This is a genomic window from Microbacterium sp. (genome assembly GCF_048259935.1).
GTDB lineage: Bacteria > Actinomycetota > Actinomycetes > Actinomycetales > Microbacteriaceae > Microbacterium.
Map to the genome: position 1 here is coordinate 1 of NZ_JBLXHF010000004.1, position 359,966 is coordinate 359,966.

Here is a 359,966-nt window from a genome sequence, read left to right on the forward strand (position 1 = left end):
TGAGTTCTCAAGGATCGGACGCACCCACGACCCGGCCATCACAACCAGGCCCGCAGGGCAACTTCTCAATCTTACCCCGTGGCTTCCGTTTGTCAAATCGGCGATCCGAGCGAACTCGGTGCGATCTGCGGAACCACAGAGCATCCCAGATTCAGGATCTCACCGAAGTGAGCTTCTGTTTCTGGGAGGTGGTCCGCCACTTGAGGGGAGCTGAGCCTTGGCCCTTTCTCAACCCTGTGGGGCGAACAAGTAATAACTTACGTGGGATGCGGGGCTTCGGCAAATTACGGCAGCTCCCCGGGCGTGTCGCCAGCGCCACCCCGGATCATCATCCCTGATCACCGAGGTTTCTGCGTGTTCGCCCGCTGTGGGCGTACGATCGCGAGCATATGAACACGTCGTCGCCCCTCCCCTCGCGTCTGGCCACAGCGGAACTGGCCGCAACGAGTGTCAACGCCGTGCTGCGCGCCATCGACCAGTCGGACCATGCCGATCCCGACCGCATCGCGGTGGCGTATCGCAGCGATCGAGTGCTGCTCATCGACGATGATGCCCCATCGGTGTGGTCGCCGTTCTCCGGGTTCTGGCGCGCATCCGACGGGTGGCTCCGCACCCACGGCAACTATGCTCATCACGCGAGTGCGCTCTGCCGAGCCCTCGCTCTCCCGACCGATGCGGGCGCAGATGATCTGCGCGCGGTATTCGCCGCGGCATCCGTCCGAGATTCTGTCGACCGCATCACCGGCGCCGGAGGCCTGGCCGTCGCAGTCCGTGGTGAGAATCCCGACGAGGACGCGGCGCTCCGCGAGCGGTCGCTCGTTGAGATCACGCGTATCGGTGATGACGCTCCGCGTCAGACCGCGGTATACGGCGACCCGGCCGCGCCGCTGCGGGGCATTCGCGTTCTCGACCTCACGCGAGTGATCGCCGGTCCGGTCTGCACTCGCACGCTCGCTCTCCTCGGCGCCGACGTGCTGCGCATCGATCCCCCACGGCTCGCCGAGCCGGAGTGGCAGCACTTCGACACCGGTCACGGCAAGCGCAGCGCACTGCTGGACGCGCGGTCGCCGCAGATGACCGAGCTGCTGACGGAGGCGGACGTCGTCGTGCTCGGCTATCGACCCGCTGCGCTCGATCGTCTCGGCCTGGCCCCCGAGTTCCTTGCCGAACAGCATCCGGGCCTGATCATCGCTCAGTTGAGTGCCTGGGGTCGCGATCACCCCGACCGCGCAGGATTCGACTCACTCGTGCAGGCGGAGTCCGGGATCGCGATGATCGAATCGCCGGACGGCGAGCGACCCGGCGCGCTCCCCGCGCAGGCGCTCGACCACAGCGCCGGCTACCTGCTGGCCGCTTCGATCTGCGAGACACTGGTCCGGCGCGAACGCGAGGGCGGAAGCTGGCGGATCACGACGTCGCTCCGCCGCGTTGCCGCTGAGCTGCTGGGGATGCCACGGCGCGATGAGCCGCAGCCGGAACGCGAGATCGATCCCGCGCTGCATCGCCAGACGTTCTCGGTCTCAGGCCGCACGATCACCACTGCGGCACCGGTGTTGCCTGGATTCAGCTTCGCCGCACCGCGCCCGTGGGGCGGCGACCGCGCACGGTGGCGATCACCACGCACAGCACCAGTGTGAGCATCGCCCAGATTCCACAGGCCGCGGGCAGCGTGCGATACGCCAGATGCTGGAGAGTGAACTCGGCTGTGAGCGGCCCGAACCGCATGTAGCCGATGATCCACGCGGCGGTGAGGATGATCGGCAGGGACAACCACCAGACGATCCGCACCCATGGCCGCAGCCACAGTACGTTCGCTGGCCGGGGTTCAGCTCGTCGCAGCCAGAGAAGTGCGCAGACTCCGAGGATCAGAAGAGCGACAACGCTCGACCCGTGCTGCAGCCACTTATAGCCCTGCATCGGTCCCCACCACTCGTCGAGTGCGGGGATGAGCTGCAGCCCCAGTCGCCCTTCGTGTGTGAAGGCGTCCCAAAGGATGTGCGAGAGAACGCCGATGAGCAGAGAGGCCGCGAGCCATAGTCCGTAGGTCCATCGTCGCGCGAGGCCAAGGGCGTCGTTCAGAGCTCCCGCGCCATACGCATTCCACTCCACGGGAAGTCGACGACCGAGCCATTGCGGCGAAAGCTCCGTCGCTGAGGGTCGCAGCACGACTCGCCACAGCAGGAACAGCCCGAGCGCGATGACTGTGGTCCACACGATGTTCGCGTAGGTGTGCGTAAACGAGTAGGTCACACCGAAGCCACGCAGGAACAGCGGCAGATCCGGAGTCATCGCCCCGATCGCGATCGCCGCGGGAACCAGAGGTGTGCGCAGGAATGGCAGCGCAACGACCGCGTGGCTCGGCGTGAATGGCAAGCGTCAGCCGATGAACACGCCGGCGAGTGTCTTCTTGCCGCGGCGCAGCACGGAGACTCCCCCTGGCAGCGTTCCCTCCACGACCGCCGCGTCATCCTCCACACGTGCGCCGTCGAGCACGACGCCGCCCTGCGAGATGGCGCGACGCGCCTCGGAGAGACTCGCCACCAGACCGGTGGCGACCAGCGCATCGACGGCAGAGGTTCCGGCGGGGACCGTCGCGTTCGGCAGTTCATCGAGTGCAGAGCGCAGCGTGGCCGCATCCAACGTGCTCAGATCGCCCTGTCCGAAGAGCGCCTCGGATGCTGCGATCACCGCAGCGGTGGCATCCGCCCCGTGGACTGTTGCGACGACCTCGAGAGCGAGACGCTTCTGGGCGGCACGACGGAAGGGCTCTGTCTCGACGAGCTTCTCGTACTCTTCGATCTCCGCACGAGTGAGGAACGAGAAGATCTTCAAGCGCTCGATGACATCCGAGTCGGCGGTGCTCAGCCAGAACTGGTACATCCGGTACGGGCTGCACATCTCGGCATCCAGCCAGATCGCGTTGCCCTCGCTCTTGCCGAACTTCGTCCCGTCGCTGTTGGTGATCAGCGGAGTGCCGATCGCGTGCGCTGAGACTCCTTCGGCACGACGGATGAGGTCGGTGCCGCTGGTGAGGTTTCCCCACTGGTCCGATCCACCGGTCTGCAGCACGCAGTCGTATTGGCGGTAGAGCTCGAGGAAGTCCATGCCCTGCAGGATCTGGTAACTGAACTCGGTGTAGCTGATTCCCTCATCGGAGTTCAGTCGCGCAGCGACGGCATCCTTCTTGAGCATCGTTCCGACGCGGTAGTGCTTGCCGATCTCACGCAAGAAGTCGATCGCGCTCATCGGCGCGGTCCAGTCGAGGTTGTTCACCATGCGCGCGGCGTTCTCGCCCTCGAAACTGAGGTAGCGCTCGACCTGCGTGCGCAAGCGCCCTACCCATTCCTCGACGGTCTCGCGGGTGTTCAGCGTGCGCTCCGCGGTGGGACGCGGATCGCCGATGAGTCCGGTCGATCCGCCGACGAGGCCGAGCGGCTTGTGACCGGCGAGCTGGATTCGGCGAAGTGTCAGCAGCTGCACGAGGTTGCCGAGGTGCAGGCTCGGAGCTGTCGGGTCGAATCCGCAGTAATACGTGATCGGGTCCCCGCCGAGAAGGGCGCGCAGCGCCTCCTGGTCAGTGGACACGTGGACGAGGCCGCGCCAAACGAGTTCATCCCACACGTTCTCGAACGCGGGATCAATCGCCTGCGGGGCAGTCGTCAGAGGAGGATTCGACACGCGTTCCAGGTTATCAGCGCCTCGCCCCCGCCATTCCGCGTGATGTCGGATGCTCGTGCGAAGCTGTCGACATGTCTGCGGCACTGCTATCGATCATCGTGGGAGCGAGCGCGGCCGTGCTGCTGGGCGCCGCGCTCGTGATCTCGCTGGCCGTCCTGCGTAAGCCGATGACCATGCCGATGGCGGTCGCGAGCATCTTGGTGGGGGTCGCACTGGTGGCGATCGTGGTCGTACGACCGTCCGGCATCCCGATCTACATCGGCGCACTGATCGCCGTGCTCGGGATCGCCGCTGCGACAGTAGGCGGCAACCCATTCACCAGGCGGGCTCTCGATATCGCCACAGGCAAAAGAGTCCGCGAAACCGAGGACGGCGGCATCCTCATCATCGCCGCGCACGCCTCCGATCCGGAGGGAGCGCGCACCCTCATGCGCGGTGGAACAGTGATCGGCTATCTGGAGCGTGTGGCCATGGTGATCTCGGTCGCCGTCGGGTTTCCAGAGGCGATCGCCGCGATCATCGCGGTCAAGGGCATCGGGCGCTTCCCGGAGCTTGCCGAGCCCGAAGCGCGCGAACGGTTCATCATCGGCACGGTGGCGAGTCTGCTGTGGTCCGGTGTGATCGGTGCGGTCATTCGTCTCGCGCTGACCTGAGCCGACCGACCCGCGATCAGAGCAGGTCGAGCAGCCGGAAGCCTTCGACGATGGCAGCGGCACCCGCGGTCGACAGTCCCTGAGATACCGCGGATTGCGTGATTCCCTCTGCCTCGGCGAGTTCGCGCTGAGTCCGGGACAGACAGCGTCCGTACGTCAATCGACGCACGCGTTCAGACATCGTGCCGACGATCTCGTCGCGCGTGAGCAGATAGGCGTTGGTCCATCGCACAGCATCCGCGTGCTGATCTGCCACGCTCTCGTCGGCGATGATCCAGCTGCGCGCCTGAGGAGCAGTGCGCTTCTGCAACATCTCCACGTGTTCGATGGCACTGCGTGCCGCCCACCAGCCTGGGCCTTCGGAGATGCCCTTCTCGGATGCTGTCGATGGCACGCGGTTCACGTCGCCGATGCCGATGCCGTAGCGAAACTCCACGCCGTCTGGCAGAGCCAAGCGCAACAGCAGAATCGCACCGAGTGCGGCGTCGATGCTCGGATAGACCGCCTGCTGCTCATCGCCCACAGTAGGACGCATACTCTGCGTCGCCACGGGGAGGTCCTGCTCGACGCGCGCGATCGCGTCGTCGAACGCTCGCTGCGCGCTGACGCGATCAGCGAGCTGCCGGGAGCCGATGATGTCGGCGGTCACCGCGATAGACATGACATGAGGTTATCACTAATATTCCTGATATATAAGTGATCTACTTATTGTTCAGAACTATTAGCGATTCCAGGTCAGAGTCCCAGGGCGTGCGCGGCCTTCTGCGTGCGTGCGATGAGCTCAGCGCGCTGCTCTTCGACACGCACCGGTGCAGTCCCGCCGGTGCCGGTGCGCGACGCAACCGACCCTTCGATGCTGAGCACCTCACGAACCTCAGGGGTCAAGTGCGCGGAGACCTCGGCGAGCAGTGCATCATCCGCGTCCTCGAGTCCGATCCCCCGGTCTTCGCAAGCACGGACGAGCGCACCCGAGATCTCGTGCGCATCACGGAAGGGCACCCGACGCTTCACGAGCCATTCGGCAACATCCGTCGCGAGCGAGAAGCCCTGCGGTGCCAGCTCTGCCATGCGAGCAGTATCGAAACGCAGAGTCGCGATCATGCCGGCGAAGGCAGGCAGTACGACTTCGAGCGTGTTCACCGAGTCGAAGACCGGCTCTTTGTCTTCCTGCAGGTCACGGTTGTACGCGAGGGGCAGACCCTTGAGCGTCGCCATCAGACCGGTCAGGTTCCCGATCAGGCGACCGGACTTACCGCGGGCGAGCTCGGCGATGTCGGGGTTCTTCTTCTGCGGCATGATGCTCGACCCGGTCGAGTAGCTGTCGTGCAGTGTGACGAAACCGAATTCACGCGTGTTCCAGAGGATGATCTCCTCTGACAGGCGAGAGAGGTCGACGCCGATCATCGCGGTGATGAACGCGAACTCCGCAACGACATCACGAGCTGCCGTGCCGTCGAGCGAGTTCTCGGCCGGACGATCCAGACCGAGCTCACGGGCGACGAGCTCGGGGTCGAGCCCGAGCGTGGATCCGGCGAGCGCTCCCCCGCCGTACGGCGAGACGCCCGCGCGCACGCGCCAGTCGACGAGGCGTTCGAGCTCGCGCACGAGAGGCCACGCATGCGCCTGCAGGTGGTGCGCGAGAAGTACGGGCTGTGCGTGCTGCAGGTGGGTGCGGCCAGGAAGAATCGCCCCCGGATGTGCTTCGGCCTGAGCGACCAGTGCATCGATGACGCGCAGAATGTCGCGGGCGATCACCTTCGCGTGATCGATGAGGTACATGCGCACAAGAGTGGCGATCTGGTCGTTGCGCGATCGTCCGGCACGAAGACGACCACCGAGCTCTGGTCCGAGTTCGGCGATCAGCGCCTGCTCGAGCGCACCGTGCACATCTTCGTCGGTTGGTGCCGGAACGATCGTGCCGTCGGCGACCTTGCGGGCGACGGCATCGAGCCCCTCGTGCATCTTCTGCGCTTCGTCGGGCTCGAGGTATCCCGCGGCCGCAAGCGCTGTCGCGTGCGCGTGGGACCCGGCAATGTCATAGGGCGCGAGGATCCAGTCGAAGTGCGTAGACCGGCTGAGTTCTACCAGCTCGGGGGATGGCCCCGATGCGAATCGTGCACCCCAGAGTGCGCCCTCGTTCGTGCCGTCGTGCTTCGCCTCGCTCATCGTTCCACCCTACCGGCGGGGCTGGGAGGCCACGACGGCCTTCGCTGCGCGATCCAGCAACCACTCCAGCAGACCGCGGCCGATGAACAGCGCCCACGCAGTGCATCCGATCAGCGTGGCAATAGTCATCGGCCAGAACGGCTCGAGCTCTCGGAAGCCGCCGAGATCTTGCGTATCGCCCAGCGCGATTCCCGCGACGATCGCCCAGACGACGATCTGCGCGGTATAGGCCGTCAGCGGCATAGCACCGGCCGCACGCAGCGGTAGCGTGATCGCCTTCAGCACGCTGAGTCGGCACAGCAGCAAGCAGACCGCCAGCGTCGCGAGAACGAAGCCGCCGGATCCCAAGACTTCGAACAGCCCAGCAGAGTGCGGCTCGACAGACCACACCGAGCGCCAGTACGGATCTGGCCCTGCCTCTGGCAGCAACGCCAACCCATACCCGACAGCCGCGAGCACCGCGCCGGCGAACAGCATCCGCACCTGGATCGAGGTTCTGGTGACTCCCGCTCTCGCGATGCCGAGACCAGCGAGCACGAAGACGATCCAGATCGTGAACGGATAGTGCCACCCGATGAACGCATCAAGCTCCGGCCCGAAGGGCATCTGCCAGATCGGCAGTTGGTCCAGCAGCGGCTGAAGGAAAGGCATGATCAGTGCGAGCACCACCGCCACCCACAGGATGGTGCGCGCGGGCAGCCCGGTGAACGGGAGTGCGATCAGGAACAGGATCGCGTAAGCGGGCAGGATGACGAACACCGGCACTCCGGTGAGGATGAGCAGGATGCCGAGGACGAGCAGCACCGCAGCACGAATCGCCACCCGCCCTCGGGCGACCGCCATCTGTGGTCCCGCGAGCGGCGTGCGACCACCGGTGACAAGACCGATCGAGACGCCGGCAAGCATCGCGAACAGGATCGACGATCGCCCATCGACGACGGCTGTCCACGATCCTGGATCAGTCCAGACGAACCCATCCCCCGTATCGAGCAGGTGCGCGGCGAACATCCCGATGATGGCGAGTCCGCGGGCGAGATCAACGCCGGCGATCCGGGCAGCACCATTCAGCCGCTGCCAATTCGTTCGCAGGCGCCCGGTCATGTCGGTCACTGAGCCTGGCGAAGTGTCAGCTCTGACGCAGCAGCCAGACCAGCAGAGCCTTCTGCGCATGCAGGCGGTTCTCCGCCTCATCCCACACAACGCTCTGCGGACCGTCGATGACTTCCGGGTCGACCTCGTAGCCGCGATCAGCGGGCAGGCAGTGGATGAAGATCGCGTCAGGATCGGCGAGAGCCATCGTCTCGTTCGTCACCTTGTAACCGCCGAGGTCACGAATGCGTGCGATCTTCTCCTCTTCCTTGCCCATCGACACCCATGTGTCGGTGACGATGACGTCGGCACCGGCCGCCGCCTCGTCGGGGTCGGCGTAGAGCGTGATCGAACCGCCCGTCTCTGCGGCACGACGCTCTGCGGCCTCGACGACATCAGCGCGCGGGGCGTAAGACGTAGGCGATGCCATGCGCACGTGCATGCCGGCAGTGACACCAGCGAGGGCATAGGAGTGCGCCATGTTGCTCTGCGCATCGCCGAAGAACGTGAGCGTCAGCCCCTTCAGGTCGCCCTTGTGCTCACGGATTGTGAGCAGGTCGGCGAGCAGCTGACAGGGGTGGAAATCATCAGAGAGCGCGTTGATGACCGGCACGCGGGTGCCTCTGGCCATCTCTTCGAGTCCGGACTGCGCGTAGGTGCGCCACACAATGGCAGCCACCTGACGCTCGAGTACGCGCGCGGTGTCGGAGGGGGTCTCCTTGCCGCCGAGCTGGCTGCTCGCGGTCGAGATGATCAGCGGCGACCCGCCGAGGTCGGCGATCCCGACGGCGAAGGAAACACGCGTGCGCGTGGAGGATTTGTCGAAGATCACCGCGACGGTCTGGGGGCCCGCGAGCGACTTGTCAGCCCAGCGGTCCTTCTTCAGCTCAATCGCGAGCTCAATGATCTCCGCCTGCTCGGCGGAGGTGAGGTCATCGTCGCGCAGCAGGTGGCGGGTCACAGTGTTACCTTCTCGTTCTCGGATGCGGCAAGAGCCGCCTGCACGTCAGCAAGGGAAGCAGCGAACAGCGTGTGGAATTCTTCGATCTCTGCATCGCCGATGTTCAGAGGCGGTGCGATGCGCACGGTGCTGGCGTTCGCCGCGTTGATGATGAGGCCGCGGTTCTGGGCCGCGGTGACGACGTCACCGGCGACAGGAGCACTGAGGCCGACGCCGATGAGCAATCCGCGTCCGCGCACCTCATCGACCAGGTCCGAACCGAACCCGAGGATCACCGCGCGCAGTTGCTCGCCGCGAGCCGCCGCGTTCTGCACGAGGCCTGCGCTCTCGATCTCCCCGAGCACCGCGTTCGCAACGGCCGTGCCGAGGGGGTTGCCGCCGAACGTGGAACCGTGCGACCCGGGCGTGAACAGCGCGCTTGCCGCTCCGTAGGTCACCAGCGCGCCGATCGGGAAGCCTCCGCCGATCCCCTTCGCCATCGTGATGGCGTCGGGGGTGATGCCCTCGTGGTTGAATCCGAACCACTCGCCGGTGCGACCCGCGCCGGTCTGGATCTCGTCGATGATCAGCAGGGCGCCGTGCGTGAGCGTGAGCGACCGCGCCGCGGCGAGGTAGCCCTCTGGCAGTTCGACGACGCCCGCCTCGCCCTGGATGGGTTCGACGAACACAGCGGCAACGCGATCATCGAGAGCGGCCTCGAGCGCCTCGATGGTTGCCGGAATGTGCTCGACGCCACCAGGCATCGGCTCGAAGGGGGCACGGTAGGACTCCTTCGCGGTCAGCGCGAGGGACCCGATCGTGCGCCCGTGGAAGGCGTTCTCCAGCGCGATAATGCGCGGGCGATCGCTGCCGCCGTGCAGGCGAGCCAGCTTGAATGCCGCCTCATTCGCCTCGGCCCCCGAGTTCGAGAAGTAGGCACGGCCGTCAAGACCAGCCCCTGCCAGCCGTTTCAGGCGCGCTGCGAGTTCGAGCTGAGGCGGCGTGGCGAAGTAGTTCGAGACATGAGCGAGGGTCGCCGCCTGCTTCGAGACGGCGTCGACGAACACCGGGTGTGCGTGGCCCAGTGAGTTCACCGCGATCCCGGCGAGGAAGTCGAGGTAGCGCTTGCCCTCGTCGTCCCACAGATGCGAGCCCTCGCCGCGAGTGAGCATCGCGAAGCGCTCCCCCGCATTGAGTACGAGATCCCGTGCCGCATCTTCTTTCCAGACGGTCACGCCGTCACCCCCGATTTTTCAAGTACCACTTCAGTTCCGATTCCCTTGCTGGTGAACAGTTCGACGAGGACCGAGTGCTTCACTCGCCCATCAATGATGGCCGCTGCATCCACTCCGCCTTCGACCGCATCGAGGCACGCGCGCATCTTCGGGATCATTCCCGACTCGAGAGTCGGGAGCATCTCGGTGAGCTGCTGCGAGCTCAGGTGCGAGACCAGCGAGTCCCGATTCGGCCAGTCTGCGTAGAGACCGGGGACGTCGGTGAGGATCACGAGCTTGCGCGCGTTCAGCGCAATGGCAAGAGCGGATGCCGCGGCATCCGCGTTCACGTTCAGCGACTGTCCCGGATTGTCGAGGTCCGGCGCGATGCTGGAGATCACGGGGATGCGTCCGGCAGCCAGGTGATCGAAGATCGCGGTGGGATCGACCTGCACGACGTCTCCGACGCGGCCGAGATCGACCTGCTCGCCGTCGATCTCGACGCCGCGGCGTCGACCGCCGAAGAGACCGGCGTCTTCACCGCTGAGCCCTGTGGCGATCGGACCGTGCGAATTGATCTTCGCGACCAGCTGCGGATTGACCTGACCGGTGAGCACCATGCGCACGACGCTGATGGCCTCGGTATTGGTGACGCGGTAGCCGCCCTTGAACTCGCTGGGGATCGCAAGGCGATCCAGCATGTTCGAGATCTGCGGACCGCCGCCGTGGACGACCACCGGCTGCACGCCGACGTAACGCAGATACGCGATGTCCTGCGCGAATGCCTCCTGCAGTTCATCAGAGACCATGGCGTTGCCGCCGTACTTGACGACCACGATCTGGTCGCGGAACTTCCTCAGCCACGGGAGCGATTCAATGAGCGTTGCCGCTTTCTCTGCTGCGACGTCGGGGGGCGTGTCCTGAATGTCTGTCATGAGGAGTAGGCGCTGTTCTCGTGGACGTAGTCGTGGGTGAGGTCGTTCGTGCGGATCGTCGCCCCGGCGTCGCCCACCTTCAGATCGATCAGCAGATCGGTCTCGCGCGGCGTGAGATCGACGTCTTCACGCGGACGGTCTGGGCCCCCCTCGGTGCACACGCGGACGCCGTTCATCCACACGTCGACGTCATAGGGGTCGAACTGCGCAGCAGTGGTGCCGATCGCAGCGAGTACACGACCCCAGTTCGGGTCGTTTCCGAAGATCGCTGCCTTGAAAAGGTTGTTGCGGGCGACGGAGCGCCCCACCTCCACAGCATCCTGTTCAGTCATCGCGTTCGCGACACGGATCGTGATGTCGTGGCTAGCGCCCTCAGCGTCGCGCTGCAGCATTGCTGCGAGCTGATCGCTGAGTTCGGTCAGCGCAGCGGTGAACTCCTCGAGATCGGGCCGGATGCCGCTGGCGCCGTTGGCGAGCAGCGTCACCTGGTCGTTCGTCGACATGCATCCATCGGAGTCCAGGCGGTCGAAGGTCTGGCCGGTGGCGGCGCGAAGCGCAGTGTCCGCCTCGATTGCCTCGAGGTCGGCGTCAGTGGTGATGACGACGAGCATGGTCGCAAGGCCCGGTGCGAGCATTCCTGCACCCTTGGCCATGCCGCCGATCGTCCAGCCATCGCGGGTGATCACGGCGGTCTTCGCGATCGTGTCGGTTGTCATGATCGCCTGGGCTGCGCTGTCACCCCCATCTGCAGAGAGCTCGGTGATCGCCTGCTCTGTGCCGGCGAGAACCTTGGCGCGGAACGCTTCGTCTCCCGTACCGATGAGCCCGGTGGAGCAGACCAGAATGTCCCCTGCGCTGACGTCGAGCAGCTCTGCGGCCTTCTCGGCGGTCTGGTGCGTGGTCTGGAAGCCGAAGCTTCCGGTGAAGCAGTTCGCACCCCCCGAGTTCAGGACGATCGCCTCGACAGTGCGGTCGAGGATGACCTGCTGCGACCAGATGATCGGGTTGGCCTTGGCGCGGTTGCTCGTGAACACCGCGGCACCGATCTTGCGCGGGCCCCGGTTGACGACAACGGCGACATCGGGCTTTCCGGTGGACTTGAGACCGACGGCGACTCCGGCCGCTTCGAATCCCTGAGGTGCGGTGACGCTCATGGTGCCACTCCGTTCACAGTGAGGGCGCGGCCTTCGGGAAGGCCGAGCGCGAGGTTCATGGATTGAATTGCAGCACCGGCGGTGCCCTTGGCAAGGTTGTCGACGGCAGTGACCACCGTGACCCGGTTCACCGCGCGATCGATCGCGAGGCCGATCAGCGCCGTATTCGCGCCGACCACATCTGCGGTGCGCGGGAACTGGCCTTCCGGCAGCAGTTGCACGAAGGTCTCGTCGCCGTAGGCGTTCTGCCACGCTGCGCGGATCTGCTCGTCGGTCACGCCGGGGACGATCGGTGCGGTCGACGTGGCGAGAATGCCGCGAGACATCGGGACGAGCACGGGAGTGAACGAGATGCGGACATCGGCGGCATCCGGACCCTGAGCTTGCGTGAGGGCCTGCTGGATCTCGGGGATGTGGCGGTGCGTGCCGCCGACTGCATAAGGGTTCGCGGTGCCGAGGAGTTCGCTGCCGAGAAGGTTCGTCTTCAGGCTCTTTCCAGCTCCAGAGGGGCCGACGGCGAGCACGGAGACGATATCGCTCGGGTCGATCACGCCGGCAGCGACACCAGGGGCGAGGCTGAGGCTGACCGTAGATGCGTTGCATCCGGGGGCGGCGATGCGCTGCGCTCCGCGCAGGTTCTCGCGCTGCTTGGCGCCACCGCCGATCAGGAGCTCGGGAACGCCGTAGGCCCACGGCTCGTGAAACTCGCCGCCGTAGAAGGCATCCCACGAATCCTGCGAGGTCAGGCGGTGGTCGGCGCCGGCATCGATGACCAATGCCACATCTCCCAGAGCATCCGTGTACTGGCCGGACTGACCATGCGGAAGCGCGAGGAAGACGATGTCGTGCCCGGCGAGAATCTCTGGAGTCGTGTCCTGCAGCGTGAGGTGTGCGAGCGAACGCAGGTGCGGCTGGTGTTGGATGAGCGGCTGCCCTGCATTCGAATGCGCAGTGACAGTGCGGATCTCGATGTCGGGATGGCCTGCGAGCAGGCGCAGAATCTCGCCACCTGCATAGCCGGATGCGCCGGAGACGGCGACGGAATACGTCATGGTTCTACCTTAACGGTCGGGACTTCCATCCCTGATCTGGTCGGAGGACAGCGGCGGCGACACCGGCGCTCGACCACCCGCGCGAGCGGAGGGAGCACGGGGTCGCCTAGAGTCGGCGTCCGTCCTTCGACAGGCTCAGGAGCCGACGGCTGCGGCGTCGGCGCACGACCGTGACGCTCGGAGCGAGCGTCGCAGAGTCGTTGAGAGCCGAAGGCATGTGTGGACGATAGCGCGGGATCTGGAGCATCCGCAAATCCACCCGGGTCACCCGGCGGATTCGAGCATGAGCACGCGGGATGCTGCCTCGGCAAGACGCTCGGCGAACGCCGCATCCGTGGACGCACGCTGTTCCAGCGCCACGATGATCTGCCCGGCCGTCTCTGGGGTCGATCCGGCGACCATGAGCACCAAGTCCGCACCGGCCGCGATCGCGGCGACAGCGTTCGCAACCGGATCGGCATACGCTGCTTCTCCGGATGAGCTGAGCATCCCCAGATCGTCGGTCACCGCGACGCCCTCGAAACCGAGATCCTCGCGCAGAATCCGATACCACTCGGGTGAGAGCGACGCGGGTTCTGCAGCAATGGACGGGAATCGGAGGTGCCCTGTCATGACCAACTCGGCACCCGCGTCAATGCCGGCTTCGAACGGGATCGCGTCGAACGCGCGCCACTCCGCGAACGTCTGGACACTGGTCGGGATGGCGCTGTGCGAATCTCCCTCGGCCGCGCCATGGCCTGGGAAGTGCTTGAGCGTGGATGCGACGACACCGCGTTCGCCGGCCGCTGCCGCGGCGACGCGATCCGCGACGGCCTGCGGGTCGGTTCCGTACGATCTGCCGAAGATGAATGAGTCCTGCGTACGAGGAACATCGGCGACGATGCCGAAGTTGATGTCGACCCCCGCGGCTTCGAGCAGCCCGGCCCGCGCTGCGAACGCGGCCTGGGTCTCAGCGGGTGCCGCTGTCTTCAGCTCATACGACGAGGGAAGCTCATCCCACAGCATCCGTCTGACGTCCCCACCTTCCTGGTCGATCGCGATGAGCGCCTGAGCGGATGCCGCGTGAACCGTGTCAGTGAGACTGCGAAGCTCGTCCGGCGTCGCGGGAACGTTGCCACCCATCAGGATGAGACCATCCGGACCTGCCGAGACGTAGCCGGCCAGAGCGGCCGCATCCGTTCCGGGAGCGGTGCCCATAACGACCAGCGCTGCCTGCTCGGCGACGGTCATGCGTGCCACCTGCTGCACTGCCTGCTCGGCGGGCGTCAGCGGGGTCGGGCTGGGAGTCGGAGGCGGGTCGGCTGTGAGCGTCGGCGATGTCGATGGCTCAGCGGAATCGCCAGCGGCGGCGCATCCCGTAAGCCCGATGCCCACCACCAGAAATGCCGCAGCAACCGCACGACTTCTCATCTGCCAAGGCTACCCACCCCGCGGTCAGTCCCGGATGCTTGCGCTGAACCGCTCAGCTGCCACTGCGACACCGGCGAGCTTCGCGTCGGTGGCCTCGGCCGCGGTGAGCGTGCGGTCGGCAGCGCGGAAGCGGAGAGCGAAGGTCAAGCTCTTGTGCCCGACATCCACGCCCTGGCCGCGGTAGTCGTCGACGAGGCGAGCAGATTCGAGCAGCTCACCGGCCCCCTCGACCAGCGCAGCGCGCAGGTCAGCGGCGGTGACGTCGATGGGAACGACGAGCGAGACATCCTGCGTGGCAGCAGTGTTGCGCGACAGAGATGCTGCCACGACACGGTCACCAGCAAGCGCGAGCACAGCGTCGAGGTCGAGCTCGAACACGACCGCGCGACCGGGAAGGTCGGCGTCTGCCGCCACGTTCGGGTGCAGCTCTCCGACATATCCGACTTCGGTGCCCGCGACGCTCAGCACGCCCGCGCGTCCGGGGTGCAGCGCGGCACGGCTGCCCTGGGCCACATCGATGTCCACGCCTGCGGCGACGGCGACGACGCGCACAGCGTCCAGTGCTTCGGTGAGGCCATAAGCCTCGGCCTCGCGACCGGGCTGGCGCGGCGTGACGTTTCCGGTGAACAGCGCCGCGAGGTGACGCGGCTGCGCCGGAATCGACGCGTTCAGCTCTGCGAGCTTGTCATCGGAGGGGCGCTGACCGAGCGGCGGCACGTCATCGGTGCCGTACGCGACGCCGGCTTCAGGCAGGAACACCGCGCCGATCTCGAAGATCGCGACATCGGTCAGGCCACGCGCGATGTTGCGGTGCGCGGTCGGCAGCAGGGTCGGCACGAGCGAACGGCGCAAGAACGGCACCTGGCCATCGAGCGGGTTCGCGAGCTTGATGCTGGGCAGCTTCTCGCCCGAAGCGGAGCCGTGCAGGTCGTTGAGCGCATCGGTCGTGAACGGGAAGGTCGGCGTCTCGACGAGCCCCGCAGCCGCGAGTGCGTTCGCCACACGGCGACGACCGAGCTGAGCGGCGGTGAGGCCGCGCCCTGCCGGCGGCACCGGCAGCACGGAGGGGATGCGGTCGAGCCCGTGGATGCGCGCAACCTCTTCGGCCAGCGTCCACTTGTCGGTGAGGTCGGGCCGCCAGCTCGGCGGAATGACTTGCCATCCTTCAGCAGTCTCAGCGACCTCCGCGCCGATCGTCTCGAGCGCGTCGACGATCTCCTGATCGGTGTAATCCACACCGATGAGCCCAGGGATGAATTCTGCGGGCAAGTCGATGCCGGCGATCTCGAACTCGCCGTAGAGCGCACCGCCGAGCTCGTCGAGCCGTCCGCCGGCGAGCTCGACCATGAGGTCGGCGACACGCTTGGCGGCGACGAACGGGATCAGCGGGTCGACGCCGCGCTCGAAGCGCTTGGAAGCTTCGCTCGGCAGCTTGTGCCTGCGCGCGGAGCGGGCGATCGAGATCGGGTCGAAGATCGCGGCCTCGATGAGCACGTTGCGCGTGGCATCGGTCATCTCGGTCGTGCCGCCGCCCATGACTCCGGCGAGCCCGATCGGCCCGGACTCGTCGGTGATCAGGAGGTCCTCGACGTGGAGCGTGCGCTCCTGCCCGTCGAGTGTCGTGAGCTTCTCCCCCGCGGTGGCACGGCGAACCGTGATGCCGCCGGAGAGCTTGTCGAGGTCGTAACCGTGGATCGGGTTGCCGAGCTCGAGCATCACGTAGTTGGTGATGTCGATGAGAATGCCGAGCGAACGGATGCCGGCGAGCGACAGGCGCGCGACCATCCAGGGGGGCGTCGGGCGGGCGGGATCGACGTCGCGCACCGCGCGCGCAACGAACTCCTGTACCGGCTTGCCCTCGCGGATCGGCTCCGCATCCATGGTGAGCGGGAAACCGGTGCCGGGCTGCACGTCATCCCACTCATGGGCCGCAGGATCGTGGAAGTCGGCGCCGGTGGCGTGCGAGTACTCGCGCGCCACACCGCGGATCGAGAATGCGTAACCACGGTCAGGCGTGACGTTGATCTCGACGGCCTCGTCGTCCAGGTGCAGCAGCGCGATCGCATCGGTGCCGACCGGTGCGTCAAGGCCGAGCGAGGAGAGGATCAGGATGCCGTCATGCTCATCGCCGAGTCCAAGCTCGCGAGCAGAGGCGATCATGCCGTCAGAGACATGTCCGTAGGTCTTGCGCGCGGCGATCGGGAACGGGCCGGGGAGGGTCGACCCGGGAAGAGTCGCGACGATCTTGTCGCCGACGGCGAAGTTGGCGGCACCGCAGACGATGCCGCGGACCCCACCGTTCGCTTCACCGACGTCGACCTGGCACCAGCGGATGGTCTTGCCGTTCTTCTGCGGCTCCTCCTCGAAGGAGAGCACCTGCCCGACGACGACGGGGCCTTCGATCTCGAAGCCGTGCAGCTCTTCCTCTTCGAACCCGACGGACACCAGCGAGGCGAAAACGTCCTCAGCCGTGGCATCCGGTGCCATCTCGACGTACTCACGCAACCACGAAAGCGGGACGCGCATCACACCACCATCCCGAACTGCTCGCTGAAGCGCACATCGCCCTCGGCCATGTCACGCATGTCCTGTACATTGCTGCGGAACATCAGACCCCGCTCGACCCCGATCCCGAATGCGAACCCGCTGTAGATCTCGGGGTCGATACCCGCCGCCCGAAGCACGTTGGGGTTGACGATGCCGCAACCGCCCCACTCGATCCAGCGCGCGCCGCCCTTGAAGGTGGGGTGCCACAGGTCGAACTCCGCAGACGGTTCAGTGAACGGGAAGAAGTTGGTGCGCAGGCGCGTCTTCGCCTCGGACCCGAAGAGCTGGCGTGCGAGGTGATCGAGGGTGCCCTTGAGGTGCGCCATCGTGATGCCCTTGTCGACCACGAGGCCCTCTACCTGGGTGAAGACCGGCAGGTGGGTCGCGTCGTACTCGTCGGTGCGGAATACGCGCCCGGGTGAGATGACGTAGATCGGCACCTCGCGGGTGAGCATCGTGCGCATCTGGACAGGGCTCGTCTGCGTGCGCATGACCAGATGGCGGTTCGCAGGATCGACGTAGAAGGTGTCCTGCATCTGCCGCGCGGGGTGGTCAGGATCGAGGTTCAGAGCGTCGAAGTTGTACCACTCGTGCTCGAGCTCGGGGCCTTCGGCGACCTCCCAGCCCATGCTGACGAAGATGTCGGAGATCTCCTCCTGCAGCAGCGGCAGCGGGTGCCGCGCTCCGACGCGCGTGCGCGACGCGACGGCGGTGATGTCAACGCGCTCGTCTTCGAGTCGAGCGGCCAACTCGGCCTCGGCGAGCTCCGACTCCTTCGTCGCCATAGCCTGAGTGACCTGGCCGCGGCCCTGGCCGATCAGCTTGCCGAAAGCGGCCTTGTGCTCAGGCGCGACCTGACGCATCGATGCGTTCAGAACCGCCAGCGGCGACCCCTCTGCGACGTGCGCGGCGCGAGCGGCTTTCAGCTCTGCGGTGCTGGCGGCGGCACCGATCGCATCGAGAGCAGCGGCGACGGCGGATTCCACCGCCTCTGGAGTGATTTCTGGAGCATCTGACACGAGAACCGAGTCTACCGGCGACGCGCCTCAGATTCCTCCGCCGGAGCTGTTCCTATCGAACCTGCCCGCACCCCTCTGAGCCGCGATGATCTCGGTGTCAGTTCCCTCGTGCATCACCGCGGCGTTGTCGGCAGCGAGTGCCTTCATCTTCGGCGAGTGCCGTGTCTTGACCTCGACCCATTTCGCGATGCCCGAGAGGATCAGACACATCACGATGTAGATGCCGCCGATGACGATCGCCGATTGCAGGATCGGGCGACCCTGCTGCGAGCTGAGCAACTTGGCGTAGTACAGCAGCTCGGGGTAGGTGATGATGAATCCGAGCGCGGTGTCCTTCATCGTCACGACGAGCTGGGCCACGATCACCGGCAGCATCGCGCGGATCGCCTGAGGCAGCAGGATCAGCCGCATCACGCCGCTCTTGCCGAGTCCGATCGCATAGCCGGCTTCTTTCTGGCCGCGCGGAAGCGACTCGATGCCTGCGCGCAGGGCTTCGGCGAGCACGGAGCCGTTGTAGAGCATGAGGCCGATGACGACTGCCCAGTACGGCTCCATCTTGATGCCGATGCTCGGAAGTCCGTAGTACAGCAGCATCATCATGACCAGCACGGGAACGGCACGGAAGATCTCGGTGATGGCCGTGACGGGAACCCGAACCCAGGCGTGCTCGGACAGGCGCCCGATCGCGAGGACGAATCCGAGGACGAGGCTGAGAACGGCAGCGAGTGCGAACGCCGCGAGGGTGTTGCCGAGCGCCGTGAGGATCTGCTCCCACACGGTGGAGAACGTGAACACGTACCACTTCGCGGGCGCGAACTGCCCCGAGACGGCCATGCGGTAGATGAGGAAACCGATCACGGCGACGACCAGGAGGAGCGTCACCACCGCGAGGATGCCATTGCGTCGCCGTGCCCGTGGGCCAGGGACGTCGTAGAGGACAGAAGTCATCGGGCGATCCTCCATCGGTTCTCGAGATAGCGCTGCACCCAGCTCATGAGCAGCACCATGATGACGAAGACGACGGCCACCCAGAGGAGGACCTCCATCGGGCTTCCCGGTCGATCATGCGAGTCGTTGATCGTGGCGCGCAGCGCTGCGAGCTCACCGATCGAGAAGCCCGCGGCAACGGTGGTGTTCTTCAGCAATGCGATGAACACGCTCATCATCGGCGGAACGACGGAGCGGAAAGCCTGCGGCAGGATCACCAACGACATCACCTGTCCGAACGGGAGGCCGATCGCGCGGGCCGCTTCGGCCTGACCGACCGGCACCGTGCTGATTCCGGCGCGCAGAGTCTCGGCGACGTAGGTCGCGGTGTAGATGCCGATCGCCAGGATGCCGAGCAGGGTGTTCGAGAGGTTAGGCAGCCCCAGGACGGGGTAGCCGAAGACGAAGAAGAAGAAGACGAGAGTCAGCGGGGTGTTGCGGATGATGTTGACATAGCCCGTGCCGACTGCTCGTGCCACCGGCACGGGCGAGACGCGCATCGCGCCGACGATCAGCCCGAGCACAAGGGCGATGATGCCGCCGAAGACGAACACCAGCAGGGTGTTGCCCAAGGCTTCGCCCCAGAGATCGAGGTTTCCGAAGATGACGTCCACGCGTCGTCCTCCCCTTCAGAAGGTTGAGAGGGGCGATTCCGTGACGGAATCGCCCCTGAAATCACTCAGTCGACAGCGGGCTGTTCGACTTCGATGCCCGACGAACCGAGGTTCTTGTCGAAGATCGCCTGCCAGATGTCGCCGCCATCGGTGAAGAGGGTGTTGATGTGGTCGAGAAGAACGGTGTCGCCCTTCGGGAGTCCGACGCCGTAGCGCTCCTCAGTGAACAGGTCACCGACGACCTTGACCTCGTCCGGGTACTTGGCCGCGTAGCCGATCAGGATCGCCTGGTCGGTGGTGACGGCGTCGACCTTGCCGTTGATGAGGTCTTCGACGCACGCGGAGTACAGGTCGTACTCCTCGGTCTTGATGTCGGGGTAGTTCTCCTTGATGTTCTGGATCGGGGTGGAACCCGTCGCCGAGCAGACGGTCTTGCCGTCGAAGTCGGAGACATCCTTCACATCGGTGATGTCACTGTCTGCACCGACGAGGAAGCCCTGCCCGGTGATGAAGTAGGGACCAGCGAAGTCGATCTGCTCCTTGCGCTTGTCGGTGATCGAGTAGGTGCCGACGTAGTAGTCGATGTCACCGTTCACGATCGCCTGCTCGCGGTTGGCCGACGCGATCGGCTTGTACTCGATCTGCTCCTCGTCGAAGCCGAGGGATGCCGCGATCCACCGAGCGATGTCGATGTCGAAGCCGGCGCGTTCGTTGGTGGTGACGTCGAGGTAGCCGAGGTTCGGCTGGTCTTCCTTCACGCCGATGGTGACCTTGCCGGCGTCGACCATCTTGTCGAACGTCGGGCTGCCTTCGAGCTGGACGTCACTGGCGACCTCGAACCAGGTGGAGGGCTCCGTGCTGGCGTCTCCGCCGTCGGTGGCCGGCTCGGACGGCGTACCGCTGTTGCAGGCAGTCAGTGCCAGCAGCGCTGTCGCCGCGATTCCGATTCCCGCCAGTGTGCGTGTGCGTCGCATGATTGCGTCTCCTTCGTGTGCTGTGTGCTGTGTATGAGAAATGGTCAGTGGGTGAGGAGCTTGGAGAGGAAGTCCTTGGCGCGGCTGCTCTTCGGGTTCGTGAAGAACTCTTCAGGAGTGGCCTCTTCGATGATCTGACCGTCGGCCATGAAGACCACGCGATCGGCCGCCTTGCGCGCGAAGCCCATCTCGTGAGTGACGACGATCATGGTCATCCCCTCTTTCGCGAGCTGCACCATGACGTCGAGAACCTCATTGATCATCTCGGGGTCGAGAGCGCTGGTGGGCTCGTCGAAGAGCATGACCTTCGGATGCATGGCGAGAGCGCGCGCGATCGCCACGCGCTGCTGCTGACCGCCGGAGAGCTGTGCGGGCAGCTTCGACGCCTGCTGCGCCACGCCGACCCGTTCCAGAAGCGTCATCGCCTCTTTCTCGGCATCCGCCTTCGACAGACCGCGGACCTTGATGGGGCCGAGCGTCACGTTCTCGAGAATGGTCAGGTGCGCGAACAGGTTGAACGACTGGAAGACCATGCCGACGTCAGCGCGCAGCTTAGCGAGGCCCCTGCCCTCGGCGGGCAGTTCATTGCCGTCGATCGAGATCGTGCCGCTCGTGATCGTCTCAAGACGGTTGATCGTGCGGCAGAGTGTCGATTTTCCAGAGCCGGACGGCCCGATGACGACCACCACCTCACCCGAATGCACCGTGAGGTTGATATCGGTCAGGGCCTGGAAATCGCCGTAGTGCTTCTGAACGTTGTCCATTACGACAAGGGGTGCGCCACTCTGGGTCATGAGCCCACCCTAGAAGCACACAGCGCCGGGAACCAGCATCAGCACACGCGGGTTACACACTTGTAACCCGCCGACAGCCCTCAGCGGCCGTCGGCTGCGCGTTGCGAGAACGCACTTTCGTACAGGCAGACGCTCGCGGCCGTCGCGAGATTGAGCGATTCTGCTCGTCCGAAGATCGGCAGCTTGAGCACATGGTCAGCGAGCGACAAGGACTGCTCTTCGAGCCCACGGGCCTCATTGCCGAACAACCACGCTGTCGGCTGTGTCAGCACTCCGTCTGCGCGTGCGGCGAGCAAGTCATCGCCCTTCACATCCGCGGCGAGAATGATGAGTCCCGCCGCGTGCGCGCGCTCCACCACGTCTTCCAGATCCCCGCCGACGGACACCGGAAGGTGAAAGAGCGAACCTGTTGTTGAGCGGACCACCTTGGGGTTGTAAGGATCGACCGTGCGTCCGGTGAGAACGACAGCGTCCGCACCTGCCGCGTCCGCCGCGCGGATGATCGTGCCGAGGTTGCCGGGGTCGCGCACCTCTTCACAGATCGCGACCAGGCGGGGGGATGCCGCGAAGATATCCTCCAGCGAAGTGGGAATCTGGCGACTGACAGCGACCACGCCCTGAGGTGTGACCGTGTCGGCCATCGCACTGAGCACGTCATCTGTGACGAATTCGACGCGCACACCGTGCTCGGCGGTCGCTGCGCGCAGGTCAGCGTGCTTGTCCCAGGCGGTCTGCGTCGCGAAGAGTTCGACGATGGCATCAGGGCGGTACGAGAGCGCCTCGCGGACCGCTTGCGGGCCTTCGAGCAGGAAGAGACCAGTATCCGTTCTTGCGCTGCGCTTGGTGAGTTTCGCAACGGCTCGGACACGGGGGGACCGCGGATTCTCCAGCACGTGCTCAGTCTACGGATACCGGCGCATGAATGCAGAACGGGCGCTCTCCCGAGGGAGAGCGCCCGTGTGCGAGTGGGAGCTTAGGCTGCCGACTTCGGCGCGTTGACGTCCGAAGGCAGAGCCTTCTTGGCCGTCTCGACGAGCGACACGAAGGTTGCCGGCTCGTTCACCGCGAGCTCAGCGAGCATGCGACGGTCGACCTGGACACCCGCGAGGCCGAGGCCCTGGATGAAGCGGTTGTAGGTGATGCCGTTCTGGCGGGCCGCAGCGTTGATGCGCTGGATCCACAGGCGACGGAAGTCGCCCTTGCGCTTGCGACGGTCACGGTACGAGTAGACCAGCGAGTGGATGACCTGCTCTTTGGCCTTGCGGTAGAGGCGCGAACGCTGACCGCGGTAACCCTTAGCGCGCTCGAGAATGACCCGACGCTTCTTGTGGGCGTTTACCGCCCTCTTGACTCTTGCCATTTTCCTGTGTTCCTATCGTGCGTTCGGGCGCTCAGCCGCGGCCGAGAAGCTTGTTAGCGACCTTGGTGTCGGCCTTCGAGAGCACCTGGTCCTGGTTGAGGCGGCGCGTGCGACGGCTCGACTTGTGCTCGAGGTTGTGGCGCATACCGGCCTGCTGCTTCTTCAGCTTGCCGCTACCAGTGATCTTGAAGCGCTTCTTAGCACCCGAGTGGGTCTTCTGCTTCGGCATCTTCTCTTCCTTCGTGTGGCGCCTTTTCAGGCGACGGTGTCAACCCGCGCAATGCGGGAGTGTGAGTGCGGCGTTACTCCGCAGGCTTTTCTTCAGACTCGTCGGACGAGCGTGCGTCACGAGAGGCCTGCTTGTTCGCGACACGGACAGCGTTCTGCTCTGCCTTCGCGTCGGACTTGTTCTTGAGGGGTGCAACCACCATGACCATGTTTCGTCCGTCGATCGTCGGGTTGGACTCGACAGTGCCGAGCTCGGCGACATCTTCAGCGAACTTGCGCAGCAGACGGACGCCCTGCTCGGGGCGGGACTGCTCACGACCGCGGAACAGGATCATTGCCTTGACCTTGTCGCCGGCCTTGAGGAAGCCCTCAGCGCGCTTGAGCTTGGTCGTGTAGTCGTGGGCTTCGATCTTCAGTCGGAAGCGGACTTCCTTGAGGATCGTGTTCGCCTGGTTGCGGCGAGCTTCCTTCGCCTTCTGGGCAGCCTCGTACTTGAACTTGCCGTAGTCCATGATCTTGACCACGGGCGGCTTCGAGTTGGGGGCAACCTCGACGAGGTCGAGGTCGGCTTCCTGCGCGAGGCGGAGCGCGACCTGGATGGCGACAACGCCGATCTGCTCACCCGCGGGGCCGACGAGGCGGACCTCGGGGACGCGGATGCGCTCATTGGTACGGGGATCGCTGATGCGGAACTCCTTAGACGGTGGGATTGGCCACTGCGACGCATTCTGCGACGCACCGTGAAAACGGAGACCCTGCCCACCCGCCGACATTCAGACGTCGGCTTCGCACCCTGAACACCGGACATGGTCCGATCTACCGGCGTGAACCGGCGGAGTACAAGACCCGGTAGCCTTGAACGGCAAGCGCGGGTGGGAAGTGAATCCTCTTTCGACTCGGAGCATTACGCTCCGAAGCCCGCCAAAGTCTAACAGAAGGCAAGGCGAAGTGACGATTCCTGCTCATGATCATGGCCACGACGAGCGCAACGAGCGCTGGCAGCAGCAAGAGGATGCGGCATCCGCTGCCACTCGCGACATCGCGGACGTTCCCGCAGTCGAGGTGATCACGACCACTGCCGTGCACCTGATGAGCGCGGCGGCCGTCAAGCTGGGCCTTGCCGACGATCCCGATTCGCAGCTGGACCTGGATGAGGCGCGCAAGCTGATCAACTCACTCGCGGGTCTGATCACCGCTGCGGCTCCCGAGATCAGCGACATGCATGCGCGTTCGCTGCGAGACGGCCTGCGCTCACTGCAGCTGGCATTCCGCGAAGCATCCCCCATCCCCGACCCGATCGGCAAGGGCCCCGGCGAGAAGTGGACCGGTCCGGTCAACTAGAGCGGCGCAGCTTCACAGTCAGCGAATCAGCCAGGACTGCGATGCGGTCATCGGACGCCCAGCGCTGAGCCAGTCGCGCCAGCACTGTATCGAGCACTTCGCGTTCGAGACCATCGACGAGCTCGAGGATGATGATGAGCTCAGGCCCATGCAAGCGCGCGTCCGGGTCACCGGAAGCGACCGACACATCGATCACGGCCAGTTCGTGCGCGACGCTGTCCTGGAGGGCGGAGAACACCTCGGGCGAGAGATGGCTCGGCTCCCAGGCATGCCCCTGGGCGACCGCCCACACCGCCGGCCGACGGATCACGAACTCCGTCGGCGAGGTCGGATCAAGAACGATGAGGTCGGTGTCCTCAGAGGATGCCGCAAGTGCGGCACGCACGGCCTCGACCGGGATCGGTCGCGCCGTGGCATCCCACTTCTGCATCGCCTCAACAGCGGAGAACACCGGCTGGACGCGGCGTCCGTCGGGTGCCGCCACCGTCACGATCGACAGTTCTTGCGTCTTGTCGACAGCGAGACCGCTCGGGGCCACGCCCTCTTCGCCCTTCTCTGCGATGAGCGGGATCAGCACCCGCGCATTGCGGAAGGCATCAACGACCTCGACCTCGCTTCCCTCCCCTGCGCGAAAGCGCAACAGAGCGGCGAGCAGTGCGGGATCGGCAGAACCGTCGTCCGCGGCGTGCGGATTCGGCTCGAAACTGCGCCCTTCCCACGGGACGCCGGCCGAATCGCCGGTGTTTCCGTGGTCGCAGCCGTCGTCAGGAGCCTGCGACATCCAGCGCCTCAGCCAACGTGAACGCGCCAGCGTAGAGGGCCTTGCCGACAATGGCACCTTCGACCCCGAGAGGCACGAGTGTACGCAGCGCGATGATGTCGTCGAGGCTCGAGATCCCGCCCGACGCGACGACAGGCTTCGGGGTACGTGAGGTCACTTCCCGCAGCAGGTCGAGGTTCGGTCCGCGCAGCGTGCCGTCTTTGGTGACGTCGGTGACGACGTAGCGACTGCAGCCAGCATCCTCGAGCCGTTCGAGAACCTCCCAGAGGTCGCCGCCCTCTTTCGTCCATCCGCGGGCGGCAAGCGTGGTGCCGCGCACGTCGAGTCCGACGGCGACAGCTTCGCCGTAGCGGCTGATCACGTCGGCTGCCCACTCCGGGTTCTCAAGCGCTGCGGTACCGAGGTTGATGCGCGCGGCGCCGCTCTCGAGAGCCGCTTCGAGGCTCGCGTCATCGCGGATCCCGCCGGAGAGCTCGATGTTCACGTGACGGTGCTGCTTGATCACCTTGCGCAGGACCGCAGTGTTGCTCCCGCGCCCGAAAGCAGCGTCGAGGTCGACGAGGTGGATCCACTCCGCGCCCTGATCGACCCATTCGGCAGCGGCGTCCAACGGGTCGCCGTAGCTCGTCTCGGATCCTGCCTCACCCTGGGTGAGGCGGACTGCCTTGCCACCGGCCACATCGACGGCCGGAAGGAGAGTGAGTTTGGGAGTGGACGCGAAGTCGTTCATGTCATCCTCAGGTGGGTGGAGTGCACCGGATGCCGGGCACGACACCCGACATTAGCCCGACGTGACGCCGGGTTCAAAAACGTCGACGTCTTCACAGACTCTCGACCCAGTTCTTGAGCAGGCGAATGCCTGCTTCTCCCGACTTCTCGGGGTGGAACTGGGTCGCAGCGAGTGGGCCGTTCTCGACGGCGGCGAGGAAGGGATCGCCGTAGGTCGTCCAGGTCAGCTTCGGCTTCGGAAAGGGCGGAATGACGTCGAGTTCCCAGCTCTGGGCTGCGAACGAGTGGACGAAGTAGAAGCGCTCGTCTTCGATTCCGCGGAACAGCACGCTGCCTGCATCCGGCGACACGGTGTTCCATCCCATGTGCGGGAGGACGGGCGCATTCAGCTCAGTGACCGTTCCCGGCCACTCCCCCAGCCCTTCGACATTCTGTCCGCGCTCGACGCCGTGGGAGAAGAGCACCTGCATCCCCACGCAGACGCCGAGCACCGGCCGACTGCCGGCGAGGCGCCGGTCGATGATCTCATCGCCGCCGCGTGCGAGCAGAGCGGCGCGCACCGCGGCGAAAGCCCCGACGCCGGGAACGAACAGGCCGTCAGCCTTCAGCGCCTCGTCGCGGTCACCGGAGAGCTTCGCGTCGGCTCCGGCAGCGATCAGCGCCTTGACAGCGGAGTGGACGTTGCCCGATTCGTAGTCGTAGACGACGACCGTGGGCTTTGTCATAGAGCTCCCTTGGTCGAGGGGATCCCCTCGACCAGCGGATCGAGCGTCTTGGCCTCGCGGAATGCACGGGCGAACGCCTTGTACTCCGCTTCAGCGATGTGGTGCGGGTCGCGCCCACCGAGAACACGCACGTGCACCGTGAGGCCTGCGTGGAACGTGATCGCCTCGAACGAGTGCCGCACGAGGGACCCAGTGAAGTGCCCACCGATCAGGTGGTGTTCGAAGCCCACTGGCTCGCCACTGTGCACGAGATAGGGCCGTCCGCTGATGTCGACAACCGCCTGCGCCAGCGCCTCGTCGAGCGGCACAAGGGCGTCACCATAACGTGCGATGCCGGATTTGTCGCCGAGGGCCTCGAGAATGGCCTGCCCTAGCACTATCGATACGTCTTCGACAGTGTGGTGCGCGTCGATGTGGGTGTCACCCGTTGCACGAATCGTCAGGTCCGTGAGTGAGTGCTTCGCGAACGCCGTGAGCATGTGGTCGAAAAATGGCACCGAGGTGTCGATGCTGCTGCGACCTGTGCCATCGAGGTTCAGTTCGAGCTCGACGGAAGACTCAGAAGTGCTGCGTGTGCGGGACGCAGTGCGAGAAGCGCTCATGACGCCGAGTCTATCGAGGCCAGCGCATCGAGGAACGCCGTCGTCTCTGCCTCAGTGCCCGCAGAGACACGCAGGTGATTCGAGATCCCCACGTCGCGCACGAGCACGCCGCGCTCGTACAGTGCTTCGAACGTCGCATGCGGATCAGCGACGCCGCCGAACAGCACGAAGTTCGACCACGACTCATGGGGCTCGTAGCCCAGAGCTTCGAGTGTCGCGGTGATCCGATCGCGCTGTGCGATGATCTCGTCGACCATGCCGAGCATGGTTTCGGAATTGCGCAATGCGGCCACTGCGGCCGCCTGAGTGAGGGCGCTCAGGTGGTACGGCAGACGCACGAGTCGCAGTGCGTCGATGAATGCGGGGTCAGCCGCCAGATACCCGACTCGCGCGCCGGCGAAAGCGAACGCCTTGCTCATCGTGCGCGAGACAGCCAGGCGCGGACGCCCCTCGAGCAGCGTCAGCGCGGACACCGCGTCACGCGGGGCGAACTCGAAGTATGCCTCGTCGACGATCACCACGCCGCGCGCTGCCTCGTAGACGGCTTCGATCACGTCGAGGCCGAGAGGGGTCCCAGTGGGGTTGTTCGGCGTGCAGAGGATCACAACGTCAGGATCGGCCTGTGCGACCTGTGCCGCGGCCTCTTCTGCAGTGATCGTGTAGTCGGCCTCACGAGTGCCGGCAACCCACTTCGCACCTGTTCCCTGGGCGAGGAGCGGGTACATGGAGTACGTCGGTGCGAAGCCGAACACTGTGCGGCCGGGACCGGCGAAGGCCTGCAGGATGTGCTGGAGCACCTCGTTCGAGCCGTTGCCCGCCCAGATCTGATCGATCTCGAGCCCGTGGCCCAGGTACTCTGCGAAAGCTTCACGGAGCGCCGTGAACTCCCGATCGGGGTAACGGTTCACTTCGCGCAGCGCGACAGCGATGTCATCGAGGATGTCGCTTGCCACCTCGTCGGGGACAGGATGCGTGTTCTCGTTGACGTTCAGCGCAACGGCGAGAGGCGCCTGCGGTGCGCCGTACGGAGTGAGACCGCGAAGATCGTCGCGGAGGGGCAGATCACCAAGTGAAGTCACCCTCGTCATTTTAGCGGCGCGATCAGCCCGCGTACTCAGCAGGCAGTGCCAACTGCTGACCCACCTGGAGGGAGCCATGTCCCAGCGCGTTGAGGCGCTGAATCTCGCTGATCACGGTGCGAGGGTCAACCGATGGCGCCACGGACTCCGCGATCGACCACAGAGTGTCGCCCGGCATGACAGTGAGTGTCTCGAACGAGGCCGTGGGGACGACGTCACCGGATGCGATCGCTGACCCGCCGCCGATCGCCGCAAAGGCGATTCCTGCGGCAAGAGGGAGAGCCGCGAGAGCGGTCACCACACGGCGACCACGCGTCGTCAGTCGGAGCCGTGTCGCGGAGCGAACGGGGTGGGCTGCCGGGGCTGCGATGCTGATCGTGCTCATGGTTTTCTCCTCTGCCTCTTTGGCGTAGCGTTCGCATTCGACGCTCGGCCGGGAGCGACGAATGCGAAGCTACGTACCGAATATACGTTCGAATTCGAACATCTGTCAAGATTTATTCGAAACCGAGCGACCGAAAGATCGGACACGCTCGAACAGATCTTCCGAATCATGAGGTTTCTCGGATACCGTTTCGATAACCACACCCCACCACGGGCCACCGACATTCGAAGAGCAGCCCCGGAATCGCGCACGAAGGAGCACCATGAGCGACATCTCCGCCACCGACGCCGAGGCGCCTCGCACTCGTCGGCGCAAGAGCCTCAGCCCGAAGCAGATGGCCATCCTCGAGGTCATCCAGACCTCGATCGCGAAGTACGGCTACCCGCCGAGCATGCGCGAGATCGGCGATGCGGTGGGGCTGAAGTCGCTCTCGAGCGTCACCCATCAGCTCGGGCAGCTCGAACTCAGCGGTTATCTGCGTCGCGATCCGGGAAAGACGCGCGCCATGGAAGTGCTCATCGACCTTCCCGGCACGAGCGGTGAGAACCCGGCGGACTCCGCGACTCCTGTGGGCGACGCGGCGATGGTGCCGCTGGTCGGTCAGATCGCGGCCGGCGTCCCGATCACGGCCGAGCAACAGGTAGAGGAGATCTTCCCGCTTCCTCGCCAGCTCGTGGGCAAGGGCGATCTGTTCATGCTCAAGGTGTCGGGCGAGTCGATGATCGACGCGGCCATCTGCGACGGTGACTGGGTCGTCGTGCGCACCCAGAGCACCGCAGAGAACGGTGAGATCGTCGCAGCAATGCTCGACGGCGAGGCGACGGTGAAGACGTTCCGCCAGCGCGACGGTCACACGTGGCTGCTCCCCCGTAACTCCTCCTTCGAACCCATCCTCGGCGACGACGCCGTGGTGCTGGGCAAGATTGTCGCGGTGCTGCGCGCGGTCTGACGTCCCCTCTCGCAGCATCCACACCGGGTCCGACCCGGCATGAGCTCGCATGTCGGTCATCCCGCATAGGCTCGAAGCATGTCCCACCCGTACGGAACCTGGCCATCGCCTTTCGCACCCGCTGACATCGCCGCATCCAGCCCGAAGATCGACGGCGCCCGTTTCATCGGTGACGAAGTCTGGTGGGGTGAGTCCGTCCCCGCAGAGAAGGGGCGGGTGACAGTACGCAGCTCCAACGGAGACGTATTGCTCCCCGCGCCGTGGAGCGCACGGTCGCGCGTTCACGAGTACGGCGGCGGGGCATGGGCAGCGGATGCCGAGGGCACACTGTTCTTCGTCGACGCAGGCGATCAGCGGGTGTACGCGATGCACCGGGGCGAAGAGCCGCAACCGCTCACCACGGCCGGTCCGAACCACGGCGGCCTCCGGCTTCAGAGCGGTCGGCTTCTCGCGGTCCGCGAGGACCTCACAGTCGAGCCGCATCTGCGCGCGATCGTCGAGATCCCCACCGATGGCTCGGCAGCCGACGATGCCGCACGCGTGCGAGTCGTCACCGAAAGTGCCGCGTTCTACGCGCACCCCGCGCTATCTCCGGATGGCACGCGCATCGCCTGGGTGGAATGGTCAGGGCGGCAGATGCCGTGGCAGAGCGCGGCGTTGCGCGTCAGGTCTCTCGATGACGGCGCCCTCGCCTCCACACACGCTCGTGCGTGCCTGCAGCCGGAATGGCTGAGCGACACCGAGCTCATCTATGCAGATGACCCCGACGGGCGATGGGTGCTGCAGCGGGTGAAGCTGGACGGCATCCGCGTATCGGAGCCGACAGCCTTCGCGCCCGCCGATGCCGACATCGGGTATGGACTGTGGGTCCTCGGCAATCGCTGGTACCAACCGCTCGCCGACGGTCGTATCGTCGCCGTGCGCACCAACGGTTCAGACGAGGTTGTGCTGCTCGGCACCGACGGCAGTGCGCGCGCGCTCGATGTGCCCGTGAGTGCGCACGTCAGCGTCGATGACGCCAAGGACACTCGCGTACTCCTCTCCGGGGGCGGCGCAGCTGTCACCGCTGGTCTGTGGAGTGTGGACGTCGATTCCGGCGAGGTCGTCGCCATCCGTGGCGGCGCGCCCACCGACCCCCACTGGATGCCGCCGGCGACCCAGATCACGATCGAAGGAACGCACGGTCCCGTGCGTGCTTTCGACTACGCACCGGCTAACCCCGAAGCATCCGCACCCGACGGAGAACGAGCTCCGTACATCGTGTTCGTGCATGGCGGTCCGACCGCACACGTGGCAGGCGCCGCTTCCGCCGGCATCGCGTTCTACACGAGCCGAGGAATCGGCGTGCTCGATGTGAACTACGGCGGATCGACCGGATACGGTCGCGACTATCGTGAGCGCCTCGACGGCCAGTGGGGCATCGTCGACGCGGATGACGTGCTCGCCGCCGCTCGCGGTCTTGCGGAGTCCGGCCGCGCTGACCCCGCCCGAATCGCGATTCGCGGCGGATCTGCCGGCGGATGGACCGTGCTCTCCGCGCTTGTGCGCGGTGGGGTGTTCAGCGCCGGCATCAGCAGGTATGGTGTCGCCGATCTGCGGATGCTGGCACAAGACACCCATGACTTCGAGAAGTACTACATCGACGGTCTCGTCGGGCCCCTGCCCGAAGCCGAAGAGGTGTACATCGACCGCTCTCCGCTCACGCACGTCGATCAGATCGACGTGCCAGTGCTGCTGCTCCAGGGCGAGGACGACCGCGTCGTCCCTCCGTCGCAGTCAGAGGCTATCCGTGACGCACTGGCGCTGCGCGGTGTCCCGCACGAATACGTGCTCTACCCCGGAGAGGGCCACGGATTCCGGCGCGCGGAGACGATCATCGATGCGCTCGAGCGCGAGCTCGCATTTCTCGGACGAGCCTTCGGCTTCTAGGCGCTAGTCGCCCATGCGGTTGCGCAACCGCATGGCGCGCGCGGCTTCACGAGTGTCCTGACGCTCACGGAGCGTCTGACGCTTATCGAACTCACGTTTACCCTTGGCAAGAGCGATCTCGACCTTGGCCCTGCCATCGAGGAAGTACAGCTTCAACGGCACGAGCGTGTACCCGCCGGCAGAGACCGCGTGCTCGAGCTTGTGGATCTCCTCGCGGTGCATGAGTAGCTTGCGCACGCGCTTGGCCGAGTGATTCGTCCAGTGCCCCTGCGAGTACTCCGGGATGTGCACCGAATCGAGGAAGATCTCCTTGCCCTTGATGAATGCGTAGCCGTCAGAGAGATTCGCGCGCCCTTGGCGCAACGACTTCACCTCGGTGCCGGTGAGCACCATGCCCGCCTCGTACGACTTCTCGATGTTGTAGTCGTGACGGGCGCGACGGTTGGTCGCGATGACCTTCTCCCCGCGTTCCCTGGGCATGACGGTTCCAATCTTCCAGCTGACAAGCGTCTCAGCTTACTAGGTGCGCAGCCACCTGCGGATCGCGAACCCTGCTGAGAGAGCCGCGAGGATCACGCCGATCGCAATCAGGATCGGTACGACGATGATGGCATCCTGCATGCTGACCCAGGTGGTGATGAAGGGCACTCGGCCCTTCAGATACCCTTCGACGCCGAAGTGCGTGCCGGCGATCACTGCGGCGCTCGCGAGCGCTGAGCCGAGGAAGGCCGCGAAAACGCCCTCGAGCACGAACGGCGTCTGGATGAATCGGTTGGACGCGCCGACGAGGCGCATGATGCCGATCTCTTTGCGTCTCGCGTACGCCGACAATCGGATCGTCGTCGCGATCAGCAGCACGGCAGCGATGAGCATCAGCACCGCAATGCCGACAGCGATGTAGGTGGCGACCGTCAGCGCAGAGAAGAGCGGATCAAGGTACTGGAGTTGATCCAGCACCTCCTCCACGCCGTTGACACCGCTGAACGCTTCGACGATGACCTGCGACTGGCTGGGATCTTTCAGCGTGATCCAGAAGCTCTGGAACATCTGATCCTCGGTGAGCACGCTCGCCTGCTCATCACCGAGCTGATCGAGCAGCTTGTCGTAGGCCTCTGCCTTGGTCTCGAAACGGAAGTCAGTGATGAGGGCGTTCAGCGCAGGGCCCTCGAGCTCGCTCTGCACCTGCTCGACCTGCTCCTCGGTTGCTTCGCCGTCGATGCAGGTCGGGGTCTTCTCGGTATCGGTTACCGGAGAGCACATGTACACCGCGACCTGCGCACGCTCGGTCCAGTAATCGCGCATCGTCGAGATCTGACCCTGCATGAGGATCGCAGCTCCCACGAAGGTCAACGACACGAATGTCACGAGTACGACGGAGATCACCATCGAGATATTGCGTCGGAGGCCACCGAGGGCCTCCATCAGAATCAGTCCGACTCTCACGAGGTGGGCCCTACTTCCTCGTCGTCATCGGTAGCTGACAGGCCGAGCCTGTCGGCGACGCCGAGCTCGGCGACATCGACATCTGGCAGAAGCACGGGGTGAGTGATCGGTCTGAGGCTCGTCGACGATGACTGTGCCTCACTCACGGGCGGTGAAGCATCGCGTGCCGCCTTCATCGATGCGATCATCTCGGCAGTGAGCGGTTCGAGCGATTCGGTCTCACGCTGAACTTCCTGCACTGCGCTGAGCGCGGCGGTCGCCGCGGCGCCGCGCTCTTCCCTCGGCACCAGCTGCGGAATCATCGATCGATCACCGTAACCGCCGTGGGTCTCATCGCGCACGAGCTCACCGTCGCGCAGCTCGATCACCCGGCGCTGCATCTGGTCGACGAAAGCCGCTTCGTGGGTTGCCATGAGCACGGTCGTGCCACCGGCGTTGATCCGCGCAAGCAGCTGCATGATGTCGACCGAGGTGGCCGGGTCGAGGTTTCCGGTCGGCTCGTCGGCCAACAGAATCTGGGGACGGTTCACCAGCGCACGAGCGATCGCCACACGTTGCTGCTCGCCGCCGGAGAGCTCATGCGGCATCCGCTTCTCTTTTCCGGCAAGACCGACCAGCGCGAGCGCTTCGGGCACGGCCTGCTGCACGAATCCGCGCGAGGAACCGGTGACCTGCAGAGTGAAGGCGACGTTCTGGAACACCGTCTTCGTCGACAGCAACCGGAAGTCCTGGAAGACAGAGCCGATGTGGCGTCGGAAGTACGGCACCTTGCGGTTCGCAAGCGAACGGAGGTCTCGTCCGAGCACAGCAACGCGTCCTGACGTGGGGACCTCTTCGCGGAGCATCAGCTGCAGACAGGTGGATTTACCCGACCCCGATGCACCGACGAGGAAGACGAATTCGCCGCGCTCGACCTCGAAGTCGACGCCCGCCAGGGCTGGTCGCTTCGTGCCGCGGTAGCGTTTGGTGACGTTCTCGAACCGAATCATGGCCTTATGAGCCTAAGCGCGGCTGCGCGCCCTGCCGCGAGCGACACCCTGACGTCAGTCTTCGTCTTCCCGGCGCTTGCGCCAACGGATGCCCGCTGAGATGAAGTCATCGAGGTTGCCGTCGAACACGGATGCCGGGTTTCCGGACTCGTGTCCTGTGCGCAGGTCCTTCACGAGCTGCTGACCGTAGAGGAAGTACGAGCGCATCTGGTCGCCCCAGCTCGCGGTGATGTTTCCCGCAAGCTCCTTCTTCTTCGCCGCTTCTTCTTCCTTCTGCAGCAGCAGAAGGCGCGTCTGCAGCACGCGCATGGCGGCAGCGCGGTTCTGGATCTGCGACTTCTCGTTCTGCATCGAGACGACGATGCCCGTGGGAAGGTGCGTCAGGCGAACGGCGGAATCAGTCGTGTTGACCGACTGTCCGCCCGGGCCCGAAGAACGGAAGACGTCGACACGGATGTCGTTCTCAGGGATGTCGACCTCGGTCGCCTCTTCCATGAGCGGGATGACCTCGACTGCGGCGAACGAAGTCTGCCGTTTGTCAGCGGAGCCGAACGGGCTGATGCGGGCAAGGCGATGCGTGCCTGCCTCTACGGACAGGGTGCCGAAAGCGTAGGGGGCGTCGATCTCGAAAGTGGCCGACTTGATGCCCGCGCCTTCGGCGTAGGACGTGTCCATGACCTTCGCGGGGTACTTGTGATGCTCTGCCCAGCGCAGGTACATGCGCATGAGCATCTCGGCGAAGTCCGTGGCGTCATCGCCGCCGGCACCGGAGCGGATGGTGATGATCGCGCTGCGATCGTCGTACTCGCCATCGAGGAGCGTCTGCACCTCGAGCTGGTTGATGACCACGCCGAGGGTTGCGAGTTCTGCGCGCGCTTCGGCTGCCGAATCCTCGTCTTCCATCTCGTTGGCGAGACCGATGAGAACCTCGAGGTCATCCAGACGCTGGCCGATCTCACTCACCCGCTTGAGCTCGGCCTGCTTGTGGCTGAGCGCGCTGGTGACCTTCTGCGCCTTCTCTGGGTCGTCCCAGAGATCGGGGACGCCAGCCTCCTCGCTGAGCCTTGCGATGTCGGCCTGGAGTCGCGCGACGTCGACGACCTCGCTGATGTCGCCGTATGTGTGCCTGAGCGCCTGAATTTCGGCGGAGAGATCGAGTTCGAGCATGACTCCTCAGCCTATCGTGCTCGGCTGGGAGTTGCGGGCGGGTAGCGTGAACCGGGTGAACAGCGCGTCAACGGTGCTCCGGCGCTTCGGCCCGATGGTTTATCTGCCGACGATCCTGTTCTCGATGGGCGAGGGTGCGGTCATCCCCCTCATTCCGGTGATCGCCGCAAGCATGGGAGCGGACGTCGCCACTGCAGCACTCGTTGCCGGAGCCCTGGTCGTCGGTCAGCTGTGCGGAAATCTTCCCGCCGGATGGGCGGTCGCACGCATCGGCGAGCGCTACACGATGGTCATCGCGGGCATCATCTCGATGGGCGCGGTCATGGGCATGGTTCTCGCACCGGTGATCGCGATGTTCGCCGCATCCGTCTTTCTCTTGGGTTTCTGCGCTGCGGCGTTCGGACTGGCCCGGCATGCGTTCATGACGACTCGCGTGCCTGTGGCGTTCCGTGCGCGTGCGCTCGCGCTTCTGGGTGGGAGCTTTCGGCTCGGCATCTTCGTGGGCCCGTTCGTCACTGCCGCACTCCTGCAGATCTTCGGCGATGAGCACGCAGCGATCTGGTTCTTCCTCGCGTGCCTGGCCGTAATGGTGGTTCTCGTGCTGTTCGGGCCGGATCCGGAGAAGACGATCTCCCCGGCATCGTCGTCGATGCTCGTCGAGGACTCCGGTGAAGCGGTCTCTGGCTCGATCCCGACATTCGAGCGCGCCGGAGTGTTCCGCACGATGTGGCGTCACAGAGCCGTGCTCAGCAGGCTGGGCATCGCTGCCGCATGTCTTTCGGCCACCCGCTCTGCCAGGCAGGTGCTGCTTCCGCTGTGGGGCGTCTCGCTCGGAATGGATGCGCAGACGATCGCACTCGTGGTCGGCGTGTCCGGCGCCATCGACTTCGCCCTGTTCTACGTCAGCGGCCAGGTGATGGACCGGTTCGGCAGACTGTGGGCGGCGATGCCCGCCATGGTTCTGATGGGCGCAGGGTTCCTCGTGCTCTCGTTCACGCACGACGGCGATGCCGCTGTGCTGTGGTTCGGGATGCTGGCGGCCGTCCTCGGGGTGGGCAACGGCCTCTCCAGCGGCATCCTGATGACGCTCGGAGCGGATACCGCCCCGGCGCATGATCCGGCGCCGTTCCTCGGATCGTGGCGGACTCTGACGGATGCCGGTGGCGCTGCCGCACCGCTGCTCGTCGCAGGAGTGACAGCGATCGCGTCAATCTCAGTGGCCGCAGCCGCGATGGGGATCATCGGGTTCCTGGGTGCGCTCGGCTTCATCCGGTGGATTCCGCGGTTCAGCCCGCACCGAACTCTCGACTAGCGAAGCGCCGTCCTGCTGGTCGCGGTGGCTTCAAGCAGGACCCCATCTGGCACGAACGCCGAGATGACGGGCGGATGCCACGATGCGGCGACCGTGACCTGTGCGGACACGCCGTCGGGAGCGGATGCCGAGACCAGCTGTGCTCCGGATGCCATCGCATCAACGATCGCGACAGCCTGGTCGCGGACGCCCCCATCGGTGAGTTCGGCGCGCACTCCCTCCCCCTCGACGACCAGCGTGAACCCGTCGGCACCGGCAAGAGCCGCAGCATCCGCCAGCGAATCGAGCCGCTTCTGCGCGATGTAAAGATCGGTGGCGCAGGTGCAGACGAAGACAACGGTGATCGCGAGGATGACGTACCCGAGCAGCAGGGGCAGGATGCTGCCCTCTTCACCCGACCCGACTTCTGAAGGCGTCATTCCGCGCCCCACAACCGCGACACCTTCTGTGCGGCCGCAGCCTGCAGGGGAATGCGCGTAGCCCGATCAAGCCCGAAGATGGGCGGAACGAACGGCAGCGACACGTACGTCTCGACCTTCACGATCACCGTTGACCCTGCGGCGGGGCACGCCGCACCTGCCGGAGTGCAGGTCACAGAGACACCGACGTTCTCCGCATTCATGCCGTACTCGTCAATGACGCTGGAGAGCACGGCGTCGCCGCTGTGCGCCGCGGCATCCGCATTCTCGGCCTGTCCGATCACACGCGCGGTATGACGCGCGGCGGCCTCAGCGCCGAGCATCGTCTCTTGAACCGCGCCGAGAGTGAGCACCAGATAGGCCAGTGGAACCAGAAGAACCACACCGATAGTGATGAACTCCAATGCGGCCGATCCCTCGTCATTCTTCGCCCAGAGACTCCATCGGCGCATCCGCATCCACCTCCAGCCCGTACGGCACCCCGAGAAGACCGATGATCGGCAGGGTGGTGCGCACTGTCACGACAGCAGCAGAATGCCCCAGGCGGTCGCTCTCGCTGACGGTGATGTCTTCGGCATACGATCCGCCGACAGCGCGTGTGATGGCCAGCCGGGTGCGCTCTGCACCATCAGCGAGAGTCGTGTCGGCGAGCGCGGCATAGTGCGCACCCTCGACAGCGGCATCATGGACGACGTTTCGCACGTAGACGGCGAACCCCAGCTGAAGGACCGCGAGTGTGAGAGCGGTGAGCAACGCACCGACGAGCACGAAATCCACCGGACTCGACCCTCGATCATCGCTCGCCACCCTGGCAGTCATCTCAGAGTCCGCCCACCCGGGAGATCGCCTGCTCGAAGAGTCCTGTTAGCGCGGGACCGGCGACCGCCCAGATCAGCACGACGAGTCCGGCAGTCATGAGTGTGACTATTGCGAGAAGTCACCGGGTGAGATCAGACACCACTCGCGAACGTGTGTGCGCTCTAATCTCACCCCTTGCTCGGTGTCACGTTCCCCAGCAGTCGAAATCGTCCGACGACGGATCCTCATCCATCATCGATGTGTCAACGAATGGCTCGCCGAGGCTACACCGGATCGCGCTCTCGGGAATGGGGGGAAGCTCGTGAGCCGGTATGAAGTCGATCATGTCCATCCCGGTGACCGGGTGCTCGGTGACGAGCTCGCGTCCGTCTTTGCGCTTCATGCAATTCTCCTTTCACGTGCGGCCGCTCGACGAGCGGACCGTTCTCGCACCCAGCGCGCCGTCATCGCGTCCGATGCAATCCCCTCGGGCGACGTCGCGGCGCGCAGCAGCAGCTGGTAGTACCGGGGCGGGCTGATGCCCAGCTCTTGGATGATCCGGGTCTCTTTGCCGGGCGGGTGGCCCGGGTGGCGTCGCTCGAACTCGAGCAAGTCGGGTGGCGTCATGATCTCCACCCTGCCGTCGACTACCGACATCCGACGGAGCGGGTCTGCCCGGGCACGACGAAAGACCCCCACCTGGCCCGGAGGCTAGGTGGGGGGTCATATCGGCGAAGCGAGGAGCCTTCCGCGATTGGGGCTATGCCGGGGCGAGGACCATGAACTTCCACTGACGGGTTGCCGGGTTCACGCTGCCCGTCGTTCCGTTCAAGAGTCGCAGCGTCACGGTATCGGCGGCGGACACGTATGCCGACCACACAAGCCCAGTTTCCAGCGGTGCCGTCATCGGTGTCGCGTGGACCACGTCACCGATCACTGCACCCTGAACAGTCGCTGTCATTTCGGCTGCGGTCGCCGCAGGCATCGCTGGGAAGTCCAGCGAAACCAAGGCTGTGAGCGAACTCGACACAACATCGAGTTTCGCCTTCCACCCGCTGAACTTCGTAGCCGTCCCCGTGGGCAGGCTGCACCCGATGACGACCGGCTCGTAACCGTTCATCGCAGCGGCAGCGACAGTCGATCGGTGTGATGTTCCGGAGCCACGCACAGCGCTCATGATCGGGCGTGTCGTGAGAGCCGAGAACTCGAACATGTCGCGACCGGCCGGGACTGCGGACGCGAACACATCGGCGACCAGAACTTTCCGCCAGTCCCCGACGACAGCGAACGCGTTCTCACCATCTGTGCGCCCATGGTCGAGACGTAGCGACGCGGTCCCGGATGCGGCGAATACGCCACGGAACCCTGCCGCGATGCCGGAGATGTCGTAGTCGGCGATGTGGCACTGACCGGTGATCTCGGACAGGTGTATGCCATGGCCCGCGGACGATCGTGATGTGAAGCCACGCACACGGAGGTTGTCGATCCCGGCCGCTCGGAATGCCGCGTCGTGAGCGGTCTCGATGTGCACGTTCTCGACGTTCACCTGAGCGGCGTTGATGAGATAGATCCCCCATCTGTCCGATTCGTCGATGGTGACGTTTCGGATCGTGACCCGGTTGCAGTCTTCCTCGATGCTGATGGACGCGTTGCCGGTGTGCCCGATGCGCATACCGTCGACGATCACGTCGTCGACGCCGTACTGGGCCGTGAAAGCCTTCCGGCCTGTGACGGGCACGGTCAGATTGGTCACGCGAACCTGCTTGTACCGCAACGCTCCGAGAGCATTCTCATTCTCTCCGGCGAGATTCGTCTTGATCTGCCCGCCGACCCACTCCGCGTACTCCCGCTGTGGGGTGACCGCGGTGCCAAGCCCGCTGTGGCCAACGAACGCGACGGCGTGCCCGCCTGTGGACGTGGAGATGTTCGTCGTTTCGATCAGCGCGTCCGGATCGCAGACGACCCGCACCCACTCGCAATCGATATCCAGCGAGTCTGAGAAGAAGTAGTGCCCGGCCGGAACCTCCACGTGCCCGCCAGTCGAACCGAGCGAAGCGAACGCTGCCTGGAACGCTGGAAGATCGTCCGTAGAACCGTCGCCTGTCGCACCGAAATCTCGGACGTTGATGTAAGGGAGAGGTGCGGCGGGGACTCCCGGCGTGCTGGCGCGAGGAGTCGTAGCACGATCCTGGATCTTCCCGTTCACTGCCATGCCGGAGAGGGTATCGTCTGCCCCGACATAGACCGAAACGGCTTCGTCGTTGTCGACGGCGTTCACGCCAGGCAGCCCGCGCGGCACCTTGAAGTGCGCATGCTTCACCTCGGTGGTGCCGGACATGACAACTTCGGCTTGCTCGCCAGCAGGAACCGACTCTGCCGAGGCCGAGGACAGTGTGCCCGGGACGCCCTGTTCTCCCTTGTCGCCGCGCGGGATGCGGAAGTCGACGTGCACGTCTGTCGTCCCGCTCATATCCACTTCGGCAGCGGCCCCCGCGGGGAGCGTCGCAACCGACACGGACGAGATCGTCCCCTTGTCGCCTTTGTCACCCTTCGGTCCTCGGATGTTGTCGGCAAGTTCCCAAGCCATCAGGCGCTCCATTCCCTTACGTCACCCGTGATCGGGTGAACCCAGTAGATGCCGGCCCGGTCCACGGGCGGCGGTGTTGTCGAGTACCAGACGCGGGTGATCACCGCGTCCGGCATGGTACTGATCGGGCCTCCCCCGATCGCGGCAGTGAACCGCCAGGACGCCCACCCGGCGAGGACTTCTTGCCCCGCCTGGTCGACCGTGAACCAGTCGCATCTCAGCTCGTACCGGGTAGGCGGATTCAGATCGGCTGAAGCGATCAGGTCAACCGTGAACGTTCCGTCCGATGCCACGGGGACCGGGACCCGCCGCGAGGCGACGGGGCCGGAGGAGCTGAATGCATCCCGTTCCGGATCGACCTCGAGCCGGGGATAGGCAGACGGGAACGGTGCATCACCGAAGTCGGTAAGCGTCCCCGTATACGGGTAGGTGATGGCCACGACGTTGTCCTTAGTTGTCGCCGCGCAGCGGGTAACGCTCCTGCGTCGACAGCTCCGCCACCTGCTCTGCATCGACCGGCGCCGCCCAGGTTCCGTCTGCGCGCTGTTCGAGCTGCACGGTGGGAGAGGTGGCCTGCTCGACGGCGTTGGCGGTGCTCTTGGTCACGAGGGCGTAGGAGGCCTGCGCGACGACGATCGCCAGCAGCACCAGGACGGGCCACTGCGGGATCACGTCTCCGGTGTAGACGTAGTAGAAGGCGAGCACCGCGGCGGTGAGCACGACGGACACGATGACCGAGACGGCCTTCTTCTGCCACGGCTTCTGGATGAACGGCAGCCATCCGTTGAGGGCGGCGACCGCGTACGGCGCGACCAGTGCGAGCAGCACCAGCACGCCGGCGGGGATGGTGGGGAGTTCGATGTTCATGATGTCTCCTGGGGGTTGATGAGGTGGATCAGCCCGAGTCGTCGAAGGATCGGCTCGGGCATCATGGGCAGGGGTCCCTGGCGGCCACGGAGGTCCCACAGCCACGCCTGGGTCTGCTGGTGTCGCACGGCGTCATTCATCTCGTGCGACTCGGACTGCACTTTGGTGAGGCGCTCCTCGAGCGCCGCGATCTGCTCTTTGAGTCCCTCGACCGCCACGGCGACGCGCTCGTCCACGACGTCGTCGACGTACTCCTGGAACGCGCGCTGGCCCTGCAGGAAGGCGTCGGTGGCGGAGGCTTCGACCTTGGTCTCCTCGGTCGACTGGTCGACCTTCTTGCCGCGGAACAGCAGCCACGCCCCACCGAAAGTGGCGGCGGCGCTGAACAGCGAAGCGATGACGGTTCCGATGATGTTCTCCATCAGTGCCCGCCCGTCTCGGTGAGGCGCTTGATCGTCAGCCTCCCCTGCCGTTCACGGCCCAGACGTGCGAGGTTCCACATTGGAAGGACGATGATCGCGGTCAGACCGGCGGCGACGAACGCACGCGCCCACTGACCTTGCGTGAGCAGCACCCAGAGGGCGCCGGCATAGCCGCCGAGCACGCCGACCATCATGAGCTTCCCGGCTGCCTCCGCGATCCACAGGCGAGGGAACGCGATGCCGACGAGCGCGAGCACTCCGGCGGCCAGCAACACCCAGGCGGCGAGAATCGCGATGACCGGGCTGTAGACGAGGTTGAACGAAGGCATGCCGTACGTCACCGCGTTCAGCCCCATCACGATCACGAGGACGTCGAAGGTGGGCAGGACGATCCGCTTCAGCTCGCGGGACGCCAGCCCCTCGGCGGCGGGCACGGCGTCCGGATACCAGATCGTCGATCTCCACAGTGCACGCATCACGCGGCACCTCCCATCACCTGGAACATGAACACGAGCAGCGTGTACGCCGACCACGCGTAGACCGCGGTGGTCGCGAGCACGCCCAGGAGGACGATGCCCGCGACCACCGCGAGTGCGGTCTTCACAGCGCGTGGTAGTTCGCGGTCTCGGCGCGCTGCAGCGCAGCACGCATCACCGGACCGGGAACGTCGTTGCCCTGGTAGCCCCAGCGAGCGCGGAGCCAGCGAGCGATCGCCGCCCACATGACCGGGCCGAGCACGTCGTTGCCCTTGTAGCCCCAGTTCTGGCGGAGGAACTGCGCGAAGCCCTTCGCGGACTGCGCCCCCCACTTCTGGTCGATCGCCGTGTTCCCGCCGTACAGACGCGCGATCTTCTGCAGACCCGCGCAGAAGGCGATCCCGAACGGGTTGTACTCGCCAGCGGGCGTCGCCGTGCTACCGCCGCCAGCAGGGGCCGGAGCGGGAGCGCTGTCGAGCGAACCGGTGTACTCGTAGTGCCAAGCCTCGCGCGGGTTGAAGAAGTGCCCGGCCGGGGTGAAGCCGTAGGCGGGCGCGTTCCGGGCGAGCCAATTCGAGCGCACGGTGCCGATGACGGTGACGCCGTCGTCGCGTCCCGAGTCGCGCAGGTCGAGCGCGCGGGGTCCGCTCGGTCCGGACTCCTCGTGGTTCGACTGCCCAGGAGGGGCGGCGAGGTTGAAGCCGGGACGTCGGTTGATCCACCCGTCGTACAGGCGCGCCTGCTCCTCCCGCGTGCGGGTCCCGGACGAGACGATCAGATTCAGGCCGAACTGCTTCTTGAACGCGGCACGCAGCTGCTCGAACGCCTTCGCGACGTTCGTCTGCACGCGCTCCCCGTTGATGGTCGTGTACGTGTAGGCCATGGCGGCCCCCTCTCATGACGAAGCCCCGCGCGGTGGCGGGGCGGTGGATGTTGACTCCGACTAGGTAACTGAGTTACTGTTCCTGCTATGGATGAGGTCAGGTCGGAGCTGGAAGCTCTCGCGCACGAGGCGGCAACGCACGTCCAGCGCCGCGATGCGGCCGTGGTCCGGGCGCGCGAAGCTCACATGACGTGGACCGAGATCGGCAGCATCCTCGGGATGACACCTCACGGGCTCCGCAAAGCCCTCAACAAGCGAACGGACCAGTCATGAAGCGCGCCAGCATCGCCCTCGCAGCCCTCATCGCCCTCACGCTGACCGGCTGCGCCGGCGCCGCCGATGAGACTCCGAGCGCGCCGCAGAGCACAACGCAGAGCACGCCGTCTGCAACGCCGGACTCTCTCGTCGCCGAGACGCCTGCGGCAGAGGAAGCGGATGACGCTTCGGCCGCCTTCGTCGAGAAGTTCCACGAGGTCCGCGCGACCATGCCCGGCGACTCGCAGATCCCCAACGCCACCGATGAGCAGCTGCTCGCCGCTGCCGACGAAGCATGCAGTCGGCTCGACGCTGGCGAGACCAGCGACACGATTGTTCTCATCGACGGCGAGGAGAAGAACGGCGCGGGCTACTACAGCGACTCGGCCGCGATCATGGTCGCTGCACGCGATTCGATCTGCCCAGAGGGCTAGACCGCGACTACTCGATAGATCGTCTGGCCGTCGATTCCGATCGAGTTCACGGGCATCCCCGTCTCTGATGTGGTCCGCGTTTCCATCCCAGACATGCGGATTCCGTCGTTCCCGATGGAGATGACGCTGCCGCCGTATTGCAGTCGCGCGTAGGAGTCGCTCACCTGGACGACGCTGTTGCCCTTGTAGACCTGGATGGTCGATGCGTCAGTGAAGACCTGCGCGCCGTTCGCGAAGGTCACCGCGCCGCCCGAGATCGTCGGATCGATGACGATGCTGCCGACCTGGATCTTCCCGCCCGGCAGGACCTTGATGTCACCCGTGACGTTCATCGTTCCGGTCAGGCTGACCGTCCCCGATATCGTCGCGCTGCCAGACAACACGAGCTCGCCGAGGATCTCGAGTGTTCCGGTGATCCGCTCAGTCCCGGTGACGATCAGCCACCCAGAGACCTTCTGTGACCCCTCGACGATGAGCGACTCGTTGCCGACGAATCGGGTACGCCCGTCGTGCACAGATGCGGATCGGAGCATCGCAGTGAGTTCGGTTCGGTCGATGCGTTCGAGGAGAACCCAGAGTTCATCCTCGGGCCGGTCGGGCCGCGGTCGTGCCACCATCAGATCGTCTCCACTGTCAGCTTGATCGTGTGCGGGTCGTCGAGGCTTCCGGAGAACCCGAGGACGCGGTGCTGCGTCCACTCGTCCGGGATCCACAGGTCCCCGCGCGACTCGACACGAATGATCGACCCCAGCCGCAGATCCGCCGGGTTGATGCCGCCCTCGTCGACGGCGTTCGTCTTCAGGTTGAACGACCACTGCTGGTATGTGGTCAACCGTGAATCGAGGTACGCCTGCGATCGCTGGTTCACCACCCCGAGGTGAGCGGACTTGACGGTGAGCTTGGTATCGCGAGCGAGGCCAGCCGAGACGGACGCTGCGGCGCCACCGACGACCATGTCCCGCTCGGACCCTTCACCGATGCCGAAGACGCCAGTGATCTTCTCGCGGCCGAGCGTCTTCACCGTCACCTCGGTGAGAGCCGACTCATCCGCTTGCAGCGCGAACTCGAATGTCGGCCCCGAGAGGAACGGCGTGCCGATGCGGAAGTCCCACCCGAAGGTGTTCCCGGTGATCCGCGGATGGAAGTCCAGGTCCGGGCCGCCGGGCATCTCCTCGATCTCCTTGAGCAGTGCTTCACCGGAGCGGAACTGCCAACCCCAGATGTCGAGGGCTTCAGATCCCGCTTCTTCGGCGGGGATCGTGACCGGCAGCGGCCACGCACCGGAGATCGGGTCGGTGAAGATGATCCGCGCTACGCGTGCGGCCATACCTCGCCACGACAGTCCGGACCAGTTGAACCGCAGCGCCGGGTAGTATCCGCCGATGCCGTACATCCACCGCGCCGCGGCGAGCTCCCGGAGGTCGTTGTGGACGACGTCGAGGATGCCCGTGTCGCGGTGATAGTCCGAGTCGAGAATGAGCCCGTGGTAGACGGGCACGCCGTTCCAGCACTGAGAGAGGACGCGATCGCGAGGGCGGTCCTTCCCGAACAGGTCATGCGCTTCTGCTCGATTCAGGCCCAGCGCTGAGAGCGCGAAGCTGTGCGTCTGCTCGGTCACGCTCCCGCGTTGATAGGACCCGGCGGACGCCTCAACTTCTTCGAGCCGGGTCCCCGACTGGGCGTCCCAGATCACGGTCGACCATGGCCCGTTCGACATGCGACCTCCTAGATGAACGTGTTCTCCATCGCGACGGTGAGCTGCCCGGCGGAGATGCTGATGGCCGTCGGGGTCAGTCCGGGCGGGATGGCGAACAGCTCGGCACGTGCGACACCGCCGAGCACGCGCACTCCCCCGACGGAGAGCCGACCGGTGCGCATGTCGAAGGTGTGCGGAGTTCCCGCGGCGAGTGCTCGGGTGACGATGATGCGGCGGCCGCCGGGCCCGGTGATGGTGTATCCGCCGGCGGATGCGCCGGTGATCGTGAGCACGGGCAGCGCCGGGAAGTTGCCGCGGTGGAAGACCTGCAGCGCCGTTCCGGGTCCGAATGGCGAGCCGTCAGGCTCGCTGTTCGGCTGGTACTTCCGCGGGTCGGGGCACCACCACGACACCGACCACCGTGCGCGCCGCCCGGTGCCGTCGTCCTTGAACGACGGGCGGGTAGCGGCGGCGATGCGCGCCTCGGCGCGGAGGGTGCGATCGTTGCGCTCGATCGAGACGGGGAACTTGCTGCCGTCGGCGCCGTGGCCGATGAACTGGTCACGCAGCCGCTCGAGCTCCTTCGGAGACGTGGCGATCGCCCATCCCTCCATCGCCACGAGGCGACCGGCGAGGAATCCAGGGATGTCGAAGTCGCCGTGCGCTTGCGGGCGGGAGACGGTGTCGGACCGCATGGTCGCACCGTCATCCCACCCGTCGAAGCCGTCGCGGCCGACATACAAGCCCTGCACGCGCGACTCCCCTTCCGGGGATTGGCGGATCGTCAGAGCACCAGAACGCACTTGCAGCAGCGTCATGGTTACCGTCCTCTCGCGCCGAGCAGCTTGGCCGTCTCCTTGGCCGCGACCTGGCCCATCTCGACAGCGTCTGCGCCGTGGGCGTCGATCTGCACGAGCGGTCCGGTGATCCCGGTTCCCGTGCCCGTCTCCTCCGGCGGCGCGCTGGGCGCCGTGGTGGTCGACGTCGCGGCGACTGTCGCCGTGACCGTGGCCATCGCCGCCTGCGCCCGCTTTGATGCCGAGGAGGCCATACCCACCAGGGCATCTCCGAAGTTCCCCGACTCATCCGAAGCGCCCGAGGTGAACTGCGCCATCGTCGCGGCACCGGACGTTCTCAGCCGTCGCCAGCCGGTGGCCGACAGCGGCCCTTTCTTCGCCGGTGAGTGCGGGAAGAAGTCGAGGATGCCGCCGAGGACCTCGCCGATCGCGTCGCCGACGGAGCCGACCATGCTGAAGAAGCCGTCGATGATGCCCTGGATGATCTGCGCGCCGAGGCCGAGCCAGTCGACCTCGGTGAGCCCGTTCCAGATCGCCTCGATGATCTGCGGGAGCATCTCGATGATCTGCGGTATCGCGTCGATCAGCCCCGTGATCAGCGCGACGATCAGGGTGATGCCCGCCTCGATCAGTTGCGGCAGCATCTGCAGCAGTCCGGCCACGAGCTGCAGCACGAGTTCGATCGCCGCGGTGATCAGCTGCGGGAGCGCCTCGATCAGTCCCGTGATGAGCGACATCAGCAGCTGGATGCCAGCTTCGATGATCAGCGGCAGGTTGTCGATGATCGCCTGCAGCAGACCCATCACGAGGTCGATCGCGGCCTGCAGCAGCAGCGGCAGCGCACCGATGATGCCGGTGATCAGCGCCATCAGCAGCTGGATGCCGCCCTGGATGATCGCGGGCAGAGCGGCGATGATCCCCTGCAGCAGGCCGTTGACGAGCGCGAGCGCGCCCTCGACCAGCATCGGCACCGCCGTGATGATCCCGTCGATGAGGGCCAGCACGAGGTCGATCGCCGCGGTTATCAGCGCGGGCAAGTTCGACACGATCGCGTCGACAAGCCCATCGACCAGCGCGAGCGCCCCGTCGATCAGCAGCGGGACCGCTGTCACCAGGCCCTGCACGAGTGCCTGGATGATCGCGATCGCCGCGGTGACCAGCTGCGGGACGGCACCGAGGATGCCGTCGACGATCCCCGGCACCGCGGTCACGACCGCGTCGATCAGCCCCGGCAGGGCAGCGACGACCTGGTCGATGATCCCGGTGATCCCCGAGACGAGCCCGGAGACGTCGCCTCCGGAGAGTGCGAACGCACCGAACGCGGCCGCCGCGATACCGAGCGGACCGCCCAACAGAGCGAGCCCGCGAGTCAGACCGGGGAGCATCGCCCCGAGCGGTCCGAGACGCGCCAGCAGAGTCGCGACCCCGCCCGCGCCGAGAGCGGCGAACGCGCCGCCGATCGGTGCCAGGACGGGGGCGAACTCCTTGAGCTTGCCGATGAGCGTGCTGCTGCCGTCGCTGATGCCGGTGAAGAACCCGGTCATCCGGTCCATGATCGGACCGACCCAGCCGTTCCACACCTGTCCGAGCGCGGCGGCCTTCTCCTCGAGCGGGCCGAGCGCCTTGGTGACGCTGTTGATCAGCGGACCGAGCTTCGAGTAGAACGATCCCTCTTCGAGTCCGCCGAGCGCGTTCGCGCCGATGCGGCCCATCGCGGCGAAGAAGTTCTTCGTCGCGCCGGGGACGGTCTTACCCATCTCGTCGGCGACGGTCCCGGCGGCGGCGGTCGCAGCCTTCGAGAACGTCTCGAAGTCGACCTTGCCCTCGGAGGCCATCTTGAAGACCTCGCCGGCGGTGACGCCGAGCTGCTTCGCGAGCTCCTGGTAGATCGGGATGCCCTTGTCGGCGAGCTGCCCGATGACGTCGTTCTGGACGCCGTTGGCCTGGGTCGCGGCCTTGTTGAAGATCGAGCCCATGTCCTCCATGGACAGGCCCGCCGCGGAGGCGTTGTTCGCGATCGCCTTCAGGTGGTTCTGCAGGTCACGGCCGGGCTTGATTCCCGCTGCGACGGCTGCACCGGCGACGGTCGCGGCCTCGCCGAGACCGAACGCGGTGCCCTTTACCGAGGCCGAGGCGTCGGCCATGATGGCCTTGATCTCGCCCGCGTCCTTGCCGAAGCCGCGCAGCTTCGCCTGGGCGGTGTCGATCGCGGTCAGACGACCGAAGCCCTTACCGAGCGCGACGCCGATCGCCGCCGCGGCGACAGTAGCCGCACCGGTGGCGGCCGACTGGATCCCGGCGCCGAGCGCACGCCCCGCGGCTGATCCGGCACGGCCGGCAGCCGAGACGACCGACGACAGAGCGGATGCTGCCCGGCCGGGGAGCGACGCGATGCCGCTGCCGAACGACGCGGCCATCTTCGACGCGGCCGGTCCGACGGCGGCGCCGATCTTCGAGAACAGTCCGCGTACCTGCGTGGTGACCGGGCTCAGCCAGGTCGACACCTTCGACCCGAGCTTCACGAACGGCGACGCGACGCGCGTGCCGATCGCGCCGAGGTACTGCACCATCGGGCCGAACGCCCCGCGCACGGTCGTGCCGACGGAGCCGAGGAACGACTTCGACGCGGACCACGCACGGGCGATGCCGCCGCGAACCATCGTCGCCATGGTGGTGAACTGCTTCGACACCTGCGCCGACACCAGACGCGCCAGACGGGTCAGACCGGTGACGTCCGCGGTCGCGCGCAGAATGCCAGCGATGGAACCGGCGACGCCGGTGAACGCGGACCGCGCGGCGGCCGCGTTGCGCCAGCCGTCACGCAGTGCACCCGCGACGCCAACGAGTCCTCCGGTCGCGCGTGCCGACGACGCGGCCAGCATCGCCGTCGCGGCCGCCGTGGCGGCCTGAGCGGACTGCAGACGGGTCGACGCCGCGGTGACCGCATCCACGGCCGCAGCGTGCCGCCGACGGGCCGCCGCGAGGCGCTCGTCGGCGGCGAGCGCCTGAGAAGACTCCGCGCCAGACTTGGCGATCGCCTCGCGCAGCTTGGCCTCGGCGACGCGGACCTTCCCGGCCTCGTCCATCTGCTTCAGACGGGCGCGGGAGAGCGCGCTCGATGCGGATGCGACCGCGCCGTTCAGCTTGCGGACCTCGGCCGCTCCGAGGTCGGCGGCCGACGCCGCGAGCGCCGACTTGAGGTTCTTGCCGAGCGAACGACCGGCGGAGGTGCCAGCCGCCTTGAACCCGCCCTCGAAGGTCTTCGCGCCAGCTGCGCCGGCGGCCTTGGTCTCCTTCGTGACGCGGGATTTGAATCCCGTCATCACGGGGAAGATGGAGACGTGACCTGATCCGACCTCGGAGGACATCTGCACCCCCTCGGGTCAGGACGAGAAGATCAGCCCCTCGTCAAGAGCGGCCTGTGCTTCTGCGATCTCCGCGGCATCCGCGCGCGGTTCGTTCTTCGGGAGAGCCCACGGCATCAGCTTCTTCGCCGCCTTCTCGTTGCCGAGCTGTGCGATCAGCGTGAGCAGCTCGAGCGTCGACGCCGGGTAGGCCCATCCGGCGAGCTCGGCGCCGAGGAGCGTGGACGTGTCCTCGGCTGCACCTTCGAGGAGGAGCTTCGCTTCGCCCCAGAGCAGGCCGTCGCCCAGATCAGAGATGCCTACACCGAATGCCCGCAGCGTTCGGGCGGCCACGCCCCGGTGCTCTCGGATGATCTGGGCGACGGCGACTATTCCGGGAAGGCCGCCTGCTGCACGCGCTGCAGGGTCCGGAAGTACTTCTCAGCGAGGATGGCGCCCTCGACGAGGTCGCGCTTACCGAAGTCGGCGGCGGACTGGTCGCCATGGACCTTCTTCAGGATCGACTTGAACTGGTCGACGGGCGCGGCGCCCTCGGCCTGCAACTCGTCGACCTCGTCGAGGCTCAACGTCAGAGGCACCTCGACGATCGTGCCGTCGGAGAGACGGCCGATGAAGCGGCGCTCGACGATGATGTGCTTCACGTCGGGGACGGCGGCGAGGATCGCCTCGGTCTCCTTGTCCTCGGACCAGTTATCGAAGTCGTACTCGGGGACTTCCGGATCGGTGGTCTTGGCGGTCTTGGCAGTGGCCATGATGGTCTCCTTGTCGGGGTTATCGGGTGGATGTCGGGTGCGTGAGTGGATGGCTGGTCGGGGTGACCCGACGACACCCCGACCAGCCGGTCTTGTTACGCCGCGGCGCCGGTCGCCCAGCTGTCGCCGTCCCAGTGCGCCTGCGAGGCGTCACCGAGGACCACGTGCTGGCCGGTCGTCCACGCGGTCGTCTGACCGAGCGCGCCCATGCCCTGCAGCGTGGTGAGGTCAGCCGGGACGGTCGCGCCCGTAGGGCTGAACGAGCCCGGCGTTCCCGCCGTCGCGCCGGTCGCGACGACCGGGCTGCCAGGAAGCGCGGGACCCCACTGCCAATACGGTGCGTTGTTGAACAGCGGGTCCTCCTGCCAGGTGAAGGTCACCGCCTGGCCCTCGACCTCGCCGCGGGTCTGCTGGTCGGGCTCGACCGCGGTGACGGCTGCGACGCCGATCTGGCGCTTCTCGATGCCGCCGCGGTAGCGGGTGACAACGTAGAGGATGAACCGGTTGTCGGGCAGCGACGAGGAGACCTCGATCACGCCGTTCTCGTCCGGCTCGGATCCCTCGGTGAGCTTCTGCACGTTCGGGTTCTGCTCGGCGAGGTTGATCACGACCGCGCGCGTGCCGTCGCCGGCGAGCGTGTAGCCCTTCTGGAAGAACTCGATCGCGTCGCCAGTCTCACGCGACGGGGCGGGTCCGCCGTCGACCTTATACAGGCCGAGGCGCTTCGCAGCGGTCGGGAGGACGAGCGGCGAGGCGCCGAGCGCGGCCTTGTCGATCACGTTCTCGGCGGCGACGGGTGCGAACGCGGCGACGCCGGTGATCGGTACGCCGACAGCGCTGAGGTCGTTGCCCTGGGAATCGGCAGTCATGGGTGTTCTCCTTCACATGAAGAAGGCCCCGCAGGTGCGAGGCCGGATGGGGTGGAACGGTCACGTCGACTGCCGACGTATCCGTGTGTCGGGTGGTGGCTCACCAGGAGCCCGCCGCGACGTACTGCGCCGTCAGGTAACGGCGGGCGACGTCGAGCTGTTCGGGGACCGCGTACGGACCGTTGCACCCGGACGGGTCGACAGCGGCGATCGGCGGTGGAGAGATCGGGGCGGGTACATCGAGCCCGAGCGGGAGGTCGAGATCGAACAAGACCCCGGCGAGCCACAGCGCGAGGTCGTTCGCAGGCTTGTCGTTCAGCCGTGTCCCGGCGAGGACGGATGCCCCGATGGAACGCTCGAAGGTCACGTGCGAGAGCCGCGGGCCGGAGTCGTCTCGGATGACGATGAGCGGTCGCACCATCGGCACGGTGAGCTTGGGGGGCTCCTTGTTCGACACGGCCACGTTCAGACCCTCGACCGCGGCGAGCGCGCGCACGTACCCGGTCAGCCACAGCTCGATATCCGGAGGCGTGACCCTCATTGCTTGGCCTGTTTCAGCGCGCGGGCGAGGTTGCCGGTCTTCGACTCGATGAGGAGCGTCTTCTCGTCGGAGCCCACGACACGGGTCGTGCGTCGGTAGCGGGACTCGTGGTGCTCGATGTGCAGCCCGTCCCGGTACTCCTCGGTATCGACAGGGGCGTTGGTCTGTGCGATGCCGAGGGCGCGATTACCGATGCCGTCGACGATCGCCTCGACTCTCGGCTGGCGCAGCACGGACTCGAAGAAGCGCGGGTTGAACTCGACGTCGGTGTCGCCGCTGCGTGCCATGGTGCGCCTCCTCGGTTCAGCCGACCGCGCGGGTCAGCGGGATCTCTCGCGGCGGCGTCCATCCGGTGAACGGGTTCGTGTCGGCCGCGGGCGGGATGCCGTCGATGCTGTACGTGTCCCCGGTCATCACGGTCCCCTCGGGGACCGTGATTGCACCGTCGGGCAGCGGCGGTGTGAAGGTGCCGGTGAAGACACGGTCGCCCTTCTGCACGTCGAACGCGCCCTCGCAGAACAGCGACTTCGATTCGAGTGCCTGCTCGCGAGTCGCACTCGACAGCATCGACGTGGACGTCTGCGCGACGAACGCGCCAGGGATCGGGAGAACGTCGGGGATGGACCAGTCGCCGGGGATCTGCTCACCCGAGTACGGGTCGGTGACGGTGCCGGCGCGCAGCCGGTAGACGGTGGTTCCGAAGGGGAAGTCCATCAGTATCGCTCCGGCCACAGGCGCGCGATGGGACGGTCACGCGGGAAGCTTCCCGCCGAGTGCCCGGCAGCAGGTGCAGGTGAGCACAGCGCGCGCAGCGCGCGACGGGGCTGGCCGTCGAATGCCGATGCCACATCCGTGTAATCGACGGATGCTGATCCGATGCGCTGGCCCTTCACGAAGCGAGATCCGCGCGCGGCGATGTCTTTGTAGACCCGCTTCAGAACCGCGAGCGCGTTCTTCGTGTCCTCGCTCTCGTCCAGGAACGAGGCGATACAGGGGGCGATGTCGAGACCGACGATGAGGACCTCGCGTGCGAGGTCCTCATCGGTGCCGATTTGGTCGTGCGTGATCACGTCATCGCCCCCTGGGTCGGTTACTTGGCGTCGTCCGCGAGAAGCGCGGCGACGATCTGCTGGCGGTTGGCGGGCTCGGCGGGGACGATCTTCGCGTCGTCCTCGCGGCCCTCGTTCCGCTTCTCGATGTCGGCCTTCAGGTCGGTGACGTTGATGCCCTTGTAGGCGCCCTCGTCGTCGTCCTTCTTGCCGGAGTCGCTCGACGTTTCCGACTTGGCGAGCTTCTCGATGAGCTTCACGCTCGTGAGGTGCTTGATGTTCTCGGCGTCCATACCGGCGTCGGAGAACTCGGCGCCTCGGTAGAGGTATCGCTCGGACTTGTTGTCGCCGCGGACGACTGCGACAGCGCCGATCACTCGGTACTGGGCCATGACGATCAGAGCCCCGTTCCGGTGATCGTGACGCCGGCGAGCGGTTCCAGGACGATCGGGACGGTGACGCGACGGGCGCGCACGATCCACTTGTCCTTGCCGGTGCCGCGCTCGCGCTGCGCCTCGACGTTGGAGCCGCCGTAGCTGCTCCAGTCGGGCGAGTCGAGCGACTCATCGGCCATGCCGCCGAGCTGGTCACGGTCGATCAGCAGCGGGTTGCCGGTGTAGTAGGGCGTGGTGACGAACGTGAATCCGAACGCTTCGCGCGGCAGGTTGCCGGTCACGACCGGGTTGCCGTTCTCGCGAGGGAACGCGTTCTTGTCGACGAGGATCTCGAGCACGGCGGCCCAGTCGTCGGGCGAGAGCACGACGGTGCTGAGGTCGTAGCCCATGCCCATGTCGGCGCGGTTCTGACGCGCGGCTTCGAGGGCGCGGACGATCTTGCCCGCGGTGTCCCACGTGCCTGCCGGGGATGCGAAGGTCGAGGTGACCTTCGCGGCGACGACCGCCATCGCGAGCTGATCGACATCACGGATGACGGTGTTGCCGAGCTTGGTGAGAGCTCCGGTCACGACCGCCATGCCGCGCTGCTTGATCTTCTCGTCGGTGATGTCGGTGCCGAGACCGCGCTTCTGCACGGCGGCGCCAGCGATGACGCCCTCCGGGAGGAGCACGTTCGGGTACTCGGAGCCCGGCGCGACGACGGCGGACGCCTCAGGGGCGAACGCCGATTCTCCGGTCTCGTAGAACACACCGCCGCCGTTGGCGACGAGTCGCTGCGACAGCAGGTAGTCGCCGACGAAGCCGAGCTTCGTGATGTCGGCGATGCGGCGCGCGATCACGCTCTGGTTGCCCAGGAGCGTCTGGATCTGCGCGGGAGTCAGATCCCCGACCGGTGCTGCGGTCGGATAGGTGTAAGACGCCATTTCGTCTCTCCTCTCAGAAGAACATGACGTCGATGACGTCGTTGTCGGCGGCGGCGGCCTCGAGCGCGATCCCGATGGGGTTCGTGTTCGCACCGATGGTGGCGACCTTGCCCGTGGCTGCCGCGACGACGATCGCACCAGCGGCGATCGCAGCGGACGCGACGAGCGCGTGGACGCCGGTGGGGCGCGGGTACACGGTGACCGGGTCACCGGACTTCGCATCGAACCCGGCGACGCCGATCACGTTGGCCGCGTCGAGCGTCGCCGGAGCCACAGTCTTCGCCCCGGAGGCGATGACGAGACGGCCGCCGGTGACATCGGCCGAAGCCGAGAACGTGACGGCGGTGCCGGGCGTGTGGCGGGGAATGTAGTCGCTCATCGAGCCACCTCCTCAGTCGGGAACGCCTGCGAGTACATGGCGTCCTCCGCGCTCGTGAGGGTGTCGGAGTGTCCGACTTCCTCGACGGGCACGGCGTTCTTCGGGAAGGACTCGAGCAGCGCCTTGATGCCGTCCTCGTCCTTGTCGAGCTGGGCGCGCCAGCCGTCCTTCGCGGAGGCCGCGATGCGACCGTCCTGCATCGCGGCTGCGATGATGCCGTCGCGGCGCTGGGCGTTGATCGCGTTCATCGCAGTCCGGCCCGCCGCGGCGTCGCTGACCAGCTGCTCGTGAGCAGCCTTGTCGACGATGATCGCGCCGTCCGGGAGGGTGGCGGCCGGAGCCGCCGGGGTCTCGGCCTGCTCCGCGAGAACCTCGTCGAGAGCGGCCATGACCGTCTCATCGGAGGCATCGGCATCGGTCACGCCGAGCCGATCGCGAACGCCAGCCATGAAGTCGTCGTGAGCCACGACGGTCTCCTTTCGGTTGGGGGTACCCGGCTCGGACGAGCTCGGGGTCTGTACGTCGGCGCGCGCGGCGGCACGGCGGCCGTCCTTCCGCGCGAACACCGACAGGTCGAATTTCGCCTTCGCGGACTCGGCGTCTCCGACGCCCTCGATCCGGTCAGCGAGCTTCTCAGCGACGGCCTCCTCAGCCGTCAGGAAGCGGTCCTTCTCCATCTCGGCGAGCCAGTGCTCGACGGTGTCGCCAGACTTCGCGGCGTACACGCTCGCGATGTTCCGATCGAAGGAGTTCTCGAGTTCGTCAGCGACGTCCCGCATGTCGGCCGCGTCGCCCAGGACGATCGCCCAGGCGTTGTGGATGTACAGCTGACTGTTCTGCATCATCACGAGCTCGTCCGCGGCCGCGGCGATGAACGACGCCGACGATGCGGCGATGCCCTCGACGATGGCTGTGACCTTCGCCGGATGCGAGCGCAGAGCGTTCATGATCGCGATGCCCTCGAACACCTCGCCGCCAGGCGAGTTGATCAGCAGTCGGATCTCGGTGACGTCGTCGGGCAGCTCGTCGAGAACGCGGGTGAACTCCTTCGCGGAGATACCCCACCACTCGCCCCAGCTGTCGATCGGGTCGTACAGGCGAAGCGTCGCGGTTGTGCCGCTGGTCTTCGCAGACGGCAGCTCGGCGCGGATCGGCGTGCGCTCGACGCTCGCGCGCCCAGCGGGTCGGAACGGGTTCATGCGGCCTCCTCGGGGGGCTGGGTGTCGGTGGCGGGCATGCGACTCACGTCCGGGCCGTCACCTTCGAGCCAGTCAGCGCCAGCCCGTCGAATGAGGTCCCGGACCTCCTCTTGCCGCAACGGCGGCTTGTCCGTCGCGAGATAGCCCTGCTGTGCCGCGCGAACAGCGGCTGTGGCGCGCTCAGATTCGGTGCGCCCGTCCTCGCCGTCGACCAGGAGCTCCTCGACCGGAAGACCGAACTTGTCGCGCACGTAGGCGCGCAGACCGGCATCCGGCTTGACCGCGCCACAATCGATGAGCGCCTTGATCGCCTCAGCGGTGATCTGCTGCTGCTCTCCGATCGCCGCCGGCACCAGGCGCGGCGCCGGTTCGTTCGGTCCCCAGTTCAGATCGACGAGATCCTCGATGACGTGCTGGTTGGTGATGTCGGCGATGTGCTGCGCGACAGCGTTCAGCGAGTCGGTGAAGAAGTTCGCGAACGTCGAGCCGAGCGCCCACGATCCCGTCTCCGTGCCGAGGTTCAGGAAGTGAGCAAGCACGGCGCGAGCGATCTGCTCGTCGTAGTACCGGATCGGCTTGTCGAGATCGGGAATCTTCCCCGTGACCCCGACGAACTGCATCGTCGATCCGTGCGCGAGCGCGACACCAGCGGCCTCACCGGCGCGGGCATCCTTCGCGATCTTCAGTAGCCGGGCGATCTCCTCGTCGAGCCACTTGACCGCTTCCTCGAACTCTGCTCCCTCCGGCGGCTCACCAGCGGTGAGCACCGGCAAGCCGAGGCCGTTTCGCTCGGCGGCGAGTGCCTGAATGCGAAGTACGCGGTCCTTCAGGATCCACATTTTGTAAGCGGAGCGGAGCAGGGACTCGCCGATCCAGTTCGCGCCCTCGCGCTCGTTCACGAACGCGACGAGCCTGTCTACGGGGATCTTCACGTTCGGCTTGCCGGCGATGCCGTACTGGCGGATGCCTTCGAGGCCGCCGTCCTTCGCGACGTCGATGTCCTCGATCGTCCGCGGCGGCCGCCAGGCGAGCTTCGACAGGCGCGTCGCGCCCGATGACTGGTCGTAGACCTGCTCGAAGAAGCTGTGACCGTAGACGAGTTCCAGGAGCGCCAGGCGCAGGAACTCCTTGAAGGAGAACCGGCCCTTCATCCGAAGCGGGGCGGACACGGGCTGGCCTTTGATCGGCAGTCCGAGATCGGCTGCGATGTGCTCCACGACCTCGGGGCGGCATCCCGTGCCGTCGATCGCCCACTCCGTGCGGATGATCGGCAGGGTCACGGCGCGCAGCACGGACTTCACCTGTGGGTCCTCGCGCCGCATCCTGTCGAACACATTGATCGAGTTCGGCCACTGCAGGTCGGGGTTGTCCTCGTGAGTCTCCGCGGTGAGCTTCCCCCACCCCATGATCCCGGTGTCCGCCTGGTATCCGATCTCAGCCAAGGCGGACCTCCTTCGTCAGAACCTCGCGCTGGCGAGATCGAATTCGTCGCGAGCGACGTCGCTGCGGGCGACTACTGCGGCCCTCGGCGGTGGTGGCATGCGCTTCTTCGGCGACGCCTCAGACTTGAGGACGCCCCACAGCGCCCACGTCACGGCCTGAGCCATCGACACGGGCTTGGTCGGGTCGGACTGTTCCCACGTCACGCCGGCGCGGCCGATGTTCCGGGTGGTAGCGAGTTCGAGCGAACGCGTCACCTCGTCCTGCGGACGGTGCGGGACTAGCCCGGCATTCACGTGCTCGATGAACAGGGTGTGCGCGGCGGCGATCTCGTCGAGGTTCATCGCGAGGTACTTGATGCCGGCCGCGTCGAGCGCGCCGATCACAGCGGCCGCGTTCTTCGCGTCGAGCACGACGAGCGCGTTGCCGTACTGCGCCTTCAGCTCCTTGAGCATCGGTGCAATCCAGCGCGTCTGCGCGGCCGTGTGGATGTGCTCGACGGCGATCGATTCGGTATCGACCCGCACCGCGGCGCCGATGGTGCCGTATCCCCCGCCGCGGCCGAGAGCCAGCGACAGGACTACGCCATCACCGGCCACGGCGGCATCCTCGTCGGCGTGGCGCTTCCAGACCTCGATGTCGAGGTCCGACAGCTTGACCGCCTCCGCCGCCTTGCGGCTCGGCCAGATCGACAGGCGCTGACGAGAGAACGCATCGGGGTTCGTCTGACCCATGCGGTCCCAGTCGTCCTGCACGGTCTTCCATGCGAGGCGGATACCGAGCCCGGGGTTACCTTCGCGCCACACCTGCGGGTCGCCGAGGTCGATCTTCGCCGCGGTGTCCGGGTCGTCGGATCCGACCGGCGTGTGCTCGATCCAGCCTGTGCGCTCGAAGCCGCCGATGCGGCCGCGGTCGCGAATACCCTCGAAGTACTCGCCGTCCTGGTCTTCCTTCGGCACGGTGCCGGTGAACAGCACCTGCTTGTTCGGGCTGGCATCCGTCGTCGGCAGCAGCGCCTCGAGGATCGTCAGCGGTGAGTGCTGCGCCTCGTCGACGATGAGCACGTCGAACGAGATACCGACGCCGGCGGACCCGGTGCGGGTGAAGAAGATCAGGCGGTTGCCGTTCTTCAGCTCGATCGCCCAATTGCCGTTTCCGGTCGAGATGCCGGTGACGCCCTGAGCGGTCTGCCGCCCACCGCCGACGAGCTCGGCGCGGAGGATCGGAGACGCGAGGATCGCACGACGCGCACGGCGGAATGCCTCGCGGGCCGTCGCGCCTTCGTGCGCGGTGTGCCCGATCAGCTTCGGTGCGCCGTCCTCGCGCGGCCACAGGAACAGGTGAGCAAGCTCGTACGGCAGCAGGATGTTGCCTTTGCCCTGCTGGCGAGACACCAGGATGCCGAACTCCGTCGCGGCCCATTGCCCTTCGGCATCGATCGAAGACGTCGCTTCGAGTGCGCCCTCCTGCCACGGGTCACAGCGGATGTTGGCGAGGTCGCAGATGTCGAGGACGTCGTCGATCAGCGTGTCGGTTCGGCTAAGAGGCAGCGCCCTTACTCTGGGCTCTTGCAGCCCGAGCAGCGCGGGCTTCGGCGAGTTGCTCGGCAAGGGTCAGCTCCTTCGGCGCGTCGGCCGCACCGCGAGTTGCCTCGACGGCCGACCGGAACTCCCGGGCGATCGGAGCGAGCCTCGTCGGGTCCTTCTCCGCGATCGTCGTGAACGCCGTCCGAAGGGTGTTGACGATCAGCGTCATGTCGTCCTGCTCGGCCCCGCTGTCGTCTGCGTCATCCTTCGGCGGTGTCGCCGGTGGCGCGGATGCCGCCGGCGAGCGCCGCGCGTTCCGGCGGCCCGCAGCGTGCGCGTCGCGGCATGCGGCGTCGATAGGTTCGCCGTTGCGCAGGTGCCGGCGGTAGGCCGACTCGGTGCCGCAGGGGGCCTTGGGCCGTCCCATTCACCCCACCCCCTTCAATTCCCCCACATTCGCGAATTGACACACGGAGAGAACCGCCAGGACCGCGCGGGAGGTGGGCAGTGGTCGGGCATGTCTGGATTTTCTGACGATCTGGGATCAGGGCCGGGCGTCAAGGCCATCGGAGAGGCCACGGAGGGCACGCTCGACGGCTTGCATGGCCTCGGCGGTATGGATCGTGATCACGCCTGGTGTGTCCTCAGACGCGCGCAGTGGAACGCTCACGGCACCCACCTCGCAAGGCTCTCCGTCATCTCCCACAGCGAGGAACACACGGAGCTTGATCGTCCCGGCGAGCATGGCCATCAGTCGGCGCTGCTCGTCGCAAGAGCCGGGAACGTCTCGGCCATGAGCTCGGCCCGCTCCTCGGTACTGAGGCCGGGGGCTTCGATGATCTCGTCGGCAATGAGGCCGCGGGCACCGTACGGGCTGCGAGGCGTGACGATGGCGACCGGCTCGACGCCCACGCTCTCGGCGTGCTCGGTGCCGGCAGCCTTGGTCGGAGCGAGGACGATGAAGCGACGACCCGGGTCAGGGGCGACATCCACGGTCTCGGCATCCCCGAGCACGTCGGCGAGGTCCTCCCAGCCGTGCATGGGCTCGCCCTCGGCGATGACGACGTCGACGCGATTGCTGGTGGCCATGATCGCTCCTCTGGTCGGGTGTTTGATCTGTATGGTGTGGATCATGAGCACGCCGCACGACATCGCGCACCAGTTCCGCACTCAGGCGCAGAAAGACGAAGAGAACGAGACTCTCGCCGCGCTTGTCCTCGTCATGTCGGACCAGGCCGAGGCGATGAAGGCGCAGGCGGCCGCAGCACGCCAGGCACAGCGCACCGCATGGTGGTTCTCGTTCCTGTCGGTGTTCGTCGCTGCAGGTTCTCTCGTCGTCGCGGTGCTCGCGCTCACGCTCGGCTAGGTCGCTGCCCAGATCTCGGCGACGGCGTTGTCGCTCTTCCGGGAGTTACAGGACTTGTGCATCGGGATGAGGATCTGACCGACGAGCCGGCCACCGTTCGCGAGCGCCTGGTCGTGATCAGCGGTGAATGACATCCGGTGAGTGTGTGGCAGGTCGGTGTCGATCTGTTCGCCGCATCCCCAGCCAGACGGTGAACCGTGGCCACAGGGCAGGTTCTCCGTCTTCGTGCGACGCTTCAGCGCGGCCTGCTGGCGACGGTAGGCGCGATGACCCTTCCCATCACGGATGCTGCGGCTGCCCATGCCCGACCTCCGCTCCCCTGAGCCGGTACGCTCGGCCTCACGTGGGTGCGCGTCGTGGCGCACCGTTGAAAGGAAAGACCCGATGACCTCGACAGCACCTGGCTGGTACCCGAACGGCGACCAGTGGGAGACCTACTGGGACGGCACGCAGTGGACCGACCAGCACCGACCTGTGCAGCCGGCAGGGATGCCAGCGCCGCCCGCGCCGCCGTCGACCGCGACCGCTGAGCCCTCAGGTGCGGCCGCGTACAGCGACGATGGTGCGCTGATGAAGTTCAAGTCCCACATCAACGGCAAGAACGCCGACGTCGAGATCTACCCCGATCGCGTCGAGTGGAAGATGGCGCGCGGCGTATCCGGCGGGAAGGTGACTGCCGGTGTGCTGACAGGTGGTCTGTCGATGCTTGCTACCGGAGTGCGGAACGGCAAGTCAGGGTCCGAGATGATCCCGATGAAGTCGATCACCGGCGTCTCGACGAAGCGCGACGGGATCATCAATACGATTGTGACCGTCACCTCTTCAAGCTCCGCGATCGGGTTTCGCGTCTCACACAAGGAAGCCGAGCAGATGCGTCAGCTGCTGAATCAGCTCATTCTCGGCTGATCCGCTCGGGCGGCGGCGTACGGCGAAAGATTGTGCCCCGCCGCCCATCACCGCTCGGGGATGCATCATGCGACCGTCTTCGGTTGCTCGCTCGGATACCGACCCGATCTGAGCGGGACTATCGGTGCGAGGTCATGGCAGCGCGTCGCTTGCAGAGGGATGTGAGCGTGTGGTGGCGGGGCGCCCACCCGAGAACGACGAAAGCCCCGCCGATCAGGGCGAGGCTTTCCGTCACTACAGGTGCAAGCACAGCTTAACACCGACTGGCGACACACCGGGGAACATCTTGTCCGCGTGTCAATCTCAGCGGTGCATCCTCGCGATCATCAAAGCCCCGAGCGCGGTGGGGATGAGCACGAGGAAGGGCGAGGTGTGCTCGACTATCGTGCTGATGGTGAGCAGCATGATCGACACGACGCAGAGGAACAAGATCGCCAGACGGCGATAGTCAGGCCTCCGACGCGCCAGTCGATGGCGTCGAGTCGTCGTCGTGTGCGTCACCATCGGTGTCACCTCGCTTCGTGCGCCGAACTTCGATCACGGCCCATTCAGTGCGGACGTTCTTACCAGGCTCCTTGGTGGTGGTCTCTTTCACCTTGAGCCAGAAGATATCGTTCTTGTGGATCGCGTCGCCGCGGTCGAGACCTTTGAGGAACTGTACATCCTCGATCGTAGCCGTGCGCGTTCCCTCACGGGTGGTCTTTACCCTCCACTTCGCGGTGTTGTCGAAGTCGATGGTACTGAGGACTGCTTCGGTCTCGAAGATACGCTCGTCCTCCGACGTCTCCTCTGCTTCCAGGATGGCAGTGAGGTAGTCCGTGCGAATCGCGACTGCGTCGGCGGGTGTCTCGAGGATCTCCTCAGTGGTGTCCTCCACCGAGGCATCGCGCACCTCGAGCTTGTCGGCGTCGGTGTTGAGCGGTGTCATGATCTTGCTCAGCGCCTGGCGTGTCGGGCGCTTCATCTGCTGAAGCTTGTCCCACGTCTCTCGGCGCACCTCACTCACCGAGTCGTCGGGCCACTTGACCTTCACGTCGCCATTCTCAAGGTGCTCGAAGTCCACGGGCTTCTGACCACGTAGGTTGCGGATGCCGGCTCCTATCGCCTGCGCCACGGCCTTTCCCGCCGCCGTACCGAATGACTTCGCAGCTGCGATCCCGGCGGCACCTCCGACAGTCAGGCCGGCCGCCCCGATCGGGTTGTCCTGCACCCACACAAGAGCCTCGAGGACGAACGACCCCTCCTTCGGGGCGCGGACACGAATGCGCGGCGCTGGTCCGTCGCCGAACTCACCGGCCTTGGCGAGCTCACCGGTGAACGCAACCAGCCCCTCGAGCACCTGTGCGAGATCAGACGCGCTGATGTCGTGGATGTTGTTGTCGTCGTCAGCGAACCGGAGCTGGACGACGCCGTCCTCGATCTCCTCGCGATCACGCGTGATGGCCACCATGTAGTCCCCTTCGATTCCGCAACCTCCCATCAACGTAGTGGATTGACGACTCACCCGACTCGCATCGCTACGTGGTGACCTCCGCTGCTGTCCCGAATCGTGAGTTCTGCTGGTTCCTCTGCATCTCCTTGGCAGCCGTGTCCACAGCCGACGAGTAGACGTACTTCAGGACCGATCCGCGCGGGCCCCGATGCTTGGCCGCGATGGGCAGGATCTCCCTCTCCACCCACCGCTGCACCTGACGCTGCGAAACCTTCGCCCGGTGCGCGGCCTGCTGGATCGTGAGCAGCCGATCGAACCACTCCCGGACCGGCTGCAGCTCGACCTCCTCGGTGTCGTCGTCCGGATAGACGAATGCGTCCGTGCGGCGCTCGACGCCCCACTTGTCGACGGCGTCCTGGACGGACCAAAACTCACGGATGCCGTCGATGAGCGGATGCCGGTCGAGGAACCCGATGGCCAGAACTCGGACGTGCTCGGCGTTGTTCACCAGGTCCGGGAGAGACTTCTCGAGCTGGTAGTCGGTGTGACGGTCCCAGTCACGCAGGGTGTGGCCGATGTCATTCATCGCGTCAGCGAGATCCGCGTCCACCGGTGCCGGCGGCTCGACCGATGCCGAACGCCCGCCCGGGGCCTTGTCCGTCGGAGTCGCCTTCATCGGATCAGCCAGCGACCGCAGACGGCCCATCAGATCATCCGAATCGCGGACGAGGGCGCGGAGGCGGCCGAAGCAGCGATCGCAGATCAGCGAGCCGTCACGACACTCCCGAGGTGCGCACCCATCACAGACCACCGGGCCGGTGTAGTTCTGATCACTGCGCGGGCAGGTCGCATAGTGCACGCCCCTCTGCAGGCATCCGCGGATGCACACGCGCTCAGGCATCAGCGACCTCGTCCCAGAGCGGCACGTCGCTTTCCCGGCCCGAAGGCAGCTCATCCAGCGCCTCGACCTCGACGAGGTGGAACCGGATGCCATGCGCGCCGCGCTCCGGGTCTTCCTTGTAGCGGTAGACGGGCTGGTTGTCGTCGAAGTGGCTCAGCTCACGGCTCCACCAGACCGGCTCACCCAACCCCGACGCGACAGCGTAGGCAGGATCCGTATAGTCCCACTCGATGTTCATCGCTCGAACGTCGTGCTCGGCCAGCGCTCGGGCGTCTCGCTGATCCGCTGTACCGAACACGACGATCGCGGTCGGCTCGTCGTCGTTCCCGATCATCTGTGTTCGCAGATGCCGGGGTCGGTAGACGGTTCCGTTCGGACGTGTGATCTTCTCAGACATCGTGTTCCTCCGGCCAGTTGCAGTTCAAGTGGTCATCGAGGGTGAAGCCGAACGGCACGACGTCGCGGCACTGCGGGCAGGTGCGCGAGGGCTCGCATCCGCACGCGCAGTCGACGAAGTCGTCGCCGTCTGAGGGTGCTTCGTGGATGCAGATGCTGTGATTCCCATTCCGGCACTCCGGGCACATCGGCCGTGGCGGATCCGTGCACGCGCAGTCGGCGATTTCGTCGGGGTCCTTGCTCACCGAGACGATCCCGGAGCCCTTGCAGTGCGTGCAGTCCTCACGGGGCTTAGAACGGAGTGTCATCACCGAAGCTCCCCCACTGCTCGCCCTGGGACGGTTCCGCCCACTGCTGCTCTGCCGGCTGCGCCGCCTGTCCCTTCGACGCGTCAGCCATCCGGGCGGCTCGGGTAACCTGCGCCGTCGCGTACCGCAAACTCGGGCCGATCTCGTCGACCTCGAGCTCGATGGCCGTGCGGTTGTTGCCCTCACGGTCCTGGTAGGAGCGCTGGCGGAGGCGGCCCTGCGCGATCACGCGCATGCCCTTCGACAGGCTCGCCGCGACATGCTCGGCGAACTCACGCCACACGCTGCATCGGAGGAACAGCGCCTGCCCGTCCTTGTACTCCCCCGACGCCTTGTCGAAGCTGCGCGGCGTGCTCGCGATCGTGAAGTTCGCCACCGGCAGCCCGTTCTGCGTGTACCGCAACTCCGGATCCGCCGTCAGGTTCCCCACGACGGTGATGATCGTTTCCCCAGCCATCAGGCTGTCCTCCTCTGCTCTGCGAACCACCGTTCGCGCTCGACTGCGATCACGCGCCGCAGCTGCTCCGTCTTCTCTTCGAACTCCCGCTCTTCCTCGACCGCGGGAGGCACCTCCACCCGCTCACGGGCCAGACGAGTCCGGCGGCCGGCATGCGACTGCAGGGACGCGATATGCAGCTCGAACTGCTCATCAGCGACCATCCACCGGTCATCCCGCGAATCGACCAGCTCAGAAGATCTCGTCATCCCACACCCCCTCGTCGCTGACCTGCTCGTGATAAGTCGTCATGCGCTCCTCGTAGACCCGGCGCTGCATCCACTCGTCGCGGAGCAGGCGAGCATCCCGGCAAGGACCGCACTTCTGTCGCCCAGCACCGCCCGGCATGTGGTCGTCGCAGAACATCTGCGGGGCATCCAGCACGGCGGGGCGCTCGGGACGTTCGGGCTGCTCCTCGCGGTCGCGCTGCACCGCCGCCCACGCATCGGCCCGCGCCGCGTCCTCGGCCCGCACCTCCGCCCTCGCGCGCTCCCGCGCCCGCTCGCGCACCCCCCGCCCCATAGCCACGGATTCCATGGAAAGTTTCGGCGGCGGTTCCGGCGTGTGAATCGGGGTGTTCCGCAGGTCCGTCTTCAGCGGGTACAGCAGCAGGATCCACTCCTCGCCCTCCGCGTGAAACGTCGTCAGCCATCCGGCATCCATCAGCATCACCAGATGCTCGAGGATCGTGTCCGGCGTCGACGGCGGTTGCATCCGCCGTGCGATCCCCGTCGGGTCCATCAGCCCCCGGCCGAGCGGGTCCAGATGCAGCCACAGCCACATCGCGGTCGGTTTCGCGGCGTCCGGCACGGGCACCAGCGAGACGAGATCCTCGGCGCTGATCATCCGCTGCTTCGGCCTTCGGTTCATTGACACCTGTCTCGTTTCCTCTCGCGAAGCCCTCGATGCATCTGTCGAGAGCGAAGTTCAGATCGTGCTCGGCGACGGTGAAGCACTCCGTGAAGCCCTTCCCGCCCGAGCCGAGTACCGGTTCGGAGTCCTCCCAGCACGCGAACGCACGAGGGAACCAGCGGCGCAGGACGCGCAGCGCCTCGCGCTCCCAGCTGGCATCCGTGCCGCGCTGGCAGACGATGATCTGCGCGCCGAGTTCGGCCCACTTCGCGACGCGGGACCACTTCCACGCCCGGCCGACCTTGAGCGTCTGGGACTCCGGGAACCAGACGACGTACGTCATCGCGAAGGTCGGGAGGCTCATGCGATCGCCCCCTCGATGCGCGCAATCGTCTCGTCGTCGAGTCGACGGAGACCGAGGGCACCCTTGTACGGGATCGGCTCGACGAGCGGGCGCGGGTTTGCGAGCACGAGGTGCCATCCCTCGGCATCTGCCCACTCAGAGCAGCGGTCGTGCGCTTCGATCCACTGCTCGCAGGTGTCGGCGAGATGAGCGTCCGTCAGGTCGACGACGCCGATGATAACGCCGCGCTGCGTCTGCCACGGGGCATCGAACGGATCGGAGCCGTCGTCCTTCATCGCGTCGAGCACGGCCTCCCACGAGTCGTTATCCGTGACCAGGTCATCCCACTGCTGTGCCGCGTGGATGAGCACTGGGCCACGGTAGGAACCTGCGACGTTCCGCACTCGGTTCTCGACGTCCTTCCCGCCGTGGATTATCGCCCATGCCCACGGCTGGCGAACGGTGAGGATCCTCATGACGCACCGCCGATCTGCGAGAGCACACGCTCGAGGGGCGCCCAGCCGAGGTGAACCATCGCGCGGACGGTGTTCGTCGCCTCCTTGAGGTACTCCTCGCGGGCAGCCGGGCCGAGCTCGTCCCACGTCGGGCGCGCGGAGCCGTCAGCTGCGACCGTGCCGTGGTGCAGCGCGTCGTAGCGCTGGGAGAGCATCGCCAGCTGTTCGATCACCTCGCCGCATCCGCACTCGTCAGCCACCGATGGGAGCGGTGCGCCAGCGACGGCGGCATCCATCTCGGCGTCGTTCGCGTCACCGATCGGGCGGTAGCAGTTCTCGCACGTCCGCTTCACGCGGATCGTGCGCTTCTTGCCCTCGACCTTGTCGAGAGTCCATGGCCGGTCGGTCATCGTGCCCCTGCTTTCATCTCGGCGCGCACACCTGCACGCCAGTCCTTGTGCACCTCGGATGTCTTCGAGCAGAGGCCGAACTTGTCGAGCTGCCCGGTCCGCTGACCGCACAGACGGCAGGTCGGCCAGGCGGAGAACGTGCCGTCGAGGTCGTCCATCACCGCGCGAGTGACGTCACGGTTCGGGGTCCACTGCTGTTCGTTCTCGTCAGCCACGCGAGATCACCGCCAGACGCCACTTCATCCAGTCCTGCCCGTACACGGCGCAGCCCATCTCCATCGCGACAGCGGCGGAGATCATGACCCGGCGGACGCCATCGAGACGGAACCAGGCGAACTCGTGAGGGAAGAACACCGGCACCCGCTCAGGGCTGGCAACCCACTTGCGGACCTTCCACCCGTTCGCGAGGGCCTTCGTCTGCAGCTCCCGCTCGCACGCCTCGTTGCAGACCATGCAGAGCGTGAGACCGTCGACGGCGGTCGGGACGTTGCGGGAACCGCCCATGCCGACCGCGCGCCGGTGCTGGAACGTCAGCTCGAGCGCACCGCACATCACGCAGCGGCGGCCATCACGGCCGTACACGGCATCGCGGATCTCCCGCGTCGGGGCCGTCATGCTGCCACCGCCAGGAGGAACTCAGCGACCGCGTGCCCGAGGTCGCGCGCGGCGGGCGGGGTGACCGCGTTCCCGGCCTGCTTGACCTTGTCGCGCTTCGAGCCGAGCAGCAAGTAGTCGCGGGCGAAGCCCATGCCCGCCTGGATCTCGTGAGGCTCGAGCATCCGGAACCCGGCGTCGTCGACGTCGAGGGAGATCGGCATGCTCGGCTCGATGAGCGACTGGTGGCCGCCCGTCGTCAGCGTGCGGATCGGCTCGGTGATCGGCGTGGACATCTCCGCGCCGCCCTCGTTGTTCCGCATGACCAGCGCGTGGTTCGTCGCTGTCGTCGCGGTCGGCAGAGGCTCGGCCACCGGTCGCGCCCGGTTGCTGAAGTTGTTCGTCATCACCAGTGCGTGATGGTTGCCCTCAGCGCTGACCGTGTCGATCGGGTGCGACGTCGGCTTCGCTACGCCATGGTTGCGCAGCGGGACCACAAGCCCCGTCTCGTTCCGGGTCGACTGCGTGCGCAGAGGATCGGCCACGGATGCCGCCGACTTCCCCTCGCGTCCCTCGACGGGGATCAGCAGCGACGCGTGCGTGCCACCCGCGACGATCGACGGCAGCTCGCGCGAGATCGGCTCCGAGCGGGACGCATCCGCGCCACTCACGTTGTTCACGATCAGCGGCGGGATCGCCAGGCCATGCTCTGCAGTGCCCGTCTGGATCGGCATCGGGTCACCGATCGGCGCGATCCGCAGGTAGTTCGATCCAGTGGTCACGCCGTCGTACGTGTTCCCGGCGGCCTTCGCGACGATCGGAGCCCAGTGACGTTCGATGCCGCGGCGGATCCGCTCACGCGTCTTCTCGGCCAGGGGCTTCGTGCGGTCGCCGATGCGCTGCGCGGGCAGCGACCAGTCGATGATCGACTCGGCGGCCAGCCAGCCCGGCTCGATGACGGTGAAGCACTCGGGGCAGCGATAGAGATACTGCGCGCGATACCGGCCCCACTGCTCGGCTTTCTTGAACGCCTGGACCGCCTGCACCTCGCCGTGCTCCTGGCAGACCGCCATCGGGCTCGTCCACTTCCGCACGTTCGGCCCGGGGCGGTCCTTCGTCGCGAGGTCCTCCCGCCACATCACGATGTACATCCGGTCGCGGGACTGCGGCGCCGGCAGGCCACCGATCTGCGCGTGCATGCTGTTCAGCCAGACGAACTGCATCCGGTAGCCGAGCGAGCGCATCGCCATCTGCCACGCCTCGAACTGGTCCCACCGGTACGCGTCGACGACGTTCTCGAGGATGATCGCCATGTACCGGTGGTGCTCGGCGAACCGTGGGATGTCCCACATCGTCGCCCGGGACCTGTTCGCGGCCTCGTCGGGCAGCGGGCGGGTGCCGTCGATCTCGAACAGCGCCTGATCCTGCTGACGCTGCCGCTTGATGCCCTTCGCTATCGAGTGGTTCGTGCACTCCGGCGATCCCCAGAGAACGTGGGTGCGCGGGAAGTACCGCGGGTCGACCTGCGAGATATCCGCCTGCGAGTGGTCGGTCTCCGGGTGATTCACCTGATGCGACTGGATCGCCAGCTCCCAGTGATTCGCCGCGATGACGACCTTGTACCCGGCCTCCACCAGTCCCGACGACGATCCCCCGGCGCCGCAGAACAGGTCCGTGACGGTGAGCCCGTTCCACGGCACCGTCGGGTGAACGTAGCCCTTCTCCTTCGAGACGGCGTGCCCTGCGGCGTACGCCTTCGCGAGCGACTGCTCGTACGAGGTATCGAGAGCGACAGCCGACGGGGTCATCGGGTCACCTCCGGTCGGACACTGCGAATCTTGTCGAACGGGACGCGGTCGACCCACGAGTAACCGGTCTCGACCGAGACCGTCTTCGCGTTGACCTTGCGGACCTGCCGCCACGAGGTCCCGTCGTGGATGAACTCGGCCCCGACTACGTCTTCTCGGGTGAAGCGCACACGCTGGGTCTCGGCGAGGCGCCGCTCGAGCGACTTCACCCGGTGCGTCCACTTGGCGATGCGCTCGTCGGCTTCACGGTGCGCCCGGTCTGCGCGCGAGTACGCGCCACGCACCGTTGCTGCCGCACGCTGACTTCCTGAACCGCCGAAGCCGGGAATGCCGCCGCCGATCTCACGGGCGGACGCCGACAGCTTCTCGGCTTCCGCCTTCGCCTGCTGTGCAGCCTCGAGGCGGTCGCGGGAGTAGGAAAGCTTTGCGCGCATCTCGTCCGCGTTCATCGGTGCTCGCCTCTCATGTTGGCGTTCAGGGAACGCAGGATGTCGATGTCGCGCCCGATGGCGCGGTCGTAGTCGCGGGCGTATTCGAGGTGCAGCCACGCCTCGTCGACGGCCTCCTGCGCGGCTTTCACCCGGTCGTCGGTCGCGCGAGACAGGTCGCGGCGTTCCGTCATTGGCATGCGCGGGTATTCGGTGAGGAGGTCGCGGGCGCCGATCGCGAGTGCGATCGTCAGCTCGCGCTCGGCCGTCTTGAGCTTCGTGCGCAGCTCGTTGAGCGCCTTCGGTGCGCGCGCCGTCACCTGCCGGGCGTACAGCAGCGCCCCGGCACACTGGACGGGCGACGGGAACATCGCGATCAGTTCGTCCTCGGAGAGCGCGGCGAGGTTCAGAGGGACGAGATCGATATCCGTGCCCGGTTCCTCGTCGACGACCTCTCCGGTGTCGAAGTTCACGCTCATCAGCGGCGTCCCTTCTTGCGGGCGGCCTTGCGGCGTGCGGCGCGGTTCGCCGGCGGCAGGTGGTCCTTCGGCGTCGGGCGCGTGGGTGCCGCGTCGGCGGCGGGCTCGGCGGGGAGGTCCCAGGCGCTCCCGGCGTCCTGCCACTCGGCCTCGATCTCGCGGCGGCGATCGCGCAGCTGCCGGTGCAGTGCCGTGCCCTTCGCATCGGGGGTAAAGATCCGCGCGGCGCGCGCCTCGCGCTCGATCGCGTCGAGCAGCTCCGGAGACTTCGCCTCGGCGATCTCCTTCGCCCAGTCGCGTGCCGGAGCGACGTCGACGGGCGCGGCATCCGCCGGCGTCACGCGGTCGTCGCCCTCGTCCTCGATCACGATGTCGCCGAGCAGATCGCGGAACGTCTGCCGGAACCCGACCATTCGGGCAGTGCGGCCGAAGTGACGCATCGGCGAACGGTCCCACTTCCCCGACCACTCCTCGGATGCCGCGGGGTACTGCTCAGCCCAGCGGATCGTGACCGCCGTCGGGATGCGGACGTCCTTGCGGTACACGGACACGCGCGCGAACTCCGGGCGCGGGTGGTCCTCGGTCGGCGACCACGCGACGGTCCACGTCTCGCCGTCGTTTGAGAACTCGACCGGGCCGGTGCCGTCCCACTGCCCGGAGGCATGGACGATGTGCTCGACCTCACCGATCGTCTTCTTCTCGACCAGCTCAGACATTCTCAATCTCCTGGAATCGCATCGACGGGGTGCGCGTGATGCGCGGGAAGTTCTTCTTGCCGACGGCCTCGATCGACGCGAGCTGCGCGCGCAGGTGCTGCACGTGGGCGTGCACGTCGGGGTCGGCGGCCGCCCATGCGTCCTCGTCGATCGACGTCTTCTCGGACACGGTGAGCTGGAACCCGCCAGACGCGCCCATGCCGACAGCGCCGAAGCGCTCGGCGTGCGGCATCTTCGCGACGGCCTTCTTGAGCGCGGCGTTCGCCTTCTTCTCGGCGGCGGCCGCGGCGTCGAGCGAACGCTTCAGCGGTGCCCACTTGTCGAGCGCGGCGCGCACGTCCTTCGGCAGGTCGACGTCGATTTCGGGGCATCCGGCGTCCCGCCACGCGAGGAACTGATCTGCGCGCATGACGAGGAAGTCGATCATCTCCTGGTCGCGGGGCACGTCGATCCAGGTTCCGCCGTCCGCGGGCGGCATGTCGTCCTCGTCGCGGACCTCGAATCCGTAGAGGGCGGAGACTGCGCCGAGCACGTGCATCTGCCACTGCATCTGCGCGAGGTGGTCGGCGGGGATTCCCTCGTCGTCCCATCCGTGCTCGTGGGACTTGACCTCGACGGCGACGAGCGTCGCGTCGCTGTTGCGACCGATGCCGTCCGGGGTCGCCCGGTGCAGGTCGTTGTCGGCGGCGGCCCACAGTGCACTGTTCGGGGTGACCTCGTGCAGCTGCTCGGCGGCCTCGTCGAGCAGCGCGTCCTCACGTGCGTGCCCGGCCTTCGTGGCCTTGTTGCCGCGGAACGTAGATCCGTTCATCATCTGCTCGAGCTCGCGACGCCAGGTCTTGATGCCGCCGCGCGCGATCGTCCACACGCGGGATGCGGTGACTCCCTCGCCACGCTCGAGCATCCACACCTCGCGGGGAGCGTCCTCCGGGACGACGACGCGTGCCATCGTGATCTGCGTGGTCATGCGAAGTCCTTTACGGGGATCAGGTCGAAGCTCTTGGAGTCGTTCGGGATGACGCGATAGCGACCGTCTTCGAGAGGTTCGCCGGCGGCGATGTGTGCGTGGATCTCGCAGTCGAACAGGTCGCCGGTGAGACGTTCGGTCAGCGGGTGCTGCAGCATGAAGGCGTCGCCGTCCGCCTGGACGATGTGGTCCGGTCCCCCGGTGAGGTCGATCAGTGCGGCGATCGCGACCGCGGCCGCGTCATCGGCGATCGCGACGCGCTCCGGTGCGGCGAGGTAGCGGCGGTTCGGGGTCATCTTCTTCTTGATGCCCTCCGCGACGAGCGCGGTCAGGACCTCGACAGAGCGGCTCACGACTCGTCGTCCTTGCCGTTGAAGGTGACGTTGATGCCCTCGTCCTTCATGCGACGGAGGGTGTCGGCGAGAGGGTTGCCGAGGCCGAAGTCGAACTCGAGCGTTCCGTCGCCGGTGCGCTCGGCGCGCACGCGGGACATGACCTCGGACACGACCTCGACGTCGTCGGCGTCCTGGATCGGCTCGATGAAGAGGACGCCGGCGACCGGGGTGACCTCGCCGCCCGCGGTGTAGTCGATCTGCTTCTTCGCGGTGTCGATCACCATCACGACCAGGTGGCGGCGCTCGGGATGCTGGACGAGCTGCGCGTGCAGCCGCTCCATCCCGTTCGCGTCGAACTCTTTCGGCAGCGCGGCCGACAGCTTCACGGTCATAGTTAGTCCTTCCCGGGGATGGTGAATGCGGCGACGAAGATCGCCAGGCAGATGAGGACGGCGAGGTCGCCGCCGTTGATCACGGGTGCCGCGGCGGCGATGCCGCAGGGGATTGCGAGGAGGATCGCGGTCGCCACGAGCACGAACCGCCAGGGGGCGAGCGGCCAGGCGCGGCGGAGCATGCGGCGCATCACGCGACCTCCGCCCGGCAGTCGTCGTGCGTTGCGACGTACTCGTCCCACTCGTCGCGGTCGTCGCCCTCGTACATCTCGCCGCGCGCACCGCACGGGCACGCCATGCCGGCGACCACTCGCGGTTCCGGGTCGAGCCCGGGAACGCCGACGAGGCGGATGTGCGTGGACGCGGACACCGGAGTGATGTCGACGACCTCGACGGGCTCGAGCGCGAACACCTGACCGTCGATCTCGTCGGCCGCTTCGACGGCCTCGGTGAGGTCGTCGAGCAGGCGCCGCTTGCCTCCGAGCGTCGCGCGGCCTTCGCGCGTCTCGACGGCGAGGAATGTAGGGTGATCGGTGGTGAGCATCAGTACTGCTCTCCTTCTCTTCTGGTGGGGCGTCCGTTGCCGCGGGCGCCCTGCTTTTTCGTTTGTGGTGGTTCAGACGGTGGCGAGGTCGAGCGACCCGAGCCGGATGCGGAGACGTTCGAGTCCCCGGACGGTGACCCGCACCTGCGGCGGGTCGAGCACGAGATCCCCGGTGCGCGGGTGATGGTGCGACTGCGGCTTCTCGGTGAGATATCCGGAGTCGACGGCGGTCTGGCGTGCCTTCCACTTCCCCTGCGGGCCGCGGAAGATCCAGCCGAGATCGGCGAGCTGTGCGAACAGACGCTGGCGTCCGGTCTCGATGCCAGCGCGGGCGAGGATCTTCGCCGCATCCGCTACCTCGAAGTCGCCCTCGGCGGACGCGAGTTCGTCCCACGCCTCAGCACGCGGGGTCAGCGCCTCGATCTGCTGGTGCGCCTCACTGATCGCTGCGTTCGCCTCGATGACAGCGCGGGCGAGCAGCTGCTCGCGCGTCTCGGGAACGGCGTACGCACCCGTGCGGCGGATGGAGGGGATGACCTCGTGCGTGATCCACCAGCGGAACTGGCGCGCCTCGGCCTTGTCCGAGCGGATCACAACCTCGTACATCCCCGACTCGGAGACGATCGACACGCGGCGGCGCTGGCCGCCCGAGCTGATATCCGCCTGACGGACATCAGCCTCATCGAGACGCGCGGCAACGTTGGCGGCGTTCGCGATGTCGAGCACCCGGCAGATGTCGGACAGCACGAACCACGGCTCGCCATCGATCGCGAGCGTGCGCAGCTCGTCCTCGGCGTAGCGGAACACCTCGAGCGCGCTCATGACCGCACCTCGTGGAGGTCGAGTACCTCGCCGTTCAAGACGGAGGCGTAACGCTCTGCCGTCGGCTTGTCGTTCGTGCGGACAACGTGTTCACCGGCGGCGGACGTCGCGACGTAGCGTTCCGTCATGACACACCGCCGGAAGGTGCGCCCGGCGCTGCAACCGCCTGGGGAGCGGGAGCGCCGGACGCGTCCCCTACGATCGGGTCAGAGACCGCCGACGGGGGAACGTCAGCGGCACCGATCAAAGGGGAACCATGGAAACCGAAGTGCCCTCGAACAGCACCATCACGATCGACGGATTCACCATCCAGGCGCACGCCTCGGTGATCCTGCTGTGGAGCACAGTCATCACGCGAGCGATCCGGGCCGGCGAGCCCAGCTGGGTCCGCCTGCGGAACGCCGAAGGCATGCACGGTGTTCTCGTGACGCCGACGTCGACCGTTCTCACTCACATCTCGGTGGCCGACCTCCCCGAGCATGCGGCCGAGGACCTCAGCCGCGATACGTCCTACGGCAACCTCGCTACCTGGATCAAGCGCTACGTCGATGCGGACGACGCGGGAACCTGGAAGCTCGTGCGCACGCTCGGCCTGGAAGACGCCGTCGCGGCGGCTTCGGAGGACTGACTGGTACTCACGCCGAGTGAGGTTGATGGTGCTCATGAAGCCACCGCCTCGATGCATCGGTCGGCGCGGAGCGCATCCTGCTCGGCGAGCCTGGCCAGCGCCGCGGCTGCCAAGTCACCGAAGCGGCGCCACGCCGTGTCGGACGGCTCACCCACGCTCACCACCGTCGGCCTGATCACGACGCCACCGCGAGGACTGACCGGCTGTCACGGGCTGCGATGAGCAGCGTCACGACATCAGTGTCGAGCGCTGTCGCTATGGCGCTGAGATCGTCGAGAGACATCGCCGACGGGTTGTGCTTATGTAGGCGCCGAGCGAGCGTTCGCATCGGGATACCGCTCTCAGCCGCCAGCCATTCCTGCGTGCGGTTCTTCTCCTCGAGCGCCTTGCGGACGACTGCGGCCGCCTTCTCGCTCATACCTTGCGTTGCCATATGGCAATCATGAACTCTTCATTGCCAAATGGCAAGCTGACTGCCACAATTGGCAGATGCCCACCGGAACACAGCCGCTGCCTAGTCCTCTCAGCCAGCGTGTCGGCCAGCTGATAGTTGATGCGATCAACGGCCGCGGACTCGCCCAGAACCGCGTGGCCGAGGATGCCGGGATGTCCCCGTCGCAACTGTCGCGCGCACTCACCGGCAAGAAGGTCTTCACGCTGGACCAGCTCGACGCCGTGTGCTCGGTGGTCGGAATCGACCTCGTCGACGTGGTCTCCGCAGCCGACGCTGCGACCAGCGATCGGCCCCGCCCAAACGAGGGCGAGCTTATCCACGGCGAGTTCGGTGTCCGTGCCCCCGTACAGGATGAGCGACGGGTTGCGATGAAGAAGTCTCGCGATCCTGGTGAAGACGGAGGGGACTTCTAGTGGACTCGAAGCTGCTCAGGCTTTTCGACGCGCTCGACGCTCTCGGAGTCGACGTCGAGTACTGCGAGCTGCCCAGCGATCGAGACGGCGACTACGACCATGCGTCCCGACACATCCGCATCCAGCACGACCTGCCGTTCCGGAGGTATCGCAGCGCGATCGCTCACGAAACGGCACACGCCGTCTTCGGCGACGCCCCCTCACGATTCGGGCCGGTGAAGATGAAGCAGGAGCGTCGGGCCGATGAATGGGCCGCCCTGCAACTCATCGACCTCGAGGAGTATCGGCAGCAGGAACGCAGACACGACGGCCACGTCGAGGCGATGGCGATCGCGCTCGCTGTAACGGTCGAGCTCGTCGAGACGTTCCGGAACCTTCTGCTCCGTGTCGGAGACACGGTTTACGTCGGACCTCGTATGGGTGTCGGTGGGTACCTCGCGCGAGTCGAGGTCGCCTGATGGCGACGCCGCGGCGACGCCCGCAAGCCGCCACGGCTCCCCGCCGAGCTCTCGCTCTCATCCGCGTCTCGAAGGAGCGAGAGGGCATGACCTCGCCCGAGGTGCAACGGCACGCGATCGAGACCTTCTGCGCGAGCAACAACCTCGCGATAGTGGGGTACGTCGAGGGCATCGATGAGTCCGGATCCCGCGCAAAATCGGCCTGGTGGCCCCGCCTCGAGCAGTCGATCGACCGGATCGAGAACGATGACGCCGACGTCATCGTGGTCTGGAAGTTCTCGCGCACCGCGCGCAATCGTCTGCGCTGGGCAATCGCCCTTGACCGCGTGGACACCATCGGCGGCGTCATTCTGTCCGCGACTGAACCCATCGAGTCGGCGACAGCATCTGGCAAGTTCGCGCGAGGCCTCCTCGGCGAAGTCAACGCATACCAGGCCGACCTGATCGGCGAGACGTGGAAGGATGCTCACGCGCGCCGCGTTCGCGCCGGCCTCCCCGCGAACGGCAAGCCTCGATTCGGATACAAGTACTCTCGGGAGACCGGGTTTGTCCCTGACGAGATCACGGGACCTGTCCTTCAGGAGGCATATCGCCGCTACATCGGCGGCGAGTCGGTCTACTCCCTAGTCGCATGGCTCAACGATGGTCCGACCCGCCCTGTTCGCGGATATGGCGGTAACGGAGACGGGCTTTGGTCAGATCGCACGATCCGGCGCGTCATGGATTCTGGTTTCGCTGCCGGCTTCATCGGATCACAGGGAACATTGCATCCCGGTGCGCACGACCCTCTGATCACTGCGGCTGAGTGGGATGCCTACCTTGAGGCTCGGCTCCGTCGTCGCCACTACCGTCGCACCGAGCGATCCGAATATCTGCTCTCCGGGATGGTGTGGTGTCATTGCGGTTCCAAGATGCACGCTGGCCAATTTGGTCACGCCCGAACTCCGAAGTTCCGGTGCAAGGACGCCCACGAGAAGCGGACTCACACGGGCGGCTACGTCTCAGAGACGGTGCTCACCGAAGCGGTGCGATCGTGGCTCGTCGCGCGAGAGTCCCGACTGCGCGCAGAGGTGGAGCGCGGTATCCGCGAGCAGCCCGCCCGGGTCGCGGTCGACCCGCGGCCCGCCCTCGAAACACGACTCGCTCAGATCGAACGAAAGCAAGACCAGCTGATCGAGGACAGGCATGACATTCCCCGAGCAAGCTTCGATCGCCTCAGTACCAAGTACGCCTCCGAACACTCCGCGGTGACGGCGGAGCTACGGGCTATCCGCGTCAGAACCAACGCACCGATCCGGGTTCTCCCGGTCCTCCTCGATCGTTGGGACGATCTCGCGATCGCCGAGAAGCGCGAGATGCTTCGTGCCGTGATCGGTCGTATCGTCGTGACCCCGCGACGCCCGATCTCTCACGTGGAGATTCACGGCCGCGACGACGGGTGAGATCAGGAACCATTCACCAGTGTGACGAGGACCCATCCTGGAACGTCGCCGGCCTCGTCTTCGATGAAGGCCCGTACGTGTGATCGGAACCTGTTGATACGCGCTTTGATCATGACGAAGAGTATGGTGCGTGAACGCAATCGGCCGCAGAAGTTATCCACAGCGCCCTCGCGCCGGGCCCGGACCGCTCAGCCGAGCCCAAGCCGCAAGATGAACATTCCAGGAAAAACAGCGAAAAGAACTGACAACGGCAGGATCAAGAACACCAACGGGAGCATCATCAGGATTTCTCTGCGACCGGCCTGCTCGATCAGCACCCGCTTGGTATCCTCGCGCGCATCGGCCGCCTGCGCGTGCAGCACTGCGGCGAGCGGTGCACCGTGCTCGAGCGCCGCGGTCACCTGATCGACGGCACGAGACAGGCCTGGCTGACGCAGGCGTGTTGCCATCTCGCCGAGTGCGTCGGCCAAGGGTGAACCGGTGCCCACGGCGAGCACCACCTGCCGAAGCTCTTGGGTGAGCTCGCCGGAACCGATCGCGGCGACGCGTCGAAGGGCATCGAAGAATCCTTCCCCCGCCGACAGGCACAGCGCAAGGAACTCGAGGGTCGTCGGCAACTCATCGCTGAGCCGCGCCAATCGTGATCTGACGCGGGAGGTGAGCACCATATCGACGCCGATCGCGCCGCCGACGCCGAGGATCACTGGAAGCACAGCCGCCGGCGGCGTCATCCGGCCCGCCACCGCGAGGACGATGACCAGAAGGCTTCCCAGGACGAAGCCGCCGACCGCCCAGCCGAGCTGCCGCGCCCGGAACGCACTGGGAGTCTCATCTGAGCCGGACTGCGCAAGCTTCAGCGCGAGCGCCTCGCTGTCGCCCACGCCGCGAAGCAACCGCGTTCGAAGTCGGTGCCATCCTGACGCGGTGTCGACGGGAAGGATGCCGGCGACCGGAAGGGCTCCCGGCGGCAATGACACATCGTCGACGGCATCGCGCACATAGGGCGCGATGCGGGTCATGAGCGACGCCGCGCGCCATCGCGGCAACGCCGCGAGAACACAGATGAGGCCAGCGCCGAGCAGACCGCCCAACAGCACCGCCATCGAAGCATCCGTCACGAGGTTCACGCGAACCACCGCCGCGGCTCTGGCAGTCTTCCGATTCGCACCATGATGCGGAATGCGATCACTGAGACGACTGCGCCGCCGACGATCACCATCACGCCTTCCGCACTCGCGTAGGCCTGCGCGCCTTCGGGGCGCAGAGCGAGCAGCGCGAGGATCACCCATGGCGCGACGACGCCCAGCACCGCCGCCCCGCGAATCCACGACTGCTTGGCCTCGACCTCGCCGCGCAGCGCGGCGTCCGCACGCACAGATGAAGACAGCGCACGAAGTACACCGGTCAGTTCAGTGCCACCAACCTGGCGCGCCATCTTCAATGCCTCGATGATGCGGTCGGCAGTCGGATCGGCCAGGGTCATCTTGAGCCGGTCGATGCTGCTCTCGAAGCGGCCAGTGGCACGCAGATCTCTGGAGAACACCGCGAACGCGGGTCGCACGGCCGTCGGCGCCGACTCGGAGAGGCTCGCGACCGCATCGGGCAGCGAGAGACCGACTCTGATCGCTGCGACCAGCAGATCGCAGACGTCCGGCCACATCTGACGGCGTGCTCTCAGCAGTCGAAGCCTGCGTGATCGGAGAAATGCGATCGGCGCAGCGCCTCCGGCGATCGCCGCCAGCGCTGCGAGCACGGGGATTCCGGTGACGAGCCATACGACCGCGCCCGCGACAAGCGCAAGCGTCACGACGACCGCGATCATTCGATGGGGCTCGACAGCCGCGAAGCCGGCCTCATCCATAAGCCGTGTGAGCCAATCATCACGACGCCGGGAAGTCTTCTGCTCGGAGGTGCGAGGCCACAGCCACGGCGACGTGCTCAGCAGCAGCCCGGCTGCGAGGAGTGCTCCCAGAAGCAGCGTCATGCCCTCGCCTCCGCGCGGTACACCGATCGGGTGATGATGCGCCCCTCGACGACCTCCCCGGTAGGCGCGATCACCTCGGCGACGTAACGCGCACCCACCGCGTCGCGAGCGCAGTGCACCACGAGCGACACCGATGCGGCGAGCGCAGGCGCGATGAAGGCGCGATCGATGTTGCGCCCCGCGAGCAGCGGCAGGATCGAGAGCTTCTCAAGTGCTTCCACAGCAGAGTTCGCATGCACAGTTCCCGCGCCGGGCACACCCGTGTTCAGCGCGAGCACGAGATCCAGCGCCTCCGCATCGCGGACCTCCCCCACTACCAGTCGATCGGGTCGCATGCGCAGTGCTTCTTTGACCAGACGGCGCAGGGTGATCTCCCCTGTCCCCTCCAGGCTCGCCTGACGGCCCTGCAGCGCCACGAGGTCCGGGCCATCGACGGCGAGTTCGAACGTCTCCTCGACCGTGATGATCCGCTGTGCATCGGCGCACGAAGCGAGCAATGCGCCGAGAAGGGTCGTCTTGCCTGCGTGAGTAGCCCCCGACACGATGACGCTGAGCCCGTCCCGCATCGCACGACGCAGCATCTGTGCGACTTCGCCCGGCATCGACCCCAGCTCCACCAGGGACTCCAGCGTGCGGTAGCCAGGGAGGAACTTCCTGATGTTCACAGCCCAAGAGCCGCGGACGACATCCGCGATCGCAACATGCAGGCGGGAGCCATCGGGGAGGGATGCATCGACGAAAGGCTGACTGATATCCACGCGGCGCCCGGTGGACTGCAGCATCCGCTCTACCAGGTCGCGCACCATCGCGTCTGTCAGTGCGAGCGGGAGCCGCTCCGAAACTCCCCCGCGCGCAATGAACACCCGATCCGATCCGTTCAGCCAGATCTCTTCGATGCTCGGATCATCCAAAAGGGGCTGCAGCGGTCCGAAGCCGCTGATCGACGCCAGCACGTCGCGCACGCAGGCGGACTCGTCATCGATGGTCGCATCCCCACGTGAAAGCGCAAGGTCGTTGTGCCGGCGCACCTCTGCCTGAGTGATCCGTCGTGCTTCATCGGGTGCGAGCGAGGGATCGGTCTGTTCGGCGCGCAGACGACGGCGAACGCGCTCGGCGACAACGAGGGACGGGTGGCTCACCCCGGCATCCTCGCAAAGATCGGCGGGTGGCCTCGAAAGTTATCCACAGAGAGAGGAGTTCGTCTCATCCTTCGGTCAGCAGCGACGTCGCTGCCGCAAAGGTGTGATGGGTGACCTGGCTGGCGAGATCTCCGCGGTAGCGGCGGAGGATGCGCCGGACAGTCGATTCGGCCGCCGGGCCGAGCGAGTCATAGACGGTGGAGCACACCGCAACAGCGCGGTGCAGCGGATAGTCCGGCCCCAATAGTTCGTCTGGCAGTTGCGGATCGCTGCGGCGAAGCATTCGCCAATCCGTCATGATCGAGGTGCGCACCCGGAGGACCTCGTCCCCGGCAGACTCGCCAGTGCCCCACAGCGTGTCGAGCACCGTTTCCACCGAGCCGCCGTCCAGCATCGTCGCCAAAGGCTCCCAGCGGGCGAGGAACGCGCGATAGCCAGATGCGTGCTCACGCAGCTGGAAGGCCTCCGCTACCGCCTCGTGCCCCGCACCCGAGGGCAGTCGTGCTTTGGTGAATACGGTCAACTGAGAAGGATGCAGAGCCTCCGGCAGCGCCGCCAGCTCTGACGCGACCTGCTCCCCTGCATCGCCGGGGCGCAGCCACAGCCCGTCGTACAGCGCCCCGAAGCGGAGCTGCCGCAGCCGATCGCGCAGCGTGCGCCGCACTGCTGCCGCGTCCTCCGGAACCGAGTACGCCAACAGCGTCCACGAGCCGTCCCACGGCTGCGGCCTATGGCTGAGGAAGAGCACCTGCACATGGGAGTCGATGATGTCCCGAGTCATCGGCGCCACCGCGTAGTCCGTGTGCCGACCAGATCTCGTTCCAATCAGGAACCCGCGCTGAGCCAAGCGTTGGATCGCGCCACGTGCTCCGGCCCCAGAGACGCCGAAGACGCTCAGCAGTTCGACGAGAGCAGCCGACGGAATCGACTCGTCCTGCGCGAACCAGTAATCGCCGAGGAGCACCGAAAGAAGCTGCTGCGAGCGTGCCCCGCGTTGGTAGCGCGGCAGAACCGTCCCTGGTGCCGACATGAGCTGATTCTGTCACCGCGCCGCCTCGGTTCGGCGGTTACCGCGCCGGGTGGAGCACCAGCGGCGCGCTGCGCGGTCCGTACTCGAGCCAGTTCATCATCTCGACCTCTCCTGCCAGCTCGAAGCTCTCGGTGCGCTCGAGCACCGTCTGCAGCGCCACGAGCAGCTCGAGGCGCCCCATCGTGGCGGCGGGGCACTTGTGCGCGCCACGGCCGAATGCGAGGTGGGAGTTTCCCGCTCGCCCCAGCACGAACTCGTCTGGATCGTCGAACACGGCGGCATCCCGATTGGCGGAGGGGAACAGCAGCGCGATCGGCTCTCCTTCTCGCACCAGACGGCCGTGCAGCGTCGTGTCGCGCGCCGCTGTCCGCGCGAATACGCGGTACGGGGCATGCAATCGGAGGAACTCCTCGATCGCCGTCGGCAGGTCTTCAGGGTGGCTGCGAAGGCGCTGCTGCAGGTCCTGATCCTGCGCGAGGTGCACGAGACAGCTGCCGAGCGCCGCCTGCGGTGCCCCCATACCGGCGACGATCATCTGACGCACAGTGGCGACCGCCGTTGTGCGAGTGATGTGGTTGGCCGGGTCCTGCACCGCTGTCTCCAGGCTCGCGACAAGGTCGCGCGATGGATCAGGGTCCTCGGCGAGGCGGTCTGCATACACGCGCTCCGCGATCTCGTACAGCTGCGCGCTGCACTCTGCGATGACCTCGTCATCCATGTCCTGAATCGCGAACGCGTAACGCACGCCGACCTCGCGGATGCGGCGAGTCAGCGTCGATGGCACACCGAGGAACGCAGCGAAGCAGTCCATCACGAAGGGGGCAGCGAAATCCCGTACAGCATCGGGAGACTCCCCTGCCAGCATCTCGTCGACGAGCCCGACCGCGCTGGCACGGAAGGCCGCCTCCCGCTTTCGCACCACACCGCGACGCAGCACCGGGTCGATCGCCTCCCGATACGCGGTGTGCTCGGGCGGGTCGAAGTGCAGCGGCGGACGCCGGGAGCTGCGCGGGACATGCGGCACGACATTCTGCACCGACGTGATGAAGAGCTCATGATCCTGAGCGATTCGCACGATGTCGTCATATGTTGTCGCGGCCCAGAAGCCGCCAAATTCCTCACTCCACGGGAACGGATTCGCGGCGCGCAGTGCAGCATAGTCAGCGTGCGCGCTGCCGAAACTCTCCTCCATGGCGGGCGCCCACTCCGAGCCGCGCTGCTCGCGGGATCGCTCATCCACGCCGTCGGCTGACTCCGCCGCGTTCAGGAACGGACAACCGCCCATTCAGATCACCCTCTTCCGTGCCCAGCGCGCGAGGAACTCGAGCGCGACGACGACCACCACGAGGCACACGAGGATCCCCGCTGTCGTCTGGTAGTCAAGTGATGCGATCGACTCGTCGAGCAGGAAGCCGATGCCGCCCGCCCCGACGATGCCGAGAACCGCGGATTCGCGCAGCGACAGATCCGAAGTGAACAGGCTGTTGGCGATGAAGCTCGGCACGAACTGCGGCCACACGCCGCTGACGAAGACCTGAAGCCGATTCGCTCCGGTCGCCTCCAGCGCTCGCAGCGGCGCGGGGTCCACGGTCTGCAGCGAATCCGTGAAGAACTTCGCGGCGAGCGCAGTGGACGAGATAGCCAGCGCGAGAAACCCGGCGAATGGCCCGAGACCCAAGGCTGCGACGAACACGAGCGCGTAGATGATGTCGGGCACGCCGCGGACCAGCACGACAAACGCCCGCAGCAGGAAAGAGAGTGGCGCGAACCTGATGAGCACGTTCGTCGAGAGCACGGCGATGAGAAGCCCGATGACCACACCGAAGGTCGTCGCCGTGAGCGCCATCACGACGCTCTCGAACACACCGCCGAGCACATCCATCGTGATGACCGGCGGGAAGAAGCCGCCCAGGAGCGCGAGGGTGTTCTCTGCAGCCCTGACAAGCCGCGCGGGGTTGAAGCCGAGTTGCGTGAGCGAGTAGGCGAACAGCGCACCCGCGCCCAGCGCGCCGGTGAGTCGGGTCGCCCTGCCGCGGTTCCACCCTGGCGTCGCCAGGTCCCGCCCACGGCCGTAGAGTTCGGTGGCCGTGCCTGTCTCTGCGTGCTCGGCGACCGAGCGCTGCACGAGGTAGGCCACCAGCTCGAGGATCAGCAGCATCCCGACGATCACAAGGATGATCCCGGCCGCACGCTGATAGTGCAGCGAGCCGATCGCGGTCTGCAGCGCCACTCCGATGCCGCCGGCGCCGACAACGCCGAGCACCGCCGACGCGCGGATGTTGATGTCCAGCCGGTAGAGCACGAGCGACGTGATCGCCGGCAGCGCACGACTCAGGGTCGTGGCGACGAAGTTCTGCATGCGTCCGGCTCCGACAGCCGCGATCGCGTTGCGTGGTCCGGGCTCGAGCTCCTCGAAGGCGTCTGCCATCATCTTGCCGATCATGCCGACCGAGTGCACGGCGATCGCGAGTCCGCCCGCCAGTGGACCGAGGCCGAAGATGCGTACGAAGATGAGAGCGAAAACCAGAGACGGCACGGCTCTCGTCACGACGATGACCGCGCGCGCGGCCCACTGCACGATGCGAGGTCCGGTGAAGGTGCGCGCGGATGCTGCGGCGAAGAACACCGAGATCACGGTGGCGACTCCGGTTCCGGCGATCGCGATCCACAGTGTCTCGAGTGCGCTCGAGAGCAGATTCGGCACGTCTCCCGTCTCAGGAGGAAGCATCCGTTCCAGCAGACGGGCGATGTCACCGAATCCCGACGCGAGCGCGGCAGGGCGGATGTCGATCCACCACACGCCGAATGCGGTGATGGCGAGGTAGGCGAGCGGGATCGCCCACGTGCTGACGCGGGGTGCCGCGGGCGGCGCCTCCCGTTCAGCCTGGCGTGTGCGCGGACGATCGAGGAGCTTGGTCATGCGTCCGATGCCCCCGCCATGCGGTACACGGAGCGCAACTCCTCCTCGGTGGTCCGAGCCGTCGGCGCATCGAGGATGATCGCTCCATCCCGGACGGCAACGATACGATCACTGATCTGGAGTGCGAGATCGACCTGGTGCAGCGAGCAGATCACGGTGAAGCCGTCCTCCGCGCTGAGCTGTCGAAGCATCGCGAGGACCGAGAGGCTCGCAGTGGGATCCAGCGAGGCGACCGGCTCATCCGCCAGGACGATCTCGGCTTCCTGCATCAGCGTGCGCGCGATCGCCACGCGCTGCTGCTGCCCTCCGGAGAGCGTGTCGCAGCGCTGGAAGCGCTGGTCGGCGAGACCGACGCGCTCCAGCTGTGCCGCGGCCCTTTCCCGCAGTGCGCGGGGGTAGCTCGCCACACCATAGCGCGGCATCCTCAGCGTTCCGAGCGCTCCCATCAGCACGTTCTCGAGCGCGGAGAGCCGTCCGACGAGACCGAACTGCTGAAAGACGAACCCGACACGAGAGCGAAGCCGCTGCAGCTCGCGTCGACTGCACGACGCCGGATCGATCCCGAGCACGGTCACCGAACCCCCGGTAGGGCGGTGACTGCCGTTGATCAGCCGCAGCAGGGTGGATTTACCCGCCCCAGAGGGCCCCACCAGGGCGACGAACTGCCCTGGTGAGACCTCCAGATCAATGCCATGCAGGACCGCCTTGGCGCCGAAACTCTTCTGCAGGCCCTGGATACGGAGGCTCGGCTTCGGCTGCGCAGAGCCCGTGACAGGCTGCGTGGATGCAGTGGTGAGCATGATGAGAGAGCCTTTCGATCAGTCCTGGCGGCAGACGTCTGCCTCCGTCGTCTCGCAGATGGTGCGGATCGGGTCATAGTCGGAATCTTCGGCGGCTTCAAAGGCGAATGCGCCAGTGCCACCCCACTCGCACGCCATCGCACCGGCATACTCATCGCCCCAGGACTCGGGCGCCTCGCGCTGGGCGTCGTCGCACAGGCCCGCTTCAGCGCCCGTCACGGCGTTGTACTGGAGGACGGCATTGATGATCTTCGTGCGGAGCTCTTCATCCAGCCAGTTGCCGATGACCAGGGGCGTGCCCGGGATGTCATCTGACTCCCACACCGTCGCGGTGTCACCTTCGGCGATCACTCCGCGAGCCGGCAACAGGTCGGTGATGAAGGTGCTGGCGACGAACGCGACCTCGCAGTCGCCGGCGAGCATCTGTGTGACCGCCACATCGTGCTTGCCGGCGAAGATCGGTGTGATGTCGGTCTCTGGATCGATGCCCGCCTCCAAGAGGCCTGCCGCCGCGGCGAGGTAGCCGGTCGTGGATGCCGGATCGGTGAAGCAGACCGTGCGACCTGCGACATCCTCGACCGAGGTGATGTCGGACCCGGCCGCGACGACGCCGTACGAGTTCACGGCTCCGGAACCGGGTTCGGGGGTGAGCTGATCCATCGCGACCGGGGTGATATCGGCGACATCGGTGGCGAGATAGTACGAGAACGCGCCGTACACCGCGATGTCGACGCGCTCGGCGGCCTGCGCTTCGATGACACCGGCATTGCTGCTGACTGCCTCGATGCGCGTAGGGATGCCGGTGCCTTCTTCGATGGCGGCGACGAGGGGTTCGAATGAGGCTTCGAGTGCCTCACTGTTGTCGGTGGGAACCACGGCGAACACGAGCTCGGCAGGCCCGTCGCTCCCCTCAGCTTCGTCGGGTCTGGCGTTCGGGCTGCCGCCGCACGCCGTCAGCACGAGGGCGAGGGTGGCGAGCGGGACGAGGAGCGAAAACTTGCGCATCATTGAGCACTTTCTGTCGTCGAGAGTGAGTCGGGTCAATCAGACCGCATATTTTCATCCGTTCGAACCATAAAGTGTGGCCTATTGCTCGCCATTGATCGGACGGAAGATTGTGCGGTCAACAGATCTCACCATCAATTGTTGAAACTGTCAATCAATTTGATCGGGTTCTCCCAAGCCGCAAAGACGGACGCCCCACTTCTTTCATACCCGGCCCCGCCCCTAGACTGATCTCTGCGCGGGAGTGGTGAAATTGGTAGACACGCAGGATTTAGGTTCCTGTGCTCTAGGGCGTGCGGGTTCAAGTCCCGCCTTCCGCACATGCACCCCATTGCGCTCATTCCGTGGCTGGACCCCGAGGTCATCATCGGCGCGGCCGGGCCCTGGGCTCTGTTGGTTGTGTGCTTCATCGTCTTCGCAGAGACCGGTCTTCTCGTCGGCTTCTTGCTGCCAGGCGACACGCTGCTGGTGATCTCCGGCCTGCTGACCCACACCAGCAACGTGTTCGGCGTGAACATCTGGATCGTGTCGCTGCTGATCGCCCTTGCCGCGTTCTTGGGAGGCGAGGTCGGCTACTTCATCGGCCACAAGGGCGGGCCGGCGATCTTCGAGCGCAAGGAGTCTGGGCTCTTCAGCCGCAAGAATGTCGAGCGCACGAATGCGTTCTTCGAGCGCTTCGGCGGCCTCACCGTGATCCTCGCGCGCTTCGTGCCGATCGTGCGCACGTTCGCCCCGGTCGCAGCCGGCGTCGGCCACATGCCGTGGAAGCGGTACAGCCTGTACAACCTCATCGGAGCCGTGCTCTGGGGCTTCGGACTGACGATGCTCGGCTACCTGATCGCGTTCATCCCGTGGATCGCGAAGCTGGTCACCGACTACATCGACATCATCCTGCTCGCCGCCGTCGGCGGTACAGCGCTGATCACGCTCTGGCACTACTTCTCGGAGCGTCACAAGGTCAAGAAGGCCCTCGCCTCAGGCGGCGACCCCGACACCGATGCCGAAGAGGCGAAAGAGCTCACGCTCGATGCCGAGGTGTTCGACCGCGCACCCGACCTCGACGGCGACGGCACGCACTGACACCGAAGGCGCGTACTAACCGGCGTCCTTCTTCTTCGCACGTGATCGCTCAACGCTGGCCTTGAGCGCCTCCATCAGGTCGATGACCTCGCCACCCTTACCTTCTGTCTGATCTTCCGCGAAGGTCTCCGCGACATCGAACGTGTCACCGGCCTCGATCTTGGCGTCGATGAGCGTTCGGAGCTCCTTCTGGTACTCGTCCACGAACGATTCGGGATCGAAGTCGCTCGAATAGCTCTTCACCAGACTGGCGGATAGCTCGAGCTCCTTCTTCGATATCTTCACGTCCTCCTCCAGCGATTCGAACGCGGCCTCTCGCACCTCGTCAGCCCACAGAAGCGTCTGCAGCACGAGCACATCCCCTCGAACGCGAAGCGCGGCCAACCGTGTCTTCTGCCGCAGCGTGAACCGGACGATCGCGGTGCGGTCGGTCTGCTCCAGCGTCCTGCGCAGCAGCACATAGGCTTTCGGGGACTTCGAGTCCGGCTCGAGGTAGTACGCCCGATCGAGCGTGAGCAGATCGACCTGGTCACTCGGCACGAATTCGACGACGTCGATTTCTCGACTGCGCTCTGCGGGGAGGGCCTCGAGATCATCCTTGGTGAGCACGACCATCTGCCCATCGTCTTCGTAAGCGCGGTCGATGTTCTGATACGCGATCACTTGTCCGCATACTTCACACGTGCGCTTGTACCGAATTCGCCCGCCGTCCTCATCGTGCACCTGGTGCAGAGAGACGTCATGGTCCTCGGTGGCGGAGTACACCTTCACCGGCACGTTCACCAGCCCGAATGTCAGGGCGCCCTTCCAGATCGACCTCATGACACCAGTACACACTGTTCGCTCCACCTCTGACCAGGGGGTTGCCGTTACTCTGACGACATGCCAGGCGAGACGCAGATGGTCGAGGTCGACGGCAGACGGCTGCGCCTGACGAACCTCGACAAGGTCCTGTACCCCGAGACGGGCACGACGAAGGGCGAGGTGATCGCGTACTACACGCAGGTCGCCCCTCGGATGCTGCCACTGCTGGCCGGTCGTCCGATCACGCGCAAGCGGTGGGTCGAGGGGGTGGGCACTGCGGATGCTCCGGGAGAGGCATTCTTCGCGAAGCAGCTGGAGCGCGGTGCGCCGGAGTGGGTGCGCCGGCTGCCGATAGAGCATTCGGGTGGTGCGAAGGAATACCCTCTCGCCGACGATGTGCCCACACTCGTGTGGATGGCGCAGGTGGCGAGCATCGAGCTGCATGTGCCGCAGTGGCGGTTCGGAGCGAATGAGGAGCGTCAGAATCCTGACCGTCTCGTCCTCGACCTCGATCCGGGCCCGGGCGCAGACCTCGCCCTGTGCGCACACGTCGCGCGGATCGCCCGAGACATTCTCCAAGACATCGGTCTCGAGCCGGTGCCGGTCACCAGCGGCAGCAAGGGCATCCACCTGTACTGCCATCTCGACGGACGCCAGACCAGCGATCACGCATCCGCTCTCGCCCGTGAGTTGGCCCGCTCGATCGAGACAGACCACCCTGATCTCGCCACCAGCACGATGTCGAAATCTGTGCGCGACGGCAAGGTCTTCATCGATTGGAGCCAGAACAACGGTTCCAAGACCACGATCTCGCCATACTCTCTTCGTGGCAGGGCCGTTCCGACCGCGGCTGCTCCGCGCACATGGGATGAGCTCGACGATCCTGAGCTGCGTCAGCTCCGCTTCGACGAGGTCATCGCGCGCGTCGAAGCGGGCATCGATCCTTTCGAGGGAACCTGGCCCTCGCCCGCGGATGCCGCTCTCGGCCCTTACCGGGCGAAGCGCAATGCCGCGCGCACCCCCGAGCCCGTACCGGAGCGCACCGGTGTCGCTGCCGCAGGGTCGCTCCCCCGCTTCGTCATCCAGGAGCATCACGCGCGGGCGACCCATTTCGATCTGCGCATCGAGCGCGACGGGGTGCTGGTGAGCTGGGCGGTCCCCAAGGGCGTCCCGGAGTCCCCCGCTCGCAACCGCCTGGCGGTGATGACCGAGCCGCATCCGCTCGAGTACCTGACCTTCCACGGCGAGATCCCCCGCGGCGAGTACGGCGCCGGAACCATGACCATCTGGGACACCGGGACGGTCGAGCTCGAGAAATGGCGCGATGACGAGGTCATCGGGACGTTCACGGGGTCGGGCCCTCTCGGCCGTGCGCGGCTCGCTCTAATCCGCACGGATGGTTCGGGTGAGAAGTCATCGTGGCTGCTGCACCGGATGAAGGACCCTGCCCCCTCCGGCGCGTCCGGACTGATCCGCCCGATGCTCGCCGAATCGGGCACCTCGGGTCTTGCCCGCTCGCTGGCGGACCCGTGGAGCGAGATCAAATGGGACGGCATCCGCGCCGTGGGCACCTGGCAAGACGGTCGTCTGCGCCTGCATGCCCGCAGCGGCACCGATATCACTGAGCGCTACCCCGAGCTCACCGCTGATGGCGCGCCGTACTTCGCCTCGAGCGATGCGGTCATCGATGGTGAGATCGTCGCACTGGATGCCTCTGGACGACCGAGCTTCGGACTCCTCCAGCGACGCATGCATCTCACGAAGGCGCGCGAGATCGAGCGTGAGGTGGTGCGTACGCCGATCGCGTATTACCTGTTCGATCTGATGCGTCTCGACGGGCACGACCTCACCGGCGTTCCGCTGCGCAACCGCCGCGCCCTGCTCGAGACCCTCGCTGAGAGCGCCGAAGGCCCGATCATCGTGCCTCCCGTCTTCGACGATCTGGATGCCGCGATGCAGACCAGCCGCGAGCTGGAGCTCGAGGGCGTCGTGGTGAAAGCATCCGGATCGAAGTATCACCCCGGCATCCGCTCTGGTGACTGGCTGAAACTCAAGCACACTCGGATGCAAGAAGTCGCGATCGCCGGTATCCGCCCCGGTAACGGCAATCGCGCAGGGACGTTCGGATCCCTGCTGCTGGGCGTTCCGGAAACGGATGGCACTCTCCGCTACGTCGGCAGGGTCGGCTCGGGCTTTGATGATCGGATGCTGCGCGATCTGCTCACGCGTCTCACCCCGCTGCGCACGGATCAGAACCCTTTGGAGGGTGTCCCCGCGCCCGATGCGCGCGATGCACTGTGGGTACGGCCGGAGCTCGTGGGCGAAGTCGAGTTCGCCGGCTGGACATCGGAGGGATCGCTCCGCCACGCACGATGGCGGGGCCTGCGCCCCGACAAGAACGTGGCCGACATCGTCAAGGAGTGAGCACCCTCAGGCGTGCGAATCGGTGCATTCCGCTTGCCCATCGGGCTCGAGTTGGAAGGTGGAGTGCGCGACGTCGAAGTGATCGGAAAGACAGCCTTGGAGCTGCTCCAGCAGCTCCCCTGCCCTGCCCTCGGCGAACACCCCCGGATCCACCCCGACGTGGGCAGTGAACACGGGCGCACCACGGGTTAGCTGCCATACGTGCACGTCATGCACGCTGGTGACGCCATCGAAGCCGAGCAGGTGATCACGGATCTCGCTGACGTGGGTGTCTTTGGGCGCGGACTCCGCAAGCACCGAGAACACCTCCCGCAGGAGCGTGATGGCGCGCGGGATGATCATGACGGCGATGAACAGCGAGGCGATGGCATCCGCCGGCATCCATCCTGTCGTCACGATGATGATCGCGGCGACGATGACAGCCGCCGAACCGATCATGTCGCCGAGCACTTCGAGATATGCGCCGCGGACGTTGATGCTGGTCTTCTGCGCTGAGCTGAGCAGCCACATCGCGATCATGTTGGCCAGCAGCCCGATCACAGCGACGACGAGCATCAGCGGTCCAGCGACCTCGGTGGTCGCAGGCTCGACGAGACGCCGGACGCCCTCGATGCCGACGCTGAGCGACAGCACGATGAGGATCACCGCGTTGACCAAGGCGCCGAGCACCTCAGCGCGCTGATACCCGAACGTGCGGCGGTCATCGGCAGGGCGAGCGGCGACAGTGCTCGCGATGAGAGCGATGACGAGCGCCGAGGCATCCGTGAACATGTGCGCGGCGTCCGCCAGCAACGCGAGTGATCCGGTGAGAATCGCGCCCGCGACCTGGACGAGCATCACCACTGCAGTGAGGCACAACGAGATCGTCAGAAGCCGGCGGTTACTGGCCCCTCGTATCCCCGGCGCGTGATCGTGCATACCTCCAGGCTACGAGGGAAATCTGCGCTCAGAGGCCATTTCTCCTAGTCGGGAAGGGTAACGATTCTCAGTAGCGCTTCGCCGCCGCTTACAGCGTCTTCAGCAACGGCACGAACGCCTCGAACGCCCGAGCACGGTGCGACTGCGACTGCTTCTCCTCGTTCGAGAACTCGGCCGAGGTGCGCTCGGCACCGGCTGGCTGCCCATCTGGGATGAAGATCGGGTCGTAGCCGAAGCCGTTCTCGCCCGCAGGAGTCGTAGCGAGGCGCCCTGGCCACACGCCTTCGACCGTGTGCTCGGCACCCGACGGGGTCACAAGTGCGATCGTCGAGATGAACTGTGCGGTGCGGTGCGGGTCTGCGATATCGGCGAGCTGATCGAGCAGCAGCGCGAGATTCGCCGCGGCATCCTTCTTCTGCCCGGCCCAGTACGCCGAGAAGATCCCTGGCGACCCGCCCAGCACATCGACACAGACGCCGGAATCATCAGCGAATGCGGCAAGACCGGTGTGGGCCGCCGCGGCGCGCGCTTTGATGAGCGCGTTCTCTGCGAAGGTGACGCCGTCTTCGACCGGCTCGGGGCCTTCATAGGCCACAACCTCGAGGTCGGGACGCGTCATCGCGACGATCTGCTGAAACTCGGAGACCTTGTGGGCATTGTGCGTGGCGAGGACGACCTTCATGCTCACTCGCCTGCGAGCGCTGCGAGCTGGTGCTGCTTCAGCGTCTCGCAACCCGCGACGCCGAGCTCGAGAAGAGCGTCGAGCTCGCGCTTATCGAAGGGCGCGCCTTCGGCGGTGCCCTGCACCTCGACGAACAGACCGCGACCGGTGACCACGATGTTCATGTCGGTCTCTGCACGCACGTCTTCGACGTAGGGCAGATCGAGCATCGGCACGCCATCGATGATGCCGACCGACACCGCGGCGACCGAGTCGATCAGCACGGTGGAGTTCTTTCCGATGAACTTCTTGTTGCGGCCCCACTCGATCGCATCGGCGAGCGCGACGTATGCGCCGGTGATCGCTGCGGTACGGGTTCCGCCGTCGGCCTGCAGCACATCGCAGTCAATGACGATCGTGTTCTCACCCAGAGCCTTGGTGTCGACGACGGCGCGCAGCGCGCGGCCGATCAGACGCGAGATCTCGTGCGTGCGTCCCCCGATCTTGCCCTTGACGCTCTCGCGATCGTTGCGGCTGTTGGTGGCCCGCGGCAGCATCGCATACTCGGCGGTGACCCAGCCCTTGCCCTTGCCGGTCAGCCAGCGCGGGACGCCGTTGGTGAACGACGCCGTACAGAGCACCTTCGTGCCACCGAAGCTGATCAGCGCGGAGCCCTCAGCGTTCGCGCTCCAGCCGCGCTCGATGGTGATCTCGCGGAGCTGGTCGGTGGAGCGGCCATCCGCGCGGACGATGTCAGACATGAGTTTCCTTCGGGTCGGTAGCACCGGCCTGTGCCGGTTCAGAGAGTTCGGCCAGCTCAGAGAGGTCAGGAAGTGTGATCACGCCGGTCTGGACATGCTGCACATCGCGCACTTCCGCACCCATGAGACGGTTCGCAAGCGCGGTGAACTCCGCGGTGGATTCTCCCGTCGCCTCATACTTGTAGGTCGCCGTGGCCTGGTGCGGCGCGAGCAGATCGCCACGCACGAGCTGGCGGTAGACGTCACCGGCGGTCTCATCGTCGCTTGCGACCAGCGCCACGCCGTCGCCCATCACATAACTGATCGCACCCCGCAGGAACGGATAGTGGGTGCATCCGAGCACGAGCGTGTCGACACCAGCCTCGCGAAGCGGAGCGAGATACTCCTCGGCAACCGCGATCACCTCGGCGGTGTCGGTGACTCCCGCCTCGACGAACTCGACGAATCGCGGGCAGGCCGCGGTGAAGATCTCGAGCTGCGGATTGACCTCGAGCATGTCTTGATACGCGCGTGAGGCGATCGTGCCGACGGTTCCGATCACGCCGATCCGGCCGTTGCGCGTGGTCGAGACCGCACGGCGCACGGCGGGCCCGATGACCTCGACGACGGGGACGTCATAGCGCTCGCGCGCGTCGCGCAGCATGGCAGAGGATGCCGTGTTGCAGGCGATCACGAGCATCTTCACGCCCTGGTCGACAAGAGTGTCGAGCACCTCGAGCGAATAGCGACGCACATCTGCGATCGCCTTGGGCCCGTACGGCGAATGCAGAGTGTCGCCGATGTAGACGAAGGATTCGCGTGGGAGCTGAGCTCGGATCGCCCGTGCCACGGTGAGACCTCCGACACCGGAGTCGAAGATGCCGATCGGTGCCGCGTTCATGACTCACCAGCCTACCGTCACGAATTAGGCTGAGCGCATGACCTCGTCGACGGCGCTGCTCACTGACCGCTATGAACTCACGATGCTGGGTGCGGCACTGCGCGACGGCACCGCCACCCGGCCGAGTGTCTTCGAGCTGTTCGCGCGGCGGCTTTCCGGGGGGCGTCGCTTCGGTGTGGTGGCCGGAACCGGACGCCTGCTTTCGCTGCTGCGAGACTTCCGCTTCGGCGACGACGAGCTGCGCTACCTGAGCGATCACGGCGTCGTGGATGCTCAGACGCTGAAGTACCTCGAGAGCTACCGCTTCACCGGCACGATCCGCGGGTATCGCGAGGGGGAACTGTATTTCCCCGGCTCCCCGATCCTCACGGTCGAGGGTTCCTTCGCCGATGCTGTCGTCCTCGAGACGATCGCACTCAGCGTCATGAACCACGACTCCGCGATCGCGACGGCCGCGTCGCGGATGAGCATCGCCGCGGGCGAACGACCGCTCGCAGAGATGGGATCGCGCCGCGCCGCCGAGATGTCAGCGGTCGCTGCGGCTCGCGCCGCCTACATCGCGGGCTTCGGTGCGACGAGCAACCTCGAGGCGGGCCGGCAGTGGGCGATCCCGACGATGGGCACTGCCGCACACTCGTGGACACTCCTGCACGATTCCGAGGAAGACGCCTTCCGTGCGCAGATCGACAGCCTCGGCGCCGGCACCACGCTTCTCGTGGACACCTACGACATCGCCGAGGGAGTGCGCACCGCGATCCGCGTCGCCGGCACGCAGCTCGGCGGCGTGCGCCTCGACTCGGGCGATCTTCCGACGGTCGCCGCAGCAGTGCGCGATCAGCTCGATGAGCTGGGGGCGACCACCACGAAGATCACCGTGACCAGCGACCTCGACGAATATGCGATCGCTGCGCTGGCAGCATCCCCTGTCGACTTCTACGGTGTCGGCACTTCGGTCGTCACCGGTTCGGGGTACCCCACGGCCGGAATGGTCTACAAACTCGTCGCACGGCAGGATGCCGCAGGAAGCTGGATCCCGGTCGCGAAAGCGTCGACCGACAAGGGATCGAAGGGTGGGCGCAAGGCGGCCTTCCGCACGCTGATCGAGGGCGTCGCCACTGCCGAGACCATCGTCGTCTCCGACGGTTTCGAAGAGCTGAGCTCCGCCGCTGAGCATCCTGACTCACGAAGCCTGCAGGTCACTCTGGTCGACGGCGGTGAGATCGATGCCTCATTCGAAGGCGCTTCTGGCACAGCATCCGCTCGTGCGCACCATCTGCTGGTGCGCGAAGAACTGCCCGTGCGGGCTCTGGCGCTCAGCAAGTCGGACCCTGCGATCCCGACGGTGTTCCTCGATCAGGACTGACGATCCCTGAGCCTGTCGACCCCTGAGCCTGTCGACCCCTGAGCCTGTCGACCCCTGAGCCTGTCGATCCCTGAGCCTGTCGATCCCTGAGCCTGTCGAAGGGTCAGCCGACCATCGATTCGTAGATCTCTTTGCAAGTCGGGCAGATCGGGAACTTCTCCGGGTCGCGACCAGGGGTCCACTTCTTGCCGCAAAGTGCGCGCACCGGCTTACCGGAGATCGCCGACTCGAGGATCTTGTCCTTCTTCACATAGTGAGAGAAGCGCTCATGGTCTCCCGGCTCGAGATTCTCTTCTTTGAGAAGTTCTTCCAGTTCGCGATCAAGCGTTGCCACGCCGCCCTGATCGGGGCTGTCCAGCGGAGTACTCATGCGCAGAGTCTACCGGCCGAGCACGCACCTCGGGCGGAGTCACGCGGTCTCGACGAACTCCATGAGACGCTCGCCGCCGCGGTCGAAGATACGACCACCCACGACCGCACCGAGCGCCAGCACGACGACTCCCGTCCCGATGCCCACCCAGAAAGTCGCGGGGTTGTAAGCATCGTCGGTGATCACGGTCATGATGAACAGCCAGATGGTCGGCGCGCTCACCGCGATCGCGGCGATGAACGCGATGGCGGGGGCGTATCCCCCACGGGATGCCGAACGCTGAGGCTGCTGGAACGGACTGTCGCCCGGGCGTGAGACCGCATAAGGCGAGGTCACCGAGAGGATGCTGGACAAGCCGAGCCCCGATAGGAAGAGACACGCAGCGAGCCCGATCATCGGCATGAGCAGATACCAGCTCTCGATCGGCGCCAGCGTCAGCGGAATCGCGACCGCCAGCACCGGGATCGCCACCAGAGAGATCGGAATGACGCGGCCGAGCCGATCCGAGACGCCACGCACGCCGCTGGCCACATGGATCCACAGGGCCGTCGAGTCGTAGGCGACGTCGTTGTGCGGAAGCCAGCCGAAGAAGAGCGCCATCACCGGCACCGGAACGAGAGCGGCGATGTACAGCGGCACACCCGCCACGAGCAGCGGGAAGACCGTCAGCACGCCGGCGATGGGCACGATGACGAAGTTCACGATGTAGCGCCGATCACGCAGCCAATACACCAGACTGCGCGCTGCGATGGCGCCGAAGGCGTTCGACGGCAGCAGCGCGAACCAGCCGAGCCCTGCGCGCTCCCGCGAAGTCGCAGGGCGATCGGTCGAAGTGAGCAGACGCCGCACGAGCCACGTCCACCACGCCCACAGTCCTCCGAGCGTGACGAGTGCGACGATCCCGCTCAGCCATGCCGCGGAGCTGTCACCTGCCGCGATGGCCAGACCGAAGCTCGGAATCGCCGCGAGCGGCGTGTATCCGAGCACGTCGGTGAGGGCTGCCACAGCAAAGGGCACCTGGCCGTCCCACTCGAAGGAGCCGAGGAAGATCGCGACAGGGAACGCGATGACCACGACAGCAAGAACGAAGAGGGCGCTGAGCTCGCGAGAGCGGCGCTCCGGCAGCAGCAACGCGCTCATCGCCATCCCGATGCGCGCGGCGATGGCCGAGGCGACGACGCCGAGCACACACACCAACACGGCGATCGGCCAGGGCGTTCCGAGTGCGATCAGCAGGAGAGCCACGCACACGGCGACGGCGATGAGCGCGAACGATGGCACGCTCACGAGCGATGCGACGGCAAGCATCCATGGCATCTGCCGCACATCGACCCCAAATATCGCGAAACGTCGCGGATCGAGCTGATCAGCGGCACCGGTCAGCACCGGCCCGATCAGAAATCCGAGCAGAGTCGCCGCTGCAGCCAGAACGACGACGGTTCTCGCGACGGGCAGCGGTGCCGAAGCCAGGCTCATCAGGGCGATGCACACTGTGACGGTCGCGGCGATGACGATGAGCAACCGCACGACGGTGCGCACCACATGTTCACCGCGGAGAGCGCCGAACATCAGCGCGAGCCTCAGTCGGAGAATGTGTGCAACCACTCGAGCCCCTCTACTTCGCCGATCCCACCGGAAAGCTCGACGAAACGCGATTCCAGAGTCTGCCCCGCGCGAACCTCGTCAACGGTCCCCTCCGCCAGCACGTCTCCGCCGACGATGATCGCCACCCGGGAGCACACCCGCTCGACCAGATCCATGCCGTGGCTGGAGAGGACGACCGTCCCACCGTGTGCGACATATGCACGGAGAATGTCGAGGATCACCGCAGAGGAGACCGGATCAACGGACTCGAAGGGCTCGTCGAGCACCAGCACGCGCGGCGAGTGGATCATGGCTCCGGCGAGCATGATCTTCTTCGTCATACCGGCCGAATAGTCCGAGACCACACGTCCGACGGCCGCCGAGAGGTCGAAAGCGCGCACGAGGTCGGCAGAGCGCTTCTCGATCGCATCGACAGAGAGGCCGCGAAGCAGACCGTAGTAGTGCAGCAACTGCCGCCCGGTCAGACGATCGAACGTGCGCAGCCGATCGGGCAGCACACCCATGATGCGCTTGGCTGCGAGTGCATCCTTGGATTGGTCGATACCGCAGATGCTGACCTGTCCACTGTCTGCGCGCAGGAGTCCTGCGAGGATCGACAACGTGGTCGTCTTTCCTGCACCGTTCGGCCCGACGATGCCGTAGAACGACCCGGCGGGAATGGTGAGGTTGATCTCGTTCACGGCACGCTGGTCGCCGAAGTACTTCACAAGCCCCCGCACGACGATGGCATCAGCGGCTTCAGGCTCAGCCTCGCGCTCGGGCTCTGGCGCAGATGCAGGCTCGGGCTCGGGCTCTGGTGCAGATGCGGGCTCCGGGGCGGGCTCGGCAGCCGCTTCCGCCTCGAGGAGCTTTTCGATCTCGACGACCGGCTCTGCGTCCAGAACGGCATGCAGGTCGACGACGGCCGGATTCGTCTTGGCCGGCTCATTCGCGGGCGACGCCACAGCCTCTGCCGTCGGGGCGGCATCGTCTGCGGCGATGAGCGGCTTCTTGGCAGCTTCCGCCTTCGCGGCACGTGCCGCCGCGGCTTTCGTCGCCGCTGCTTTCGCAGCCGCTGTCTTCGCGGCCGCTGTCTTGGCGGCAGTGGTCTTCGACGCAGTGGTCGCGCTCTGAGCCTTGCTCGCCGCCGAACGAGCCGTGGCGGTCTTCGCAGCCGTCGTCTTGGCCGCAGTACTCTTCGCGGCAGCGGCCTTCTTCGCGGCAGCGGCCTTCGACTCTTCGCTCTTGGCCGTTGTCGCCTTCGCTGCCGCGGTCTGCGTCGCAGTCTTCGCAGCAGGCTTCGTCGAGCGCGCGGCCACCGCCTTCACCGCGGCCGTTGTCGTGGTCTTTTTCGCGGGGCTCGTCGTTTTCGCCGCGGTCGCCTTCTTGGCGGGACTCGTCTTCTTCTCGTCGGTGCTCGATGCCTTCGCAACGGGTTTCTTCACCGCGGGCTTCTTCACCGCGGGCTTCTTCGCCGTGCTGGGCTTCGCCGATGAGGTCTCTCGAATCGCCTTCGCGTCTGAGCGCGCGCTCGATGCGGAGTCAGGCCGATCAGCGGCATCGTCTACAGAAGCAGTCACCCCCCTACGCTATCAACGGCACCCGCATTTCTTAGGGCCGGATGACACAATCGTCATCGGATTCCCGGGTGTTCACCTGACCTGTGTGTCTGGTGTGTACCTGATCACGAAATGGCAACAGCCGGGCCTCACCCCACAGGTTCCCAGGCGCCATCGCTAGCATGAGGGCGGCACGAAGAAGTGTCTGGTCGATTAAGCGACCGTGAACACAGAATCTTTTTAGGAGAATTCGTGACTCTTCAGACCGTTATCCTCGCCGCTGGCATGGGCTCGCGCCTCGGCCGTGCGCTGCCGAAGCCGCTCACCGAGCTCAGCGACGGCCGCACCATCATGCAGCAGCAGCACGAGAACATCCGTGCGGCATTCGGCCGTGAGGCCCGCATCACCACTGTCGTCGGCTACCGCGCCGAGACCGTCATCGAGGCGTTCCCGCATGTCAACTACGTGCACAACGAGCGTTACGACGAGACGAACACCTCCAAGAGCCTGCTGCGCGCCCTCGGCGCGACGGGCAAGGGCGGTGTGCTCTGGATGAACGGCGACGTCGTCTTCGACCCGCGCATTCTCGGCCGTGCCATCGAGTTCATCGAGCGCGATCAGTCGTTCGTCACGGTGAACACGTCCAAGGTCAGCGACGAAGAGGTCAAGTACACCGTCACCGCCGAAGGTTTCATCAACCAGCTGTCGAAGACCGTCAAGGGGGGCCTCGGCGAAGCGGTCGGTATCAACTACATCTCATCCGCACACAAGAAGTCGTTCATGCGCCAGCTGTCGCGTGTTGAGGATCAGGACTACTTCGAGCGCGGGCTCGAACTCGCCATCGCCGAAGACGGCCTGCTGCTCGAGCCCATGGACGTCTCGGATCTCTACGCGGTCGAGGTCGACTTCGCCGAAGACCTCGAGCGGGCGAACCTCTACGTCTGATCTGCACTTCTGAAAGCCCGGCTCTCCAGGGAGCCGGGCTTTCGGCATTCTCGCGGATGATCTGCATAGGATCTGGGCATGGCGAAGAAGGTGCACAAGATCCACTCCCTCCCCGACGATGCCGCCTGGGACAACGGAGTGCCGCCGGCCGGTTCCGACGAGCATTCGATGACGGTGCGCGGGCTCGATCGGGTTCTCGCGATCCAGCGCCCGCTCGTGCTCGCCCACATCCGCAGCATCCGTCTGCGCAACCCGAGTGCTTCGCCCGACCAGCTCGTGCGTATTCTCGAGCGCCGATATCTGGCTGCCGTGACCGCCGGCGGCGCGGCCGTCGGTGCGACGGCCGTCGTCCCCGGCATCGGCACCGGAATCACTCTTGCTCTCTCCGGAGTGGAGACGGCCGGATTCCTCGAGTCGACCGCACTGTTCGCGCAGTCGCTTTCGGAGATCCACGGGATCGCCGTCGAGAACCCGGACCGTGCGCGCGCACTCGTCATGACTCTCCTGCTCGGCAAAGAGGGCGTGGATCTCGTCGGCCAGCTCGCGAAGCAGGCGAGCGGCCACGGAATCGGGCGCTCCTCCTACTGGGGCGAGCTCGTCACGAAGTCGCTCCCCCGTGCCGCGGTCGGTCCGGTCGTCGACCAGCTCAAGACCCGATTCGTCAAGCACTTCGCCGCGGCCGGTGGCGCGTCGATCATCGGCAAGGCCATGCCGTTCGGGATCGGCGCCGCAATCGGGGGTGCCGGAAACCACGTGCTCGGTCGGCGCGTGCTGACGACCTCTCGTCGCGCGTTCGGAGTCGCCCCTGCCGCACTTCCCGCCGAACTCGAGCCCGGTGTGAACGCCGAGAAGCTCGAACTGCGGATGCTGCATGGAGCCCGCTATGCGGGGTCCGCGATCGTCGGTGCAGCAGATTCTCTAGCCAAGACCGTGGGGCGAGCAGGGTCGAAGATCGGCGGGATCAGGCGCGGAAAACGCAGTACGCAAGAGCTTGACTCTTCCTCCACAGACACCGATTCCTGAGGGTTCTCCCCCTCCGCCGGCGCGAACGCCGGCACACGAGTCGCAGCGTCGGTGACCGTTCCTACCGTGGCACCCATGCTGCGCTACATCGATCCGTCACAGATCCCTCCAACTGACGCTTACCGGGTGCCCTGGCGCATCCGCCGCAGCGATCCTCATCACCCTGTCGTGGTCAACGACGGCACAGAGAGCGCCGATTTCGTGCGCGTGTTCCGCGACGACGTCGGCAGCGACAGAACGGAACTATGGGGTCAGGTGCTGCCGTCCGAAGACATCCAGCTGTGCCTGTGCGAGGCAGACCTCGACGAGGTCGTCGTCACGCTCGCCTGGTTCCGCCCTGCCGATGGACTCGAGTACGTATGGCGGTTCGTCGTATGACGTTCGTGCGCGTCACTGCGATCTACGGAACCCGCCAAAGGATCCGTCACCGGGTTGTGCGAGGCATCCAACGCGACGCGCAAGCGCCCTACTAGGGTGGAATCCGTGACGGACACCCCTGACCTCTCAACGACCGCTGCCAAGATCGCGAACCTGCGCACCCGCTTCGACGAGGCGGTCACCGCGCCCGAGAAGATCGCGCAGGAGAAGCAGCACGCCAAGGGCAAGATGACCGCCCGCGAGCGCATCGAGCTCCTCGTCGACAACGGCAGCTTCGTCGAGTTCGACGAGTACGTGCGACACCGCACGACCTCGTTCGGGATGGACCGCAACCGCCCATACGGCGATTCCGTCGTCACCGGTATCGCCACGATCCACGGCCGAACGGTCGCCGTGTACTCGCAGGACTTCACTACCTTCGGTGGTTCGCTGGGCGAGGTGTCCGGCGACAAGATCATCAAGGTCATGGAATACGCCCTGCAGGGCGGAATGCCCATCATCGGCATCCTCGACTCTGGAGGCGCCCGCATCCAGGAGGGCGTGCTCGCCCTCAGCAAGTATGGGGAGATCTTCCGCCTGAACACTCGTTCCTCCGGTGTCATCCCGCAGATCTCGATCATCATGGGCCCGGCTGCCGGCGGTGCCGTGTACGGACCTGCGCTCACTGACTTCGTGATCATGGTCGACAAGACCAGCCAGATGTTCGTCACGGGCCCCGACGTCATCAAGACCGTGACCGGCGAGGACGTCGGCATGGAAGAGCTCGGTGGCGCACTCACGCACAACACCCGCTCCGGTGTCGCTCACTACCTCGCCGATGACGAGGACGACGCGATCGACTATGTGCGCACCCTCCTCGGGTTCCTGCCGGACAACAACATGGGCGAGATCCCCGCCTACGAGAGCGATTTCGAGTTCGAGACGACGGATGCCGACCGCACCCTGAATGCGATCATCCCGGACTCCGCGAACCAGCCCTACGACATCCACACGGTCATCGAGCACGTCGTCGACGACGGCGACTTCATCGAGGTCCAGCCGCTGTTCGCCCCGAACATCGTCATCGGTCTCGGCCGCGTCGAAGGACGCTCGGTCGGCATCATCGCCAACCAGCCCTCGCAGATGGCGGGAACTCTGAACATCGAGGCGGGCGAGAAGGCCAGCCGCTTCGTGCGCTTCTGCGACGCGTTCTCCATCCCGATCGTCACGCTCGTCGACGTCCCCGGATACCTTCCCGGCACCGACCAGGAGTGGACCGGCGTCATCCGCCGCGGCGCGAAGCTCATCTATGCCTACGCCGAGGCGACGGTTCCGCTGGTCACCGTCATCCTGCGCAAGGCCTACGGCGGTGCGTACATCGTCATGGGATCCAAGCAGCTCGGCGCCGATGTGAACCTCGCTTGGCCCACCGCTGAGATCGCCGTCATGGGCGGCCAGGGAGCCGTGAACATTCTCTACCGCAACGAGATCCGCCGGGCCGAAGAGGCCGGTGAAGATGTCGCTGCCGTTCGCACGCGCCTCGCCAACGAGTACACATACAGTGTCACGTCGCCGTTCCTCGCCGCAGAGCGCGGAGAGATCGACGGCATCATCGAGCCCGCGAACACCCGTGTGGCGATCGCCAAGGCGCTGCGCTCACTGCGCGGAAAGCGTGCTGAGCTGCCACCGAAGAAGCACGGGAACATCCCGCTGTGACCAATCCCGAAAAGGCACCAGACGTTCGGATCGTTCGCGGCACAGCGAACGAAGAAGAGCTCGCCGCCCTCATCGCGGTGGTCACCGACGCGTACGAACGCGAAGCCGAGAGCGCTGTGGTCGAAGAAGCGAACGTATCCGTGTGGGAACGCACGCAGCGTCCGACCCGCTCGTCTCTTCGGCGCGACATCCCGTGGGGACGGTTCTCGGGCTAGTCCGCGACGCGTGCAGCGCGAAAGCGCAGTGTGACCAGCTGGAACGGACGCAGCGTCAGTGCGACCTGGTCGCCAAAGACCGAATCGATGACGGCGGCATCCACTTCTCGCTCGAGCAGATCGGTCTCGATCACGGCATCGAACGCGAACGCGACCGACAGCGTCGCCGATGCACGACCGCCCAGCGCCTCGTAGAGCCGCACGATCACATCACCGCTGCGGTCTTCGGCCAACTTCACCGCCTCGACGATGACAGCATCCGACGAGAGCGACAGCACCGAGGCGACCGGGTTGCCTCCGAGGAGCTGACGCGGCGGCAGATTGAGCCGGTATCCCTCACGCGCAGCATCCGCGATCGATGAGTCGGGGCGGATGCTGACTCGAAGAGTGTGCTCGCCCTGATCCGCCTCCGGGTCAGGGTAGAGCGGAGCCCGCAGCAATGACAACCGCACGTTCGTGAATGTGCCACCGCCCTCTCGCGGCAGTGAGGTGATGTCGTGACCGTATGTGGAGTCGTTCGCGACCGCGACGCCGAATCCTGCCTCGCCGACATGCACCCACCTGTGTGCCACCGTCTCGAACCGCGCCATGTCCCACGAGGTATTGGCGTGCGTCGGACGCTGCACGTGTCCGAACTGGATCTCTGAGCTGGCGCGATCGGTGTGCACGTCCAGCGGGAACGCCAGCTTGAGCAGCTTCTGCCGCTCGTGCCAGTCCACCACCGTCTCGATCTCGAGAGCTGCGGAATCTGCATCCAGAATCAAAGTCTGCGTGATCCGCGTGGCCCCCCGGCCGCGGATCACGCAGACGACTGCGGCAGTGGGGTGCGGGACCGGCTCGATGGACTCCGCGTCTGTCAGGTCGATGACGAGACGGCGGTAGTGCTCATCGATGTCCCAGGCATCCCACTGGGTCGGGGTGTCTCGGTGCAGCTGCAGGAGATTCGCTCTCTGCCCCGGCGCGATCGTCTCTCGTCCGGTGGCGCGAACCAGGAGAGAGACGATCAGTCCTGCGTTGTCGATGCGAACACGCAGCTGGCCGTTGGTGAGTTCGAAGCCCTCGTCCGTGCGGGTGAGGGTGGCCGCAGTCGCAGCCCCAGGCGACGCCACCACCGCCATCGCTTCGAGCGGGCCCTGTGCGTACGGCCCGGCATTTGCCACGAGCGCGCTCGATCCCTCGCCGACGAGTGCCCTCAGCGCGTCGACAGTGAGTCGTTCCGTCGCCGCGAGCACCTCGTCGTAACGCCGCTCTGCCTCACGGTGCACCCAGCCGATCGAAGTGCCGGGAAGGATGTCGTGGAACTGCTGCAGCAGCACGGTCTCCCACAGCCCGTCGAGCTCGTCGTAGGGATACTCACCGCCCCGCAGTGCCGCCGCGGTCGCCCACAGCTCGGCTTCGCGCAACGCGTGCTCACTGCGACGATTGCCCTGCTTGGTGCGGGCCTGGGACGTGTAGGTCCCCCGATGGAACTCCAGATACATCTCGCCCGACCACACCGGCGGATGCTCGTACTCCGCCTCGGCGGCGGTGAAGAACTCCGCAGGGCTCGACAGCGTCACCGTCGGCGAGCCCTCCAGCGAGCGCAGCCGCTCGGCTGCGGCGATCATCTCGCGGTTGGGCCCTCCACCACCATCGCCGTATCCGAAGGGAACGAGCGACGTATTCGCCATGCCCTTCTCGGCATATTGCCGCTCTGCGCGGGCAAGGTCTGCTCCAGACAGCTGCGAGCTGTAAGTATCCACCGGCGGGAAGTGGGTGAAGATCCGCGTCCCGTCAGTTCCCTCCCAGAGGAACGTGTGGTGCGGCATCCGGTTCGTCTCGTTCCACGACATCTTCTGCGTCAGCATCCATCGTGATCCGGCCGCGCGCGCGATCTGCGGAAGAGCTGCCGAATACCCGAAGGAGTCCGGGAGCCAGACGTCGAGCGGCTCGACGCCGAACTCCGCCATGAAGAAGCGTTTGCCGTGGACGAACTGGCGCGCCAGCGCCTCGCCGCCGGGCATGTTGGTGTCGGACTCGACCCACATGCCTCCGGCGGGGACGAACTTTCCGGATGCCACGGCATCGCGCACCCGCGAGAACAGTTCGGGCTGGAACTGCTTCAGCCACGCATACTGCTGAGCCGAGGATGCGGCGAAGACGAAGTCCGCCTCCTGCTGCAGTGACAGCACGTTCGAGAATGTGCGCGCGATCTTGCGCTGCGTCTCACGGACCGGCCACAGCCACGCCGAGTCGATGTGCGCGTGCCCGATGGCGTGCACCCGGTGCGCGGACGCCGCCGCGGGGCTCGAGAGGACGCCGGCAAGCTCTCGACGCCCCGCGGCAGCACTGCCCACGATGTCATCAGGATCTGCGGCATCCATCATGCGCTCCAGTGCCCGGAGGATCTCCGCGCGTCGCGGCGACGAACCAGGCAGCTCCGCCATCAGTTGCGACAGCACCGTCGCATCCTGCAGCAGCTCCCAGGTCTCGAGGTTGCGCATTGCGATGTCTGCGTGCCGCAGTCGATAGAGGGGTTCGTCGCCCGCGGTCTCCAGAGAACCGAGATCGGTCGGACGGAAGAAGCGGAACCCCTCGGCGAGGTCAGGGTTCGCTGCAGCCTCGAGGTAGAGCTCGAAATGTTCACCCGGGCCGGCTTCGAGCGGCACGTGCGCGTTACGCGGCTCTACTGCCTTCACGATCGAGCCGTCGGGACGATAGACCGTGCCCTCAGCTTGAAACCCTGGCTCTGCCTCGTTGAATCCCAGATCGAACAGCAGCTCCGCTCCGGGAGCCTCCGGCACCGTTCCCGTCAGCCTCAGCCAGGTCGTCCCCCAGGGCTTCCCCCATCGTGCCCCTGCCGCAACCGGCTGATAGATCTGGCCCACAGCTTCCGCGAACGGCACCGGCTCCCCCGGCACCTCCCAACTCGCCACACGCAGCGGCGTGAGAACCGCGTGCACGTTCGGGCGCAACCGCTCGTGAATGAAGCGCCGAAGACGCGCTTCGATGAGATCGGTCGTGTCGTGCATGCCCAGCAGACTCCAAGGTCGGGATGCAAATAGTCAATCGATTCGATTTAACCCTGTCAAGACCTCTCGGCTCCCCGCATCCGTTCGTGCGACGAATCGAGGAAGAGAGCTTCCGCACGCGGAGAGAGCACTTCATCAAGCACGACGCATCCCGCCCCGACTGCGCCCACGTCATCCCCGATGACAGCACCGCGGACGGGAAGAGCTCGCACGGCGCGAGTCGCACTCTGCCGCTCGAGAAGCTGTGGAAGCAGCGAGAGATCCACTGACGAGACGCGAGTCCAGAAGGGCCCGCCGAGGACGACGCAATCCACATCGAGCATGTTCGTCAGGGCAGAGATCAAAACAGAGAGATGTCCGGCCGCCTCCTCCAGAATCTCGGTCGCGCCACGATCCCCCGCTGCAGCCCGATCACACAGATCAGTGAACCTCGAATCGACGGATTCCGGATCGCTTCCGACCCGGTCATCGGCGAACACACCCGCTCTCTCTGCACGCTCGATGATCGCCAGCGGCGTGCACACCACCTCGACACAGCCGCGCTGACCGCACGCGCATTCCGGTCCGTCGGGGTCGACGATGATGTGTCCGATCTCGCCGGCATTGCCAGATGCCCCGCGCACGACGTCCCCGTCGATCACGAGGGCTGCGCCGATGCCGATGCCGAGGTAGATCAGCAGAAAAGAGCTGTCCGGCTGATGATCGCCCGTCCACAGCTCAGCCACCGCTGCTGCCGTCGTGTCCTTCTCCAGGATGACCCGCAGCCCCGTCGCCTCAGCGAGTGCGTCGCGCAGGGGAACCCGGTGCCAGGAGTGCAGCTTGGGCGGATCGACCACGGTGCCGTGCTCGGCATCCAACGGCCCTGGTGCGGCGACGCCGATCCCCGTGATGGCTGAGCGGTCGATGCCCTCTGCCACGATGAGCTGCTCGATCTCGTCCGCCATCGCCGCAATGATTCGTCGAGGCTCATCCGCGGGCATGCGCCTCGCGACGCGTGCGATGACGGCACCCGTGAGATCGAGAAGGACGAAGGTCACGATCGCGGGGTCCAGATGCACGCCGATCGACACACGACTCGTCGGGTTCAACCGCAGCATGGTGCGCGGTTTGCCCGGGCCTTGAACGGTGCGGCCGGCTTCCTCGATGAACCGCTCGTCGAGCAGCCTGCGTGTGATGTTCGTGACGGTCTGCGCCGACAGCCCGGTCGCCTCGACGAGTTCGGTACGGCTCAGCCCCTGGCCCGAGCGCCGAACGGCCTCGAGAATGACAGAGCGATTGAAACCGCCCATCTTCGGAAGATTCGTTCCTTTCCGCCGTGAACTCATCGCTCCATCATGACGCATTCAGCAGAATCTTTGTCCCCCGAAATACCTACAGACAACGGTCTTGTATCCGGGAAGACTGATACCAACGCTTCGCGTTCGATCGGTCTCTCTGCCCCAGGGTAGGCAGACGGTGATCGATCACCCGCGGTGGGTTTTCGGGTAACTGCACCGCATATGGCGAGGGGTCGACGAGTTCGTCGCCCCTCGCCCTTCTTGTTCGCAGTGCGCAGTGCACCTACCGCTCTCGGGGGATCTCTTTCCACAGGCCGACGGTGTCCTCGTCTGAAGAGTCGCCCGTTCCCGTGCGTCCGACCACGGTGACCGCGGTACGGGGGTCACGCGCGGCGCGAATGATCACGCGCTCGACATCGGCCTGAGCGATCACGTCGGCGAGCTCATCCCTGATCTCATCCCGACGCTTCTCATCGAGCTCTTCGAGCCCGCCTTCGTCGAACACGGTCACCGCGATGCCACGGAGCCTGACGCGCTGGATGGCTTCACGCACGGCATCGTTGAGCAGGCCAGCCCCGCGCAGCTCGTCGCGCAACCGCCCTTCGGCAAGCCGGGCCTCCAGGCGCTCCTCTTCGGTCAAGCGCCCCTGCGCTGCGACAGTCCTCGTGAGTACGGGACCGGCGACGCTCAGCGCGTACTTCACCCTGATCCTCCGCTCGCGCTGACGCACCAGCTGCGTAGCATGCCACACGGAGACCGCACGCTGGATCTCGGCGAGACGCTCTGTGTCACGGACTGCGCGATCCCAGAACAGCACGAGCAGCTGCGCGACTACGGTCCACATGATGGAGCCGACGAGCCCGAGTTCAAGAGCGGTCAGCAGTCCGAGCTGCACGGCTGTTGACGCGGTGAGCGCGAGCAGGACGAGCCACCCGATCACGGGCCGTCGGCGCACGATGCAGATCACAGCGAGAAGGCCCAGCGCACCGATGTACCAGGTGGCGAACGGCGCGGTCCTGTCGCGGACGAGCATCGCTGCTCCCACCATGAACGGAATGCCGGCGCCCGCCACGATCGCGACCACCCCGAGCCACCCCGGCATCCGAGCGGTGCCCTGCACGTCGACGACGACAGTGGCGATCATCACCACCAGGTACAGCAGGATCGCCGCGCCCATCACGAGAGGCGCGGCCGGCTGCACCGTCCACCACGCCGCTCTGGCTGCGAAGTAGATCGCGAAACCCACGGCGAGCCCGGTGGCGACGCTGCGCACCGAGCGATTCATGCGCTTCCCCACTCGAGAACGATGTGCGTTCCGGTGCCGGTGGAATCGATCGACACGCTTCCCGCGACGGCGGCCATGCGCGCGATCATCGACGCGCGAATGCCCAGGCGGTCCTCGCCGATGGCGTCGAGATCGAAGCCTGCGCCCGTATCCAGGATCGTCACCGCAAGCCCGTCGTCACCGCGTCCGTCCACAACCACGTGCAGACCCCGGCCGGCAGCGTGGTCGAGCGCGTTCCCGATGGCCTGGCGAGCGGCGAGCACGATCGCTCGCGCAGCTCGTCCGGGAATCAGTCCCGCCGTTCCCCGCTCCTCCACGATCGCATCGGCGCCGCGTTCCGACAGCGCGCGCCGCAGCTCAGCCACGATCAGCGCCGTCCCGATCGGGTCATCGCTGCCCTCCTGGGCGACGACGGCTTCGGTGTTCGCCAATCGCGTCAGCGCCTCGCGCGCCATCGCCACGGCAAGATCCCTCGCGCGATCGGAATCGGCGCGCTCTGCGGCGATGAGGGCGGCGAGTACGCTGTCGTGCATGAGGGCGGCCATCGCGACGCGCTCCTCCTCACCGGCGACTCCTGCGGCGACCGAGGTGTAGGAAGCGACAGCGCTGCCGCGTGCGCTGTCGACGCCGACCGCGACCGCGCGGAACATCCAGCCGAGCGCGACGATCACGAAGCCGAGGATGATCGTGAACGAGACATCGAAGGCCGTCGTCGTCCAATAGGAGCTGCGGAAGCCGCCCTCGACCAGGCGCACGTAGCCGTACACCAACGGCAGACCGAGGGCCCAGAGCACCTGCACCTTCACCGGGAAGGCGAGCATCGCAGCGACGACACCGACGTTCACCAGGAAGAAGATCCACGGCTGACCCTGGCTGCCCGAACCCGTCGAGAGCACGATCGGCCACGTGGCAAGGGCGATGAGGTAGATGATCGCGAACGCCGCTGCGCACACGCGCACGCCGCGCCCGAGCACACAGGAGGCGAGCATGGCGGCCAGCGAGATGTACACGACGAGCAGGAACGCGACCTGCACCCCGGATGCACCGTGTTTGAGCCCGCCCATCGCCGCCAGCAGCGCCTGCACACCGAGAATCGCTGACCCGATGGCCGCGACGATCGCCAGGATGCGTTCCATCCGCTTGCGTGTGAAGCGTTCGAACTCCGTCTCGGCCGCGCTCGGCGACGGGATTCGTCCCCACGCGGCCTGCAGCGCGGCGTCAGCGGGCACTGGCAGCCCCGTCTGGGGCGACGATGCCGTCCTCCATGGCGCGACGGAGCAGATCGACCTTCGTCGGAGCCGGTCTTCCGACCTCGACGTACTTCACGCGCACGCGCGTGATGTTCTCTTTCGCGGTCGAATACGCGACACCGAGTCGTTCAGCGACCGCCTTGAGCGGGAGCCCTGTCGCGTACAGGCGCAGTACGTCACGTTCACGCACCGACAACTGCGCGTCAGCGAACTCGCGATCGCCTTCGACTGCGCTGGCCCATTCCACGTTGTTCAGTGCTTCGCCGCGTGCGACAGTGCGGATCGCGTGCAGCACATCATCAAGCGCGGATGACTTGCTCACCACACCTGCCGCGCCTGCGGCGAGCGCCTCGCGCACCGCCGCAGGACGGTCGGCGACGCTGTGGATGACGACACTTGCGCCGTCAGAGACGAGCGCGGTGACATTCTCGGTCACTGTAGTGCCGTCACCGAGCGTCAGATCAAGCACGACCACGTCAGCCGGTGACGCGCCGGCCGTGGTGCGCCAACTCAGATAGGCCCCGACCGTGCTCCCGGAGAACACGACAGTTCCGCTGTCGGCGCGCTCGCACGCCAACTCCAACCCGAGCCGAACAGACTCGTGATCGTCGATGAGTGCGACCGTGCTCATGGCACCATGCTATCGATCGGCTGAACGATCACCGGCTCAGAAGCGCAATGGTCTCGAAGTGGTGGGAATGCGGGAAGAGATCGAACGCCTCCAGCGATTCCACATTCCAGCCGAGCTGACGGAACGTGCCGAGGTCGCGTGCGAGGGCGACAGGGTCGCAGGCGACGTAGACGACAGCATCCGGGTTCAGTGCGTGCACGCCTTCGACGACCGCGCGTCCTGCACCCGCGCGCGGCGGGTCGAGCACGACCGTCCCAGCCTGAGCATCGTCCGGGAGAGACGCAAGATAGCGATCCACCCGCGCGGTCACGGCAGCGGCCCCGAAATCGGCGAGGTTCTCACGCGCGTGAGCAGTGGCGCGTCCGCTGGACTCGACGGTCACGATGTCTGTGGCGCCGGCTGTCGCCAGCGAGGAGGCCAGCAGGCCGACACCTCCGTAGAGGTCGAAATGCGTCGCGTTCGGATCGACCCGACCCTCGAGCGCCTTCCTGATCGCGGAATCGAGAATCGCTGCCGCTCCGTGGTGCACCTGCCAGAATCCGTCCGCATCCACCTGGAACGACCGGTCTCCGACGCGCTCGACGATGACCTTCGGGGCCGGACGCTTGCCGCGTTCGGGGCGCCGCAGCACGTGCACGGTGCCGTCCGAGGATTCGACCAGGTCGATGCGGCCGGGTTTCGCGTTCCGCAGCGACAGCGCCTCGGCTGCCATCGTCGGGCGCGCCAGCGGGTGCGACGAGACCGGGATCACACGGTGACTGCGCGCCGCGTAGGGACCCACGATTCCATCCGCGTCGACGTGCAGCGACAGACGTGTGCGCCACCCCGTGCCGTCGGTGCCATCGATCGCGCTGACGGACGGTGCCTCCAGGCCTTCTCCTGCGAACTTGTCCAGCGCCTCGGCGAGCACCTGCTTCTTGAGCACGCGCTGGTGCTCAAGATCGATGTGACCAAGATCTGCGCCCCCGGCGCGCTCTTCGGGGTCGTGCGACAGATCGGCCTCGGGCCAGATATGTGCGCGGCGGTGCGGCGAGGCCTCCAGCACCTCAATCGTCTCGGCGCGCCAGAACGATGACTTCGCGTTGTCGGTGACCCGCGCGCGCACCCGCTCCCCGGGGATGGCATCCGAGACGAAAACCACCCGTCCTTCGTGTCGAGCGATGAACGTGCCGCCGTGAGCGATACCGGTGATGTCGAGATCGAGCGATGCGGGTGCGGAAGAGGCCATCCTTCGAGGATACGGTTCCCAGAGCGATACCGTGGTCGCTATGCAGGTCTGTCTCGCCTCCACCTCCCCCGCCCGTCTGATGCTGCTGCGCCAGGTGGGGATCGAACCACTCACGCGCGCACCGGGGACAGATGAGGAAGCTGTCGCCGCAGAAGCCGTCGCGGCCAGAGGAGCAGACCTCCCCCCTGACGAACTGGTGCTCCTGCTCGCACGCGCCAAAGCCGCCGATGTCGCGCAGAGTCTTTGTGATGAGGATCCTTCTTTCGATGGCATCGTGATCGGCGGGGACTCGATGTTCGCGCTCGGCGGCCGCGTCTTCGGCAAGCCCTACACCGAGGCAGAGGCGACCAAGAGGTGGCGCGAGATGCGCGGCGCCACCGGCGTGCTGCACTCCGGACACTCGGTCTTCCGCCTCCAGCCGGGCCGCGAACTGCGCGAGGCGACGGCCGTGGCCGAAGCATCCGTCACATTCGCCGACGACATCACCGACGATGAGATCGCCGCCTATGTGGCAAGCGGGGAGCCGCTGCACGTTGCCGGCGCATTCACTGTCGACAGCCTCGGCGGAGCATTCATCACCCGGGTCGAGGGCGACCCCTCCACTGTGGTGGGCATGTCGCTGTCCACGGTTCGCCGTCTCGCTCGCCAGCTCGACGTGTCGTGGACAGATCTGTGGTCCACGCAGCAGTCATAGACATTCCGCTACGTTTTTTAGCATTTCTTGTCGATACTGCTCAAAATTATCGAGCCTCTTCTCGCTAGGCTGACACTCATGCCCATCGACAAGGTGCTCATCGCCAACCGCGGTGAGATCGCCGTACGCATCATCCGTGCCGCCCGCGATTCTGGAATCTCCTCGGTAGCCGTCTACGCCGAGCAGGACCGTGATGCACTGCACTCGCGCCTCGCCGACGAGGCGTACTCGCTCGATGGCGACACGAGCGCATCGACGTATCTGCAGATCGACAAGATCCTCTCGATCGCGCGACGCTCGGGAGCCGACGCGGTTCACCCCGGCTACGGATTCCTCGCCGAGAATGCCGACTTCGCTCGCGCCGTGATCGGCGCAGGCATGATCTGGATCGGCCCATCCCCCGACGCGATCGAGTCGCTCGGAGACAAGGTCACTGCGCGCCACGTCGCTGAGAAGGTCGGCGCGCCACTCGCGCCCGGCACGCCAGGACCCGTCGAAACAGCAGACGAGGTCATCGCTTTCGCGAAGGAGCACGGTCTTCCGATCGCGATCAAGGCTGCGTACGGCGGCGGCGGGCGCGGACTCAAGGTCGCCCGCGAGCTCGATGAGGTCGCCGAGCTCTTCGAATCGGCCACCCGTGAGGCTGTCGCAGCCTTCGGCCGCGGCGAGTGCTTCGTCGAGAAATACCTCGACAAGCCGCGTCACGTCGAGACCCAGTGTCTGGCGGATGCCGAGGGCAACGTCGTCGTGATCTCCACGCGCGACTGCTCGCTCCAACGCCGCCACCAGAAGCTCGTCGAAGAGGCACCGGCGCCGTTCCTCACCGAGGAGCAGAACGAGCAGCTGTACACCGCATCCAAGGCCATTCTGAAAGAGGTCGGCTACGTCGGGGCCGGAACCTGCGAGTTCCTCATCGGCGCAGACGGCACCGTGTCGTTCCTCGAGGTGAACACCCGCTTGCAGGTCGAGCATCCGGTCTCTGAAGAGGTCACCGGTATCGACCTCGTGCGCGAGCAGTTCCGCATCGCCGCAGGCGGCACGATCGACTACGACGACCCGAAGCCGCAGGGGCACTCGTTCGAGTTCCGCATCAACGGTGAGGACCCCGGTCGCGGGTTCCTCCCGCAGCCCGGCCCGATCCACGTCTTCAAGACTTTCGGCGGTCCCGGCATCCGTCTCGACTCCGGCGTCACCGCCGGCGATTCCGTCTCAGGTGCGTTCGACTCGCTGCTGGCGAAGATCATCGTCACCGGGCGCGACCGTGCCGAGGCTCTCGAGCGCGCACGTCGTGCGCTCGATGAGTTCGAGGTCGCAGGACTCCCTACCGTCCTGCCCTTCCACCGCAAGGTCGTTCGGGATGCCGCATTCACCGCGGAAGACGGCAATTTCGGCATCTTCACTCGCTGGATCGAGACGGAGTTCGACAACGACATCCCGGCCTGGGACGGCGAGCTCGAAGAGCCGACCGCGACAGAGACCCGCCACACCGTCGTCGTCGAGGTCGCTGGTAAGCGCCTCGAGGTGAGCCTGCCCGACCGTGTGACCGTCGCCGCCGGCACCACCGGCCGCCCGGCAGCTGTTCCGCCGTCGCGCCGGAGTCACTCCATGACTGCGTCAGCGGGAGCATCCGGCGATGCCGTGAAGTCACCCATGCAGGCAACGATCGTCAAGGTCGCCGTTGAGGAGGGACAGCAGGTCGTCAAGGGCGACCTTGTCGTCGTCCTTGAGGCGATGAAGATGGAGCAGCCGCTGCAGGCGCACAAGGACGGCGTCATCGGCAGCATCAATGCGTCCCCTGGAGCCACGGTCTCTGCCGGTCACCAGCTGCTCACCATCTCCTAGCCCCTCTCCTAGCCGCCGAGACCCCCGCCTACCGCCGAGACCCCGTGCTGCCGACGTCGGCAGCATGGGGTCTCGACGCGAAGACGGGGTCTCGGCGGAGGTTGGGAAGCGGACGCGGAGGTTAGGAGATGTTCACGAGGTGCATCGCGCGCGACGCATCAGTGATGCTCGACGACAGCGAGGGGTATGCGGCGAAGACGCGCGAGACCTGGTCGACCGTGAGGCGACGCTCGACGGCGACGGCGAGTGGATAGATCAGCTCGGATGCCTTCGGCGCGACGATCACTCCACCGATCACGGTTCCGGAGCCCTTGCGGGCGATGATCTTCACGAAGCCGTCCTTGATGCCCATCATCTTCGCCCGCGGGTTCGCGGCGAGCGGCAGCTTGTAGACCAACCCGTCCATCTGCTCGAGGTCCTTCTCACCCCAGCCGACGGTTGCGATCTCGGGAGCGGTGAAGATGTTCGAGGTGATCTTGATCTTCTCGAGCGGGATGACGATGTCGCCGAGCGCGTGGAACACCGCGGTACGGCCCTGCATGGACGCCACGGATGCCAGCGGGAAGAAGTTCGTGCAGTCGCCCGCCGCGTAGATGTTGGGCACAGAGGTGCGCGCGACCTTGTTGACCCGCACGTGGCCGGACTCGGTCAGCTCGACTCCCGCTTCTTCGAGCCCGATCCCGGCGGTGTTCGGAATCGATCCGACCGCCATCAGGCAGTGACTGCCCTCGACGGTGCGGCCGTCAGATAAGGTGACGAGCACGCCGGCCTCGGTGCGCTCCACCGTGTTCGCACGGGACTTCGACAGCACGGTCATTCCGCCGCGGGTGAAGACGTTCTCCAGCACGTGCGCGGCATCCGGATCCTCACCGGGAAGAACCTGATCGCGGCTGGAGATCAGCGTCACCTTCGCGCCGAGGTTCATATAGGCGGAGGCGAACTCCGCACCGGTGACGCCGGAGCCGACCACGATGAGGTGTTCCGGCAGAGCCTTCATGTCGTAGAGCTGAGTCCAGGTGAGGATGCGCTCGCCATCGGGCTTGGCAGAATCGAGCTCGCGCGGCGATGCGCCGACCGAGACGATGATCGTGTCGGCCTCGATGCGGTCGAAGTCTGTGCCGCCGACACCGGTCGAGACGACGATCGCGTTCGCTCCTTCAAGGCGTCCGTGACCGGAGAGAATGCGCACCCCGGACTCGAGCAGTGTGGAGCGCATGTCCTCTGACTGCTGGCCGGCCAGCGCGAGCAGACGCTTGTTGACAGCGGCGAGGTTGATCGCGATCTCAGGCTTGAGCGGTCGACCGTTCGAACCCTTGGCATAGAACTGCACGCCCAGGTCGCTGGCTTCTGAGATCGCGACTGCGGCATCGGCAGTGGCGATGAGACTCTTGGACGGGACGACATCGGTCAGCACCGCGGATCCGCCGACACCCACTCGCTCGACGAGGGTCACCTCTGCTCCGAGCTGAGCGGCGGCCAGGGCCGCCTCGTATCCGCCGGGGCCGCCGCCGAGGACGGCAACACGCTGAGTGCGCTCAAAAGGAGTCGAAGACATGGCTTCTATTCTCCCGCAATCCTCGCTGAGCAGGCGCCACCTTCCATAGAGTGGGATGCATGACCGAGATCCACATCAATCCCCTCGACGTTCCGGACGCAGACCCGTTCGAGATCGCAGCCCGCGCCGCGGCAGACATCGCCCGGCTCACCGGCGTCGAGAAGCATGACATCGCCCTCACGCTCGGCAGCGGCTGGGGCCGCGCCGCAGAGCTCATCGGCGAGACCGTCGCCACCGTCCCTGCCACCGAGGTCACCGGCTTCTCCAAGCCCGCCCTCGAGGGCCACGTCGGCACTCTGCGCAGCATCCGCACACCAGAGGGCAAGAACGTCCTCGTGATCGGGGCGCGCACCCATTACTACGAGGACCACGGCGTCCGCCGGGTTGTCCACAGCGTCCGCACTGCTGCGGCCACGGGGGCTGCGATCATGGTGCTCACCAACGGCGCCGGCGGCATCCGCGAGACCTGGAAGCCCGGCCAGCCCGTTCTCATCAGCGACCACATCAACCTCACCGCTGACTCACCTCTCGAGGGCGCGACCTTCGTCGACCTGACGGACCTCTACTCGAAGCGCCTGCGCGACATCGCTCACACGGTCGACCCCTCGCTCGATGAGGGCGTGTACACCCAGTTCCGCGGCCCGCATTACGAGACCCCGGCAGAGGTGCAGATGGCGAAGATCATCGGCGGCGACATCGTCGGAATGTCCACAGCACTCGAGGCGATCGCCGCACGTGAAGCAGGCATGGAGGTGCTCGGCTTCTCGCTCATCACGAACCTCGCCGCCGGCATCCAGAAGACGCCGCTGAGCCACGAAGAGGTCATCGAAGCCGGCAAGGAAGCGGAGCCGGTGATCTCGGCACTGCTGGCGCGCGTGGTGGAGGCGCTGTGAGCCTCGACGAGGCAGTCGATGCCAGGCTCGCGCAGGCGCGGGCCTGGCTCCGCCAAGATCCGGATGCCGAGACCCGCGACGAGCTCGCCGGTCTCATCACTCGTGCAGCCTCCGGCGATGAGACCGCACGTCACGACCTCGACGACCGCTTCCGCACCCGCCTCGCCTTCGGCACCGCAGGACTGCGCGGCGCACTCGGCGCCGGCAGCAACCGGATGAACCGCGTGCTCGTCTCGCAGGCCGCTGCGGGCTTCGCTGCGTACTTGCACGCGCGCGCACAGGGGCAGACTCCTACGGTAGTGATCGGCTACGACGGCAGACGGAACTCCCGCCGGTTCGCTCAGGACTCCGCCGAGATCTTCGCAGGCGCCGGCCTGAAGGCGATTCTGCTGCCCCGCCTGCTCCCGACACCGGTGCTGGCGTTCGCCGTGCGCCATCTCGGCGCCGATGCCGGCGTCATGGTGACCGCGAGCCACAACCCGCCCAACGACAACGGGTACAAGGTCTACCTCGGCGGCACCGAGGACGGATCGCAGATCGTGTCGCCCGCGGACGCCGAGATCGCCGCGTACATCGAGCGCGTCGCGAAGGCCGGAGACATCGGCATCCTTCCGCACTCCACGCAGTATGAGATCGCCGGTGAAGACGTCGTCGACGCCTACGTGGCTGCGACAGCCGCCATCGCCCCCGCTCCGTCGTCGGCTCGCGGCCTCACCTGGGTCTACACGGCCATGCACGGAGTCGGGTGGGAGACGTTCGCCCGCATCATCGATGCGGCGGGCTATCCGCGCCCGAAGACGGTGGGCGAGCAGCTGAACCCCGATGCGACGTTCCGCACCGTCGCGTTCCCCAACCCCGAAGAACCCGGTGCGATGGATCTCGCATTCGCTGCGGGTCGCCGGACGCGCGCGGATTTCATCCTCGCGAATGACCCGGATGCTGACCGCCTTGCAGTGGCGATCCCCGACGAGTCGGCGAAGGGCGGCTGGCGCCGACTCACCGGCAACGAGATCGGGCTGCTGCTGGGCGCCCGTGCCGCCCGCGCAGCCGAAGGGACACCTGGTGCGTCACTGGCATGCTCGCTGGTCTCCTCCCCCGGTCTCGGTGCGATCGCCGCGCACCACGGCCTCGACTTCCACGAGACGCTGACCGGTTTCAAATGGATCTCCCGGGCCCCTGGGATGGTCTTCGGCTTCGAAGAGGCGCTCGGGTATCTCGTGAACCCCGAGACGGTCCGCGACAAGGATGGCATCTCTGCGGCGGTCGCCGTGCTCGGACTCGCAGCCGAGGCGCGCGAGCGCGGAGAGACTCTCGCTGACCAGCTGGCGCAGCTCGGCGAGATCTACGGGCACTTCGCGAGTGGGCAGGTCGCTGTGCGTGTGGACGATCTGTCGATCATCGGCAAGGTGATGCTGTCGCTGCGCACGCTGCCGCCGACGCACATCGGCGGCGCACAGGTGGAGGCGGTCGAAGACCTGCTCCAGGCTGCGCCGGGGCTTCCCTCCGGCGATGTGCTGCGATACCGCGTCGCCGGCGGCACCCGCATCATCGTCCGCCCCAGCGGCACCGAGCCCAAGCTCAAGGTGTACATCGACGCGCAGGCGGCATCGGCGACTGAGGCGGCCGAGACCGTCGCTGAAACCGAGGCCGGGGTCAGAGCATTGCTGGAGGAGCGATCCTGACAGCAGGGCAGTTATCGCCCTCATCGACTGAGCCCGGCTAACATCGCACATATGCTCATCCGAACCGTGACCATCAGTGCGCAGGGTGGCGCGCATGCCCGGCCGGTCGCCGAATTGGTGCGTCTGGCACAGCGACATACGCCCACCGTGACGCTGCGCGTCGCCGACGGTCGCGAAGCGGACCTCGCCAGCGTGCTGGCCGTCATGGACCTTGCTCTGGAGGCCGGCGACGAGGTCGTGCTCGAGGTGGCGGATGCACCGGGCTCGAACGCACTGCTGGACGACTTGGTTGCCGTCCTTGCTCCCGCCCCGGAGCTGACCGAGCGCTGACTCAGCCGTCGATGACGGCGACGAGTTCGTCGAGGAACGCCTCGAACGTGGTTCCGCGCCGAACGATCCGCTGCACGCTCTCGCGCTCGCTGAAGACCTCGACCAGCTGCTCGAACACGGTCTGGAACGCTGCCCGATCGCTCTCGCTGAAAGCGGCGAGCGCGACGACCTGAACCCGACCGTCACCCCAGGCGACCGATCCGTCTGCCACACCGATGGCGATGGCTGTGCGCTGAGCGGTCATCTGCAGCGCGTGCGGCACGGCGAACGCGTCGGTGAAAGCGGTGGACGACATCTGCTCTCTGGCGATGGTGTTCTCGATGTAGTCGTCACCGATCAGACCGGATGCTGTCAGCATCCCGCCGAGCCGCCGGATGATGGCCTCTTCGCCTTCATCGGGGAGCGGGCGCACGAACGCGTCCGGCGAGAAGTAGCGGGCCAGCTCTGCGCGCAGCCGGTTCAGGCGCCGTGCGCGCCGGATGCGTGCGGCGGCCTGCGACACCCGCTCGACGTCGGCATCGGTGAGGAAGGGCTGGATGCGCACGTAGTGCTCGCCACTGGTGCCGGGGTCGATCGTAGTGAGGACGAGGTCCGTGTCGATGCTCGCCCAGTCGGGGTCAACGGTAGTGACCACACCGGTCACCTCGACAGAGGTGCCCAGCGACCGGTCAACGCTCGATCGCAGCAGTTCGTGCAGCTCGTAATAGCCAGGGCACACGATCGTGGCGGTGAGGATCGACTCGGCTTTGCGGCTGCGCTCGAGCCTGCCGCCGATGTGCATCGCGATGTACGCGATCTCGTCGTCGTGGATGGGTGCGCCGAGGCGATCGTGCAGTCCGCTCGCGATCGAGACTGCAACCTCGAAGATCATCGGATATGACGCCTTCAACGAGCGTGTGAGCGGGTTGCGGCTCCACGCCTGCTCCTGCGCACGGCGCAGCAGGTTCTGCACGTGCAGCGCGAGTCGGAGGATGAATTTCTCGTCGATCAGGTCGACCTGATAGTCGACGGCTGCCTGCACGATCTCGGCGCGCACTGCCGCCTCGATCACCGGTTCCACGCCGCTGCGCACGGCGTCGGCTGCGACGTCCTGTCCTGGTGCGATCGCGCGAGTGAGCACCAGCGTTGCGAGATGGGCGCTGTCGCCGCCGCGCAGCGAGACGCCGAAGTGCTCCGAGGCCAGCTCGCTGATCACGGCACCGAGTTTGGGAATCTCGTCCCAGGTGCCGCCGGGTGAGGCCTCCAGAGCGCGCCCCGCAGAGACGCGATCGGCGGCGATCGCGATGTGCAGCAGCACGTCCGAGATCGCCAACTCGTTCACGTAATAGCCGAGGGCACTCAGCTCACGCACGAGAGCCGTCTTGAACGGACCGACAGCGTGTGCGGCGACGGCCGTTCCGGTGAGGGCGCGGCGGATGCTCTCCGGGTGGAAAGACCCGGCATCCATCTCGTCATGAGCGAGGCGGCTGAGCAGGCGTCGCTGCGCGACCTCTGACCCGCGCAGCCGAACCCGCTCTCGGTCGCGCTCCAGGCTCAGATCCATGCCGTCGAGGAGCCCGCGCACCCTGGCGAGGTCGGCTTCGAGAGTCGCCTCACTGACGTGCATCGCATCGGCAGTCTCGTAGACATCGATGCCGTCTGAGGCATCCAACAGTATGCGCACCAGCGAATGCAGACGATCCCGCGGGGCTGATTCCCCCGCCGCGCGCGTGCGGAGTGCATCGTGCGCTCCGGGACCGGGGCGATATCCCGCAGGACCGGACTCGACGGCATCCGCCTCGGGCACACGGGCGTTGAGGGCTGCGACATAGGAGCGGATGCTGCGCGGCGTCACCCCCAGCAGATCGGCGAGGCTGGCGGCGGTTGCCCACTCGTCCTGTCGGAGCAGGGTCTGCAGGAGCCGGTCCTGACGCTGTCGCGACATGTGTCCCATGATGCCAGCACTGCACCCGCTCGGGGCGGAAGTGCGTGTTCCGCAGGGGCGGAAGAGAACGTGGTGGCAACTCTCCCAGCTGTTTCCCAGAATGGAGAGAGCCTTGCGAAGGCGGGTGAAAGAGGGGAATCGATGAAGATCCTGGTGGTGTGCGGCGCGGGAGCGTCGAGCACTTTCGTCGCTCAGCGTCTGCGGCGTGCCGCGATGCAGGCAGGCCTGGACTGGCAGGTCTCCGCAGGAGCCGAGAGCAGCGTCAGCGCAGCACTTGCGGATCTCGTGCTCATTGGCCCTCACCTGGCCGATCGCGTCGATGTGATCCGAAGCGCCACCACCGCACAGAGCGCGCTCCTCCCCGACGATGTCTTCAGCGATCGAGAGGGCACCCAGACGCTCTCGATCGCCAAGGCGGCTCTGTCCGCAGCCACAAGCGATTCCCCATCCCCCGCGAAATCCACCGCAAAAGGAAGATCATGACCGAGATCTCACGCACTGTCCGCATCGGCTCCTCCCACGGACTGCATGCCAGACCCGCGAAGCTCTTCGCACAGGCCGCGAAAGAATCCGGCATTCCCGTCACGATCGCGAAGGGCGACGGCAAGGCGGTCAACGCCGCCAGCATCCTCGGCGTCATCGCACTGGCAGTGGAGCACGGCGACTACGTGACGCTCACGGCAGACGGCGAAGGCGCTGAGGCAGTGCTGGATGCACTGACCGAGTTGCTCACCACCGACCATGACCAGGAGACGGCATGACCGAGTTGCGAGGAGTCGGTATCGGTCAGGGCGTCGCTCAGGGACCGGTCGTCCGCATGGCGGACGCTCTGCCTGCCCCCGAGAAGACGTCGAGCACCGCGGGCACCGATGCCGAGCGGGCACGTGCGCGCGAGGCGGTCGCTGCGGTCGCCGCGGAGCTGATGCAACGCGGCGAGTCCGCCGGAGGATCGGCGCGAGAGGTCCTCGAGGCGCAGGCCATGATCGCCGAGGACCCCACGCTGCAGGACGAGGTCGATGCACGCATCGATGACGGCGGCACGGCCGAATGGGCCGTGTATGACGCGTTCGAGGGCTTCAAGGCGACCCTCGAGGCTGTCGGCGGATACCTCGGCGAGCGCGCCGCGGACCTCGACGACATCGCCCAGCGCGTTCTCGCACATCTGCGTGGTGTGGCCGCATCCGGCGTCCCCGACCCTGGGCACCCGTTCGTGCTCATCGCGCGCGATCTTGCGCCGGCTGACACTGCGCTGCTCAATCTCGAGCAGGTACTTGCTCTCGTCACCTCAGACGGCGGACCGACCTCGCACACCGCCATCCTCGCGAGAGAGAAGGGCATCGTCGCTGTCGTGGGCGCAGCCGACGCCGTGTCTCTCGAGGACGGCCAGACTGTGATCGTGGATGCCGCGGCGGGAACCGTCACGACCGATCCCTCTGGCGAACAGCTCGAGCGGGCCACTGCCAGGGCTGCAGAGCGTGCCGCCGCCGTCGACGCCCCGCCCTCCCCCGGTGCTCTCGCCGATGGCACCGCCATCGCCCTGCTCGCGAATCTCGGCAAGCCGGCCGACGCCGCCGATGCGGTGGCCCGCGGCGCCGAAGGCGTGGGCCTGTTCCGCACCGAGTTCCTCTTCCTCTCCTCTGCACAGGCACCGACCATCGCAGAGCAGCGCACGGGGTACACGGAGCTGCTCGAAGCATTCCCCGGCAAGAAGGTCGTCGTGCGCATGCTCGACGCCGGAGCCGACAAGCCGCTCGCGTTCTTGAACGACGCGCACGAGGAGAACCCTGCCCTGGGTCTGCGGGGTCTTCGCTCGCTGCGCGCGAGCGAAGACATTCTCCGCGAGCAGCTCACTGCGCTCGCCGAGGCGGATGCCGCCACCAGCGCCGACCTGTGGGTCATGGCGCCGATGGTGGCGACAGTCGAGGAGACGAAATACTTCACGTCTCTCGCCAGGGAGTACGGGATCAGGACTGCCGGCGTCATGGTCGAGATTCCGGCGAGCGCCCTGCTCGCCGACCGCGTGCTCGCGCACACGGATTTCGCTTCGATCGGCACGAACGACCTCACCCAGTACACGATGGCAGCCGACCGCATGCTCGGCTCCGTCGCAAACCTTCAGGACCCGTGGCATCCCGCTGTGCTTCGCCTGGTCGGGGAGGTCGGCGTAGCCGGCGCTCGCACTGGCAAGCCCGTAGGGGTCTGCGGCGAAGCCGCCGCAGACCCGCTCCTGGCAATCGTCCTGGTCGGTCTGGGAGCGACGAGCCTGTCGATGGCTCCGGCTGCTCTTGCCGATGTTCGACTCGCGCTCTCCGAGCGCACCCTCGAGGAGGCACGAAGCCTCGCCGAGATCGCGCTTGCAGCGGATGACGCAGCAAGCGCACGCACTGCCGCGGCCGATGCCGTGGCAGCCCTCTCCCCCCACCAGAAAGAGAAGAAATCATGACGACGACGTCACCGTCCAAGCCTGGGGGTGCCCGCGTCGCGGTGCAGCGCTTCGGCACGTTCCTGTCCGGCATGATCATGCCGAACATCGCGGCGTTCATCGCCTGGGGCTTCATCACGATGCTCTTCATTCCCGCCGGGTTCTTCGGCGCGGACAGCCCGTTCGGCTGGCACTGGGCGCCGGTCGCCGAGATCATCGGCGGTGGCGGCGACGCCGCCACGATCCAGTGGGAGGGCGCGATGACTGCCCTCGCTGAGGGCGACGGTGGCAACTTCTTCGCCTATGTCGGTCTCGTCGGCCCGATGATCACCTACCTGCTGCCGCTGCTCATCGCGAATATGGGTGGACGACTGGTCTACGGCGAGCGCGGCGGCGTGGTGGCCACGATCGCCACCATGGGTGTCATCGTCGGCACCAACATCCCGATGTTCCTCGGCGCGATGATCATGGGACCGCTCGCGGCCTGGATCACCAAGCAGATGGACAAGCTCTGGGACGGCAAGATCAAGGCCGGCTTCGAGATGCTGGTGAACAACTTCTCCGCCGGCATCCTCGGCATGATCCTCGCTGTCGCCGGCTTCTTCGCATTCGGACCGCTCATGCTGGGCATCAGTGCTGCACTGGGTGGCGCTGTGGGCTGGCTGGTGTCGTTCAACCTGCTGCCGCTCGTATCGATCATCGTGGAGCCCGCCAAGGTGCTCTTCCTCAACAATGCGATCAACCACGGTGTGTTCACCCCGCTCGGCATCGAGCAGGCTGCGGAGACCGGCAAGTCGATCCTGTTCCTCATCGAGGCGAACCCCGGCCCCGGCCTCGGTCTCCTGATGGCATTCACATTCTTCGGCGTGGGTGCGGCGAAGGCCTCGGCTCCCGGTGCTGCCGTCATCCAGTTCTTCGGTGGCATCCACGAGATCTACTTCCCGTACGCGCTGAGCAAGCCGATGACGATCCTCGCCCTCATCGCCGGTGGCGCCTCTGGTGTCGCAACGAACATGCTGCTGAACGGCGGACTCGGCTTCCCGGCGGCCCCCGGTAGCATCATCGCCGTGACGGCGGCAGCGATCGGCGGCGGCGTCGGCAACCTGCTCGTCGTGTACCTCTCGGTTGTGATCGCCGCAGTGGTGACGTTCCTGCTCACCGGAATCATTCTGCGGTCATCGCGCAAGCGCGACCTGGCTGCGGAGGGCGACGCCTTCGGTGCCGCGATCGCACAGACCGAGGCCAACAAGGGCAAGAAGTCCGAGCACCTGTCGAACCTGGCAGCAGCCAGCGCGCCGGCGACTACGGCCACCGCCGTCGCCACCGCGCCGATCGAGAACATCGTGTTCGCCTGCGATGCGGGAATGGGCTCTTCTGCGATGGGTGCGAGCGTGCTGCGCAACAAGCTGAAGAAGGCGGGCATCACGGATGTGAATGTCACCAACCAGGCGATCGCGAACCTCGACGGCACCGCCGATCTCGTGATCACCCAGCAGCAGCTGACCGACCGAGCGAAGGACAAGTCCCCGAACTCGATCCACGTCTCGGTCGACAACTTCATGAATGCACCGCAGTATGAAGAGGTCGTCGAGATGGTCCAATCGCAGAAGGAGGGACAGCAATGAGCGTCCTCACAATCGGCCAGGTTCGCATTCACACAGGCTCCGTCACCCAGGATGAAGCTCTGCAGGAGGCGACGGACATCCTCGTCGCCGCAGGGGCTGTCACTCCCGCCTATGTCGACGCGATGAAGCTGCGCGAAGAAACGGTGTCGACGTTCATGGGGAACGGCCTGGCCATCCCCCACGGCACGAACGAGACCAAAGAGGCGATCCTCGCCTCCGGACTGTCTGTCGTCCGTTATGACGGCGGCGTGGACTGGGCCGGAGAGCAGGCGACGTTCGTGATCGGCATCGCCGGGCGCGGCGATGAGCATCTCGAGATCCTTTCGCAGATCGCGATCCTGTTCTCGGACGAGGATGATGTCGAGAAGCTCAACGCGGCGCAGACCCCGGACGAGCTGTTCGCACTCCTGTCGGCGGTGAACGAGGCATGAAAGCCGTCCACTTCGGCGCCGGCAACATCGGGCGCGGCTTCGTCGGACTGCTGCTGCACGAGGGCGGGTACGATCTCGTCTTCTCCGACGTCGCCGGCGCCCTAGTGGACGCCATCAACTCCACCGACTCCTACACGGTGCACGAGGCGGGACCAGGCGGTGTCGATCGCGTCGTCACCGGGTACCGCGCGGTCAACAGCGCGGAGGACCCGGATGCCGCAGCTGACGAGGTCGCGACGGCCGACGTCGTCACGTGCGCTGTCGGACCGACCGTGCTGCGCTTCATCGCCCCGGCGATCGCTGCGGGGCTCGCTCGACGCTCCCCCGACCTCGACCCGCTTCAGGTCATGGCGTGCGAGAACGCGATCGGCGCGACAGATCAGCTGCGCGCCGAGATCGAGAAGATCGATGCGGATGCCGCCGGCCGAGCGGTCTTCGCGAACACCGCCGTCGACCGCATCGTGCCTGCCCAGCCGGCCGATGGCGGCGTCGATGTGACGGTGGAGCCGTACTTCGAGTGGGCGATCGAGCAGGGGCCGTTCGCCGGTCGTCTGCCGAACATTCCTGGTGCGCACTTCGTCGATGACCTCGGGCCCTACATCGAGCGAAAGCTCTTCACGGTCAACACCGGGCATGCGGCAACGGCGTACTTCGGTGCGCTGGCGGGCATCGAGCGCATCTCCGACGCGCTCGCGGATCCGTCGATCGCCTCGCGCGTCGAGGCCGCGCTGAAAGAGACCTCCGCGATGCTTGCGGCTGTGCACGGCCTGGATCCCGCCGAGCTGGCCGAATACCGGGCGACGATCCTCGATCGGTTCCGCAACCCTGAACTGATCGACACCGTGCAGCGGGTCGGCCGCCAGCCGCTGCGAAAGCTGTCGCGACACGAGCGTTTCATCGGTCCTGCCTCTCAAGCGGCAGAGCGCGATCTGAGCACCGACGCGCTGATCGCTGCCGTCGGCGCAGCCCTGGCCTTCGATGATCCTTCCGACGAGCAGTCCGTCGAGTTGCAGCGTCTGCTTCGCACCGAAGACGCGTACGCGCTGACGGCCGCGGTGACGGGACTGGAGCCGGAGCATCCGCTCTTCGAAGCCGTGCACGCGGCGTTCGTGACGCGCCAGAACGAGCTGCGCGAGGCCTGATTCACTCCCCGCACCACATATCGGTTAGGGTCGATCAGCTGGGGGGCGCAGATCGAGCACATCGTCGTGCGGGGAGCACCATCTATGAACAGATACGCCGTCATCGGCGCAGGTCCATCCGGGTTGGCGGCAGCGCGCGCACTGCAGAAGCAGGGCATCGACGTCGAAGGCTTCGAGGCCTCGCACGACGTCGGAGGCCTCTGGGACATCACGAACCCGCGCAGTTCGATGTATGAATCGGCGCACCTGATCTCGTCTCGCACGACCACCGAGTTCACCGAGTATCCGATGGACAGCGACGTCGACTATCCGAGCCATCGGGTTCTGCACGACTACTTCCGTTCGTACGCCGAGAAGTTCGCTCTGACCGAGCTGTTCCGCTTCGGCACTCGCGTCGCACGTCTGGAGCCGCACGAGGGCGGGTGGAATCTCACCGCCATCGACGAGGAAGGCGAGCAGACCCGCTGGTACAACGGTGTGATCCTCGCCAACGGCACGCTCGCCGATCCGAACACCCCGACCTTCACAGGTGAGTTCGCCGGAGAGATCCTGCACACCCACTTCTACAAGAAGGCCGCCCAGCTCGATGGCAAGCGCGTGCTCATCATCGGCGCGGGCAACTCCGGTTGCGATATCGCCGTGGATGCTGTGCATCACGCGGCATCCGTCGACATGAGTGTGCGGCGCGGGTACTACTTCGTCCCCCGCTACCTGTTCGGGCGGCCGAGTGACACGCTCAATCAGGGCCGCCCGCTGCCGAGACGGCTCAAGCAGGCCGTGGATTCCCGGGTGCTGAAAGCGTTCACCGGCGACCCGGTGCGCTTCGGCTTCCCGAAGCCGGACTACCGCATCTACGAGTCTCACCCGATCGTCAACACCGCGGTGCTGGGACACCTCGGTCAGGGCGACCTGCGCATCCGCGCGGACATCGACCGTTTCGATGACCACACCGTGCACTTCCGCGACGGGAGCTCAGGAGAGTACGACCTGATTCTGCTCGCCACCGGATACTCGCTCGGATACCCCTTCGTCGACCGCGAGCATCTGTCCTGGCACGGCGCCTCACCACGTCTGTTCCTCAATATCTTCCCCGCGGCGTTCAACGGCCTGTATGTGATGGGAATGGTCGAGGCATCCGGGCTCGGCTGGCAGGGCCGCTACGAGCAGGCAGAACTGCTGGCGAGCTATCTCGCGGCTGTGGAGAACGACCCGGCCCGCGCAGAGAGCTTCCGAACACGAGTAACCGGCACGCCATGGCCCGACCTCACCGGCGGATACCGCTACCTGGCGCTGGACCGCATGTCGTACTACGTCAACAAGGACGCATATCGCGGCGCAGTCCGTGCAGAGCGCGAAAGCCTGGACGCAGCATGAACGTCGACGACGTCGTCCTCAGCTTCACCCCTGGGTCACTGACGCTGCTGAACGTCGTGCTCGGGCTCATCATGCTGGGCATCGCCCTCGACACCTCCCCCAGCGACTTCCGCGTTGTCGCCAAGCACCCCAAGCCCTTCGTCATCGCGATCCTCGCGCAGCTTCTGCTGCTTCCTGCGGTGACCTTCGGCCTCACGCTGATACTCCCAGTGACAGCTTCCATGGCGATGGGAATGATCCTGGTCGCCTGCTGCCCCCCGGGCAACATCTCCCAGGTGCTCACCCACCGCTCTGGCGGCAACGTCGCGCTCTCGGTGTCGCTGACAGCCGTCGGCAACCTGATCTACATCGTCGCCATGCCGCTGAGCATCGCGTTCTGGGGCTCTCTGCACCCGACGGCGCGAACGGTGCTGCACGCTGTCGCCCTCGACCCGCTGAAGATGCTGCTGGAGATCGTGCTGATCATCGGCCTTCCGTTCGCCGTCGGCCTGCTCGTGCGGGCGAAGCTGCCGAAGATCGCCGCTAAGGCGCATCCGTTCGTCAAGTGGTTCAGCCTGCTCGCGCTCGTCGGATTCATCGTCGCAGCCCTCGTGGGCAACTGGTCGGTGTTCGTCAGCGTGCTGGGGATCGTGCTGCTGGTGGTCACCGTGCACGACGCCGTGGCCCTCGGGCTCGGCTACGGCACCGCCGTGATCGGCGGACTCGGCACCAGGGAGCGCAAGGCCATGACGTTCGAAGTCGGCATCCGCAACGCCGGTCTGGGACTCGGGCTGGTCTTCGCCTTCTTCGGCGGGCTCGGCGGTATGGCGATCGTGGCCGGCTGGTGGGGCATCTGGGACATCATCGCCGGTCTGGTGGTCGCCGGCCTCTGGTCGCGGCACACGCGCAAGCGCACGGGATCGTCTACGGGAGATGCCACCGGACGCACCGCCATGGAGCCGGCCCCGTGACCCGGGTGCTGATTACCGGCGGCGCGGGGTTCCTCGGCTCGCACGTCGCACAGCTCCTCGCCCAGCGCGACGATGTGGAACTCGTCGTCACCGCTGACCTGCGCGCCAGGCCCGCAGAAGACGGCATCCTGTCGGTGACCTTGGATGTGACGGATGCCGCGAGCATCGCTCCCCTCCTGCGCGAGCACCGCATCGACACCGTCGTGCATCTCGCCGCGATCGTGAACCCCGGCAAAGACGTGGCGCTCGAGTACCGTGTCGACGTCGACGGCTCAGCCAACATCCTTGCCGCGTGCGTCGATGCGGGCGTGAAGCGGATCGTCGTCTCGAGTTCGGGCGCGGCCTACGGATACCACCCGGACAACCCCGAGTGGATCGACGAGACGACGCCCGTCCGCGGCAACGACGCCTTCCCCTACTCGCGCCACAAGCGCCTCGTCGAAGAGATGCTCGCCGAGTACCGCAAGACGCACCCGGAGCTCGAGCAGGTGATCTTCCGGATCGGCACGATCCTCGGCCCTGATGTGCGCAACCAGATCACCGCGCTCTGGGACGGCAGCCGGATCCTGCGCATCGCAGGATCCGATGCCCCATTCGTGTTCATCTGGGTGGACGATGTCGCAACGGCGATGGTGCGTGCGGCGACCGACGGCCCCGCAGGGATCTACAACGTCGCGGGCGACGGCGCTCTCACTGTTGCCGAGATCGCCGAGCGTCTGGGCAAGCCACTGCTCACGATTCCCGCCTGGATGCTGTCGTTCGCGCTGCGTGCGGGGCAGCTGCTGCGACTGACTCCGCATGGGCCGGAGAAGGTGCCGTTCCTGCGCTACCGCCCTGTGCTGGCGAACCGGCGGCTGAAAGAGGAATTCGGTTTCGTGCCCTCGCGCACGAGCGCCGAGGCATTCGACGAATATCTCGCGACCCATCCCGGTGTCACCCGTAACCTGGTGCGATGAAGAAGAAGCGTCGGCTGCTGCGGTGGATCCTGTTGAGCATCGTCCTGGTCGTCATCATCGCGGTCGTCGGCACGCTCGCCTGGACACAGATCGGCGTCATGCAGGCAGAGCCCGAGCCGCTCGCTGAGGCGAAGGCGAATCCCGCGATCGCCATCACAGATGCCCCGGAGGGCATTGTGCTCGCCCCGCTCGAGGGCGTCTCAGATACCGGACTGGTCTTCATCCCCGGCGCGAAGGTCGACCCCTGGGCGTACGTGGCGATCCTTCAGCACGTCGCGGCCGCGGGAACCACCGTCGTCATCACACGCCCCTGGCTGAATCTGGCGTTCTTTGACCTGCGCGGGATGGATTCGTTCACCGCCGCCGCACCCGATGTCGAGAATTGGAGCGTCGGGGGGCATTCGCTGGGCGGAGTGCGGGCCTGTCAGCTCGCCGAAGACGCTGACGCGCTGGTGCTGTTCGCTTCGTACTGCGCGAGCGACCTCTCGGACAGCGGGCTCGATGTGCTGAGCTTGGCCGGCACTGAAGACGGTCTTTCGACACCGACGAAGATCGCCGATGCCCGCCACCGGTTGCCCGATGACGCTCTGCTCGTCGAGATCGACGGCGCCTCGCACGCGTCGTTCGGCGACTACGGCCCGCAACCAGGGGACGGCACACCGACGATCTCCGTCGAAGAGATGCGCCGAGTCGTTACAGAGCAGCTCGTCCCGATCGTTACCCTTTTAGACGCTGAGTAAACCCCGTGCGCCGATCGTCAGATCGGACTCGCACGCATTCCCGTCACGCTTGACGCAGAACGGGGTCGAGAAGCGGATGCAGGTGTCTGCTCCGCAGCACCGCCGACGCTGATGCCGCTCCCGCGGCGAGCGCATGCGGCAGCAGTGCTCCGTCCAGGGTAGCGGCGAGGACTCCTGCGAAGAAGCCGTCGCCCGCGCCATTCGTATCCACGACATCGACCGGGACTGCCGGAACCCGAAAGATCTCGCCCGCAGCGTCCACAGCCACCGCGCCCTCCGCACCCAACGTGCACACCGCGAACGACGTACCGGCCTTTACACGGGAACGCAGGAATGCCAGCGGGTCGCTCAGTTTGTCGGCATTGCAGAACACCGCGTCCGCAGCGTCCAGGAAGGGACGGTGGAACTCGTTCGCACCGTCGTAGTCGTGCACGTCGACCCAGACCCGCCGGCCCAGTTCGGCTGCGACCGGCAACAGGCGCCGCGGCTCCGCGGCGAGATCGAGCACGACGACCTCGGAACCCTTGATCGCTGCGCGCACATCCTCGGGAACGCCTCCGCTCTGCTCTGAAGGAGATGCCAGATACAATGACACGCGCTCTCCCCCGCGCGTCATCAGGTTCAGGTGGCGTTCGGTCTGCGTGCTCTCGCCCCAGAGGACCGGCACACCCGCTGCCGCCAGCGCATCCTGGATCCAGTGACCCGCCTCATCATCGCCGACGAGAGCGTAGAGCACGGCGTCGACACCCGCGGCAGCGAGGCTCAACGCCTTCCCCGCACTCGTTCCGCCGATCGTCTCCCAGGTTTCCTCCGCGAACTGCATATGCGGCACAGGGTCGGGAAGCCTGTCGAGCACGACGATCGAATTCCATGTCGCGGGGCCGGCGACGAAGACACGTGGAGAGTTCATCGATCCATCAACCGATCCAACTGATCAGGGCATCCAGGCCCATCCCGTAGTCGATGCGGACGACAGGCAGGGCGAGTTTGTCGGTGCCGATGACGACCGTGCCCGGCTCGATCGTGCGGCCCATCTCATACCCGGCCTGCGCGACGCCATGCTTGGTCGTGTCGTTGTAGTGCCCGAACGGGTACGCGACGACCTCACGCACGCCGAGAACGTCGCCGGAGATGTTCAGGTCTGCGGCGATCTCGTCCGCTGCCCAGTTCACCATGCGACCCTCGCCGTTCTCGCCCGCCTGATGCATGTCGTGGGTGTGCGAACGCCGCTGAACGTAGATGGACGGAGGCGGGTCCTGCCGGTAGGCGGTGACCATGAAAGACGTGGCGAGCAGCTTATGATTCGCGACGATGGGCGCTGCCAGATCGAACCAGGTCTGATCCGCGTCGTCGTCCGTGATGATCACCGATCGTGGCGGGAGGTACAGCCGCCCGTCGATGAAGGCACTGAGCTCGTCCCACGTCGGCAGGTAGAACCCCGTGGTAGCGATGTGATTCATCTGGGTTTCGAAGTCGCCGATGTACGCGTAGTTGCCACGCAGCCAGCCGTCCTCCCCCTCCGGGCGAGTGGTGAACTGGTGGTACATCAGGATCGGCACCTCGGTGCCGGCCGCAGCGTTCTGGTCGGCGGGCATCCACGACCCGAACAGCTCGATCGTCTGATCTTCGCAGGCCACCTCGTCGGCGCCGTTGATCCGGGATGCCGGGTCGAAGGCTACGGCGCTCTGCGGGGTCGCGTACCAGCCGCCGAAGGCCATGCCTTCCTGCGCGGGGATCGGAAGCGCCGCGTACAGCGCGCCCTGGTGCTGCAGCATCGGGGCATCCGCGATCCCCTCCCCCGCGAATACGACGGCGCACGCCAGCGGATCATCCGCATCGGCGAGCAGCTGCTCGACCGGCGAGAGAGGAGTCTGTGTGGGCGTGGGCGTCACCGTCGGCTTCGGCGCCGGTGCGGCGACCGCCTGCACGGAGTTCGCGCGAATCGTCGAGATGACGACCGTCAGCGACACTCCGAGCACGAGGATGGCAGCGGCGACCCCGACCAGCAGAACCCGCATGTTCAGTCTGCGCCTGCGCTGATGCGTGGCTCGCCTTCGGCGAGGACTGTCCCCCTCCATGATGCCCACCCTCTCCGGATCGGGGCTATCAGTCGTTCTGGAAACCCTCGGCGATCATCTCGACGAGTTCTTCGCGTTCTTCAACAGGCAGGAACGCCGCCGCAGCGGCGTTGAACTGGAACGTCTCAAGATCATCCAGATCGTAGCCGAATGCATCGACGAGGAGCGCGAGCTCACGGGTGAGCGAGGTACGACTCATCGTGCGGTTGTCGACGTTGACCGTGACGTTGAACCCGAGCTGGTAAAGCAGATCGAAGGGGTGATCGGCGAGTTCTGTCCCCCAGGCCTCGATCGCACCGGTATGAACGTTGGAAGACGGCGACAGCTCGAGCGGGATCTCGCGATCACGCACCCAGCGCGCGAGATCGCCGAACTTGACCTGCACCTCTTCGCCATCGCGGTTCATGACTTCGAGGTCCGAGACGAGGCGCACCCCGTGCCCGAGACGCAGAGCACGCCCGTCGAGCAGCGCACTGCGGATGGATGCGAGGCCTGCGGCTTCACCGGCATGCACGGTGACCGGCATGAAGTTCGCCGCCAGCAGCTCGAAAGCCTCACGATGATCGGATGCGGGGAATCCGTCTTCGGGACCTGCGATGTCGAACCCGACGACGCCCTCTTCGCGGTGGTCGAGCGCGAGCTCGGCGATCTCGAGTGCGCGGTTGTTCTGGCGCATCGCGCTGAGGATCTGACCGACCCGGATGCTGCGACCGCTCTGGTCCACAGCATCCTCACCCTCTTCGATCCCCTGCTGCACTGCCTCGACGGCGTCATCCAGCGACAGCCCTCCCGCCAGGTGCTGCTCCGGCGCCCAACGCACCTCGCCGTAGATGACACCATCTGCTGCGAGGTCTTCGACGAACTCACGTGCGACACGGGTGAGCGCCTCGGCAGACTGCATCACGGCGACCGTGAGATCGAAGGTCTTGAGATAGTTCACCAGTGACCCGGAATCGGCCTGCGCGCCGAACCAGTCGCCCAGCGCACCAGCGGAGGCGGCCGGAAGCTCGAGTCCGATCTGCGTGGCGAGCTCGAAGACCGTTTCAGGCCGCACCGCACCGTCGAGATGGTCGTGCAGCGAGATCTTCGGCAGGGAGCGCAACGAGACGCCCCCGATCTTGACGTCGCCGTCGGATGTGATCGACATGGATGTTTGTCCTCTCAGAAACCCGACGTGCGCTCGTCGACGATTCAGCTTACGCGGTGATCCGCTCGCGGACGAGGGGTCCGATCTCCGGCGCGCTCTCTCCGATGGCCCACGCGCCATCGACGGCGTCGAGCGCACGCGCGAACCGCGCGTCATCCTGCGCCGACAGCGTGAACAGCGGCTGTCCTGCAGAAACACGGTCACCGGGTTTGGCGTGCAGGTCGATCCCTGCGGCATGCACGACCTGGTCCTCGGCGCGCGCGCGTCCTGCACCCAGTCGCCATGCGGCCACGCCGAACGGCAGAGCGTCCATCCGGGTCACTACGCCGTCTGCTGGAGCCGTCACGACGTGGGTCTCACGAGCCACGGGGAGCGGAGCATCCGGGTCGCCGTCCTGGGCGCGGATCATCGCGTTCCAGGTGTCCATGGCCCGCCCGTCATCCAGCGCTGCCTCGACATCGGCATCCGGGTGGCCGGCGAGCGCGAGCATCTCGCGCGCCAGCGCGATCGTGAGCTCACGTACATCGGCAGGGCCTGCGCCTGCGAGCACTTCGACGGACTCGCGCACCTCGTTCGCGTTTCCGATCGCCAGGCCGAGCGGCACGTTCATGTCGGTCAGAAGGGCCGTGGTGGCCACTCCCGAATCCGTACCGAGCGCGACCATCGTCTGGGCGAGCTCGCGAGCGCGGTCGATGTCCTGCATGAAGGCGCCGGAGCCGAACTTCACGTCCAGCACGAGGGCGTCAGTCCCCTCTGCGATCTTCTTGGACATGATGCTCGAGGCGATGAGCGGAATCGCCTCGACGGTGCCGGTGACATCGCGCAGGGCGTAGAGCTTCTTGTCGGCAGGGGCGAGGCCGGAGCCGGCGGCACAGATCACTGCGCCGACATCGCTCTGCATCTGCGCGAACATCTCTTCATTGCTGAGAGCCGCCCGCCACCCTGGAATGGACTCGAGCTTGTCCAGAGTGCCGCCCGTGTGACCGAGACCCCGGCCGGACAGCTGCGGAACCGCAACGCCGAAGGATGCCACCAGCGGTGCCAGCGGAAGCGTGATCTTGTCGCCGACGCCACCTGTGGAGTGCTTGTCCACGGTCTTCTTGCCGAGGTCTGCGAAGCTCATCCGCTCCCCCGATGCGATCATCGCGTCGGTGAGAACGCGGATCTCGTCGCGCTCCATCCCGCGCTGGAAGATGGCCATCGCGAACGATGCCATCTGCGCGTCGGAAACATAGCCGCGCGTGTAGGCATCGATCATCCAGCGCAGTTCGGGTTCGGGAACAGCGCCACCGCCGCGCTTCGCGCGGATGACGTCGATCGCGTCATACGGTTCGACGGCCGGACGGCCTTCGCTCGGTCCCTGAGCTTGTCGAAGGGTCATCGGACATCCTCCAGGTCGCGCGGCCCGAATGCATCGGGCAGCACCTCATCGATCGTGCGGATGCCGGAGACCGTCTCCAGCAGCATCTCCGGCATGGAGTGCTCGTACAGCAGCTGTCGGCAGCGGCCGCATGGCATGATCGTCTGCCCGTCATTGTTGACGCAGACGAAGGCGACGAGCTTGCCGCCTCCAGACATGTGCAGGTCGCCCACCAGGGCGCACTCGGCGCACAGGGTCACGCCGTAGGAGGCGTTCTCGACGTTGCATCCGGCCACGATGCGCCCGTCGGCGACGAGAGCGGCGGCTCCCACCTTGTACCGTGAATACGGCGCGTACGCCTTCTGCATAGCCTCTGCGGCGACGTGGCGGAGCTCGTCCCAGTCGATGTCAGTCATAGCTCTTTTCTAACTCTTGATGTATGGCTCGCCGGATGCTGCCGGCGGACGCGAACGCCCGACAAGGCCCGCCACGGCGAAGATCGTCACGACGTACGGCAGCATCAGCATGAACTGGCTCGGCACCGGGGACCCGATCACCGAGAGCACCCCCTGCAGGTTCGTCGCGAACCCGAACAGGAGCGCTGCGAGGGTCGCTCGCACCGGATCCCACTTTCCGAAGATCACCGCGGCAAGAGCGATATATCCGGCACCCGCGGTCATCTCGCGGCCGAACTGCGGATTGGTGACCAGCGTGTAGAACGCCCCGCCCATGCCCGCGATCGCGCCGGCGAGCATCATGTTCCAGTAGCGGGTCGGTGCGACCTTGATGCCTACGGTGTCCGCGGCCTGCGGGTGCTCGCCGACCGCGCGCAGGCGCAGGCCCCAGCGGGTGCGGTACAGGCCGTACCAGACCAGGAATACCGTGACGTACATCAGGTACACGATGATCGTCTGGCGGAACAGCACCGGACCCAGCACAGGGATCTCACTCAGCAGCGGGATCGGAAGCACGGGAAACAGGGGCGGCGAGTTCAACTGCTCGGGGTTCGCGCCCAGCACCTGGCGGTAGAGGAATGTCGTCAGCCCCGCCACCAGGACGTTGAGCACGACGCCGACGATGACCTGGTTGACGTAGTAGGTGATGGCGAACACGGCGAGCACGAGCGAGACCAGCACGCCGGCGACCATCGCCGCGATGAGGCCCGCCCAGGCGCTCTGCGTCGCAGATCCCACGACGGCGGCCATGAACGCGCCGGCGAGGAGCTGCGCCTCGATGGCGATGTTGACCACGCCGACGCGCTCACCGATCACACCGCCCAGTGCACCGAAGATCAAGGGCGTCGCCAGCGCGAGCGCACCGCCGAGCAGACCGATCATCGGCAGCGTGCCGCCGGCCGAGGCCCACGCGAGGAATCCGATGAGGAGCACCGCGACGTAGACGACGGTCAGCCACAGCGGCAGCCTGCGCGCAGCACCCGTCCAGACGATCGCCAGCGCAGTCGTCGCGGCGAGCAGGACGACGGCGACCCATGCCGTGGCGTTGGCCGGCAGGACGAGCTCAGGCAGCTGGATCGCGGCATCCGCCGAGCGGACCAGGCGGAACGTGCTGTTCCCCTCGCGCGGCACGAGCAGCGGAAGCAGTGCGAACAGCACAGTGAACAGACCGAAGATGATCGGCGTCTTCCATGAGGTGACCGTGACGTGACGCTTTTCGTCACTGACCACCGATTCAGCCATGACGGTCATGCCGACACCTCCTCAGCGATCTGCGCCGCATTCTTCTTCGGCTTCTTGGGTTTGTTCGGCTTTTTTCTGGCACCGGGCTGCGGCAGACCGAAGATCGCCCGCACGAGAGGGGGCGCGGCGATGAACAGCACGATCAGAGACTGCACGACCAGAACGATCTCGATCGGAACGTTCTCGGAGGCCTGCATCGCGAAGCCACCGGCCTTGAACGCGCCGAACAGGATGCCTGCCGCGAGAATGCCGAGCGGTGTGGAGCGACCGAGCAGCGCGACGGTGATCGCATCGAATCCGATTCCCGCGTCGATGTCACCGCCGAAACCGCTCGTGACCGTTCCAAGCACCTGGCTGACGCCGGCGATGCCCACAAGGCCACCGGCGATGACCATGACCAGGAAGTACATCCGACCGACGCTGATGCCTGCGACACGAGCCGCGGTGGGGTTCTCTCCCACGGCGCGGAATCGGAAGCCGAGGCTGGAGCGCTCCAGCAGCCACCAGGTGAAAGCGACGGCGATCAGGGCGAGGATGAAGCCGGCGTGCAGGTTGTACCTGGGACCGAGGATGCCGGGAAGGATCGCCGACTCGGCCATCGCGGCCGTCTTCGGGTTGTTGGACCCCGGCGCCTGCAGGATTCCCTGCGTGGCGAGCATCCAGGCCAGCAGGTAGAGGGCGATGTGGTTGAGCATGATCGTCACGATCACCTCGTGGGCGCCAGTGCGGGCCTTCAGGATGCCGGCGATGCCGGCCCAGATCGCACCCGCGATGATTCCGGCGATGATGGCGACGAGCATGTGCAGCGGCCACGGAAGGTTCATGCTCGTGGCCACCCAGCCGGCGGCGGCTGCGGCCATGAGCATCTGTCCCTGACCACCGATGTTGAACAGGCCTGCGCGGAAGGCGAGTCCGACGCCGAGGCCAGCCGCGATCAGCGGCGTCGCGAACTTGAGGGTCTCGGTCAGCGGCTTGATGCCGGCGGCGAAACCGTCGACGCGGAAGTTGTAGAACGCTCCCTGGAAGAGCGCCACGTATGCGCCGGAGATCGAATTCCAGATCGCAAGCAGCATGTCCTGCGGGCGGCTGAAGAAGTACCCGGCTGTGCGCTGCACGTCAGGATCGGTGAACGCGATCATGATCGAGCCCGCGATCAGCGCCAGGATGACAGAGAGCACCGAGATGAGCCCGTTGCCCATCGCGATCCGGCGGAACGCTCCGTGCCAGCGCGAGGGCTCGAGTTCTGCTGCGGGGTCGGTGCCGAAATTCGCCGGAGGTGGCGAGACCGAATTCAGTTCTGTGTTGCTCATGCGCTGGTCTCCTCGGTGGTCTCGACCATGCCGGCCATCATCAGACCGAGCTTCTCGCGCGACGTATCGCCGGGAACGATGCCGACGACCTTTCCGCGGTACATCACCATGATCCGATCAGCGAGGGCTGCGGCCTCATCGAGCTCAGTCGAGATCACGACGACGGGGATGCCGGAGTCGCGCGTCTCGATGACGCGCTTGTGGATGAATTCGATGGAGCCGACATCGACTCCTCGTGTCGGCTGGGCGGCCACGAACAGCGACAGATCACGGCTCAGCTCACGGGCGAGCACGACCTTCTGCTGGTTTCCGCCCGAGAGGCGACCAGCGGGCTGCGCCGGCCCCTGAGTGCGGATGTCGAACTCCGCGATCTTCTCTTTGGCGAACTCGTCGAGCACCTGCAGCTGCAGGGTTCCTGCCTTGACGAACGGGGCGCCGACCGAGCGGTCGAGCATGAGGTTCTCTGCGATCGAGAACTCCTTCACGATGCCATCGGTGCTGCGGTCCTCTGGAACGAAGCCGACGCCGTCGTCGAGGATGTCGCGCACCGATCGGCCGAGCAGCTGTTCGCCGTTGAGACGCACGCTGCCTTTGACGCGGGGCTGAAGGCCGACGATGGCCTCGGTGAGCTCAGTCTGACCGTTGCCCTGGACGCCGGCGATGACGAGCACCTCGCCCCCGCGAACGGAGAAGGACACGTCGTCGACCAGAACCGTTCCGAGTTCGTCGGTGACAGTGAGGTCAGACACGACGAGAGACTCGTCGCCGAGCTTCGGAGCGTCCTTGTGCACAGTGAGCTCCACCGCGCGACCGACCATCAGAGAGGCGAGCTCTTCGTTGCTCGCGGTCGGCGACGCTTCACCGACGACCTGACCGAGGCGGATGACGGTGATCCGGTCGGCCACCTCGCGCACCTCGCGAAGTTTGTGGGTGATGAAGACGATGGAGGTGCCGGACTGCTGCAGCTGACGCATGGTCGCCATCAGCTCGTCGGTCTCCTGCGGGGTGAGCACTGCCGTCGGCTCGTCGAACACGAGAACCTTCGCGTCGCGGGAGAGCGCCTTGATGATCTCCACCCGTTGCTGAACGCCGACCGGAAGATCCTCGACGATGGCATCCGGGTCGACCTGGAAGCCGAACCGATCCGAGATCTCACGCACCATCGCGCGAGCGGCGGCGAGGTCCAGTCGTCCTCCGAAGCCCGTCTTCTCGTGTCCGAGCATGACGTTCTCGGCGACGGTGAACACCGGGATCAGCATGAAGTGCTGATGCACCATGCCGATGCCCGCGGCCATGGCGTCGCCAGGACCTGCGAAGTGCTGTTCGACGTCGTCGAGCAGAATCGAGCCCTCATCGGCCTGGTACAGGCCGTAGAGCACGTTCATCAGCGTCGATTTTCCGGCGCCGTTCTCACCGAGGAGACAGTGGATCTCTCCTGGTTCGATCGTGAGGTCGATGTGGTCGTTCGCCGTCAGCGCGCCGAACCTCTTCGTAATGCCGCGCAGTTCAAGCTTCATGTGTCAGATCCTAACCAGGGAAGGTGCTTCAGCCCAGGTTCCTGTGGGAGCCCGGCATAGGCGAGGGGAGGTCGGCGAGTGGCCGGCCTCCCCTCGGGGGTCACACCTCGATCACTCGAGGTAAGAGGTGACGGTGACGTCGCCCGCGATGATCTGCTTCTGCAGGTCCTGCACAGCGGTCCACAGAGCCGGGTCGACCTTGTCCTCGAAGTTGTGGAGCTCGGCGATGCCGACGCCCTTGTTCTCGAGCGTGCCGATGTAGGCCTCTGCGTCGAACTCACCGTTCGCACTGCTCATGGTGGCCTCGTACACAGACAGCTTCATGTCCTTGAGGATCGAGGTGAGCACGAAGTCAGCCGTGCTCGGGTCGGTCACGAACAGGTCGGCGTCCGCACCGATCAGCGCGATGTCACGACCGGACTCCTTGATGACCTGCAGTGCCGACTGGTAGATCGGGCCACCGACCGGCAGGAGCACGTCCACACCCTGGTCGACGATGTTCTGCGCGACCGACTTGGCCTCGGGACCGGCTTCGAAGCCACCGGTGAACGAGGTCATTCCCACGACCTCGACCGCGGCGCCGTTCTCTTCGTTGAAGTAGTCGACGCCCTGCTTGAAGCCGTCCATGAAGATCGTGACGGTCGGGAACTCCATGCCGCCGAACGTGCCGACCTTGCCGGTCTCGGAGTATCCGGCAGAGAGGTAACCCGCAAGGAACGCGGCCTGAGCGGTGTCGTAGAGCAGCGGCTTGACGTTCTCGGCATCCTTCTCGCCGTCGAAGTCGTTGTCTGCTGCGTCGTCGACGAGGATGAAGTCGATGTCGGGGTTCGCGGTGGCAACTTCGACGGTCGCAGCCGAAAGCGCGAAGCCGACCGACACGACAGCGTTGCAGCCCTGCGAGACGAGGCTCTCCAGGTTCGGCGCGAAGTCGGTCTCGCTGTTGGACTCGACGTTCTTGTACTCGACGCCGAGCTCGTCAGCGGCCTGAACGAGGCCCTCGAAAGAGAGCTGGTTGAACGACTTGTCGTCGAATCCGCCCGCATCCGACACGATGCAGGGCAGGAAGTCGATCGTCTCGCCGCCCGCGTCTCCGCCGCCGTTCTCCTCGGGTGCTGCTCCGCAGCCCGCGAGTGCGACGGCAACGCCGGTCGCCACGAGCGCGGCCAGAGCGCGCTTCTTGGTGGAAATGGTCACGTAAGCCTCCACGACTACTGGCCTGCGCCGATCGCAAGGCCCCGTCCGGCTAAGTTACCCAGTGTTACCGCATTCGCCATGGTCGGCACGGTTAATGGTTATGAACTCGCAATAGACCAACCGCGGGTACTACAAGACATCTCCACGACCGGTGAGTTTGAGCGACTCCACCACACCCTTCACGCGCTGCGCGTGCGCCGCGGTAGTGACCAGAAGAGCGTCCGGAGTGTCGACGACCACGATGTCCTGCACACCGATCAGGCTGATCACTCTGGATGTCTGGCTGACGATGATTCCGGTGGCGGCATCCGAGAGCACGCGCGCGTTCGGCCCGAGCACCGCGAGGTCGTTCTTGCGACCGGCGGAGATGAGCTTGGTGAGCGATGCGAAGTCTCCCACGTCGTCCCAGTCGAAGTGTCCGGGGATGACGGCAAGGCGACCCTTCTCCGCAGCGGGTTCTGCCACCGCATAGTCGATGGCGATCTTCTTGATGCGGGGCCAGACGCGATCGACGACAGGGCCCCGGCGTTCGCGGTCGTCCCAGGCTTCGGCGAGTTCGAGGAGTCCGGCGTGCAGCTCAGGCTCGTTCTCGGCGAGTTCATCCAGCAGCACGCTCGCCTTGGCGATAAACATGCCTGCGTTCCAGAGGAAGGAGCGATCCGCGTAGTACTGCTTCGCCGTCTCGAGGTCGGGCTTCTCGACGAAGCGCACGACGGTGGCAGCCTCCGGCGCCTTGTCGACGATGAGCTCGTCGCCCTTCTGGATGTAGCCGAAGCCGACAGAGGGCTCAGAAGGCTGGATGCCGATGGTGCAGATATAGCCGTCACGCGCGACCGCGACGGCCTGCTCCACGGCGAACTCGAAAGTGCGCGTGCCGCGAATGACATGGTCCGCGGCGAAGGATCCGATGATGACATCGGGATTACGACGATGCAGGATCGCCGCGGCGAGGCCGATCGCTGCCGCGGAGTCGCGGGGCTCGGACTCGAGGAAGACATTCATATCGGGGATGCCGGGAAGCTCTGCCTCGACGGCCGCACGGTGTGCACGGCCGGTGACGACCGCGATGCGATCGGGGCCGACCATCGGCTCCAAGCGGTCCCAAGTGTCGCGCAGCAGAGAATTGCCGGAACCGGTGAGATCGTGGAGGAACTTCGGCGCGTCCGCCCTGGAGAGCGGCCAGAGCCGGCTGCCGATACCACCGGCGGGAATCACTGCGTAGAAGTCGTCGAACGGCGCGGTCATACCGCTCAGCGTAGTGGGCGGAAGAAGTCTCGATATCGAGACACTTAGGCCACCCTTCGTCGCTCCCAGCTTTTAAACAGGAATAGGATGGAACCCGATCGGGCATGTCCTGAGGTCGGTTCTGACCCAGCTCATGCTGCCGACCTCGCATCGATAGGGAGGACGACCGTGTCCGCAGGCACTCGCTTGACACCGTCGATTTCGGAAACCACGTCCAAAGCCCCCCGCGGCACGCTGTACCGCGGTCGCGAGGGCATGTGGTCGTGGGTGCTTCACCGCATCACCGGAGTCGCCATTTTCTTCTTCCTGCTGGTCCATGTACTGGACACGGCGCTGATCCGGGTCTCCCCCGAGGCGTACAACGCCGTGATCGGCACATATAAGAATCCGATCATGGCGCTCGGTGAAGTCGTGCTGGTCGCGGCCATCGTCTTCCACGCGATCAACGGTCTCCGCATCATCCTGGTCGACTTCTGGTCGAAGGGCGCACGTTTCCAGCGACAGCTGTTCTGGGGTGTGATCGCCGTGTGGGTGATCCTGATGGCCGGGTTCGTCCCCCGACACCTCGCACTCGCATTCGCCGGATTCGGAGGGGGGCACTGATGTCCGCTCAGACTGTCGCCGCACCCGCACGTCGTCGCCGCGGGATCAACCTCGAGAAGTGGGGCTGGGTGTTCATGCGAGCGTCCGGTGTCGTGCTGATCGTCCTCATCTTCGGACACCTGTTCGTCAACCTCATGGTCGGCGAGGGAATCCACGCGCTCGACTTCGCGTTCATCGCCGGCAAGTTCGCCACGCCGTTCTGGCAGTGGTGGGACGTGCTGATGCTGTGGCTGGCTTTCATCCACGGCGGCAACGGCATGCGCACGATCATCAATGACTACGTCACTCACGAGAAGGTCCGCAAGACCCTCGTCTGGGCTGTCGCACTTGCAGCGGGACTGCTGATCGTGCTCGGCACCCTCGTCGTGTTCACATTCGACCCTTGCCTTGGCGTCACTGAATCGAGCTCCCTGTGGGAGTCGTGCCAGGCGCTGGGAAAGTAGAAGAGAAGGCATAAAGCGTGACTACTGAGAATCAGGATTCCGTCGTTCGCGACGGTGTGCACTACCACCAGTTCGACGTCGTCATCGTCGGCGCCGGCGGCGCAGGCATGCGTGCCGCCATCGAGGCGGGGCCCGGCGCGAAGACAGCCGTGATCTCCAAGCTCTACCCGACGCGCTCGCACACCGGTGCGGCCCAGGGCGGCATGGCTGCCGCGCTCGCGAACGTTGAAGAAGACAGCTGGGAGTGGCACACCTTCGACACGGTCAAGGGCGGCGACTACCTCGTCGACCAGGATGCCGCGGAGATCCTCGCCAAAGAGGCGATCGATGCGGTCATCGACCTCGAGAACATGGGTCTGCCGTTCAACCGCACCCCTGAGGGCAAGATCGACCAGCGCCGCTTCGGCGGCCACACCGCCAACCACGGCAAGACTCCCGTGCGTCGCGCATGCTATGCAGCCGACCGCACCGGCCACATGATCCTGCAGACGCTGTTCCAGAACTGCGTCAAGCTCGGCATCAACTTCTTCAACGAGTTCTATGTCCTCGACCTGATCACGGTCAAGGACGACGCGGGCAACACGCAGGTCGCTGGCGTCGTGTCCTATGACCTCGCCACCGGTGAGCTGCACGTGTTCCAGGCCAAGGCCGTGATCTTCGCCACGGGCGGTTTCGGCAAGATCTTCAAGACCACCTCCAACGCGCACACCCTCACCGGTGACGGCGTCGGCATCATCTGGCGCAAGAACCTTCCGCTGGAGGACATGGAGTTCTTCCAGTTCCATCCGACCGGACTCGCTGGCCTCGGCATCCTCCTCACTGAGGGCGCGCGAGGTGAGGGCGCGATTCTGCGCAACGAATCGGGTGAGCGTTTCATGGAGCGCTACGCTCCCACCATCAAGGACCTCGCACCGCGCGACATCGTCGCCCGCTCCATGGTGCAGGAGGTCCTCGACGGCCGCGGCGCCGGCCCCCACAAGGACTACGTCTACCTCGACTGCACGCACCTCGGTGCCGAGGTCCTCGAGACGAAGCTCCCCGACATCACCGAGTTCGCGCGCACCTACCTCGGCGTGGACCCGGTCACAGAGCCGGTGCCGGTCATGCCGACCGCGCACTACGCCATGGGCGGCATCCCCACCAACAACGACGCAGAGGTCCTCTCTGACAACGACACCGTCGTTCCCGGTCTCTACGCCGCTGGTGAGTGCGCCTGCGTGTCGGTGCACGGCTCGAACCGCCTCGGCACCAACTCACTGCTCGACATCAACGTGTTCGGCAAGCGCGCAGGCCGCAACGCCGTGGCGTACTCGAAGACCGCAGAGTTCGTTCCGCTGCCGGAGAACCCCGCAGCTTTCGTCTCCGGCATGATCGAGCAGCTTCGCAGCAGCAACGGCACCGAGCGGGTCGCTGTCCTGCGCAAGAAGCTGCAGGACGAGATGGACCGCGGCGCCCAGGTCTTCCGCACGCACGAGTCGCTCGAGCACGTCCTCGGCGTGATCGCCGAACTGCGTGAGCGGTACAAGAACGTCTACGTCGACGACAAGGGCCACCGGTTCAACACCGATCTGCTCGAGGCCGTCGAACTCGGATTCCTGCTCGACATCGCAGAGGTCGTGGTCTACGCGGCTCAGAACCGCGAGGAGAGCCGCGGCGGCCACATGCGCGATGACTTCCCCAAGCGCGACGACGAGAACTACATGAAGCACACGATGGCGTACCTCACGGGTGACCCGCACTCGTCGACGCCCTCTGACCACATCAAACTCGACTGGAAGCCGGTTGTCATCACCAACTACCAGCCGATGGAGAGGAAGTACTGATCATGTCGAACGCTGTCGCAGAGGCTCCTGCTGCCGCCGAACCGGCCATCCAGTCCTTCCTGGTCACGTTCATCGTGCGCCGGTTCGATCCTGAGAAAGATGCCGAGCCGCACTGGGTGGACTACGACGTCGAGCTGTACGCGACCGACCGCGTGCTCGACGCGCTGCACAAGATCAAGTGGGAGGTCGACGGCTCGCTGTCGTTCCGCCGCTCCTGCGCACACGGCATCTGCGGCTCGGACGCCATGCGCATCAACGGACGCAACCGGCTCGCCTGCAAGACACTGATCAAAGACCTCGACATCTCGAAGCCGATCTACGTCGAGGCGATCAAGGGTCTGCCGCTGGAGAAGGACCTCATCGTCGACATGGAGCCGTTCTTCGCGTCTTACCGCGAGGTGCAGCCCTTCCTGGTCGCGAACTCCACCCCTGAGAAGGGCAAGGAGCGCGTGCAGTCCATCGCCGACCGTGCGATCTTCGACGACACCACCAAGTGCATCCTGTGCGCCGCGTGCACGTCGTCGTGCCCCGTCTTCTGGACCGACGGCCAGTACTTCGGCCCGGCAGCGATCGTCAATGCGCACCGCTTCATCTTCGACTCGCGTGATGACAATGCCGAAGTTCGTCTCGACATCCTCAACGACAAAGAGGGCGTATGGCGCTGCCGTACCACCTTCAACTGCACCGAGGCATGCCCGCGCGGCATCGAGGTCACCAAGGCGATCGCAGAGGTCAAGCAGGCGATCCTGCGCGGCCGCGCCTGAGACTGCTTCCGCCCCGCAAGGGGCGGCTCGCGGAGAGGGCTGAGGCCATGTCAGAGGATCACGCCCCGTTGCGTGAGCGTCTCGAGCAGCGATTCGAGCAGCCCCTCGAGCGCGCGAACAGACTGAAGGATCGCACGCTCGCAACCTTTCCGGTGCGCGTCTGGCGAGCCTTCCTGCGCGGGAACGGCTTCCTGCTCTCGGCGGGGATGAGCTACTACGTTCTCTTCTCGCTCTTCGCTGTCCTGTACGTGAGCTTCGCCGGTGTCGGTCTCTGGCTCGGCGCGAGCTCGCGCGCCATAGATATCCTCATCCAACTGGTCAACAGCTACCTGCCCGGCATCATCGGCGATCCTGGCCTGCTCAGCAGAAAAGACGTCGAGACGATCGCGCAGAGCAGTACCAGCCTGCTGACCATCACGGGTGCTGTCGCGGTGGGCTTCGCCGCCTGGACCGCGATCTCCGCGATCACCTTCACCCGCCGCGCCATCCGTGACATCTTCGGGCTGCCTTTCGACACTCGCTCCTACTGGCTCCTCAAGGCCCGCGATCTTCTCGCCGGTGTGCTGTTCGGATTGGCTCTGCTCAGCGGCGCAGCCCTCAGCATCCTGAGCTCCTGGGCGCTGGATTCGCTGGTGGATCTGCTGGGCTGGGACAAGAGCTCCTGGCTGCTCTCCGGCAGCGGCCGGGTTCTGTGGGTGGTCAGCGCGTTCCTCATCGACGCGGGTGCGCTCGCAGGTCTCATGCGTTTCCTCGTCGGAGCCGACCTGCGCTGGCGATTCATCTGGCCGGCATCGCTCCTCGGCGCCGCCGCCATGGTGGTCCTTCAGCTCGGGGCCGGCGTGCTCCTCACCCGGGTGCCCAGCAACCCGCTGCTGGCATCGTTCGCCGTCATCATCGCGCTGCTGCTGTGGTGCCGCCTGCTGGCGAGCATTGTTCTCGTCGCCGCGTCCTGGATCGCGGTGACCGCGGCCGATCACGATCACCCGCTCGAGATCGAAGACGAGGCAGCGGCACGCCTCGCCGAGCGGGAGGCACTCGTGCTCGCGGCCCGGGTGCGTCTGCGACGCGCTCGCGATGCCTACGCGGACGCATCGTGGTATCGCCGCTACGCTCTCGCGCGTGCGGTCAGGCGCGCGCAGGACACCCTCAACGCCGCCATCGAAGAGAGTGAGAGCGGAGATGTCCCCGGCCCTCGTTAGGCTGGATGCATGCCTCATCTGCGTATCGCCTCGGTCAATGTCAATGGAATCCGGGCGGCCGTCCGCAACGGCATGAATCGGTGGCTCGACGAGGCAGAGGTCGACATTCTGACCCTGCAAGAGGTCCGTGGCCAAGACGAGCATCTCGAGGCTGCGCTGCCCGGCTGGTCGATCGTTCACGACGAGGCGACCGCCAAGGGAAGAGCGGGTGTGGCCATCGCCAGCCGCACCCCTGCGCTCGCACACCGCACGAACTTCGGCGCCGAAGACTTCGATTCGAAGGGCCGGTGGATCGAGGGAGACTTCCTTCTCGGCGGCCTGCCGCTGACGGTCGTGAGCGCGTACGTGCACTCCGGCGAAGCCGACACCCCGAAGCAGGATGAGAAGTGGAAGTTCCTCGATGCGTTCGGTGTTCGGCTCGCTGAGCTCGCTCAGGGCGACGCACTCGCGCTCGTCACAGGAGACCTCAACGTCGGACATCGCGAACTCGACATCAAGAACTGGCGTGGCAACCGTAAGAAGGCGGGATTCCTCCCCCGCGAACGCGCCTACTTCGACCGTTACCTCGGTGAGACAGGTGCAGAGATCACCGGCGTCGATGGCACCGTCGGCACCGGCCTCGGCTGGGTTGATGTCGGGCGTCGCGTCCACGGCGAGGTCGAGGGCCCGTACACCTGGTGGTCCGCACGCGGGCAGGCCTTCGATAACGACACCGGGTGGCGCATCGACTACCATCTGGCCACTCCTGCACTGGTGGAACGTGCGCAGCGATATCACGTGGCGCGTGCGGCATCGTATGCCGAGCGCTGGAGCGACCACGCGCCGGTCGTCGTCGATTACACCTACTGAGCGCCTCAGGCGGAGCCGCCCGTCGCATCGCCATAGAATCGATGTGTGAACAAGCCTCGTCTCTACTCAGGAATGCAGCCCTCCGCCGACTCCCTCCAGGCCGGCAACTACATCGGGGCTCTGCTGCAGTGGCGAGACATGCAGAATTCCTACGACGCGTTCTTCTCCGTCGTCGACCTGCACGCGATCACCGTTGCGCAAGACCCTAAGGAACTGCGCGAGAAGACCCGCCGCACAGCTGCGCAGTACATCGCCGCAGGCATCGAGCCGTCAAAGTCCACGCTCTATGTGCAGTCGCACGTGCGCGCGCATGCGGAGCTTGCCTGGGTGCTCGGCACCATCACCGGGTTCGGCGAGGCCGGCCGCATGACCCAGTTCAAGGACAAGTCCGCGCGCTTCGGACAGGACTCCACCTCGGTGGGTCTGTTCACCTATCCCGTGCTGATGGCGGCCGACATCCTGCTGTACCAGAGCGAGCTCGTCCCGGTGGGCGACGACCAGAAGCAGCACGTCGAACTCACACGCGACCTCGCTGAGCGCTTCAACAAGCGCTTCGGGAACACCTTCACGATCCCGAAGCCTGTGATCCAGAAGGACACCGCGCGCATCTACGACCTGCAGAACCCGACGTCGAAGATGTCGAAGTCCGCCGAGTCCGACGCGGGCGTGCTGTGGCTCCTGGACGAGCCGTCCAAATCAGCGAAGAAGATCATGCGTGCAGTCACGGATGCCGATGGCACGGTGCGCTACGACCGCGAGAACAAGCCCGGCGTGTCGAACCTGCTCACGATCTACGCCGCCCTGAGCGGCCGCCAGGTGGGTGCTATCGAAGACGAGTATGCCGGTCGCGGCTACGGCGATTTCAAGAGGGATCTCGCCGAGATCGTCACTTCCGAGTTCGGACCGGTGCGTGAGCGCGTACTCGAGCTTCTCGATGACCCCGCCGAGCTCGACCGCATCCTCGCGGCGAACGCAGAGCGGGCAGAGGCTGTCGCCGATGCGACCCTCGCCGACGTGTACGACAGGATCGGGCTGCTCCGCCGCCTCTGACAGCTGGTTGTGTCACGCCCTCTAGGATGGGGGCGTGACACAACCGCAGCTTCCGCCGCCGTCTTATCCGAATCCGAGGTATCAGACCCCTCCTGGGGCCTATTCCGCACCCGTCGGCGGTTACGGCGCACCCGCTGGCGCCTATCAGGCTCCGCAACCGGCAGCACCGAGGTCTGCTCTGCTGGGCGTGATCGCTTTCGTCGCCGCTCTCGTGGCAGCAGCGGTGATGCCGATCCTCGCCGGTATCGCGGGTTACCAGATCGGAGTCGCTCTTCCGACGGTCACCAGCGACATCAACACGGCGACGTCAGATCTGGCGTTCCTCTCCCCGGTCCGCGACCAGGTGCTGATGGGAGAGATCGGGTTCTGGGTCGGTACTCTCGCCGGTCTTGCCGCGATCGTGTTGGGCATCATCGCGATCGTGAAGCGCCAGGGACGCGTCTGGGGAATCATCGCGCTGATTCTCGGCGTGATCGGACCGGTGATCTTCTTCACTGTGCTCAGCGTCATGCTGGCCAGTGGTGCGAGCGCCGGATTCGTCTCGCAGCACTCCTGAGCGAGAGAGCGGGTGTCATTACCCGTTCAGCGCGGGGCGTGATGCTTCTGCTGCGCGGCGAGCAGCCCTTCTGCGACGAGCAGCTCGACGGCGTCCGCAGCATCCGAGACGAGCACGGGCAGCGTTTCTCGTTCGGTCTTGCTGAACGGTGACAGCACCCAGTCGGCCGGATCCTGCCGACCAGGCGGACGCCCGATCCCGACGCGGACTCGGGGGAAATCCGGGGTGCTGATCGCACGGGCGATGTCGCGGACGCCGTTGTGCCCACCGTGTCCTCCACCGCTTTTGAGCTTGAGGGTGTCGAAAGGGATGTCCAGTTCGTCATGGATGACGACCGTGTGCTCCGCAGACACCGAGTAGAACCTTGCGAGGGCCGCGACAGGGGCGCCGGAGACGTTCATGAATGAGTTCGGCTTTGCGAGCACGATCTTGTCTGCTCCAGGCCGCAGCCACGTCTCGACGACGCGCGCGCCGCCCTTGTGCTCGCGGAAGCTCTCGCCACGACGCGCAGCGAGTTCGTCGACGACCATCTGACCGACGTTGTGGCGGGTCGACTCATAGCGGGGTCCTGGATTTCCCAGTCCCACGATCAACCACGTCTGGGCCATTCGTCTCTCATCTCTCGCGGCACGACACAATACTCTGACACGAAACTGTTCTCGGGTACGAAAGAGGGGACGCGATGTGCTCGCGTCCCCTCTGCCGTTCTGAAGAACTTACTCTGCAGCGGCCTCTTCGGCGGGAGCTGCGGCCTCAGCGGCGTCAGCGTCCGCAGAGGACTCGACCTCTGCTGCCGGCACCGAGACGGCGAGGAGCAGCAGCTCCGGGTCGTCCAGGAGAGCTGCGCCCTTGGGCAGCTTGACGTCGGCTGCGGTGATGTGGGTGCCCTCGACGAGACCCTCGACCGAAACCTCGATGTGCTGAGGGATGTGCGTTGCCTCGACCTCGAGACGGATCGTGTTGACCTCGTTCGTCACGATCGTGCCCGAGAAGGACTCGCCGACGGTGAAGATCGGAACCTCGACGTGAACCTTCTCGCCCTTCTTCACGACGAGGAGGTCGATGTGCTCGATGATCTGGCGCACCGGGTCACGCTGAACGTCCTTGACGAGCGCGAGGTGGTCCTTGCCATCGACATCGAGCTCGAGCAGCGCGTTGGCGCGGCGGATGATGAGCGAGACCTGGTGGCCGGGAAGCGCAACGTGCACCGGGTCGGTGCCGTGGCCGTAGATGACGGCGGGGATCTTGCCGGCTGCGCGCAGACGACGGGCGAAGCCCTTGCCGAACTGTTCGCGTACCTCGGCGTGGACCTTGGTGTCCTGAGACATTGGTTCTCCTTCGGGGCACACGGCGAATTGCTCGCCGCGTGGTGGTCTGATGGTCGGCTTCCCGGACGCAGACGTGCGAAATAGCCACGAGGCTGGATTCGCCGCGTCGATTACGGATGCCGCGCACGCGAAGCATCCCTCGCCGAGGAACTCCTCTATGGTACCCGATCACGCGGTAGGCTGAAAACAGTCCTCCACTTACGCAGACAACACCCAGAAATCGGAGTCCGACATGATCGACGGCGCATTCCTCTCACACGTGATCCTGTGGCTCATCGGCGCGATGGCGCTCGGCGCCACCGTCTGCACCGTCGGCGCTCTGTTCGCGATGGGACGCACCAGCTACCGCAAGGACTGACATCTCGGGCCGCATCACTGACGTCTGTCGTCACGAATGCGACACCTCCTCGCCACAGCGATAATCTGAAGTCGTCCCCCCTTCACGATCGAGGAGCAATCTGTGCCCGAAGCATCTGCGAATATCGGAGTCGTTGGACTCGCCGTCATGGGTTCGAATCTGGCCCGCAACCTCGCCTCACGTGAGGGAAACACGGTCGCGGTGCTCAACCGCAGCCGCTCGAAGACGGATGAGCTGCTCGCCGCGCACCCCGAAGCCGGTTTCGTTCCCGCGTTCTCGTACCAGGAGTTCGCTGACTCCCTGGCGAAGCCGCGCACCGCGATCATCATGGTCAAGGCCGGCGGCCCGACCGATGCAGTGATCGATTCGCTCACCGCGGTGTTCGAGCCCGGCGACATCATCGTCGACGGAGGCAACGCCTACTTCCCCGACACCATCCGCCGCGAGAAGGCCGTCCGTGAGACGGGCATCAACTTCGTGGGCGCAGGAATCTCCGGCGGCGAAGAGGGCGCTCTCCTCGGCCCGAGCATTATGCCCGGCGGTTCGGATGAGTCCTGGGTCACGCTCGGGCCGATCCTGAAGTCGATCGCCGCGGTCGCCGAGGGCGAGCCCTGCGTCACGCACATCGGCCACGACGGTGCCGGACACTTCGTGAAGATGGTCCACAACGGCATCGAGTACGCCGACATGCAGCTCATCGCCGAGGCGTACGATCTCATCCGCCGCGGCACCGGCAAGACGCCTGCCGAGATCGCCGACATCTTCGCCGAGTGGAACGCCGGCGAACTCGAGTCGTACCTGATCGAGATCACCGCTGAGGTCCTCCGCCAGGTGGATGCGGAGACCGGCAAGCCTCTCGTAGATGTCATCCTCGACCAGGCCGGTGCCAAGGGCACCGGCGCATGGACCGTGCAGACCGCGCTCTCTCTCGGCGTTCCTGTCTCGGGAATCGCCGAGGCGACGTTCGCCCGCTCGCTCTCGTCCCACCCCGAGCAGCGCGCGGTCGCTGCGGGACTCCCCGGTCCTGCAGAAGAGTTCCAGGTCGATGACGTCGACGCATTCATCGAAGATGTCCGGCTCGCGCTGTACGCCTCGAAGATCGTCGCGTACTCGCAGGGGTTCGACGAGATCCGCGCCGGTGCTACCGAGTACGACTGGAACATCGACCTCGGAGCGGTATCGAAGATCTGGCGCGGCGGCTGCATCATCCGCGCGCAGTTCCTCAACCGCATCGCTGACGCGTACGACGAGGCACCCGAGCTGCCCGCACTGCTGACCGCGCCCTACTTCGCTGAGGCGATCACTCGCGCCGGAGCATCCTGGCGTCGCGTCGTCATCGCTGCGGCGACCGCCGGCATCCCCGCCCCCGCATTCAGCTCGTCGCTGTCGTACTACGACGGCCTCCGCGCTGACCGCCTGCCGGCAGCCCTCGTACAGGGGCAGCGCGACTTCTTCGGTGCGCACACCTACAAGCGCATCGACAAGGAAGGCACCTTCCACACGCTCTGGTCGGGCGACCGCACCGAAATCGAAGCAGAAGACACGCACTGATCACACAGTCAACATGAGGGCTGGGAATCGCGAGATTCCCAGCCCTCCTTCTCGTTCGAGGCTTGCGCATTCCCAGTAGGCGCACAGCATTCTCCATAGAAACTCCATAGGAGATTCCACAGAATGGGTGCATGACCGCTGATCAGCCCGAACTGCACCGCCCGGATGGCTCCCCTCTTCGCATCCTCGCCGTGGATGACGAGCAGATGCTCACTGACCTGCTGGCGATGGCTCTGCGCATGGAGGGCTGGGAGGTGCGCACGGCATCTTCCGGGCTCGAGGCCCTGCAGGTGGCGCGCGAGTTCGAGCCGGATGCTCTGGTGCTCGACATCATGATGCCGGACCTCGATGGCATGAGCGTGCTGCGCCGTCTTCGCGAGTCCGGAAACCTCGTTCCGGTGCTGTTCCTGACAGCGAAAGACGCCGTCGGTGACCGGATCGCCGGCCTCACCGCCGGTGGCGACGACTACGTCACCAAGCCGTTCAGCCTGGAAGAGGTCATCGCCCGGCTGCGCGCGGTCATCCGTCGCACAGGTCTTGCCTCATCTGACGAGGGCCAGTCGATTCTGCGAGTGGGCGATCTCACACTGAATGAGGACAGTCACGAAGTCGAGCGCGACGGCACCGAGATCGAGCTGACCGCGACGGAGTTCGAACTGCTGCGCTACCTCATGCGCAATGAACGTCGAGTCCTCTCGAAGGCTCAGATCCTCGATCGGGTGTGGAGCTATGACTTCGGCGGAAAGTCGTCAGTCGTCGAGCTCTACATCTCCTACCTCCGCAAGAAGATCGATGCCGGCCGCACTCCCCTGCTGCACACGGTGCGCGGTGTCGGTTACATGATCAAGGCGCCGCAGTGACCGAAGCCGGTCCGTCTCGGCCCTGGACCCTTCAGGCGCGGCTGATGACCGCGGTGATCGGTTTCGTGTCGCTGATCCTCATCATCGTCGCCGTGATCACAAGCGCGACGCTCGGCACAGCCCTTGAGGGGCAGCTGGCCGAGCAGGTCAAGTCGCTATCCATCCGGGCGACGAGCCTCGTCACACAGGCCTCTATCCCCGCGGCAGTCCGCAACGTGCCGCTGACTGCTCAGGCCGCGATGGAGAACGTCGCACCTCCTGCCACCGGCATGCTGCTGGCCATCGCCACCGAAGACGGCGCGAGCGGCATTCAAGTGAACGGCTCCGGTGAAGTGCGCGACCTCACAGAGTCGCAGCTCGTCGCCATCGATGCGGCTCTCCGCGGGCACCCCGACGGCGTCATCGCTCTGGATGGACCCGGCAGCGGCACGTACCAGTTGACCGTCACTCAGACATCGGTGACGCAGTTCTCCGACAAGATCTCCGTCGTCACCGGCCTGCCTCGAGATGCCATCCAGAGCACCCTGGCGCAGCTTCTGACGGTGATCACCCTCGCCACCTTCGGCGGGCTGATCCTGCTCGCGCTGACGACGGCGGTCACGATCAGATTCAGCCTCCGGCCATTGCGCGCGGTGGCGGGAACTGCCACGCGCGTGGCCAACCAGCCTCTCGACCGCGGTGAGGTCGAGATCACCGAACGGGTTCCCGACGCCGAAGCCGATCCCCGCACCGAAACGGGCCTCGTGGGCGCATCGCTCAACAAACTGCTCGACCACGTGAACGACTCACTCGCCGCGCGCCAGCGCAACGAGGAGCGGATGCGCAAGTTCGTCGCAGACGCCAGCCACGAACTCCGCACTCCCCTGGCATCCATCCGCGGCTATTCGGAGCTGTCGCTTCGCTCTCTCCACCAGGCTCAGGCATCGGATGCCGAGATGGATGCGAGCGGCACGGAAACCGCCCTCGAGCGCATTCAGGCGCAGTCTCTGCGCATGACGCGGCTCGTGGAGGACCTGCTGCTGCTCGCCCGTCTCGACGAGGGGCAGGAACTCGTCTACAGCACCATCGATCTCACCCAGCTCGCCCTGGAGAGCATCTCCGACGCGCGACCCACCGCCCCCGAACACGTCTGGAGCATCGACGTCCCCGAAGAGCCTGTGGTGATGTCAGGCGATGCGGGGCGCGTGCACCAGGTGGTCACGAACCTCCTGGCGAATGCCAGGACGCACACTCCGGTGGGCACGCAGATCACCCTGAGCGTGACGCAGGAGGGCGACGAGGCGGTCATCCGCGTGCACGATGACGGGCCCGGGATCGATCCGGGGGTCCGTGACGAGCTGTTCGCCCGCTTCGCCCGTGGCGACAGCTCTCGCGCCCGGCAGACCGGCGGGACGGGTCTCGGACTCGCGATCGCCAAGGCCATCGTCGAGGGCCATCAGGGCACGATCTCGGTGGAGTCTCAGCCGGGAGATACGACGTTCATGGTCCGGTTCCCCGCGCGCGCAGCATCCGGCGTCTGAGTCGGCACAGCCGCCCCACGCCCTTCAGTAGCCCGCGAAGGCGTCTGTCGTCACTGAATGCGTTTTCTGCAGCGCGGGCGCGAGATCGGCGAGCAGCCGCGGCGGGCCCGAGATGAAGGCGTGCCGTGCGGCGATGTCAGAAACCGCACGCTCGAGTCCCGTTGCGTCAAGGCGGGTGCCCTGCGCCCACGTCCAGTGCGCGGGAAGATCGGCCGGCTCATCGCGAGTGAAGACGATCGTCGGCACGCCGGTCGCTTCCAACTCGGCCCGAAATGCCAGCTCGACGGCCTCCGACGCTACGTACACGAGGACGATGTCACGGGAGACGCCATCAGCCTGGAGCTGGCGCAACTGCGAGACGAACGGTGTGACGCCGATGCCGGCCGCCACCATGAGGACGGGCGCGTCGCCCTTCGGGAGCAGGAAGTCGCCCCAGGTGCCGGTGACGGCGAGGACGGTGCCCGGCTCTGCCAGGGCCAGCGCGCGCTTATAAGACGAGGGATGCTTCTGATCGCCGTTCTTGTACGCGATGCGAAGCACCGGAAGATCTGCCGGAGCAGACACGATGCTGAACTCGCGCCGGGTGCCACGAGCATCAGGGCGGTGATGTGGGACGTCGAGCTCGAGATACTGACCGGGCAGGAATCGCAACACACCTCGGACCCTGAAGGTGAGCTCCTGGGCGGTCGGAGTGATGAACTCGCGCCTCTCGAGGATCAGTCGCACGGACCCGCGCAGGGCGAAGGTGAGCGCGAGCAGGTTGCCGATCAGCATCGCCCGTTCCTGCCCAAGGGTGAACAGGTCGCCGATGATGATCGGCCAGCCCGCGAGGACTCCCACGACACCAGCGACCCAGAACTGCTGCCAGCGGCGCGGTGGGCTCGTCAGGGGCTCGGCGACCATGAAGATCCCGAGGAAGAGGAAGGGCGACTGCAGCACCGCGGTGAACAGCGCTGCAGACAGCTCGAATTCGCCGCCGAGCTGCGGGGCCTGGACGGCCTGGCGCACCACCGAGGTTCCCACGGCGATGAGCAGGAACACCAGCACGGCGCGCACCTTCTCGACGCGCCACAGGATCGTGAGGCCGACGAGCGCCACCGGTCCCGTCATCACGGGCGTTCCTACCCACCAGGATGCCGAAGTGCCGAGCCATTCGAAGGCTCCGAGCGCGCCGACGATCGACACCACCGCCGCGCCGAATGCCGCGGGGTTGAAGATGTGGCGTCCACGCCATGCGATGAGGTACTTCGAGAGGCTTGCGAGCGCACCCGCCAGTGCAAGACCGAACAGCGCCGGCCCGTTCGCACCGGGCTGCATCACGAACAGCAGCACCAGCGCGGTGACCAGCGACGACTCCACGCGCCACGGCATGTGCAGCAGTCGCTGCGCCGCGGCATCCACAGCCGAGATCACCGCCGCGAGAACGACGTACGAGGCGACCAGCTCGATCGGAGCAGGCGAGACCAGATCGAACAGCGACAGCACCAGCGCGATCAGAGCCAGAAGCCCGAGACCGTACAGCGCCAGCCGATACATCGACACGGCGCCGAGAACGGCGAGCACCCGCTGACGCAGGGAGGCGAATGAGATCACAACATCAAAGGACTACGCGTCGCCACCGAACATGCTGGTCACCGAGCCGTCTTCGAACACCTCGTGGATGGCGCGGGCGAGCAGCGGAGCGATCGGCAGAATCGTGAGACCATCCCACTGACGCGATGCGGTCAGCGGGATCGTGTCGGTGATGACGACCTCATCGATCGCGTCGTCCTGAAGCCGCTGGCTCGCCGGATCGCTGAAGATGGCGTGCGTCGCTGCGACGATGACGCGGCGTGCACCGCTGGCCTTCAGCGCCTGCGCTGCCTTGACGATCGTTCCGCCGGTGTCGATCATGTCATCGACGAGCAGACACGTGCGGTCCTTGACGGTTCCGACGATCTCGTGCACAGAGACCTGGTTCGCGACCTTCGGGTCGCGACGCTTGTGAATGATCGCCAGCGGTGCGTCGAGGCTGTCCGACCAGGTGTCGGCGACGCGCACACGGCCCATGTCGGGCGAGACGATGGTGAGCGTCTCGTGGTCTTCTTCCGTCAGGTTCTCGCGGAAGTGCTCGAGCAGCACGGGCTTTGCGAACAGGTGATCAACCGGACCATCGAAGAAGCCCTGGATCTGCGCGGCGTGCAGATCCACGCTCATGATGCGGTCAGCGCCCGCGGTCTTGAGCAGGTCCGCGACCAGGCGTGCGCTGATCGGCTCGCGGCCACGACCCTTCTTGTCCTGACGCGAGTATGGGAAATAGGGGGCGACGACGGTGATGCGCTTCGCCGAGGCGCGCTTGGCCGCGTCGATCATGATGAGCGTCTCCATGAGCCACTCATTGACCGGCTCGCCGAAGGTCTGCACGATGAACAGGTCTGTTCCGCGGATCGAGACCTCGTAGCGAGCGTAGATCTCCCCCGAGGCGAAGGTGCGGTGTTCGACGGGCGCCGCCTGCGTTCCGAGCGCCTTCGCGACAGCCGCAGTCAGCTCAGGGTGCGAGCGACCTCCGGCGACGACGAGGCGCTTCTTCGTCTTGGCGATGATGCCGGGGGCAACGCCGTTGTCCCGATCCAGTGCAACGGTCTTCTTCTTGTGCCCCATGACCTGCCTTACTCTGCAGTTTTGTTGACTGACGCTTCGCTGGCCCGAGCCGCGGCAGCTGCCGCGCCGGTACCCGCCCGATTCTTCTCGACCCACCCCTCGACATTTCGCTGAGGGGCGACACTCAAGGCCAGAGCACCCGCGGGAACATCCTTGCGGACGACCGCTCCCGCTCCAGTCTTCGCACCAGCACCAATCCTAACCGGCGCCACGAAGACGTTGTGCGACCCGGTGTGCACCTCGTCGCCGATTTCGGTGCGGTGCTTGGCGATGTCGTCGTAGTTCGCGGTGATCGCGCCTGCGCCGAGGTTGACTCGCGCACCGATCGTCGTGTCGCCGATGTACGACAGGTGCGGAACCTTGCTGCCCTCGCCGATCTGCGAATTCTTCGTCTCGACGAAGGTGCCGATCTTGCCGTTGGCTCCCAGCGTCGTGCCGGGGCGGATGTACGCGAAGGGCCCGACGGTGGCGCCCGCACCGATCACGGCGAGTGTCGCGTCAGAACGGCGGATGACGGCATCCTCACCGACCTCGCAATCCAGCAGCGAGGTATCCGGACCGATCACGGCGCCCGACTCGACGACCGTCGCGCCGGCGATGTAGGTGTTCGGCAGGAGCGTCACGTCGGGTGCGAGCTTCGCATCATCATCGATCCAGGTCGTTGCCGGGTCGACGATCGTGACGCCTTCGCGCTGCCAGCGACGAACGATGCGGTCGTTGAGCACGCGGCCGGCCGCCGCCAGCTGCACACGGTCGTTGATGCCGAATGTCGCGGGAGCGTCGGCGGCGATCTCTGCGGCAACGGTCTCGTCCGCACCGCGGAGCAGACCGATGACGTCGGTGAGATAGAGCTCACCCTGGGCGTTGTTCTGGTCGATCCGCGTCAAGAAGTGACGCAGTGCGGTGGCCCGGAACACGTAGACGCCGGAGTTGATCTCGGTGACCGCTGCTTCTTCTGCGCTGGCATCCTTCTGCTCGACGATGCGTGCGACCGCTCCGCTGCCGTCGCGGATGATGCGACCGTACCCGGTCGGGTCATCGAGAAGCGCGCTGAGGATGGTGGCGGATGCCGCAGCACCACGGTGCGCATCGATGAGCGCCCGCAGGGTGTCGGCCTCGAGAAGTGGGACATCGCCGGAAAGCACGAGAACGTCGCCCTCGAACTCGTCGGGAAGCGCGTCGAGCGCGACCTGCACAGCACGCCCTGTGCCGGGCACCTCGTCTTGATCGACGATCACGGCATCGGGGTAGCTCTGAGTGAGCATCTCGACGACGCGGTCGCGCTCGTGACGGACCACGACCTCGATGTGCTCCGCGCCGAGGTGAGCCGCCGTGGTCAGCACGTGGCCGACGAGCGGGCGCCCGGCTATCGGGTGCAGGACCTTGGGCAGTCGGGACTTCATGCGCGTGCCCTGGCCTGCCGCAAGGACGACAATAGCGAGTCTGTTCTCGGTCATGCTCCGCCGCCAGGACTCGAACCTGGACTTAACAGCTCCAAAGGCTGTCGTGCTGCCATTACACTACGGCGGACTGCGGCGTCCGGCAGACGCCCTAGACAAGTCTGCCACGGTCAACGGCTCCGGCGACGCCATCAACATCGGCACTGGATAATGGGGAGATGAGCGAAGTGGATGAGGTCGACCGGATCGTCGGCGCGTGGAACACGCAGCGCCCTGATCTCGACTTCTCCCCGCTCGAGGTGCTCTCGCGCATGGATCGCCTTTCCAAGCATCTGGATCGGGCACGTCGCGACGTGTTCCGCCGCAGTGATCTGGAACACTGGGAATGGGATGTGCTCTCGGCCCTTCGCCGAGCAGGTGCGCCGTTCCAGCTCTCGCCCAAGCAGCTCCTGCAGCAGACGCTCGTCTCCAGCGGCACCATGACCAACCGGATCGATCGCCTGGTAGGGCGAAGGTTCGTACGACGAGAGTCGGATCCGGGCGACGGCCGCAGTGTGCTGGTCACCCTCACCGATGACGGACAGATCCGCGTGGATGCGGCCATCACCCGCCTCGTCGACGTCGAGGCGGACCTGCTGCAGGCTCTCTCTCGCCCCGACCGCGAGCGGATGGCTGCGCTGCTGCGCAAGCTCAGCCTGAGCTTCGACTCGTGACGGTGGCCTCCTGATGGCGATGCGATCTCCACTGCCCATCCGCGACGGGGTCGGCGCCACCCGCCTGCACCTGCCGAGCTCCGGCCCCTGGCCCACCGCCAGCGCCTACATGATCGAGCGATTCTTCCATCTCGATCCACAGTGGCTGCTCGCGCGCTTCGACCGCGGCGAGATCGTCGCCTTCGACGGCTCTGCGCTCACTCGTGACACCCCTCTCGATGCAGAGGAGTTCATCTGGTATTACCGCGAGCCTCCCGTCGAGACGCACATTCCGTTCGAGATCGAGATCCTGCACCAGGATCATGATCTGGTGGTCATCGACAAGCCGCATTTCCTCCCCAGCACCCCGGCAGGCAAGTACGTGCAGAACTCCGCGCTGGTACGTCTTCGCCGACTTCTCGACAACGCTGACCTGGCGCCCATCCACCGCCTGGACCGAGCCACCGCAGGGCTCCTGATGTTCTCGGCCCGCCCGGTGACCAGGGGCGCGTATCAGACGCTCTTCCAGCGCCGTTCGATCGAGAAGGTCTACGAAGCGGTATCCGCACGCCCCGAGGGTTGGCAGAACGACCTCCCTCGCACGGTGCGCCTGCACATCGAGAAGCTGCGCGCCCAGGTCTGCGTAGCGGTCGACACCGAGCGCGAACCGAACTCCGAGACGCTCATCGAGCTGATCGCCGCCGATGATCAGGTCGTGCACACGCTGCTGCATCCGCACACCGGCAAGATGCACCAGTTGCGCGTGCACCTCGCCAGTATCGGTCTGGGCATCCTGCACGACAACCTGTACCCGATCCTCACCGATGAGAAGCCGGACGATCATGAGCGGCCGCTGCAGCTGCTCGCGAGAGAACTGCGCTTCGTCGATCCGCTTTCCGGAGCCGAGCGCGAGTTCATCTCCCGCAGGAGACTGGACTACGCTCCTCGATGAAACCACTCGGAGGAGGCCTCGTGAGCGATCAGGAGCATCCGACGCGAAAGCCAGGCGCCCGGGCCGGGGCGCTCATCGGGCTCGGCTCCGTGGTCGTCATTGCGGTCGTTATTGCGATCGTCGCCGTCGTCGTCTGGTCGCGAACGGATGCCACGCCCGCCGCAAGATCTGCGTCGACCGCAGAGCTCAGCAGTCCGACGCCCACGCCGTCGCCCGCGCCCACGGGGTTTCCCGCGAATCACGCGGTCTACGACGCCACAGCACTCCCGCAGGCGAACGTGTTCGCCGTGCTGCCGCAGCTGCCTGTGGATGCTGAACCACACGCATCCTTCGCGGGTTACACCGCCCGCCCCCTCGCCGATCTCGCACCGATCTGGGCGGACCCGCTCGGCGACCCCGTGGCCGCGCTCCCCCGCGAATACCGCTACGGCGGTACCACTGTCGCGGTGATCGAGAAGCAGAACGACTGGGTGCACGTTCTCCTCACCGGTCGCCAGGGCATCCCCTCTGCGGGGAACCCTGCGCAGCTGACCGGATGGCTGCGCACCACAGACATCGAGCTCGCTCCGATAGACGTCACCGTCGAGGTGAGCATCTCTGCGCGCACGATCGATATCGTCCGTGCGGGGGTTCCCGAACGGATCGCCTCAGACTTCGCGTGGGGCACCGACCAGACTCCGACGCCGCTCGGCCGCTCCTTCATCCATCTGACCGAGGTGACCTCTTTCGAGTACGCGCGGGGATTGCCTACCGTGTACCTCTCGCTCCAGTCCCCGACCCTCGACGGTTTCGGCGGGCAGGATGTCGCGGTGACGGCGTTCCACTATCACGATGAGCGCACCGGAGCCATCTCGAACGGCTGCATCCGGCTTGATGAGGCAGCGATCACCGGGCTCGCCGAGCTGCCGGCGGGCACCGGCGTCAGCATCCGCCCCTGACTCCTCGTCAGCGACGCATCACGCGGCGGGCCAGCCACGTTCCCAGCACCTGCACGAGGTGCACGAATACGACGATGAGCACGATCGCTGCCCACATGACCACCGGCTCGAACTGACGGAAGCCGTAGATCTGCGCGAATGCGCCGAGCCCGCCACCGCCGATCAGTCCCGCCATCGCCGTCATGTCGATGATCGCCACGACGATGAATGTGTAACCGAGGATGAGGGGCCCGAGGGCTTCGGGGATGACGATGGTGAGCAGGATACGCCAGGGGCCAGCCCCCATCGCACGCGCTGCCTCGATTACGCCGGTGGGGACAGAGATGAGGTGCTGCTCGACGATGCGGCCGATGGCGAAGGACGCGGCGATGCCGATCGCGAACGCACCCGCGGTGATTCCGATTCCCGTGCCGATCACGGCACGCGTGAACGGCTGCAGCACGGCCAGGAAGATCACGAATGGAATCGGCCGGAAGAAGTTGATGAAGAGGTTCACAACCCCGTAGATCGGGCGGCTGGGCAGCACGCCGCCGGCGCGAGTCGCATAGGTGGCGACGCCGATGATCAGACCGAGCACGCCGCCGAGCACGAGCGCGTACGAGGTCATGTAGAGGGTCTCGACCGCGGCCGCCCAGAATTCTCCCTGAAGTTCGAAGAGACGATCCATCAGCGGGCCTCCCCTGCAGAGATGTCGGTCACTGTGGCGTGAGCGCGTATCTTCGCGAGCGCCGCGTCGACGGTGGCATCATCCCCGCGGATCGCGAGCGTGAGATGCCCGAACGCCCGACCGCGGATGTCATTGATGCCTCCGTAGATCAGCTCGAACTCGAGCCCTGCCGCAGCGAGATCGAGGAAGACCTGCGCCTGCGACGAATCGCCATCGCGGAACGAGAACGTGACGAGGCGTCCGCGGTGGCGTTCCCGCAGCACGGAGATCTCGGAAGGAGACGGGATGCCCTTGATCACCGTGCCGACGAACCGCTGAGAGGCCGGATGCTGCGGGTTCGAGAACACTTCGAAGACATCGCCGTGTTCGATCACGCGGCCTGCGTCCATCACGGCGACCTTCGTGGCGATCGTCTGAATGACATCCATCTCGTGCGTGATGATGACGATCGTGACGCCCTGTTCTTCGTTGACGCGCTTCAGGAGCGCGAGCACTTCGTGGGTCGTCTGCGGGTCGAGTGCGCTGGTCGCCTCGTCGGCGAGGAGGATCGCCGGCCGGGTTGCGAGGGCCCTCGCGATCCCCACCCGCTGTTTCTGGCCACCCGAGAGCTGCTCGGGATAAGCCTTGGCCTTGTCGCTGAGGCCGACGAATGCGAGGAGCTCCGCGACCCGCTCGTCGACGTCGGGCTTCGACCAACCGGCGAGCTTGAGGGGATATGCGATGTTCGCCCGCACCGACTTGGCCGAGAACAGGTTGAACTGCTGGAAGATCATGCCGATTCCGCTGCGCACCGGACGCAGGTCGCGCTCGGTGAGCGCCGTGATGTCTGTGCCGTCGACCGTGATCGTGCCGCCGCTGGCCGGCTCGAGCGCATTGATCAGACGCACGAGGGTGGACTTGCCTGCCCCCGAGTATCCGATGATGCCGAAGACATCGCCCTTCTCGACCGACAGAGACACATCGTCGACGGCGACGGTGGGCTGAGCGTCACGGCTCTGCGGTGGGTACGCCTTGGAGACGTTCTCGAGTGTCACGATCGGCATGGGTTCTCCGGCTTGGTTCAGACAACGAATCGGGCGGCGCGATCGCGCCGCCCGATTCTTTCACGTTGTGGTGATCAGCTGTTCGCTGCGACGTCCTTCTGGACGGTCTCCAACGACGTGACGAGGTCGGCAACCGGGGTCTGCAGAGCCACAGCAGTATCGCCGGAGGACTTCAGCAGCCCGGCCTGGACGTCAGGGTCGGTCTGGAAGATCTCGACGAGCTTCAGGTAGGTCTCGTTGTCGGCATCGTCTGCGCGTGCAGCGAAGATGTTCACGTACGGGAGGGCATTCGGGTCGCTCGGGTCGTCCTGCGCGATCGCATCTTCGAACTTCAGGCCCGCCTGGGTGACGAAGTCGTTATTGATGATCGCGGCTGCGACATCAGGGAGCGAGGTAGGGATGAGCGCTGCCTCGAGCGCGGTCACCTTCACCTCGGACGCTGCCTCGTCGACATCTGCGAGGTCAGAGAAGATCGTGCCGCCGCTCTTGAGTTCGATGAGCCCTGCCGACTGCAGCACGAGAAGAGCACGAGCCTGGTTGGAGGCATCATCCGGGACGGCGACGGTCTCGCCCGCGGGGATGTCCTTCACGTCGTCGTACTTCTGCGAGTACAGGCCCAACGGGTAGATCGCGGTGGAGCCGATGGGCGTCAGGTCCTCACCCGAAGCCTCGTTGTACTGCGCCAGGTACACGATGTGCTGGAACTGGTTGAGGTCGATCTCGCCCTCCGTCAGCGCCGGGTTCGGCTGCTCGTAGGAGCCGAAGTCGACCAGCTCGACGGTGATGCCCTCCTCTGCGGCAGCCTCTACGAATGCGGGCCACTGCTCATCGGACTTGCCGACGACGCCGATCTTCACGGTCTCGTTCGAGCCGCCCCCTGCGTCACCGCCAGCGGCTGTCGCGCAGCCGGAGAGTGCGACGAAGAGCGGGACCGCAACGAGCGCGGCGATGATGGACGTGGTGCGACGGGACATGTTTCCTCCTGGTGGGACTCGGCTACATTACGCCCGCGCGAGTTCCTGTGCAGAATCGAAACGTCACAGAGCGTCACAGCTCTTCGCTGAGCTCCAACCAGCGCATCTCGTTCTCTTCGACCTCTGCCTCGAGTGCCGAGATCGTCTTCATCTTCTCGCCGAGACCCTCGTAGTCGGACTGGTCGTGGTCGACGAGCGCGTGCTTCGCGCGGTCGATCTGCCCAGTGAGCTTCTGGATCTTCCGCTCGAGCGCAGCGACTTCTTTCTGGGCCGTGCGCAGAGCCGCACCATCCAGCTTCGGAGTGCGGCCTGCGGCCTTCGTGCTGCCCGCGGGCGCGTTCTTCTCGGCAGAGCGCAGGCGCAGGTACTCGTCCACTCCGCCCGGCAGATGGCGCAGCCGGCCATCCATGACGGCGTACTGCTGATCAGTGACGCGCTCGAGGAAGTATCTGTCGTGCGAGACGACGAGGAGGGTCCCCGACCAGGAGTCGAGGAGATCCTCGATCGCGGCGAGCATGTCGGTGTCCATGTCGTTGGTGGGCTCGTCGAGGATCAGCACGTTCGGCTGGTCGAGCAGCACGAGCAGAAGCTGCAGTCGGCGCTGCTGGCCGCCGGAGAGGTCCTTCACCGGAGTGGACAGCTGCGCGGACGCGAAGCCGAGGCGTTCGAGCAGCTGACTGGGCGTGAGCGATTGCGCCTTTGCCCCCGCACCGAAGGTGTACTCAGTGCGCAGGGCGGAGATGACGACGCGCACCGGGTCGTTCCAGTGCTGCTCGAGCTCATCGATTCGCTGGGTCAGCGTGCGCACCTGCACGGTCTTGCCGCGCTTGACCACACCGCTGGTCGGCTCGATGGTGCCGGCGACCAGACCGAGGAGCGTCGACTTGCCCGCTCCGTTCACCCCGAGAATGCCGGTGCGCTCCCCCGGCGCGATGCGCCACTCGACGTCTTTCAAGACATCGATCCCTGAGCCTGTCGAAGGGTCACCGTACCGAACCCCGGCATCGAGCAGGTCGACGACGTCCTTGCCCAACCGCGTCGTGGCCAGCGATTGCAACGACACCTTGTCGCGGATCTCGGGCACATCGGCGATGAGCTCATTCGCCGCGTCGATGCGGAATTTCGGCTTGGCCGTGCGGGCCGGCGCACCGCGACGCAACCACGCGAGCTCCTTGCGGGCCAGGTTCTGGCGCTTGGCCTCGGTGGCAGCGCTCATCCGATCGCGCTCGACGCGTTGCAGGATGTACGCCGCGTACCCGCCTTCGAAGGGTTCGACGATCCGGTCGTGCACCTCCCAGGTCTCGGTGCAGACCTCGTCGAGGAACCACCGATCGTGCGTGACGACCAGGAACGCGCCGGAGTTCGCAGCCCAGCGCTTCTTCAGGTGCGCCGCAAGCCACGTGATGGCCTCGACATCGAGATGGTTCGTCGGCTCGTCGAGCGCGACGATGTCCCAGTCCTTCACCAGCAGCGCCGCGAGCGCAACGCGCCGACGCTGTCCGCCGCTGAGCCCATCGACGGGGGCATCCCAGGCGAGATCGGCGAGCAGGCCCTGGATAACATCGCGCACGCGGGCATCTCCCGCCCACTCGTACTCGGGCACATCGCCCACGACCGACTCGGCGATCGTCAGCGCGTCATCGAGCGTGTCGGCCTGATCGAGCACGCCGACAGTCGTTCCCGCGCGCATCGTCACGCGTCCGGCATCCGGCTCCTTGCGGCCGGCGAGCATCGCGAGCAGTGAGCTCTTGCCATCGCCGTTGCGACCGACGATGCCGATCCGATCGCCCTCCTCGATGCCGAGGGTGATCGAGTCGAAGACGACTTTGGTCGGATATTCGAGGTGGAGGCCTTCGGCCCCGAGAAGATGTGCCATCGCCTCTAACGCTACGCCACGAGCGGGGTGAAGCTAACTGCCTGCCTTTTTCCGTGCGACGGCCTTGCGCACTTCTTCGCGATCGTCGATGTCGATCAGCTCGCCGGCGACATCCTGCACGGTTTCGTGGCCGCGTCCTGCGATCACGACGATGTCATCGGGCGCCGCCATCGCGACCGCCGCGGCGATGGCGTCGGCTCGCGGGAAGATCTCGAGCACTTCGCCGCCATCACGCCGCTCAGCATGGGCTCCTTCCAGCACCTGGGCTCGGATCGAAGCCGCGTCTTCGGCGTGCGGATCGTCATCGGTCACGATCGCGATATCGGAGTGCTGTGCGGCGATCTCTCCCATCGATGCCCGCTTGATCGCGTCGCGTTCACCCGCCGCACCGAACACCAGAATGACGCGACCCGCAGCCGTCTGGACGGCTTCGAGCACGCTGATCAGCCCACCGGGGTTGTGCGCGAAATCGACGTACACAGTCGGAGAGGTGCTCACGATCTCCATACGCCCCTCAACCGTCTGAGACAGCGGTCTCGCGTCTGACTCGACAGCGGCAGCCACTGCCTGCAGGTCGTAGCCCGCTTCAATGACCATCGCCAGAGCCAGCGCGGCATTCGACACGTTGAATCGCCCGGCGATTCCGACGACTGCTGGCAGCGAGCGGCCGTCCCGGTGCGCGAGCGTGAAGGAGTGTCCGCCACCCACCGGCACGACATCGAGGACGTGCCAGTCACCATTTCGCGCACCATCGGTGCTCAGCGTGACGGCTTCGACCCCGGCCTCGCGAGACAGGCGCGCGCCCCACTCATCGTCGATGACGATGACGGCGCGCTCAGTGTGTTCCGGTTCGAAGAGCGCCTTCTTCGCCTCGAAGTACGCATCCATCGTGCCGTGCAGGTCGAGATGATCAGGCGACAGGTTGGTGAATCCTGCCACCGCGAACCGCAGACCCGCGGTGCGTTCGAAAACCATCGAATGCGATGAGACCTCCATCACCGCGGCGCCGACCTCATTCGCCATCATCCGCGCGATCAGACCGTGCAGCTGAGGAGCCTCAGGCGTGGTCATGGTCGATGGAACGTGTTCGTCACCCACCGTGATGCCGATGGTGCCGATGGTGCCGGTGCTGACGCCGAGCGCACGCAGCAGTGACGCGATCATGAGTGTCGTCGTGGTCTTGCCGTTGGTTCCGGTGACGCCGAACAGCGGGGGGTGATGATCGATCGTGCCGTACAGGACCCCGCCGACGACGCCGAGCTGGCTGCGGACATCGGTGACGACGATGGTATTCACATCGAGGTCATGTGCGAGCGCGAGCCCCTCCTCGTCGGTGATGACCGCTCGTGCACCGCGATCGAGTGCCGCGCGAATGAACTGCGCGCCGTGCGCGTGAGCACCGGGAACGGCCGCGTAGAGATCGCCGGGCAGAATGGTTCGCGAATCCAGCGAGACCCCGGTCAGCAGGACCGAGTCATCGCCTTCGATCCTGGCGCCAGACAACTGCGCCACGACATCGGCGAGCGAGCGAGCGACCACGTTCCGCGGCCGAAAGTGCCACTCTTGGTCGATTACCGCCGCGGACATATCGCGCGGTTCTTCAGCGAGCGCCACCTTCGTCTCCTCTTTCCACCTACGAGGCGCATGAGGAACGCCAGCAACGAGAATTTTACCCCACCGCTGTCCGGCGACCCGGCTACACCCTCGGCGCCCTGGCGACGGGGTCGCCCAGCAGCGGCTCGAAGGCGAGCTCGGCCGGCGCGATCTGCATCAGGTGCGAGCGCATATGTGCGCGCTCGAGACGAACAGTGCGCCCCTCCGCGCCCACCGGGTACACCCGGACAGCCGCTGACAGGCGCTCTCGACTCGTCGCCAGAAGTACACCGAGATACCCCGACAGGATGACCGTCTGCGGCGCGAATGCGTTGACGAAGTTCGTCAATGCGACCGAGAGCACATCGACTTGCCTTGCCACCTCGGCGAGGGTGACAGGATCACGAACGAGTCCGAGCTCGATGTCGAGTTCATCCTCATCGAGGCCGCGCCTGCCCAGCAGGGCGAGCACCTTCGCGGGGTGCACCTCAACCTGAAGGCACCCGCGGCGCCCGCACGAGCAGAGCGCACCGGATGTGTTGACGACGGTGTGGCCGAACTCACCGGCGAAGCCTGACGTGCCGCGCACCAGCGCCCCATCGAGAACCAGCCCGCCGCCGATCCCGTTCATGGATCCACTCAGGTAGAGGACGTTGTCGACGTCTCGTCCGACGCCGAACCGGGTCTCGGCCATTGCGCCGACGCTGGTGTCATTGCCGACAGCCACCTCCATGCCGATCGCATCCGAGAGGCGGTGAGCCAGGTTCTCACGGCGCCAGCCGAGAGAGGGCGAAAGCAGCACCGTCCCGCCGTTATCCACCAGCCCGGGGACGGCGACGCCCGCACCGACCAGGCGATAGTGGCGGTCGATGTCCGCCCGCATGCCGTCGACCAGTGACGAGGTGAGCTGCGCGAAACGCCTCGGGTTCGGAGGCTTGGCGAGGTCGTGGCGAACGCGCGAATGCACCGCTCCGCCCAGGCCCACCAGAGCCAGCGAGATCGCATGCGGGTCGGCGCTCACGCTCAGCGCGACGACGTGGTCCTCCGCTGCGACGCCCAACGATGGTCGACCGGCCCTGCCGGTGGGCTTCACCGATGTCTCACAGACGACCTGCAGATCAAGCAGCTCCTGCACCAGCGCTGTCACGGTCGAGCGCGTCAGACCGATTCTCGCACCGATCTCCGAGCGTGAGAGGGCCCCGCGGCCGTGCACAAGTCGCAGCACTGCCGAAAGATTCTGCTGCCGCACATCTTCGTTCGTCGTCCGCGCTGTCGGCCGTGCCGGAATCGCTGCCGCCGCCGCGAGATCATGATCGGTCATCCGTGAGCGCACGACCATCATGGTGTGACCATCATGTATCGCATAAGCCGCTCCTGCGTCGCATCAGCCCTGGCCACTTCGGCGGTGATGCGCCCCCCAGCAAGAGTGTAGACGCGGTCGGAGAGCCCGATCACCTCGGGGAGTTCTGAAGAGATGACGATGATGGCCTTGCCCTGCGCTGCGAGCTCGTTGATCAGGCCGTAGATCTCGTATTTGGCCCCGACGTCGATGCCGCGGGTGGGCTCATCGAGGATGAGCACCTCCGGGTTGCTGAAGATCCATTTCGACAGCACGATCTTCTGCTGATTCCCACCCGAGAGCGTGGCGGTGGCAGCGCTCACGCTGGGCGTCTTGATGTTCATCTTGTAGCGGTACGCCTCGGCCACCTTGCGCTCGCGAACCTCGTCGATGAGGCCCCGGTGCGCCAGTCGTCCCAGCGCCACCGAGGAGATGCTCGTCTGCACAGAGGCGAGCAGATTGAGTCCATCCTGCCTTCGATCCTCGGGGGCGTAAGCGATGCCGTGACCGATCGCCTCCTGGATCGTGCGCAGTTCGATCTGCTCACCGCGTTTGAACGCCGATCCGGTGATCGCTGAGCCGTAGGAGCGGCCGAAGATGCTCATCGCGAGCTCGGTCCGCCCCGCCCCCATGAGACCTGCGATTCCCACGATCTCGCCCGAATTCACGTGGAAGTTCACATCGTCAATCACGACCCGTCCCGGCTCGCCGGGATGGTGAACCGTCCATCGCTCAACGCGGAAAAGCTCGTCGCCGATATCGGGTTCGCGCGGGGGAAAGAGGTCGTTGAGCGGGCGCCCCACCATCGCCCGGATGATCCGCCCCTCATCCGTCTCGGGATCGTCGCAACGCATCGTCTCAATCGAGGCGCCGTCACGCAGCACCGTGATCCGATCGGCGATGTCCAGGACCTCGTGCAGCTTGTGCGAGATCAGCACGCACGTGATCCCCTGCGACCGGAATCGATCGATCAGCGCCATCAACCGCTCGGAATCGTCGCGTCCGAGCGCCGCGGTCGGTTCATCAAGGATCAGCAGCTTGACGTCTTTGGCCAGCGCTTTCGCGATCTCGACGAGCTGCTGCTTGCCGATTCCCAGCTCGCTCGTCCGCGTTGCGGGGCTCTCGTGCAGCCCCACCCTGGCCATGAGCTCAGCAGCGCGAGCGTGGGTGTGCTTGTCATCGACGAGGCCGAACTTGGTCATCTCGTGGCCGAGGAAGATGTTCTCGGCGATGGAGAGCTGGGGCACGATCGCCAGTTCCTGGTGCACGATGACGATGCCCTCGGACTCGCTCTCCGGGAGCGAGCGGAACTGCATATCTCGCCCGTCGAATCGGATCGTGCCGTCGAATGTGCCGTGCGGATGCACGCCGCTGAGGATCTCCATGAGCGTCGATTTTCCGGCGCCGTTCTCGCCGCAGATCGCGTGGACTTCACCGCGACGCACCGCGAAAGACACGTCGTTGAGCGCCGTTACTCCACGGAAGCGCTTCGTGATACCCGACATGCGCAGGACCGTGTCGGGCATCGCACCACCTCTTTGCGTGTCGATCGGATCCAGCCATGCTATCGAAAAAAATAATTTGTCCGCAGGCACGTCAATATGCAATGCTTCGGAAGCGGAAGACGCGAGAGCGCCGTCCGAAAGCAGACAGAGCGGTCCCCAGCTCGGACCGCCGACCTTTCAAGGAAGAGAGAACGCAATGAGCAGAACCCTCCTGCGCGCCGTAGCCACCACCGGCGCCTTCGCGCTCGCCTTCGGACTCGCAGCCTGTGCAAGCAGCCCTGCCGCAGAGTCCAACGGCGATGCCGAGGCGAGTGACATCACCGTCGGAGTCGCGATGCCGACCGAGACAAGCGAGCGCTGGATCGCCGATGGCGACGCCGTCAAGTCGCAGCTCGAAGACGCCGGCTACGAAGTCGACCTGCAGTTCGCGAACGACGACATCCCGCGTCAGCAGCAGCAGCTCGACCAGATGATCACCAATGGTGCCGACATCCTGATCGTCGCATCCATCGACGGCACCGCCCTCGCAACCCAGCTCGAGAACGCCGCGAGCAAGGGCATCCCGGTCATCGCATACGACCGTCTGATCAACGGCACCGAGGACGTCGACTTCTACGTCACGTTCGACAACTACACCGTCGGCGTGCAGCAGGCGCAGTCGCTGCTGCGCGGGCTCGGATTCCTCGACGAGAACAACAAGGACACCGGCGCAACTGACCCCAAGGCAGTCGAGCTCTTCGCCGGTTCGCCCGATGACAACAACACGAAGTTCTTCTACGAGGGTGCCATCGACACCCTGCAGCCGTACTTCGACGACGGCCGCATCACGGTCACCTCGGGCCAGATCGACATGGACACGGTCTCGACGCTGCGCTGGGACCAGGCAACCGCCCAGAAGCGCATGGAAGACCTGCTCACCAGCACCTATGACGGTGGCGCGAAGCCGCTCGACGGCGTGCTCGCCCCGTACGACGGCATCTCGCGCGGCATCATCACCGCCCTCGAGAACGCGGGCTACGGCTCGACCATCGAAGGCGGCCTGCCGGTCGTCTCCGGTCAGGATGCCGAGATCGCTTCGGTGAAGATGATCGCTGACGGCGTGCAGTACGCGACCATCTTCAAGGACACGCGCAAGCTCGCAACTCAGGCAGTCGCTGCCGCGGACGCGTTCGCGAAGGGCGAGGAGCCTGAGGCGAACGACACCGAGACGTACGACAACGGCGTGAAGGTCGTCCCGTCCTTCCTGCTCGAGTCCGACATCGTCGTGGCCGACAACATCACCTCACTCCTGGTCGACTCCGGCTACTGGACCGAGGACGAGATCGCCGCAGGCGTCGCCGGCTGATCCTCACTGTGACGTCCGTCCGCCGCGGCTCGCGCCCGGCGGACGGACCTCACACTGCTGCCACCCTCTTCACAGACAGGAGCTGCGATGTCCGACGCTATCCTCGAGATGCGCAACATCACTAAGAACTTCCCCGGCGTCAAGGTGCTCGATGACGTCACTCTGACCGTCGCCCGCGGCGAGATCCACGCGATCTGCGGCGAGAACGGCGCCGGAAAATCAACCCTCATGAAGGTGCTGTCGGGCGTCTATCCGCACAGCTCATTCGATGGATCGATCATCTTCGACGGCGAATCGCAGCGGTTCAACGCGATCAAGGACTCCGAGCACGCCGGCATCGTCATCATCCATCAAGAGCTGGCCCTGGTGCCGCACCTCTCGATCGCCGAGAACATCTTCCTCGGCAACGAAGTGATCAATCGCGGCCTGATCGACTGGCACGAGGCCAACGCGCGCGCGACGACACTCATGGAGCGCGTCGGGCTCCGCGAGAACCCGACGACACCGGTCGGTCAGCTCGGCGTCGGCAAGCAGCAGCTCGTCGAGATCGCCAAGGCGCTGACGAAGAACGTCCGCCTGCTCATCCTCGACGAGCCGACCGCCGCACTCAACGACTCCGACTCCGAGCACTTGCTGGGACTGCTCCGAGGCCTCCGCGAGGAGGGCATCACGAGCATCATCATCAGTCACAAGCTCGGCGAGATCGTCGACATCGCAGATTCCACGACGATCATCCGTGACGGAAAGACGATCGAGACGATCGACATGCACGGCCCTGATGCCACACAGAATCGCATCATCCGCGGCATGGTCGGCAGGTCACTGGATAACCGCTTCCCCGAGCGCACACCGGTCATCGGTGAAGAGATCTTCCGCATCGAGAACTGGCACCTGATGCATCCGACGCAGCAGGACCGCGTCGTCGTCGACAACGCGTCGCTATCAGTACGGGCCGGCGAGATCGTCGGCATCGCCGGCCTCATGGGTGCGGGGCGCACCGAGTTCATGATGAGCGTCTTCGGCCGCAGCTACGGGCGGGATGCCTCGGGCAAGGTCTTCCTGCACGGCAAGGAGATCTCCACCCGCACCGTGAAGGACGCCATCGACAATCGGATCGCCTACGTCTCAGAGGACCGCAAAGAATACGGTCTCAACCTGATCACCGACATCAAGACGAACATCTCTGCTGCGGCCCTGGGCAATCTGAAATCTGCAGGCCCGTTCATCGACGGCAACCGCGAAGTGGAGGTCGCGGAGAAATACCGCACCGACCTCAACATCAAGTCGCGCACGGTCGCCCAGATCGTCGGAAACCTCTCCGGTGGCAACCAGCAGAAGGTCGTCCTGGCGAAGTGGCTCTACACGGCCCCCGACGTGCTCATCCTCGATGAGCCCACCCGTGGCATCGACGTCGGCGCCAAGTACGAGATCTACGAGATCATCAATGCGCTCGCGGCAGCCGGTAAGGCTGTCATCCTGGTCTCCAGCGAGCTGCCGGAACTGCTCGGACTCTCCGATCGCATCTACGCCCTCGCCTACGGCCGAATCACCGGGCAGCTTCCCATCGCTGAGGCGACGCAGGAAGCGCTCATGTCCCTCATGACGATTGAAAACTCTTCCCCGAAGGAGGCCGCGGCATGAACAACGTGTTCACCGAGGTCAAAGACCTACTGACCCACAACCTGCGCACCTCAGGTATCTACATCGCGTTCGTCGCGATCATCCTGCTGTTCACGATCCTCACCGGAGGAACGCTGCTCAGCCCGGAGAACGTCACGAACATCGTTCTGCAGAACGCGCACATCCTGATCATGGCACTGGGCATGATCCTGGTGATCGTCGGCGGCCACATCGACCTCTCGGTAGGTTCCGTGCTGGCGTTCGCCTCGGCCGTCTCGGCCGTGCTCGTCATCCGCATGGGTATGCCGTGGTGGGTCGGCGTCCTCGCCGCCATCGTCACGGGAATCGTGGTGGGTGTCTGGCAGGGGTACTGGGTCGCGTACGTCGGGATCCCGGCGTTCATCGTCACGCTGGCCGGCATGCTGCTGTTCCGCGGACTCACCTGGCTCGTCCTCGACAACGTGTCGCTGTCGCCGTTCCCGACCGCTTACCGCGAGGTCGCCAGCGGCTTCCTGGACGGCATCTTCGGATCGATCACCCTCGGACAGGGTGAGGGCTTGAAGTCCGTGGTGCAGACCGTCGACATCTTCACTCTCGTCATCGGTGTGCTCGCCGTGATCGGTGTCGTCGTCTCGTCGCTGCGCAATCGCCGCACGCGTCAGGGCTACAACCAGACGGTGGAGTCGATGCCCCTGTTCGTGCTGAAGCTCGTCGTGATCTCGGCCGTGCTGCTGGCCTTCGCCTGGGCGCTGGCCTACAACCGCGGCTTCCCGATCGTGCTGATCATCGTCGCAGTCCTCATCCTGATCTATCAGGTGATCGCGAACCGCACGGTCTTCGGTCGCCACGTCTACGCCGTGGGCGGCAACCTGTCGGCTGCTCGTCTGTCTGGTGTCAACGTGCGCAGCGTGAACTTCTGGATCTTCGTGAACATGGGCTTCCTGACGGGTATCGCCGCTGCAGTGTTCTCCTCGCGCTCCAACGGCGCGCAGCCCGGTATGGGCAACATGTTCGAGCTCGACGTGATCGCGGCCTGTTTCATCGGTGGCGCATCGACGATGGGCGGCGTCGGTCGTGTCGGAGGCGCGCTGGTCGGTGGCCTCGTGATGGCCGTCATGACGAACGGCATGCAGCTGATGGGCGTGCCGCAGTCCAGTCAGCAGATCGTCAAGGGCCTCGTTCTGCTTCTGGCCGTTGCCTTCGACATCTACAACAAGCGCCGCGCGGGTACCGTGCGCTGAGCTGCGAGATCGAAGAGGGAGGTCAGAGCGCCACGCGCGCGCTGACCTCCCTCTTCGTGTCGGTGAGAGATCTCACGCGGTGATGATGCGGGCGCCCGACACCGGTCCATGCACGTGCAGGGCTGCGTGCCCCGCATCCATGAGCTCGCTCTGCACGTAGTGCGCGCTCTCCGGGCTCTCGCAGAGGAATGCGACCGTCGGACCCGAGCCCGAGACGATGCCGCTGAGCGCTCCCGCGCTGAGCCCTGCCTTGATGACGCCGTCCAGAGACGGGCGCTCCAAGAGCGCCGGCACCTCGAGATCGTTGAACATGGATGCGGCGAGCGAGCGCGGCTCCCCTGCTCGCAGCGCCTGCAGCACCGGGATCGGCACGTCCAGGGACATCGGCGGATCATCCGCGAGCGCTCCCGACTGGGAACGGTGCGTGTCCAGTCGCGCATAGATCGCGGGCGTCGACAGGCCTTCTTCGCTGGTGACGAGCACCCAGTCGAACCGGCCGTGCGCGAGTGCCGGATTGAGCTGATCGCCGCGTCCTGTGCCGACGGCGGTTCCGCCGTGCAGCGCGAACGGCACGTCCGCCCCCAACCTCGCTGCGAGCTCGTGCATCCGTGGAGGGTGAAGACCTGTGCCCCAGAGCGCGTCGCAGGCGACGAGAGCGGCCGCGGCATCCGCTGACCCTCCCCCCATGCCTCCCGCGACCGGTACGCTCTTGCGGATCTCCAGGTGCACACCGCCCTCGTACCCCGTTGCTGCCGCCAGCATCTTGGCCGCCCGCATCGCGAGGTTGCGGTCATCGAGCGGCACGGCGGATGTGTCTTCGACACCCGACACGCTCAGCGTGAACTCGTCGCTCGCCGTTGCGATCACATCTTCGTAGAGCGACACCGCCTGGAACACGGTCGCCAGAGCGTGATAGCCGTCATCGTGCCGTCCGCCGACACCGAGATAGACGTTGATCTTGCCCGGGGCACGCACGTGCACCGATCCCGGGAACGCGGCGAGGCTCATGAGGGGCTCAGATCAGTCGGCAGGTCACAGAGCGGAGGATGTGGCCCAGAGGTTCACGTCGATGCCGTCGGAGAGGGCGTCGATGCGAGCGAGCTCATCGTCGGTGAGCGCAGGCCCCTCGAGCGCCGCAATGTTCTCATCGAGCTGCTCCGGACGGGAAGCACCGATCAGCGCCGAGGTGACCACCGGGTCGCGCAGCGTCCACAGCAGCGCCAGCTGCGCCAGCGACTGGCCGCGTTCCTTCGCGATCTCGTTGAGGCCGCGCAGGATACCGAGCCCCTCGTCCGACAGCGGCCGGTCGGAGATGGAGCCGCGCTTCTGCGCGCGCTCTGCCGTGCCGTCGGCGAGATACTTGTCCGTCAGGAGGCCCTGCGCCAGCGGTGTGAACGCGATCGCGCCCATGCCCTCGGTGCGAAGCGCGTCGGTGAGACCGCCCTCGACCCAGCGGTTGAGGATCGAATAGGAGGGCTGGTGGATCACGAGCGGCGTACCGAGCTCGCGCGCGATTTCGGCGGCCTGGGCCGTGCGCTCTGCGCTGTATGAGGAGATGCCGACGTAGAGCGCCTTGCCCTGGCGCACGAGGGTGTCAAGGGCCCCGATGGTCTCCTCGAGCGGAGTCACGGGATCGGCGCGGTGCGAGTAGAAGATGTCGACGTAGTCGAGCCCCATCGAGGTAAGCGACTTCTCGGCGCTCGCGAGCAGATACTTGCGGCTGCCGAAGTTGCCATACGGACCGGGCCACATGTCGTATCCGGCCTTGGACGAGATGATCAGCTCATCGCGGTACGGGCGGAAGTCCTCGGCGAAGATGCGGCCGAAGTTCTTCTCGGCCGAGCCGTAGGGAGGTCCGTAGTTGTTGGCCAGATCGAAGTGCGTGATGCCGCTGTCGAACGCGTGGCGCAGCAGCCTGCGCTGGTTGTCGAGCGGGATGTTGTCGCCGAAGTTCCACCAGAGTCCGAGTGAGATCGGCGGCAGATACAGACCGGACGTGCCGACCTGGCGGTACTCGAAGTTCTTGTACCTGTCCTCCTTCGCCGCATACGGGCGGTGGAGCTCGGCGATGTCTGTGGGGAAGCGCGGCGTCTCAGTCACGCCTCCAGATTAGCCGTCCAGCGCCTCGGCGATTCTCACGAAGTCATCCACCGTCAGCTGCTCGCCCCGTGCGGTCGGCGCGACGCCCGCCTTCTCGAGGACCGCGGATGCTTCGGCTGCCGTACCGCCGAGCACGACGGACAGCGCCTGACGCAGCATCTTGCGACGTTGCTGGAAGGCCGCGTCGACGATGCGGAAGGTCGCCTTGCGCAGCTCCTCGCTGCCGCGTGGCTGCGCGTCGCGCTCGAAGGCGACGAGAACACTGTCGATGTTCGGCACCGGCCAGAACACCTGCCGTGACACGTTGCCAGCCAGTCGCCACGGACCGTACCAGGCCGCTTTGACACTGGGGGCGCCGTACACCTTGCTGCCAGGAGGGGCTGCGAGGCGCTCGCCGACCTCGGCCTGCACCATCACGACGCCGCGTTGCAGGTTCGGGAACGTCTCCATGAAGTGCAGCAGCACCGGGACTGAGACGTTGTAGGGCAGATTCGCGACCAGTACCGTCGGGTCGCCAGGAAGCTCGGTGACGCGCAGCGCATCCGCGTCGACGACGGTGAGGGCATCGGACGGCACACCGTGATCCGCAGCCGTCTGCGCGAGCCGTGCGGCCAGGCGGTGGTCGATCTCGACCGCGGTGACAGATGCCCCGGTCTCGAGGATCGCAAGGGTGAGGGAGCCCAGGCCCGGCCCGACCTCGACCACCCGCTCCCCTGGCTGCACACGGCCGACGTGCACGATCTTGCGCACAGTGTTGGCATCGACGACGAAGTTCTGTCCGAGCTTCTTGGTGGGGGTGACGTCGAGCTCGGCGGCAAGACGGCGGATCTCGGTGGCGCCGAGCAGCGTAACGGTCATCCTGCCATTGTCCCCCATGTCCCCCCAAGGCCCGTCTGAACGTTCAGGAAGCAGGGTTCGGGCGGCCGCTCGTATCCACGGTGGCGAATCCCTCCTCTGCGGCAGCAGTGAGCAGGCGCTGGTCACCCGAAGCGAACACGACATTGCTTGCTCGAATCAAAGTGGCCGTTGCCAGGTGCACGGCGCCATATCCGCGCAGACCACGTGTTACTGCCAGCTCAGCCGCACGACTGATCACCGTTGTCGACACATCCAGCAGGGTGACGTCGGCAGCGATCAGCTGTGCCTCTTCCAGCAGATCGCTCAGCATAGCTGCCGTAGTTCGCCCGACCCGTTCGCTTTGGGCAAGCGCTGCAGCAGTCTCGACGACGAGCAGGCGTGTGCTTATAACTTCGTGAGCATCCGTCCATAACCGCTTCGATACCGCGGATCCAGGTTCGGCGATCACCAGCGGCAGGAGCGCCGAAGTATCCAGGTAGACGATCAATCTCGCTGCTCAGAGACCAGATCGCTGACCGTGCCGGAGATCTGACGCGGATGAGGAGTCCTGCGAACATGGTGGGCCGGAGGCATCGCAACGCCTTCATCGATGAGGCGCTGCAGTATCGCCTCGCCTTCAGCGGGAACGAGCTGGGCGACTACCGCGCCCCGATCGGTGATGAGCACACGCTCACCTGCGCTCGCCGACTTCACTTGGGCGCTCAGTTGCGCCTTGAGTTCCCGAATGCCGATTCGCGTCATGATTCACCCCAACCGTTGTAGTCACAAGTTTACTCGCTCGAGACTACATGGGGACAGAGGACATCAATCCGCGAAGGCGCCGTAGACCTCGATAGTGTTCGCGGCGATCTGCGCCGTGAGCTCATCGACGCCCAGATCGAGCTCGGCGGCCATGAACCGCAGCGTATGCGGAATCAGGTACGGCGCGTTCGGCCGACCGCGCAGCGGCACGGGGGTGAGGAACGGAGCATCCGTTTCGACGAGGATGCGGTCGCGCGGGGTGACGTGCAGCGCATCGCGCAGGTTCTGCGCGTTCTTGAACGTGACGTTGCCGGCGAAGGACAGGTAATAGCCGGCGTCCGCGCAGACCCTGGCCATGGCGTCGTCGCCGGAAAAGCAGTGGAACACGGTCTTCTCGGGCGCGCCGACACGGGCGAGAGTCTCGAGCACAGCCTCGTGAGCATCCCGGTCGTGAATCTGCATCGCGACGCCGTGCTTCTTGGCCAGGACGATGTGCGCTTCGAACGCCTCGAACTGCGCCGCGTGACCCTCGGGTCCGGTGCGGAAGAAGTCCAGTCCTGTTTCTCCGATCGCCCGCGTGCGCGGGTGGGCGGCGAGCTCATCGATCACGCTGATCGCGTGGTCGAGCTGGCCCGCCTCGGCATAGACGGGTGCGTCATTAGGGTGAATCGCGACAGCGGCGAGCACACGAGAATCGGCGGAGGCGGCATCCACCGCCCAGCGGGACGACTCGATATCACCCGACGCTTGCACGACGCCCAGGATGCCGACCGCTTCGGCGCGGTCGAGCTGCTCCTTCAGTGAAAGCGGCTCGTCGCCGTCGAGGATCTCCAGATGCGCGTGGTTGTCGTACACGGGCACGGTCAGCGGCTCGGGAGCCGCGGGATAGCGGAGGTCCTTGCGGCCCTCCGCCTTCCGCTCCCGGACGTACTGGCTGGGGTTTTCGGTCAAGCCTGGCTCTCCACACGGGGGAACAGCGGTGCAAGCGCCTGAACTGCGGTGCCCGCAGCGAGCCCACCCCAGTTGCCGGCTTCACGGATCGGCTGCTCCTGCAGTGCGCCCAGAGCCTCGGCTGCGCCGAGCGCCGACCACAGCTTCTCAGTCGACTGCGGCATGACCGGCGACAGCAGCACGGCAAGCGCACGCAGACCCTCGGCGCACGTGTACAGCACTGTGCCGAGGCGAGCACGCTTGTCCTCGTCGCGTGCAAGCGCCCACGGCTCGTTCTCGGTGATGTAGCCGTTCAGCGCGTCCACGATCGTCCAGATCGACGAGATCGCCTCGTCGATGCGGAACTGCTCCATCCAGGCGTCGGCCGCGGTCGCGGCATCCGCCACGATCTTCTGGATCGCGAGGTCCTGGTCGGTGTACTCCGCCGGTGCAGGAACCACACCGTCGAAGTACTTCTCGATCATCGCGATCGTGCGAGATGCGAGGTTGCCGAAGCCATTGGCGAGCTCCGCCTGGTAACGGGCCGCGAGGTCTTCCCAGCTGAAGGAGCCGTCCTGGCCGAAAGCGATCGCCGAGAGGAAGTAGAAGCGGTAGGCGTCAGAGCCGAACACGTCGGTGATCTCGGTCGGAGCGATACCGGTGAGCTTCGACTTGGACATCTTCTCGCCGCCGACGAGCAGCCAGCCATGCGCGAAGACGCCCTTGGGGACGTCGAGGCCGGCAGCCATCAGCAGTGCGGGCCAGATGACGGCGTGGAAGCGCAGGATGTCCTTGCCCACCACATGGTACGCGGGCCAGCGGCGCTCGAACGTCTCCTCGTCGGAGCCGTACCCGACTGCGGTGACATAGTTCAGCAGTGCGTCCACCCACACGTAGATGACGTGCGACTCGTCCCACGGCAGCGGAATGCCCCAGTCGAACGTCGAGCGCGAGATCGAGAGATCCTTCAGCCCCTGCGAGACGAACGAGACGACCTCGTTGCGCGCGGAGTGCGGGCGCACGAAGTCGGGCTCGGTCTTGTAGAGCTCGAGCAGGCGGTCCTGGAACTCGCTGAGCTTGAAGAAGTAGTTCTTCTCCTGCAGCAGCTCGAGCGGCTTGGAGTGGATCGCGCAGACCTTCAGGCCCTCGAAGGGTCCGGTGCCGTCCACGATCTCCGACTCCGGCTTGAACTCCTCACAGCCCACACAGTAGAGCGCCTCGTATTCGCCGGCGTAGATGTAGCCCGAGTCGTACAGGCGCTGGAAGAACACCTGCACGTTCTTCTCGTGCCGCTCCTGCGTGGTGCGGATGAAGTCGTCGTTTGCGACGTCGAGCGTCTCGAGCAGCGGGAACCAGCTCTCCGTGACGAGCTTGTCGACCCATTCCTGCGGCGTGACGTTGTTCGCGGCCGCGGCGCGTAGCATCTTCTGCCCGTGCTCGTCGGTGCCGGTCAGCATCCAGGTGTCATCGCCGCCCTGGCGGTGCCAACGCGCGAGCGTGTCGACCGCCACCGATGTGTACCCGTGTCCGATGTGCGGAACATCAGAGGGGTAGTAGATGGGCGTGGTGATGTAAAAAGATTCGCCAGCGGGCATGCGGTCAATTCTAGGCCGGGATGCTGCGACTATCCGCTCGCGTGTCGACGACGGCTCCGGCACCGCTCAGCGGGAGCGCGCGGCGAGTGCCTGCTGGTAGAGATCGCGGGAGCTCAGACCCGTCGCAGCGGCGACTTCGGCGCAGGCTTCCTTCAGCCGCATCCCACCCTCGACGAGCGATTGCACCTGTGCTCCGGCATCCTCCGCGGATGCCGCGACGGGGGCTGCGCCCTCGACGACCACGACGATCTCGCCCTTGACACCGGCGTCGGCCCACTCCACGAGTTCGGATGCTGTGCCCCGGCGCACCTCTTCATAGAACTTGGTGAGCTCGCGGCAGACGGCGATGCGGCGGGTGTCTCCGAAGGCGGTGCCCATGTCGGCGAGCGACGAGGCCAGACGCGAGGGAGATTCGAAGAAGATCATGGTGCGAGGCTCGGATGCCAGCTTTCCGAGGGTTGTGCGCCGCTCCCCCGGTTTGCGCGGCAGGAATCCCTCGAAGGTGAATCGATCGGTCGGCATCCCCGAGATGGCGAGTGCCATGATGACCGCACTCGGTCCGGGGATCGCGGTCACGGTGACGCCCGCTTCTACGGCAGCGGCGACCAGTCCGTATCCGGGGTCACTGACCGCCGGCGTCCCCGCGTCGCTGACGACGACGATGTCTTGCTCCGCTGCGAGCGCGGCAAGCTCGGCGGCCTTGTGCTTCTCGTTGTGATCGTGCAGAGCGATCAGGCGCGGACGGTTCTCAATTGCGAGCGCCCGTAGCAGCCGCTGAGTAGTGCGGGTGTCTTCGGCCGCCACGATCTCCGCGTTCTCGAGCACCTCGATCAGACGCTTGGATGCGTCGCCGAGGTTGCCGATCGGGGTCGCCGCGAGGATGATCACCCGTTCAGCTTAGGCGCGCGCCGTAGGCTTATGCCGTGTCCGCACCTGCACCCCTGCTCCCTGCTCCTGCGGAGCGCCTGACCGCGTGGGGCACCTTGCGCGACCGCCTTCTGCTCGATCCGGAGTGGCGTCGCGTCATCTCCTGGCTCGCACCGCTGGTGATCACCGCGCTCGCGGCCGTGCTGCGTCTGGCGAACCTCGCCCACCCGCACACCCTCGCGTTCGACGAGACGTACTACGTCAAAGACGCCTGGTCGCTGTGGCTGCTCGGTTACGAGGGCACCTGGGGCGACGGCGCGAACCAAGCATTCTTGACAGGTGACACGAGCACGCTCGGCACGTCGGGCAGCTTCGTTGTGCATCCGCCGCTCGGCAAGTGGATCATCGCACTCGGGATGGGGCTCTTCGGCGCCGGCAACAGTGCGGCGTGGCGATTGATGATCGCTCTCATCGGCACGGCGACCGTGCTGCTGGTGTACTTCGTCGCGAAGGAGCTGACCCGCTCGATCGTCGCGGCGAGTGTGGCGGGCCTGCTGATCGCGATCGACGGCCTGAGCATCGTCATGAGCCGGATAGGGCTGCTCGACGGCATCCTGACGTTCTTCGTCCTGCTCGGGTTCTTCTTCATCCTGATCGATCGGAGGCGTTCCATTCCACTCGTGGAATATGCCGCCCCCGACGACCGCGAGCTGCTGTGGGGACCGATCATCTGGCGTCGTCCGTGGGTGGTGGCGGCTGGCGTCGCGCTGGGCGCTGCGACAGCCGTGAAGTGGTCGGGCCTGTATGCGCTGGCAGGTTTCGGCATCTATCTCGTCGTCACCGACGCACTCGCTCGACGTCGTGCGGGTGTGGCGTATTGGCCGATGGATGCTGTTGCCCGCCAGGGCGTCGTCTCGTTCGTGCTGCTGGTGCCGGTGGCCGTCGTGACCTACCTGGTGACGTGGACGGGGTGGCTCGTCACCGCCGGCGGCTATGACCGACAGTCGGATGCGACCCCGTTCGTGGCGCTGTGGAAGTACCACGAAGCGATCTATGCCTTCCACGTGGGTCTCGATTCGGGACACCCTTATGCGAGCCCGGCGTGGGAGTGGCCGCTGCTCATCCGGCCCACCGCGGTATGGGTGGGCGGTGACGGTGCCTGTGGCACCGACCACTGCATGTCGGTGATCTCGACTGTGCCGAATCCGCTGATCTGGTACGCCGGGGTCGCGAGCGCGATCTACCTGCTGTACCGGTTCGTGCTCGGTCTCATCGAGCGCCGCCCGATGCCGTGGACCTACGGACTGCCGCTCGTCGGAATCGGTGTCACCTACGTGCCGTGGCTGCTGTACCCCGAGCGCACGATCTTCCAGTTCTACACGGTTGTGATGGTGCCGTTCCTCGTGCTCGCGCTCGTTCTCGCGCTGCGCGATATCGCGGGTCGACGTGAGGATCCGCTGTACCGGCGGCAGGCCGGCGAGCGCACCGTGACCGTCTTCCTCGTCGTCGTGGTGCTCGTCTCGGCGTTCTACTACCCGGTCTGGACCGGCATGAGCGTGCCGTATGAGTTCTGGCTCATCCACAATTGGATGCCCACCTGGGTCTGAGCGCCTGCGAACGTGCGATGCGAGATGGTTTGTGCTGGTTATCAGCGCCGACAACCGACCCGAAGTATCTACGCTGCGTCTGTTCAGCGAAGCATCCGCTCTGCGCAACGCGCTGACCGCACACGGCGTTCGCACCTGACCACCATCACCCCGGAACGGAACGCCTTCGGTGGGGACTTCGCGTGCGATGCCACTGCTGGTGAGGGTCCCACCACGCGGGGCCGCGCACTTCGGGAATGCCTCGGTTCATCCGGATCACCCATTCGGTCAGATGCAGGGTGCGATGGTGGAACCAGCACAACAACACGCCGTTGTCGGTATGTGTGGGTCCGCCATCAGCGTGCTCGTCGACGTGATGCACCTCGCACCAGGTCGCACTGATCGTGAAGCCGGGCACAATGCATCCGCCATCGCGCAGGGCGATTGCTCGACGCTGCAGTGCGTTGAAGAGGCGCGCTGTCGTGCCGATTGACACGATGCGGCCGTTGTCGTCGAACAGCACCCGCTGGATGCCGCCGGCACACGCCGTCTGCACGGCGACGCGCTGCGGAACCAGGTCGCCGGTGCTCGCCACCTGGGCCCAGCCGGCTCCCCGCGCATAATCCTCGGCGGTGGTCGCGACGACGAGCGTCGGCGCCGCGCCGCCGAGGTGTGGAAACAGGTCGGTGCGTGCCGCGGTGTTCAGAATCGACGCAAGCGCATCGTGCTGCTTCTGGGTTCTGGTGCGTGGGTCTTCGGCGGCGAGGCCTGCCGCGGCGGAGTCATCTGTGGCGGCGTCTTCGGATGGTTCGAATCGCACCCCCGTGCGGTCGAGGTTCTCCGCGCCGTCGACGCGCGGGTTGAGGAGGCTGTCTAGCAGTAGCCCGAGCTGACCGGCAACCTCGGGCAACAGCCCGCCGCGTACGTGCGTCAGGCCGTCGTTGCCGACTCGTCCGATCGTGAAGGAGCGACCGCGCATCGCGATGTCGTCGATCGGCTCTGCTCCGTCGGGGTCGATGTAGGCCACCAGCACCCGGGATAGCACGCGGAGATCCTCTGGATACGGCAGCGGACGCGGTGCGTCTGCCTCGGCGGCATCAGGATCGACGCCGCGGGCGAAGTGGGCGAGCTGCCTGTCTGCCGCGATGCGGGCCTCGTCGCTTATGCGTCGGGCCGATCGCTCGATCGGATCAGTGGCCGCAATCAGCCCGGCAAGGCCAAGATCCCCCGCGAGCACGGCCTCGCGCAGCGCCTGGTAGCGCGCCGGCAGGAAAGACCCCTCGGTGAAGCTGCGCTCACGCCGGACGCGCCCCGCTGCCTTCACGAGTTGCGTCGCCTGACGCGAGTCGGCTCCGGTGAGCATCCGCACAAGATCAGCCGGTCGAGAGCAGCCATAGGCCACCGTCATCTTGTCGTCGCGCATCGCCCCGGACCGCTCGCTCACTTGCGCGGTCGCCTCGATCTGGACGCCCTCAAGCCGCCGCTGAATGCGCCCGGTTACCGCCAGCACCTCGGCGATCTCAGCCGTCGACAGCGCGGGGATCGCCTCTTCGGCGAAGGCATCGCACACCGCTGAATCGAGGTTCTCCTCGATCTCTCTCAGCTGAGCGACAACGCTGTTCATATCCTCTATCCAACAGGGAGCCACCGACATTCAACTCTCGATTTAGTGGCGATCAGCGCATAATTCAGAAGAATTTTCGCGCGATGTCCGTGGCCATAACGATGATGTACGCATGAACACGCAACGACCCCACATCGACGAGATCCTGACGGCCTTCCTCAACGCGCAGATCAAAGAGAAGACGGGGCTGCGCCGACGACGAATCGTCACAGCAGAAGAGCACCTGCGCCACTGCATGGAAGCCGAGGGGCATCGCATCCTCACCAATGGCGACCTCGCGCTGCTCAAGCTCGAACGAGAGATCGCACCGGACAACGCCTTCGCGCGAACGATGTTCGCTGACGACCTGCTGTACGCGCTAGGCATCTACGTCTCCGACTCATGGCTGCTGCCCGACCGGATCGATCGCGGCGTCCAGCTGCGATTCGCCGATGACCTCACGACGCAGTTGATTGACTGGCGACTGATCGACGAGTACAGCTTGAGCTGCGCGGTGCTCGATGTGCGCGGGTCGATTCACCAGGCGAAACGCGCACAGCGTTCACGCACAACGGCACCGTAGTCAGCGCAGCGGCTTCAGCGCTCCCGCGTCAGCTCCTGGGCATCCGCCACAGGCAGTCGGCAGACGAAGGCGCGGCAGTCGTAGGCGAGCTCCGCGGTGGCCGACTTTCCGGCGAACAGCTCGAAGCCGGCATCCTCGAATTCCTGGGCCTGAGCGGGCGTCACCACGGCGCTGACGTCTGCGTCGGCCCTGCGGCCCGCCACCGCCAGCGCGCCGTCGCGGTCGTCCGTGACGATCACGACCTGTCGCGGAGGCTCTGCGAGCCCGGCCGCGATCCCGAGTAGCGAACCGTGCCCGAACGGATGCTGCAGAGCGGATGCCGCATACCGCCGCACCTGCTCCTCGGCGGCGGTGCGGTACCGGTCTCCCCCGCCAAAGCGCCATACGGAGAGCGCGGCGATAGCTATGGCGGATGCTCCCGACGGAAGATCTCCGTCCGTGCTGTCGGGCGCAGACGCCACGCCCTGTGCCGCCAGCACCGGGTCAGGCTGCGCGCCACCCGACAGGGCCTGGTCCAGAATCTCCCGTCCCCGCACCGCCCATGATGCATCGCCCGTGGCTGCGGCGAGCGCCAGCAATCCTTCAGCGAACAGCCCGAGATCAGCCAGCGTCGCAACCGCCGATGAAGCGACTCCGTCGAGCGAAGAGCGCACCAGCGCCCCCTCGAGTGACCGGTTCACGCGAAGCACGAACTGCGCCGCATCCTCCGCCGCAGATACCCACGCTGACTCTCCCCAGAACGCACCAGCCCGCGCGAGCGCGGTGATCGCCAGACCGTTCCACGCGGTGATCACCTTGCCGTCGACCGCTGGCGCCTCAAGATCTGCGCGCTCTGCCCGCGACCGCAGATAATAGCCGCCCTCACTCCGCTGTCCGTCGATCACCGATTCCGAGTCCTGTGCCGCGCCGAAGCCGCCGCCATCTCGGCGCAGCACATTCAGCAGAAAGGCCACGATCCCCCTTGCGGTCCGCTCATCCCCCGCGCTGAGAGCGACCTCGAGCAGCTGTGCGTTGTCGGTCAGCATCCGCTCGTAGTGCGGCACTGTCCAGTCACGCTGGGTGGCGTACCGGAAGAACCCGCCATCCTCATCACGCAGGGCGGATGCCGCCATGGCTGTGAGCGCACGGTCGGCTGCGGCCGCAGCATCCGGTGTCTCACGGCGCACCAGCGGCCGCTGCAGATACCCGAGGGTCGTCGCCACCGGGAACTTCGGTGCCCCGCCGAAGCCGCCGAACATCCTGTCCTCTCGCGCGGCGATCGAATCCGCAGCGGCAGTCAATGCTGCAACCGGCGGCAGCTCCGAAGGCGTGACGACAGCGGACGCCGCAAGCGCTTCGGCGACGGCATCCGCCGACTCGACGGCCTGCTCGCGTCGCAGCGTCCATGCCTCCTGCACCGCGGCGAGTACGTCACCGAAGGCCGGCATCTGCCCCTGTGCCTGCGGCGGCCAGTAGGTCCCCGCGTAGAACGTGCGCCCCTGCGGCGTCGCGAACACGGTCAGCGGCCAGCCCAGGTTCTGCGTGAACGCGGAAGCCGCGGCCATGTACGCACCGTCGACATCCGGATGCTCCTCGCGGTCGACCTTGATTGCGACGAAGTTCGCGTTGATGAGGGCTGCGGTCTCGGGAGACGAGAACGACTCCCTTGCCATGACATGGCACCAGTGACACGTCGAATAGCCGATCGAGATGAGCAGCGGCACCCCGCGTCGCTGGGCCTCGGCGAAAGCATCCGCACCCCACGGCCACCAGTCGACGGGGTTATCGGCGTGCGCCCGTAAGTACGGGCTGAGCGTGTCAGCGAGGCGATTGGTCATGACCTCACGCTACGCCGAGACTGCAAAACCACGCCGAGACCGCAGCGATTCGCTGCGGTCTCGGCGTGGTTTTGCAGGGTTGAGGTCTCAGACCAGGAGTTCTACCGATCGCGATGCGGCATACCCGACCAGGGGCAGCGCGCGGTCTGCGGCGAGCGCGACGCGCGCCGCCAGAACCTCGGAGTTGATCACGTATCCATCGAAGTCCGTGTTGCTCGCGTAGACGCCGACCGGCAGAGTGAGCGCCTGGAAGAACGCGAACAGAGGTCGCAGCTGGTGCTCGATGATCAGCGCGTGCCGTTCTCCTCCGCCGGTAGCGGCCAGTAGCACGGGCTTGCCGACGAGCGCGTACTGGCCGACGAAGTCGAACAGGTGCTTGAACAATCCCGTGAACGATGCGCGGTAAACCGGGCTGCCGACGATCAGCAGGTCGGCATCTTCGATGGCGACCAGCTGCTCCTCGATGAACGGCTGCAGATCTTCTCTGCGCAGCGCCCCCGCGAGCGACGGCCCGATGGTGGTGAGTTCGATGAGCTGAACGCTGGCCTCTGCACGTGCGGAGACAGCGTCTGCGATCGCGCGGACCAGGGCTGTCGTCTTGCTGGGCTCGTGGAGCGAGCCAGAGACGGCGACGATGCGGAAGGGAGCGGACATGATGACGACGCTAGCGGCGATGACGCCCCGTGGCACGAGGAGTGACACGGGGCGTCATCGAACGCAATGCGATGTCTTGGATATTCGAGGACTCAGTTGACGTCTTCGGGGTGCGATCCGACGCGACCGGATCCATCCAGCGGGTCGATGGCGTCGATCGCAGCGAGCTCTGCGCCGGTGAGCGTGAAGTCGAAGACATCGAGGTTCTGACGCAGACGCTCGGCGTGCACCGACTTCGGGAAGACGATCGTGCCCTTCTGCAGGTGCCAACCCAGCACGACCTGCGCGGGCGTCTTGCCGTGCGCAGCTGCCGCGTCGGCGACAGCCGGCGTACCGAACAGGTCGTACTTGCCCTGGCCGAGCGGACCCCAGGATTCGATCTGGATGCCGTGGTCAGCAGACCACGCGACGACCTCGCGCTGCTGGTACGCGGGGTGCAGTTCGATCTGGTTCACCGCGGGGGTGACGCCGGTCTCGGCGACCACGCGCTCGAGGTGCGGTACGAGGAAGTTCGAGACGCCGATGCTGCGGGTGTGCCCCTGCTCGCGCAGTTCGATGAGCTTCGCGAACGCGTGGACGTAGTTGTCCTTGGCGGGCGTCGGCCAGTGCACGAGGTACAGGTCGACCTGCTCGAGGCCGAGCTTGTCGAGGCTCTCGGCGATCGCCTTGTTCGGCTCGTCGCCGTCGTGACGATCGTTCCAGAGCTTGGTGGTGATGAAGAGCTCAGAGCGGTCGATGCCGCTCTTCGCGATCGCCGCGCCCACGCCCTCTTCGTTGCCGTAGATCGCGGCAGTGTCGATGTGACGATAACCCGCCTCCAGCGCCTCGCTGACGGCCTTCTCCGTCGTCTCCGGATCCACCTTGAAGACGCCGTAGCCGAGCTGAGGAATCGAATGGCCGTCATTGAGTGTGATCGTAGGAATCGTCATGCGACCAGCTTACGATGGAGGGCTATGTCTTCCGCCGATCCCGTCATCACCTACCCCCCGGAGCTGCCCGTCAGCGCAGCGCGGGAGGAGATCGCCGATGCCATCCGTGACAACCAGGTCGTCGTCATCGCCGGTGCCACCGGATCGGGCAAGACCACGCAGCTGCCCAAGATCTGCCTCGAGCTCGGCCGCACGAGCATCGCGCACACCCAGCCCCGGCGCCTCGCCGCACGGACGATCGCCGAGCGCGTCGCGGAAGAGCTGCAGGTCGAGCTCGGCGGGCTCGTCGGCTACAAGGTGCGCTTCACCGATCAGGTGTCGGCAGAGACCCGGATTGCGCTGATGACCGACGGCATCCTGCTCAACGAGATCCACCGCGACCGGCTCCTGCGCCGCTACGACACGATCATCATCGACGAGGCGCACGAACGCTCCCTCAACGTCGACTTCCTGCTCGGCTACCTCACCCGCATCTTGCCAGAGCGCCCGGACCTCAAGGTCATCATCACCTCGGCGACGATCGATCCGGTGAGCTTCGCGAAGCACTTCGCCGGCTCTTCGACAGGCTCAGGGACCGACCCGGCACCCGCCCCCGTCATCGAGGTGTCGGGGAGGACGTATCCGGTCGAAATCCGGTACCGAGGGCCGTCCGAAGAGGAAGAGGCGGATGCGGAAGACGAGGTCTCCGCGATCGTCGCAGCCCTTCGCGAGCTCGATCGAGAGGCGCCCGGCGACGTGCTCGTGTTCCTCCCGGGCGAGACGGAGATCCGGGATGCCGCGGATGCTGTCCGTGCGGCCTACACGTCCACGAAGGCACCGGTGGAGGTGCTGCCGCTGTACGGACGGCTCTCTGCCGCCGAGCAGCACCGTGTCTTCGAGAAGAGCAAGGTCGCCGGCGTCCGCCGCCGCGTCGTCCTCGCCACGAACGTGGCCGAGACCAGCCTCACCGTCCCCGGCATCAAGTACGTCATCGATACCGGCACCGCCCGCATCTCGCGCTACAGCAACCGCTCGAAGGTGCAGCGGCTGCCGATCGAGGCGGTCTCGCAGGCCTCCGCGAATCAGCGCTCCGGACGCGCAGGCCGCACCAGCGATGGCATTGCGATCCGCCTGTACTCGGAAGAGGACTTCGAGAAGAGAGCGGAGTTCACCGAACCCGAGATCCTGCGCACCTCTCTCGCTTCGGTCGTCTTGCAGATGCTGTCGCTCGGATTCGGCGACATCACCGCCTTCCCCTTCCTCACCCCGCCCGATTCGCGCGGAGTGAAAGCCGCCTTCGATCTGCTCACCGAGCTCGGGGCTGTCGATGGCACCCGCCTCACCAAGATCGGCCGTGACATCTCGCGCATGCCGATCGACCCTCGCTTTGCCCGGATGCTGCTGGAATCGCAGCGGGCAGGTGTCGTCGACGAAGTGCTCGCGATCGTCTCGGGAATGACGATTCAGGATGTTCGCGAGCGCCCTTCCCAGGATGCTCCGCAGGCTGTGCGGGATGCCGCAGACCGCATGCACGCGCGCTTCACCGACCCGACCAGCGACTTCCTCGCGATCCTGAACCTCTGGAATCACCTGCGCGAGCAGCAGCGTGAGCTCGGTTCCAGCGCGTTCCGGCGGCTGTGCCGGTCGGAGCATCTGAACTACGTCCGGGTGCGCGAGTGGTTCGACGTGCATCGCCAGTTGAAGTCTCTTGCGAAGACGGGCTCGCAGAAGCGGTCGGGCGCCGCCGACCCTGACGCGATCCACCGCTCGCTCCTGGCGGGCCTGCTCTCGCAGATCGGCATCCTCGACGAGCGCAATTCCAAGACGCCTGCGAAGGGCCAGTCCAAGAGCCAGAAGGATCCGAAGCGCCGGATCGCCGAATATCGCGGTGCCCGCGGCATCCGCTTCTCGATCTTTCCCGGGTCGGGCCTTCGCAAGCAGAGCCCCCGCGCGGTGATGGCGGCCGAAGTCGTCGAGACGTCGCGCACGTTCGCTCGCACTGTCGCGGCGATCGACCCCGCGTGGGCAGAGGCTCTCGCCGGTGACCTCGCCAAACGCCAGGTCACCGAGCCGCACTGGTCGAAGGATGCCGGCGCCGCCGTCGCCTACGAGAAGGTGACGCTCTTCGGCGTCGAGATCATCGCCCGCCGGCGCATCCAGTTCGCGCGCATCGACCGCGCGGCCGCACGAGAGCTGTTCGTGCGCCACGCGCTCGTGGAGGGCGAGTGGGACCCTGGCCGGATCGACAAGCGCGTCAGCGCGTTCTGGCGCAGCAACGGCGAACTGCGCAAGCGGCTCGAGAAGCTCGAGGAGCGGGAGCGGCGACGCGACATTCTCGCCGGTGACGAAGAGATCTTCCGCTTCTACGACGAGCGCATCCCTGCGGATGTCTTCGACGTACGCTCGTTCGAGAAGTGGTGGCGTGAAGCGCTCGAGAAGACGCCGAAACTGCTCGTCATGCGCGAGAGCGACATGCTTGATGACCGGTCCTTGAGCTTGTCGAAGGGTCGCGCTGATCAGAACGAGTTCCCCACCCGCTGGGCGCAGGGCGATCAGGTGCTCGGTCTCGCCTATCGGTTCGAACCGGGGGCGCCCGATGACGGTGTGAGCGTCGTGGTTCCGCTCGCGCTGCTCGCTCAGATCGAGGATCGCGGCTTCGACTGGCAGGTGCCAGGGCTGCGCGCAGACCTGGTCACGGCGCTCCTGCGCGCACTGCCCAAGACCATCCGGCGACATGTCGTTCCCGCCGCAGACTGGGCCGAGAAGTTCGGCGAGGAGCTCGCCGCCCAGGGTCCGGAAGGCCACGAGGGACGACCGGAGCGATCGCTGAAGGAGGCTCTCGCCCGGCTCATCCAGCCGCTCGCGAACCAGCCGGTCTCCGCTGCCGACTTCGACGATGAGCGCGTGCCAGGACACCTGCAGATGAACTTCCGCGCAGTCGATGAGCGCGGTCGCGTGGCGGGCTCCGCGCGCGCCCTGGGCGAACTGCAGCGCTCGCTCTCCGACCGCGCGCGGGCAAGTGTCGCCCGTTCCATCTCACGGCCCACCAAGACCGGGCCTGCAGCCCACGTGAGCGCGGTGGCCGCGGCATCCGTTCGCACGTCGATCGAACAGGACGGGCTCACGGACTGGACCTTCGATGATCTTCCCGCCGTCCTCGACACGAAGGTCGCCGGCGGAGTCGTGCGCGGATACCCCGCGATCATCGACCGCGGAAAGAGCGTTTCGGTGCGGCTCGAGGCGACAGCGGATGCCGCGGAGCGCGCCACCCGCGACGGCATCCTGCGAATGGTGCTGCTGAACGTCCCCTCCCCCGCGTCCTACGTGCAGGAGCACCTCACCTCGCCGGAGAAGCTGGCGCTCGCCGCGTCACCGTATCCCTCGGTGGCAGCTCTTATCGAAGATGCCCGTCGCGCTGTCGTGACCGCGGCGCTGCCGGCTCACGCTGTCCGCACCAAGGCCGAATACGAGCAGGTCCGAAACGCGGTGAGCTCGACGCTCGTCGACGAGCTCTTTCAGACCGTCTCTCTGATCGCGCGCATCCTGACGAAGTCTCGTGAGGTCGAACGCGGTATCAAGTCACAGAATTCTCTCGCCCTGCTCGGCCCGCTCAACGATGTGCGATCCCAACTCAGCGCTCTTCTGCATCCGGGTTTCATCGCTGCAGCGGGCACGGCGCGCCTTGCGCACTTTTCCCGGTATCTGGACGGGATGCTCGATCGCCTGAAGACCCTCGCGAACGAGCCGGGCAAGGACCGAACCCGGATGACGGAGTACGAGCGCGCCGCGCAATCGTTCGCGGATGCCGGCGGCACGACGCCGCTCTCCGCGGACGCAACACCGGAGCTGGTTGAGACGCGCTGGCTGCTGGAGGAGTTCCGCGTCAGCATCTTCGCGCAGCGCCTCGGCACCGCGCAGCCGGTATCGCCGCAACGAATCGCGAAGGCGCTCAAGGGCGGCTGAGCCTTCGACCCCTGAGCCTTCGACCCCTGAGCCTTCGACCCCTGAGCCTGTCGAAGGGTAGCCTGGCGGCATGGCTCGTGCGATCGTCTACACCGAATTCGGCTCACCTGATGTCCTTCACCTGATCGACATCCCCACCCCCGTCGCAGCTCCCGGGGGGGTCGTCGTCCGCATCGAGGCCGCCGGCGTCAACCCGCTCGATGCGAAGCGGCGCAGCGGCAAGCGACCGTCCGCACCGATCGTCGAGCCGCGCCGAGTCGGCTTCGACGGCGCCGGAGTCATCGAATCACTCGGAAAAGGCGTGACGGAGTTCGCGGTCGGCGATCGCGTCGCCATCGGCAACGCCCTCGGCACGTACGCCACGCACCTCGCGGTGGCGACGGAGAACCTCGACAAGCTGACCGACGCCGTCACCGCGGCAGAGGCTGCGGGCCTGTCGATCCCGATCGGGACGGCATACCAGTGCGTCCGCTCGCTCGACGTGGGTGAGAACGACCTCTTCCTCGTGCACGCCGGGTCTGGCGCTGTCGGACAGGCAGCGATCCAGTTCGCGGTCGCCCACGGCGCGAAGGTCATCGCCACCGGCAGCCCCGCGCGCCACGAGCAGCTCCGTGAGATCGGGGCGATCCCGGTCGCCTACGGCGACGGACTCGCTGATCGCGTCCGCGAGGCGGCCGGCGCCGAGGTCACCGTCGCCCTGGATTGCGCTGGCACCGATGAGGCCATCGAGACCTCGATCGAACTGGTCGCTGACCGCGGTCGCATCGCAACGATCGTGCGCGGTCCGGATGCTGCGGATTACGGCATCCGCGCCTTCAGCGGCGGCTCCCCCGAGCCGCTCACCGAGCAGGAGCTCGCCTGGCGCGCAGAAGCCGTCACAGTGGCGATCGATCTCATCTCCCGCGGCGACTTCCAGATCGAGCTGGGGGCCGAGCTCCCGTTGAGCGAAGCCGCCGAAGCTCATCGGCTGATCGAGGCGCACCAGGCGCACGGCAAGATCACGCTGGTGCCGTAAGCGACTTCGTCCCTGCTCTACGCTGAGAGCATGACCGGTCTTCGTTGGGGCATTCTCGCCACAGGTGGCATCGCCCACGCATTCACTTCCGATCTGCGCACTGCGGGTCTCGATGTCGTCGCGGTGGGCTCGCGCTCTCAGCAGTCCGCTGATGCGTTCGCGGCTGAGTTCGGCATCCCCCACGCGCACGACTCGTACGAGGCGCTGGTCACCGACCCCGACGTCGACATCATCTACGTCTCCACGCCGCACCCCATGCACAAGGACGGCGCCAAGCTCGCGCTCGAAAACGGCAAGCACGTGCTCGTCGAGAAGCCGTTCACGGTCAACCGAGCCGAGGCCGCGGAGCTGCAGCGGATCGCTGCTGAGCGCGGATTGCTGGCGATGGAGGCCATGTGGTCGCGGTACCTGCCGCACATGGTGCGCATCCGCGAGATCATCGCGAGCGGGGCGCTCGGCGAGATCCGCGCGGTGACGGCCGACCACACACAGAAGATCACCGACGACCCTGAGCACCGGTTGAACAACCTCGCCCTCGGCGGCGGCGCACTGCTCGACTTGGGCATCTACCCCGTCTCGTTCATCTGGGACATCCTGGGCACGCCAGAGACCATCCAGGCCACCGGGCGTCTGGCCGACACAGGCGCCGATGCCGAGGTCGCAACGATCATGACGCACGCCGGCGGCGCTGTCTCGACGAGTCTGTCGTCATCGCGAGCAGTCGGGCCGAATACCGCGGCGATCATCGGCACCGAGGGTCGCATCGAGATCGATCACGTCTGGTACACCCCCACGACGTTCCGCGCCATCGGCCCAGACGGCGAAGTCCGCGAGACGTACGAATCACAGGTCGATGGCCGCGGCATGCAGTTCCAGGCCATCGCCGCCGAGCGTCTCGTGAGCACCGGGCACCTCGAGGGCGACATCCTGCCGCTGTCAGAGACCGTGGCGATCATGGGAACACTCGATGAGATCCGGGCGCAGATCGGCGTCCATTACCCGAACGAGGAGCCCATCAATGGCTGAGAGTGCGGATGCCCGCGTCGCGGTGTACCTGGACTTCGACAACATCGTCATCTCCTGGTACGACCGCGTGCATGGCCGAAACGCTTACGGAAAGGACCGCCAGCGCATCGCCGAGAACCCCACTGACCCCGAGGTCGCAGAGCGACTGAAGGACGCCATGATCGAGGTTGGGGCGATCATCGATTACGCCGCGTCCTTCGGAACGCTGGTGCTCACTCGCGCCTATGCGGACTGGTCCTCGCCTGTGAACGCCGTGTATCGCTCGCAGCTGGTGGCGCGTGCGGTCGATCTCGTACAGCTCTTCCCTGCGGCGGCTTACGCGAAGAACGGTGCGGACATCCGTCTCGCCGTGGATGCTGTGGAAGACATGTTCCGCCTGCCAGACCTCACCCACGTGGTGATCGTCGCCGGCGACAGCGACTACGTGCCACTCGCTCAGCGCTGCAAGCGCCTCGGACGCTACGTCGTCGGTGTCGGCGTCGCGGGATCGACGGCGAAATCCTTGGCAGCGGCATGTGACGAGTTCGGCTCGTACGACTCGCTGCCGGGAGTATCGCGTCCGGCGCCGAAGAAGACGGCACCCGCACCTGCTGCCGAGCCCGAGGCCGAAGTCGAGGCCGAAGTGGAGGCCGAAGCCCCGGCGAAGGCGAAGTCGACCAGCCGCACGCGTGCGAAGAAGACGCCGAAGCCGGCAGAGGTCGAGCCTGAGTCGCCGCAGCTCACTGAGCAGGACGAAGCCACCGCTCTGCTCGAACGTGCACTCCGTCTGGGGCGCGACAAGGCCGATGGCGACGAGTGGCTGCACAGCTCAGCGGTGAAGACGCACATGCGACGGATGGACCCGTCGTTCAGCGAGAAGGCACTCAGCTACCGATCGTTCTCTGACTTCCTCAAGTCTCGTGACCAGATCGCCGAGCTCGAAGAGACCGGCCACGAGCGGCTCGTGCGCCTGCGCGATCGCTGAGATGCGCCGCATAGCCCGTTCTCCCTACGAGCAGGTTCTCGGCGAGCGCCTGCACGATCTGCACCCGAAGCTGCAGCAGTACTTCTCCACGATTCCTGAGGGCCACCTCGGCGTCGGCGAGGGGATCTTCCGCAGCGTCGGCACGCCCCGTCGCTGGCTGTGGCCGCTGCTGCGGCCGCTTCATCGGCGCGGCATCGTCTACGCGGGCTGGCAGCTGCATGTGCCGTTCCGGGTCACGAACGAATTGATCGCCGGGCGCATGGTCAGCGATCGCGAGTTCTTGCTGCCCGGCCAGCCGTGGACGATGCGCGACGCGGTCGTGCACCGTGCACACGGCCGTCTCGTCGACGAGCTCGGCGATCCGGCTGTCGTTGCCGCGAGCTTCGACGTCGCCGTCGATGACGGCGCGCTGTCGATGGTCAGTCACACCGTCGGCATCCGATGGGGTCGGTTGCGTATCCGCATCCCTCGGCTGATCGCACCGACTGTCCAACTCACCGAGCGCTTCGACGACGGAAGCGAACGCCAGCAGGTCTCCGTCACGATCGACATGCCGCTGATCGGGCGCCTGTACGAGTATTCCGGTGACTTCACCTATCGCATCGTGGAGGCCGCGTGAGTACGCATGAAGGTCGGGTCGTCATCGGTGGATCCTCGGGATTCATGGGGCGCCGACTGCAGGAGAAGTATCGGGCCGAAGGGCGTGAGGTCATCACGATCTCCCGCTCCGGCGCTGATCTGTCCTGGAGCGATCAAAGCGGCATCGACCAGGCGATCGATGGCGCAGCTCTCGTCATCGGTCTTGCCGGCAAGAGCGTCAACTGCCGCTACACGCCCGAGAACCGGGACGAGATCTTCCGCTCTCGGCTGCAGACCACGGCAGCGCTGAGCCACGCCATCGAGGCAGCGGCTGCCCCGCCCTCGCTCTGGGTGAACTCATCGACGGCGACGATCTACCGGCACGCTGAGGATCGACCGATGACGGAATCCTCGGGTGAGATCGGCACGGGCTTCTCCGTCGAGGTCGCAAAGGGGTGGGAGAAGGCGCTGTTCGCCGATGACCTGCCGCACACGCGCAGAGTCGCCCTTCGCAGCACGATCGTTCTCGGCCACGGCGGTGTGCTCGGTCCGCTGAAGAACCTCGCGCGAATCGGTCTCGGCGGCGCGCAGCACGACGGCTGGTGGCCGGTGAGCCGCGCACGAAAAGCCGCAGGAACCGCGCATGTCCCCGGTGCGAAGCGCGGCACGCAGCGATTCAGTTGGGTGCACATCGACGACGTCACCCGCATCATCGACTTCCTCGAGCAGCACCCCGAACTCGACGGTGCCGTCAATGCCGCAGCCCCGAACCCGGTGGACAACACGACGTTCATGGCGACCGTGCGTCGCGTGCTCGGCGTGCGCTTCGGCCCGCCGATGCCGCGATGGATGCTGGAGCTCGGCGCCATCGGCATCCGCACCGAGACCGAGCTGATCTTGAAGAGCCGGTGGGTCCTACCCGAGAAGCTGACGGCTGCGGGATTCGAATTCGAGTATCCGACGCTCGAGGGTGCAGTCCGGGAATCATTCGCTGATTGAATGGTCGGGTGCCCTTTCTCGTGCCCCCGGCTCCCCTGACTCTCACCGGCGACCTGGTCGAATTGCGCCCTCTCGCACGTGAGCACCGTGACGGGCTCATCGAAGCGGTGACCGAGGGCGACCTCTGGAGAACGGCCTGGTACACCTCTGTTCCCGAGCCGGACGGCGTCGCCGCGGAGATCGACCGCCGGCTCGCGCTGTGCGAGAAGGGCGAGATGGTGCCGTTCACGGCGTTCGACGCCTCAGGACGAGTAATCGGGATGACCTCGTACTACGACCTCGAGGCGTCGGTCCCGCGGCTGCACATCGGGTACACCTGGAACCGCCCGTCGGCCCACGGCAGCGGCACGAACGCCGAATCGAAACTGCTGCTGATGACGCAGGCGTTCGAGACTCTCGGCGTGTACCGGGTCGGGCTCACCACGCAGTGGGTGAACCACCAGTCACGCACGGCGATCGAGCGGCTCGGAGCGAAGCAGGACGGCGTCATCCGCGCGATCTCCCGCTATCGCAACGGAGCCCTGCGCGACAGCGTGGAGTACTCGATCATCGAGCCGGAGTGGCCGGCTGTGAAGGCGAACCTCGAAATGCGCCTCGCGAAGAGGCGCTGAGGTCACCTCGTCGGCGTCACGCGTGCGTGCGACGCCGACGGACCAATGCCGTACCAGCGGCGATCAGACCACCGGCCGCGAGCAGACCTGCCGGAAGAACCCATTCGGCAAGACCCGTCGTGGCCAGATCGCCGTCTGCAGCGGGGTCGTTCTTGCCGTCCTCGTTCGAGCCCGTACCCGAACCGTTGTCACCCGTGCCGCCGCCGTCGCTGCCGCCGTCACCGTCACCACCGTCACCGTCGCCGTCACCGTCATCGCCGCCATTGCTGCCATCGTCAGGGACGCTGCCGTCCAGCATCGCGACATAGCGTTCGCCGCCGTCGACTGTGCTGGCGAGCCAGTAGTCCAGCCCTTCCGGGAGCACCGCACGGAAGGAGGCGACACCCGAAGCGTCGGTGGGCACCTCGGCGACATAGGCGATGTTCGCCTCGGTCGGGGCATCCGGATCTGCGTCTGCGTCCAGCACGAGCACTGTCGCGGTCCGCTCCGCTGCCCCGGTTCCGAAATCGATCCGCACATCGGCAACACCGTCCGCCGTCGTGGCATCGTGCTCAGCGGCACTCGCCATCAGGGGTACGCCTACCGCCACCGTAATGCCGAGCACGATCGCACCGCACGTGTGCGACACCGTCTTGTTCATCTTCATGTTTCTGCTCTCTTCGCTTCTGCGACGGTTATCGGGCGTTGGCCAGCACGGGGCGAGATGCGGAGGCATCCCACGCCCAGACACTGGTGAAGTCCCACCCGATTGCTTCGTACGTGCTCTGCTGGTGTGCGGCATCCGCAGAGATCGTCTCTCCGTTGCGCGTCTCGCGCCCCTGATCGGTGACCGTCTGCCCGGTGATGACGATCGAATCGACCGCAAGGTTGTCTGCGAACGTCGCGTGCTCGCTGCCGAGTTCGCGCGCCGCGATCCGCCCCGCGTGCGAGGACGCGGTGATCGCGCTGTTCAGCGCAACGGATTGCACCACCGTCGTCGTCGCGTAGGAGTACCCCACGACACCGCCCGCGTTCTGATTCGCAACGACTTCGACGGCTCCCGCCGCGTACACGCGCTGCGTGAGACTGCCGCGTCCGGCGATCCCTGCCACACCGCCAGCCTGACGGCCCGCGTTCGCAGTGACGTCAGCATCCGAAGCGGAATCGCTGATCGTGCCGTAGAGATAGCCCACGATGCCGCCGACGGTGGCGGCGCCGCTGATCGACCCGCTGGTGCGGACCTCTGCGACGGTGGCGCCTGCTGCCAGGCGGTCCACGAGCAGTCCAACCTCGGATGCGGTCGACACGACCTCAGCGTCCACCAGCGCGAGCTTGCGCACTGTGCCGGTCACCTCTGCGAACAGTCCGCCCGTCTCCGAGCGATAGCCGGTGATCGTGTGTCCGTCACCGTCGAATGTCCCAGAGAACACTGGCGTGATGCGTGCGTCGGAACCTGTGAGATCGACGTCGGCGATCAGTCGGTAGCTTTCCGCGGGGTACGCTCCGATCTCGGCGAAGTCCGCCGCATCGTCGATGAGGAACACACCATTTTCGTCGGTGTCGAGGTTCGGCCCGACTTCCGGTGTCTCTTGATCGTCCTCATCGAGTCCGCGCGACTCCCCGACACCGCTGAGAAGCGGGCGGCCGTTGACGCTGCTCCACTGCCAGATGTTCGCATCGAAGCCGAGCGTGTCGAGATAGAACCCGAAGCTTGCCAGCTGTTCCGCTGTCGCGGTTCCGCCGTGCAGGTTCGTCGTGGACGGAGCGGCCGTGTCGTTCGGAGTCTCAGCCGTCGTGTCTTCAGATGCCCAGTTGTTCTCGAGCGTTGCGGTATTGCCCGCCAGCACTCGTCCGAGGAACCGGTGCGCCCACGAGGGAGCTGTGATGGTCTGCGCCAGCGAGATGCTGTTGCGGATCACCGTGCCGGTGTAGGCATAGCCGAAGACGCCACCCGTGTTGCGGGAATCGGCAGCGACGGCTCCCGTGGCGTAGACCCGCTCGCTGAGCGATCCGGCAAGTGCCACACCGACAGCACCACCCACCTCGGTGCTCGATCCGTGAACCGAAGCCGTCGTGTAGGCATCGCGAAGCTCACCACTGGAGTCGCCGAGGATGCCGCCGACGCGGTTCCGCCCGCTGATCTCGCCTGTCGTGTACACCCGCTCGATAACACCCGTGCTGACGTTCGCGAGAATTCCCGCGCGTGCCACGGTGCTGATGACCTTCGCGCCTTCGATGCCGAGATCGTGGATGTGGCCGCCGTTGAGGTTGAACAGTCCGCCGGTTTCGGACTGCAGCCCCGAGATGACGTGCCCTGCGCCATCGAGCTCACCGGAGAACGGCACCAGGGAGGCAAGGGATGCGAACGCGGCATCGCCGAGTGCGATATCCGACGTGAGCACGAAGCGCTCGGTCGGGAACTCGTCGATCAGTCGCAGTTCCTCGGCTGTGGCGATCTCGAAGTACCCCTCTTCGTTGGTCGGCAGTTCGGGGGTCGGCTTGCTGTACTGCTCGGGATTGGAGCGCAGCACGGGCCGTTCGGCATCCGCGTTCCATGCCCAGACGCCGTCGAGGTCCCATCCGAGCGTCGTGGCGAAGTGGTCCACCGTCCTTGCGGTGGCAGCCGGCACCCGTGCTCCCTTGAGGTTGTCAGCAGCCGGCGCATCAGCCAACGACTCCGCTGAGACGAAAGTCTCATCCGAGGCGTAGTTGTTCTCGAGCGTCGCCTGCTGGCTGGAAAGCACTCGCCCGAGGACCGCATGCGCGTAGCTCGGTGCAGTGACAGCAATGTTGAGCGACATCGCGTTGCGGATCACGGTCTCGTTGTAGCCGTAGCCGACGATGCCGCCGGTGTTGCGGGTGTCGGCAGCCACGGCACCCGAGGAGTAGACGTTCTCGGTGACCGAGCCACCCAGCGCCACTCCGATGAGGCCACCGGACTCAGTGCCTGCGACCTGGACGCGCGCAGTCGAATAGCTGTCCTTGATCGTTCCTGCAGAATCGCCGACCAGACCACCAGCGCGAGCGGGAGCAGAGATCGAGCCACTTGTCCAACTGCGTTCGATCGTGCCGTTGTTGACGTCAGCGAGGATGCCAGCGGTGCCGATCACCGCCGTGATGTCTGCATCCACGACGGCGAGGTCGTGAATGGTTCCCTCGTTCGTCTGGAACAGTCCGGAGCCGCTGGACGGCTCGGCCGCGAAACCGCTGACCGTGTGCCCGCGCCCGTCGAAGACACCCGCGAACGGCGTCGCCCCTGCGCCGATCTGGGTGCGCTCCGCACCGTCGAGTGCGACGTCGTTCATCAGTGCGTAGTGAGCGTCGGGTGCCTGCACGATCTTCTCGATGTCAGCCCAGGTGCGCAGTTCGTACGGACTTTCGGCCGTCCCCTCTCCTGGCATTCCCTCGCGGACCAGGGTCGCGGGTGCCAGCGGCTGGCCGCTGGACAGGCCATCCCAGGCGAACAGACGGATCGTGCTGTCGGATCGCACTGGCAACGGCGAATCGAAGGTGACGAGCTGTTCGATCCCGCGGTGGTCGAGCTCTGCCGTTGCGGTTCGAACGTCGAGGAGCTGCTCGCCGCTGAGGTCGTAAGCGGCAGCTACGAGCGTCGTGTCGTTCGGTGCACCGTCGGTGCTGAGCACGCCGATCCGGCTGAGTTCCCCGTCGACGACGTCGTGAGAGGTGACGCGGAACATGCTCTCGGGCTTGTTCACCGCGAACTCGTCGACCACTTCACCGTCGATTGTGTAGACGCGCGCCTGAAGCTCGCCCTCTGCGACTTCGAGCACAAGACCGGTCTGTGTGTCGACGTCGAAGACCTTGTCATCCCACCACTGGACCTGGTTGTCGTAGAACTTCGGTCCGCTCGAGCCCATCGTGATGAAGGTGGTGCCGAGGTCTCGCTGCGAGTGATCCGTGACGAGTGCGCCATCGAGGATCGTGCCGCGCTTGTAGACGTGATCGTGACCGCCGATGTACAGACCGATCCCGAGCTGGTCCAGGGTCTGGGTGATCTTGGCGCGAGAGATCGACATTCCCGCATCGCTGCTGTGCCGTCCCCCGTAGTACGGGAAGTGGCCCATCACAACGTGCCACTCGGCGTCGCTGGAGCGCACGTCCTCTTCGAGCCAGGCCAGCTGGGTATCAAGGTCATAGTTCGAGTTGAGCACCGAGAAGTGGATGCTGCCGCGATCGAAGGAGTAGTTGCTCTCGCCGACCGCGCTGCCGTTCTTGGGCAGATCGTACATCGACGTGAAGATGCGGTTGCGCTCAGGGGACAGCGCCATGCCCACCTCGCGGTCGCCGTAGGTCTCGTGGTTTCCGACCATGGTCGCGAACTGCAGGTCGAGGTCGTGCAGTGAGTGGTCGAAGGTTCCCTGCCACAGGCTGGCGTTGCCAGCGTTGTCGACGAGGTCGCCGACCTGGATGACGGTCTCCCCGCCCGTGCGCTGCTCACGCAGCTGATCGAGCATCTGTGCAGGCAGTTCGAAGTCCGACTTCTCGCCGCTTGAGACCTGAACATCGCCGAGCACGTAGATCGGTGCATCCTCGGCGCCACCGGCGACGAACTCACCGCGCACATCCGTCCACGGACCGCCCTCTCCGACGCCGAAGCGGTACTCGTACCTGGTTCCCTGCTGCAGCTCGGTCAGATCGAACTCATGACTGCGCAGCGCATGGGCGGTGATGCTGTCGAGATAGGTCTCGGCCTCAGTGGCGACGGAATCCAGCTCGAAAACGCGGTCGTTCGACGAGGCGATGGTCTTCGCTCCCAGATCGAAGAAGGAGCCCACCGGCGTGATCTTCGCCCAGGCCTTCTCGATGCCGACGTCGGTGGCGACGCTCAGGCCGGCATCTCCCGGCTCTGCGCCGACCGTGGCGACTGTGCCGAGGTGGCGGAAGACTTCCTCAGGGTCAAGATCGGTGTCGCGCACCTGGATGCGGTGCACCTTCGCCGATGTGCTGCCGTCGGCGTCGGTCGCCTTGATCACGATGAAGTGGTCGTCGTAGCCCTCGACGGCGAACTCGCCATCGGTGACCGGCAGCAGGTGCTCTGAGTTGTAGACCTCCACCGTCGTGGTCGGTTCCTTGCCGCTGTCGTCGACTGCCGAGAAGCGGGGAATCTTCACGCGCTCCCCCGCCGCAACGAGCTCTGGCGCGTTCGTGTCGATGGTGATCTCTGGCGCGTAATTCGCGCCGCGCACTGTGTCGCCGATCCAGATCGGCGCGGAGACGAGCTGAGCGCCATCTGCCTGCGTCGCCTTCACGAAGTAGTAGTCGCCGTCGGCGACATCGAGGGTGGCGGCGACGTCCTGCACGTTGCCGGACAGCGCACCGAAGTCGTGCGCGACCCTGCCGGCATTGCTGATGATCTGGATGCTGGTGAACGAGTCGGCAGCATCCGGATCTGCCGCCTGCACGACGACGTCCAATTCGTCGGTGTCGTCCGACAGGACGGCACCCATCATCTGGTCGTTTCCACTGAAGGCCAGGATCGCGTTCTCATCGAGGGTCGAATACATGCTGCGCTCGCGCATGGCGCGGTGCACAGCATCAAGGGACTTCTCGTCGGCCCAGACTCCGGTCAGCGCCGGGTTGCCTGCCACCCAGTTGGCGCCGTGCTCGTCGCCGTTGAATACCGGAGCGAGGTGCCAACCGCTGTCGAGAGCCAACTGCCACTGTCCGTCATAGGACGCTCCCTTGTGCTCGAAGAGCGACATGCGCTCGTCCGCCTCACGGGTGAGGTGGGTGAAGCCGTCGAAGTTGCCCTTGCCGTTCGGTGAGGGGTGATTGAACTGCCCGATCACCTCGGGGTCGAGCGCGAGGCGTGCGTAGAACGTCGGAAGGTCATACATGAAGTCGCCGACGGGGAAGGCTCCACCGAGCCCGTCTCCTGACCCGCGCACATAGCCCGGAGCAGTGACGAACCACTCCGCGTTGAAGAGGTTGATGTGACCTGTCGCGTCGTACCAAGTGACTTCTTCGCCCGGGACGGCAACGAGTTTGCCGTCACCGGATTCATTGTGCCGCTCGGCACCGCTCTTGAGGTACTTCCACTCGTCGGAGTGCGCGTGCTCGTGGTCGTCGATCCAGTCATCCGCAGAGCGGACGTCCATCGTGACGTCGTGCTCGCTGGCCGAGAAGAAGTCCACATCCGTGTTCTCTGCCACGAAGGTGTATGCGTCCTCGGGCAGCTCGACACCATCGCTGATCGAGGTGTGCGAGTGGAACTCGCCGGTGTAGTGCGTTTTGTTCAGGAAAGTCGGATGCGCGTCTGTGCCATCGATCACAGGAGCGGCCGCCTGTGCCCCCGCGGCGGGCAGCAGCGCGGCGATGACGCCGAGAGCGACGGCACCGGCTGCGCCGGACTGCAGTCTCCTCAGGAAGCGAGGGGTTGGAACAGACGAAGAACGAGAAGAAGTAGGAGCACGCACTCGCTCGAAGTTAGACGCGCGGGTGAAACTGATGCCGTCCGCAATGCGAACGGGAGGTGAACCTCTCGGTCCGGCCGGGTCGCTGGATCAGCGAGCGGCGGGTCCGCCATCCCAGTTGTTCGAGCGACGCGTGGCGCCGGAGCGGCCCTCGCGCATCATCCACGCCAGCGACAGGCAGACCAGTGCAAGGCCGGCGCAGAAGGTGAGCGCCTGGAAGTCGAGCGGCATTCCGTGTGCGATGCCCATCACCCAGATTCCGCCAACGAACATAACCAAAAAGACGATGAAGCTGATGATCACGGCGGCCTCCTGTTGTGAATGCTCATTCCAGGATACCCACTCTCACAGCGCGCGATAACGTGTAGGCATGACCGCACCGATTGACCCCACTCGCACAGCCGCATGGGCAGAGCTCACCGAACTGCACGAAACGATCGTCCCTGATCTGCGCGGCTGGTTCGATGCGGATCCGGACCGCGCACGCCGGTACTCGCTGCCGCTGGCGGATCTGCACGTGGACCTGTCGAAGAACCTCGTGACCGACGAGGTTCTGGCAGCGCTTGTGCGGCTGGCAGAGCAGACGGGTGTGGCCGAGCGCTACAGCGCCATGCTCGAGGGGGCGCACCTCAACACGAGTGAAGACCGCGCGGTACTGCACACGGCACTGCGTCGCCCCGCGAGCGCATCGCCCGCGCTCGAGGTCGACGGCCAGGACGTGGATGCGGACGTGCACGACGTCTTGGACCGGCTCAGCGCGTTCGCCGACCGGGTCCGTTCCGGCGAGTGGATCGGCGTGACGGGCAAGAAGGTCACGCACGTCGTGAACATCGGCATCGGCGGATCAGACCTGGGTCCCGTCATGGTCTACGAGGCGCTCAAGCCCTATGCGGATGCCGGCATCCAGGCGCGCTTCGTCTCGAACATCGACCCGACCGACATGGCGCAGAAGACCGCGGACCTTGACCCCGAGACGACGCTGTTCATCGTCGCATCCAAAACGTTCACGACACTTGAGACGCTCACCAACGCGCGTCTCGCTCGCGATTGGCTGTGGTCGGGCCTGACCGAGTCCGGTGCGATCGCTGGCGACGATGCGTCGCGCACCGACGCCGTCGCGCATCACTTCGTCGCTGTCTCGACCGCTCTCGACAAGGTCGCCGAGTTCGGGATCGACACCGACAATGCCTTCGGCTTCTGGGACTGGGTCGGCGGCCGCTACTCAGTCGACTCGGCAATCGGTCTGTCGCTCGCGATCACGCTCGGCCCCGACGCGTTCCGCGATCTGCTCGCAGGCTTCCACTCGGTGGACGAGCACGTGCGCACCACTCCCCTCGACCGCAACGTGCCGGTTCTGATGGGCCTGCTGAACGTCTGGTACAACAACTTCTTCGGCGCGCAGTCGCACGCTGTTCTCCCCTACGCACAGCAGCTGAGCCGCTTCCCCGCGTACCTGCAGCAGTTGACGATGGAATCCAACGGCAAGTCCGTGCGCTGGGATGGCTCACCAGTCACCACCGACACCGGCGAAGTCTTCTGGGGCGAGCCGGGCACCAACGGACAGCACGCGTTCTACCAGCTCATCCACCAGGGCACCCGTCTCATCCCCGCTGACTTCATCGCGTTCGTCAACCCGGCGTACGCGCTGCGCGACGGCGACAAGGATGTGCACGCGCTGTTCCTGGCGAACTTCCTCGCCCAGACCAAGGCGCTGGCGTTCGGGAAGCCTGCGGCCGAGGTTGAAGCAGAGGGAACGACGGGTGCTCTCGTCGCCGCTCGCACGTTCGCCGGCAACCGCCCCACGACCTCGATCTTCGCGCCGGCACTCACCCCGCAGGTGCTCGGTCAGCTGATCGCGCTGTACGAGCACATCACGTTCACGCAGGGCACGATCTGGGGTATCAACTCCTTCGACCAGTGGGGCGTCGAGCTCGGCAAGCAGCTGGCGATGCAGATCGCTCCCGCCATCGACGGCGACGCGTCGGCGATCGACGCGCAGGATGCTTCGACCAAGGCGCTGCTCGCCTACTACGCCGCGAACCGCAAGTAACCCACCGCGCCCGTGCCTCGACGGATACTCTCGAGGCATGGGTGACGTGATTCCGATCGGCACGGCCTGGCACACTGCCGAACCGGCTCATATCCGTGCGCGCGGCCTGAACCGGCATACGTTCTGGTGCGGCCAGAGTGGTTCGGGCAAAACATACGCACTGGGTGTGCTGCTCGAGCAGGTCCTGCTCCACACGCGGCTGCCGGTGATCGTGCTCGACCCGAACTCGGACTTCGTGCGACTCGGTGAGCTGCGTGACGGGGCGAGCGGGGCGGATGCCGCAGAGCTGAGCACTCGGGATATCCGCGTGCTGCATTCGCGGCCGGGTCTCGGGGAGGATCTCAAAGTCCGCCTGCTCGACATGGATGAGCGCTCACGCGCGGCTCTTCTGCAGCTGGATCCGATCCTCGATGCCGAGGAGTTCAACGCCTCTCTGGGCCTGGTCGCGCAGACACGTGCTTCGGGCCTGCCCGCAGACGGCACGCTGCTCGAGTGGCTGCGCGCGTCCGATAACGACGTCCATCACAGGTTCGCAATGCGCCTTGAGGATCTCGGCATCGCCGACTGGACGATGTGGGCACGTGACAGCAAGCCGGTCACCGAGATCATCGACGAGCAGCCGGACGCCACCGTTGTCGACCTCGGCAAGTTCGATACGTCGGTGGAGCCGAAGATCGCAGCTCTCGCGATCCTCGATCACCTCTGGGAGCGACGACACGAGCGGATCCCGCGACTGATCGTGATCGATGAGGCCCACAACCTGTGCCCGCCGAATCCGACGACCGCCGTCGAGCGATTGCTCGCCGACCGAATCGCTCAGATCGCTGCCGAGGGACGCAAGTACGGCCTGTGGTTGCTGCTTTCGACGCAACGCCCCTCGAAGGTGCATCCGAATGTCATTTCCCAGTGCGACAACCTCGCGCTCATGCGAATGAACTCGCCTGAAGACCTCGCCGAGATCGCCCGCATCTTCGGCTTCGCACCCGCTGATCTTCTCTCCAGAGCCTCGCAGTTCACGCAGGGACAGTCCCTGTTCGCCGGAGGATTCATCGAGGAGCCGACCATCGTCCAGATGGGCGCACGTCTCACCGCCGAGGGCGGATCCGACGTCGCCGTCCCATTGCGCTGACGACAGGAGTCGAATACCCCAGAGGGGTACTTGACGGGAGTACCCCCGGGGGGTATTCTTGCTCGTATCCGCACAACGAACCAGGAGCCCTCATGAGCACTCACGACATCACTCTGAAGATCGATGGCATGACCTGCGGCCACTGCGTCTCCTCGGTCACCGAAGAGCTCTCCGCGGTTGCTGGTGTAGACAGCGTCACCATCGACCTCTCCGCTGGCGGCACCTCCACCGCAACCGTCTCCGCTGATGCCGCCACTTCGAACTCCGCTCTCGAAGCGGCAGTGGCCGAGGCCGGCTACGCGCTGGTCTCCATCGACAGCTGAGGCCGCCATGAGCAACGTGTCCGCACACCCTGCCGATCAGCGCACGGTCGAACTGGCGATCCAGGGCATGACGTGCGCCTCGTGCGTCAGCCGGGTCGAGCGCAAGCTCGGCAAGATCGACGGTGTCGAAGCCGTGGTCAACCTGCCGCTCGAGTCAGCGCGAGTGAGTGTTCCCACCGGCGTCAGTGATGAGCAGCTGGTCGCGACCGTGCAGGCAGCCGGTTACCAGGCGAACGTGAAGGTCGACAAGTTCGCCCCGGCGCATGATGACCACGGTCACGGCCACGTGCACACCGACCACACCACCGCGCACGGTGGCAGTGGTCTGAAGATCCGGCTGATCGTCGCCGCGATCTTCACCGTCCCGCTCTTCATCATCTCGATGATTCCGGGAGCGCAGTTCCCGCACTGGGGCTGGGTCGCCCTCGTCTTGGCCACCCCCGTCACGTTCTGGGCGGCGTGGCCCTTCCACCGCGCGGCAGCCATCAACGCCCGCCACTTCGCATCCACGATGGACACTCTTGTCTCCATCGGCATCCTCGCCGCCTATTTCTTCTCCCTGTGGCAGCTGATCAAGGACCCGAACCTCACCGCACACCTCGGTATGTCGATGAGCGACCACGCGCTCTACTTCGAGACGGCCGGTGTCGTCGCCACCTTCCTGCTGCTCGGCCGATATCTCGAGGCTCGTGCGACGTCGCGTGCGGGTGACGCTCTTGCAACACTGCTCGAGATGGGTGCGAAAGAAGCAGTCGTGCTCCGAGATGGCGTCGAGGTGAAGATCGCGGCATCCGATCTCATGCCCGGTGATGAGTTCGTCACCAGACCCGGCGAGAAGATCGCCACCGACGGTTTCGTCGTCTCCGGACACTCGGCCATCGATACCGCTCTGATCACCGGCGAGTCTGTCCCTGTCGAAGTCGGGCCGGATGACACGGTCATCGGCGCGACGATCAACACGTCCGGACGACTTGTGGTGCGCGCGACCCGGGTCGGCAAAGACACCACGCTCGCGCAGATGGGCCGACTGGTCTCCGAGGCGCAGACCGGAAAGGCGCCCATTGCTCGGCTCGCTGATCGAATCTCCGCGGTCTTCGTCCCGATCGTGCTGGTCATCGCGGTGGTCACCTTCGCGCTGTGGATGCTGCTTTCCAACGACGTAGAGGCCGCTTTCACTGCCTCCGTGGCTGTGCTCGTGATCGCCTGCCCGTGCGCGCTCGGCCTTGCCACGCCCATCGGGCTGCTGGTGGGCAGTGGGCGGGGTGCGCAGCTGGGCATCCTGATTCGCGGACCGCAGGTGCTCGAAGACACCCGCAAGATCGACACGGTGCTGCTCGACAAGACCGGAACCATCACCGAGGGAAATCTCGCTGTCACATCAGTTCAGACTGCGGCGGGCATGACCGAGTCTGAGCTTCTCGCGCTGGCAGCAGCGGCGGAGTCGGGCTCCGAGCACCCGATCGCTCGAGCCATCGTCGACGCCGCACGCGCTGCCGCGCCGGTCACGGAGCCGTCGAGCTTCATCTCGGCGGCCGGTGGCGGCGTTCGCGCCACCGTCGACGCTCACACCGTCGTCGTCGGCCGGATCAGCTGGATGAACGAGAACGACATCGACCTGACCGATGAGCACCTCGCAGATCTCGCAGAGGCACAGCGCGGGGGCGCGACGTCGATCCTGGTCGCCGTCGACGGCAGCTTCGCCGGTCTCATCAACCTGAGCGACACGATCAAGTCGTCCTCGCCCGCAGCGATCGCCTCACTCAAGCAACTCGGGCTGCGCCCGATCCTGCTGACGGGCGATAACGCCGCGGTTGCTCAGCAGGTCGCGGCATCCGTCGGCATTGCATCCGGTGACGTCTTCGCCGACGTGCTGCCCGATGGCAAGGCGCAGATCGTTCGCGATCTGCAGGCGCGCGGCCAGGTCGTCGCGATGGTCGGCGACGGCGTGAACGATGCTCCCGCTCTCGCCCAGGCAGATCTCGGCATCGCGATGGGCTCGGGAACCGACGTCGCGATCGAGGCCGCCGACATCACCATCATGGGCAACGATCTGAATCAGGTCGCGCTGTCGATCGAGCTCTCGCGCAAGACGCTGGGCACGATCAAGACGAACCTGTTCTGGGCGTTCCTCTACAACACCATCGGCATCCCGATCGCCGCCTTCGGGCTGCTCAACCCGATGATCGCGGGAGCGGCGATGGCGGTCAGCTCCGTGCTGGTCGTGGCGAACTCGCTGCGCCTGCGCCGCTTCGGCGCACACCGACGCTGACGGCGAACCGCGCGGTGTTGCCAAGACGGCTCGATAGCTGATGGCGAGTTCGTCATAGCGGGTGGCGGGGTCTCGCCATTGCTCGGGGGAGAGCGAACAGCCTCAGACGAGAAGTCTCAGAAGTCCCAATCGTCGTCTTCGGTGGCTTCTGCCTTGCCGATGACGTACGACGAGCCCGAGCCGCTGAAGAAGTCGTGGTTCTCGTCGGCGTTCGGCGAGAGCGCCGAAAGGATCGCCGGGTTCACGTTCGTCACGGTCGAGGGGAACATCGCTTCGTAGCCGAGGTTCATGAGCGCCTTGTTGGCGTTGTAGTGCAAGAACTTCTTGACGTCCTCGGTCAGACCGACGCCGTCGTAGAGGTCCTGCGTGTACTGCACCTCGTTGTCGTAGAGCTCGAACAGCAGGTTGAAGGTGTAGTCCTTCAGCTCCTGGCGGCGCTCTTCGGTCTCGTTCTCGAGACCCTTCTGGTACTTGTAGCCGATGTAGTACCCGTGCACGGCCTCGTCACGAATGATGAGGCGGATCAGGTCTGCAGTGTTCGTCAGCTTCGCCTTGGACGACCAGTAGATCGGCAGGTAGAAGCCCGAGTAGAACAGGAACGACTCCAGCAGGGTCGATGCGACCTTGCGCTTGAGCGGGTCGTCGCCCTGGTAGTAATTCATGATGATCTGAGCCTTCTTCTGAAGGTTCACGTTCTCCGTCGACCACCGGAACGCCTCATCGATCTCTTTCGTCGACGCGAGCGTCGAGAAGATCGAGGAGTAGCTCTTGGCGTGCACCGACTCCATGAAGGCGATGTTGGTGTACACCGCCTCTTCGTGAGGGGTGATCGCGTCGGGAATCAGCGATACCGCACCGACCGTGCCCTGGATCGTGTCGAGCAGGGTGAGGCCTGTGAACACCCGCATGGTGAGCAGCTGCTCTTCAGCCGTCAGGGTGTTCCACGACTGCACGTCGTTCGACAGCGGCACCTTCTCGGGCAGCCAGAAGTTGTTCACCAGGCGGTTCCAGACCTCAAGGTCCTTGTCGTCTTGGATGCGGTTCCAGTTGATCGCCTGAACGTGGTCGACCAGCTTGAGCGATTCGGGGGTCATGTCTCTTTGTTCCTTGGGTTCCTTGGTCACTGAGCTTGTCGAAGTGTCAGAGCATGCAGCTGACGCACTCGGACATGTCAGTGCCCTCGAGCGCCATCTGGCGAAGACGGATGTAATAGATCGTCTTGATGCCCTTGCGCCATGCGTAGATCTGCGCCTTGTTGATGTCACGAGTCGTGGCGGTGTCCTTGAAGAACAGCGTCAGCGACAGGCCCTGGTCGACGTGCTGCGTGGCAGCGGCGTAGGTGTCGATGACCTTCTCGTAGCCGATCTCGTACGCGTCCTGGTAGTACTCGAGGTTGTCGTTCGTCATGAACGGCGCCGGGTAGTAGACGCGTCCGAGCTTGCCTTCCTTGCGGATCTCGACCTTCGACGCGATCGGGTGGATCGAAGACGTCGAGTTGTTGATGTACGAGATCGATCCGGTCGGCGGCACAGCCTGCAGGTTCTGGTTGTAGATGCCGTGCTTCTGGATGCTGTCCTTCAGCTCGGCCCAGTCAGCCTGAGTCGGGATGCTGTGGCCGGCGAAGAGCTCGGCGACCTTCTCGGTCGCCGGCACCCAGGCCTGGTCGATGTACTTGTCGAAGAACTCCCCCGACGCGTACGTCGAGTCCTCGAACCCATCGAATGCCACGCCGCGCTCGATCGCGAGCTTGTTCGATGCCTGCAGCGCGTGGAACAGCACCGTGTAGAAGTAGATGTTCGTGAAGTCGATGCCCTCTTCTGACCCGTAGTGCACGTGCTCGCGCGCCAGGTAGCCGTGCAGGTTCATCTGGCCGAGGCCGATCGCGTGCGAACGGTCGTTGCCGTCCTCGATCGAACGCACAGAGGAGATGTGGCTCTGGTTGCTCACCGCGGTGAGGCCGCGGATCGCGGTCTCGACGGTCGCGCCGAGGTTTCCGCCGTCCATCGCCAGCGCGATGTTCATCGAGCCGAGGTTGCAGGAGATGTCCTTGCCGATCTCGTTGTACGAGAGGTCCTCGTTGTACGTGGTCGGCGTGTTCACCTGCAGGATCTCGCTGCAGAGGTTCGACATGTTGATGCGGCCCTTGATCGGGTTGGCCTTGTTCACCGTGTCTTCGAACATGATGTACGGGTAGCCCGACTCGAACTGGATCTCAGCGAGAGTCTGGAAGAACTCTCGTGCATTGATCTTCGTCTTCTTGATGCGCGGGTCGTTGACCATCTCGCGGTACTTCTCGCTCACCGAGATGTCGCCGAAGGGCACGCCGTAGACCTTCTCGACGTCGTACGGCGAGAACAGGTACATGTCTTCGCCGTTCTTGGCGAGCTCGAACGTGATGTCGGGAACGACGACGCCGAGCGAGAGGGTCTTGATGCGGATCTTCTCGTCGGCGTTCTCACGCTTGGTGTCGAGGAAGCGCATGATGTCGGGGTGGTGCGCGTTGAGGTAAACGGCACCTGCACCCTGACGAGCACCCAGCTGGTTGGCGTAGCTGAAGCTGTCTTCGAGAAGCTTCATCACGGGGATGATTCCGCTGGACTGGTTCTCGATCTGCTTGATCGGGGCACCCGACTCGCGGATGTTCGAGAGCAGCAGCGCCACACCGCCACCGCGCTTGGAGAGCTGCAGCGACGAGTTGATGCCGCGCGAGATCGACTCCATGTTGTCTTCGATACGCAGCAGGAAGCAGCTGACGAGTTCGCCGCGCTGCGCCTTGCCTGAGTTGAGGAACGTCGGAGTCGCCGGCTGGAAGCGGCCAGAGATGATCTCTTCGACGAGGTCGATGGCAACATGCTCATCACCATCGGCAAGACCGAGAGCGGTCATCACCACGCGCTCTTCGAAGCGCTCCAGGTAGCGCTTTCCGTCGAACGTCTTCAGCGTGTAGCTGGTGTAGTACTTGAACGCACCGAGGAAGGTCTCGAAGCGGAACTTCTTCGAGTACGCCAGGTCGGTGAGCTTCTGGATGAACTCGAAGGAGTACTTCTCAAGAAGCTCGCCCTCGTAGTACTCCTTCTCGACGAGGTAGTCGAGGCGCTCCTTGAGCGAGTGGAAGAACACCGTGTTCTGGTTGACGTGCTGCAGGAAGAACTCCCGCGCTGCACGCTTATCGGCGTCGAACTGGATCTTGCCATTCGCGTCGTAGAGGTTCAGCATCGCGTTGAGCGCGTGATAGTCAAGGCCCTCGTAGGCGGGATTGACTTTGAACTCCACCATCTCGGTCACGGTCTGCTCGTCAACTGCAGTGTCCACCATCGATCCAATCCGTCGCTCACGCGATCAACATCTTCTTGCGTGCCGAAAACTTCAAGCCGGTACAAGTGCGGCACATGACACTTGCGGCTGATGATGTCGCCGGCGAGGCAGAAAGCCTCGCCGAAGTTGGAATTGCCTGCGGAGATGACTCCGCGGATGTTGCTCCGGTTGCGCTCGTCGTTGAGGAACCGGATCACCTGCTTGGGGACGGCGCCTTTTTCTTCGCCTCGCCCTTGTCCTCCGCCGTAGGTGGGGGTGACAAGGACGAACGGCTGGTCAACGACGAGCGGATCCTCTGATCTATACAGCGGGATGCGTGTGGCCGGAAGACCGACCTTCTCGATGAACCTGGCCGTATTGCCCGAGGTGCTGGAAAAAAAGACCAGGAGCGGCGCGGCCGTTGCGATGGTACGCATGATTCACCCCGCTCCCTGACTTCGACAGGCTCAGTGACCGCTTGTCGTCAGACCAGACGGGCTGCGAGCTCGTCGATCTTGTCGGGACGGAAGCCCGACCAGTGGCCGTCGTCGGTGACGACGACAGGTGCCTGCATGTATCCCAGAGCCTTGACCTGCTCGAGCGCCGAAGCGTCTTCAGAGAGGTCGTGGATCTCGTACTCGAGGCCCTTCGCATCAAGCGCTCGATAGGTCGCGTTGCACTGTACGCACGAAGGCTTGGTGTAGACCGTGATCGACATTGCTATCCCCCTCAGGACTAGGTTTCTCCCGGTAGACCTCACCGGGATCTCAATACTACATATAGGGACGGACATTGATGTTGACCACAAGGGCTAGTAGTTACATCCGTGTAGTTTTCCACCGTTCTCCACTGGTTACAACACAGGTTGTCCACCATTTCATCCACAGCAGAGCGACTAATTTCGCCCCTCACGAAGCGCATGATCTCGCGGTTCTCGGAAGCCCCTCAGAAATCCATCCACAGGTCGGACGTTACGGCGGGGTTCGGACATTTCGTTTCCTGTGGAAAGCGCCCTTCGGCGTGTCGCGGGCGTGTCGCGGACGGCCCCTGCGCCTCGTAGTCTGAAGAGGTGACCGTCGTGACTCTCCCTCGCCTCTCATGGGGGGATCCTGCCTCCCCGAAGACTGCTCTGCTCGTGCATGGCCTCGGCTCTTCAGGCGCCCTCATGTGGGTGCTCGGTGATGCGCTGGCGAATGCGGGGTGGCGAGCTATCGCCATCGATCTCCGCGGGCACGGCGACGCCCCACGTGCGCTCGATTACACCGTCGGCGCCTATGCCGCAGATCTTGCCCTGACCTCCCCCGACCGGGGCGGTCCCTGGGACGCGGTGATCGGACACTCTCTCGGCGGAGCGGCCAGCACGGTAGCCGCGGCATCCGATCCTGAGTGGACGAAGCGACTCATCCTCATCGACCCGGCCATCGTCGTCGATGGACGCGATTCGCAGATCGTGCGCCGTAGCCAGGAGCGTGCGTTCAGCGACAACCGGCTCGAGGTCGTGCAGGACGAGCATCCGCACTGGCATCCTCAGGACCACGAGCTCAAGGTCGATGCGGTCACGCGCGGCAGCCGTTGGGCTGTGGAGCAGACCAGCGTGCAGAACGACCCGTGGGACGTGCGGGCGGATGCTGCGCGACTGAGCATCCCCACCCACGTCATCGGCGCTGACGCCGAGATCTACAGCCTGTTCACCGGAGATCTCGCCGAGGAGGTGCTCGCGGCGAACGACAAGATCTCGATGTCCATCGTCACCGGCGCAGGTCACTCACCGCACCGAGATCTGCCCGAAGCGACCATCCGCCACCTTCTGGAGGCCCTGTCATGAGTTTTGATCCCGCCGCCTACCTGCCCGACGATCTGCTCGAGCGCATCCGCGAACGCGCCCCGATCCACGACCGGGAGAACACCTTCCCCGAGCAGGACCTCACCGAGTTGAGGGACGCAGGCTACCTCAGCATCCTGGTCCCCGCGGAGCGCGGCGGCGCCGGCCTCGGCCTCGAACAGGCCGCGATCCTGCAGCAACGCCTGGCCGGAGCATCCCCCGCTACCGCCCTTGCGATCAACATGCATCTCGTCTGGACCGGCGTCGCGAAGGTCTTCAGCGACCGTGCCGTGCCCGGTCTCGAATTCGTGCAGGACGGTGCGGTCGCGGGAGAAGTCTTCGCGTTCGGAATCAGCGAGGGCGGCAACGATCTAGTGCTGTTCCACAGCACCACGGATGCCGCGCCCCAGGCCGACGGCTCATACGCGTTCACCGGCACCAAGATCTTCACCTCGCTCGCACCGGTGTGGACCAAACTCGGCCTGCACGGGCTGGACACCACGAGCGAAGACGCACCGAAGCTCGTCTTCGCGTTCATCGAGCGCACGGATGCGGTCACGACCAGCGACGACTGGGACACCCTGGGAATGCGCGGCACGCAGAGCCGCACGACGAGGCTCGACGAAGCGGTGGCCGCGGCAGAGCACGTCGTGCGTCGCATCGACCCCGGTCCATCGCCGGACCCGATCATCTTCGGCATCTTCAGCGTGTTCGAGCTGCTGCTCGCCTCGGTCTACACCGGCATCGCCCACCGCGCGATCGAGCTCGCGGTCCAGACGGTGCAGAAGCGCACGTCGAAGAAGACCGGGCTCGCCTACGCCCAGGATCCCGACATCCGCTGGCGCATCGCGGATATGAGCCTCGCCTATGATGCCCTGCCACCGCAGATCACCGCCCTCGCACGTGATGTCGACGAGCGGGCCGACCATGGAGCTCGCTGGTTCACGCTGCTCTCGGGCACGAAGCACCGCGCGGTCGTGATGGCCAAGCACGTCGTTGACCAGGCGATCCTCACCGCCGGCGGTGGGTCCTACTTCTCATCGAACGAGCTCTCCCGGCTCTACCGCGACGTGCTGGCGGGAATGTTCCACCCCTCCGACCCGGAGTCCGCGCATTCCACCGCGGCGAGCGCACTGCTCGGCCCGCTGGACGCTCCCTGAGCCCTTCGACAAGCTCAGGGACCACGAGCTGAAGGGCTACTTCCGCTCGAAGTCGAAGGCCTTCAGCAGTTCGTCGACGGCCTGCTCCCGCTCGTCTCCGCCCTGCTCGAACATGTGCGTGACGTGGGTGCGCAGGTGGTTCTCCAGAAGCAGGCGGTTCAGTGATTCCAGAGACTTCTGAATGGCGCGGGACTGCGTGATGATGTCCATGCAGTACTCCTCGCCCTCGATCATTCGGGCAACCCCGCGCAACTGACCCTCGAGGATGCTCGTGCGATGCAGCGCGCGCTTCTTGATGTCTTCGATCACGTTCTGAGAGTACCCTTCGACGGGCTCAGAGACTGAGTGCGTGCGAGGATGACCGTATGCCGCGCACCCCGATGGCCCTGCTCTCGCCCGCTGACCAGGAGCGTCTGCGCGCGTTGCGTGTGATGAAGGCGATCGCGCTCGGCGCGCTCATCTTCATGGCGATCGCCTTCGTCCTCGCGTTCTGGATGCAGGGGCGCTACCCCTGGCTCGCGTACGTTCGCGCCGCTGCCGAAGGCGGCATGGTCGGCGCCCTCGCCGACTGGTTCGCGGTGACGGCGCTGTTCCGGCGCCCGCTGGGACTGCCGATCCCACACACGGCGATCATCCCGAACCGCAAGGACGAGATCGGCCGCACGCTCGGCGAGTTCGTCGAGACGAACTTCCTCGCCTCCGACGTGGTGCGCACGAAACTGGCGTCGACGGCGATTGCGCAGCGGGCCGGCGAGTGGCTGCGTGAGAAGCCGCATGCGGAGCGGGTCGCCGCCGAGGGCTCTGCCATCGCGACCGGTGTGCTGAACGCCCTCAGCGACGATGATGTGCGCGACCTCATCGCAGACCTTGCCCGTGAGCATCTCGTGCAGCCCGAGTGGGGCACACCAGCCGGCGCATGGCTGGAGAAGATCGTCGAGTCCGGAGCCCACCGCGGTGCCGTCGATCTGGCAGCGGATAGCATCTCGACGTGGCTGGTCGCGAACGCCGATGCATTCTCCGGCCTCGTCTCGCGGCGGCTGCCCGGGTGGGTTCCCAAGCTCGCCCACCGCTTCGTCGATGACACGGTCTACCACGAGGCGATCAAGTTCGTCGATGCCGTGCGCGCCGATCCGCAGCATCCGGCCCGCCTCGCGATCGACGGATACCTCGGCCGCCTCGCCGACAACCTGCAGAACGACCCGGTCACCAGGCGCAAGCTCGAGAACGCGAAAGAGACGCTCTTCGACAGCCCTCGTGTCGGCGCCCTGGCCGCCGAAGCGTGGAACACGGCGAAGAACGGGCTGATCCGTGCGCTTGCCGACCCCGAGAGCAGCCTGCGGGTGCGCGCGGTGCAGGCCATCGAAGAAGTCGGCGAACGACTCACGACGGATGCTGCCCTGCAGCGCCGCGTGGATTCATGGGTGTCTGACGCGGCCGTCTTCCTCGTGGACCGCTACCGGCACGACATCGCGTCGATCATCACCGACACGGTCGAGCGGTGGGACCCCGCAGAGACCACCGAGAAGATCGAGCTCATGGTCGGTCGCGACCTGCAGTACATCCGGCTGAACGGCACCGTCGTCGGTGCTCTCGCGGGGCTGGCGATCTTCACGATCGCTCACGCGGTGATCCCCGGCGTCTGAATCTCAGCGCGCGGCGAGCCCCGCCAGCAGTTCGAGTACGCACAGCGCGGCCAGACGCACGGTGCGCTCATCGTCGGTGTCTGCCGTCGCATCGACCTCGGCGATGTCCGCGCTGACGATGCGAGGGTCCCGGGCGAACGAGCGCACCAGGGTGCGCAGCTCGAATGCGGCGAGTCCCCCCGCAACACTTGCCGGGCAGCCGGGCACGATGGCTCTGTCGGCCGCATCGACGTCGATATCCAGGTGGATGCGCGCCGCGTCACCCGCGCCCGCGATCTCGACCGCCTCGGCAGAGACGTCTGCGATGCCGCGGCGGCGCAGCTCGTCGAGTGTGATGACCCGGATGCCCCATTCCGCCGCGCGACGCGCGTATGCTGCGGAGTTCGCGAAGTCGGCGATCCCGATCTGTACGATGCGGGTGGGGTCAATGCGCTCGCTCAAAGGGGCGTCCTCGACGAGCCGCCGGACCGGCGAGCCGTTCGAGACTCCGTCGCGCAGGTCGAAGTGCGCGTCGATCGTGATGAGTCCGCTCGTCCCTGCACCGCGTGCCACCGGGTAGGTGAGCGAGTTGTCCCCGCCGAGAGCGATGACGAACGCGTCTGCTGCCGAGAGCTCGGCGACGCGCGCCACTGTGGCGGCGATGCCGTCGTCTCCATCGGGCTCGGCGATATCCCCGGCATCCGCGATGCGCAGCACCTCGTCGAGGTCGACGACGGGCGGTCCCATCAGCGTCGCGCTGTACCGGCGCAGCGCCGCGCGAATCGCGGCGGGCGTCGCGTGAGCGCCGGTCGGCGAGAGCGAGGTGCGCCAGGTCGGCACGCCCAGCAGCACAGCATCCGTCTGCTGCGCGCTGTCGAACTCCGCCCAGCCGCCGGCCCGCGGCCACAGCTCATCCACCGACAGCGTCATCCTCGGCCTCCGTGCTCCGCCACCCGCACGCCGTCTTTCCACACGCTGCGCACGAGAGGAACCCCTGGCCGGTAGGACAGGTGCACGTGGCTGGGTGCGTCCAGCAGCACGAGATCGGCACGAGCGCCGGGTGCGATGATGCCGATGTCGTCGCGCCGCAGCGCTGCCGCTCCCCCCGCGGTCGCCGCCCGCAGCGCCTCGACCGGTGTCATCCCCATGTCGCGCACGGCGACGGCGATGCAGAACGGCATCGAGGACGTGAAGCTCGACCCAGGGTTCGTGTCGCACGCCAGCGCGACGGTGACCCCGGCGTCGATGAGTCGGCGCGCGTCAGGGTACGGCTGGCGCGTGGAGAACTCCACTCCGGGCAGCAGGGTCAGCACCGTCTCGGATGCGGCGAGCGCCGCGATGTCTTCCTCACTCAGATACGTTCCGTGATCGACCGAGGCCGCGCCGAGCTCAATGGCCATGCGCACACCGTCGCTCTGGCCGAGCTGACCGGCGTGCACGCGCGGCATCAGCCCGCGGGCGATTCCCGCTTCGAGCACTCGCCGGGACTGCTCGACGGTGAACGCCCCGGTCTCGCAGAACACATCGATCCACCGGATATAAGGAGCACAGGCATCCAGCATCGGTCCCATGACGAGGTCGACGTAGCCGTCAGGATCATCTGCATACTCTGCGGGCACCACATGCGCGCCGAGGAATGTCACCTCGTCGGTCTCTTCGGCGGCCAGCTGCACCAGGCGCTGCTCTGTCTCGACATCGAGACCGTAGCCGCTCTTGATCTCGACGGTCGTCGTTCCCTGCGCGCGCATCTCCGCGATGAACGCGCGAAGCCGCGCCCGCAGCTCCTCCTCGCCCGCGGCCCTGGTCGCCGCAACAGTCGAGCGAATGCCACCGGCGGCATACTTCTCGCCCGCCATGCGCGCTTCGAACTCTGCGGCACGATCGCCGCCGAAGACGATGTGGCTGTGGCTGTCCACAAACCCGGGGATCACGGCGCGGCCGTCGGCGTCGACCTCTGCGAAGCCTGCGGGATCCGCGGGGACGGCGTCGGCCGACCCGACCCAGGCGATGCGCCCATCCGCGATGAGAACGGCGGCGTCGCGCAGCATCCCCGCATCGGTGTTCGTCGTCAGCTCGCCGATGTTCGTGATCAGAGTGCGCATGTGCTCATCCTCACAGCATCGGAACCTTCAGTCCACGCTCGCGCGCGACCTCGCGGGCCCGCTCATATCCGGCATCCACATGTCGCATGACACCGGTGCCGGGGTCGTTCGTGAGCACGCGCTCGAGCTTCTCCGCCGCGAGAGCCGTGCCGTCGGCGACGGTGACCTGACCGGCGTGGATGCTGCGTCCGATCCCGACCCCGCCGCCGTGATGCAGCGAGACCCACGATGCCCCCGATGCGGTGTTCAGCAGCGCATTCAGCAGCGGCCAGTCGGCGATCGCATCCGAGCCATCGGCCATCGCCTCGGTCTCGCGGTAGGGAGAGGCGACGGATCCGGCGTCCAGGTGGTCGCGTCCGATCACGATCGGCGCCTTCAGCTCACCGGACGCGACCATCTCGTTGAACTTGAGACCTGCGAGATGGCGCTCTTTGTAGCCGAGCCAGCAGATCCGCGCAGGAAGCCCTTCGAAGTGCACCTTCTCGGCAGCCTGGTCGAGCCAGCGGTGCAGCGCGGCATCCTCGGGGAAGAGCTCTTTGACCGCGCGGTCGGTGGCCGCGATGTCGGCCGGGTCACCAGAGAGCGCCACCCACCGGAACGGGCCCTTTCCCTCGGCGAACAGCGGGCGGATGTACGCCGGCACGAACCCGGGGAAAGCGAAGGCGCGCTCGAATCCGCCGAGCTCGGCCTCACGCCGAATGGAGTTTCCGTAGTCGAAGACCGCAGCTCCCGCGTCCTGGAACCCGACCATCGCGGCGACGTGTGCGGCCATCGACGCACGTGCCAGGCGGGTGAAGTCCTCCGGGTCGCGTTCGGCCTCTGCCTTCCACTCCGCCACCGAAACGCCCTGGGGCAGGTACGCGAGCGGATCATGTGCGCTGGTCTGATCGGTCACGATATCGATCGGGATGCCGCGGCGCAGGAGCTCAGGGAAGACATCGGCCGCATTGCCGACGAGCCCGACCGAGACCGCCTCCCCGGCGTCCTTGGCTGCGAGGACATCGGCAACGGCAGCATCGAGGTCAGCCGTGTAGCGGTCGAGGTAGCCGTGCTCCACGCGACGCGAGAGTCGGGTCTCATCGACGTCGACGATGAGGACTGCTCCCCCGTTCATGGTGACGGCCAGCGGCTGCGCGCCGCCCATGCCGCCCGCACCCGCGGTGAGGGTGAGAGTGCCGGCCAGAGATTCGCGAGAGAGCGAGCGGGCGACGGCAGCGAAGGTCTCGTACGTGCCCTGCAGAATGCCCTGCGTGCCGATGTAGATCCACGAGCCCGCGGTCATCTGTCCGTACATCGTGAGTCCGAGTGACTCGAGCCGGCGGAACTCGGGCCACGTCGCCCAGTCGCCGACGAGATTGGAGTTCGCGATCAGCACGCGCGGCGCCCACTCGTGCGTGCGGAAGACGCCGACCGGCTTGCCGGACTGCACGAGCAGCGTCTCGTCGGGTTCGAGTTCGTCGAGAGTGCGAACGATCGCGTCATATGCCTCCCAGCTGCGCGCGGCCCTGCCCGTGCCGCCGTAGACGACCAGGTCTTCTGGATGCTCGGCCACCTCGGGATCGAGGTTGTTCATCAGCATCCGCTTGGCGGCTTCAGCCCCCCAGCTCTTGGCCGTGCGCTCGGCTCCGCGGGCGGCGTGGATATTGCGGGTCATGAGTTCTCCTCGGCAGTGGCGGATGACGAAGCAGCGCGGGCGATCGCGCCCGATCGGACGAGTGCGGTGACGGCTTCGATCTCGGGCGAGAGAAAGCGGTCGGGCCCTGGTCCGTCGGCGACCGTGCGCACGAGGTCGCGGACTGCGCCGGTGGCGGGGCCCGCTTCAATCGGTGCCCGCAGGTCGAGTGCGAGAGCGCCGGTGATCACTTCGATCGCGAGCACGCGGGTGAGCCCGTCGATCGCGCGCCGGAGCTTTCGTGCGGCGGCCCACCCCATCGAGACGTGGTCCTCTTGCATGGCGGAGGAGGGGATCGAGTCGACGGATGCCGGCACAGCCAGGCGCTTGAGCTCAGAGACGATCCCGGCTGCGGCGTACTGCGCGATCATGAGCCCGGAGTCGACGCCGACCTCATGCGCGAGGAACGGCGGGAGCCCGCGGTTGCGAGCCGGGTCGAGCGCACGATCCGTGCGGCGCTCAGAAACGGATGCCACGTCAGCGACCGAGATCGCTAGGAAGTCGAGTACCGCGGCAATCGGTGCGCCGTGGAAGTTTCCGTTGGATTCGATGCGGCCGTCAACGGTCACGACGGGGTTGTCGATGACGCTCGCGAGTTCGCGCGATGCGATCGTCGCCGCGTGCGCCATGGTGTCGCGGGCCGCGCCATGCACCTGGGGCGAGCAGCGCAGCGAGTAAGCGTCCTGCACACGCCCGTCCTCTGGACCGCGGTGGCTGGCGACCATCGGAGAGCCTGCGAGGAAAGTCCGGATGTGTGTTGCGGACACCGCCTGCCCATCCTGAGGACGCAGCGCCATGAGATCTGCGGCGAAGACGGCGTCCGTGCCGAGCTGGCTCTCCACCGACATGGCGGCTGCGAGATCGGCCGTCGTGAGGAGGGTGTCAAGATCGTGGAGCGCGAGCAGCAGCATCCCGAGCATTCCATCGGTGCCATTGATGAGCGCGAGTCCCTCCTTCTCTTCGAGGACGAGGGGTTCGATTCCCGCTTGCGCCAGAGCCTCGGATGCCGCGATGCTCGCACCATCGACCCGCACGTCGCTTTCCCCCATCGCTGCGAGCGCGATATGCGCGAGCGGTGCGAGGTCACCGGAGCACCCGAGCGAACCGTACTCCCGCACGATCGGGGTGATTCGGGCGTTGAGCATGGCCGCGTAGGTCTCGACAACGACGGGGCGCACGCCGGTGCGTCCGGAGGCGAGCGTCTGCAGGCGCAGCAGCTGCAGCGCCCGAACGACTTCGGTCTCTACTTCTGCGCCAGTTCCTGCGGCATGCGAGCGGATCAGGCTGGCCTGCAGCTGACGGCGGCGATCGGGGGCGATGAAGGTCGTCGCAAGCGCGCCGAAACCTGTCGAGACGCCGTAATGCGGGTGTGGGTCGGCGGCGAGGGCGTCGATGACGCCGCGGGTCTCAGCAATGCGATCGAGGACTTCGTCGGTGAGCAGGATCTGTGCTCCGTCGCGGGCGACCGCGACGACCTCGGCAGGGCTGAGGGTGTCAGCGCCGATGCGAACGGGAATGGGCATGTCTTGATTCCACACCTGCCGGGTCGCAACCAACAGCCGTGCATGAGATCCTTTGTCTGTGATCCCAGACACCGCCGTACGAGTTCCGCAGGTCCCCGCGGCTGACCAGACGCTGCGGATCCTTCGGCACATGGCAACGCGCCCGGCACCGGTGGCGGCCGCCGCCATCGCCCGAGAGTTGGAGATCCCCCGCTCCACCGTGCATCATCTGCTGAACACGCTCGCCGATCACGGGTTCGTCCTGCACCTGCGCGAGGAGCGTCGCTGGGCACTGGGGACAGCGGCATCCGAGCTCGCCGGCGGGTTCGTGCGGCAGCAGCCGTTGGCGAGGCTGGGGCGTCCGCTCGTCGCGGCCCTCGCCGACCGGCTCGGCGAGAGCGCCCATCTCGGCGTCCTCAGCGGCGCGGATGTCGTCTACATCGTCGAGGAGCGTGCACCACGACGCCCCGCGCTCGTGACAGATGTCGGAGTGCGCCTGCCCGCGCATCTGACCGCTACCGGACGCGCGATGCTGGCCGCGCTTCCTCGCGAGCAGGTCCGCGCGCTGTACCCGAGCGCCTCGACGTTCTCGACCCGCACAGGCCTGGGACCGGCACGGCCAGGCGAGTTGCGCGAGCTGCTGCGCAGCATCCGCGCCGCGGGATTCGCCTCAGAGAATGGCGAGGTGACCGGCGGCACGCGCTCTGTGGGAGCAGCGGTGTGCGACATCTCGGGATGGCCCATCGCCGCGGTTGCGGTGACGTGGTCGAGCGGCACCGGGCCGAGCGAATCGGATGCCGCGGTTGCCGTCATCCAGACGGCAGAGGAGTTGCAGCGTCGTCTGCGCTGAACACCCGCAAATCAGGAAGGGGAGCCGCAGGTCACCCGACCGCGACTCCCCCACCTTCAGGACCAGTCCCTCAACGTGTCAGCCGGACGCCCCCTTGCGTGGCTTGAGGAAGGATTCTGGCTCCTGCTTGGCGCGCTTGGCCGCTCTTTTCTCTTTGAGCGACAGCTGCGCGGTCTTCTTTCCGGTCTTGGGTGTTGGCGTCTTTCCTGCCATCGGAACTCGCTTCCCCTCTCGATTCGGCTGGCGGGTGTGCCTTGACCATATCCGGTTCCACAGGGAAGTCAAATTTCCCGGTGAGAGGCAAAAAATACCCTTCTGGCATGGTGTCGCGTCCGACGCTTCTGGCAGAGTGTGTGCATGAGCGCCCTTCGCATTCTGCATCTCAGCGATACGCACTTCGCAAGCGACGGCGGCCGCCACTACGGCGTCGTCGACACCGCTGAGCACCTGCACCGCGCACTCTCGCACGTGGGTCACCTGCTCTTCGACCTCGTGGTCGTCTCAGGAGATGTGAGCGAAGACGGCACCGAGGAGTCCTACCGCAGCATCCGCGACCAGCTGACGCCGTGGGCACAGGCGCGCGGGGCGCGCGTCGTGTACGCGATGGGCAACCACGACCGGCGGGAATCGTTCCGCGCGGTGCTGGGCGGCGGACAACCGGATGCTGACGCACCACAGCAGCTCGCCGGCATCGACCTCGATCGCCCGGTGGCATCGGTCAGCGTTCAGAACGGCTGGAGAGTCATCGTGCTCGACAGCTCAGTTCCCGGAGCCGGCTACGGCACCCTCGAGCCTGCGCAGAAGCAGCTCTTGCGTGAGACGCTTGCGGCACCGGCCGAGCACGGCACTGTGCTCGTGATCCACCACCCGCCCGTGCCCGCCCAAACCGATTTGCTGCAGGCGCTCGCACTCGACGACGCAGACGGCGCAGAACTCATCGACATCGTGCAAGGCTCCGATGTGCGCGTCATTCTCGCCGGCCACTACCACCTACCCATCACCGAGTTCATCTCCGGGGTTGTGGTGACGGTGGCTCCGGGCGTCACGAACATCTCACGCGCGTTCGCTGACCCCACTGAAGAGTCGGCGATCGATGGCTTCGGCGGATCCGTCGTCACGATCGAGAGCGATCGCGTGCGCGTCGTGCCCTTCGTAGAGCGACTCACACCCGACGAACTCGTCTTCCACTTCGATGCAGACGTCGTCGCCGACATCATTCGAGAGGCCGGTCGACCAGGTAATCAGCCTCCGACTTCGCTCACATGAGCTTGGTCGACTGCAGCATCGCTTCCATCTTGTCGTTGAACCCGCTCTCACCGCTCTTGATCGATTCCATCGCCTCGTCTTCCGAGAGGAAATGCCAGCCGAGATCGTCGTTGTCCTTCAGCTGCGCGACCAGCTGGTCGCCGACGTTGAGGTCGCCGGTGAGCGAGGTCGAACCGCCCGCGTCGAGGTTGACGACGGCGATGCTGAGGTTCTTGGCGTTGTCGAACGGGTCCCAGAACGCGGCGATGTTGAACCAGGCATACAGCGATGGCGTGATGAGAGCGCCGGCGATGATGACGAGAGCAAGAGGCACGCGTACGAGGCGTTTGAGGTCGCGGACGAACACGCGCCAGATGTTGCCCATACCGTACGCCCCCTGTGTCTATGAACCGACTGGCTGGCAGGAGCTATCCGTCGCGGGCACTGGCAAAAGACAAGAAGCCCCGTCTTTCGACGGAGCTTCTCAGCCTGTGTCACCACATGGTGGACCTAAGGGGATTCGAACCCCTGACCTCCTCGATGCGAACGAGGCGCGCTACCAACTGCGCCATAGGCCCATGAACCTCAGCTAGATTATCACGCTCGAAAGGCGTGCTGCGCCGAGGAACGCGTCATCCGGCTGCGCGACGCTCGAGCAGGTGCCGAACGTGATCTTCGATCTCCGCGTCATCGACGAAACCCATCCGGGAGTACGGCGAGGCGCTCTCCGCAGCGGCGGGCGCGGGAGTTGCAACGGGGATCGCAACCGGCTCTGGCGGCGCCATCTGCGCTGCGCGCGCGCGAAGCTCGGCGACACGGGTGGCACGGCGCAGCTCCTGCTGCTCCTCGATCTCCGCGCGAGCGGTCTGCGCCAGCGAGCCGCTCACCGTCGCCAGGGGCGCGGGCAGCGGACGGGGCGTCCACGACGTCGCACGACCCTGATCGTGCAGCGGAGGAGACACTCGCGATGTCGTCTCTTCGATGTTCTGGACAACAGGTCGGCGTGCGGCTCGACTCGCAACAGAGGCCATCTTCTGCAGCGTCGTGGCAGCGATGAGCGCCAGTGCGCCTCCGACCCAGATCATGGGCTGTGCACCGCCGAGGACCAGCTGCCATACGCCGAGTGCCGCTACCGCGAGCCCCGCCACCAGCATCACTGTCGCCGAGACGCGAACGCGCCGCCTGATCCTGGCCTGACGGACCACGGGATCAGCGCGCGTCGCTGCCAATTCGGCACGAAGAGTCTCAAGCTCTGCGGATTCCCTCTCGGACTGCAGACGCTTGGCAAGCCTCTGCTGGGCGAGCACGGTGCGGGCATTGAGTTCGAGCCGGACCTCATCAGGCGTCTCACTCGTCTCGGCGAGCACTCGCAGCGCTTGGTTCAAGCGCACAGCGTTTCGCTCCGCGGAGTTGTACTGGTAGCGGCCGCGCCAAGACGGCAGCAGGTACAGCATCCACAGCAGTACCGCGACGAGGACGATCACGCCCCCACTCAGCACCGGCCCATTCATAGCCTCAACGGTATGCGACCAGGCGGCCCACGCGCCTCAGTCGTGACGCGTGTCGCTCTCGGACTGTGCAGAAATTCAGATCGAGAGCCGGTCCGATGGGGGGATGTCGGCAGCATCCTGCGGTGCACGTCCACTCAGCCAGCGCGTCAGCACGCCTTCGGGCGCGTCTTCGCGTGTCAACGCGAACGCGTAGTGGTCGCGCCAATCGCCGTCGATGTGGATGTACCGTCGCCGGTATCCCTCATAACGGAAGCCGAGCTTCTGCACCACGCGAAGACTTGCCGCGTTCTCCGGTCGGATGCAGATCTCCATCCTGTGCAGTCCATATTCGGTGAAGCAGGCGTCCGTGGCCATCGCGACCGCTGTCGGCGTGATCCCGAGCCCCGCGAAGCGCTCGCTGACCCAGTATCCGATCGTCGCTGAGTTGAGCGAGCCTCTGGCGACGCCCCACACGTTGAGCTGTCCGGCGACTTCTCCGTCGTGCAGCATCACAAAGGGGTAGCCGCCCCCGTCACGGTACTGCTGCAGCAGACGACGGATGCTCAGACGCATATCGAAAGACGAGACCCCGCCGGGGATCGTGGCTTCCCAGCGCTGCAACCACGACCGGTTGGCGAGCAGCTCCTGCTGCAGCACCCGTGCGTCTCTGGTCCTGATGAGCCTCAGCTCGATCGGTCCATGACGATGCCCCTGAAGCAACTCCATCGAATCCTCGCAGCCGGACGGCCTACAGGCTCTCGGCGAAGTCTTTCAGCCACGGACGCAGGTCGGCGCCGAGATCGTCACGGTCGGTGGCGAGCTGAACGATCGCCTTGATGTAGTCGACGCGGTCACCGGTGTCGTAACGCCGTCCACGGAAGATCACGCCGACGACTCCGGGCCCATCGGGGTCGGCTGCGAGCTCCTGCAGCGCATCCGTCAGCTGGATCTCACCACCCTTTCCGGGCTCTGTGCGCTCGAGGATCGGGAAGACCGACGCGGGCAACACATAGCGTCCGATGATGGCGAGATTGGAGGGAGCATCTTCCTGCGCAGGCTTCTCGACGAGCCCAGTAACACGCACGATGTCGTCATCGTCGGTCGTCTCGATCGCCGCGGCCCCGTAGAGATGGATCTGCGAGGGGTCGACTTCCATGAGAGCCACCACGGTCGCGCCGGTGCGCTCGTGCGCGGCCATCATCGTCGTGATCAGGGGGTCGCGCTCATCGATCAGATCATCACCGAGCATGACGACGAAGGGACTGTCGCCGACGTGGGCCCTCGCGCGCAGCACCGCGTGACCGAGCCCCTTCGGCTCACCCTGACGGAGATAGTGGATGTCTGCGAGATCGCTCGACTTCATCACTCGCTCAAGGCGCTTCATGTCGCCCTTCTCCGTGAGCTTCACCTCGAGCTCTGGCACCGAGTCGAAGTGATTGGAGATCATGTTCTTGTTACGACCGATGATCACGAGGATGTCATCGATACCCGCTGTTGCCGCCTCTTCGACGACGTACTGAATCGCCGGCTTATCGACGACGGGCAGCATCTCCTTCGGCATGGCCTTCGTCGCGGGGAGGAACCGCGTACCAAGCCCTGCCGCCGGAATGACCGCTTTCATCGAGTGCTTTCCCATGCGCACAGCTTAGTGCGCCGTCTCGCCGGTACCGCGACGTAGAATCGCCATATGTCAGATGAGGTCGTGCAGGCCAAGCGCGCATTGCGCAGTGCGCTCCGCGACCGCCGACTCGCACTCTCAGCGCAGGAGCGTGCAGCCGCCGCATCCGACATCACCGCACAGCTCGATTCGCTCGTCGCCGCACACGGCGCGCAGATCATCTCGTGTTTTGTATCGACACCGACCGAACCCGGCACGCACTCGTTCATCGCAGGGGCGGTGCGACGCGGCATCCGTGTTCTTCTTCCCATCACGGGCGCAGACGGCCTTCTCGACTGGGCGGTCGCGGACGGGACCGAAGATTTCGCCGAGGGCCGTTTCGGACTGTCCGAGCCGCGGGGCGAACCGCTCGGCCACGCCGCCGTCGAGAACGTCGACCTCATGATCATCCCCGCGGCCGCAGTGGATACCCGCGGCACCCGCCTCGGCTGGGGCCGCGGCTACTTCGACAAGGCCATCGCATCGATGAGTGCCGCCCCGCCCGTCTACGCCGTGACCTTCGATTCCGAAGTCCTCGACTCCCTCCCCCGCGAGCTGCACGATCAGCCGGTAGCCGGCATCGTCACTCCTGCTCGCACCATCCACCTGTCGCCCACGCGACACTGAACCACTGAGATCACGATGCCTACCTACGCATATGCCTGCACCTCGTGCCGCCACGCCTTCGATGCCGTCCAGTCCTTCTCCGACGACGCACTGACCATCTGTCCGGAGTGCGGCGGCGCACTGCGCAAGCAGTACGGATCGATCGGGGTGACCTTCAACGGCTCGGGATTTTATCGAACCGACTCACGGAGTGGCGCGGGAACTGCGAGCAGTTCGTCGGCATCATCGAAGACGGAAAAGCCGACAGGCGCAAACCCTGCGCCGGCAGCTGCTCCGGCCTCTACCTGAGGCCTGATACGACCGGGGGTACCCAGAATGTTCAAGGGTTTCAAAGAATTCATCGCACAGGGCAACGTCATTGATCTGGCTGTCGCCGTGGTCATCGGCGGAGCCTTCACCGCAATCGTCAACGCGGTTGTCGCCAGCATCATCAACCCGATTGTGGCGCTCTTCTTCGAAGCGGATGCTGCGGGCAACTTCGGTCCGACGCTGACGAACATCTACGGCAACCCGGTGACTTTCCCACTGGGTGACCTGATCTCGGCGATCATCAGCTTCATCGCTGTCGCCCTCGTGGTGTACTTCGTGTTCGTCCTGCCGATGAACAAGTACAAGGAGCGTCAGGCAGCGAAGAACCCTGCCGTCGAAGAGGAGACCCTGCCGAGCGAGCAGGATCTGCTCATCGAGATCCGCGACCTGCTGCGCAAGAACGCAGGCACGGGGCTCTGACTCCAGCAGAAACGCCGAGAGGGCGGTTCGCGCGGAATTCCGCGTCGAACCGCCCTCTTTCGTCGCGTTCAGTCGGGCAGCTCAGTTTTCGTCGTGCGCCTCAGTAGTGCGGTGGCACGTCGCGGAACAGCTGATCGTCGTTGGGTCCCTTCGCGCCGCGCGGCGTTCGGCGTTCGCGCTTCGGCGGTGCCTCGGGCGCGGGATCGCTGCCAGGGACGGGCGTCAACCGGGCACGGCGACTTCCCGCAACCCGGACGATCTTCTGCCGTTCGGGTTGCGTGTCGTCCTGTTCAGACATCTGGCAGGTCGATCGGCTGCGTATCGGTTTCGGCGCGCACCGCATCGGGTGCGATGCCGAGGACGGCCGCAATGCGCGACGCCGCAGTGACCGGATCGCTGTACAGGTCGAATGCATGCACCCGCACATAGTGCCAGCCCAGGCGGCGCAGCGCGTGCGGACGCAGTCGCAGCGACTCGCGCAACGACTCCCCCAGCGTCTCGGAATCGGATTCGATGACGACGGCCTTGCCGTCGTGCTGGGCTACCAGCGGGAGCAGCCCGCGATAGTCCACATCGACGGATGCTCCGAGCCGGCGAAGCTCTCGGGCCAGAGCCAGCGTCAGCGGGTCTGCAAGATCTTCCAGACGGGACTCGCGCCCACGCGAGGCGAGACCGCCGAGAATCGACATGAGAGTGGATGCGCCGTGCGCGAGCCGTCCGTCATCGAAAGACGAGGGCCGGATGGAGGACACGATCACCATCGATCGGCGTGCACGGGTCATGCCGACTGTGAGCAGCCGTTCGCCGTCCGGCGTGGACAGGTCTCCGAAGTCGCTGAGCACCCGGCCGTGTTTGGTCAGGCCGTATCCGAGTGAGAAGATCACCCGGTCGCGGCTCTCGGCTACCGACTCCTCCAGGGTGAGCACGGCGAAGGGCTCTGCGGTGTCACGGCCGACGAAGTCGGCGACATCCGATCGTCCGGCGAACGCCGTGGTCACCGCGGCGCGCACGCGTTCGGCGTGGCGAGCGCTGGCGGTGATCACCATGAGCGACTCGGAGGGGCGGTGCACGGCGTGCTCGACGACGAGCGTCACCACACGGGCGACTTCTGCATCCGGACTCTCCACCGCTCCCGAAATCGGGTCCGGTGCGCCCACGCCGCCCTCGACATAGTCGACGGTGAGGCTGCCGCGTCCGAGATAGGAACCGGCCCACGGCAGAGAGGCGATCTCGCCGCCGTAGAACGCGTCGTTGATGAGTTCCGCGAGGTCCTCGCCGCCGGCGCGATAGCTGCGCGTGAGTGTCATGACCGGCAGCAGCTCCGCGAGGCGTTCGAACACCGAGGTCTCATCGAACGGGACTTCGCTCTCCCAGTCCTCTCCGGCATCCACCGCCAGATCGAACGGCGTGGGGCGTTGCGTGACGGGATCACCGAAAGCGATGACCTGACGCGCGCGCCGAATGGCCGGGGCCGCTTCGGCGAGGTTGATGGCGGCGGCATCTGCCAGGAGCACGGTGTCGAACTCGACCGAATCCGGGATCTCGGGGACCAGATACGGCGAGGCGATCCATGCTGGCGCGAGGACGTTCATCAGAGTCGGTGCCGCCGATACGATCTCGGCGGTCGTCGGGGTGCCCTGCGTGAGCGCACGGCGGAGGTTCTGCGACTCAGTCGGTTCGTCGACGATTGCGATGCGCCACTGGTTGGCGAGCTGCCAGGAGAGCAGGGGTCCGGCCATCGATGCGTGCGCCTCATCGACGAGACGAAAGTCACGCTCGAGACGGTCGACCACCGCGGTGTTGGCACCGAGCAGCGCGCGGTCATCCTGCAGCACCCGCTCGAGCAGCGACTGCCACCAGGCGAATTCCAGCTCGTCGGCGACTTCGTCATCTGAGACATGCCGCACCGACAACTCTGCCAGCAGCGGCTCAAGCCCGAGGGTGGCCAGCTTGTCGCGGATCGTGGCGCGCTCGACGAGGTTGTCGAAGACGTCGGACTGCGCGGCGAGCCCGGCAAGGGTGCGCACGAGCCGTTCGACCTGCAGAGTTGCCAGCGGCTCACGGCGGCCGAGCGCAGCATCCAATTCAGAAAGTTCCGCGGTCACGCGCTCCCACGATGCGTACACGTCACCGAGGCCGAGCGGAATCTCGGGTGCAACGCCCGCGTCGACGAAGCGCTGCCACTGGGTGCGCTGCTGCTGGATGCGCAGCAGCGCCTCGTGCATCTCCGTGATGTGCACGCCTGGACGCACATACTCCTTGGCGAGCTTGCGCAGCCTGCGACGATTCGCGCCCGACATGGCGGGAGCGTCGCGGCGCGATCCGTGCGCCTGGATGAGCTCGCCCAGCGGCCGCTCGAAGACGGTCGGGCTGAAGCGGTCCAACGAGTCGCGAATTCCCTCGAGCAGACGCAGGTATTCGCCGAGCTCATCGATCGTGGCGAACGGACGCATCCGCGTCTGCGAGATCAGGGCATACCCGCGTTCGAGAACGTCAGGAACGTCCGTGGCGTGCAGCCTGCCGGCGAGTTCGTGTGCCGCGCGAGCATCCTGAGTGCTGCGGAAGTTCACGCCGTACCACGGCGAATCATCCGGGCCGAAGCGAAATTCGCCCAGTCGTGCCGCCTGCACGAGCGCTGCGGCAGCATCAGCACGCCCACCGGCGAGCCTGCGCAGCGTGTCGGTGTTCAGCCGCGCGGTGGTCGAGGGCGGGGTGGGAAGAGATGCGAGACGAGTCAGGTGCCGCGTCGCGTCGAGGATCGTGGCATCCAGCCCATCGATCGGAGTCGACAGCGCCCTGCGGTAGTCGAGCAGCACGTTGCGCAGACGCACGAGAGCGTCGTCGACGTCGCCGGCCTTCGGAGCGGTGGCCTTCTCGTTGCGCCCGATGGCGCGCACAAGATCACGACGGATGCTGCCCGGTGAGACCGCGAGACTGTCGAGCCCGATGCCGTTCAGGCGATGACGGACACCATCGAGTGTGGAGCGTCTGGCCGAGACGACGAGCACCCGCTTTCCTGCGCGGACCAACTCGCCCAGAGCGTTGATCACGGTCTGGGTGCCGCCGGTGCCCGGGAGCGTCGCGACAACCAGCGAGTGCCCGGCAGAGATGCGGCTGAGCACGGACTCCTGCTCAGCATCGGCATCGAGCAGCAGCGTGTCCGACGCGGGAGCACGCTCGTCAGGGCTGGTGACATGCGGCTGCGGTCGCGGTGCGGTGACCTGTTCGCGGTCATCGATGTGGCCTGCGAGCGCATTGAGCAACTGATGATCGAGCGTGCGGCTGTCGCGCGACATCGTCGCGCCCACGTCGGCGAACGTCGAAACCACCAGACGCGGCAGAACCGTGAAGGTGTCGATCGACTGGGTCGCCGCGCGCAGTCGATCGATCACGGGCTGCGGCTTGAAGATTCCGCCGTCATAGGCGAGGGATGCCAGTGCTTCTGCGTCGATCGTGATGCCGAAGTGCTCGCGTGCGATTCGGACGAGCTCGGGGTTCACCACGAACGAGCCCTGCAGCTTCAGCTCGTAGTCGGTGTGGTGTCGACGGATCGCCAGCGGACGGAGGAGAACCGGGGCTGCGAAGTCTGCGCCGCCGATGCGCCATCCGGCGATGCCGACGGCGAGATGCACCGCATCGATGCCGCGGACGGTGCGGAGTTCGGTGTTCTTCGCGGTGATGCGTTCGGCCGCCAGGCGTGCGGTGCGCAGTCCGACTTCGTCACGGAACAGGTTCGACAGCAGCGTCGACTTTCCGGTGATGAACTGCGGCAGGCTCCCCGGGTGAGCCTTGGAGATGTCGATGCCGCCTTCGACGGTGTCACGGTACGTGGTCAGCGGTGACTGTCCACCGAGGTCGGCTGCCTCTGCCCGCAGACGCGTGCGCTCGGCGTCGGCGATGTGTGCGACCGCGATGGCGGTCGCGTCGTCTGATTGATCGCCGATCGTCATCGCGGCATCCGCTGCCGCGGCGCTCGCGGCTTTGTCTTCACGTCGCCACACATACGACAGACTAAGCTCCACACCACTGCTGGCCCTGTATCCTGGGCGGGTTTCACCGGATTGAGCCACTTTTCCTCCACAACTGGAGCGGATCGGCCACTTCTCCCCCATCCGCGCGAGATCGTGGTCCTCCTGTCTCCTGCAGGGCTCAAGATGGGCTCATGACTTTCCGCTATGACTTCGCCCCCACCCCTTTCGGGGATGCACTGGTGGTCTTCTCTGACGAGGGGATCGTCAACTTCGACCTGTCTGAGGCATCCGACCCATCGGTTCCGTGGCTGCTCGAGAGCATCTCGACGCGGCTGCATGAGACCCCCGTACCCGACCCGGGTGCCGCAGACGAGCTGGCTCACCTGCTCGACAGCTATTTCGCTGGCACGCCCGTACGCTTCGACCAACACGTGCGGCTCGATTGGCGACTGACCAAAGGGTTCCATCGAGACGCTCTCGAGCAGATCACGAAGATCGGCTGGGGTGAGACCGCCAGTTACGGAGAGGTCGCCGTTCTCGCCGGTCGCCCAGGAGCCGCTCGAGCTGTCGGCACCGCCTGTCGGCTCACTCCGTTCTCGATCATCGTGCCGGTGCACCGCGTGGTCCGCGCAGACGGCACGGTCGGTCAGTACGGTGCTCATCCCGAATACAAGCGGTACCTTCTCGACCTCGAGAAGAACTAGACAGCACGAACCCCCGGCCGAGTGGGGCCGAGGGTTCGCGCTGCCAGCGGACTGTGCCGATGAGCGTCAGTGCTCGGTCGCCTTCTCCGCGCCGAAACCGGTCAGCGAGCGCACCTCCATCTCTGCTGCCAGTTGACGCGACTCTGCCATGTGGCTGGTGATCGTGCCGAGCCATCCGAGCAGGAACCCGAGCGGGATCGACACGATTCCAGGGTTGTTCAACGGCCAGATGGCGATGTCGATCGACGGGATCATCGCCGTCTCCGAACCGGAGAACACCGGCGAGAGCACGATGAGGATGATCGCCGAGCTGAGACCGCCGTACATGCTCCACAGCGCGCCGCGAGTGTTGAACCGACGCCAGAACAGCGAGTACAGGATGGTCGGCAGGTTCGCGGATGCTGCGACCGCGAAGGCGAGCGCGACCAGGAAGGCGATGTTCTGCCCCTGTGCGCCGATACCGCCGACGATCGCGAGGATGCCGATGACGACGACCGTGCGTCGGGCCACCTTCACCTCGGCCTGCGGATCCGCGTCCACGGGCGTGCCATCCGGCTTCTTGCGGCCCTTCTGGATGACGTTCGCATAGATGTCGTGCGCGAACGATGCCGCAGCCGTGATCGTCAGGCCAGCGACGACCGCGAGGATCGTCGCGAACGCAACCGCCGAGATGAGTCCGAGCAGCACCGGCCCGCCGAGGTACTGCGCCAGCAACGGCGCGGCAGAGTTCACACCGCCTGGCGCTTCCCTGATGACTTCCGGTCCGACCAGTGCACCCGCACCGTAACCGAGAACCAGAGTCAGCAGGTAGAAGCCGCCGATCAGCCAGATGGCCCAGACGACCGAACGTCGTGCCTCTTTGGCCGTGGGGACGGTGTAGAACCGCATGAGCACGTGCGGGAGCCCCGCAGTACCGAGGACGAGCGCGAGTCCGAGCGAGACGAAGTCCAACGGGTTGGCGCCGTATTGCAGGCCGGGAGCGAGCACAGCATCGCCATCAGGAGACGCAGCGACGGCGGCTTCGAGCAGAGTATTGAGATTGAAGCCGTTGATCGCCAGTACCCAGACGGTCATCACGATCGCGCCGGCGATGAGCAGGAATGCCTTCACGATCTGCACCCAGGTGGTGCCCTTCATGCCTCCCACCAGCACGTAGATGATCATCAGGATTCCGACGACGGCGATCACGATCGATTGTCCGATCCGACCGTCGATCCCCATGAGGAGCGAGACCAGTCCTCCTGCTCCCGCCATCTGCGCGAGCAGGTAGAAGAAGCACACCGCGAGCGTGGTGATGGCCGCGGCCAGTCGCACCGGGCGCTGCTTGAGACGGAAGGAGAGCACATCGGCCATGGTGAATTTGCCGGTGTTGCGCATGAGCTCAGCGACCAGCAGAAGCGCGACGAGCCACGCGACGAGGAAACCGATCGAATACAGGAATCCGTCATATCCGTTCACCGCGATAGCTCCGCAGATGCCGAGGAAGGACGCTGCGGAGAGGTAATCCCCGGCGATCGCGAATCCGTTCTGCGGGCCGGTGAATGATCGGCCAGCCGCGTAATAGTCCGCAGCCGTCTTATTGTTGCGGCTTGCGCGAATGACGATGAAAAGTGTGACAGCCACGAAGGCTGCGAATATCGCGATGTTGAGGACCGGGTTGTTCTCTGCCGCCGGCGCGGCGACTGCCATAACCGGGTTCATGACTCCCCCTGGATCTTCTCGAGTTCTTCACGGATTTCTTCAGCCTTCGGATCGAGCTTTCTATTCGCGAACGACACGTAGGCCATCGTGATGGCGAATGTCGTCACGAATTGCCCGAGTCCGAGCAGGAGTCCGACCGTGATGTCGCCCCACACTCGCTGCCCCATGAATTCCGTCGCATAAGCGCCGAGGAGCACATACACGAAGTACCAGATCAGGAAGAGCGCGGCCAGGGGAAAGATGAACGATCGCTGCGTGCGCTTGAGCTTCTGGAATCTGGCGGATTCTTCTACGGCGACGTAGTCGATCCGCCCATGCGATTGTTCAGGCATTCGGTCAGTCATGGGGCCTCCTTGCCTCATGGGGAAACAACGAGCGACGTTGGTCGCGCGAATGGTAGGGTCGACGCTACGAAACGGGGGGACCTCACCGTCACCCCCGAAAGTCAGTACTCGAGGGAGTCCTTACGTTCGCGTTTGATCCAGACGCAGATCTCGTCGCCCAAGCCGTGCGCGAGCTGGTGCGGCGCACCCGATTCCCGGTCGCCTTCGGGGGTCTTATCGAAGACGGCGCCGTGACAGTGACGAGCATCACCGGCACCCGGACACGCAGCCTCGAGGGGCTTCAGGTGCGCCCGGAGCGCGGTCTCGGCGGCCGCGCGATGACGGAGCTGCGCCCCAGGATGACCAGTGACTACGGAGCATCCCGGCAGATCACACATGACTATGACGGTTTCGTTCTCGGCGAAGGGCTCCGCACCCTGCTTGCCATTCCGATCGTCGTGGCTGGGCGATCGCGCGGCGTGCTGTACGCCGGAGCATGGCACGAGTCCCCGGTCGGCGGCGTCACCACCGCCCCGGCTCTGACGGTCGCCGATGCCGTGGCTTCTGAACTGCGCATCCACGACGAGGTGGATCGAAGAATGCAATCAATGGCGTCTTCCCCTCCCGCGCTCTCCTCCTCCGCCCGCGAGGATCTGCGCGAGAGCTTCGCCGAGCTGCGCAGCATCTCGGCAGCGGTGGCCGATGCATCACTGCGAACGCGGCTGGCACGACTGGAGCAGAAGCTGATCGCGGTCGCTGGAGAGTCGCGAACCACCGTCGCCGGACCAGCTACGCGTTCTGTTCCCGCGGTCCGCCTTTCACGCCGCGAGATGGATGTCCTCTCGTGCGTGGCCTTGGGCCATACCAACGCCGAAATCGCCGCGCAGCTGAGCTTGCGTGAAGGAACGGTAAAGGCCTATCTCGGCACAGCGATGTCGAAGCTCGATGCTTCCACGCGGCATGCTGCTGTCGCCCGCGCGCGTCGTGCGGGTATTCTCCCCTGAACAACCCCGATATCCAACCAATTCACATCTCCATGCGTATGATTGCAGAATGGCCCGACGCATTGTGCACCAGTTGGTTGACGATATTGATGGAACCGTTCTTGGAATCGGTGAGGGTGAGACCGTTTACTTCTCACTCAACAACACCGCTTATGAAATTGATCTGAAGACAGAGAATGCAGACGCATTCCGCGCGGCCCTTGAGCCGTACATCGCCGGTGCCCGCCGCGCGAATGCAGCCCCGTCTCGCGGTGGCTCCCCGCGCAAGCGATCTGCCGGCTCTGCAGAGACGGCAGTGATTCGCGAATGGGCGCAGGAAAACGGGCACAAGGTGTCTGAGCGCGGCCGTATTCCTGGTGCGATCATCGACGCGTATCGCGCTGCGCACTGAAGCTCGTCAGTCTTCTTTAGTCTTCTTTCAAGGTCGCCCACGGCTCGTCGCCGAGGGCGATCTTGTTTTTCATGTCCGTCAGAAAGCGGATGACGACATCTCGTTCCGGCGCCGAGAGGTTCGCCGCCGCAATGAATCGGCGCGCGTGCTGTCGCCCGACCGTCTCGACGGCCGACTTCTTCGTCGAGGGTGTTATCGCAATAGCCAGCGCTCGACGGTCGAACGGGTGCGGCGAGCGGGTGATATGCCCCCCATGCTCCAACCGGTCCAGCAGTTTGGTCGTTGATGCCGTAGATATCGCGAGATGCGAGGCGATCGCACCCGGCGTTGCGATAGATCCGCTGTTCTCGCATGTGATCAGAAAGTGCAGCGCCCGCATGTCGGTCCGGTTGAGCTTCATGTAGCGCAACGAGGCCTCTGAGAGCGCCTGCTCGGCGTCGCGGAGCCCGCCGAGTGCACGCATCAGGGCGTTGATCTGCTGCATCTCCGCCGCGGACAGCGACCCGCGATCGACCAGTTCACCCGCGGGGTCGTTGATGTCCAGCTCGTAGATCCCGGATCCGGGAGCGAACGGCTGCGGCTGATCCGCGCGGGGAACGTCGGGCATGAGATCGATACTACTCTCAGGAATATTTCGTGCTAGGTTTTCAACTAGCCAGGCTAGTGAAATGATGAGAGATGACTGAAACCACTGACTCCCCCCGCGTTCGCATTCGACGACGTTCATGGGTACGCGTTCTTGTGCCCGCGGTGCTCATCATCGCCTGGCTGGTCGGCGCAGGCCTCGGGGGCCCACTGTTCGGCAAGGTCGATGAGGTCTCCTCCAACGACCAGACCAGTTACCTGCCGTCGTCCGCAGATGCGACCGAGGTTCAGCAACTTCTGGGCGAGTTCAACGATTCAGATGCGATCCCCTCGATCGTGGTCTTCGTCGGAGATAGCGAGCTCGACGATGATCAGCTCACCCACATCGAAGAAGCGATCGCAGCGACGCCCGACATCGAGGGTGTGTCCGACGAGGTCTCCCCCGCCATCCCGTCGGAAGACGGTAAGGCCGTCCAGGCATTCATCCCGATCTCCAGCGACGCCGACCTGGGTGACACGGTGTCAGCCTTGGAAGAGGCGCTGCAAGATGCGTCTCCGCAGGGCGTGCGCGTGTACGTCACGGGGCCGGCCGGTTTCTCCGCTGACCTGGTGGCTGGCTTCGCCGGAATCGATGGCTTACTGCTCGGCGTAGCGCTGCTGGCCGTCTTCGTGATTCTGGTTCTCGTCTACCGCTCCGCACTGCTCCCCATCGTCGTCCTCTCAACGAGTCTCTTCGCGCTCTGCGTCGCACTGCTGGTCGTGTGGTGGATGGCGAAATGGGAGATCCTCCTGCTCAGCGGCCAGACACAAGGAATCCTCTTCATCCTCGTGATCGGCGCGGCCACCGACTATTCACTGCTCTTCGTCGCGAGATTCCGTGACGAGCTGCGCACGAGGCAGGACAAGGGTGCCGCAGTGATGGCTGCGTGGAAGGGATCCATCGAACCGATCGCCGCCTCAGGTGGCACCGTGATCGCCGGTCTGCTGTGCCTGCTGCTGAGCGACCTGAAGTCGAACAGCACCCTCGGACCGGTCGCATCCATCGGCATCGTATTCGCGATGCTGTCCGCCTTGACCTTGCTGCCTGCGCTGCTGTTCGTCTTCGGCCGAGCCGTATTCTGGCCGCGACGGCCGAAATTCGAGCCGGAGGCCGTCGACGCCAACCATGGTGTGGCGAGCACGGGGCTGTGGGGGTGGGTCGCGCGTGGGATCAAACGTCGTCCGCGCGTGATCTGGATCGTCACGACCCTGGTGCTTGTCGCGGGAGCGGCGGGCTTCACACAGCTCAATGCCTCTGGAATTCCGCAGTCCGAACTCGTACTCGGCTCATCCCAGGCACGCGAGGGACAGACGGCGCTGGGAGAGCACTTCCCCGGCGGATCCGGCAGTCCGGTATACGTCGTCGTTCCAGAGGACGAATTGCAGGATGCTGCAGACGTTCTGCTCGCGAACGACGGGATCGATTCGGTCGCCGTCACCGCCGCCGACTCCCCCAGCGGTACAGCGAGCGTCACCGAAGACGGCATCGTCGCGATCGGCCCTCCTGGCACCCCCGCACCCGATCCCACTGTCGTAGAAGGCGACGTGATGCTGCAGGGCACGCTGACGGATGCCGCCGATTCTGATGCCGCGGCATCCACTGTCCGGGAGCTGCGTTCCACGCTCACTGATCTGGATGCACGGGTCGGCGGTGTGACTGCCACCTCGGTCGACACGAACGACGCGTCCATCCATGACCGCAACTTGATCATCCCGATCATCCTCGTGGTCATCCTCCTGATCCTCATGCTGCTGCTGCGCGCGATCCTGGCGCCAGTGCTGCTGATCGTGACCACAGTGCTGTCCTTCGGCACAGCGATGGGCGTCTCGGCGCTCGTGTTCAACGGTGTCTTCGACTTCCCCGGCGCAGATCCGGCCGTACCGCTCTACGGGTTCGTGTTCCTCGTCGCACTCGGTATCGACTACAACATCTTCCTGATGACCCGAGTGCGCGAAGAGACGATCCTGCACGGCACACGCGAAGGAATCCTCCGGGGGCTGTCCGTCACCGGTGGCGTGATCACTTCGGCCGGGCTCGTGCTGGCGGCAACATTCGCGGCTCTATCGGTGATTCCGATCCTGTTCCTGGTGCAGCTCGCGTTCACCGTCGCCTTCGGCGTACTCCTGGACACCTTCGTGGTGCGCTCGCTTCTGGTTCCCGCGCTGTCCTATGACATCGGGCGTGCGATCTGGTGGCCGTCGAAGCTGTGGCGCGGCAAGCCCTGACTGCCCACACCTCGCCGAGTCAGACGAACGCGGGAATCATCGAGACGATGACCCCGATCACACCGACCCCGGCGAAGATCGCACCGATCGTCAAGAACAGACGGCGCAGCATCGGCGGGTGAAGGCGCACGTGCTGGGGGTCCCACACGCGCACGTACCCCTGGTGCCATTCGTCGCTCGCGCGCTCACGTGACGTGAGGGCGCGCTCGTGGAAGTCTCCGCCAGCGAACCAGCGTACGAGGGTTGCGCCGTCGTGTTCGACCACCACCATGTCGACGCGCTCCCAGCGCCCCTCGACGAGGGCGACCATCCCCGCGATGATGAGGAAGGGAATCCCTACCCCGAGCCCTATCCAGGACAGCACCTCGCCGACGATGGCGAAGACGTCGATCGGTGTCACTCGTTCATCGTAGAGGTAGCATGACCGGACAGCCGACGAGAGGAACACATCATGAGCGGATCAGATCAGCCCACGAGTTCAGAATCGAACGAGCCGCAGCCGGTTGACGCCGAAGAGATGCCCGACACTGAAGACATGCAGGAGCCGAGCACAGAGAAAGAGCCGGCCGAAGAGCCCAAGGCGCCGCCGAGGGAAGATCCCGAGCCCAGTCACGAAGCCGTAGGCATCGGCATCGTCGGTCGTCCGCAGGTCGAGCCGGAAGTGGTCGAGCAGTCCGAAGAGGCCGCCGAGGCCGCCGACGACGCTTCATAGGCGCAGCGAGGACCGAGGCAGCATCGTTGGTCAGCGTGCCGTCATCCGGCGAATCACCGATGCATAGGCGTCCAGGGCATCGAGGATGCCTCGATGCTGCCAGACGCGGCCGCGGCTCTTCCCCGTGGTCTCGGTGAGTATGTCCCGCTCGGTTAGCGAATCGAGCGCGCGGAGCGCGGCCATCTCCCCGAGGCCAAGCGTGTTCTTGAGGTACTTGACATTCACCGCGGGTTGGCCCACCAGGTGGGGCAAGATCCGCCACGCCGCGGCGTCGGCCCGGATGCCCACCATCTTCGCGCGGGACTCCTCGAGTTGCTCGACGAGATCGTCGACGAGACGTGTGCCCGTCGTCGCCGCGATCCTGCTGGCGCGTGCGAAGTCGCGGATGATCGGACCGGCGTCACCGTCACGGAATGAGCTGAGGGCATTGAAGTAGCGGGGTACGTCGACGAGGAGGCCGGCCGAGATCGGCACAGCCGTCGAACCAACGAGGCCCTTGTTTCGCAGAATCGACTGCGCGACCGCGCGACCGGTTCGGCCGTTGCCATCTGGGAACGGGTGGATCGTTTCGAACTGCGCGTGCGCTACAGCAACCTGCACGAGCACAAGAAGGTCCTGGCGCGTGACGAAGCGGACAAGATCCCCGATCGCACCGGGAATGCGGTCATGGTGCGGTGCGACGAAGTCGGCGACGCGGGGGCCGGCTTCGCCACGTCCAATCCAGACCTGCTCGGCGCGGAATCGGCCCGCATCCTCGGGAGGGAAGCCTGTCTGGTGCAGCATCAGTGCCTTGTGCATCGCGAGAATGGAGTCCTCGCTGATGTCATCGGCCAACTGCAGAGCTGCTTCCATGGCGCGGACATTACCCACGACAGTGAGCGCGTTCGCCTTGTCGCCCTCGTCAATTTCGGCGAGGGCGAGCTGCTTGGCTGACGTCGTCAGCTGCTCGATCTGCGAGCTCGAGGCTGACTCGGTGCGCAGCAGAATCGCGGTCATCGGCCCCAGTGCGGGGTTGCCGGTACCCAGCTTCCGCTGCGCGTGGTGATCGAACTCGACCAGCTGGCGAGTCGCGTCCTCGACGTCTGCCGAATCCTCACTCGAGATAGTCGGCGACCAGGCGACAATAGGCGGCGTGACCGCGGCTTCGTATGGTCCGGTCTGTCGCTCCACCTCGGCTCTCGAGTGGATCTCGGGCGCGCGCGGGCTCCAATCGAAGGTTTCGTAGGTCACCGCATCGATGGGGACGAGACTGCCCGTAGGTGTAGCCATCGAATGACCTTACCAACACATATCGCGATAAGTGTTGGTAATGCCTCGAGACGGTGCCCCTGGAGGGACTCGAACCCCCAACCGTTTGCTTAGGACGCAACTGCTCTTCCATTGAGCTACAGAGGCTGGCTCGACAAGTCTATCCAGTCGCACCGGCTGCGATGAACTCGCGAGTCGACGCGATGCGCGCGAACCCGCCTTCCTGCAGCACCAGCGCCGTGTTCGCCATAAGCTCGTCCGCGCTGCGATGAACCATCCCGATGCCGGCAACGTATCCGTTCAGCTCGAACGTTCGCGTGGCATCCAGCACCACCGTCGTGGAATAGCCGAGGTTGCCTGCCATCCGAGCCGTCGTCTCCACGCACATGTTCGTCTGGATGCCGCAGATGACAACGTCGTCGATCGATGCCTCTTGCAGCCACGCGTGCAGATCCGGACTGCCGTAGAACGCAGAGTTCACACTCTTGACCACCAGAAGCGCGGGTTCGATCGCGCCGACGGGCGAGACCAGCGCATTGCCCGGGTTCGCCGGATGAAGCGGTGACGACTCCGACAGCGAGTCATGACGCACCACGACGATCGGCTCGCCAGACCGCTCCCACTCGCTGATCAGCAGTCGGACGTTCTCTTCGCAAGCGTGATTCGTCGTCGGACCCCAGAAATCGAGATCATCGAATCCGACCTGCATATCGATGATGATGAGTGCGCGCGTCATGAGCCCATTCTGCCGCGTCACACCGCGTCACGCCGCGAGGGCGAGATACGGCTCCCATGCGGGATCGCTGCGCTCGGTGCCGCGCACAGACCAGCGTCCGCCGCGCGGCGGGCGCGGAGTGAAGCGCAACTCCCAGCGCATCTCCTGCGGGGTGCGGTCGCTCTTGACGTTGTTGCAGCGCAGGCAGCAGGCGACGAGGTTCTCCCATGAGTCCGCTCCGCCGCGCGAGCGCGGCAGGACGTGATCGATCGTGGATGCTGTCTTACCGCAGTACCCGCATCGGTGATCGTCGCGGCGCAGCACGCCCCTCCGCGTGACCGGCACCCGCTTGCTCATCGGCAGGCGGACGTATCTCGACAGGATGATGACGGCCGGGCGATCGAACGCTCCGGCTGCGGACCACACGGGATCATCGTCGACCCGCTCGATCACGGTCGCCTTGTGATTCATCACGAGCACCAGGGCTCGTCTGAACGAGACCACCGCGAGTGGCTCGTACCCGGCGTTCAGAACAAGTGTGCGCATCATCGTCCTCTCGATACGCCGGGACGGCTTCCCGGCTCTCTCGACTCACATGACGCCACGCGAACGGCAGTTCACGTGCAGAGACATAAAAAGGCGTCGCCCTATGGGCGACGCCTACTGCGCACGACAAGTTCCGTGCATCCCTGCGGGCAATGCCGAAGGACATAGCGACCGAGTGCATCCATGGTGCGGATGCCCGGTATCTGTTCCATCGGCTTCTCCCGTTCGTGCGACGACGGGTTCAGGGTAGCTCATCGGACCGACCGATGACGAAACAGCAGCTGAACGTTCGGAGGCGTGTCGCCTCCGAAAGCGGGTTTGAGAATCAGCCGGCGTTCGCGGCGAGCCATGCGTACGGCTCGAGGATGGAGCCGTTCACGTGCACCTCGAAGTGGAGGTGATTGGCCGTCGAGCTTCCGGTGCTGCCGACTGCGCCGATCATCTGACCGGCCTGAACGGTCTGCCCCGCCTGCACCTGACGGGTTCCATAAGTCATGTGGGCGTAGGTCGTCGAGACGCTCTGGCCGCCGATGACGTGGTCGATCACGACAGCAACGCCGTAGCCGTAGTAGCTCTCAGAAGAGACACGGACGACACCTGCCGCAGCCGCGTAGATCGGGGTGCCGGCCGCAGCCAGCATGTCTGCACCGTCGTGGCCACCGCTGTCGGGGCCGACTGTCGTGCGTCCCTCGCGGTACGAGCCACGGGGAAGCGGATACCGGACCTCGCCAGAACCGGGCGAGACCAGTGCGTAGTTGCCGATGTCGATGCCTCCGCCGGAGGACGACGAGGTCGAGGCGGCCTGTGCAGCAATAGCGGCCGCCGCGGCAGCAGCAGCGGCTTCTTCAGCCTTCTTCTGCTCGATCTCTGCGGGCGTCGTCGCGGTGTACGTCGAACGCTGAAGCGGAGCTGCGGTGGCTTCAGAAGCGACAACGAGCGACTGTGCATCGTCCTGTGCGACCTGCTGGAGTGTGGCTGCCGCGTCTACCGGCGTCGACGAAGCCGCGTAAGCGGGAAGAGCGACTGCCGCAACCAATGCACCGACTGCGCCGAAGATGGCGATCGACCGCATGGGTTTCACGACTCTACGGGCGACACTGCGCGTTGCCGCGGGCCGCTCGGTTTTCAGGGTCTTCTCAGATGTCGTGGTCGGTTCGATGTCTGCGGCCAAAGGGGAATCCTCCTGTGCCTCGGCGCTCGGGTGCGCTGGCTCGTCTGCACTCTGCTTCTCGTGGCACAAGCTCGGGGTACTTCGTGCGATGTATCCGCAGAGACGACGAGCCGATGAGGCAGTCTTCGCGGGGTTGTCACCAGCGGTCTAGTTCTCCGGCGACCCGTCCGAGGCTACCCGAAGATAACGATCTTGTCACCCTGGCACGCTGGCAATCCCCCGGGAGCGGATGCCGCGGCATCCGAACCCGCTTCTCAGGACTCGTCGCCGACGAGGAAGATGTGCGAAGCGAGCTCGACGGGCAGTTCGAGGCCCTCGTCGATTCCGTCCATTTCGATCAGCACGTACCCCTCGTTGAAGCGGTAGCTTCCGCGAGCTCCCGGCATGACTCCTGCGTCACGCAGTTGCACCAGCAGCTCGGGGTCGACCTGCGCGGGCTCAGCGAGTCGGCGCACGGTTCCCTCGACGGGGCCGCCGGCGTGATTGAGCTTCTGCACGAGGCCGATGACGCCTTCGTCGAAAGTGCGGGCGGGCATCAGGCCGCCCAGCTGGTCCAGTCCAGGAATCGGATTGCCGTACGGCGACTCCGTCGGCTGCCCCAGGAGTTCTACAAGACGACGCTCGACCTGCTCGCTCATCACGTGCTCCCAGCGGCATGCCTCTTCGTGCACGTACGCCCAGTCCAGACCGATGACGTCCGAGAGCAGACGTTCTGCCAGGCGGTGTTTGCGCATGACGTCGACGGCCTTGCGTCGGCCGGCATCCGTCAGCTGGAGCGTCCGATCCTCAGAGACGACGACGAGACCGTCGCGCTCCATGCGCCCCACGGTCTGCGAGACCGTCGGCCCCGAATGACCGAGTCGTTCGGAGATGCGCGCGCGCAACGGAACGATGTTCTCCTCTTCGAGCTCGAGGATGGTGCGGAGGTACATCTCCGTGGTGTCGATCAGGTCCGCCATCTTTATCCTCCGGGTCTTCTTAGGCAAGCCTACATTCCCGCGGCGGGGCCAGTCGTGGTCACGGTGGAACTCGTTCGCGCTGCGCGCCCCTAGAATCGAGCCATGTCGATCGAGATCCCGCGTGACCTGCTGCCCGTCGACGGCCGTTTCGGCTGTGGCCCTTCAAAGGTGCGTCCTGCACAGCTGGAGGCACTCGTCACCGCGGGGGCGAGCATCCTCGGCACATCTCATCGGCAGGCGCCGGTGAAGAACCTCGTCGGCAGCGTTCGCGAGCAGCTCTCGAGTCTGTTCTGTCTTCCCGAGGGCTACGAGATCCTCGTCGGCAACGGCGGGTCAACTGCTTTCTGGGATGCCGCAGCCTTCGGCCTGATCGAGCGACGCAGCCAGAACCTCACGTTCGGCGAGTTCGGCGGCAAGTTCGCCAAGGCCGCCGGTGCGCCGTGGCTCGAGGCCCCCGATGTGCGCAAGGCAGAGCCGGGCTCGCTCGCCTCCGCAGCGTTCGTTGACGGCGTCGACGTGTACGCGTGGCCGCACAATGAGACCTCGACCGGTGTCGCCGCCCCCGTCACGCGCGTCGCCGCAGAGGGAGCACTCACCGTGATCGATGCCACCAGCGCCGCCGGCGGCATCGACTTCGACATCACTCAGGCGGATGTCTACTACTTCGCACCGCAGAAGAACCTCGGCTCCGATGGCGGACTGTGGTTCGCCGCCGTATCGCCCGCCGCAATCGAGCGGATCGAGCGGATCGCCGCATCGGACCGCTACATCCCCGAGTTCCTCAGCCTGAAGAACGCCGTCGACAACTCGCGGTTGAACCAGACGCTGAACACGCCCGCCCTCACGACGCTGCACCTGCTGGATTCCCAGCTGAAGTGGATCAACGACAACGGCGGGCTCGCCTGGGCCGGCGCGCGCACCGCGGAGTCCTCCAAGGCGCTGTACGACTGGGCCGAGGCATCCGCTGTCGCAACACCGTTCGTCACCGACCCTGCGCACCGCTCCCCCGTCGTCGCCACCATCGACTTCGACGAGAGCATCGATGCCGCAGCGATCGCGAAGACGCTGCGCGCCAACGGCATCGTCGACACCGAGCCCTACCGCAAGCTCGGCCGCAACCAGCTGCGCATCGCGACGTTCGTCTCGATCGAGCCCGACGACGTACGCCAGCTCATCCGCTCGATCGACTACGTGCTGGAGCGCACCAGCGCCTGAGCGCGGCGCGGCCGGCTACTCTTCGTCGTCGTCCGACTCGTCGTCGTCTGATTCGTCCTCGTCCGAGTCTTCGAGATCTTCAGCGGAGTCGTCGAGTTCATCGATGTCGACGCCGTCCAGGTCACCGGCGTGCAGCACCCGCGAGTCGGAGAGGTCATCGTCGTCGAGGTCGTCATCGTCCTCATCGGAGTCGACGTCCTCCTCATCGCTCTCAGCCGAGTCCGCTTCGCCTGCCTCGGCGGCGCTGGCTGCGGCCTGCTCGGCCAGTTCTGCCTGGTGAGCACGGTACTCTGCGAGGCGCTCAGCCCACGGCACCCATTCCGGGGCCAGCAGCGCGCCGTCGTTCGGCAGCAGTTCGACCTCGAGAACCGTCGGCTCAGCATCCTCGACGCGCGCCAGCGTCACGGTCCAGTACCAGCCGGGGTACCCAGGAAGGCGGTTCTCGAACCGCAGCGACACCGAGCCGTCGTCCTCGACCAGGTAACCGGCCGCAGGGCCGATCGTCGAGGCGGGGGTGATCTCCTTCAGCGCGGCGACCGCGAGGTCGTGCGCGCCGATCAGGCGATCATCGGGCTCAGGCGTCGAGGTCATCAGCGACCTTGCGAAGAACCGCAGCGACCTTGCGACCATAGCTGCTTGACGGGTAACGACCACGACGCAGATCGCCGCCGACATCATCGAGGAGCTTGACGAGATCTTCGATGATGATCGCCATGTCATCGGCCGGCTTGCGCTTCGCCTTGGCGAGGCTCACCGGAGCATCCAGAACACGCACCGAAAGTGCCTGCAGACCGCGCTTGCCATCGGCGACACCGAATTCGACTCTCGCGCCCGACTTGACCGAAGCGCCCGCAGGGAGGGCAGAGGCGTGCAGAAAGACGTCCTGGCCATCATCGCTGGCGATGAAGCCGAACCCCTTCTCGTCGTCGTAGAACCTGACCTTGCCGGTGGGCATCGGAGAACCTCGCTGAGTGATGTTGCCTGGATGAAGGCGCGCGTATCTGCGGCCTCCCCCAGCCTACCGGTGTTCCAGGGTCTAGGCTGAGACGGATGAGCAAGCAGAATCCGGAACCCGAGGTTCCCGTCCGCCGGGTGGATCGCATCCTCGCGTTCACCGCACTGACGCTGGCAGCGCTCTCTGTCATCTGCTTCTTCGCGATCATCATCGGAAGCGCGACAGGCATGTCACAGGAGTCCTTCACCGAGGGCCTGTGGCCGATCGTCGTGGCTATCCCTCCGTACGGACTGCCGCTGGCATTCGTGATGATTCTCGCGCTGCTGATCATGAGCTTCGTGCGAAAGGGCCGCGCAGCCAAGCGCCCATGACATGAGCATGCACGCCCGCCCGCTCGCCGTGTGGCTGGCCACTGCCACAGATGCGCAGCTGGCAGCGCTCTTCGAAGCGCGCGGCGTGCGCGAAGACGTCGCCTGGTCGGACTTCTTCGATGTGGCCGAGGCACTGCTCGAGCCCGCCTCCATCGAGCGGATGCTGCCGCGCCTGCCGCTGGCACAAGCGACCGCGCTGCATCGCTCGGCTCGGGGTGAAGATGCGGCAGAGCACACCGACGCGCTGGTGGCGCTGGCTCTTCTGCAGCCAGATGGTACCCCTGCGCCGACCGTGGCCGATGCGGTCGCTGCTCGAGAAGTCCCCGCCGGTAGCGAGCCCGCTGACGCTGAGCCCGCCACTGAGAGCGCTGCCGCCCGCGCCGCTGAGCGAGCATTCACGAGCGTCGCCGCGATCGCGGATCTGCTGATGCTCAGCGCAGAGACTCCCCTCGTCCTCCTCACCGACGGGCGCCTCAACGCAGGTGAGAAGCGCCGCATCGTCGAGATGGGCATGCCCGCAGAGCATCTCGATGATCTCGTCACGATCGCCGTGGACACTGGTCTTGCGACAGTGGACGACCGCCGGTTGCGGATGACACCAGCAGGTGACGCATGGCTGCGACGATCAGCATCCGACCGGTGGACCGCTCTCGCTGAGTCCTTTCGAGACGTTCTTCCGACTGGTCTGCGCACACCGGCCGGCGGCTGGCTGCCGGCTCCGCACTGGGGACCGCAGTATCCATGGGACAGCTCCTGGAACGACCGCTGTGCGGCACTGCGCACGCGAGCGCGACTTCTCGGCCTGATCGCCGACGACGGTGCCGAACCGGAATGGGCAGTGCCGCTGCGAAGCGGACGTCCGGCAGACGCCAGCGGCGTGGCACGGATGCTGCCCACCGAAGTCGACCGGATCTTCCTGCAGAACGATCTCTCGGCCATCGCCCCCGGCCCCCTCCAGCCCCCGCTCGATGTGCGCTTGCGTAGCATCGCCGTCCGCGAATCCGCAGCCCAGGCCTCTTCTTACCGCTTCAGCGCCGAATCCGTCGCGCACGCCCTCACCGGCGGTGAGACCGCGCAGTCCATCCTCGACTTCCTCGGCGAGATCTCGCTGACCGGCATCCCCCAGCCACTCGAGTACCTCGTCATGCAGTCCGCACAGCGTCATGGGCTGGTCAGAGTGTTCGCGGAGCCTGCCACAGGACGAACGAAGGTCACCAGCGCTGATGCCACCCTGTTGGACGCAATGGCCGTCGACCAGTCCCTCCGCCCCCTCGCACTGTCCAGAGACGCCGACGGGCTGAGCTCGCGTGTTGGACGCGACAGCGTGTACTGGACGCTGACGGACGCACGCTATCCGGCGATGATCGTGGGCCCAGAGGGCGAGCCGCAGGTCATCGATCGCCACCCCGTCCCGCCGGCTCAAGCACCGCGACCCGCCGACTACACACCACTCATTCAGCGACTCCGCGACCGTCAGGGTCCCGATGACGATGCCGCCTGGCTCGATCGCGAGCTCGACGCGGCCGTGCGCGCGAAGTCCGTGCTGCTGGTGGAAATCAACATGCCGGACGGCACGATCCGCGAACTGCAGCTCGAAGCCAGTGGCCTCGGCGGCGGAAGACTCCGCGGCCGAGACCGCGCGGCCGACGTCGAGCGGACCCTCCCTGTAAGAAGCATCCGGTCTGCCCGCGTCATCGACCCTTCGACAGGCTCAGGGATCGGGTCTCAGAACTCACCAAGGCGATAGACTGGACCGCTATGTCTGATGGCCCACTGATCGTCCAGAGCGACCGCACGGTCCTCCTCGAAGTCGCGCACGCCGACGCCGAGACCGCTCGCCACGAGTTGGCGATCTTCGCCGAACTCGAACGCGCGCCGGAGCACATCCACACCTACCGGATCACGCGGCTCGGCCTGTGGAATGCCCGGGCCGCCGGTCACACGGCTGAGGACATGCTCGAGGTGCTCAACAGATGGTCGCGCTTTCCCGTCCCGCCATCGGTGTCTGTCGACCTGAGCGAGACGGTGAACCGATACGGCCGCCTGGTGATCGAGCGCGACGATGAGGGCCTGCTGATCCTGCGTTCGACGGATCCGGCTGTTCTCACACAGGTTGCGGGCAACAAGCGCATCCAGCCGCTCCTGATCGGGCATCCGAGCCCCAACACATACGTGATCGATGCGTGGGCGCGCGGTCAGATGAAGCAGGAGCTGCTGAAGATCGGCTGGCCGGCAGAGGATCTCGCCGGTTACACCCCCGGCACCCCTCACGAGATCGAACTCGCAGAGGACGGCTGGCACATCCGCCCCTACCAGCAGGATGCTGTCGATGCCTTCTCGAAAGACGGCTCGGGTGTCGTGGTGCTCCCCTGTGGGGCAGGCAAGACGATCGTCGGCGCTGCCGCGATGGCCGCGACGAAGACGACCACCCTCATTCTCGTGACGAACACGGTTTCGGCCCGCCAGTGGAGAGACGAGCTGCTCAAGCGCACCAGTCTCACTCCAGAAGAGATCGGCGAGTACTCCGGACAGGTGAAAGAGGTCAAGCCCGTCACGATCGCGACGTACCAGATCCTCACGGCGAAGCGGAAGGGCGAGTACGCCCACCTCGCACTGCTGGACGCTCTCGACTGGGGCCTCATCGTCTACGACGAGGTGCATCTGCTGCCGGCTCCCGTGTTCAAACTCACCGCCGACCTGCAGGCTCGCCGCCGCATCGGGCTGACGGCGACTCTCGTGCGAGAGGACGGCCGTGAGGGCGATGTGTTCAGCCTCATCGGCCCTAAGCGCTTCGACGCACCGTGGAAGCAGATCGAGGCGCAGGGGTTCATCTCGCCCGCCGCCTGCTACGAAGTGCGTGTGGATCTTCCTCCGGATGACCGGCTCGAGTACGCCGCTGCCACTGACGATGACCGCTATCGGCTCGCCGCATCCGCACCAGCGAAGATCGATGCCGTGCGTGAGCTCATCGCCAAGCACCCCGGCGAGCGCGTGCTTGTGATCGGTCAGTACCTCGACCAGCTCGAGACGCTGTCCGAAGCGTTGAATGCGCCCCAGATCACCGGCGCGACGCCGATCGACGAGCGCGAGGAGCTCTACCGCCAGTTCCGTGTGGGCGAGATCGAGCTGCTGGTCGTCTCGAAGGTCGCGAACTTCTCGATCGACCTGCCCGAGGCATCGGTCGCGATCCAGGTCTCGGGCTCGTTCGGCTCGCGCCAGGAAGAGGCACAGCGCCTCGGACGGCTGCTTCGCCCGAAGGAGTCCGGTCACACGGCGAGCTTCTACACGCTCATCGCCCGCGACACGGTCGACCAGGACTATGCGCAGAACCGCCAGAGGTTCCTCGCCGAGCAGGGATACAGCTACACGATCTTGGACGCCGACGCACTGACGGCGGCGTAATCACGCCCTTACTCCTCACCGCCTGGCGCTGTACCGCACCGCCAGCAGGGGCCTGCACGATTGTCGAGCATCGCGCCGCATTCCGGGCATACCGACGACAGCCAGCAGGCGCTGTCGCCGCCTTCTTGCTCATCGCTCATGCGCTCAGGTTACGCCGACAATTCAGGCGCTCCGCAAGATCATCAGCCGCAGCAAGGGTGAAGTCACCATAATGGGGTCATGACTGATGCGCGCATCCTGGTCGTCGATGACGAACCGAACATCCGTGACCTGCTCTCCACCGGCCTGAGCTTCGCCGGGTACCAGGTCAAGACCGTGGCCAACGGCGCCGCGACCATTTCTGCCGTGCTCGAAGAGGAGCCGGACCTCATCATTCTCGATGTGATGCTCCCCGACATGAACGGGTTCAGTGTCACAAAGCGGCTGCGCGGCGCCGGGTTCACGGCGCCGATTCTGTTCCTCACCGCGAAGGACGACACTCAGGACAAGATCGAGGGCCTCAACGCAGGCGGAGATGACTACGTCACCAAGCCTTTCGCGCTGGACGAGGTCGTTGCCCGCGTGCAGGCAGTGCTGCGGCGCACGATGCAGGCTGACGAGGAGTCGATCATCCGCGCCGGCGAGCTGTCGATGGATCAGGACACCCATGATGTGTTCGTCGGCAAGGAGCCGATCGAGCTCAGCCCCACTGAGTTCAAGCTGTTGCGCTACCTCATGCTGAACCCGAACCGGGTGCTGTCGAAGGCGCAGATCCTCGACCACGTGTGGGAGTACGACTTCAACGGTGATGCGGGCATCGTAGAGAGCTACATCTCGTACCTGCGACGCAAGATCGATCCGCACACCGAAGAGTCCATCATCCAGACCAAGCGCGGATTCGGGTACATGCTCAAGGTGGGCAAGTAGTCCGCGAAGGGGGCGCGCATGGCGCAGAAGCCTGACGCGGTCACCCGATGGTGGCGGCGCATCAGTCTGCGCGCCAAAGTCACCGGCGTCACCGTCGCGGTCCTTGCGCTCGGGCTCGTCGTCGCCGGCATCGGCACAGTGCCGCTGCTGCGCAGCTCGTTGATCGGCAACATCGACGCGCAGCTCCCCTCACTTGCTGCCAGCGACCTGGTCAGCCGCTGGTTCGACACCGAGGATGCTGATGGTGTTCCCGTGCTCACGCCGGTGGAGAGCACTCCTCGCTCGACCGATTACGTGTTCGCCGTGTACGCCGCCGACGGGCTCTTCCTCGCGAGCGCGGGTGGCGCATCCGACGTTGCAGCGGCACCGGTCTTCCCTGAATCTGTCGCACTCGAGCAGGCCCACGCCCGCGAAGGCGCCATCGCAGATCTGCAGAGCCCAGACGGCCACGAGTTCCGCGGCGCGGTCGCGGTGGTGCCGGGCGACGACGGCGTCCTGTACGTGCAGTATGTCGTCCTCCCACTGGAAGAAGTCGACAGCATCATCACCCAGTTCTTCGGCGTGTACACGACAGTCTCGCTCGTCACGATCCTCCTCGCCGCGCTCCTGATCCGCGGCCTCGTGACGCTCACCTTCCGCCGCCTCACCCAGGTGGAATCCACGGCGATGCTCATCGCCTCCGGAGACTTCAGCCAACGCCTCACCGATCTCGAACCCAGCACTGAAGTCGGACGCCTGAACTTCGCAATCAACACCATGATCGAGCGCATCGATCAGTCCATCGCCCAGCGCGATCGCACCGTGCAGCACATGCGCCGCTTCATCGGCGATGCAAGTCACGAACTGCGCACTCCCCTGGTGAGCGTGCGCGGGTATGCGGAGCTGTACCGGATGGGCGCGATCCGCGGAGAGGAAGACACCGCCCGCGCGATGGAGCGCATCGAGAAGGAAGCGATCCGGATGGGTGTCCTCGTCGAGGATCTGCTCGCTCTCGCCCGACTCGACGAAGAGCCAGAGCTCCAGATCCAATCCCTCGATCTGCGCCCGCTCGCGCGGGATGCCGCGCTCGACGTGCGTGCGGCGGCCCCTGGTCGCATGATCTCAGTCATAGACAGAACAGCGGATGCCGCCCCCACTGCGCCTGTGACGACGCTGCCCGCGCTGCCCACCACCAGGAGCGTACCGACCAAGCCGCGCGGCGGAGCGCTCTCCCGTCTGCGCAGACGCCCCCGAACCGCGGATGAGGTGATGCCGCAGATCGACTTCACCGAAGCCGAGGACACGCCTGTGCGGACACCTCCGATCGTGCTCGGAGAAGAGAACAAAGTGCGCCAGGTGATTGCGAACCTGCTCGGCAACGCTCGCCGGTTCTCCTCGGAAGACACACCCATCGAGCTCGTCGTCGACTCGGATCGAGCAGCCGGAACCGGCAGCATCTCCATCGTCGATCATGGCGAAGGCATCCCTCCGCAGATCCGCGAGCAGATCTTCGAGCGCTTCTGGCGCGCAGACACGTCGCGCGCCCGCGAGACCGGCGGCTCAGGACTGGGCCTGGCCATCGTGGCCTCGATCGTGTCTGCGCTGGGCGGCAGGGTCCACGTCGATGAGACCCCCGGAGGCGGCGCCACCTTCACCGTCACTCTGCCGCTCGCGCCCGCGCAGTCGACGCCAGAGCATCTGCTCGAAGACACCCAGCCGATCTCGCCTCTGGATCTCGACAAGCTCTGACTCGCACTGCACAGCACGGCCTCACGATCACGCATCCACCGATCGTGGGTTCTGCCCGTTCGGTGAGGTGACGGTCCGCATAACGTATGAACTCCGATGAGAGGAGTTCATGTATGTCCGTCTACACAGTCGACACCGAAGCAGTCTTCGCGGCCAATGGAGCGACGAGGGCCACGATGGAGCGGTTGCGCGGTGAATCGCAGGCGCTGAAGGCCCAGCTGACCCAGCTGCAGTCGTCCTGGACCGGCGCCGCATCCGCCGCGTTCCAGGGCTGCAGCGACCAGTGGGCCGCGGCTCAGCTGCACGTCGAGCAGGTGCTTGATTCGATCGGCACCGCGCTGGGAGCTGCAGCCACGCAGTATTCCGATGCTGACCAGTACTCCGCGAATCTGTTCCGCTGACCCTTCGACAGGCTCAGAACGCGACAGCACGCAGAAACGCCCCGGCGATGCCGGGGCGTTTCTGTCAGTGCCTGAGACTCAGAAGTCCATGCCACCCGTGGGGTCACCAGCGGGAGCGCCAGCCTTCTCGGGCTTGTCGGCGACAACGACCTCGGTGGTGAGGAAGAGGCCGGCGATCGAGGCTGCGTTCTGCAGCGCCGAGCGCGTGACCTTGGCCGGGTCGATGATGCCTGCGGAGAACATCTCCACGTACTCACCGGTAGCGGCGTTGAGGCCGTGACCGCTGGGCAGCTCGGAGACCTTGTGCGCAACGACGCCAGGCTCGAGACCGGCGTTCAGCGCGATCTGCTTGAGCGGAGCCGAGATGGCGACGCGAACGATGTTCGCACCGGTCGCCTCGTCACCCGAGAGCTCAAGACCGTCAAGAGCCTTCGTGCCTGCCTGGATGAGCGCGACGCCACCGCCGGGGACGATGCCCTCTTCGACGGCTGCCTTCGCGTTGCGAACGGCGTCCTCGATGCGGTGCTTGCGCTCCTTGAGCTCGACCTCGGTTGCAGCTCCGGCCTTGATGACGGCGACGCCACCGGCGAGCTTGGCGAGACGCTCCTGGAGCTTCTCGCGGTCGTAGTCGCTGTCGGTGTTCTCGATCTCGCGGCGGATCTGGGTCACGCGACCCTCGATCTGCTCGGTCTCGCCAGCACCTTCGACGATGGTCGTCTCGTCCTTGGTGATGATGACCTTGCGCGCACGGCCCAGCAGGTCGAGCGTGGTGTTCTCGAGCTTGAGACCGACCTCTTCGGTGATGACCTGACCACCGGTGAGGATCGCGATGTCCTGCAGCTGCGCCTTGCGACGGTCGCCGAAGCCGGGAGCCTTGACGGCAGCCGACTTGAAGATGCCGCGGATCTTGTTCAGCACGAGGGTCGCAAGGGCTTCGCCCTCGACGTCCTCGGCGATGATGACGAGTTCCTTGCCGTCCTGGATGACCTTGTCGACGACGGGGAGAAGATCCTTGATGTTCGAGATCTTCGAGTTCGCGATGAGGATGTAGGGCTCCTCGAACACGGCCTCCTGGCGGTCTGCATCCGTCACGAAGTACGGGTTCAGGTAGCCCTTGTCGAAGCGCATGCCCTCGGTGAGCTCGAGCTCGGTGCCGAAGGTCTGCGACTCCTCGACGGTGACGACGCCTTCTTTGCCGACCTTGTCGATCGCCTCAGCGATGAGCTCGCCGATTTCGGTGTCGGCGGCGGAGATGGATGCCGTGGCGGCGATCTGCTCCTTGGAGTCGATCTCCTTCGCGCTGGCGAGCAGCTCTGCGGTGATCGCGGCGACAGCCTTCTCGATGCCGCGCTTGAGCGAGATCGGGTCTGCGCCGGCTGCGACGTTGCGCAGGCCTTCGCGGACGAGTGCCTGAGCGAGGACGGTCGCGGTGGTGGTTCCGTCACCTGCGACGTCGTCGGTCTTCTTGGCGACCTCCTTGACGAGCTCCGCGCCGATCTTCTCGTACGGGTCGTCCAGCTCGATCTCCTTGGCGATCGAGACACCGTCGTTCGTGATCGTGGGGGCGCCCCACTTCTTCTCGAGCACGACGTTGCGACCGCGCGGGCCGAGGGTCACCTTGACAGCGTCGGCGAGGATGTTCAGGCCGCGCTCGAGACCGCGACGGGCCTCCTCATCGAAAGCGATGATCTTTGCCATGAGTTTTGTCGTCCCTCCTGGACGTAGACGTTCTGGTTAGCACTCACGGTACGAGAGTGCTAATGCCCATTCTGGCACTCGACCCCTCCGAGTGCAAGCCGCGGGGCGGGGTCTATTCCGCAGGCGTCTCTGCGGGCTCGGGCTGAACGCTCGAGCGGTCCAGACCGATCACGACGACGAGCTGCTTCTGCTCCGGGTCGTTCGGATCCGCATAGACATCGCTCTGCTCGACGTGCGCTCCACCGATGAGATCGGCGAGCCCGATGGCTGCGAGCTCTGCATCAGCGGCGTTGTAGTAGACGGTCGTCTCCGCGAAATCCTGCTGGCCGGCGGGACTGTAGCTGATGAGGTTGTCCGGCCACTGCGCGTTGATGAGCGTCTCGCGCATCTGTGCATCGAGGCCTTCTTCAGGCGTCGCATTGAGGATCATCACGGAATAGGTCATATCGACGACGCCTGTTGCTTCAGGGGTCGGCGCGATGGCCTCTTCCGCAGCGGGGAAGAGCGTAATGCGCCCCATCATGAGGAGTGCGACGAAGATGCCGATGACGATGAGCACGAGCGCTGAGACGAACGACCACAGCAGAACGAGCCATCCGTTCATCCCTGGCGCTTCAGCGCGGTGGGCACCCACTCGCCCAGTGGCGCGCGGGACTTCATCAAAACGGTCTTTGACGGGATGGGGCACCCGTCGATGCTACCCGGCGAACCCGCGTATCCGCGCAACGCGCTGGTCGACCCGACGCTCGCGCAGGCGCCTGAGTCGGCGGATGAGCATCGGATCGTGGTCGAGAGCCTGCTCGGTATCGATGAGTCGCTCGAGCAGCTGGTAGTAGCGGGCCGGGCTCATCCCGAGATTTCTGCGGATGGCCTCTTCCTTCGCGCCGCCGTGACGCGGCCAAGCCGCTTCCAGGGCGAGGATCGCACGGTCGCGATCAGTGAGGTCTCCGAGCATGGCACCAGGCTATTGGTCAACGGCGCGGGTGCCGTCGCGCCACTCCCACCAACGCCCTAATGCGTCGGAGGCGGCGTCTCACCACTCCCACTCTGACTCACACCGTCATCACGGCCCTCGCGCATCGGGTACGGGTGGACAATGGGGAGTGAATTCGCCCACGAACCCGGGAGACCCGATGGACTACAACGTCAAGAAGACCGACGACCAGTGGCGCGCTGAACTCGGCGAAGAACAGTTCGCAGTGCTTCGGACCGCCGCGACCGAACGCGCGTGGACCGGTGAGCTCCTCGATGAGAAGCGGTCAGGTCTCTACACCTGTGGCGCATGCGACACCGAACTGTTCAAGAGCGGCACGAAGTTCGACTCCGGATGCGGATGGCCGAGCTTCTACGAATCGATCCGCCCCGATGCGGTGCAGCTGATCGAGGACAACACGCTCGGCATGCAGCGCACCGAGGTCCGCTGCGCGAACTGCGGCTCGCACCTGGGACACGTGTTCCCGGATGGCTTCGGCACACCCACGGGCGACCGCTACTGCATGAACTCGCTGGCGCTGAACTTCTCCCCCGAGGCTCCCGAGGCTCCCGAGGCGTGAGCGCAATCGATGCCGCGCTCGCGCGACAGTCGTGGTCGAAGGTCACCGAGGTTGCGCCGACGCGCGAAGAGCTGCTGCCGCTGGTCGTGGCGGCGGGGCGCGTCGCCGACCACTCCTCGCTGCGGCCCTGGCGACTGATCGAGCTGCGCGGCGATGACCGTGCCCGGCTCGGCGAAGCAATCGCGGCAGCACAAGGTGACACGCGTCCGTCGTCCAAACCTCTGCGCGCGCCACTGCTGATCGCCGTGGCCGCGAGCTTTCGCAAGAGCGACAAAGTGCCGCACTGGGAGCAGGAGGCCGTGGCATCCGGTGTCGCCCACACCCTGAGCCTGCTGCTCGACGAAGCGGGCTGGGGCGTGATCTGGCGCACGGGCGGCTACACCCGGTCCGAAGCCGTCGCCCGTGCGCACGGGCTGCAGAAGAACGAGGAGCTGCTGGGGTGGCTCTATGTCGGCGGCAAGCCCGAGAACAAGAAGCCCGGCCGGCGTGAGCCCGTCGACGCAAATGCACTTCTGAGCCGGTTCCCGCGAACCGCAGAGTGATGGCTTACTGCCGCCGACGCCGCCATGGCACCGCCACGGCGACAGATGCGACCGCCACCGCGACCATCGCGATCAGCTGCCAGAGTGCGGGGCCGGATGCCGCGGGCCACAGCAGATCGATCACGACCGACGTCACGAGCTGACCGAGCACGGATCCGAGACCGAGCAGCAGCACGCCGGTGTGGGCGACGATCGTCGCACCCAGCAGGATGTAGACGAAGCCGAGCAGACCACCGAGGTACAGCCAGGGTTCGGTCGGCAGCGCACGCGGCATCCCGGAGACAGCAATGCTGATCCCTGCCGCCACGAGAAGTACCAGCGTGCCCGCGATGAAGCTCATCAGCGTCGCCGTCATCGGTGAGTGCACGCGCTGGGCGAGTCGGCCATTCGCTGCGGACTGCCATGCGATGCCGAGGCCGGCGAGGAACGGCAGCACGAGCAGAATGAGCGGTGCCGTCGCCAGCACATCGCCGCTCAGCGAGATCGCCACTGCGGCGAGCGCGAAAGCTCCGCCGAGCACCCGGCCGGGTGTGACGGCGACGACTCCCGCAGGGCCGATGCCGATCCGATCGAGTAAGAGGCCATGCACGGTCTGTCCTGCCACTACCCCGACGGTGAACAGCGAGACGCCGAGGAGTCCCGCGGTCACGCCCTGCGTCGAGACGGTGAGCGCTCCGCAGGCGCCGCCCAGCAGCATCCAGATCGGGATCCGACGCGTGCGCACGCCCTGCACGAGCCGCACCGCTCCCGCGCGGGTCTGCGGCATCGCGGCAGTCACCACCAGCAGGAAGACGAGTCCGACGGTGAACGAGATGAGCCCCGCAACGATACCGTCGTCGATGCGCATGCCGAGCACACCGTTGATGCGGGCTTGAATCGCCGTCATCGCACCGATCGACACCGCGCCACCCAGCGCCACGAGTGCAGGCAGGCGGCGGGTCGGAGTCACTCGAGCACACTACCGGAGGCGAGTGTCCGTGCTCAGCGCTAGTCTTTCGGCATGTGCGCGAGCTACGGACTCGATCCTCGTTTCACCGATGCTGAGCTGCTGGCCGAGGCCGATGCCGACATCCTCGAAGGACTGCGTGGGTGGGCTGCGCAGAACGACGGCGAGACGCTGCGTCCCACCGGCAAGAATCTGCGCAACCTCAACCCGCTGATCGTTCCCGGAGAAGAACGCGCTGTGCTCGAGAGCGCGTGGTGGGGGTATCTGGTCGATGGGCAGCCCGCGAAATTCCCCTCCATCAATACACGCTCAGAGCGCCTGCAGGATCGCCCAGGCGGGTTGCGGACGCGCGCGATCATTCCCGCGACCGGCTGGTTCGAGATGCGCAAGCCCGAGCGCGTGTGGCATGAGTTCACGCTCGAAGACGGCGCGCTGTTCGGCATGGCTGCGGTGACACAGCGCGGCCGCACACCAGACGGGGAATGGGTGACCTGCTACTCGATCGTGATGGCCCCTCCCCCACCCCACCTCGCAGACGTCCACGACCGGATGCCAGTGCTGATCCCCGCACGAATGAGCGACGAGTGGCTGACCGAGGCTCCCGATCGCGACCTCATCGATCACGCCCTTGCCGAGTCAATCGAGATGTCCGAGCGGATAGCCGTCAAACCAGCGTCGTCGCGGCCGTAGTCTTCTCTCATGTCTCCCCTCGTGCTGATCAGCCTTGCCGCGATTCTGCTGTGGTCGCTGGTCTCGCACCGTTTCGAGCGTTGGGGAGTTGCTGGTCCCGCCGGTCTCCTCCTGCTGGGTGCCGCCACCGTCGCATGGGATGTCCCGGCATTCACCAATGTGCTCGATTCGCATGTCGCTGAGAAATCGGTCGAAGTCATCCTCGCGATCTTGCTGTTCGTCGACGCGACAGAGGTGAAGGGCGGCGTCTTCGGCAAGGAGGGGCGAGTGATCGCGCGCTTGGTGCTCATCGCGCTTCCGCTGTCTCTTGTTCTGGCGTTTCTCGCGGGCGTGTGGATCCTCCCAGAGGCCAGCATCCCGGTGATGGTGGTCATCGCGTGCGTGATCATGCCCACCGATTTCTCCCCCGCGGCCCAGCTCTTGCGCCGCAAGAGCGTGCCGCAACGGGCACGGCAGATCCTGAACGTCGAGAGCGGTTACAACGACGGTCTCATCTCTCCGCTCTTCGGCATGTCTCTCGCGCTCGCAGTGCTCTGGACGACGATCTCGCGCACTCCGGAGTCCGAGCTCACCGATGAGGCGATCGAGAAACCTGTGCTGGAGTTCCTGGTCTCGTTCGCCAATGCGGCGCCGTCGACGCTCCTCGCGATCGTAATCGGCATGGCTCTCGGGTGCGTGGTCGGTTTCGCCGTGCGGTTCGCACGACAGCGCGAGATCGCCAGCGACGTCGGCGCACGCTACGTGATGGTGCTGCTGCCGCTGATCGCGTACGGCGTGGCGAGCCTGCCCATCTTCAGCGCGAACGGGTTCGTCGCTGCCTTCGTCGCCGGCATCGGCTATCGCCTTACCCGGGTGCGTTCCACTGAGGAGGCCGGCATCGATCACAGCGAGCTTCTGCTGGTCGATGAGGTGGGCGTCCTGGCCGCGAACTTCGTCTGGTTCATGCTCGGGGGCGCCGCAGTTGTGGTCTTCGCCTCGGGCTTCGACTGGCGCTTCGTGGTCCTCGCTGTGCTCGCTCTCACCCTGATCCGGATGCTGCCGGTGTACCTGTCGCTCATGGGCAGCAATGTGGTGCGCGCAGACCGCGTCTTCATCGGCCTGCTCGGACCGCGCGGCACCGCCACGATCGTGTTCGGGCTGCTCGCATACAACGCCCTGCCCGACGACGAGGGCACGCTCGTGTTGGCAGTCATGGTCGCCACCGTGGTGGGAAGCATCGTGCTGCACGGCGTCGCGGCGCCATTGGCGCTGCGACGTCGAGAGTCCGCGCGACAATCCTGATCAGGGCAGCAGCTTCGTGTGAAGTGCTGCGCGCACGTCAGCATCCACGCCCGCACCATCCAGGTACTCGGTCAGTCCACCGAACTCGGCGTCTATCCACTCGAGAGTCTCGCTCAGCACCTCACGCGGTGACGACGCCAGGATCGCGATCAGATCGTCTGTCAGACGGATCCGGAATCGGCGCGCCTTGCGCACCATGCGCTCGGTCCACGGTCCGGCGAGATTCGCTGCCGTGAGCGCATAATCATCGAGGATCACATCGCGATCGACGCCGATGGCGGCAAGAGTGAGCGCGATGACCAGACCGGTACGGTCTTTACCTGCGGTGCAGTGCACGAGAACCGGCCCATCGGATGCTGCGATGGCCCGAATCACGGTGCCGAGAAGCTGCTGGTGGCGAGAGAGGATGACGCGGTACACCTCGAGGAGGGTGATCGTCGTCAGGTCGACGCGGCGCGGCACACCGTCGATGGGCAGGCTGATGCGCACGGCGCCGGTCCCGCGCAGACGGTCGCGTCCGCCGATGCGCCGGTCAATGCCAGAGCGCAGATCGATCACGTCAGTGATCCCCAGTTCGGCGATGCGCCGCCGTCCGGAGTTGGTGAGCCTATGCAGCGCGTCAGAACGATACAGCCGCCCGGATGCCACCGTTCCAGGCGCGACCGCCCGGAAGTTGGAGGTCCCTGGTACATCGAGACGCGAGACGGCATCGTCCATGGCGCCATGCTAGTGCTCGGCTATCGTGGGGCTCACCCACAGATCAGGAGGGCCCATGCCGAGCGACGACGAGATCTCCCGCCCCCGAGCGCTGCGCGACGCCACAAAAGAGTCGCGGTTCGCGGCGCGCTACGCGACGATCGACGAAGTCGCCGAGCTGCTCGGCGTCACTCCGGTCTCGCTGCGTCAGACGATGCGCCGCCGAGACGCCGGCGAAGCCTCCAGCGCCAGTGACGCCTTCATCGATCCCATCGGCAACGTCTCGGGGTACCTGTGGGATCGCGACGATCTGACCCCGGAAGCGATCACCGCATGGCACGATCGGCCCAGGCGCGGTCGGAGGCCGAAGAGCGCACAGTAGCGCTGCGGTGAGTTGGAGCCGACTACGGGATTCGAACCCGTGACATCCTGTTTACAAGACAGGTGCTCTACCAGCTGAGCTAAGTCGGCGAACGTCCTACAGCTTAGCGAGCCGCAGGAGCGGTTCGGAAACCGAGGCAGTGTCTACTACTGCGCGGGAGTCTCCGTGGCGGTAGGCGTCGGGGTGGGGCTGGGCGTCGCGTCTGCGTCGCTGGCGACCGTGAGCACGAACTGCGAGAACTCAGCAGGGTCGGTCAGCGAACCGACATACGGCTGTCCGTTGACCACGATCATCGGTGCACTGGTGAGAGTGAGATCCTCAGATCCCTCAAGCGGACCTTCGAGCGCGCGCGAGGTTGCTTCCTTCGCCCAGGTGATGAAGTCGCCTTCTTCGATGCACTCGCGAACCACCTTCGGAGTGTTCGCGCCGACTGCCACCGCGAGGTCAGCGAGTTCAACGTCTGTGCGTCCGCCACTGTCGACCTTCGGCTGGTCGACGAGCAGTTCGTGGTTATAGGCGTAGAACTGCTCCGGTGAGTACGTGGCAACGCATGCAGCCGCGGCGGCAGCTCGGAGCGAGTACTTGGTGCCGTTGGAGCTCGCAGTGAGCATCGAGACCGGGTGGTACGTGACCTCAACCGCGCCCTCGTTGATCCATCCGGCGAGCTGACGAGTGTTGGCGCGCTCGAACTCACCCGCGCCAGGCGAGAGGTAGTCCACGTAGACGTGGACATCGACAGCGGGAGTCGTCACCTCTGGGTCGGGCGTCGCCGTCTCACTGCCTGCACCGCTCTCCGTCGGAACGGGCGTCGTGGGGACGGCCTCAGCATCCGTCTTCGTGATGCTGCGCACGACGATTCCGTCGCCGTCCATCCCGCGCGGATTCAGGACGGGCTTGGATACCGTCGACGTCACGGCGAGCGTCACGGCGGTACCGATCGCCGCCACGGCGACGATCGCGACAGCGCCGACGATGATCCTTCGCATGAGGCGCGCCCTGGACTGCTGGGCGTGCACCTGCTGAGCCTTCTCCCGAACCGCCTCACGGGAATCGCGAGAGTCCGGGACGTTCGGCGTTTCCTCGCTCGACATCGTTCCTCTTGAAAGTCATTGGTCGGGGACGGGCTCCCCCTGGCCTGCAGAACACGCTCGTGCGGAATGTGCAGGGATGTTTCGATGGTAATCAGACATGCTGGGAAATACCCAGGTGCGCGCATCCGTGCCATACTTATCACGGCCCGAAGGCGGGCCACGGCGGGGAGACCCCACCGCATCCATCACAACGGATCGTCCGGCACGTACCTGCCGGTGAAGGAGAAAACAATGGCATCTGTCACGTTCGATGACGCCACTCGGCTGTACCCCGGCGGAACCCGCCCGGCAGTCGACAAGCTGAACCTCGAGGTCGCCGATGGCGAATTCCTCGTCCTGGTCGGTCCGTCCGGCTGTGGAAAGTCCACCTCGCTGCGCATGCTCGCCGGCCTCGAAGAGGTCAACGAAGGCCGCATCATGATCGGTGACCGCGACGTCACCGACGTGCCGCCGAAGGACCGCGACATCGCGATGGTCTTCCAGAACTACGCGCTGTACCCGCACATGACCGTTGCCGAGAACATGGGCTTCGCGCTGAAGATCGCCGGCATCGGCAAGGAAGAGCGCGCCGCTCGCGTGCTCGAGGCTGCCAAGCTCCTCGACCTCGAGGAGTACCTCACCCGCAAGCCGAAGGCGCTCTCGGGTGGTCAGCGTCAGCGCGTCGCGATGGGCCGCGCTATCGTCCGTCAGCCGCAGGTGTTCCTCATGGACGAGCCGCTGTCGAACCTTGACGCCAAGCTCCGCGTCCAGACCCGTACGCAGATCGCATCGCTGCAGCGTCGCCTCGGCGTCACCACGGTGTACGTCACGCACGACCAGACTGAGGCCCTCACCATGGGCGACCGCATCGCGGTCCTCAAGGATGGTCTGCTCCAGCAGGTCGGCTCGCCTCGCGACCTGTACGAGAAGCCCGAGAACGTCTTCGTCGCCGGCTTCATCGGCTCCCCCGCCATGAACCTCTTCTCGGCTGACCTTGCCGAGGGTGGCGTGCGCTTCGGCACCGAGGTCGTCGCACTCGACCGCGACACAGTCGGCCGCGCGAACGGCAGCCAGGTCACGGTCGGCGTGCGCCCCGAGGACATCGTCGTCGGTCCCGCCGACGGCAAGGGTCTCTCGGTCACGGTCGACCTCGTCGAAGAGCTCGGCGCCGACGGCTACCTCTACGGTCACACCGAGATCAACGGCAAGCGCACGGACCTCGTCGCACGCGTCGACGGCCGCAGCCACCCGAACGCCGGCGAGACCGTCACGCTGGCCGCTAACGTCGGACACGTGCACGCCTTCGACATCGAGTCGGGCGTGCGCCTGAACGACAAGCCGGTCATCGCATCATCCTGACCTCGTCATGAATGCGGCGCGGGCTGACCTCTGGGTCGTCCGCGCCGCGTCGTTTCTTGGAGACGCCACAACGGACGTCGTTTCAGAGGGGCAATAATGCAGGACGCACTCCGCATCACCGCGAGCAAGGTCAATCCCGAGCTGCTCGCGTTGCCGTGGTCGACCTCGCTCGCCAAGTGGCCGTCGGAGCGCATCGTCTCCCTCCCCAAAGGCCTGTCTCGCCATCTGGTCCGGTTCGCGGATCTCTCCGGACGCGTCGTCGCGGTGAAAGAGACCACGGCCGAAATGGCGCAGCGCGAGTACGAGATGCTCGGCAACCTCCGCCGACTCGACGTGCCGTGCGTCGATCGCGTCGCGGTGATCGCCGGGCGAACGGATGCTGACGGCGCAGCCCTTCCCGCCGCCCTCGTGACCGCGCATCTGCGCTTCTCAATGCCCTACCGCGCGCTGTTCACGCGCGTGCTTCGCCCCGACACCGCGACCCGCCTCGTCGACGCACTGGCGCTGCTTCTCGTGCGCCTGCACAACGTGGGCTTCTACTGGGGTGACGTATCGCTGTCGAACACGCTCTTCCGGCGCGACGCCGGCGCATTCGCCGCTTACCTGGTGGATGCCGAGACCGGTGAACTCCACGAAGAAGGCCTGACCGAGGGCCAGCGTCTGTACGACCTCGATCTCGCCCGCACCAATGTCGCCGGCGAGATCATGGATCTCGCCGCCGGTGGTCGTCTCGAGCACGGCGTAGATGCCGTCGCGATCGCCGACGGGATCGTCTCGTCGTATCACTCGCTGTGGGCGGCCCTCACCGCGCAGGAATCCTTCTCGGCGAACGAGACGTGGCGGATCACCGAGCGCGTCGAGCAGCTCAACGCCCTCGGCTTCGACATCGACGAGATGTCGATGTCGACCACCGCCGACGGCACCGTCGTGCAGATCCAGCCGAAGGTCGTGGATGCTGGGCACCACCAGCGCCGGCTCATCCGACTCACGGGGCTCGATGTCGAAGAGAACCAGGCCCGTAGGCTGCTGAACGATCTCGACGAGTTCCGTGCTCGCTCCAAGAAGGAGTGGGCCGATGAGGAGATGTACGCGCACGAGTGGCTCACGCGCGTGTTCGAACCCGTCGTTCGCGCGATCCCCTACGACCTGCGAGCGAAGCTCGAGCCCGCCGAGGTCTTCCACCAGGTGCTCGAACACCGCTGGTATCTGTCGCAGGCGAGTGGCCGCTCGGTACCACTCGCCGAAGTGCTGACGTCTTACATCAACGAGGTCCTGAGGTACCGCCGCGACGAGGCCACGATCATGGGCCCGCCGACCGAGACGATGTCGCTTCCTGTGGTCACCGGCACGATGCCGGTGACCGACGAGGAGAACGAGGTCGACTGGCGCGATCTGGTCTGACTAGTAGCCGACCGCGAAGTTCTCGCGCTGGTGCTTCGGGTTCTCGATCTCGTCGACGAATGCGACTCCGAAGTCAGGACCCGAGATGAAGGAGTCACCCTTCTCGTCCGTGACCAGAACCGGGCCACCGTCACGATAGGTGCCGGTGCGCTCACCGGGGTTCCATGCACCGAACCCACCGGCCGGGTGGACGAAGAACCAGTCGCGTCCGGTCGTGTCTGCCTCGAGATCCTCGAGGACACCGATCGCCTCGAACGCCTCGGGCTTGATCTCATCGGGGAAGTCCGTGTCGATCAGTCGCGCACCGCCCGGTGCGACCAGGCTTCCTCCGGCGCCGCCGACGACTCCGACCCGCACGTTCTCGGGTAGCGCCGCCACGAGCTCTGCCGTCGCTGCGCGAACCTTGCCGACCATGTCGCCACGCGGCGAGAGCGCCTGGATGACGACATCCGCCTCACCGATCTGGCTGACGATCGTCGGAACATCGAGGATGTTGCCTTCGAGGTAGATGGCGCCTTCGACGCGCTCAGCGGGAAGTGACCGCGCGATCGAGACCACCGAGTGACCGCGCGACACAGCCTCGGCGACGATGTGCGATCCGGCATAACCGGTTCCTCCGATGACGACGATGCGTGTCATGCCTGACTCCTCACGGTGGCGATCTGGTACAGCGCGACGGACGCCGCAATGCCGGCGTTCAGCGACTCTGTGGCTGCAGAAATCGGGATAGAGACGATCTGATCGCAGTTCTCGGTCACCAGCCGCGAGAGCCCCTTGCCCTCGGAACCCACCACGACCACCACGGGCCGGTCAGCGAGTTCGAGTTCCGGTAGTGAGACGTCGCCGTCGCCGTCGAGGCCGATGACGAAGACGCCCTGCTTCTTGAACTCCTTGAGCTGGGTGGTGAGGTTGGTCGCCATCGCCACGGGAAGACGTGCGGCAGCACCGGCGCTGGTCTTCCATGCAGCCGAGTTCACGCCAGCCGAGCGGCGCTGCGGAAGGATGATGCCGTGGCCGCCGAAAGCAGCCGTCGAGCGGATGATCGCTCCGAGGTTGCGCGGGTCGGTGATTCCATCGAGGGCGACGAACAGCGGAACCTCACCGCGGCCGATCACCTTCTCAAGCAGGTCCTGGGGGTGCGCGTACTCATAGGGCGGCACCTTGAGCGCGACGCCCTGGTGGACGCCATCGAAGCCGGCCATGCGGTCAAGCTCCTGACGGGTGACCTCGAGCACCGGGATGCCGCGATGCGTGGCAATCGACAGCATCTCCTTGACGCGGTCGTCCATCTCCACACGCTGCGCGATGTAGAACGCCGTCGCGGGGATCTTCGTGCGAAGAGCCTCGAGCACGGAGTTGCGTCCGGTCACGTTCTCGGTGTCGTCGCTGGCCTTCGCCTTGGTCGAGCGGTTCGGGTTGCCCCCTCCGCTGCGGCCGCTGGCACCGGGCGCGCGCCCCTTGCCGCCGGATGCCGCATACCGCTCGGCGGCAGCCTTGCGCTTGCCTGCCGGGTGCCAGGCGCGGTCCTCCGCCTTCGGGGTCGGCCCACGTCCTTCGAGCGACTTGCGCCCGAGTCCGCCGGTGCCCTTGAGCGGGCCCTTCTTCTTGCCGTTGCTTGCGCCGGGGCGCGGTGGCTTAGCCATCAATACTCCAATGAGTTCCGGCCGGAGTATCCTCCAGCGTGATTCCTGCGGCAGCGATCGCATCGCGAATGCGATCCGCGGCCGCCCAGTCCTTGTCGGCGCGCGCCGCGGCGCGCTGCGTGATCATCGTCTGCACGAGTGCATCGAGAGCGGATGCCTCGGCGCCCCCCGCCGTCTTCCACTGCACAGACAGCGGGTTGATGCCGAGCATGTTCGTCATGTCGATCACGTCGGCAACATCGTGCCGCGCTTCTTCGATGCGTCCAGCATCCATATGCGCATTGCCGGAGCGAACGCTCTCGTGGATCACCGCGAGAGCGCGCGGGACCGCAAGGTCGTCGTCCATCGCGTCGAAGAATGCGGGCGGCATTCTCTCTTCGCGCTGCGGCGTCGCAGACGGCGCGACACGCTCGGCGCGCTCGAGGAACGTGCGGATGCGGTCGACCGCTGCCTCTGCCTCAGCCCACGAGGACTCCGTCAGATCGAGACTCGAGCGGTAGTGCGCGGCTGCCAGTGCGTAGCGCACGACCAGCGGATCGCGCTCAGCGAGCACGTCGGCTGCGAGGGTGAAGTTGCCGAGCGACTTCGACATCTTCTGGCCACCCACGGTCACCAGCCCGTTATGCATCCAGTAGCGCGCGAACCCATCGCCCGCTGCTGTCGACTGCGCGAGTTCGTTCTCGTGGTGCGGGAAGCGCAGGTCGAGCCCGCCGCCATGAATGTCGAACTCCGCGCCGAGGTAGCGCTTCGACATCGCCGAGCACTCGATGTGCCAACCGGGACGGCCCGCACCCCAGGGCGAATCCCATACGGCATCTTCGGGCTCTCCCGGCTTCGCACCCTTCCAGAGGGCGAAGTCCTGCGGATTGCGCTTGCCGCGCGGGTCCGCATCCTGTGCGGCCTCCATCGCATCGAGCGACTGGCGGGTGAGCGCGCCGTAGTCGGGCCAGGAGCGCACATCGAAATAGACATCGCCCGAGCCATCCGGAGCCGGGTAGGCATTCCCGCGCTCGACCAGGGTCTGGATGAGTTGCTGCATCTGCGGAATGGATGCTGTCGCCCGTGGCTCGTATGTGGGCGGCAGAATGCCGATGCCTTCGTAGGCAGCGGTGAATTCCTGCTCCATGCGGTAGGCCAGCGCCCACCATGGTTCAGTTGCCGTCGCGTTCGCAAGTACCTTGTCGTCGATGTCCGTGACATTGCGCACGAAGGTCACCCGCCCGTAGCGGTGCGCGAGCCAACGACGCAGAAGATCAAAGCCCAGAGCAGCACGGACGTGCCCGATATGGGGTCCCGACTGCACAGTGGGTCCGCACACGTACACCGTGACGTTCTCGGGGTCGAGAGGCACGAAGTCGCGCAGTTCATGCGCGCGGGTGTCGTAGAGGCGGAGTGTCACTGCTCTAGCGTACCGGGGACGACCAGCGCAACAGCTGTGACTGCGACCCCTTCGCCTCGCCCTGTGAAGCCCAGGCGGTCGGTCGTGGTCGCTGAGATCGAAACGGATGCTCCCCCGAGCGCGGCCGAGAGCGCGACCTCTGCCTCGGCTCGGCGGGCAGTGAAGCGCGGGCGGTTGGCTTGCAGCTGCACCGAGACATTGCCGATCGAGAAGCCTGCGTCAGCGAGGATCTGCCGGGTGCGTGTGAGAAAGACGTCGCCGTGCGCGCCGGCGTATTCGGGATGCGAGGTGCCGAAGTGCTCACCGATATCGCCGAGACCGGCCGCCCCCAACAGCGCATCGACGATTGCATGCGCCACGACATCGCCGTCGGAGTGTCCCGACAGTGCCGGCTCCCCCGGCCACTGCAGGCCGGCGAGCCACAGCTCGCCGTCGCCGCCGTAGGCGTGCACGTCGGTGCCGACGCCGACGCGCGGGAGGAGCGGGGCGGATGCGCGGCCGCGCTTCAGCAGCTGACGCGCGCGATCGAGATCTGCGGGAGTGGTGATCTTGAACGCGAGCTCGGAGCCCCGAATGTGCGCAACGGGGTGACCGGCTGCAGCGAACAGCGCTGCGTCATCGGTGTATTCGGCTCCGGAATCACGCGCCGCAGCGTACGACACTTCGAGAAGCGATCGCGGGAATCCCTGCGGGGTCTGCGCGGCGACGAGTTCGGAGCGATCCACCGCCTCGATGATGTCTCCGCCGGCGACGCGCTTGAGCGTGTTGATGACCGGGAGCGCGGGAATGACTCCCGACTCTGCGGTGACAGCATCCGCGACTGCGTCGATCTGCGCGGGCGGTGTGAGCGCACGTGCGGCGTCGTGCACGAGCACAGTAGTGATGTCGCCCCAAAGAGCACGGAGTCCCGCTGCCACCGACTGCTGACGGGTCTCTCCTCCCGTGACGACTATCCCGAGGTTCGCACGGTCGCCAGCGGCGGCACGCATCTCGGTCTCCGCATCGCCCTCGTGCCCTGCGGGCGCGACGATGATCACCTGCGCTGGCGACGCCGCGAAGACACCGTCGAGCGCATGGCGAAGCACAGAGCGCTCATCGATGCCGATGAAGGCCTTCGGTGCCGCAGCACCGAGGCGCGTGCCGGAACCGGCCGCGACAACGATGATCGCCGTCGTCGGCACAGGAATAAGAGTCACGCTCTCACTTTAGCGAGAGACGCCCGCGCCTCAGGAGGCGAGGACCTCATCGAGCAGAACGCCAGCCTTGTCCTCATCGCACTTCTCTGCGAGAGCGAGCTCGGAGATCAGGATCTGACGAGCCTTGGCGAGCATGCGCTTCTCTCCTGCGGAAAGCCCGCGGTCCTGGTCGCGACGCCACAGGTCACGAACGACCTCGCTGACCTTGATCACATCGCCAGAGGCGAGCTTCTCAAGGTTTGCCTTGTAACGACGTGACCAGTTGGTGGGCTCCTCCGTGAACGGAGCGCGCAGCACCTCGAAGACGTTGTCGAGACCCTCCTGGCCGATGACATCGCGAACGCCGACCAGGTCGACGTTCTCTGCGGGCACCTCGATGATCAGGTCACCCTGGGTGACGTTGAGCTTCAGGTACTTCTTCGTCTCGCCCTTGATGACGCGATCCTTGACCTCGATAATGGTCGCGGCCCCGTGGTGCGGATAGACGACTGTCTCGCCAACCTCAAAAAGCATAAAATCGTGTCCTTTCGGCAACCTCCAGAATACCACAGGCAACATGCGCTAAGGTTTGCTCCCGCATGTCCCAGCGGAGCTGAGCCATACCCATAGAATGGACTCGACATCCCATAGCTCCTGGAGGACTCGTGAAATCGCGCCTTGTAGCGTCTGCCGCCCTCAGCGCCCTCGTCCTGCTCGGGACGACCGGGTGCACGTTCCTCACACCGCAGGCGACGTCGATCGATCCGTACAACGTCTCGGACGGCGTGAACGTCCCCGACTCTGAGGGTCCGCTCGACATCCGAAATGCGATGGTCATCGCGACGGAAGACGGATCGACCGGCAACCTCATCGCCGCGATCGTCAACACCACCGACAAGGCTGAGGTCCTCACGATCGAGATCGAGGGCCTTGAGCCCCTCACCGTCCGTGTCGGCGCCGGTGACACCGTCAGCCTCGGCGCGACCACTGACCCGCTGCGCATCGATGACCTCGACACAATGCCGGGCGCAACGGTCCCGATGTACTTCCAGTCCGGCGATGCCACCGGCAGCGTCACCGAGATTCCCGTTCTCGACGGAACTCTTCCGGAGTACGCGGACCTGGTGCCCGAAGCGGACTGACCGCACGAACGCGAAAGAGGCCGGCACCCATCGGGTGGCCGGCCTCTTTCGCGTTCTCAACCGGCGAAGCGGTATCCGAGTCCGCGCACGGTCACCAGCATGACCGGCTCGCTGGGGTTCTCCTCGATCCGAGATCGGATTCGCTTGATGTGCACATCGAGGGTCTTGGTGTCGCCGAAGTAGTCGCTGCCCCACACGCGATCGATGAGCTGTCCGCGGGTGAGCACGCGACCGGCATTGCGCATGAGCACCTCCAGCAGCTCGAATTCCTTGAGCGGCATGTTGATCTCCTCGCCGGCGACGGCCACCGTGTGCCGATCGATGTCGAGAGCGACGCGCCCTCCCTCGAGCACGCGCTCTTCGAGCTCTTCATCGAGTTGAGCCACCCGTCGCAGCACCGCGCGCATCCGGGCGAGCAGCTCGCGTGACGAATAGGGCTTTGTGACATAGTCATCGGCGCCCAGTTCGAGCCCTACGACGATGTCCACTTCGGAATCCTTTGCGGTGACCATGATGATCGGCACGGTCGAGGTGGTGCGGATCTGCCGACAGACCTCTGTCCCCGGCATCCCCGGCAGCATGAGATCGAGCAGAACAACATCTGCTCCGCGCTCGCGGAACGCCGTCAGCGCACCGGGCCCGTCCTCGGCGATCTCCACTTCGAATCCTTCACGCCGAAGCAGGTAGGCGAGAGGATCGGCGAGGTCTGGCTCGTCCTCGACGATAAGGATGCGGGTCATGCGTGCTCTCCCTTTCGAGCGCCCGCGGACGATGCTCCTCTGGAGCTCTTCCGAGTGCGCTTGTGCTTGGTCTTCTTGGCAGTGTCCTCTGGTGCCGGCGCATCGATGCGCGGCAGCACCATCGTGAATGTCGATCCGCGCCCTGGACGCGACCACACCCGCACGTCTCCTCCGTGCCGGTGCGTGGCATGCTTGACGATCGACAAGCCCAGCCCTGTTCCGCCGGTGCGGCGAGATCGTGCTTCATCGGCACGGTAGAAGCGCTCGAAGATGCGCTCGCGATCCGCTTCACTGATGCCGATGCCCTGGTCGGAGACGGCGATCTGAACGGTATCGAGGTCGACCGTCACACCGACGCCCACACGCGATGACTTCGGCGAGTAGACGATCGCGTTGGCGATGAGGTTGCCGACCGCCTCGATGAGGATCTGCACATCACCGCGGATATAGGCACCACGGTCGCCGCCCCGCACGAGTTCAACGCTCGCGGAGTCGGCCTGCACCGCATGCGCCTCGATGGACGCGGCAATGACTTCGTCGACCGACACAGGGTCGAACTCTGTGACGCCATCTGCGGCCTGCAGCCGCGAGAGACTCATGATGCGCCCGGTGAGCTGGCCGAGCCTGGTCGCCTCCGCAGAGATCCGCGCCGCGAAGACCCGCACCTGCTGCGGATCATCTGCTGCCGACTCGATCGCCTCCGCGAGCAGAGTGACCGCGCCCACCGGCGTCTTCAGCTCATGGCTCGTGTTCGCGACGAAGTCACGACGCACCTGATCGAGCCGTTCCTGCTCCGTGACATCTCTGATGATCAGCAGGATCAGCCGTGCGCCCAGCGCACTCGCACGTGCTGACACCAATCGCGGATCCAGACCTCCCCGCGAACGCGAGAGACGGATGGATTCTGTCGTAGACACTCCGCTCGAGCGCACTGTTCGCACGAGCTGGCGGAGCTCGGCGTTATCCAGCGTCGCACCGACATCGATCCCGAACCGAGTCGCTGATTGAGAGTTCGCGAGCACCAGCCCCGAAGCATCCAAGACGCACGCGGCGTCGTCCATGCTCTGGAGGACCTCTGCGATTCCCTGCGGGACGTCAGAGGATGTCGCCTGCGCCGTACGCGCCTTTGCGCGATACGCCCACGCGAAAATCGCGCAGAGCACGACGCCGATCACCAGACCGACAGCGAGGGCGATGAGCGCGATGGTCCCCTGGGTCATGTCTTCAGCGTAGAGCGCGTTCACCTCTGCTTCAGCGCGCTTTCACATCAGGCCCCAGGATCGGGAACTACTATTCACGTATTGGGCACCATTCGTTAACCTTCAGCGAGCACAATCGCTAAGAGCGCGCGAGCACCGTCGTGCCCTCAACGGCCGTCGTATTCTGCCGAGCCCCGAACGAAAGGTTGCGCCGCTCATGCGCGAAGTCTTCCACCAGTCCCTCGAGGACATCCAGTCTCGGCTCGTCGAGATCGCCGACCTCGTCACCGTCGCGATCGACAAGGCCACTCGAGCCTTCCGCAACAGCGATGTCGCTCTGGCAGAGGAAGTCATCGCCGATGACGCGAAGATCGATGAGCTGGCTGTCGTACTCGACGAACTGGCCATCGAGATCCTCGCTCGCCAGCAGCCGGTGGCCCGCGACCTGCGCATCGTCGTCTTCGCATTGCGCGTGAGCGCCTCGCTGGAGCGCATGGGCGACATGGCTGAGCACATCGCTCAGCTCGCACGGCTGCGCTTCCCCGAGCGTGCGATTCCCAAGGGTCTCAAGAGCACGTTCTCGGCGATGGGTGAGCTCGACGTCGAAATCGCACGCACACTGTCCGAATTGCTGCACAGCCAGGACCTGCGCTTGGCTGACCAGATCCGCAATGCCGACGACGACGTGGACGAATTGCACGCGCGCGTGTTCGAGAAGGTGCTCAGCGACAACTGGAAGGGCGAGGCGACCGCGACCGTCGATGCGACGCTCGCCAGCCGCTACCACGAGCGTTTCGCAGACCACGCTGTCGCGATCGCGAAGAAGGTCGTCTACCTCGCCACCGGCGACTGGGCGGTCGAAGAGCATGACATTCCGCTGGCTGCCGAAGCCCACGCGCTCATGGAAGAGAAGTCGGCGGGCAAGGGCTGATCCCTCGTCTTACAGCTGAACCCCCGTCGCGCTGTTTCACCAGCGCGGCGGGGGTTCAGTGTTGAAAGGTGAAGTTACTTCTTGCCCTGCGACGCGACGGCTGCAGCGCCGGCAGCGGCCGCTTCGGGGTCGAGGTAGCGTCCGGGTCCGGTGGGGACGTTGTTATCGTCGAGCTCATAGACCAGCGGGATGCCCGTGGGGATGTTGAGCTCGGCGATGTCTGCGTCGCTGATGCCATCGAGGTGCTTGACCAGTCCGCGCAGCGAGTTTCCGTGCGCGGTGACGAGGACGGTCTTGCCGGCTTCGAGGTCGGGAACGATCGCGTCATTCCAGTAGGGCAGCAGTCGGTCGATGACGAGCTTCAGGGACTCGGTGCGGGGAACTTCTCCGTCGATGCCGGCGTAGCGCGGGTCGTTCACCTGGCTGTACTCGCTGTCATCGTCGAGCACGGGCGGCGGAACGTCGAAGGAGCGGCGCCACAGCTGGAACTGCTCAGGGCCGAACTCTTCGAGGGTCTGCGCCTTGTCCTTGCCCTGCAGCGCACCGTAGTGACGCTCGTTCAGGCGCCACGAGCGCGTGACGGGGATCCAGAGACGGTCAGCGGAATCCAGCGCGATGTCGGCGGTCTGAATGGCGCGGCTGAGGAGCGAGGTGTGCAGAACGTCGGGCAGGATGCCGGCCTCTGCCAGCAGCTCACCGCCCCGACGGGCCTCGTTCTTGCCCTTTTCGGTGAGGCGGACATCCACCCAGCCGGTGAAGAGGTTCAGTTCGTTCCACTCGCTCTGGCCGTGGCGGAGCAGGATGAGAGTGCGCGTCATGGTTTCAGTCTATCGAGAGCACACCGGGTCGATGGCAGGATGGACCCATGGCGTCATCTCCCCTCGGACACCCCACTCGGGGCACGACGGGAACCAACAGACTCCGCCGGAATGACCGCTGGATCGCAGCATCCGCAGCCTTTCGCACCGCCGCCGATCCTCTCGTCATCGATCTGGGTTTCGGCGCGAGCGGTGTCACCGCCTTCGAGCTCGCGACAAGGTTGACGAAGGTGCGCGCTGACGCCGAAGTGATCGGCTTCGAACTCGATCCCGCTCGGGTGGCGACCGCACAGGCGCAGCTCGACGACGTCCGCGCGGGACGTACGAACTTCTCCCCTGACCTTCGCGTCTCCTTCGCGCACGGCGGATTCGAAGTGCCGCTTCCCGCCGGGCGCCGCCCCGCAGCGATCCGCGCCATGAATGTGCTCCGTCAGTATGACGAGGCAGACGTGCCCGACGCCTGGGCGTCGATGGCTGCCCGCCTCTCCCCCGGCGGGATGCTGTTCGAAGGAACCTGTGACGAGATCGGACGCATCGCCAGCTGGGTGGATGTCTCCTCTGCGGGCGAGCCTGAGCGCTTCACCCTCTCGTTGCGGTTGGCAGAGCTCGAGCGTCCTGGGATCATCGCTGAGCGACTGCCGAAAGCGCTGATCCACCGGAACGTTCCCGGGGAGCGCATCCACGATCTGCTCACTGCGCTCGATCGAGAATGGGAGCGTGCGGCACCGCTATCGACGTTCGGGGCGACGCAGCGATTCCTTGCCGCTGTCACAGCGCTGAAGCGCCTGGGGTGGCCCGTGATCGGTGGTCGCAGCAGATGGCGGCTCGGCGAACTCACCGTGCCCTGGGACTCGGTTGCGCCGAGATAGCCCTCAGGCCTTGCGTGGATCCTGTCCTTCTGGACGACGCGAGAGCCGCGTGAGGCGCGGAACATCTGCCGTGGCACCCGCGTCGGCGGGAACGATCGCCTGTTGGGCGGCCGCGATCTCGACGCCGTCGGCATGCACCACCAGGTCGCCCATCGGTGCACGACGCGACAGAATGGCCAACGCGATCGGCCCGTCCTCGAAGTGACGCGCAGCAGAGGTGATGCGGCCGACTTCTGAGTCTCCGGCGAACACCGCTGAGCCGATGGCAGGCAGCACATCGTCACTGCCATCGAGATGAAGAGCCGCCAGCCGACGCGGCGGATGACCGAGATTATGGACCTTGGAGACCGTTTCCTGGCCTCGGTAGCATCCCTTGTTCAGATGCACGGCCGTGCGGATCCAGTCCGACTCATGCGGCAGCGAGCGTTCATCGACCTCACTCGTCCAGCGCGGCCGCCAGGCGGCCACGCGCAGCGCGTCGGCCGCGATCAGGCCAGCGACCTCGAGGTCGGAGACAGCGGATGCCGCGGCATCCGCTTCGACGATCGCGAGCCGCCACTGGTACTCAGCCGCAGGATGCGGCGATACCTGCGAGTACTGATGCCCGCCGGCCTGCACCGCCGGCCACGGGTCAGCCCACACCAGCGGCACGCCGTTCGGAGCGGCAGCCGCTGAAGTGACGACAGCTTCTGCCGCTGCACCGCTGAAGAAACCGAGCAGGTCAAGGTCCGCACGGATCGAGACAGTCGCTCGCGAACGGAAGACCATGCGCTGCAACCAGCTCACGAGCCCCTCGGCATCGGGAGCGTCGGCGATCAGCCATGCCGAAGAGCCGTCCTCGAGAACGCCCGCGGCGTGCTCGACCCGCCCCTGGGGATCCAGGATGAGAAGTTCGGTGCTCTCTCCTGGGCGGAGCTGCGTGAGCGCCTGCGAAGTGATGGAGTCCAGCCAGGTGAGTCGGTCTTCGCCCGCGACCTCGATCACTCGCCGGTCGCTGACGAGCGTGACCGCCGACCCCGTGACGAGATTCCGCTGCTCGCGCATCGGGTCACCGAAATGCACGATCGCAGCGTCTTCCACGACGGCGCCTTGACGCGCTGACAGAGCTTCGAAGAGTGCAGACATGCTCAGACCTTCGCCAAGCGGGCAGACGCGTGCGAGGCCATTTCGGAACCCAGCGCTGCGATGTCCCACGCCCAGAGCAGGTGTCCGTCGACGAGCCCGTACATGCGGGTCGCAGCGCCATATGCCTTGCCCCCCGCGCTGCGCACGATGGCATCTGTCGCGATATCGACGCGAGGCCCATTGATCTCGCCGAGGTAGAGCTCGAGCGCACCATCAGAGTGCGCGAGCGAAACCTCGATCGGGAAACCGCCGGATGGGGCACGCAATTGTTCGACATCGTCGACAGTGCGCACGGCGCGCTGTTCAGTCGGCGGGAGCAGTGCTGGTCCGGCATCGGCAGTAGTCGCAGGACGGGAGAGACGCCAGAAGCCCGTCTCGGAGACGAGAGGGACGGACTCTTCGCCCTCTTCTGCCGCGAGAAAAGCGGTTGCAGAGTAATTCAGGTAGCCGGTGCCGTCATGGCTGAAGCTCACCCGGTGAGTGAACTCGCCCTGGAATCGATGGTCCTGCGCGGTGTACTCGATCACACCGGTGCCCTCCCAGACTCCGATGAGCCAGCTCAGCGGTGCGAGATCGGCAGGGAGGTCGGTAGGCAGCTCAAGCATGACGGTGAAGACAGCTCAGCTCAGCGCTGGCCGCGGAAGAGGTTGCGCAGCACAACGCCCGCGACGAAGACGATCGCGAGACTCGCAAGGCCGAGCAGTCCGATGAAGAAGAGTTCGAGTGCGACGAGGTCCATGGCCCCACTCTACCCCTGCCGGGTGACCGACCGGCGGGCCGCGATCAGGCGGGTACGAGGGCGGCCAGACCGAAGCCCGCCGACACCACTCCGAGCAGCAGCAGCGCTCCCGTCGTGCTCGCCGCTATCCGGAAGACGAACCCCTTGGTCTGGCCGTACCAGAGCTGCAGTGCGAACGACAGCAGCACCGAGCCGCCGAACGCCAGAAGCAGCCATGCCACACGCCACTCTTCCGGCACGAAGATGCCGATCAGGATGGCCGTGATGAGCGCGGCACCCCAGACGATCATGACGCCGACGAGTGCGTTTCTCGGTGCGAGGGCGGGTTCGGACATGACTCCATTGTTACGCATGCGATGACATCTCTTCGTGTGAACTCGTCGACGCGCACGGCCGAATCGGTATCATTACCCCCACGGCGTCGTGAAGATCGCCACTGGGCGAGCTGAATCCGCCGCCCGAGAGGAACTGCGCGTGGCATCGATCCTGGTCCTGACTTCGACTCCTTCGGAGCAGGTCCTCGCCGCGCTGGATCTGCTCAGCCACCGGGTGCGCCAGATCCCCGCCGAGCCTGCACAACTCGTCAACGCACCGGAGAGCGACGTCGTCATCGTCGATGGCAGAAAAGATCTCGCCGGCGCGAAGTCACTATGCCGGCTCCTGCGCACGACCGGTCAGACATCGCCTCTGATCCTCGTCGTCACCGAGGGCGGCATGACAGCGGTGTCCGGCGAATGGGGAATCGACGATGTTCTCCTCGTGGACGCGGGACCTGCAGAGACGGATGCCCGCATCCGGCTTGCTCTCGCCCGCGCCGAGGCCACTGCTGAACCGACCAGAGTGCAGGCATCCGGTGTGACGATCGACGAGCAGTCGTACTCGGCCAAGCTGCACGGCAGGCCCTTGGACCTCACCTTCAAGGAATTCCAACTGCTGCACTTCCTCGCGACCCATCCCTCCAGGGTGTTCACCCGTGAGCAGCTGCTCAGCGAAGTCTGGGGATACGACTACTTCGGTGGTACACGCACCGTCGACGTCCATGTCCGACGCCTGCGCGCCAAGCTCGGCGATCAGGAGCAGATCATCGGCACCGTTCGCAACGTCGGATACCGCTTCAACGTCAACGACAACGACCAGCTGACTGCTGCGGAACACTGACCCGCACAGAAACCGTTCACACACACTTCTCTCGGCGATGCAAAGATGTAGTCCATGATCGATGCCGCAATCACCGACGCCGGGCTCGGCGATGCAGAAGACGACGATTTCGACGCCGTCGAGACCCCGGATTCGCAGCTGCCCGACCATCGGTACCACGACCGTGAGATCAGCTGGCTCGCGTTCAACCAGCGAGTGCTGGAACTGGCAGAGGACCCTTCGCTCCCCGAGCTCGAGCGGTCCAACTTCCTCGCGATCTTCGCCAGCAACCTCGACGAATTCTTCATGGTGCGCGTCGCTGGTCTCAAGCGGCGCATCGTCACAGGTCTCGCGGTGCCGACGAATGTCGGACGAGCGCCGTCTGACGTGCTCGCCGACATCTCCAGAGAGGCCCACGCTCTGCAGCTGCGTCACGCCCATGCGTGGACTGACCTCGTGCGTCCGGCCCTCGCCGATGCCGGGATCGAGATCACCGAGTGGGCACAGCTCACCGAGGCCGAGCAGGCCGCACTCACCGAGTACTTCCAAGTGCACGTCTTCCCTGTTCTCATGCCTCTGGCTGTGGACCCGGCACATCCTTTCCCCTATATCTCCGGCCTATCGCTGAACTTGGCGATCCGCATCCGCAATGCCCGCACCGGACGACAGGATTTCGCTCGTCTCAAGGTGCCGCCGATGCTCCCCCGGCTGGTCGAAGTGCCGCGCACCGGCGAGATCGCTCGTTACCTGCCACTCGAAGACCTCATCTCCAACCATCTCGGTGACTTGTTCCCTGGAATGGAGGTGCTCGACCATCACGCATTCCGTCTCACGCGCAATGAGGACGTCGAGATCGAAGAGGACGAGAGCGAGAACCTCATCCAGGCGCTCGAGGCCGAGCTGCTGCGTCGGCGCTTCGGTCCGCCGATCCGGCTCGAGATCGCCGATGACATGGATGACGTGACTCTCGATCTGCTGCTCAAAGAGCTCGACATCACCGACCAGGAGGTCTACCGGCTTCCGAGCCCGCTCGACCTTCGCGGCCTCTTCTCACTGTCGCGAGTGGATCGTCCCGACCTGCGCTATCCGCCGCACGTGCCGACGACTCCTGTGGCGTTCCAGCCGACCGGGTCGAGCAGTCGCGCCGATATCTTCGCCGCGATCCGTAAGAACGATGTGCTCGTGCACCACCCGTACGAGTCGTTCAACACGAGCGTGCAGGCCTTCCTCGAGCAGGCTGCCCGTGACCCGCACGTGCTCGCCATCAAGCAGACCCTCTACCGCACCTCGGGAGACAGCCCTGTCGTTCAGGCGCTGATCGATGCCGCAGAAGCGGGCAAGCAGGTTCTCGCACTGGTCGAGGTCAAAGCACGATTCGACGAGGCGAACAACATCGTGTGGGCGCGCAAGCTGGAAAAGGCGGGCGTCCACGTCGTCTACGGCCTGGTCGGGCTGAAGACGCACTGCAAGCTCGCCCTCGTCATCCGCGAAGAAGAAGGCCAGCTGCGTCATTACTCGCACGTCGGCACCGGCAACTACAACCCGAAGACCAGTCGCATCTACGAGGACTTCGGGCTGTTCACCGCCGACGCCCAGGTCGGCAAGGACCTCACCAGACTCTTCAACGAGCTCTCGGGCTACGCCATCGAGAAGAAGTTCAAGCGGCTTCTGGTGGCTCCGCTGCACCTGCGCAAGGGGCTGCTCCGGCTGATCAATGCCGAGCGCAAGAATGCGGAAGCCGGAAAGCCCGCCCACATCCGCATCAAGGTGAACTCCATGGTCGATGAGGAGATCATCGACGCGCTCTACCGCGCCAGTCAGGCCGGTGTGAAGGTGGAGATCTGGGTGCGCGGCATCTGCAGCATCAAGGTCGATCTGCCGGGCACGAGCGACAACATCACCGTGCGGAGCATCCTCGGTCGCTATCTCGAGCACTCCCGGATCTTCGCGTTCGAGAACGACGGCGATCCCCAGGTCTACATCGGCAGCGCCGACATGATGCACCGCAACCTCGACCGCCGCGTCGAGGCCCTGGTGCGGGTGACCGATCCGAACCATCTCACCGAGCTGCTGTCGTTCTTCGACCTCGCCATGGACGACCGCACCAACTCCTGGCATCTCGCCGCCGACGGCGTGTGGGAGCGACATTCTGTAGATGAGAACGGCGTCCCGCTGGTCGATCTGCAGGATAAGACCATGAGCCAGATCCATCGCCGACGCAGGTCACGGTCAGTGCGATGACCACGAAACAGGATCACACGGTGGTCGAGGTCGTGCGTGACGACAAGGCCGTCTACGCGGCGGGTGCAGTCGTGTGGCGATTGACAGCCGAGGGGAAGCTGCGCCTGCTGCTGATCCATCGTACGAAGTATCGCGATGTGACCTTGCCCAAGGGCAAAGTCGACCCCGGCGAGATGCTCGCGCAGACGGCCGTCCGCGAGGTGCGCGAAGAGACCGGCATCCGCGTGCATCTGGGCGTACCCGTCGGCGTCAGTCGCTACTTCATGCGTCCGAAGCGTCAGAAGGTCGTCCACTACTGGGCCGCAGAGGCCACCGACGAAGCCATCCGGAAGTCGGCATTCGTGCCCAATCATGAGATCGCCGCTCTGGAATGGGTGAGTCTGAAGCGGGCGCGCAAGACGCTCAGCTACCCGGTCGATCTCGAGATCCTCGACGAGTTCGAGCGCCTCGTCGACGATGGTGTGCTGCACACCTATCCCGTCGTAGTACTCCGGCACGCGAAGGCGCTCTCGCGATCGGAATGGGACGGGTCGGATGCTGCGCGCCCACTGACTGCACGCGGACATCGGCAGGCTGAGGCGATCGTCGCACCGCTTCGCGCGTTCGGCGTGCGCAGGATCGTCACCAGCGACGCGGTCCGTTGCGTGCAGACCGTGACCCCGCTGGCGAACGCGATCAACCGCACTCCGGTGATGACCGAGCTCATCAGCCAGGATGCCTGGGAAGACGGGGTCTCCGATGTGCGCGCCGTCGTCGGCAAGCGCGTGCGCGCGGGCAAGCCCGCGGTCATCTGCAGCCATGGGCCCGTGCTCCCCGTCATCCTCTCCGAACTCGCACTCGCCACCGGCACGATGCACGGCTCCTACCTCGGCAGCGCATCGGCTCTCGAAGTGGGTGCGTTCTCCGTCGCACACCTCTCGGCCACCAACCCCGGCTCTGGAATCATCTCGATCGAGACGCACGTTCCGAAGATCTAACGGATCCAAGCGGACGGTTCCCGTTCACCTCCCGTTCACCCGGGCGGGAGATTCTCGTTAACCGCCGCACTTAGCGTCACTGTGTGCCCTGCACCGGGCCTCATCCATCCACGATCGAACGGATCCCCACAGTGAAGATCTCCCGAATCGCACGAATCAGCGCCATCGGCGCTGTCGCCGCTCTCGCTCTCGCCGGCTGTGCCGCGAACGAAAGCAACGCCGCAGACACCTCGGGCGAAGCCAGCGGCATCGCCGGAATGGTCGAGGCGACCGGCGCTTCGTCGCAGGAGGCCGCGCAGCAGGCATGGGTCGCTGCTTTCCAGACCGCCAACCCCGACGCCACGGTGAACTACACCTCCACCGGCTCCGGCACCGGCCGCGAGAACTTCCTCGCCGGCTCCTCGAACTTCATCGGCTCGGACCGCGCATTCAACTCCGAAGAGATCGCCGCTGGCGGCTTCGGCTCCTGCGCGTCCGACGAGATCGTCGAAGTTCCCGTCTACATCTCCCCCGTCGCGGTTGCGTTCAACCTCGACGGCATCGATGAGCTGAACCTCGATGGCGCGACCATCGCGGGCATCTTCGCCGGCGACATCGCCAACTGGAACGACCCGGCCATCGCCGGCCAGAACGAGGGCGTAGAGCTCCCCGACCAGCCGATCGTCCCGGTTCACCGCGCCGATGCATCCGGCACGCAGGAGACCTTCACCAGCTACCTCGAGGCCGTGGCACCCGACGTCTGGACCAACGAGGCCAGCGACGAGTGGCCGCTGTCGACCGGTGAGGCTGCCGACGGCACCTCTGGTGTCGTGAACGCGATCACCAACGGCGTGGGCTACATCGGCTTCGCTGACGCTTCGCAGGCATCCGGCCTCGGCCAGGTCGCCATCGAGGTCGAGGGCGAGTACGTCGCGTACTCGGCAGAGGCAGCGTCGGCTCTCGTCGCCGCGTCGCCGCTCGAGGACGGCCGCTCCGACCACGACCTCGCGTTCGCCGTCGACCCGGCAGCAGCACCCGCCGGCTCCTACCCGATCGCACTGGTCTCGTACCTCATCGGCTGCGTCGAGTACGAGGACGCTGAGACTGCTTCGCTCGTCAAGGCGTACTTCGAGTTCGTCGCTTCGGCCGAGGGCCAGGACGTCGCAGCCAGCGCTGCGGGCAGCGCCCCGATCTCGGACGAGCTGCGCGAGAAGGTCACCGGCGCGATCGACGCGATCGTCACGAACTGACCTGGTCCTCAGCTCAGGCTGAGGATGAGACATCGCCCCCGTGGTGCTGGTCGAAAGATCGAACCAGCACCGCGGGGGCACCCGCATGAAACCCGAACATCCCTAGAGCACCCGTGGAGCCGCTCAGATGACCACCACCACGACGGGCCCCGATACCCGTTCGCCCGCCTCACGCAAGGCGGTGCTTCGTCCCGGAGATCGCATCTTCTCCGGGACCGCACTCGGCGCCGGAATCATCATCCTCGTAACGCTCGCCGCTGTCGCGGTGTTCCTGATCATCCAGTCGATCCCAGCGTTCGCGCCGGACACCAGCGACAACCACATCCTCGAGGGCCAGTCGTTCATCTCCTGGGTCTGGCCGTTCGTGTTCGGGACGCTGTACGCCAGCGCTATCGCGCTGATCGTGGCCGCACCTCTTGCGATCGGCATCGCACTGTTCATCTCGCACTACGCACCTCGCAAGCTCGCAGGACTCCTCGGCTACGTCATCGACCTGCTGGCGGCCGTGCCCTCGGTCGTCTTCGGCCTCTGGGGTGCTCTGACCTTCGCGCCCATGCTGGTGCCCTTCTACAAGTGGCTGAACACCAACCTCGGCTGGATCCCCATCTTCGGCGGCACGCCCTCTGGTACGGGTAAGACGATCCTCACGGCATCCCTCGTTCTGGCCGTGATGATCCTTCCGATCATGACCGCCATCTGCCGTGAGGTCTTCCTGCAGACGCCTAAGCTCCATGAAGAAGCAGCTCTTGCACTCGGCGCAACGCGCTGGGAGATGATTCGGATGGCTGTTCTGCCGTTCGCGCGCAGTGGCATCGTCTCCGGTGCCATGCTCGGTCTCGGCCGCGCGCTCGGTGAGACGATGGCAGTGACGCTGGTGCTCTCGCCCCTCGGCATCGTCACGTTCAACCTGCTCAACCCGGAGAACCCCACCACGATCCCCGCGATCATCGCACTGCGGTTCCCCGAGGCTCACGACTCGGGCGTGAACACCCTGATCGCCGCGGGTCTGATCCTGTTCATCGTGACCTTTGCGGTCAACTTCATCGCTCGCTGGATCGTCTCGCGCCGCGCCGAGTTCTCGGGAGCCAATTGACATGACCGCTACTGCCGTCGCCCCCGCCTCCACCCGCACGAACACCACGGGCCGTCTGCCCAAGGGCGCCGCCTGGATCCTGCTGCTCGTCTCGCTCGGCATCTCCGCCGCGATCTTCGCTGTCGCGAACAGCGGCGGCGACCCGGCCGACTTCAATATCGCCCTCACCGTCGTCGTGGGCATGCTGCTCTACATGGTGCTCATCTTCACGATCTCCACCGTGGCCGAAAGCCGCCGTCATGCGACCGACCGGCTGATGACCGCACTGGTTTCGACCGCCTTCGTGATCGCGCTGCTCCCCCTGATCTCGCTGCTGTACACCGTCGTCATCAACGGACTCGTCCGCTTCGATGCCGAGTTCTTCAGCTCGTCGATGCGCAACGTCGTCGGCGAGGGCGGCGGCGCGGTGCACGCCCTCTGGGGCACGCTGCTCATCACCCTCGGCGCCACCATCATCTCCGTCCCGATCGGACTGATGACCTCGATCTACCTCGTCGAGTACGGCCAGGGCAAGAAGCTCGCTCGGGGCATCACGTTCCTCGTGGATGTCATGACCGGCATCCCCTCGATCGTCGCTGGTCTGTTCATCTACTCGGTGTTCGCGCTCCTCATGGGACCGGGAACACGTCTGGGCATCATGGGCTCGCTGTCCTTGGCCGTGCTGATGATTCCGGTCGTCGTGCGCGGATCAGAGGAACTGCTGCGCATCGTTCCCAATGAACTCCGTGAGGCGGCGTACGCACTCGGCGTTCCCAAGTGGCTGACGATCCTCAAGGTCGTCATGCCCACCGCGATCGCCGGAATCACCACCAGCATCATGCTCGCGATCGCCCGCGTCATCGGTGAGACCGCACCCCTGCTGCTCACCGTGGGCATGGTGCAGAGCATGAACCTCAACATGTTCAGCGGCCAGATGGCGACTCTGCCGGTGTTCACTTATATGCAGGCCAAGTATCCCGGCATCCCCGCTGAGGCATTCATCGACCGTGCATGGGCGTCGGCGCTGGCGCTCATCCTCATCGTCATGGTCCTCAACCTCGTCGCCCGAATCATCGCGAAGGTATTCGCGCCGAAGACCGGCCGCTGAGCGGCCCCATCACCCGATTGAACAAGAAGGATTCCAATGTCCAAGAGCATTGAAGTCAACGACCTCAACGTCTACTACCGCGACTTCCTGGCCGTCGAGGGCGTCAGCATCGACATCAAGCCGAACACGGTCACCGCATTCATCGGCCCGTCTGGCTGCGGCAAATCGACGTTTCTGCGCACACTCAACCGCATGCACGAGGTCATCCCCGGCGCGCGCGTCGAAGGCGAAGTGCTGATCGATGGCCAGAACCTGTACGGCCCCGGAGTTGACCCCGTGCTCGTGCGCCGCCAGGTCGGCATGGTGTTCCAGCGGCCGAACCCGTTCCCCACGATGTCCATCAAGGAGAATGTGCTCGCCGGCGTCAAGCTGAACAACACGCGCATGGCGAAGTCCGATCAGGACGCACTGGTCGAGCAGTCGCTGCGTGGCGCGAACCTCTGGAACGAGGTCAAGGATCGCCTGGACAAGCCGGGCTCCGGCCTCTCGGGCGGGCAGCAGCAGCGTCTGTGCATTGCGCGCGCCATCGCGGTCTCCCCCGATGTCATCCTCATGGACGAGCCCTGCTCGGCGCTCGACCCGATCTCGACCTTCGCGATCGAAGAGCTGATCGCCGAGATCAAGACCCAGTACACGGTCGTGATCGTCACGCACAACATGCAGCAGGCTTCGCGCGTCTCGGACCGCACCGCATTCTTCAACATCGCAGGCACCGGCAAGCCCGGCAAGCTGATCGAGTACGACGACACCGCCACGATCTTCACGACCCCGTCGGTGCAGGCGACCGAGGACTACGTCTCCGGCCGCTTCGGATAGGGAGCGCGTCGGCTCTCACCCGTGCCGAATCCCAGACGCTCTGGCCTCGGCTCGGCGTGTCCCCACGCGACACGCCGCAACGGCACCGGGGCGTCTAAGATTCGGCGCATCCGACTCGTTCTGCACCGTTTCGGGATCGCTCGGGTTCTCCACGAATAGCGTCTTCTCGCGTCCCAAGGCTCTGCAGATCAGTGGATGCTCTGACGATGAGCTTCGCCCTGGCATCCGCCATCCTGCGTTCGATCGGTCCCGTGGCGCGTTCGCATGAGCTCTGCGCCCGAGGTGTCTCCAAGCGCGAGCTGGCTCGCGCGCACCGTTCGGGTGAGATCCTCAAGATTCGCCAGGGCGTCTATGCAGCTCTCGGCACTTCAGACGAGCTGATCCACGCCGCCGAGCACGGAGGCTCACCCGGTTGCGTCACCGCCGGCAGATTGCACGGCCTGTGGATGCTCGATGACGATGACTGCCCGCAACTGCATGTGTGGCTCGGCCACGCCGCTCAGCGTCACGGATGCTCCAGGCCCGATTGCGCCACCGGTATGCGTGTGCACTGGGATGATGGCCGGGCCGGGCTCGGTGCGCTTCCGCCGGTGCGCAATGTCCTCGTGCAGATCGCGATGTGCATGGGCGAAGAGCCCTTCTTCATCGCGTTCGAGTCGGCGCTGCGACAGAACAAGCTTCGTCACAGCGATCCGGAATGGTTGCGTCGGCGTCTGCCCGAAACGATGAGATGGATGATTCCCTTCGCTCGCGCGGATGCTGACAGCGGACTCGAGTCGTTGATCAGGCTGCGGATGTACCGGGTCGGCGTCACAATGCGGTCGCAGGTTCGCATCGACGGTGTGGGCGAAGTCGACTTCGTCGTCGGGGACCGTCTGATCGTCGAGGCCGACGGCAAGGAGAACCACGACGACGACCGGTCCCGACCTGGCCCGTTCATCTCGCGCCGACACAAGGATCTCGTGCGCGATGCGAACGCCGCAGCGCTCGGGTACGAGACTCTTCGGTTCGACTATGCGCTGATCGTGCACGACTGGCCGACCGTCGAGGCTGCGATTCTGGCCAAAGTAGCCGCGGGCGCCCATCTGCGCGGCTCCCTCCGCCCCGTTGCGGGCTGAATCCCAGACGATCCGGCCGTCGTTCGGCGTGGCGCAGAGCCGACGCGCCGACGGGCACAAGGAACGTCCGGGATTCCGGACGAATTATGCGCGTCGTACCAGCCAGTCAGTCGCGCGGCGAGAGAAGGTAGTTGTTCAGGTCAGCTGTGAGGGACTGGTCAGCGGGGAGGTTCTGGCCGTCGACGTCGGTGATGGCCACAGCCAATCGCACACTCGAGACGAGCCACGCAGCATCCGCATTAGTGAGATCGGATGCCGGGATCCGGGCATATCCGGTCTCGAATCCGCGTGCGGCCAAGAACTCGTACACGCTCAGCTGCGTCGTGCCGTGCAGGATTCCCCCGGTCGGGGCGGGAGTCATGAACCGGTCACCGAATCGAAGGATGAGGGATGCCGTCGGCGCCTCGAGCACGTATCCGTCGTTGGAGAGGAAGATCGCGTCATCCGCGCCGCGCCGCCGAGCCTCACGAAGAGCTGCCATGTTCACGGCATACGAGAGTGTCTTCGCCCCGAGCAGCAGCCACGGCGAACGCTCCGCGACGTCGAGCGGGTAGCCGCGATCGAGAGTGACGACCTTGACGCCGTTCCTGCGCACGGCGGAGAAATCGGATGCCGGGGCCGCCGTCACCCATGCCGTCGGGGTGGGTCCGTGCTCCACTCCTCTGCTGAGGATGAGCTTGATCACCCACTCGCCTGCCGGGCAGGCTGCGGCGGCCACGGCAATGGCCTGATGCCACTGCTCCAGGTTCGGTGCGGGCAGGTCGCAGATGTGCGCGGAGTTGGCGAGCCTCTCCAGATGCGGACCGACTTCTTGCGCATGGGAGTCGATCACCCCGATCGACTCGAAGACGCCGTCCCCTCGCTGAGTGCTCAGCTCTCCGACGCTCAGTGCAGGCGCCTCGGCATCCACAAGGGTGAAACTGCCGGAGTAGTCGACTCGTTCCTCATCGGGGCCGGCCGGGTCGATGATCAAGGCGAAGCGCTGAGACATGAGACGACTCTACGACGCCGCGCAGGAATACCACCGCGCTCAAACCGTTACACTTGAATAGCCGGGCCGCATAACCCCGGGCTCCAAATTTTGCCGCTGCGAGCGGCCTTCCGCCGAGAGGCGTTCTTGCGGCCCGGTCTTTCTGTATCCGAACGCAGTCTCCGGGCGACTCAGCTCAGCCCGTCTACGCGCCACAGCCCGGCCGCGGCGCTGAGATCACCCGCGTAAGCGTGTAGCCGCCGTGCGCGCGCGGTGAGCCCGGTCGACCGCGCAGGCTCGGTCTTCTCATAGTCATCTGCGAGATCCGTCGCCCCGGATACCTGCACACGGCAGAAGGCCGCCGCACGCTCCAGCGCGATCGCGAAGTCGCCCCGGAACACTCCTCGAAGAATCGTGTCGATCAACGCGACGATCTCCTCCGGGCTGGCGGGCACCGGGGCACCAGCGACCACAGTGTCCGCTGAGGCGAGCTGGACCCGTCCGCGCTCGTAGAGCAGCGCGGAGGTCTGCGGGTCGCTGTGGATCGCCAACTGCAGCAGGTACAGCCGCCACAGCGCGCCGGGCAGCGAGACTGCTGCTGCGCCGGCCCACAGTTCTGCGATGTCGTCGATGCCGTGCTCTGCAGTGAAGGCGACGAGTCGCTCTGCGCTCTCCCCCGTTGAGTCGTCACGTGCGCGGGTCAGCAGAGCCGATGCCGTGGCATGCGCAACCCGCACCGCCTCGATCGAATCGGTGGATCCGACGAGGTTGTCGAACGCGGCGGACGGTCTGCGGACGGGACGGTGGAACTGCTCGGGCATCCGTCCAGGGTACTCGCGTTCAGGCCGTAGGGATCGCGATGATCGGAGCAGTCGTCGGAAGCCCTGTGGGCGATCCGCCCGCCTGCTCGACCGTCACCGCGATCACATCCCCCTCATGCATATCTCCGTCCAGCAGAGCCGTCGCCGCTCCGTCGTCCGTATCGAAGACACCTGCGGGCAGAGGCTGCTCTCCTCGAACGAGCCACAGCTGATAGGTCTGGCCTACGCCCGGAGCATCCAGCCCGTCCGTGACGAGAACAGCGCTGCCGACCGATGCCGACCAGTGCGCTGTGGCCTGCGCACCCGAATCGAGTTCCACCGTCTGCTGCTGAGCATCGGGGGCCGCCTCGATCTTCTCGAGAGCGACGACGGATGCCGGCTGTGCGAGCTGCGGGATGAGGACGGCCGCTCCGATGCCGAGGCCAGCGATCAACACAACGGATGCGGCGAGCGCGAAGAATCGGCGGCTCCACCGACTCGGCGCGGAGGGCGCTGGCGCGCTGGCCGGCTCCGCACGCGGTTCAGCCGCTGCCGTGGGCTCGACATCCGCCTGAGGGGTGAGGGCGACCTGCGCGAGGAGCGCGTCGCGAATATTCGACGGCGGCGCGGCGGGAGCTGCTCCGTCCGCGAGCAGCGCAGCGGTCTCGGCATCGTACGCGGCGAGCGTCTTCCACTCCGGGTGCGCGACGAGGGCATCCGCATAGCGTCGCTCATCAGCATCCGACAGCGCGTGCAGGGCGTGCCCTGCCGCGAGCTCGGCGAATTCGTTCTCGTTCATGCGTTCACCCCCATCTCACTCCTCAGGCGTGAGAGTCCATCTCTCATCCGTGTCTTGATCGTCCCCAGCGGTGTCCCCACGAGAACGGCGATCTCGCTCTGACTGTAACCGCCGTAGTACGACAGCACGATCGCCTCACGTTGCGATTCGGGTAGCCTGCTCAGCGCGGAGACGACGCGTTCGCCCTCGATGCTCAGTTCGACCTGTTCCGCGACGCTGTCATGGGCGACGCCGATATCGCGGATCCCCGCGCGGATGTCTCGATCCGAGCTCGATTGCGACGCTCGCACACGATCCACTGCGCGGCGGTGAGCCACTGTGAGAATCCAGGTGCGTCCCTGCCCTTTGTTCGGAGCGAACCGTGCAGCGGATTGCCAGATCTCCAGGAAGACCTCCTGGAGCACCTCTTCGCTCTGCGCTCTGTTCACGAGCACCCGCAGGATGAGGCCGAACACCCGAGAGGAAAGAAGATCGTAGAGTTCGGCGAATGCGCGCTGGTCACCGGAGGCAACGCGCACCAGGAGGTCGGCGGCGAGATCACTCGCCGAGCCGTCCTCCGGCACGTCCACACCGTCGATGACCATCTCCATAAGCATGCCGCATCCGCTCCTCTCCTCTTGGCCACGCGCCGTATCGAGAACTCATCCGAACGTGAAGGAATAAGCTTGGATGCCTTCGTGGACCTCCACGCTCAACACACCGGATCCGGCGTCACCATCCAGCAGCCGGTATGAGCGCGGAGTACCGTCGACGAGGATCTTCCGGTTCTTGCCATCCGCTGTGCGCACCGTCACCTCGCCTTCTCCGGCGAGCACCATCCGCACCTCCGACGCCCGGTAGCTCAAGCGCACTGCGGCGTCAGGGCCGGCGGGCGTCGCGAATTGCGAGGCCACCTCCCAGGTTCCGTCGAGCGCGAAGGTGTCGTCGGCCTGGTCCTCGGGGAAGACGAACTCCTCGGTTCCCGCGCCATATTCGCCACCTCCGCCGTAGTTGACATCCTTGGAGGATCCGAGGAACGTCTCGCGAGTCGTCGAGCCGAGCTCAGGGGTTTCATCCACCACGTCGGACTCGGCGGGAAGTGCGGCATCGGGATCAGCGTCGACGAGGAGCTCGCGGATCAGCTTCTCAGTCGCCTCGTAGTTGCCCTCTCCGAACGAGATGTGCCGCACCGCGCCTTCGGCGTCGATCAGGTAGTGCGCCGGCCAGTAACGATTTCGATAGTTGGTCCAGGTGGAGAGGCTGTTATCGAGTGCGACGGGATACTCGATCCCGAAGTCGCGGATTCCCGCGGCGACGTTGCCCGCATCCTTCTCGAATGCATATTCGGGTGAGTGGATGCCGACGACGCGCAGCCCCGCGTCGCGATAGGTGTCATCCCACCCCACCACGTGAGGAATGGACCGTTGGCAGTTGATGCAGGAGTATGCCCAGAAATCGATGAGCACGACCTGCCCTCGCAGATCTGCAAGGTCGACCGGCTGACCGTCCGAGGTGTTCAGCCACTGCTCGATCCCGCGGATCGACGGTGCTGTGCCGCACGACTCGAGCTCCTGCGCACCGTTGGTGCAATTGTCGAGCTCGCGGTTCTCATCCGTCACGAGGCCGCCGAGACCGAGCGCCTCCTCTGCCGCGTCGTTCTCGGTGAGCTGCTGCTGCAAAGGCGCGGTGTAGTCCGGCAGCAACCGCTGCAGCGTCTGAGGCACGTTGAACACGAGCCCCACCGCGAGAGCGATCATCGCGATGCCTGCCGCAATGCGCAGACCGCGCTCACGAGTGCGAAACGCGCGAATCCGGTTGACGACGCTGCGTCCGGCCAGGGCGAAGACCAGAAGGGGGATAGCGACGCCGATCGAAAACGAGACCGTCAGCAGCACTGTTCCCGGTCCGATCCGCCCGGTGGAGCCGGCGACGATGATCGCGGCGAGCACGGGGCCGGCGCACGGCACGAACACCGCGCCGAGCGCGAGTCCGACACCGAACCCGCTCCCCCTGTTCTTGACCTCTTTCTGCGGCAGCCACTGGAACGGTCTCTCCAGAAGGCGTTCGAAGCGCGGGATGAGCAGTCCCACTCCGATGACGATCAGCACGATGATCCCGGCCCACCGAAGGACATCCTGCGGCAGACCCAGCAGCCCGAGGATGAGCGAACCCGCGAGTGTGACCAGGGTGAAGCTGAGCACGAGGCCTGCGATCACGAGATACGGACGACTGCGGCGCGCAGGGATCACCTCCCCCTCACCCTCGAAGCGCGCGGACTGCGCACCTCCGGTCAGGAAGATGACGGGCAGGACGGGGAGGATGCACGGCGAAATACCGGTGATGAGCCCTCCGAGCAGGCCGATGAGTATCAGGTCCATGAGCTCCTCGCTTCTGTTGCGAGTACTTCGGTGCGCGGGCAGTTTCGGATTGCTCTGAAGAATTCTGAGATTCTTCCCATCCGATGCGGAGAGGGCTCCGAACAGCAGTCAACGCCGCGGAGATATCGCGGCTCCGAAACCCGGAGGTAGAGAGATGTTCAGCACCAAGAAGAAGATGACCGCAGCGCTGTCGCTCGGATTCGCCAGCGTGCTCGTGCTGGCCGGATGTTCCATGGGCAGCGGTGACACGGCAGAAGACACCATGGAGCCCTCGGCACCTGAGACGTCGGAAGCGACGCCCGAAACCATGGACCCCGCCGCCAACCTCGTCGGCCCCGGCTGCGAGGCGTACGCCGAGGCCGTGCCGGACGGAGCGGGTTCCATCCAGGGGATGTCGCAGGATCCCGTGGCGGTCGCCGCGTCCAACAACCCGATGCTCACGACGCTTGTCGCGGCCGTCAGCGGTCAGCTCAACCCCGACGTGAATCTCGTCGACACGCTCAACAGCGACGAGTTCACCGTCTTCGCACCGGTGGATGACGCCTTCGCGAAGATCGACGCTGCCACGATCGAGTCGTTGAAGACCGACTCCGCAACGCTGTCGTCGATCCTCACTTACCACGTGGTCCCCGGCCAGATCGAGCCGTCCGACATCGCCGGAATGCACACCACGGTTCAAGGCGCCGACCTCGAGGTCACCGGCGAGGGCGACATGTGGATGGTGGGCGATGCGAACATCGTGTGCGGTGGAGTGCAGACCGCGAATGCGACCGTGTACCTGATCGATTCGGTGCTGATGCCCCCGGCTCAGTGACCCGCTGATGCGGCGCGCCCCTCGTTCACACGATGGGGCGCGCCGCATATCCTTGCCTCATGCAGTTCTCGGCAGAATGCGGCGGATGCTCGTGAACTGGGCGCTGACACTCGATCTGTTCGGGACGTTCTTCTTCGCGATCTCCGGGTCGCTGCTGGCCGCGCAGCGCGGCTACGACATCGTCGGCTCACTCCTGCTGGGCAGCCTCACCGGCCTCGGCGGTGGTGTCATCCGCGATCTCATCATCGGAGTGCCGCCCACGGCATTCGCCGAACCCGTCCATCTCGTAGCACCCGTCGCCGCGGCCGTGCTCGTGTTCTTCCTCTCGCACGGCGTCGAACGGTACTCCCGGCCGCTGCTGATCTTCGACGCCGCCGGTCTCGCGCTGTTCTGCACGACCGGAACTGTGAAAGCACTGGAGGCCGGAATGAACCCGGTGGCGGCGATGCTGCTGGGCGTGACCACCGGCGTCGGCGGCGGCCTGCTGCGCGACGTCGTCGCAAATCGCGACCCGCAGCTGTTCAACTCGTCCGATCTGTACGCGGTCCCCGCTTTCATCGGCGCAGCCCTCGTTGCCGGTCTCTGGTTCACGAGCATCCCGAACGTCACCACGGCGTTCATCTCAGCGATCATCGTCTTCGGGTTCCGCGTGCTCTCATTGCGGTTCCACTGGCGCATTCCACATGCCAAGGGTCAGCCGAAGCGAGGGAGAGCGTCCGAATGAGCACGATCGCACGCGTCCTGAGCAGGAGTCGTTCTACCGGGACTTGACGGTGGGCAGCATCCTCGCCGGGACGAAGAGCGACACCATTCCCGATGAGGCGAGAACGACGCGGGTGCCACGGCACGCCACCCGCCGAGATCATCGGAGAGATATCCCGGCGGGTGCCGTGCAATTCCAGTACCAGACTGGTGGGCCCGGCGGGGCTCGAACCCGCGACCCGCGGATTAAAAGTCCGATGCTCTGCCAACTGAGCTACAGGCCCGTGCGTCAATCCTACTTCGTCATGGGCGTTGCGTAATCACGAACGCGCGCGGTGGCGGCGCACCGCGGCACGATTCGCGCAGCGCACGGAGCAGAATCTCTGCCGTCCGTTCCGCGTGACGTCGGCGACGACATTCGTGCAGGGAGCAGCCTCGCACCGCCCGAGCCGATCCATGCCTCGGGTCACCAGGTGCAGCGACGTTCCGAGGTTGATAATGGCGCGCAGGACGAACGGCAGCGACTGCACGTCGTCGCGATAGTGCAGATGCCACCCCTCGCCGTCGTGATCGGTGAGCCGCGGGTATGCGGCCGCCTGCGCGAGCTGCGCATTGAGCAGTTCGGCACGCGCTGCATGAATCGGCTCGTCGACGATTCGGAGCCAGTCGTCGATCACACCGCGCACACGGTGGTGATCGTCGTCCGCCGGGGGAAATGTCATGGTCATGCCGAGATCCAGCATGCGCTCCTCGATTCCCCGCCGATCTTGCGGCCACTCATTCGCGAGGGATGCCGCGAGCAGCACCGCGTACTCGCCGTAAGGGTTGGCACGAACACGGCTGGAGCGTGGAGTCCCGTCACGCCACGAGCGAGGGGACGGTCCTCTACGTCATCTGCACCGACTGCGGCGTCCGTCGCGTCGACCTGCTCCCCAGCTCTCAGATGCCGCCGATCGCGCTGAGCGTCACAGCATCAGGACGAGTGTGATGCCACCGGACCGCCGTGCTCACAATGCCCCCTCGGCACGTCGACGAGCTTCTCCAGCCCGGTCGCCCGCGCCGCTACCGTGCCGGCCGAGGCCTCGGCGATCTCCCCCACCAGCACAGACACCGCCGCAGGAGGCGCCCACACGGCGAACGATGCCTGAGCGCCGTAGCTCGAGTCTCCGAGCACGGCGTCATTGGCCCGTACCCAGTCCCGAAGAACATTGTCAAACCGGCCGGCATCGACATGGTCGACCGTGATCGTGACTTCGGCGAGCACTCGCCGGTCTACCAGCGTCGCGAGATCGAGCGCCTCGGATACCGCCGACGAGTAGGCCCGCACCAGCCCACCGGCACCGAGCTTGATCCCGCCGAAGTAGCGCGTGACCACCGCGACGACATCCGTGAGTTCTCTGCGCTTGAGCACTTCGAGCATCGGGACCCCCGCGGTCCCCGACGGCTCCCCGTCATCCGACGAACGAGCCCGCTCCCCCAGCGCCCCTGTCACCTGCGCTGAGCAGTTGTGCCTGGCATCCCATGCGCGTTTCTTGACGGCTGCGATCACAGCATCCGCCTCCTCCGGCAATGAGACCGGTGCGACGTGCGTGATGAAGCGCGACTTCTTGATCACCAGCTCATGATCGACAGCACGTGCGATCGTGGCGGGATGCCGTGCGCTCATTGCCGCTCCGGGATCCAGGCGAGTTCGCCGCCGTCGAGACGTGCTGCCATGGCGGAGAACCAGTCGCGCTCGGAGGCGAGCTGTGCCCGGTCGAACTCCGCCTCGATGAGCAGGATCTCGGGTACGTCCGCGGCCTCGGCCAGCTCCGCCGAGGCCGTGGCGATCTGCGCCTCGAGTGCGGCGGTGCGCGCCCGTATCGCGACGAGCGCCTCCTCTTTGCCGAGCACGCCGAGGAACGAGAGTGCGGCGACCGTCGTCGTGCGATCGGCCTGAGGCTGTGCGAGCAGCGCGGACACGCGGTGGCGCACTTCGGCGCGCCCGGCATCCGTCAGCGCGTACACCGTGCGCTCCGGGCGTCCGCCGGCCTGTCCTGAGCCGATCGGCTCGATCAGGTGCGCCCGCTCCAGGCGACTGACAGCGTGATAGATGCTGCGAGGTGCACCCGTAACGAAGTCCTTGCGCGTCTCGACGACAAACCGGTGGATGTCGTAGGGATGCCTCGGCCCCACGGTGAGCAGCGCGAGCACGGTCAGCGCGGCGAGATCAAGATCTCCTCGGCTGAACGCCCGGTTGGCATCGTTCATGTTCTCGAGTCTAGAAGCTTGACATCGCCGTCTCGCGTGGGACGCCGATGACGCCATGGCATACGCCGCCGCGTTCACCGAGGACGCCGACGATGTGACGCATGCATGCGAGGGCGATCGCTGGCTGTGCGCGTCCTTCCAGAACACCAAGCGCGATCGACTGTTCGCGATGCTCAACGCCCGTGAAAAGCAGCGCCTCGCCGCCTGAGCCGCGTGATCTCCGTTCGGCTCAAGCAGTGAGCTCGGCGAGCTTGCGCGTCGTACGGACGTTCCTGGCGGTGCCAGCGACCCCGAGCGCACGATCAAGGACCGCCTTGGTCAGCTTGGACGAGTGCACGCCGTCCGCGCCGTAACTGATCCACAGGTCGCGCCCTACCAGGGCGACCTCCTCCCCCGGCACGAGCCGCTCCTCGAGCATTTCGACTGCACCGGCGGACGGTTCGCCCTCGAGGAACATCGCGTGCACGAGCTTGTCCGCTCCGCCCGAGAACGGATGCGCGGCCAGCGCCGCCACGAGCTCGTCGTGCCTGCGCGCGATCACCGGAGTATCGACACCGAATCCGGCGGCGATCACCTCGCGGACACGAGCGCAAGCGGATGGCGCATCGGCGGGCTCATCGCAGATGATGTTGCCGCTCGCGATGTACGTGGACACATTCTCAAGGTCGGTTTCGGATGCCAGCAGCTCGCGCAGTCGAGCCATCGGCACCCTGTTGTGACCGGAAACGTTCACCGCCCGCAGTAGCAGGACACTGCGCATCATGCTTCGAGAGTACCCCCGCCGGAAAAATTGGAGCCCCGAGTCAGGATTGAACTGACGGCCTTCCCATTACGAGTGGGATGCTCTACCACTGAGCTATCGGGGCGTGACCTGACGGGTCAGGCACGAGAATCGATATTACCCTGTCCGTGCCCTCACCGCGAAATCACTCGCACTTCAGGTCAGCATCCGGAACCCGGTCGTCGAGGAAGTAGGCATCAACGGCATTGTCAACGCACACGTTGCCCTTGTTGTACCCCGTGTGGCCCTCGCCCACGCGAGTGATCAGGACGCCCTCTTCGAGCTGTCCGGCGAGGGCGGCAGACCACTCGTACGGCGTTGCCGGGTCGTTTGTCGTGCCGACGACCAGGATGGGTCCGGCGCCTGAAGCATGGATCTCCCCGCGAGTGCCGGTGGGCGGGTACGGCCACACGGCGCACGAGTCCGGACCTGACCAGTACGGCGCGATCGTGGGCGCGCCTGCCGCCACCCTCGCGTCGGCCGCATCCTGCGCGGCCTGATCGTCTTCTACCGGGTAGTCCATGCAGTTGTAGGCACGGAACGCCTCGCTCGAGTTGTCCAGATAGCTGCCGTTCTCGCGGGCGTTGTAGAAGTCGGCCAGAACGAAGGCCGTGTAGGGGTCGCCCTGCAGAGCGCCATCGAGTGCCTGCGTGAGGTAGCCCCAGCTGTCTTGCGAGTACAGAGCCGCGATGATGCCGGTCATCAGCGAGTCCGCACCCAGCATCCGACCGTCATCGTTCGTCAAGGGTGTGCGGTCGACCGCGGCCAGCAGAGCGCCGAGGTCGGCCATCGCCTCGTCGACGGTGCCGTTGAACGGGCACGAGCCGGAATCAAGGCAGTTCTTCATGTACGCGCGCAGCGCCGATTCGAACCCGAGCGCCTGTGTCGTTCCGACATCGATGCCGGAGACGGCGGGATCGATCGCACCGTCGAGCACGAGGCGGCCCGCCTTCTCGGGATACAGCTCGGCGTAGGTCGCGCCCAGGAAGGTGCCGTACGAATAGCCGAGGTAGTTCAGCTGCGTGTCGCCGAGCACCGCACGGATGAGGTCCATGTCGCGCGCCGAGTTCACCGTCGTCACGTAGGGCAGGATGCCATCGCTGTTGGCCTCGCACGCGTCGGCGAAGGCCTGATTGCGCTCGGTGAGCTCAGCTTCCCACTCATCGGTGCCGCGCGGAGCGGCCGGGATGTCGTAGAGATACGCATCCATCTCGGTGGCGTCGAAGCAGGACACCGCGGTCGAGTCTCCGACACCGCGCGGGTCGAATCCGATGACGTCGTAGTTGTCGGCGAGGTCTGCACTGACGGCATAGCCGACACTGTCGAGGATGAAGTCGCGGCCGCTTGCGCCCGGACCGCCCGGGTTCGTCAACAGTGATCCCATCGGCTGCCCCGCGGCTTGGTGGCGCACGACTGAGAGTTCGATCGTGCCCTCGCTCGGCTCCTCCCAATCCAATGGGGCGGTGACGTATGTGCAGTCGAATGCCGCACCGCCGCGGTCGCAGGCGGTCCAGTCGAGCGTCTGCTCGTAGAACGGCAGAAGATCGGCCGAGACGCCATCGCTGTCGGGAGCGTTGGTCGTAGAAGGACGAGGCGTCGCGCCCTCGGGAATCATCGCGTACAGGCATCCGCTGAGCATGATGGCGGCCGTCGCCAGCCCCGCGGTGATCGTCACGAGCCGTCGCAGGCGAGAAGTCTGTCTGGTGTTCACGGTTTCCTCCCGCTCGCGACGGTCACGAGCAAACTCTCCAGTGCGAGCGTCGGTGCGACGTTGCGCTCCAGTGATTCACGGGTCTCGGCCAGATGATCGAGCACGACCAGAGTACGTCGCACAGGCCAGGCGGCCGCGAGCGCCGTGAGATCCTCAGTGAGTTCCCGGTTGATGAGGTCATCGCCTCGCCGGTACTGCAGCATCACGACATCGCGGAACATCGACTGCAGGTCAGTGAGCACCCGGTCGATGCCGTCGCGGAGACTCCGAGTGGCCCTTTTCTTCTGATCGTCTTCGAGGGCGGAGATCTGCGTGCGCAGCGCCGGCGGCACTGCCTGCCCCTCTGCAATGCCGACGGTTCGCAGCAGCGAGGCTCGTTCAGCGGCATCGCGCTCGGCAGTGAGGGACTTCGCGTCCTCTGTCGCGGCCTGGATGATCTCACCAGCGACTTCGACCGCACTGCCGACGCCCCGCACCGACAGCACGGAGCGCAGCGTCGAGTCACGACGGCGTCGGGCTGCCTCATCTGTTGCGAGGCGCTGGGCCATACCGATGTGACGCTGCGAGAGTCGTGCGGCCTGCTCGGCGATCGCGAGTTCGACCCCAGTGCGTTCAACGATCAGTCGCGCCACATCATCGACGTCGAGTTCGCGCAGTCGCAACGGCCGGACCCGAGAGCGAATCGTCGGCAGCAGATCTGCTTCGCTCGGGGCGCACAGCACCCAGACGGTGTTCTCTGGCGGTTCTTCGAGAGCTTTCAGAAGCACGTTGGAGGTGCGCTCGACCATGCGGTCGGCATCTTCGACGACGATGACGCGGTAGCGCCCTGCAGAGGGAGCGAAGTACGAGCGCTCGACGAGTGCCCGCGCCTCTTTGATCGTGATGATGACTTTGTCGGTGCGCAGCGCGGTGACGTCGGGGTGGGTACCGGCGAGCACCTGACGCATGGTCTGTTCATCGTCGGGGCTGTTGGCGATCAGCGCGGCCGCGAACGCATGGGCGAGCGTCGAGCGCCCAGAACCCGGCGGCCCGGTGATCAGCCACGCGTGCGAGAGCGCCGCAGGATCAGACGCTGCCTGTCGAAGGGCTGCAACCGCGTCGTCCTGACCCCAGACATCCGTCCACGGGAACGGAGCGAGGGTCACGGTCATGCACTCAGCCTAACTGCCACCGCAGACACCGCCGCTCAGAGAAGGGACGATACGCGCGCACGGATCTGCTCGGCGATGTTCTCAACGGATGCCAAGGCATCAACGACGAGAAATCGCTCCGGCTCCGCCTTCGCGAGGGCCAGGAATGCCTCGCGGACGCGCGTGTGGAAGTCGAGCTTCTCGGCTTCCAGCCGGTCGAAGGGCTTGTCGGCCGCGTCGAGTCGCACGCGTGCCGCAGCAGGGTCGAGATCGAGCAGCAGAGTCAGGTCGGGCAGTGCGCCCTCGGTCGCCCAGAGCGAGAGATCGCGCACCTGAGAGCCGTCGAGCACGCGTCCCGCTCCCTGATAGGCGACCGAAGAATCGAGGTAGCGGTCCTGCAGCACGATTTCGCCGCGATTCAGCGCTGGCTGCACGACGGTTGCGACATGGTTCGCACGATCAGCGGCATAGAGCAGCGCCTCAGCGCGAGGCGCGATCTCGCCTGTGTGGTGGAGGACGATGTCGCGGATCAGCTGACCGACCTCACTCCCGCCGGGTTCGCGGGTGCGGAGCACCGTGTGACCGGCGTCTGCGAGCCAGGATTCGAGCATCTCGGCCTGGGTCGTCTTGCCCGAGCCATCGCCTCCCTCGAGAGTGATCCACAGCCCGGGCCGTGAGCTCACGCGTCTGCCTTCTTCTTCGCGGCGTTCGCAGCGCGCGTCGCCGCGGCCTTCTTCGCCGCAGCCGATCGGGCCGCCGCCTTCTCCGCATCCGTCTTGGCAACAGCCGCCTTCGGCGCGGTCTTCTTCGCGGCAGTCTTCTTGGCCGGAGCCTTTTTGGCAGCGGTCTTCTTCGCAGGAGCCTTCTTCGCACCCCGCTTGGTGGCAGGACCCTTCGCACGCTTGTCGGCGAGCATCTGCACGGCGATCTCGAAGGTGATGTCTTCGGGCTTCTGACCGCGCGGAATCGTCACGTTCGTCTCGCCGTCGGTGACATACGGGCCGAACCTGCCGTCACGCACCCGGATCGGCTTGCCGCTGACCGGGTCGGCGTCGAACTCGGCGAGCGCGCTCGACGCACGACGCGAGCCCGCACCGTACTTGGGCTGAGCGTAGATCGCGAGTGCCTGCTCGAGTGTGACGTCGAAGATCTGCTGCTCGCTTTCGAGAGAGCGAGAGTCGGTGCCCTTCTTCAGGTACGGACCGTATCGGCCGTTCTGCGCGGTGATCTCATCACCAGACTCCGGGTCGGCGCCGACCACGCGCGGCAGGCTCAGCAGCTGAAGTGCAGTGTCGAGATCGACCGTGTCGACCGACATCGAGCGGAACAGCGAGCCGGTGCGGGGCTTGGGAGCATCCTTCTTGGCCGCCTTCTTCTTCGGCACCTCGACGACCTCACCGGTCTTCTCGTCGACGACTGCGGCTTCCTCCGGCAGGTTCTCCTGCACGTAGGGGCCGTACCGGCCGTCCTTGACGACGATGACGCGACCGTTCTCGGGGTTCTCACCGAGCACGCGGTCACCGGCGACGGGAGCGTCGATGAGCTCCTGCGCCTTCCCGGCGGTCAGCTCGTCGGGCGCCAGGTCCTCAGGAACGTTGACGATGCGTCCGCGCTCTTCGGGGTTGGCCGGGTCGATGACCTCGAGGTACGGGCCGTACTTGCCGAAGCGCAGGGTCGCGGTGTCGGTGATCTTCGTCGAGTTCAACGCGCGGGCGTCGATCTCGCCGAGGTTGTCGACGACCTGCCGCAGGCCCACGTGTGCGTCAGAGCCGAAGTAGAACGACTTCAGCCATTCCACACGCTTCTGCTCGCCGCGCGCGATGGCGTCGAGGTCATCTTCCAGCGCTGCGGTGAAGTCGTAGTCGATGAGCTCAGCGAAATGCTCTTCGAGAAGACGCACGACGCTGAACGCCATCCAGGTCGGAACGAGCGCCTGGCCGCGCTTGGTGGCGTAGCCGCGATCGATGACGGTGCCGATGATGCTGGCGAACGTCGACGGACGCCCGATGCCGTGCTCTTCCAGAGCCTTGACCAGCGAAGCTTCGGTGTAGCGGGGCTTCGGGGTAGTCTTGTGGCCCTTGGCCTCAGCATCCGACATGGCCAGCTCGTCGCCGACGGCGACGGCAGGCAACGACTGGTTCGTGGCAGCGTCAGCGTCGCTGCGCTTCTCGTCCTTGCCCTCTTCATAGGCGTCGAGGAAGCCCTTGAACGTGTAGACCGTTCCGGATGCCGTGAACTCGACCTTCTTGCCGTCCGCCTGGACGGCGATGGTCACCGTGGTCGTCTCGTACTTCGCGTCGGCCATCTGACTGGCGACGGTGCGCTTCCAGATCAGGTCGTACATCCGCAGCTCTTCGCGATCGAGCTCGCCCGACACCGACGAGGGCTTGCGGAAGTTGTCGCCGGATGGGCGGATCGCCTCGTGAGCCTCCTGCGCGTTCTTGCTCTTGGACTTGTAGACACGGGGCTTCAGCGGCACAGCACTGTCACCGTAGAGCGCGACAGCCTGGCTGCGCGCTGCCTGCACGGCCTGCGTGCTCAGAGCGACCGAGTCGGTTCGCATATAGGTGATGAAACCCTTTTCGTACAGGCGCTGGGCGATACTCATGGCCTGCTTCGCACTCATCGAGAGCTTGCGACCTGCCTCCTGCTGCAACGTCGAAGTCGTGAACGGTGCATAGGGGCTGCGCGTGCCGGGCTTCGCCTCGACCTTGGTGACGGTTCCCGCTCCTGCGGCATCGACCGCGTTGGCGAGGGACGTGGCGTCCTTCTCAGAGAGGACGACGACGGCCTTCTTGAGCTTTCCGGTGTCATCGAAGTCGGTGCCGCGAGCGAGTTGACCGCCATCGACGCGCACCATGCGCACACGGAAGGCGCTTCCGGATGAAGCGGATGCGTCAACATCCCAGTACTCGGCGTTCACGAACGCCATGCGCTCGCGCTCCCGCTCGACGATCATGCGGGTGGCAGCGGACTGCACGCGCCCTGCGGACAGACCGGTCTTCACCTTGTACCAGAGCACCGGCGAGACATCCCAGCCGTAGAGCCGGTCGAGGATGCGCCGTGTCTCCTGCGCGTCGACGAGTGCGAGATCGAGCTCGCGGGTATTACCGACAGCGGCCTGGATGGCGTCTTTGGTGATCTCGTGGAACACCATGCGCTTGACGGGCACCTTGGGCTTGAGGGTCTCGAGCAGATGCCAAGCGATCGCCTCGCCCTCGCGGTCCTCATCAGTTGCGAGCAGGAGCTCGTCAGCGCTCTTCAGAGCGCGCTTGAGTTCGGCGACGGTCTTGGTCTTGCGATCAGAGACGACGTAGTAGGGGTCGAAGCCGTTATCGACGTCGATCGAGTACTTCCCGTAGGCCTGCTTGTCAGCAGCCGGGATGTCCTTCTTATCTGCGAGGTCGCGAATATGGCCGACAGAGCTGAGTACCTCATAGCCATCGCCGAGGTACCCCTGAATCGACCGCATCTTCGTCGGGGACTCGACGATGACGAGCTTCTTGCCTTCAGCCAAGGGTGCGTCCTTTCTTCGAAGCACACCATACACACCACGGTCGTGGTGTGCTCACAGCATTGCCGTGAGCGGAGTCTCGGGGTGTCGCCGTCAGAATCCCTCGGGTGGCCCGGCACGGGCTCGGGAGACGGCAGCAAGACCAGCGTACGCCGCCTCGACCCGAACAGTCGCCACAGAACCGTCGATCGTGCATTCCACGAGCACGGCCTCGGATGCCGCGGCAGCTCTGGCTGCGAGCGCGCAGGGTGCCTCTTCAGTGATGATCGCACCGGAGGCGGCATCCGCTGCGGCAAGCGCCGCAGCATCCGCCGCCCCCGCTGCGCGCTGTGCCGTGACGGCTGCGCCGCCTGCAGCGGCCAGCCCCACGGCGAGAGTTGCGGCGACGGCGAGGAGACTGGCCGACAGCGCGGTCCCGGCCATCAGAGACCCCCGGCGAGCGCGCAGCTGGATGCCGCGAGCGGGATGCTGATGAGCCGGCCGATCTGCGCATCGATCTGCGCGTGCACGCAGACGAACTCGCCCCGCGCTTCGCTGGTCATGCTCGCGCCGCCCACCGATGCCGCCACTGCGGCGCGCGCTGCCCCTTCACTCTCGCCGCGACCGAGCAGGCGCGCGGCATCTGCGGCGCCGTCCTGCAGCGACACGAGCTGTGCCGCTGCCCCCAGTGCACCCGCCCCCAACAGCAGAGTGAGGATGACGGCGGGCAGGGCGAGGGCGAGTTCTGCGGCCACCGAGCCGCGCTCGGCATCGCCTCGGGTGCGAGTTCTCGTGGTGATCATGCCGTCATGAAACGGTCAGCGCCCGGCGGACGAGGTCGGTGAGGATGCCGCGGACCTCGTCGGATCGCATGATGACGACCAGCAGGCCGGCAAAGGCAACCGCTGCCATCGTCGTAATAGCGTATTCCGCCGTCGCGGCACCGGATTCGTCGGTGAACAGCGAGGTGGCACGCCGCGTCGTGAGGGTGGGGAGAGTGTTCATGTGTTCCTTCTTTCTTGTCGTTTCTTCTTCGGGAGGCCGTCGTCAGATCGGCAACGGCGTGGATGAGAGGACCGAGAGGATGAGCGGCGCGACGCCGAGCAGGAGAAAAGCGGGCAGCGTGCAGATACCGAGCGGGATCAGCAGGCTCGAAGAGAGCTTCGCCGCGCGCACCCGTCCCTGCACCCGCGCATCGTGGCGATCCTGCACCGCAGCGGCCCGCAGCAGTTCGCCCGCAGGCACACCGGCCGCCCGAGAGAGCTCCAGCACCTCCCCCGTGCGCGCGCGACCGATCAACCCCTGCGCCGGACTGTCATCAACAAGGCGAAGCGAACGATCGATCGAAGTGCCGCCGGACAGCGCGACCGCCACCAGCTCCGCGTGCATTCCCGGAGTGCCGGGGGCAGGGCGCGCGCGGCGCAGCAGGCGAGATGTCCACAGCCGCGCACAGAGCACGAGGAGCAGGCCCGCCACGAGGCAGGCCGTGCCGATCGGGTTGGTGACGAGCACTCCCACGGTGTCAAACCCGAGCGCGAACCCGAGCAGCAGACCGGCGAACGGCATCCACAGCAGCAGGCGCGCCGTCCCCGCAGGTTCCGCGAGTGCGATCCGCACATCGTCGGCTGCAGCGGCGGTATCCCGCATCGTCTCGGCGAGCGATCTGAGGACCTCGGCCAGAGGCGCGCCGACCGTCGATGCGACTTCCCACGCTGCCGCGACTTCGCACCACACCGGGCCCTCTGCTTCGATCGCCATCACCAGAGGGACGCCCTCGTCGCATCGGGCGACAACGCTCCGAGCGTGCTCGTCCCCTGAGTCCGCCAGATGCCGCCAGGCGTTCAGCGGCGCGGACCCTGCCTGCAGCAGCACAGCGAGGGTGCGGATCGAGACGGCTGCAGCTTCTGCCCCGCCGTCTCCCACCGAGCGCCGTCCGAAGCTCACCACGGCCGTACCTCTTCAATATCGAGCCGATCGTTGTTCAGCCGAAAGCATCCCGCCTGAGCGAGCCTCCGCACCCCGTCTGCGCCGCGCGCAAGATGGAGCACCACGGTGAACGCGCTCACCGCTTGGCGGGCGAGAGCGGTGGCATCCATCCCGGCGAGTGCGCCCAGCGCTTCGAGCCGGGCCGGCACATCTGCAAGACCGCTCGCGTGCAGTGTTCCCGCGCCCCCGTCATGCCCCGTGTTCAGCGCCGACAGAAGCTCACGCACTTCTTCGCCGCGGCACTCCCCGACGACCAACCGGTCAGGGCGCATCCGCAGGGACTCTCGCACGAGCCGCGCGAGGGTGATGGAGCCCGCACCCTCCAGATTCGACTGACGCGTTTCCAGTGCGACATGGTGCGGATGCCTCGGGCGGAGCTCTGCGACATCTTCGATCGTCACGATCCGTTCGCGCCCTCGCACCGCGTGCAGCAGCGCGGACAGCAGGGTCGTCTTGCCCGTGCCCGTCCCGCCGGTGATGAGGATGTTCGCGCGCTCGGCCACCAACCGCTCCAACCAGGCGCGATGAGAGGCGTCGAACGCTCCGAAGCCGGCAAGCGCCTCCAGATCAATGGCACGTATCCGCGGAATGCGGATGGACAGCGCCGTCCCCCCTGTCGAGACCGGCGCGAGCACCGCGTGAATCCGGATGCCGGAGGCCAGGCGCACATCCACACAGGGCGACTGATCGTCGAGGTGTCGGCCTCCCGCACCGATGAGTGCGACGGCGAGGTCGCGCACTTCTTTCTGCGAAGCGGCCCACGACGTCACGCGCTCCGCCCCTTCGCCCCTATCGATGAAGAGGCCACCGGCACCGTTGACGAAGACGTCTGTGACCTGCGGGTCTGCGCAGTACTCGGCGAGGGGCCCCAACGCACTGTCCACGTCTCTGGGCGCCGCGTCGTGAGAGTCCGACGCGAGCGAACCCGCACGCGGCTGAATTATGAACGGCTGTGGCATCCCCCGACGCTATTGGCCGTGGCATCCGCACGATGGGTGTAAACCCACGTCCTGTGGGCAACTCACGCGATCACCGAAAGGTGGAGGACGACTGCCCGCAGGTACGGAAAGGGCGGCACCTCACGGGGGGAATGAGATGCCGCCCAATGACGCACCGCAGTCGAGATGATCGGGTGCGTCCAGGCCGGAATGATTTCGGCTGTCGTCGAGTGTACGAGGTGACACCCGCTTCACAAAACCCACCGCACTACGGACTTTCGGCAGTATTGACGAGAATGAGCGGAGGCTAGATTCACTCTGTCCGGGTCGTGCTGTGTGCATGACCCATCCCGTCGCAAAGGAGCGCACGCCATGAGCAGCCAGATCGACCACCTCCTCGATGAGACGCGGCAGTTCGCGCCGTCCGCAGAGTTCGCCGCCCACGCTGTCGCGAAGGCCGAGCTCTACGATCGCGCCGAGGCCGACCGTGAGGGGTTCTGGGGCGAGCAGGCCCGCGATCTGCTGCACTGGCACAAGCCGTTCACCGAAGTTCTGGACTGGTCGGCACCGCCGTTTGCCAAGTGGTTCGACGACGGAGAGCTCAACGTCGCCTACAACTGCCTCGACCGCCATGTCGAAGCAGGCAACGGCGACCGCGCAGCGCTCCTCTGGGAGGGCGAGCCCGGCGACTCGCGCCGCATCACCTACGCGGAGCTGACCGATGAGGTCAAGCGCACAGCCAATGTGCTCGAGGGCCTCGGCATCGGCGCTGGCGACCGCGTGGCCATCTACCTGCCCATGATTCCCGAGGCTGTCGTCTCGATGCTCGCGGTGGCCCGTCTCGGCGCGATCCACTCCGTCGTCTTCGGCGGGTTCAGCGCCGACAGCCTGCGCTCCCGCATCGACGACGCCGGAGCCAAGGTCGTCATCACCGCCGACGGCGGGTACCGCAAAGGCCGCGTCTCCGCGCTCAAGCCAGCCGTGGACCAGGCGCTCAGCGACCGCGGCGACGGCGAGCAGCAGACCGTCGAGCATGTTCTCGTCGTCAAGCGCGGCGAGAACGAGGTCGACTGGACCCCCGGCCGCGACCTCTGGTGGCACGATGTCGTGCCCGCGGCATCCGCCGACCATGAAGCACAGGCGTTCCCCTCCGAGAACCCGCTCTTCATCCTCTATACGTCCGGCACGACCGGAAAACCCAAGGGCATCCTGCACACCTCAGGCGGCTACCTCACACAGGTCGCGTACACGCACAAGAACGTCTTCGATCTGAAGCCCGAAACCGACGTGTTCTGGTGCACAGCCGACATCGGCTGGGTCACCGGCCACAGCTACGTCACGTACGGTCCGCTTGCGAACGGCGCGACCCAGGTCCTGTATGAGGGAACCCCGGATGCTCCGCACCCCGGCCGCTGGTGGGAACTCATCGAGAAGTACAAGGTCTCGATCTTCTACACCGCCCCGACCGCCATCCGCTCGTTCATGAAATCGGGCCGGGCGATCCCGCAGAAGTTCGATCTCTCCTCGATCCGCCTGCTCGGCTCGGTCGGAGAGCCCATCAACCCCGAGGCGTGGATGTGGTACCGCGAAGTGATCGGTGACAACAAGGCTCCGATCGTCGACACGTGGTGGCAGACCGAGACCGGCGCGATCATGGTCTCCCCGCTTCCTGGAGTGACGGCCACCAAGCCAGGATCCGCGCAGGTTCCGATCCCCGGCATCTCGCTCAACGTCGTCGACGAGTCAGGTCAAGAAGTCGGCCATGGCAACGGCGGCCTGCTGGTGATCACGGACCCCTGGCCCGCCATGCTGCGTGGCATCTGGGGCGATCCGGAACGCTACAAGGAGACGTACTGGGACAAGTTCGAGGACCAGGGCTACTACTTCGCCGGCGACGGCGCGCGCCTGGATGCCGACGGCGACCTGTGGCTGCTCGGACGTGTGGACGACGTGATGAATGTCTCCGGCCACCGCCTATCGACGGCAGAGATCGAGTCCTCTCTCGTGGCGCACGAGTCGACCGCCGAGGCTGCTGTCGTCGGAGCATCCGATGAGACCACCGGCCAGGCCGTCGTCGCCTTCGTGATCATCAAGGAGAGCTACCTCGCCGCGCACGACGCTGCAGGCCTCGCCGCGCTGCTGCGAGGCTGGGTCGGCGAGCAGATCGGTGCGATCGCACGCCCACGCGATGTCTACATCGTCGGAGAGCTTCCCAAAACCCGCTCGGGCAAGATCATGCGCCGCCTGCTGCGCGACGTTGCAGAGGGCCGTGAGGTCGGCGACACCACGACGCTCGCGGACACCGCGGTCATGAGCATCATCTCAGCTCAGGTGAAGTAGCCCCGCCCCGAGCCCGCAAAACCACGCCGAGATTGCGTCGTATCGATGCTGTCTCGGCGTGGTTTTGCAGTTTAGGTGGAAGTGGTCAGGCGAGAGTGAAAGTCACTTCGACCTCGACGGGGCTGTCCAGCGGCAGCACGGCGACACCCACAGCGGCACGCGCGTGTCGTCCCGCATCCGCGAAGATCTCGCCGAGCACCTCGCTGGCACCGTTGATGACACCGGGCTGCCCGGTGAACGAAGGGTCGGATGCGACAAAACCACCCACCCGCAGCACTCCGCCGATCTTCTCGAGTCCGCCGGCGGCACCGGCAGCAGCGGCCAACGCATTCAACGCGCAGGTGCGCGCATAACCCTTGGCATCTTCAGCGCTGACCTCGGCCCCGACCTTTCCGGTCGCAGGCAGCGTGCCGGCTGCGAAAGGCAGCTGGCCCGAGGTGTAGACGAGTCCGCCGTGCACTGCAGCGGGGATGTACGCGGCCACGGGAGCAGCGACCTCAGGGAGCTCGATTCCGAGCTCTTCCAAACGCGTGGCGATGCTCATGCGGCGCCTCCTTCGAACTGACGCGAAGCCTCAGCGGCAGCGGCGAGGCCTGCACTGTTGGATCCGTCACTCGACGTGGGACGCTTGAAGTAGGCCACGAGGCCGCCCTCGGGCCCCTGCACAACCTGTACGAGCTCCCAGCCCTGCTTTCCCCAGTTATTGAGGATGGCAGCGGTGTTGTGGATCAGCAACGGGGTGGTCAGATACTCCCACGTGGTCATGGCACTCCAGAAGGTCTTGTCACGGATACCGACAACGCCGACAACGCCGACGTCAAAGGCGGTATTCAGGGAACTCCCCTACGATCTAGCGTATGCCTCAGAAGAATCGCACGGCGACAGGTGTGCTCGGCGGTCTCCTCGGACTCGTCGGGCTCAGCGCCATCGCCGGCATCCTGGTGACTGCCACGGTGACCCCCGCGCTGGCCGTCGCAGGTGCCGCAGGATCCCAAGCCCTCGACCTGTTCGAGAAGCTGCCGTCGTACCTCGAGATCGACGCACCGATGGAGCCGAGCACGATCTACGCGATCGGCGGCGACGGGAACCCCGTGCCACAGGCGACATTCTTCGATCAGAACCGCACCCAGGTCAACTTCGACCAGGTCAATCCCGTCGTCTATGACGCGATCCTCTCCAGTGAGGACAAGGGCTATTACGAGCACGGCGGCATCAACCTCGGCGCCACCGTCAAGGCCCTCGTAGACAACGTCCGCGGCACCTCAACGCGTGGTGCATCCACGATCAGCCAGCAGTACGTCAAGAACGTTCTCGTGCAGCAGTGCGAGCAGGGCGTACTCCCGGGAGCTGAGGACTACTCCGACAAGATCGCGCAGTGCTGGCTGGACGCGACCAACGCCAGCGGCGCCGACGGCGTCGAGCGCAAGCTGCAGGAGATGCGCTACGCGATCCAGATCGAGAAGGACTACTCGAAGAACGAGATCCTTCTCGGCTACCTCAACATCGCCAGCTTCGGCGGAACGGTCTACGGCATCGAGGCCGCGGCGAACTACTACTTCAGCACCACCGCAGCGAACCTCACCGTGGCACAGGCTGCGACCCTCGCCGGCATCGTGCAGAACCCGAACACCTACCGCATCGATATGCCGGGGGGAACCCTGACCGATGAGGACGAAGTCGCCGTCAACGGCGCCGATGACGGGTACAGTCTCACGCTTCAGCGTCGTGACTACGTGCTCGGCCGCATGCTGACCGATGGAAAGATCACCCAGGCACAGTTCGACGAAGCGGATGCCACGCCGATCACCCCGGTCATCACGCCGCCGTCGCAGGGTTGTGCCACCGCGGGCAGCAACGCGTACTTCTGCCAGTACGTCAAGACCGTCGTGCTCAGCGACCCGGCCTTCGGCGCCACCCCGCAGGAGCGCACCAAAGCGCTGTACCGTGACGGCCTGAAGATCTACACCACCCTTGATCTGCGGGTGCAGGACCCGGCAGTCGTCGCGATGCAGGATCGCGTTCCGCCGAACTACGACAACCAGTACTTCGGTGCAGCCGGTGTCACCATCGAACCTGCGACAGGACGCATCCTCGCGATGACGCAGAACACCGTGTTCCAAGAGACCGCGACCGACGATCAGGCCTACACGAGCCTCGTCTTCGCGTCAGACGTCGCCCACGGCGGATCGGCCGGCTTCCCGGTCGGATCGGCCTACAAGCTGTTCACATTGATCGACTGGCTCGAGACCGGCCACTCGGTCAATGAGTCGATAAACGGTCGCAACCAGACGATGAAGATGAAGGCGTCGTGTACCGACTCCAACTGGAACTTCGACACCAGAGAGGTCGGAAACTTCAACAACGCACCGGGTTATACCGCAACTCCGATGCGCTTCACCCGCGACTCATTGAACTCGGGTTACTTCGCGATGGCCTCCCAGCTCGACCTCTGCGACATCAACAAGGTCGCAGATCGCATGGGCGTTACACTCGGTGACGGCGGTAAGACGACGGACGAGAACGTGCCCTTCGACGTCCTGGGATCGAAATACATCTCGCCGCTCGACATGGCCGGCGCCTACGCCACGGTCGCGAACAAGGGCGTCTACTGCACCCCGGTCGCGATCGACAAGGTCCTCGATCAGAGCGACGAAGAGCTTCCGGTCCCCACGACGGCCTGCTCACAGGTGATCACGCCCGAAGTCGCGGCCACAGCCGCATATGCCCTTGAAGGCGTCATGGCGTCCGGAGGAACGGGGTCGGATGCCAACCCGTGGGACGGCACCCCGCTGATCGGCAAGACCGGATCGCACAACGACTTCTCGACGATGATGATCGAGTCGAGCACTCGAGCCACAACCGCAGTGTTCGTCGGTCGCTGGCAGGGTGATAACGACATCTGGGGCCAGTGGTACAACGGCAACCAGCTGCAGAACATCCGCTACGAAGTGGCCCGCGATATGCAGGCTGCGGCTAACGCACTGCTCGGCGGCGGTGACGAGTTCCCGGCTCCAGACCAGAACCTCACCCGTCGCGTGCTCGTCGACCTTCCGAGCGTCGTCGGCCTGCCGGTAGAGGAGGCGACCAGCACGCTGGAGCGCGCAGGTTTCTCGGTGAACGTCGGCGCTCCTGTCGACAGTGACCTCGCCCCTGGCCTCATCGCCGCTCAGGACCCCGGTGCCGGTCAGGTCAGCTCGGGCACGAGTGTGACGATCTCGCCGAGCAATGGTCAGGCCGCAGCTCTGCCCGACGTAGTCGGTCAGAAGGCAAAGGCTGCCGTGGACTCTCTTCACGTGGCTGGATTCAACAATGTGAGCCAGCATCCTTCTTGCAATGCGGACGACGCGAAGATCGTCTCGATGTCGCCAGCCGCTGGCACCGCCGCGAACAAGACGGCGACCGTGACTCTGACGTGCAAGTGACGCACCACCGCACAGCCCACCCTGCCCTCATCGCGCTCGGCGCAGTCGGGGCAGTGGGGGCTGCGTGCGCTGTGTGGGGATTCGGAATCGAACGCTACCTGTTCACGGTCCGAGAGGTCACAGCGGCTGCCCTCCCGCCTGGTTCGGCACCGCTGCGCGTTCTGCACCTCTCCGACGCGCACATGGCCCCATGGCAGCATCGCAAGCAGGACTGGTTGGCATCGCTCGCAGCCCTCGAGCCGGATCTCGTCGTCAACACCGGTGACAATCTCGGCCACCGCGACGGGCTTGACGGCATCCGCCGCGCATTCGAGCCCTTCGCCGGCATTCCCGGCGTGTTCGTCCACGGATCCAATGACGTGCTCGGCCCCACGCCGCGCAATCCGCTCCGGTACCTCTCTGGGCCCTCTGCTCCGCATACAGAACCAGAACGACTCGACACCGATGCGCTGGACGCCTTCCTCCGCGACGAGCTCGGTTGGGCAGATCTGAACAATGCCGCCGCACGAGTGCGCATCGGCGATCGCGACGTCGACTTCTTCGGCACCAACGATGCCCATCGCGATTGGGACGACCTGGACATTCTGCCGGCTGCCATCGCGGCCCTCGGCAGGCGGGATGCCGCAACTCCCCTGCTCGCTGTCACACATGCTCCGTACCAGCGCGTGCTGAACCGGTTCACCGACCTCGGCGCACAGGCGATCTTCGGCGGGCACACGCACGGCGGACAGGTGTGTCTGCCGTTCTACGGTGCACTGGTGGCGAACTGCGATATTCCGTTGAAGCAGGCCAAGGGTCTGAGCACGTGGAGTCACGCCGGGCGCAGCATCCCGCTCAATGTCAGCGCCGGTTGCGGCCACTCGATCTACGCGCCGGTGCGGTTCGCGTGCCGCCCCGAGGCGACGCTTCTGACGCTGACCGCACAGGACACGCCCGCGTGATCTGAGCGGCCCCTCGATTCGGTGCAGCGAGTTTTTCCCTGTAGACTCAAACGGTTGCAACGGGGTGTGGCGCAGCTTGGTAGCGCGCTTCGTTCGGGACGAAGAGGCCGCAGGTTCAAATCCTGTCACCCCGACCAGTTGCAAGAAGGCCGCCCTCCGGGGCGGCCTTCTTCCATATCCTGGAGAAGATCATGAACACCCCCCGACTTGTCGCATTCGACCTCGACGACACCCTCGCGCCCTCCAAGAGCGCGATCTCTCCTCGCATCGCCGCCCACCTGCGCGCCCTCCTGCGCGTCGTCGAAGTGGCGATCATCTCCGGAGGGAACGAGACGCAGTTCCGCGCACAGGTGATCGCGCAGCTCGGCGACGCGAGTCCGACAGAACTCGCCCGCCTGCACCTGCTGCCCACCTGTGGAACCCGCTACCTGCGCCACGACGGCTCTGACTTCACCGCGATCTACACGCACGATCTCTCTGACGACGAGAAGTCCTCGGCCCTCTGCGCACTGCGCGAAGAGGCAGAGCGCCTCGGCCTCTGGGAGTCGAACCCGTGGGGCGACATCCTCGAGGACCGCGGCTCTCAGATCACGTTCTCGGCTCTCGGCCAGCAGGCCCCCGGCGATGCCAAGCACACCTGGGATCCCTCCGGTGAGAAGCGCCTGCGCCTTCGCGACGCCGTCGCCGCCCGCGTCCCCTCCCTCGAAGTGCGCGCAGGGGGATCGACATCGATCGATATCACCCGTGCCGGCATCGACAAGGCCTACGGCATGACTGCTCTTGCCGAGCACACCGGCATCCCGCTCGCCGACATGCTGTTCTACGGCGACCGGCTCGACGTCGGCGGCAACGACTACCCTGTACGCGCACTCGGCGTCCGCTCGATCGCCGTCACCGGCTGGGAAGACACCGCCGCAGAACTCGACGAACTGTTGCCGACCCTGCAGCTCGTCTAGCGAGAGGCGACGTCCGCGGCGACCCTGGCGATCGGGGTCAGCCGCTGCAACTGGGTGACGTGCGAGGGCTCGAGCTCGGCGAGCGAGGCAACGCCGAGCAGACGCATGGTCCGCTCGATCTCAGAGCGCAGGATCTCGATCGTGCGGTCGACGCCCTCCCGCCCACCCGCCATCAGCCCGTACAGGTACGCGCGGCCGATCAGAGTGAAGTCTGCGCCGAGTGCTGCAGATGCGACGATGTCAGCGCCGTTCATGATTCCGGTGTCGATCATCACGGTGAATTCGTCACCCACCGCCCGCCGCACCGATGGCAGAAGGTGGAACGGGATCGGCGCACGGTCGAGTTGACGGCCGCCGTGGTTCGAGAGAACGATGCCGTCGACGCCCTCATCGCGCAGGCGCACGGCATCGTCGACGTTCTGCACCCCCTTGATGACGATCTTCCCCGGCCACAGATCCCGGATGATGGCGAGGTCCCCATAACTGATCGTGGGATCCATCGCGGCATCGAGCAGCTCACCGACTGTTCCGCCAGTGGTGCTGAGGGAAGCGAACTCGAGCGTGGGAGTTGTGAGGAAGTCGAACCACCACCACGGACGCGGAATCGCATTGATGATCGTTTTGAGAGTCAGCTGCGGGGGGATGCTGAAACCGTTGCGCTTGTCGCGCAGCCGGGCGCCGGCGACAGGGGTGTCGACGGTGAAGTGCAGGGTGTCGAAGCCGGCGGCGGCCGCGCGTCGAGTCAACTCGTAGGAGATCTCGCGATCGCGCATGACGTACAACTGGAACCAGTTTCTCGGCGGAACCGGCCCTTGCGGCTCTCGAAGAGTCGCCGCTTTCACGCCTTCGATCGAGGTGGTGCCGAGCGTCGACAGGGTGAACGGGATGCCAGCGGCGGCCGCCGCTCCCGCCCCCGCGATCTCCCCCTCGGTCTGCATCAGTCGCGTGAATCCCGTGGGCGCGATGCCGAAGGGAAGCGCACTGGGCCCGCCGAGGATCTCGACGCTCGTATCGACGTCGGGTGCGGGCCTGAGGATGCCGGGATGAAACTCCACGTCCTCGAACGCCTGCCGGGCGCGAGTGAGCGAGATCTCCCCCTCCGCAGAGCCGTCGGTGTAGTCAAAGGCGGCCTTCGGCGTGCGGCGCTTGGCGATCGTGCGCAGGTCGTTGATGGTGAGCGCGCCCTCCAGGCGTCGCCGTCGCCCATTGAGCTCGGGCTTTTTGAACTTCATCAGTTCGAGGAGCTCTGCAGGATTCGGGAGCTGTCGCTGGACCATGGGTGCCTTTCAGTCGTTCTTGCCCGTACTCGCGGTCATACCGCTCGCCCGGTAGTAGTCGGTGATGTGGTTGCGGACACGACGGCGCGCGGCATCCGCATCTGCTGCCTCGAAAGCCGCGACGATCTCGCGGTGTTCGGCGCGCAAGCGCGCCGTCATGGCACCCCAGTCGTCGATCCGGGCAGATGCTGTGAGCACATATGACTCGATCGCGGTACGCAACCCCGCCATCATCGCGGCGATCACGACGTTCCCGCTCGACTCCGCGAGCGAGAGATGGAACTGCGCGTCAAGGGCAAGGAAGTCCGCCGTGCTCAGGTCATCGGCATCCATCGCGTCGAGGAGGCGGCGCGGCTCAGCCAGGTCCCTGATGTTGTTCGATGCGAGGGATGCCGCGACGGCGTCCTCGAGTACGAGACGCGTCTGCACGACATCTGCCAGCGGGAAGGCCCGTGCGGCCACCTGCAGTCGCATGAGCACGGAGAGGCCCTCGGAGGGCGTAGCGATCACGATCGCGCCGGAGGAAGGCCCGGAACCGGTCGACGTGCGAATCAGCCCGATGATCTCCAGAACCCGGAACGCCTCACGGACGCTCGAGCGCCCCACCCCCAGCTGCGACGCGAGCTCGCGTTCTGAGGGGAGTCGGGCGCCGGGGCCGAGCCTGGCGTCGAGGAACTCCCGTTCGATGTGCTCGAGCACGAGCTGCCATGCTCGTTGCTCTGCGTGTGCGGACATGCGATCCCCCTGTGGTCAGACCACAGCGTACAACGTGTGGTCTGACCACGCAAGAACGGTGCCCGTCCCGCGTTCGAGTCGCAAAAAACGCCGTTTAGGGGCGCCCATACCGGCAGGGATTGCGACCTGAAGGAGGACTGGATCAGCCCAGGTGTCCGCCGGACTCCTCGAGGTAGCAGTGCCCGCAGAGGGATTCGTAGGTGACCACGTCGGCCGGGCCTCCCCCGGCCGCTGCCTCATCGATCGCGACCTGGTCGCCGTCGAAGACGAAGCGCCCGCCGACGACGCGGCCGTTGAACACGGCCTTGCGTCCGCAGCGGCAGATGGTCTTCATCTCTTCGAGCGAGTGCGAGATCGCCAGGAGCCGCGCCGAACCAGGAAAAGCGTGGGTGCGGAAATCATTGCGGATCCCGAACGCGATCACTGGGATGCCGTCGTCCACCGCGATGCGGAACAGATCATCGACCTGACCGGCAGTGAGGAACTGCGCTTCGTCGACGAGCAGGCACGCGACATCGACCGAGTCCGCCGCACTCGCGTCTTCAGCAGCGCTCTGCTGCACCCGCTGTCGTTCGCCATCGAAGAGCACGCGGGCGTCACCGCTCGAGGGGATCAGAAAGTCGACTTCCCGGGTCATGCCCAAGCGGCTCTCGATCTGTGAAGCGCCCTTGGTGTCGATCTCAGGCTTGGCGAGCAGAACGCGCTGGCCCCGCTCCTCGTAGTTGTACGCGACCTGCAGCAGTGCGGTGGACTTGCCGGAGTTCATCGCCCCGTAGCGGAAGTAGAGCTTCGCCACTGCCCCCGGTCACCTCGAGATATCGAGGGCGGCAGCCGTCTGCGACATCGACTCATCAGCCACTGCGGGGTTGTCGTTGAGCGTCTGGCCGTACGTGGGGATGAGGTCGCGCAGCGTGGGCTCCCAGCCCGAGTACTGCTCGGGGAAGCACTTCTTGAGCAGACCGAGCATGATCGGCACTGCCGTCGATGCCCCGGGCGATGCGCCGAGGAGACCCGCGATCGAGCCATCAGCAGCAGAGACGACTTCGGTGCCGAACTGCAGCACGCCGCCCTTGTCGGCATCCTTCTTCATGACCTGTGCACGCTGGCCGGCCTGGATGAGCGTCCAGTCCTCGTCCTTCGCCGTCGGCATGAAGATGCGCAGGCTGTCGACCTTCTTGCGGTGCGTTTTCGTCAACTCGCCGAGGAGGTACGTGATCAGGTCGGGGTTCGCAAAGGCGACGCGCAGCATGGGCCACAGGTTGTGCGGGCGCACCTGGGAGACGATGTCGAGCATCGAGCCGTTCTTGAGGAACTTCGGGCTGAACGTGGCGAAGGGTCCGAATAGCAGAGAGGACTCACCGTCGACGACGCGGGTGTCGAGGTGCGGCACCGACATCGGCGGGGCACCGACGGATGCCTGCGAGTAGACCTTCGCCTTGTGCTGAGCGACGACAGCGGGGTTCGTCGTCTTCAGGAACTGACCGCCGATCGGGAAGACGCCGTAGCCCTTGATCTCGGGGATTCCAGAGTTCTGCAGCAGCTTCAGAGCCCAACCGCCCGCACCGACGAAGACGAACTTCGCGTTGATGCTGCCGGGAGTGCGTCCGAGGCTGTTGCGGTACTTGATCTGCCAGCTGCCGTCCTTCTGCTTCTTCAGCGATCGGACTTCGTGGTTGGTGCGCAGCTCGACCCCCGCATCCGACAGATGACCGAAGAGCTGGTGCGTGAGCGCGCCGAAATCGACATCGGTGCCCGCAGGCACCCGCGTGGCGGCGAAGGGCTCACCCTTGCGGCGCTTCTGCATAAGCAACGGCGCCCACTGGTTGATGACACGCGAGTCGTCGCTGTATTCGATGCCCTCGAAAAGAGGCTCCTTCTTCAGGACCTCGTAACGGTCCTTGAGGTAGGCGACGTCCTTCTCGCCGCGCACGAAAGTCATGTGCGGGGTGGCGTTGATGAACGTGGAGGGCGCATCGAGCACGCCCTTCTCGACCAGAGAAGTCCACAACTGACGGCTCTGCTGGAACTGCTCGTTGATCGAGATCGCCTTGGCGGGGTCGAGCGGGCCGTTCTGGTTCTTCGGCATGTAGTTCAGCTCGCAGAGCGCGGCGTGACCGGTGCCCGCGTTGTTCCACGGGTTCGAGCTCTCCTGGCCGACATCGGAGAGTCGCTCGAAGGCGACGATCTTCCAGTCCGGCTGCAATTCGTGCAGCAGAGTGCCGAGTGTGGCACTCATGATGCCACCACCGATGAGGACGACGTCGACGGATTCAGTCACCCGACCATCCTAGTTCGCCTCTCGCGTTCCCCCGAACCGGCGCCGAGACTGCAAAACCACGCCGAGACAGCGATGAATCGACGCTGTCTCGGCGTGGTTTTGCGGCTTCGGTGTTCAGACCGCGGAGGCGAGGCGCTCTGCGACGATCTCGGCGATCTGCACGGCGTTGAGCGCTGCGCCCTTGCGGAGGTTGTCGTTGCTGACGAACAGCACGAGGCCCTTGTTCTCGGGCGCGGACTGATCGGTACGGATGCGGCCGACGAAGCTCGGGTCCTTGCCTGCCGCATACAGCGGGGTCGGCACTTCTTCGAGGACGACGCCGGGCACGGATGCCAGGATCTCGCGAGCCTTCTCGGGGGTGATGTCGTCGCGGAACTCCGCGTGGATCGACAGCGAGTGACCGGTGAAGACCGGCACGCGCACGCACGTTCCTGCAACTCGGAGGTCGGGCAGCTCGAGGATCTTGCGGCTCTCGTTGCGGAGCTTCTTCTCTTCGTCGGTCTCATTGAGACCGTCATCGACGACAGCTCCCGCCAACGGAATGACGTCGAAGGCGATCGGGGCGACGTACTTGTCGGGCTCGGGGAAGTCGACCGACGAGCCATCGTGCACCAGGCGCAGAGTGTCGCCCTGGGCGAGAACTCCCTCGACCTGACCGAGCAGTTCCTGGGCGCCTGCTAGTCCGGACCCTGAGACGGCCTGGTAGGTCGAGACGATGAGTCGCTCGAGCCCCGCGGCGGCAGCGAGCGGGCCCAAAACGGGCATGATCGCCATGGTCGTGCAGTTCGGGTTCGCGATGATGCCGCGAGGGCGCTCATCGATCGCGTGCGGGTTGACCTCGCTGACCACGAGCGGCACCTCGGGGTCGCCGCGCCATGCGCTGGAGTTGTCGATCACGACGGCGCCGGCCGCAGCGAAACGGTCTGCGTACGCGCGGCTTGCCGTCGCACCCGCCGAGAACAGTGCGATCTCGATCCCCGCGGGATCAGCCGTCTCGACATCTTCGACGATGACCGAAGTGCCGCCGAAATCGATCGAAGTGCCCGCAGAGCGCGCCGACGAGAACAGTCGCAGCTCGCGGATAGGGAACGAGCGCTCAACAAGAATCTCGCGCATGACGGTGCCTACCTGGCCGGTGGCGCCGACAATGGCGACGGAGTGTCCGCTATCGGAGATGCGAGTCATAAGAGTGTCCTTGGCGTCGTGCAGTGATGCAAGCAAGACACAAGGCGCGACGTCGGGGTGCGGATGCCGCGCCTGGCGTCGATGTCAGGGTTCCGGTGAGTCTACCGCGACCCGAGCTCCGGGGTCGAAATCTCAGCGACCGGTGCCCGCGTGGACGACGGCCTCGTCCTCGGAGTCCAGTTCATACGCGGTGTGCACGATGCGCGCGGCGTCGGCGAGGTCGGTGTCGCGCAGCACGACCGAGATGCGAATCTCAGAGGTTGAGATCATCTCGATGTTGATGCCGGCGGTCGACAGCGCTTCGAACAGCGTCGCTGAGACTCCGGAGTGCACGCGCATGCCCGCGCCGACCACCGAGAGCTTTCCGATCTGGTCGTCGTGGATGAGGCTGTCGAAGCCCACCTCGGCCTGTTCCGCGGCGAGCGCCTTGAGCGCTGCCGAAGCATCCGCCTTGGGAAGCGTGAACGAGATGTCAGTGCGGCCGGTCGCTGCAGCCGAGACGTTCTGCACGATCATGTCGACGTTCGCACCGGACTTCGCCACGATCTTGAAGATCTCAGCGGCCTTGCCCGGCACATCGGGGACGCCGACAACGGTGATCTTGGCCTGGCCCTTGTCGGTGGCCACTCCTGCGACGATCGGTTCTTCCATGATCTCTCCCTCAGCTTCGCGCGGGTTCTTCATGCCCTCGCCCAGAACGTAGGTGCCTTCACTCGACGAGAACGTCGAGCGTGCGTGGATGAGCACGCCGTGGCGGCGTGCGAACTCGACGGCGCGGATGTACAGCACCTTCGCGCCGTTGGCCGCGAGCTCGAGCATCTCTTCGCTCGAGACATGATCGAGCTTCTGCGCGCGTGGGATCACGCGCGGGTCGGCGGTGTAAATGCCGTCGACGTCGCTGTAGATCTCGCAGACATCGGCGTTCAGCGCGGCCGCGAGAGCGACGGCTGTCGTGTCAGACCCACCGCGGCCGAGCGTCGTGATGTCGCGGGTGTCGCGGTTGAAGCCCTGGAATCCGGCGACGATGACGATCGCGCCCTCATCGAGCGCTTCACGCAACCGAATCGGGGTGACATCGACGATCCGTGCCGACCCGTGGTGGTCGTCGGTGATCATTCCGGCCTGGCTGCCGGTGAACGAACGCGCATCGAAACCCATCGAGTGGATCGCCATGGCCAGCAGCGCCATCGAGATGCGCTCACCGCTTGACAGCAGCATGTCCATCTCGCGCGGAGCGGGGATGGGCGCGACCTCGTTCGCGAGCTCGAGCAGCTCGTCCGTCGTATCGCCCATCGCGCTCACGGCGACGACGACGTCGTGCCCTGCACGTCTGGTGTCGACAATGCGCTTGGCGACGCGTTTGATGCTCTCAGCGTCGGCGACGGAGGAGCCGCCGTATTTCTGCACAATGAGGGCCAAAGTCACTCCCGGGGATTTCGGGCATTTCCGCCCAAGCGCCATTGTACTTTCGACCCGCATGCCCGCGCCCGCATGTGACCGCCGCGGCTCCTCAGAGCAAGCCGAGTCTGCGTGCTTCACTCGCCGCACCAGCGCGGCTCGCAACGCCCAATTTCTCCAGCAGGTGCACGACGTGCGTCTTCACCGTGGATTCCGAGATGAACAGCCGCGCAGCGATCTGCTTGTTTCCTGCGCCCTCATCGACCAGCAGCAGCACCTCGCGCTCGCGCTCCGTGAGGACCACACGCGGCGCCCGCAGAGCTGCGACCACCCGGCCGTCTCCCCCCGGCGTGAGAACCATCGCCCCCGCGGCTGCGTCGCTGATGGCGGCGACGATCGTGTCGCTGTCGACGTCTTTGAGCAGGTACCCCGCGGCCCCTGCCTCGATCGCACGGATGATCTGAGCGTCGTGATCGAAGGTCGTGAGGATCACGACGGCGGGCGCATGCGGCATTCTGCGCAGAGCTGCGGTGGTGTCGACGCCGTCCATGCCGTCGCCGAGGCGCAGGTCGCACAGCACGACATCGGGGTGCAGATCGGATGCCATCACAAGAGCCTCTTCGCCCGTCGACGCTTCTGCGATCACGGTGAATCCGCGCGCCTCGATGACAGCGCGCAGTCCTGCCCGAACGATCGGGTGATCATCGACCAGCAGCACCTTCGTCGCCATCACTCTCTCCCCTCTGGCGATGCCTGGCCGACGGGGAGCGTTGCGATGAGCGTCGTTCCTTCTTCTGGCGCGGAGCGCACATCGAGCGATCCGCCGAATTCCCGCAACCGCGAACTCATCGCCGACAGCCCGTACGAGGTCGGCGGCATCGTTGCGCGGTCGGCGATGAATCCGACCCCGTCATCGCTCACCGTCATCGTCACATCGCCCGTACCTGCCGCGAAGGCCGCGCTGACGTGCCGAGCGTGAGCGTGCTGACGGATATTCGCCAGTGCCGACTGTGCGACGCGCAAGAAGACGACTTCCTGCGACGTCGCAAGCAGCGGCAGATCCGCCTCTGCGGCAAGCGCTGTTTCGATCCCGGTGTCGAGGCGCAGCGCCTCCAGCATCCGACCGACCGCCGCGACGAGAGCCGATTCTTCCAGCTCCGCGGGTGCCAGCGCCGCGACGATGCGTCGCAGATCGCCGAGCGAGTGCTGGGCGAGGGCTTCGATCTGCGGCATCCGCTCGGCTTCACCGCTGCGCGCGATCAGCACCATCGAGCTGAGTTCCTGCGCAATCGTGTCGTGCAGGTCGCGTGCAAGGCGGGTGCGCTCGTGAGAAGCGCCGGCATCGCGCTGCGTTCGGGCGAGCTCCTCCTGCAACGAGGCCATCTCGTCCTGCGTGCGCACGAGCGAAGCGATCAGCCCTTCGCGCTCGACAGCATCGCGCAGCAGCGCGTCGTAACCGAGCGAGATGGCGAGTGCGAACCCTCCGCCGAGCAGAGGCCCCACCACGTGCGCGAAAGTGATCGGCACCTGATGCAGGATCGGCGCGAGAATCGCCGCGGCCAGTACTGGCACCGCGAACACCACGGATGCCCATCGGCGCAGCACGTGGCCGGCCAGCAGCAGCAAGGGGAAGGAGAGCCAGACGAATTCCGCCGAGAGCAGCAGCATCCCGAGCCAGAGGATGCTGAGCCCACCCAGCCACCATCCGGCGAACCGGCCGCGCGCGAAAGCGGCGCCGGTGGCGTACCAGGCGAGGAAGACACCGGCCGCGAGCATCGCGGGCAGCAGGGGCACCCCCGACGCGATGGCGCGGATCGCCGTCGCCACCGACAGCGACGCCGTGATCAGGTGCAGCGCGAAGCGCGCGATCGTCAGCATCCGCTGGCGTGACAGGTCGGCATTCGCGGGCGATGACATGCTCCGATTCTGCCCTCTTCGCGAGCGAGAGGAGACCAGAAGATGTCGATCTTTCGATGGATCCTCGCGAGCGCCCCGCCGTGGAGGCTGGAAGCATGACTCTTGAGACCACCTCCACTGCGCGCACAACCTCGCGCTCCGCTCAGCTTCTGCTCCTCGGCGCCGTCGCCTTCTATACGGTCGCAGGCCTCGCCGCCGGACTCTTCTACCGCGAGTTCACCAAGGCCAACGGATACCCCGAAGGTCTGATGGGCCAGCTGGGCCTCGCGCACACTCACATCCTGACGCTCGGCATGATCGTCCTGCTGATCGCGATCGTGCTCGAAAAGGTGTTCTCGCTGTCGTCGAGCCGCCTGTTCCACTGGTTCTTCTGGATCTACAACCTCGGCGTCGTCCTGACGACGGCCCTGCTGATCTGGCACGGGATGCTGCAGGTTCTCGGCAGGGAATCGTCCAGCATGATCGCGGGAATCGCCGGGCTCGGGCACATGCTCGTCGGCGCAGGGTTCGTCCTGCTGCTGCTCGCGCTGTTCTCCCGCATCCGCACCGACAGCTGATCAGGGGATCTGGACCGGAGGCATCGATTCTCTGCGGGTTCGCAGCCGGCCGCCGGTCGCAGCGAACCAGCATCCGATGAGGATCAGCGGGAAGCCGATCAGCAGTCCGGGCGTGATCGGCTCGGAGAGGAAGATCGTGCCGAGCACGATCGCGACCACAGGATTCACGTAGGTGAACAGCGGCGCTCGCACGGGACCTACTTCACGGATCAGCGCGAAGAAAGCCACGAACGCGACGGCCGTGCAGATCACGCCGAGCAGCAGAAGCGATACGCCAGAGCGAAGCGTGGGCAGTTCATGCTGAGTGAGCATCGCTGCGGGTAGGTAGCCGATTCCGATCGCGAACAGCGCCAGCGTGATCGTTCCGATCGAGGGAACATCTGCCAGTTTGTGGGCGATGATGAACGGCGCAATCGCGTAGAGCAGCGCGGTGAGCATGATCTCGCCGATCGCGAAGGCGCTGGCTGGGCCACTCGGAAAGAGGCCTGGGCCCACGACGACGATGGCGACCCCCGCGAATCCGAGCAGCAGCCCGCCGAGGCGCACCGGTGCGAGCGCCGTGCGGTCTCCGCGGGTGAGGGCGATGATGACGGCGAACAGCGGCACCGTCGCCACCAGGAGTCCGGTCAGGCCCGAGGGCAGCTGCGTCTCGGCGTGGCTGAGCAGCAGAAAGGGCCCCGCCATCTCGACCAGCCCGAACGCGAGCACCCACGGCCAGTGCTTCCACGCGGCTCTCAGCGCGCGGCTGCGGATCGCGAACGGCAGCAGCACGAGTGCGCCGAGCAGAGTGCGACCGGCGACGACAGCCGGCGGGGTGATCGATTGGACCGCTTCTTTGATGAACAGGTAGGTGATTCCCCAGACGATCGCCATGACGGCGAAGAGGATCCAGCCTCTCTTGCTGAAGCCTGCCTGGGCGCTCATGCCGTCACGACGCTGCGACCGACACGAGGGAACCTCACAGTGTGCGCCGCCCCTCGAATGCGCGACCAAGGGTGACTTCGTCGGCGTACTCGAGGTCGCCGCCGACGGGAAGACCGGATGCCAGGCGTGACACGGTGATCTGCATCGTGAGCAGCAGTCGGCTGAGGTAGCTGGCGGTTGCCTCGCCCTCGAGGTTGGGGTTGGTCGCGAGGATGACTTCTTGCACTGTGCCATCGGCGAGCCGTGACATCAGCTGCGCGATGCGCAGATCATCGGGGCCGATACCGGCGATCGGGCTGATCGCTCCGCCGAGCACGTGGTAGAGGCCGCGGAACTCTCTGGTGCGCTCGATCGCGGAGACGTCTTTCGCGTCTTCGACGACACAGATCAGCGCCGGGTTGCGACGCGGGTCGCGACAGATGCCGCAGCGTTCCTGCTCGGAGACGTTGCCGCAGATCTCACAGAAGCGCACCCGTGCGCGGACGTCGGTGAGCAGCTCCGCAAGGCGTGCGACATCGAATGACGGCGTCTGCAGGATGTGGAACGTGATTCGTTGCGCTGACTTCGGGCCGATACCGGGCAGGCGCCCGAATTCATCGATGAGTTCTTGAACGATGCCGTCATACATCAGGCGAACCTCGTCGGGGGCTCGTAGGGCTCTTCACGGACGAATGTCGCGCCGAGCACCTGGCGGACCACAGCTTCTCCGTAGCGCTGGACGCCACCGGGCGAGCGCTCTGTCACGGCAGGCGCCGAGTACGACTGCGCAGATGCCTGCGGAGCCGTGGCGGGTCGCGCTGCGGGAGAGGCGGATGGAGCGGAAGAGGCAGAAGGTGATGCCTGATAGGGCGGCTCGTCCTCTGGGGGTGCGTCGTCGTCGCTGGGAAGCGGCCCATCGTCGGTGTCGACGAGCCCATCCTGAGGAGCGACAGGGGCGGATGCTTCGACCTCTGCGGGCTCCTCGTCGACGGGGAACTGCGGCTGCGGCGGCGTGGCTGCCTCTGTTGTAGTCGGAATCGACGCGACCGCCCAGTCTGTGACGGGGCCGGCTGGCGCAGACTGCACTGTCTTCTGCGGCTGCGGGGGCGCAGTGCGGACCGGGGCGGGAGCCGCTGCCTCGGATAAGGCAGCAGGCGGCAGCTGCGCGGGCCGGTACTTGACCTTCACGCCGAGCTCGCGCTCGATGGCCGCGCGCAGGTGATCAGAAGGTCCGTTGCCTGGAACAGCGCCCTTGAACTTCTTGAGGTCCTGCTCGCTGGTGAAGCCGATGGTGAGCACATCAGTGCTCGCGTCGAAGTCGAGGGGTTGCACGGCCGTCACCAGCAGCCACGAAGTGCGGCTGACACCCTCGAGGTGGGTGAGAACAGCAGGCCACGCCGTGCGGATGCGGTCGATGTCTACGGGTCCGGTGGGTGCTGGAGTCTGGGCGGCAGGAGCCTGGGCGACAGGAGCCGGAGCGGGAACCTCGACTGCTGCAGGCTCTGGCGTCGGGGCTGATTCCGCAGCGGGCGTGGCCACAGGCGCTGGCGCTGCTGCAGGCACAGGCGCTGGCGCAGGCGCGGCTGCAGGCGCAACGGCTGCAGGCGCGCCGGTGGGCGCTGGGTGCACGGGGGCTGCGCCCTCCCCCGCAGCGCTCAGCACGCGCGCGATCATGAGCTCGAGGTGCAGGCGCGGAGAAGTGGCCCCGGTCATGTCATCGAGTGCGGCGCTGACGACATCAGCCGTGCGAGAGAGTCGTGCGGTGCCGAACGCGACTGCTTGAGCGCGCATGCGGACGAGTTCGTCTTCGGCAAGTCCCCGCAGCACGGCCGAAGCCCCCTCGCCCACCGCGGCGATGACGATGAGGTCGCGAAGACGCTCGAGCAGGTCGTCGACGAATCGGCGAGGGTCTTGACCGGTCTGGACGACGCGGTCGATCGCCGGGAATGCGGCTGCGGCATCTCCTGCGGCGAGCGCGTCGACGATCTCATCGAGCAGCGCACCGTGCGTGTAACCGAGCAGCGACACTGCTCGCTCGTACGCGACGTGATCCCCATCAGAGCCGGCGATGAGCTGGTCGAGCAGTGACAGGGTGTCACGCGGGGATCCGCCGCCTGCGCGAACGACAAGCGGCAGGACGCCCTGGGCGACCTTGACGCCCTCTTCGTCGCAGAGCTTCTCGACGTATTCGAGCATCGCGGCTGGCGGAACGAGCCGGAACGGGTAGTGATGAGTGCGCGAGCGGATCGTGCCGAGGACCTTGTCGGGTTCAGTGGTCGCGAAGATGAACTTGACGTGCGCCGGAGGCTCTTCGACGAGCTTCAGCAGCGCGTTGAATCCCTGCGGCGTCACCATGTGCGCCTCGTCGAGGATGAAGATCTTGAAGCGATCACGGCTCGGGGCGAAGGTCGCGCGCTCGCGAAGATCGCGGGCGTCGTCGACGCCGTTATGGCTGGCGGCGTCGATCTCGACGACGTCGAGGGAGCCTCCCCCAGAACGAGATAGCTCCACGCAGCTCGGGCAGGTGCCGCACGGCGTGTCGGTCGGCCCTTCTGCACAGTTCAGACAGCGGGCGAGAATGCGAGCTGACGTGGTCTTTCCACACCCACGCGGCCCCGAGAAGAGGTACGCGTGCCCGACCCGGTCACCGCGCAGCGCAGTCATCAGAGGTTCGGTCACCTGCGACTGCCCGATCATCTCGCCGAAGGTTTCGGGGCGGTAGCGGCGATACAGGGCTGTGGTCACCTGAACAGCCTACGGCGTACCGCCGACAATGGCCTTCCCGATGGAGGTCGCTGTGGACAGGGAGCTGCCGTGGGGATCAGTCCTCGACGAATCCGATGATCGGCATCGTGGTGGTCACCACGGGAAGCGATGCCGAGATCCGGGTTCCGTCATCACGCCGCGACTCCTCGATCTGCCCCAGTGTCGGGCGTCCAGGAACCACCGGGCCCTGATCTGCCAGCGGCACAGTGACCTCCGCATCCCTCGTCGCCGTATATTCGACGCCGCGCACCGAGAACGCCACCGGCTCCCCCGCGCGCACCTGGACCCGCAGTTCGCCCGGAGTGATCGTCACCTGCAGCGCAGAACCCTGCCACTGCAAAGGGAACGACAGCGAGGGCCAACTCACCGGAAGACGCGGGTCGAAGCTGAGTTCTCCTGCGTGATCACGCATGCCGCCGAAGCCCGACACCAGCGCGCTCCATACTCCGCCTGCCGAAGCCACGTGCACTCCGTCTGCGGCGTTGTGGTGCAGATCGCCGAGGTCGACGAACAGCGACTGCTCGAAGTACTCCCTGGCGAGGTCCTGGTAGCCGACTTCTGCGGCCAGGATCGACTGCACGACAGCGGAGAGTGTGGAGTCTCCCGTCGTCAGCGGGTCGTAATAGTCGAAGTCGGCCTTCTTCTCCGCCGCGGTGAAGTGGTTTCCCTGAAGGAAGAGCGCCAGCACCACGTCTGCCTGCTTGAGCACCTGGAACCGGTAGATCACCAGCGGGTGGAAGTGCAGCAGCAGCGGCCGCTGGTCATCAGGGGTGTTCTCGAGATCCCACAGCTCCCGCTCGAGGAACATCGCATCCTGCGGATGGATGCCCAGGCTCTCGCTGAACGGGATGTGAATCGCCTCGGCCGCCCGATCCCACGCATCCGGCTCTCCTGCATCCAACCCTGTGCGCTCGACGATCCTGTCGTACGCCTGCGGATCATCCTTCTGGATCTCGCGCACGACGCGCGATGCATAGCGCAGGTTGTAGCGAGCCATCACGTTGGTGAACAGGTTGTCATTGACGACCGTGGTGTACTCGTCGGGCCCTGTCACACCGTGGATGTGGAACGTCGCATCCCCATTCGACCCGCGCCAGAAGCCCAGCGTCGCCCAGAGCCGTGCCGTCTCCACGAGGATGTCAGCGCCCTCGCTGCGCATGAAGTGCTCGTCACCGGTCGCTCGCACGTACTTGCCGAGCGCAAAGCTGACGTCGGCGTTGATGTGGTACTGCGCGGTGCCTGCGGCGTAATAGGCCGACGCCTCTTCGCCGTTGATGGTGCGCCAGGGGAACAGCGCTCCGGCTTCGTTCAGCTGGGCGGCACGACGCCGGGCGGCGGGGAGCATGAGCACCCGGGCGCGCAGGGCGTTCCGTGCCCACTGCGGGCTCGTGTACGTCAGGAACGGCAGGACATAGATCTCGGTGTCCCAGAAGTAGTGCCCGCTGTACCCGGAGCCGGTGACGCCCTTGGCCGGCACCCCTGTGCCGTCTGCGCGGGCCGCGGCCTGAGCGAGCTGGAACAGACACCAGCGGATCGCCTGCTGCAGATCGTCGCGCTCTCCGATCACGACGTCAGAGCGCTCCCAGAACGCGTCAAGCCACTCTCGCTGACGCTCGAACTGGGCGGGAACGCCTTCGACAGCGGCGCGGTCAAGAGACCGGCGGCACCGATCGACCAACTCGTGTGCGGGAACGCCTCGTGAGGTGTGATAGCTGACGAGCTTCGTGATCGCGATCGGGATGCCGGCCTTCGCCTGCACTCGGAAGACGTTCTTGGCGATGTCCGATTCGATGAGCGAACGAGCGCTGAACTCGTTGTCTGTCGTGATCATGTGGTCTGCGACGACCGCGAGGGTCATCCCCGAATCTGCGACCTGGTACGACAGTGCCGAGCGCAGTCCGTCCTGCCAGAATTCCGCGGGCAGCAGCACGCGCTCGGTGATCTTCTCGGTCCTGCGCGGATCGAAGCCGGCCTTCTGCGTCGCGGTCGGCGCCCCGCCGTAGACATCTCCGCCGTCCTGGCGGTTCAGGAGCTGACAGCTCACCGTGACCGGAGCATCCGCGTTCTCGACCGTGATCTCCAGCCGGACGATGGCAAGGTGACGCTCTTCGAAGCTCACCATGCGCTCATCGCTGACGCGGATCCGCTTCCCCGACGGCGTCTCCCAGGTGAAGCTGCGCGTGAGGACGCCGGTGCGCATGTCGAGCGTGCGCTCGTAATCGCGCACCTCTGCCTCATCGAACGAGATGGGCTCATCATCGACGTAGATGCGCATGATCTTGGCATCCGGAGCGTTGACGATCGTCTGCCCTACCTCGGCGAAGCCGTAGGCCTGCTCAGCGTGCCTGATCGGCCAGGTCTCATGCAGCCCGTTGATGAACGTGCCGTGCTCGTGCGCTCCGCGACCCTCGATGTGGTTTCCCCGCAGACCGAGGTAGCCGTTTCCGACGGCGAAAAGCGTCTCTGACACGCCATCTTGCGAGTAGCGCGTCTCGGTGAGGCGCCAGGGGTCCACGGGAAAGCGTTCGCGATCGATCATGCGGTCTCCAGAGTGTCGTCGGGCGACGAATCGAACAGCAGCTGGGCGAGGTCATCGACGACAACGGTGGCGCCGGCCTCACGGAGAGCGGCGGGCCCCACCCCGCGATCGACACCCACGACGATGACGAAGCCCGCGGCAAGCGCAGAGGCGACGCCCGCGAGCGCGTCTTCGATCGCGACGCTCTCAGCAGGGTTCACGCCGAGAGCGAGAGCCCCGGCACGGAACATGTCGGCGGAAGGCTTCGACGCAAGCCCATCGCGTTCCGCGACGCCGCCATCGACGACAACAGTGAAGAAGTCGCTGATGCGAGCAGTTTCGAGAACCTCCTCAGCGTTCTTCGAGCTCGAGACGACTCCCTGCGGGATGCCGTGCGCCTGCAGCTGCTGAATCAGCGCGAGCGACCCAGGGTATGGGGCGATGCCCTCCGCCCGTAGAGATGCCGCGAACGCGGCGTTCTTGCGGTTTCCGATCCCGCAGATCGTCTCGGCCTCGGGGGGATCGCTGATCTCTCCCCACGGGATCTCGACGTTTCGACTGCGCAGCAGGCTGGCGACGCCGTCGTATCGTTTCTTGCCGTCGACGTATGCGTAGTAGTCGTCGTCGGTATACGGCGGGGTGATGCCCCACCGGGCGAACACCGCGTCGAAGACCGCCTGCCATGCACGCATGTGCACCTCGGCGGTGGGCGTGAGCACACCATCCAGATCGAACAGCACACCTTCGGCGCGGCGCAGGTCGGGCAAGCTCTCAGGCACTCAGCACTCCAGAGGTCGAGAAGGAGAATCGGGCCGGCATCTCTCCGTGCCGATCTCCCAGCGTAGTCGCGGAACCAGACCGCGAACACCCACCGATTCAGGCGAGGCTGTACGCCTGCCTGGCGATCTCGAGTTCTTCATCTGTCGGGACGACGAGGACCTCGACGGCAGAATCATCGGTCGAGATCCGGCGGATGCCGCCTCCACGGGCTTCATTGCGTGCCGGATCGATCTCGATTCCGAAGAAGCCGAGGGTTGCCATGGCCTCCGCCCGCACTCGGACGGCGTTCTCGCCGACTCCCGCGGTGAAGGAGATGACATCGACACCGCCGAGCTGAGCGATGTACGCGCCTGCGTACGCGCGCAGTCGGTGGATGTAGACCTCGAACGCGAGCGTCGCCGCCTTCTCACCCGCGTCGACACCGGCGAGGATGTCGCGCATGTCGAGGCGTCCGGCCATTCCGAGCAGTCCGCTCTTCTTGTTCAGCAGCTCATCGATCTCGCCTGTGCTCATCTGTGCGACGCGGCTCAGGTGCATGACGACGGCCGGATCGATGTCGCCGGAGCGCGTGCCCATCACGAGCCCCTCCAGCGGGGTCATGCCCATCGACGTCTCCACCGAGCGGCCGCCGTCGACGGCGGTGACCGATGCGCCATTGCCGAGGTGGAACACGATCTGCCTGAGATCGGCGAGGGGACGACCGAGGAAGATCGCCGCCTGCTCTGAGACGTACTTGTGGCTCGTGCCGTGGAATCCGTAGCGGCGGACGCGATGCCGCTCGGCGATCTTGCGATCGATCGCGTACGTGTAGGCGGCAGGCGGGAGCGTCTGGTGGAACGCGGTGTCGAAGATCGCCACGTGCGGCACATCGGCGAAGGCGCGTCGTCCGGCGCGGATCCCAGCGACCGCACCGGGGTTGTGCAGCGGTGCGAGGACCGAGAGATCCTCGATGTTGATCTCGATGAGGTCGTCGATCAAGGTCGGCGCGAAGAAGCGTGCACCGCCGTGGACGACACGGTGACCGACAGCGACCGGCGGATGCTCCGCAAGCTGTGGGCCGTGCTCGGCGAACTGCTCGAGCATCACGGCCATCGCCGCATCATGATCGGCGATCGGCTGCTCACGCCGATGAGTGCTGTCGAGCACTGTCGGCGCCGGCTCCCCCGGCTCTGCCGCCCGGCGCACGGTGTGCGAGATCTCACTCGTGTCCTGGCCGATCCGCTCGATCAGCCCTTCGCCGAGGGGGACCTCGCGCTCCATGTCCATGAGGCTGTACTTCAGCGACGATGAACCGCTGTTGATGACGAGCACAACGCTCATGCGACACTTCCCTGGGCCTGGATCGCCGTGATGACGACGGTGTTGACGATGTCGTCGACGAGTGCGCCGCGCGAGAGGTCGTTGATGGGTTTGTTCAGGCCCTGCAGCACTGGACCGATCGCCACGGCGCCCGCTGAGCGCTGCACGGCTTTGTAGGTGTTATTTCCGGTATTGAGGTCGGGGAAGATGAACACGGTGGCGCGGCCCGCCACTGCAGACTCCGGCAGCTTGGCCGCCGCAACGGCAGCGTCCGCTGCGGCATCGTACTGAATCGGCCCCTCCACGAGCAGCTCCGGCGCCCTCTCACGCACGAGAGCCGTCGCCTCGCGGACCTTATCGACGTCAGCTCCGGATCCGGACTCGCCCGTCGAATACGACAGCATGGCCACCCGCGGATCGATTCCGAACTGTCGCGCTGTCTCTGCGGACGAGATCGCGATATCGGCGAGCTGAGCGCTCGTCGGGTCGGGCACCACTGCGCAGTCGCCGTAGACGAGCACCCGATCGGCGAGGGCCATCAGAAACACACTGGAGACGACATCCACACCGGGCTTGGTCTTGATGATCTCGAACGACGGCCGGATCGTGTGCGCTGTGGTGTGCGCCGCCCCCGACACCATGCCATCAGCGAGACCGAGGTGCACCATCATCGTGCCGAAGTACGACACGTCGGTGACGGTGTCGGCCGCCTGCTGCACGGTGACGCCCTTGTGTGCGCGAAGCCGCGCGTACTCTTCGGCGAAGCGCGCCACGTACTCGGGATCGGTCGGGCTGATGATGCGCGCTGCGGTGATGTCGACGCCGAGCTCTGTCGCGCGGGCGTGGATCTCGGCCTCGTCTCCGAGGATCGTGAGATCTGCGGCATCCCTCGCGATCAGCGTGCCAGCTGCACGCAGAATGCGGTCGTCCGTGCCCTCGGGCAGAACGATGTGCTTGCGATCCGCGCGAGCGCGCTCGATCAGCCCGTACGCGAACATGAGGGGGGTGACGACGGTCGACTCAGCAAGGCCCACCTGCGTGGTCAGCTCCGTGAGATCGACGTGGGTCTGAAACAGGCTGAGCGCGCGCTCATAGCGGTTGCGGGAGTCGGCCGCGAGGCGGCCGCGTGCTCCCATCACCCGCACGGCAGTGTCGTACGTGCCGTGATCGGTGGCGATGATCGGCACTCGCGAGGCGAGTCCGTCCAGCAGCCGCTCGATGGGCTCGGGGAGCGGGAAGGGTCCATTGAGGATGATTCCGGCGATCGACGGGAAAGTTCCGGATGCATCGGCGAGAAGCAGAGCGAGCAGCACCTCGGTGCGGTCGGCAGGCACGACGATCACGGCGTCTTCGGTGAGCCGGGGAAGGACGTTGACCATCGACATTCCGGCCACGACCACGCTCAGCACTTCCCGCGTGAGCAGGTCGGGATCGCCCTTGATCAGTGTGCCGTCGACCGCCGCGATCACTCCGCGGATCGACGGTGCGACGAGCATCCGGTCTTCGGGAATCGCCCACACCGGCCTCGCCTGCTCGCGGTTCGCGCTGTCCTTGACGGCGCGGACTGCATCGATCGTCGCCGGCAGCGCATCAGGATCCGCTCTGTTGACGATGACGGCGAACAGCTCGGCGCGCTCAGCCTGCAGTTCCGCGAGGGCAAGGGCTGCGATCTGACCGACCGCCGCCGGAGTGCGCGCGGTGGAGGTGCCCAGCTGCTCGGCGCGAGCCTGCTGGTCTCGTCCGCCGAGCACGAGCAGGACGGGTGCGCCCAGGTTCGCGGCGATGCGCGCGTTGAATCCGAGCTCGGCGGGGCTTGCGACATCCGTGTAGTCACTGCCGACGATCACGACGGAGTCGCACTGGGTCTCGACCGCTTTGAAGCGCGAGACGATCTTCGCCAGCGCCCGCTCCTGGTCATCGCGCAGCTCGTCGTAGGTGACGCCGACGCAATCGTCGTAGTCGAGGTGCACGCCGTCGTGGGCCAGGAGCAGCTCGAGCACGTAGTCGCGTTCCGCGGAGGATCGCGCAACTGGGCGGAAGACTCCCACCCGCGGTGTCGCGCGCATCAGCGCGTCGAGAACGCCCAGCGCAATGGTGGACTTGCCGGAATGACCTTCGGCCGAGGTGATGTAGATGCTCCGCGCCACGATGTCAGCTTAGACGCGCACCGCGATGATGCATCACTTCGAAGAGCAGAAGTAATCAGAGCGGGCAGACCCCGGAGAGCGCATCGACGATCTCGACAGCATCCGTCTCGAACCGCGCGTAGTGGTCAGGGTCCGAATTGATCTGCACCCGGTGGATGGCCTGCGTCGGCTCCATCTCCTGCCAGCCATCCAGCCTGACCAGCCGCGCGTAGAAGAGTCCGGCGGCTGTCGCCGGATCCATCCGCTCCTGCGCGCTGCCCCACCAGTCCTGCTGCTGGAACAGACCGATGCTGCTCGTGCGCTCACCGTCCGGATTCGTGACGCCGGACGTCTCCCAGTCCCCGTAGTCGATGTTGCGCAGACTGCTCTCCCCCATCGCCGTCATCACTCCGAGGATCTGCCCGTCGCGCCCGAGCCCCTGCTCCGTCGCCGTGCTCACGATCACGGCGGCATTGCGCAGCTGTTCGCCTTTCCATCCCGCAACCCCCGATTCCGGGAAAGACGCGGGTTCCGATACGCAGAGGGCGAGGGGCATCCGGGATGCCGCAATCGGCACGAGGACGGCGAGGAGGGCTACGAGCGTGAGCCCGCCGATCAGGATGCCGGGGAGCCAGCTCTTCCGGCGACGCCTTCGGGAGCGGCTTCTCACGCGTCCAGCGCCTTGCGGCGCCGCGTGCCCGACAGCGCCGCGACCACACCGCCGACCGCGCCGAACAGGTGCGCCTGCCAGGAGACCCCTGGGCCCGCCCCGATGATGCCGGTGAGGATCGACCCGCCGTAGAGCACGATGACGAACAGAGCGATCAGCGCATAGGCGATGCGGTGCGCGACCGGACGCGGCGAGAAGATTCTGACGACCACGTAGGCGAAGTATCCGAAGACGAGAACGGATGCGCCGACGGTGAGCGTCCCCGGCGCATTGATGAGCCAGGTCCCCGCGCCGCCGATGGCGGCAGTGATCACGGTGACCAGCCAGAACCGGCCGCCGCCCTCGACTGCCACGAGGCATCCGAGCACCAGCAGCGGCAGCGTGTTGCCGATGAGGTGCGGCCAGCTCGCATGCAGAAGCGGCCCGAGGATCAATCCGGGAAGGCTGCCGAGATCCCACGAACGAAGCCCGAAGCCGGTGAATGAGCCGGGGAGGATCGCATCCAAGATCTGGATCGCCCACATCAGCGCGACGAGCGCGACGGGAGATGCGAAGCGCGAGAGCTGTCGGCGGCGTTCGGAAGCGACGGGGGTGGTCACTCCACGATCTTCGCAGGTGAAGCTGGGCGACATCCGGCAAAGAAAAGACTCTCCGCGCACCCAGCAGAGCCCGGTTACCCTTGCTACGTTTCCGTCCTGGGGGAATTGGCCTGGATGCCGTCACGCGGAGAGCCGTCGACAAGTCTACCGTGTCGGACCGTGTGGTTCGTCCGCCTGAGCCGTCCCGAGCGGGAGGCCTTGAACGGATAGGCTCGCCGGATGTGCTCGACCCCGTTGGCATCCTGGCGATTCAGCGGTTCGCTGCGCACCTACCAGGCTGACGCGCTCGATCGCCTGCCCACCGGCTCGGCAGATCCGTTGCATGTCGTCGCCCCGCCAGGGTCGGGGAAGACCCTGCTGGGACTGCTCCTGGCCGCCCGTGAGGGCGATCGCACCCTCGTTCTCGCTCCCACGCTGGTGATCCGTCAGCAGTGGACCGACGCCGCACGCGACCTCGCACCCGACAGCGCCGCGGTATCTGCCGATCCGCACGCACCCGCGGCGCTCACCGCGCTCACCTACCAACTGCTGAGCGTCACCGGCGATGGCACGCCCTTCGAGGATCTCGCACGTCTGGGCTGGGAGGAAGAGCTCTGCGTCGCAGGCCGCACGCAGTCCGACGCGGCCACCGCTCTCGCCGAGCTGGCAGTGGATAACCCGGGGGCCTTTCGCTCCGGCATCCGCCGCAGAGTCCGAAACCTCCGCTCGCAGTTCACGCGTCAGCGTCCTGAGCTGATCGGACGCGTCCTTCATCCGAATGCCGTCGCGGTCATCGACAAGCTTGTCGATCACGGTATCCGCACGATCATCCTCGACGAATGCCACCACCTGCTCGACCACTGGGCACTCGTGGTCGCGTACCTCGTAGGGCGCCTGCGCGAACGCGGGATCGAGCCGCTGCTGATCGGCCTCACTGCAACTCTCCCCTCGCCGGACGACCGTGCAGAGTACGACAACTACAGCCAGCTGCTGGGCGATGTCGACTACGAGGTGCCTACGCCCGCCGTCGTGAAGGAGGGCCACCTCGCGCCATATCGCGACACCGTCGCGTTCACGACGCCGACGGATGCTGAGCTCGCATTCCTCCGCGACCATGAGCATCTGCTGAACGACCTGCTCACGAGGGTGCTCGCGACGCCGGATGGGGTCGGCTACCTGACCGCACAGCTGCAACCACCCGGTGAGTCGACCGATGATGCTGCTGCTCGGCTGGAGCAAGCACTCGCGAACGATTTCGCGCTGGCCCGCACGTGCGCGGTCGTGCTGCGCAAGATCGAACCATCGCATCCGATCGCGAATCTACTGCCCGACGCGCTTCTCGAGCGCTGCACGACCGACGACCTGCTCACCGCACTTGCGCGTTTCGCTCAATCTCGGCTGCTGAACGATCCCACAGCGAAGGACCAGTGGGAGTACGTGCGGCGCGCGCTGGCAGACTTCGGCTATCGCCTGGGCGACAGCGGGATCAGGCGGGGGCGCGATGTCGTCGAATCGACACTGGCGCATTCGGCGGGCAAGGACCATGCGACTGTATCGATTCTGCGCACGGAGCTCTCCTCCTCCGAGTCCGAGCGGATTCGGGCGGTCGTCGTGGCGGACTTCGTCGAGCACGGCAACCACAACGGCGCGTGGGGGCCAGCCGCCGCTGGCGCAGTTCGCGTGTTCGAAATGCTGGCCGCCGATCCCACGACGGCGAGTCTTCGGCCGGTCCTGCTCACCTCGCAGCTGCTGCGCACGCGCACTGCGGATGCGGCGATGATCGCGGGTCTCCTCGGCGAGATCCTCGGTGCGCCCGTTCCGGTGTCGCCGGGCGCGGACGGCATCGCATCTCTGCAGGTCTCCGGCACCGCCGCCGTGGTCGCAGCCGTATCGGAGCTGATCTCGCGTGGAGAGGTGCGCGTTCTGGTCAGTACGCGCGGGCTGCTCGGTGAGGGCTGGGACTGCCCGGCGGTGAACACGCTCATCGATCTGACGTCCGCGACGACGTCGTCATCGACTCAGCAGCTGCGCGGCCGCACGCTGCGGTTGGATCCGGCGTGGCCGCAGAAGGTCGCACACAACTGGTCTATCGCGTGCCTCATCCCGCCCGAGATCGCACTCGACGACGATGCAGAGACGCGCCGGCTGCAGCGCAAGCACGGCCACCTGTGGGGACCGAGCATCGACTCGCCGCCGCAGATCGTCGCGGGTCTCGGCCACGCGCTCTCTGCGGCAGCGTGGGATGAGCTCGAGCGCGTGGCGTCCAAGGCACCTGACGCCTCGATCGCCCAGTTGAACGCGTTGACCGATGCCGCCCGTCCCACCCGCGCCGAGACCCGTGCGGACTGGCGCATCGGCGACACGTACTCGCCCGTCGAGCGCGAGGTGGTCGCTCTCCGCCGCTCTCAGCGCTCTGCTCCTCTGCTGCGCACGGCTCCTGCGGCGAGCGCAGCCGCGATCGGCGGCTTCACTGCAGCAGGGGCGGTAGCGCTGATCGCACAGTGGATTCTGATCGGCCAGGGTGTGCACCTCGGCGCGCCGAGCGTTGCGCTGGTCTCGTTGGGTGCGGGTGGGCTGGGAGCGGGAGCTCTCGCGGCCCGATCGCTGTGGGGCGCGCTGCGGGATCGAACGCATCCGGCAGCCGTGTACCGGCTGGCCGCCGTCGCACTGGCGCGCACCCTTCACGAGGCCGGGCGCACCAGCCGCTTCGACGAAGAAGCCATCGTCGTGCGCGCGGATACCGCCGACCCGCTGTCCGTGCGCATCGAGGTCGGCGGCGGTGATGCCGACCGACGTCTGCTGGCAGATGCCGTCGAGGAGCTGTTCGGGCCGGTGCGGACCCCGCGCTTCCTGCTGCGGGTGGACCGCTCGGCGGCACGCTCGACGCCGTTGATCCGTCTCGCCGACCGGCTCTCGCCCTGGCGCACTCTGCTGTCAGTGCCGCGGATCATCGGACGCCGCCGAAGCGATGCGGAGAACTTCCAGCGGCACTGGACGCAGCTGATCGGTGAATGCTCGTTGCACGAACTCGAAGGTGTCACCGGTCTCGCGCTGCTGCGGGCTGCGAGAGCCGCAGGCAGCAGGCTCGACGGGGCTCAGCCGCGCGCACAGGTCTGGGGCTGAACGCCCCGCCGCTCCGTCGGCGGGACTACGATCTAGAGACACCCGATGATGGGCGAGAGGGAGTGCATGGACGACACCCGGTATACGGCTGAGCAGTTCGCGGCGCGGACGTCAGCGATCATGTCCTCCATCACCGGGGTGATCGATGGCAAGGCGGACGCCGTGCGCAGCGCGTTGGTCTGTCTTCTGGCCGAGGGCCATCTGCTCATCGAAGACGTCCCCGGCGTCGGCAAGACCATGCTCGCCCGCGCGTTGGCCGCGAGCGTGGATGCCAGCGTCCGCCGCATCCAGTTCACCCCCGATCTGCTGCCTGGCGACGTCACGGGTGTGAGCGTCTACAACCCGGTCGATCGCGAGTTCGATTTCAAGCCCGGTGCGGTGTTCGCGCAGATCGTCCTCGCCGACGAGATCAACCGTTCCTCCCCCAAGACGCAGTCCGCGCTCCTCGAGGCCATGGAAGAGGGACAGGTCACCGTCGACGGTCGCACCCACGCGCTGCCGGATCCTTTCCTCGTGGTCGCCACTCAGAACCCGTTCGAGATGGAGGGCACGTATGCACTGCCCGAAGCACAGCGCGACCGATTCATGATGCGCATTTCGATGGGGTATCCGGATGCCGCGGCCGAGGCACTCATGCTCCGTCAGCGTGACGTGAAGAATCCGCTCGCCTCGATCGTCCCCGTTGCCGACGCGAACGACATCTCGCAGATGATCGCTTTCGCGCGATCAGTGCATGTCTCACCGGCCGTAGAGGAGTATGCGGTCGCTCTCGCGCACGCGACCCGCAGCGATCCGAGCCTGCACCTGGGTGCCAGCCCGCGCGCAACGCTGCAGCTGGTGCGCGCGGCGAAGGTGTGGGCGGCTCTCGAGGAGCGCGATTTCGTCATCCCCGATGACCTGACCACCCTCCTTGTTCCGGTGTTCGCGCATCGCCTGCTGCCTGCGCGCGGCGTGCACCGAGCGGGTGCACAGCCGGTCGAAGCCGCGCTCGAGCAGATCATGGAGCGCGTGCGGGTTCCGCTCACCGCCCGTTCTTGAGACCATGCGTCCGCGTCGCCCCTTGACTTCCCGCGGCCTGGCCGCGCTGCTTGCCGGTCTCGGGTGCACGATCGCGGCGAACCTGCTCGCCGCACCGATCCTGCTCTATGTTGCGGTCCTGCTGTTCGCTCTCGTCATCACCACGGCGATCATCGTGCACGCACCACGGCGAAGCGGGACGGTGACCCGGCGGATCTCCACTGACCTCCTCACCGTCGGCGAGCAGTCAGAGGTCGCCGTGCGGTTCGACCTGCGCGCACTGCGGGTTCCGTTCGGGACCTGGCAGGATCTGCTGCCGGATGCGGTGGCAGGAGAGGCTGCCGGGGAGTTTCCCACCGACAACGGCACGCACATCCGGTACTCGATCACGGGTGCGCAGCGCGGAGTATGGGCGGTCGGGCCGTTGTCGCTGCGCACGATCGATCCGTTCGGACTGGCCCAGCGCGTACAGCAGTTCGGTGACAGCCGCACGGTGATCGTCGTGCCGGAGGTCATCACGCTCACTCCCCTGACGAGCGTCGCAGGCATCGCCGGCGGCACAGCGCATACGGCGTCATCGCGACTCGGTCAGGGCAGTGACAACCTGTCGCCGCGGCCGTATGTCTCCGGAGACTCGATGCGCCGCATCCATTGGCGCGCGACCGCGCACCGCGGTGACCTCATGGTGCGGCAGGAGGAGGCAGAGTCGAGCCCGGATGCGGTGGTGATCCTCGACCGGACCGCGCACCGCTGGGAGCGGCGCAGCTCGCACCCGGATGCGGATTTCGAGAACGCTGTGTCTGCGTGCGCCTCGATCGCTCTGCACCTCGCACACGAGGGCTACAGCGTGGACGTGCGCGATTCCGCGGGGACGGTGCTGGGCGCACTGCGCGGGCAGGAGGATGAGCGCGACACTCTCCTGGTCGCGCTCGCGATGGTCAGCCCGCAGGGCGAGGGCGGTGCGTTCACCGCACTCTTCGACGGAGCACCCCCTGGTCCTCTGGTGATGATCACGGGAAAGCTCGACGAAGAGGATGCCGCGGCGCTCCGCCACGGCGGCGCATCGGCCCCGGTGCTGCTGACGACCGATCCCGCGCCGGGCGCGATCGAGACCGCAGGTGCGCTCGGGTGGTCAGCCGGGCCGCTGAGCGACGACATCGCTGCGGCATGGGAAGACGCGCTGTCCGAGAACGTCGCCCCCGGAGGCGGACATGTTCCGCGCTGAGCCGCGATCAGCATCGCAGCCCCCGCTCACCCCGGCCGCGAGAGCCGCCGAGGGAGACCGGCACCTGGCCGAGCGCGAAGGCACGTTCGCCGCAGCGCTTTTGGCCGGCGGCAGCGCGATCGTGGCGCTGTGGCCCTACACCTCGGTCGTTGTGCCCGGCGCGTGGTCGATCATCTCCGTGACGGTGGTCGCCTTCATCGCGCTGACCGGCTTCGCCGTCCGCCAGTTGTACACCCGCCGCTTCGCACGCGGGATCATGCCTGCACTCGCGCAGATCGTCGTCTCGATCCCGGCACTGACCCTGATGCTCTTCCCGCAGGGTGCGCTGCTGGGGATCATCCCGACCGGCACCACGTTCGCCGCTGTTGGCAGGCTCGCCGCACAGGCGGTCGAGCAGGTGCAGTTCGGCGTCGCACCGCTGGAGGATACGCCTGCCCTCACCGCGATGCTCGTGATCGGGTTCGCCGCCGTCGCGATCCTGCTCGATCAGGTCATCGCCACACGCGTTCCCCTTTCTGCAGTGATCATCATCGCGGTCGTCGGCGCTCTGCCGATGGTCATCACGATGGGCGATGCGAACCTGCCCTGGTTCGTCCTTTTCGCCGTCCTGACGTTGTTCCTGCTTCGACACGGCACCCGTCACGGCGACGCCTCCCCGAACCGCACATCGGCGGGTCTCGTTCTCGCTACCGGCGCTGCGGCCATCGCCGCCGCCCTGGTGATCACCCCTGCGCTCCCTCTGTCGACGACCTGGGCTGGCGCGGGAACGAGCGAGCATCTGGACCCCTCACTGAGCCTGGGCGAAGATCTGCGCCGCCCCACCCCCTTCACCGTGATGACGATCGCGACGAACGCTCCGACAGCCCCCTACCTGCGAATCGCGAGCCTCTCCGAGTTCGATGGCTCGACGTGGGAACCAGACAGCGGAGATCTGCAGACGGCATCTGAGGGATTCGGCGCACCCGACTGGTCCGATGACATTGCGACGTCGGAGCGCCGAACGTCGATCCGGATCACCGGAATCTCCGGGTCGTGGCTGCCGGTGCCGTACGCTGCGACGAAGATCGTCGGCGCCTCATCCGGGTGGCAGGCGATGCGCTTCAACCGCACCGTCACCTCCGAGAACCGGGATGCCGCGGACGAGGACTACACCGTGACCTCCGTCGTCGCCCAGCCCACGCGCGAGCAGATTCAGGCGGCGAGCGCGACCAGGGCCCCCGGCATGGACGTACCGGAATTCGTCGCGCAGACCGCACGGGACGTCACTGCGGGCTCGGCCACCGATTACGATCGCCTGATCGCCATGCAGAACTGGTTCCGCTCACAGTTCACGTATTCGCTCGATGCTCCCGTCGACGGCGATTTCGACGGAACCGGCGCGGATGCCGTCTCCGAATTCCTTCGAGAGCGCTCGGGTTATTGCATCCATTTCTCGGGAGCATTCGCGCTGATGGCGCAGTCGCTCGAACTGCAGGTGCGGATCGTCGTCGGATACCTCCCCGGTTCGCTCACCGATGAGAAGCGCGGCGACGAGTCGATCTACACCGTCGACAGCGACCAGCTGCATGCCTGGCCGGAAGTGCATTTCGAAGGCATCGGCTGGGTCCCGTTCGAACCGACCGCTTCGCTGGGAACGCCGACCAACTTCCAATCCACCCAGGCCGCCGGCGGATCCTCGACCGGCGAGATCACCCCCGGTGAATCCACCGCCCCGTCGGCGGCACCGACGAGAGAGCCCGAGCTCGACGAGGACCAGGGCGGATCATCGTCGGATGGAGCAGAGACGCTCCAGCGGCTGAATCCCACCCCCGTCATGCTGATCGCCGGCGGCATCCTCGTCCTGCTGATGCTGCCAGCCCTGGTGCGATTCGGCGTACGGACCGGGCGGCGCGCACGGGCGCGACGCGGCGATGCAGTCGCCGCCTGGCACGAGGTGCGTGCCGCGCTCCTCGATCTGCGGCTTCCGGTGTCAGATGCTGCGACACCTCGCATGCGCGGAGCAGACCTCGTCGAGCGGGGGGTGGATCCGGCTGCGGCCGGCACTCTCGTCCAGGCCATCGAGCGCGCGAGCTTCGCCCAGGACGCAGCCGCCGAAGCCGACCTGTCTCCGGCGCTGCGAGAGGTGATCGTGGGGCTTCAGCGCAGTGTCGATGCGCGAGATCGAATCATCGCTGTCATGCTGCCGCTCTCGCTGTTCACCGCGCGCGAGTCACGGGCGCCGCAGAAGTCCCGCTGAGCGGCAGTCCGTCTGAGCGGTCAGCCCGCAGATGCGACCGAGTGCTCTGCGCACTCCACCGCATCGCAGTCTTCGCACACGACGAACTGTCGGCGGCAGGAGGCCTCGGGGCAGTTCGCCGTGCGGGCTGTCGCGGCACCGCATCCGACGCATTCGCCGATGATGGCGGCGTGATCGCTGAAGTCAATGGATTCACGCTTATCGAAGACGTAGAGCGATCCCTCCCACAGCCCATCGTCTCCGTACTTCTCGCCGTAGCGGACGATGCCGCCCTCGAGCTGATACACCTCGCCGAAGCCGCGGGAGACCATGAGGCTCGAGAGCACCTCGCAGCGGATCCCCCCTGTGCAGTATGTGACCACCGGCTTGCCCTTGAGGTCGTCATAGGCCCCGGAGTCGAGCAGCTCCACGAAGTCGCGGGTCGTCTCGGTGTCGGGAACGATCGCGTTCTTGAACCGGCCGATCTCCGCCTCCAGCGCGTTGCGGCCGTCGAAGAAGACGACGTCGTCGCGGGAGGAGACCAGCTCATGCAGGTCTTCTGGCGCCAGACGGATGCCGCCGCCGACCACTCCGTTGTCGTCGACCGCGAGCTCGCCAGGCGCACCGAACGAGACGATCTCCGCCCGCACCTTCACGCTCAATCGGGGAAAGTCGAGGCTCAGCCCCTCAGCATCCAGTCCGGTGCCCTCACTCCACTTGATGTCGGTGTCCGCGAAGGCTGCATACGACCGGAAAGACCGCGCCCACTTCTTCAGTGCTGGCAGGTCTCCGCCGAGAGTGCCGTTCACGCCATGCTCCGAGATGATCACCCGGCCGCGCAGTCCCAGCGCGTCGCCGAGGTCGCGCTGCCACACCCGGATCGCCTCAGGGTCGGCGAGAGGGGTGAAGACGTAGAACAGAACGATCTTGGGAGTGCTCACTCTGCGATTTTAGATGCGAGCGGCTGGTTCTCAGGTGTGCGGCGACGCACCCACGCTCCTGCCGACTCGCTCGAGAGGCACAACAGGCTGATGCACTGCACGGATGCTGCCAGCAGGGTCCAGTCGAGCCCCAGCACTGTGCTGCCGTTGAGATAGTCGATCGCCATGACGACGATCTCCACCGTGATCAGCGCGATCAGCACGGCGCGCGATCGTCTCCCGCGGCGGAGCACGAACAGGCTCATGACCAGCGGCCCAACCGTGAAGAGTACGAATATGCCGACGACCACGAGCAACACAGCCGTGACGGCGATGTCATCAGCGTCGACGAAGTTCGACCAGAACTCCCGGTCGGCGAAGACATCGATCAGCTGCAGGAGCGCGACCAGAGCGATGAGCGCGACTGCGGCGGATACCGTGAGCGGAACGCGCAGGAGCGCCGGTGCCGTCGCAGGCTCTGCGGTGCTCGACTCGGGCGGGAGCGCGGGGGGCAGGACCTCGTTGACCTCGAGAATCGGCAGGTTGCCATCCGTCACGAACCGGTCTCCACCGCCGTTTCGCGCGTGGTAGCCGGTGGTGAAGTCTCGCAGCATCCGCACCTGGACAGCAGGGTCGCCCGCACTGACCGTCTCGACGACATGGTCGCGTTCGATGTCGGTGTTCTCGTCGATCCGGTGGGTCACTTGCAGCGTGAAGAGTGAAAGTCGGACGTCGGTGTCGTACGTGGCCGCCCCGAGCCAATCCACACGCGCGCCTCCTGGCAGCAGCCATCCTGGCGGGCAGTGCCAGAACCGCACATGGTGACGCTGTTTCGGGTTGCCCTCGACCTCCTGCTGAAAGGCGACGTCATGGCGCCGTCCGAACAGCATGAGAGACGAGACCGGAGCTGTCGGGTAGCTGCGCCTCGTGAGCGTGGACGTGATGATGCGCCACGTGGATCCCGCGGTGATGGGATCAGCGTGATGCCAACCGGCAGACGCCATTGCTGCATCGAGCTGCTCGGCCGAGCCGTCCACACCGAGATTCACCGGGTCGCCGAGGAGTCCGTCGGAGGTGCGGGTGCGGCCGAAGAAGTAGTCCGGAACGTAGAGGTCCGACAGCAGCCGGTGCAGACGAGGCAGCACCAGATATGCCGTGATCGCCCAGATCGGAATGAACCAGATGAGAGCCCAGGGTGTGCGAACCCCCTGGATCGCGATGATCGAGGCCAGCCAGACCGCGGATGCCGCGCCGATCAGAAACGCAACTCGGTCGAAGACCGTTGCCGGTGGCACAGGCTGCTGCATCTGCAGCATCCATCTGCGTCGATGCGATGGCTCAGTCACGCGCTCTCCTGTATGAGTCGACCTGGATGCCTCCACTGTAGAGCTCGGCGGGCTGGCACGGGGAGCCTGATCGATCGGATAGACTGTTCAGGTTGTTCCTTGGTGATGTGTCCGAGCGGCCGAAGGAGCACGCTTGGAAAGCGTGTGTTGTGCAAGCAACCGCGGGTTCGAATCCCGCCATCACCGCCAATATTCTGAAGGGCCTCGCGAAAGCGGGGCCCTTCCGCCGTTCAGGTCGCGATTTCGGCCGCTTCGCCGGCGTCAGAGCGGCCTTCTTTGCGACCCGAACGAATCCACTCGAGGAGGAAGCCGCCGAGCACGAGTGTGACGCCGATGCCGACCAGCATTCCGCCGACGGTATCGCTCAGCCAGTGCGCCGATACCAGGGTGCGCGAGAAGGCCATCGCGAGCATCCACGCGGCCGCGACGATCAGCACCCACAATCGGGGAAACAGCAGCACGGCGAGGGCGGCGATGGTCGCCGCGTTCGCGGTATGCCCGCTGGGGAATGAACCGAAATCTGACGTGACGAGCATGTCCTGAGGCCGCGTCCTGCCGAACAGCGACTTCAGCAGCTGCACCGCCCCGACGCTTGCCAGGAGCGTGATCGCCACGAGCACCGCCGCTCTCCAGCGCCGAGCCAGCAGCAGCCCGGCCAGAATCGCAAGAGGAATCAGCAGCGTCGCGATCCACCCGCCGCCGACCCGATCCATGACGCTGCCGAAGCCGATCAGGAACGGGTTGCGGATGTCGCCCATGACGGCGTTCCACCAGACGTCGATTGCGGGGGCGTCCGGTCCGTCTCCCGTGACGAGGACGCCGATCGCCATCGCGGCGAGAATGGCGCCGACACCCCACCGGAGCAGCACGCGATGAGTCATCCGTCCATTCTGTCCGAAGGACGCGGACGGCGCGAGGAAGCGCTCACCGATTGATGCGATCCAGCCCCTGCTCGAGGTCGGCGAGAAGGTCGGCTGCGTCTTCGATTCCCACCGACAGCCGCACGATGTTCTCGGGAACGGCGAGCTCCGTACCTCGAACCGAGGCATGCGTCATGTCCGGCGGGTAGCCGATCAGCGATTCCACACCGCCGAGCGACTCGGCGAGCTGGAACAGCTCGGTCGACTCCGCAAAGGCGCGCGCGGCATCCGGCCCTGCGGCGAGCGCAAGCGACAGCATCCCGCCGTATCCGCTCATCTGACGTGCGGCGATCTCGTGCCCGGGGTGCGATTCGAGGCCGGGGTAGAACACGGTCTCGAACTCCGGCCGCGTTGCCGCCCACTCCGCGATCGCCTGCGCGTTGGCGGAGTGCTGACGCATCCGCACGGCGAGCGTCTTGATGCCGCGGGTGGTCAGCCAGCCATCCAGCGGTGCCGACACCGCGCCCACGGCGAACTGCTGGAACTTCACCTGATCGAAGTACCGATCATCCGCGAAGATGACCGCTCCCCCGAGCACGTCTGAGTGGCCGCCGAGGTACTTGGTGGTCGAATGCACGACGAAGTCGGCGCCGAGCGCGATCGGGTTCTGCAACGCAGGAGAGGCGAAGGTGTTGTCGACGACGACGAGGATGCCGGCCGCGTGCGCGAGCTCAACCGTCTTCGCGATGTCGACGACTTTCAGCAGCGGGTTGCTGGGGGTTTCGAGCCAGATGATCTTGGTCTCGGGGCGGATCGCCGCGCGCACCACGTCTGGATCGCCGAGCTCGACGGTGGTCGTCTCGATACCCCAGGCCGCGTGCACTCGGGTGAGCAGGCGGTACGTGCCGCCGTAGGCGTCATTGCCGAGCAGCACGTGATCGCCGGGCTTCAGGATGCCGCGCAGCAGTCCGTCCTCGGCCGCCAGACCTGAGGCGAACGAGAGCGCACCGGAACCGCCCTCGAGAGCGGCGAGCTGCGTCTCGAGCGAGCTGCGCGTCGGGTTTCCCGCTCGGTTGTACTCGTAACCGGAGCGGAAGCCTCCGATGCCGTCCTGCACGTGCGTCGAGGCTTGATAGATCGGCGGGATGATCGCACCGGTGAGCGGATCGGGGTCCTGGCCGGCATGGATGGCGCGAGTGGCGAAGGCGTGATCGGACATGCCATCCAGCCTACGTCCGGTGCGCGAGCAGGTGTCGAGTGTGACGCTCCGCGTCAGCTGCCGCGGGTCAGCGCGAGAGGTACGCGAGCAGGTCCTGACGAGTGAGCACAGCGTGCGGTTTGCCACCCTCGGTGACCAGCAGCGCGTCGGCCGCAGCCAACGCCGCTCGCGCGTCGTCGACAGAGGCGTGGATGCCGATGAGGGGAAGCATCCCGCCGATGTGAGCACTGACCGGGTCAGTGGGCTTCGCCTCGCCACGGAAGAGCCGATCGAGCAGTCCCTTCTCGTCGACGGACCCCAGAACTTCACCCATCATGACCGGCGGCTCCGCGCTGAGTACGACCAGCTGCGAGACGGCGAACTCGGTCATCATGCTGATCGCATCGAGCACGGTGTCACCGGGGTGCGCGTGAACGAGGTCAGGAATCGGTGTCGACGTGCGGTGCGCACCGGCGCGGGCCGTGAGGACATCGGCGACGGTCTCCCCCGCTTCGATGTCGCTGAACCCGTACGAACGCATCCACGAGTCGTTGAAGATCTTCGACAGGTACCCGCGTCCGCCATCAGGAAGCAGAACCACCATCACCGCATCCGCCGGCAGGCTCTTCGCGACGCGCAGCGCGCCGGCCACGGCCATTCCGCTCGAGCCGCCCACAAGGATTCCCTCTTCGCGCGCAAGGCGCCTCGTCATCGCGAAGGATTCGGCGTCATCGACGGCGACGATCTCATGCGGGACGGACTGGTCATAGGTGCCAGGCCAGATGTCCTCGCCGACTCCCTCAACGAGATACGGTCGCCCCGTTCCTCCCGAGTAGACGCTGCCCTTGGGGTCGATCCCGACGATGCGAACGCGGTCGTCGGAGACCTCGCGCAGGTAGCGTCCGGTGCCGCTGATGGTGCCGCCGGTGCCGATGCCCGCGACGAAATGCGTGACCCGGCCGTCCGTGTCGCGCCAGATCTCGGGACCGGTGGTCTCGTAATGACTGCGCGGACCGTTCTGGTTCTCGTACTGGTTCGGCTTGAATGCGCCGGGGATCTCTCGGGCGAGGCGGTCGCTGACTGCGTAGTACGACTCAGGGCTGTCAGCGGCGACTGAGGTGGGTGTCATCACGATCTCCGCACCGTACGCCCGCAGCACGTCGATCTTGTCTTCACCGACCTTGTCGGGGAGCACGAACACGCACTTGTAGCCGCGCTGCTGGGCGACCAGCGCCAGGCCGACGCCGGTGTTGCCGCTGGTCGGCTCGACGATCGTGCCGCCAGGCTTCAGGTCGCCTGCGGCCTCGGCCGCATCGATGATGCGCCGCGCAATGCGGTCCTTCGCGGAGCCACCGGGGTTCAGGTATTCGAGCTTGACGAGAACCGTGCACTCCACACCCGCCGTCACGTGCTGCAGCTTGACGAGGGGGGTATTGCCGACCAGGTCGACGATGTGCTCGGCGTAGTCCATGTCTCAAGGGTACGGGTGACGGATGCCGCATTACGGCGGCATCCGTCACACCGGTTATCCCTTTGTGGACCCGGCCAGGAGCCCCCGCACGAAGTACCGCTGGAGCGCGAAGAACACGATGAGCGGCACGATGATCGACACGAATGCGCCTGCGGTGAGCAGATGCCAGTCGTTGCCTCGAGTACCCGTGATCTCGGCCAGCAGCTTCGTGATCGGAGCGGCACCGCCATCGGCGAACACCAGAGCGACGAGCAGGTCGTTCCAGACCCAGAGGAACTGGAAGATCGCCACCGAAGCGATCGCTGGCATCGTCAGCGGCAGCACGATCCGGAAGAAGATCTGGCCGCGCGATGCACCATCGACGCGTGCGGCCTCGATGATCTCGCCGGGGATCTCCGACATGAAGTTGTGCAGCAGGTAGATCGCCAGAGGCAACGCGAACATCGAGTGCGCGAACCACACCTGCGCGTACCCGCCGGATGCGCCGAGGGGAAGCGTCACCTGGAGCCCGAAGATGCTCAACCCGCGCGAGAACGTGCTCAGCAGCGGCACCAGGGCCATCTGGATCGGCACGATCTGCAGCGCGAAGATGAAGATGAACAGGAAGTTGCGACCCTTGAAGTCGATCCACGCGAACGCATACGCCGCCATCGACGCGATCATCAGCGGGATGACGGTCGCGGGGATGGTGATGGCGATCGAGTTCACGAAGGACTCGATCATCGTCAGCTGGGTCGTGCCGGACTGCAGCACGTCGACGTAGTTCTCCCCCGTCACCTGCGGGTTCAGGAAGAACTCCCACCATCCGCTCGTGAGGATCTGGTCACGCGGCCGGAACGACGAGATGAACAGGCCGAGAGTGGGGACGGTCCAGAGCACCGCGATGACGATGGATGCTGCGGATGCCCACGGCCGCGAGAGCTTCTTGCGGGTGCGGGCGGCCGACCTGTTCAGCTTGCCACCGGTGGTGATGGCGACGGTCTCGAGGTCGGGGCTGCTCAGTGTGTCGCTCATCGGATCTCCCGCTGCTTCTGGATCTGGCGTGCGTTGTAGATGACGATCGGCAGCACGAGGATGAACAGGATGACGGCGAGCGCGGCACTGCGCCCGGCTTCGAACTTGGAGAACTGCGTGTACATCTCGTTGGCGAGCACGCTGGTCTCGTAGTTGCCGGCGGTCATGGTGCGGACGATGTCGAAGACCTTCAGCGAGGCGATCGAGATCGTCGTGAGCACAACGATGAGGGCGGGGCGGATGGCGGGAATCGTGACGGATGTGAAGCGCTGCCACGCGTTAGCGCCGTCGAGCTCCGCAGCCTCGAGCAGCTCCATCGGCACGCCCTTGATGGATGCCGACAGGATCACCATTGCGAAACCGGTCTGGACCCAGATGAGCACCACGATGAGGAAGAGCGTGTTCCACGGCGGGTTCAGCAGGAATTGCTGCGGCTCGCCGCCGAACCAGACGAGGATCTGGTTGAGCAGACCGATCTGCGGATACTCGGGTCCGCGGTACTCGTACATGAAGCGCCAGATGATTCCGGCGCCGACGAACGAGATCGCCATCGGCATGAAGACGAGGACCTTGTAGATCTTCTCGCCTCTGGTGCGGTCGATGAAGACGGCGTAGGCGAGACCGACGATCGTCGAGACGGTGGGCACGATGAGCACCCAGACGATCGTGTTCACCACGACGCGCACGCCATCGGGCTGCCCGAAGATCCAGGTGTAGTTGGCGAGTCCGACGAAGTCCTTGCCGGACGAGTTCATGAAGGATGCCACGAACGTCTGCAGCGACGGCAGGATGAGACCGATGAGCAGAAGCAGGAAGGCCGGCGCGAGGAACGCGACCAGCTGGATGAGATACCCCTTGCCCGCACGCGAGCGGTAGTCGAGCAGGAAGAAGACCGCCCCCACGACGACTGCGACGCCGATCGCCCAGTAGTAGGAGCGGAAGAACCACATCACCGCGAGCGGGATGAGCAGACACATCGCCAGGCGAGCAACCGTGTACCAGGTGCCGCTGCGCGGGGCGATGTCGACGAGGAACAGGATCGCAGCGATCACCACGGCGAAGGCGATGACGACTGCCACCGCTTGCACCACCGGTGGCAGAGTCCCGATCCATAGGAAGAAGTCAGTCGCGGTCACAGAGTCCCCTTTGCAAGATCTTTGACGGTCCACACATCATCGCGCGGACCGGAGCAGGTGGGCCGCCCTCCCGGACGGCCCACCTGGAGACGGGTCAGCTTGCGGGCCAGCCCGTTTCGATCTGCTGGAGCACCTCATCGGTGGAGGTGCCGTTGACCCAGGCGACCATGCCCTTCCAGAACGTGCCTGCACCGACAGCGCCCGGCATCAGGTCACTGGCGTCGAAGCGGAACGTGGTGTCGGGGTCCTGCAGGATCTTGATGGTCTCCTGAAGGATCGGGTCCTGTGCGTTGGCGGGGTCGAGGCCGTTGTTGGCGGAGGTGACACCGCCGAGGCTCACGCGGCTGTTGGCCCACTCGGGGCTGGACAGGTAGGCGAGAACCTTCTGCGTCGCCTCGGAGTCGCTGAACGCGCCGACGATCTCACCCGCGCCGGTGACGGCGCTGTCGTCTGCACTCTCACCGGGGAGCATGAAGGCCCAGACGTCGCCGTCCTCAGCGATGTTCGTGCCCTCGGGGAAGAAGCCCGAGAGGAACGATGCCTGGTGCGTGAGTGCGCACGAGCCGTCGGCCACCTTCGGTGCCACGTCGCCGAACGCTGTGGAGTTGATCGAGCGGACGTCGCCGAAGCCGGCGTTGACGTTGGCCGGGTTCAGCAGGATCTCGCCGACGGAGTCGAACGCTTCCTTGATCGGCGCATCCGTGAACTTGACCTCGTTGGTCACCCACTGGTCGTAGACCTCGGGGCCTGCCTGACGCAGCACGTAGTCTTCGATCCAGTCCGTGCCCGGCCAGCCGGTCGCGGTGCCGGACTCGAAGCCTGCGCACCACGCGGGGGTTCCGGTGGCTGCCTGAATCGTGTCGGTGAGGGTCTTCATGTCGTCGAGCGTCTTCGGGACCTCAACACCCCACTCGGCGAACTTCGCCGGTGAGTACCAGATCCAGCCCTTGACGTTGGCCATCAGCGGTGCGCCGTAGAACGTGCCGTCGACGGTGCCGTAGTTCACCCAGTCTTCGGTCCAGTACTCGTTGGCGTTCTTCTCGACGTCAGCCGGAGCGGGCTTGAGGAAGTCACGCGTTGCGAAGTCAGCGAACAGACCCGGCTGCGGGAAGATCGCGATGTCCGGCGGGTTACCGCCCTGAGCGCGCGTGCCGAGCTGCGTCTCGAAGTCCTGGCTGCCCTCGTATTTGATCTCGATGTTGTTCTCGTCAGCCCAGTCAGCCCAGGACTCCTGCAGGAGTTCGGCCTCGCTGTCGACGATCGTGCCGTAGATGGTGACGGTTCCTCCGTCGCCGCCGGTGTCCTCACCACCGCCGCTCGGCGCACCGGGTGCTCCACACCCTGCGAGCGCAATGCCCGCCGCGCCGAGAATGGCCAGCGGTGCGAGCCGCCGATAACGCTGTGACAGTGCCATGTGATTTCTCCTCTTCGAGTTCACGTTCCCTGTGCGATCCGATGCGGAGAGCGACCAGATCGGGAACCGCTTCCAGCCCCAACATACTTGTCCGCATCAGCCCTGCACAATGGCGCCAGATCACAAGCTGACAACCTTTGAGCACCATACGACGAATCGTGTGAGAGCGGTACCACCCGGAAAGTGTGGAACCGGTTCCTTTTTGGCGAGCTCGCGGCTACGCTGTGGTCGCAGGAGCAATGGGGCACCTGTGAGTCATCAGGGAGGATGCATGAGCACGATCGCGGATGTCGCCGCACGTGCCGGCGTCTCGAAAGCAACAGCCAGCCGCGCGCTCAGCGGTCGGGGATATGTCTCCACCTCCACACGCGACCGCGTCGAGGCTGCAGCCCGGGCGCTGTCGTATGTCGCGCATTCCTCTGCGACGAGCCTTGCGACCGGACGCACGCAGACCATCGCTGTGATCGTGCCCTCCGTGGGCAGGTGGTTCTTCTCCGAGCTCCTCGCCGGAGCACAGGAACAGCTGCTGGAGGGCGGATATGACCTGACGCTGTTCTCCGTTGCGGAGAACTCTGCCGCACGCAGGCGCGTGATCGAAGAGCTCCTCCCCCGTCGCCGCTTCGACGGGATCATCAGCGTCGGAATGCAGCCCGACTCACCGGAGATGGAACTGCTGCGGCTGCTCAACAGGCCGATCGTCAGCGTCGGCCCGCACAGCGCTCAGATGAGCGCCCTGACGATCGATGATGCCGCCGCCGCGCGCATCGCCACCGAGCACCTCATCGACCTCGGCCACACGGACACCGTCTTCCTCGGCGGTGCCGCACACGCCGACTCGTTCACGTTCGGCGATGCACGCAGGCTGGAGGGATACCGCTCTGCAATGGAGGCTGCGGGCCTGCGAGAACATTCGTTGGCCGTCCCCTCATCCGACACCATGCCGAGCGGATACGAGTCAGCCGTGGACCTGCTCGGCAACCGGCGCACCAGGCCGACCGCCGTCATCGGCGTCTGCGACGAGGTCGCCATCGGTGCGATCATCGCCGCTCGAAGGCTCGGCATCGCGGTACCGACGGAGCTGAGCATCGTCGGCATCGACGATCACCAGCATGCGGAGATGTTCGCTCTGACCACGATCCGGCAGCAGCCGCGCGCGCAGGGACGAGAAGCGGTGCGGATGCTGCTCCATCACCTCGATGACCCTCAGGCACCCCCCGAGCACGTGATCGCGGCATCCGCGCTCGTCGTGCGCAACTCCTCAGCCCCTCTGCGCTGAAACGCACGAATGCCCCGGGCCGGAGCCCAGGGCATTCGTGACAGAAGGACGCGATTACTTGAGGGTAACCGAAGCGCCAGCGGCCTCGAGGACCTCCTTGGCCTTCTCTGCGGTCTCCTTGTTAGCGCCCTCAAGAACAGCCTTGGGAGCACCATCGACGACGGCCTTGGCCTCGCCGAGGCCGAGCGAGGTGAGCTCGCGGACAGCCTTGATGACCTGGATCTTCTTGTCGCCAGCAGCCTCGAGGATGACGTCGAAGGAGTCCTTCTCCTCAACCTCTTCAGCAGCGCCTGCGCCGGCAGCGCCAGCAGCAGCGGCGGGGGCAGCAGCGGTGACCTCGAACTTCTCCTCGAACGCCTTGACGAAGTCGTTGAGCTCGACGAGGGTCAGGTCAGCGAACTGCTCGAGCAGCTGCTCAGTGGTGAGCTTAGCCATGATGTTTCTCCTATTAGATGGGGTTTGTGGGAAGAAAACGCGAGTCGCTTACGCGGCTTCTGCGGTCTCCAGCTTTGCGCGAAGAGCGTCGACGGTTGCGGCAGCCTTGGCCATCGTCGCCTTCATCATGCCCGCGGCCTTCGCAAGCAGAACCTCACGGCTCTCGAGCGAGGCGTACATGTTGACCTCGTCGGCGTTGAGGACATTGCCCTCGTACACGCCGCTCTTGATCACGAGAAGCGGGTTGGCCTTGGCGAAGTCACGAAGAGCCTTTGCAGTGGCGACGAAGTCACCGTGCACGAAAGCGACAGCCGACGGACCCTTGAGGTCGTCGTCCAGCTCGGAGATCCCTGCCTTGTTGGCAGCGATCTTGGTCAGCGTGTTCTTCACCACGGCGTACTCAGCGTTCTGACGAATGCTGTTGCGCAGCTCCTTGAGCTGAGCAACGGTCAGACCGCGGTACTCGGTCAGCAGGACGGCGTTCGAGTTCTCGAATGACTTCGTGAGCTCGGCGACCGATGCATCCTTCTGCGCCATGGTCACTCCTTGATGGGTACGAGATGCCCCACGTGCGTGAGACACCACCTGAACCGCCATCTGCAAACAAAAACGCTCCGGCGCAAGCGACGGAGCGTGGAATCCGGATTTCCGGAGAACGATCATGTCCCTGCGCGGGCCCCTGCAGTGCAGTGCTTCATTCATCTTGCGCTTACGCGCACGACGATGACCAGCGGTCTTCGGTTATGAGAAACTCTACGCGATCAGGGCCCGAGTTCCAAATCAGGTGCGGTCAGCGGCACGACCCGAATGCCCGCCGAGTGCGTCTGCCGCGCGCACGAGAGTGAGGTGCGAGAACGCCTGCGGCATGTTGCCGACCTGCCGAGCGCCTGCGACGTCGTACTCCTCCGAGAGGAGCCCGATATCGTTCACGAGCCCGACGAGTCGGTCCATCAGGACGCGCGCGTCGCCTCTCCGCCCGCTCGCCGCGTACTGCTCCACGAGCCAGAAGCTGCAAGCCAGAAAAGGGTGCTCCCCACCGTCGAGACCATCGACCCCGGATGCCGTGCGATATCGCATGAGCAGTCCATCACGCAGCAGCGTCTTCTCCATCTGCTCGACGGTGCGCAGCATCCTCGGGTCATCCGCGGTGCAGAATCCGACCTGCGGAAGGGTGAGAAGTGAAGCATCCACCTCATCGGTGTCGTAGTGCTGCCGGAAATATCCGTCCGGGTGCACTCCGCGCTCGTCGATCTCCGCTCGCAAGCGATCGCGCATCTTCTCCCAGCGATCCGCGTCGCCGGCGAATCCGTGCTCGCGCACCGCGCGCACGCCACGGTCCAGGGCCGCCCACATCATGACGCGCGAGTGGGTGAACCACTGCAGCGACCCCCGGATCTCCCAGATCCCGTTGTCCTGACGCGCCATTCCTGCCGCGACTCGCTCGATCAGCGCACGCTGCAGCGGCCACGAGAACTCCGTCTCATCGAGCCCTGAGATCCGGGCCGCCTCCAGCGCGACCATCACCTCGCCGAGCACATCGCCCTGATACTGCTCGACGGCGCCGTTGCCGACGCGCACGGGTGATGCGCCGTTGTACCCGGGAAGACTTGTCAGTTCGCGCTCCGCAAGATCGCGCTCACCGCCGATGCCGTACATGATCTGCACTTCGGCCGGCTCCCCCGCCACAGCGCGCAGCAGCCAACGCCTCCAGTGGTGCACCTCTTCGAGGAAGCCGTGCGCGATGAGCGACTCCAGCGTGAGTGCGGCATCCCGCAGCCAGACGTACCGGTAGTCCCAGTTGCGCGAACCGCCGAACTGCTCGGGGAGAGAGGTCGTGGGGGCCGCGACGATGCCACCGGTGTCACGATGCGTGAGTGCGCGCAGCACGAGCAGCGAGCGAACCACGGCGTCGCGGTACGGACCGCCATGCGCGATCGGGCTCGCCCAGCCCTGCCACCATGATCGCGTGCGCGCGATCGCATCCTCAACGTCCAGCGGGGCTGGATCTTCCTCGTGAGATGCATGCCAAGTGAGGACGAGGTCACGCTGTTCTCCGGCATCCACCGAGAACTCGCCCCTGTGCCGGTGGTCGGATGCGGCAAGCTTCACTCCGCGGACGACGACAGCATCCGGGCCTGCGATCGCACTCAGCGCGGGCTCTTCGGCGGTGCCGATCTGCCGCACCCACGGCAGAGCGCGCGCGTAATCGAAGTGCATGCGCAGCTCAGTCGCGAAGGCGACATTGCCGGTGATGCCGACCACTCGACGCACGACATCCGTGCGGTCCTCCGACATCGGCAGGAACTCATGGACCTCGGCGACGCCGTCGGCGCTCTCCCACCGCGTCACGAGGATGAAGGTATCCGAGAGGTAGTGCCGCTGAGCGGTCGCGGATGCATCGCGAGGCCGCAGGATCCAACAGCCATGTGTCGGGTCTCCGAGAAGTGCTCCGAAGATCGAGGCGGAGTCGAATCGGGGCAGACACAGCCAGTCGATACTGCCGTCACGCGAGACCAGCGCTGACGTGCGGCAATCACTCAGAAGTGCGTAGTCCTCGATCGGTGCAGGCATCGCCCGATTCTTGCATGTCGTTGGTCGAAGCGCACGGGTGGGGCTACGGTGGGCGCATGGATGCCGCGACCACACTCATCATCTTCGGCGCTACAGGAGATCTGACTTCGCGTCTGCTGCTCCCGGCGCTCGGACAGCTCTTGGCCACTGAGCCGCACCGGCGGGTGCGGCTGATCGGCGCTGGCATCGAGGACTGGGCGGATGAGGATCTGAAGAAGGTCGTGCAGAAGTCGTTCGCGGCCTCAGATTCCGAAGCCTCGCTCGAGCGGGTCGAGATCTCGTACCGTCAGTCCGACATCACCAAGACGGCTGATCTGAAGGCACTGCTGAAAGGGCTGAGCGGTCAGGTTGCGCTGTACTTCGCAGTGCCTCCTGCGGTGGCTGCGGCGGCATGCGAAGCGCTCACGCCCGAGATTCTTCCCGATGGCGTGATGCTCGCACTCGAGAAGCCGTTCGGCACGAATGAACAAAGCGCTCACGCGCTCAATGCGCGTCTGGCCGAACTCGTGCCGGAGAAGCAGGTGTTCCGCGTCGATCACTTCTTGGGCAAGTCGACGACCTTGAACGTGCTCGGGGCGCGCTTCGCGAACCGTCTGCTCGAACCGCTCTGGTCTGCGGAGAGCATCGATGCCGTCGACGTCATCTACAACGAGAAGCTCGGCTTGGAAGGCCGCGCGGGGTACTACGATCACGCCGGCGCTTTCGTCGACATGATCCAGAGCCACCTGTTGCAGGTGCTCGCGGTCGTCGCCATGGAGCAGCCTGCAACCCTCGATGAGACGGACTTCCGCGAGGCGACCTCCGCGGTGCTGCGTGCGACCACGGTGTGGGGCGATGACCCGGTGTCTTCCTCGCGTCGCGCACGCTATACCGCCGGTGCCGTCGACGGTGTGCAGAAGCCGTCGTATGTGGATGAGCCGGGCGTCGATCCGAAGCGCGCGACAGAGACTCTTGCCGAGGCGACCTTCGAGATCCACAATGCGCGCTGGGCCGGGGTTCCATTCACTCTGCGGTCGGGCAAGGCACTGAGCGATCCCGTCCGCGAAGTCGTCGTCCGATTCAAGCCGGTGCGCCATGTACCTGTTGGACTCACCGGCTCCGCGGCCGGCGCCATCCTGCGGTTCTACCTCGCGCCGGATGAGATGTCCCTCGAGCTCAACCTCAACGGCGCAGATGACCCCTTCGTCCTCGAGCGCGCAACGCTGTCTGCTGATCTCGGAGCAGGTCAGCTGCTCGCCTACGCCGAGGTGCTCTCCGGCATCCTCGATGGCGACCCGCTGCTGTCGGTGCGCGCAGACGCCGCCGAGCAGTGCTGGCGGATCCTTCAGCCCGTGCTGGATGCGTGGTCGCGTGGCGAAGTGCCCCTCGAGGAGTACGACGCGGGTTCCCGCGGCCCCGACGGCTGGCCCGTTCGCCGCTGACTCGGCGCGGCCGGCAATCGGTGCGCGTCGATCGGGGTAGCCTCGAACAGTGACCCCGGAACTACAGGCGCGAATCGTCGCGGACTCCCGCGACCGCGTCGCCTGGCTTCGAGCACGGGCACGAGGGATCACTGCCACGGATGTCGCCGGGCTCTCCGGAGACAAGTCCATCGCCAGAGCCGCCGATGCCAAGCTCGGCGGTGGCGCACGATTCGCCGGCAACGCGTATACCGACCACGGACGCAGACGAGAGCCCGAGATCGCAGCGTGGGTCGCCGCGACGCACGGCATCCGTCCTTCCTCCGCCCTCTTCCGCGCTGAGGCAGAGCACCGCCATCTGGCAACGCCCGATGGTGTCGTGCAGGATACTGACGGTCGGATCCTGCTGTCCGAGATCAAGACCACGAACAAGAACTGGCGCACGATCCCGCGTACCTATCTTCGTCAGGTGTGGTGGCAGCAGCACGTGCTCGGCGCCGAGCGCACACTGTTCGTCTGGGAAGAGCACGTCGACTTCACCCCCGTCGATGACGAACCGCGCTGTGTGTGGATCGATCGTGATGAACGAGAGATCGGACAGCTGGTGCGTCTTGCGACCGGACTGATCGATGAGCTCTACCATCGCACCACCGGGCAGCGCCCGCCGAGCGCGGCATCCGTGACGCCCGCCAGCAGACGTGACGCCCTCCGAGAGCGCGACGCGTACCGCGCGCTCGCTCTGGCTGACTGACGCGTTATTCAAGTACTCTGCGCGCTTCGTCCGCGACCTCGCTGGCGATGGCGTCGAGCAGCGGGGAGCGCAGGTTCCATTGCTGCCAGTAGAGCGGTACTCGCACGGGGTTGCCGCCGAGTCTGACGATCGCTCCGGACGCTTCGGCCTCTGCCGCCTGAGAGACGGGCAGCATGCCCCACCCCAGCCCGAGGATCACTGCCTGGGCGAAGTCGTGGGATGCCGGCACGAAGTGACGTGGGATGCCGTGCTCAGAGACGCCCCGCGACGCCAACCATGCGTGTTGGAGGGTATCGCGCCGGTCGAAGTCCACGAACGGCGCCTCGCTCAGCGCCCCGGCCGTGACGCCGTCGGGGAACCATCGCTCGACGAACTCTGGTGTCGCGACGGCCTCGTATCGAAACACTCCCAGACGCGTCACCGTGCATCCTGAGACGGGTGTCGCCTCGGATGTGACAGCCGCCATCACTTCGCCGGACTCCAGCAGACGCGCGGTGAAATTCTGATCGTCGCGGTGCAGATCGAAATCGATGTCCAGTCGCGCAGCGAGTCTGGCCAACGGCGACAGGAACCAGACCGCCATGGAGTCGGCGTTGACGGCAAGTGGCACGCGCACACGCTCTCCCCCGGCCTCCAGTCCCAGCGCCGACAGCGCCTCATGCTCGAGCAGGGCGACCTGCCTGGCCATTCGCACGACGGCTTCGCCTGCGCCTGTGGCGACGGCTGGCTTGCCGCGTACGATGAGCACCTGACCGAGCTGGTTCTCGAGGGTCTTCAGGCGCTGGCTCACCGCTGATGGAGTGATGCTCAGAGAGCGAGCTGCCGCGTCGAGACTGCCGCCGTCGACGATCGCGGCCACAGTGAGGGCGAGCTCTGCGGGGATTCCAGCCATGTAAGCAACACTAATGCGTATGAAGATCTGATCGTTGGCGCTTACAGTCGCGGAGCAATAGCGTCAGGACGTGATCTCATTCTTCGCCGGGCTCGGGCTCGGGCTTTCCCTTATCGTCGCCATCGGCGCACAGAACGTCTATGTCCTCCGACAGGGGATCCGCCGTCAGCATGTTCTCGCTGTCGTTGCGATCTGCGCCTTATCGGATGCTGTGCTGATTGCGGCCGGCGTCGCTGGCCTCGGTTTCCTGCTGCAGGCAGCGCCTTGGCTCGTAACCGCCGCACGCCTATTGGGCGCGCTCTTCCTCCTCGGATACGCGGCCCTCGCCGCGCGCAGAGCCTTGAAAGGTACCGAGGAGGGGCTGCGCATCGAGAGCACGTCAGCGAAGACCACGTCGTCAGGACTCGTGCCAGTGATTCTCGCAGCGCTGGCGCTGACCTGGCTGAATCCGCACGTATACCTCGACACCGTGCTCATGCTGGGCTCGATCGCCGCCACGCATGGCGAGCACAGATGGGTGTTCGCCGGCGGCGCCATCGTCGCCAGCATCGTCTGGTTCACCACTCTCGGCTACGGCGCGCGCTACCTCGGCAAGTGGCTCAAGACCGCCCGGGCATGGCGGATTCTGGATGCTGTTATCGCGGTGGTCATGTTGAGCATCGCGATCAATCTGTTGCTGCCGGTGTTCATCGGCTGACCTTGACCGGACAGAACAGAGAAGGCCACCCCGTAGGGTGGCCTTCTCTTCTCTATTCTCTACTTCTCGTTAATGCAGAATAGCCACCTCAAAGAGGTGGCTATTCCATAAAAGGAGTTCGGCGGTGTCCTACTCTCCCACAGGGTCCCCCCTGCAGTACCATCGGCGCTGTGAGGCTTAGCTTC

At 65.8% G+C, this 359,966-nt stretch carries 363 protein-coding genes, 9 tRNA genes, 1 other RNA gene and 1 pseudogene; 126 read left to right on the forward strand and 248 right to left on the reverse strand.

Features of this window, described 5'->3' with window-relative positions; all coding sequences use genetic code 11:
• Positions 1-389: 389 nt before the first annotated feature.
• Entirely contained in the window at positions 390-1,637 is a 1,248-nt protein-coding gene (locus ACN0RC_RS07765) for a CoA transferase (RefSeq protein WP_417510463.1), read from the forward strand.
• Here ACN0RC_RS07765 and ACN0RC_RS07770 read toward each other — a convergent pair.
• Both ACN0RC_RS07770 and tyrS read right to left on the reverse strand, forming a co-directional pair.
• The gene (locus ACN0RC_RS07770; RefSeq protein ID WP_417510465.1) at positions 1,564-2,373 is read right to left on the reverse strand and encodes a DUF4184 family protein; all 810 of its coding nucleotides are present in this window, start codon (positions 2,371-2,373) and stop codon (positions 1,564-1,566) included. The two genes, ACN0RC_RS07765 and ACN0RC_RS07770, sit on opposite strands and share 74 nt — an antisense overlap.
• Positions 2,374-2,376: 3 nt before the next feature.
• Complete coding sequence (tyrS, locus tag ACN0RC_RS07775) at positions 2,377-3,678, reverse strand: tyrosine--tRNA ligase (RefSeq protein WP_417510467.1); 1,302 nt, start codon at positions 3,676-3,678, stop codon at positions 2,377-2,379.
• A gap of 71 nt (positions 3,679-3,749) precedes the next feature.
• Between tyrS and ACN0RC_RS07780 the strand changes: the two genes are divergently transcribed.
• Positions 3,750-4,331, forward strand: coding sequence for a hypothetical protein (locus tag ACN0RC_RS07780; RefSeq protein ID WP_417510469.1), 582 nt, complete (start codon positions 3,750-3,752; stop codon positions 4,329-4,331).
• 16 nt (positions 4,332-4,347) lie between these two features.
• Here the strand turns inward: ACN0RC_RS07780 and ACN0RC_RS07785 are convergent, their stop codons facing one another.
• The 19 genes from ACN0RC_RS07785 to infC all read right to left on the reverse strand — a co-directional run bounded on the left by ACN0RC_RS07785 (position 4,348) and on the right by infC (position 23,587).
• Positions 4,348-4,992, reverse strand: coding sequence for a SatD family protein (locus ACN0RC_RS07785; protein WP_417510471.1), 645 nt, complete (start codon positions 4,990-4,992; stop codon positions 4,348-4,350).
• A gap of 74 nt (positions 4,993-5,066) precedes the next feature.
• The gene (gene argH, locus ACN0RC_RS07790) at positions 5,067-6,497 is read right to left on the reverse strand and encodes an argininosuccinate lyase (protein WP_417510473.1); all 1,431 of its coding nucleotides are present in this window, start codon (positions 6,495-6,497) and stop codon (positions 5,067-5,069) included.
• A 9-nt stretch (positions 6,498-6,506) separates the two neighbouring features.
• A complete protein-coding gene (locus ACN0RC_RS07795; protein ID WP_417511128.1) occupies positions 6,507-7,598 on the reverse strand; it encodes a heparan-alpha-glucosaminide N-acetyltransferase domain-containing protein in 1,092 nt (363 codons plus the stop codon).
• A gap of 25 nt (positions 7,599-7,623) precedes the next feature.
• Positions 7,624-8,547 (reverse strand): ornithine carbamoyltransferase, encoded by a 924-nt coding sequence (gene argF, locus ACN0RC_RS07800; RefSeq protein ID WP_417510475.1) that lies wholly within the window; start codon positions 8,545-8,547, stop codon positions 7,624-7,626.
• Positions 8,544-9,761, reverse strand: a complete 1,218-nt coding sequence (locus tag ACN0RC_RS07805) for an acetylornithine transaminase (protein ID WP_417510477.1) — start codon at positions 9,759-9,761, stop codon at positions 8,544-8,546. Before ACN0RC_RS07805 ends, argF begins: the two co-directional genes overlap by 4 nt.
• Positions 9,758-10,675, reverse strand: a complete 918-nt coding sequence (argB, locus tag ACN0RC_RS07810; RefSeq protein WP_417510479.1) for an acetylglutamate kinase — start codon at positions 10,673-10,675, stop codon at positions 9,758-9,760. The genes ACN0RC_RS07805 and argB overlap by 4 nt, the downstream gene beginning before the upstream one ends.
• Positions 10,672-11,829, reverse strand: coding sequence for a bifunctional glutamate N-acetyltransferase/amino-acid acetyltransferase ArgJ (gene argJ, locus ACN0RC_RS07815; protein WP_417510481.1), 1,158 nt, complete (start codon positions 11,827-11,829; stop codon positions 10,672-10,674). The genes argB and argJ overlap by 4 nt, the downstream gene beginning before the upstream one ends.
• Positions 11,826-12,881, reverse strand: coding sequence for an N-acetyl-gamma-glutamyl-phosphate reductase (argC, locus tag ACN0RC_RS07820; protein WP_417510483.1), 1,056 nt, complete (start codon positions 12,879-12,881; stop codon positions 11,826-11,828). The genes argJ and argC overlap by 4 nt, the downstream gene beginning before the upstream one ends.
• Before the next feature lie 264 nt (positions 12,882-13,145).
• Complete coding sequence (locus ACN0RC_RS07825; RefSeq protein ID WP_417510485.1) at positions 13,146-14,291, reverse strand: glycoside hydrolase family 3 N-terminal domain-containing protein; 1,146 nt, start codon at positions 14,289-14,291, stop codon at positions 13,146-13,148.
• A gap of 24 nt (positions 14,292-14,315) precedes the next feature.
• Complete coding sequence (pheT, locus tag ACN0RC_RS07830; RefSeq protein ID WP_417510487.1) at positions 14,316-16,817, reverse strand: phenylalanine--tRNA ligase subunit beta; 2,502 nt, start codon at positions 16,815-16,817, stop codon at positions 14,316-14,318.
• Positions 16,817-17,857 (reverse strand): phenylalanine--tRNA ligase subunit alpha, encoded by a 1,041-nt coding sequence (gene pheS, locus ACN0RC_RS07835; protein ID WP_417510489.1) that lies wholly within the window; start codon positions 17,855-17,857, stop codon positions 16,817-16,819. Before pheS ends, pheT begins: the two co-directional genes overlap by 1 nt.
• Before the next feature lie 27 nt (positions 17,858-17,884).
• Complete coding sequence (locus tag ACN0RC_RS07840; RefSeq protein WP_417510491.1) at positions 17,885-18,805, reverse strand: amino acid ABC transporter permease; 921 nt, start codon at positions 18,803-18,805, stop codon at positions 17,885-17,887.
• Positions 18,802-19,458 carry an amino acid ABC transporter permease gene (locus tag ACN0RC_RS07845; protein WP_417510493.1) on the reverse strand — a complete coding sequence of 219 codons (657 nt, stop codon included), beginning with the start codon at positions 19,456-19,458 and terminating at the stop codon, positions 18,802-18,804. Before ACN0RC_RS07845 ends, ACN0RC_RS07840 begins: the two co-directional genes overlap by 4 nt.
• Positions 19,459-19,523: 65 nt before the next feature.
• Positions 19,524-20,432 carry a glutamate ABC transporter substrate-binding protein gene (locus ACN0RC_RS07850; RefSeq protein WP_417510495.1) on the reverse strand — a complete coding sequence of 303 codons (909 nt, stop codon included), beginning with the start codon at positions 20,430-20,432 and terminating at the stop codon, positions 19,524-19,526.
• 44 nt (positions 20,433-20,476) lie between these two features.
• Positions 20,477-21,226, reverse strand: a complete 750-nt coding sequence (locus tag ACN0RC_RS07855; protein ID WP_417510497.1) for an amino acid ABC transporter ATP-binding protein — start codon at positions 21,224-21,226, stop codon at positions 20,477-20,479.
• A gap of 80 nt (positions 21,227-21,306) precedes the next feature.
• Positions 21,307-22,119, reverse strand: coding sequence for a TrmH family RNA methyltransferase (locus tag ACN0RC_RS07860; RefSeq protein ID WP_417510499.1), 813 nt, complete (start codon positions 22,117-22,119; stop codon positions 21,307-21,309).
• An 80-nt stretch (positions 22,120-22,199) separates the two neighbouring features.
• The gene (gene rplT, locus ACN0RC_RS07865; protein WP_417510501.1) at positions 22,200-22,586 is read right to left on the reverse strand and encodes a 50S ribosomal protein L20; all 387 of its coding nucleotides are present in this window, start codon (positions 22,584-22,586) and stop codon (positions 22,200-22,202) included.
• A gap of 31 nt (positions 22,587-22,617) precedes the next feature.
• Positions 22,618-22,815: a 50S ribosomal protein L35 gene (gene rpmI / locus ACN0RC_RS07870; protein WP_087133207.1), complete on the reverse strand. Its 198-nt coding sequence runs from the start codon at positions 22,813-22,815 to the stop codon at positions 22,618-22,620.
• Between the two features lie 73 nt (positions 22,816-22,888).
• Positions 22,889-23,587 (reverse strand): translation initiation factor IF-3, encoded by a 699-nt coding sequence (gene infC / locus ACN0RC_RS07875; RefSeq protein ID WP_417510504.1) that lies wholly within the window; start codon positions 23,585-23,587, stop codon positions 22,889-22,891.
• A 175-nt stretch (positions 23,588-23,762) separates the two neighbouring features.
• Here infC and ACN0RC_RS07880 point away from each other — a divergent pair, with 175 nt between their 5' ends.
• Entirely contained in the window at positions 23,763-24,155 is a 393-nt protein-coding gene (locus ACN0RC_RS07880; RefSeq protein WP_417510506.1) for a DUF1844 domain-containing protein, read from the forward strand.
• Here ACN0RC_RS07880 and ACN0RC_RS07885 read toward each other — a convergent pair.
• The 6 genes from ACN0RC_RS07885 to ACN0RC_RS07910 form a co-directional block, all read right to left on the reverse strand.
• Positions 24,148-24,936, reverse strand: coding sequence for an SseB family protein (locus ACN0RC_RS07885; RefSeq protein WP_417510508.1), 789 nt, complete (start codon positions 24,934-24,936; stop codon positions 24,148-24,150). The genes ACN0RC_RS07880 and ACN0RC_RS07885 overlap by 8 nt on opposite strands.
• Positions 24,920-25,666, reverse strand: coding sequence for a bifunctional 1-(5-phosphoribosyl)-5-((5-phosphoribosylamino)methylideneamino)imidazole-4-carboxamide isomerase/phosphoribosylanthranilate isomerase PriA (gene priA / locus ACN0RC_RS07890; RefSeq protein WP_417510510.1), 747 nt, complete (start codon positions 25,664-25,666; stop codon positions 24,920-24,922). Before priA ends, ACN0RC_RS07885 begins: the two co-directional genes overlap by 17 nt.
• A gap of 91 nt (positions 25,667-25,757) precedes the next feature.
• Positions 25,758-26,390, reverse strand: a complete 633-nt coding sequence (hisH, locus tag ACN0RC_RS07895; protein ID WP_417510512.1) for an imidazole glycerol phosphate synthase subunit HisH — start codon at positions 26,388-26,390, stop codon at positions 25,758-25,760.
• The gene (gene hisB, locus ACN0RC_RS07900) at positions 26,387-26,992 is read right to left on the reverse strand and encodes an imidazoleglycerol-phosphate dehydratase HisB (RefSeq protein ID WP_417510514.1); all 606 of its coding nucleotides are present in this window, start codon (positions 26,990-26,992) and stop codon (positions 26,387-26,389) included. Before hisB ends, hisH begins: the two co-directional genes overlap by 4 nt.
• A complete protein-coding gene (locus ACN0RC_RS07905; protein WP_417510516.1) occupies positions 26,989-28,080 on the reverse strand; it encodes a histidinol-phosphate transaminase in 1,092 nt (363 codons plus the stop codon). The genes hisB and ACN0RC_RS07905 overlap by 4 nt, the downstream gene beginning before the upstream one ends.
• Positions 28,081-28,093: 13 nt before the next feature.
• Entirely contained in the window at positions 28,094-28,456 is a 363-nt protein-coding gene (locus tag ACN0RC_RS07910; RefSeq protein ID WP_417510518.1) for a LysM peptidoglycan-binding domain-containing protein, read from the reverse strand.
• A 262-nt stretch (positions 28,457-28,718) separates the two neighbouring features.
• On the opposite strand from ACN0RC_RS07910, the gene lexA reads away from it, so the two are divergent.
• Positions 28,719-29,405, forward strand: a complete 687-nt coding sequence (gene lexA / locus ACN0RC_RS07915; RefSeq protein ID WP_417510520.1) for a transcriptional repressor LexA — start codon at positions 28,719-28,721, stop codon at positions 29,403-29,405.
• A 78-nt stretch (positions 29,406-29,483) separates the two neighbouring features.
• On the forward strand, positions 29,484-31,334 hold the full coding sequence (locus ACN0RC_RS07920) for a S9 family peptidase (protein WP_417510522.1): 1,851 nt from the start codon (positions 29,484-29,486) through the stop codon (positions 31,332-31,334).
• Positions 31,335-31,337: 3 nt separating this feature from the next.
• Here the strand turns inward: ACN0RC_RS07920 and smpB are convergent, their stop codons facing one another.
• From smpB to prfB, 4 genes are read right to left on the reverse strand one after another with little or no spacing between them, the layout of a single operon-like run.
• Positions 31,338-31,814 (reverse strand): SsrA-binding protein SmpB, encoded by a 477-nt coding sequence (gene smpB, locus ACN0RC_RS07925; RefSeq protein WP_417510524.1) that lies wholly within the window; start codon positions 31,812-31,814, stop codon positions 31,338-31,340.
• A 39-nt stretch (positions 31,815-31,853) separates the two neighbouring features.
• Positions 31,854-32,777, reverse strand: coding sequence for a permease-like cell division protein FtsX (gene ftsX, locus ACN0RC_RS07930; RefSeq protein WP_417510526.1), 924 nt, complete (start codon positions 32,775-32,777; stop codon positions 31,854-31,856).
• On the reverse strand, positions 32,774-33,766 hold the full coding sequence (gene ftsE / locus ACN0RC_RS07935; protein WP_417510528.1) for a cell division ATP-binding protein FtsE: 993 nt from the start codon (positions 33,764-33,766) through the stop codon (positions 32,774-32,776). The genes ftsX and ftsE overlap by 4 nt, the downstream gene beginning before the upstream one ends.
• A 54-nt stretch (positions 33,767-33,820) precedes the next feature.
• Positions 33,821-34,933 carry a peptide chain release factor 2 gene (prfB, locus tag ACN0RC_RS07940; RefSeq protein WP_417510530.1) on the reverse strand — a complete coding sequence of 371 codons (1,113 nt, stop codon included), beginning with the start codon at positions 34,931-34,933 and terminating at the stop codon, positions 33,821-33,823.
• 94 nt (positions 34,934-35,027) lie between these two features.
• On the opposite strand from prfB, the gene ACN0RC_RS07945 reads away from it, so the two are divergent.
• Positions 35,028-36,245: an MFS transporter gene (locus ACN0RC_RS07945; RefSeq protein ID WP_417511130.1), complete on the forward strand. Its 1,218-nt coding sequence runs from the start codon at positions 35,028-35,030 to the stop codon at positions 36,243-36,245.
• On the opposite strand, the gene ACN0RC_RS07950 is transcribed toward ACN0RC_RS07945, so the two are convergent.
• From ACN0RC_RS07950 to ACN0RC_RS08005, 12 genes are all read right to left on the reverse strand, one after another.
• On the reverse strand, positions 36,242-36,664 hold the full coding sequence (locus ACN0RC_RS07950; RefSeq protein WP_417510532.1) for a pilus assembly protein TadG-related protein: 423 nt from the start codon (positions 36,662-36,664) through the stop codon (positions 36,242-36,244). The two genes, ACN0RC_RS07945 and ACN0RC_RS07950, sit on opposite strands and share 4 nt — an antisense overlap.
• The gene (locus ACN0RC_RS07955) at positions 36,661-37,116 is read right to left on the reverse strand and encodes a TadE family protein (protein ID WP_417510533.1); all 456 of its coding nucleotides are present in this window, start codon (positions 37,114-37,116) and stop codon (positions 36,661-36,663) included. Before ACN0RC_RS07955 ends, ACN0RC_RS07950 begins: the two co-directional genes overlap by 4 nt.
• Complete coding sequence (locus ACN0RC_RS07960; protein ID WP_417510535.1) at positions 37,085-37,483, reverse strand: TadE/TadG family type IV pilus assembly protein; 399 nt, start codon at positions 37,481-37,483, stop codon at positions 37,085-37,087. The genes ACN0RC_RS07955 and ACN0RC_RS07960 overlap by 32 nt, the downstream gene beginning before the upstream one ends.
• Positions 37,484-37,667: 184 nt before the next feature.
• The gene (locus tag ACN0RC_RS07965; RefSeq protein ID WP_417510537.1) at positions 37,668-37,865 is read right to left on the reverse strand and encodes a hypothetical protein; all 198 of its coding nucleotides are present in this window, start codon (positions 37,863-37,865) and stop codon (positions 37,668-37,670) included.
• A complete protein-coding gene (locus ACN0RC_RS07970; protein ID WP_417510539.1) occupies positions 37,862-38,089 on the reverse strand; it encodes a DUF3263 domain-containing protein in 228 nt (75 codons plus the stop codon). The genes ACN0RC_RS07965 and ACN0RC_RS07970 overlap by 4 nt, the downstream gene beginning before the upstream one ends.
• Before the next feature lie 133 nt (positions 38,090-38,222).
• Positions 38,223-40,049 (reverse strand): glycosyl hydrolase family 28-related protein, encoded by a 1,827-nt coding sequence (locus ACN0RC_RS07975; RefSeq protein WP_417510541.1) that lies wholly within the window; start codon positions 40,047-40,049, stop codon positions 38,223-38,225.
• Positions 40,049-40,489: a hypothetical protein gene (locus tag ACN0RC_RS07980; protein ID WP_417510543.1), complete on the reverse strand. Its 441-nt coding sequence runs from the start codon at positions 40,487-40,489 to the stop codon at positions 40,049-40,051. Before ACN0RC_RS07980 ends, ACN0RC_RS07975 begins: the two co-directional genes overlap by 1 nt.
• Before the next feature lie 10 nt (positions 40,490-40,499).
• Entirely contained in the window at positions 40,500-40,916 is a 417-nt protein-coding gene (locus tag ACN0RC_RS07985) for a hypothetical protein (protein WP_417510545.1), read from the reverse strand.
• Positions 40,913-41,338, reverse strand: a complete 426-nt coding sequence (locus tag ACN0RC_RS07990) for a hypothetical protein (RefSeq protein ID WP_417510546.1) — start codon at positions 41,336-41,338, stop codon at positions 40,913-40,915. Before ACN0RC_RS07990 ends, ACN0RC_RS07985 begins: the two co-directional genes overlap by 4 nt.
• Complete coding sequence (locus tag ACN0RC_RS07995; protein WP_417510548.1) at positions 41,338-41,814, reverse strand: hypothetical protein; 477 nt, start codon at positions 41,812-41,814, stop codon at positions 41,338-41,340. The genes ACN0RC_RS07990 and ACN0RC_RS07995 overlap by 1 nt, the downstream gene beginning before the upstream one ends.
• The gene (locus tag ACN0RC_RS08000) at positions 41,814-41,942 is read right to left on the reverse strand and encodes a hypothetical protein (protein WP_417510550.1); all 129 of its coding nucleotides are present in this window, start codon (positions 41,940-41,942) and stop codon (positions 41,814-41,816) included. The genes ACN0RC_RS07995 and ACN0RC_RS08000 overlap by 1 nt, the downstream gene beginning before the upstream one ends.
• Positions 41,939-42,697, reverse strand: coding sequence for a D-alanyl-D-alanine carboxypeptidase family protein (locus ACN0RC_RS08005; protein ID WP_417510552.1), 759 nt, complete (start codon positions 42,695-42,697; stop codon positions 41,939-41,941). Before ACN0RC_RS08005 ends, ACN0RC_RS08000 begins: the two co-directional genes overlap by 4 nt.
• 87 nt (positions 42,698-42,784) lie before the next feature.
• On the opposite strand from ACN0RC_RS08005, the gene ACN0RC_RS08010 reads away from it, so the two are divergent.
• Both ACN0RC_RS08010 and ACN0RC_RS08015 read left to right on the forward strand, forming a co-directional pair.
• Positions 42,785-42,970, forward strand: coding sequence for a hypothetical protein (locus tag ACN0RC_RS08010; protein ID WP_417510554.1), 186 nt, complete (start codon positions 42,785-42,787; stop codon positions 42,968-42,970).
• A complete protein-coding gene (locus ACN0RC_RS08015; protein WP_417510556.1) occupies positions 42,967-43,386 on the forward strand; it encodes a DUF732 domain-containing protein in 420 nt (139 codons plus the stop codon). The genes ACN0RC_RS08010 and ACN0RC_RS08015 overlap by 4 nt, the downstream gene beginning before the upstream one ends.
• On the opposite strand, the gene ACN0RC_RS08020 is transcribed toward ACN0RC_RS08015, so the two are convergent.
• From ACN0RC_RS08020 to ACN0RC_RS08115, 20 genes are all read right to left on the reverse strand, one after another.
• A complete protein-coding gene (locus tag ACN0RC_RS08020; protein WP_417510558.1) occupies positions 43,383-44,003 on the reverse strand; it encodes a hypothetical protein in 621 nt (206 codons plus the stop codon). The two genes, ACN0RC_RS08015 and ACN0RC_RS08020, sit on opposite strands and share 4 nt — an antisense overlap.
• Positions 44,003-45,103 (reverse strand): hypothetical protein, encoded by a 1,101-nt coding sequence (locus tag ACN0RC_RS08025; RefSeq protein WP_417510560.1) that lies wholly within the window; start codon positions 45,101-45,103, stop codon positions 44,003-44,005. The genes ACN0RC_RS08020 and ACN0RC_RS08025 overlap by 1 nt, the downstream gene beginning before the upstream one ends.
• 8 nt (positions 45,104-45,111) lie before the next feature.
• Positions 45,112-45,900 carry a hypothetical protein gene (locus ACN0RC_RS08030; RefSeq protein WP_417510561.1) on the reverse strand — a complete coding sequence of 263 codons (789 nt, stop codon included), beginning with the start codon at positions 45,898-45,900 and terminating at the stop codon, positions 45,112-45,114.
• Positions 45,901-45,902: 2 nt separating this feature from the next.
• Complete coding sequence (locus ACN0RC_RS08035) at positions 45,903-49,247, reverse strand: phage tail protein (protein ID WP_417510563.1); 3,345 nt, start codon at positions 49,245-49,247, stop codon at positions 45,903-45,905.
• Between the two features lie 15 nt (positions 49,248-49,262).
• Positions 49,263-49,577 carry a hypothetical protein gene (locus ACN0RC_RS08040; protein WP_417510565.1) on the reverse strand — a complete coding sequence of 105 codons (315 nt, stop codon included), beginning with the start codon at positions 49,575-49,577 and terminating at the stop codon, positions 49,263-49,265.
• A gap of 35 nt (positions 49,578-49,612) precedes the next feature.
• Complete coding sequence (locus tag ACN0RC_RS08045) at positions 49,613-49,996, reverse strand: hypothetical protein (RefSeq protein ID WP_417510567.1); 384 nt, start codon at positions 49,994-49,996, stop codon at positions 49,613-49,615.
• Positions 49,997-50,091: 95 nt separating this feature from the next.
• On the reverse strand, positions 50,092-50,865 hold the full coding sequence (locus ACN0RC_RS08050) for a hypothetical protein (RefSeq protein WP_417510569.1): 774 nt from the start codon (positions 50,863-50,865) through the stop codon (positions 50,092-50,094).
• A gap of 100 nt (positions 50,866-50,965) precedes the next feature.
• The gene (locus tag ACN0RC_RS08055) at positions 50,966-51,406 is read right to left on the reverse strand and encodes a hypothetical protein (protein ID WP_417510571.1); all 441 of its coding nucleotides are present in this window, start codon (positions 51,404-51,406) and stop codon (positions 50,966-50,968) included.
• Positions 51,403-51,693 carry an HK97 gp10 family phage protein gene (locus ACN0RC_RS08060; RefSeq protein WP_417510573.1) on the reverse strand — a complete coding sequence of 97 codons (291 nt, stop codon included), beginning with the start codon at positions 51,691-51,693 and terminating at the stop codon, positions 51,403-51,405. The genes ACN0RC_RS08055 and ACN0RC_RS08060 overlap by 4 nt, the downstream gene beginning before the upstream one ends.
• Before the next feature lie 16 nt (positions 51,694-51,709).
• On the reverse strand, positions 51,710-52,120 hold the full coding sequence (locus ACN0RC_RS08065; RefSeq protein WP_417510574.1) for a hypothetical protein: 411 nt from the start codon (positions 52,118-52,120) through the stop codon (positions 51,710-51,712).
• Complete coding sequence (locus ACN0RC_RS08070; protein WP_417510576.1) at positions 52,120-52,476, reverse strand: hypothetical protein; 357 nt, start codon at positions 52,474-52,476, stop codon at positions 52,120-52,122. The genes ACN0RC_RS08065 and ACN0RC_RS08070 overlap by 1 nt, the downstream gene beginning before the upstream one ends.
• Before the next feature lie 20 nt (positions 52,477-52,496).
• Entirely contained in the window at positions 52,497-52,847 is a 351-nt protein-coding gene (locus ACN0RC_RS08075; RefSeq protein ID WP_417510578.1) for a hypothetical protein, read from the reverse strand.
• Between the two features lie 5 nt (positions 52,848-52,852).
• Positions 52,853-53,773, reverse strand: a complete 921-nt coding sequence (locus tag ACN0RC_RS08080) for a hypothetical protein (RefSeq protein ID WP_417510580.1) — start codon at positions 53,771-53,773, stop codon at positions 52,853-52,855.
• A gap of 13 nt (positions 53,774-53,786) precedes the next feature.
• Positions 53,787-54,152: a capsid cement protein gene (locus ACN0RC_RS08085; RefSeq protein ID WP_417510581.1), complete on the reverse strand. Its 366-nt coding sequence runs from the start codon at positions 54,150-54,152 to the stop codon at positions 53,787-53,789.
• Positions 54,149-55,351 (reverse strand): head maturation protease, ClpP-related, encoded by a 1,203-nt coding sequence (locus ACN0RC_RS08090; RefSeq protein WP_417510583.1) that lies wholly within the window; start codon positions 55,349-55,351, stop codon positions 54,149-54,151. The genes ACN0RC_RS08085 and ACN0RC_RS08090 overlap by 4 nt, the downstream gene beginning before the upstream one ends.
• On the reverse strand, positions 55,348-56,793 hold the full coding sequence (locus tag ACN0RC_RS08095; RefSeq protein ID WP_417510585.1) for a phage portal protein family protein: 1,446 nt from the start codon (positions 56,791-56,793) through the stop codon (positions 55,348-55,350). Before ACN0RC_RS08095 ends, ACN0RC_RS08090 begins: the two co-directional genes overlap by 4 nt.
• A 15-nt stretch (positions 56,794-56,808) precedes the next feature.
• A complete protein-coding gene (locus ACN0RC_RS08100) occupies positions 56,809-58,401 on the reverse strand; it encodes a hypothetical protein (protein ID WP_417510587.1) in 1,593 nt (530 codons plus the stop codon).
• On the reverse strand, positions 58,331-58,744 hold the full coding sequence (locus ACN0RC_RS08105) for a hypothetical protein (RefSeq protein WP_417510588.1): 414 nt from the start codon (positions 58,742-58,744) through the stop codon (positions 58,331-58,333). Before ACN0RC_RS08105 ends, ACN0RC_RS08100 begins: the two co-directional genes overlap by 71 nt.
• 117 nt (positions 58,745-58,861) lie before the next feature.
• Positions 58,862-58,987: a hypothetical protein gene (locus tag ACN0RC_RS08110; protein ID WP_417510589.1), complete on the reverse strand. Its 126-nt coding sequence runs from the start codon at positions 58,985-58,987 to the stop codon at positions 58,862-58,864.
• Positions 58,988-59,067: 80 nt separating this feature from the next.
• Entirely contained in the window at positions 59,068-59,406 is a 339-nt protein-coding gene (locus ACN0RC_RS08115; RefSeq protein WP_417510590.1) for a hypothetical protein, read from the reverse strand.
• A 43-nt stretch (positions 59,407-59,449) separates the two neighbouring features.
• Here ACN0RC_RS08115 and ACN0RC_RS08120 point away from each other — a divergent pair, with 43 nt between their 5' ends.
• Complete coding sequence (locus tag ACN0RC_RS08120; RefSeq protein ID WP_417510592.1) at positions 59,450-59,683, forward strand: hypothetical protein; 234 nt, start codon at positions 59,450-59,452, stop codon at positions 59,681-59,683.
• On the opposite strand, the gene ACN0RC_RS08125 is transcribed toward ACN0RC_RS08120, so the two are convergent.
• Complete coding sequence (locus ACN0RC_RS08125; protein WP_417510594.1) at positions 59,680-59,817, reverse strand: hypothetical protein; 138 nt, start codon at positions 59,815-59,817, stop codon at positions 59,680-59,682. The two genes, ACN0RC_RS08120 and ACN0RC_RS08125, sit on opposite strands and share 4 nt — an antisense overlap.
• Before the next feature lie 250 nt (positions 59,818-60,067).
• On the opposite strand from ACN0RC_RS08125, the gene ACN0RC_RS08130 reads away from it, so the two are divergent.
• Positions 60,068-60,589, forward strand: coding sequence for a DUF2510 domain-containing protein (locus ACN0RC_RS08130; RefSeq protein ID WP_417510596.1), 522 nt, complete (start codon positions 60,068-60,070; stop codon positions 60,587-60,589).
• 448 nt (positions 60,590-61,037) lie between these two features.
• Here the strand turns inward: ACN0RC_RS08130 and ACN0RC_RS08135 are convergent, their stop codons facing one another.
• The 21 genes from ACN0RC_RS08135 to ACN0RC_RS08235 all read right to left on the reverse strand — a co-directional run bounded on the left by ACN0RC_RS08135 (position 61,038) and on the right by ACN0RC_RS08235 (position 73,395).
• Positions 61,038-62,039 carry a hypothetical protein gene (locus tag ACN0RC_RS08135; RefSeq protein ID WP_417510598.1) on the reverse strand — a complete coding sequence of 334 codons (1,002 nt, stop codon included), beginning with the start codon at positions 62,037-62,039 and terminating at the stop codon, positions 61,038-61,040.
• Positions 62,040-62,106: 67 nt separating this feature from the next.
• Positions 62,107-62,727 (reverse strand): hypothetical protein, encoded by a 621-nt coding sequence (locus ACN0RC_RS08140; RefSeq protein WP_417510600.1) that lies wholly within the window; start codon positions 62,725-62,727, stop codon positions 62,107-62,109.
• Positions 62,728-62,914: 187 nt separating this feature from the next.
• Positions 62,915-63,319, reverse strand: a complete 405-nt coding sequence (locus tag ACN0RC_RS08145) for a hypothetical protein (RefSeq protein ID WP_417510602.1) — start codon at positions 63,317-63,319, stop codon at positions 62,915-62,917.
• Between the two features lie 290 nt (positions 63,320-63,609).
• On the reverse strand, positions 63,610-64,083 hold the full coding sequence (locus ACN0RC_RS08150) for a single-stranded DNA-binding protein (protein WP_417510604.1): 474 nt from the start codon (positions 64,081-64,083) through the stop codon (positions 63,610-63,612).
• Positions 64,083-64,331 (reverse strand): hypothetical protein, encoded by a 249-nt coding sequence (locus ACN0RC_RS08155; protein ID WP_417510606.1) that lies wholly within the window; start codon positions 64,329-64,331, stop codon positions 64,083-64,085. The genes ACN0RC_RS08150 and ACN0RC_RS08155 overlap by 1 nt, the downstream gene beginning before the upstream one ends.
• Positions 64,315-64,968: a hypothetical protein gene (locus ACN0RC_RS08160; protein WP_417510607.1), complete on the reverse strand. Its 654-nt coding sequence runs from the start codon at positions 64,966-64,968 to the stop codon at positions 64,315-64,317. The genes ACN0RC_RS08155 and ACN0RC_RS08160 overlap by 17 nt, the downstream gene beginning before the upstream one ends.
• 366 nt (positions 64,969-65,334) lie before the next feature.
• Positions 65,335-65,793: an ASCH domain-containing protein gene (locus tag ACN0RC_RS08165; RefSeq protein WP_417510609.1), complete on the reverse strand. Its 459-nt coding sequence runs from the start codon at positions 65,791-65,793 to the stop codon at positions 65,335-65,337.
• Positions 65,790-66,182 (reverse strand): hypothetical protein, encoded by a 393-nt coding sequence (locus tag ACN0RC_RS08170; RefSeq protein WP_417510611.1) that lies wholly within the window; start codon positions 66,180-66,182, stop codon positions 65,790-65,792. The genes ACN0RC_RS08165 and ACN0RC_RS08170 overlap by 4 nt, the downstream gene beginning before the upstream one ends.
• Positions 66,179-66,397, reverse strand: coding sequence for a hypothetical protein (locus ACN0RC_RS08175; protein WP_417510612.1), 219 nt, complete (start codon positions 66,395-66,397; stop codon positions 66,179-66,181). Before ACN0RC_RS08175 ends, ACN0RC_RS08170 begins: the two co-directional genes overlap by 4 nt.
• The gene (locus ACN0RC_RS08180; protein WP_417510614.1) at positions 66,390-66,797 is read right to left on the reverse strand and encodes a hypothetical protein; all 408 of its coding nucleotides are present in this window, start codon (positions 66,795-66,797) and stop codon (positions 66,390-66,392) included. Before ACN0RC_RS08180 ends, ACN0RC_RS08175 begins: the two co-directional genes overlap by 8 nt.
• Complete coding sequence (locus ACN0RC_RS08185; RefSeq protein WP_417510616.1) at positions 66,794-68,584, reverse strand: DNA cytosine methyltransferase; 1,791 nt, start codon at positions 68,582-68,584, stop codon at positions 66,794-66,796. The genes ACN0RC_RS08180 and ACN0RC_RS08185 overlap by 4 nt, the downstream gene beginning before the upstream one ends.
• Positions 68,581-69,033, reverse strand: a complete 453-nt coding sequence (locus ACN0RC_RS08190) for a hypothetical protein (RefSeq protein WP_417510618.1) — start codon at positions 69,031-69,033, stop codon at positions 68,581-68,583. The genes ACN0RC_RS08185 and ACN0RC_RS08190 overlap by 4 nt, the downstream gene beginning before the upstream one ends.
• Positions 69,030-69,485, reverse strand: a complete 456-nt coding sequence (locus ACN0RC_RS08195) for a hypothetical protein (protein ID WP_417510620.1) — start codon at positions 69,483-69,485, stop codon at positions 69,030-69,032. Before ACN0RC_RS08195 ends, ACN0RC_RS08190 begins: the two co-directional genes overlap by 4 nt.
• A 5-nt stretch (positions 69,486-69,490) precedes the next feature.
• Positions 69,491-70,207 (reverse strand): hypothetical protein, encoded by a 717-nt coding sequence (locus ACN0RC_RS08200; RefSeq protein WP_417510621.1) that lies wholly within the window; start codon positions 70,205-70,207, stop codon positions 69,491-69,493.
• Positions 70,200-71,174 carry a YqaJ viral recombinase family protein gene (locus ACN0RC_RS08205; protein ID WP_417510623.1) on the reverse strand — a complete coding sequence of 325 codons (975 nt, stop codon included), beginning with the start codon at positions 71,172-71,174 and terminating at the stop codon, positions 70,200-70,202. The genes ACN0RC_RS08200 and ACN0RC_RS08205 overlap by 8 nt, the downstream gene beginning before the upstream one ends.
• Positions 71,171-71,527 (reverse strand): DUF6085 family protein, encoded by a 357-nt coding sequence (locus ACN0RC_RS08210; RefSeq protein ID WP_417510625.1) that lies wholly within the window; start codon positions 71,525-71,527, stop codon positions 71,171-71,173. Before ACN0RC_RS08210 ends, ACN0RC_RS08205 begins: the two co-directional genes overlap by 4 nt.
• Positions 71,524-71,901, reverse strand: a complete 378-nt coding sequence (locus ACN0RC_RS08215) for a hypothetical protein (protein ID WP_417510627.1) — start codon at positions 71,899-71,901, stop codon at positions 71,524-71,526. The genes ACN0RC_RS08210 and ACN0RC_RS08215 overlap by 4 nt, the downstream gene beginning before the upstream one ends.
• Positions 71,902-71,903: 2 nt before the next feature.
• Complete coding sequence (locus ACN0RC_RS08220) at positions 71,904-72,092, reverse strand: hypothetical protein (protein WP_417510629.1); 189 nt, start codon at positions 72,090-72,092, stop codon at positions 71,904-71,906.
• Positions 72,092-72,445, reverse strand: coding sequence for a hypothetical protein (locus ACN0RC_RS08225; protein WP_417510631.1), 354 nt, complete (start codon positions 72,443-72,445; stop codon positions 72,092-72,094). Before ACN0RC_RS08225 ends, ACN0RC_RS08220 begins: the two co-directional genes overlap by 1 nt.
• A 72-nt stretch (positions 72,446-72,517) precedes the next feature.
• Entirely contained in the window at positions 72,518-73,267 is a 750-nt protein-coding gene (locus tag ACN0RC_RS08230; RefSeq protein WP_417510632.1) for a phage antirepressor KilAC domain-containing protein, read from the reverse strand.
• Positions 73,264-73,395: a hypothetical protein gene (locus ACN0RC_RS08235; RefSeq protein WP_417510634.1), complete on the reverse strand. Its 132-nt coding sequence runs from the start codon at positions 73,393-73,395 to the stop codon at positions 73,264-73,266. The genes ACN0RC_RS08230 and ACN0RC_RS08235 overlap by 4 nt, the downstream gene beginning before the upstream one ends.
• Positions 73,396-73,523: 128 nt before the next feature.
• On the opposite strand from ACN0RC_RS08235, the gene ACN0RC_RS08240 reads away from it, so the two are divergent.
• A complete protein-coding gene (locus tag ACN0RC_RS08240; protein WP_417510636.1) occupies positions 73,524-73,895 on the forward strand; it encodes a hypothetical protein in 372 nt (123 codons plus the stop codon).
• A 32-nt stretch (positions 73,896-73,927) separates the two neighbouring features.
• On the opposite strand, the gene ACN0RC_RS08245 is transcribed toward ACN0RC_RS08240, so the two are convergent.
• Positions 73,928-74,050: a hypothetical protein gene (locus ACN0RC_RS08245; protein WP_417510637.1), complete on the reverse strand. Its 123-nt coding sequence runs from the start codon at positions 74,048-74,050 to the stop codon at positions 73,928-73,930.
• 20 nt (positions 74,051-74,070) lie between these two features.
• Positions 74,071-74,328, reverse strand: coding sequence for a helix-turn-helix domain-containing protein (locus tag ACN0RC_RS08250; protein ID WP_417510639.1), 258 nt, complete (start codon positions 74,326-74,328; stop codon positions 74,071-74,073).
• 56 nt (positions 74,329-74,384) lie between these two features.
• Here ACN0RC_RS08250 and ACN0RC_RS08255 point away from each other — a divergent pair, with 56 nt between their 5' ends.
• Genes ACN0RC_RS08255 through ACN0RC_RS08265 form a run of 3 tightly spaced genes read left to right on the forward strand, consistent with a single transcriptional unit; the run spans position 74,385 to position 76,662 of the window.
• Positions 74,385-74,762 (forward strand): helix-turn-helix domain-containing protein, encoded by a 378-nt coding sequence (locus ACN0RC_RS08255; RefSeq protein ID WP_417510640.1) that lies wholly within the window; start codon positions 74,385-74,387, stop codon positions 74,760-74,762.
• On the forward strand, positions 74,762-75,220 hold the full coding sequence (locus ACN0RC_RS08260; RefSeq protein WP_417510642.1) for an ImmA/IrrE family metallo-endopeptidase: 459 nt from the start codon (positions 74,762-74,764) through the stop codon (positions 75,218-75,220). Before ACN0RC_RS08255 ends, ACN0RC_RS08260 begins: the two co-directional genes overlap by 1 nt.
• Positions 75,220-76,662, forward strand: a complete 1,443-nt coding sequence (locus ACN0RC_RS08265) for a recombinase family protein (RefSeq protein ID WP_417510644.1) — start codon at positions 75,220-75,222, stop codon at positions 76,660-76,662. The genes ACN0RC_RS08260 and ACN0RC_RS08265 overlap by 1 nt, the downstream gene beginning before the upstream one ends.
• Before the next feature lie 188 nt (positions 76,663-76,850).
• Here ACN0RC_RS08265 and ACN0RC_RS08270 read toward each other — a convergent pair whose 3' ends face one another.
• The 8 genes from ACN0RC_RS08270 to phnD all read right to left on the reverse strand — a co-directional run bounded on the left by ACN0RC_RS08270 (position 76,851) and on the right by phnD (position 85,543).
• Positions 76,851-77,789 carry a type II secretion system F family protein gene (locus tag ACN0RC_RS08270; protein WP_417510646.1) on the reverse strand — a complete coding sequence of 313 codons (939 nt, stop codon included), beginning with the start codon at positions 77,787-77,789 and terminating at the stop codon, positions 76,851-76,853.
• Positions 77,786-78,646: a type II secretion system F family protein gene (locus ACN0RC_RS08275; RefSeq protein ID WP_417510648.1), complete on the reverse strand. Its 861-nt coding sequence runs from the start codon at positions 78,644-78,646 to the stop codon at positions 77,786-77,788. The genes ACN0RC_RS08270 and ACN0RC_RS08275 overlap by 4 nt, the downstream gene beginning before the upstream one ends.
• Positions 78,643-79,785, reverse strand: coding sequence for a CpaF family protein (locus tag ACN0RC_RS08280; protein WP_417510650.1), 1,143 nt, complete (start codon positions 79,783-79,785; stop codon positions 78,643-78,645). Before ACN0RC_RS08280 ends, ACN0RC_RS08275 begins: the two co-directional genes overlap by 4 nt.
• A gap of 64 nt (positions 79,786-79,849) precedes the next feature.
• The gene (locus tag ACN0RC_RS08285) at positions 79,850-80,815 is read right to left on the reverse strand and encodes a PaaX family transcriptional regulator C-terminal domain-containing protein (protein ID WP_417510652.1); all 966 of its coding nucleotides are present in this window, start codon (positions 80,813-80,815) and stop codon (positions 79,850-79,852) included.
• 37 nt (positions 80,816-80,852) lie between these two features.
• Positions 80,853-82,100 carry a cytochrome P450 gene (locus ACN0RC_RS08290; protein ID WP_417510654.1) on the reverse strand — a complete coding sequence of 416 codons (1,248 nt, stop codon included), beginning with the start codon at positions 82,098-82,100 and terminating at the stop codon, positions 80,853-80,855.
• Entirely contained in the window at positions 82,101-83,735 is a 1,635-nt protein-coding gene (gene phnE, locus ACN0RC_RS08295) for a phosphonate ABC transporter, permease protein PhnE (RefSeq protein ID WP_417510656.1), read from the reverse strand.
• Complete coding sequence (gene phnC, locus ACN0RC_RS08300) at positions 83,732-84,535, reverse strand: phosphonate ABC transporter ATP-binding protein (RefSeq protein ID WP_417510658.1); 804 nt, start codon at positions 84,533-84,535, stop codon at positions 83,732-83,734. Before phnC ends, phnE begins: the two co-directional genes overlap by 4 nt.
• 18 nt (positions 84,536-84,553) lie before the next feature.
• The gene (gene phnD, locus ACN0RC_RS08305) at positions 84,554-85,543 is read right to left on the reverse strand and encodes a phosphate/phosphite/phosphonate ABC transporter substrate-binding protein (RefSeq protein ID WP_417510660.1); all 990 of its coding nucleotides are present in this window, start codon (positions 85,541-85,543) and stop codon (positions 84,554-84,556) included.
• Positions 85,544-85,778: 235 nt separating this feature from the next.
• Between phnD and ACN0RC_RS08310 the strand changes: the two genes are divergently transcribed.
• A tRNA-Leu gene (locus ACN0RC_RS08310) sits at positions 85,779-85,860 on the forward strand.
• Between the two features lies 1 nt (position 85,861).
• Entirely contained in the window at positions 85,862-86,620 is a 759-nt protein-coding gene (locus tag ACN0RC_RS08315) for a DedA family protein (protein ID WP_417510662.1), read from the forward strand.
• Positions 86,621-86,635: 15 nt separating this feature from the next.
• Here the strand turns inward: ACN0RC_RS08315 and ACN0RC_RS08320 are convergent, their stop codons facing one another.
• The gene (locus ACN0RC_RS08320; protein ID WP_417510664.1) at positions 86,636-87,442 is read right to left on the reverse strand and encodes a Ku protein; all 807 of its coding nucleotides are present in this window, start codon (positions 87,440-87,442) and stop codon (positions 86,636-86,638) included.
• A 60-nt stretch (positions 87,443-87,502) separates the two neighbouring features.
• On the opposite strand from ACN0RC_RS08320, the gene ACN0RC_RS08325 reads away from it, so the two are divergent.
• Positions 87,503-89,848 carry an ATP-dependent DNA ligase gene (locus ACN0RC_RS08325; protein WP_417510666.1) on the forward strand — a complete coding sequence of 782 codons (2,346 nt, stop codon included), beginning with the start codon at positions 87,503-87,505 and terminating at the stop codon, positions 89,846-89,848.
• A gap of 6 nt (positions 89,849-89,854) precedes the next feature.
• Here the strand turns inward: ACN0RC_RS08325 and ACN0RC_RS08330 are convergent, their stop codons facing one another.
• The 4 genes from ACN0RC_RS08330 to murI form a co-directional block, all read right to left on the reverse strand.
• Positions 89,855-90,766: a cation diffusion facilitator family transporter gene (locus ACN0RC_RS08330; protein ID WP_417510668.1), complete on the reverse strand. Its 912-nt coding sequence runs from the start codon at positions 90,764-90,766 to the stop codon at positions 89,855-89,857.
• A gap of 88 nt (positions 90,767-90,854) precedes the next feature.
• Positions 90,855-91,448 carry an RdgB/HAM1 family non-canonical purine NTP pyrophosphatase gene (rdgB, locus tag ACN0RC_RS08335; RefSeq protein ID WP_417510670.1) on the reverse strand — a complete coding sequence of 198 codons (594 nt, stop codon included), beginning with the start codon at positions 91,446-91,448 and terminating at the stop codon, positions 90,855-90,857.
• Positions 91,449-91,450: 2 nt separating this feature from the next.
• On the reverse strand, positions 91,451-92,188 hold the full coding sequence (gene rph, locus ACN0RC_RS08340; protein WP_417510671.1) for a ribonuclease PH: 738 nt from the start codon (positions 92,186-92,188) through the stop codon (positions 91,451-91,453).
• Positions 92,181-93,068: a glutamate racemase gene (gene murI / locus ACN0RC_RS08345; RefSeq protein WP_417510673.1), complete on the reverse strand. Its 888-nt coding sequence runs from the start codon at positions 93,066-93,068 to the stop codon at positions 92,181-92,183. Before murI ends, rph begins: the two co-directional genes overlap by 8 nt.
• 37 nt (positions 93,069-93,105) lie before the next feature.
• Between murI and ACN0RC_RS08350 the strand changes: the two genes are divergently transcribed.
• Positions 93,106-94,431: a nicotinate phosphoribosyltransferase gene (locus ACN0RC_RS08350; protein ID WP_417510675.1), complete on the forward strand. Its 1,326-nt coding sequence runs from the start codon at positions 93,106-93,108 to the stop codon at positions 94,429-94,431.
• Positions 94,432-94,534: 103 nt separating this feature from the next.
• On the opposite strand, the gene ACN0RC_RS08355 is transcribed toward ACN0RC_RS08350, so the two are convergent.
• From ACN0RC_RS08355 to ACN0RC_RS08365, 3 genes are read right to left on the reverse strand one after another with little or no spacing between them, the layout of a single operon-like run.
• Complete coding sequence (locus tag ACN0RC_RS08355; RefSeq protein WP_417510677.1) at positions 94,535-94,801, reverse strand: DUF3039 domain-containing protein; 267 nt, start codon at positions 94,799-94,801, stop codon at positions 94,535-94,537.
• Positions 94,802-94,840: 39 nt separating this feature from the next.
• Positions 94,841-96,370, reverse strand: a complete 1,530-nt coding sequence (locus ACN0RC_RS08360) for a hypothetical protein (protein WP_417510679.1) — start codon at positions 96,368-96,370, stop codon at positions 94,841-94,843.
• An 11-nt stretch (positions 96,371-96,381) separates the two neighbouring features.
• On the reverse strand, positions 96,382-97,965 hold the full coding sequence (locus ACN0RC_RS08365; protein WP_417510681.1) for an ATP-binding cassette domain-containing protein: 1,584 nt from the start codon (positions 97,963-97,965) through the stop codon (positions 96,382-96,384).
• Positions 97,966-98,196: 231 nt separating this feature from the next.
• Between ACN0RC_RS08365 and ACN0RC_RS08370 the strand changes: the two genes are divergently transcribed.
• From ACN0RC_RS08370 to ACN0RC_RS08390, 5 genes are all read left to right on the forward strand, one after another.
• The gene (locus ACN0RC_RS08370) at positions 98,197-98,889 is read left to right on the forward strand and encodes an NTP transferase domain-containing protein (RefSeq protein ID WP_417510683.1); all 693 of its coding nucleotides are present in this window, start codon (positions 98,197-98,199) and stop codon (positions 98,887-98,889) included.
• Between the two features lie 78 nt (positions 98,890-98,967).
• On the forward strand, positions 98,968-99,912 hold the full coding sequence (locus ACN0RC_RS08375) for a hypothetical protein (protein ID WP_417510685.1): 945 nt from the start codon (positions 98,968-98,970) through the stop codon (positions 99,910-99,912).
• 75 nt (positions 99,913-99,987) lie between these two features.
• Complete coding sequence (locus tag ACN0RC_RS08380) at positions 99,988-100,290, forward strand: hypothetical protein (protein ID WP_417510686.1); 303 nt, start codon at positions 99,988-99,990, stop codon at positions 100,288-100,290.
• Between the two features lie 96 nt (positions 100,291-100,386).
• Positions 100,387-101,985 carry an acyl-CoA carboxylase subunit beta gene (locus tag ACN0RC_RS08385; protein WP_417510688.1) on the forward strand — a complete coding sequence of 533 codons (1,599 nt, stop codon included), beginning with the start codon at positions 100,387-100,389 and terminating at the stop codon, positions 101,983-101,985.
• On the forward strand, positions 101,982-102,200 hold the full coding sequence (locus ACN0RC_RS08390) for an acyl-CoA carboxylase subunit epsilon (protein ID WP_417510689.1): 219 nt from the start codon (positions 101,982-101,984) through the stop codon (positions 102,198-102,200). The genes ACN0RC_RS08385 and ACN0RC_RS08390 overlap by 4 nt, the downstream gene beginning before the upstream one ends.
• Here ACN0RC_RS08390 and ACN0RC_RS08395 read toward each other — a convergent pair.
• The 6 genes from ACN0RC_RS08395 to ACN0RC_RS08420 form a co-directional block, all read right to left on the reverse strand.
• Positions 102,197-105,211 (reverse strand): alpha-mannosidase, encoded by a 3,015-nt coding sequence (locus tag ACN0RC_RS08395; protein ID WP_417510691.1) that lies wholly within the window; start codon positions 105,209-105,211, stop codon positions 102,197-102,199. The genes ACN0RC_RS08390 and ACN0RC_RS08395 overlap by 4 nt on opposite strands.
• Positions 105,212-105,267: 56 nt before the next feature.
• Complete coding sequence (locus tag ACN0RC_RS08400) at positions 105,268-106,500, reverse strand: ROK family protein (RefSeq protein WP_417510693.1); 1,233 nt, start codon at positions 106,498-106,500, stop codon at positions 105,268-105,270.
• A gap of 271 nt (positions 106,501-106,771) precedes the next feature.
• Positions 106,772-107,773: a hypothetical protein gene (locus ACN0RC_RS08405; RefSeq protein WP_417510695.1), complete on the reverse strand. Its 1,002-nt coding sequence runs from the start codon at positions 107,771-107,773 to the stop codon at positions 106,772-106,774.
• Complete coding sequence (locus ACN0RC_RS08410) at positions 107,770-109,002, reverse strand: sensor histidine kinase (RefSeq protein WP_417510697.1); 1,233 nt, start codon at positions 109,000-109,002, stop codon at positions 107,770-107,772. The genes ACN0RC_RS08405 and ACN0RC_RS08410 overlap by 4 nt, the downstream gene beginning before the upstream one ends.
• Positions 108,992-109,654, reverse strand: a complete 663-nt coding sequence (locus ACN0RC_RS08415) for a response regulator (RefSeq protein ID WP_417510699.1) — start codon at positions 109,652-109,654, stop codon at positions 108,992-108,994. The genes ACN0RC_RS08410 and ACN0RC_RS08415 overlap by 11 nt, the downstream gene beginning before the upstream one ends.
• Before the next feature lie 28 nt (positions 109,655-109,682).
• Positions 109,683-110,882: a class I SAM-dependent RNA methyltransferase gene (locus ACN0RC_RS08420; protein WP_417510701.1), complete on the reverse strand. Its 1,200-nt coding sequence runs from the start codon at positions 110,880-110,882 to the stop codon at positions 109,683-109,685.
• 40 nt (positions 110,883-110,922) lie between these two features.
• On the opposite strand from ACN0RC_RS08420, the gene ACN0RC_RS08425 reads away from it, so the two are divergent.
• Complete coding sequence (locus ACN0RC_RS08425; protein ID WP_417510703.1) at positions 110,923-111,576, forward strand: Maf family protein; 654 nt, start codon at positions 110,923-110,925, stop codon at positions 111,574-111,576.
• A gap of 78 nt (positions 111,577-111,654) precedes the next feature.
• Complete coding sequence (locus ACN0RC_RS08430; RefSeq protein WP_417510705.1) at positions 111,655-113,418, forward strand: acetyl/propionyl/methylcrotonyl-CoA carboxylase subunit alpha; 1,764 nt, start codon at positions 111,655-111,657, stop codon at positions 113,416-113,418.
• Positions 113,419-113,539: 121 nt separating this feature from the next.
• Here ACN0RC_RS08430 and ACN0RC_RS08435 read toward each other — a convergent pair whose 3' ends face one another.
• The gene (locus ACN0RC_RS08435) at positions 113,540-114,973 is read right to left on the reverse strand and encodes an NAD(P)H-quinone dehydrogenase (protein WP_417510707.1); all 1,434 of its coding nucleotides are present in this window, start codon (positions 114,971-114,973) and stop codon (positions 113,540-113,542) included.
• Positions 114,974-115,032: 59 nt separating this feature from the next.
• On the opposite strand from ACN0RC_RS08435, the gene ACN0RC_RS08440 reads away from it, so the two are divergent.
• The 3 genes from ACN0RC_RS08440 to ACN0RC_RS08450 are packed head-to-tail and all read left to right on the forward strand — an operon-like array spanning position 115,033 to position 117,878.
• Positions 115,033-115,866, forward strand: a complete 834-nt coding sequence (locus ACN0RC_RS08440) for a purine-nucleoside phosphorylase (RefSeq protein WP_417510709.1) — start codon at positions 115,033-115,035, stop codon at positions 115,864-115,866.
• Positions 115,863-117,548 carry a phospho-sugar mutase gene (locus ACN0RC_RS08445; protein ID WP_417510711.1) on the forward strand — a complete coding sequence of 562 codons (1,686 nt, stop codon included), beginning with the start codon at positions 115,863-115,865 and terminating at the stop codon, positions 117,546-117,548. The genes ACN0RC_RS08440 and ACN0RC_RS08445 overlap by 4 nt, the downstream gene beginning before the upstream one ends.
• Before the next feature lie 51 nt (positions 117,549-117,599).
• Complete coding sequence (locus tag ACN0RC_RS08450; protein ID WP_417510713.1) at positions 117,600-117,878, forward strand: HPr family phosphocarrier protein; 279 nt, start codon at positions 117,600-117,602, stop codon at positions 117,876-117,878.
• Position 117,879: 1 nt separating this feature from the next.
• Here ACN0RC_RS08450 and ACN0RC_RS08455 read toward each other — a convergent pair whose 3' ends face one another.
• The gene (locus ACN0RC_RS08455) at positions 117,880-119,802 is read right to left on the reverse strand and encodes a BglG family transcription antiterminator (RefSeq protein ID WP_417510715.1); all 1,923 of its coding nucleotides are present in this window, start codon (positions 119,800-119,802) and stop codon (positions 117,880-117,882) included.
• Positions 119,803-119,943: 141 nt separating this feature from the next.
• On the opposite strand from ACN0RC_RS08455, the gene ACN0RC_RS08460 reads away from it, so the two are divergent.
• The 10 genes from ACN0RC_RS08460 to ACN0RC_RS08505 all read left to right on the forward strand — a co-directional run bounded on the left by ACN0RC_RS08460 (position 119,944) and on the right by ACN0RC_RS08505 (position 129,442).
• Positions 119,944-120,285 (forward strand): PTS sugar transporter subunit IIB, encoded by a 342-nt coding sequence (locus tag ACN0RC_RS08460; protein ID WP_417510717.1) that lies wholly within the window; start codon positions 119,944-119,946, stop codon positions 120,283-120,285.
• Positions 120,282-120,563: an HPr family phosphocarrier protein gene (locus ACN0RC_RS08465; protein ID WP_417510719.1), complete on the forward strand. Its 282-nt coding sequence runs from the start codon at positions 120,282-120,284 to the stop codon at positions 120,561-120,563. Before ACN0RC_RS08460 ends, ACN0RC_RS08465 begins: the two co-directional genes overlap by 4 nt.
• Positions 120,560-122,245 (forward strand): phosphoenolpyruvate--protein phosphotransferase, encoded by a 1,686-nt coding sequence (gene ptsP / locus ACN0RC_RS08470; protein ID WP_417510721.1) that lies wholly within the window; start codon positions 120,560-120,562, stop codon positions 122,243-122,245. The genes ACN0RC_RS08465 and ptsP overlap by 4 nt, the downstream gene beginning before the upstream one ends.
• Entirely contained in the window at positions 122,242-123,849 is a 1,608-nt protein-coding gene (locus tag ACN0RC_RS08475) for a PTS mannitol transporter subunit IICB (protein ID WP_417510723.1), read from the forward strand. The genes ptsP and ACN0RC_RS08475 overlap by 4 nt, the downstream gene beginning before the upstream one ends.
• A complete protein-coding gene (locus ACN0RC_RS08480) occupies positions 123,846-124,280 on the forward strand; it encodes a PTS sugar transporter subunit IIA (RefSeq protein WP_417510724.1) in 435 nt (144 codons plus the stop codon). Before ACN0RC_RS08475 ends, ACN0RC_RS08480 begins: the two co-directional genes overlap by 4 nt.
• The gene (locus ACN0RC_RS08485) at positions 124,277-125,422 is read left to right on the forward strand and encodes a mannitol-1-phosphate 5-dehydrogenase (RefSeq protein WP_417510726.1); all 1,146 of its coding nucleotides are present in this window, start codon (positions 124,277-124,279) and stop codon (positions 125,420-125,422) included. The genes ACN0RC_RS08480 and ACN0RC_RS08485 overlap by 4 nt, the downstream gene beginning before the upstream one ends.
• A gap of 84 nt (positions 125,423-125,506) precedes the next feature.
• Positions 125,507-126,796, forward strand: coding sequence for a flavin-containing monooxygenase (locus ACN0RC_RS08490; protein WP_417510728.1), 1,290 nt, complete (start codon positions 125,507-125,509; stop codon positions 126,794-126,796).
• The gene (locus ACN0RC_RS08495; RefSeq protein WP_417510730.1) at positions 126,793-127,746 is read left to right on the forward strand and encodes a bile acid:sodium symporter family protein; all 954 of its coding nucleotides are present in this window, start codon (positions 126,793-126,795) and stop codon (positions 127,744-127,746) included. Before ACN0RC_RS08490 ends, ACN0RC_RS08495 begins: the two co-directional genes overlap by 4 nt.
• Entirely contained in the window at positions 127,743-128,702 is a 960-nt protein-coding gene (locus ACN0RC_RS08500) for an SDR family oxidoreductase (RefSeq protein WP_417510732.1), read from the forward strand. The genes ACN0RC_RS08495 and ACN0RC_RS08500 overlap by 4 nt, the downstream gene beginning before the upstream one ends.
• Positions 128,699-129,442 carry an alpha/beta hydrolase gene (locus ACN0RC_RS08505; protein ID WP_417510734.1) on the forward strand — a complete coding sequence of 248 codons (744 nt, stop codon included), beginning with the start codon at positions 128,699-128,701 and terminating at the stop codon, positions 129,440-129,442. The genes ACN0RC_RS08500 and ACN0RC_RS08505 overlap by 4 nt, the downstream gene beginning before the upstream one ends.
• 43 nt (positions 129,443-129,485) lie before the next feature.
• Here ACN0RC_RS08505 and ACN0RC_RS08510 read toward each other — a convergent pair whose 3' ends face one another.
• The 10 genes from ACN0RC_RS08510 to ACN0RC_RS08555 form a co-directional block, all read right to left on the reverse strand.
• Positions 129,486-130,352 (reverse strand): carbohydrate kinase family protein, encoded by an 867-nt coding sequence (locus tag ACN0RC_RS08510; protein WP_417510736.1) that lies wholly within the window; start codon positions 130,350-130,352, stop codon positions 129,486-129,488.
• A gap of 7 nt (positions 130,353-130,359) precedes the next feature.
• Entirely contained in the window at positions 130,360-131,460 is a 1,101-nt protein-coding gene (locus ACN0RC_RS08515; protein WP_417510738.1) for a polysaccharide deacetylase family protein, read from the reverse strand.
• Positions 131,461-131,548: 88 nt separating this feature from the next.
• Positions 131,549-132,667: an adenosine deaminase gene (locus ACN0RC_RS08520; protein WP_417510740.1), complete on the reverse strand. Its 1,119-nt coding sequence runs from the start codon at positions 132,665-132,667 to the stop codon at positions 131,549-131,551.
• Positions 132,668-132,716: 49 nt separating this feature from the next.
• Positions 132,717-134,048: a thymidine phosphorylase gene (locus ACN0RC_RS08525; RefSeq protein WP_417510742.1), complete on the reverse strand. Its 1,332-nt coding sequence runs from the start codon at positions 134,046-134,048 to the stop codon at positions 132,717-132,719.
• The gene (locus ACN0RC_RS08530; RefSeq protein WP_417510743.1) at positions 134,045-134,443 is read right to left on the reverse strand and encodes a cytidine deaminase; all 399 of its coding nucleotides are present in this window, start codon (positions 134,441-134,443) and stop codon (positions 134,045-134,047) included. Before ACN0RC_RS08530 ends, ACN0RC_RS08525 begins: the two co-directional genes overlap by 4 nt.
• A 9-nt stretch (positions 134,444-134,452) precedes the next feature.
• Positions 134,453-135,733: an ABC transporter permease gene (locus tag ACN0RC_RS08535; RefSeq protein WP_417510745.1), complete on the reverse strand. Its 1,281-nt coding sequence runs from the start codon at positions 135,731-135,733 to the stop codon at positions 134,453-134,455.
• Complete coding sequence (locus ACN0RC_RS08540; protein ID WP_417510747.1) at positions 135,730-137,034, reverse strand: ABC transporter permease; 1,305 nt, start codon at positions 137,032-137,034, stop codon at positions 135,730-135,732. The genes ACN0RC_RS08535 and ACN0RC_RS08540 overlap by 4 nt, the downstream gene beginning before the upstream one ends.
• Positions 137,031-138,551 (reverse strand): ABC transporter ATP-binding protein, encoded by a 1,521-nt coding sequence (locus ACN0RC_RS08545; protein WP_417510749.1) that lies wholly within the window; start codon positions 138,549-138,551, stop codon positions 137,031-137,033. Before ACN0RC_RS08545 ends, ACN0RC_RS08540 begins: the two co-directional genes overlap by 4 nt.
• Positions 138,552-138,662: 111 nt before the next feature.
• Positions 138,663-139,745 (reverse strand): BMP family lipoprotein, encoded by a 1,083-nt coding sequence (locus ACN0RC_RS08550; protein WP_417510751.1) that lies wholly within the window; start codon positions 139,743-139,745, stop codon positions 138,663-138,665.
• Positions 139,746-139,874: 129 nt separating this feature from the next.
• Positions 139,875-140,990 (reverse strand): mannose-1-phosphate guanylyltransferase, encoded by a 1,116-nt coding sequence (locus ACN0RC_RS08555; protein ID WP_417510753.1) that lies wholly within the window; start codon positions 140,988-140,990, stop codon positions 139,875-139,877.
• Between the two features lie 168 nt (positions 140,991-141,158).
• Here ACN0RC_RS08555 and sdhC point away from each other — a divergent pair, with 168 nt between their 5' ends.
• The 8 genes from sdhC to ACN0RC_RS08595 are packed head-to-tail and all read left to right on the forward strand — an operon-like array spanning position 141,159 to position 148,277.
• The gene (sdhC, locus tag ACN0RC_RS08560) at positions 141,159-141,593 is read left to right on the forward strand and encodes a succinate dehydrogenase, cytochrome b556 subunit (protein WP_417510755.1); all 435 of its coding nucleotides are present in this window, start codon (positions 141,159-141,161) and stop codon (positions 141,591-141,593) included.
• Positions 141,593-142,036, forward strand: a complete 444-nt coding sequence (locus tag ACN0RC_RS08565) for a succinate dehydrogenase hydrophobic membrane anchor subunit (RefSeq protein WP_417510757.1) — start codon at positions 141,593-141,595, stop codon at positions 142,034-142,036. Before sdhC ends, ACN0RC_RS08565 begins: the two co-directional genes overlap by 1 nt.
• A gap of 17 nt (positions 142,037-142,053) precedes the next feature.
• Complete coding sequence (gene sdhA, locus ACN0RC_RS08570) at positions 142,054-143,859, forward strand: succinate dehydrogenase flavoprotein subunit (protein ID WP_417510759.1); 1,806 nt, start codon at positions 142,054-142,056, stop codon at positions 143,857-143,859.
• 2 nt (positions 143,860-143,861) lie between these two features.
• Positions 143,862-144,623, forward strand: a complete 762-nt coding sequence (locus ACN0RC_RS08575; RefSeq protein WP_417510761.1) for a succinate dehydrogenase iron-sulfur subunit — start codon at positions 143,862-143,864, stop codon at positions 144,621-144,623.
• Positions 144,624-144,670: 47 nt separating this feature from the next.
• Positions 144,671-145,822 carry a YihY/virulence factor BrkB family protein gene (locus ACN0RC_RS08580; protein ID WP_417510763.1) on the forward strand — a complete coding sequence of 384 codons (1,152 nt, stop codon included), beginning with the start codon at positions 144,671-144,673 and terminating at the stop codon, positions 145,820-145,822.
• Positions 145,823-145,831: 9 nt separating this feature from the next.
• Positions 145,832-146,671, forward strand: a complete 840-nt coding sequence (locus tag ACN0RC_RS08585) for an exodeoxyribonuclease III (RefSeq protein ID WP_417510765.1) — start codon at positions 145,832-145,834, stop codon at positions 146,669-146,671.
• A 45-nt stretch (positions 146,672-146,716) separates the two neighbouring features.
• Entirely contained in the window at positions 146,717-147,721 is a 1,005-nt protein-coding gene (gene trpS, locus ACN0RC_RS08590) for a tryptophan--tRNA ligase (protein WP_417510767.1), read from the forward strand.
• 34 nt (positions 147,722-147,755) lie between these two features.
• Positions 147,756-148,277 (forward strand): hypothetical protein, encoded by a 522-nt coding sequence (locus tag ACN0RC_RS08595; protein ID WP_417510769.1) that lies wholly within the window; start codon positions 147,756-147,758, stop codon positions 148,275-148,277.
• Positions 148,278-148,303: 26 nt separating this feature from the next.
• On the opposite strand, the gene pth is transcribed toward ACN0RC_RS08595, so the two are convergent.
• Positions 148,304-148,885 carry an aminoacyl-tRNA hydrolase gene (gene pth / locus ACN0RC_RS08600; protein WP_417510770.1) on the reverse strand — a complete coding sequence of 194 codons (582 nt, stop codon included), beginning with the start codon at positions 148,883-148,885 and terminating at the stop codon, positions 148,304-148,306.
• 108 nt (positions 148,886-148,993) lie between these two features.
• Positions 148,994-149,605, reverse strand: a complete 612-nt coding sequence (locus ACN0RC_RS08605; RefSeq protein ID WP_417510772.1) for a 50S ribosomal protein L25/general stress protein Ctc — start codon at positions 149,603-149,605, stop codon at positions 148,994-148,996.
• 232 nt (positions 149,606-149,837) lie between these two features.
• Here ACN0RC_RS08605 and ACN0RC_RS08610 point away from each other — a divergent pair, with 232 nt between their 5' ends.
• From ACN0RC_RS08610 to ACN0RC_RS08625, 4 genes are all read left to right on the forward strand, one after another.
• On the forward strand, positions 149,838-149,963 hold the full coding sequence (locus ACN0RC_RS08610) for a hypothetical protein (RefSeq protein WP_417510774.1): 126 nt from the start codon (positions 149,838-149,840) through the stop codon (positions 149,961-149,963).
• Positions 149,964-150,065: 102 nt separating this feature from the next.
• Positions 150,066-151,514 carry an NADP-dependent phosphogluconate dehydrogenase gene (gene gndA / locus ACN0RC_RS08615; protein WP_417510776.1) on the forward strand — a complete coding sequence of 483 codons (1,449 nt, stop codon included), beginning with the start codon at positions 150,066-150,068 and terminating at the stop codon, positions 151,512-151,514.
• A 131-nt stretch (positions 151,515-151,645) separates the two neighbouring features.
• Positions 151,646-152,374: a response regulator transcription factor gene (locus tag ACN0RC_RS08620; protein WP_417510778.1), complete on the forward strand. Its 729-nt coding sequence runs from the start codon at positions 151,646-151,648 to the stop codon at positions 152,372-152,374.
• A gap of 44 nt (positions 152,375-152,418) precedes the next feature.
• Positions 152,419-153,894, forward strand: coding sequence for a sensor histidine kinase (locus tag ACN0RC_RS08625; protein ID WP_417511132.1), 1,476 nt, complete (start codon positions 152,419-152,421; stop codon positions 153,892-153,894).
• A 24-nt stretch (positions 153,895-153,918) separates the two neighbouring features.
• Here ACN0RC_RS08625 and ACN0RC_RS08630 read toward each other — a convergent pair whose 3' ends face one another.
• The 4 genes from ACN0RC_RS08630 to ACN0RC_RS08645 all read right to left on the reverse strand — a co-directional run bounded on the left by ACN0RC_RS08630 (position 153,919) and on the right by ACN0RC_RS08645 (position 158,064).
• The gene (locus ACN0RC_RS08630) at positions 153,919-155,430 is read right to left on the reverse strand and encodes an FAD-dependent oxidoreductase (RefSeq protein WP_417511134.1); all 1,512 of its coding nucleotides are present in this window, start codon (positions 155,428-155,430) and stop codon (positions 153,919-153,921) included.
• A 69-nt stretch (positions 155,431-155,499) separates the two neighbouring features.
• The gene (locus ACN0RC_RS08635; RefSeq protein ID WP_417510780.1) at positions 155,500-156,534 is read right to left on the reverse strand and encodes a ribose-phosphate diphosphokinase; all 1,035 of its coding nucleotides are present in this window, start codon (positions 156,532-156,534) and stop codon (positions 155,500-155,502) included.
• Between the two features lie 8 nt (positions 156,535-156,542).
• On the reverse strand, positions 156,543-157,991 hold the full coding sequence (gene glmU / locus ACN0RC_RS08640) for a bifunctional UDP-N-acetylglucosamine diphosphorylase/glucosamine-1-phosphate N-acetyltransferase GlmU (protein WP_417510782.1): 1,449 nt from the start codon (positions 157,989-157,991) through the stop codon (positions 156,543-156,545).
• 1 nt (position 157,992) lies between these two features.
• Positions 157,993-158,064, reverse strand: a tRNA-Gln gene (locus ACN0RC_RS08645).
• 88 nt (positions 158,065-158,152) lie between these two features.
• Between ACN0RC_RS08645 and ACN0RC_RS08650 the strand changes: the two genes are divergently transcribed.
• The 3 genes from ACN0RC_RS08650 to ACN0RC_RS08660 are packed head-to-tail and all read left to right on the forward strand — an operon-like array spanning position 158,153 to position 160,516.
• Positions 158,153-158,647 (forward strand): MarR family winged helix-turn-helix transcriptional regulator, encoded by a 495-nt coding sequence (locus ACN0RC_RS08650; RefSeq protein WP_417510784.1) that lies wholly within the window; start codon positions 158,153-158,155, stop codon positions 158,645-158,647.
• Positions 158,648-158,666: 19 nt separating this feature from the next.
• On the forward strand, positions 158,667-159,578 hold the full coding sequence (locus ACN0RC_RS08655) for a pseudouridine synthase (RefSeq protein WP_417511136.1): 912 nt from the start codon (positions 158,667-158,669) through the stop codon (positions 159,576-159,578).
• A gap of 20 nt (positions 159,579-159,598) precedes the next feature.
• Positions 159,599-160,516 (forward strand): L,D-transpeptidase, encoded by a 918-nt coding sequence (locus ACN0RC_RS08660; RefSeq protein WP_417510786.1) that lies wholly within the window; start codon positions 159,599-159,601, stop codon positions 160,514-160,516.
• A gap of 7 nt (positions 160,517-160,523) precedes the next feature.
• Here the strand turns inward: ACN0RC_RS08660 and ACN0RC_RS08665 are convergent, their stop codons facing one another.
• The 7 genes from ACN0RC_RS08665 to ACN0RC_RS08695 form a co-directional block, all read right to left on the reverse strand.
• Entirely contained in the window at positions 160,524-161,183 is a 660-nt protein-coding gene (locus ACN0RC_RS08665; protein WP_417510788.1) for a methionine ABC transporter permease, read from the reverse strand.
• Positions 161,183-162,226: a methionine ABC transporter ATP-binding protein gene (locus tag ACN0RC_RS08670; RefSeq protein WP_417510790.1), complete on the reverse strand. Its 1,044-nt coding sequence runs from the start codon at positions 162,224-162,226 to the stop codon at positions 161,183-161,185. The genes ACN0RC_RS08665 and ACN0RC_RS08670 overlap by 1 nt, the downstream gene beginning before the upstream one ends.
• A gap of 74 nt (positions 162,227-162,300) precedes the next feature.
• Positions 162,301-163,200 (reverse strand): MetQ/NlpA family ABC transporter substrate-binding protein, encoded by a 900-nt coding sequence (locus tag ACN0RC_RS08675; RefSeq protein ID WP_417510792.1) that lies wholly within the window; start codon positions 163,198-163,200, stop codon positions 162,301-162,303.
• A 73-nt stretch (positions 163,201-163,273) separates the two neighbouring features.
• On the reverse strand, positions 163,274-165,076 hold the full coding sequence (locus ACN0RC_RS08680; RefSeq protein ID WP_417510794.1) for an ABC-F family ATP-binding cassette domain-containing protein: 1,803 nt from the start codon (positions 165,074-165,076) through the stop codon (positions 163,274-163,276).
• A 33-nt stretch (positions 165,077-165,109) separates the two neighbouring features.
• Positions 165,110-166,690, reverse strand: a complete 1,581-nt coding sequence (locus ACN0RC_RS08685; protein ID WP_417510796.1) for a UDP-N-acetylmuramoyl-L-alanyl-D-glutamate--2,6-diaminopimelate ligase — start codon at positions 166,688-166,690, stop codon at positions 165,110-165,112.
• 82 nt (positions 166,691-166,772) lie between these two features.
• Entirely contained in the window at positions 166,773-168,011 is a 1,239-nt protein-coding gene (locus tag ACN0RC_RS08690; protein WP_417510798.1) for an ROK family transcriptional regulator, read from the reverse strand.
• The gene (locus tag ACN0RC_RS08695; RefSeq protein WP_417510800.1) at positions 168,008-169,534 is read right to left on the reverse strand and encodes an ATP-binding cassette domain-containing protein; all 1,527 of its coding nucleotides are present in this window, start codon (positions 169,532-169,534) and stop codon (positions 168,008-168,010) included. Before ACN0RC_RS08695 ends, ACN0RC_RS08690 begins: the two co-directional genes overlap by 4 nt.
• A 175-nt stretch (positions 169,535-169,709) precedes the next feature.
• Between ACN0RC_RS08695 and chvE the strand changes: the two genes are divergently transcribed.
• The 3 genes from chvE (at position 169,710) to mmsB (ending at position 173,719) form a co-directional block, all read left to right on the forward strand.
• Complete coding sequence (chvE, locus tag ACN0RC_RS08700; RefSeq protein WP_417510802.1) at positions 169,710-170,858, forward strand: multiple monosaccharide ABC transporter substrate-binding protein; 1,149 nt, start codon at positions 169,710-169,712, stop codon at positions 170,856-170,858.
• Between the two features lie 87 nt (positions 170,859-170,945).
• On the forward strand, positions 170,946-172,499 hold the full coding sequence (gene mmsA, locus ACN0RC_RS08705; RefSeq protein ID WP_417510804.1) for a multiple monosaccharide ABC transporter ATP-binding protein: 1,554 nt from the start codon (positions 170,946-170,948) through the stop codon (positions 172,497-172,499).
• Positions 172,496-173,719, forward strand: a complete 1,224-nt coding sequence (gene mmsB / locus ACN0RC_RS08710) for a multiple monosaccharide ABC transporter permease (protein WP_417510806.1) — start codon at positions 172,496-172,498, stop codon at positions 173,717-173,719. The genes mmsA and mmsB overlap by 4 nt, the downstream gene beginning before the upstream one ends.
• Positions 173,720-173,791: 72 nt before the next feature.
• Here mmsB and ACN0RC_RS08715 read toward each other — a convergent pair whose 3' ends face one another.
• The 8 genes from ACN0RC_RS08715 to rsmI form a co-directional block, all read right to left on the reverse strand.
• Positions 173,792-174,727 (reverse strand): 4-(cytidine 5'-diphospho)-2-C-methyl-D-erythritol kinase, encoded by a 936-nt coding sequence (locus ACN0RC_RS08715; RefSeq protein WP_417510808.1) that lies wholly within the window; start codon positions 174,725-174,727, stop codon positions 173,792-173,794.
• A gap of 24 nt (positions 174,728-174,751) precedes the next feature.
• Positions 174,752-175,819, reverse strand: coding sequence for an L-glyceraldehyde 3-phosphate reductase (gene mgrA, locus ACN0RC_RS08720; RefSeq protein WP_417510810.1), 1,068 nt, complete (start codon positions 175,817-175,819; stop codon positions 174,752-174,754).
• Between the two features lie 9 nt (positions 175,820-175,828).
• Positions 175,829-176,677 carry a 16S rRNA (adenine(1518)-N(6)/adenine(1519)-N(6))-dimethyltransferase RsmA gene (gene rsmA / locus ACN0RC_RS08725; protein WP_417510812.1) on the reverse strand — a complete coding sequence of 283 codons (849 nt, stop codon included), beginning with the start codon at positions 176,675-176,677 and terminating at the stop codon, positions 175,829-175,831.
• Between the two features lie 43 nt (positions 176,678-176,720).
• Entirely contained in the window at positions 176,721-177,164 is a 444-nt protein-coding gene (locus ACN0RC_RS08730; protein ID WP_417510814.1) for a type II toxin-antitoxin system VapC family toxin, read from the reverse strand.
• Positions 177,161-177,418 (reverse strand): type II toxin-antitoxin system Phd/YefM family antitoxin, encoded by a 258-nt coding sequence (locus ACN0RC_RS08735; RefSeq protein WP_417510815.1) that lies wholly within the window; start codon positions 177,416-177,418, stop codon positions 177,161-177,163. The genes ACN0RC_RS08730 and ACN0RC_RS08735 overlap by 4 nt, the downstream gene beginning before the upstream one ends.
• 63 nt (positions 177,419-177,481) lie before the next feature.
• A complete protein-coding gene (locus ACN0RC_RS08740; RefSeq protein WP_417510817.1) occupies positions 177,482-178,369 on the reverse strand; it encodes a TatD family hydrolase in 888 nt (295 codons plus the stop codon).
• Positions 178,366-179,943 carry a methionine--tRNA ligase gene (gene metG, locus ACN0RC_RS08745; protein ID WP_417510819.1) on the reverse strand — a complete coding sequence of 526 codons (1,578 nt, stop codon included), beginning with the start codon at positions 179,941-179,943 and terminating at the stop codon, positions 178,366-178,368. The genes ACN0RC_RS08740 and metG overlap by 4 nt, the downstream gene beginning before the upstream one ends.
• Positions 179,944-180,009: 66 nt before the next feature.
• Positions 180,010-180,831: a 16S rRNA (cytidine(1402)-2'-O)-methyltransferase gene (gene rsmI, locus ACN0RC_RS08750; protein WP_417510821.1), complete on the reverse strand. Its 822-nt coding sequence runs from the start codon at positions 180,829-180,831 to the stop codon at positions 180,010-180,012.
• Positions 180,832-180,866: 35 nt separating this feature from the next.
• On the opposite strand from rsmI, the gene ACN0RC_RS08755 reads away from it, so the two are divergent.
• Positions 180,867-182,417, forward strand: a complete 1,551-nt coding sequence (locus ACN0RC_RS08755) for a dolichyl-phosphate-mannose--protein mannosyltransferase (protein ID WP_417510823.1) — start codon at positions 180,867-180,869, stop codon at positions 182,415-182,417.
• Between the two features lie 145 nt (positions 182,418-182,562).
• On the opposite strand, the gene ACN0RC_RS08760 is transcribed toward ACN0RC_RS08755, so the two are convergent.
• Complete coding sequence (locus ACN0RC_RS08760; RefSeq protein WP_417510825.1) at positions 182,563-184,020, reverse strand: DUF222 domain-containing protein; 1,458 nt, start codon at positions 184,018-184,020, stop codon at positions 182,563-182,565.
• A 112-nt stretch (positions 184,021-184,132) separates the two neighbouring features.
• On the opposite strand from ACN0RC_RS08760, the gene ACN0RC_RS08765 reads away from it, so the two are divergent.
• Positions 184,133-184,582, forward strand: a complete 450-nt coding sequence (locus ACN0RC_RS08765; protein ID WP_417510827.1) for a hypothetical protein — start codon at positions 184,133-184,135, stop codon at positions 184,580-184,582.
• 14 nt (positions 184,583-184,596) lie between these two features.
• Here the strand turns inward: ACN0RC_RS08765 and ACN0RC_RS08770 are convergent, their stop codons facing one another.
• The 3 genes from ACN0RC_RS08770 to ACN0RC_RS08780 all read right to left on the reverse strand — a co-directional run bounded on the left by ACN0RC_RS08770 (position 184,597) and on the right by ACN0RC_RS08780 (position 187,982).
• A complete protein-coding gene (locus ACN0RC_RS08770; protein ID WP_417510829.1) occupies positions 184,597-186,399 on the reverse strand; it encodes a thioredoxin domain-containing protein in 1,803 nt (600 codons plus the stop codon).
• Positions 186,400-186,486: 87 nt separating this feature from the next.
• The gene (gene msuE, locus ACN0RC_RS08775) at positions 186,487-187,053 is read right to left on the reverse strand and encodes an FMN reductase (RefSeq protein ID WP_417510831.1); all 567 of its coding nucleotides are present in this window, start codon (positions 187,051-187,053) and stop codon (positions 186,487-186,489) included.
• Between the two features lie 92 nt (positions 187,054-187,145).
• Positions 187,146-187,982: an aldo/keto reductase gene (locus tag ACN0RC_RS08780; protein WP_417510833.1), complete on the reverse strand. Its 837-nt coding sequence runs from the start codon at positions 187,980-187,982 to the stop codon at positions 187,146-187,148.
• A gap of 24 nt (positions 187,983-188,006) precedes the next feature.
• Between ACN0RC_RS08780 and hrpA the strand changes: the two genes are divergently transcribed.
• From hrpA to ACN0RC_RS08815, 7 genes are all read left to right on the forward strand, one after another.
• A complete protein-coding gene (hrpA, locus tag ACN0RC_RS08785) occupies positions 188,007-191,924 on the forward strand; it encodes an ATP-dependent RNA helicase HrpA (RefSeq protein ID WP_417510835.1) in 3,918 nt (1,305 codons plus the stop codon).
• A gap of 70 nt (positions 191,925-191,994) precedes the next feature.
• Positions 191,995-192,939: a quinone oxidoreductase family protein gene (locus tag ACN0RC_RS08790; RefSeq protein WP_417510837.1), complete on the forward strand. Its 945-nt coding sequence runs from the start codon at positions 191,995-191,997 to the stop codon at positions 192,937-192,939.
• A 30-nt stretch (positions 192,940-192,969) separates the two neighbouring features.
• Positions 192,970-193,965 (forward strand): Gfo/Idh/MocA family protein, encoded by a 996-nt coding sequence (locus tag ACN0RC_RS08795; RefSeq protein WP_417510839.1) that lies wholly within the window; start codon positions 192,970-192,972, stop codon positions 193,963-193,965.
• Positions 193,958-194,929, forward strand: coding sequence for an NYN domain-containing protein (locus ACN0RC_RS08800; RefSeq protein WP_417510841.1), 972 nt, complete (start codon positions 193,958-193,960; stop codon positions 194,927-194,929). The genes ACN0RC_RS08795 and ACN0RC_RS08800 overlap by 8 nt, the downstream gene beginning before the upstream one ends.
• Position 194,930: 1 nt before the next feature.
• The gene (locus tag ACN0RC_RS08805) at positions 194,931-195,548 is read left to right on the forward strand and encodes a DUF4166 domain-containing protein (protein WP_417510843.1); all 618 of its coding nucleotides are present in this window, start codon (positions 194,931-194,933) and stop codon (positions 195,546-195,548) included.
• Positions 195,545-196,507: an epimerase gene (locus tag ACN0RC_RS08810; protein WP_417510845.1), complete on the forward strand. Its 963-nt coding sequence runs from the start codon at positions 195,545-195,547 to the stop codon at positions 196,505-196,507. Before ACN0RC_RS08805 ends, ACN0RC_RS08810 begins: the two co-directional genes overlap by 4 nt.
• Positions 196,508-196,515: 8 nt before the next feature.
• Positions 196,516-197,118, forward strand: coding sequence for a GNAT family N-acetyltransferase (locus ACN0RC_RS08815; protein WP_417510847.1), 603 nt, complete (start codon positions 196,516-196,518; stop codon positions 197,116-197,118).
• A 16-nt stretch (positions 197,119-197,134) separates the two neighbouring features.
• Here the strand turns inward: ACN0RC_RS08815 and ACN0RC_RS08820 are convergent, their stop codons facing one another.
• The 3 genes from ACN0RC_RS08820 to ACN0RC_RS08830 all read right to left on the reverse strand — a co-directional run bounded on the left by ACN0RC_RS08820 (position 197,135) and on the right by ACN0RC_RS08830 (position 203,834).
• Positions 197,135-197,764 carry a hypothetical protein gene (locus ACN0RC_RS08820; protein WP_417510849.1) on the reverse strand — a complete coding sequence of 210 codons (630 nt, stop codon included), beginning with the start codon at positions 197,762-197,764 and terminating at the stop codon, positions 197,135-197,137.
• A 28-nt stretch (positions 197,765-197,792) separates the two neighbouring features.
• The gene (locus ACN0RC_RS08825) at positions 197,793-203,534 is read right to left on the reverse strand and encodes a metallophosphoesterase (RefSeq protein WP_417510851.1); all 5,742 of its coding nucleotides are present in this window, start codon (positions 203,532-203,534) and stop codon (positions 197,793-197,795) included.
• 87 nt (positions 203,535-203,621) lie between these two features.
• The gene (locus ACN0RC_RS08830) at positions 203,622-203,834 is read right to left on the reverse strand and encodes a hypothetical protein (RefSeq protein WP_417510853.1); all 213 of its coding nucleotides are present in this window, start codon (positions 203,832-203,834) and stop codon (positions 203,622-203,624) included.
• A gap of 67 nt (positions 203,835-203,901) precedes the next feature.
• Here ACN0RC_RS08830 and pgi point away from each other — a divergent pair, with 67 nt between their 5' ends.
• The 4 genes from pgi to ACN0RC_RS08850 all read left to right on the forward strand — a co-directional run bounded on the left by pgi (position 203,902) and on the right by ACN0RC_RS08850 (position 209,302).
• Positions 203,902-205,581 carry a glucose-6-phosphate isomerase gene (gene pgi / locus ACN0RC_RS08835; RefSeq protein ID WP_417510855.1) on the forward strand — a complete coding sequence of 560 codons (1,680 nt, stop codon included), beginning with the start codon at positions 203,902-203,904 and terminating at the stop codon, positions 205,579-205,581.
• 37 nt (positions 205,582-205,618) lie between these two features.
• The gene (locus ACN0RC_RS08840; RefSeq protein ID WP_417510857.1) at positions 205,619-206,710 is read left to right on the forward strand and encodes an ATP-binding protein; all 1,092 of its coding nucleotides are present in this window, start codon (positions 205,619-205,621) and stop codon (positions 206,708-206,710) included.
• A 92-nt stretch (positions 206,711-206,802) separates the two neighbouring features.
• Entirely contained in the window at positions 206,803-207,033 is a 231-nt protein-coding gene (locus tag ACN0RC_RS08845) for a heavy-metal-associated domain-containing protein (RefSeq protein WP_417510859.1), read from the forward strand.
• 7 nt (positions 207,034-207,040) lie between these two features.
• Complete coding sequence (locus ACN0RC_RS08850) at positions 207,041-209,302, forward strand: heavy metal translocating P-type ATPase (RefSeq protein WP_417510861.1); 2,262 nt, start codon at positions 207,041-207,043, stop codon at positions 209,300-209,302.
• A gap of 116 nt (positions 209,303-209,418) precedes the next feature.
• On the opposite strand, the gene nrdF is transcribed toward ACN0RC_RS08850, so the two are convergent.
• Genes nrdF through nrdH form a run of 4 tightly spaced genes read right to left on the reverse strand, consistent with a single transcriptional unit; the run spans position 209,419 to position 213,314 of the window.
• On the reverse strand, positions 209,419-210,396 hold the full coding sequence (nrdF, locus tag ACN0RC_RS08855) for a class 1b ribonucleoside-diphosphate reductase subunit beta (protein WP_417510863.1): 978 nt from the start codon (positions 210,394-210,396) through the stop codon (positions 209,419-209,421).
• A gap of 46 nt (positions 210,397-210,442) precedes the next feature.
• Positions 210,443-212,578 carry a class 1b ribonucleoside-diphosphate reductase subunit alpha gene (gene nrdE, locus ACN0RC_RS08860; RefSeq protein ID WP_417511138.1) on the reverse strand — a complete coding sequence of 712 codons (2,136 nt, stop codon included), beginning with the start codon at positions 212,576-212,578 and terminating at the stop codon, positions 210,443-210,445.
• 5 nt (positions 212,579-212,583) lie between these two features.
• The gene (gene nrdI, locus ACN0RC_RS08865) at positions 212,584-213,033 is read right to left on the reverse strand and encodes a class Ib ribonucleoside-diphosphate reductase assembly flavoprotein NrdI (protein WP_417510865.1); all 450 of its coding nucleotides are present in this window, start codon (positions 213,031-213,033) and stop codon (positions 212,584-212,586) included.
• Between the two features lie 47 nt (positions 213,034-213,080).
• Entirely contained in the window at positions 213,081-213,314 is a 234-nt protein-coding gene (gene nrdH / locus ACN0RC_RS08870; RefSeq protein ID WP_417510867.1) for a glutaredoxin-like protein NrdH, read from the reverse strand.
• A 360-nt stretch (positions 213,315-213,674) separates the two neighbouring features.
• Between nrdH and ACN0RC_RS08875 the strand changes: the two genes are divergently transcribed.
• On the forward strand, positions 213,675-214,421 hold the full coding sequence (locus tag ACN0RC_RS08875) for an alpha/beta fold hydrolase (RefSeq protein WP_417510869.1): 747 nt from the start codon (positions 213,675-213,677) through the stop codon (positions 214,419-214,421).
• Complete coding sequence (locus ACN0RC_RS08880; RefSeq protein WP_417510871.1) at positions 214,418-215,578, forward strand: acyl-CoA dehydrogenase family protein; 1,161 nt, start codon at positions 214,418-214,420, stop codon at positions 215,576-215,578. The genes ACN0RC_RS08875 and ACN0RC_RS08880 overlap by 4 nt, the downstream gene beginning before the upstream one ends.
• Positions 215,579-215,614: 36 nt before the next feature.
• On the opposite strand, the gene ACN0RC_RS08885 is transcribed toward ACN0RC_RS08880, so the two are convergent.
• Positions 215,615-215,887 carry a metal-sensitive transcriptional regulator gene (locus ACN0RC_RS08885; RefSeq protein WP_417510873.1) on the reverse strand — a complete coding sequence of 91 codons (273 nt, stop codon included), beginning with the start codon at positions 215,885-215,887 and terminating at the stop codon, positions 215,615-215,617.
• Positions 215,888-215,943: 56 nt separating this feature from the next.
• On the opposite strand from ACN0RC_RS08885, the gene ACN0RC_RS08890 reads away from it, so the two are divergent.
• On the forward strand, positions 215,944-217,221 hold the full coding sequence (locus ACN0RC_RS08890; RefSeq protein WP_417510875.1) for a DUF445 domain-containing protein: 1,278 nt from the start codon (positions 215,944-215,946) through the stop codon (positions 217,219-217,221).
• A 3-nt stretch (positions 217,222-217,224) separates the two neighbouring features.
• Here the strand turns inward: ACN0RC_RS08890 and ACN0RC_RS08895 are convergent, their stop codons facing one another.
• Genes ACN0RC_RS08895 through hutH form a run of 4 tightly spaced genes read right to left on the reverse strand, consistent with a single transcriptional unit; the run spans position 217,225 to position 222,497 of the window.
• The gene (locus tag ACN0RC_RS08895; protein WP_417510877.1) at positions 217,225-218,130 is read right to left on the reverse strand and encodes an arginase family protein; all 906 of its coding nucleotides are present in this window, start codon (positions 218,128-218,130) and stop codon (positions 217,225-217,227) included.
• Complete coding sequence (gene hutI, locus ACN0RC_RS08900) at positions 218,127-219,302, reverse strand: imidazolonepropionase (RefSeq protein WP_417510879.1); 1,176 nt, start codon at positions 219,300-219,302, stop codon at positions 218,127-218,129. The genes ACN0RC_RS08895 and hutI overlap by 4 nt, the downstream gene beginning before the upstream one ends.
• Positions 219,303-219,312: 10 nt before the next feature.
• Positions 219,313-220,956 carry a urocanate hydratase gene (gene hutU / locus ACN0RC_RS08905; protein ID WP_417510881.1) on the reverse strand — a complete coding sequence of 548 codons (1,644 nt, stop codon included), beginning with the start codon at positions 220,954-220,956 and terminating at the stop codon, positions 219,313-219,315.
• On the reverse strand, positions 220,953-222,497 hold the full coding sequence (gene hutH, locus ACN0RC_RS08910) for a histidine ammonia-lyase (RefSeq protein WP_417510883.1): 1,545 nt from the start codon (positions 222,495-222,497) through the stop codon (positions 220,953-220,955). Before hutH ends, hutU begins: the two co-directional genes overlap by 4 nt.
• 52 nt (positions 222,498-222,549) lie before the next feature.
• On the opposite strand from hutH, the gene ACN0RC_RS08915 reads away from it, so the two are divergent.
• Positions 222,550-223,326 (forward strand): IclR family transcriptional regulator, encoded by a 777-nt coding sequence (locus ACN0RC_RS08915; protein ID WP_417510885.1) that lies wholly within the window; start codon positions 222,550-222,552, stop codon positions 223,324-223,326.
• Positions 223,327-223,404: 78 nt separating this feature from the next.
• Here the strand turns inward: ACN0RC_RS08915 and ACN0RC_RS08920 are convergent, their stop codons facing one another.
• Positions 223,405-223,539: a hypothetical protein gene (locus ACN0RC_RS08920; protein WP_417510887.1), complete on the reverse strand. Its 135-nt coding sequence runs from the start codon at positions 223,537-223,539 to the stop codon at positions 223,405-223,407.
• A gap of 144 nt (positions 223,540-223,683) precedes the next feature.
• On the opposite strand from ACN0RC_RS08920, the gene ACN0RC_RS08925 reads away from it, so the two are divergent.
• A complete protein-coding gene (locus tag ACN0RC_RS08925; protein WP_417510888.1) occupies positions 223,684-224,592 on the forward strand; it encodes a metallophosphoesterase in 909 nt (302 codons plus the stop codon).
• On the opposite strand, the gene ACN0RC_RS08930 is transcribed toward ACN0RC_RS08925, so the two are convergent.
• From ACN0RC_RS08930 to galU, 5 genes are all read right to left on the reverse strand, one after another.
• A complete protein-coding gene (locus ACN0RC_RS08930) occupies positions 224,585-224,956 on the reverse strand; it encodes a YhgE/Pip domain-containing protein (protein ID WP_417510890.1) in 372 nt (123 codons plus the stop codon). The two genes, ACN0RC_RS08925 and ACN0RC_RS08930, sit on opposite strands and share 8 nt — an antisense overlap.
• Positions 224,957-225,073: 117 nt before the next feature.
• Positions 225,074-225,149, reverse strand: a tRNA-Ala gene (locus ACN0RC_RS08935).
• Positions 225,150-225,203: 54 nt separating this feature from the next.
• Positions 225,204-226,082: a hypothetical protein gene (locus tag ACN0RC_RS08940; protein WP_417510892.1), complete on the reverse strand. Its 879-nt coding sequence runs from the start codon at positions 226,080-226,082 to the stop codon at positions 225,204-225,206.
• 75 nt (positions 226,083-226,157) lie between these two features.
• Positions 226,158-226,787 carry a GNAT family N-acetyltransferase gene (locus ACN0RC_RS08945; RefSeq protein WP_417510894.1) on the reverse strand — a complete coding sequence of 210 codons (630 nt, stop codon included), beginning with the start codon at positions 226,785-226,787 and terminating at the stop codon, positions 226,158-226,160.
• 22 nt (positions 226,788-226,809) lie between these two features.
• Positions 226,810-227,697 (reverse strand): UTP--glucose-1-phosphate uridylyltransferase GalU, encoded by an 888-nt coding sequence (galU, locus tag ACN0RC_RS08950; protein ID WP_417510896.1) that lies wholly within the window; start codon positions 227,695-227,697, stop codon positions 226,810-226,812.
• Between the two features lie 51 nt (positions 227,698-227,748).
• On the opposite strand from galU, the gene ACN0RC_RS08955 reads away from it, so the two are divergent.
• The 3 genes from ACN0RC_RS08955 to mscL are packed head-to-tail and all read left to right on the forward strand — an operon-like array spanning position 227,749 to position 229,074.
• The gene (locus ACN0RC_RS08955; protein ID WP_417510898.1) at positions 227,749-228,345 is read left to right on the forward strand and encodes a 5-formyltetrahydrofolate cyclo-ligase; all 597 of its coding nucleotides are present in this window, start codon (positions 227,749-227,751) and stop codon (positions 228,343-228,345) included.
• Positions 228,346-228,360: 15 nt separating this feature from the next.
• On the forward strand, positions 228,361-228,633 hold the full coding sequence (locus ACN0RC_RS08960) for an FmdB family zinc ribbon protein (RefSeq protein ID WP_417510900.1): 273 nt from the start codon (positions 228,361-228,363) through the stop codon (positions 228,631-228,633).
• 27 nt (positions 228,634-228,660) lie between these two features.
• The gene (mscL, locus tag ACN0RC_RS08965; protein ID WP_417510902.1) at positions 228,661-229,074 is read left to right on the forward strand and encodes a large conductance mechanosensitive channel protein MscL; all 414 of its coding nucleotides are present in this window, start codon (positions 228,661-228,663) and stop codon (positions 229,072-229,074) included.
• 100 nt (positions 229,075-229,174) lie between these two features.
• Here the strand turns inward: mscL and ACN0RC_RS08970 are convergent, their stop codons facing one another.
• Together ACN0RC_RS08970 and ACN0RC_RS08975 are read right to left on the reverse strand one after the other, a co-directional pair.
• Complete coding sequence (locus tag ACN0RC_RS08970) at positions 229,175-229,372, reverse strand: hypothetical protein (RefSeq protein ID WP_417510903.1); 198 nt, start codon at positions 229,370-229,372, stop codon at positions 229,175-229,177.
• On the reverse strand, positions 229,365-233,024 hold the full coding sequence (locus ACN0RC_RS08975; RefSeq protein ID WP_417511140.1) for an AAA family ATPase: 3,660 nt from the start codon (positions 233,022-233,024) through the stop codon (positions 229,365-229,367). The genes ACN0RC_RS08970 and ACN0RC_RS08975 overlap by 8 nt, the downstream gene beginning before the upstream one ends.
• A 212-nt stretch (positions 233,025-233,236) precedes the next feature.
• Here ACN0RC_RS08975 and ACN0RC_RS08980 point away from each other — a divergent pair, with 212 nt between their 5' ends.
• Positions 233,237-233,749: a methylated-DNA--[protein]-cysteine S-methyltransferase gene (locus ACN0RC_RS08980; protein WP_417510905.1), complete on the forward strand. Its 513-nt coding sequence runs from the start codon at positions 233,237-233,239 to the stop codon at positions 233,747-233,749.
• A gap of 66 nt (positions 233,750-233,815) precedes the next feature.
• Here the strand turns inward: ACN0RC_RS08980 and ACN0RC_RS08985 are convergent, their stop codons facing one another.
• Both ACN0RC_RS08985 and ACN0RC_RS08990 read right to left on the reverse strand, forming a co-directional pair.
• Positions 233,816-235,438 (reverse strand): cation acetate symporter, encoded by a 1,623-nt coding sequence (locus ACN0RC_RS08985; protein ID WP_417510907.1) that lies wholly within the window; start codon positions 235,436-235,438, stop codon positions 233,816-233,818.
• A gap of 8 nt (positions 235,439-235,446) precedes the next feature.
• Positions 235,447-235,794, reverse strand: a complete 348-nt coding sequence (locus ACN0RC_RS08990; RefSeq protein WP_417510909.1) for a DUF485 domain-containing protein — start codon at positions 235,792-235,794, stop codon at positions 235,447-235,449.
• 158 nt (positions 235,795-235,952) lie between these two features.
• Between ACN0RC_RS08990 and ACN0RC_RS08995 the strand changes: the two are divergent.
• From ACN0RC_RS08995 to ACN0RC_RS09005, 3 genes and pseudogenes are all read left to right on the forward strand, one after another.
• Positions 235,953-236,270 (forward strand): annotated as a pseudogene (locus tag ACN0RC_RS08995) (GAF domain-containing protein); the annotation flags it as partial.
• Between the two features lie 111 nt (positions 236,271-236,381).
• Positions 236,382-236,777 carry a helix-turn-helix transcriptional regulator gene (locus tag ACN0RC_RS09000; protein ID WP_417511142.1) on the forward strand — a complete coding sequence of 132 codons (396 nt, stop codon included), beginning with the start codon at positions 236,382-236,384 and terminating at the stop codon, positions 236,775-236,777.
• A gap of 49 nt (positions 236,778-236,826) precedes the next feature.
• Entirely contained in the window at positions 236,827-237,168 is a 342-nt protein-coding gene (locus tag ACN0RC_RS09005) for a histone-like nucleoid-structuring protein Lsr2 (RefSeq protein ID WP_417510910.1), read from the forward strand.
• Between the two features lie 16 nt (positions 237,169-237,184).
• Here the strand turns inward: ACN0RC_RS09005 and ACN0RC_RS09010 are convergent, their stop codons facing one another.
• Positions 237,185-237,775: a MarR family winged helix-turn-helix transcriptional regulator gene (locus tag ACN0RC_RS09010; protein ID WP_417510912.1), complete on the reverse strand. Its 591-nt coding sequence runs from the start codon at positions 237,773-237,775 to the stop codon at positions 237,185-237,187.
• A 71-nt stretch (positions 237,776-237,846) separates the two neighbouring features.
• Between ACN0RC_RS09010 and ACN0RC_RS09015 the strand changes: the two genes are divergently transcribed.
• On the forward strand, positions 237,847-240,018 hold the full coding sequence (locus ACN0RC_RS09015; RefSeq protein WP_417510914.1) for an MMPL family transporter: 2,172 nt from the start codon (positions 237,847-237,849) through the stop codon (positions 240,016-240,018).
• A gap of 19 nt (positions 240,019-240,037) precedes the next feature.
• On the opposite strand, the gene ACN0RC_RS09020 is transcribed toward ACN0RC_RS09015, so the two are convergent.
• Positions 240,038-240,418 carry a hypothetical protein gene (locus ACN0RC_RS09020; RefSeq protein WP_417510916.1) on the reverse strand — a complete coding sequence of 127 codons (381 nt, stop codon included), beginning with the start codon at positions 240,416-240,418 and terminating at the stop codon, positions 240,038-240,040.
• Positions 240,419-240,469: 51 nt separating this feature from the next.
• On the opposite strand from ACN0RC_RS09020, the gene ACN0RC_RS09025 reads away from it, so the two are divergent.
• Positions 240,470-240,730 (forward strand): hypothetical protein, encoded by a 261-nt coding sequence (locus tag ACN0RC_RS09025; protein WP_417510918.1) that lies wholly within the window; start codon positions 240,470-240,472, stop codon positions 240,728-240,730.
• 30 nt (positions 240,731-240,760) lie between these two features.
• On the opposite strand, the gene ACN0RC_RS09030 is transcribed toward ACN0RC_RS09025, so the two are convergent.
• The 6 genes from ACN0RC_RS09030 to ACN0RC_RS09055 all read right to left on the reverse strand — a co-directional run bounded on the left by ACN0RC_RS09030 (position 240,761) and on the right by ACN0RC_RS09055 (position 245,369).
• Entirely contained in the window at positions 240,761-241,999 is a 1,239-nt protein-coding gene (locus tag ACN0RC_RS09030) for a Fic family protein (protein WP_417510920.1), read from the reverse strand.
• A 54-nt stretch (positions 242,000-242,053) separates the two neighbouring features.
• A tRNA-Arg gene (locus tag ACN0RC_RS09035) sits at positions 242,054-242,125 on the reverse strand.
• A 13-nt stretch (positions 242,126-242,138) separates the two neighbouring features.
• The gene (locus ACN0RC_RS09040; protein ID WP_417510922.1) at positions 242,139-242,714 is read right to left on the reverse strand and encodes a cysteine hydrolase family protein; all 576 of its coding nucleotides are present in this window, start codon (positions 242,712-242,714) and stop codon (positions 242,139-242,141) included.
• 27 nt (positions 242,715-242,741) lie between these two features.
• A complete protein-coding gene (locus tag ACN0RC_RS09045) occupies positions 242,742-243,239 on the reverse strand; it encodes an HNH endonuclease (RefSeq protein ID WP_417511144.1) in 498 nt (165 codons plus the stop codon).
• A 325-nt stretch (positions 243,240-243,564) separates the two neighbouring features.
• Complete coding sequence (locus ACN0RC_RS09050; RefSeq protein ID WP_417510924.1) at positions 243,565-244,311, reverse strand: M23 family metallopeptidase; 747 nt, start codon at positions 244,309-244,311, stop codon at positions 243,565-243,567.
• 353 nt (positions 244,312-244,664) lie between these two features.
• Positions 244,665-245,369: a metal-dependent transcriptional regulator gene (locus ACN0RC_RS09055; RefSeq protein WP_417510925.1), complete on the reverse strand. Its 705-nt coding sequence runs from the start codon at positions 245,367-245,369 to the stop codon at positions 244,665-244,667.
• A 102-nt stretch (positions 245,370-245,471) separates the two neighbouring features.
• Between ACN0RC_RS09055 and serC the strand changes: the two genes are divergently transcribed.
• On the forward strand, positions 245,472-246,584 hold the full coding sequence (gene serC, locus ACN0RC_RS09060; RefSeq protein ID WP_417510927.1) for a phosphoserine transaminase: 1,113 nt from the start codon (positions 245,472-245,474) through the stop codon (positions 246,582-246,584).
• 15 nt (positions 246,585-246,599) lie between these two features.
• Here the strand turns inward: serC and ACN0RC_RS09065 are convergent, their stop codons facing one another.
• Positions 246,600-247,175: a DUF3027 domain-containing protein gene (locus tag ACN0RC_RS09065; protein WP_417510929.1), complete on the reverse strand. Its 576-nt coding sequence runs from the start codon at positions 247,173-247,175 to the stop codon at positions 246,600-246,602.
• The gene (locus ACN0RC_RS09070; RefSeq protein WP_417510931.1) at positions 247,159-247,539 is read right to left on the reverse strand and encodes a cold-shock protein; all 381 of its coding nucleotides are present in this window, start codon (positions 247,537-247,539) and stop codon (positions 247,159-247,161) included. Before ACN0RC_RS09070 ends, ACN0RC_RS09065 begins: the two co-directional genes overlap by 17 nt.
• 95 nt (positions 247,540-247,634) lie before the next feature.
• Here ACN0RC_RS09070 and ACN0RC_RS09075 point away from each other — a divergent pair, with 95 nt between their 5' ends.
• The 6 genes from ACN0RC_RS09075 (at position 247,635) to ACN0RC_RS09100 (ending at position 254,347) form a co-directional block, all read left to right on the forward strand.
• Positions 247,635-247,910 carry a multidrug ABC transporter ATPase gene (locus ACN0RC_RS09075; protein WP_417510933.1) on the forward strand — a complete coding sequence of 92 codons (276 nt, stop codon included), beginning with the start codon at positions 247,635-247,637 and terminating at the stop codon, positions 247,908-247,910.
• A gap of 1 nt (position 247,911) precedes the next feature.
• Complete coding sequence (locus ACN0RC_RS09080) at positions 247,912-249,657, forward strand: helicase-associated domain-containing protein (protein ID WP_417510935.1); 1,746 nt, start codon at positions 247,912-247,914, stop codon at positions 249,655-249,657.
• Positions 249,658-249,668: 11 nt separating this feature from the next.
• Positions 249,669-251,312, forward strand: a complete 1,644-nt coding sequence (locus ACN0RC_RS09085; protein WP_417510937.1) for a DNA repair helicase XPB — start codon at positions 249,669-249,671, stop codon at positions 251,310-251,312.
• A gap of 219 nt (positions 251,313-251,531) precedes the next feature.
• Positions 251,532-252,218 (forward strand): response regulator transcription factor, encoded by a 687-nt coding sequence (locus ACN0RC_RS09090; RefSeq protein WP_417510939.1) that lies wholly within the window; start codon positions 251,532-251,534, stop codon positions 252,216-252,218.
• An 18-nt stretch (positions 252,219-252,236) separates the two neighbouring features.
• A complete protein-coding gene (locus tag ACN0RC_RS09095; protein ID WP_417510941.1) occupies positions 252,237-253,946 on the forward strand; it encodes a sensor histidine kinase in 1,710 nt (569 codons plus the stop codon).
• Between the two features lie 113 nt (positions 253,947-254,059).
• Complete coding sequence (locus ACN0RC_RS09100; protein ID WP_417510943.1) at positions 254,060-254,347, forward strand: WXG100 family type VII secretion target; 288 nt, start codon at positions 254,060-254,062, stop codon at positions 254,345-254,347.
• Positions 254,348-254,425: 78 nt separating this feature from the next.
• On the opposite strand, the gene groL is transcribed toward ACN0RC_RS09100, so the two are convergent.
• The 3 genes from groL to ACN0RC_RS09115 form a co-directional block, all read right to left on the reverse strand.
• Positions 254,426-256,045 carry a chaperonin GroEL gene (gene groL, locus ACN0RC_RS09105; RefSeq protein ID WP_417510945.1) on the reverse strand — a complete coding sequence of 540 codons (1,620 nt, stop codon included), beginning with the start codon at positions 256,043-256,045 and terminating at the stop codon, positions 254,426-254,428.
• A 112-nt stretch (positions 256,046-256,157) separates the two neighbouring features.
• Entirely contained in the window at positions 256,158-256,733 is a 576-nt protein-coding gene (locus tag ACN0RC_RS09110) for a LytR C-terminal domain-containing protein (protein ID WP_417510947.1), read from the reverse strand.
• A 9-nt stretch (positions 256,734-256,742) separates the two neighbouring features.
• On the reverse strand, positions 256,743-257,000 hold the full coding sequence (locus ACN0RC_RS09115) for a DUF3263 domain-containing protein (protein ID WP_417510949.1): 258 nt from the start codon (positions 256,998-257,000) through the stop codon (positions 256,743-256,745).
• A gap of 178 nt (positions 257,001-257,178) precedes the next feature.
• Between ACN0RC_RS09115 and msrB the strand changes: the two genes are divergently transcribed.
• The gene (gene msrB / locus ACN0RC_RS09120; protein WP_417510951.1) at positions 257,179-257,598 is read left to right on the forward strand and encodes a peptide-methionine (R)-S-oxide reductase MsrB; all 420 of its coding nucleotides are present in this window, start codon (positions 257,179-257,181) and stop codon (positions 257,596-257,598) included.
• Positions 257,595-258,140, forward strand: a complete 546-nt coding sequence (locus tag ACN0RC_RS09125; protein WP_417510953.1) for a nitroreductase family protein — start codon at positions 257,595-257,597, stop codon at positions 258,138-258,140. Before msrB ends, ACN0RC_RS09125 begins: the two co-directional genes overlap by 4 nt.
• 4 nt (positions 258,141-258,144) lie before the next feature.
• Here the strand turns inward: ACN0RC_RS09125 and ACN0RC_RS09130 are convergent, their stop codons facing one another.
• Complete coding sequence (locus tag ACN0RC_RS09130; RefSeq protein WP_417511146.1) at positions 258,145-259,059, reverse strand: DMT family transporter; 915 nt, start codon at positions 259,057-259,059, stop codon at positions 258,145-258,147.
• An 81-nt stretch (positions 259,060-259,140) separates the two neighbouring features.
• On the opposite strand from ACN0RC_RS09130, the gene ACN0RC_RS09135 reads away from it, so the two are divergent.
• Positions 259,141-259,776 carry an SOS response-associated peptidase family protein gene (locus ACN0RC_RS09135; RefSeq protein ID WP_417510955.1) on the forward strand — a complete coding sequence of 212 codons (636 nt, stop codon included), beginning with the start codon at positions 259,141-259,143 and terminating at the stop codon, positions 259,774-259,776.
• Between the two features lie 9 nt (positions 259,777-259,785).
• Entirely contained in the window at positions 259,786-261,057 is a 1,272-nt protein-coding gene (locus tag ACN0RC_RS09140; RefSeq protein ID WP_417510957.1) for a cation:proton antiporter, read from the forward strand.
• Here the strand turns inward: ACN0RC_RS09140 and ACN0RC_RS09145 are convergent, their stop codons facing one another.
• Complete coding sequence (locus tag ACN0RC_RS09145; protein ID WP_417510958.1) at positions 261,058-261,774, reverse strand: tyrosine-protein phosphatase; 717 nt, start codon at positions 261,772-261,774, stop codon at positions 261,058-261,060.
• Positions 261,775-261,829: 55 nt separating this feature from the next.
• On the opposite strand from ACN0RC_RS09145, the gene ACN0RC_RS09150 reads away from it, so the two are divergent.
• Positions 261,830-262,135: a hypothetical protein gene (locus ACN0RC_RS09150; RefSeq protein ID WP_417510960.1), complete on the forward strand. Its 306-nt coding sequence runs from the start codon at positions 261,830-261,832 to the stop codon at positions 262,133-262,135.
• A gap of 13 nt (positions 262,136-262,148) precedes the next feature.
• Here the strand turns inward: ACN0RC_RS09150 and ACN0RC_RS09155 are convergent.
• Both ACN0RC_RS09155 and ACN0RC_RS09160 read right to left on the reverse strand, forming a co-directional pair.
• Positions 262,149-262,224 (reverse strand) — tRNA-Thr (locus ACN0RC_RS09155).
• Between the two features lie 57 nt (positions 262,225-262,281).
• Positions 262,282-263,226, reverse strand: a complete 945-nt coding sequence (locus ACN0RC_RS09160; RefSeq protein ID WP_417510961.1) for a DsbA family protein — start codon at positions 263,224-263,226, stop codon at positions 262,282-262,284.
• A gap of 231 nt (positions 263,227-263,457) precedes the next feature.
• On the opposite strand from ACN0RC_RS09160, the gene ACN0RC_RS09165 reads away from it, so the two are divergent.
• Both ACN0RC_RS09165 and ACN0RC_RS09170 read left to right on the forward strand, forming a co-directional pair.
• Positions 263,458-264,564 carry an ABC transporter ATP-binding protein gene (locus ACN0RC_RS09165; RefSeq protein WP_417510963.1) on the forward strand — a complete coding sequence of 369 codons (1,107 nt, stop codon included), beginning with the start codon at positions 263,458-263,460 and terminating at the stop codon, positions 264,562-264,564.
• 96 nt (positions 264,565-264,660) lie between these two features.
• On the forward strand, positions 264,661-265,965 hold the full coding sequence (locus ACN0RC_RS09170; RefSeq protein ID WP_417510965.1) for a DUF4032 domain-containing protein: 1,305 nt from the start codon (positions 264,661-264,663) through the stop codon (positions 265,963-265,965).
• On the opposite strand, the gene ACN0RC_RS09175 is transcribed toward ACN0RC_RS09170, so the two are convergent.
• The 5 genes from ACN0RC_RS09175 to ACN0RC_RS09195 are packed head-to-tail and all read right to left on the reverse strand — an operon-like array spanning position 265,966 to position 270,716.
• Positions 265,966-266,604, reverse strand: a complete 639-nt coding sequence (locus tag ACN0RC_RS09175; protein WP_417510967.1) for an NAD(P)-dependent oxidoreductase — start codon at positions 266,602-266,604, stop codon at positions 265,966-265,968.
• The gene (gene rlmB / locus ACN0RC_RS09180; protein WP_417510968.1) at positions 266,601-267,608 is read right to left on the reverse strand and encodes a 23S rRNA (guanosine(2251)-2'-O)-methyltransferase RlmB; all 1,008 of its coding nucleotides are present in this window, start codon (positions 267,606-267,608) and stop codon (positions 266,601-266,603) included. The genes ACN0RC_RS09175 and rlmB overlap by 4 nt, the downstream gene beginning before the upstream one ends.
• On the reverse strand, positions 267,601-269,007 hold the full coding sequence (gene cysS, locus ACN0RC_RS09185; protein ID WP_417510970.1) for a cysteine--tRNA ligase: 1,407 nt from the start codon (positions 269,005-269,007) through the stop codon (positions 267,601-267,603). The genes rlmB and cysS overlap by 8 nt, the downstream gene beginning before the upstream one ends.
• Complete coding sequence (gene ispD, locus ACN0RC_RS09190; RefSeq protein WP_417510972.1) at positions 269,004-270,203, reverse strand: 2-C-methyl-D-erythritol 4-phosphate cytidylyltransferase; 1,200 nt, start codon at positions 270,201-270,203, stop codon at positions 269,004-269,006. The genes cysS and ispD overlap by 4 nt, the downstream gene beginning before the upstream one ends.
• A 30-nt stretch (positions 270,204-270,233) precedes the next feature.
• Positions 270,234-270,716, reverse strand: a complete 483-nt coding sequence (locus tag ACN0RC_RS09195; RefSeq protein ID WP_417510974.1) for a CarD family transcriptional regulator — start codon at positions 270,714-270,716, stop codon at positions 270,234-270,236.
• A gap of 131 nt (positions 270,717-270,847) precedes the next feature.
• Here ACN0RC_RS09195 and ACN0RC_RS09200 point away from each other — a divergent pair, with 131 nt between their 5' ends.
• Positions 270,848-271,324, forward strand: a complete 477-nt coding sequence (locus ACN0RC_RS09200; RefSeq protein ID WP_417510976.1) for a DNA modification methylase — start codon at positions 270,848-270,850, stop codon at positions 271,322-271,324.
• 56 nt (positions 271,325-271,380) lie between these two features.
• Here the strand turns inward: ACN0RC_RS09200 and ACN0RC_RS09205 are convergent, their stop codons facing one another.
• Positions 271,381-272,064 (reverse strand): response regulator, encoded by a 684-nt coding sequence (locus ACN0RC_RS09205; RefSeq protein WP_417510978.1) that lies wholly within the window; start codon positions 272,062-272,064, stop codon positions 271,381-271,383.
• Positions 272,061-273,284: a sensor histidine kinase gene (locus ACN0RC_RS09210; RefSeq protein ID WP_417510980.1), complete on the reverse strand. Its 1,224-nt coding sequence runs from the start codon at positions 273,282-273,284 to the stop codon at positions 272,061-272,063. Before ACN0RC_RS09210 ends, ACN0RC_RS09205 begins: the two co-directional genes overlap by 4 nt.
• A gap of 196 nt (positions 273,285-273,480) precedes the next feature.
• Here ACN0RC_RS09210 and phoU point away from each other — a divergent pair, with 196 nt between their 5' ends.
• The gene (phoU, locus tag ACN0RC_RS09215; protein ID WP_417510982.1) at positions 273,481-274,194 is read left to right on the forward strand and encodes a phosphate signaling complex protein PhoU; all 714 of its coding nucleotides are present in this window, start codon (positions 273,481-273,483) and stop codon (positions 274,192-274,194) included.
• A 74-nt stretch (positions 274,195-274,268) separates the two neighbouring features.
• Here the strand turns inward: phoU and ACN0RC_RS09220 are convergent, their stop codons facing one another.
• Complete coding sequence (locus tag ACN0RC_RS09220; RefSeq protein WP_417510984.1) at positions 274,269-275,012, reverse strand: phosphoglyceromutase; 744 nt, start codon at positions 275,010-275,012, stop codon at positions 274,269-274,271.
• 47 nt (positions 275,013-275,059) lie between these two features.
• Here ACN0RC_RS09220 and ACN0RC_RS09225 point away from each other — a divergent pair, with 47 nt between their 5' ends.
• Positions 275,060-275,881: a class I SAM-dependent methyltransferase gene (locus ACN0RC_RS09225; protein WP_417510986.1), complete on the forward strand. Its 822-nt coding sequence runs from the start codon at positions 275,060-275,062 to the stop codon at positions 275,879-275,881.
• A 3-nt stretch (positions 275,882-275,884) separates the two neighbouring features.
• Here the strand turns inward: ACN0RC_RS09225 and ACN0RC_RS09230 are convergent, their stop codons facing one another.
• The 3 genes from ACN0RC_RS09230 to ACN0RC_RS09240 form a co-directional block, all read right to left on the reverse strand.
• A complete protein-coding gene (locus tag ACN0RC_RS09230) occupies positions 275,885-277,006 on the reverse strand; it encodes a YgfZ/GcvT domain-containing protein (protein ID WP_417510987.1) in 1,122 nt (373 codons plus the stop codon).
• A gap of 2 nt (positions 277,007-277,008) precedes the next feature.
• On the reverse strand, positions 277,009-277,611 hold the full coding sequence (locus ACN0RC_RS09235) for an FABP family protein (RefSeq protein ID WP_417510989.1): 603 nt from the start codon (positions 277,609-277,611) through the stop codon (positions 277,009-277,011).
• A 178-nt stretch (positions 277,612-277,789) separates the two neighbouring features.
• Entirely contained in the window at positions 277,790-278,080 is a 291-nt protein-coding gene (locus ACN0RC_RS09240; RefSeq protein ID WP_417510991.1) for a hypothetical protein, read from the reverse strand.
• A 139-nt stretch (positions 278,081-278,219) separates the two neighbouring features.
• On the opposite strand from ACN0RC_RS09240, the gene ACN0RC_RS09245 reads away from it, so the two are divergent.
• The 8 genes from ACN0RC_RS09245 to ACN0RC_RS09280 all read left to right on the forward strand — a co-directional run bounded on the left by ACN0RC_RS09245 (position 278,220) and on the right by ACN0RC_RS09280 (position 287,443).
• A complete protein-coding gene (locus tag ACN0RC_RS09245) occupies positions 278,220-278,903 on the forward strand; it encodes a response regulator transcription factor (RefSeq protein ID WP_417510993.1) in 684 nt (227 codons plus the stop codon).
• Between the two features lie 54 nt (positions 278,904-278,957).
• Positions 278,958-281,123, forward strand: coding sequence for an RNA degradosome polyphosphate kinase (locus tag ACN0RC_RS09250; protein WP_417510995.1), 2,166 nt, complete (start codon positions 278,958-278,960; stop codon positions 281,121-281,123).
• Complete coding sequence (locus ACN0RC_RS09255) at positions 281,120-282,100, forward strand: NUDIX hydrolase (protein WP_417510997.1); 981 nt, start codon at positions 281,120-281,122, stop codon at positions 282,098-282,100. Before ACN0RC_RS09250 ends, ACN0RC_RS09255 begins: the two co-directional genes overlap by 4 nt.
• Positions 282,101-282,231: 131 nt before the next feature.
• On the forward strand, positions 282,232-283,329 hold the full coding sequence (locus ACN0RC_RS09260; RefSeq protein ID WP_417510999.1) for a phosphate ABC transporter substrate-binding protein PstS: 1,098 nt from the start codon (positions 282,232-282,234) through the stop codon (positions 283,327-283,329).
• A 127-nt stretch (positions 283,330-283,456) separates the two neighbouring features.
• On the forward strand, positions 283,457-284,422 hold the full coding sequence (pstC, locus tag ACN0RC_RS09265; RefSeq protein WP_417511001.1) for a phosphate ABC transporter permease subunit PstC: 966 nt from the start codon (positions 283,457-283,459) through the stop codon (positions 284,420-284,422).
• A gap of 1 nt (position 284,423) precedes the next feature.
• The gene (gene pstA, locus ACN0RC_RS09270) at positions 284,424-285,509 is read left to right on the forward strand and encodes a phosphate ABC transporter permease PstA (protein WP_417511003.1); all 1,086 of its coding nucleotides are present in this window, start codon (positions 284,424-284,426) and stop codon (positions 285,507-285,509) included.
• Positions 285,510-285,545: 36 nt separating this feature from the next.
• Positions 285,546-286,325, forward strand: a complete 780-nt coding sequence (pstB, locus tag ACN0RC_RS09275; protein ID WP_417511005.1) for a phosphate ABC transporter ATP-binding protein PstB — start codon at positions 285,546-285,548, stop codon at positions 286,323-286,325.
• Positions 286,326-286,531: 206 nt separating this feature from the next.
• Positions 286,532-287,443: a DUF559 domain-containing protein gene (locus ACN0RC_RS09280; RefSeq protein WP_417511007.1), complete on the forward strand. Its 912-nt coding sequence runs from the start codon at positions 286,532-286,534 to the stop codon at positions 287,441-287,443.
• A gap of 106 nt (positions 287,444-287,549) precedes the next feature.
• Here ACN0RC_RS09280 and ACN0RC_RS09285 read toward each other — a convergent pair whose 3' ends face one another.
• The 5 genes from ACN0RC_RS09285 to ACN0RC_RS09305 all read right to left on the reverse strand — a co-directional run bounded on the left by ACN0RC_RS09285 (position 287,550) and on the right by ACN0RC_RS09305 (position 292,369).
• Positions 287,550-288,434, reverse strand: coding sequence for an aminodeoxychorismate lyase (locus ACN0RC_RS09285; protein WP_417511009.1), 885 nt, complete (start codon positions 288,432-288,434; stop codon positions 287,550-287,552).
• Between the two features lie 170 nt (positions 288,435-288,604).
• Complete coding sequence (locus tag ACN0RC_RS09290) at positions 288,605-289,234, reverse strand: DNA-directed RNA polymerase subunit beta (protein WP_417511011.1); 630 nt, start codon at positions 289,232-289,234, stop codon at positions 288,605-288,607.
• Between the two features lie 19 nt (positions 289,235-289,253).
• Positions 289,254-290,012, reverse strand: coding sequence for an anti-sigma factor domain-containing protein (locus tag ACN0RC_RS09295; RefSeq protein ID WP_417511012.1), 759 nt, complete (start codon positions 290,010-290,012; stop codon positions 289,254-289,256).
• Positions 290,009-290,608, reverse strand: a complete 600-nt coding sequence (gene sigK / locus ACN0RC_RS09300) for an ECF RNA polymerase sigma factor SigK (protein WP_417511014.1) — start codon at positions 290,606-290,608, stop codon at positions 290,009-290,011. Before sigK ends, ACN0RC_RS09295 begins: the two co-directional genes overlap by 4 nt.
• Before the next feature lie 45 nt (positions 290,609-290,653).
• Positions 290,654-292,369 (reverse strand): cytochrome c biogenesis protein DipZ, encoded by a 1,716-nt coding sequence (locus tag ACN0RC_RS09305; protein WP_417511016.1) that lies wholly within the window; start codon positions 292,367-292,369, stop codon positions 290,654-290,656.
• A 154-nt stretch (positions 292,370-292,523) separates the two neighbouring features.
• On the opposite strand from ACN0RC_RS09305, the gene ACN0RC_RS09310 reads away from it, so the two are divergent.
• Both ACN0RC_RS09310 and ACN0RC_RS09315 read left to right on the forward strand, forming a co-directional pair.
• The gene (locus tag ACN0RC_RS09310; RefSeq protein ID WP_417511017.1) at positions 292,524-293,183 is read left to right on the forward strand and encodes a fasciclin domain-containing protein; all 660 of its coding nucleotides are present in this window, start codon (positions 292,524-292,526) and stop codon (positions 293,181-293,183) included.
• Positions 293,184-293,268: 85 nt separating this feature from the next.
• Complete coding sequence (locus tag ACN0RC_RS09315; RefSeq protein WP_417511019.1) at positions 293,269-293,907, forward strand: trimeric intracellular cation channel family protein; 639 nt, start codon at positions 293,269-293,271, stop codon at positions 293,905-293,907.
• 186 nt (positions 293,908-294,093) lie between these two features.
• Here the strand turns inward: ACN0RC_RS09315 and ACN0RC_RS09320 are convergent.
• From ACN0RC_RS09320 to ACN0RC_RS09335, 4 genes are all read right to left on the reverse strand, one after another.
• Positions 294,094-294,169: transfer RNA gene (locus ACN0RC_RS09320), tRNA-Lys, on the reverse strand.
• Positions 294,170-294,205: 36 nt separating this feature from the next.
• Complete coding sequence (locus ACN0RC_RS09325) at positions 294,206-294,691, reverse strand: CGNR zinc finger domain-containing protein (protein ID WP_417511021.1); 486 nt, start codon at positions 294,689-294,691, stop codon at positions 294,206-294,208.
• Between the two features lie 167 nt (positions 294,692-294,858).
• Positions 294,859-295,551 carry an IMPACT family protein gene (locus ACN0RC_RS09330; protein WP_417511023.1) on the reverse strand — a complete coding sequence of 231 codons (693 nt, stop codon included), beginning with the start codon at positions 295,549-295,551 and terminating at the stop codon, positions 294,859-294,861.
• A complete protein-coding gene (locus ACN0RC_RS09335; protein ID WP_417511024.1) occupies positions 295,548-296,135 on the reverse strand; it encodes a helix-turn-helix transcriptional regulator in 588 nt (195 codons plus the stop codon). The genes ACN0RC_RS09330 and ACN0RC_RS09335 overlap by 4 nt, the downstream gene beginning before the upstream one ends.
• A 55-nt stretch (positions 296,136-296,190) precedes the next feature.
• Here ACN0RC_RS09335 and ACN0RC_RS09340 point away from each other — a divergent pair, with 55 nt between their 5' ends.
• A complete protein-coding gene (locus ACN0RC_RS09340) occupies positions 296,191-296,343 on the forward strand; it encodes a hypothetical protein (protein WP_417511026.1) in 153 nt (50 codons plus the stop codon).
• Between the two features lie 21 nt (positions 296,344-296,364).
• Here ACN0RC_RS09340 and ACN0RC_RS09345 read toward each other — a convergent pair whose 3' ends face one another.
• The 11 genes from ACN0RC_RS09345 to ACN0RC_RS09395 form a co-directional block, all read right to left on the reverse strand.
• Positions 296,365-296,898 carry a DUF1697 domain-containing protein gene (locus ACN0RC_RS09345; RefSeq protein ID WP_417511028.1) on the reverse strand — a complete coding sequence of 178 codons (534 nt, stop codon included), beginning with the start codon at positions 296,896-296,898 and terminating at the stop codon, positions 296,365-296,367.
• Positions 296,899-296,926: 28 nt separating this feature from the next.
• A tRNA-Thr gene (locus tag ACN0RC_RS09350) sits at positions 296,927-297,001 on the reverse strand.
• Between the two features lie 60 nt (positions 297,002-297,061).
• A complete protein-coding gene (locus tag ACN0RC_RS09355; RefSeq protein WP_417511030.1) occupies positions 297,062-298,627 on the reverse strand; it encodes an alpha/beta hydrolase in 1,566 nt (521 codons plus the stop codon).
• Complete coding sequence (locus tag ACN0RC_RS09360) at positions 298,624-299,778, reverse strand: DNA polymerase III subunit delta' (RefSeq protein ID WP_417511032.1); 1,155 nt, start codon at positions 299,776-299,778, stop codon at positions 298,624-298,626. The genes ACN0RC_RS09355 and ACN0RC_RS09360 overlap by 4 nt, the downstream gene beginning before the upstream one ends.
• Positions 299,779-299,813: 35 nt before the next feature.
• The gene (gene tmk, locus ACN0RC_RS09365; RefSeq protein WP_417511034.1) at positions 299,814-300,440 is read right to left on the reverse strand and encodes a dTMP kinase; all 627 of its coding nucleotides are present in this window, start codon (positions 300,438-300,440) and stop codon (positions 299,814-299,816) included.
• The gene (topA, locus tag ACN0RC_RS09370) at positions 300,437-303,274 is read right to left on the reverse strand and encodes a type I DNA topoisomerase (RefSeq protein WP_417511036.1); all 2,838 of its coding nucleotides are present in this window, start codon (positions 303,272-303,274) and stop codon (positions 300,437-300,439) included. The genes tmk and topA overlap by 4 nt, the downstream gene beginning before the upstream one ends.
• Positions 303,275-303,364: 90 nt before the next feature.
• Entirely contained in the window at positions 303,365-303,694 is a 330-nt protein-coding gene (locus ACN0RC_RS09375) for a helicase (RefSeq protein ID WP_417511038.1), read from the reverse strand.
• The gene (locus ACN0RC_RS09380; protein WP_417511040.1) at positions 303,694-304,053 is read right to left on the reverse strand and encodes a TadE family type IV pilus minor pilin; all 360 of its coding nucleotides are present in this window, start codon (positions 304,051-304,053) and stop codon (positions 303,694-303,696) included. The genes ACN0RC_RS09375 and ACN0RC_RS09380 overlap by 1 nt, the downstream gene beginning before the upstream one ends.
• A 4-nt stretch (positions 304,054-304,057) precedes the next feature.
• Positions 304,058-304,255 (reverse strand): DUF4244 domain-containing protein, encoded by a 198-nt coding sequence (locus tag ACN0RC_RS09385; protein WP_417511042.1) that lies wholly within the window; start codon positions 304,253-304,255, stop codon positions 304,058-304,060.
• Positions 304,256-304,297: 42 nt separating this feature from the next.
• A complete protein-coding gene (locus ACN0RC_RS09390) occupies positions 304,298-305,197 on the reverse strand; it encodes a type II secretion system F family protein (protein WP_417511044.1) in 900 nt (299 codons plus the stop codon).
• On the reverse strand, positions 305,191-306,195 hold the full coding sequence (locus tag ACN0RC_RS09395) for a TadA family conjugal transfer-associated ATPase (protein WP_417511046.1): 1,005 nt from the start codon (positions 306,193-306,195) through the stop codon (positions 305,191-305,193). The genes ACN0RC_RS09390 and ACN0RC_RS09395 overlap by 7 nt, the downstream gene beginning before the upstream one ends.
• 351 nt (positions 306,196-306,546) lie before the next feature.
• Between ACN0RC_RS09395 and acs the strand changes: the two genes are divergently transcribed.
• Complete coding sequence (gene acs, locus ACN0RC_RS09400; protein WP_417511048.1) at positions 306,547-308,514, forward strand: acetate--CoA ligase; 1,968 nt, start codon at positions 306,547-306,549, stop codon at positions 308,512-308,514.
• A gap of 85 nt (positions 308,515-308,599) precedes the next feature.
• Here the strand turns inward: acs and ACN0RC_RS09405 are convergent, their stop codons facing one another.
• Positions 308,600-309,058 (reverse strand): RidA family protein, encoded by a 459-nt coding sequence (locus tag ACN0RC_RS09405; RefSeq protein ID WP_417511050.1) that lies wholly within the window; start codon positions 309,056-309,058, stop codon positions 308,600-308,602.
• Complete coding sequence (locus tag ACN0RC_RS09410) at positions 309,055-309,279, reverse strand: hypothetical protein (RefSeq protein WP_417511052.1); 225 nt, start codon at positions 309,277-309,279, stop codon at positions 309,055-309,057. Before ACN0RC_RS09410 ends, ACN0RC_RS09405 begins: the two co-directional genes overlap by 4 nt.
• A gap of 92 nt (positions 309,280-309,371) precedes the next feature.
• On the opposite strand from ACN0RC_RS09410, the gene ACN0RC_RS09415 reads away from it, so the two are divergent.
• The 4 genes from ACN0RC_RS09415 to ACN0RC_RS09430 all read left to right on the forward strand — a co-directional run bounded on the left by ACN0RC_RS09415 (position 309,372) and on the right by ACN0RC_RS09430 (position 313,833).
• Positions 309,372-311,936, forward strand: a complete 2,565-nt coding sequence (locus tag ACN0RC_RS09415) for a transglycosylase domain-containing protein (protein WP_417511054.1) — start codon at positions 309,372-309,374, stop codon at positions 311,934-311,936.
• Entirely contained in the window at positions 311,933-312,877 is a 945-nt protein-coding gene (locus tag ACN0RC_RS09420) for a metallophosphoesterase (protein WP_417511147.1), read from the forward strand. The genes ACN0RC_RS09415 and ACN0RC_RS09420 overlap by 4 nt, the downstream gene beginning before the upstream one ends.
• Positions 312,878-312,937: 60 nt before the next feature.
• Positions 312,938-313,014, forward strand: a tRNA-Pro gene (locus tag ACN0RC_RS09425).
• Between the two features lie 54 nt (positions 313,015-313,068).
• The gene (locus tag ACN0RC_RS09430) at positions 313,069-313,833 is read left to right on the forward strand and encodes an HAD-IIB family hydrolase (protein ID WP_417511056.1); all 765 of its coding nucleotides are present in this window, start codon (positions 313,069-313,071) and stop codon (positions 313,831-313,833) included.
• On the opposite strand, the gene ACN0RC_RS09435 is transcribed toward ACN0RC_RS09430, so the two are convergent.
• From ACN0RC_RS09435 to ACN0RC_RS09470, 8 genes are all read right to left on the reverse strand, one after another.
• The gene (locus ACN0RC_RS09435) at positions 313,830-315,110 is read right to left on the reverse strand and encodes an alpha-hydroxy acid oxidase (protein WP_417511058.1); all 1,281 of its coding nucleotides are present in this window, start codon (positions 315,108-315,110) and stop codon (positions 313,830-313,832) included. The genes ACN0RC_RS09430 and ACN0RC_RS09435 overlap by 4 nt on opposite strands.
• 9 nt (positions 315,111-315,119) lie before the next feature.
• On the reverse strand, positions 315,120-315,845 hold the full coding sequence (locus ACN0RC_RS09440) for a FadR/GntR family transcriptional regulator (RefSeq protein ID WP_417511060.1): 726 nt from the start codon (positions 315,843-315,845) through the stop codon (positions 315,120-315,122).
• Between the two features lie 142 nt (positions 315,846-315,987).
• A complete protein-coding gene (locus ACN0RC_RS09445; protein ID WP_417511062.1) occupies positions 315,988-316,641 on the reverse strand; it encodes a thymidine kinase in 654 nt (217 codons plus the stop codon).
• A gap of 9 nt (positions 316,642-316,650) precedes the next feature.
• Positions 316,651-318,123, reverse strand: coding sequence for a malate:quinone oxidoreductase (locus ACN0RC_RS09450; protein ID WP_417511064.1), 1,473 nt, complete (start codon positions 318,121-318,123; stop codon positions 316,651-316,653).
• A gap of 114 nt (positions 318,124-318,237) precedes the next feature.
• A complete protein-coding gene (locus ACN0RC_RS09455) occupies positions 318,238-319,308 on the reverse strand; it encodes an aspartate-semialdehyde dehydrogenase (protein ID WP_417511066.1) in 1,071 nt (356 codons plus the stop codon).
• 132 nt (positions 319,309-319,440) lie between these two features.
• Positions 319,441-320,727, reverse strand: a complete 1,287-nt coding sequence (locus ACN0RC_RS09460; RefSeq protein ID WP_417511068.1) for an aspartate kinase — start codon at positions 320,725-320,727, stop codon at positions 319,441-319,443.
• 91 nt (positions 320,728-320,818) lie between these two features.
• Positions 320,819-321,436: a response regulator gene (locus tag ACN0RC_RS09465; RefSeq protein ID WP_417511070.1), complete on the reverse strand. Its 618-nt coding sequence runs from the start codon at positions 321,434-321,436 to the stop codon at positions 320,819-320,821.
• Positions 321,436-322,623 (reverse strand): sensor histidine kinase, encoded by a 1,188-nt coding sequence (locus ACN0RC_RS09470; protein WP_417511072.1) that lies wholly within the window; start codon positions 322,621-322,623, stop codon positions 321,436-321,438. The genes ACN0RC_RS09465 and ACN0RC_RS09470 overlap by 1 nt, the downstream gene beginning before the upstream one ends.
• A 95-nt stretch (positions 322,624-322,718) precedes the next feature.
• Here ACN0RC_RS09470 and ACN0RC_RS09475 point away from each other — a divergent pair, with 95 nt between their 5' ends.
• Positions 322,719-323,180 carry a DUF2871 domain-containing protein gene (locus tag ACN0RC_RS09475; RefSeq protein WP_417511074.1) on the forward strand — a complete coding sequence of 154 codons (462 nt, stop codon included), beginning with the start codon at positions 322,719-322,721 and terminating at the stop codon, positions 323,178-323,180.
• On the opposite strand, the gene ACN0RC_RS09480 is transcribed toward ACN0RC_RS09475, so the two are convergent.
• From ACN0RC_RS09480 to ffs, 10 genes are all read right to left on the reverse strand, one after another.
• On the reverse strand, positions 323,181-324,104 hold the full coding sequence (locus ACN0RC_RS09480; RefSeq protein ID WP_417511075.1) for a DMT family transporter: 924 nt from the start codon (positions 324,102-324,104) through the stop codon (positions 323,181-323,183).
• Positions 324,105-324,138: 34 nt separating this feature from the next.
• The gene (gene recR, locus ACN0RC_RS09485) at positions 324,139-324,732 is read right to left on the reverse strand and encodes a recombination mediator RecR (protein ID WP_417511077.1); all 594 of its coding nucleotides are present in this window, start codon (positions 324,730-324,732) and stop codon (positions 324,139-324,141) included.
• Positions 324,732-326,828, reverse strand: a complete 2,097-nt coding sequence (locus tag ACN0RC_RS09490) for a DNA polymerase III subunit gamma and tau (protein ID WP_417511079.1) — start codon at positions 326,826-326,828, stop codon at positions 324,732-324,734. The genes recR and ACN0RC_RS09490 overlap by 1 nt, the downstream gene beginning before the upstream one ends.
• Before the next feature lie 76 nt (positions 326,829-326,904).
• On the reverse strand, positions 326,905-329,388 hold the full coding sequence (locus ACN0RC_RS09495) for a glycoside hydrolase family 65 protein (RefSeq protein WP_417511081.1): 2,484 nt from the start codon (positions 329,386-329,388) through the stop codon (positions 326,905-326,907).
• The gene (locus ACN0RC_RS09500) at positions 329,385-330,146 is read right to left on the reverse strand and encodes an HAD family hydrolase (protein WP_417511083.1); all 762 of its coding nucleotides are present in this window, start codon (positions 330,144-330,146) and stop codon (positions 329,385-329,387) included. Before ACN0RC_RS09500 ends, ACN0RC_RS09495 begins: the two co-directional genes overlap by 4 nt.
• A 97-nt stretch (positions 330,147-330,243) precedes the next feature.
• Positions 330,244-331,467, reverse strand: coding sequence for an acetate/propionate family kinase (locus ACN0RC_RS09505; protein WP_417511085.1), 1,224 nt, complete (start codon positions 331,465-331,467; stop codon positions 330,244-330,246).
• Complete coding sequence (gene pta, locus ACN0RC_RS09510) at positions 331,464-333,593, reverse strand: phosphate acetyltransferase (RefSeq protein ID WP_417511087.1); 2,130 nt, start codon at positions 333,591-333,593, stop codon at positions 331,464-331,466. Before pta ends, ACN0RC_RS09505 begins: the two co-directional genes overlap by 4 nt.
• 55 nt (positions 333,594-333,648) lie before the next feature.
• Positions 333,649-334,242: a hypothetical protein gene (locus tag ACN0RC_RS09515; protein WP_417511089.1), complete on the reverse strand. Its 594-nt coding sequence runs from the start codon at positions 334,240-334,242 to the stop codon at positions 333,649-333,651.
• On the reverse strand, positions 334,239-334,841 hold the full coding sequence (locus ACN0RC_RS09520) for a rhomboid family intramembrane serine protease (RefSeq protein ID WP_417511091.1): 603 nt from the start codon (positions 334,839-334,841) through the stop codon (positions 334,239-334,241). Before ACN0RC_RS09520 ends, ACN0RC_RS09515 begins: the two co-directional genes overlap by 4 nt.
• A gap of 40 nt (positions 334,842-334,881) precedes the next feature.
• An RNA gene (gene ffs, locus ACN0RC_RS09525) (signal recognition particle sRNA small type) lies at positions 334,882-334,978 on the reverse strand.
• 82 nt (positions 334,979-335,060) lie between these two features.
• Between ffs and ACN0RC_RS09530 the strand changes: the two genes are divergently transcribed.
• The 4 genes from ACN0RC_RS09530 (at position 335,061) to ACN0RC_RS09545 (ending at position 342,421) form a co-directional block, all read left to right on the forward strand.
• Positions 335,061-337,943, forward strand: coding sequence for a DEAD/DEAH box helicase family protein (locus ACN0RC_RS09530; protein ID WP_417511093.1), 2,883 nt, complete (start codon positions 335,061-335,063; stop codon positions 337,941-337,943).
• A 66-nt stretch (positions 337,944-338,009) separates the two neighbouring features.
• The gene (locus ACN0RC_RS09535; RefSeq protein WP_417511095.1) at positions 338,010-338,981 is read left to right on the forward strand and encodes an AAA family ATPase; all 972 of its coding nucleotides are present in this window, start codon (positions 338,010-338,012) and stop codon (positions 338,979-338,981) included.
• A 22-nt stretch (positions 338,982-339,003) separates the two neighbouring features.
• On the forward strand, positions 339,004-340,185 hold the full coding sequence (locus tag ACN0RC_RS09540; RefSeq protein ID WP_417511097.1) for a DUF58 domain-containing protein: 1,182 nt from the start codon (positions 339,004-339,006) through the stop codon (positions 340,183-340,185).
• Complete coding sequence (locus tag ACN0RC_RS09545) at positions 340,172-342,421, forward strand: transglutaminaseTgpA domain-containing protein (RefSeq protein WP_417511099.1); 2,250 nt, start codon at positions 340,172-340,174, stop codon at positions 342,419-342,421. Before ACN0RC_RS09540 ends, ACN0RC_RS09545 begins: the two co-directional genes overlap by 14 nt.
• A 20-nt stretch (positions 342,422-342,441) precedes the next feature.
• On the opposite strand, the gene ACN0RC_RS09550 is transcribed toward ACN0RC_RS09545, so the two are convergent.
• Positions 342,442-343,341, reverse strand: a complete 900-nt coding sequence (locus ACN0RC_RS09550; protein WP_417511101.1) for a rhodanese-related sulfurtransferase — start codon at positions 343,339-343,341, stop codon at positions 342,442-342,444.
• A complete protein-coding gene (locus ACN0RC_RS09555) occupies positions 343,338-344,666 on the reverse strand; it encodes an LssY C-terminal domain-containing protein (RefSeq protein ID WP_417511103.1) in 1,329 nt (442 codons plus the stop codon). The genes ACN0RC_RS09550 and ACN0RC_RS09555 overlap by 4 nt, the downstream gene beginning before the upstream one ends.
• Before the next feature lie 101 nt (positions 344,667-344,767).
• On the opposite strand from ACN0RC_RS09555, the gene ACN0RC_RS09560 reads away from it, so the two are divergent.
• Positions 344,768-344,855 (forward strand) — tRNA-Ser (locus tag ACN0RC_RS09560).
• A 41-nt stretch (positions 344,856-344,896) separates the two neighbouring features.
• Here the strand turns inward: ACN0RC_RS09560 and ACN0RC_RS09565 are convergent.
• From ACN0RC_RS09565 to ACN0RC_RS09590, 6 genes are all read right to left on the reverse strand, one after another.
• On the reverse strand, positions 344,897-345,547 hold the full coding sequence (locus tag ACN0RC_RS09565; protein WP_417511105.1) for a phosphatase PAP2 family protein: 651 nt from the start codon (positions 345,545-345,547) through the stop codon (positions 344,897-344,899).
• A gap of 43 nt (positions 345,548-345,590) precedes the next feature.
• Positions 345,591-346,745 (reverse strand): cystathionine gamma-synthase, encoded by a 1,155-nt coding sequence (locus tag ACN0RC_RS09570; RefSeq protein ID WP_417511106.1) that lies wholly within the window; start codon positions 346,743-346,745, stop codon positions 345,591-345,593.
• A gap of 67 nt (positions 346,746-346,812) precedes the next feature.
• On the reverse strand, positions 346,813-348,195 hold the full coding sequence (locus ACN0RC_RS09575) for a cystathionine beta-synthase (protein ID WP_417511107.1): 1,383 nt from the start codon (positions 348,193-348,195) through the stop codon (positions 346,813-346,815).
• Positions 348,196-348,249: 54 nt separating this feature from the next.
• Positions 348,250-349,209 carry a carbohydrate ABC transporter permease gene (locus tag ACN0RC_RS09580; RefSeq protein WP_417511108.1) on the reverse strand — a complete coding sequence of 320 codons (960 nt, stop codon included), beginning with the start codon at positions 349,207-349,209 and terminating at the stop codon, positions 348,250-348,252.
• Positions 349,206-350,345 (reverse strand): carbohydrate ABC transporter permease, encoded by a 1,140-nt coding sequence (locus tag ACN0RC_RS09585; RefSeq protein ID WP_417511109.1) that lies wholly within the window; start codon positions 350,343-350,345, stop codon positions 349,206-349,208. The genes ACN0RC_RS09580 and ACN0RC_RS09585 overlap by 4 nt, the downstream gene beginning before the upstream one ends.
• A 94-nt stretch (positions 350,346-350,439) precedes the next feature.
• Positions 350,440-351,759 (reverse strand): ABC transporter substrate-binding protein, encoded by a 1,320-nt coding sequence (locus ACN0RC_RS09590; protein WP_417511110.1) that lies wholly within the window; start codon positions 351,757-351,759, stop codon positions 350,440-350,442.
• Between the two features lie 271 nt (positions 351,760-352,030).
• Between ACN0RC_RS09590 and ACN0RC_RS09595 the strand changes: the two genes are divergently transcribed.
• Positions 352,031-353,035, forward strand: coding sequence for a LacI family DNA-binding transcriptional regulator (locus tag ACN0RC_RS09595; protein WP_417511112.1), 1,005 nt, complete (start codon positions 352,031-352,033; stop codon positions 353,033-353,035).
• Between the two features lie 54 nt (positions 353,036-353,089).
• Here ACN0RC_RS09595 and rplL read toward each other — a convergent pair whose 3' ends face one another.
• The 3 genes from rplL to ACN0RC_RS09610 form a co-directional block, all read right to left on the reverse strand.
• A complete protein-coding gene (rplL, locus tag ACN0RC_RS09600; RefSeq protein WP_417511114.1) occupies positions 353,090-353,470 on the reverse strand; it encodes a 50S ribosomal protein L7/L12 in 381 nt (126 codons plus the stop codon).
• A gap of 48 nt (positions 353,471-353,518) precedes the next feature.
• Positions 353,519-354,007 carry a 50S ribosomal protein L10 gene (gene rplJ, locus ACN0RC_RS09605; protein WP_417511116.1) on the reverse strand — a complete coding sequence of 163 codons (489 nt, stop codon included), beginning with the start codon at positions 354,005-354,007 and terminating at the stop codon, positions 353,519-353,521.
• Between the two features lie 243 nt (positions 354,008-354,250).
• On the reverse strand, positions 354,251-356,041 hold the full coding sequence (locus tag ACN0RC_RS09610; protein ID WP_417511118.1) for a glycoside hydrolase family 15 protein: 1,791 nt from the start codon (positions 356,039-356,041) through the stop codon (positions 354,251-354,253).
• 14 nt (positions 356,042-356,055) lie between these two features.
• On the opposite strand from ACN0RC_RS09610, the gene ACN0RC_RS09615 reads away from it, so the two are divergent.
• Together ACN0RC_RS09615 and ACN0RC_RS09620 are read left to right on the forward strand one after the other, a co-directional pair.
• Complete coding sequence (locus tag ACN0RC_RS09615; RefSeq protein WP_417511120.1) at positions 356,056-357,462, forward strand: glucose-6-phosphate dehydrogenase; 1,407 nt, start codon at positions 356,056-356,058, stop codon at positions 357,460-357,462.
• 49 nt (positions 357,463-357,511) lie between these two features.
• A complete protein-coding gene (locus ACN0RC_RS09620) occupies positions 357,512-358,192 on the forward strand; it encodes a YqaJ viral recombinase family protein (RefSeq protein WP_417511122.1) in 681 nt (226 codons plus the stop codon).
• A 4-nt stretch (positions 358,193-358,196) separates the two neighbouring features.
• Here ACN0RC_RS09620 and ACN0RC_RS09625 read toward each other — a convergent pair whose 3' ends face one another.
• The gene (locus ACN0RC_RS09625) at positions 358,197-359,084 is read right to left on the reverse strand and encodes a LysR family transcriptional regulator ArgP (RefSeq protein ID WP_417511124.1); all 888 of its coding nucleotides are present in this window, start codon (positions 359,082-359,084) and stop codon (positions 358,197-358,199) included.
• A gap of 70 nt (positions 359,085-359,154) precedes the next feature.
• Here ACN0RC_RS09625 and ACN0RC_RS09630 point away from each other — a divergent pair, with 70 nt between their 5' ends.
• Positions 359,155-359,781, forward strand: a complete 627-nt coding sequence (locus ACN0RC_RS09630; RefSeq protein ID WP_417511126.1) for a LysE/ArgO family amino acid transporter — start codon at positions 359,155-359,157, stop codon at positions 359,779-359,781.
• Positions 359,782-359,966: the final 185 nt, after the last annotated feature.

Bases quoted from the DNA above. Each gene is read 5' to 3' on its own strand.
- ACN0RC_RS08805 (WP_417510843.1), top strand. From the start codon at position 194,931: ATGCGCCGCATAGCCCGTTCTCCCTACGAGCAGGTTCTCGGCGAGCGC.
- ACN0RC_RS08960 (WP_417510900.1), top strand. From the start codon at position 228,361: ATGCCTACCTACGCATATGCCTGCACCTCGTGCCGCCACGCCTTCGAT.
- ACN0RC_RS09070 (WP_417510931.1), bottom strand. From the start codon at position 247,539: ATGCCCACCGGCAAGGTCAGGTTCTACGACGACGAGAAGGGGTTCGGC.
- ACN0RC_RS07955 (WP_417510533.1), bottom strand. From the start codon at position 37,116: ATGCGCCGATGGAGTCTCTGGGCGAAGAATGACGAGGGATCGGCCGCA.
- ACN0RC_RS08115 (WP_417510590.1), bottom strand. From the start codon at position 59,406: ATGGCCACCAGCAATCGCGTCGACGTCGTCATCGCCGAGGGCGAGCCC.
- ACN0RC_RS09410 (WP_417511052.1), bottom strand. From the start codon at position 309,279: ATGACCACGTGGGAGTATCTGACCACCCCGTTGCTGATCCACAACACC.
- ACN0RC_RS08080 (WP_417510580.1), bottom strand. From the start codon at position 53,773: ATGGCGTCTTACACCTATCCGACCGCAGCACCGGTCGGGGATCTGACT.
- ACN0RC_RS08555 (WP_417510753.1), bottom strand. From the start codon at position 140,990: ATGACCGCGCCGTTCGACGACTTCTACGCAGTGATTCCCGCCGGTGGT.
- argH (WP_417510473.1), bottom strand. From the start codon at position 6,497: ATGAGCGAGGCGAAGCACGACGGCACGAACGAGGGCGCACTCTGGGGT.
- ACN0RC_RS09045 (WP_417511144.1), bottom strand. From the start codon at position 243,239: ATGCGCACACTTGTTCTGAACGCCGGGTACGAGCCACTCGCGGTGGTC.
- ACN0RC_RS08200 (WP_417510621.1), bottom strand. From the start codon at position 70,207: ATGTCTGAGCTGGTCGAGAAGAAGACGATCGGTGAGGTCGAGCACATC.
- ACN0RC_RS09250 (WP_417510995.1), top strand. From the start codon at position 278,958: ATGATCGATGCCGCAATCACCGACGCCGGGCTCGGCGATGCAGAAGAC.
- priA (WP_417510510.1), bottom strand. From the start codon at position 25,666: ATGAACGACTTCGCGTCCACTCCCAAACTCACTCTCCTTCCGGCCGTC.
- ACN0RC_RS08020 (WP_417510558.1), bottom strand. From the start codon at position 44,003: ATGGTGGCACGACCGCGGCCCGACCGGCCCGAGGATGAACTCTGGGTT.
- ACN0RC_RS08610 (WP_417510774.1), top strand. From the start codon at position 149,838: ATGATCGACGGCGCATTCCTCTCACACGTGATCCTGTGGCTCATCGGC.
- ACN0RC_RS09030 (WP_417510920.1), bottom strand. From the start codon at position 241,999: ATGGCTACACCTACGGGCAGTCTCGTCCCCATCGATGCGGTGACCTAC.
- ACN0RC_RS08765 (WP_417510827.1), top strand. From the start codon at position 184,133: ATGAACACGCAACGACCCCACATCGACGAGATCCTGACGGCCTTCCTC.
- ACN0RC_RS08800 (WP_417510841.1), top strand. From the start codon at position 193,958: ATGGCTGAGAGTGCGGATGCCCGCGTCGCGGTGTACCTGGACTTCGAC.
- ACN0RC_RS08890 (WP_417510875.1), top strand. From the start codon at position 215,944: ATGCCGCGCACCCCGATGGCCCTGCTCTCGCCCGCTGACCAGGAGCGT.
- ACN0RC_RS08460 (WP_417510717.1), top strand. From the start codon at position 119,944: ATGAAGATCCTGGTGGTGTGCGGCGCGGGAGCGTCGAGCACTTTCGTC.
- argJ (WP_417510481.1), bottom strand. From the start codon at position 11,829: ATGAGCGTCACCGCACCTCAGGGATTCGAAGCGGCCGGAGTCGCCGTC.
- ACN0RC_RS09255 (WP_417510997.1), top strand. From the start codon at position 281,120: ATGACCACGAAACAGGATCACACGGTGGTCGAGGTCGTGCGTGACGAC.
- ACN0RC_RS09610 (WP_417511118.1), bottom strand. From the start codon at position 356,041: ATGCCTGCACCGATCGAGGACTACGCACTTCTGAGTGATTGCCGCACG.
- ACN0RC_RS08180 (WP_417510614.1), bottom strand. From the start codon at position 66,797: ATGACGGCCCCGACGCGGGAGATCCGCGATGCCGTGTACGGCCGTGAT.
- mscL (WP_417510902.1), top strand. From the start codon at position 228,661: ATGTTCAAGGGTTTCAAAGAATTCATCGCACAGGGCAACGTCATTGAT.
- rph (WP_417510671.1), bottom strand. From the start codon at position 92,188: ATGTCTGACATCGTCCGCGCGGATGGCCGCTCCACCGACCAGCTCCGC.
- ACN0RC_RS08420 (WP_417510701.1), bottom strand. From the start codon at position 110,882: ATGGCCTCTTCCGCACCCGCATCGCTCGATCTCGACATCACCGGTATC.
- rplJ (WP_417511116.1), bottom strand. From the start codon at position 354,007: ATGGCGCAGAAGGATGCATCGGTCGCCGAGCTCACGAAGTCATTCGAG.
- ACN0RC_RS08575 (WP_417510761.1), top strand. From the start codon at position 143,862: ATGTCGAACGCTGTCGCAGAGGCTCCTGCTGCCGCCGAACCGGCCATC.
- ACN0RC_RS09235 (WP_417510989.1), bottom strand. From the start codon at position 277,611: ATGCTTGAGCTGCCTACCGACCTCCCTGCCGATCTCGCACCGCTGAGC.
- ACN0RC_RS07970 (WP_417510539.1), bottom strand. From the start codon at position 38,089: ATGACGCCACCCGACTTGCTCGAGTTCGAGCGACGCCACCCGGGCCAC.
- ACN0RC_RS08975 (WP_417511140.1), bottom strand. From the start codon at position 233,024: ATGACGATCGGCGATCAATCAGACGACGCGACCGCCATCGCGGTCGCA.
- ACN0RC_RS08415 (WP_417510699.1), bottom strand. From the start codon at position 109,654: ATGAGCACGGTCGCACTCATCGACGATCACGAGTCTGTTCGGCTCGGG.
- ACN0RC_RS08055 (WP_417510571.1), bottom strand. From the start codon at position 51,406: ATGAGGGTCACGCCTCCGGATATCGAGCTGTGGCTGACCGGGTACGTG.
- ACN0RC_RS08675 (WP_417510792.1), bottom strand. From the start codon at position 163,200: ATGTCCCGTCGCACCACGTCCATCATCGCCGCGCTCGTTGCGGTCCCG.
- infC (WP_417510504.1), bottom strand. From the start codon at position 23,587: ATGTCGGCGGGTGGGCAGGGTCTCCGTTTTCACGGTGCGTCGCAGAAT.
- ACN0RC_RS08170 (WP_417510611.1), bottom strand. From the start codon at position 66,182: ATGACCGACCGGCCATGGACTCTCGACAAGGTCGAGGGCAAGAAGCGC.
- ACN0RC_RS08075 (WP_417510578.1), bottom strand. From the start codon at position 52,847: ATGGCCCAGTACCGAGTGATCGGCGCTGTCGCAGTCGTCCGCGGCGAC.
- ACN0RC_RS07785 (WP_417510471.1), bottom strand. From the start codon at position 4,992: ATGTCTATCGCGGTGACCGCCGACATCATCGGCTCCCGGCAGCTCGCT.
- hutH (WP_417510883.1), bottom strand. From the start codon at position 222,497: ATGCCCATTCCCGTTCGCATCGGCGCTGACACCCTCAGCCCTGCCGAG.
- ACN0RC_RS09295 (WP_417511012.1), bottom strand. From the start codon at position 290,012: ATGAACGAGAACGAATTCGCCGAGCTCGCGGCAGGGCACGCCCTGCAC.
- ptsP (WP_417510721.1), top strand. From the start codon at position 120,560: ATGACCGAGTTGCGAGGAGTCGGTATCGGTCAGGGCGTCGCTCAGGGA.
- ACN0RC_RS09395 (WP_417511046.1), bottom strand. From the start codon at position 306,195: ATGCCACAGCCGTTCATAATTCAGCCGCGTGCGGGTTCGCTCGCGTCG.
- ACN0RC_RS08035 (WP_417510563.1), bottom strand. From the start codon at position 49,247: ATGTCCTCCGAGGTCGGATCAGGTCACGTCTCCATCTTCCCCGTGATG.
- ACN0RC_RS08330 (WP_417510668.1), bottom strand. From the start codon at position 90,766: ATGCACGATCACGCGCCGGGGATACGAGGGGCCAGTAACCGCCGGCTT.
- ACN0RC_RS08465 (WP_417510719.1), top strand. From the start codon at position 120,282: ATGACCGAGATCTCACGCACTGTCCGCATCGGCTCCTCCCACGGACTG.
- ACN0RC_RS08665 (WP_417510788.1), bottom strand. From the start codon at position 161,183: ATGGATCGTCTCTTCGAACTTCAGGGAGAATTCTGGGCGGCCGCGGTC.
- ACN0RC_RS08940 (WP_417510892.1), bottom strand. From the start codon at position 226,082: ATGAATGGGCCGGTGCTGAGTGGGGGCGTGATCGTCCTCGTCGCGGTA.
- ACN0RC_RS08920 (WP_417510887.1), bottom strand. From the start codon at position 223,539: ATGGCAGGAAAGACGCCAACACCCAAGACCGGAAAGAAGACCGCGCAG.
- ACN0RC_RS08355 (WP_417510677.1), bottom strand. From the start codon at position 94,801: ATGAGTACTCCGCTGGACAGCCCCGATCAGGGCGGCGTGGCAACGCTT.
- ACN0RC_RS07765 (WP_417510463.1), top strand. From the start codon at position 390: ATGAACACGTCGTCGCCCCTCCCCTCGCGTCTGGCCACAGCGGAACTG.
- ACN0RC_RS08795 (WP_417510839.1), top strand. From the start codon at position 192,970: ATGACCGGTCTTCGTTGGGGCATTCTCGCCACAGGTGGCATCGCCCAC.
- ACN0RC_RS07975 (WP_417510541.1), bottom strand. From the start codon at position 40,049: ATGGCTTGGGAACTTGCCGACAACATCCGAGGACCGAAGGGTGACAAA.
- ACN0RC_RS08435 (WP_417510707.1), bottom strand. From the start codon at position 114,973: ATGTCTTCGACTCCTTTTGAGCGCACTCAGCGTGTTGCCGTCCTCGGC.
- ACN0RC_RS08985 (WP_417510907.1), bottom strand. From the start codon at position 235,438: ATGGCAGTCGCCGCGCCGGCGGCAGAGAACAACCCGGTCCTCAACATC.
- ACN0RC_RS09570 (WP_417511106.1), bottom strand. From the start codon at position 346,745: ATGTCCGATCACGCCTTCGCCACTCGCGCCATCCATGCCGGCCAGGAC.
- ACN0RC_RS08050 (WP_417510569.1), bottom strand. From the start codon at position 50,865: ATGACTGCCGATTCCCAGGGCAACGACCTCAGCGCTGTCGGCGTACCG.
- ACN0RC_RS09170 (WP_417510965.1), top strand. From the start codon at position 264,661: ATGCAGGACGCACTCCGCATCACCGCGAGCAAGGTCAATCCCGAGCTG.
- ACN0RC_RS07885 (WP_417510508.1), bottom strand. From the start codon at position 24,936: ATGTCGCAGGCTCCTGACGACGGCTGCGACCACGGAAACACCGGCGAT.
- murI (WP_417510673.1), bottom strand. From the start codon at position 93,068: ATGAACGCGGCACCGATCGGCATCTTCGACTCCGGTGTCGGAGGTCTC.
- ACN0RC_RS09055 (WP_417510925.1), bottom strand. From the start codon at position 245,369: ATGGCGGACCTGATCGACACCACGGAGATGTACCTCCGCACCATCCTC.
- ACN0RC_RS08165 (WP_417510609.1), bottom strand. From the start codon at position 65,793: ATGAGGATCCTCACCGTTCGCCAGCCGTGGGCATGGGCGATAATCCAC.
- ACN0RC_RS08275 (WP_417510648.1), bottom strand. From the start codon at position 78,646: ATGACGCTGCTTCTGGGAGCACTCCTCGCAGCCGGGCTGCTGCTGAGC.
- ACN0RC_RS08895 (WP_417510877.1), bottom strand. From the start codon at position 218,130: ATGACGCTGTCGGTGGATGAGCTGTGGCCGCGGGCCGGCGGCTGGGCG.
- ACN0RC_RS09165 (WP_417510963.1), top strand. From the start codon at position 263,458: ATGGCATCTGTCACGTTCGATGACGCCACTCGGCTGTACCCCGGCGGA.
- ACN0RC_RS09085 (WP_417510937.1), top strand. From the start codon at position 249,669: ATGTCTGATGGCCCACTGATCGTCCAGAGCGACCGCACGGTCCTCCTC.
- hisB (WP_417510514.1), bottom strand. From the start codon at position 26,992: ATGAGCGCTTCTCGCACTGCGTCCCGCACACGCAGCACTTCTGAGTCT.
- hutI (WP_417510879.1), bottom strand. From the start codon at position 219,302: ATGCGCACTCTGATCACGAACATCGGCGAGCTGACGACGAACACCGAT.
- ACN0RC_RS08395 (WP_417510691.1), bottom strand. From the start codon at position 105,211: ATGCACGACACGACCGATCTCATCGAAGCGCGTCTTCGGCGCTTCATT.
- ACN0RC_RS09220 (WP_417510984.1), bottom strand. From the start codon at position 275,012: ATGACGCGCACTCTCATCCTGCTCCGCCACGGCCAGAGCGAGTGGAAC.
- ACN0RC_RS08475 (WP_417510723.1), top strand. From the start codon at position 122,242: ATGACGACGACGTCACCGTCCAAGCCTGGGGGTGCCCGCGTCGCGGTG.
- ACN0RC_RS08010 (WP_417510554.1), top strand. From the start codon at position 42,785: ATGGATGAGGTCAGGTCGGAGCTGGAAGCTCTCGCGCACGAGGCGGCA.
- ACN0RC_RS08455 (WP_417510715.1), bottom strand. From the start codon at position 119,802: ATGTCGCGACAGCGTCAGGACCGGCTCCTGCAGACCCTGCTCCGACAG.
- ACN0RC_RS09505 (WP_417511085.1), bottom strand. From the start codon at position 331,467: ATGAGCGTTGTGCTCGTCATCAACAGCGGTTCATCGTCGCTGAAGTAC.
- ACN0RC_RS08320 (WP_417510664.1), bottom strand. From the start codon at position 87,442: ATGAGGTCGATCTGGAAGGGCGCCCTGACATTCGGGCTGGTGAACGTG.
- ACN0RC_RS09430 (WP_417511056.1), top strand. From the start codon at position 313,069: ATGAACACCCCCCGACTTGTCGCATTCGACCTCGACGACACCCTCGCG.
- ACN0RC_RS08980 (WP_417510905.1), top strand. From the start codon at position 233,237: ATGACTTTCCGCTATGACTTCGCCCCCACCCCTTTCGGGGATGCACTG.
- rsmA (WP_417510812.1), bottom strand. From the start codon at position 176,677: ATGACCGTTACGCTGCTCGGCGCCACCGAGATCCGCCGTCTTGCCGCC.
- ACN0RC_RS08250 (WP_417510639.1), bottom strand. From the start codon at position 74,328: ATGGCAACGCAAGGTATGAGCGAGAAGGCGGCCGCAGTCGTCCGCAAG.
- ACN0RC_RS08695 (WP_417510800.1), bottom strand. From the start codon at position 169,534: ATGCCCGACACGGTCCTGCGCATGTCGGGTATCACGAAGCGCTTCCGT.
- ACN0RC_RS09230 (WP_417510987.1), bottom strand. From the start codon at position 277,006: ATGTCTGCACTCTTCGAAGCTCTGTCAGCGCGTCAAGGCGCCGTCGTG.
- ACN0RC_RS08375 (WP_417510685.1), top strand. From the start codon at position 98,968: ATGGCGAAGAAGGTGCACAAGATCCACTCCCTCCCCGACGATGCCGCC.
- ACN0RC_RS07840 (WP_417510491.1), bottom strand. From the start codon at position 18,805: ATGACTTCTGTCCTCTACGACGTCCCTGGCCCACGGGCACGGCGACGC.
- msuE (WP_417510831.1), bottom strand. From the start codon at position 187,053: ATGTCCGCTCCCTTCCGCATCGTCGCCGTCTCTGGCTCGCTCCACGAG.
- pstB (WP_417511005.1), top strand. From the start codon at position 285,546: ATGTCCAAGAGCATTGAAGTCAACGACCTCAACGTCTACTACCGCGAC.
- ACN0RC_RS09115 (WP_417510949.1), bottom strand. From the start codon at position 257,000: ATGCTCGGAGACCTCACTGATCGCGACCGTGCGATCCTCGCCCTGGAA.
- ACN0RC_RS09290 (WP_417511011.1), bottom strand. From the start codon at position 289,234: ATGCCCGAGCAGTTCCACCGTCCCGTCCGCAGACCGTCCGCCGCGTTC.
- ACN0RC_RS09075 (WP_417510933.1), top strand. From the start codon at position 247,635: ATGAGCAAGCAGAATCCGGAACCCGAGGTTCCCGTCCGCCGGGTGGAT.
- ACN0RC_RS07850 (WP_417510495.1), bottom strand. From the start codon at position 20,432: ATGCGACGCACACGCACACTGGCGGGAATCGGAATCGCGGCGACAGCG.
- ACN0RC_RS08185 (WP_417510616.1), bottom strand. From the start codon at position 68,584: ATGACCCCGTCGGCTGTCGCTCTCGATACCTCGTACGAGCAGTCGCTC.
- pth (WP_417510770.1), bottom strand. From the start codon at position 148,885: ATGGCCCAGACGTGGTTGATCGTGGGACTGGGAAATCCAGGACCCCGC.
- ACN0RC_RS09470 (WP_417511072.1), bottom strand. From the start codon at position 322,623: ATGTCATCGCCCGCGAATGCCGACCTGTCACGCCAGCGGATGCTGACG.
- prfB (WP_417510530.1), bottom strand. From the start codon at position 34,933: ATGCTCGAACTCGATCTCTCCGCCGAAATTCAGGCGCTCAGGCACACA.
- ACN0RC_RS08425 (WP_417510703.1), top strand. From the start codon at position 110,923: ATGCAGGTCTGTCTCGCCTCCACCTCCCCCGCCCGTCTGATGCTGCTG.
- ACN0RC_RS08190 (WP_417510618.1), bottom strand. From the start codon at position 69,033: ATGAACGCGGACGAGATGCGCGCAAAGCTTTCCTACTCCCGCGACCGC.
- ACN0RC_RS09475 (WP_417511074.1), top strand. From the start codon at position 322,719: ATGACTCTTGAGACCACCTCCACTGCGCGCACAACCTCGCGCTCCGCT.
- ACN0RC_RS08290 (WP_417510654.1), bottom strand. From the start codon at position 82,100: ATGGGCGGTTGTCCGTTCCTGAACGCGGCGGAGTCAGCCGACGGCGTG.
- ACN0RC_RS08060 (WP_417510573.1), bottom strand. From the start codon at position 51,693: ATGGCACGCAGCGGCGACACCGACGTCGAGTTCAACCCGCGCTTCTTC.
- phoU (WP_417510982.1), top strand. From the start codon at position 273,481: ATGCGCGAAGTCTTCCACCAGTCCCTCGAGGACATCCAGTCTCGGCTC.
- ACN0RC_RS09160 (WP_417510961.1), bottom strand. From the start codon at position 263,226: ATGTCGAGCGAGGAAACGCCGAACGTCCCGGACTCTCGCGATTCCCGT.
- ACN0RC_RS08490 (WP_417510728.1), top strand. From the start codon at position 125,507: ATGAACAGATACGCCGTCATCGGCGCAGGTCCATCCGGGTTGGCGGCA.
- ACN0RC_RS09590 (WP_417511110.1), bottom strand. From the start codon at position 351,759: ATGGCACTGTCACAGCGTTATCGGCGGCTCGCACCGCTGGCCATTCTC.
- ACN0RC_RS08430 (WP_417510705.1), top strand. From the start codon at position 111,655: ATGCCCATCGACAAGGTGCTCATCGCCAACCGCGGTGAGATCGCCGTA.
- ACN0RC_RS08605 (WP_417510772.1), bottom strand. From the start codon at position 149,605: ATGTCTCAGGACACCAAGGTCCACGCCGAGGTACGCGAACAGTTCGGC.
- chvE (WP_417510802.1), top strand. From the start codon at position 169,710: ATGAGCAGAACCCTCCTGCGCGCCGTAGCCACCACCGGCGCCTTCGCG.
- ACN0RC_RS08235 (WP_417510634.1), bottom strand. From the start codon at position 73,395: ATGACGGAACGCTACGTCGCGACGTCCGCCGCCGGTGAACACGTTGTC.
- ACN0RC_RS08515 (WP_417510738.1), bottom strand. From the start codon at position 131,460: ATGCGGGTTCTGCTGGTCGGGGTCGCCGCTGCCATCCTCGTGCTCGGA.
- ACN0RC_RS08650 (WP_417510784.1), top strand. From the start codon at position 158,153: ATGAGCGAAGTGGATGAGGTCGACCGGATCGTCGGCGCGTGGAACACG.
- ACN0RC_RS09090 (WP_417510939.1), top strand. From the start codon at position 251,532: ATGACTGATGCGCGCATCCTGGTCGTCGATGACGAACCGAACATCCGT.
- ACN0RC_RS09385 (WP_417511042.1), bottom strand. From the start codon at position 304,255: ATGAACACTCTCCCCACCCTCACGACGCGGCGTGCCACCTCGCTGTTC.
- ACN0RC_RS07905 (WP_417510516.1), bottom strand. From the start codon at position 28,080: ATGACGAGGGTGACTTCACTTGGTGATCTGCCCCTCCGCGACGATCTT.
- ACN0RC_RS08045 (WP_417510567.1), bottom strand. From the start codon at position 49,996: ATGGCCACTGCCAAGACCGCCAAGACCACCGATCCGGAAGTCCCCGAG.
- ACN0RC_RS09240 (WP_417510991.1), bottom strand. From the start codon at position 278,080: ATGTCCGAACCCGCCCTCGCACCGAGAAACGCACTCGTCGGCGTCATG.
- ACN0RC_RS07990 (WP_417510546.1), bottom strand. From the start codon at position 41,338: ATGGAGAACATCATCGGAACCGTCATCGCTTCGCTGTTCAGCGCCGCC.
- ACN0RC_RS09225 (WP_417510986.1), top strand. From the start codon at position 275,060: ATGGCGTCATCTCCCCTCGGACACCCCACTCGGGGCACGACGGGAACC.
- ACN0RC_RS08540 (WP_417510747.1), bottom strand. From the start codon at position 137,034: ATGAGCAACACAGAACTGAATTCGGTCTCGCCACCTCCGGCGAATTTC.
- ACN0RC_RS08450 (WP_417510713.1), top strand. From the start codon at position 117,600: ATGCTCATCCGAACCGTGACCATCAGTGCGCAGGGTGGCGCGCATGCC.
- ACN0RC_RS07950 (WP_417510532.1), bottom strand. From the start codon at position 36,664: ATGACGCCTTCAGAAGTCGGGTCGGGTGAAGAGGGCAGCATCCTGCCC.
- ACN0RC_RS09150 (WP_417510960.1), top strand. From the start codon at position 261,830: ATGCCGAGCGACGACGAGATCTCCCGCCCCCGAGCGCTGCGCGACGCC.
- ACN0RC_RS09575 (WP_417511107.1), bottom strand. From the start codon at position 348,195: ATGGACTACGCCGAGCACATCGTCGACCTGGTCGGCAATACCCCCCTC.
- ftsE (WP_417510528.1), bottom strand. From the start codon at position 33,766: ATGATTCGGTTCGAGAACGTCACCAAACGCTACCGCGGCACGAAGCGA.
- ACN0RC_RS09625 (WP_417511124.1), bottom strand. From the start codon at position 359,084: ATGGCTGGAATCCCCGCAGAGCTCGCCCTCACTGTGGCCGCGATCGTC.
- ACN0RC_RS08760 (WP_417510825.1), bottom strand. From the start codon at position 184,020: ATGAACAGCGTTGTCGCTCAGCTGAGAGAGATCGAGGAGAACCTCGAT.
- ACN0RC_RS08990 (WP_417510909.1), bottom strand. From the start codon at position 235,794: ATGACTGACCGAATGCCTGAACAATCGCATGGGCGGATCGACTACGTC.
- ACN0RC_RS08220 (WP_417510629.1), bottom strand. From the start codon at position 72,092: ATGCGCCGCATGCTCCGCCGCGCCTGGCCGCTCGCCCCCTGGCGGTTC.
- ACN0RC_RS08130 (WP_417510596.1), top strand. From the start codon at position 60,068: ATGACCTCGACAGCACCTGGCTGGTACCCGAACGGCGACCAGTGGGAG.
- ACN0RC_RS08125 (WP_417510594.1), bottom strand. From the start codon at position 59,817: ATGTCATTCACCGCTGATCACGACCAGGCGCTCGCGAACGGTGGCCGG.
- lexA (WP_417510520.1), top strand. From the start codon at position 28,719: ATGAGCGACATCTCCGCCACCGACGCCGAGGCGCCTCGCACTCGTCGG.
- ACN0RC_RS09405 (WP_417511050.1), bottom strand. From the start codon at position 309,058: ATGAGCATCGCCACGCGTTTGGAAGAGCTCGGAATCGAGCTCCCTGAG.
- ACN0RC_RS07995 (WP_417510548.1), bottom strand. From the start codon at position 41,814: ATGCGTGCACTGTGGAGATCGACGATCTGGTATCCGGACGCCGTGCCC.
- msrB (WP_417510951.1), top strand. From the start codon at position 257,179: ATGGACTACAACGTCAAGAAGACCGACGACCAGTGGCGCGCTGAACTC.
- ACN0RC_RS07965 (WP_417510537.1), bottom strand. From the start codon at position 37,865: ATGAAGCGCAAAGACGGACGCGAGCTCGTCACCGAGCACCCGGTCACC.
- ACN0RC_RS09480 (WP_417511075.1), bottom strand. From the start codon at position 324,104: ATGAGCGCCCAGGCAGGCTTCAGCAAGAGAGGCTGGATCCTCTTCGCC.
- ACN0RC_RS08580 (WP_417510763.1), top strand. From the start codon at position 144,671: ATGTCAGAGGATCACGCCCCGTTGCGTGAGCGTCTCGAGCAGCGATTC.
- ACN0RC_RS09175 (WP_417510967.1), bottom strand. From the start codon at position 266,604: ATGACACGCATCGTCGTCATCGGAGGAACCGGTTATGCCGGATCGCAC.
- ACN0RC_RS09205 (WP_417510978.1), bottom strand. From the start codon at position 272,064: ATGACCCGCATCCTTATCGTCGAGGACGAGCCAGACCTCGCCGATCCT.
- ACN0RC_RS09545 (WP_417511099.1), top strand. From the start codon at position 340,172: ATGTTCCGCGCTGAGCCGCGATCAGCATCGCAGCCCCCGCTCACCCCG.
- nrdF (WP_417510863.1), bottom strand. From the start codon at position 210,396: ATGACCCCCGAATCGCTCAAGCTGGTCGACCACGTTCAGGCGATCAAC.
- mmsA (WP_417510804.1), top strand. From the start codon at position 170,946: ATGTCCGACGCTATCCTCGAGATGCGCAACATCACTAAGAACTTCCCC.
- phnD (WP_417510660.1), bottom strand. From the start codon at position 85,543: ATGATGCGCAAGTTTTCGCTCCTCGTCCCGCTCGCCACCCTCGCCCTC.
- ACN0RC_RS08930 (WP_417510890.1), bottom strand. From the start codon at position 224,956: ATGGGCAACATCTGGCGCGTGTTCGTCCGCGACCTCAAACGCCTCGTA.
- ACN0RC_RS08480 (WP_417510724.1), top strand. From the start codon at position 123,846: ATGAGCGTCCTCACAATCGGCCAGGTTCGCATTCACACAGGCTCCGTC.
- ACN0RC_RS09285 (WP_417511009.1), bottom strand. From the start codon at position 288,434: ATGTCTCAGCGCTTCGCCTTGATCATCGACCCGGCCGGCCCCGATGAG.
- recR (WP_417511077.1), bottom strand. From the start codon at position 324,732: ATGTATGACGGCATCGTTCAAGAACTCATCGATGAATTCGGGCGCCTG.
- ACN0RC_RS08715 (WP_417510808.1), bottom strand. From the start codon at position 174,727: ATGAGCCTCGCCGCGTTCCCGGGATCGGTGCACGTGCGTGCCCCGGGC.
- ACN0RC_RS09595 (WP_417511112.1), top strand. From the start codon at position 352,031: ATGAGCACGATCGCGGATGTCGCCGCACGTGCCGGCGTCTCGAAAGCA.
- ACN0RC_RS07945 (WP_417511130.1), top strand. From the start codon at position 35,028: ATGGTTTATCTGCCGACGATCCTGTTCTCGATGGGCGAGGGTGCGGTC.
- ACN0RC_RS08520 (WP_417510740.1), bottom strand. From the start codon at position 132,667: ATGTCGATCACATCCGACGGCGACGTCAAGATCGGGGGCGTCTCGTTG.
- ACN0RC_RS07795 (WP_417511128.1), bottom strand. From the start codon at position 7,598: ATGACCGGGCGCCTGCGAACGAATTGGCAGCGGCTGAATGGTGCTGCC.
- argC (WP_417510483.1), bottom strand. From the start codon at position 12,881: ATGACGTATTCCGTCGCCGTCTCCGGCGCATCCGGCTATGCAGGTGGC.
- ACN0RC_RS09310 (WP_417511017.1), top strand. From the start codon at position 292,524: ATGTTCAGCACCAAGAAGAAGATGACCGCAGCGCTGTCGCTCGGATTC.
- ACN0RC_RS08240 (WP_417510636.1), top strand. From the start codon at position 73,524: ATGGAAACCGAAGTGCCCTCGAACAGCACCATCACGATCGACGGATTC.
- ACN0RC_RS09305 (WP_417511016.1), bottom strand. From the start codon at position 292,369: ATGGACCTGATACTCATCGGCCTGCTCGGAGGGCTCATCACCGGTATT.
- hrpA (WP_417510835.1), top strand. From the start codon at position 188,007: ATGTCTTCCGCCGATCCCGTCATCACCTACCCCCCGGAGCTGCCCGTC.
- ACN0RC_RS08225 (WP_417510631.1), bottom strand. From the start codon at position 72,445: ATGCTCACCACCGATCACCCTACATTCCTCGCCGTCGAGACGCGCGAA.
- ACN0RC_RS09065 (WP_417510929.1), bottom strand. From the start codon at position 247,175: ATGACCTCGACGCCTGAGCCCGATGATCGCCTGATCGGCGCGCACGAC.
- ACN0RC_RS09495 (WP_417511081.1), bottom strand. From the start codon at position 329,388: ATGATCGATCGCGAACGCTTTCCCGTGGACCCCTGGCGCCTCACCGAG.
- ACN0RC_RS08360 (WP_417510679.1), bottom strand. From the start codon at position 96,370: ATGTTCGGCGCTCTCCGCGGTGAACATGTGGTGCGCACCGTCGTGCGG.
- ACN0RC_RS09565 (WP_417511105.1), bottom strand. From the start codon at position 345,547: ATGACTCATCGCGTGCTGCTCCGGTGGGGTGTCGGCGCCATTCTCGCC.
- ACN0RC_RS08955 (WP_417510898.1), top strand. From the start codon at position 227,749: ATGTCAGATGAGGTCGTGCAGGCCAAGCGCGCATTGCGCAGTGCGCTC.
- glmU (WP_417510782.1), bottom strand. From the start codon at position 157,991: ATGACCGAGAACAGACTCGCTATTGTCGTCCTTGCGGCAGGCCAGGGC.
- nrdI (WP_417510865.1), bottom strand. From the start codon at position 213,033: ATGCGTACCATCGCAACGGCCGCGCCGCTCCTGGTCTTTTTTTCCAGC.
- ACN0RC_RS08105 (WP_417510588.1), bottom strand. From the start codon at position 58,744: ATGGGACGGCCCAAGGCCCCCTGCGGCACCGAGTCGGCCTACCGCCGG.
- ACN0RC_RS09095 (WP_417510941.1), top strand. From the start codon at position 252,237: ATGGCGCAGAAGCCTGACGCGGTCACCCGATGGTGGCGGCGCATCAGT.
- ACN0RC_RS09535 (WP_417511095.1), top strand. From the start codon at position 338,010: ATGGACGACACCCGGTATACGGCTGAGCAGTTCGCGGCGCGGACGTCA.
- ACN0RC_RS08145 (WP_417510602.1), bottom strand. From the start codon at position 63,319: ATGTCTGAGAAGATCACACGTCCGAACGGAACCGTCTACCGACCCCGG.
- rplL (WP_417511114.1), bottom strand. From the start codon at position 353,470: ATGGCTAAGCTCACCACTGAGCAGCTGCTCGAGCAGTTCGCTGACCTG.
- ACN0RC_RS08325 (WP_417510666.1), top strand. From the start codon at position 87,503: ATGCCAGGCGAGACGCAGATGGTCGAGGTCGACGGCAGACGGCTGCGC.
- ACN0RC_RS09375 (WP_417511038.1), bottom strand. From the start codon at position 303,694: ATGGCCGGGACCGCGCTGTCGGCCAGTCTCCTCGCCGTCGCCGCAACT.
- ACN0RC_RS09380 (WP_417511040.1), bottom strand. From the start codon at position 304,053: ATGATCACCACGAGAACTCGCACCCGAGGCGATGCCGAGCGCGGCTCG.
- ACN0RC_RS09010 (WP_417510912.1), bottom strand. From the start codon at position 237,775: ATGCCCGACGTTCCCCGCGCGGATCAGCCGCAGCCGTTCGCTCCCGGA.
- ACN0RC_RS09465 (WP_417511070.1), bottom strand. From the start codon at position 321,436: ATGGCGACGAAGGTGCTGCTGGTCGATGATCACCCGATCGTTCGGGCA.
- ACN0RC_RS08925 (WP_417510888.1), top strand. From the start codon at position 223,684: ATGAGCGCCCTTCGCATTCTGCATCTCAGCGATACGCACTTCGCAAGC.
- ACN0RC_RS09435 (WP_417511058.1), bottom strand. From the start codon at position 315,110: ATGGTCCAGCGACAGCTCCCGAATCCTGCAGAGCTCCTCGAACTGATG.
- galU (WP_417510896.1), bottom strand. From the start codon at position 227,697: ATGGGAAAGCACTCGATGAAAGCGGTCATTCCGGCGGCAGGGCTTGGT.
- ACN0RC_RS09335 (WP_417511024.1), bottom strand. From the start codon at position 296,135: ATGAACGATGCCAACCGGGCGTTCAGCCGAGGAGATCTTGATCTCGCC.
- phnC (WP_417510658.1), bottom strand. From the start codon at position 84,535: ATGCTCACCACTGCATCCACGCAGCCTGTCACGGGCTCTGCGCAGCCG.
- ACN0RC_RS07780 (WP_417510469.1), top strand. From the start codon at position 3,750: ATGTCTGCGGCACTGCTATCGATCATCGTGGGAGCGAGCGCGGCCGTG.
- ACN0RC_RS08315 (WP_417510662.1), top strand. From the start codon at position 85,862: ATGCACCCCATTGCGCTCATTCCGTGGCTGGACCCCGAGGTCATCATC.
- ACN0RC_RS07920 (WP_417510522.1), top strand. From the start codon at position 29,484: ATGTCCCACCCGTACGGAACCTGGCCATCGCCTTTCGCACCCGCTGAC.
- pstC (WP_417511001.1), top strand. From the start codon at position 283,457: ATGACCACCACCACGACGGGCCCCGATACCCGTTCGCCCGCCTCACGC.
- ACN0RC_RS08670 (WP_417510790.1), bottom strand. From the start codon at position 162,226: ATGCCGATCGTGACACTCGAGAACGTCTCCAAGGCGTACCCACCGCAG.
- ACN0RC_RS08510 (WP_417510736.1), bottom strand. From the start codon at position 130,352: ATGAACTCTCCACGTGTCTTCGTCGCCGGCCCCGCGACATGGAATTCG.
- ACN0RC_RS09050 (WP_417510924.1), bottom strand. From the start codon at position 244,311: ATGCGGTCGATCGCCATCTTCGGCGCAGTCGGTGCATTGGTTGCGGCA.
- ACN0RC_RS09340 (WP_417511026.1), top strand. From the start codon at position 296,191: ATGGCATACGCCGCCGCGTTCACCGAGGACGCCGACGATGTGACGCAT.
- ACN0RC_RS09040 (WP_417510922.1), bottom strand. From the start codon at position 242,714: ATGACGCGCGCACTCATCATCATCGATATGCAGGTCGGATTCGATGAT.
- ACN0RC_RS09015 (WP_417510914.1), top strand. From the start codon at position 237,847: ATGACTGAAACCACTGACTCCCCCCGCGTTCGCATTCGACGACGTTCA.
- ACN0RC_RS08030 (WP_417510561.1), bottom strand. From the start codon at position 45,900: ATGACGCTGCTGCAAGTGCGTTCTGGTGCTCTGACGATCCGCCAATCC.
- ACN0RC_RS08545 (WP_417510749.1), bottom strand. From the start codon at position 138,551: ATGAAGCTTGAACTGCGCGGCATTACGAAGAGGTTCGGCGCGCTGACG.
- ACN0RC_RS08690 (WP_417510798.1), bottom strand. From the start codon at position 168,011: ATGATGGTCGTGCGCTCACGGATGACCGATCATGATCTCGCGGCGGCG.
- acs (WP_417511048.1), top strand. From the start codon at position 306,547: ATGAGCAGCCAGATCGACCACCTCCTCGATGAGACGCGGCAGTTCGCG.
- rdgB (WP_417510670.1), bottom strand. From the start codon at position 91,448: ATGAAGGTCGTCCTCGCCACGCACAATGCCCACAAGGTCTCCGAGTTT.
- ACN0RC_RS09360 (WP_417511032.1), bottom strand. From the start codon at position 299,778: ATGACCGTGACCCTCGCTCCGTTCCCGTGGACGGATGTCTGGGGTCAG.
- nrdH (WP_417510867.1), bottom strand. From the start codon at position 213,314: ATGTCGATCACGGTCTACACCAAGCCTTCGTGCGTACAGTGCAACGCG.
- ACN0RC_RS08585 (WP_417510765.1), top strand. From the start codon at position 145,832: ATGCCTCATCTGCGTATCGCCTCGGTCAATGTCAATGGAATCCGGGCG.
- ACN0RC_RS08535 (WP_417510745.1), bottom strand. From the start codon at position 135,733: ATGACCGTCATGGCTGAATCGGTGGTCAGTGACGAAAAGCGTCACGTC.
- hisH (WP_417510512.1), bottom strand. From the start codon at position 26,390: ATGACAAAGCCCACGGTCGTCGTCTACGACTACGAATCGGGCAACGTC.
- ACN0RC_RS09195 (WP_417510974.1), bottom strand. From the start codon at position 270,716: ATGCTTTTTGAGGTTGGCGAGACAGTCGTCTATCCGCACCACGGGGCC.
- ACN0RC_RS08285 (WP_417510652.1), bottom strand. From the start codon at position 80,815: ATGTCGGCACCAGGGACGGTTCTGCCGCGCTACCAACGCGGGGCACGC.
- ACN0RC_RS09530 (WP_417511093.1), top strand. From the start codon at position 335,061: ATGTGCTCGACCCCGTTGGCATCCTGGCGATTCAGCGGTTCGCTGCGC.
- ACN0RC_RS08380 (WP_417510686.1), top strand. From the start codon at position 99,988: ATGCTGCGCTACATCGATCCGTCACAGATCCCTCCAACTGACGCTTAC.
- ACN0RC_RS08845 (WP_417510859.1), top strand. From the start codon at position 206,803: ATGAGCACTCACGACATCACTCTGAAGATCGATGGCATGACCTGCGGC.
- ACN0RC_RS08635 (WP_417510780.1), bottom strand. From the start codon at position 156,534: ATGGGGCACAAGAAGAAGACCGTTGCACTGGATCGGGACAACGGCGTT.
- ACN0RC_RS08215 (WP_417510627.1), bottom strand. From the start codon at position 71,901: ATGACCGTGAAGCTGTCGGCCGCGCTGCCGAAAGAGTTCGACGCGAAC.
- ACN0RC_RS09440 (WP_417511060.1), bottom strand. From the start codon at position 315,845: ATGTCCGCACACGCAGAGCAACGAGCATGGCAGCTCGTGCTCGAGCAC.
- ACN0RC_RS08350 (WP_417510675.1), top strand. From the start codon at position 93,106: ATGACCTCGTCGACGGCGCTGCTCACTGACCGCTATGAACTCACGATG.
- ACN0RC_RS09280 (WP_417511007.1), top strand. From the start codon at position 286,532: ATGAGCTTCGCCCTGGCATCCGCCATCCTGCGTTCGATCGGTCCCGTG.
- ACN0RC_RS09145 (WP_417510958.1), bottom strand. From the start codon at position 261,774: ATGGACGATGCCGTCTCGCGTCTCGATGTACCAGGGACCTCCAACTTC.
- ACN0RC_RS08630 (WP_417511134.1), bottom strand. From the start codon at position 155,430: ATGTATCGGCTGGCGCTGTACGGTCTCGGGCTTCTGGCTCTGATCGCG.
- metG (WP_417510819.1), bottom strand. From the start codon at position 179,943: ATGCCCGCTGGCGAATCTTTTTACATCACCACGCCCATCTACTACCCC.
- ACN0RC_RS08620 (WP_417510778.1), top strand. From the start codon at position 151,646: ATGACCGCTGATCAGCCCGAACTGCACCGCCCGGATGGCTCCCCTCTT.
- ACN0RC_RS09080 (WP_417510935.1), top strand. From the start codon at position 247,912: ATGAGCATGCACGCCCGCCCGCTCGCCGTGTGGCTGGCCACTGCCACA.
- ACN0RC_RS08850 (WP_417510861.1), top strand. From the start codon at position 207,041: ATGAGCAACGTGTCCGCACACCCTGCCGATCAGCGCACGGTCGAACTG.
- ACN0RC_RS08120 (WP_417510592.1), top strand. From the start codon at position 59,450: ATGAGCACGCCGCACGACATCGCGCACCAGTTCCGCACTCAGGCGCAG.
- ACN0RC_RS08485 (WP_417510726.1), top strand. From the start codon at position 124,277: ATGAAAGCCGTCCACTTCGGCGCCGGCAACATCGGGCGCGGCTTCGTC.
- ACN0RC_RS08140 (WP_417510600.1), bottom strand. From the start codon at position 62,727: ATGGGCCGTCTGCGGTCGCTGGCTGATCCGATGAAGGCGACTCCGACG.
- ACN0RC_RS08735 (WP_417510815.1), bottom strand. From the start codon at position 177,418: ATGACGCGAATCGGCATTCGGGAACTCAAGGCGCAACTGAGCGCCCAA.
- ACN0RC_RS08840 (WP_417510857.1), top strand. From the start codon at position 205,619: ATGGGTGACGTGATTCCGATCGGCACGGCCTGGCACACTGCCGAACCG.
- ACN0RC_RS08505 (WP_417510734.1), top strand. From the start codon at position 128,699: ATGAAGAAGAAGCGTCGGCTGCTGCGGTGGATCCTGTTGAGCATCGTC.
- ACN0RC_RS08880 (WP_417510871.1), top strand. From the start codon at position 214,418: ATGAGTTTTGATCCCGCCGCCTACCTGCCCGACGATCTGCTCGAGCGC.
- ACN0RC_RS08440 (WP_417510709.1), top strand. From the start codon at position 115,033: ATGACCGAGATCCACATCAATCCCCTCGACGTTCCGGACGCAGACCCG.
- rplT (WP_417510501.1), bottom strand. From the start codon at position 22,586: ATGGCAAGAGTCAAGAGGGCGGTAAACGCCCACAAGAAGCGTCGGGTC.
- ACN0RC_RS09615 (WP_417511120.1), top strand. From the start codon at position 356,056: ATGTCGTTGGTCGAAGCGCACGGGTGGGGCTACGGTGGGCGCATGGAT.
- ACN0RC_RS08265 (WP_417510644.1), top strand. From the start codon at position 75,220: ATGGCGACGCCGCGGCGACGCCCGCAAGCCGCCACGGCTCCCCGCCGA.
- ACN0RC_RS09100 (WP_417510943.1), top strand. From the start codon at position 254,060: ATGTCCGTCTACACAGTCGACACCGAAGCAGTCTTCGCGGCCAATGGA.
- pstA (WP_417511003.1), top strand. From the start codon at position 284,424: ATGACCGCTACTGCCGTCGCCCCCGCCTCCACCCGCACGAACACCACG.
- ACN0RC_RS09005 (WP_417510910.1), top strand. From the start codon at position 236,827: ATGGCCCGACGCATTGTGCACCAGTTGGTTGACGATATTGATGGAACC.
- ACN0RC_RS07825 (WP_417510485.1), bottom strand. From the start codon at position 14,291: ATGAGAAGTCGTGCGGTTGCTGCGGCATTTCTGGTGGTGGGCATCGGG.
- ACN0RC_RS07855 (WP_417510497.1), bottom strand. From the start codon at position 21,226: ATGACCCAGAGTGGCGCACCCCTTGTCGTAATGGACAACGTTCAGAAG.
- ACN0RC_RS08230 (WP_417510632.1), bottom strand. From the start codon at position 73,267: ATGAGCGCGCTCGAGGTGTTCCGCTACGCCGAGGACGAGCTGCGCACG.
- phnE (WP_417510656.1), bottom strand. From the start codon at position 83,735: ATGACCAAGCTCCTCGATCGTCCGCGCACACGCCAGGCTGAACGGGAG.
- ACN0RC_RS09580 (WP_417511108.1), bottom strand. From the start codon at position 349,209: ATGAGCGACACACTGAGCAGCCCCGACCTCGAGACCGTCGCCATCACC.
- mmsB (WP_417510806.1), top strand. From the start codon at position 172,496: ATGAACAACGTGTTCACCGAGGTCAAAGACCTACTGACCCACAACCTG.
- nrdE (WP_417511138.1), bottom strand. From the start codon at position 212,578: ATGGTGGAGTTCAAAGTCAATCCCGCCTACGAGGGCCTTGACTATCAC.
- ACN0RC_RS08015 (WP_417510556.1), top strand. From the start codon at position 42,967: ATGAAGCGCGCCAGCATCGCCCTCGCAGCCCTCATCGCCCTCACGCTG.
- ACN0RC_RS08065 (WP_417510574.1), bottom strand. From the start codon at position 52,120: ATGGACTTCCCCTTCGGAACCACCGTCTACCGGCTGCGCGCCGGCACC.
- ACN0RC_RS08135 (WP_417510598.1), bottom strand. From the start codon at position 62,039: ATGGTGGCCATCACGCGTGATCGCGAGGAGATCGAGGACGGCGTCGTC.
- ACN0RC_RS09210 (WP_417510980.1), bottom strand. From the start codon at position 273,284: ATGACCCAGGGGACCATCGCGCTCATCGCCCTCGCTGTCGGTCTGGTG.
- ACN0RC_RS09000 (WP_417511142.1), top strand. From the start codon at position 236,382: ATGGCGTCTTCCCCTCCCGCGCTCTCCTCCTCCGCCCGCGAGGATCTG.
- hutU (WP_417510881.1), bottom strand. From the start codon at position 220,956: ATGACCCGCAATATCCACGCCGCCCGCGGAGCCGAGCGCACGGCCAAG.
- ACN0RC_RS08005 (WP_417510552.1), bottom strand. From the start codon at position 42,697: ATGGCCTACACGTACACGACCATCAACGGGGAGCGCGTGCAGACGAAC.
- ACN0RC_RS08525 (WP_417510742.1), bottom strand. From the start codon at position 134,048: ATGACCCTTCGACAAGCTCAGGGACCGAGCGAAGGCCGTCCGGCCGTC.
- sigK (WP_417511014.1), bottom strand. From the start codon at position 290,608: ATGCTTATGGAGATGGTCATCGACGGTGTGGACGTGCCGGAGGACGGC.
- ACN0RC_RS08150 (WP_417510604.1), bottom strand. From the start codon at position 64,083: ATGGCTGGGGAAACGATCATCACCGTCGTGGGGAACCTGACGGCGGAT.
- ACN0RC_RS09345 (WP_417511028.1), bottom strand. From the start codon at position 296,898: ATGATGCGCAGTGTCCTGCTACTGCGGGCGGTGAACGTTTCCGGTCAC.
- ACN0RC_RS07985 (WP_417510545.1), bottom strand. From the start codon at position 40,916: ATGAACATCGAACTCCCCACCATCCCCGCCGGCGTGCTGGTGCTGCTC.
- ACN0RC_RS08770 (WP_417510829.1), bottom strand. From the start codon at position 186,399: ATGACCAATCGCCTCGCTGACACGCTCAGCCCGTACTTACGGGCGCAC.
- ACN0RC_RS08780 (WP_417510833.1), bottom strand. From the start codon at position 187,982: ATGACGATTCCTACGATCACACTCAATGACGGCCATTCGATTCCTCAG.
- ACN0RC_RS08025 (WP_417510560.1), bottom strand. From the start codon at position 45,103: ATGTCGAACGGGCCATGGTCGACCGTGATCTGGGACGCCCAGTCGGGG.
- argB (WP_417510479.1), bottom strand. From the start codon at position 10,675: ATGACAGACATTCAGGACACGCCCCCCGACGTCGCAGCAGAGAAAGCG.
- ACN0RC_RS08680 (WP_417510794.1), bottom strand. From the start codon at position 165,076: ATGGCACATCTTCTCGGGGCCGAAGGCCTCCACCTCGAATATCCGACC.
- ACN0RC_RS09315 (WP_417511019.1), top strand. From the start codon at position 293,269: ATGCTCGTGAACTGGGCGCTGACACTCGATCTGTTCGGGACGTTCTTC.
- ACN0RC_RS09455 (WP_417511066.1), bottom strand. From the start codon at position 319,308: ATGACTCGCATCTCCGATAGCGGACACTCCGTCGCCATTGTCGGCGCC.
- ACN0RC_RS08530 (WP_417510743.1), bottom strand. From the start codon at position 134,443: ATGACTGACATCGACTGGGACGAGCTCCGCCACGTCGCCGCAGAGGCT.
- ACN0RC_RS08400 (WP_417510693.1), bottom strand. From the start codon at position 106,500: ATGGGCGGTTTCAATCGCTCTGTCATTCTCGAGGCCGTTCGGCGCTCG.
- ACN0RC_RS09025 (WP_417510918.1), top strand. From the start codon at position 240,470: ATGAGCGGATCAGATCAGCCCACGAGTTCAGAATCGAACGAGCCGCAG.
- serC (WP_417510927.1), top strand. From the start codon at position 245,472: ATGTCGATCGAGATCCCGCGTGACCTGCTGCCCGTCGACGGCCGTTTC.
- ACN0RC_RS08565 (WP_417510757.1), top strand. From the start codon at position 141,593: ATGTCCGCTCAGACTGTCGCCGCACCCGCACGTCGTCGCCGCGGGATC.
- ACN0RC_RS08820 (WP_417510849.1), bottom strand. From the start codon at position 197,764: ATGAAGATGAACAAGACGGTGTCGCACACGTGCGGTGCGATCGTGCTC.
- ACN0RC_RS08655 (WP_417511136.1), top strand. From the start codon at position 158,667: ATGCGATCTCCACTGCCCATCCGCGACGGGGTCGGCGCCACCCGCCTG.
- ACN0RC_RS08205 (WP_417510623.1), bottom strand. From the start codon at position 71,174: ATGACCACGCAGATCACGATGGCACGCGTCGTCGTCCCGGAGGACGCT.
- ACN0RC_RS09135 (WP_417510955.1), top strand. From the start codon at position 259,141: ATGTGCGCGAGCTACGGACTCGATCCTCGTTTCACCGATGCTGAGCTG.
- ACN0RC_RS08970 (WP_417510903.1), bottom strand. From the start codon at position 229,372: ATGTCTGAACAGGACGACACGCAACCCGAACGGCAGAAGATCGTCCGG.
- rpmI (WP_087133207.1), bottom strand. From the start codon at position 22,815: ATGCCGAAGCAGAAGACCCACTCGGGTGCTAAGAAGCGCTTCAAGATC.
- ACN0RC_RS08090 (WP_417510583.1), bottom strand. From the start codon at position 55,351: ATGAACCCGTTCCGACCCGCTGGGCGCGCGAGCGTCGAGCGCACGCCG.
- ACN0RC_RS08155 (WP_417510606.1), bottom strand. From the start codon at position 64,331: ATGACGAGATCTTCTGAGCTGGTCGATTCGCGGGATGACCGGTGGATG.
- ACN0RC_RS08625 (WP_417511132.1), top strand. From the start codon at position 152,419: ATGACCGCGGTGATCGGTTTCGTGTCGCTGATCCTCATCATCGTCGCC.
- ACN0RC_RS08945 (WP_417510894.1), bottom strand. From the start codon at position 226,787: ATGGAGTTGCTTCAGGGGCATCGTCATGGACCGATCGAGCTGAGGCTC.
- rlmB (WP_417510968.1), bottom strand. From the start codon at position 267,608: ATGGCTAAGCCACCGCGCCCCGGCGCAAGCAACGGCAAGAAGAAGGGC.
- smpB (WP_417510524.1), bottom strand. From the start codon at position 31,814: ATGCCCAGGGAACGCGGGGAGAAGGTCATCGCGACCAACCGTCGCGCC.
- ACN0RC_RS08255 (WP_417510640.1), top strand. From the start codon at position 74,385: ATGCCCACCGGAACACAGCCGCTGCCTAGTCCTCTCAGCCAGCGTGTC.
- ACN0RC_RS08160 (WP_417510607.1), bottom strand. From the start codon at position 64,968: ATGATCAGCGCCGAGGATCTCGTCTCGCTGGTGCCCGTGCCGGACGCC.
- groL (WP_417510945.1), bottom strand. From the start codon at position 256,045: ATGGCAAAGATCATCGCTTTCGATGAGGAGGCCCGTCGCGGTCTCGAG.
- ACN0RC_RS08495 (WP_417510730.1), top strand. From the start codon at position 126,793: ATGAACGTCGACGACGTCGTCCTCAGCTTCACCCCTGGGTCACTGACG.
- pgi (WP_417510855.1), top strand. From the start codon at position 203,902: ATGACCGCACCGATTGACCCCACTCGCACAGCCGCATGGGCAGAGCTC.
- ACN0RC_RS08790 (WP_417510837.1), top strand. From the start codon at position 191,995: ATGGCTCGTGCGATCGTCTACACCGAATTCGGCTCACCTGATGTCCTT.
- ACN0RC_RS08085 (WP_417510581.1), bottom strand. From the start codon at position 54,152: ATGAGCGACTACATTCCCCGCCACACGCCCGGCACCGCCGTCACGTTC.
- ACN0RC_RS09415 (WP_417511054.1), top strand. From the start codon at position 309,372: ATGCCTCAGAAGAATCGCACGGCGACAGGTGTGCTCGGCGGTCTCCTC.
- ACN0RC_RS09330 (WP_417511023.1), bottom strand. From the start codon at position 295,551: ATGAGCGCACGGCATCCCGCCACGATCGCACGTGCTGTCGATCATGAG.
- pheT (WP_417510487.1), bottom strand. From the start codon at position 16,817: ATGCGCGTCCCGCTTTCGTGGTTGCGTGAGTACGTCGAGATGGCACCG.
- ACN0RC_RS07960 (WP_417510535.1), bottom strand. From the start codon at position 37,483: ATGACTGCCAGGGTGGCGAGCGATGATCGAGGGTCGAGTCCGGTGGAT.
- ACN0RC_RS08405 (WP_417510695.1), bottom strand. From the start codon at position 107,773: ATGAATCGCTCGGTGCGCAGCGTCGCCACCGGGCTCGCCGTGGGTTTC.
- ACN0RC_RS09140 (WP_417510957.1), top strand. From the start codon at position 259,786: ATGTCTCCCCTCGTGCTGATCAGCCTTGCCGCGATTCTGCTGTGGTCG.
- ACN0RC_RS07910 (WP_417510518.1), bottom strand. From the start codon at position 28,456: ATGAGCACGATCAGCATCGCAGCCCCGGCAGCCCACCCCGTTCGCTCC.